The organism is Streptomyces radiopugnans (assembly GCF_900110735.1).
In the GTDB taxonomy this organism is placed as follows: domain Bacteria; phylum Actinomycetota; class Actinomycetes; order Streptomycetales; family Streptomycetaceae; genus Streptomyces; species Streptomyces radiopugnans.
The window spans coordinates 169,830-597,944 of the sequence record NZ_FOET01000003.1 but is presented as its reverse complement, the minus strand read 5'-3'; the positions used below and the strand labels follow the sequence as shown (position 1 = coordinate 597,944).

At 73.0% G+C, this 428,115-nt stretch carries 375 protein-coding genes, 8 tRNA genes, 1 other RNA gene and 10 pseudogenes (1 of these 394 cut by a window edge); 180 read left to right on the top strand and 214 right to left on the bottom strand.

Annotation, left to right across the window (positions count from 1 at the left end; translation table 11 throughout):
• Positions 1-404: 404 nt before the first annotated feature.
• From proC to BMY40_RS10165, 8 genes are all read right to left on the bottom strand, one after another.
• Complete coding sequence (gene proC, locus BMY40_RS10200) at positions 405-1,217, bottom strand: pyrroline-5-carboxylate reductase (RefSeq protein ID WP_093657731.1); 813 nt, start codon at positions 1,215-1,217, stop codon at positions 405-407.
• Positions 1,218-1,327: 110 nt separating this feature from the next.
• A complete protein-coding gene (locus BMY40_RS10195; protein ID WP_093657728.1) occupies positions 1,328-2,065 on the bottom strand; it encodes an ABC transporter permease in 738 nt (245 codons plus the stop codon).
• Positions 2,062-2,865 (bottom strand): ABC transporter ATP-binding protein, encoded by an 804-nt coding sequence (locus BMY40_RS10190; protein ID WP_093657726.1) that lies wholly within the window; start codon positions 2,863-2,865, stop codon positions 2,062-2,064. The genes BMY40_RS10195 and BMY40_RS10190 overlap by 4 nt, the downstream gene beginning before the upstream one ends.
• Positions 2,866-3,054: 189 nt before the next feature.
• Positions 3,055-3,561 carry a hypothetical protein gene (locus tag BMY40_RS10185; RefSeq protein ID WP_093657724.1) on the bottom strand — a complete coding sequence of 169 codons (507 nt, stop codon included), beginning with the start codon at positions 3,559-3,561 and terminating at the stop codon, positions 3,055-3,057.
• 46 nt (positions 3,562-3,607) lie between these two features.
• On the bottom strand, positions 3,608-5,446 hold the full coding sequence (gene ilvD / locus BMY40_RS10180; protein ID WP_093657722.1) for a dihydroxy-acid dehydratase: 1,839 nt from the start codon (positions 5,444-5,446) through the stop codon (positions 3,608-3,610).
• Positions 5,447-5,577: 131 nt separating this feature from the next.
• Positions 5,578-6,294 carry a TetR/AcrR family transcriptional regulator gene (locus BMY40_RS10175; protein ID WP_093657721.1) on the bottom strand — a complete coding sequence of 239 codons (717 nt, stop codon included), beginning with the start codon at positions 6,292-6,294 and terminating at the stop codon, positions 5,578-5,580.
• Entirely contained in the window at positions 6,291-7,100 is an 810-nt protein-coding gene (locus BMY40_RS10170) for a sugar phosphate isomerase/epimerase family protein (RefSeq protein ID WP_093657719.1), read from the bottom strand. The genes BMY40_RS10175 and BMY40_RS10170 overlap by 4 nt, the downstream gene beginning before the upstream one ends.
• Before the next feature lie 90 nt (positions 7,101-7,190).
• Positions 7,191-8,132 (bottom strand): Ppx/GppA family phosphatase, encoded by a 942-nt coding sequence (locus BMY40_RS10165; RefSeq protein WP_093657717.1) that lies wholly within the window; start codon positions 8,130-8,132, stop codon positions 7,191-7,193.
• A gap of 66 nt (positions 8,133-8,198) precedes the next feature.
• Between BMY40_RS10165 and BMY40_RS10160 the strand changes: the two genes are divergently transcribed.
• Positions 8,199-9,104, top strand: coding sequence for a DUF3109 family protein (locus BMY40_RS10160; protein ID WP_425443095.1), 906 nt, complete (start codon positions 8,199-8,201; stop codon positions 9,102-9,104).
• Between the two features lie 45 nt (positions 9,105-9,149).
• On the opposite strand, the gene BMY40_RS10155 is transcribed toward BMY40_RS10160, so the two are convergent.
• On the bottom strand, positions 9,150-10,784 hold the full coding sequence (locus BMY40_RS10155) for a BACON domain-containing protein (RefSeq protein WP_093657715.1): 1,635 nt from the start codon (positions 10,782-10,784) through the stop codon (positions 9,150-9,152).
• A gap of 250 nt (positions 10,785-11,034) precedes the next feature.
• Between BMY40_RS10155 and radA the strand changes: the two genes are divergently transcribed.
• Complete coding sequence (gene radA, locus BMY40_RS10150) at positions 11,035-12,513, top strand: DNA repair protein RadA (protein ID WP_245769973.1); 1,479 nt, start codon at positions 11,035-11,037, stop codon at positions 12,511-12,513.
• A 48-nt stretch (positions 12,514-12,561) separates the two neighbouring features.
• Positions 12,562-13,662 (top strand): DNA integrity scanning diadenylate cyclase DisA, encoded by a 1,101-nt coding sequence (disA, locus tag BMY40_RS10145; RefSeq protein WP_412697885.1) that lies wholly within the window; start codon positions 12,562-12,564, stop codon positions 13,660-13,662.
• A gap of 122 nt (positions 13,663-13,784) precedes the next feature.
• On the opposite strand, the gene BMY40_RS10140 is transcribed toward disA, so the two are convergent.
• Positions 13,785-14,609 carry a hypothetical protein gene (locus tag BMY40_RS10140; RefSeq protein WP_342745069.1) on the bottom strand — a complete coding sequence of 275 codons (825 nt, stop codon included), beginning with the start codon at positions 14,607-14,609 and terminating at the stop codon, positions 13,785-13,787.
• A 227-nt stretch (positions 14,610-14,836) separates the two neighbouring features.
• On the opposite strand from BMY40_RS10140, the gene BMY40_RS10135 reads away from it, so the two are divergent.
• On the top strand, positions 14,837-15,478 hold the full coding sequence (locus tag BMY40_RS10135; RefSeq protein ID WP_093657710.1) for a phosphatase PAP2 family protein: 642 nt from the start codon (positions 14,837-14,839) through the stop codon (positions 15,476-15,478).
• Between the two features lie 150 nt (positions 15,479-15,628).
• Positions 15,629-16,591: an HhH-GPD family protein gene (locus tag BMY40_RS10130; protein ID WP_093657708.1), complete on the top strand. Its 963-nt coding sequence runs from the start codon at positions 15,629-15,631 to the stop codon at positions 16,589-16,591.
• Positions 16,592-16,768: 177 nt separating this feature from the next.
• On the opposite strand, the gene BMY40_RS10125 is transcribed toward BMY40_RS10130, so the two are convergent.
• The 13 genes from BMY40_RS10125 to BMY40_RS10060 all read right to left on the bottom strand — a co-directional run bounded on the left by BMY40_RS10125 (position 16,769) and on the right by BMY40_RS10060 (position 29,356).
• Positions 16,769-17,218 (bottom strand): VOC family protein, encoded by a 450-nt coding sequence (locus BMY40_RS10125; protein WP_093657871.1) that lies wholly within the window; start codon positions 17,216-17,218, stop codon positions 16,769-16,771.
• 281 nt (positions 17,219-17,499) lie between these two features.
• Positions 17,500-20,025: an ATP-dependent Clp protease ATP-binding subunit gene (locus BMY40_RS10120; RefSeq protein WP_093657706.1), complete on the bottom strand. Its 2,526-nt coding sequence runs from the start codon at positions 20,023-20,025 to the stop codon at positions 17,500-17,502.
• Between the two features lie 786 nt (positions 20,026-20,811).
• Positions 20,812-21,144 (bottom strand): histone-like nucleoid-structuring protein Lsr2, encoded by a 333-nt coding sequence (locus BMY40_RS10110; protein WP_093657704.1) that lies wholly within the window; start codon positions 21,142-21,144, stop codon positions 20,812-20,814.
• 172 nt (positions 21,145-21,316) lie between these two features.
• Complete coding sequence (locus BMY40_RS10105) at positions 21,317-21,862, bottom strand: amino-acid N-acetyltransferase (protein ID WP_093657702.1); 546 nt, start codon at positions 21,860-21,862, stop codon at positions 21,317-21,319.
• 10 nt (positions 21,863-21,872) lie between these two features.
• A complete protein-coding gene (locus tag BMY40_RS10100) occupies positions 21,873-22,283 on the bottom strand; it encodes a BlaI/MecI/CopY family transcriptional regulator (protein ID WP_093657700.1) in 411 nt (136 codons plus the stop codon).
• A 159-nt stretch (positions 22,284-22,442) separates the two neighbouring features.
• Positions 22,443-22,631 carry a hypothetical protein gene (locus BMY40_RS10095; RefSeq protein WP_093657698.1) on the bottom strand — a complete coding sequence of 63 codons (189 nt, stop codon included), beginning with the start codon at positions 22,629-22,631 and terminating at the stop codon, positions 22,443-22,445.
• Positions 22,632-22,710: 79 nt separating this feature from the next.
• The gene (locus BMY40_RS10090) at positions 22,711-23,340 is read right to left on the bottom strand and encodes a hypothetical protein (protein ID WP_143071755.1); all 630 of its coding nucleotides are present in this window, start codon (positions 23,338-23,340) and stop codon (positions 22,711-22,713) included.
• 124 nt (positions 23,341-23,464) lie between these two features.
• On the bottom strand, positions 23,465-24,262 hold the full coding sequence (locus BMY40_RS10085) for a type III pantothenate kinase (protein ID WP_093657694.1): 798 nt from the start codon (positions 24,260-24,262) through the stop codon (positions 23,465-23,467).
• On the bottom strand, positions 24,262-25,326 hold the full coding sequence (gene nadC, locus BMY40_RS10080; protein ID WP_093657692.1) for a carboxylating nicotinate-nucleotide diphosphorylase: 1,065 nt from the start codon (positions 25,324-25,326) through the stop codon (positions 24,262-24,264). The genes BMY40_RS10085 and nadC overlap by 1 nt, the downstream gene beginning before the upstream one ends.
• A gap of 85 nt (positions 25,327-25,411) precedes the next feature.
• Entirely contained in the window at positions 25,412-27,106 is a 1,695-nt protein-coding gene (locus BMY40_RS10075; protein ID WP_093657869.1) for an L-aspartate oxidase, read from the bottom strand.
• 5 nt (positions 27,107-27,111) lie between these two features.
• Positions 27,112-28,029 carry a pantoate--beta-alanine ligase gene (gene panC, locus BMY40_RS10070; protein ID WP_245769972.1) on the bottom strand — a complete coding sequence of 306 codons (918 nt, stop codon included), beginning with the start codon at positions 28,027-28,029 and terminating at the stop codon, positions 27,112-27,114.
• Positions 28,030-28,061: 32 nt separating this feature from the next.
• Complete coding sequence (locus tag BMY40_RS10065; RefSeq protein WP_093657688.1) at positions 28,062-28,973, bottom strand: Rossmann-like and DUF2520 domain-containing protein; 912 nt, start codon at positions 28,971-28,973, stop codon at positions 28,062-28,064.
• 173 nt (positions 28,974-29,146) lie between these two features.
• Complete coding sequence (locus BMY40_RS10060) at positions 29,147-29,356, bottom strand: hypothetical protein (protein WP_093657686.1); 210 nt, start codon at positions 29,354-29,356, stop codon at positions 29,147-29,149.
• A gap of 99 nt (positions 29,357-29,455) precedes the next feature.
• Between BMY40_RS10060 and BMY40_RS10055 the strand changes: the two genes are divergently transcribed.
• Both BMY40_RS10055 and BMY40_RS10050 read left to right on the top strand, forming a co-directional pair.
• Positions 29,456-30,565: a DUF5937 family protein gene (locus BMY40_RS10055; RefSeq protein ID WP_093657684.1), complete on the top strand. Its 1,110-nt coding sequence runs from the start codon at positions 29,456-29,458 to the stop codon at positions 30,563-30,565.
• Between the two features lie 85 nt (positions 30,566-30,650).
• A complete protein-coding gene (locus BMY40_RS10050) occupies positions 30,651-31,901 on the top strand; it encodes a threonine aldolase family protein (RefSeq protein WP_093657682.1) in 1,251 nt (416 codons plus the stop codon).
• Positions 31,902-31,970: 69 nt separating this feature from the next.
• On the opposite strand, the gene BMY40_RS10045 is transcribed toward BMY40_RS10050, so the two are convergent.
• From BMY40_RS10045 to BMY40_RS10030, 4 genes are all read right to left on the bottom strand, one after another.
• Positions 31,971-32,657 (bottom strand): response regulator, encoded by a 687-nt coding sequence (locus tag BMY40_RS10045; protein ID WP_093657680.1) that lies wholly within the window; start codon positions 32,655-32,657, stop codon positions 31,971-31,973.
• Between the two features lie 95 nt (positions 32,658-32,752).
• Positions 32,753-33,979 (bottom strand): sensor histidine kinase, encoded by a 1,227-nt coding sequence (locus tag BMY40_RS10040; RefSeq protein ID WP_094030694.1) that lies wholly within the window; start codon positions 33,977-33,979, stop codon positions 32,753-32,755.
• A 36-nt stretch (positions 33,980-34,015) separates the two neighbouring features.
• A complete protein-coding gene (locus BMY40_RS10035; protein ID WP_177213938.1) occupies positions 34,016-35,065 on the bottom strand; it encodes an SAM-dependent methyltransferase in 1,050 nt (349 codons plus the stop codon).
• A gap of 32 nt (positions 35,066-35,097) precedes the next feature.
• Positions 35,098-36,192 carry an NADH-quinone oxidoreductase subunit D gene (locus BMY40_RS10030; RefSeq protein ID WP_093657865.1) on the bottom strand — a complete coding sequence of 365 codons (1,095 nt, stop codon included), beginning with the start codon at positions 36,190-36,192 and terminating at the stop codon, positions 35,098-35,100.
• Positions 36,193-36,415: 223 nt separating this feature from the next.
• Between BMY40_RS10030 and BMY40_RS10025 the strand changes: the two genes are divergently transcribed.
• The gene (locus BMY40_RS10025) at positions 36,416-36,967 is read left to right on the top strand and encodes a PH domain-containing protein (protein ID WP_093657676.1); all 552 of its coding nucleotides are present in this window, start codon (positions 36,416-36,418) and stop codon (positions 36,965-36,967) included.
• Complete coding sequence (locus tag BMY40_RS10020) at positions 36,967-38,283, top strand: PH domain-containing protein (RefSeq protein ID WP_093657674.1); 1,317 nt, start codon at positions 36,967-36,969, stop codon at positions 38,281-38,283. Before BMY40_RS10025 ends, BMY40_RS10020 begins: the two co-directional genes overlap by 1 nt.
• A 36-nt stretch (positions 38,284-38,319) precedes the next feature.
• Here the strand turns inward: BMY40_RS10020 and BMY40_RS10015 are convergent, their stop codons facing one another.
• The 15 genes from BMY40_RS10015 to dacB all read right to left on the bottom strand — a co-directional run bounded on the left by BMY40_RS10015 (position 38,320) and on the right by dacB (position 53,715).
• Positions 38,320-39,537, bottom strand: coding sequence for a hypothetical protein (locus BMY40_RS10015; RefSeq protein WP_143071754.1), 1,218 nt, complete (start codon positions 39,535-39,537; stop codon positions 38,320-38,322).
• 120 nt (positions 39,538-39,657) lie between these two features.
• Positions 39,658-40,800, bottom strand: coding sequence for a hypothetical protein (locus BMY40_RS10010; protein WP_093657670.1), 1,143 nt, complete (start codon positions 40,798-40,800; stop codon positions 39,658-39,660).
• A gap of 117 nt (positions 40,801-40,917) precedes the next feature.
• Positions 40,918-41,529, bottom strand: a complete 612-nt coding sequence (locus tag BMY40_RS10005) for a class I SAM-dependent methyltransferase (RefSeq protein ID WP_093657668.1) — start codon at positions 41,527-41,529, stop codon at positions 40,918-40,920.
• 57 nt (positions 41,530-41,586) lie between these two features.
• Complete coding sequence (locus BMY40_RS10000) at positions 41,587-42,795, bottom strand: amidase family protein (RefSeq protein WP_093657666.1); 1,209 nt, start codon at positions 42,793-42,795, stop codon at positions 41,587-41,589.
• A gap of 57 nt (positions 42,796-42,852) precedes the next feature.
• On the bottom strand, positions 42,853-43,344 hold the full coding sequence (locus BMY40_RS09995) for a DUF3180 domain-containing protein (protein WP_093657664.1): 492 nt from the start codon (positions 43,342-43,344) through the stop codon (positions 42,853-42,855).
• 153 nt (positions 43,345-43,497) lie between these two features.
• Positions 43,498-44,094: a 2-amino-4-hydroxy-6-hydroxymethyldihydropteridine diphosphokinase gene (gene folK, locus BMY40_RS09990; RefSeq protein ID WP_093657662.1), complete on the bottom strand. Its 597-nt coding sequence runs from the start codon at positions 44,092-44,094 to the stop codon at positions 43,498-43,500.
• Positions 44,091-44,450 (bottom strand): dihydroneopterin aldolase, encoded by a 360-nt coding sequence (gene folB, locus BMY40_RS09985; protein ID WP_093657660.1) that lies wholly within the window; start codon positions 44,448-44,450, stop codon positions 44,091-44,093. Before folB ends, folK begins: the two co-directional genes overlap by 4 nt.
• 143 nt (positions 44,451-44,593) lie before the next feature.
• Positions 44,594-45,091 carry a nuclear transport factor 2 family protein gene (locus tag BMY40_RS09980; RefSeq protein WP_093657658.1) on the bottom strand — a complete coding sequence of 166 codons (498 nt, stop codon included), beginning with the start codon at positions 45,089-45,091 and terminating at the stop codon, positions 44,594-44,596.
• Complete coding sequence (gene folP / locus BMY40_RS09975) at positions 45,088-45,954, bottom strand: dihydropteroate synthase (RefSeq protein ID WP_093657656.1); 867 nt, start codon at positions 45,952-45,954, stop codon at positions 45,088-45,090. The genes BMY40_RS09980 and folP overlap by 4 nt, the downstream gene beginning before the upstream one ends.
• Before the next feature lie 62 nt (positions 45,955-46,016).
• On the bottom strand, positions 46,017-46,622 hold the full coding sequence (gene folE / locus BMY40_RS09970) for a GTP cyclohydrolase I FolE (protein WP_093657654.1): 606 nt from the start codon (positions 46,620-46,622) through the stop codon (positions 46,017-46,019).
• 125 nt (positions 46,623-46,747) lie between these two features.
• Positions 46,748-48,790, bottom strand: a complete 2,043-nt coding sequence (gene ftsH / locus BMY40_RS09965) for an ATP-dependent zinc metalloprotease FtsH (RefSeq protein ID WP_093657863.1) — start codon at positions 48,788-48,790, stop codon at positions 46,748-46,750.
• Positions 48,791-49,067: 277 nt separating this feature from the next.
• Positions 49,068-49,607, bottom strand: a complete 540-nt coding sequence (gene hpt / locus BMY40_RS09960; RefSeq protein WP_093657861.1) for a hypoxanthine phosphoribosyltransferase — start codon at positions 49,605-49,607, stop codon at positions 49,068-49,070.
• Between the two features lie 36 nt (positions 49,608-49,643).
• Positions 49,644-50,801, bottom strand: coding sequence for a tRNA lysidine(34) synthetase TilS (tilS, locus tag BMY40_RS09955; RefSeq protein WP_093657652.1), 1,158 nt, complete (start codon positions 50,799-50,801; stop codon positions 49,644-49,646).
• Between the two features lie 155 nt (positions 50,802-50,956).
• Positions 50,957-52,093, bottom strand: a complete 1,137-nt coding sequence (locus BMY40_RS09950; protein ID WP_093657650.1) for a zinc-dependent metalloprotease — start codon at positions 52,091-52,093, stop codon at positions 50,957-50,959.
• A gap of 140 nt (positions 52,094-52,233) precedes the next feature.
• Complete coding sequence (dacB, locus tag BMY40_RS09945) at positions 52,234-53,715, bottom strand: D-alanyl-D-alanine carboxypeptidase/D-alanyl-D-alanine endopeptidase (protein ID WP_245769971.1); 1,482 nt, start codon at positions 53,713-53,715, stop codon at positions 52,234-52,236.
• A 122-nt stretch (positions 53,716-53,837) separates the two neighbouring features.
• On the opposite strand from dacB, the gene BMY40_RS09940 reads away from it, so the two are divergent.
• Positions 53,838-54,335, top strand: coding sequence for an inorganic diphosphatase (locus tag BMY40_RS09940; protein WP_093657646.1), 498 nt, complete (start codon positions 53,838-53,840; stop codon positions 54,333-54,335).
• 168 nt (positions 54,336-54,503) lie between these two features.
• Here BMY40_RS09940 and BMY40_RS09935 read toward each other — a convergent pair whose 3' ends face one another.
• The 4 genes from BMY40_RS09935 to BMY40_RS09920 all read right to left on the bottom strand — a co-directional run bounded on the left by BMY40_RS09935 (position 54,504) and on the right by BMY40_RS09920 (position 58,769).
• Entirely contained in the window at positions 54,504-56,198 is a 1,695-nt protein-coding gene (locus BMY40_RS09935; RefSeq protein WP_093657644.1) for a threonine/serine exporter family protein, read from the bottom strand.
• Positions 56,199-56,412: 214 nt separating this feature from the next.
• Positions 56,413-57,051: a PadR family transcriptional regulator gene (locus BMY40_RS09930; RefSeq protein ID WP_093657642.1), complete on the bottom strand. Its 639-nt coding sequence runs from the start codon at positions 57,049-57,051 to the stop codon at positions 56,413-56,415.
• Between the two features lie 123 nt (positions 57,052-57,174).
• Positions 57,175-57,738, bottom strand: a complete 564-nt coding sequence (locus BMY40_RS09925; protein WP_093657640.1) for a DinB family protein — start codon at positions 57,736-57,738, stop codon at positions 57,175-57,177.
• A gap of 191 nt (positions 57,739-57,929) precedes the next feature.
• The gene (locus tag BMY40_RS09920; RefSeq protein WP_093657638.1) at positions 57,930-58,769 is read right to left on the bottom strand and encodes a helix-turn-helix domain-containing protein; all 840 of its coding nucleotides are present in this window, start codon (positions 58,767-58,769) and stop codon (positions 57,930-57,932) included.
• 346 nt (positions 58,770-59,115) lie between these two features.
• Between BMY40_RS09920 and BMY40_RS09915 the strand changes: the two genes are divergently transcribed.
• Complete coding sequence (locus BMY40_RS09915) at positions 59,116-59,721, top strand: ATP-binding protein (protein WP_093657636.1); 606 nt, start codon at positions 59,116-59,118, stop codon at positions 59,719-59,721.
• Here the strand turns inward: BMY40_RS09915 and BMY40_RS09910 are convergent.
• Complete coding sequence (locus tag BMY40_RS09910; RefSeq protein WP_093657634.1) at positions 59,708-59,947, bottom strand: DUF397 domain-containing protein; 240 nt, start codon at positions 59,945-59,947, stop codon at positions 59,708-59,710. The two genes, BMY40_RS09915 and BMY40_RS09910, sit on opposite strands and share 14 nt — an antisense overlap.
• A gap of 227 nt (positions 59,948-60,174) precedes the next feature.
• Positions 60,175-60,540, bottom strand: coding sequence for an ArsR/SmtB family transcription factor (locus BMY40_RS09905; RefSeq protein WP_093657632.1), 366 nt, complete (start codon positions 60,538-60,540; stop codon positions 60,175-60,177).
• A gap of 252 nt (positions 60,541-60,792) precedes the next feature.
• On the opposite strand from BMY40_RS09905, the gene BMY40_RS09900 reads away from it, so the two are divergent.
• Together BMY40_RS09900 and mreB are read left to right on the top strand one after the other, a co-directional pair.
• Positions 60,793-62,808, top strand: coding sequence for an ABC transporter ATP-binding protein (locus BMY40_RS09900; RefSeq protein WP_093657630.1), 2,016 nt, complete (start codon positions 60,793-60,795; stop codon positions 62,806-62,808).
• A 170-nt stretch (positions 62,809-62,978) separates the two neighbouring features.
• Positions 62,979-64,007 carry a rod shape-determining protein gene (gene mreB, locus BMY40_RS09895; protein ID WP_093657628.1) on the top strand — a complete coding sequence of 343 codons (1,029 nt, stop codon included), beginning with the start codon at positions 62,979-62,981 and terminating at the stop codon, positions 64,005-64,007.
• Here the strand turns inward: mreB and BMY40_RS09890 are convergent.
• The 9 genes from BMY40_RS09890 to BMY40_RS09855 form a co-directional block, all read right to left on the bottom strand.
• Positions 63,997-64,884, bottom strand: a complete 888-nt coding sequence (locus BMY40_RS09890) for a DUF4184 family protein (RefSeq protein ID WP_093657626.1) — start codon at positions 64,882-64,884, stop codon at positions 63,997-63,999. The genes mreB and BMY40_RS09890 overlap by 11 nt on opposite strands.
• 85 nt (positions 64,885-64,969) lie before the next feature.
• Positions 64,970-65,590: an SRPBCC family protein gene (locus tag BMY40_RS09885; protein WP_093657624.1), complete on the bottom strand. Its 621-nt coding sequence runs from the start codon at positions 65,588-65,590 to the stop codon at positions 64,970-64,972.
• A 130-nt stretch (positions 65,591-65,720) separates the two neighbouring features.
• Positions 65,721-65,924: a hypothetical protein gene (locus BMY40_RS27995; RefSeq protein WP_177213936.1), complete on the bottom strand. Its 204-nt coding sequence runs from the start codon at positions 65,922-65,924 to the stop codon at positions 65,721-65,723.
• Complete coding sequence (locus BMY40_RS09880) at positions 65,921-67,801, bottom strand: acyltransferase domain-containing protein (protein ID WP_245769986.1); 1,881 nt, start codon at positions 67,799-67,801, stop codon at positions 65,921-65,923. Before BMY40_RS09880 ends, BMY40_RS27995 begins: the two co-directional genes overlap by 4 nt.
• Positions 67,802-67,986: 185 nt before the next feature.
• The gene (locus BMY40_RS09875; RefSeq protein WP_093657622.1) at positions 67,987-68,262 is read right to left on the bottom strand and encodes an acyl carrier protein; all 276 of its coding nucleotides are present in this window, start codon (positions 68,260-68,262) and stop codon (positions 67,987-67,989) included.
• Positions 68,263-68,359: 97 nt separating this feature from the next.
• Entirely contained in the window at positions 68,360-69,634 is a 1,275-nt protein-coding gene (locus BMY40_RS09870) for a ketosynthase chain-length factor (RefSeq protein ID WP_093657620.1), read from the bottom strand.
• Positions 69,631-70,899 (bottom strand): beta-ketoacyl-[acyl-carrier-protein] synthase family protein, encoded by a 1,269-nt coding sequence (locus BMY40_RS09865; RefSeq protein WP_093657618.1) that lies wholly within the window; start codon positions 70,897-70,899, stop codon positions 69,631-69,633. The genes BMY40_RS09870 and BMY40_RS09865 overlap by 4 nt, the downstream gene beginning before the upstream one ends.
• 293 nt (positions 70,900-71,192) lie before the next feature.
• Positions 71,193-72,818: an acyl-CoA carboxylase subunit beta gene (locus BMY40_RS09860; RefSeq protein WP_093657616.1), complete on the bottom strand. Its 1,626-nt coding sequence runs from the start codon at positions 72,816-72,818 to the stop codon at positions 71,193-71,195.
• A gap of 71 nt (positions 72,819-72,889) precedes the next feature.
• Entirely contained in the window at positions 72,890-73,684 is a 795-nt protein-coding gene (locus BMY40_RS09855; RefSeq protein ID WP_093657614.1) for an AfsR/SARP family transcriptional regulator, read from the bottom strand.
• A gap of 240 nt (positions 73,685-73,924) precedes the next feature.
• Between BMY40_RS09855 and BMY40_RS09850 the strand changes: the two genes are divergently transcribed.
• The 4 genes from BMY40_RS09850 (at position 73,925) to BMY40_RS09835 (ending at position 78,668) form a co-directional block, all read left to right on the top strand.
• Entirely contained in the window at positions 73,925-74,293 is a 369-nt protein-coding gene (locus BMY40_RS09850) for a hypothetical protein (protein ID WP_093657612.1), read from the top strand.
• Positions 74,290-76,635, top strand: a complete 2,346-nt coding sequence (locus BMY40_RS09845; protein WP_143071753.1) for a TOMM precursor leader peptide-binding protein — start codon at positions 74,290-74,292, stop codon at positions 76,633-76,635. Before BMY40_RS09850 ends, BMY40_RS09845 begins: the two co-directional genes overlap by 4 nt.
• 103 nt (positions 76,636-76,738) lie before the next feature.
• Positions 76,739-78,004 (top strand): sensor histidine kinase, encoded by a 1,266-nt coding sequence (locus tag BMY40_RS09840; RefSeq protein WP_093657610.1) that lies wholly within the window; start codon positions 76,739-76,741, stop codon positions 78,002-78,004.
• A gap of 49 nt (positions 78,005-78,053) precedes the next feature.
• Entirely contained in the window at positions 78,054-78,668 is a 615-nt protein-coding gene (locus BMY40_RS09835; RefSeq protein WP_093657608.1) for a response regulator transcription factor, read from the top strand.
• A gap of 26 nt (positions 78,669-78,694) precedes the next feature.
• Here the strand turns inward: BMY40_RS09835 and BMY40_RS09830 are convergent, their stop codons facing one another.
• The 9 genes from BMY40_RS09830 to cimA all read right to left on the bottom strand — a co-directional run bounded on the left by BMY40_RS09830 (position 78,695) and on the right by cimA (position 89,556).
• A complete protein-coding gene (locus tag BMY40_RS09830) occupies positions 78,695-79,615 on the bottom strand; it encodes a 4'-phosphopantetheinyl transferase family protein (RefSeq protein ID WP_093657606.1) in 921 nt (306 codons plus the stop codon).
• Between the two features lies 1 nt (position 79,616).
• On the bottom strand, positions 79,617-80,858 hold the full coding sequence (locus BMY40_RS09825; RefSeq protein WP_093657604.1) for an acyltransferase domain-containing protein: 1,242 nt from the start codon (positions 80,856-80,858) through the stop codon (positions 79,617-79,619).
• Positions 80,859-80,905: 47 nt separating this feature from the next.
• Complete coding sequence (locus BMY40_RS09820) at positions 80,906-82,645, bottom strand: acyl-CoA dehydrogenase family protein (protein ID WP_093657602.1); 1,740 nt, start codon at positions 82,643-82,645, stop codon at positions 80,906-80,908.
• Entirely contained in the window at positions 82,645-84,423 is a 1,779-nt protein-coding gene (locus tag BMY40_RS09815) for a fatty acyl-AMP ligase (protein WP_245769970.1), read from the bottom strand. The genes BMY40_RS09820 and BMY40_RS09815 overlap by 1 nt, the downstream gene beginning before the upstream one ends.
• Before the next feature lie 143 nt (positions 84,424-84,566).
• Positions 84,567-84,812 (bottom strand): acyl-CoA carboxylase subunit epsilon, encoded by a 246-nt coding sequence (locus BMY40_RS09810; protein WP_093657600.1) that lies wholly within the window; start codon positions 84,810-84,812, stop codon positions 84,567-84,569.
• Between the two features lie 115 nt (positions 84,813-84,927).
• Positions 84,928-85,560 carry an antibiotic biosynthesis monooxygenase family protein gene (locus tag BMY40_RS09805; RefSeq protein ID WP_093657598.1) on the bottom strand — a complete coding sequence of 211 codons (633 nt, stop codon included), beginning with the start codon at positions 85,558-85,560 and terminating at the stop codon, positions 84,928-84,930.
• The gene (locus BMY40_RS09800; RefSeq protein ID WP_093657853.1) at positions 85,547-86,590 is read right to left on the bottom strand and encodes an aromatase/cyclase; all 1,044 of its coding nucleotides are present in this window, start codon (positions 86,588-86,590) and stop codon (positions 85,547-85,549) included. The genes BMY40_RS09805 and BMY40_RS09800 overlap by 14 nt, the downstream gene beginning before the upstream one ends.
• 219 nt (positions 86,591-86,809) lie before the next feature.
• Positions 86,810-87,847, bottom strand: a complete 1,038-nt coding sequence (locus BMY40_RS09795; RefSeq protein WP_093657596.1) for a ketoacyl-ACP synthase III family protein — start codon at positions 87,845-87,847, stop codon at positions 86,810-86,812.
• A 53-nt stretch (positions 87,848-87,900) separates the two neighbouring features.
• Complete coding sequence (gene cimA, locus BMY40_RS09790) at positions 87,901-89,556, bottom strand: citramalate synthase (protein WP_093657594.1); 1,656 nt, start codon at positions 89,554-89,556, stop codon at positions 87,901-87,903.
• Positions 89,557-89,807: 251 nt separating this feature from the next.
• On the opposite strand from cimA, the gene BMY40_RS09785 reads away from it, so the two are divergent.
• From BMY40_RS09785 to BMY40_RS09775, 3 genes are all read left to right on the top strand, one after another.
• Positions 89,808-90,839, top strand: coding sequence for a winged helix DNA-binding domain-containing protein (locus BMY40_RS09785; protein ID WP_245769969.1), 1,032 nt, complete (start codon positions 89,808-89,810; stop codon positions 90,837-90,839).
• 274 nt (positions 90,840-91,113) lie between these two features.
• Positions 91,114-91,323 carry a hypothetical protein gene (locus BMY40_RS09780; RefSeq protein WP_093657591.1) on the top strand — a complete coding sequence of 70 codons (210 nt, stop codon included), beginning with the start codon at positions 91,114-91,116 and terminating at the stop codon, positions 91,321-91,323.
• A gap of 17 nt (positions 91,324-91,340) precedes the next feature.
• On the top strand, positions 91,341-92,810 hold the full coding sequence (locus BMY40_RS09775) for an alpha/beta fold hydrolase (protein ID WP_093657589.1): 1,470 nt from the start codon (positions 91,341-91,343) through the stop codon (positions 92,808-92,810).
• Positions 92,811-93,204: 394 nt separating this feature from the next.
• On the opposite strand, the gene BMY40_RS09770 is transcribed toward BMY40_RS09775, so the two are convergent.
• The 3 genes from BMY40_RS09770 to BMY40_RS09760 all read right to left on the bottom strand — a co-directional run bounded on the left by BMY40_RS09770 (position 93,205) and on the right by BMY40_RS09760 (position 96,161).
• Complete coding sequence (locus BMY40_RS09770) at positions 93,205-93,615, bottom strand: hypothetical protein (protein ID WP_177213935.1); 411 nt, start codon at positions 93,613-93,615, stop codon at positions 93,205-93,207.
• 169 nt (positions 93,616-93,784) lie between these two features.
• The gene (locus tag BMY40_RS09765) at positions 93,785-94,906 is read right to left on the bottom strand and encodes an epoxide hydrolase family protein (protein ID WP_093657585.1); all 1,122 of its coding nucleotides are present in this window, start codon (positions 94,904-94,906) and stop codon (positions 93,785-93,787) included.
• 94 nt (positions 94,907-95,000) lie between these two features.
• The gene (locus BMY40_RS09760; protein ID WP_093657583.1) at positions 95,001-96,161 is read right to left on the bottom strand and encodes a CaiB/BaiF CoA transferase family protein; all 1,161 of its coding nucleotides are present in this window, start codon (positions 96,159-96,161) and stop codon (positions 95,001-95,003) included.
• A gap of 217 nt (positions 96,162-96,378) precedes the next feature.
• Here BMY40_RS09760 and BMY40_RS09755 point away from each other — a divergent pair, with 217 nt between their 5' ends.
• The 3 genes from BMY40_RS09755 (at position 96,379) to BMY40_RS09745 (ending at position 99,287) form a co-directional block, all read left to right on the top strand.
• Entirely contained in the window at positions 96,379-97,608 is a 1,230-nt protein-coding gene (locus BMY40_RS09755) for a cytochrome P450 (RefSeq protein WP_093657581.1), read from the top strand.
• A gap of 69 nt (positions 97,609-97,677) precedes the next feature.
• On the top strand, positions 97,678-98,001 hold the full coding sequence (locus tag BMY40_RS09750) for a 2Fe-2S iron-sulfur cluster-binding protein (RefSeq protein WP_093657579.1): 324 nt from the start codon (positions 97,678-97,680) through the stop codon (positions 97,999-98,001).
• Positions 98,001-99,287 (top strand): NAD(P)/FAD-dependent oxidoreductase, encoded by a 1,287-nt coding sequence (locus tag BMY40_RS09745; protein ID WP_093657577.1) that lies wholly within the window; start codon positions 98,001-98,003, stop codon positions 99,285-99,287. Before BMY40_RS09750 ends, BMY40_RS09745 begins: the two co-directional genes overlap by 1 nt.
• 179 nt (positions 99,288-99,466) lie before the next feature.
• Here the strand turns inward: BMY40_RS09745 and BMY40_RS09740 are convergent, their stop codons facing one another.
• Both BMY40_RS09740 and BMY40_RS09735 read right to left on the bottom strand, forming a co-directional pair.
• Positions 99,467-100,618 carry an acyl-CoA dehydrogenase family protein gene (locus tag BMY40_RS09740; protein WP_245769968.1) on the bottom strand — a complete coding sequence of 384 codons (1,152 nt, stop codon included), beginning with the start codon at positions 100,616-100,618 and terminating at the stop codon, positions 99,467-99,469.
• Positions 100,615-101,097: an SRPBCC family protein gene (locus BMY40_RS09735; RefSeq protein WP_093657575.1), complete on the bottom strand. Its 483-nt coding sequence runs from the start codon at positions 101,095-101,097 to the stop codon at positions 100,615-100,617. The genes BMY40_RS09740 and BMY40_RS09735 overlap by 4 nt, the downstream gene beginning before the upstream one ends.
• 210 nt (positions 101,098-101,307) lie before the next feature.
• Here BMY40_RS09735 and BMY40_RS09730 point away from each other — a divergent pair, with 210 nt between their 5' ends.
• Genes BMY40_RS09730 through BMY40_RS27485 form a run of 4 tightly spaced genes read left to right on the top strand, consistent with a single transcriptional unit; the run spans position 101,308 to position 103,833 of the window.
• Positions 101,308-102,093, top strand: coding sequence for an SDR family NAD(P)-dependent oxidoreductase (locus BMY40_RS09730; RefSeq protein ID WP_093657573.1), 786 nt, complete (start codon positions 101,308-101,310; stop codon positions 102,091-102,093).
• A gap of 35 nt (positions 102,094-102,128) precedes the next feature.
• A complete protein-coding gene (locus BMY40_RS09725; RefSeq protein ID WP_093657571.1) occupies positions 102,129-102,644 on the top strand; it encodes a flavin reductase family protein in 516 nt (171 codons plus the stop codon).
• A 35-nt stretch (positions 102,645-102,679) separates the two neighbouring features.
• Entirely contained in the window at positions 102,680-103,675 is a 996-nt protein-coding gene (locus BMY40_RS09720) for an MBL fold metallo-hydrolase (RefSeq protein ID WP_093657569.1), read from the top strand.
• A gap of 35 nt (positions 103,676-103,710) precedes the next feature.
• Positions 103,711-103,833: a surface protein gene (locus BMY40_RS27485; protein WP_107436752.1), complete on the top strand. Its 123-nt coding sequence runs from the start codon at positions 103,711-103,713 to the stop codon at positions 103,831-103,833.
• A gap of 162 nt (positions 103,834-103,995) precedes the next feature.
• On the opposite strand, the gene BMY40_RS09715 is transcribed toward BMY40_RS27485, so the two are convergent.
• The 3 genes from BMY40_RS09715 to BMY40_RS09705 form a co-directional block, all read right to left on the bottom strand.
• Positions 103,996-104,454, bottom strand: a complete 459-nt coding sequence (locus BMY40_RS09715; protein WP_093657567.1) for a nuclear transport factor 2 family protein — start codon at positions 104,452-104,454, stop codon at positions 103,996-103,998.
• Positions 104,455-104,574: 120 nt separating this feature from the next.
• Positions 104,575-107,361, bottom strand: a complete 2,787-nt coding sequence (locus BMY40_RS28935; RefSeq protein ID WP_093657565.1) for a helix-turn-helix transcriptional regulator — start codon at positions 107,359-107,361, stop codon at positions 104,575-104,577.
• A 403-nt stretch (positions 107,362-107,764) separates the two neighbouring features.
• Positions 107,765-109,549 (bottom strand): S8 family peptidase, encoded by a 1,785-nt coding sequence (locus BMY40_RS09705; protein ID WP_177213951.1) that lies wholly within the window; start codon positions 109,547-109,549, stop codon positions 107,765-107,767.
• A gap of 707 nt (positions 109,550-110,256) precedes the next feature.
• Between BMY40_RS09705 and BMY40_RS09700 the strand changes: the two genes are divergently transcribed.
• The 4 genes from BMY40_RS09700 (at position 110,257) to BMY40_RS09685 (ending at position 113,452) form a co-directional block, all read left to right on the top strand.
• Positions 110,257-110,439 (top strand): hypothetical protein, encoded by a 183-nt coding sequence (locus BMY40_RS09700; protein ID WP_093657563.1) that lies wholly within the window; start codon positions 110,257-110,259, stop codon positions 110,437-110,439.
• Between the two features lie 105 nt (positions 110,440-110,544).
• Positions 110,545-111,345, top strand: a complete 801-nt coding sequence (locus tag BMY40_RS09695; RefSeq protein ID WP_093657561.1) for a hypothetical protein — start codon at positions 110,545-110,547, stop codon at positions 111,343-111,345.
• On the top strand, positions 111,342-112,277 hold the full coding sequence (locus BMY40_RS09690) for a DUF6895 family protein (protein WP_093657559.1): 936 nt from the start codon (positions 111,342-111,344) through the stop codon (positions 112,275-112,277). Before BMY40_RS09695 ends, BMY40_RS09690 begins: the two co-directional genes overlap by 4 nt.
• A gap of 5 nt (positions 112,278-112,282) precedes the next feature.
• Complete coding sequence (locus tag BMY40_RS09685) at positions 112,283-113,452, top strand: serine hydrolase domain-containing protein (protein WP_245769967.1); 1,170 nt, start codon at positions 112,283-112,285, stop codon at positions 113,450-113,452.
• 53 nt (positions 113,453-113,505) lie between these two features.
• On the opposite strand, the gene BMY40_RS09680 is transcribed toward BMY40_RS09685, so the two are convergent.
• The 4 genes from BMY40_RS09680 to BMY40_RS09665 all read right to left on the bottom strand — a co-directional run bounded on the left by BMY40_RS09680 (position 113,506) and on the right by BMY40_RS09665 (position 117,046).
• On the bottom strand, positions 113,506-114,804 hold the full coding sequence (locus BMY40_RS09680; protein ID WP_093657557.1) for an RNA polymerase sigma factor: 1,299 nt from the start codon (positions 114,802-114,804) through the stop codon (positions 113,506-113,508).
• Between the two features lie 15 nt (positions 114,805-114,819).
• Positions 114,820-115,239 (bottom strand): YciI family protein, encoded by a 420-nt coding sequence (locus tag BMY40_RS09675; RefSeq protein WP_093657555.1) that lies wholly within the window; start codon positions 115,237-115,239, stop codon positions 114,820-114,822.
• Positions 115,240-115,529: 290 nt separating this feature from the next.
• Positions 115,530-115,958, bottom strand: a complete 429-nt coding sequence (locus BMY40_RS09670; protein WP_093657553.1) for a VOC family protein — start codon at positions 115,956-115,958, stop codon at positions 115,530-115,532.
• A gap of 281 nt (positions 115,959-116,239) precedes the next feature.
• Entirely contained in the window at positions 116,240-117,046 is an 807-nt protein-coding gene (locus tag BMY40_RS09665; RefSeq protein ID WP_093657551.1) for an aminotransferase class IV family protein, read from the bottom strand.
• 128 nt (positions 117,047-117,174) lie between these two features.
• Between BMY40_RS09665 and BMY40_RS09660 the strand changes: the two genes are divergently transcribed.
• Entirely contained in the window at positions 117,175-117,519 is a 345-nt protein-coding gene (locus BMY40_RS09660; protein ID WP_093657549.1) for a MerR family transcriptional regulator, read from the top strand.
• A 24-nt stretch (positions 117,520-117,543) separates the two neighbouring features.
• Here the strand turns inward: BMY40_RS09660 and BMY40_RS09655 are convergent, their stop codons facing one another.
• Positions 117,544-118,050 carry a hypothetical protein gene (locus BMY40_RS09655; RefSeq protein WP_093657547.1) on the bottom strand — a complete coding sequence of 169 codons (507 nt, stop codon included), beginning with the start codon at positions 118,048-118,050 and terminating at the stop codon, positions 117,544-117,546.
• A gap of 264 nt (positions 118,051-118,314) precedes the next feature.
• On the opposite strand from BMY40_RS09655, the gene BMY40_RS09650 reads away from it, so the two are divergent.
• Positions 118,315-119,334 (top strand): hypothetical protein, encoded by a 1,020-nt coding sequence (locus BMY40_RS09650; protein ID WP_093657545.1) that lies wholly within the window; start codon positions 118,315-118,317, stop codon positions 119,332-119,334.
• A gap of 4 nt (positions 119,335-119,338) precedes the next feature.
• Here BMY40_RS09650 and BMY40_RS09645 read toward each other — a convergent pair whose 3' ends face one another.
• Positions 119,339-120,019 (bottom strand): enoyl-CoA hydratase-related protein, encoded by a 681-nt coding sequence (locus BMY40_RS09645; RefSeq protein ID WP_093657543.1) that lies wholly within the window; start codon positions 120,017-120,019, stop codon positions 119,339-119,341.
• Between the two features lie 270 nt (positions 120,020-120,289).
• On the opposite strand from BMY40_RS09645, the gene BMY40_RS09640 reads away from it, so the two are divergent.
• Positions 120,290-121,693, top strand: coding sequence for a PP2C family protein-serine/threonine phosphatase (locus BMY40_RS09640; RefSeq protein ID WP_093657541.1), 1,404 nt, complete (start codon positions 120,290-120,292; stop codon positions 121,691-121,693).
• A gap of 98 nt (positions 121,694-121,791) precedes the next feature.
• Positions 121,792-122,130, top strand: a complete 339-nt coding sequence (locus BMY40_RS09635) for a hypothetical protein (RefSeq protein WP_093657539.1) — start codon at positions 121,792-121,794, stop codon at positions 122,128-122,130.
• Positions 122,131-122,199: 69 nt separating this feature from the next.
• Here BMY40_RS09635 and BMY40_RS09630 read toward each other — a convergent pair whose 3' ends face one another.
• Positions 122,200-122,868, bottom strand: a complete 669-nt coding sequence (locus BMY40_RS09630) for a lytic polysaccharide monooxygenase auxiliary activity family 9 protein (protein ID WP_093657537.1) — start codon at positions 122,866-122,868, stop codon at positions 122,200-122,202.
• Between the two features lie 186 nt (positions 122,869-123,054).
• On the opposite strand from BMY40_RS09630, the gene BMY40_RS09625 reads away from it, so the two are divergent.
• Positions 123,055-123,696, top strand: a complete 642-nt coding sequence (locus tag BMY40_RS09625) for a class I SAM-dependent methyltransferase (RefSeq protein ID WP_093657535.1) — start codon at positions 123,055-123,057, stop codon at positions 123,694-123,696.
• A 59-nt stretch (positions 123,697-123,755) separates the two neighbouring features.
• Here the strand turns inward: BMY40_RS09625 and BMY40_RS09620 are convergent, their stop codons facing one another.
• Positions 123,756-125,252 (bottom strand): AAA family ATPase, encoded by a 1,497-nt coding sequence (locus BMY40_RS09620; RefSeq protein ID WP_093657533.1) that lies wholly within the window; start codon positions 125,250-125,252, stop codon positions 123,756-123,758.
• Positions 125,253-125,422: 170 nt separating this feature from the next.
• On the opposite strand from BMY40_RS09620, the gene BMY40_RS09615 reads away from it, so the two are divergent.
• The 4 genes from BMY40_RS09615 to BMY40_RS09600 all read left to right on the top strand — a co-directional run bounded on the left by BMY40_RS09615 (position 125,423) and on the right by BMY40_RS09600 (position 128,995).
• Positions 125,423-125,872, top strand: coding sequence for an archease (locus tag BMY40_RS09615; RefSeq protein WP_093657531.1), 450 nt, complete (start codon positions 125,423-125,425; stop codon positions 125,870-125,872).
• Between the two features lie 206 nt (positions 125,873-126,078).
• Complete coding sequence (locus BMY40_RS09610; protein WP_093657529.1) at positions 126,079-126,525, top strand: DUF2267 domain-containing protein; 447 nt, start codon at positions 126,079-126,081, stop codon at positions 126,523-126,525.
• A gap of 80 nt (positions 126,526-126,605) precedes the next feature.
• Positions 126,606-128,030, top strand: coding sequence for an RtcB family protein (locus tag BMY40_RS09605; RefSeq protein WP_342745068.1), 1,425 nt, complete (start codon positions 126,606-126,608; stop codon positions 128,028-128,030).
• Positions 128,031-128,812: 782 nt separating this feature from the next.
• Positions 128,813-128,995: a hypothetical protein gene (locus BMY40_RS09600; RefSeq protein WP_093657527.1), complete on the top strand. Its 183-nt coding sequence runs from the start codon at positions 128,813-128,815 to the stop codon at positions 128,993-128,995.
• 167 nt (positions 128,996-129,162) lie between these two features.
• On the opposite strand, the gene BMY40_RS09595 is transcribed toward BMY40_RS09600, so the two are convergent.
• Positions 129,163-129,534, bottom strand: a complete 372-nt coding sequence (locus BMY40_RS09595) for a VOC family protein (protein WP_093657525.1) — start codon at positions 129,532-129,534, stop codon at positions 129,163-129,165.
• Between the two features lie 94 nt (positions 129,535-129,628).
• Between BMY40_RS09595 and BMY40_RS09590 the strand changes: the two genes are divergently transcribed.
• Complete coding sequence (locus BMY40_RS09590) at positions 129,629-130,090, top strand: MarR family winged helix-turn-helix transcriptional regulator (protein ID WP_093657523.1); 462 nt, start codon at positions 129,629-129,631, stop codon at positions 130,088-130,090.
• Between the two features lie 689 nt (positions 130,091-130,779).
• On the opposite strand, the gene BMY40_RS09585 is transcribed toward BMY40_RS09590, so the two are convergent.
• The 3 genes from BMY40_RS09585 to BMY40_RS28520 form a co-directional block, all read right to left on the bottom strand.
• Entirely contained in the window at positions 130,780-131,043 is a 264-nt protein-coding gene (locus tag BMY40_RS09585) for a hypothetical protein (RefSeq protein ID WP_093657521.1), read from the bottom strand.
• Between the two features lie 90 nt (positions 131,044-131,133).
• On the bottom strand, positions 131,134-131,361 hold the full coding sequence (locus BMY40_RS09580) for a hypothetical protein (protein ID WP_143071751.1): 228 nt from the start codon (positions 131,359-131,361) through the stop codon (positions 131,134-131,136).
• A 5-nt stretch (positions 131,362-131,366) separates the two neighbouring features.
• Positions 131,367-131,891 carry a DUF5994 family protein gene (locus BMY40_RS28520; RefSeq protein WP_093657517.1) on the bottom strand — a complete coding sequence of 175 codons (525 nt, stop codon included), beginning with the start codon at positions 131,889-131,891 and terminating at the stop codon, positions 131,367-131,369.
• Positions 131,892-132,062: 171 nt separating this feature from the next.
• Here BMY40_RS28520 and BMY40_RS09570 point away from each other — a divergent pair, with 171 nt between their 5' ends.
• Positions 132,063-133,106 (top strand): fatty acid desaturase family protein, encoded by a 1,044-nt coding sequence (locus BMY40_RS09570; protein WP_093657515.1) that lies wholly within the window; start codon positions 132,063-132,065, stop codon positions 133,104-133,106.
• A gap of 124 nt (positions 133,107-133,230) precedes the next feature.
• Here BMY40_RS09570 and BMY40_RS09565 read toward each other — a convergent pair whose 3' ends face one another.
• Positions 133,231-134,934 carry a SpoIIE family protein phosphatase gene (locus BMY40_RS09565; protein WP_093657513.1) on the bottom strand — a complete coding sequence of 568 codons (1,704 nt, stop codon included), beginning with the start codon at positions 134,932-134,934 and terminating at the stop codon, positions 133,231-133,233.
• A gap of 68 nt (positions 134,935-135,002) precedes the next feature.
• Between BMY40_RS09565 and BMY40_RS28515 the strand changes: the two are divergent.
• Positions 135,003-135,446 (top strand): annotated as a pseudogene (locus BMY40_RS28515) (HD domain-containing protein); the annotation flags it as partial.
• A 5-nt stretch (positions 135,447-135,451) separates the two neighbouring features.
• Positions 135,452-135,955, top strand: a pseudogene (locus tag BMY40_RS09555) (tyrosine-type recombinase/integrase); the annotation flags it as partial.
• Positions 135,956-136,083: 128 nt separating this feature from the next.
• Here BMY40_RS09555 and BMY40_RS09550 read toward each other — a convergent pair.
• From BMY40_RS09550 to topA, 5 genes are all read right to left on the bottom strand, one after another.
• Positions 136,084-136,157: transfer RNA gene (locus tag BMY40_RS09550), tRNA-Thr, on the bottom strand.
• A gap of 105 nt (positions 136,158-136,262) precedes the next feature.
• The gene (locus BMY40_RS09545; protein ID WP_093657511.1) at positions 136,263-137,867 is read right to left on the bottom strand and encodes an alpha/beta hydrolase; all 1,605 of its coding nucleotides are present in this window, start codon (positions 137,865-137,867) and stop codon (positions 136,263-136,265) included.
• Positions 137,868-137,942: 75 nt separating this feature from the next.
• Entirely contained in the window at positions 137,943-139,205 is a 1,263-nt protein-coding gene (locus BMY40_RS09540) for a DNA polymerase III subunit delta' (protein ID WP_093657841.1), read from the bottom strand.
• 165 nt (positions 139,206-139,370) lie between these two features.
• On the bottom strand, positions 139,371-142,559 hold the full coding sequence (tmk, locus tag BMY40_RS09535) for a dTMP kinase (protein ID WP_093657509.1): 3,189 nt from the start codon (positions 142,557-142,559) through the stop codon (positions 139,371-139,373).
• Between the two features lie 128 nt (positions 142,560-142,687).
• Complete coding sequence (topA, locus tag BMY40_RS09530; protein ID WP_093657507.1) at positions 142,688-145,549, bottom strand: type I DNA topoisomerase; 2,862 nt, start codon at positions 145,547-145,549, stop codon at positions 142,688-142,690.
• Between the two features lie 393 nt (positions 145,550-145,942).
• Here topA and BMY40_RS09525 point away from each other — a divergent pair, with 393 nt between their 5' ends.
• The 3 genes from BMY40_RS09525 (at position 145,943) to BMY40_RS09515 (ending at position 147,430) form a co-directional block, all read left to right on the top strand.
• Positions 145,943-146,434: a TM2 domain-containing protein gene (locus BMY40_RS09525; protein WP_093657505.1), complete on the top strand. Its 492-nt coding sequence runs from the start codon at positions 145,943-145,945 to the stop codon at positions 146,432-146,434.
• Between the two features lie 5 nt (positions 146,435-146,439).
• Positions 146,440-146,955 carry a DUF2752 domain-containing protein gene (locus BMY40_RS09520; RefSeq protein ID WP_093657503.1) on the top strand — a complete coding sequence of 172 codons (516 nt, stop codon included), beginning with the start codon at positions 146,440-146,442 and terminating at the stop codon, positions 146,953-146,955.
• Between the two features lie 229 nt (positions 146,956-147,184).
• Positions 147,185-147,430 (top strand): TM2 domain-containing protein, encoded by a 246-nt coding sequence (locus BMY40_RS09515; RefSeq protein WP_093657501.1) that lies wholly within the window; start codon positions 147,185-147,187, stop codon positions 147,428-147,430.
• A 117-nt stretch (positions 147,431-147,547) separates the two neighbouring features.
• Here the strand turns inward: BMY40_RS09515 and BMY40_RS09510 are convergent, their stop codons facing one another.
• The 6 genes from BMY40_RS09510 to bldG form a co-directional block, all read right to left on the bottom strand.
• Entirely contained in the window at positions 147,548-147,745 is a 198-nt protein-coding gene (locus BMY40_RS09510) for a hypothetical protein (RefSeq protein WP_093657499.1), read from the bottom strand.
• 134 nt (positions 147,746-147,879) lie between these two features.
• Complete coding sequence (locus BMY40_RS09505) at positions 147,880-149,454, bottom strand: DUF7059 domain-containing protein (RefSeq protein WP_093657497.1); 1,575 nt, start codon at positions 149,452-149,454, stop codon at positions 147,880-147,882.
• Positions 149,455-149,593: 139 nt separating this feature from the next.
• Entirely contained in the window at positions 149,594-150,172 is a 579-nt protein-coding gene (locus BMY40_RS09500; RefSeq protein WP_177213933.1) for a small secreted protein, read from the bottom strand.
• Positions 150,173-150,394: 222 nt separating this feature from the next.
• Complete coding sequence (locus BMY40_RS09495) at positions 150,395-152,875, bottom strand: sodium-translocating pyrophosphatase (protein ID WP_093657493.1); 2,481 nt, start codon at positions 152,873-152,875, stop codon at positions 150,395-150,397.
• A gap of 439 nt (positions 152,876-153,314) precedes the next feature.
• Positions 153,315-153,746: an ATP-binding protein gene (locus tag BMY40_RS09490; protein ID WP_093657491.1), complete on the bottom strand. Its 432-nt coding sequence runs from the start codon at positions 153,744-153,746 to the stop codon at positions 153,315-153,317.
• Between the two features lie 136 nt (positions 153,747-153,882).
• Complete coding sequence (gene bldG, locus BMY40_RS09485; RefSeq protein WP_093657489.1) at positions 153,883-154,224, bottom strand: anti-sigma factor antagonist BldG; 342 nt, start codon at positions 154,222-154,224, stop codon at positions 153,883-153,885.
• A 161-nt stretch (positions 154,225-154,385) separates the two neighbouring features.
• On the opposite strand from bldG, the gene BMY40_RS09480 reads away from it, so the two are divergent.
• On the top strand, positions 154,386-156,851 hold the full coding sequence (locus BMY40_RS09480) for a DEAD/DEAH box helicase (RefSeq protein WP_093657839.1): 2,466 nt from the start codon (positions 154,386-154,388) through the stop codon (positions 156,849-156,851).
• On the opposite strand, the gene BMY40_RS09475 is transcribed toward BMY40_RS09480, so the two are convergent.
• The 7 genes from BMY40_RS09475 to ssd all read right to left on the bottom strand — a co-directional run bounded on the left by BMY40_RS09475 (position 156,775) and on the right by ssd (position 162,003).
• Positions 156,775-157,155, bottom strand: a complete 381-nt coding sequence (locus tag BMY40_RS09475; RefSeq protein ID WP_093657487.1) for an Rv3654c family TadE-like protein — start codon at positions 157,153-157,155, stop codon at positions 156,775-156,777. The two genes, BMY40_RS09480 and BMY40_RS09475, sit on opposite strands and share 77 nt — an antisense overlap.
• Positions 157,139-157,486 (bottom strand): TadE family type IV pilus minor pilin, encoded by a 348-nt coding sequence (locus BMY40_RS09470; protein WP_093657485.1) that lies wholly within the window; start codon positions 157,484-157,486, stop codon positions 157,139-157,141. The genes BMY40_RS09475 and BMY40_RS09470 overlap by 17 nt, the downstream gene beginning before the upstream one ends.
• Positions 157,473-157,649 (bottom strand): DUF4244 domain-containing protein, encoded by a 177-nt coding sequence (locus BMY40_RS09465; protein ID WP_245769966.1) that lies wholly within the window; start codon positions 157,647-157,649, stop codon positions 157,473-157,475. Before BMY40_RS09465 ends, BMY40_RS09470 begins: the two co-directional genes overlap by 14 nt.
• Positions 157,650-157,875: 226 nt before the next feature.
• Complete coding sequence (locus BMY40_RS09460; RefSeq protein ID WP_093657481.1) at positions 157,876-158,751, bottom strand: type II secretion system F family protein; 876 nt, start codon at positions 158,749-158,751, stop codon at positions 157,876-157,878.
• Positions 158,748-159,665: a type II secretion system F family protein gene (locus tag BMY40_RS09455; RefSeq protein ID WP_425443094.1), complete on the bottom strand. Its 918-nt coding sequence runs from the start codon at positions 159,663-159,665 to the stop codon at positions 158,748-158,750. The genes BMY40_RS09460 and BMY40_RS09455 overlap by 4 nt, the downstream gene beginning before the upstream one ends.
• Positions 159,662-160,807, bottom strand: a complete 1,146-nt coding sequence (locus BMY40_RS09450) for a TadA family conjugal transfer-associated ATPase (RefSeq protein WP_093657835.1) — start codon at positions 160,805-160,807, stop codon at positions 159,662-159,664. The genes BMY40_RS09455 and BMY40_RS09450 overlap by 4 nt, the downstream gene beginning before the upstream one ends.
• Positions 160,808-160,899: 92 nt before the next feature.
• On the bottom strand, positions 160,900-162,003 hold the full coding sequence (gene ssd, locus BMY40_RS09445; RefSeq protein WP_245769964.1) for a septum site-determining protein Ssd: 1,104 nt from the start codon (positions 162,001-162,003) through the stop codon (positions 160,900-160,902).
• 440 nt (positions 162,004-162,443) lie between these two features.
• On the opposite strand from ssd, the gene BMY40_RS09440 reads away from it, so the two are divergent.
• Complete coding sequence (locus BMY40_RS09440) at positions 162,444-163,292, top strand: HAD family hydrolase (RefSeq protein ID WP_093657477.1); 849 nt, start codon at positions 162,444-162,446, stop codon at positions 163,290-163,292.
• Positions 163,293-163,735: 443 nt separating this feature from the next.
• Here the strand turns inward: BMY40_RS09440 and BMY40_RS09435 are convergent, their stop codons facing one another.
• Positions 163,736-164,560: a Fic family protein gene (locus tag BMY40_RS09435; RefSeq protein WP_093657475.1), complete on the bottom strand. Its 825-nt coding sequence runs from the start codon at positions 164,558-164,560 to the stop codon at positions 163,736-163,738.
• 104 nt (positions 164,561-164,664) lie between these two features.
• On the opposite strand from BMY40_RS09435, the gene BMY40_RS09430 reads away from it, so the two are divergent.
• The gene (locus tag BMY40_RS09430; protein WP_093657473.1) at positions 164,665-165,666 is read left to right on the top strand and encodes an ATP-binding protein; all 1,002 of its coding nucleotides are present in this window, start codon (positions 164,665-164,667) and stop codon (positions 165,664-165,666) included.
• A gap of 150 nt (positions 165,667-165,816) precedes the next feature.
• Here the strand turns inward: BMY40_RS09430 and BMY40_RS09425 are convergent, their stop codons facing one another.
• Positions 165,817-167,070 carry a polysaccharide deacetylase family protein gene (locus tag BMY40_RS09425; protein WP_093657833.1) on the bottom strand — a complete coding sequence of 418 codons (1,254 nt, stop codon included), beginning with the start codon at positions 167,068-167,070 and terminating at the stop codon, positions 165,817-165,819.
• Positions 167,071-167,332: 262 nt separating this feature from the next.
• Between BMY40_RS09425 and BMY40_RS09420 the strand changes: the two genes are divergently transcribed.
• The 5 genes from BMY40_RS09420 to BMY40_RS09400 all read left to right on the top strand — a co-directional run bounded on the left by BMY40_RS09420 (position 167,333) and on the right by BMY40_RS09400 (position 174,168).
• A complete protein-coding gene (locus BMY40_RS09420; RefSeq protein ID WP_093657471.1) occupies positions 167,333-169,840 on the top strand; it encodes a bifunctional SulP family inorganic anion transporter/carbonic anhydrase in 2,508 nt (835 codons plus the stop codon).
• Positions 169,841-170,054: 214 nt separating this feature from the next.
• Complete coding sequence (gene acs / locus BMY40_RS09415; protein WP_093657469.1) at positions 170,055-172,019, top strand: acetate--CoA ligase; 1,965 nt, start codon at positions 170,055-170,057, stop codon at positions 172,017-172,019.
• Between the two features lie 190 nt (positions 172,020-172,209).
• A complete protein-coding gene (locus tag BMY40_RS09410) occupies positions 172,210-172,692 on the top strand; it encodes a phage holin family protein (RefSeq protein ID WP_093657467.1) in 483 nt (160 codons plus the stop codon).
• An 86-nt stretch (positions 172,693-172,778) separates the two neighbouring features.
• Positions 172,779-173,732: an alpha/beta fold hydrolase gene (locus BMY40_RS09405; protein ID WP_093657832.1), complete on the top strand. Its 954-nt coding sequence runs from the start codon at positions 172,779-172,781 to the stop codon at positions 173,730-173,732.
• A 241-nt stretch (positions 173,733-173,973) separates the two neighbouring features.
• The gene (locus BMY40_RS09400; RefSeq protein WP_093657465.1) at positions 173,974-174,168 is read left to right on the top strand and encodes a hypothetical protein; all 195 of its coding nucleotides are present in this window, start codon (positions 173,974-173,976) and stop codon (positions 174,166-174,168) included.
• 217 nt (positions 174,169-174,385) lie between these two features.
• Here the strand turns inward: BMY40_RS09400 and BMY40_RS09395 are convergent, their stop codons facing one another.
• Genes BMY40_RS09395 through nth form a run of 3 tightly spaced genes read right to left on the bottom strand, consistent with a single transcriptional unit; the run spans position 174,386 to position 177,208 of the window.
• Positions 174,386-175,585 carry a MarP family serine protease gene (locus tag BMY40_RS09395; RefSeq protein ID WP_093657830.1) on the bottom strand — a complete coding sequence of 400 codons (1,200 nt, stop codon included), beginning with the start codon at positions 175,583-175,585 and terminating at the stop codon, positions 174,386-174,388.
• A 13-nt stretch (positions 175,586-175,598) separates the two neighbouring features.
• Positions 175,599-176,348, bottom strand: a complete 750-nt coding sequence (locus BMY40_RS09390; protein ID WP_093657463.1) for an NUDIX hydrolase — start codon at positions 176,346-176,348, stop codon at positions 175,599-175,601.
• An 11-nt stretch (positions 176,349-176,359) separates the two neighbouring features.
• A complete protein-coding gene (gene nth, locus BMY40_RS09385) occupies positions 176,360-177,208 on the bottom strand; it encodes an endonuclease III (protein ID WP_093657461.1) in 849 nt (282 codons plus the stop codon).
• Positions 177,209-177,469: 261 nt separating this feature from the next.
• Here nth and BMY40_RS09380 point away from each other — a divergent pair, with 261 nt between their 5' ends.
• Positions 177,470-178,144, top strand: coding sequence for a Crp/Fnr family transcriptional regulator (locus BMY40_RS09380; RefSeq protein ID WP_093657459.1), 675 nt, complete (start codon positions 177,470-177,472; stop codon positions 178,142-178,144).
• Between the two features lie 159 nt (positions 178,145-178,303).
• Here BMY40_RS09380 and BMY40_RS09375 read toward each other — a convergent pair whose 3' ends face one another.
• The 4 genes from BMY40_RS09375 to sp36 form a co-directional block, all read right to left on the bottom strand.
• Positions 178,304-179,134: an MBL fold metallo-hydrolase gene (locus BMY40_RS09375; RefSeq protein ID WP_093657456.1), complete on the bottom strand. Its 831-nt coding sequence runs from the start codon at positions 179,132-179,134 to the stop codon at positions 178,304-178,306.
• The gene (locus tag BMY40_RS09370) at positions 179,131-180,063 is read right to left on the bottom strand and encodes an NUDIX hydrolase (protein ID WP_093657454.1); all 933 of its coding nucleotides are present in this window, start codon (positions 180,061-180,063) and stop codon (positions 179,131-179,133) included. Before BMY40_RS09370 ends, BMY40_RS09375 begins: the two co-directional genes overlap by 4 nt.
• A gap of 102 nt (positions 180,064-180,165) precedes the next feature.
• Positions 180,166-180,642 carry a RidA family protein gene (locus BMY40_RS09365; RefSeq protein ID WP_093657452.1) on the bottom strand — a complete coding sequence of 159 codons (477 nt, stop codon included), beginning with the start codon at positions 180,640-180,642 and terminating at the stop codon, positions 180,166-180,168.
• Complete coding sequence (gene sp36, locus BMY40_RS09360) at positions 180,639-180,797, bottom strand: Sp36 family protein (protein ID WP_003991873.1); 159 nt, start codon at positions 180,795-180,797, stop codon at positions 180,639-180,641. The genes BMY40_RS09365 and sp36 overlap by 4 nt, the downstream gene beginning before the upstream one ends.
• Positions 180,798-180,945: 148 nt before the next feature.
• Between sp36 and bagA the strand changes: the two genes are divergently transcribed.
• Both bagA and bagB read left to right on the top strand, forming a co-directional pair.
• Positions 180,946-181,923 (top strand): ATPase BagA, encoded by a 978-nt coding sequence (bagA, locus tag BMY40_RS09355; RefSeq protein ID WP_093657450.1) that lies wholly within the window; start codon positions 180,946-180,948, stop codon positions 181,921-181,923.
• Positions 181,920-183,284, top strand: coding sequence for an ATPase BagB (bagB, locus tag BMY40_RS09350; RefSeq protein ID WP_218158254.1), 1,365 nt, complete (start codon positions 181,920-181,922; stop codon positions 183,282-183,284). Before bagA ends, bagB begins: the two co-directional genes overlap by 4 nt.
• Positions 183,285-183,387: 103 nt before the next feature.
• Here the strand turns inward: bagB and BMY40_RS09345 are convergent, their stop codons facing one another.
• A complete protein-coding gene (locus tag BMY40_RS09345; RefSeq protein ID WP_093657448.1) occupies positions 183,388-183,747 on the bottom strand; it encodes a WhiB family transcriptional regulator in 360 nt (119 codons plus the stop codon).
• A gap of 396 nt (positions 183,748-184,143) precedes the next feature.
• Here BMY40_RS09345 and BMY40_RS09335 point away from each other — a divergent pair, with 396 nt between their 5' ends.
• Entirely contained in the window at positions 184,144-186,558 is a 2,415-nt protein-coding gene (locus tag BMY40_RS09335; RefSeq protein ID WP_093657446.1) for a transglycosylase domain-containing protein, read from the top strand.
• Between the two features lie 105 nt (positions 186,559-186,663).
• Here the strand turns inward: BMY40_RS09335 and BMY40_RS09330 are convergent, their stop codons facing one another.
• Positions 186,664-187,128, bottom strand: a complete 465-nt coding sequence (locus tag BMY40_RS09330; protein WP_093657826.1) for a GatB/YqeY domain-containing protein — start codon at positions 187,126-187,128, stop codon at positions 186,664-186,666.
• A 229-nt stretch (positions 187,129-187,357) separates the two neighbouring features.
• Here BMY40_RS09330 and BMY40_RS09325 point away from each other — a divergent pair, with 229 nt between their 5' ends.
• The 4 genes from BMY40_RS09325 to BMY40_RS09310 all read left to right on the top strand — a co-directional run bounded on the left by BMY40_RS09325 (position 187,358) and on the right by BMY40_RS09310 (position 191,843).
• Positions 187,358-188,299, top strand: a complete 942-nt coding sequence (locus BMY40_RS09325) for a metallophosphoesterase (RefSeq protein ID WP_093657444.1) — start codon at positions 187,358-187,360, stop codon at positions 188,297-188,299.
• Positions 188,300-188,395: 96 nt separating this feature from the next.
• Positions 188,396-188,469, top strand: a tRNA-Pro gene (locus tag BMY40_RS09320).
• Between the two features lie 731 nt (positions 188,470-189,200).
• A complete protein-coding gene (locus BMY40_RS09315) occupies positions 189,201-189,677 on the top strand; it encodes a WhiB family transcriptional regulator (RefSeq protein WP_093657442.1) in 477 nt (158 codons plus the stop codon).
• A 111-nt stretch (positions 189,678-189,788) separates the two neighbouring features.
• Entirely contained in the window at positions 189,789-191,843 is a 2,055-nt protein-coding gene (locus BMY40_RS09310) for a hypothetical protein (RefSeq protein ID WP_093657440.1), read from the top strand.
• A 102-nt stretch (positions 191,844-191,945) separates the two neighbouring features.
• On the opposite strand, the gene BMY40_RS09305 is transcribed toward BMY40_RS09310, so the two are convergent.
• From BMY40_RS09305 to BMY40_RS09295, 3 genes are read right to left on the bottom strand one after another with little or no spacing between them, the layout of a single operon-like run.
• Positions 191,946-193,460 carry a tyrosine-type recombinase/integrase gene (locus tag BMY40_RS09305; RefSeq protein ID WP_093657438.1) on the bottom strand — a complete coding sequence of 505 codons (1,515 nt, stop codon included), beginning with the start codon at positions 193,458-193,460 and terminating at the stop codon, positions 191,946-191,948.
• 46 nt (positions 193,461-193,506) lie between these two features.
• Positions 193,507-193,896 (bottom strand): helix-turn-helix domain-containing protein, encoded by a 390-nt coding sequence (locus BMY40_RS09300; protein ID WP_093657436.1) that lies wholly within the window; start codon positions 193,894-193,896, stop codon positions 193,507-193,509.
• Between the two features lie 60 nt (positions 193,897-193,956).
• Entirely contained in the window at positions 193,957-194,214 is a 258-nt protein-coding gene (locus BMY40_RS09295) for a helix-turn-helix domain-containing protein (RefSeq protein ID WP_093657434.1), read from the bottom strand.
• 512 nt (positions 194,215-194,726) lie between these two features.
• Here BMY40_RS09295 and BMY40_RS09290 point away from each other — a divergent pair.
• The 4 genes and pseudogenes from BMY40_RS09290 (at position 194,727) to BMY40_RS09275 (ending at position 199,467) form a co-directional block, all read left to right on the top strand.
• On the top strand, positions 194,727-195,659 hold the full coding sequence (locus tag BMY40_RS09290) for a hypothetical protein (protein WP_093657432.1): 933 nt from the start codon (positions 194,727-194,729) through the stop codon (positions 195,657-195,659).
• Positions 195,656-196,411: an ATP-binding protein gene (locus BMY40_RS09285; protein WP_093657430.1), complete on the top strand. Its 756-nt coding sequence runs from the start codon at positions 195,656-195,658 to the stop codon at positions 196,409-196,411. The genes BMY40_RS09290 and BMY40_RS09285 overlap by 4 nt, the downstream gene beginning before the upstream one ends.
• Positions 196,412-197,363: 952 nt before the next feature.
• Entirely contained in the window at positions 197,364-197,732 is a 369-nt protein-coding gene (locus BMY40_RS09280; protein ID WP_342745067.1) for a plasmid mobilization protein, read from the top strand.
• Positions 197,729-199,467: pseudogene (locus BMY40_RS09275) on the top strand (relaxase/mobilization nuclease domain-containing protein). The gene BMY40_RS09280 and the pseudogene BMY40_RS09275 overlap by 4 nt, the downstream one beginning before the upstream one ends.
• Positions 199,468-199,580: 113 nt before the next feature.
• On the opposite strand, the gene BMY40_RS09270 reads toward BMY40_RS09275, so the two are convergent.
• Complete coding sequence (locus BMY40_RS09270; protein ID WP_218158253.1) at positions 199,581-200,063, bottom strand: GNAT family N-acetyltransferase; 483 nt, start codon at positions 200,061-200,063, stop codon at positions 199,581-199,583.
• Positions 200,064-200,405: 342 nt separating this feature from the next.
• On the opposite strand from BMY40_RS09270, the gene aspS reads away from it, so the two are divergent.
• Positions 200,406-201,716 carry an aspartate--tRNA(Asn) ligase gene (gene aspS / locus BMY40_RS09265; RefSeq protein WP_093657426.1) on the top strand — a complete coding sequence of 437 codons (1,311 nt, stop codon included), beginning with the start codon at positions 200,406-200,408 and terminating at the stop codon, positions 201,714-201,716.
• A 58-nt stretch (positions 201,717-201,774) separates the two neighbouring features.
• On the opposite strand, the gene BMY40_RS09260 is transcribed toward aspS, so the two are convergent.
• Genes BMY40_RS09260 through BMY40_RS09245 form a run of 4 tightly spaced genes read right to left on the bottom strand, consistent with a single transcriptional unit; the run spans position 201,775 to position 205,151 of the window.
• Positions 201,775-202,545 carry a cupin domain-containing protein gene (locus BMY40_RS09260; RefSeq protein WP_093657423.1) on the bottom strand — a complete coding sequence of 257 codons (771 nt, stop codon included), beginning with the start codon at positions 202,543-202,545 and terminating at the stop codon, positions 201,775-201,777.
• Between the two features lie 37 nt (positions 202,546-202,582).
• Positions 202,583-203,488 (bottom strand): radical SAM protein, encoded by a 906-nt coding sequence (locus BMY40_RS09255; protein ID WP_093657421.1) that lies wholly within the window; start codon positions 203,486-203,488, stop codon positions 202,583-202,585.
• Positions 203,485-204,786 carry a radical SAM protein gene (locus tag BMY40_RS09250; protein WP_093657419.1) on the bottom strand — a complete coding sequence of 434 codons (1,302 nt, stop codon included), beginning with the start codon at positions 204,784-204,786 and terminating at the stop codon, positions 203,485-203,487. Before BMY40_RS09250 ends, BMY40_RS09255 begins: the two co-directional genes overlap by 4 nt.
• Before the next feature lie 5 nt (positions 204,787-204,791).
• A complete protein-coding gene (locus BMY40_RS09245) occupies positions 204,792-205,151 on the bottom strand; it encodes a hypothetical protein (protein WP_031510936.1) in 360 nt (119 codons plus the stop codon).
• A gap of 367 nt (positions 205,152-205,518) precedes the next feature.
• Between BMY40_RS09245 and BMY40_RS09240 the strand changes: the two genes are divergently transcribed.
• The gene (locus BMY40_RS09240; RefSeq protein WP_093657417.1) at positions 205,519-206,793 is read left to right on the top strand and encodes an NsdA family TPR-like regulatory protein; all 1,275 of its coding nucleotides are present in this window, start codon (positions 205,519-205,521) and stop codon (positions 206,791-206,793) included.
• Here the strand turns inward: BMY40_RS09240 and BMY40_RS09235 are convergent.
• Complete coding sequence (locus tag BMY40_RS09235) at positions 206,774-207,433, bottom strand: HAD family hydrolase (RefSeq protein ID WP_093657415.1); 660 nt, start codon at positions 207,431-207,433, stop codon at positions 206,774-206,776. The genes BMY40_RS09240 and BMY40_RS09235 overlap by 20 nt on opposite strands.
• A 585-nt stretch (positions 207,434-208,018) precedes the next feature.
• Positions 208,019-208,300: a hypothetical protein gene (locus BMY40_RS28510; RefSeq protein WP_093657413.1), complete on the bottom strand. Its 282-nt coding sequence runs from the start codon at positions 208,298-208,300 to the stop codon at positions 208,019-208,021.
• Between the two features lie 677 nt (positions 208,301-208,977).
• On the opposite strand from BMY40_RS28510, the gene BMY40_RS09225 reads away from it, so the two are divergent.
• The 5 genes and pseudogenes from BMY40_RS09225 to BMY40_RS09205 all read left to right on the top strand — a co-directional run.
• Positions 208,978-209,901, top strand: a complete 924-nt coding sequence (locus tag BMY40_RS09225) for an NsdA family TPR-like regulatory protein (protein WP_143071750.1) — start codon at positions 208,978-208,980, stop codon at positions 209,899-209,901.
• Positions 209,902-209,918: 17 nt separating this feature from the next.
• Positions 209,919-210,629, top strand: coding sequence for a creatininase family protein (locus BMY40_RS09220; protein WP_177213932.1), 711 nt, complete (start codon positions 209,919-209,921; stop codon positions 210,627-210,629).
• Positions 210,630-210,660: 31 nt separating this feature from the next.
• Positions 210,661-210,896: pseudogene (locus tag BMY40_RS28505) on the top strand (XRE family transcriptional regulator); the annotation flags it as partial.
• A pseudogene (locus BMY40_RS09210) lies at positions 210,883-211,023 on the top strand (NUDIX hydrolase); the annotation flags it as partial. The pseudogenes BMY40_RS28505 and BMY40_RS09210, both read left to right, overlap by 14 nt.
• Positions 211,024-211,650: 627 nt before the next feature.
• Positions 211,651-212,018 (top strand): annotated as a pseudogene (locus tag BMY40_RS09205) (NUDIX hydrolase); the annotation flags it as partial.
• A 202-nt stretch (positions 212,019-212,220) separates the two neighbouring features.
• Here BMY40_RS09205 and BMY40_RS09200 read toward each other — a convergent pair.
• Positions 212,221-213,060, bottom strand: a complete 840-nt coding sequence (locus tag BMY40_RS09200; RefSeq protein WP_093657408.1) for an Eco29kI family restriction endonuclease — start codon at positions 213,058-213,060, stop codon at positions 212,221-212,223.
• Between the two features lie 117 nt (positions 213,061-213,177).
• On the opposite strand from BMY40_RS09200, the gene BMY40_RS09195 reads away from it, so the two are divergent.
• Together BMY40_RS09195 and BMY40_RS28500 are read left to right on the top strand one after the other, a co-directional pair.
• Positions 213,178-214,530, top strand: coding sequence for a DNA cytosine methyltransferase (locus tag BMY40_RS09195; protein WP_093657406.1), 1,353 nt, complete (start codon positions 213,178-213,180; stop codon positions 214,528-214,530).
• 4 nt (positions 214,531-214,534) lie between these two features.
• Positions 214,535-215,344 (top strand): very short patch repair endonuclease, encoded by an 810-nt coding sequence (locus tag BMY40_RS28500; protein ID WP_245769963.1) that lies wholly within the window; start codon positions 214,535-214,537, stop codon positions 215,342-215,344.
• A 31-nt stretch (positions 215,345-215,375) separates the two neighbouring features.
• Here the strand turns inward: BMY40_RS28500 and BMY40_RS09185 are convergent, their stop codons facing one another.
• Entirely contained in the window at positions 215,376-216,974 is a 1,599-nt protein-coding gene (locus BMY40_RS09185) for an IS1182 family transposase (RefSeq protein ID WP_281250758.1), read from the bottom strand.
• 615 nt (positions 216,975-217,589) lie between these two features.
• On the opposite strand from BMY40_RS09185, the gene BMY40_RS09180 reads away from it, so the two are divergent.
• The 4 genes from BMY40_RS09180 to BMY40_RS09165 are packed head-to-tail and all read left to right on the top strand — an operon-like array spanning position 217,590 to position 223,530.
• On the top strand, positions 217,590-219,920 hold the full coding sequence (locus tag BMY40_RS09180; RefSeq protein WP_093657402.1) for an ATP-binding protein: 2,331 nt from the start codon (positions 217,590-217,592) through the stop codon (positions 219,918-219,920).
• Positions 219,917-221,581 carry a DEAD/DEAH box helicase family protein gene (locus BMY40_RS09175; protein ID WP_093657400.1) on the top strand — a complete coding sequence of 555 codons (1,665 nt, stop codon included), beginning with the start codon at positions 219,917-219,919 and terminating at the stop codon, positions 221,579-221,581. Before BMY40_RS09180 ends, BMY40_RS09175 begins: the two co-directional genes overlap by 4 nt.
• Positions 221,578-222,177: a hypothetical protein gene (locus BMY40_RS09170; RefSeq protein WP_093657398.1), complete on the top strand. Its 600-nt coding sequence runs from the start codon at positions 221,578-221,580 to the stop codon at positions 222,175-222,177. The genes BMY40_RS09175 and BMY40_RS09170 overlap by 4 nt, the downstream gene beginning before the upstream one ends.
• 9 nt (positions 222,178-222,186) lie before the next feature.
• On the top strand, positions 222,187-223,530 hold the full coding sequence (locus BMY40_RS09165; RefSeq protein ID WP_093657396.1) for a sigma factor-like helix-turn-helix DNA-binding protein: 1,344 nt from the start codon (positions 222,187-222,189) through the stop codon (positions 223,528-223,530).
• A gap of 696 nt (positions 223,531-224,226) precedes the next feature.
• Here BMY40_RS09165 and BMY40_RS09160 read toward each other — a convergent pair.
• Positions 224,227-225,144, bottom strand: a complete 918-nt coding sequence (locus BMY40_RS09160; RefSeq protein WP_093657393.1) for a LysR family transcriptional regulator — start codon at positions 225,142-225,144, stop codon at positions 224,227-224,229.
• Positions 225,145-225,298: 154 nt separating this feature from the next.
• On the opposite strand from BMY40_RS09160, the gene BMY40_RS09155 reads away from it, so the two are divergent.
• Both BMY40_RS09155 and BMY40_RS09150 read left to right on the top strand, forming a co-directional pair.
• Positions 225,299-226,285: a DMT family transporter gene (locus BMY40_RS09155; RefSeq protein ID WP_245769961.1), complete on the top strand. Its 987-nt coding sequence runs from the start codon at positions 225,299-225,301 to the stop codon at positions 226,283-226,285.
• Positions 226,286-226,730: 445 nt separating this feature from the next.
• A complete protein-coding gene (locus BMY40_RS09150; protein WP_093657391.1) occupies positions 226,731-227,951 on the top strand; it encodes a cytochrome P450 in 1,221 nt (406 codons plus the stop codon).
• Between the two features lie 178 nt (positions 227,952-228,129).
• Here BMY40_RS09150 and BMY40_RS09145 read toward each other — a convergent pair whose 3' ends face one another.
• From BMY40_RS09145 to BMY40_RS09125, 5 genes are all read right to left on the bottom strand, one after another.
• Positions 228,130-229,413: a cytochrome P450 gene (locus tag BMY40_RS09145; RefSeq protein WP_093657390.1), complete on the bottom strand. Its 1,284-nt coding sequence runs from the start codon at positions 229,411-229,413 to the stop codon at positions 228,130-228,132.
• Entirely contained in the window at positions 229,410-230,024 is a 615-nt protein-coding gene (locus BMY40_RS09140) for a GTP-binding protein (RefSeq protein ID WP_093657388.1), read from the bottom strand. The genes BMY40_RS09145 and BMY40_RS09140 overlap by 4 nt, the downstream gene beginning before the upstream one ends.
• Positions 230,005-230,364 carry a DUF742 domain-containing protein gene (locus BMY40_RS09135; RefSeq protein WP_093657386.1) on the bottom strand — a complete coding sequence of 120 codons (360 nt, stop codon included), beginning with the start codon at positions 230,362-230,364 and terminating at the stop codon, positions 230,005-230,007. The genes BMY40_RS09140 and BMY40_RS09135 overlap by 20 nt, the downstream gene beginning before the upstream one ends.
• Positions 230,361-230,780, bottom strand: a complete 420-nt coding sequence (locus BMY40_RS09130) for a roadblock/LC7 domain-containing protein (RefSeq protein WP_093657819.1) — start codon at positions 230,778-230,780, stop codon at positions 230,361-230,363. The genes BMY40_RS09135 and BMY40_RS09130 overlap by 4 nt, the downstream gene beginning before the upstream one ends.
• 129 nt (positions 230,781-230,909) lie before the next feature.
• Positions 230,910-232,628, bottom strand: a complete 1,719-nt coding sequence (locus BMY40_RS09125; RefSeq protein ID WP_093657384.1) for a sensor histidine kinase — start codon at positions 232,626-232,628, stop codon at positions 230,910-230,912.
• Between the two features lie 319 nt (positions 232,629-232,947).
• Here BMY40_RS09125 and BMY40_RS09120 point away from each other — a divergent pair, with 319 nt between their 5' ends.
• Positions 232,948-233,424, top strand: coding sequence for a hypothetical protein (locus tag BMY40_RS09120; protein WP_093657382.1), 477 nt, complete (start codon positions 232,948-232,950; stop codon positions 233,422-233,424).
• A gap of 94 nt (positions 233,425-233,518) precedes the next feature.
• Here the strand turns inward: BMY40_RS09120 and BMY40_RS09115 are convergent, their stop codons facing one another.
• The 7 genes and pseudogenes from BMY40_RS09115 to BMY40_RS09085 form a co-directional block, all read right to left on the bottom strand.
• Positions 233,519-234,175, bottom strand: a complete 657-nt coding sequence (locus BMY40_RS09115; RefSeq protein ID WP_093657380.1) for a hypothetical protein — start codon at positions 234,173-234,175, stop codon at positions 233,519-233,521.
• 92 nt (positions 234,176-234,267) lie between these two features.
• Positions 234,268-235,128 (bottom strand): SURF1 family protein, encoded by an 861-nt coding sequence (locus BMY40_RS09110; protein ID WP_093657378.1) that lies wholly within the window; start codon positions 235,126-235,128, stop codon positions 234,268-234,270.
• 119 nt (positions 235,129-235,247) lie between these two features.
• Positions 235,248-236,672: a hypothetical protein gene (locus tag BMY40_RS09105; protein ID WP_093657376.1), complete on the bottom strand. Its 1,425-nt coding sequence runs from the start codon at positions 236,670-236,672 to the stop codon at positions 235,248-235,250.
• Positions 236,669-237,259 carry a SigE family RNA polymerase sigma factor gene (locus tag BMY40_RS09100; RefSeq protein ID WP_093657373.1) on the bottom strand — a complete coding sequence of 197 codons (591 nt, stop codon included), beginning with the start codon at positions 237,257-237,259 and terminating at the stop codon, positions 236,669-236,671. Before BMY40_RS09100 ends, BMY40_RS09105 begins: the two co-directional genes overlap by 4 nt.
• Positions 237,260-237,856: 597 nt before the next feature.
• On the bottom strand, positions 237,857-238,951 hold the full coding sequence (locus tag BMY40_RS09095) for an aspartate-semialdehyde dehydrogenase (RefSeq protein WP_093657371.1): 1,095 nt from the start codon (positions 238,949-238,951) through the stop codon (positions 237,857-237,859).
• On the bottom strand, positions 238,948-240,219 hold the full coding sequence (locus BMY40_RS09090; RefSeq protein WP_093657369.1) for an aspartate kinase: 1,272 nt from the start codon (positions 240,217-240,219) through the stop codon (positions 238,948-238,950). Before BMY40_RS09090 ends, BMY40_RS09095 begins: the two co-directional genes overlap by 4 nt.
• Before the next feature lie 205 nt (positions 240,220-240,424).
• Positions 240,425-240,949 (bottom strand): annotated as a pseudogene (locus BMY40_RS09085) (Uma2 family endonuclease).
• A 161-nt stretch (positions 240,950-241,110) separates the two neighbouring features.
• Between BMY40_RS09085 and BMY40_RS09080 the strand changes: the two are divergent.
• Together BMY40_RS09080 and BMY40_RS09075 are read left to right on the top strand one after the other, a co-directional pair.
• Entirely contained in the window at positions 241,111-241,587 is a 477-nt protein-coding gene (locus BMY40_RS09080) for a hypothetical protein (RefSeq protein ID WP_093657367.1), read from the top strand.
• Positions 241,584-242,753, top strand: coding sequence for a zinc-dependent alcohol dehydrogenase (locus BMY40_RS09075; RefSeq protein WP_093657365.1), 1,170 nt, complete (start codon positions 241,584-241,586; stop codon positions 242,751-242,753). Before BMY40_RS09080 ends, BMY40_RS09075 begins: the two co-directional genes overlap by 4 nt.
• 27 nt (positions 242,754-242,780) lie before the next feature.
• Here the strand turns inward: BMY40_RS09075 and BMY40_RS09070 are convergent, their stop codons facing one another.
• The 7 genes from BMY40_RS09070 to BMY40_RS09040 form a co-directional block, all read right to left on the bottom strand.
• Complete coding sequence (locus BMY40_RS09070; protein WP_093657363.1) at positions 242,781-243,356, bottom strand: Uma2 family endonuclease; 576 nt, start codon at positions 243,354-243,356, stop codon at positions 242,781-242,783.
• A gap of 56 nt (positions 243,357-243,412) precedes the next feature.
• Positions 243,413-244,345 carry a hypothetical protein gene (locus tag BMY40_RS09065; RefSeq protein WP_093657817.1) on the bottom strand — a complete coding sequence of 311 codons (933 nt, stop codon included), beginning with the start codon at positions 244,343-244,345 and terminating at the stop codon, positions 243,413-243,415.
• 299 nt (positions 244,346-244,644) lie between these two features.
• Positions 244,645-244,917: a hypothetical protein gene (locus tag BMY40_RS09060; RefSeq protein ID WP_093657361.1), complete on the bottom strand. Its 273-nt coding sequence runs from the start codon at positions 244,915-244,917 to the stop codon at positions 244,645-244,647.
• Between the two features lie 124 nt (positions 244,918-245,041).
• Entirely contained in the window at positions 245,042-246,295 is a 1,254-nt protein-coding gene (locus BMY40_RS09055) for an RNA polymerase sigma factor (RefSeq protein WP_093657359.1), read from the bottom strand.
• A 22-nt stretch (positions 246,296-246,317) separates the two neighbouring features.
• Positions 246,318-246,704 carry a YciI family protein gene (locus BMY40_RS09050; protein ID WP_093657357.1) on the bottom strand — a complete coding sequence of 129 codons (387 nt, stop codon included), beginning with the start codon at positions 246,702-246,704 and terminating at the stop codon, positions 246,318-246,320.
• Between the two features lie 170 nt (positions 246,705-246,874).
• A complete protein-coding gene (locus BMY40_RS09045) occupies positions 246,875-247,072 on the bottom strand; it encodes a DUF397 domain-containing protein (RefSeq protein WP_177213946.1) in 198 nt (65 codons plus the stop codon).
• The gene (locus BMY40_RS09040) at positions 247,065-247,919 is read right to left on the bottom strand and encodes a helix-turn-helix domain-containing protein (RefSeq protein ID WP_093657353.1); all 855 of its coding nucleotides are present in this window, start codon (positions 247,917-247,919) and stop codon (positions 247,065-247,067) included. The genes BMY40_RS09045 and BMY40_RS09040 overlap by 8 nt, the downstream gene beginning before the upstream one ends.
• A 113-nt stretch (positions 247,920-248,032) precedes the next feature.
• Here BMY40_RS09040 and BMY40_RS09035 point away from each other — a divergent pair, with 113 nt between their 5' ends.
• The 4 genes from BMY40_RS09035 to BMY40_RS09020 all read left to right on the top strand — a co-directional run bounded on the left by BMY40_RS09035 (position 248,033) and on the right by BMY40_RS09020 (position 252,127).
• Complete coding sequence (locus BMY40_RS09035; protein ID WP_245769960.1) at positions 248,033-248,278, top strand: hypothetical protein; 246 nt, start codon at positions 248,033-248,035, stop codon at positions 248,276-248,278.
• Complete coding sequence (locus tag BMY40_RS09030) at positions 248,275-248,490, top strand: hypothetical protein (RefSeq protein ID WP_093657351.1); 216 nt, start codon at positions 248,275-248,277, stop codon at positions 248,488-248,490. The genes BMY40_RS09035 and BMY40_RS09030 overlap by 4 nt, the downstream gene beginning before the upstream one ends.
• 2 nt (positions 248,491-248,492) lie before the next feature.
• Complete coding sequence (locus BMY40_RS09025; protein WP_093657349.1) at positions 248,493-248,720, top strand: DUF7848 domain-containing protein; 228 nt, start codon at positions 248,493-248,495, stop codon at positions 248,718-248,720.
• A gap of 275 nt (positions 248,721-248,995) precedes the next feature.
• Positions 248,996-252,127 (top strand): FG-GAP repeat domain-containing protein, encoded by a 3,132-nt coding sequence (locus tag BMY40_RS09020; RefSeq protein ID WP_093657347.1) that lies wholly within the window; start codon positions 248,996-248,998, stop codon positions 252,125-252,127.
• A 212-nt stretch (positions 252,128-252,339) separates the two neighbouring features.
• Here the strand turns inward: BMY40_RS09020 and BMY40_RS09015 are convergent, their stop codons facing one another.
• From BMY40_RS09015 to ffs, 5 genes are all read right to left on the bottom strand, one after another.
• Positions 252,340-253,041, bottom strand: a complete 702-nt coding sequence (locus BMY40_RS09015; RefSeq protein WP_093657345.1) for a DUF5063 domain-containing protein — start codon at positions 253,039-253,041, stop codon at positions 252,340-252,342.
• On the bottom strand, positions 253,034-253,633 hold the full coding sequence (recR, locus tag BMY40_RS09010; RefSeq protein WP_093657343.1) for a recombination mediator RecR: 600 nt from the start codon (positions 253,631-253,633) through the stop codon (positions 253,034-253,036). Before recR ends, BMY40_RS09015 begins: the two co-directional genes overlap by 8 nt.
• Positions 253,634-253,758: 125 nt before the next feature.
• The gene (locus tag BMY40_RS09005; protein WP_093657341.1) at positions 253,759-254,094 is read right to left on the bottom strand and encodes a YbaB/EbfC family nucleoid-associated protein; all 336 of its coding nucleotides are present in this window, start codon (positions 254,092-254,094) and stop codon (positions 253,759-253,761) included.
• A 184-nt stretch (positions 254,095-254,278) separates the two neighbouring features.
• The gene (locus tag BMY40_RS09000) at positions 254,279-256,600 is read right to left on the bottom strand and encodes a DNA polymerase III subunit gamma and tau (protein ID WP_093657339.1); all 2,322 of its coding nucleotides are present in this window, start codon (positions 256,598-256,600) and stop codon (positions 254,279-254,281) included.
• Between the two features lie 75 nt (positions 256,601-256,675).
• Positions 256,676-256,772: signal recognition particle sRNA small type (ffs, locus tag BMY40_RS08995), an RNA gene on the bottom strand.
• Positions 256,773-256,937: 165 nt separating this feature from the next.
• Here ffs and BMY40_RS08990 point away from each other — a divergent pair.
• Positions 256,938-257,025: transfer RNA gene (locus BMY40_RS08990), tRNA-Ser, on the top strand.
• Between the two features lie 361 nt (positions 257,026-257,386).
• Here BMY40_RS08990 and BMY40_RS08985 read toward each other — a convergent pair.
• The 5 genes from BMY40_RS08985 to BMY40_RS08965 form a co-directional block, all read right to left on the bottom strand.
• Positions 257,387-258,070, bottom strand: a complete 684-nt coding sequence (locus BMY40_RS08985; RefSeq protein ID WP_177213930.1) for a hypothetical protein — start codon at positions 258,068-258,070, stop codon at positions 257,387-257,389.
• Positions 258,067-258,438: an STAS domain-containing protein gene (locus BMY40_RS08980; protein WP_093657337.1), complete on the bottom strand. Its 372-nt coding sequence runs from the start codon at positions 258,436-258,438 to the stop codon at positions 258,067-258,069. Before BMY40_RS08980 ends, BMY40_RS08985 begins: the two co-directional genes overlap by 4 nt.
• 613 nt (positions 258,439-259,051) lie before the next feature.
• Complete coding sequence (locus tag BMY40_RS08975; protein WP_245769959.1) at positions 259,052-259,702, bottom strand: DUF5994 family protein; 651 nt, start codon at positions 259,700-259,702, stop codon at positions 259,052-259,054.
• A gap of 562 nt (positions 259,703-260,264) precedes the next feature.
• Positions 260,265-261,272 carry a type I glyceraldehyde-3-phosphate dehydrogenase gene (gap, locus tag BMY40_RS08970; RefSeq protein WP_093657335.1) on the bottom strand — a complete coding sequence of 336 codons (1,008 nt, stop codon included), beginning with the start codon at positions 261,270-261,272 and terminating at the stop codon, positions 260,265-260,267.
• A gap of 111 nt (positions 261,273-261,383) precedes the next feature.
• Positions 261,384-262,337 (bottom strand): GlxA family transcriptional regulator, encoded by a 954-nt coding sequence (locus tag BMY40_RS08965; protein WP_093657333.1) that lies wholly within the window; start codon positions 262,335-262,337, stop codon positions 261,384-261,386.
• Between the two features lie 199 nt (positions 262,338-262,536).
• Here BMY40_RS08965 and BMY40_RS08960 point away from each other — a divergent pair, with 199 nt between their 5' ends.
• Complete coding sequence (locus BMY40_RS08960; RefSeq protein ID WP_093657331.1) at positions 262,537-262,950, top strand: DUF7144 family membrane protein; 414 nt, start codon at positions 262,537-262,539, stop codon at positions 262,948-262,950.
• A 107-nt stretch (positions 262,951-263,057) separates the two neighbouring features.
• On the opposite strand, the gene BMY40_RS08955 is transcribed toward BMY40_RS08960, so the two are convergent.
• A complete protein-coding gene (locus BMY40_RS08955; protein ID WP_093657329.1) occupies positions 263,058-264,692 on the bottom strand; it encodes a cation:proton antiporter in 1,635 nt (544 codons plus the stop codon).
• A gap of 482 nt (positions 264,693-265,174) precedes the next feature.
• Between BMY40_RS08955 and BMY40_RS08950 the strand changes: the two genes are divergently transcribed.
• Both BMY40_RS08950 and BMY40_RS08945 read left to right on the top strand, forming a co-directional pair.
• Positions 265,175-266,344 carry a glutathione-independent formaldehyde dehydrogenase gene (locus BMY40_RS08950; RefSeq protein WP_093657812.1) on the top strand — a complete coding sequence of 390 codons (1,170 nt, stop codon included), beginning with the start codon at positions 265,175-265,177 and terminating at the stop codon, positions 266,342-266,344.
• A 278-nt stretch (positions 266,345-266,622) separates the two neighbouring features.
• Complete coding sequence (locus tag BMY40_RS08945) at positions 266,623-268,998, top strand: rhamnogalacturonan lyase (protein ID WP_093657327.1); 2,376 nt, start codon at positions 266,623-266,625, stop codon at positions 268,996-268,998.
• 34 nt (positions 268,999-269,032) lie between these two features.
• Here BMY40_RS08945 and BMY40_RS08940 read toward each other — a convergent pair whose 3' ends face one another.
• A complete protein-coding gene (locus tag BMY40_RS08940) occupies positions 269,033-269,869 on the bottom strand; it encodes a patatin-like phospholipase family protein (RefSeq protein ID WP_093657325.1) in 837 nt (278 codons plus the stop codon).
• Positions 269,870-270,070: 201 nt separating this feature from the next.
• Here BMY40_RS08940 and BMY40_RS08935 point away from each other — a divergent pair, with 201 nt between their 5' ends.
• The 4 genes from BMY40_RS08935 to BMY40_RS08920 all read left to right on the top strand — a co-directional run bounded on the left by BMY40_RS08935 (position 270,071) and on the right by BMY40_RS08920 (position 274,601).
• The gene (locus BMY40_RS08935; protein ID WP_093657323.1) at positions 270,071-271,330 is read left to right on the top strand and encodes an FAD-binding protein; all 1,260 of its coding nucleotides are present in this window, start codon (positions 270,071-270,073) and stop codon (positions 271,328-271,330) included.
• A 308-nt stretch (positions 271,331-271,638) separates the two neighbouring features.
• Positions 271,639-273,210 carry a M28 family metallopeptidase gene (locus tag BMY40_RS08930; protein ID WP_245769958.1) on the top strand — a complete coding sequence of 524 codons (1,572 nt, stop codon included), beginning with the start codon at positions 271,639-271,641 and terminating at the stop codon, positions 273,208-273,210.
• 222 nt (positions 273,211-273,432) lie between these two features.
• On the top strand, positions 273,433-273,729 hold the full coding sequence (locus BMY40_RS08925) for a type II toxin-antitoxin system VapB family antitoxin (RefSeq protein WP_031508611.1): 297 nt from the start codon (positions 273,433-273,435) through the stop codon (positions 273,727-273,729).
• A gap of 107 nt (positions 273,730-273,836) precedes the next feature.
• Positions 273,837-274,601, top strand: a complete 765-nt coding sequence (locus BMY40_RS08920; protein ID WP_093657321.1) for a LytR C-terminal domain-containing protein — start codon at positions 273,837-273,839, stop codon at positions 274,599-274,601.
• Between the two features lie 42 nt (positions 274,602-274,643).
• On the opposite strand, the gene upp is transcribed toward BMY40_RS08920, so the two are convergent.
• A complete protein-coding gene (upp, locus tag BMY40_RS08915; protein WP_093657319.1) occupies positions 274,644-275,279 on the bottom strand; it encodes a uracil phosphoribosyltransferase in 636 nt (211 codons plus the stop codon).
• Between the two features lie 95 nt (positions 275,280-275,374).
• Here upp and BMY40_RS08910 point away from each other — a divergent pair, with 95 nt between their 5' ends.
• The 7 genes from BMY40_RS08910 to BMY40_RS08880 all read left to right on the top strand — a co-directional run bounded on the left by BMY40_RS08910 (position 275,375) and on the right by BMY40_RS08880 (position 279,757).
• Positions 275,375-275,695, top strand: coding sequence for a hypothetical protein (locus BMY40_RS08910; RefSeq protein WP_093657317.1), 321 nt, complete (start codon positions 275,375-275,377; stop codon positions 275,693-275,695).
• A 129-nt stretch (positions 275,696-275,824) separates the two neighbouring features.
• On the top strand, positions 275,825-276,397 hold the full coding sequence (locus BMY40_RS08905; protein ID WP_093657315.1) for a tRNA adenosine deaminase-associated protein: 573 nt from the start codon (positions 275,825-275,827) through the stop codon (positions 276,395-276,397).
• A 298-nt stretch (positions 276,398-276,695) separates the two neighbouring features.
• Positions 276,696-277,217, top strand: coding sequence for a tRNA adenosine(34) deaminase TadA (gene tadA, locus BMY40_RS08900; protein WP_093657808.1), 522 nt, complete (start codon positions 276,696-276,698; stop codon positions 277,215-277,217).
• Positions 277,218-277,227: 10 nt separating this feature from the next.
• Positions 277,228-277,314 (top strand) — tRNA-Ser (locus tag BMY40_RS08895).
• A 183-nt stretch (positions 277,315-277,497) separates the two neighbouring features.
• Positions 277,498-277,692 carry a hypothetical protein gene (locus tag BMY40_RS08890; RefSeq protein WP_093657313.1) on the top strand — a complete coding sequence of 65 codons (195 nt, stop codon included), beginning with the start codon at positions 277,498-277,500 and terminating at the stop codon, positions 277,690-277,692.
• A 192-nt stretch (positions 277,693-277,884) separates the two neighbouring features.
• Complete coding sequence (locus BMY40_RS08885) at positions 277,885-278,703, top strand: RNA polymerase sigma factor SigF (protein WP_093657311.1); 819 nt, start codon at positions 277,885-277,887, stop codon at positions 278,701-278,703.
• Positions 278,704-278,905: 202 nt separating this feature from the next.
• A complete protein-coding gene (locus BMY40_RS08880) occupies positions 278,906-279,757 on the top strand; it encodes an RNA polymerase sigma factor SigF (RefSeq protein WP_093657309.1) in 852 nt (283 codons plus the stop codon).
• 217 nt (positions 279,758-279,974) lie between these two features.
• On the opposite strand, the gene BMY40_RS08875 is transcribed toward BMY40_RS08880, so the two are convergent.
• The gene (locus BMY40_RS08875; RefSeq protein WP_093657307.1) at positions 279,975-280,181 is read right to left on the bottom strand and encodes a hypothetical protein; all 207 of its coding nucleotides are present in this window, start codon (positions 280,179-280,181) and stop codon (positions 279,975-279,977) included.
• A 209-nt stretch (positions 280,182-280,390) separates the two neighbouring features.
• Between BMY40_RS08875 and BMY40_RS08870 the strand changes: the two genes are divergently transcribed.
• The 3 genes and pseudogenes from BMY40_RS08870 (at position 280,391) to BMY40_RS08860 (ending at position 283,533) form a co-directional block, all read left to right on the top strand.
• The gene (locus BMY40_RS08870; RefSeq protein WP_093657305.1) at positions 280,391-280,891 is read left to right on the top strand and encodes a MarR family winged helix-turn-helix transcriptional regulator; all 501 of its coding nucleotides are present in this window, start codon (positions 280,391-280,393) and stop codon (positions 280,889-280,891) included.
• A gap of 295 nt (positions 280,892-281,186) precedes the next feature.
• A pseudogene (locus BMY40_RS08865) lies at positions 281,187-282,737 on the top strand (MDR family MFS transporter); the annotation flags it as partial.
• Positions 282,738-282,951: 214 nt separating this feature from the next.
• Entirely contained in the window at positions 282,952-283,533 is a 582-nt protein-coding gene (locus tag BMY40_RS08860) for a hypothetical protein (RefSeq protein ID WP_093657807.1), read from the top strand.
• Between the two features lie 235 nt (positions 283,534-283,768).
• Here the strand turns inward: BMY40_RS08860 and BMY40_RS08855 are convergent.
• Positions 283,769-283,841: transfer RNA gene (locus BMY40_RS08855), tRNA-Arg, on the bottom strand.
• A 273-nt stretch (positions 283,842-284,114) separates the two neighbouring features.
• Positions 284,115-284,205, bottom strand: a tRNA-Ser gene (locus BMY40_RS08850).
• A 244-nt stretch (positions 284,206-284,449) separates the two neighbouring features.
• Between BMY40_RS08850 and BMY40_RS08845 the strand changes: the two genes are divergently transcribed.
• Positions 284,450-284,998, top strand: a complete 549-nt coding sequence (locus BMY40_RS08845; RefSeq protein WP_093657301.1) for an SSI family serine proteinase inhibitor — start codon at positions 284,450-284,452, stop codon at positions 284,996-284,998.
• Between the two features lie 234 nt (positions 284,999-285,232).
• The gene (locus BMY40_RS08840; protein WP_093657299.1) at positions 285,233-288,964 is read left to right on the top strand and encodes a hybrid sensor histidine kinase/response regulator; all 3,732 of its coding nucleotides are present in this window, start codon (positions 285,233-285,235) and stop codon (positions 288,962-288,964) included.
• A gap of 19 nt (positions 288,965-288,983) precedes the next feature.
• Here BMY40_RS08840 and BMY40_RS08835 read toward each other — a convergent pair whose 3' ends face one another.
• Complete coding sequence (locus tag BMY40_RS08835) at positions 288,984-289,667, bottom strand: TetR/AcrR family transcriptional regulator (protein ID WP_177213929.1); 684 nt, start codon at positions 289,665-289,667, stop codon at positions 288,984-288,986.
• 98 nt (positions 289,668-289,765) lie between these two features.
• On the opposite strand from BMY40_RS08835, the gene BMY40_RS08830 reads away from it, so the two are divergent.
• A complete protein-coding gene (locus BMY40_RS08830) occupies positions 289,766-290,485 on the top strand; it encodes an NAD(P)-dependent oxidoreductase (RefSeq protein WP_093657297.1) in 720 nt (239 codons plus the stop codon).
• A 110-nt stretch (positions 290,486-290,595) separates the two neighbouring features.
• On the opposite strand, the gene BMY40_RS08825 is transcribed toward BMY40_RS08830, so the two are convergent.
• Both BMY40_RS08825 and BMY40_RS08820 read right to left on the bottom strand, forming a co-directional pair.
• Positions 290,596-292,248, bottom strand: coding sequence for a long-chain fatty acid--CoA ligase (locus BMY40_RS08825; RefSeq protein WP_093657295.1), 1,653 nt, complete (start codon positions 292,246-292,248; stop codon positions 290,596-290,598).
• A 394-nt stretch (positions 292,249-292,642) separates the two neighbouring features.
• Positions 292,643-293,152, bottom strand: a pseudogene (locus BMY40_RS08820) (SigE family RNA polymerase sigma factor); the annotation flags it as partial.
• Positions 293,153-293,850: 698 nt separating this feature from the next.
• Here BMY40_RS08820 and BMY40_RS08815 point away from each other — a divergent pair.
• Positions 293,851-294,594, top strand: coding sequence for a ferritin-like domain-containing protein (locus tag BMY40_RS08815; protein ID WP_093657293.1), 744 nt, complete (start codon positions 293,851-293,853; stop codon positions 294,592-294,594).
• Between the two features lie 45 nt (positions 294,595-294,639).
• On the opposite strand, the gene BMY40_RS08810 is transcribed toward BMY40_RS08815, so the two are convergent.
• Both BMY40_RS08810 and BMY40_RS08805 read right to left on the bottom strand, forming a co-directional pair.
• Positions 294,640-295,005 (bottom strand): hypothetical protein, encoded by a 366-nt coding sequence (locus BMY40_RS08810; RefSeq protein ID WP_093657291.1) that lies wholly within the window; start codon positions 295,003-295,005, stop codon positions 294,640-294,642.
• A 14-nt stretch (positions 295,006-295,019) separates the two neighbouring features.
• Positions 295,020-296,414 (bottom strand): NsdA family TPR-like regulatory protein, encoded by a 1,395-nt coding sequence (locus tag BMY40_RS08805; protein WP_093657289.1) that lies wholly within the window; start codon positions 296,412-296,414, stop codon positions 295,020-295,022.
• Positions 296,415-296,557: 143 nt separating this feature from the next.
• Here BMY40_RS08805 and BMY40_RS08800 point away from each other — a divergent pair, with 143 nt between their 5' ends.
• Entirely contained in the window at positions 296,558-296,776 is a 219-nt protein-coding gene (locus BMY40_RS08800; protein WP_093657803.1) for a hypothetical protein, read from the top strand.
• Positions 296,773-297,198, top strand: a complete 426-nt coding sequence (locus BMY40_RS08795; protein ID WP_093657288.1) for a hypothetical protein — start codon at positions 296,773-296,775, stop codon at positions 297,196-297,198. The genes BMY40_RS08800 and BMY40_RS08795 overlap by 4 nt, the downstream gene beginning before the upstream one ends.
• Positions 297,199-297,825: 627 nt before the next feature.
• Here BMY40_RS08795 and BMY40_RS08790 read toward each other — a convergent pair.
• Positions 297,826-298,227 carry a hypothetical protein gene (locus BMY40_RS08790; protein WP_093657287.1) on the bottom strand — a complete coding sequence of 134 codons (402 nt, stop codon included), beginning with the start codon at positions 298,225-298,227 and terminating at the stop codon, positions 297,826-297,828.
• Between the two features lie 231 nt (positions 298,228-298,458).
• Between BMY40_RS08790 and BMY40_RS08785 the strand changes: the two genes are divergently transcribed.
• Entirely contained in the window at positions 298,459-298,959 is a 501-nt protein-coding gene (locus BMY40_RS08785) for a YfbM family protein (RefSeq protein ID WP_177213928.1), read from the top strand.
• A gap of 642 nt (positions 298,960-299,601) precedes the next feature.
• On the opposite strand, the gene BMY40_RS08780 is transcribed toward BMY40_RS08785, so the two are convergent.
• Positions 299,602-300,348, bottom strand: a complete 747-nt coding sequence (locus BMY40_RS08780; RefSeq protein WP_093657282.1) for a transposase family protein — start codon at positions 300,346-300,348, stop codon at positions 299,602-299,604.
• Positions 300,349-300,548: 200 nt separating this feature from the next.
• Here BMY40_RS08780 and BMY40_RS29140 point away from each other — a divergent pair.
• Positions 300,549-300,764: pseudogene (locus BMY40_RS29140) on the top strand (helix-turn-helix domain-containing protein); the annotation flags it as partial.
• 159 nt (positions 300,765-300,923) lie between these two features.
• On the opposite strand, the gene BMY40_RS08770 reads toward BMY40_RS29140, so the two are convergent.
• Complete coding sequence (locus BMY40_RS08770; RefSeq protein WP_177213926.1) at positions 300,924-302,258, bottom strand: NsdA family TPR-like regulatory protein; 1,335 nt, start codon at positions 302,256-302,258, stop codon at positions 300,924-300,926.
• Between the two features lie 297 nt (positions 302,259-302,555).
• Here BMY40_RS08770 and BMY40_RS08765 point away from each other — a divergent pair, with 297 nt between their 5' ends.
• The 3 genes from BMY40_RS08765 to BMY40_RS08755 all read left to right on the top strand — a co-directional run bounded on the left by BMY40_RS08765 (position 302,556) and on the right by BMY40_RS08755 (position 305,424).
• Positions 302,556-303,416: a radical SAM/SPASM domain-containing protein gene (locus BMY40_RS08765; RefSeq protein WP_093657280.1), complete on the top strand. Its 861-nt coding sequence runs from the start codon at positions 302,556-302,558 to the stop codon at positions 303,414-303,416.
• 5 nt (positions 303,417-303,421) lie between these two features.
• Complete coding sequence (locus BMY40_RS08760) at positions 303,422-304,222, top strand: protein kinase (protein ID WP_093657799.1); 801 nt, start codon at positions 303,422-303,424, stop codon at positions 304,220-304,222.
• Between the two features lie 563 nt (positions 304,223-304,785).
• Positions 304,786-305,424: a hypothetical protein gene (locus tag BMY40_RS08755; protein ID WP_093657278.1), complete on the top strand. Its 639-nt coding sequence runs from the start codon at positions 304,786-304,788 to the stop codon at positions 305,422-305,424.
• Between the two features lie 753 nt (positions 305,425-306,177).
• Here BMY40_RS08755 and BMY40_RS08745 read toward each other — a convergent pair.
• Together BMY40_RS08745 and BMY40_RS08740 are read right to left on the bottom strand one after the other, a co-directional pair.
• Positions 306,178-306,264, bottom strand: a tRNA-Ser gene (locus tag BMY40_RS08745).
• A gap of 47 nt (positions 306,265-306,311) precedes the next feature.
• Positions 306,312-308,030 carry a S1C family serine protease gene (locus BMY40_RS08740; RefSeq protein WP_245769956.1) on the bottom strand — a complete coding sequence of 573 codons (1,719 nt, stop codon included), beginning with the start codon at positions 308,028-308,030 and terminating at the stop codon, positions 306,312-306,314.
• Between the two features lie 167 nt (positions 308,031-308,197).
• Here BMY40_RS08740 and BMY40_RS08735 point away from each other — a divergent pair, with 167 nt between their 5' ends.
• From BMY40_RS08735 to BMY40_RS08725, 3 genes are all read left to right on the top strand, one after another.
• A complete protein-coding gene (locus tag BMY40_RS08735; RefSeq protein ID WP_093657274.1) occupies positions 308,198-309,025 on the top strand; it encodes a glycerophosphodiester phosphodiesterase in 828 nt (275 codons plus the stop codon).
• Between the two features lie 191 nt (positions 309,026-309,216).
• Positions 309,217-309,741: an ATP-binding protein gene (locus tag BMY40_RS08730; protein WP_093657272.1), complete on the top strand. Its 525-nt coding sequence runs from the start codon at positions 309,217-309,219 to the stop codon at positions 309,739-309,741.
• Positions 309,742-309,837: 96 nt separating this feature from the next.
• Entirely contained in the window at positions 309,838-310,806 is a 969-nt protein-coding gene (locus BMY40_RS08725) for a DUF5926 family protein (protein WP_093657270.1), read from the top strand.
• Between the two features lie 236 nt (positions 310,807-311,042).
• On the opposite strand, the gene BMY40_RS08720 is transcribed toward BMY40_RS08725, so the two are convergent.
• Complete coding sequence (locus tag BMY40_RS08720; RefSeq protein ID WP_093657268.1) at positions 311,043-311,747, bottom strand: hypothetical protein; 705 nt, start codon at positions 311,745-311,747, stop codon at positions 311,043-311,045.
• Between the two features lie 196 nt (positions 311,748-311,943).
• On the bottom strand, positions 311,944-312,654 hold the full coding sequence (locus BMY40_RS08715) for a bifunctional DNA primase/polymerase (RefSeq protein WP_093657266.1): 711 nt from the start codon (positions 312,652-312,654) through the stop codon (positions 311,944-311,946).
• Between the two features lie 720 nt (positions 312,655-313,374).
• Here BMY40_RS08715 and BMY40_RS08710 point away from each other — a divergent pair.
• Positions 313,375-315,012, top strand: coding sequence for a PP2C family protein-serine/threonine phosphatase (locus BMY40_RS08710; RefSeq protein ID WP_093657264.1), 1,638 nt, complete (start codon positions 313,375-313,377; stop codon positions 315,010-315,012).
• Between the two features lie 157 nt (positions 315,013-315,169).
• Positions 315,170-316,651 carry an aminopeptidase P family protein gene (locus tag BMY40_RS08705; protein ID WP_093657262.1) on the top strand — a complete coding sequence of 494 codons (1,482 nt, stop codon included), beginning with the start codon at positions 315,170-315,172 and terminating at the stop codon, positions 316,649-316,651.
• A 110-nt stretch (positions 316,652-316,761) separates the two neighbouring features.
• Here the strand turns inward: BMY40_RS08705 and BMY40_RS08700 are convergent, their stop codons facing one another.
• Positions 316,762-318,756 carry a cellulase family glycosylhydrolase gene (locus tag BMY40_RS08700; RefSeq protein ID WP_093657260.1) on the bottom strand — a complete coding sequence of 665 codons (1,995 nt, stop codon included), beginning with the start codon at positions 318,754-318,756 and terminating at the stop codon, positions 316,762-316,764.
• A 160-nt stretch (positions 318,757-318,916) separates the two neighbouring features.
• Complete coding sequence (locus tag BMY40_RS08695) at positions 318,917-319,528, bottom strand: ATP-binding protein (RefSeq protein WP_093657258.1); 612 nt, start codon at positions 319,526-319,528, stop codon at positions 318,917-318,919.
• Between the two features lie 215 nt (positions 319,529-319,743).
• Between BMY40_RS08695 and BMY40_RS08690 the strand changes: the two genes are divergently transcribed.
• From BMY40_RS08690 to BMY40_RS08650, 9 genes are all read left to right on the top strand, one after another.
• Entirely contained in the window at positions 319,744-320,628 is an 885-nt protein-coding gene (locus BMY40_RS08690; RefSeq protein WP_093657256.1) for a hypothetical protein, read from the top strand.
• A 157-nt stretch (positions 320,629-320,785) separates the two neighbouring features.
• Positions 320,786-321,610, top strand: coding sequence for a YcnI family copper-binding membrane protein (locus BMY40_RS08685; protein WP_093657254.1), 825 nt, complete (start codon positions 320,786-320,788; stop codon positions 321,608-321,610).
• Between the two features lie 92 nt (positions 321,611-321,702).
• Positions 321,703-322,398, top strand: a complete 696-nt coding sequence (locus BMY40_RS08680) for an SCO family protein (RefSeq protein ID WP_093657252.1) — start codon at positions 321,703-321,705, stop codon at positions 322,396-322,398.
• On the top strand, positions 322,395-322,889 hold the full coding sequence (locus tag BMY40_RS08675) for a copper chaperone PCu(A)C (RefSeq protein WP_093657250.1): 495 nt from the start codon (positions 322,395-322,397) through the stop codon (positions 322,887-322,889). The genes BMY40_RS08680 and BMY40_RS08675 overlap by 4 nt, the downstream gene beginning before the upstream one ends.
• Positions 322,890-322,905: 16 nt before the next feature.
• Positions 322,906-324,984, top strand: coding sequence for a copper resistance CopC/CopD family protein (locus tag BMY40_RS08670; RefSeq protein ID WP_093657248.1), 2,079 nt, complete (start codon positions 322,906-322,908; stop codon positions 324,982-324,984).
• Positions 324,985-325,036: 52 nt separating this feature from the next.
• Entirely contained in the window at positions 325,037-326,314 is a 1,278-nt protein-coding gene (gene efeB, locus BMY40_RS08665; protein WP_093657246.1) for an iron uptake transporter deferrochelatase/peroxidase subunit, read from the top strand.
• A 43-nt stretch (positions 326,315-326,357) separates the two neighbouring features.
• Positions 326,358-327,296, top strand: coding sequence for a prephenate dehydratase (gene pheA, locus BMY40_RS08660; RefSeq protein WP_093657797.1), 939 nt, complete (start codon positions 326,358-326,360; stop codon positions 327,294-327,296).
• 653 nt (positions 327,297-327,949) lie between these two features.
• Positions 327,950-329,227 (top strand): serine--tRNA ligase, encoded by a 1,278-nt coding sequence (gene serS, locus BMY40_RS08655; protein ID WP_093657244.1) that lies wholly within the window; start codon positions 327,950-327,952, stop codon positions 329,225-329,227.
• Positions 329,224-330,063, top strand: a complete 840-nt coding sequence (locus tag BMY40_RS08650) for an HAD family hydrolase (protein WP_093657242.1) — start codon at positions 329,224-329,226, stop codon at positions 330,061-330,063. The genes serS and BMY40_RS08650 overlap by 4 nt, the downstream gene beginning before the upstream one ends.
• A gap of 99 nt (positions 330,064-330,162) precedes the next feature.
• Here the strand turns inward: BMY40_RS08650 and BMY40_RS08645 are convergent, their stop codons facing one another.
• The 5 genes from BMY40_RS08645 to BMY40_RS08625 form a co-directional block, all read right to left on the bottom strand.
• Positions 330,163-330,633: a MarR family winged helix-turn-helix transcriptional regulator gene (locus tag BMY40_RS08645; RefSeq protein WP_093657240.1), complete on the bottom strand. Its 471-nt coding sequence runs from the start codon at positions 330,631-330,633 to the stop codon at positions 330,163-330,165.
• A gap of 137 nt (positions 330,634-330,770) precedes the next feature.
• Positions 330,771-331,490, bottom strand: a complete 720-nt coding sequence (locus tag BMY40_RS08640; RefSeq protein WP_093657238.1) for an ABC transporter permease subunit — start codon at positions 331,488-331,490, stop codon at positions 330,771-330,773.
• Between the two features lie 59 nt (positions 331,491-331,549).
• Complete coding sequence (locus BMY40_RS08635) at positions 331,550-332,467, bottom strand: ABC transporter ATP-binding protein (protein WP_093657236.1); 918 nt, start codon at positions 332,465-332,467, stop codon at positions 331,550-331,552.
• A 101-nt stretch (positions 332,468-332,568) separates the two neighbouring features.
• Positions 332,569-333,510 carry an ABC transporter permease gene (locus BMY40_RS08630; RefSeq protein WP_245769954.1) on the bottom strand — a complete coding sequence of 314 codons (942 nt, stop codon included), beginning with the start codon at positions 333,508-333,510 and terminating at the stop codon, positions 332,569-332,571.
• A complete protein-coding gene (locus BMY40_RS08625) occupies positions 333,500-334,537 on the bottom strand; it encodes an ABC transporter ATP-binding protein (RefSeq protein ID WP_093657234.1) in 1,038 nt (345 codons plus the stop codon). Before BMY40_RS08625 ends, BMY40_RS08630 begins: the two co-directional genes overlap by 11 nt.
• Before the next feature lie 190 nt (positions 334,538-334,727).
• On the opposite strand from BMY40_RS08625, the gene BMY40_RS08620 reads away from it, so the two are divergent.
• From BMY40_RS08620 to BMY40_RS08600, 5 genes are all read left to right on the top strand, one after another.
• Positions 334,728-336,623, top strand: coding sequence for an SDR family oxidoreductase (locus BMY40_RS08620; RefSeq protein WP_093657232.1), 1,896 nt, complete (start codon positions 334,728-334,730; stop codon positions 336,621-336,623).
• Positions 336,624-336,696: 73 nt separating this feature from the next.
• A complete protein-coding gene (locus BMY40_RS08615; RefSeq protein ID WP_093657230.1) occupies positions 336,697-337,245 on the top strand; it encodes an RNA 2'-phosphotransferase in 549 nt (182 codons plus the stop codon).
• Positions 337,246-337,297: 52 nt separating this feature from the next.
• The gene (locus tag BMY40_RS08610; protein ID WP_093657228.1) at positions 337,298-338,197 is read left to right on the top strand and encodes an LLM class flavin-dependent oxidoreductase; all 900 of its coding nucleotides are present in this window, start codon (positions 337,298-337,300) and stop codon (positions 338,195-338,197) included.
• 268 nt (positions 338,198-338,465) lie between these two features.
• Positions 338,466-339,326, top strand: coding sequence for a Cof-type HAD-IIB family hydrolase (locus BMY40_RS08605; protein WP_093657226.1), 861 nt, complete (start codon positions 338,466-338,468; stop codon positions 339,324-339,326).
• Positions 339,327-339,520: 194 nt separating this feature from the next.
• Entirely contained in the window at positions 339,521-340,432 is a 912-nt protein-coding gene (locus BMY40_RS08600; RefSeq protein WP_093657794.1) for an aldo/keto reductase, read from the top strand.
• A 41-nt stretch (positions 340,433-340,473) separates the two neighbouring features.
• On the opposite strand, the gene cydD is transcribed toward BMY40_RS08600, so the two are convergent.
• The 4 genes from cydD to hisC all read right to left on the bottom strand — a co-directional run bounded on the left by cydD (position 340,474) and on the right by hisC (position 347,815).
• A complete protein-coding gene (gene cydD, locus BMY40_RS08595; protein ID WP_093657224.1) occupies positions 340,474-343,983 on the bottom strand; it encodes a thiol reductant ABC exporter subunit CydD in 3,510 nt (1,169 codons plus the stop codon).
• Positions 343,980-345,029, bottom strand: a complete 1,050-nt coding sequence (gene cydB, locus BMY40_RS08590) for a cytochrome d ubiquinol oxidase subunit II (protein WP_093657222.1) — start codon at positions 345,027-345,029, stop codon at positions 343,980-343,982. Before cydB ends, cydD begins: the two co-directional genes overlap by 4 nt.
• Positions 345,030-345,049: 20 nt before the next feature.
• Positions 345,050-346,561, bottom strand: a complete 1,512-nt coding sequence (locus tag BMY40_RS08585) for a cytochrome ubiquinol oxidase subunit I (RefSeq protein WP_093657220.1) — start codon at positions 346,559-346,561, stop codon at positions 345,050-345,052.
• A gap of 171 nt (positions 346,562-346,732) precedes the next feature.
• Entirely contained in the window at positions 346,733-347,815 is a 1,083-nt protein-coding gene (gene hisC, locus BMY40_RS08580; RefSeq protein ID WP_093657218.1) for a histidinol-phosphate transaminase, read from the bottom strand.
• A gap of 373 nt (positions 347,816-348,188) precedes the next feature.
• Here hisC and BMY40_RS08575 point away from each other — a divergent pair, with 373 nt between their 5' ends.
• The 4 genes from BMY40_RS08575 (at position 348,189) to BMY40_RS08560 (ending at position 352,609) form a co-directional block, all read left to right on the top strand.
• Positions 348,189-349,307, top strand: coding sequence for a LacI family DNA-binding transcriptional regulator (locus BMY40_RS08575; protein WP_093657216.1), 1,119 nt, complete (start codon positions 348,189-348,191; stop codon positions 349,305-349,307).
• 191 nt (positions 349,308-349,498) lie between these two features.
• Positions 349,499-350,587, top strand: a complete 1,089-nt coding sequence (locus tag BMY40_RS08570; RefSeq protein ID WP_093657792.1) for a metallophosphoesterase — start codon at positions 349,499-349,501, stop codon at positions 350,585-350,587.
• Positions 350,588-350,784: 197 nt separating this feature from the next.
• Positions 350,785-351,672 carry a hypothetical protein gene (locus BMY40_RS08565; protein WP_342745065.1) on the top strand — a complete coding sequence of 296 codons (888 nt, stop codon included), beginning with the start codon at positions 350,785-350,787 and terminating at the stop codon, positions 351,670-351,672.
• Positions 351,673-351,805: 133 nt separating this feature from the next.
• Positions 351,806-352,609: a Mut7-C ubiquitin/RNAse domain-containing protein gene (locus BMY40_RS08560; protein ID WP_245769953.1), complete on the top strand. Its 804-nt coding sequence runs from the start codon at positions 351,806-351,808 to the stop codon at positions 352,607-352,609.
• Positions 352,610-352,613: 4 nt separating this feature from the next.
• Here BMY40_RS08560 and BMY40_RS08555 read toward each other — a convergent pair whose 3' ends face one another.
• The gene (locus BMY40_RS08555) at positions 352,614-353,615 is read right to left on the bottom strand and encodes a helix-turn-helix transcriptional regulator (RefSeq protein WP_093657212.1); all 1,002 of its coding nucleotides are present in this window, start codon (positions 353,613-353,615) and stop codon (positions 352,614-352,616) included.
• 241 nt (positions 353,616-353,856) lie between these two features.
• Here BMY40_RS08555 and BMY40_RS08550 point away from each other — a divergent pair, with 241 nt between their 5' ends.
• The 3 genes from BMY40_RS08550 to BMY40_RS08540 all read left to right on the top strand — a co-directional run bounded on the left by BMY40_RS08550 (position 353,857) and on the right by BMY40_RS08540 (position 356,817).
• Positions 353,857-355,029 (top strand): S8 family peptidase, encoded by a 1,173-nt coding sequence (locus BMY40_RS08550; protein WP_093657210.1) that lies wholly within the window; start codon positions 353,857-353,859, stop codon positions 355,027-355,029.
• 244 nt (positions 355,030-355,273) lie between these two features.
• Positions 355,274-356,203 carry an SCO4651 family lipoprotein gene (locus BMY40_RS08545; protein ID WP_143071749.1) on the top strand — a complete coding sequence of 310 codons (930 nt, stop codon included), beginning with the start codon at positions 355,274-355,276 and terminating at the stop codon, positions 356,201-356,203.
• Positions 356,204-356,313: 110 nt separating this feature from the next.
• Positions 356,314-356,817: a tetratricopeptide repeat protein gene (locus tag BMY40_RS08540; protein ID WP_093657206.1), complete on the top strand. Its 504-nt coding sequence runs from the start codon at positions 356,314-356,316 to the stop codon at positions 356,815-356,817.
• Between the two features lie 139 nt (positions 356,818-356,956).
• Here the strand turns inward: BMY40_RS08540 and thiC are convergent, their stop codons facing one another.
• Entirely contained in the window at positions 356,957-358,738 is a 1,782-nt protein-coding gene (gene thiC / locus BMY40_RS08535) for a phosphomethylpyrimidine synthase ThiC (RefSeq protein ID WP_093657204.1), read from the bottom strand.
• Between the two features lie 265 nt (positions 358,739-359,003).
• Here thiC and BMY40_RS08530 point away from each other — a divergent pair, with 265 nt between their 5' ends.
• Entirely contained in the window at positions 359,004-360,497 is a 1,494-nt protein-coding gene (locus tag BMY40_RS08530; RefSeq protein ID WP_093657202.1) for a YibE/F family protein, read from the top strand.
• A 44-nt stretch (positions 360,498-360,541) separates the two neighbouring features.
• Here BMY40_RS08530 and BMY40_RS08525 read toward each other — a convergent pair whose 3' ends face one another.
• Both BMY40_RS08525 and BMY40_RS08520 read right to left on the bottom strand, forming a co-directional pair.
• Positions 360,542-360,757: a DUF5326 family protein gene (locus tag BMY40_RS08525; protein ID WP_093657200.1), complete on the bottom strand. Its 216-nt coding sequence runs from the start codon at positions 360,755-360,757 to the stop codon at positions 360,542-360,544.
• A gap of 162 nt (positions 360,758-360,919) precedes the next feature.
• Complete coding sequence (locus BMY40_RS08520) at positions 360,920-361,237, bottom strand: cupin domain-containing protein (protein WP_093657198.1); 318 nt, start codon at positions 361,235-361,237, stop codon at positions 360,920-360,922.
• 57 nt (positions 361,238-361,294) lie between these two features.
• On the opposite strand from BMY40_RS08520, the gene BMY40_RS08515 reads away from it, so the two are divergent.
• The 5 genes from BMY40_RS08515 (at position 361,295) to BMY40_RS08495 (ending at position 365,358) form a co-directional block, all read left to right on the top strand.
• Complete coding sequence (locus tag BMY40_RS08515; protein ID WP_093657196.1) at positions 361,295-361,672, top strand: phage holin family protein; 378 nt, start codon at positions 361,295-361,297, stop codon at positions 361,670-361,672.
• 58 nt (positions 361,673-361,730) lie between these two features.
• Complete coding sequence (locus tag BMY40_RS08510; protein WP_093657789.1) at positions 361,731-362,315, top strand: low molecular weight protein-tyrosine-phosphatase; 585 nt, start codon at positions 361,731-361,733, stop codon at positions 362,313-362,315.
• Positions 362,316-362,356: 41 nt separating this feature from the next.
• Positions 362,357-363,232 (top strand): fructosamine kinase family protein, encoded by an 876-nt coding sequence (locus BMY40_RS08505; protein ID WP_245769952.1) that lies wholly within the window; start codon positions 362,357-362,359, stop codon positions 363,230-363,232.
• Between the two features lie 62 nt (positions 363,233-363,294).
• Positions 363,295-364,476: a cystathionine gamma-lyase gene (locus BMY40_RS08500; RefSeq protein ID WP_093657192.1), complete on the top strand. Its 1,182-nt coding sequence runs from the start codon at positions 363,295-363,297 to the stop codon at positions 364,474-364,476.
• A gap of 339 nt (positions 364,477-364,815) precedes the next feature.
• Positions 364,816-365,358: an NUDIX domain-containing protein gene (locus BMY40_RS08495; RefSeq protein ID WP_093657190.1), complete on the top strand. Its 543-nt coding sequence runs from the start codon at positions 364,816-364,818 to the stop codon at positions 365,356-365,358.
• Between the two features lie 64 nt (positions 365,359-365,422).
• On the opposite strand, the gene BMY40_RS08490 is transcribed toward BMY40_RS08495, so the two are convergent.
• Positions 365,423-366,172 carry a pyridoxamine 5'-phosphate oxidase family protein gene (locus BMY40_RS08490; protein ID WP_093657787.1) on the bottom strand — a complete coding sequence of 250 codons (750 nt, stop codon included), beginning with the start codon at positions 366,170-366,172 and terminating at the stop codon, positions 365,423-365,425.
• Between the two features lie 369 nt (positions 366,173-366,541).
• Positions 366,542-367,912, bottom strand: coding sequence for a globin domain-containing protein (locus BMY40_RS08485; protein WP_093657189.1), 1,371 nt, complete (start codon positions 367,910-367,912; stop codon positions 366,542-366,544).
• 612 nt (positions 367,913-368,524) lie between these two features.
• On the opposite strand from BMY40_RS08485, the gene BMY40_RS08480 reads away from it, so the two are divergent.
• Positions 368,525-369,472 carry a GNAT family N-acetyltransferase gene (locus BMY40_RS08480; RefSeq protein ID WP_093657187.1) on the top strand — a complete coding sequence of 316 codons (948 nt, stop codon included), beginning with the start codon at positions 368,525-368,527 and terminating at the stop codon, positions 369,470-369,472.
• Between the two features lie 94 nt (positions 369,473-369,566).
• Here BMY40_RS08480 and BMY40_RS08475 read toward each other — a convergent pair whose 3' ends face one another.
• Positions 369,567-370,997, bottom strand: a complete 1,431-nt coding sequence (locus BMY40_RS08475) for a serine hydrolase domain-containing protein (protein WP_245769950.1) — start codon at positions 370,995-370,997, stop codon at positions 369,567-369,569.
• Between the two features lie 265 nt (positions 370,998-371,262).
• Between BMY40_RS08475 and BMY40_RS08470 the strand changes: the two genes are divergently transcribed.
• A complete protein-coding gene (locus BMY40_RS08470; protein WP_245769949.1) occupies positions 371,263-372,258 on the top strand; it encodes a restriction endonuclease in 996 nt (331 codons plus the stop codon).
• 159 nt (positions 372,259-372,417) lie between these two features.
• On the opposite strand, the gene BMY40_RS08465 is transcribed toward BMY40_RS08470, so the two are convergent.
• Positions 372,418-372,870 (bottom strand): GNAT family N-acetyltransferase, encoded by a 453-nt coding sequence (locus BMY40_RS08465; protein WP_093657181.1) that lies wholly within the window; start codon positions 372,868-372,870, stop codon positions 372,418-372,420.
• Between the two features lie 101 nt (positions 372,871-372,971).
• On the opposite strand from BMY40_RS08465, the gene BMY40_RS08460 reads away from it, so the two are divergent.
• A complete protein-coding gene (locus tag BMY40_RS08460; protein WP_093657179.1) occupies positions 372,972-373,439 on the top strand; it encodes a VOC family protein in 468 nt (155 codons plus the stop codon).
• Here BMY40_RS08460 and BMY40_RS08455 read toward each other — a convergent pair.
• Entirely contained in the window at positions 373,409-374,086 is a 678-nt protein-coding gene (locus tag BMY40_RS08455) for a helix-turn-helix domain-containing protein (protein WP_342745064.1), read from the bottom strand. The genes BMY40_RS08460 and BMY40_RS08455 overlap by 31 nt on opposite strands.
• A 71-nt stretch (positions 374,087-374,157) precedes the next feature.
• Positions 374,158-376,866 carry a replicative DNA helicase gene (gene dnaB / locus BMY40_RS08450; RefSeq protein WP_093657175.1) on the bottom strand — a complete coding sequence of 903 codons (2,709 nt, stop codon included), beginning with the start codon at positions 376,864-376,866 and terminating at the stop codon, positions 374,158-374,160.
• Positions 376,867-377,317: 451 nt separating this feature from the next.
• On the opposite strand from dnaB, the gene BMY40_RS08445 reads away from it, so the two are divergent.
• Positions 377,318-378,664: an MATE family efflux transporter gene (locus tag BMY40_RS08445; RefSeq protein ID WP_093657173.1), complete on the top strand. Its 1,347-nt coding sequence runs from the start codon at positions 377,318-377,320 to the stop codon at positions 378,662-378,664.
• A 151-nt stretch (positions 378,665-378,815) separates the two neighbouring features.
• Here BMY40_RS08445 and rplI read toward each other — a convergent pair whose 3' ends face one another.
• From rplI to rpsF, 4 genes are all read right to left on the bottom strand, one after another.
• Positions 378,816-379,262 (bottom strand): 50S ribosomal protein L9, encoded by a 447-nt coding sequence (gene rplI / locus BMY40_RS08440; RefSeq protein ID WP_093657171.1) that lies wholly within the window; start codon positions 379,260-379,262, stop codon positions 378,816-378,818.
• Positions 379,263-379,280: 18 nt separating this feature from the next.
• Complete coding sequence (gene rpsR / locus BMY40_RS08435) at positions 379,281-379,517, bottom strand: 30S ribosomal protein S18 (protein WP_027765513.1); 237 nt, start codon at positions 379,515-379,517, stop codon at positions 379,281-379,283.
• A 71-nt stretch (positions 379,518-379,588) separates the two neighbouring features.
• The gene (locus BMY40_RS08430; RefSeq protein WP_093657169.1) at positions 379,589-380,152 is read right to left on the bottom strand and encodes a single-stranded DNA-binding protein; all 564 of its coding nucleotides are present in this window, start codon (positions 380,150-380,152) and stop codon (positions 379,589-379,591) included.
• Between the two features lie 110 nt (positions 380,153-380,262).
• Positions 380,263-380,553 (bottom strand): 30S ribosomal protein S6, encoded by a 291-nt coding sequence (gene rpsF / locus BMY40_RS08425; RefSeq protein ID WP_093657167.1) that lies wholly within the window; start codon positions 380,551-380,553, stop codon positions 380,263-380,265.
• Between the two features lie 387 nt (positions 380,554-380,940).
• Between rpsF and BMY40_RS08420 the strand changes: the two genes are divergently transcribed.
• The 3 genes from BMY40_RS08420 to BMY40_RS08410 all read left to right on the top strand — a co-directional run bounded on the left by BMY40_RS08420 (position 380,941) and on the right by BMY40_RS08410 (position 383,641).
• Positions 380,941-381,243 (top strand): hypothetical protein, encoded by a 303-nt coding sequence (locus tag BMY40_RS08420; protein ID WP_093657164.1) that lies wholly within the window; start codon positions 380,941-380,943, stop codon positions 381,241-381,243.
• 155 nt (positions 381,244-381,398) lie between these two features.
• Positions 381,399-382,517, top strand: coding sequence for a lipid II:glycine glycyltransferase FemX (locus tag BMY40_RS08415; protein WP_093657162.1), 1,119 nt, complete (start codon positions 381,399-381,401; stop codon positions 382,515-382,517).
• 92 nt (positions 382,518-382,609) lie between these two features.
• Positions 382,610-383,641, top strand: a complete 1,032-nt coding sequence (locus BMY40_RS08410; protein WP_093657160.1) for an alanine racemase — start codon at positions 382,610-382,612, stop codon at positions 383,639-383,641.
• Positions 383,642-383,863: 222 nt separating this feature from the next.
• On the opposite strand, the gene BMY40_RS08405 is transcribed toward BMY40_RS08410, so the two are convergent.
• Both BMY40_RS08405 and BMY40_RS08400 read right to left on the bottom strand, forming a co-directional pair.
• Positions 383,864-384,946 carry an inositol-3-phosphate synthase gene (locus tag BMY40_RS08405; RefSeq protein WP_093657158.1) on the bottom strand — a complete coding sequence of 361 codons (1,083 nt, stop codon included), beginning with the start codon at positions 384,944-384,946 and terminating at the stop codon, positions 383,864-383,866.
• Positions 384,947-385,021: 75 nt separating this feature from the next.
• On the bottom strand, positions 385,022-385,633 hold the full coding sequence (locus tag BMY40_RS08400) for a PadR family transcriptional regulator (protein ID WP_093657156.1): 612 nt from the start codon (positions 385,631-385,633) through the stop codon (positions 385,022-385,024).
• Between the two features lie 450 nt (positions 385,634-386,083).
• Between BMY40_RS08400 and BMY40_RS08395 the strand changes: the two genes are divergently transcribed.
• The 3 genes from BMY40_RS08395 (at position 386,084) to BMY40_RS08385 (ending at position 391,875) form a co-directional block, all read left to right on the top strand.
• The gene (locus tag BMY40_RS08395) at positions 386,084-388,723 is read left to right on the top strand and encodes a transglycosylase domain-containing protein (RefSeq protein WP_093657155.1); all 2,640 of its coding nucleotides are present in this window, start codon (positions 386,084-386,086) and stop codon (positions 388,721-388,723) included.
• 216 nt (positions 388,724-388,939) lie between these two features.
• The gene (locus BMY40_RS08390; protein WP_093657153.1) at positions 388,940-390,421 is read left to right on the top strand and encodes a glycosyltransferase family 87 protein; all 1,482 of its coding nucleotides are present in this window, start codon (positions 388,940-388,942) and stop codon (positions 390,419-390,421) included.
• Between the two features lie 104 nt (positions 390,422-390,525).
• Positions 390,526-391,875: an MFS transporter gene (locus tag BMY40_RS08385; RefSeq protein ID WP_093657151.1), complete on the top strand. Its 1,350-nt coding sequence runs from the start codon at positions 390,526-390,528 to the stop codon at positions 391,873-391,875.
• Here BMY40_RS08385 and BMY40_RS08380 read toward each other — a convergent pair.
• Positions 391,847-393,331, bottom strand: coding sequence for a CCA tRNA nucleotidyltransferase (locus BMY40_RS08380; protein WP_425443091.1), 1,485 nt, complete (start codon positions 393,329-393,331; stop codon positions 391,847-391,849). The two genes, BMY40_RS08385 and BMY40_RS08380, sit on opposite strands and share 29 nt — an antisense overlap.
• A gap of 225 nt (positions 393,332-393,556) precedes the next feature.
• Between BMY40_RS08380 and BMY40_RS08375 the strand changes: the two genes are divergently transcribed.
• The 7 genes from BMY40_RS08375 to trxA all read left to right on the top strand — a co-directional run bounded on the left by BMY40_RS08375 (position 393,557) and on the right by trxA (position 403,434).
• Positions 393,557-395,977 carry a DUF6049 family protein gene (locus tag BMY40_RS08375; RefSeq protein WP_093657147.1) on the top strand — a complete coding sequence of 807 codons (2,421 nt, stop codon included), beginning with the start codon at positions 393,557-393,559 and terminating at the stop codon, positions 395,975-395,977.
• 55 nt (positions 395,978-396,032) lie between these two features.
• On the top strand, positions 396,033-398,309 hold the full coding sequence (murJ, locus tag BMY40_RS08370) for a murein biosynthesis integral membrane protein MurJ (RefSeq protein ID WP_093657145.1): 2,277 nt from the start codon (positions 396,033-396,035) through the stop codon (positions 398,307-398,309).
• A gap of 130 nt (positions 398,310-398,439) precedes the next feature.
• Positions 398,440-400,188: a protein kinase family protein gene (locus tag BMY40_RS08365; RefSeq protein ID WP_093657143.1), complete on the top strand. Its 1,749-nt coding sequence runs from the start codon at positions 398,440-398,442 to the stop codon at positions 400,186-400,188.
• Between the two features lie 55 nt (positions 400,189-400,243).
• Positions 400,244-400,975, top strand: a complete 732-nt coding sequence (sigM, locus tag BMY40_RS08360; protein ID WP_093657785.1) for an RNA polymerase sigma factor SigM — start codon at positions 400,244-400,246, stop codon at positions 400,973-400,975.
• A complete protein-coding gene (locus BMY40_RS08355) occupies positions 400,972-401,940 on the top strand; it encodes an anti-sigma factor family protein (RefSeq protein WP_245769947.1) in 969 nt (322 codons plus the stop codon). Before sigM ends, BMY40_RS08355 begins: the two co-directional genes overlap by 4 nt.
• A gap of 128 nt (positions 401,941-402,068) precedes the next feature.
• Positions 402,069-403,070 (top strand): thioredoxin-disulfide reductase, encoded by a 1,002-nt coding sequence (trxB, locus tag BMY40_RS08350; protein ID WP_093657141.1) that lies wholly within the window; start codon positions 402,069-402,071, stop codon positions 403,068-403,070.
• A 34-nt stretch (positions 403,071-403,104) separates the two neighbouring features.
• Positions 403,105-403,434: a thioredoxin gene (gene trxA, locus BMY40_RS08345; protein ID WP_093657781.1), complete on the top strand. Its 330-nt coding sequence runs from the start codon at positions 403,105-403,107 to the stop codon at positions 403,432-403,434.
• Positions 403,435-403,500: 66 nt separating this feature from the next.
• Here trxA and BMY40_RS08340 read toward each other — a convergent pair whose 3' ends face one another.
• From BMY40_RS08340 to rpmH, 9 genes are all read right to left on the bottom strand, one after another.
• Positions 403,501-404,118 carry a GNAT family N-acetyltransferase gene (locus BMY40_RS08340; RefSeq protein ID WP_093657139.1) on the bottom strand — a complete coding sequence of 206 codons (618 nt, stop codon included), beginning with the start codon at positions 404,116-404,118 and terminating at the stop codon, positions 403,501-403,503.
• Positions 404,119-404,183: 65 nt separating this feature from the next.
• Positions 404,184-405,296 carry a ParB/RepB/Spo0J family partition protein gene (locus BMY40_RS08335; protein ID WP_093657137.1) on the bottom strand — a complete coding sequence of 371 codons (1,113 nt, stop codon included), beginning with the start codon at positions 405,294-405,296 and terminating at the stop codon, positions 404,184-404,186.
• Positions 405,293-406,366: a ParA family protein gene (locus BMY40_RS08330; protein WP_093657135.1), complete on the bottom strand. Its 1,074-nt coding sequence runs from the start codon at positions 406,364-406,366 to the stop codon at positions 405,293-405,295. Before BMY40_RS08330 ends, BMY40_RS08335 begins: the two co-directional genes overlap by 4 nt.
• 250 nt (positions 406,367-406,616) lie before the next feature.
• A complete protein-coding gene (gene rsmG, locus BMY40_RS08325; RefSeq protein WP_093657133.1) occupies positions 406,617-407,348 on the bottom strand; it encodes a 16S rRNA (guanine(527)-N(7))-methyltransferase RsmG in 732 nt (243 codons plus the stop codon).
• Positions 407,345-407,842: a Jag family protein gene (locus BMY40_RS08320; protein ID WP_093657131.1), complete on the bottom strand. Its 498-nt coding sequence runs from the start codon at positions 407,840-407,842 to the stop codon at positions 407,345-407,347. The genes rsmG and BMY40_RS08320 overlap by 4 nt, the downstream gene beginning before the upstream one ends.
• A gap of 11 nt (positions 407,843-407,853) precedes the next feature.
• The gene (yidC, locus tag BMY40_RS08315; protein ID WP_093657779.1) at positions 407,854-408,954 is read right to left on the bottom strand and encodes a membrane protein insertase YidC; all 1,101 of its coding nucleotides are present in this window, start codon (positions 408,952-408,954) and stop codon (positions 407,854-407,856) included.
• Between the two features lie 12 nt (positions 408,955-408,966).
• Entirely contained in the window at positions 408,967-409,254 is a 288-nt protein-coding gene (gene yidD, locus BMY40_RS08310; RefSeq protein ID WP_093657129.1) for a membrane protein insertion efficiency factor YidD, read from the bottom strand.
• Positions 409,251-409,643, bottom strand: a complete 393-nt coding sequence (rnpA, locus tag BMY40_RS08305) for a ribonuclease P protein component (RefSeq protein ID WP_093657127.1) — start codon at positions 409,641-409,643, stop codon at positions 409,251-409,253. The genes yidD and rnpA overlap by 4 nt, the downstream gene beginning before the upstream one ends.
• 33 nt (positions 409,644-409,676) lie before the next feature.
• Entirely contained in the window at positions 409,677-409,814 is a 138-nt protein-coding gene (rpmH, locus tag BMY40_RS08300) for a 50S ribosomal protein L34 (protein WP_003956500.1), read from the bottom strand.
• A gap of 379 nt (positions 409,815-410,193) precedes the next feature.
• On the opposite strand from rpmH, the gene dnaA reads away from it, so the two are divergent.
• The 13 genes from dnaA to BMY40_RS27750 all read left to right on the top strand — a co-directional run bounded on the left by dnaA (position 410,194) and on the right by BMY40_RS27750 (position 426,785).
• A complete protein-coding gene (gene dnaA / locus BMY40_RS08295) occupies positions 410,194-412,023 on the top strand; it encodes a chromosomal replication initiator protein DnaA (RefSeq protein WP_093657125.1) in 1,830 nt (609 codons plus the stop codon).
• Between the two features lie 896 nt (positions 412,024-412,919).
• Positions 412,920-414,050 (top strand): DNA polymerase III subunit beta, encoded by a 1,131-nt coding sequence (gene dnaN / locus BMY40_RS08290; RefSeq protein ID WP_093657123.1) that lies wholly within the window; start codon positions 412,920-412,922, stop codon positions 414,048-414,050.
• A gap of 194 nt (positions 414,051-414,244) precedes the next feature.
• Positions 414,245-415,180: a phosphogluconate dehydrogenase (NAD(+)-dependent, decarboxylating) gene (gnd, locus tag BMY40_RS08285; protein WP_093657121.1), complete on the top strand. Its 936-nt coding sequence runs from the start codon at positions 414,245-414,247 to the stop codon at positions 415,178-415,180.
• A gap of 20 nt (positions 415,181-415,200) precedes the next feature.
• Positions 415,201-416,322 (top strand): DNA replication/repair protein RecF, encoded by a 1,122-nt coding sequence (recF, locus tag BMY40_RS08280; RefSeq protein WP_093657119.1) that lies wholly within the window; start codon positions 415,201-415,203, stop codon positions 416,320-416,322.
• 41 nt (positions 416,323-416,363) lie between these two features.
• Positions 416,364-416,888, top strand: a complete 525-nt coding sequence (locus BMY40_RS08275; protein WP_093657777.1) for a DciA family protein — start codon at positions 416,364-416,366, stop codon at positions 416,886-416,888.
• Positions 416,889-417,255: 367 nt separating this feature from the next.
• Positions 417,256-419,352: a DNA topoisomerase (ATP-hydrolyzing) subunit B gene (gyrB, locus tag BMY40_RS08270; RefSeq protein WP_093657117.1), complete on the top strand. Its 2,097-nt coding sequence runs from the start codon at positions 417,256-417,258 to the stop codon at positions 419,350-419,352.
• A 38-nt stretch (positions 419,353-419,390) separates the two neighbouring features.
• Complete coding sequence (gene gyrA, locus BMY40_RS08265; RefSeq protein ID WP_093657115.1) at positions 419,391-422,045, top strand: DNA gyrase subunit A; 2,655 nt, start codon at positions 419,391-419,393, stop codon at positions 422,043-422,045.
• Positions 422,046-422,163: 118 nt separating this feature from the next.
• Positions 422,164-422,730 carry a DUF3566 domain-containing protein gene (locus BMY40_RS08260; RefSeq protein WP_245769946.1) on the top strand — a complete coding sequence of 189 codons (567 nt, stop codon included), beginning with the start codon at positions 422,164-422,166 and terminating at the stop codon, positions 422,728-422,730.
• Positions 422,731-422,823: 93 nt separating this feature from the next.
• Positions 422,824-422,897, top strand: a tRNA-Ile gene (locus BMY40_RS08255).
• A 229-nt stretch (positions 422,898-423,126) separates the two neighbouring features.
• The gene (locus BMY40_RS28260; protein WP_217655894.1) at positions 423,127-423,261 is read left to right on the top strand and encodes a DLW-39 family protein; all 135 of its coding nucleotides are present in this window, start codon (positions 423,127-423,129) and stop codon (positions 423,259-423,261) included.
• Between the two features lie 183 nt (positions 423,262-423,444).
• The gene (locus tag BMY40_RS08250; RefSeq protein ID WP_342745063.1) at positions 423,445-424,902 is read left to right on the top strand and encodes a vWA domain-containing protein; all 1,458 of its coding nucleotides are present in this window, start codon (positions 423,445-423,447) and stop codon (positions 424,900-424,902) included.
• Between the two features lie 12 nt (positions 424,903-424,914).
• A complete protein-coding gene (locus tag BMY40_RS29050; RefSeq protein WP_342745062.1) occupies positions 424,915-425,472 on the top strand; it encodes a hypothetical protein in 558 nt (185 codons plus the stop codon).
• Positions 425,473-425,492: 20 nt separating this feature from the next.
• Positions 425,493-426,785 carry a hypothetical protein gene (locus tag BMY40_RS27750; RefSeq protein ID WP_143071748.1) on the top strand — a complete coding sequence of 431 codons (1,293 nt, stop codon included), beginning with the start codon at positions 425,493-425,495 and terminating at the stop codon, positions 426,783-426,785.
• A gap of 84 nt (positions 426,786-426,869) precedes the next feature.
• On the opposite strand, the gene BMY40_RS08245 is transcribed toward BMY40_RS27750, so the two are convergent.
• On the bottom strand, positions 426,870-428,115 hold the 3' portion of the coding sequence (locus tag BMY40_RS08245) for a serine/threonine protein kinase (protein ID WP_093657111.1). The gene runs 185 nt beyond the window's last position; 1,246 of the gene's 1,431 nt are visible here — the last part of the coding sequence; the start codon falls outside the window, past its right edge; it ends in the stop codon at positions 426,870-426,872.

Genomic DNA, 428,115 nt, shown 5'->3' with positions numbered 1-428,115 from the left:
GACGGGGTATCAACATATCTGGCGTTGACTTTTGGCACGCTGTTGAGTTCTCAAGGAACGGACGCTTCCTTCGGCACCCCTATTCGGGGCCCCTCCGGGCGCTTCCCTTCGGTGTCTCCGACTCTATCAGATCCCTTTTCGGTCTCCGATCCCCGGCCGGCGGGGTCCTGCGCTTTTCCTCTCGCGCCGTTTCCGGCGCTTCCACCACCGTAGCGGATTTCCCGTCCGGCTCCTAATCGAGCCACCCGGACCCGAATTCCGGCACGCCGGAATTCATCCCCGGAAGGGATTCACACTGAGTGGGTGGTCGCCACCGAAGGCGACAGAAGAGCTGCCCGGTGTCGAGTCGACTCCGTGGCAGCTCGGAGAACACTACACGACCGCGAGCGGTCCATCAAACAGCCCTAGCCGTTGCCGCCGGAGGCCAGTTCCCGGCTGCGGTCGCGGGCCGCCTCCAGGGCCGCGATGAGGGCGGCGCGCACGCCGTGCCGCTCCAGCTCGCGGATGGCGCTGATCGTGGTGCCCGCCGGGGAGGTGACCGCCTCGCGGAGCTTGACCGGGTGTTCACCGCTGTCCCGGAGCATCACCGAGGCGCCCACGGCGGCCTGGACGATCAGGTCGTGCGCCTTGTCCCGGGGGAGGCCGAGCAGGATGCCCGCATCGGTCATGGCCTCCACCAGGTAGTAGAAGTACGCCGGGCCCGAGCCGGAGAGCGCCGTGGCGGCGTCCTGCTGGGACTCCGGGACGCGCAGCGTCTTGCCGACCGGCTGGAAGATCTCCTCCGTGCGGACGAGGTGGGCCTCGGTGGCGTGGGTGCCGGCGGAGATGACGGACATGCCCTCGTCCACCAGCACCGGGGTGTTGGGCATGACGCGGACGATCGGAGCGCCCTGGGCGAGGCGTTCCTCGATGAAGGCCGTCGGGATGCCGGCGGCGGCGCTGACGACCAGGCGGTCGGCGGGGACGTGGGGGGCCAGCTCGTCGAGCAGGGCCGCCATGTCCTGCGGCTTGACCGCCAGGATGAGCGTGTCGGCCGTCTTGGCCGCCTCGGCGTTCGTGACCGCGGTCACGCCGTGGCGGGTGCGCAGTTCCTCGGCGCGCTCCGGTCGGCGGGCGGTGACCAAGAGGTCGGACGGGGACCAGCCGGCGCGGATCATGCCCGACAGCAGGGCCTCGCCGATCTTGCCGGCTCCGAGGACGGCGATCTTCTGGGTCATGGGACGGCTCACCTTGTCCGGGTCCAGTGCGTGCGTGCTGCACTCGGTGCGTGCTGCGCTGCAATCCTCGCACTCTCGGCGGTGCCGCCGCCGGTTCGTCCATCTGGCGGTCAGGGGGTGCGGCGGCGGAGGGTGGCCGCGCCGAGGAGGAGGACGAGGAGGGCGCTTCCGGCGACGATCGCGATGTCGCGGACGAGGTCGCCGGTGACGCCGGAGTTGCGCAGTACCTCGTTCATGCCGTCCACCGCGTAGGACAGGGGCAGGACGTTCGAGACGGCCTCCAGGACGGGCTGCATGGTGTCGCGCGGTGTGAGCAGGCCGCAGAGCAGGAGCTGCGGCAGGATCAGCGCGGGCATGAACTGGACGGCCTGGAACTCGGTGGCGGCGAAGGCGGAGACGAACAGGCCCAGCGCCGTGCCGAGCAGGGCGTCGAGCAGGGCGATGAGGAGCAGCAGCCAGGGGGAGCCCGCGAAGTCCAGGTCCAGGAACCAGATGGTTACACCGGTGGCCAGGGCCGCCTGGGCGACGGCCAGCAGACCGAAGGCCAGTGCGTAGCCCAGGATCAGGTCGGCCTTGCCCAGCGGCATGGACAGCAGTCGCTCCAGGGTGCCCGAGGTGCGTTCGCGCAGGGTGGCGATGGAGGTGACCAGGAACATCGTGATCATCGGGAAGATGCCCAGCAGCGAGGCTCCGATGCGGTCGAAGAGTTCGCGGTCGTCGGCGTAGACGTAGTACAGCAGGACCGTCAGCAGCACGGGGACGAGCAGCAGCAGCGCGATCGTGCGGGGGTCGTGCGCGAGCTGGCGCAGTACGCGGCGGGCGGTGGCCAGGGTTCGGGTCGCGCTCACCGGGTCTCCTCCGTGTCGGTCTTCTCGTTCTTCCCGCCCTTGTCGCCCTCGCCGTCCCCGTCGCGGGCGGTGTCGACCAGGCGGAGGAAGGCTTCTTCGATGCTCCGGGTGCGGGTGCGGGCCCGCAGGGCGTCGGGGGTGCCGTCGGCAAGGAGGCGGCCGGCGCGCATCAGCAGCAGGCGCTCGCAGCGGTCGGCCTCGTCCATGACGTGGGACGAGACGAGCAGGGTGGTGCCGCGTTCGGCCGCGAGGCGGTGGAAGAGGCCCCACAGGTCGCGGCGGAGGACGGGGTCGAGGCCGACGGTGGGTTCGTCGAGGACGAGCAGCTCCGGGGAGCCGAGCAGGGCGACGGCCAGGGAGACCCGGGAGAGCTGCCCGCCGGAGAGGTTGCCGGCGAGGGCGTCGGCGTGGGAGGTGAGGTCGACGTCGGCGAGGGCGCGTTCGACCTGTCCGCGGCGTTCGGCGCGGGGCAGGCCCAGGACGGATGCGAAGTACTCCAGGTTCTGGCGGGTGGTCAGGTCGGTGTAGACGGAGGCGGCCTGGGTGACGTATCCGACGCGGGAGCGCAGCGGTGCGGCTCCGGCCGGGTGGCCGAGCACGTCGAGGGTGCCGGTGACCTTCGCCTGGGTGCCGGCGATGGCGCGCATCAGTGTGGTCTTGCCGCAGCCGCTGGGGCCCAGCAGACCGGTGACGGTGGAGCGTGGGACCTCGAAGGAGAGGCCGTCGACGACGGTGCGGCCACCGCGGACGACGGTGAGGCCGTCGGCGTGGACGGCCGGTCCCGCAGCGGAATTCATCATGCGTTGAATAATGCTCCCGCGCCGGCCCGGGCGTCAAGCGGGGCGGGACCGGACATGCCGGCGCCCCCGTCCGGGACGGACGGGGGCGCCGTGGTGATGCCGGGGGTGGGTTGCCCGGGGTGCCGCCGGAGGGGCCGGGCGGCGCTGCGTGAGGGGCCGCGGCGGCTCACGCGCCCCGGCCGGCTTCCGTCAGCGCCTGCGGCCGGGCCTCCCGGAGCCGCGGCGGGCGGCCGGGTTGCCGCGGCGCGCGGCGCGGGCGGCACCGCGGCGCTCGTGCCGCGCGACGGCCCGGTCGTACTCGGCGCGCCGCAGCTTCTCGCCAGGGGCCTCGACCAGGCTGCGCGCGGCGTAGGCGAGCAGGACACCCAGGAAGCCGATCATCTTGATCGGGCGCATCGCCGCGTCGTCGGAGCGCGCCTCGCCGGGCTCGCGGGTGTAGTCGGTGAGGGTGCGGCTGAAGGCCATGGAACTGGACAGCCCCAGGGCGACCACGAGCAGGACGCCGATCACGCCGCCGCCCGCGAAGGTGCTTCCCTCGTACGCCAGCCGCAGCGTCCAGGCTCCGGCGGCGGCCAGCAGCAGCGCCCCGAGTCCGAGTGCGATCCGGCGCAGGATGTAGCCACCGGAGTGGTCCACCCAGGTGGTGCCGTAGAACCGGATCGGCTCGGGCTCGGGGCGCTCCCGCTTCTCGCTCATGGTGTCGATTATGCGCGCGGGGGCCCGAGGGATGCCGGGGGCGGGGTCAGCCGAGCTTGGTGACGTCCCGCACCGCGCCCTTGTCGGCGCTGGTGGCCATGGCCGCGTAGGCGCGCAGGGCGGCGGAGACCTTGCGGTCGCGCGCCGCCGGCGCGTACCGGCCGCCGAGCGCCTCGCGGCGGGCGGCGAGGGTGGCCTCGCCGACCTTCAGCTCGATGGTGCGGGCGGGGATGTCGATGCTGATCAGGTCGCCGTCCTCGACCAGGGCGATGGTGCCGCCCGCGGCCGCCTCCGGGGAGGCGTGGCCGATGGACAGACCCGAGGTGCCGCCGGAGAAGCGGCCGTCCGTGATCAGCGCGCACTTGGCGCCCAGGCCGCGGCCCTTGAGGAAGGAGGTCGGGTAGAGCATCTCCTGCATGCCGGGGCCGCCCCTGGGACCCTCGTAGCGGATGACGACGACGTCGCCCTCCTTGACCTGCTTGCCCAGGATCTTCTCGACGGCCTCCTCCTGCGACTCGCAGACCACGGCCGGGCCGCTGAAGGTCAGGATGGACTCGTCGACGCCGGCGGTCTTCACCACGCAGCCGTCGACGGCGAGGTTGCCGTGCAGGACGGCCAGTCCGCCGTCCTTGGAGTAGGCGTGCTCCACGTCGCGGATGCAGCCGCCGGCCGCGTCGGTGTCCAGGGACTCCCAGCGCTCGGACTGCGAGAAGGCGCTGGCGGAGCGGACGCAGCCGGGGGCGGCGTGGAACAGTTCGACGGCCTCGGGGGACGGGGAGCCGCCGCGGATGTCCCAGGTCTTGAGCCATTCGGCCAGGGAGTCGGAGTGGACGGTGCGGACGTCCTCGTTGAGCAGGCCCGCGCGGTACAGCTCGCCCAGGATGGCGGGGATGCCGCCGGCCCGGTGGACGTCCTCCATGTAGTACGAGCCGTTGGGCGCGACCTTGGACAGGCACGGCACGCGACGCGAGATGGCGTCGATGTCGGTCAGCCCGAAGTCCAGCCCGGCCTCCTGGGCGGCGGCGAGCAGGTGCAGGATCGTGTTGGTGGAGCCGCCCATGGCGATGTCGAGGGCCATGGCGTTCTCGAAGGCGGCGCGGGAGCCGATGGCGCGCGGCAGGACGGTCGTGTCGTCCTGCTCGTAGTGGCGCCTGGTGATCTCCACCACCGTGCGGCCGGCGTTCTCGTACAGCGCCCGGCGGGCGGTGTGGGTGGCCAGCACCGAGCCGTTGCCGGGCAGGGAGAGGCCGATGGCCTCGGTGAGGCAGTTCATCGAGTTGGCGGTGAACATGCCCGAGCAGGAGCCGCAGGTGGGGCAGGCGTTCTCCTCGATGAGGGCCATGTCCTCGTCCGAGACGGCGTCGTTGGCCGAGTCGGCGATGGCGCTGATCAGGTCGAGTTTGCGGACCGTGCCGTCGACGAGGGTGGCGCGGCCGGACTCCATCGGCCCGCCGGAGACGAAGACCGTGGGGATGTTCAGGCGCATCGCGGCCATCAGCATGCCCGGGGTGATCTTGTCGCAGTTGGAGATGCAGATCAGGGCGTCGGCGCAGTGGGCCTCGACCATGTACTCCACGGAGTCCGCGATCAGGTCGCGGGAGGGCAGGGAGTAGAGCATGCCGCCGTGGCCCATGGCGATGCCGTCGTCCACGGCGATGGTGTTGAACTCGCGCGGGACGCCGCCCGCCTCCTTGATCGCCTCGCTGACGATCCGGCCGACCGGCTGGAGGTGGGTGTGCCCGGGCACGAACTCGGTGAAGCTGTTGGCCACCGCGATGATCGGCTTGCCGAAGTCCTCGCGCGCTACGCCGGCGGCCCGCAGGAGGGCGCGGGCACCCGCCATGTTGCGGCCGTGGGTGACGGTGCGGGACCTCAGCTGGGGCATGGTGCTCCACTCCTTCGTGAACCGTTGGGCGACCGTGGGGCGCGGTCTTCGGGCCGTGGCTGCCGAGCGTACGCCTCCCGCTCAAGATCTGGACGAAAAGTCCGGATCGTAAGACATGAGGGGCGCTGGATTCACCCTCCGCGCGGTTGTTCGCCGACGGGTCCGGCGGGTCCGGCGGGGCCGGTCAGATGGTGCTGGACGGCCGGCGAGAGGCGGGCGACCAGGTCCTCGGGGTCCGCGGAGGCCAGCGGCTCGATCCCCAGGACGTACCGCATGATCGCCACGCCCACCATCTGCGCGGCGGCCAGTTCCACCCGCAGCTCCCGGTCCGGGGCGTCCAGACGGCGCGCCACCCGGGCCATCAGCTGCCGCGTCACCATGCGCCGGAAGATCCGGGCGGCGGTCTCGTTGCTGAGCGCCGAGCGGACGACGGCCAGCAGCGGCGCACGGCTGGCCGGGTTCTCCCAGACGCCCAGGAAGAAGCGGACGAGCTCCTCGCCCAGACCGTCCGGGCCGTGGGGGGCGAGACGGCCCAGCCCCTCGGCGGCGGGGGCGAAGGAGACCTCGGCGGCGGCCTCGAAGACCTGCTCCTTGGCCCCGAAGTAGTGGTGGACCAGAGCCGGGTCCACCTCCGCGCCGCGGGCGATGGAGCGGATGGACGCCTTGTCGTAGCCGCGCTCGGCGAACTCCGCCCGGGCCGAGGCCAGGATGCGGTCGCGCGCCGTCTTCCCGGCCTCGGCCCGGCCGGCCGACGCCGGGCGGCCGCGACGGCGCGCTGGACGCGGGGCGTCCTCCGCGGACCGGGCCGCGCCCTGCGCGGCCCGGGCACCGGCGTCCCGCCCGCTCACGGGCCGGCCTTCCGGGGCACGGAGGCCAGATGGCGGCGGGTGAAGGCCAGGGCCTCGGCGAGATCGGCCTCGCGCTCGGCCGAGGACATCGCGCGGCGGGTGTTGACCTCGACCACCACGTGCCCGTCGAAGCCGGCCGCCGCCAGGTGCTCCAGGACCTCCGCGCACGGCTGGTCGCCGCGCCCGGGGACGAGGTGCTCGTCCTTGGCGGAGTCGGTGCCGTCGGCGATGTGGATGTGCGCCAGGCGGTCGCCCATGCGGTCCACCATCGCCAGGGTGTCGTTGCGGGCGGTGGCGGTGTGGGAGAGGTCGAGGGTGAAGTGGCGGTAGTCGTCCTCGGTCGGGTCCCAGGCGGGGGCGTAGGCGAGCATCTCGCGGTCGCGGTAGCGCCAGGGGTACATGTTCTCCACGGCGAAGCGGACGTCGGTCTCGTCCGCCATCCGCCACACGCCGCGCACGAACTCCCGCGCGTAGGAGCGCTGCCAGCGGAACGGCGGGTGCACCACGACCGTGCTCGCGCCCAGCTTCTCGGCGGCCTCGCGGGATCGCTGGAGCTTGGTCCAGGGGTCCTTGGACCACACGCGCTGGGTGATCAGCAGGCAGGGGGCGTGGACGGCGAGGATCGGGACGCCGTGGAAGTCGGAGAGCCTGCGCAGCGCCTCGACGTCCTGGCTGACCGGGTCGGTCCACACCATGACCTCCACCCCGTCGTAACCGAGGCGTGCGGCGATCTCGAAGGCCGTCGCCGTGGTCTCCGGGTAGACGGAGGCCGTGGAGAGGGCGACCTTCGGTACCGGGAGGGACATCGCTGGATCGACCACGCACAACAGCCTACGGCGAGCGGGAGGGCGTTACGGAGGTCGTCGCGGGGCCCACGGGGCGGGGTGTGGGGAAGGTCACGGGGTTCCGTTGCCGGACAGGCCGTCCAGCCGGCGCAGGATGACGCCCTCGCGCAGCGCCCAGGGGCAGACCTCCAGCCGCTCCACACCGAACAGGTCCATGGCGCCCTCCGCCACCAGCGCGCCCGCCAGCAGCTGCCTGGCCCGGCCCTCGGAGACGCCGGGGAGGGCGGCGCGTTCGGCAGCGGGCATGGAGGCCAGTTTCGGCACCCACTCCTCCAGCGACGCCCTTACCAGCTCGCGCTGGGCGTAGGGGCCCTCGGCGGAGCGGGGGGCGCCCGCCAGCCGGGCGAGCTGTTTGAAGGTCTTGGAGGTGGCGACCACGTGGTCGGGGGCGCTCAGTCTGCTGAAGTCCCCGACGACCCGGGCGATCTCGTGCCGCACGTGGCGGCGCAGCGCGCGGACGTCGGCCGGGTCGGGCGGATCGCCGGGCAGCCAGGAGTTGGTGAGACGGCCGGCGCCCAGCGGCAGCGAGGCGGCGGCGTCGGGCTGCTCGTCGATGCCGTACGCGATCTCCAGCGAGCCGCCGCCGATGTCCAGGACCAGCAGCCGTCCGGCCGACCAGCCGAACCAGCGGCGGGCCGCGAGGAAGGTCAGCCGCGCCTCGTCCTCGCCGGAGAGCACCTTCAGCTCCACGCCCGTCTCGGCGGCGACCCGCTCCAGCACGTGGTCGGCGTTGGCGGCGTCCCGTACGGCGGAGGTGGCGAACGGCAGCAGGTCCTCCACGCCCTTGTCCTCGGCGACGACCATCGCCTCCCGGACGGTCGCGGCGAGCTTCTCGACGCCCGCCGGGCTTATGGACCCGTCCTCGTCGAGGAGTTCGGCCAGGCGCAGTTCCGCCTTGTGGGAGTAGGCGGGCAGGGGGCGGGCGCCCCGGTGTGCGTCCACCACCAGAAGGTGAACGGTGTTGGAACCCACGTCGAGGACACCGAGTCTCATGGGGAGCCACGCTACTGCGGCCGGACGGTGTCCTGGAGCCCGGCCCGTGGTGCATACCCTGGGTGCGTGGCGAAGACGAAAACGGTGAAGCCGGACAAAGAGGCGAATGCGGGTGGGGAGCGGCGGCGGGCCGCGGGCGAGGAGGTCGAGCTGGACCACGCCCGGGTGTGGGTGGAGTTCCCGGACCCGGCGGACGACGAGCAGGTGTTCCGGTGCGACCTGACCTGGCTGACCTCCCGCTGGGGCTGCATCTTCGGCCAGGGGTGCCAGGGCATCAGTGCGGGGCGCGCGAGTGACGGCTGCTGCACGCTGGGCGCGCACTTCTCGGACGATGACGACGAGAAGCGCGTGGCGGCGCACGTGGCGCGGCTCACGCCCGAGAGCTGGCAGTTCCACGCGGAGGGCGCCTCCGAGCGCGGCTGGGTCGAGGTGAACGAGGACGGTGAGCGCCAGACGCGGCTGCACCGGGGCGCGTGCATCTTCCTCAACCGCCCCGGCTTCCCCGGGGGCATCGGCTGCGCGCTGCACACCATGGCCCTGCGGGAGGGGCGCGAGCCGCTGGAGACCAAGCCGGACGTGTGCTGGCAGCTTCCGGTCCGGCGGACGTTCGAGTGGGTGGAGCTGCCGGACGGCGAGCAGCGGCTGTACGTGTCGATCGGCGAGTACGACCGCCGCGGCTGGGGGCCGGGCGGGCACGACCTGCACTGGTGGTGCACCGGCGCGCCGTCGGCGCACGGGGCCGGCGAACCGGTGTACGTCTCGTACCGGCCGGAGCTGACGGAGCTGATGGGCCCGGCCGGGTACGCGCGGCTGGCCGAGCTGTGCGAGGAGCGGCTGGCGGCGGAGCTGCCCATGGTGGCCCCGCACCCGGCGGACGGGCCCGCGGGCGGCCCCGCGGCGGGTGCCGCGGGGCCGCCCGCGGGCCGTACCGAGCCGGGGCGCGCGGAGCCGGGGCACACGATGCCCGGGTGAGCGGCGCCCGGGTGCGCCGCCCGGCGCGGCCGGGCCGCCCGGCCGCTAGTCCGGTTGCCCCGCCGGGGGCGGTGAGGGCTCCGGCGGGGGTGTGCTCGACGGCGGCTCGGGGGTCGGTTCGGGCGCGGGCGGCTCGGAGGGCTCCGGCTCCGGGGGCTCGGAGGGGCGCGGTTCGGCGGGCGCCTCGGCGCCGTGCCCCTGGAGGGTGATCACCGCCTTCGCCGGGGCGATCGAGATCCGCGCGGTCCACGCGCCCGCCGGCTCCCGCGACCGGTCGACGGTGACGGCGAAGGCGGCGGACTCGCCGGGCCGCAGCGTCCCGTGCGTACGGTCCAGCCGCAGCCAGGAGGCGTTCACCGAGGCCGTCCAGTGGACCGGGGAGCCGCCGGAGGCGGTGAGGGTGACGACGGTGGCGTCCCCGGACGGCTGGGCCTCGACCGTCAGCCGGCCCGGTCCCGTGCCGTCCTCCCCGCGCGGCGGGCCCTCCCCGCCCGCGCCGCCCGGGCGGTCCGTGCCGGAGGACGGGGCGCCCCGCCCTTCCGCGCCGTCCGCGCCGGCCACGTCGATGCGGAGGCCGGACCCGTCGCGGGAGGCTCCGGTGCCCCCCGCCCGGCCCCCGTCGCCCTGGGGGCTGCCGTACGGGCTGCCCGGATCCCGGCGCTCGGACGCCGAGACGGGGGCGCCGCCCGGGCCGCCGTCCGCCAGCGGCGCGCCGCGGTACGCGGCCCACAGCGCCAGCAGCGGCGCGGCGACGACGGTGGCGACGACCGTGGTGGTCACCGCGCGGCTGCGCAGCCGGTCGAACCGCTCGGCGCGGTCCCGGGTGGTGACGGGGAAGCCGCGCCGGTCGAAGCGCGGGGTGTGCTGGGCCCGCGCGCGCTGCGCGGCGAGCATCGCGGCGTGCACCTCCGCGCGCGGTGCGGGCAGCACGGTGAGCGCGCCGACGTCCGCGGGTGCGGTGCCCGGCCAGGGGCCGCCCGCCAGCACCCGTTCGGCGGTGCGCCGGCACTCGGGGCACTCGTCCACGTGCCGCACCAGCTCCCGGCGGAGCGCGCTGCCCAGCAGCACCTCCCGGTCCCCGGCGAGCCGGGCGACGGCCGGACAGCCGCCCCGGTCGACGACGGCGAGTGCGGTGCGGGTGCGCTCCACCTCGCAGGCGGCGCTGGACAACAGCAGCTCCGTGCCGTCGTGGTCCGTGCCCAGGACGGCCGCGACCTCGTGGACCGGCAGGTGGTGGCGTACGGCCAGCTCCAGGGCCTCGCGCTGCTCGGGGCCGGTGCCGGCGGCCTCCGGCCAGGCGAGCGCGGCCAGCTCGCGGCGGCGCGCGGTGGCCAGGGGGCCGGGGAGCTCCGGGGGCTCGGGGCGGACGCCCTGCCGCTCGGCCAGGAGCCGCAGGCAGGACCAGCGGGCCAGCGCGTACAGCCAGGGCCGGTGCAGCGCCGTGTCGGCGGGGGTGCGGCCGCGGCGGCGCTGCCGCTCGGCGACGGCCAGGGCCTCGCCGAGGACGGAGATGGCCGCCTCGTGCTCGCACATGACGGACAGGCAGTAGGTGAACAGCCCGTCCAGATGGTCCCGGTAGGGATCGACGGGCGCCGGCGGCCGGGCCGCGGCGCGGTGCGTGCCACGGTGCGCCCGGTGTACGCCGGTGGTGTGCGTGGGGTGCTCGCGCCGAGTGCTCATCACCCAGCCGACCGTAGGCGGAAGGCCGGGCATCGCTGGTGATGCTTGCGTGGGTTTAACCCTTACGGGTGACGATCTGCGGTAAAACGCACAAACGCTCAGTGGTGGGCGGCAGGGGGTTGCGCGAGGGCGCACGGGAGCCGGGCCCGTGCGGCGTCCGCCCCGCCGGTACGCCTCGCGGGCCCGCCGCGCGGTCCGCCGCGCGCCCGCCGGGGCCCGGTTGTCAGAGGCTCCGGCTACCGTGAGCCCCATGGCTGCCCGCAAGTCGTCCGCCAAGGACCGCCCCGCCTACCGCTGCACCGAGTGCGGCTACACCACCGCCAAGTGGCTCGGCCGCTGCCCGGAGTGCCACGCCTGGGGCACCGTCGAGGAGACCGGCGGCACCCCGGCCGTCCGCACCACCGCGCCCGGCCGGGTCTCCTCCCCCGCGCTGCCCATCGGCCAGGTGAACGGGCAGGTGGCCACCGCGCGCAGCACGGGCGTGCCCGAGCTGGACAGGGTGCTGGGCGGCGGTCTGGTGCCGGGCGCGGTGGTGCTGCTGGCGGGCGAGCCCGGGGTGGGCAAGTCCACGCTGCTGCTGGACGTCGCGGCCAAGGCGGCCGACGCCGACCGCCGCACGCTCTACGTCACCGGCGAGGAGTCGGCCGGGCAGGTGCGGCTGCGGGCGGACCGGATCGGGGCGATAAGCGACCACCTGTACCTGGCGGCCGAGACGGACCTGTCGGCCGTCCTGGGCCATCTGGACGAGGTGAAGCCCTCGCTGCTCGTCTTGGACTCGGTGCAGACGGTCGCCTCCCCCGAGATCGACGGCGCGCCCGGCGGCATGGCCCAGGTGCGGGAGGTGGCCGGGGCGCTGATCCGGGCCTCCAAGGAGCGCGGGATGTCCACGCTGCTGGTGGGCCACGTCACCAAGGACGGCGCCATCGCCGGTCCGCGCCTGCTGGAGCACCTGGTGGACGTGGTCCTGCAGTTCGAGGGCGACCGGCACGCCCGGCTGCGGCTGGTGCGCGGTGTGAAGAACCGCTACGGCGCCACCGACGAGGTGGGCTGCTTCGAGCTGCACGACGAGGGCATCACCGGTCTGGCCGACCCGTCGGGCCTCTTCCTCACCCGCCGGGACGAGCCCGTGCCCGGCACCTGTCTGACCGTCACCCTGGAGGGCCGCCGCCCGCTGGTGGCCGAGGTGCAGTCGCTGACGGTGGACTCCCAGATCCCCTCCCCCCGGCGCACCACGTCCGGGCTGGAGACCTCGCGCGTGTCGATGATGCTGGCCGTGCTGGAGCAGCGGGGCCGGATCAACGCGCTGGGCAAGCGGGACGTCTACACCGCCACCGTCGGCGGGGTGCGGCTCTCGGAACCCGCGGCCGACCTGGCGATGGCGCTCGCGCTGGCCAGCGCCGCCAGCGACACCCCGCTCCCGAAGAACCTGGTGGCCATCGGCGAGGTGGGGCTGGCCGGCGAGGTCAGGCGGGTGACGGGCGTGCAGCGCCGGCTGGCGGAGGCCGCGCGGCTGGGCTTCACCCACGCCCTGGTGCCCACCGATCCGGGCAGGGTGCCGGCGGGGATGCGGGTGCGGGAGGTGGCGGACATAGGGGAGGCGCTGCGGGTCCTGCCCGCCCGGCCGTCGCGGTCGGAGCGGTCGGAGCGGTCCGACCGCGACGGGCCCGAACAGCCCGGCCGCGACGGGTCCGACCGGAGCACGCCACACGAGGGCCGGAGCCGCCGGTAGACTTTGCCCTGGTCTCGCCCGTACGTACGCATGACCCGAAGGAGTGCCGTGGCAGCCAACGACCGGGCAGCAACCGGCGCCGACGGCCTGTTGCGCGCCTCACTGAGCGCGGTCGCGCCTGGTACGGCCCTGCGCGACGGCCTGGAGCGCGTCCTGCGGGGGAACACCGGCGGGCTCATCGTCCTGGGCATGGACAAGACCGTCGAGGCGCTGTGCTCCGGCGGTTTCGTGCTGGACGTGGAGTTCAGCGCGACGCGGCTGCGCGAGCTGTGCAAGCTGGACGGCGCGCTGATCCTCGACAGGGACATCACCAAGATCGTGCGGGCGGGCGTGCAGCTCGTGCCGGACGCCTCGATCCCCACGGAGGAGACGGGCACCCGGCACCGCACCGCGCAGCGGGTGTCGATCCAGACCGGCTTCCCGGTGGTGTCGGTGAGCCAGTCGATGCGGCTGATCGCGCTGTACGTGGACGGCCAGCGGCGCGTGCTGGAGGACTCGGCGGCGATCCTGTCCCGGGCCAACCAGGCGCTGGCGACGCTGGAGCGGTACAAGCTCCGCCTGGACGAGGTGGCGGGCACGCTCTCCGCGCTGGAGATCGAGGACCTGGTGACGGTCCGGGACGTCTCCGCGGTGTCGCAGCGGCTGGAGATGGTGCGGCGGATCGCCACGGAGATCGCCGAGTACGTGGTGGAGCTGGGCACGGACGGGCGGCTGCTCTCCCTCCAGCTCGACGAGCTGATCGCGGGTGTGGAGCCCGAACGCGAGCTGGTCGCCCGCGACTACGTGCCCGAGCCGACCGCCAAGCGGTCCCGCACCGTCACCGAGGCGCTGACCGAGCTGGACCGGCTGACCCACACCGAGCTGCTCGAACTGCCCACGGTGGCCAAGGCGTTGGGGTACAGCGGATCGCCGGAGACGCTGGACTCGGCCGTCTCGCCGCGCGGCTACCGCCTGCTGGCGAAGGTGCCCCGGCTGCCTAACGCCGTGATCGAGCGGCTGGTCGAGCACTTCGGCGGACTGCAGAAGCTGCTGGCCGCGAGCGTGGACGACCTGCAGACCGTCGACGGGGTGGGCGAGGCGCGGGCCAGGTCGGTCCGCGAGGGCCTGTCGCGGCTGGCGGAGTCGTCGATCCTGGAGCGGTACGTCTGACGCGTGCGCCCGGCCTCCGGGCGGCACGGCGGCCCTGGTCCGCCCGGTCCCGTTCAGCCCCGCCCGGCTCCGTCCGGCTCTCTCCGGCCCCCTTCGGCTCCTCGGTCCGTGGCGCGGGCGGCTCAGTCCTTGGTGAGGACGAACGAGGTGCGCACCTTCTCCAGGCCCTCCACCTCGGCCTCGACCAGATAGGTGCCTGCCTTCGCCTGGGCGCCCGGCGTACCGCACTCGGGAGTGCTGTGCCTGCGGTCCCACTCCAGGGTGCGCACGGCCGTACCGCCCGCCGGGACCTTGTAGAGGGCCGAGCGGGCGCCCTTCGGGCAGTGCTCGGACTTCCAGACCTTCTCGTCGCCGTCCTCGGTCTCGATGATGGTGAAGGCCGTGGCGCCGGTGCCGAAGTCGACCTTGCAGGCGCCGCCGCCCCCGTTCCGCACGGTCAGCCGGAAGACGGGCTCCTCGCCGGGCGCGTAGCGGTTCTCCTCGCTGCGCAGCGTCACCTCGACCGAGCCGGGGCGGCAGTCGGGGAGGGTGGAGTCGGCCGGCACGGCCTCGACTCCGCCCGAGACGACGCCGGCGGGGCCGCCGCCCGCTCCTCCGGTGCCCGAGCCGCGCGAACCGGAACCGTTCGCGCCGCCTTCGCCCTCGCCGTCCGCGCCTCCGCCGCCGGACCCGGCGCCGGCGGACCCCGCCGTGTCGCCGCCGGTGCCGCCCGCGTCTCCCGACCCGCCCGGTCCCCCCGAGCCGCCGGTGCCGCCGTCGGACTCCTCGCGCCCGCCGGGGCGTTCGCTGATCAGGGACTCGGAGGAGGACGGCCCGGGGGTGATGGTGCCCGGCGCCTCGTTGCCGCCCTGCTTCCCGCCCTGGTCGCTCCCGCCGTCGCCGCCCGGCCCTCCGGACCTGACGGCCCATATGACGAGCAGTGCCAGGACCAGCAGGAGCGCAAGCACGACCGCCCTTCGCCTCCAGTAGATGGAAGAGGGAAGGGGTCCAACCGGATTGCGCAGAGATCCCACGCGCAAACCTTACGAGACATCAAGTGCCCCGTACGGTCTTACCCGCCGCGCAGGAGGTCAACTTTTATGATGAGCGGTCCGGCGGGGTCCGACGATCGTCAGGAGTGACGCCCGGCGATCGCAGGGGGTGATCGGCCGGTTTCCTTCCGTACCGTTCACACATGAGCAGTGATCTTCGAAGCGAAGCCCCCGGCACACCAGTGGACGGCTCCCGGGACGGCCTCCACAGCGAGCTCTACCGGGGCGTCACCGACTTCGCCCACGACACCCCCCGCTGGGCGCACTCGCTCGCCGAGTACGGCACCGAGGGCGGGCTGCTGTTCCTCCTCGCGCTGCTGGCGGCGGCGTGCTGGCGGGCCCGGCGCGCCGAGCCGGGGGTCCTGGCGCGGGCCCTGCTGGGCGGGGCGGCGGTGGCGGTGGCGTACGGCGCCAGCGAGGCCGTCAAGCTGGTCGTGCGGGAGGAGCGGCCGTGCCGCGCCGTGGCGGGCGCGCCGGCCCCGATCGCGCCCTGCCCGGAGCCGGGCGACTGGTCCTTCCCCAGCAACCACGCCACCATCGCCGCCGCCGCGGCGGTGGCCGTCGTACTGGTCTGGCGGGCGACGGCCTGGCTGGTGCTGCCGCTGGCGGCGCTGACGGCGTTCTCCCGGGTGTTCCTCGGGGTGCACTACCCGCACGACGTGGCGGCGGGCGCGCTGCTGGGCGCGGCCGCGGTACTGCTGGTGACCCGGTCGGCGGCCGGGCCGGCGACCGTACTGGCGGACCGGGTGCGGGCCGGGCTCGGCCGCGCCGGTCCCGCCTCGTAGGCGATGGCCGCCGCCGGTCCGCACTCCCGCCGGAAAGCCGGACACCGCTCCCCTCGGATGAAAGGGGCACATCGGGACGGGTGGTGCCTGCCGCCCATCGGCGCGGGCCGCTTCGCTGCCGCGCTCCTCCGTGTCAGGATCGGAGACGCCATGACTGCGACCACATCCGAGCACAGCGCCACCGGTCTGACCGCGACCGGCTTCCGTCCCCCCGAGTCCCCCGCCCCCACCGACCTCCACGGACCGGTCATCGACTGGTTCGGCGAGCACGCCCGCGACCTGCCCTGGCGCCGCCCCGAGGCGGGCGCCTGGGGTGTGATGGTCAGCGAGTTCATGCTCCAGCAGACGCCCGTCAGCCGGGTGCTGCCCGTGTACGAGCAGTGGCTCGCCCGCTGGCCCCGCCCCGCCGACCTGGCCGCCGAGCCGCCCGGCGAGGCGGTGCGCGCCTGGGGCCGGCTGGGCTATCCGCGCCGGGCCCTGCGGCTGCACGGCGCAGCCGCCGCCATAACGGAACGGCACGGCGGCGACGTGCCCAAGGAACACGCACAACTCCTGGCCCTGCCGGGGGTGGGCGAGTACACGGCGGCGGCCGTGGCCTCCTTCGCCTACGGGCAGCGGCACGCGGTGCTGGACACCAACGTCCGGCGGGTCTTCGCCCGCGCGTTCGGCGGCCGCGAGTTCCCGCCGACCGCCACCACCGCCGCCGAGCGCAGACTCGCCCGGGCCGTCCTGCCCGAGGAGGACGCGACGGCGGCACGGTGGGCGGCGGCCACGATGGAGCTGGGCGCCCTGGTGTGCACGGCCCGCAAACCGGACTGCGAGAACTGCCCGATCATGGACCTGTGCGCCTGGCGCCGCGCCGGCTCGCCGGCGCACGACGGTCCGCCGCGCCGCGGCCAGAGCTACGCGGGCACCGACCGCCAGGTGCGCGGCAGGCTGCTGGCCGTGCTGCGCGATGCGGTGGGGCCGGTGCCGCAGGCGACGCTGGACGCGGTGTGGGACGAGCCGGTTCAGCGGGCGCGCGCGCTGGACGGGCTGGTCGCGGACGGGCTGGTCGAGCCGCTGGAGAACGGCGTCTACCGGCTGCCCCAGGGCCGCAGCCCGGCCATGTGAGGCGGGTGCGGCGGGCCGTCCGCGCGGACGGTCCGCCGCACCCCGCACACACTCCCCGCTCCCCGCTCCCCGCCATGCCCGTACCCGCCGCCGTTCCGTCGGCTCCGCGATCCCTCCGGACACGCCCCGCACCCGCGGCGGGACCGGTGGGGCGGAGCGCGGGCCGGCGGGCGCGGGTCAGTCGCAGACCTCCGACCACTCCCGGCTCAGGACCGGCCCGACCTCGCGCTCCTCGGCCAGCGAGTACCGGTTGCCGGACTCGTCACGGAAGACCGCCTCGGTGCCGTGCGGCCCCTCGCGCGGCTCCTGGAGGAACTCCACGCCCCGCTCCACCAGCCACTCGTACGCGGAGCGGCAGTCGTCCGTCCGCAGTACGCCCGCTCCGAGGATCCCCCTGCGGACCAGCCCGGCCAGCGCCTGGGCCGAACCGGGGTCGATGCCGGGGCCGTCCGTCGGCACCAGCGTCAGCCCGACGTCCGGCTGGCCCTTGGCCCCGACGGTGATCCGGCGCGTTCCGCCCTCGGTGACGTCGCCGCGCACCTCGAAGCCGAGCTTCTCGGTGAAGAACCTGAGGTCCCGCTCCTGGTCGGTGGACCAGACGGTGGCTGCGGCCAGACCCTTGATCACGGTGCCTCCCATGGTCGCGGACGTGCGGTCCCACCGTGGGCAGCGCGCCCACCGGCCCGTCCCTCCAGGATCGCGCCGTGCGCGGCGGTCCGTCCACAGTGCGGCGCGCCACGGGCCGTCGGGGACCGGACGGAAGCCCGCGCGGGGATCCCCGCGCGCACGGGCGCGGCCCGGGACCGTCGTACGGTCCCGGGCCGCGCCCGTGTTGCTGCCTTGCGGCTCGGTGGTGCCGTGCGCCGCTCCCGCCGTCCGGGCGGGAGCGCCTCACACGTCCCTGCGCCTCACGCGTCCTTGGAGAGGTTCGGGCCGCCGCCCGCCGCCGACTCCACCGGAGGGGCGTCCGGCAGGGCCGACTTCTCCTCGCCGCGGAAGGTGAACTTCTTCGCCTCGCCCTCGCCCTCGGTGTCGACGACCACGATGTGACCGGGGCGCAGCTCGCCGAAGAGGATCTTCTCCGACAGCACGTCCTCGATCTCCCGCTGGATCGTCCGGCGCAGCGGCCGGGCGCCCAGGACGGGGTCGTAGCCCTTCTTGGCGAGCAGCTTCTTGGCGTCCCCGCTGAGCTCGATGCCCATGTCGCGGTCCTTGAGGCGCTCGTCCACCTTGGCGACCATCAGGTCGACGATCCGGATGATGTCTTCCTCGGTGAGCTGGTGGAAGACGACGGTGTCGTCGACACGGTTGAGGAACTCGGGCCGGAAGTGCTGCTTGAGCTCCTCGTTGACCTTGGCCTTCATCCGCTCGTAGCCGGTCTTGACGTCGCCCTGGGCGGCGAAGCCCAGGTTGAAGCCCTTGGAGATGTCCCGGGTGCCGAGGTTGGTCGTCATGATGATGACGGTGTTCTTGAAGTCCACGACCCGGCCCTGGGAGTCGGTCAGGCGACCGTCCTCCAGGATCTGCAGCAGCGAGTTGAAGATGTCCGGGTGGGCCTTCTCGACCTCGTCGAACAGGACGACCGAGAACGGCTTGCGGCGGACCTTCTCCGTGAGCTGGCCGCCCTCCTCGTACCCCACGTAGCCGGGGGGCGAGCCGAAGAGCCGCGAGACGGTGTGCTTCTCGCTGAACTCCGACATGTCGAGGGAGATCAGGGCGTCCTCGTCCCCGAAGAGGAACTCCGCCAGCGTCTTGGACAGCTCGGTCTTACCGACGCCGGACGGGCCGGCGAAGATGAACGAGCCACCGGGACGCTTGGGGTCCTTCAGACCGGCCCGCGTACGGCGGATGGCCTGGGACAGCGCCTTGATGGCGTCCTCCTGCCCGATGACGCGCTTGTGCAGCTCGTCCTCCATGCGGAGCAGGCGCGAGGACTCCTCCTCGGTGAGCTTGAACACCGGGATGCCCGTGGCCGTGGCCAGGACCTCGGCGATCAGCTCCTCGTCCACCTCGGCGACGACGTCCATGTCGCCGGCCTTCCACTCCTTCTCCCGCTTGGCCTTGGCAGCCAGGAGCTGCTTCTCGGTGTCGCGGAGGGAGGCCGCCTTCTCGAAGTCCTGCGAGTCGATCGCGGACTCCTTCTCCCGGCGCACGTTCGCGATCTTCTCGTCGAACTCGCGCAGGTCCGGCGGTGCGGTCATGCGGCGGATGCGCATCCGGGAACCGGCCTCGTCGATCAGGTCGATCGCCTTGTCCGGCAGGAAGCGGTCCGAGATGTAGCGGTCGGCGAGCTGCGCGGCGGCCACCAGGGCGGCGTCCGTGATGGACACGCGGTGGTGGGCCTCGTAGCGGTCGCGCAGACCCTTGAGGATCTCGATGGTGTGCGGCAGCGACGGCTCGGCGACCTGGATGGGCTGGAAGCGGCGCTCCAGGGCCGCGTCCTTCTCCAGGTGCTTGCGGTACTCGTCCAGCGTCGTCGCGCCGATGGTCTGGAGTTCCCCGCGGGCCAGCATCGGCTTGAGGATGCTGGCGGCGTCGATCGCGCCCTCGGCGGCACCCGCACCCACCAGGGTGTGGAGCTCGTCGATGAACAGGATGATGTCGCCGCGGGTGCGGATCTCCTTGAGGACCTTCTTCAGGCGCTCCTCGAAGTCACCGCGGTAGCGGGACCCGGCGACCAGGGCGCCCAGGTCCAGCGTGTACAGGTGCTTGTCCTTGAGCGTCTCGGGCACCTCGCCCTTGACGATGGCCTGGGCCAGGCCCTCGACGACCGCCGTCTTGCCGACGCCGGGCTCGCCGATGAGGACCGGGTTGTTCTTGGTGCGGCGGGACAGCACCTGCATGACCCGCTCGATCTCCTTCTCGCGCCCGATGACCGGGTCGAGCTTGGACTCGCGGGCCGCCTGGGTGAGGTTGCGGCCGAACTGGTCCAGCACCAGGGAGGTCGAGGGGGTGCCCTCGGCGGGGCCGCCCGCGGTGGCCGCCTCCTTGCCCCCGGAGTAGCCGGAGAGCAGCTGGATGACCTGCTGCCGCACCCGGTTGAGATCGGCGCCGAGCTTGACGAGGACCTGGGCGGCGACGCCCTCGCCCTCGCGGATCAGGCCGAGCAGGATGTGCTCGGTGCCGATGTAGTTGTGGCCGAGCTGAAGGGCCTCGCGGAGCGACAGCTCCAGGACCTTCTTGGCACGGGGGGTGAAGGGGATGTGGCCGGACGGGGCCTGCTGGCCCTGGCCGATGATCTCCTCCACCTGCTGGCGGACCGCCTCGAGCGAAATCCCGAGGCTCTCCAGTGCCTTAGCGGCGACACCCTCACCCTCGTGGATCAGGCCCAGGAGGATGTGCTCGGTGCCGATGTAGTTGTGGTTGAGCATCCGGGCTTCTTCCTGAGCCAGGACGACAACCCGCCGCGCGCGGTCGGTGAACCTCTCGAACATCGTTAATCGCTCCTCAGAGCGGTCAGGCAGTAAGGGGTCGGTCCCCTCCCTGTCCTTCCGCAGCTTAGTCCCGCAAGCGGGGACCGCTCATTCCAACTGCCGACACCCGTCCGGATCGCTCCCGCGCTGGCGGGGAGGAGAGCCCGTTACCTCTCGCCCTCGTCCCGAACAGCCGACAACAGTTCCAACCCGATGGTGCGAGACGATGTTCCCGCAGGCCAGACATATCCGCCCGCTTCCACTACGCCGACGGCGAACGCTCCTGGGCCGCCACGTCCGTCCACCGCTCCATCGCCGGTGCCGCACCCCCGTTCCACGTGGGATTTCTTCACCGACTTCTTACCCCGGGACACCGACAGTCCATGCCGGGCGGGGCGGGGGCATCCGCTACTGGCGAACACTCTTGCGCGGCGCACCGCACCTTCCCCACCCGCTCGCCGGGCACCCGGAGCAGCGGTGCGCCACTCTCCGTGACCGGAGCGCGGGCCGGTGGCCGTTCCGCACACGGCGCATGTGACGTACGCGACCGACGTAAGCGACCGGCGTAAGCGGCGCACACGGGGCGCCCCGGAGCACCGGCGGCCGCCCGGAGGCCGGGGTGTGCGGCGCGACGGGACGCGGGCGGCGCCGTCCGGAGCACGACGGGCCCGGCCGCCCGGTCGCAGACGTCCCCGGGGAGGCCGCGGCACGGCTGCGGCCTCCCGGACGGGGCGCGAGGCGGATCCCGCCGGTCCTGTGAGCGCGGCGGCGACGGAGCGCTCACCGCACGCTGCTCGCCCGCGCGCCTCAGGCGTTCGCCTTCTCGTAGGCCTCGCGGATGTTGGCGGGGACACGGCCGCGGTCGTTGACCTCGTAGCCGTTCTCCTTCGCCCAGGCGCGGATCTTCGCGGTGTCCTGGCTCGCGCCGCCGGCGGACGGGCGGGACTTTCCGCGAGCCGAACGGCCACCGGTGCGACGGCCGTTCTTGACGTAAGGCTCCAGCAGATCGCGGAGCTTGTCCGCGTTGGCGGTGGTGAGGTCGATCTCGTAGGTCTTGCCGTCGAGAGCGAACGTCACGGTCTCGTCGGCCTCACCGCCGTCGATGTCGTCGACAAGAAGGACCTGAACCTTCTGCGCCACCGGTTACTCCCATTCGTCGTGTGTGGTCAGTCACCGAAAACCGATTACTGATACTGACGACGAAAGCAAACCGCTTTTCCCGGGAAAACACAAACCCTCGGGGGAACATTGCCGGGCCGGTCCGGCCGGATTGGAGGGATCTTTCGGACATAGGGCGCACGGCGTGGGCACCTCATAGGTGCAGCAGCATCCGTGTGTTACCCAAGGTGTTGGGTTTCACTCGTTCGAGCCCCAGGAACTCGGCCACACCTTCGTCATAGGAACGCAGCAGCTCGCTGTAGACATCCCCGTCCACCGGTGTCTCGCCGATCTCGGTGAAGCCGTGCCGGGCGAAGAAGTCCACTTCGAAGGTGAGGCAGAAAATGCGCCGGACTCCCAGCCAGCGTGCGGTCTGCAGCAACTTCTCCAGCACCAGGTGCCCCACTCCCGTGCCCCTGAGCGCGGGGTCGACCGCGAGCGTGCGGACCTCGGCCAGGTCCTCCCACATCACGTGGAGGGCCCCGCAGGCGACGACCTCGCCGTCGTGGTCGCGTTCGGCGACCCAGAACTCCTGGATGTCCTCGTAAAGCGTCACCGTCGCTTTGTCGAGGAGGATGCGGTCGCGCGCGTAGGCGTCGATGAGACGGCGCACGGTGCGCACATCGCTTGTTCTCGCCCTGCGGACGGTGACCTCGCTTACGGGGCTTGCGGGGCTTACGCGACTTACGGCTTCTGACATGCCGGGGACGCTATCGCTCCGGAGAACCGGGGCCCTCGGCGGGGGCGCCGGGGTGCGTGTCGTCGAGATGTGCGACGCGCAAGGCGTCCCGCAGTGCTTCCGTCTGTTCCGGCGACATCATCCCGAAGAAGGCCACCAGTGCCGCCGCGGGGTTGTCGCTCGCCGCCCAGGCTTCGTTCATGAGTGCCGCGGAGTAGGCGGCCCGGGTGGAGACGGCTTCATATCGATAGGCCCGGCCTTCGCGCTCTCGCCGCAGCCATCCCTTCTCCCGCAGGTTGTCCATTACGGTCATGACGGTGGTGTAGGCGATCGGCCGTTCACGCCGGAGGTCGTCGAGCACTTCTCTCACCGTGACCGGGCGGTTCCACTGCCATACCCGCGTCATCACCGCGTCTTCCAGCTCTCCCAGTGGCCGAGGCACACCAAGAACGATAGCCGCATATGAACGGTATTGAGCGCTTTGTTTTGGCCGGACGGTAAACAAAGAGGAGCGCACACCGGGGAGATGAACCTCCCGGCGTGCGCTCCCGCGCCGCCGCGGCATCCGCCGTCCGGCGGTACACGCCGCCGGTGCGGGCCGCTAGGCCCTGGGGGTGCCGTCGGCCGGTGACGCGCCGCGCGCGGCCTCGGCACGCGCCAGGGCGCTGTCCACCGCGGCGTCCTCCTTGGACTTGTTGGCACCGCCCTGGCTCTTGACGATCGTCACGATGAGAGCGGTGAAGGCCACGGCCATCACCACGGACGGGGTGAGTGCGGCGATGTACTCCATGCCGGATCAGCCTCCTTGGATACCGGACCTCCAGCGTACCGGCGGCTCCGCCGGACCCCGGCGGGGGCCCGGCCGCGCGTCAGGCCGGGAGCGCCTGGCGGCACGCCGGGTACGGACCGCGGGGCGGGAAGACCTCGGCCGGGGTGGGGACCGGGCGCGGCACGGCCATCGGCCGGGCGCGGCCCGGGGACTCGGGGTCGCGGTCCGGGGACTCGGGGGCACGGGGGTGCTCCGAGGGCGCCGCCAGCCGTTCGCAGCGCCGCAGCAGCCCGGCGCGGCGCTCTCCCTCCGCCTCGCCGGACCCGTGGCCGCACAGCTCGCGCAGCACCCTCAGATCCTCCGTGCGCGGCGTACAGCCCAGCGCGACGGCCTCCTCCAGCCGTGCGAGGTACCCCGGGGCCGAGCCCGGCAGCGCGGCGCGGTAGCGGTCGAGGTCCGCCCGCAGGAAGGCCCTCAGCCGGTCCGCCTCACGGCTCGCCTCGTCCAGCGCGTCGGCCAGCCACAGACACGCGCGAACCGCCTCGGCGCGCTCCTCCTCCGGCCCCTCCGGTCTTTCCGGCCCCTCCGGCCCCTGCGACCGCCGCCCGCCGGCGCGCGGGGACGGCTGGGCGCGGGCGGGCTGGAGGACGAGGGCGAGGGCGCTGCGCAGGACGCGCAGCTCGTCCGGACTGAGGAGCATGGCGCCTCGGGAACCGTAGGGCGTGGGCATACGGTGACATTACGGCAGAAGTCGTCAAAGCCGACATATCGCCGCATCGCTGTGTCCCGGCCCCGCATTCGGTCCTGCGTCCGGTCCCGGTCCCGTACCCGGGCCCTGTCCCCCGGCCCCGTGCTCAGCCCCGCGCCATGTTCCGCTCGTAGACCAGGCGCAGCCCGATCAGCGTCAGCCACGGCTCGTGCTCGTCGATCCCCGTCGCCTCGCCCAGCACCATCGGGGCCAGGCCTCCGGTGGCGATGACGGTCACGTCGTCCGGGTCGTCGGCCAGTTCGCGGGCCATCCGCTCCACCACGCCGTCCACCTGTCCGGCGAAGCCGTAGAGGATGCCGGACTGCATCGCCTCGACGGTGTTCTTGCCGATGACGCTGCGCGGCCTGGCCAGCTCGATCTTGCGCAGCTGCGCGCCGCGCACGCCGAGCGCCTCGACGGAGATCTCGATGCCCGGGGCGATGACGCCGCCGGTGTACTCCCCCCGCGCGGAGACCGCGTCGAAGGTGGTGGCCGTGCCGAAGTCCACGACGATGCTCGGGCCGCCGTACAGCTCGACAGCCGCCACCGCGTTGATGATCCGGTCCGCGCCGACCTCCTTGGGGTTGTCCATCAGGATGGGCACCCCGGTCTTGACGCCCGGCTCGACGAGGACGGAGGGGATGTCGCCGTAGTGGCGGCGCGTCACCTCGCGCAGCTCGTGCAGGACGGAGGGGACGGTGGAGCAGATGCAGATGCCGTCGATACCGTCGCCCAGGTCCTCGCCGAGCAGCGGGTGCATGCCCATCAGACCCTGGAGGAGGACGGCCCACTCGTCGGCGGTGCGGCGGGGGTCGGTGGAGATCCGCCAGTGCTCGACGATCTCGTCGCCGTCGAACAGGCCGAGGACGGTGTGGGTGTTGCCGACGTCGATCGTGAGCAGCATCAGTCGCGCCCCTGTCCGTCCGCGCCGCCGCGGGCCTCGTCGCGCAGGTCCAGGCCGATGTCGAGGATCGGGGAGGAGTGGGTGAGCGCTCCGACCGCCAGGTAGTCCACGCCGGTGTCCGCGTACGCGCGGGCGTTCGCCAGGGTGAGGCGGCCGGAGGACTCCAGCTTCGCCCGGCCGGCGACCAGCGCGACCGCCTCGGCCGTCTGCCCGGGGGTGAAGTTGTCCAGCAGGATCAGGTCGGCGCCCTCGGCGAGGACGGGCTCGATCTGGTCCAGCCGGTCCACCTCCACCTCGATCGGCACGCCGGGGAACTCCTCGCGCACCCGCTTGAACGCCTCGGCCACCCCGCCCGCGGCGATCACGTGGTTGTCCTTGATCAACGCGGCGTCCGACAGCGACATCCGGTGGTTGACCCCGCCGCCGCAGCGCACCGCGTACTTCTCCAGGGAGCGCAGCCCCGGGGTGGTCTTGCGGGTGTCGCGGACCTTCGCGCCGGTGCCCTCGAGCGCGTCGGCCCAGGCGCGGGTGGCCGTGGCGACACCGGACAGCCGGCACAGGATGTTGAGGGCGCTGCGCTCGCCGGTGAGCAGATCACGGGTATGGGCGCGCACCGACAGCAGACGCTGCCCCGCCTCGACGCGGTCGCCGTCCTCGACGTGCCGCTCGACCTCGAACTCCTCGGTGCAGACCACCGACAGGACCGCCTCGGCGATCCGCAGCCCGGCGACGGTGCCCGCCTCCCGGGCGGTGAAGTCGGCGGTGGCGACGGCGTCCTCGGGGATGGTCGCGACGGTGGTGACGTCCACGCCCTGGTCGAGGTCCTCCTCGATCGCCATGTGGGCGATGTCCTCCACCTGCACCGGATCCAGGCCCGCGTCCGCCAGCAGCGCGGCCAGGTCCGGGTCCAGACCGCACTCCAGCGGATCCAGGTCGGGACCGTCGTCCGCACCGCCGCAGCCGCAGGCGTCGCCGCAGCCCCCGCCGGTGCCGTTCACCGCCTCGCCGGGACGGCCGAAACCGATCTGGAGCAGCGGAAGTTCGTCGGGCTTGGGGGTGGTCACTGTGTCTCCTCGTGGGCTTCTGCGCCCACGCGGCCACAGCGCGGGCTCCTGATGACATGCGGCCCGGCGGCCGCGCGTGCGACGCTCATGGTGTCCCCCCGCCCGTGACCGGGGGAAACGCGGTCGAGTCGGTCGTACCGACGGCGAGTTCGGAGCCCCCGGCGGTGGGACGCAGGGCGACGACCAGGTGCCGGCGCCAGGAATCGTCGTCCCGTTCGGGGTGGTCCTCGCGCCAGTGGCAGCCGCGGGTCTCGGTACGGCGCAGGGCCGCGGCGACCAGGACACCGGCGACGAGGTGGAGGTTGGCCGCCTCCCAGGTCTCGACACCGGGCTCGGCCGGCTTGCCGGTCTCGTCCGGCGCCAGCGCCGCCAGCTCCTCCACGGCCCGCGCCAGGCTCTCCGCGGAGCGCAGCACCCCGGCACCGGCCGTCATGGTGCGCTGGATCGCGTACCGCGCCTCGGCGGGCGGCAGCGGAACGGTCCGCGTGCCCGCGAGGTCGCCGGGGTCCGCGGGGGCCGGGGTCCGCACGGGGGTGCGGGCGATGTCGGCGGCGATCCGCTCGGCGAAGACCAGGCCCTCCAGCAGGGAGTTGGAGGCCAGCCGGTTGGCGCCGTGCACGCCCGTGCAGGCGACCTCGCCGCACGCGTACAGGCCGGGCACGGTGGTGCGGCCCGCCAGGTCGGTGCGCACGCCGCCGGAGGCGTAGTGCGCGGCGGGCGCGACCGGGACCGGCTCGGTGACCGGGTCGATGCCGTGGGCGCGGCAGGCGGCGAGGATGGTGGGGAACCGCTCCTGCCACATCCGTGCGCCGAAGTGCCGGGCGTCCAGGTACATGCAGTCGGCGCCCCGCTCGCGCATCCGCCGCATGATGCCCTTGGCGACGATGTCGCGCGGTGCCAGCTCGGCCAGTTCGTGCTGCCCGACCATGAAGCGCTCGCCATCGGCGTCGACGAGGTGCGCGCCCTCGCCGCGTACGGCCTCCGACACCAGCGGTTGCTGGCCCTCGCTGCCCGGGCCCAGGTAGAGCACGGTCGGGTGGAACTGGACGAACTCCAGGTCGGAGACCTCCGCGCCCGCCCGCAGCGCCAGCGCGACGCCGTCGCCGGTGGAGACGGACGGGTTGGTGGTCGCGGAGAACACCTGGCCCATTCCGCCGGTGGCCAGCACCACCGCCGGGGCGTGGACGGCGCCCACGCCGTCGTGCCGCCCCTCGCCCATCACATGGAGGGAGACGCCCGCGGCGTGCCCGCCGGCGTCCTTGAGCAGGTCCAGGACGAGGGCGTTCTCCACCGTCTCTATCCCGGCGTCGCGTACGGCCGCCACCAGGGCTCGGGATATCTCCGCGCCGGTCGCGTCGCCGCCCGCGTGGGCGATGCGGCGGCGGTGGTGGCCGCCCTCGCGGGTCAGGGCGATCCGGCCGGTCTCGGCGGAGGTGTCGAACCGCGCCCCGGCGGCGATCAGCCGCCGTACCGCGTCCGGCCCCTCGGTGACCAGGGTGCGCACCGCCTCCTCGTCGCACAGGCCCGCGCCCGCGACCAGGGTGTCGTCCAGGTGCTGGCCGGGGGTGTCGCCCTCGCCCAGCGCGGCGGCGATCCCGCCCTGCGCCCAGCGCGTGGAGCCGGCGTCCAGCCGGGCCTTGGTGACGATCACCGTCTTGCGGCCGGAGGCCGCGCAGCGCAGCGCGGCGGTCAGGCCGGCCACTCCGGAGCCGACCACCACCACGTCCGCGGCGATGGCCCAGCCGGAGCGCGGCGCGTCCAGCCGCAGGCCTGCCGTCATCCCGTTCACCGAACCCCTCCGGGGCGTCCGAGGCGCAGCCGGACGTTGTCGATCAGTCGTGTGGTGCCCACCCGCGCCGCGACCGCGAGCACGGCCTCGCCCTCGTAGGCGCCGGGCTCCGCCGGGATCTCCGTGAAGTGGGCCGGGTCCACCAGCGCCAGGTAGTCCGGCACCAGCGGCGGCCGCGCCCGCCCGGCCTCCGCCAGTACGGCCTCGGCGGCCTGGCGCACCTCGCGCGGACCCGCCCCGCCCGCGGCCACCGCGTCGCGTCCGGCGAACAGGGCGCGCGAGAGGGCCAGGGCGGTGGTGCGCTCGGCCTCCGACAGGTAGCGGTTGCGGCTGGAGAGGGCCAGGCCGTCGGGCTCGCGCACGGTGGGGACGCCCTCGACCTCCACGGGGAAGTTCAGATCGCGCACCATCCGGGTGATCAGGGCGAGCTGCTGGGCGTCCTTCTCCCCGTAGAGCGCCAGGTCGGGGGCGGTGAGGTGGAGCAGCTTGGCCACGACGGTGAGCATCCCGTCGAAGTGGCCGGGCCGGCTGGCGCCCTCCAGGCGCTCGCCCATCGGGCCCGCGCTGATCCTCACCTCCGGCTCCCCGCCGGGGTAGACCTCCTCCACCGGCGGCGCGAAGACGGCGTCGGCGCCCGCGCCCGCGGCCACCACGACGTCCGCGTCCAGGGTGCGCGGATAGCGGTCCAGGTCCTCGCCCGCGCCGAACTGCAGCGGGTTGACGAAGACGGTGACCACCACCTGCCCCTCGGCCCCGGTCCTCTCCCGGGCGGCGCGGACCAGGGCCGCGTGGCCCTCGTGCAGGGCGCCCATCGTCATCACCACCGCCCGCCGCCCCCGGCGCGGCAGGGCGCGCAGCCCGGCGGCGGTGTGCAGGACGGGTACGGGTGTGGGTTCGGCTGCGGGCGCGGGCACGGCTGGGCTCCTGTGGTCGGCGGTCGGTCCGGTCACCGGGTACCCCCGTCGGAGAGGACCTCCAGCAGGTCCTCGGCCAGTTCAGGCCTGAGCAGTCCGCCGGCCAGGGCCCGGTCGGCGGTGGTGCGGGCCATCGCGAGGTAGCCCGCCACCGCCTGCGGGGCGTGGCGGCGCAGCTCGGCGATGTGGGCGGCGACCGTACCGGCGTCACCCCGGGCGACCGGGCCGGTCAGCGCGGCGTCGCCGGAGCGCAGGGCGTTGTCCAGGGCCGCGCCGAGCAGCGGGCCGAGCATCCGGTCGGGTGCGGAGACCCCGGCGGTGCGCAGCAGTTCCATGGCCTGGGCGACCAGGGTGACCAGGTGGTTGGCGCCGAGGGCCAGGGCCGCGTGGTAGAGCGGGCGGGCCTCCTCGGCGATCCACTCCGGTTCCCCGCCCATCTCGATGACCAGGGCCTCGGCGGCCAGGCGCAGCTCCTCGGGCGCGGTGACGCCGAAGGAGCAGCCCGCCAGCCGCTGCACGTCCACGGGTGTGCCGGTGAACGTCATCACCGGGTGCAGCGCCAGCGGCAGGGCCCCGGCCCGCGTCGCGGGGTCGAGGACGGCGGTGCCGTAGCGGCCCGAGGCGTGCGCCAGCAGCTGTCCGGGGCGTACGGCGCCGGTCTCGGCCAGGCCCGCGGCCAGGGCGGGCAGGGCGTCGTCGGGGACGGTGAGCAGGACGAGGTCGGCGCGGGCCAGGACCTCGGCGGGCTCCACCAGCGGCACCCCCGGCAGCAGGGCCTCGGCCCGGCGGCGGGAGGCGTCGGAGACGCCGGATGCGGCCACCGGGCGGTGCCCGGCCAGGGCGAGGGCCGCGGCCAGGGCGGGGCCGACGCGGCCCGCGCCGACGACGCCGACGGTCAGGCGCGCGGGACGGTCCCCGGCGGCGCCGGAGGGAGGTTGGTTCACGTGAGCTCGGCCTTCCGTTCCAGTCCGCAGGACCCGGTACCGGACGATTGCTGCCATGCTACGCGGACTCGCCGGCTCCCCGTCCCGCCCGCCCGCCGGGCGGGACGGGCAGGGACGGGCGCGGGACGGGCCGGCGCGGGGCTCCGGGCCTCGCCGGGCAGGCGGCCGCCCGGTCAGCAGGGCTCCCGCCGCCGGGCCGGCAGCGCCCGGCGCAGACGCGCGAGGAGCGGTACGGCGGGGCGGGGAGCGGGCCGGGAGTCCAGGAGGGCGTCCCGGAACTCCCGGCCGGCGCGCGGGTCGGCAAGGCCCGGCAGGGGCGGCGGTTCCTGCCCGTGCCGGGCGGCCCGGTACTGGGCGAGTGCGTACTCGGCTTGGAAGCTCATGCCCCCACGCTGCGCCCGCCCGCGGCGGCCGGGCACGCGGATTGACCCCGGCCGTCAAACGACGGCGGGGGCGCGGCCGGCGACGGGCAGGATGGCCCCATGAGCCTGGTCATCGACATCACCGGCCTGCCCGGGGAGCACGTCGTCTTCTCCCCCTCCCCGCTGGCGGAGCTGAGCGCCGCCCTGCACGCCCTCTCCGAGCCCTCGCACCACCCCGGGCTGCACGGCTGGACGACCACGACGCTCGCCGGGCTCGAACCGGACCTCGCCGGGCGGCTCTCCGACGCGGACATCCTGTGGCGCTCCACCCGCTCCGACATCCTGCTGCCCGGCGGTCCCCGGCCCGGCGCCACGCTCGCCGAGGAGCTGGACTCCGTGGACCGGCTGGACGACGAGCGGTACGTCCGGGCCGCGCTGGAGATCAACTGCTCCGCCGACTACAGCGGCGAGGGTCCCTCCCCGCTGGTCGACGAGGGGGCCCGGCGGCGGGCCCTGGAGCGGGCCGCGGCGCGCGGGCCCAAGCAACTGGAGTTCGTGCGGCACCTGCTGGCGGACCCGCCCGCCGTGCGGGCCTGGATACGGCGGCTGCTGGAGGACTGCGACCGGGCGTTCTTCGCCGACACCTGGCAGCGGGTGCGCGGGCAGCTCGCCGCCGACGCCCGGCACAAGACGGACCTGCTGCGGCGCAGGGGGCTGGCCGAGGCGCTGGCCGCCGCGTCGTCCGCGATCACCGTGGAGGAGGACGGCGGCGGGCGGCGCGTGGTCGTCGACAAGCTGGCGCAGGGCCGGACGACGGCGGTGGACCCGGCCGTCGGGCCGGGGATGACCCTGGTGCCCACCGCCTTCGGCTGGCCCCATCTGCTGGTGCTGCACGCCCCGGGCTGGCGGCCGGTGATCGAGTACCCGGTCGCCTCGCGCGAGCTGCGCGCGGGCCCGGGATCGGTGGAGGTGATGGAGCGCCGTCTGGAGGCCCTGGCCCACCCGGTGCGGATCCGGCTGTGCCGCAGCCTGGCCCGCGCCCCGTACACCACCGGTGAGCTGGCGAACGGGCTGGGGATCACCGCGCCGGAGGTCTCCCGGCACCTGAAGGCGCTGCGGGAGGCGGGGCTGCTGACGACGCGCAGGCACGGGCGGTACGTGCAGCACCGCCTGGACGTCACCGTCGTGGCGCGGCTGGGCAGCGACTTCCTGGAGGCGGTGCTGCGCTGAGGTCCCGCCGGGTCGGCGGGGGCCGGCGGGGACCGGTGGGGAAAAGACCGGCGCCGGGCCTGCGCGGTGGGGGATCATCGGGCGCATGACCGCTGACGAGGAAACCGGAGAAGCAGAGCAAGCGCGCGGAGGCACCGGAGCAGGAGGCACCGGGGCAGGGGGATCCGGGGCAGGGGACGCCGAGGCCGAGCGGGCCCGCAGGCTCGCGGCGTGGACCGCGGCGCGGCGGAAGCTGTCCGACGGCCCGGTGGACGGCACGCTCGCCGGGCGGCTGGCCCGGCTGGCGGAGGAGGGCGCCGAGGTGTACGACCTGGACGGCAGCCCCGACATCTACGGCGACGGGATCGTCGCCCGCCTGGAGGAGCGCACCGCCGCCGTGCTGGGCCACGAGGCCGCCGCGTTCTTCCCCACCGGCACCATGGCCCAGCAGGTCGCCCTGCGCTGCTGGGCGGGCCGTACCGGCAACCCGGTCGTCGCCCTGCACCCGGTGGCGCACCCCGAGCGCCACGAGCGGGGCGCGCTGGGGCGGCTGAGCGGGCTGGGCACCGTGCACCCCACCACCGAGGCGCGCCCGCCCACCGCCGAGGAGGTACGGGAGCTGGAGGAGCCCTTCGGCACGCTGATGCTCGAACTCCCGCTGCGCGACGCCGGTTTCGTGCTGCCGACGTGGGACGAGCTGGTGGCGGTTGCCGAGGCCGCGCGGGAGCGGGACGCGGTGGTGCACTTCGACGGCGCGCGGCTGTGGGAGTGCACCACGCACTTCGGGCGCACGCTCCCGGAGATCGCCGCTCTGGCCGACAGCGTGTACGTGTCCTTCTACAAGTCCCTCGGCGGCCTCTCGGGCGCCGCCCTGGCCGGTCCCGCGGACTTCGTGGCGGAGGCGCGCGCCTGGCGGCACCGCTACGGCGGGCAGGTCTTCCAGCAGTGGCCCGCCGCGCTGTCCGCCCTGGTGGGGCTGGAGCGGGAACTGCCCCGGCTGCCCCGGTACACCGCCCACGCCACGATGGTCGCGGCGGCGCTGCGGGAGGGGCTGGCGGAGGCCGGGACGCCGTGGTTCCGGATCCATCCGGCCGAGCCGCACACCCACCAGTTCCAGGTGTGGCTGCCGTACGGCGCCGACGGGCTGACGGAGGCGGGGGTGCGGCAGGCCGAGGAGGACGGGACGGTGCTGTTCCGCGTCTGGGACGCGCCGGGTGCGCCCGGTCCGCCGGGGACGGCCGTGACCGAGGTGACGGTGGGCGCTCCGGGGCTGCGCTGGGGCCCGCAGGACGTACGCGACGCGCTGTACGGCTTCCTCGCCCGCGTCCCGGAGCGGGGTGCGGCCGGCGGGGTCTGAAAGCCCTCCGAGCCCGGGGTCTTCCGGGTCCGAGCCCCGGGACCCGGGACCCTCCGGGAGCGCCGGCCCTCAGGCGCCCCCGCCGCCCGCCCGCACCAGCCCCGTCTCGTAGGCCAGCACCACCGCCTGCACCCGGTCGCGCAGCTCCAGCTTGGTGAGGATGCGGCCCACGTGCGTCTTGACGGTGGCCTCCGAGAGCACCAGGCGCCGGGCGATCTCGCCGTTCGACAGTCCCTGGGCCACCAGCAGCAGCACCTCGCGCTCGCGGTCCGTCAGCCGTTCCAGCTCCTTGGGGGCGGGCCGTTCGGATGCGGCGGGCAGCAGGGAGGCGAAGCGGTCGAGGAGGCGGCGGGTGGTGGAGGGGGCGACCACCGCGTCGCCGCTGTGGACGGCGCGGATCGCGGCCAGCAGCTCGCCGGGCGGCACGTCCTTGAGGAGGAAGCCGCCGGCCCCGGCCCGCAGGGCGGAGAAGGCGTACTCGTCGAGGTCGAAGGTGGTCAGGATCAGCACCCGGGGACTGCCGGGGCCGCCCTCGCCCCCCTCGCAGATGCGGCGGGTGGCCTCGACCCCGTCGAGACGGGGCATCCGCACGTCCATCAGCACCACGTCCACGGCCGTGGCGCGGAGCTTCTCCAGCGCCTCGGCGCCGTCCCCGGCCTCGGCGACGACCTCCATGTCCGGCTGGGCGTCCAGCACCATGCGGAAGCCGGTGCGCAGGAGCGCCTGGTCGTCGACGAGCATCACACGGACGGTCATGGTCTCCCCTGGGGCTGTTTCGTCGGGCAGGACGGCGCGGCGGCGGACGGCGCCGTCGGACGGTGCGGCGGGCGGTGCGCTCCGCGCGGGGCCGTTCACCCGGTGCTCTTCAGCGGCAGCACCGCGCTGATCCGGAAGCCGCCGCCGGGCCGCGGTCCGGCGTCCAGGCTGCCGCCGACCATGCCGACGCGCTCGCGCATCCCGATCAGCCCCTGGCCGAGGCCGTCCAGCCCGCCGACCTCGTACAGCTCGCGCTGCGCGCCGCGGCCGTCGTCCTCGGCCAGCAGGGTCAGGTCGTCGGCGCCGTAGGTCAGCCGCACCGTCGCGCCGACGTCCGGGCCGCCGTGCTTGCGGGTGTTGGTCAGCGCCTCCTGCACGATGCGGTACGCGGTCAGCTCGACGCTGCTGGGCAGCGGCCGGGGGGTGCCCTCGACGCGGAAGTCCACGGTCAGGCCCGCGCCGCGCACCTGCTCGACGAGGTCGGCGAGCTGCTCGACACCGGGCTGGGGCACGTACTCGCCGCTCTCGGAGTGCTCCCCGGTGCGCAGCACGCCCAGCAGTCTGCGCATCTCCGACAGCGCCTGGCGCCCGGTGCCGGAGATGGTCTCCAGCGCCTGCCGGGCCTGCTCGGGCGCGGTGTCCATGACGTAGGCGGCGCCGTCGGCCTGGACGACCATCACCGAGACGTTGTGCGCGACCACGTCGTGCAGCTCGCGCGCTATCCGGGCGCGCTCGGCGGCGACGGCGACCTTGGCCTGCGCCTCGCGCTCCCGCTCCAGGCGGGCGGCCCGCTCCTCCAGCTGCGCGTAGTACGCGCGCCGGGTGCGCAGCGAGTCGCCCAGCACCCAGGCCAGCAGGAAGGTGGCGGTGAGGAAGACCGTGCCCAGCACCGCGGCGGCGGTGCCCTGGCCCTCGTTGGGCCAGCGCAGGGTGTGGACGGTGGGCGCGGTCAGGGCTCCGGCGAGGGCGAAGCGGGAGGCCCAGCGGACGTTGCGGGAGGCGTTGGTGAAGACGATCACCAGCAGCGCGAAGTTGGCCGGCACCGGGAACGCGCCCGTCACCACCTCCGCCAGCCCCGCCCCGGTGGCCAGCAGCAGCATCTTCTCCGGCGCCCGGCGGCGCAGGGCCACCACGGTGCACAGCGCGAGGGCGATCGGGACGGAGGCGGCCTGCTGCACGTCCCCCTGTCCCAGCGAATCGGCCGACGGCGGATGCGTCATGATCCCGACGAGCCACACGCCCGACATCACCAGCAGGACGGCGGCCCACGCCCCGTCGACCAGGGTGGGATGCCTGCGTAGGAACTCGTAGAGCCGGTGCACATAACCCAGCGTAGGCAGACCGGGCACGCGCCGGGGTCAACCGGACGGCCGATCCCCCGTCTCCCCGTGTACTCCCCAGGGTGGAGGCAGCGGGGCCCCGCGGGGCTGGAGCAGCCAGGTGAAGGCGCCCAGGCCCGCCGGGTCGGTCAGCTCGGCGGCCTCGCCCGCGCGGCCCAGGAGCCGCACGTACCCGGCCGGGTCGCTCGACGCCAGGGCGAGCGGCGGCCGTGCGCCGCTCACGCCCAGGGCGTGCAGCGCCTCGCGCTGGGAGAGCGGCAGGCCCGGGCCGGTCCGCGGGGCGCCGGCGCGCTCGGCCGCCGCCGCGCACGCGTCGAGGGCCACGTGGGCGGTCAGATCGCACCGGCCGTCGGGGACGGGCCGCACCTCGCGGCCGTCGCGGTAGCCGGTGAGGGTGCCCAGCGGGGGACGGGCGGAGCGGGTGTGGGCGTAGTCGACGGCGACGGCCAGCCCGCGTTCCAGGCAGGACACCGCCCGCGCCCAGGCCGCGTCGCGGGGGCGGCCGATCTCGGCGCGCAGCCCCGGTTCGGGCGGCAGCGGCCACCAGCGGGCCAGCCACCCGGCGTCCTCGCCGGTCACCGGCCCGCCCAGGTGCTCGGTGCCGTCGGCGTCCACCAGGACGTGGCGGGGGACGCCGTCCACGCCGGTCTCGGCGACGTCCACGGGGACGTCGTCCAGCCACTCGTTGGCGAACAGCAGCCCGCTCACGCCGCGCGGGGGGTCGGCGGACCAGGCGATGGCCGGGTCGAGCCCGTCCGGGCGCCGGGCGCGTTCGACGGCGTGGGGGCGCACCCGGGCGGCCAGCGAGCCGGGCTGCCCGGACAGCGCCGCCAGCACGCCGGTCAGCAGCTCGCCGCGGCCGGCCCCGTAGTCGACCAGCGCCAGTTCGCCGGGGTGCCCCAGCACCTCGTCCACGCGCCGCAGCAGCTCGGCCACGGCGCCCGCGAACAGCGGCGAGGCGTGCACGGAGGTGCGGAAGTGGGCGGCGGGGGCGTGGCGCACGAAGAAGCCCTCCGGGCCGTAGAGCGCCTCCTCGGCCGCCTCCCGCCAGCGCCGCGGCCCCCTCACCGGGCCCGTCGCCGCCCCCCTCGCCGGGACCGTCACTTGTCGATGTCGCCGACGACGAAGAACATCGACCCCAGGATCGCCACCATGTCGGCCACCAGCGTGCCCGGCAGCAGCTCGGACAGCACCTGGACGTTGTTGTACGAGGCGGAGCGGAGCTTGAGCCGGTACGGGGTCTTCTCGCCCTTGGAGACCAGGTAGTAGCCGTTGATGCCGAGCGGGTTCTCCGTCCAGGCGTAGGTGGCGCCCTCCGGGGCCTTGAGCACCTTGGGCAGCCGCTGGTTGACCGGGCCGGGCGGCAGGCCGGCGAGGCGGTCCAGGCAGGCGTCGGCGAGGTCGAGGGAGTTGCGGGTCTGCTCCAGCAGCACCTCGAAGCGGGCCAGGCAGTCCCCCTCCGCGCGGGTGACGACCCGCAGCACGTCCGCCAGCTCCCCGTACGCCAGGTAGGGCTCGTCGCGGCGCAGGTCGAAGTCCACGCCGGAGGCGCGGGCGATGGGGCCGCTCACCCCGTAGGCGTGGACGGCCTCGGGGGCGAGCACGCCCACGCCGCGGGTGCGGCCGCGGAAGATCTCGTTGCCGAGGACGAGCCGGTCGTAGGTGCCCAGCTTCGCGCGGACGGCGGCCACCGCCTGCCGGGTGCGGCCGAGCCAGCCCGCCGGGAGGTCCTCCTTGAGGCCGCCGACCCGGTTGAACATGTAGTGGATGCGCCCGCCGGAGACCTCCTCCATGACGCGCTGGAGGTCCTCGCGTTCGGTGAAGGCGTGGAACATGGGCGTGATGGCGCCCAGCTCCAGCGGGTAGGAGCCGATGAACATCAGGTGGTTGAGGACCCGGTTCAGCTCCGCCAGCAGGGTGCGCGCCCACACGGCCCGCTCGGGGACCTCCATGCCCAGCATCCGCTCGACGGCCATGACGACGCCGAGTTCGTTGGAGAAGGCCGACAGCCAGTCGTGGCGGTTGGCCAGGACGATGATCTGCCGGTAGTCGCGTGCCTCGAACAGCTTCTCCGCCCCGCGGTGCATGTAGCCGACCACCGGCTCGGCCGCGCTGATCCGCTCGCCGTCCAGTACGAGCCTCAGCCGCAGCACGCCGTGGGTGGAGGGGTGCTGGGGACCGATGTTGAGCACCATGTCGGTGCTCTCCGCCGCACCGCCGATGCCGACGGTGGTCACGGCGGCGGCGCTGCCGGGGCGCTCGGCGGACGCGGCGGGCTCGGCGTTGGTACCGGGATCGCTCATGCTCCTCAGTCTGGCAGCTCCGCCGGGAGGGCGGCCCCTCTCCCCTTCCCCTCCCCCCGGTCCCTCCTCCCCGCGGTGGATACGCACCGTCACCACCGCCGCCTACCCTTGTCCCATGAGTCAGCTGACAGGGGGGCCGTCCGACGGGGAGACCGACCGGACCGGGCAGGCCGGACAGACCACGCGGCCCGGGGAGCCGGAGGGCGCCGAGCGGTGGCGCGGCGTCGAGCGCGGGCTGCTGCGGATGCGCAGAACGCTGCTGACGGCCGTGTCCGTGCCGCTCGTCGCGGTGCTGGGGCCGGTCCTGTGGCTGGCCGCCGGTCCGTGGTGGGCCGTCCTCGCCGCGGCGCCGGCGGCGGCCGCGCTGTGGGGATGGAGGGCGATCGCCCGCAACTGGGCCTCCTGGCGGTACGCCGAGCGCGACGACGACCTGCTGATCGCCCGCGGGGTGATATGGCGCGAGCTGACCGTCGTGCCCTACGGCCGGATGCAGCTGGTGGAGGTCACCTCGGGGCCGCTGGAGCGGTACTTCGGGCTGGCCCGGGTGCAACTGCACACCGCCGCGGCGACGACCGACGCGCACATACCCGGACTCGCCCCCGAGGAGGCCGAGCGGCTGCGCGACCGGCTCACCGAGCTGGGCGAGGCCCGTTCGGCGGGGCTGTGATGGCACTGCTCCAGCGCCCGGAGGGCAGGCGGCTGCACCCGGTCACCCCGTGGCGGCGGGCGTGGGCGCCGCTGGCCGCGCTGTTCGCCTTCGCCGCGCAGGACCCGGAGCGGGCCCGGCAGGGCGTGGAGTCCCTGACGGCCGGCCGGCTGCTGGCGGTCCTGGCGCTGCTGCTGCCGGCGGCGGCCGCGTACGGCTTCCTGTCCTGGTGGATGACGAGCTACACCGTCACCGAGACCGAGTTGCGCATCCGCACGGGCCTGCTGTTCCGGCGCGTGGCCCACATCCGGCTGGACCGTCTCCAGGCGATCGACGTGGGGCGCCCCCTGCTGGCCCGCATCGTGGGCGTGGCCAAGCTCAAGCTGGACGTGGTCGGCACGGCCAAGAAGGACGAGCTGGCGTTCCTGGGCGAGCGGGACGCCGTCGCGCTCCGCGCCGAGCTGCTGGCGCGGGCCGCGGGGATGGCCCCCGAGGCGGCGGCGGAGGCGGGCGAGGCGCCCGCCCGGGAGCTGGTGCGGGTCGGCACGCGGATGCTGGTCGTCTCACTGCTGCTGCTCGGCAGCGTCTGGGGCACGCTGGCCGCGGCGGTGGCCGTGCCCGCGCTGGTCTGGTGGGCGAGCGGCAGTCTCTGGCCCGGCCTGGCGGTGGCGGTGCCGCTGCTCAGCGGTGTGTGGCGCAGCGGTGTGGGGCGCTTCCTCACCGAGTTCGACTGGGTCGTCGCCGAGTCGCCGGACGGGATGCGGCTGGACCACGGGCTGCTGGACCGCGCCCACGCCACCGTCCCGCCCGGCCGCGTCCAGGCCGTCCGGATCGTCGAGCCGTGGCTGTGGCGGCGGCGCGGCTGGGTGCGGGTGGAGCTGGACGTGGCCGCCGGGGGCAACGAGGGCGGCCTGCTGCTGCCGGTCGCCACCCGTGAGACGGCCCGGGGCGTACTGGCGCGGGTGCTTCCCGGCGTCGACCCGGCCGAGGCGGCGGCTTCCCTGGCGCCGGTGCCGCGCCGGGCCCGCTGGGTCGTCCCGCTGTGGTGGCGGGGATACGGCCACGGGGTGACCGAGACGGTGTTCGCCTCCCGCAAGGGGCTGCTGTGCCGCACGCTGTCGCTGGTCCCGCACGCGAAGGTGCAGAGCGTACGCCTGACCCAGGGCCCCTGGGAGCGGGCCTTCGAGCTGGCGGACGTCCACGTCGACCACGGTGCGAACGGCACGGTGGCGGCCCGGCTGCGGGCGGTGGAGGAGGCCCGTGCGCTGGTGGCCGCCCAGGCCGAGCGCTCCCGCACCGGGCGCCGCCGGGCGCGGCCGGAGCGCTGGCTCACCTAGTGCCGGCCGGACGGGGCGGCCCGGCGGGCGGCCGGGTCAGGCGGGCCGGGCGCGGCGCAGGCCCCTGACCGGGCCCGCATGCCGCGACGTACCGCCGCCTCCGTCCCCGTCCCCGTCCCCGTCCGCGGGAGGGGAGTCCCCGTCCTCGCTCTCGTCGCCGCCGGGTTCGCCCAGGTCGATGACCTTGCCCGCGACGGCGGGCGAGGCGGCGCGGGCCGTGGTTCCGGGGTGCGTGCTCTCGGGGGCGGAGCCGTCGTCCGGGCCGCCGTCACCGGGGGTGCCGCCAAGGTCGCCGCCCCGGCCCCGGTCGTCCTCCTGTTCGGAGGAGCCGGCCGCGGGGTCCTGCGTCTCCGGCGCCCTGCGCCGCTTCCGGGTGCCCTGGGTGCCGAAGAAGTCGAATCCGCCGCGCTTGGGAGCGCCGCTCCCGCGGCTCCCGGAGCCCTGCCCGTACGGCTCCCCCGTCCCCGCTCCCGCCGTACCGCCCTGCTGCGGCGTCCGGGGCCGCGGTGCCGGCTGCGGCTGCGGTGGTGCCGTACGGGGCGGCGCCGACAGGGGCGGCTCGGGCGGCCGCGGGGCGTCCGGCTCGGCGGCCGTCACGGCCGCGGCCTCCCGCGCGGCCCCGTCCCGGCCGCGCCTCTCCCGCTCCTCCCGCTCCCGCTGCCGGGCGGCGTTGACCCGCAGCCGCCTGAGCGCCTCGTCCGCCTGGAGGTAGGTGAGCGGTGTGGGCGCGCCCGACGCCCTGCGGTGGTCGGCCGCCCCGGTGGTGAGCGCCTTCGCGGGCCCGGCGGCCTCCAGGGCGAGCTGCCGCCGCCCCTCCAGTGCGCTGGCCCGCTCGGTCTCGGCGGTGGCGTACCGGCGCAGCAGCGCGGCGTGCTCGGTGCGCAGCCTCTCCAGTTCGGTGCGCTTGCGCCGGAGCGTGTCCTCCGTCTTCCGGCGTATCTCCAGGGACTCCTCCAGCTCGGTCTCCAGCTCGGCCTGGCGTTCCTCGGCCCGCCACTCGGCCGTGGCCTTGGCCGCCCTGACCTCGCCGACCCGCCGGCCGGCCTCCCTGTCCCACCGCCGCAGCAGCACGGCCCCGGTGACGGCCGCCGCGGCGGCCGCCGCGGCCAGGAGGCGCAGTACCACCACGCCGGGATCGGCCGTTTCGCCGACCAGCCACGAGGCCGCCGCGCTGACGAGTGCGACGGCCGCCACGGCGGACGGCACGAGCATCCGGTGCAGGGGCGGCGCGTGGCGGTGGCGTCCTCGTGGCATGGCCTGGAATTTACCTTGTACGCCGCCTTCCGAGGCACTGTCCGTCCCTCATTCGTTATCGGGGGAGCACCGGTCGTCACGGTCGCGTCCCCGAGCCGGCGGCCACCGGACGGCCCGGGTTCACTCCCGGCGCCGTACCGCCAGCGAGGAGACCACCACGACCACGGTGAGCACGGCGATGGTGCTGACCACGGTCAACCGCGCCGCCGGGCCCAGGGTGTTGTTGGACTCGTGGGCGAAGTCGTACCAGACCAGCACCGACTGGAAGAGGGCGATCGCCGTGAAGACGAACAGCAGCCGGTTGCGGCGCTCGTCGCGCCGGTACTGCGTCATGTTGCGGTGGAAGTCGAGGATGTCGCGCAGCGACTGGAGCTGGACCTCCAGCACCCCGCGCTCGCGCTCCATCGCCCACCGCTCCATGGCCGCGTCCACCACCACCGCGCCCGCGTTGACGGTGTAGCGGCTCTCCTCCAGCCGCACCATCTCGCGCAGGGCCAGGTCCTTGCTGAGCTTGAGGGAGGCGGTGAACTGCCGGTCCACGTCAGCCACGCGGTCCCAGCGGGTGTCGTTGAGCCGGAGCATCCGGGCCGACACCAGGCGGTTGGCCTCGTCCACCGCGATCCACTCGCTGGTGGCCGCCATCACGCCCTCCAGCACCTCGTTGATCCGGTGCCGGGGCAGGCGGACGAGGGTGGTGAAGCCGTCCCCGAAGCGCAGGTGCGCGTCGTCGTGGATCTTGCGCTCCACGCCGTAGACGCGGGTGGCGCCCGGCTCCTGGCCGCGCGGCGGGTCCATCAGGACCCGGTGCCACCACAGCAGCCGGCCGGGGTCCATCTCCGCCCCGTCCACGGGGTCGACCCGCCCGGTGGCGAGCATGCGCTCCGAGACGCCCTCCGTCCACCGCGCTATGTGCGGGTTGACCCGCTCCACCAGTTCGCGTTCGCGGCGGTGCATCTCCCCCTTGTCCGGCACCTCCACGGTCTGCATGACGTAGCAGTAGCCGCTGGGTTCGAAGCGGCACCACAGCAGCCCGGCGCCCTCCACCTCGACCGTGCCGACGGTCCTCTTGCCGCTGAGCCGGGAGCCGCCGGTGGACATGTGGTAGTCGAACAGCAGCGGGGAGTCCGGCCCCTCGGCCTGGGGCGAGAAGCCCGGCACGGCCTCGGCGACCGCCTCCCTCAGCGCCCTGCCGACCTCGCCCCCGAAGGTGTTGGCGCACAACCGGAACCGCATGAGGAACGGCGCGATGAGTACCACCTGCACGACGACCAGGCCCCCTGTGTCCCCCGCTCACGTCCGGACCGTGCGTACGGCGCCCGGCGCGCGGCGCGCGGACAGCCTGTGCGGCGCGTACGGCGTGCCCCGCGCGTACGGCCGGGCTCACCCGGGCGCGGTGAACAGCGTCCACTCCCCGTGTCCGGCGCGGCCGCCCTCGGACGTCCATCCCTCGCCCAGCAGCCGGTGCATCCGCTCCGGCGGTACGTACAGCGGTGTCCCCGCGCGGAAGGACGTGCACCACAGCAACTGGCCGCCGGGCCTGACCACCCGCACGATCTCGGAGGGGTTGAAGACCCCGTTGAGCGACACTACCAAGGGAACACGCCCCGTTCCCAGGGGTAGTGACCGCACGTCGGCCGCCACCCAGCGCACCCCGGGCACGTCCACGCGGCGGCGCAGCATCTCCAGGCTCAGATCGCAGGCGACCACCGACGGCACGGCGCCGGCGACCGCCTCCGTGGCCTCACCGGTGCCGCAGCAGATCTCCACGGCCCACTCGGCGGGGCGGACACGGCGCAGCCCCTCACGGACGGGGAGGTCGTACCCGCGCTGCTCGTCGGTCCATTCCCGCCACTCCTCGGCCATCCGGTCGTAGGAGGCGCGCAGGCCCTGCCAGGCGGCCCGGTCTCCCGGGTTCTCCAGCAGCCGCTCCTGGAAGCGGCGGCTGGGGTGGGCCTCGGCCTTCAGGTCCGGTGGTTCCAGGATGTCCTCCACGTAGGGACCATAACCGGGGGCGCGCGCCGTTGGACAGGTGGCGCCCCCGGCGCCGGTTCACGCCCTCGGGGGCGGGAGTGCCCGCAGGCCCGCGCCCTCGGCCGCCCGTACCACCGAGGCGAGCAGCGCCTCCCCTCCCCTGGCGGCCGCGATCTGGAGCCCGGCCGGGCAGCCGTCGCCGGTGAAACCCGCCGGGACGCTGACCGCCGGATGGCCGCTGAGGTTGAAGGCCCAGGTCAGTGCCGTGCTGTACCGGTCGCCCGGACCGTCGTGGCCGTGGGGCCGGTTGGGGGTGGCCGGGGTCAGCAGCAGCCGGGCGCCGGAGAGGAGCGCGTCGAGGCGCGCGCCGTTCTCCGCCCGCGCCCGCTCCGCCGCCGCCCGGTCCCCGTCCGGGGCGCGCAGGGCGAGCCACGCCGGGCCGGGGTCCGGCAGTACGGCCTCCGCCGCCGGGGGCTCCAGGCGTACGGCGCCCGCCGCGGCCAGCCGTTCCGCCGCCGCCCTCGCCACCCGGACGACCTCCGGGTCGCTCTCGGCGAACCCCAGGTCCGGCGACCACACCGCCGCCACCGGCCCGCCGGCCCTCCCCCCGGCGCTGCCGCCCACGTCCCGGGCGCGTACACCGGGCACGCACTCCAGCCACGCCTCCAGGTCCGCGGCGCACCGGACGAGGACACCGGGCGCGGCCAGGCCGGAGCGGTCCGCCGCGGGCAGCAGCCCGTTGGTCGTCTTCAGCCCGAGCACCCCGCACCACGCCGCCGGGATGCGCACCGAGCCGGCGCCGTCGGCTCCGGTGGCCATCGGCACCATCCCGGCCGCGACCGCCACCGCCGAACCGGCGGACGACCCCCCGGGCGACCGGTCCCGGCGCCAGGGGTTGGCGGTGCGGCCGCCGGCGCCCAGGCCCCAGGTCCGCCACGGCGTACCGGGCCCGGGCACGGAGGTCGCCCCGACCGGTACGCATCCGGCCGCCAGCAGCCGCCGGACCGGCTCGGCCGGTGTCCCGTCCGGGCCTCCCGCCCCCGCCTTCACCCCGATCGGCACTCCCGCCAGCGGCAGCCGCCCGCCCGCCGCGACCCTGCGGTCCACCTCGGCCGCCCGTGCCCGCGCCCCGTCCGCCCACACCTCCCGGAAGGCGCACAGCGCCGGTTCCAGGCGGGCGATCCGCCCCAGGGCCGCCTCCACCACCTCGGCGGCGGACGTCTCGCGCCGCGCCACCGCACCGGCGATCGCCACCGCCGGCAGTTCCGCGTACACGTCCTCGTCCATCGCCGGTCCGCCCCCCAGCCGGGTCCCAGGTCCGGGCCCCCGGGTCCCCCGGAGCCCTCAGGCCGCCGCGGCGGCCGGGGGCGGGGGCTCCTCGTCGTCCTCCGGGAGCCTGCACACCCGCTGCAGGAAGACGGCGGCCGCCACCACCGCCGCGCCCGCCAGCACCGACAGGCCCGCGTAGACCGCCTGGTCCCGGCGGGCGGGCACGTCCATGGCACCGAGGAGCAGGTAGAGGCCCGCACCGCCGTACGCGCCCGCGGCCAGGGCGGCCACCAGCGCGCTGGCCTGCCCCAGGACGACGGCGCGGGCGGCCATCATCGGCTCCACGCCCTTGGCGCCGGGCCGCCGCTCGCGCTGGGCGCGCAGCCGGGCGCGGATCGACAGCGCGGTGGCGGTCAGGACCGTGGCGATCACCGCCAGCACGATCGGGGCCGCGACGGGCACGGCGGGCAGGGTGCCCAGCGCGTCCCACATCCGGGCCCCTGCCCAGGACAGCACCAGCGCGAGCGCGAAGATGCCGGCCAGCGTCCTGATACGTAGCTCCCTCACGGGACTCCCCACGTCACTCGGCGCCCCCTGGGGGCGGCACCGCCCAAACAGCATCGTCGAAACCGCGTCGAGGCCGCCGGAGAACCTTGCCCGTACGGCGCCGTCCACAATCCCGGAGCCCGGACCCGCCGGGCCCGGCCGCGCCGCGGCCGGTCACTCCGGCAGGCTCAGTTCCAGGTCCCCCCGGCGCACCACGCCCTCCCGGCCCACGGCGCCGAGGAGGTCCGCAACCGGGCCGTGCCCGGGGACCTCGGCCCCGGGGTCCACATCGTGCCACGGCGCCAGGACGAAGGCGCGCTCGTGGCACCGGGGGTGGGGCAGGGTCAGTTCCGGGTCATCGGAGACGACGTCCTGGTACGCCACGATGTCCACGTCGATCGTCCGCGGGCCCCAGTGCTCGTCGCGGACCCGCGCGTAGGCCTCCTCGATGGCGTGGGCCCGCTCCAGCAGCGAACCGGGCGGCAGGGTGGTCCTGAGCAGGACGACGGCGTTGAGGTAGGAGGGCTGGCTGCCCGGCTCCACGCCCCACGGCTCGGTCTCGTACACCGGTGAGACGGCCTTGACCCGCACCCCCGGGGTCTCCTCCAGCGCGTCGATCGCCCCCTGGAGCGTCTCCATGCGGTTGCCCAGGTTGCTCCCGAGCGCCACGACGGCGCGCTTGGGGTTGTGCAGGGTCACATCGGCCGCGTCCACCTGGTGCACCACCGAGGCGGGCACCGGCTGTACGGTCGGGTCGCTGTTCGGCGTCATACGCGGCTCCGCTTGATGGTGATGGTCACGTCGTCGAACGGGACGGTGACGGGGGCCTCGGGCTTGTGGACGGTGACCTCCACCTCGCGCACCGCGTCGTGCGTCAGGCACTGGTCGGCGATCCGCTGGGCGAGGGTCTCGATCAGGTCGACAGGCTCGCCCCCGACGATCGCGGCGACCTCCTCGGCGACGATGCCGTAGTGCACCGTCTTGGCGAGGTCGTCCCCGGCGGCCGCGGGGCGGGTGTCCAGGCCCATCGCCAGGTCCACCACGAAGGTCTGTCCCTGCTCCCGTTCCCGCTCGAACACCCCGTGATGCCCGCGGATCCTCAGTCCGCGCAACGCGACACGGTCCACGCGCTCTCACTCCCGTCGGTCGTACGGATGCGGCGGCGGGCCGGTGGCCTCCGCGCCCCGCGCCCTCGTGTCCGGTGGGACCGGCACCGGCCGGAGCCGGTGCCGGTCCCACCGGACACGAGGCCACTCTCTCAGACCGGCGGTCAGAGCAGGGTCCCGCCCTCGCCGCCGACACCGTCGATGCCCTCGTCCCCGCCGGCCTCGTCGTCCTCTTCCTCCTCCACGAGGACCGGGGAGCCGTGGTGGGCCCACACCCGCCAGCGGCCGTCCTCCGTCCTGCGGAAGACGTTGGTGGCGACCACCAGGCCGCCGACCAGGGGGCCGGCCGAGCCGTCCTCCTCGGCGGGACCGCCGCTGAGGATGTTCTCGGTGCAGGTCACCAGGGCGGTGTCCCCCGCCACGGAGACCTCGACGTCGGTCAGGAAGAACTGGATGTACTCGGTGTTGGCCATGATCAGCGCGTACGAGCGCAGCACCTCGTCGCGTCCGGTGAGCACCGGCCAGCCCGGGTGCACGACGCTGATCTCACCGCCGAGCCAGCTGTCGGCCAGGGCGTCCAGGTCGCCGCGCTCCACCGCGTCGTACAGCGCGGCGTTGGCCGCCTCCACGGCCTCGACGTCCGTACGGGCCTCTCCGCTCACCTGGCTCCCTCCAGGGCCCGGGCCACCCGGACCGCGTCCGCGCTCGCCCGCACCTCGTGCACCCGTACCGCCCAGGCGCCCTCGCGCGCCACGAGCGCCGAGACCGCGGCGGTGGCCGCGTCCCGTTCCCGGGCGGGCGGCGCCTCACCGCCGTCGCCCGCCAGCACCCGGCCCAGGAAGCGCTTCCGGGAGGCCGCGACCAGCACCGGCCGCCCCAGCTCCCGGCGCAGCCGGGCGGTGGCGTCCACCAGGGCCAGATCGTGGGCGGCCTGCTTGGCGAAGCCCAGCCCGGGATCGACCACGATCCGCTCCGGGGCGATCCCGCCGGCCACCGCCTGGTCCAGGGCGGCGCGCAGCTCGCCGATCACCTCGGCGACGGTGTCGGTGTAGACGGCCCGGTCGTTCATGTCGATGCTCTGGCCGCGCCAGTGCATCACCACGTACGGCACCCCGGCGGCGGCGACCACCGGGACCATGCGCGGATCCGCGCGCCCGCCGCTGACGTCGTTGACCATCCGGGCGCCGGCCTCCACCGCCCGCTCGGCGACGGACGCCCGCATGGTGTCCACACTGATCACCGCGCCCTCGCGGGCCAGTTCGCGGACCACCGGGATCACCCGGCGCAGCTCCTCGGCCTCGTCCACGCGGGTCGCGCCGGGCCGGGTGGACTCGCCGCCCACGTCGACCAGGTCGGCGCCCTCGGTGATCAGAGCCAGGCCGCGCTTGACCGCGGCCCCGGCGTCGAACCAGCGGCCTCCGTCGGAGAAGGAGTCCGGCGTGACGTTGACCACGCCCATGACCGCGCACCGGTCCCATGCCGGCAGTCCGGCCACTTCCCCGCGGGGGACGCGCAAGGTACTCATGCAGTCCAGCGTAGGCGTTCCACGGGCCCCTACCCGCCGACGCCCCGTCGGGTGGCGCGCGGTCAGCGGGCCATGATCAGGCTCATCGCCTCGGCACGCGTGGTGGAGTCGCGGAGCTGGCCGCGGACCGCGGAGGTGATGGTCTTGGCCCCGGGCTTGCGGACGCCGCGGACCGTCATGCACATGTGCTCGCACTCGATCACGACGATCACGCCGCGCGCCTCCAGGATCTCCATCAGCGAGTCCGCGATCTGCGTCGTCAGGCGCTCCTGGACCTGGGGGCGGCGGGCGAAGACCTCCACCAGCCGGGCGAGCTTCGACAGGCCGGTGATCTTGCCGGAGTCGGCCGGGATGTAGCCGACGTGCGCCACTCCGTGGAAGGGCAGCAGGTGGTGCTCGCAGGAGGACAGCAGCTCGATGTCCTTCACCAGGACCATCTCGTCGTGGCCGAGGTCGAAGGTGGTGGTCAGGACGTCCTCCGGCCGCTGCCGCAGGCCCGCGAATATCTCCCGGTAGGCCCGGGCCACCCGGGCCGGGGTCTCGCGCAGGCCTTCGCGGTCGGGGTCCTCGCCGACCGCGATGAGCAGCTCCCGTATGGCGTTCTCGGCGCGCTTCTCGTCGAACTCTCCGACGGAGCCGTCGCCCTCCAGCGTCACCGGGTCGATCATGTGGTCCTCTTTCTCGATTGCGGGTGGCGAAAAGCCGCGCCCCTCCGGTGGTCAACCGGAGGGGCGCGGCGGGCATTCCTCGGGGCCTCACCGCCGGCCCGGGGGCCGGCGCCGGGGAGCCGCGGTCAGCTCTCCGGCCGGGGCTCGTCGGACGGCAGACGGGTCTCCTTGGAGAGCGCCGTGTCCGTCGGGCCGATCTCCTTGCCCTTCTCCTGGCCCGGCTGCGAGCCGTTGGTCAGGGCCAGCTCCTTGGGGGTGGAGACCGGCGGGCGGGTGGAGGGCATCCGGCGCGCGGAGCCCGTCCAGGCCGGGCGCGGCGGGCGCTTGACGACCGGGCGGAAGATCTCGGCGATCTCCTCCTTGCCGAGGGTCTCCTTCTCCAGGAGGGCCAGCACCAGGTTGTCCAGGACGTCCCGGTTCTCGACGAGGATCTCCCACGCCTCGTTGTGGGCGGTCTCGATCAGCTTCTTGACCTCCTCGTCCACCAGCCCGGCGACCTCCTCGGAGTAGTCGCGCTGGTGGCCCATCTCCTTGCCCAGGAAGGGCTCGGAGTTGTCGGAGCCGAACTTGATCGCGCCCAGCCGCTCGGTCATGCCGTACTGCGTGACCATGGCGCGGGCCGTGGCGGTCGCCTTCTCGATGTCGTTGGCGGCGCCGGTGGTCGGGTCGTGGAAGACCAGTTCCTCGGCCGCGCGCCCGCCCAGCATGTACGCGAGCTGGTCGAGCATCTCGTTGCGCGTCGTGGAGTACTTGTCCTCGTCGGGCAGGACCATCGTGTAGCCCAGCGCCCGGCCGCGGGAGAGGATGGTGATCTTGTGGACGGGGTCGGAGTTCGGCGAGGCCGCCGCGACCAGGGCGTGGCCGCCCTCGTGGTACGCGGTGATCTTCTTCTCCTTGTCGCTCATGATCCGGGTCCGCTTCTGCGGTCCGGCCACGACGCGGTCGATCGCCTCGTCCAGGAAGTGGTTGTCGATCAGCTTCTTGTCGCTGCGCGCGGTGAGCAGCGCCGCCTCGTTGAGCACGTTGGACAGGTCCGCGCCGGTGAAGCCGGGGGTGCGGCGGGCGACCGCGGACAGGTCCACGTCGGGCTCCATCGGCTTGCCCTTGGCGTGCACCTTGAGGATCTCCAGACGGCCCTGCATGTCGGGTCGGTCCACGGCGATCTGCCGGTCGAAGCGGCCCGGGCGCAGCAGCGCCGGGTCGAGGATGTCCGGGCGGTTGGTGGCGGCGATCAGGATGACGCCGCCCTTGACGTCGAAGCCGTCCATCTCGACCAGGAGCTGGTTCAGCGTCTGCTCGCGCTCGTCGTGGCCGCCGCCCATGCCGGCGCCGCGGTGGCGGCCGACGGCGTCGATCTCGTCGACGAAGACGATCGCCGGGGCGTTCGCCTTGGCCTGCTCGAACAGGTCGCGCACGCGCGAGGCGCCGACGCCGACGAACATCTCGACGAAGTCGGAGCCGGAGATCGAGTAGAACGGGACGCCCGCCTCGCCCGCGACGGCGCGCGCGAGCAGCGTCTTGCCGGTGCCGGGCGGGCCGTAGAGCAGCACGCCCTTGGGGATCTTGGCGCCGACGGCCTGGAACTTGGCGGGCTCCTGGAGGAACTCCTTGATCTCGTGGAGCTCCTCGACCGCCTCGTCCGAGCCGGCGACGTCCGCGAAGGTCGTCTTGGGGGTGTCCTTGGTGATCAGCTTCGCCTTGGACTTCCCGAAGTTCATCACCCGGGAGCCGCCGCCCTGCATCTGGTTCATCAGGAACAGGAAGACGATCACGATCAGTACGAACGGCAGCAGCGAGAGCAGCATCCCGAGGAACGGGTTCTGCTTCTGCGGCGAGACGGTGTAACCGTCCTTGATCTGCCCGTCCTGGTACTTGGACTGCAACTGCTTGGCCAGGTCGACGCCCTGGTCGCCGATGTAGCTGGCCTTGATCTTGTCGCTGCCCTCGATCTTCGTGCCCTCGGCGAGCTCGACCTTGACGGTCTGCTCGTCGCCGGTCGTCAGCTCGGCGGACCTGACCTTGTTCTCGTTGATCGCCTGCACGACCTGGCCGGTGTCCACCGTCTTGTAGCCGCCGGACGAGCCGACGACGTTCATCAACACGACCACGGCGAGGGCGGCCAGCACGATCCACATGACGGGACCACGGAAGTAGCGCTTCACGTCCATCCACACGGGGCGGCGCGCGCCCCGTCCCTCCTGCCACAGTGAGGCACCGCGACCCCGGGTGAGATCGCCTGTGCGTACGGTGTATTACTCCGGCTTGCTCGGCCTACGAACAGATTGCCTCAACAGACCGACCTTCGGACGGTACCCCAGGATCACGGCCCGAAGCACCGCCGAGGCGGGCGCCGCCGGCGGACGGCTGGGTATCCCGTCCGCCCTTTCCAACGCCGGGAGGCCCCCCGAACGTTCCCGTGCGGCGCCCCGGGTCCGCCCGGGCCCGTCAGCCTCCGTAGACGTGCGGCGCCAGCGTCCCGACGAACGGCAGGTTGCGGTACTTCTCCGCGTAGTCCAGGCCGTAGCCGACGACGAACTCGTTGGGGATGTCGAAGCCGACCCACTTCACGTCGATCGCCACCTTCGCCGCGTCCGGCTTGCGCAGCAGGGTGCAGACGTTCAGCGAGGCGGGCTCGCGCGAGCCGAGGTTCGACAGCAGCCAGGACAGCGTCAGACCCGAGTCGATGATGTCCTCGACGATCAGGACGTGCCGCCCCTTGATGTCGGTGTCCAGGTCCTTGAGGATCCGGACCACACCGGAGGACTGGGTGCCCGCGCCGTAGGACGACACCGCCATCCAGTCCATGGTGACCGGTGAGGACAGGGCCCGGGCGAGGTCCGCCATGACCATCACCGCGCCCTTGAGGACCCCGACCAGGAGCAGGTCCTCGCCCTCGTACTCCGCGTCGATCGCCTCCGCCAGCTCGGCCAGCTTCGCGTCGATCTCTTCCTTGGTGATGAGCACCGACTTGAGGTCGGCGCCCATGTCCTTGTCGTCCACCCTGCTGCTCTCGGTCGGGGATCACACTTGCCGGATGACCAGTGTGCCACCCTGCCGCAGGGCGGCCACCCGGCCGGGCAGGCTGATGGCCCGCTGGCCGTGCCAGTCGGTGACCAGCCGGTCCACCTCCTCGATGTGACGGGCGAACAGCGAGCCCGCCGGGGAGCCGGTCGCGACCGCCACGCGGCGCAGCACGCGCCGGCGGACGGCGGGCGGCAGGGCGCCGAGCCGGGTGACGTCCAGGGCGGATCCGGATCCCCCTGTGAGATCCGCGACATTCGCGACATCGCCGCCCCTGCCGCCCCTGCCGCCCCCGCCGCCTCCGCCGTCCCCGTCCGCCCGGGACGGCGGAAGCTCCGTGCGGACCTCCCGCTCGGCCTCGCGGGCCCAGGCGTCGAGTGCGTCGGCGTCGTCGCGCGAGAGCTGCGCGGTGCGGGCCAGCGCCTCGACCACGCCCTTGCCGAGCGCCTTCTCCAGTGCGGGCAGGGCGTCGTGGCGCACCCGGGAGCGGGTGAACGCGGGATCGGCGTTGTGCGGGTCGTCCCAGACCGGCAGCGACTGCACCATGCACGCCTTGCGGGTGGTCTGCCGGTCCACGGCGAGGAACGGCCGCAGATAGCGGTGCCGGACGCCCCGGCGCCCGGCCGGCGAGCCGGAGACGGCGGCCATCCCGGACAGCGAGCGGGTGCCGGAGCCCCGGGCCAGGCCGAGCAGGACCGTCTCGGCCTGGTCGTCGCGGGTGTGCCCGAGGAGGACCGCGGCGGCGCCGAGGCGGTCGGCGGCCTCGTCGAGGGCGGTGTAGCGGGCGGTGCGGGCGGCGGCCTCGGGGCCGCCGTCGCGGCCGACCGCCACGGTGAGGGCCTCGGCCGGTTCGAGGGAGAGTTCGGCGAGGCGGGAGACGACCTCCCGGGCCCGGTCGTCGGAGCCGGGCTGGAGGCCGTGGTCGACGGTGAGGCCCCCGGCCCGCAGGCCGAGGCGGGGGGCTTCGAAGGCGAGGGCGGAGGCGAGCGCCATCGAGTCGGCGCCGCCGGAGCAGGCGACGAGTACGAGCGGAGGGCGCCGGTGCGGGGCGAGGGGGCCGGGAGAACCGGGGGAGCCGCCGGGGGCGTCCTGGAGCACGTCACGGAGTGTGCGGCGAACCGCCAGGCGTATCGCGGCGACCGCGGGATGGGGACCCATGTCCGTTCACTTCCTCGGGGAGTCGTGACCGCGCAGTCGATGACTACGCTGAGTGCGTCGATGGTGACAGAGAAGTGCTGTATCCCTGAGCATCGCACGCGCGCCCGTCGCCGACGGTCCCTCGCAAGAGTGATTGTCCCGGCGTTCGGCGGTCATCAGTCCGCTTTCCGGTGCACCCTCGCGATCCACTCCGCCGGCTCGGCGATCTCGGCCTTGGTGGGCAGCGTGTTGGGGGACGTCCACACACGGTTGAAGCCGTCCATCCCGACCTCCTCCACCACCGCCCGCACGAACCGCTCGCCGTCGCGGTACTGGCGCAGTTTGGCGTCGAGCCCCAGCAGCCTGCGCAGCGCCTGGTCGAGGCGGCCGGCGCCGGCCGCGCGGCGCTTCTGGAACTTCTCGCGGATCTCGGCGACCGACGGGACCACCTGGGGCCCGACGCCGTCCATCACGTAGTCCGCGTGCCCCTCCAGCAGCGACATCACGGCGGTGATGCGGCCGAGGACCTCGCGCTGCGCCGGGGTCTGCACCAGCTCGACGAAACTGCGCCCCCCGTCCTGCTCGCCGTCGTCCCCGGGCTCCGGGCGGCCGCTCCCGGCCAGCGACTGGAAGGCCTCGCGCAGTCGCTCCAGCAGCGCGGAGGGCTCTATGTCGGTCTCCCCGAGGAAGGCGTGGATCTCCCCCTCGATGTGGTCCCGCAGCCACGGCACGGCGGAGAACTGGGTGCGGTGGGTCTCCTCGTGCAGGCACACCCACAGCCGGAAGTCGTGCGGGTCGACGTCCAGCTCGCGCTCGACGTGCACGATGTTCGGCGCGACCAGCAGCAGCCGCCCGCCGCCCTCGCCCGGGGCGCCCGGCAGGTCGCGGGTGGGCGGGGCGAAGGTCTCGTACTGGCCCAGGACGCGCGAGGCCATGAACGACAGCAGCATCCCGACCTCGACGCCGGTCACCTTTCCCCCGACCGCGCCGAGCACCGCGTTGCCGGGGCCGCCTCCGCGCCGCGCCTGCATCTTGCCCAGCAGGGGCGACAGCAGCTCGCGGAAACCGGCCACGTTGGCCCGGATCCAGCCGGGCCGGTCCACGACGAGCACAGGGGTGTCCGCGGCGCCGTCGGGCGTCATCCGTGTGAAGCCGCGTACGTGCTCCTCGGCCGCCGAGGCGTGCCGCCGCAGCTCGGCCACGGCCTCCCGCGCCTCCTCACGGCTCACTTCGGGCCCGGGCTTCACGAGCCGGGTCGCGGTCGCCACCGCGAGATTCCAGTCGACCATCTCCACACCACCGAGGCTCGTCATGACTTCACCGTACGTGCCGGTGCCCCCGAACGGGAGCGGACCGGTGCCCGGGCAAGGGTGCCCGCGGGGCGGCGGGTCACGCCTGACCCGGACGGCGGCACCGGACGGCGGGCCCGTGGGGAACCGCCGGTCCGGGCCGGTCAGCGGCAGCCGCAGCCGGCCAGGACGGCGGCGAGGCGGTCCAGGGCCTCGTGGGCGCCCTGGCGGTCGGTGGTGCCCGACGCCGTGAACGCGAAGGCCAGGAGTCTGCCGTCGGCGTCCACGACCGTGCCCGCCAGGGTGTTGACCCCGGTCAGCGTGCCGGTCTTGGCGCGGACCAGGCCCGCGCCGGTGCGGGTCGCCTCGTCGTCGTAGCGGCCGCCGAGCGTGCCGCTGAAGCGGGCCACGGGCAGCCCCGTCAGCACGGGCCGCAGCTCGGGGCGGGCGGGATCGGCGGCGAGGGCCAGCAGCCGGGTCAGCAGTCCCGCGGAGATCCTGCCGCTCCGGTCGAGCCCGCTGCCGTCGGCGAAGCGGGCGCCCTCGAGCGGCAGCGCCCCGCCGTACCCGGCGAGCTGTGCGCGCACCGCGCGTCCGGCGCCGGCGAAGCTCGCGGGCTCGCCGCGCGCGACGGCGGTCTGCCGGAAGAGGGCCTCGGCGATGTCGTTGTCGCTGTGGAGCAGCATCCGCTCGACCAGTTCGGCCAGTGGCGCGGAGCGGTGCACCGCCAGCTCGTCGGCGCCCTTCGGGGCCTTGCGGGCGCGCTCGGGGTGCTCGGGGTGCTCGATGTCGACGCCGCGCTCGCGCAGGCGGTCGGCGAAGACCTCGGCGGCGTCCCGGGCCGGGTCGTCCGAGCGGGGGGCGGGCCCGCGGGTGCTGTCGTCGAGGCGGCCCTCGTTCACCATCAGCGCGCTGACCGGCGCGATGTTCTCGTTCGGCCCGATCGGATGGCGGGCGGGGCCGGAGTAGAGCGAGGTGTCGTGGGCCAGCGTGATCCGCTTCGCGCCGCGTTCCGCCAGTTCCCGGGCGGTGGTGTCGGCCAGCCTCCGCAGGACGGCGGGGGTGACCGTGGGATCGCCGCCGCCGACCAGGAAGACCCGCTCGCCCTCCGCGTCCCACACCGCCCGGGTGGGGATGCGGTGGTCCGGTCCCAGGGCCGACAGCGCGGCGACCGCCGTGGCGATCTTGACGGTGGAGGCGGGTACGACGTCCCGGCCGGCCCTGGCCCCGTACAGCTCCCGCCCGGTGGCCACGTCCAGCACCGAGGCGGTGCGGAGCGTGCCCAGGGCGCCGTCCTCCAGCAGCGGGTGGAGGGCGTCGGCGAGCGCGGCGGGCGCGGGGGCGGGGGCCTCGCCCGGGTCCGGTGCGTCCTTCCCGCTCCGGCCGCCCCGGTCGTCCCCGTCCTCACCCGCGGGCGCGGCGCCCAGCGCGGTGAGCACCTCGGCGGCACTGGGCGCCGGGGCGGGGCCGCCGGGGAGGCCCGCTCCGATGTGCTCCGCGCCACTGTGGCGGTCCCAGTGGGCGGCGCGGGCCCGCTCGGCCGTACGCTGGCCGGAGTCCCAGGGTCCGGCGACAGCCACAGCCGTCACCGCGACCGCGAGTCCGGCGGCGGCGGAACCGGCCACCACCCGCCACGTGTCCCGCACCTCGGACCAGCCCCTTTCGCGACCACACGCCTGCGTGAGGGACACTTAACCACCACATCGCCGCTCTCCGGGGGAAGCCCCCGGGCCACTGACGAGTGCTGAAGCATACGGAGGAGTCTCCCTTGGAGTTCGACGTCGTCATCGAGATCCCGAAGGGTTCGCGGAACAAGTACGAGGTGGACCACGAGACCGGTCGCATCCGGCTCGACCGGCACCTGTTCACCTCCACCGTGTACCCGGCCGACTACGGCTTCGTCGACAACACCCTGGGTGAGGACGGAGACCCGCTGGACGCGCTGGTGCTGCTGGAGGAGCCGACCTTCCCCGGCTGCATCATCAAGTGCCGGGCGATCGGCATGTTCCGCATGACGGACGAGGCCGGCGGCGACGACAAGCTGCTGTGCGTGCCCGCGTCCGACCCGCGCATGGAGCACCTGCGCGACATCCACCACGTGAGCGAGTTCGACCGGCTGGAGATCCAGCACTTCTTCGAGGTCTACAAGGACCTGGAGCCCGGCAAGTCGGTCGAGGGCGCGGACTGGGTCGGCCGTGCCGACGCCGAGGCCGAGGTCGAGGCCTCGATCAAGCGCCTGGAGGCGTCGGGCGGCGGCCACCACTGAGCCGCCGGCACCGGGCCGCCGAACCCCCCGGGCCCGCCTCCCGCGGGCCCGGCCCCCACGTGCCCCGGGACGCACGCGGCCGCCGCGCCGCGTACGTCCCGGGGCGCGTTCCGTTTCGGGGCACGCCCCAGGGCGTACGCGTCCCGGGGCGTACGTCCCGGGGCCGGGTCAGAAGCCGCGGGTGCGCTTGGCCGCGCGCCGCCCCGGCAGCGGGCTCTCCTGTCCCGGCGCCTTGATGAACAGGCGGGCCAGCTCGTTCCCCAGGTTGACGCCGATCGCGATCGCCAGCGCCAGGGCCGCGGCCCGCGACAGGTTCTGCAGACCGTGGTCCAGGTCGCCCTGGGCGATGCCGATCAGCCCGAAGTAGATGGCGCTACCGGGCAGCAGCGGGCCGATCGCCGCCGTGATGTACGGCAGCGCCGAGACGAACTGGTAGCGCGACATCAGCTGCCCGAACAGGCCCACCAGGCCCGCCGCGGCCGCGGTCGCCGCGACGGGGTCGATCCCGCCGGTGTCGGCCATCGCGCCGTACACCAGCCAGGCGACGCCGCCGTTGAGCGTGGCGAGCAGCACGGTGGAGCGCTCCTGCTGGAGGAGGACGCAGAAGGTCAGGGCCAGCAGCATCGCCGCCAGGAGCTGGAGCAGCGGCCGGCTGCGGATGTCCAGGCCCTCCGGGTCGAACTGGGCGCCCATCTCGGCGCCGATGTAGAGCACCAGCAGCACGCCGCAGACGATGCCGACGACCAGGTAGACGACCTCCAGCAGGCGGGCCGAGGCCGTGATGTAGAAGCCGGTCAGCCCGTCGTGCACGGCGGCCACCAGCGCTCTACCGGGGATCAGCGGGAACAGGCCGCCGGTGACGACCGCGGAGGCTCTGATGGCCAGGCCGAGGTCCGCGGCGAACAGCTGGACCAGCACCCCCAGCACCGCGGGCGGCATCGCCGCGGCCACGAACTGGTAGAACTCCGGCATTCCGCGCTGGGAGAAGAACCAGGCGAGCCGGTCGCCGAGCATCGCGCCGATCGCGGCCAGGAGGAAGACCACCCAGCCACCGCCCACCAGGGTGGACGCCGCGCCCGCCAGCAGACCGCTGGCCACGGTGAGCGCGCCCTTGGAGTACGGGTGGCGGTTGCGGCGGATCTCGGCGAGGCGGCCGTACGCCTCCTCCAGCGTCACGTCGCCGTCGGTGATGTCGGCCACCAGGCGGTAGACCGCCGACAGCCGGTTGTAGTCGGTGCCGCGGCGGCGGACCGTACGGCTCAGCGAGACCGGGTCGTCCACCAGCGACGGCTGGTAGGTGATCGTCAGCAGGGTGAAGGTGACCGTCGGCTCGCAGCGGTCCAGCCCGTACGCGTGGGCCACCCCGAACATCGCCGCCTCGACGTCCTCGGCGCCCTCGCCGCCGGCGAGCAGCAGCTCGCCGATGCGCAGGGTCAGGTCGAGTACGCGCGGCGCCGACGGCCCGGTGTCGGTGTCCTCCTCGTCGGTGCGCCGGGGGCGCTCGGGCACCGGCCGCTCGCCCAGCGGCATCCGGACCATGGTGCGCATCCGGTCCTGCCAGGGCGCGCCCGGCCGCACCAGGTTGTCGATCACCGGGATGCCGTCGGGCGGGGTGAAGGCGGACCCGGGCTCGGGGGACGCCGCCCTGCGCACGCCCTCGGGCACGGCGAACTCGGAGGTGGGGTGCTCGTCCTCCGGCGGCGACGCGGGAGGCCTCAGCCCCTCGGGCACGGCGAACTCGGAGGTGGGGTGCTCGTCCTCGGAGTACGGGGACGACAGCGGTACGCCGGAGGGCGGGGCGAAGGCGCTGTGGCTCTCCTCCGGTGCGGACCTGCGGTCCTCCGGACGGACGGTCTCGGTCACCGTGCTGTTCCTCGTGGTCTCCGGGGCCAAACTCGCCGCTCCTCACGCCTCCAGTCGTCTTCTCGCACGGACCTCGGATTTCCCGATCACGGCGGGAGATGTCCGTTCCCCTCAGCGAGGATACGGCCGGGCGCCCTGCCGGGAGGGGACGTGGAGGTGTCCGTCCGGTGTGAGATGCGTTGCAGCCGCCGGGGCCCGGCGGCGGGCCCCGCCATCACCCGCGGGGGCGGTCGTGCGGACGCCCGGCGTGCGGGTCGTCCGCGTCTGCGGGCAGCACCTCCACCGACCGCTCGCCCTCGCCCGCCATTACGTACGCGCCGCCCTCCAGGCGCTCGATCAGGCCCCGCGTCCACTCCGCGCCGCTGGCGGCGTTGTGCACCCACAGCCTCATGATCTCGCCGATGTGGCCCCACTCGTCCGGGGCGCCCGGGGGCGTCCACTCCCCGGCGACCTCGGCACTCCACTCCTCCAGCGCCGCCACGCGCCGCCTGAGCAGTTCGATCGCCTCCCGGCGCGGCAGGTCGACGATGAAGCCGACCCCGGCCGTGAGCACGTCCGGCTTCTCGTCGTGCGCCGTGAGCGCCCAGCGCAGCAGCCGGTGGTACTCGGCCTCGCCGGCGCCGGTCAGCTCGTACTCGGTGCGCGGCGGGCCGCCGGCCGTGCTCGGCTCGGTGTCGTGGGCGGTCAGCAGGCCCTGCTTCGCCATCTGCTTGAGCGCGTGGTAGATCGAGCCCGGCTTGGCGTTGGACCACTGGTGCGCGCCCCAGAACTCCAGGTCGTTGCGGACCTGGTAGCCGTGTGCCCGCCCGTGCTGGCGGACAGCCCCCAGCACCAGCAACCGGATCGCCGACACCGCCGACCTCACCGTTCCCTTCCGGGCCTTGCCCGTGCCCGCCGCCGACCAGCGTAGACGGGTGGCGGCGGGCACGGGCAGGTCGCCGGGGGCGGGGGTGGGGGCGGGTCGCCGGACGGCAGGTCAGCGGAAGGACGACCAGTCCGGTTCCGGCAGCGCGCCCGTCTCGAAGACCAGGTCGAAGGCGCCCTTGCCGTCGATCGTCTCGCGGATGATGTCCGCGTGCCCGGCGTGCCGGGCGGTCTCCTCGATCTGGTGGAGCAGGCCCCAGCGCCAGGAGCGGGGTCCGCCCTCGTCCCAGGGCATCTTGGGGGCCGAGAAGGTGTCGTCGAGGGAGGGCACCGACCGGACCGTCTCCTCGGTCTCGCGCGCCACCCGCGCGTAGAGGTCCAGCAGCTCCTCGACCGTCTCGTCGTCCCTGACGGCCAGGCCGTCCTCCCACCGCTTCACGCCGGCCTCGAAGTCGAAGGGCTCGCCGCGCATCGTCGCCAGCGAACTCTGCTCGCCCACCGCGACGTGCTTGAGGATGTCGGCCAGGGAGAACGCGCTCACGGTCGGCCTGCTGCGCGCCTGCTCGTCCGTGAGGCCGTGGAGGGCCCGGCGGATGCCGCCGCGCTGGGCGTCCAGATAGGCGAGCAGGGCTCCGCGCTCGTCGCCGCGGTTCTCGGAAACGACAGGAACGGGCATGGGTGGTTCTCCTCACACGTCGGTCGTCGGGCCGCCTTCCGGCCCTTCACCGATGACGACGCTATGAGGCCTTGGGGACGGGTTCTGTCCTCAATGCCCTCCCGGCGCTCTTTCCGGCGGATCCTTTTCCGGCGCCGGAGCCGGCGGCGTCCCGTGCACCCCGGCCGGGACGCCGTCCGCCGGACGGCCGGTCAGATCTCCTTGCGGACCTCGTGGAGGAGCGCGCGGGTGTCCTCCGGGGCGAGGCTGTCCCGCAGGAGGCGGTCGAGGACGTCCTCGTACTGGGCGACCTCCTCCGGCTTGTCGACGTAGAGGGCGCTGGTGAGGTGCTCCAGGTAGACGATGTCGGAGATCTCCGACTCGGGGAAGCGCAGCAGCGTGAACGCCCCGCTCTCGGCCGGGTGCCCGCCGGTGTCGAACGGCATCACCTGGAGCGTGACGTGGGGCAGCTCGGAGAGTTCCGCCAGGTGCCGCAGCTGGGCGTCCATCACCTCGCGGCCGCCGTAGGGGCGGCGCAGCGCGGCCTCGTCCAGCACGCAGCGGAACCGGGGGGCGTGCTCGGACAGCAGCAGCTTCTGCCGCTCCAGGCGCAGTGCGACGCGGCGGTCGACCTCCTCCCGCGACAGCCCCGACCGGTGGCCGCTGGTGACGACCGCCCGCGCGTAGTCCTCCGTCTGGAGCAGCCCGGAGACGAACTGCACCTCGTAGACGCCGATGTGCGAGGCCGCGCCCTCCAGCCCCACGTACGTCTGGAACCAGTTCGGCAACACGTCGCTGTAGTTGTGCCACCAGCCCGCGACGCTGGACTCACGGGCGAGGCTCAGCAGCGGCTCGCGCTCGGCGTCGTCGGTGATGCCGTAGAGCGTGAGCAGGTCCGCCACGTCCCGCGCCTTGAAGCTCACACGCCCCAACTCCATGCGGCTGATCTTCGATTCGGAGGCCCGGATGGAATATCCGGCCGCCTCGCGGGTGACTCCGCGGGACTCGCGCAGCCGCCGCAGCTGGGAACCGAGCAGGATGCGGCGCACCATGGACCCACTCGACCCGCTGGCCCCGTTCACTCCGTTTTTCACCGGAAATGCTCCTGTTTGTATTCAGCTCTCCACCCCTGCACCAGTAGCAGTCTGCCACCAATGCCTTCGTTGCGTGCCCAGGCGGTTACACACAATCGAAAGTCGCTCGTGCACGTGCATCTGCCCTTGCATCTGCTGTGGGCATTGGGAACCATGGGGAAAGCACAAGTGCACGCAGGGTCAGGGCACTTGCGCATGTACACGATCCACCGATGCAGCGCAACGAGCGGAACGCGATACGGAGCACCACCGCTGACGGGGTCCGCCAGGGCCATGACCGCCGCAATGCCAGGAGTGTCTCGTCATGGGGACCGAAGGACCGACCGTGCTCGACCGGTTATGGCATGACTTCCCGTCGCTCGACCCCGACGCGCTCTCCGGCTCGGCCTCCTGCGCGCTCCAGCCGCGCTACGAAGCGGTGAAGACCGCCCGCGAGTTCACCCGGAACGTACTGCTGCGCTGGCGGTTGGCCGGGAGCTTCGACACCGTGGCCCTGGTGGTCTCGGAGCTGGTGACCAACGCCCTGCGCCACGGCGTGCCGGGCGCCGTCCCCGGCGAAACCCTGGATCCGCCCGTGCGGCTCCATCTGATGCACTGGTCCGGCCGCCTGGTGTGCGCCGTGCGCGACCCCAGCGGAAAGGCGCCCGTGGCGAAGAGACCCGGCGGGGGGCTCAACGGGCAACTCGGCGGCATCGGCTGCGATTTCGGCGACGATCTCGGCGACCTCGGCGACGAGTTCGCCGGTGTGCTCTTCGACGACACGGCGGAGTCCGGACGCGGCCTCTTCCTCGTCGAGTCCTTCAGCGACGACTGGGGCTGGCAGCCGATGGCCGGCGCCATGCCCGGAAAAGTGGTCTGGGCACTGTTCAGACTGAACCCCGAACGGGGAGCCGGCGTCAGTCCTGTATGAGGTGGTCGAACTCGCCGTCCTTGACGCCGAGCAGCATCGCCTCGACCTCGGCCGGGGTGTAGACCAGCGCGGGGCCGTCCGGATAGCGCGAGTTCCGCACGGCCACCTCCCCTCCGGGGAGCTTGGCGAACTCCACGCACGCTCCCTGCGAGTTGCTGTGTCTGCTCTTCTGCCAGACGACCCCCTGGAGGTCCCTGGCTGCCATGCCGTTGTATGCGTGGGGCATCGGACTCTCCCGGCTGTGCGGTCGGGGGCGGTCGGGCGCGGTCAGGGGCTGAATCGGTCAACCAGCCCGGATCATAACGCCGTTCACGTGCGGATGCACGTGAAGATGCACGTGCACGACAGCCTGTCACGGCGTCATGACAACCTGTCGAAAGGCCGGTTCGCGTGCGGGCGGCGGGGCCGGCGCGTGCCGCGCCCGGCCGCCCGCACGCGTGTCGGCCGCGCCGTTCACACGCCGGGGTCGCCGGGTCCCCTCTCCAGGAGGCCGCGCAGGTCCCCCAGGTCCCCCATCCCTCGCCAGAACCGCTCGTACGGGCTCAGCCAGTGCTGCACCTCGCTGAGCGGTCCGGCCTCCAGCCGGTAGTGCCTCTCCCTCCCCTTGCGTCGTTCGCTGACCAGACCGGCCTCCCGGAGCACCTTCAGGTGCTCCGAGAGGCTCGGCCTCCGCATGTCGAAGTGGTCGGCCAGCCGCTGCACGGGCTGCGGCCCCTCCACCCGGAGCAGCCTCAGCACCTCGCGCCGGGTCGGGTTGGCGAGGGCGGAGAAGAGCCGGTCCTCACGGAGCCGGTCCTCGGGTACGTCGATGGCGCTCATGTTTCCCCCTTGCGAGCCAGTGGTCAGTTGGCAGTGGCGGAGAGGAGGGAAGCGGGCGCCGCCGGTCGGCGGCGCCGGGCCGCTCGCAGTCCGCTCGTATCGGTGGTCACCGAATGATCCCCCGGCGGGCGCCCGTAGCGGAACCCTGTCCCACCCGCTGAACGGCGGCGTCCGGCTCCACCCGCCCTTGACCTCAAGTCGACTTCAGGTCCTACCGTCCTGATCAACGCAACGACGACGTGAGGATCCGCGATGAGTATGGAATCCGCCGCGTGGAACGCCCTGTACCAGGCGCGCCACGCCCCGCAGGGGCGACAGGGCTCCTCCTCCGCGCTGTCCCGCGCCACCCTGCGCCGCATCGCGGACTTCGCCCGCCCGCACCGGCGGCGGCTGGCACTCTTCCTGCTGCTCAGCACCGTCTCGGCGGCGCTGGCCGTGGCCACCCCCGTGCTCGCGGGCCGGGTGGTCGACGCGATCGTCGAGGGCGCGGCGGCCGGCGCGGTGGGCCGGCTCGCCGTCCTGATCGCGTTCGTGGCGGTGGCCGAGGCGGCGATCGGGTTGCTGGCCAGGTGGCTGTCCGCGCGCATCGGGGAGGGGCTGATCCTCGACCTGCGCACCGCCGTCTTCGACCACGTCCAGCGGATGCCGATCGCCTTCTTCACCCGCACCCGCACCGGCGCGCTGGTCAGCCGGCTGAACAACGACGTCATCGGCGCCCAGCGGGCCTTCAGCAACACCCTGTCCTCGGTGGTCGGCAACTTCGTCACCCTGCTGCTCACCCTGGTGGTCATGGTGCGGCTGTCCTGGCAGGTCACGCTGCTCGCCCTGGTGCTGCTGCCGGTGTTCGTGCTGCCCGCGCGGCGCATGGGCTCCCGGCTGGCCCGCCTCTCGCACGAGGCCGCGGCCCACAACGCGGCCATGGGCACGCAGATGACCGAGCGCTTCTCCGCCCCCGGCGCCACCCTGGTCAAGCTGTTCGGACGGCCGCGGGAGGAGTCGGAGGAGTTCGCGGCGCGGGCCCGGCGGGTGCGCGACATCGGGGTGCGCACCGCCATGGTCCAGCACGTCTTCTTCACCGCGCTGACCGTCGTCTCCGCCCTGGCGCTGGCCCTGGTCTACGGGCTCGGCGGCTGGTACGCGCTGCGCGGCCGGCTCGACCCCGGCGCGGTGGTGGCCCTGGCCCTGCTGCTCACCCGGCTCTACGCCCCGCTGACCGCGCTGGCCGGCGCACGGGTGGAGGTGATGGGCGCGCTCGTCAGCTTCCAGCGCGTCTTCGAGGTACTGGACCTCAGGCCGCTGATCGAGGAGCGCGAGGACGCCCGTGAGGTGCCCGACGGCCCGGTGTCGGTGGAGTTCGACCGTGTGGACTTCGCCTATCCGTCGGCCGAGAAGGTCTCCCTGGCCTCCCTGGAGGAGGTCGCCGTACTCGACGCGCGCGGCGGCGAGCAGGTGCTGCACCAGGTGTCCTTCCGCGCCGAGCCGGGGCGGATGGTGGCGCTGGTCGGCTCCTCCGGCGCGGGCAAGTCCACCATCGCCCAGCTCGTGCCGCGGCTCTACGACGCCGACGGCGGCGCGGTGCGGCTGGGCGGCGTGGACGTACGGGACCTGACCTTCCGTTCACTGCGCGCCACGCTCGGCATGGTCAGCCAGGACGGCCACCTCTTCCACGAGTCGATCCGCTCCAACCTGCTGTTCGCCCGGCCCGGCGCGAGCGAGGACGAACTGTGGGACGTACTGCGCCGCGCCCGGCTCGACGAACTGGTCGCCTCCCTGCCCGACGGGCTGGACACGGTCGTCGGCGAGCGCGGCTACCGCCTGTCCGGCGGCGAGCGGCAGCGGCTGACCATCGCCCGGCTGCTGCTGGCCCGGCCGCGGGTGGTGATCCTCGACGAGGCGACCGCGCACCTGGACTCCACCTCCGAGGCGGCCGTCCAGGAGGCGCTGGCCGAGGCGCTGCGCGGCCGCACCTCCGTGGTGATCGCCCACCGCCTCTCCACCGTCCGGGCCGCCGACCTGATCCTGGTGGTGGAGGACGGCCGGATCGCCGAGCGCGGCACCCACGAGACGCTGATGGCGGCGGGCGGGCGCTACCGGGAGCTGTACCACACCCAGTTCGGTACGCAGTCCGGCGCGCGGTCCGGCGCCTCGCCCCGAGAGCTCTCCGGCGAGTTCCCCGGCGGGCCCTCCGGTGGGCCCTCCGGCGGCCCGGACGGCAAGCCGTCCGGGCGGGGCGCCGGGGAGCCCGCCGTGCCCGGCTCCGTCTCCTGACCGGCCATCACCTCCGCGGCGGTACGCGGAACTCGGCGGCCGCGGCGCCCGCGGCGGTCCTCGCCCATCCGGATCAGTCCAGCGCGCGGGACCGCCGTCCGGCCCCCACGATGAGGAGCGGGGCCGCCGGGCGGCGGCCCGTATCGAGCCATGTCCGGGGAGATGCCGCTGTGACCGTCAGTCTTGAGCAACTGAGCCGCTGTTCCGTAGCCGTCGACCTCGGCGCGGCCAGGACCCGGGTCTACCTCAAAAGGTTCGGCGTCATCGTGGACGCGCCGTCGGCCGTCGCCGTCAACACCCGCTCCGGAGCCCTGATCGCGGTCGGCGCCCCGGCCGAGCGGATGGTGGGCCGTACCCCCGAGCACATCCGGGTGGTGCGGCCGGTGTCGGGCGGGACCGTGGTGGACATCGACATGGCCCGGCGGATGCTGCGCGCCCTGGTGGGCGACCGCATCCGCAGGGCCTGGCGGCGCAAGCCGATGCTGCGCGCCGCCGTGTGCATCCCGCACGACGCCGAGCCGCTCGTCCAGCGCGCCGCGATCGAGACGCTCACCGGGATGGGCGCGCGGCGGGTGGAGCTGGTGGACAGCCTCATCGCCGCGGCCGTCGGCTCCGGGCTGCCCGTGGAGGAGCCCGAGGCCACCATGATCGTGATGTGCGGCGCGGCCACCTCGCACGTCGCGGTGCTCTCGCTGGGGTCGATCGTCGCCTCCGAGACGGTGCCGGTCGGCGGCGAGATCATCGACCGCGCCGTCATCCAGCATCTGCGCAACCAGCACGAACTGATGCTCCCCAACCAGGCGGTCCACCCCCTGCACCTGGCGATGTCCGTCGCTCCGCCCGGGCAGACCGAGGCCGAGGTGTACGGCCGGGACGTGTCCACCGGGCTGTTCCGCACGGTGAACGTGGACACCGAGAGCGTGCGCGCCGCCATCCGGCCCCCGCTGACGGCGATGGTGGACGCCATCCGCGGCGTGCTGCGCCAGTGCCAGCCCGATCTGGTGGCCGACCTCGCCGACCGCGGGATCATGCTGGTGGGCGGCAGCGCGATGCTGCCGGGGCTGGACTCGATGCTGCGGCAGGCCACCGGGATGCCGGTGCACGTCGCCGAGCAGCCGGCCGTCTGCGCGGTGGAGGGTCTGGGCGCGATGCTGGAGGGACGGGTGCGGCTGCTGCACCGCGACCCGCTCAGCCGCTGACGGGCCGCCGGTCCGCCGGCTCCTCCGCACAGGGCGCACCGGCACCGGGTGTACGGGACGCACGGCGGTCCCGCGCCGCCGCCACCGCCCGGAGCGCCACCGCGTACAGCGGCAGGGCGAGCGCCGCCCCGGCGCCCGCGCCGAACAGCACGGTGGGCACGTACCCGTCCCACGGGACCGCCTCCGGCTCCGCCCCCGCCCGCCTCGCGCAGCGGTGGACGGCACCCGCCACCGCCGCCGCGCCCAGCAGCGCCACCGCGCCCGTCCGCCCGCGCGCGGGCAGGACGGAGAACACGGGCAGCGCGGGCGCCGGGGAGTGGGGCAGCCGGCGCCACGCCCGGACCAGGAAGGCCGCGACGGCCACCAGGGCCACGGCGGAACCGCCGTACTGGAGCTGGTGGTAGAGGGGTACGCCCAGCACCCGCTCGTCCAGCACCGAGATCCACCGCACGCCCCACCGGTCCATGTGCGTGAACGAGTCCCAGAGGACATGGGTCGCGGCCCCGAGCGCCGCGGACACCCAGCACCACGGCAGGAGGCCGGCGAGCGGCCGGCCGCGCCAGGGACGGCCGCGGGTGAGCACGTACGCCCGCCCCCGCGCCCCCTCGGGCAGCAGGGCCAGCAGCGGCTCCCGCAGCAGCAGCCACACCCCCAGCAGCGCCGCCGCGAGCAGGACGTCCACGGTGACCGTGCCGAGCGCCGAGTGGGTGTACTCGCCCAGCCGCATGATCCGCGGGTCGACGCTGGCCGCGTAGTACAGCGTGTCCGGGGCGAGCGTCCCGGCGACCAGCGCGGACGCCACCAGCGGGCCCCGCCCCCTCCCGTCCGCGCGGATCCCCGGCAGAGCGGCGGCGACGTGGCTGAGTGTGAACGGCATCCATCCCCCCGGGCCGTCTCGGTGCTCCCGGCCGCACCCTATCCGTACCGCCCGGCCGCCCGGAGCGGTCGGGCGGTCGGGGCGGTCAGCCGTTCGGGGCCGGGAAGCGGAAGCGGCGCGCGGAGCGGGGCGGCCGGGGGGATGCGGACGGCAGCGGACCGGCGCCCCGGTCCCAGGCCACCTCGGCGGGGTCCCGCCCGGAGTCGCCGCCGGCCGGGCCGCCGCCGGCCGCGGAGCCCACCTCGGTCACGGCCGCCTCCGCCTCCCGCTCCCCCGCACCCGTCAGCCGCTCGTACAGCGCCTGCGCGTCGGCCGGCAGATCACGCCGCCAGCCGCACGCCACCACCGGCCACAGCAGCACCATCGCGCCCCCCAGCGCACACCTCACCCCCACCTCCACCCGGCATCCGCCCCCCTCCCACGGCCACAGCCGGAAGTCGAACCGCGGCTCCTGCCATCCCAGGGGCGTCCACATCCGCTGCCCCTCGAACGACACCCGCGCCGGCGGCTCGCACACCACCCGGCGCAGCACGCACTCCCGCCGCCGCCCCGGGAACCGGTACCGGTACTCCCCCTCCCGCGTATCCACCGGACGCGCCGAGACCACGCCCGAGTGCCAGGCCGCCAGCCCGCACCCGTCGGCCAGGCGCCAGAACACCTCCTCCACCGGCAGCGGTATGGACACGTACACCCGCACCTGCGGCATCCGGCACCTCCAGCGAGCGACAGCGCCGGCCGCGCGATCGGCCGAACACCCCGGCCCGTCCGGGCCCACCTCTACACAGCCAGGCTGGAGGCGCACGCTCCCGGTGTCCTGCGGTCGGGAGCCGTTCGGGTTACGTCCGCGGGTGCTCCACCGGCCGGGGGACGCCGTGAACGCCGGGGACGTCGGGGACGTCGGGGACGTCGGGGAGGAGCCAGTCGTGGTGGCCGGGCGCCGGGAGTGCGAGGTGGGGCGGGGGCGTCCAGGCGTTCCCCGCCGCGGCCAGCGACCGGTACACGCCCCACCAGATGCTCGCCGGAGCCGTACGGGTGCTCATACGGCCGTCAGGGGCCGGCGCCCCTCGAAGCGGCCGTCCGCCGCGGAAGCCTCCGGACCGGGACCCTCCGGTGCGGGCGGGGCGTCGGCGCTCCAGTTCCACAGGCGGCTCACCGCGTCCAGGTCCAGGGAGTGCCCCTCCTCCCACAGCCGGGCCGCGGCGGTGAGCACCGACCGCCGGTCCTCCTCCGGACCGCCGGGGCGGGCCGGCAGCATCGGCACCACCGCGCTGGCCTTCAGCCGCACCGCCTGGTGGCGGCGGGCGAACGCGGTGAGGGTCTGCCGGGGGCCCGCCTCGACCAGCAGCATGTCGTCGGCCGCGAGCAGTTCGTCCAGCGCGGGCCTGAAGTACACGGTGTCGGTGAGCTGGCGGGCCCAGAAGTCCGGCCGCAGGGCGTCGTCGGGGCCGAGCGGGCCCCCGGTGTAGCCGGAGTAGAGGGGGAGCGCGGGCGGGCGCAGCCGTACGCCCCGGTAGGCGCGCTCGACGGCCTCGGACGCCGGCGCCATCGCCGGGCAGTGGAACGGGCTGGTGGCGGGGACGGCGACGACGGTGTGGCCGTCGGCGCGCAGCCGCGCCGCCACCTCGTCCAGCGGCGCGCAGGAGCCGGCCAGCATGGTCTGCCGGCCCGCGTTGACCGCGGCGATGGCGACGTCGCCGCGCAGGTACGGGCGCAGTTCCTCCTCGGAGGCGGCGACCGCGAGCATCCCGCCGGGCGGGATCTCCACCGCGTACCGCACCCGCTCGCGCATCATGCCGACGGCGTCCGGCAGCGACACCACGCCCGTGAAGACCGCGGCGACCAGTTCGCCGGCGCTGTGGCCGAGGAAGGCGGTGGGGCGCACGCCCCAGGCGAGGACGGTGCGGCCGAGCGCGTAGTCCACGGCGAACAGCAGCGGCTGGGCGCGGCGCACGTCGTCGATGTCGATCCCGGGCGTGCGGGTGGTCCCGTCGGCGAGCCAGTCGGCCCGGACGTCCTCGCCGTCCTCGCCGAACAGGTCGAGCACGGCGTCCATGGCGGCGGTGAACACCGGCTCCCGGCCGTACAGCCCGGCCGCCATCGCGGTGTGCTGGGAGCCCTGTCCGGGGAAGAGGAGGGCGACCGGGCGCGGCCGGCCGGTGGCGACGGCCTTCGCCCCGAGCACGGCCCGGGCGGCCCGGTCGGCGGTGGTGACCGCCGCGGCGCGCACCGGGCCGGGCTCCTGCCCGCAGGGCACCGCGGTGGGCAGGACGGGGAAGGCCTCGGGGAAGAGCCGGTCGACCATGGGGCGCAGCTCACCGCGCACCCGGGCCTCGTCGGCCTCGTCCCGACCGGACCACAGCAGCAGCCGTACGCCGCCGGGGTCGGTGCTCCGGCCGCCGTGCCGCAGGGGGCGGACCACGGGTTCATCGGCGAAGGTGTCGAAGGTGTCGAGGGCTTCGGTGGCGCCGGAGGCGTCGGGAGCGCCGGGGAGGTCCGGTATGTCCAGTACGCCCAGCACGCGGTCGCCGTCCGCGACGGCCTCGGCCGCGCGCCGCACGGCGTGGACGGTGACCGCCTCCGACCGGGGCTCGCCGAATCCGGCTACGAGCGCGAGGTCGACGTTCTTGGCGAGGAGTTCGCGGTGCGCCCGGCGCAGCGCGCGGCCGGGCGAGGAGGCGGTGTGCACGGGGAAGCCCTCGTGCTCCGCGCCGAGGCCCGCGGCGGTGCGGGCGGCACCGACGAAGACGGCCGTACGCGCGGGCAGGTCCTCCGGCGAGCGGCCGAAGGCGCGCAGCACCGCGGAGACGGCGGCGGCGGTGGCCGTGACCGGTTCGCCGCGGCCGGCCTCCCCGGCCGGCGCGCCCTTGGTGCTGACCACGAGTCTGCGGACCACGGCGGTGTGTTCGGTGAGCGGCATGGGCCCTCCTGTCGGCGGCCGGATCCCCGGCGGCGGATGGCTTCGGAAAGCGGGAGGCGGACGGCTGGCGGCGGACGGCGGGTGTCAGGGACGGGGCGGGAGAGGGGGGTGCGGGAGGGCGGGGTGCGGAGAGCCGGGGCGGCCGCCCTGCCGGAGAGCGTTCGGCAGGGCGGCCCGGGGCCGGCTCAGGCGGGGGAGGCCTGGCCGGAGTTGATGAGGTCAAGCAGGGCGTGCGGGGTCTCGGCGTCGACGACCGCGTCGTCCGGTATCGCGATCCCGTACTCGCGCTGGATCTGGCCGATGACCTGGAGCAGGGCGAGGGAGTCGTAGCCGAGGTCGATGAACGGGGTGTCCAGGACATCGCCGTCCAGGTCCACGCCCTCCTCCTCGCCGGCGCTCTCGCGCAGCATCCGGGTCAGGTCGGCCAGGGTCACCTCGGTCTTCGTGGTGGTCGTGGACATGTTGGTTCCTCTCTGTGGTGTGCGTGGATGCGGCGGTGCGTGTGTGGGGGGTCGGCGGGGTCGGGGGGCCGGTCGGTACGGCCTCGGTGGGTACGGCTCAGTCGGCGCGGCGCAGGACGAGCGCCGCGTTGAAGCCGCCGTGGCCGCGGGCCAGCACCAGCGCGGTGCGCAGGTCGGCCTCGCGGGCGGCGGTGACCAGGTCGATCCGGTGGCCGGGGTCGGCCTCGGCGACACCCGCGGTCGGCGGGATGACGCCGTCGCGCAGTGCCAGCAGCGCGGTGGCCGCGTCCAGCGCGGCGCCTCCGGCGAGCAGCCGCCCGGTCATGCTCTTGGGCGCGGTGACCGGTACGCCGCGGGCGCCGAAGAGCTCCTCCAGCACCCCGGCCTCGGCCCGGTCCAGTTCGGGGGTGCCCGCCGCGTCGGCGAAGACGACGTCGACGTCCGAGGGGGCCAGTCCGGCGTCGGCCAGGGCGTTCTCGGCGGCCCGGCGCAGCGCGGACGGCCGTCCGCTGCCGGGCGCGGGGTCGAGGGTGGCCGCGTAGCCGGCGACGGTGCCGTAGACGCGTTCGGCGCCGCGCTCCCGGGCGGACTCGGCGTCCTCCACGATGAGGATCGCACCGCCCTCGCCCGGCACGTATCCGCTCGCCTCCGCCGAGAAGGGCAGATAGGCGCGGGAGGGGTCGGACTCGGTGCTCATCAGACCGGAGGCGATCTGCGGGACCCAGCCCCAGGGGCACAGGGCCGCGTCGACGCCGCCGGTGACGACCACGGGCACGCCCTTGCGGACGTGGCGGCGGGCGTGGCCGATGGAGTCGATGCCGCCGGCCTGCTCGGTCAGCAGCACCCCGCTGGGGCCGCGCATCTTGTGGCGGATGGAGATCTGGCCGGTGTTGACGGCGTAGAACCAGGCGAAGGACTGGTAGGCGCTGACGTACTCCTTGCCCTGGCTCCACAGGTTCTGCAGCTCGCGCTGGCCGAACTCCACCGCCCCGCCGGAGGCGGCGGTGACCACGCCCATGCCGTATTCGGGCAGGTCGCCGGGGACGATCCCGGCGTCGGCCACGGCCCAGTCGGCCGCGGTGAGCGCCAGGCGGGTCATGTGGTCGGTCTGCGGCATCAGCCGGCTGGGGATGTGCTCCTCGGCGACGTAGCCGGGCACCTCCCCGCCGACGGTGGAGGGGTACTGGGACGGGTCGAAGCGGGTGACGCGCCCCAGGCCGCTCTCGCCGGCCAGGGTGGCCTTCCAGTAGTCCTCGGTGCCCAGGCCGTTGGGGGCGGCGATGCCCAGGCCGGTCACGACCGCGGTGGTCCGTACGGCCGGCGCGGTCGCCGCCGCGGGCCGTACCGCGGGCGCCGTCGGTGATGCGGTCATCGGGCACTCCTCTCCGGCCGGGCGAGCAGCATGGCGCTCTGGAAGCCGCCGAAGCCGCTGCCGACGCTGAGCACCGTGTCGGTCTTCCTCTCCCGGGCGGTCAGCGGGATGTAGTCGAGGTCGAGTTCGGGGTCCGGCTCGTGCAGGTTGGCGGTGGGCGGCAGGACGCCGTGCTCCATCGCCAGCGCGCAGGCCGCGATCTCCAGGGAGCCGATGGCGCCCAGCGAGTGGCCGATCATCGACTTGATGGAGCTGATGGGGGTGGCGTACGCGTGGTCGCCCAGGCTGCGCTTGAAGGCGCCGGTCTCGTGGCGGTCGTTCATCTTGGTGCCGGAGCCGTGGGCGTTGATGTAGTCGATCGCCGTCGGGTCGAGGCGGGCCTCGTCCATGGCCGCGTCGATGGCCTCGGCCATCTCGCGGCCGTCGGGCTTGAGGCCGGTCATGTGGTACGCGTTGCAGCGGGCGGCGAAGCCCGCGATCTCCGCGTAGATGTGGGCCCCGCGCCTGCGGGCGCTCTCCAGCTCCTCCAGGACCAGGATCGCCGCGCCCTCGCCCAGGACCAGGCCGCTGCGGGTCCGGTCGAAGGGGCGGCAGGCGCTCTCGGGCGTGTCGTTGCGGGGCGTGGTGGCGTGGATGGCGTCGAAGCAGGCCGAGGTGATGGGCGAGATCGGCGCCTCCGTCGCGCCGGCGATCATCACGTCGCAGGTGCCCTCGCGGATCAGCTCGACCGCGTGGCCGAGCGAGTCCAGGCCGGAGGTGCAGCCGGTGGAGACCACCGCCGCCGGGCCCTCGGCGCCGGCCTCCTGCCCCACCTCGGCGGCCATGGAGCTGGGCACGAAGTGGCGGTACAGCTCAGGCACCGCGTACTCGTGGTCGACGTTCCACTTGCGGCCGCCGTCGCTGACCACCACGTACTCGCGCTCCAGGCTGGTGGTGCAGCCCACCGCGCTGCCGAGCGAGGTGCCGATCCGGGACGGGTCCAGGGCGGAGACGTCCAGGCCGCTGTCGGCCAGCGCCTCGCGGGTGGAGACCACGGCGAACTGGGCGGCCCGGTCGAGCCTGCGGATCTCCTGCGGGCTCAGGCCCGCGGCCGCGGGGTCGAAGTCGCACTCGGCGGCGACCCGCGAGCGGAAGGGGGAGGCGTCGTAGAAGGAGATCGCGCGGGTCGCGGTGCGTCCCGCGGTGAGCAGCTCCCAGTACTCCTTGACGCCGACCCCGCCGGGGGCGACGACGCCCAGACCTGTGATCACGACTCTGCGTACCACCGCTTACCTCCCCTTCGACGGGACCGGATGCCGCTTTCGGCATCCGGCGGTTGGAACTGTGCGGGCCACTGCCGTTCCCTTCGTCCGTGACGCTCTCGTGGCGTTTGCTGAGGGTTTCGGCGGCCGGGGCGGTTCGGGGTTCGGTCCCTTGCCGCCCCGGTGCCGGGCCGGGCGACCGCCCGCTCGTGACGCGCCGCCGCTTCCGGTGACCCCATGGTTGAAGCCGTCCCTAGACGGTGACTCGCGCCCCTCTGGACGGGCCGGCGGCCACCGCTTCCGGGGGTCTTTGGGCACTACAGCGGGACGTTGCCGTGCTTGCGCTCGGGCAGGTCGGCCTGTTTGCGGCGGAGCATGGCCAGGGAACGGGCCAGGACCCGCCGGGTGTCGGCGGGGTCGATGACGTCGTCGACCAGGCCGCGCTCGGCCGCGTAGTAGGGGTGCATCAGCTCGGACCGGTACTCCTCGACCAGCTCCGCCCGGGTGGCCTCGGGGTCGTCGGCGGCGGCGATCTGCCGCCGGAAGACGACGTTCGCCGCGCCCTCGGCGCCCATCACCGCGATCTCGTTGGTCGGCCAGGCGTAGGTCAGGTCCGCGCCGATGGACTGGGAGTCCATCACGATGTACGCGCCGCCGTAGGCCTTGCGCAGCACGACGGAGACGCGCGGCACGGTGGCGTTGCAGTACGCGTACAGCAGCTTCGCCCCGTGCCGGATGATCCCGCCGTGCTCCTGGTCCACGCCCGGCAGGAAGCCGGGCACGTCGATCAGGGTCACCAGCGGGATGTTGAAGGCGTCGCAGGTGGAGACGAAGCGGGCGGCCTTCTCGGAGGCGTGGATGTCCAGCACCCCGGCCAGCTGCTGGGGCTGGTTGGCCACCACGCCCACCACCTGGCCGTCGATGCGCGCCAGTGCGCACACCACGTTGCGCGCCCAGGCCTCGTGCACCTCGAAGTACTCGCCGTCGTCGACGATCTCCTCGATCACCGCGCGCACGTCGTAGGCCCGGTTGCCGTCGGCGGGGACGAGGTCGGCCAGCGCCTCGCAGCGCCGGTCGGCCGGGTCGCCGCCGCGGACGACGGGCGGCAGCTCGCGGTTGTTCTGCGGCAGCAGGGACAGCAGGTAGCGGACGTCCTCCAGGCACTCGGTCTCGTCGTCGTGGGCGAAGCCGGCGACCCCGGAGGTCGCGGCGTGCGCGTCGGCGCCGCCCAGCCCGTTGTGGGTGATCTCCTCGCCCGTCACCGCCTTGACCACGTCGGGTCCGGTGATGAACATCTGCGAGGTCCCGCGGACCATGAACACGAAGTCGGTCAGCGCCGGGGAGTAGGCCGCCCCGCCCGCGCACGGGCCCAGCATCACCGAGATCTGCGGGATCACCCCGGAGGCGGCGGTGTTGCGGCGGAAGATGCCGCCGTAGCCGGCCAGCGCGGTCACGCCCTCCTGGATGCGGGCGCCGGCCCCGTCGTTGAGGGAGACCAGCGGCGCGCCCGCGGCCCGCGCCAGGTCCATCACCTTGTGGACCTTGGCGGCGTGGGCCTCGCCCAGGGCGCCGGCGAAGACGCGGAAGTCGTGGGCGTAGGCGAAGACGGTGCGGCCGTGGACGGTGCCCCAGCCGGTGATGACACCGTCGCCGTGCGGCTTGCGGTCCTCCAGGCCGAAGCCGGTGGCGCGGTGGCGGCGCAGCGGCTCGATCTCGGTGAAGGTGCCCTCGTCGAAGAGGACCTCCAGCCGCTCGCGGACGGTGAGCTTGCCCTTGGCGTGCTGCCGGCGGGTGGCCTCCGGATCGGGGCCCCGGCCCACCTCCTCCTTGAGCCGGAGCAGTTCGGCCGTGGCCCGGCGCAGGTCGGGCCCGGGTTCCACCACCTGGTCCGGGGCGGTCCGCGATGCCGGTGCGCTCGTCGTGATGTCGTCGAGGATCGTCATCGGCCGAACGTAGGAACGCCGCCTAGAGGTCGGCTGGAGCAGCCGGGCCGCTTCCGCTCCGGCCGCGCCGGTCAGCGCGCCGCGTGCGCCGTGGCGTCGAGCTGCGGGTCGCCGGAGAGCACCGCGTGGTGCAGCCGCTGGAGCTTCGGCGAGGGCTCCATGCCCAGCTCGTCGATGAGTGTGCTGCGCAGCCTCTGGTAGGACTCCAGGGCCCGCCAGGAGTTGCCCGAGCGGTGCAGGGCCACCATCAGCTGGGCGCAGAAGTTCTCGTGCATGGGGTGACGGGCAGACAGCACCCGCAGTTCGGGAACGAGTTCGGTGTGCCGGCCGAGCCGCAGGTCGGCGTCGACGCGGCGCTCCAGGGCCGCCATCCGGTCCTCCTCCATGCGCAGGACCTCCAGCTCCAGGACGCTTCCGACCCTCACGTCCACCAGTGCGGGGCCGTGCCACATCTTCAGCGCGCGGCCCAGCAGCTCGGAAGCCGTGCGGTCGTCGCCGGCGTCGTAGGCGGCCCGGCCGGACGCGGCGAGCTGCTCGAACTCCTGGACGTCCACCTGGCCGGGCTGCACCTGGAGCAGATAGCCGCCGTGCTGGGTGATCAGCACGTCCTTGGCCTCCCGCGCCGGGTCGTCCTCCAGCGCCACCGCGATCCTGCGGCGCAGCTGGAGGATGTAGGTCTGCAGGGTGGTGGCGGCGCTGCGCGGGACGTTCTCGCCCCAGATCTCCTCCATCAGGGTCGGCACGGTCACCACGTGGTCGGCCTGGAGGGCGAGCAGTGCGAGGATCTGCCTCGGTTTGGCGGCGCTCGGAACCACAGACACTCCCCGCTCCACCGCCGCGAGCGGACCCAGAACCTTGATCTCCATGGTGTGCTCTCCCCTTGTCGAGCCTTACCCGCCGGCAATCCGCCTGACGGTTCCTCTCGGAGCATTGAGTGAGGCTCGCACGGTGCGGGAGCGGCGCACAGTGAGGCGCTCATGAGCGCGGTCGTGAAAATCTCATGGGTCGGTGGTGAACGCCGCACTGGGCTCCCCGGTGGCATGGATCACACAATCATCACGATTGATTCGAACGCTCGGCCGTCCGACTCATATGGGGGTCTTCAGATGCGAACCAACACGCCCACCACCGCCTCGACGGAGCACACCGGCACGGAGGATCGGCGCTTCGCCGAGCTGGCCGTCCGCACCGGGCTGGAGCCCGGCCTGGAGGCCCGCTACACCGCCGACCCGGTCGCGGTGCTGGCCGAGTTCGGCCTGCCCGCCGCCGAGACGCCCTACGGCGGCGTGCCGGACTCCGTGGCGATCCTCGCGGAGCTCGGCCTGTGCGCCTCCGAGCCGGTCTACGCCGGCGATCCGCTGCTCATCGAGGACCTGGAGCAGCTCGACGCCCGTGACGCCGAGCAGCTGGCCTGCTTCGGCTGCACCCGCGCGGACGCCTTCCACCTGGAGGTTCCGGGAACGGTGGGGGCGTGAGACAACGCGAAGAGGCTGCCGACGGCGGCCCCTTCGTGGGCTTCCGTCGCCATCTGCGGGCCGAGGTGGTGCCCGGCGAGGCGGTCTACCTGCTCTCGCCGCGCGGGGTCAGGGCGCTGTACGGCAGCCGGGCCGAGGTGCTCGCCCCGCTGCTGGACGGCACCCGCACGGTGGCCGGGGTGCTGCGCGAGGCCGGCGCCCTGGTCCCTCCGGCGGAGGCCGGCCGGATCATCGGGGAACTGGCGCGGGCCAATCTCGTCGGCTACCGGTCCGCTCCGGGGGAGGGGACCGACGTCTCGGCGGCGGCCTACTGGGAGCTGGCCGGCCTGGACGGCGGCGCCGCGGACGCGGCGCTGGCCCACACCACCGTACGGCTGGTCACCGTCGGCGGTGTGGACGGCGACCAGGCCCGCGCGGCCTGCGAGGAGTCCGGTCTGAGGGTGCTGGGTCCGCTTCCCGCACCGGAGGGGGAACCGGACGGCGACAGCGGCAACGGCAGCGGCAGCGGGTCCGGCAGTAACGTTTTCTCGCTGGTGCTCTGCGACGACTACCTGGCCCCCGGGCTGCGTTCCGTGGACGCCTGGCACCGCGAGCGGGGGATGCCCTGGCTGCTGGCCGGCCCGTACGGCCCCGAACCCTGGGTGGGACCGGTGTTCCGGCCGGGCTCTGGGCCCTGCTGGTCCTGCCTGGCGCACCGGATCCGCATCCACCGACGCTCGGAGGTGCCGCTCCAGCGCGCCATCGGCAGCGACGCGCCCCTGCCGCGCCCGTCCGCCTCCCTGGCGGCCGGGCGCGGGATGGGACTGAGGATGGCGGTGCTGGAGGCGGCGAAGTGGCTGGCGGGGGTGCGCAACGAGGGCCAGGGCGCCGTCCGCGTACTGGACACCCTCACCCTGCGCACCGGCCAGCACGCGGCGCACCGGCGCCCCCAGTGCCCGGAGTGCGGCGACCCGTCGCTGGTCTCCGGCCTGGTACGGCGGCCGGTCGCCCTGGCGGCCCGTCCGAAGGCGGCGCGGAGCGGGAGCAACGACCGCGCCCTCACTCCCGAGCAGGTCCTGGAGCGGTACGGGCACCTGGTGGACCCGGTCACCGGGATCGTGCGCGAGGTGCGGCGGGACGCCCGGCTGCCCGACGGCCTCAACTCCTACGTCTCGGGCCACAACCTGGCGCTGGACGCCCACACGCTCGCCGATCTCCGCGGCGGGCTGCGCAGTCTCAGCGGAGGCAAGGGCGTCACCGCGCTGGAGGCCGAGGTCGGCGCCCTGTGCGAGGCGGTGGAGCGCTACTGCGCCACCCGCCAGGGCGACGAGCCCGTGGTGTACGACAGTCTGCGGGGCCTGGGGGAGCAGGCGATCCACCCCAACGCGTGCCAGCTCTTCGACGAGCGGCAGTTCCGGGACCGGGAGCGCTGGAACGCCACCGCCTCCCCCTTCCACCAGGTGTGCGCGCCCTTCGACGCCGACCGCCCGGTGGAGTGGACGCCCGTGTGGTCCCTGACGGACCGGGTCCACCGGCTGCTGCCCACCTCCATGCTGTATTTCGGCCACCGCACCTCCCCCGGCTCGGGCGAGCCCCGCGCCGACTCCAACGGGAACGCGGCGGGCGGCAGTCTGGAGGACGCCGTCGTCCAGGGCTTCCTGGAGCTGGTCGAGCGCGACGCGGTGGCCCTGTGGTGGTACAACCGCACCCGCCAGCCGGCCGTGGACCTGGACGCCTTCGACGAGCCCTGGCTCGCCGGGCTGCGGGACGTCTACGCGCGGATGAAGCGGAAGCTGTGGGTCCTGGATCTCACCGCCGACCTGGGTGTTCCCGTGATGGCGGCGCTGTCGCGACGCACGGACAAGCCCGCGCAGGACATCGTCCTGGGGTTCGGCGCCCACTTCGATCCCCGGCTGGCGCTGCGCCGCGCGCTGACGGAGATGGGGCAGCTGGCCGCCTCGGTGGCCCGCGTCGGGGAGAACGGGGCCGGGTACGGTGCCGCACCTCCCGAGCTGTTGTCGTGGTGGACCCGTGCGACCGTAAGGAATCAGCCATATTTGGCTCCGGACCAGTCAACGGCACCACTGCTCCCGTCCGACTACACGCACACCCCTCGTCACGATCTGTACGACGATGTGGAGACAGCCCGGTCCCTCCTCGAAGCCCGTGGAACGGAGTTGCTGGTGCTCGACCAGACACGTCCTGACGTGGGCGTTCCGGTGGTCAGGGTGATCGCTCCCGGTCTGCGTCACTTCTGGGCGCGTTTCGCGCCGGGCCGTCTGTTCGACATACCGGTGACACTCGGCCGACTCACACGCCCGACGGCCTACGAGAATCTGAACCCGATCCCACTGTTCGTCTGATTTCGGACGCTGCTCCTCCTTGGTGGCCAGAGTCAAGCCATGGCCAATACGATGCGGTCAACTCATGGTTCAACGTCATGGCTTCTGACCGAGGAGCAGCCAGGTGCAAGACACCCCGGACAGCGCCTCCTCCCTCCGGGCTCCCGCTCAAGCGGGGGCCCGGAGCACGTATTCACGGTGGTCGCAGGCGCGCCACCGGGAACTGCCCGCACCGAAGCTGGCCAGGACCATCGCGGTCGCCACGCTGGTGTACTACTCGGGGATCTCGCTGCTCAACGTCCTGCGCAGCGGCGCCGAGCGGAGCCAGGTGCTGCTGTGCCTGGGGTGTGTGGCCGCGGTCTTCGTCTTCCAGTTCCTCCACATATCCCCCCGGGCACAGCACTGGCCCTTGAGGCGGCGCTGCGCGACCCTGCTGGCGCAGGCCGTGCTGACCTACCTGCCGTTCCTCTTCTTCGGCCTCAACTGGGGGAGCATGGCCGGCCCGCTGGCCGGTTCGATGCTGCTCCTGCTGCCCGGCCGGGTGGCCTGGCCCTCCTACGCCGTGATCGCGTGCACCATGCTGGCCATGACCGCCTCGGCCGGTCTGGACTGGGTGACGATCGCCTACCTGACGACCTCGACCATGATGGCGGGGCTGATCCTCTACGGGACGGCGAGGCTGAGCGACCTGGTGGCCGAGGTCCAGGCCTCGCGGGCGGAGATGGCCCGGATGGCGGTCACCGAGGAGCGCCTGCGGTTCGCCCGCGACCTGCACGACCTGCTGGGGTACAGCCTGTCGGCCATCACGCTCAAGAGCGAGCTGATCTACCGCCTGGTGCACTCCCGGCCCGACCGGGCGCGTGAGGAGATCGCCTCCGTCCTGGAGGTCTCCCGGCAGGCGCTGTCGGACGTACGGCTGGTCGCCAGCGGCTACCGCGACATGTCGCTGGCCGCGGAGGCGGAGTCGGCCGCCGCCATCCTCGCGACGGCCGACATCCGGGCGGAGACGGACGTCTCCTGCGGCCGGCTGCACCCGGTCACCGACACCGTGCTCGCGACGTCGCTGCGGGAGGGCGTCACCAACATCCTCCGCCACAGCAAGGCCCAGACCTGCGTGATCTCGGTCGAGTCCGACGGAGAGACGGTGGTGCTCCGTCTGGTGAACGACGGGGTGGCCGGGCAGCGCCCGGACCGCTCCCCGCACAGCGGCAGCGGTCTGGGCAACCTCCGCACCCGGCTCGCGGCGATCGGCGGCGGGGTGGAGGCGGGTGTCCGCGAGGACGGCCGGTTCCACCTCGTCGCCCGGGCGCCCGCGCACCCCGCCGCGGCGGCGCACACGCCGGAGGCCGGGGGGCTGGGCACGGCGGACGCCGCGAGATCCGCGGCCTGACACGAGCGTTCCGGTCCGGGGCCGGACACCATCTTGGTCTGGGGGGCCAATGCTGTCGGTGAAGATCCTGCTCGCCGAGGATGTGCACATGATCAGAGGGGCGCTGGTCGCCCTGCTGGAGCTGGAACCCGACTTCAGCGTCGTGGCCGCCGTGGACCGCGGGGACGTCGTCGTGGAACGCGCCCTGGAGACCCGGCCCGACGTGGCCGTCCTGGACGTCGACCTCCCCGGTGTCGACGGACTCACGGCGGCGGCCGAGCTGCACGAGCGGCTTCCCGGCTGCCGGACCCTGATCCTCACCAGCCTGGGCCGCCCGGGCACCCTGCGCCGGGCCCTGGCCGCGCACGTCACCGGGTTCCTGCTGAAGGACGCCCCCTCCGACCGGCTCGCCCACGCCGTGCGCTCCGTGTCCCAGGGCCAGCGCGTCATCGACCCCCAGCTGGCCCTGTCCGCCTGGGACTGCCCCGACAACCCCCTCTCCCCGAGGGAGCTGGAGGTGCTGCGGCTCGCCGCGCAGGGTGCCGACGCCGCCGAGATCGCCGGCACCCTCTACCTGTCCAAGGGGACCGTCCGCAACTACCTGACGACCATCGTCGCCAAGCTCAACGCCCGCAACCGCATCGACGCCGTGCGGATCGCCGAGGAGGCCGGCTGGATCCCCTGAAGCCGCGCGCCCCGGGGAGCGGCCGTTCACGCCCGCGCTCCGGGGGCGGCCGGCGGAGCCGCCGCGCCGAGCAGCGCGTCGAGGAGGCCGGCGTCCAGGGCGGTGCGCACCGACAGGTCGGAGGCCTCGCCGAACCCGGAGTCGCACACGGCGGTGCCGACCACGTACTCCCCGGCGTCCCCGGCATCCCCGGCGTCCCCGCCGCCGTTCCGGTCGCCGCCCAGCACGCCGGTGCCGAACGTCCACTCGCCGCCGCCCGCCGGGGTGCCGTCGGGCCGCACCAGCCGGATCCGGTCCGCGCCCAGGTCGAAGCCGAACTCGGTGAACCGGAAGCGCAGCCCCTGGCCGAGCGCCTTGCTGTACGCCTCCTTCAGGGTCCACAGCCGCACCAGTGTGGCGTTGCGGTCGCCCGCCTCCCCCTCGTCCAGCCGGGCCAGCTCGTACGGGGTGCAGCCCTGGGACTCCGAGCCGGTGCCGGCCATCCGGCGGTCGGCCGACTCGACGTCCACCCCGATCCGGCCCCTGCGGGTGATCCCGACGACCAGCGTCTCGCGGGTGTGGCTCAGGCTGACGTCGATCTGGTCGCAGCCTCGCACATACGGCCGCCCGCCGGGCTGGTACGCCAGGTCCACCTGCTCCGGAGCCGTGTCGATCGCCGCGGCGACCACATGCCGCAACAGCAGCCGGGACGCGGCGAAACGTTCCTTCATGAGGGGCCGAGGCATCGCCTCGTAGCGGTGCCAGTCCCGGCCCAGCATCCGGCGCAGCGCCGCTTCCCCGCCCGGCAGCCGCCAGTCGGGCAGCCGTCCGGTCACCACCGCGCTCCCCCGGTGCGCCAGTTCCCCGCGGACCCCTTCCCAGGGGCCGCGGGGGCCCGCGGCCTTCAGGATGACCGGCGCCCCTCCCCCGTGCTCCCCGCTTCCCGCGGCCTCCGCGGAAGGCGCCATCTCAGCCCTCCGCCAGGGACGCGGAGAGCGGACCGGCGTCCAGCTCGGACAGCACTCCGGCGAGGTCCACCGCGTTGCTCTCCGGCCCGCGGCACACGGCCAGGCAGGCCGGCCCCCGGCTGCCGCCCATGCGCCGTACGAAGGGGGTGAGGACCGCCTTGGGGCCGATCTCGACGACATGGGTCGGGGTCTGCTGGGCGAGCAGCTGCCGGGCGGCGTCGGCGAACCGCACCGTGGAGGTGATCTGGAGGGACCAGTAGGGGGCGTAGAGCGGCTCGCCGGTGTAGCCGCCCCGCACCGTGGAGTAGAACGGCACCCGCGGCGCGCCGCCGGGCAGCCTCCGGGCCACCTGCTCGAACCGCGGCAGGACCGGCGCCATCAGCGGGGAGTGGAAGGCGTGCGTGACCTTCAGCGGGGTGGCGGCGATACCGCGCGCGGCCAGCTTCTCCTGGACCCGCTCCAGACCGGCGAGTTCACCCGACAGCACGGTGGCCTTCGCCGCGTTGACCGCTCCGATGCTCACCCCGGGCTCGTCGGACAGCAGCTCGGCGGCCTCGTAGGCGGGGGCGCAGGTGGCCGTCATCCCCCCGCCGGAGGGCAGGTACTGCATGAAAGCCCCCCGCAGCGCCACCAGTTGGGCGGCGGCCTCCAGCGTCAGCGCCCCGGCGGCGGTGGCGGCGGCGAACTCGCCGATGCCGTGGCCCAGCACCGCCACCGGGCACACCCCCGACTCCTCCAGCGTGCGGGCCAGGGCGTACTCGACGGCGAACAGGGCGGGCTGGGCGAACGCCGTCTGGTGGATCCGCGCGTCGCCGCTGAGGATCAGGTCGACGACCGACAGGCCGGTGTAGGGCAGCAGCGCGTCGGCCGCCTCGTCCAGATGCGTGCGGTAGCCCGTGGAGTGCAGGTACAGGCCGGCGGTCATGCCGGGGTGCTGGGAGCCCTGCCCGGTGAAGACGAACGCCGCGCGCACCCGGCCGTCCCCGCCGGGCCGGGGGTCCCGCAGCGCCAGGTACCGCGCCAGGGCGCGCACGGTCGGGTACGCCCAGACGTCGGTGGGGTCGATCAGCGGGCCGAACCTCTCCTCGATGTCGCCGTAGAGGCTGAGCGCGGCCACGGAGTCCAGGCCGTGCTCGGTGAACGACACGGCCTCCTCCACCGGCCGGCCGAGGTAGTGGGCCAGGCGCTCCGTCAGCCAGTCCGCGTACGCCTGCTCGCGCACCCGGCGGGGGGGTACGGACATCTCGCGCTCCTTGTCAGCGGCTCGAAGGGGGATGGCGCGGGGGGCGGTCAGGCCAGTTCCGTGCCGTAGAGGTCGTAGCTGCGCCGTCCGTGCAGCCGTGCCAGGACCTCGGCGAGCACCCGGCTCTCGCACGCGGCCGGACGCTCCGGGAGCGGCAGGCCCAGCCGCCGGCACAGGCGGTGGAGGGCCGCGGTGGGCCAGGCGGGATCGGCGAGGAACGCGCCGGCGGGCCCGCCGGCGCCGGACCGCTGCTCCCGCCACACGCCGAGGCAGGCGGCGGCGGCCAGCACCAGGGCGTACCGGTCGGCCAGCGCGAAGCTGCGCGGATCGACCAGGGCGGCGCGGTCGTCCGCCCCGATCCCGGCGAAGGCCGTGCGCAGCTCGCCCAGTTCGGCGACGAGGGTCCGGGTGAGCGCGCCGAGCGCCCCCCGGTCCCCCGGGACGTCCCCGGGCAGGTCCGCGGAGCCCAGCAGGCCGTCGGTGGCCACCAGGGTGGCGGCGAGCGGGTCGCCGTCGCCCAGCAGGGCGGCCCCGGCCGGGTCCAGCGGCGGCAGGTCGCCGTGGAGCCGGAACAGGGCGGCGGGCGCCTCGGCGTCGGTGAACCACACATGCCGTGCGAAGAAGGGCAGTTGGGGAAGGAGGCTGACCTGGCGGCCCGCGCTGCCGGCGTGGCCCAGCGAGGTGACGGGCAGGTCGCGCACCTGCTTGGCGAACATCGCGTACGCGCCGTCCCGGGCGAGGCTCTCCTCACCCAGGACCGCGGACATCCCGTCCATCGACTCCGCGATGATCTTCGGGGCCAGATAGGCCGCCGCGGCGGCATACGCGCTGGTCTGCCGGGGCATCAGATGCAGTCCGCGGGTGGCCACCAGGGCCAGGCAGTCGCTCATCAGCAGGTCGAGGAAGGCGCCGGTGAGGACGTCGCGCACGTGCTGGACGTCCAGCGGGGAGCGCCCCCCGGCCCGGCGGCGGACCGCGAACCGGGCGACCGTGCGCAGCGCGGTGTCCGCCCCGGCCAGCACGATGGACGGGATCAGGCCCCGGATGAGCAGCGAGGAGCGCAGGGACAGCTCGTAGCCGCCGCCGAGCCCGCCGACCAGCGCCCCGGCCGGCACCGGGCAGCCGGTGGCCCGCAGCCCGCCGAACTCGGTGCCGCGCATCCCGTTGGTGGAACGCCGGGCGAGGTCGGTCAGCCGCCCCTCGGGCAGTCCGGGCCGGTCCAGCAGCAGCACCGAGTGGCTGCGTCCGCCGCCGCCCTCGGAGGTGCGGGCGAAGACGACGAGCCCGGCGGCCCGCGAGGCGTTGGCGATCACCGGCTTACTGCCGTCGAGCAGGAACCCGCCGCCGCCGGCGGCGGGCCGGGCGGTGAACTCCTCGCGGACGAAGTCGTTGCCGTGCGCCACCTCGTGCCGCACCACGGCGACGCGGCGGCCCTCCAGCAGGTGCCCGGCCACCTCGGCCCGCTGCCGGGCGCTGCCCCCGATCCAGACGGGGGCGGCGGCGAAGAAGCAGTTGAGCCCGTAGCCGAAGCCGAGCGAGGCGTCCCGGCGGAAGACCGGCCGCAGCACCCGGCCGAGGCCGTCCATCCGCGACAGCGCGCCGCCCAGCTCCACGGGCACGAACTCGGCGTTGAAGCGGTGGGCGTCGAGGACCTCCTCCGCCCCGGCCGGCGTCCTGCCCGCCGCGTCGGCGGCCAGGATCGCCTCCCGGCCCAGCGGGTTGGCCGGGTCGTCCAGCGGGCCGAAGGCGCGCTCCAGCGCGTCGGCGCGGTCCTCGTACGCCCCCATCACCGTGCCCCGGCCGTCATCAGTTCCCTGACCTCGGGCAGGATCTCCTCGTGCAGCGGCCGCAGTTCGCCGCGGAGGAACAGACCGCGCATCGCGGCGCGCTCCACCTTGCCGCTGGTGGTGCGGCGCACCGTGCCGGGGCGCACCAGCAGCACCCCGCCGGGCCGCACCTCGAACTCCTCGGTCAGGCGGTTGCCCACCGCCGCGGTCAGCGCGGCCAGGTCTATGTCGTACCGGCCGCGGGCGCGCAGCTCCTGGACGACGACGATCCGGTCCCGCTCGCCGGGCACCGCGAACGCGGTGGCGGCCCCGAACAGCGAGCTGACCCGCTGCACCGTGCGCTCCAGGTCCTGCGGGTAGAGGTTGCGGCCGGCCACCACGATCATGTCCTTGAGCCGGCCGGTGACGTACAGCTCGCCGTCCACGACGGTGCCCAGGTCCCCGGTGCGCAGATGGCCGCCGTCCCCGTCGGCGGTGCGTCCGCCGAAGGTCAGCGCGGTCTCCGCCGGGCGGCCCCAGTAGCCGCGGGCGACGCCGGGGCCGCGCAGCCAGATCTCCCCGATGCGGCCCTCGGGCAACACCTCGCCGCTCTCGGGCTCCACGACGCGCAGTTCGCCGTCGGCGGCGGGACCGCAGGAGACCAGGGTGCGCCGCGCGGCGCCGGGGGCCGGGGCGCGCAGTTCGTGGCGTTCCAGCGCGGCGGCGTCCGCGACGATCCGTGCGGGCTCCCCGCCGGGCCCGCGCACGGCGCCGGTCGCCAGCAGGGTGGCCTCGGCCAGCCCGTAGCAGGGGGTGAGCGCCTCGGACCGCAGCCCGGCCGGGGCGAACCGCTCGGCGAAGGCGCGCAGGGTCTCGGCGCACACCGGCTCGCCGCCGGTGACGGCGGTCTCCCAGCCGGACAGGTCCAGGTCCGCGAGCTGCTCGTCGGTGATCCGGCGCAGGCACAGGTCGTACGCGAAGTCCGGGGCGCCGCTGACGCGCACGCCGTACCGGGAGATCGCCTCCAGCCAGCGCACCGGCCGCTTGACGAAGGCGGCGGGGGTCAGCAGGACGGCGGTGCCGCCCAGCCACAGCGGGTGCAGGAGCTGGCCCACCAGCCCCATGTCGTGGTGGAAGGGCAGCCAGCCGCCCAGCCGGTCGCCGGGCCGGGTGCGCAGGGCGCGGCCGATCGCCGCCTGGTTGGCCATGATGTTGCCGTGGGTGACCACCACGCCGCGGGGGTCGCGGGTGGAGCCGGAGGTGTACTGGAGGAAGGCCACGGAGTCGGGGCCGAGATCGGGCCTGTGCCACGGCCCCGCACCGGGGACGGCGTCCACCGGCAGGCAGGCGACGTCCCCGTACCCGGCGCGGGCCAGCAGCCGCGAGACCTCGGGGGCGTCGGCGGCCTCGGTCAGGGCGATCCGCACGGCGGCGTCCTTGGCGATGCCGGTCACCCGCTCCTCGTGGTGGCGGCGGCCGCCCGCGGGCGGTACGGGGACCGCGACGGCCCCCGCGTACAGGCAGGCCACCATGCTGACGGCGAACAGCCGCCGGCAGGACTGCAGGACCAGCACCCGCTCGCCCCGCGCCCCGTGCTCCTGGAGCCAGCCGGCCAGCGACCTGGCCTCCCGGTCCAGCTCCCCGTAGGAGACGGTCCGGGCGGTCTGTCCGCCGCCGGGGCCACCGGCCTCGTCCAGCAGGACGAGCGCCGCCCGTCCGGGCGTCTCCTGGGCCCTGGACAGAATGAGATCGGTGAAGCTCCGGTAACCGTTCATCGCCTCCCCCTCGCGTGCCGTCATGGCCGCCGCTCCTGCGGCACCGGCCTGTGTGACTCTTCCGGGAAGGTACGAACACCCTCTCGAACCGGGCTCGACATCCCCCGGACCGGCGGGCGCCTCCGGGGACCCGGGCGCACCGCCCGGCCCGGCGGGTCCGCGCCCCGTCATGCCCGCGACCATGCCGTGGGCGGGCGGTAGCCGGCCCGCCCGGCGGACCAGGCGGCGCGGTCCGCGGACGCCTCCGGATCGCCGGCGTCCGCCGCGGCCTCCGGTCCCCGCGGACCGCCCGCGTCCGCCGGGTCCCGGTGGGCCGACAGCGCCAGCAGTACGGCGGTGACGGCGGCCAGCTCTCCCGCGTCGGGGTTCCCCCGTACGACGGTCAGCAGGGCCTGTGGTGTGTCGTTGGCCATGCGGGCAGGGTGCGCCCCGCGGCTAGAGGGAGGCTCGCGGAACGGACGCGGACGCGGAACGGGCAGGACGGGCAGGGCCCCGGGGGCCCGGCCCGTCCGTACCGGTGCGGCGTGCTCAGCCGGTGAGGACGCGCTCGTAGGCGATGTGCCGGGTGCGCTCGACGCTCAATCGCGCCACCCGGGCCAGCCCGTCGTACGCCCCGTCGCGCTCGGCCCCGGCCAGGGCCCGGTCGCAGGCGGCGGTGTCGGTCCACCACACCATGCCCAGGTACCGCTGCGGCCGGAAGGTCGAGCGCAGCAGGTCGAAGCCCCCGAAGCCCTCGGTGCGGACCAGACTCCGGGACAGCTCGCGGGCCTCCTTCTCGAACTCCCGGACCTCGCCCAGCACCGTGCACGACAGCAGCACCACGTTGTCGTGCCCGGGCCGCGCGTTGCGCACCAGCAGGCGGTCGACGCTGACCGCCTGGTCGGCCTCGGTGTCCACCATGGGCTCCAGGCACCGCACGTGTTCGAGGAAGGTCTCGGTGTGCACGGTCTCGATGAAGCCCTCCAGACTCCGCCAGTGCCCCACGTGGACGTAGGAGGCCGGGGAGTCCAGCAGCCGCACGGTCACCAGATAGGAGAAGTCCCGCCGGCGGCGCAGGTACTGGGAGTGCTCACGGAACTCCCGCTCGAACCGGTGCGGGTCCCCCTTGACGGTGAACCGGTGGACTGTGGTCAGCGGACTGCTGAGGTCACGGTCGGTCATGGAGGTTCTCCGCGAACCGCTTGGCGTGCCGGAGGGTGGTGGTGCTGTTGGCTCCCAGGGCCTGCCGGACCTTGGTCCGCGCCTCGGCGAGCGTGGCCTCGGGGCCCAGCAGCTGCCGCACGCCCTCGGGGTCGAGGGTGACGGTGTGCCAGGAGGTGGCGCGTACGCCCTTCCCGTGGGGCTCGATCTCCCAGCGGCCGGTGTGCCCGCTCATCACCACCGGCACCCGGAGCTGCTTGTAGACGATGACGGCCCGGTCGGGGAAGCACACCCGCACGGACATGGTGTTGTGCAGGGAGCCGTCCGGGCTGCGGGTGTCCATGTCCATGCGCTGGACGGTGGAGCCGCCTCCGTCGGAGGGGGACTCCTCGAGGCCGATGCGGGCGACGTGGGGCAGGCGCTCGGGCCACAGGTCGGCGCGGTCGAGGAAGGCGAAGACGTCCTCGGCCGAGCCGTGGATGTCCACCGAGTCGCTGAAGGTGAAGCGCAGCCCGCCGTCCTCCGCGCCGTCCTCACCGCCGCTCTGCTCAGCGGCGTTCTTCAGGGCCGTCAGCTCGGCGCGGCTGTTGCGGTCCACCGCCCGCTCGATCAGCTCGACCGCCGCCGGGTCGTCGTCCACGGCGGTGTAGTCGTGCAGCAGGACGACGCGGCTGCCGCCGTCGTCGTTGGGCTCCACCAGCCACTTCCCGCCCATCGACGCCACCGGGGGCGCGGAGACCACCTGGCGGAAGGAGACGGTGCGGGTGCGGCTGTCGAGGATGCGGTGCGAGGTCCACGAGCGGACCTGGTCGTTGGCCGTGGCCCAGATCCGCAGGAGCTGCTCGTCGGCGTGCTCCTCCAGTACCTCGACGTGGATCGTGGGGCCGAAGACCTGCGGCCACGCCGAGACGTCGGCCACCAGGCCGTAGACGGTGTCCGCGGGCGCGTCGACGACGACGGTGTGCTCGGTGACATGGGCCCGGGCGGCTCCGGTGGTCCCGGCGGCTTCGGTTCCGGCGGCTTCGGCGACGGCGGTAGCGGGGTTCGGCACCACGGCGGATCTTCCCTTCGGGTCGCGCCGCTCGCACGGCGCCTGTGTCAGGTTGGCAGGGAGCGCTCGAGCAGGGCTGGAGCGCCGGAAGAGGGGGGTTCGAGCCCGCCGGCGGATCACCGGGCGGGAGTCGCGGGCCGGGGGGCGCCCGGCCGCCGCGCCAGGGGTTCGGGCGGTGTGTCCAAGCGGCTTGTTCAGGCAGCTTGTTCAGGCGGCGTGTCAGGCGGCGCGCGCCCAGTCGGGCCGGTCCAGGATCTCCACGACCGCCGAGCCCCAGCTGTAGCCGGCGCCGACGCCGACCAGCAGGCAGCGGTCGCCGGGCGCCGCCCGGCCGGAGACGACCAGGTGGTCCAGGCTCGCGAACTGGTCGCCCGCGCCCAGGTGCCCGACCGTGCGGCTCCACTCCCAGGCCGTGCGGGCCGGGTCGATGCCGAACGGCTGGTAGTAGATGGACTGGAGCCGGCGCCGCCCGAAGTGCGGCAGCACCACCCAGTCGACGTCGCCGAGTTCCAGGTCGGCGTCGGCCAGCGCCTGCTTGAGCACCGTCTGCTGCCCGGCGTGGGCGCGGGTGACGGCGTACGACATGCCCACCCGGGCCACGAACGAGCGCTTGGCCTCCTCGAAGTCCACCGGAATGCGGTGCGAGAAGGGCGCCCGCCCGAACGGCTCGTCGCCGCGGTGCAGGGGCTCCAGCTCCGGGTCGGCGAGCATCGCCAGGGAGCGCAGCCGGGCGTACCCGCCGCGCCGGGAGAGCACCAGCGCGGTGGCTCCGTCGGCGTACGGGGTGCCCGGGTCGGTGTGCCAGCGGTCGATGCCCGGCTCGCAGAACCGGTCGGCGGTGGTCAGCAGCGCGTCGCGGCGCCCGGGGACGGCCGTGAGGTAGGAGTGGGCGAGGTCCAGGGCGGCCATGCCGCCGTTGGACATCTGCCGGATCTCGATGGCCGGGCAGTTGTTGCCGAGCGTCTCGCGCTGCACGTAGGAGGCGACGGGCCACAGGTCCTGGCCCTGGTGGTAGGTGTCCGCGTGCAGGATCAGATCGGTGTCGCCGCCGCTGCCGCCCGCCCTCTCCAGGGCGGTGCGGGCGGCGTGCACGGCCATCTCGGCGGCGGACTCGCCGGGCGAGTACGCCACCGAGACCATGCCCGTGGCCGCGGCCACCCGCGCCGGGCAGTCGCCCGACGCCACCGCGTCGGCCACCGGCAGGGACGCGGGGAGCCGCACTCCGGTCCCCCGTATGTAGAGGTCTTCCACTCGCACGGTCCACTCCCTGTCTCGTCCGGGTGTCGTCGGTGCCGTCCGGGACGGCGCGGTCAGCCCGCGACCGCCACCGCGGGGGCGGTCGCGGCGGGAACCGCGTCCGTACGGCGCCCGGTGCGGTGGTCGGCCCCGCGCTCGGTCAGCAGGACGTAGCGGACCGCGTCCAGCAGGGCCCGCCAGGAGGCGGCGACGGTGTTCCCGTCCACGCCGACGGTGCCCCAGTGGCGGCGGCCGTCGGTGAAGGTGATCAGTACGCGCGCGGCGGCGGCGCTGCCCGAGCCGTTCCCCAGCACCCGGACCTGGTAGTCGGCCAGTTCCAGCCGGGCCAGCTCGGGGAAGAACGGGTCGAGCGCCTGGTGCAGCGCCCGGTCCAGGGCGTTGACGGGCCCGTTGCCCGTGCCGGTCGCGGCCAGCGGCGCGCCGTCGATCCGCAGCCGCACCGATCCCTCGGTGCGCACCTCGCCGCCGGACCGCTCCTCGACGCCGACCTTCCAGGCGTCCACCTCGAAGGGTTGCTCCAGACCGCCGCCGGCCAGCTCCTCCAGCAGCAGCAGTTCGAAGGAGGCGTCGGCGGACTCGAAGCTGTAGCCGCGCCCCTCCAGCTCCTTGACCCGGGCGGCGGCCCGCGCCACCGGCTCGGAACCGGCCGAGACCTCGTAGCCCAGCTCCCGGGCCTTCAGCTCGATGGAGGAGCGCCCGCCCATGTCGGAGACCAGGGTGCGCATGGCGTTGCCCACCCGGGCCGGGTCGATGTGCTGGTAGAGGTCGGGGTCCACGCGCAGGGCGGAGGCGTGCAGCCCGGCCTTGTGCGCGAAGGCGGAGGCGCCGACGTACGGGGCGGCCGGGTGGGCGTGCACCCCGGTCAGCTCGCCGATGGCGCGGCCCGTCTCGGCCATCTCCCGCAGCCGTTCGGCGGGGACGACGTCCCCGCGGCCCCGCTTGAGGACCAGGTTGGCGGCGACGGTGAACAGGTTGGCGTTGCCGCACCGCTCCCCGTAGCCGTGGGCGGTGCCCTGCACGTGGTCGGCGCCGGCGTCCACGGCGGCCAGGGTGTTGGCCACCGCGCAGCCGGAGTCGTCGTGGCAGTGGATGCCCAGGCGCGCGCCGGTGGCGGTGAGGGTGTCGGCCACCACGGCGCCGATGCCGTCCGGCAGCGAACCGCCGTTGGTGTCGCACAGCACGACGGCCTCGGCGCCGGCCTCGGCGGCGGCACGGACGACCTCCAGTGCGTACTCGCGGTTGGCGAGGTGGCCGTCGAAGTAGTGCTCGGCGTCGACGAAGACGCGGCGGCCGGCCCGCACCAGATGCCGCACGGTGCTGCCGATCATCGCCAGGTTCTCGGCGAGCGTGGTGCGCAGGGCGAGTTCGACGTGCCGGGTGTGGCTCTTGGCCACCAGGGTCACCACCGGGGTCTCGGCCTCCAGCAGCGCCCGCACCTGCGGGTCGGTGGTGACCAGGGTGCCGGGCCTGCGGGTGGCGCCGAAGGCCGCCAGTTCGGCGTTCCGCAGGGTCAGTTCGGTGCGCGCCCGGCGGAAGAACTCGGTGTCCCTGGGGATGGCCCCGGGCCAGCCGCCCTCGATGAAGCCCACCCCGAAGGCGTCCAGGTGGCGTGCGACGGCGAGCTTGTCCTCGACCGTCGGCGCCAGGCCCTCCTGCTGTGTTCCGTCGCGCAGGGTCGTGTCGTAGAGCTGGAAGCGCCGCTCGGCCATCGTCCCTCCCTCGTCGTGCCCCGGCAGCCGAACGGCGCCGTGGGAGGTGCCACCGTCCGGCGACCGGCTGGAGGAACGCTCGAGCACGGGTCGTCCGCGCGGACCGGGCCGCACCGGACGGTGAGCGCACGGGTCCGGTGCGCATACGCTGTTCCGCCATGCCCACTCATGCGTCACCGGTTCCGGTACTCGGCCGGCGCGCTCTCAACCGCGCCCTGCTGACACGTCAACTGCTTCTCCAGAAGGTCGGGATGACCGCCCTGGAAGCGATGGAGCACCTGGTCGGCCTGCAGGCGCAGTCGCCCAAGGCCCCCTACGTCGGCCTGTGGACGCGGCTGAAGGACTTCCGCCACGACGAGCTGTCCGAACTGCTGACCTCCCGCAGGGCGGTGCGCATCGCCCTGATGCGCGGAACGGTCCACCTGGTCAGCGCGCGCGACTGCCTGACGCTGCGCCCCCTGCTCCAGCCGCTGTTCGACCGCGGCGTCCTGCCGACCTACGGCAGGGACCTCGCCGGCCTGGAGCCCCGCGAGGTCGCCGACGCGGGCATGGCCCTGCTCGCGGACGGCCCGCGCAGCGCGGCGGAGCTGGGGAAGCTGCTGCGGGAGCGGTGGCCCGACCGGTCGCCGTCCGTGCTGGCCAACGTCTTCCGTTTCGCGGAGGCGCTGGTGCAGACCCCGCCGCGCGGGGTCTGGGGAGCCTCCGGGCAGCCGGTCTACGCCCACGCCGAGGACTGGCTGGGCAGCCCTCTGGACGCCGGGGCCTCACCGCACTCCATGGTCCTGCGCTACCTGGCCGCCTTCGGCCCGGCCACCGTGCAGGACATCCAGACCTGGTCGGGGCTCACCCAGCTGCGGGAGATCACCGAGGAGCTCCGCCCCCGGCTGCGGACCGCCCGCACCGAGGACGGCGCAGAGCTCCTGGACGTGCCCGGCGCTCCGCTCCCCGACCCCGACACGCCCGTACCGCCGCTCCTGGTCGCCGAGTTCGACAACCTGATCCTGTCCCACGCCGACCGCTCCCGGGTCATCAGCGACAGCGCCCGCAAGGCGATATACACCAAGAACGCCCAGATCCCGGGGACGTTCCTGGTGGACGGCTTCGTCCACGGCAAGTGGAAGATCACCCAGCAGCGGCGCGCGGCGACCCTGACCCTCACCCCGTTCTCGCCCCTGCGGGAGAGCGACGCGGAGGCGCTGACCGCCGCGGGCGCCGAACTGCTCGCCTTCGCCGCCGACCGGGCCGAGACCTTCGACGTCCGAATCGAACAGCCGCCGGGCTGATCTCCCGGACGGGTCCGCCCACGTGTCTGTCGAGTGCCGCTCAAGCACCTCGCGGAAGACTCGCGACGGCGTCTTCGCTCCGACCGGGCCGACCGGGAAGCCCGATCCATGACCACCGAAGCCGTTCCCCCACCTCCCGGGAGGCACGGCCGGCATACCACCTCGGCGGAGAGCTCTCGGAGAAGGACTCCGAGACCGCCGGGGTCCCGGTCCGCGGGCCCGGAGCCGGCGACGGCCCCGGCGGCCTCCCGCGCCTGGACGTCATGACCGCCTCGTGCGGCAGATCTCCATCCGCTCCTTCGCCACCCACCGCGCCCCCGAGCGGGTCCGGGCGTGGAACCAGCACTTCAGCACCTGGCTGCGGGAGGGGAAGCCCGTCTTCCCGCACACGATCACCGAGGGCGGCCTCACCGAGGCGCCCGACGCGCTGACGGCGATGCCGGCCGGCAAGTACACCGGCAACGTCGTGGTCAAGATCTCCTGAGACCGGAGGGTCACACCATGCCGACGCCACAGCCCACCGAAGAACTGGGCGCGTTCCTCTCCCAGCCGCTCCGGTGGTCGCCGAGCGACACCGAGGAGGGGCTCGAACTCGCCTCCGTGGAGGTGCCGCTGGACTACGCCGACCCCGGCGGCCGTCGCATCTCGATCGCGGTCAGCAGGCGCCCGGCGGCGGACCCGGCCCGGCGGCGGGGTGTCCTGCTGTCGGTCCACGGCGGGCCGGGCGGTGACAACGGCCACGGCCGGATGATGCCGGTCGAGCTCCACCGGACCACCCCGCTGAACGAGGTCTACGACCTGATCGGCTTCGACCCGCGCGGCACCGGCGCCTCGACCCGGCTGGACGGCGAGGACACCCCCGCGCGGGCCGTCTTCGACTCGCGCCCGCCGGACTCGGCGTTCGCCCTCCTCACCGAGGACATGCGGGCCCGCGAGGAGGGGTGCAGGCGTGCCGGGGGCGAGCTGCGCCGGCACGTCAGCACCCGCAACACCGCCCGCGACATGGATCTGCTGCGCGCCGTCCTCGGCGAGGAGCGGATCAGCTTCGTCGGCTACGCCTACGGCACGCTCGTCGGCGCGGTCTACGGCACCATGTTCCCAGCGCGCCTGGACCGCAGCGTGCTGGACTCATCCGTCCACCCCGGCTGGGACTGGCGGCGGCAGTTCATGGCGCAGGCCCTGGCCGTCCGGGAGAACGTGGACGCGTGGGCGGCGTGGGCCGGCGAGCGCAACAGCCGCTACGGCCTGGGCACCGACGCCGCGCAGGTGCTGGCCTCCGTCGAGGAGACCGCGTCCCTGCTGGCCGCCCGCACCCCGGACGCGTCGCTGCGCACCTCCTTCGACGGGATCATGGGCACCCTCGCCCCGCTGCGTCCGCGCTGGGACGTGCTGGCCCTGCTCGTCGGCGACCTGCACAAGGCCGCCGCGTCGGGGAGCACCGAGCAGGCCCGGGAACTCCTCGCCGGGCAGTCGGCCTGGCGCCCCGGCTCGGCCGCCGGCCAGGTGCGGGAGGCCGTGCTGGAGGCGGTGACCTGCGAGACCGACTGGCCCGCGGACCTGGAGGTCTACTACCGGGACATGCGGCGCTTCCGGGAGGAGTGCCCCTACGGCTACGGCGTGCTGCGCGCCCAGCCGTGGGTGGGGACGTTCCGCTCGTTCACCCCGGCCGAGGAGGCCACCCGGGTGCGGCGCGAGGGGTATCCGGCCGGCCTGGTGGTCCAGGCCGACGGCGACCCCCTGGACCACCACGAGGGCGCGACGGCCATGGCCGAGCGGCTGGGGCACCGGCTGGTCCTCGTGACCGACTCCGGCGCCCACGAGATCTACGGGTTCGGCGGCAACGCCCTCGTGGACGAGCACGTCAACCGCTATCTGCTGGAGGGCGTCCTGCCCGGCGGCACGGTCCGCTGCCCGGGCGAGCCGCGGCCGGACGTCCCGGCGGACGCGGACGCGGACGCGGACACGGTGTAGGCGATGCGGGCCGCCCCTCCCGGCGGCCCGCACACGCGCGGCACGGGGAGCGCGGAGGGGGAGGCACCGGGGCCGCCACGCCTGAAGGCGTGGCGGCCCCGGTGCCTTGCGGTGCGCGCCCGCGCCCTCGCGCCCCTACACCGTCCGGCTCCGGCCGGAGGTGGGGGGCGCCGTGCTGTTCGGCCCCCGCGACTTCCGCAGCGCCGCCCCCTCCTTCTTCATCGGTGTGACGGGGGACGGCTCGTTGTCCGTGTGGTCCTGACCGCCGCGTGCCCCGCGTCCGCACGCACCGTGCGGACGCGGGGCGCGGAACGCGCGGAGCACGGAGAACACCGGAAAGGGGGCCGGTCCGGGAGTTCCGCACTCCCGGACCGGCCCCCTCCACGGAGACCGTTCAGCATGTGGGGGTGGTGCTCACCCGCTCGGCCGAGACCTCGGCCTCCACGCTGGTGAGGTAGGTGCCGGTCGCGTCGTACACCCGGGAGGTGCCGGAGCTGTCGAACGCCCCGCCCTGCTGGACGGCCTTCTGGTTGACGTCCACGAAGCCCACGGTGGTGCCGTCGGCCTTGAACATCCTCTCCACGAGCCGGTAGGTGAAGGTGCCGTCACCGGTCTGGTTCCATATGCCCAGGCCCTGGCCGCCGCCGTCCGAGCCGTCGCCGGCGGTCAGGCACACCAGGCCGCCCTTGTGGAAGGAGACGCTGATCTGGCCGGATCCGTCACCGTGGTCGACGGTGCCCCGCCAGGTGCCGACCGGGGTGGTGGTCGTGGTGGCGGTGCCCGCGGTGGCGGCCCCAGGCGCCATGACACCTACGGTCGCGGCCAGTCCGAGGACCGACAGCACGTTTCTGATCTTCCTGTTCACGGTGTTCCCCGTTCTCTCTGTTCGGCGGCGCCGGTTCCCGGCGCCTTTGCATGGGGGGGTGGACGCGGCCGGGACCGCGGTGTGGGGGAGTTCGGTACTCCGCCGCACGTCAGCGCAGGGTGCGGCGGAAGGTGCGGAGTTCGGCGGCCAGGACCTCGGGCCGCTCCAGGGCCGGGAAGTGGCCGCCGTCCTCCAGGTCGCGCCAGTGGCGCAGGTCGGTGAAGCGCTCGCGGGCCCACGCCCGGGGCAGCCAGGCGTCCTTGGGGAAGACCGAGCACCCGGTGGGCACGTCCGTCGGGCGCATCGGCTCCTTGTCGAAGCTCTCCCAGAACAGCCGGGCCGAGGAGGTCCCGGTGTTGGTGAGCCAGTACGTCGTGACGATGTCCAGCAGCCGGTCGCGCGGCACGGCCTTCTCCAGGTCGCCGTCGTGGTCGGCCCACTCCCAGAACCTGTCGGTGATCCAGGCGAGCTGCGCGGCCGGCGAGTCGGCCAGCCCGTAGCCGAGCGTCTGGGGGCGCGTGCCCTGGATGGCGGCGTAGCCGGAGCGGTTCTTCCCGAACCCGGCCATGCGCGCCATGGCGGCCCGGTCCCGCTCGTCCAGCTCGACCTCCCGCTCCGGGGGCCTGGCCAGGGGCATGGTGAGGTGGATGCCGGCCAGGTGCCCGGCGTCGGTGCTGCCCAGCGCGGCCGAGACCCATGAGCCCCAGTCGCCGCCGTGGGCGATGTACCGGTCGTGGCCGAGCCGGGCCATCAGCTCCGCCCAGGCCTCGGCGGTGCGCTGGACCGTCCAGCCGGTGCCCTCCGGCCGGTCGCTGAACCCGTGGCCGGGCAGGGAGGGGCAGACGACGTCGAAGGCGTCCGCCGGGTCCTCCGGGTCGGTGAGCGCGGTGATGATGTCGAGGAACTCCACCACCGAGCTGGGCCACCCGTGGGTCATCAGCAGCGGTGTGCTCCCCGGGTGGGGTGAGCGCACGTGCAGGAAGTGGATGCCCACGCCGCCGATCTCGGTGCGGAACTGCGGCAGCGCGTTCAGCCGCGCCTCGGTGGCCCGCCAGTCGTACTCCTCGGCCCAGTACCGGCACAGCTCCCGGACCTGCTCCAGCGGGGCGCCCTGGGACCAGTCGTCCACGGTCTCCGCGTCCGGCCAGCGGGTTCCGGCCAATCGCCGGCGCAGGTCGTCCAGAGCCGCCTGCGGGATCTCCACCCGGTAGGGCTCGATCACTGCGTTCACCCTTCCGCCTCCTCTCCGCCGCGGCCTCTTCCGGTGCGGCCCTCGTCACGGCGTCTCGTCACGGCTTCTCGTACGGGGAAGCTAGAAGGAGCGGCTACAGCCCCGGTCGAGTCGGCGGGGACGGCAGCAGCCGTCCGATCTCCGCCTCGGGCAGTCCGCTTTCGGCCAGGACCTCCCGGGTGTGCTCACCGCAGCGCGGCGCCGGGCCCGGCAGCCGCGCCGCCGTCCGGCCGAACCGCGGCGCGGGTGCGGGCTGGAGCAGCCCGCCGGCCTCGCGGTACGTGCCCCGGGCCTGGTTGTGTGGGTGCCCGGCCGCTTCCGCCAGGGTCAGCACGGGGGTCACGCACGCCTGGGTGCCGTCGAAGGCCTCCGTCCACTCCCGCCTGGTCCGGGACGCGAAGCGGCGCGCGAACTCCCTTCGCAGGGCGGGCCATTCGCCCGGATCGCCGCGGTCGGGCAACTCCTCCGGGTCCAGGCCGAGTCCTGCCAGGAACTCCAGGTAGAACCGTTCCTCCAGGGCCCCGACCGCCATGTGGCCGCCGTCGGCGCACTCGTAGACGTCGTAGAAGGGGGCGCCGGTGTCGAGCAGGTTGCCGCCCCGCTCCGGGCTCCACCGGCCGGCCCCGGTCATCGCCGTCAGCATGCCCAGCAGCGACGCGGTGCCGTCCACGATCGCGGCGTCCACCACCTGCCCGAGCCCGGAGCGCTGCCGCTCGTGCAGCGCCGCCAGGATCCCCACGGCCAGCGGCAGCCCACCGCCGGCGAAGTCCCCGAGGAGGTTCAGGGGCGGTACGGGCGGGCCGCCGGCCCGTCCGACGGCGTCCAGGGCGCCGGTCAGCGCGATGTAGTTGATGTCGTGCCCGGGCGCGGCGGCCAGCGGGCCGGTCTGCCCCCAGCCGGTCATCCGGGCGTACACCAGGCGCGGATTGCGGGCGCGGCACTCCTGCGGTCCGACGCCCAGCCGCTCGGCGACGCCCGGGCGGAAGCCCTCCACCAGGACGTCGGAGCGCTCCACGAGCCGCATCAGCGCTTCCGCGGCCGCGGGGTCCTTCAGGTCCAGGGCGACCGACCGGCGGCCCCGGTCGAGCACCCGGTGCCAGCTCCCGAACGGCCGGTCGCCGCCGGGCCGGTCGACCCGGATCACCTCGGCCCCCAGGTCGGCCAGCACCATGCAGGCGAAGGGCGCGGGGCCGATGGCGGCCAGTTCCAGGATCCGCAGCCCGCTCAGCGGTCCGCCGCCGGTGTCTGTCTCCATGGCCGCGAAGCTAGGAACCCCTTCTGCAGCCGCCCTTGAGCCGGCCTCGTACCGCCCGTGCGGGCGCGGGCGGTACGGGCGGACCGTCCGCCGCGATTCGACCTGTGCCCTAGCCGCCGTCCCTAGCCTCGGCGCACCCGTCTTCCCGCTGCCGCCCGTCACCGCGACGGAAGGGCGGGAAGGCCGTCAGCCAGCTGATCAGCAGGAGGAACCCCGGATGACCACCAGCGCGATCGAAACCGGCGGCGAAGCCGAGACCGAGGCCAAGACCTTCCCCTACCAGCGCGCCTGCCCCTTCAGCCCGCCGCCCGAGTACACGGAGATGGTCCAGGAGGACGTCTCCCAGGTCACCCTGACGGGCTCCGGTCTGCGCATCTGGACGGTCACCGGCTACCACACCATCCGCCAGCTGCTGACCGACCCCAGGGTCAGTGCCTCGCGCAAGCACGCGAACTTCCCCTTCTACTTCATCGCTCCGCCCGAGTTCCGCACCGAGACCTCGTTCATCGGCTACGACGGCCAGGAGCACGTCAACACCCGGCGCAAGGCCGCCCTCACCTTCACCAGCCGGCAGGTGCGCAAGCTGCGCCCGCGGATCGAGGAGATCGTCGACGAGCACATCGACAAGATGCTGTCGATGTCCCCGCCCGTCGACATGCACCGGGTGTTCTCGCTCGCCGTGCCGATGACCGTCATCTGCGAACTGCTGGGCATCCCCCAGGACAAGCACGACTTCTTCATCAAGCACGGCACCGCGCTGCTGGGCGGCCACAGCTCGGCCGAGGAGCGCCAGGCGGCCATCGTGGAGGTCAACGCCTACGTCGACGACCTCATCCAGCTCAAGAAGCGCGAGCCGGGCGACGACCTGCTCAGCAGGGCGATGGCCGACTACGCCTCCTCCGGCGAGGAGTACACCGACCGCGACCTGTTCAACATGGTCCGGCTGCTGATGAACGGCGGCCACGAGACCACCGCGAGCCAGATCTCCCTGGGCACCGCCTGCCTGCTGGAGAACCCCGACCAGCTCGAACAGCTCAAGGCGGACCCGGACCTGGTCAAGCCCGCGGTCGACGAGCTGATCCGGATCGCCACCATCGGCGACACCGCCGTCCCCCGCGTCGCCCTGGACGACATCGAGATCGGCGGCAAGGTCATCCGCAAGGGCGACGGCATCCTCTGCCTGGGGATGGCCGCCAACCGCGACCCGGAGGTCTTCCCGGAGCCCGACAAGGTCATCCTCAGCCGCGGCAGCCGCAAGCACCTGGGCTTCGGTCACGGCGTGCACCACTGCATCGGCGCGGACCTGGCCCGCCTGGAGCTGGAGATCGTGTGGAGCAGGTTGTTCCACCGCATCCCGACGCTCCGGCTGGCCAAGCCCTTCCTGGAGATCCCCCGCAAGGAGGGCGCGGTCATCTACGGCCTGTGGGAGCTGCCGGTCGCCTGGTGACCCACCGCGGTCCCGCGCACACCGGCGACAGCCCGACGAGTCGAGTCCGACGAGCCCGAGGAGAGATCCATGGCCAAGATCACCTACAAGCACCCCAACGGCACCGACACCGTGGTCGACGTCCCGTCCCCGAACACGGTGATGCGCGGGGCGAAGATCAACAACATCGACGGCATCGAGGCCCAGTGCGGCGGTTCGGCCCAGTGCGGCACCTGCCACGTCTACGTCGACGAGGCCAACACCCTGCCGCTGCCGCCGATGCACGAGTCCGAGGACGACGTGCTGTACGGGACGGCGTGCCCCCGCCGCCCCAACAGCCGGCTGAGCTGCCAGCTGCCCGTCACCGACGAGATCGACGGCCTGGTGGTGCACCTGCCGGAGGCCCAGTCCTGATGGCAGGGTCTCCGGCGCCCCCGGCACCCCCGGTGTCGTCCGTCGTCATCGTCGGGGCGGGACAGGCCGGTGCGGACACGGCCGCGGCCCTGCGCGGCCGCGGCTTCTCCGGCCGCATCACCCTGGTGGGGGAGGAGGAGGCACTCCCCTACCGGCGCCCGCCCCTGTCCAAGGGCTACCTCGGCGGCACGGTGGACGCCGGGGACCTGGAACTGCTGCCCGCCTCCTCCTACGCGGACCAGGGGATCGACCTGGTGCTCGGCGACCGGGCCGCGCGGATCGACCCCGAGGAGCGGTCCGTCGTACTGGACTCGGGCACACGGCTGTCCTACGACCGGCTCGTCCTGGCCACCGGCGCCCGCCCCCGGCGGCTCCCCGTGCCCGGCGCGGACCTGGACGGGGTCATGACCCTGCGCGGTCTGGCCGACGCCGCGGCCCTGCGGGAGGCCCTGCGCGGGACCCTGCGCGAGGGCGGGCACCTGCTGGTCGTCGGCGGCGGCTTCGTCGGCCTCGAACTGGCCGCGACCGCAAGGGGGATGGGGCTGGAGGCCACGGTGGTGGAGGTGGGGCCGCGGCTGATGGCCCGCGCCCTGAGCCCCGGCATGTCGGAGCACCTGCGCGCGGAGCATCTGCGGCAGGGCGTCCGGGTCCTCCTGCGCCGCGAGGTGGCGGCCCTGCGAGGCGACGCCTCCGGGCATGTGAGGGTGGCGGAACTGGACGGCGGGGAGCGTGTGCAGGCCGATCTGGTGGTGTTCGGCGTAGGGGTGCGGCCCGGCGCCGAACTCGCCGCCGCCGCCGGTCTGGAGGTCGGCGACGGCATCCTCGTCGACCGGTGGCTGCGCACCAGCGATCCGGCGATCCACGCGATCGGGGACTGCGCCCGCTTCCCCAGCGCGCGCTACGGCCGGCAGTTGCGCCTGGAGTCGGTGCAGAACGCCTCCGACCAGGCCCGCTGCGCCGCCGCGGCGATCTGCGGGGATCCGGCGCCGTACGAGGCCGTTCCGTGGTTCTGGACGGAGCAGTACGCGACCAGGCTGCAGATCGCGGGGATCACCGACGGGCACGACCGCGCGGTGACCGTGGGGGACCCCTCCGGCGGCCGCTTCTCGGTGCTGTGCTTCCGCGGGGAGCGGCTGCTGGGCGCCGAGTCGGCCGGCCGGCCCGCGGACCACATGATCGTCCGCCGGCTCCTGGCGGCGGGGGGCGCCGGCCTCTCCCCCGGGGAGGCGGCGCGTCCCGGTTTCGATCTGAAGGAGTACCAGGGCAGGTCGCGGCAGCCGGCCTGATCCACCGCGCCGTCCGTCCCTCCCGGACCGGGCGGCGCGGAACCGGTCGTACGCAGCGGCCGCGCGCAACGGCCGGGCACGGCAGGAGAACAGCCGGCGACCGCCGGAGTGGAACGCGGAGGGGGCCGGGGTCCGAACGGACCCCGGCCCCCTCCGGCCGTACCGGCGGACGCCCGCCGCTACCCCTGCGCCGGGCCGAGCAGCGCCGTCGCGTAGCTGCCGCGTGCCGAGGTGTCGTACTGCAGTGCCACATGGCTGGCCGCCACGGTGACGTCCCGCCAGAAGCGCTGGAGGGGCTGCGCCGGCGCCAGGCCGCCGGTCCCGGCTCCGTGGACCAGCAGGTCCACGGCCTCGGTGAGGAGTTCGGCGGCGGTGGCGGCGTTCCGCTCGCTGTGGGCCAGGAGTTCCCGGGTGAACACGCCGCCGTCGGCGGTGGCGGCGTTCCGCTCGATCAGGAGCCGGGCGGCGTCGATCCGGCCGGAGGCGCGGACCAGCTTCGTCTCGGCCGTCTGCGTGCGCCGCCGCCCCGTCAGCGTGGCGGCGAAGGCGTCCAGCGCCCCGGCCGCGGCGCCCGCCGCCGGGGCGGCGAAGGCCAGCCCCGCGGCGGCCGGCAGCGGGACGTTGTGGACGGCGCCGGCGGAGTGCGCGTTGCGCCCGGAGAGCACCTCCATGCGGTCGAAGGACAGGTGCTCGGGCACCAGGACGTCCTCGACCACCACGGTGTGGCTGCCGGTGGCGCGCATACCGATGCTGTCCCAGGTGGGGTGGACGGTGCACGCCTGCCTGCGCACCGCGAAGAAGCGCATCGCGGGCGGGCCCCCGGCGGGCGCTCCGGCGGCGGGCCCTCCGGCAGCGGGTGCCATCGCGCACAGCAGGACCCAGTCGGCGTGCTCGACGCCGCTGACGTAGCCCCAGCTTCCGCTCAGCCGCCATCCGCCGTCCGCGGGGACGGCCCGGCCCGCCGGGGGCAGGCCGGCGGCGACGACGGTGTCGGGTCCGCCGCCCCAGAGCTCGCGCTGTCCCTCCTGCGGGAGGTGGGCCGCGAGCCGCGCCGAGTGGGCGGTGAGCGAGGCGATCCAGGCGGTGGCCGGGCAGCCCCGGGCGATCGTGAGGACAGCCCCGGTCAGCTCGCCGAACGTCCCCTCGGCACCGCCCCACGCGGCGGGTACGAAGTGCCGGGCGAACCCGTGCGAGCGCACCGCGCCGACGACCTCGGGGGCGAGCGCGCCGCTGCCGTCGGCCGCGGCCGCGTGCCCGGCCGCGAGTTCGCGCAGTTCCTCCGCTCCCGCCGCCACACCGGCGGCGGGGCGGATCCCGGTCCCGGCGGTCACCGCTGGACGGCCTTCGCGAACAGCTCGAGCGTCTCGCCCGGGCTGGGGCCGTCCAGCGCGCGGTGGATCGCCTGCGCGTCGGGGCCGTGCTTGTGCAGCTTCACATGGGCCAGTTCGACCCTGGTCGTGGCCGCGTCGACGGGGGTGATCGTCACCTCGATCTCGCTGGCGCGCTCGTCGTCGGGGATGGACTGCCAGCGGCCGTCGATCCGCCAGGTCATCGAGAGGCCGCGGGGAGGCTCCCAGGTGAGGACGCGCCCCCAGTCGATCTCGTTGCCCTCCGCGTCCCACTCGTAGTAGCGCCCGCCCTCGCCCGGCTCGAAGGCGAGTCCGACGCGCTCGTTCTTCAGCAGGACGTGCGTGGGCGGCCACCAGTCCTCGGGCCGCTCGGTGAAGACCTTGAAGCAGTGCTCGGGCGTGGCCGCCACCGTCACCGACTTCCGTACGTCCGGGACTGACTGCTCGGGCTGATCGGCCATGTGGGGCCTCCTCGCTGCGTGTCTTGCGCACATCGGACGCGCACCACCGTCGCGGTCCGGGCTCGACGGGGTGTCGAGCCCGGCTCGAAGAACCGGCCGGCGCGCGCCCGGGGCCGCACCGGCCGGTTCGAGGGGGAATCGAGATCCGCGCAAGGCGCAGGAGTCACGGTCGTCGTCACCCAAGCCACCTCACGGAAACGGGAGAGCACGATGACAGACGCAGGACGGCGGGTCGCCTTCGTCACCGGTGCCACCAGCGGTATCGGCCTCGCCGTGACCGAGCTGCTGGCCCGGCAGGGCATGGCGGTGTTCGGCGTGGCGCGCTCCGGGGAGAGCGTGAAGGCCATGGTCAAGCGGCTCCGTGCGGAGGGCGCGGAGGTCTCGGGCGCGGTGTGCGACGTCTCCTCGACCGAGCAGGTGCGCGACGCCGTGGCCGCGGCGGTGCGCGAGTACGGGCGCGTGGACGTCCTGGTCAACAACGCCGGCCGGGGCGGCGGCGGGGTCACGGCCGAGATGTCCGACGACCTCTGGCTGGACGTGATCGACACCAACCTCAACGGCACCTTCCGCGTCACCCGCGAGGTGCTGGCGAACGGCCGGATGCGGGAGGGCGGCTGGGGACGGATCGTCAACATCGCCTCCACCGGCGGCAAGCAGGGCGTCGAGCTCGCCGCGCCGTACTCCGCCTCCAAGCACGGGGTCGTCGGCTTCACCAAGGCCGTCGGCAAGGAACTGGCCAAGAGCGGCATCACCGTGAACGCCGTCTGCCCCGGGTACGTCGAGACCCCCATGGCCCAGCGGGTGCGCCAGGGCTACGCGGGCCACTGGGGCGTGACGGAGGAGGAGGTGCTGGAGAAGTTCGAGGCGAAGATCCCGCTCGGCCGCTACTCCACCCCGGAGGAGGTCGCCGGCCTGGTCGGCTACCTGGTCTCCGACACCGCGGCGTCCATCACCGCCCAGGCGCTCAACGTCTGCGGCGGCCTCGGCAACTACTGACCCGGCAGGCGCACCGAGACCTTGGAGCCGCAACCATGAGGCCTGACAGCACCACACTGACCCCCGAGTCGGACATCGCGGCCTTCCGGTCGGCCATGGGGTGCTTCCCGACCGGGGTGGCGCTGCTCTCCCGGGGAAGCGGCGCCGGGGCGTCCGTCGTCACCGTCAACAGCCTGACCTCCGTGTCCCTCGACCCCCTGCTCCTGCTGGTCTGCCTCAAGTCGGACAGCCGGATGGTCCGGCGGGTGTCGGAGGCCGGGAGCTTCGCGGTGAACGTGCTGGACGAGACCCAGCGGGACCTGTCGGCCCTGTTCGCCCGCCCCGACCGCCCGTCGGGGGAGTCCGCCATGCGGCTGCTGGACGCCGTGGAGGGCGCCACCGGGAACGCGGTGCTGCCCTCCGCCGCCGCCTTCTTCGAGTGCCGGCTGTACGCGGAGCACGCGGGCGGCGACCACGTGGTGTTCCTGGGCCGGGTCGTCGCCATGCACCGCTCGACACCGGACCGCCGTCCGCTGCTGTTCCACCACGGCCGGTACGCGGCGCTCGCCTGAGGCGTCCGCCGGCCCACGACCGCACGGGAGACCGCATGACCCTGTCCACCGGCACCGGCGCCCTCGGCGCCGGCACCCTCGCCCCCGCCGCCTCCCCGAACGCCGCCTCACCGGCCGTCGGCGCGCCCTTCCTGGAGGAGGTCGCCGACGGCGTCCACGCCTTCGTCCAGCCGCCGGGCGGCTGGTGCCTGAACAACGCGGGCCTGGTGACGGGCCGGCCCGGCGGCGAGGGGCCGCCCGTCCTGATCGACACCGCGGCCACCGAGTCCCGCGCCCGGCTGCTGCGCCGGGAGGTGGAGCGGGTCGCCCCGGACGGGCCGGGCATCGTCGTCAACACCCACTTCCACGGCGACCACACCTTCGGCAACAGCCAGTTCACGCCGCGGGCGGTGGTCGTCGCGCACGAGGGCACCCGCACCGACAGCGCCGAGGCGGGGCTGGGGCTGTGCGGGCTGTGGCCGGACGTGGAGTGGGGCGAGATCCCGCTGACCCTGCCGACCCTGACCTTCCGCGACGGGCTCACCCTCCGCGCCGGGGGCCTGCGCGTGGAACTGCTGCACCTGGGCCCCGCGCACACCGCCGACGACACGGTGGCGTGGGTGCCCGAACGCGGCGTGCTGTTCACCGGCGACCTGGTCTGGTCGGGGGTGACGCCGTTCGTGCTGATGGGCTCCGTGACCGGCTCGCTGCGGGCGCTGGAGCGGATGCGGGCCCTCGCCCCGCGCGTCGTGGTCCCCGGCCACGGGCCGGTGGGCGGTCCGGAGCTGCTGGACGCCACCGAGGCGTATCTGCGGTGGCTGCTGCGGATCGCGCGGGAGTCCGTGCGCGACGGGCTCCCGCCGCTGGAGGCGGCGCGCCGCGCGGACCTGGGCGGCTTCGCCGGCCTGCTCGACCCCGAGCGCCTGGTCGGGAACCTGCACCGGGCCCGCGCGGAGCTGGAGGGGCTGCCGCCCGGAACGCGGATGGACGTGGCCGGTCCCTTCGGGGAGATGGTCGCGTACCACGGAGGACTGCCGGACTGCCACGCCTGAGGCGGCGTGCCGGATCCGGCGGGGAGGAGATGACGATGATCACCGATGCGCCGGAGCGTGAGCCCCTGGAACCCGACTTCCGGGACACCCCCGTTCCCCTGCTGGCCGGAGAGGAGGAGGACGCATCCGAGCCGCACATCTGGCGGGGCATCGACTGACGGGCCCTTCGGAACCTCGGAACGGAGCGACGCACAGGCGGTACGCGCGGCGCCACGGTTGCCGCACGGCACCACGGCGGTGGCCCCCCGGATCCCACCGGGGGGCCACCGCCGTGGTGCCGTGCGCGGCCCGGCGCGGGGCGCCGCGCCGCGGGAGGCACCTCAGGAGGCGGGGAGCTCCACGGGGGTGTCGCGGTGGATGACCCGCGACCGCGTGAACAGCTCGCCGTCGCGCCGCACCAGCACGTCGTCGACGGTGAAGGTCGGCTGGAAGGAGACCTTCCCCTCGCGGTCGGTCTGGGTGACGAGCGTGTAGTACGACACCCGCAGGGTGTCCTCGTCCTCGGGGTCGGTCTCGATCAGCAGGTGGTCGAACCAGTGCCGGACGGCGATGTCCCGGTAGCGCGGCAGGTTCGCCCGCATCCCCGCGACCATCCGCTCCCGGCCCTGCGCCCGCTCGCCGTTGGCGTGCACCACCACGCCGTCGTCGGTGAAGGTGTCCGCGAAACCCTCGATGTCCAGGGCGTCGACGCGGCGCATCTGCCGCGCGTAGAACGTCTGCACCTCCGCGTAGAGGTCCCCGGTGACCTTGCTCCTGGTTGCCTGGACCGCCTGAGACACGGCGACTCCCTTCGATGACGGCCTGCGCCGCCGAAGGCCGGTGGCGCGATCGCCACCACGCTGCCGCGCCCGGCTTCAGCACCGCTTGAGACCGGCTCGTACGGACCGGGCCGGCCCGGGTCACTCGTCGCGCACCGCCACGGCGAGCTGCGCCCGGCCGCGGACACCGAGCTTGCGGTAGATGCGGGTCAGCCGGGCCTCGACGGTCTTGACGCTGAGGAAGAGCCTGGCCGCCGCCTCCTGGTTGCTCGCCCCCTGCCCGACGATCAGGGCGAGCCGCCGCTCCGCCTCGGTGAGCCGCTCGGCGGGCTCGGCGGACCCGCCGGGGAACGGGTCGGCCCCGCCGCGCGGCGGGGCGCCGCCGGCCAGCCGCGCCCAGGGCCGGGCCCCGACGCGGTCGAACACCCCGGCCGCCTCGCGCAGTACGGCCTGCGCCGACGCCCGGCGCCTGCGGCGGCGCTCGATGCGCGCCAGCGCCAGCAGGGTGCGTCCCGCCTCGATGGGCAGCCCGTGCCCGGTGAAGCGGTCGGCGGTCTCCCGCAGCAGCTCCGCCCCCGCGTCCGGGTCGCCGGTGGCCGCCAGGTACTGGCCGCGGACCCGGTCCAGCGCCGTCAGCACGGTGGTGCGCCCCAGCCGCCGCGCCACCGGGACGGTGTCCGCCAGCAGGGCGGCGGCCTTCTCCGGCTCCCCGCCGGCCACGTACGCCTCGGCCAGTTCCTCGTGCCAGCGCAGGACGGACGGGTCGGTGGTCAGGGCGGTGATCGGCAGGTCGCGGATGCGGTCGAGCGTCTCCAGGGCCAGGGCCGTCTCGCCCATGGCCAGCTGGACGCGCCCGAGCGCGTACAGGGAGCAGTGCAGGAAGACCTGGTCGCCCTCCTCCAGGGAGGCGCGCAGGCTGCGGCGGGCGTAGTCCGCGGCCCGCCGGAAGCTGCCGCCCGCGGTCTCGGCCAGTGCCGCGCTGTACCACAGGGGGCCCGGGGAGAACCCGGCCTCCAGCGCGATGGACACCGCGCGCCGGGCGTGGGCGAGTGCCGCCGCGCACTGCCCCTGGCGGGCCTCGGCCTCGGCCAGGGAGCGCAGCGCCGCCACCAGGTCCTCGGTGCTCCCGAGCCGTTCGAGCTCGGGCAGCAGGGCGAGCAGCCCCTCGCGCGCCTCGGTGAGCCGGTCGTCGAACAGGGCGTGGCGGAGCGCGAGCAGCCGCGGCCCGTTGCGCAGCGCGGGCGGGAGCCCCTCCCGCCACACGGTGAGCGCCTCCTCGGTGTGCGCCGCGGCCTCGGGCTCCCCCAGGGCGCGGCTGGTGCGGGCGCGGGCCGTGGCCGCCAGTACGGCGGTCTCCCGGTCCCCGGCGGCCAGGGCCAGGCGGTACGCCTCCTCGGCGGTGGCGCGTGCCGCGGCGCTGTCGCCGTCGGCCAGTTGCTGCTTCCACACCAGCCGGACCAGCACGGCCGCGCGCATCGACGGGTCGTCGCCGGCGTCGGCCAGGGCGTGGGAGAAGGTCTCGTCCAGGTCGGTGAGGCCCTGGAAGGCGGTGTCCAGGATGGCGAGCCGGGCCCTCAGCCGGGCGGCGGGCGGCACGTCGCGGGCGAGGATGGCGTCGGCGGCCCGTTTGGACAGGTCGGGCCGGGCGGCGCGGGCCGCGTCGGCGGCGGCCCCCAGCAGCCGCGCCACCTCCTCCTCGGAGCGCCCGGCGGGGGTGCGTTCGGCGGCGAGCAGACCGAGTTCGGCGGCCAGGGCGTGGTCCCCGCGGCGGCGGCAGGACTCCACGGCCCGGTCGAGCTCCGCGGCCAGTTCCGCGCCCGCGCCGCGGGGGTCGGCGGCCAGGGCCCGGTGGCGTACGGCCTGTACGGGGTCGCCCACGGCCCGGGCCAGGGCGGTGTGGCAGGCGGCCCGCTCGGCCCAGTCCGCCTCGGCCGCCAGGGTCGCGGGCACCACTCCGGCGGTGAAGGCGACCGCGCCGTTCTCGCCCACGGTGACCAGTCCCGCCCGTTCGGCGGCCGCGAGGTCCGCCTCGGCCGAGGCCCGTCCCGCCCTGCGCAGCACGGTCGTGGTCGGCCCGGTGGCCAGCGCGGCGAGCAGCAGGGTGGGGTGCGCCCCGGCAGGCACCTCGGCCAGCATGTGGCGGGCGGCGGCCCGCGCCTCGCCGCCCAGCGGCAGTTCGTCGGCGTGGTGGACGAAGGTGCGGGTGCCCGCCAGGGAGCGGCCGATGGCCAGGGCGAGCCTGGGGTTGCCGCCGCTGGCCCGGTGGATGCGGCCGGCCAGGCGGGCGGGGAGTTCGTGGTCGGCCAGCAGCGCGGCGACGTGGTCGGCGCCGAGCGGCGGTACGGGGACGACGCGGGGGCCGATGTGGCCGAAGAGGTTCTCCGCGTGCAGCGGGCTGGTGTGCTGCCGTTCGGCCACCAGGGCCCGTACGGCCGGCGGTGCCTTGTGCAGGGCGAAGCGGAGCAGGGCGGAGCTTTCGGGGTCCAGCCACTGGGCGTTGTCCACCACGAGCAGCACGGGCCCCTCGGCGGCCAGGAGGCGCAGCACCTGGGCCACGGCCAGCCGCAGGGCGACGCGGTCCTGCCCGGCGGCGGGCGCCTCCGTCTCTCGGCGGGCCACGGCGACGGCGGTGCGCTGCGGCCGGGGCAGCTCCCGTACGGCCGCCTCGGGCACGTCGTCCAGCAGTCCGGCCGCGCCGGCGCCGGGGATGTCCCGGTCCTCCTCCTCCGGTGCCAGCCACAGGACGGTCTCCCCCCGCGCCCGGCGTTCCTCCGGCCTGACCACGGCGGCGACCAGGGCCGTCTTGCCGATGCCCGGCGGGCCGGTGAGGGCGGCCCTGCCGTGGTCGCGCAGCGTCTTCTCCAGGTGGTCCAGCAGATCGCCGCGCCCGACCAGCGCCGGACGGGGGGTCTCCCGCTCCAGCCCCATAAACCGCCTCCGGTCGTGTTCATGCCCGTGCTCCGCGAGGATACGGAGGACATGGGCTACCGGTCGATGGTCTTCGGCGTGGACGTTCGACGGAATTTCGACGGAGGTTTCGGCGGAGGTCCGGGCGGGGCTCCCGGCGGAGTTCTCGGCGGGGTCCCCGGTGGAGGCCCCGGCGGGCGCGGGGATTCCGCACCGGAAGCCGTCAGGGCCTGCCGGCGGGTGCAGCGCCGGCAGGCCCTGGTTCTCCGGCCGGTCCGGACCGTCTCGGTGCCGGTCCGGACCGGTGGGGGTCCCCGGTGGGGGGCGGGGGCCCCCGGGAGCCCGCCCCGTCAGGAGGACGGGCCCCGGTCCGCTGTCCGTCCGGGCCGGGTGGTTCCGGCCCGGACGGTCACGTTCGGTTCGCTCAGAAGGTCAGGCTCCAGGAGTCGATGTAGCCGGTGTCCCCGGAGTAGACGTCCTTGACCCGCAGCTTCCAAGTGCCGTTGGCGAGCACCGAGGAGGCGTCGACGGTGTACGTGGCGATCACGTTGTCGGCGCTGTCGGAGGCGGAGGACTGCTTGAGGGTGGCGTAGCGGCCGTCGGGGGCGACCAGTTCGACGACCAGGTCGCCGCGGTAGGTGTGCTTGATGTCGACGGCTACCTGCAGGTCGGCCGGCGCGTTGCCGCTGCGGCCGCTCACCGCGATCGGGGAGGTGACGCCGGTGGTGTTGCTGTCCGGGATGGCGACGTTGGTGCCGTTGGTGTAGGTGTCGCCGGCCGGGGGCTGCTCGCCGCCGCCACCGCTGTCGCCGCCGGCGGCCGCGACGGTCGCGGCCGCGTCGGCCAGGCCGGCGCCGCAGCCGCCGCTGCACGTGCCGGGCAGGGTGCGGGAGTTGGACTTGATCAGCTGCTCGATCTGGGCCGGGCTCAGCGAGGAGTCGGCCGACTTCACCAGCGCGGCCAGGCCGGCGATGTGCGGGGCGGCCATGCTGGTGCCCTGGTAGTAGGCGTAGGTCTCGCCGGCGGGCCGGGTGGAGCCGGAGTCCACCGTGGAGAGGATGCCGTTGGTCCGGGTCGCGGTCTCACCGCCGGGGGCGGCGATGTCGACGACCGAGCCGTAGTTGGAGTAGGAGGCCCGGTTGCCCTCGCGGTCGCTGGAGGCGACGGTGACGACGTTGTTGCAGCTCGCCGGGGTGAAGTTGGCGGCGTTGGCGTTGCTGTTGCCCGCCGCGACGACGACCGTGGTGCCGCGGCCGACGGCGCCGTTGATCGCGTTCTGGTAGGTGCTGGAGCAGGTGCCGCCGCCGCCCAGGCTCATGTTGATGACGTCGGCCGGGGTGGGGTTGGCCGGGACGCCGTAGACGGTGCCGCCGGAGGCCCAGGTGATGGCGTCGGCGATGTCGGCGGTGGTGCCGCCGCACTTGGCGAGCACGCGGACGGGCTGGATCTTCGCGTTGTACGCGACGCCCGCGATGCCCTTGCCGTTGTTCGTCGCCGCGGCGATGGTGCCCGCGACGTGGGTGCCGTGCCAGGAGGAGGGGCTGTCGTAACTGACGCCGCACTCACCGGCGTTGAACCAGTCGCCCTCGTCGGCGGGGTTGCTGTCGCGGCCGTTGCCGTCCCGCGCGTTGGTGGCGTCGGAGACGAAGTCGTAGCCGGAGACGATGTTGGCGGCGAGGTCGGAGTGGGCGACGTAGCCGGTGTCCAGGACGGCGACGACCGTGCCCTGGCCCGTGGAGCGGTCCCAGGCGCCGGGCACGCGCATGCCGGCGGTGGACTCGAAGAGGTCCCACTGGCTGCTGTAGTTCGTGTCGTTGGGCGTCGCCATCGCGTACACGCGGGTGTTGGGCTCGGCGTAGGCGACGTCCGGGTCGCTCTCGAAGGCCTCGACGATCTCGTCGATCTCGGCCCGGGAGGTCTTGCCCTCCACCTCGTACAGGGCCGCGCCCGTGGCCAGGCGGCGCTCGAACTTCAGCTTCTGCCCGGTCTTCTTCCCCTTGGCGGTGGCCTCGGCCCTGGCCGCGGAGTCGGACTCGGCCGCGCTCGCGGAGGCGTTGGCCGCCTCGGTCTCGGTGCGGTTGTGGTAGGCGACGATGATGCCGTCCGCGGGCGCCTCGGGAAGTCCGGTCCGCTGCTCTCCGGCCTCGGGGGCGGTCTCACCGGCCTGGGGCGCCGCGGTGGCGACGGACGCGGTGGCGGCTCCGGTCATGAGGGTGGCGGTCGCCGCCAGCACGGATATCAGTCTTCGCCTTGGGGCCTTCACGGGGGGTCCTTTCGAAGCTGCCCGGACAGGCCGGGCAGTGGGGGTGCCTGGTGCGGGGGTTGCACCGGTGTCCCGGGCGGGGTGGGGCATGACGTCGGTTCCGCCCGGAACTCCGGTGCCGCCGACCATAGGAACGCCCCGACCGGCCCCGATACGGGGAAAACCCTTGCGTCCCCTCCCCGGTCCGCCGCCCGCCGGCCCACGGGGCGGGAAACGGGGGGCGTACGTCCGAAAAAGCCCGGATGCCGACGACAAGTCGCTTCCGTGACGATCCGCCGGACGTCCGGTGAATTCGCGCCGGCCCCGGCTCCTGCCCGGGCTCCTGTCCGCGCGCCCGTCCGGTGCGCGGGCGCGGGAGGGCGCCCGGACCGGACGCCGCACGCGGACCGCATGCCTCACCGCACCTCACCCGACCCCCATACGGGTGAATGCGCGACCGGTCTTCCGGGCCCTCGCGACCGGGGCCGCCGACGCACCCCGCCCCGTCTTCCGAGGTCGGCCGCCCCCTCCCCGCCCCATGCACGGAACACCGGAGATCGCAAGACCGACCAAAAGCGCATATGCACATCCATCGGTGTGTTCGTAACGTCGTCTGTGAGGCCGCCCACACCGGGCGGTGACACCCACCTGGCATCCCACCGAGGAGGACCCAGATGCTCACCCACACCACGGGAACCACCCTTGCCCCCGCCGCTCCGGCCGAGCGCGACATGGTCGCCGACCTGATGACGACGCGCGAGGCCCCGGTCAGCGACGCGCCCGTGTGGGCGCCGGAGGCGATCGGCCTGCTGCTGCTCGCGCTCCTGCTCTCCCCCAGGGAGCCGCGGGAGAAGTGACGCGACCGCTCTCCACAGCGGGATGCGACAGGAAGCGGCATGATGCGACAGAAGCGAACAGGGTCGGCATAACATGACATACCGAATCAGAGAGGTAGGTCACTGATGCCGAATCCGGGCACCCCATCGCGCACGGACTACGCCGCGGCGGTGGAGGGTCTGGCCGACCGTGTCCTCGGTGCCCTGCGGGGCACCGGGGATCCGGCGGTGGATCCGGCGGTGGTGGCCTCCCAGGTGGACGAAGCCCCCGACCCCAAGGTCGCTCTGGCGGCCGTACGGGTCCTGGGACCCGACGTGTTCGCCCCCGCGCTGCTGGCCGGAGTGCCCTTCGGGCCCGGCGACGCCCGGGCGGTGGCCGAGTCCCTCCGAATCTTTCCGCCCGCTCCGGACGCCGCGCCCGAGGCCGCGTGGCGCGACTGGACGACCGTGCGGCTCCTCGCGCGGTACGGCGGTGGCTCCCCCGACAGCACCTTCACCGACACCCCCGAGGACACCCTGGGCGTACGCGAACCGTCACCCCCGGGCGGCACCGGCGGCACCGATTCCCCGGCCTCCCCCGGTCTCTCCTGGCGCGACCTGTCCCTGAGCATGGCGCAGCTCTCCCCGCTCGCCCTGCCGAACGTCGACGGCCCCGTCCACGAGACCGCCCTGAGCCGGCTGCGCGATCTGAGCCGGGGCACGGCCCGCGCGATGCTGCGCCGCGACTACCCGACCGCGGCCCGGCTGGCGCGCTGGCTCGCCTGCGCACTGCACCGCGGCGCGCACCCGGACCTCGACACGGCCGCCGTGGTGCGGCACCTCGAACTGCACTGCGGGGGCGGCGGGCGCACCGCGCTGGACACCGCCGTCGCCCGCGGCCTGCTGGACCGTTCGCAGCCGCAGAGGCCGGGAGGGCCGACCGCATGAGCACACCCCGTACGACCGCCGCGGCCCCCGTCCCCGTGGGGCGGTCGGCGCACCGGGTGGCCACCCGCGCACTCGGCTGGCTGCGCCGCCACTGCGAGCTGGGCACCCTGCCGCCCGGCACCACCTCGGACATGGCCGACCCCGACAGCATCTACAAGCCGCTGGGCGAGACGGCCCTGGCCGCCTCCCTGGTGCTGCGCGAGGGACTGGCCTCCGCGCAGGAGGAGCGCACCGCCCGCGAACTGCTCGACTTCGCCTGGTGGGAGCTGCGCGGCGGCGACATGCTCTACGAGCGTCAGTTGCGCTACATGATGATGGTCGACCCGCTGGAGCTGTACGCGCACTTCGTCCGCGCCGGCTACCGCCACCGGCGTCTGGAGGCGCTGCTGGACCACCTCGGCGGCCTGGTCACGATGGACGCCGTCGAGCAGGTGCCCAACCGCCGCCTCGCCGTCGCCAACGCCGCACGCCTGACGGGCCTGGCGCGCGAGACCGACTGGAAGCGGCTCACCGACGCCACCTGGCTCGGCAACACCCCTGAGCCGTGGGTGATCGACTGGATGACGGCGTACTGCGTGACGCACACCGTCTTCCACATCACCGACTGGGGGGCCCGCCCCGGCGACCTGCCGCCGCACCTGGAGGAGTACCTCCAGCTGTGGCTGCCGGTGTGGCTGGACGTGTGGCGCGAGGTCCAGGAGTGGGACCTCGTCACCGAGCTGCTGATCGTCGGAAGCTGCCTGCGCGAGCCCTACGCCGACCCCGTCCTGTGGGAGGAGCTGGCCTCGGTGCAGCACGAGGACGGGCTGATGCCGCGGGACGGCAAGGAGGTCGAGGGGGACGCCGCACAGCGCTTCCGGGACCACCACCACCCCACCGTCGTCGCGGCCGTCGCCGGCACCCTGGCGCTCTCCCGCGCCGCGGAGCGGTGAGCCCGGTGAGCTCCGCCACGGCCCCCCGCCCGGGGCCCGAACGGGACCCCGGCTCCGAGACCGGAACCGACGTCGAGACCGCTCCCGGCGCCGGCGCCGGACCGGAGACCGAAGCCGGCACCGAATCCTCCGCCGACGGCACCACCCCCACCGCACAGCCCGAGTCCGCGCTCTCCCTCCCCCTGGAGACGGTCGCCGCCGCCGCACCCGGCCCCGCGGTGGCGGTCGTGGCGGTACGGGCGGGCGAGTCCAGGCTGCTGTGCCGGGGCGCGTCCGCCGCCACCCGCTTCGAACTCGGCTCGGTGACCAAGACGTTCACCGCCCTGCTGCTGGCCGAGGCGGTGGCGCGGGGCGAGGCGGGCCACGACGACCCGATCGCCGACCGCCTCCCCGCGGCCGCCGTGCCCGAGGGGTACGGCGATCGGATCACCCTCGCCCATCTGGCCTCGCACACCGCCGGGCTGCCCGTGCTGCCGCCGGGGCTGCTGCTGCGGGCCGCGCCCCGCTTCTACACCAACCCCTACGAGGACTTCACCCCCGAACACCTGCTGCACGCCCTCTCCCAGACCCGGGTGCGCCGACCGCCCGGGGAGCGGGTGCGCTACTCCAACTTCGGGGTCGGGCTGCTGGGCCGGCTGCTGTCGGACGCGGCCGGCGCCCCGTACGGCGAGGTGCTCGCCACCCGGGTCCTCACGCCGCTGGGGCTGACGGACAGCACCTGCGACCCCGGGCTGCCCCAGGCCACCGGCCACTGGCACGGCCGCCCCCGCCCGCCCTGGCGCATCCCGGGCCTGCCGGGCGCGGGCGCGCTGCGCTCCAGCGCCCGCGACCTCCGGCGCTACCTGGAGGTCCTGCTCTCCCCGCCGCCGGAGGCCGGGGAGGCCCTGCGCACCGCCCTCCACGACGTCACCCGCCCGCGGGCGACCGCGCCCGGCGGCGACCGGATGTGCCTGGCCTGGAAGGCGCGCACCCACACCGCCCGCGACGGCGGCGCCTTCGAGCTGCTGTTCCACTCCGGCGGCACCCGCGGCTTCACGTCCTTCGCCGGCTTCTGCCCGGCCGCCCGCACCGGCCTGGCGGCGGTGACCAACAGCTCCCCCACCCTGCGCGGCACCTTCATCCGCACCGCCTACCGCACCCTGCGCGACCTCTCGGCCGAAGCCCCCACCCGCTGACCGCGCCGGCCGTGCCGGCCGTGCCGTGCCGGGCCGGAACACCGGGCGCGCGGTCAGCCGAGGTCGGCGAGCTTGCGCTCCAGTACCGTCCGCTCGCGTTCGTTGCCGCACAGCCGCACCGCGCGCTCCAGTTCGGCGCGCGCCTCGTCGGTGCGCCCCAGGCGGGCGAGGAGTTCCCCGCGGACGTTCGGCAGCAGATGGGAGCCGGACAGCTCCTTGGCGCCGGCCAGCCCGTCCACGATGGTCAGGGCCGCCGCCGGCCCCTGCGCCATGCAGACCGCCACCGCCCGGTTGAGGTCGACCACCGGTGAGGGCGCGAGCCGGCCGAGCGCCTCGTAGAGGAGCACGATCCGCTCCCAGTCGGTCTCCTCGACCGAGGGGGCGGCCGTGTGGCACTCGGCGATCGCCGCCTGCAGGCCGTAGGCGCCCAGGCCCCGGCCGGTCCGCTCGGCGCGGGCCAGGGCGGCCCGTCCCCGGCGGATCGCGGCGCGGTCCCAGCGGCGGCGGTCCTGGTGTTCCAGCAGCACCGGCTCGCCGTCCGGCCCGGTACGGGCGGGGAAGCGCGCCGCGGTCAGCTCCAGCAGTGCCAGCAGGCCGTGGACCTCGCTCTCGTCCGGCATCAGCCGGCTCAGCACCCGGGCCAGTCGCTGTGCCTCGCCCGCGAGGTCGAACCGGATCAGATCCTTCCCCGAGCTGGCCGAGGAGCCCTCGGTGAAGATCAGGTAGACGACGCTGAGGACCGAGCCGAGCCGTTCGGCCCGTTCGTCGGCCGCCGGAGTCCCGAACGGGACGCGGGCCGCCTTCAGGGTCTTCTTCGCCCGGGTGATCCGGGCCTGCACGGTGGCGGTCGGCACGAGGAACGCCCTGGCGATCTCGTCGCTCGTCAGACCGCCGACCACCCTCAGGGTGAGCGCCACCCGCGCCTCCCGCGACAGCACGGGATGGCAGGAGAGGAACATCAGCGCGAGCACGTCGTCGTCGATGCGGTCCGGGTCCCACAGCACGTCCTCGGCCTCCCTGACCGGATCGGGGGGCGCGCCCCCCGAGACGCCTCCCGAGACGATGCCGCCCTCGCCCAGGCCGTGGGCGAGGGCGGCGTACCTCTCGCCGAGGGCGGAACGCCGGCGGAACGCGTCGATCGCGCGGCGCCGGCCGACGGTCAGCAGCCACCCCGCCGGGTCGCGGGGCGCGCCCTCGCGCGGCCAGTTCACCAGCGCCTCGGCCAGCGCCTCCTGGGCGCAGTCCTCGGCCAGCGCGAAGTCGCCGGTGTACCGCGCGAGCGCGCCGACGATCCGTGCGGACTCGATCCGCCAGACGGCGGCGACGGCCTCACGGCCGGTCGGATCGGTCATCCGCTGTCGCTCCCCTCAGAGCTGGCCGGTGGCCTCGCGCCACGCCCGCTCCTTCTGGATCCACTCGTTGTCCTGGGGGAACTCGTCGATCGTGGTGACCCGGCGGATCTCGGTCTTCAGGCCCGGGCCGCTGAACGGCGCCCGCCTGGCCCACTCGACGGCCTCCTCCTTGGACGCCACGTTGAGGATGTAGAAGCCGCCGAACAGCTCCTTGGTCTCCCCGTAGGGGCCGTCGGTGACCACGGGCGGCTCGGAGGAGTGGTCGACGACCACGCCCTCGGCGGCGTCGTCGAGCCCTTCCGCGGCGACCAGCACGCCGGCCCGGATCAGCTCGTCGTTGTACCGGCCGATGGTCTCGAGCATCTGGCCGAAGTCGACGTCCGCCATCCCCGCGAGGGCCTCGTCGGTGGCGCGCATGATCAGCATGTACTTCATGACTCTGTCTCCCTGGGCGGTTCCGGGGCCTCTCCCGGCCCCTCTCACCCATAGGTCGAACGGGGACGGCACGGATCAACACGGCCGCCGATTTTTTTTCGGGGGAACTCCGGCAGCGTATGGCACGCCCCGGTGATCCCTGCGGAGATCGCTGCGAATGCGTCGAGGGACCGCGCGGGCGCGGTCCGTCGCGTACGCCGCCCGCGCGGCCCGGTGCCCGGCCGGTTCGCCGGTCCTCCCACGCCGGGGCCGGTGCGGAGGAACCGGCGAACCAGCCACCGGACGGCCTGCTACGGCCGCGCGTAGGGGCGCGTGATGATCTCCATGTTGTGGCCGTCGGGATCGTCGAAGTACGCGCCGCGTCCGCCGAAGAGGCGGTTGACCGCGCCGGGTTCGGTGTGGCCGGGGTCGGCGTAGTAGGTGACCCCGGCCGTCTCCAGGCGGGCGATCATGGCGTCGAACCGCTCCTCGGGCACGAGGAACGCGTAGTGCTGCGACTGGATCGGCTCGTCGCGCTTCTCGTGGTAGTCGAGCGTCACTCCGTTGCCCAGGTCGACGGGCAGGAACGGCCCGAAGGGCGCTCCGACCTCCAGACCCAGGATCGCGGCGATGAACTCGGCAGACAACCGCCGGTCCCTGGCGTACACGACGGTGTGGTTCAGCTCGACGGTGGTGGCCGGCGGCTCGGTTTCGCCCCGGTGCCGCTGCTCGGCTGGCATCTGTGGTGTTCTCCGGTCTCTTGGATCCGCTGGGACGGGCGCGTGCGGGGCGCCGGTGGGAGGAGAGACGGAGAAGGCGGGCGGGGCTCTGGCCCGCCCCGCGCTCACGCCGGGGCCGGGCGCCTCACTCGTGTGTGGCCAGTGGCCGACCCGGCAGTCACCCGGCCGACTCTAGTGCCCGCCACCGGCCGGGGCCACGGCTTTCCGGCAGCGTCCCGCCGCGCGCGGCCGGGCCCGGGCTGTCCGACCTCCGGTCGTACGTACCGCGCGGTCGGAAGGGCTCACGGCGCGGTGGGCGGTTCGGCGCGGTAGGCGCGGTGGAGCAGGTCCGTGAAGGCCGGGGCGACGGGCAGGGACGCGGAGCCGATGCGGTGTACGGCGATCCCCGGCGTCCACGAGTTCATGACCACGGCCCCGGCCAGTTCCGGCAGGTCGGCGAGGGTGATCTCCCGGACGCGCTGGGGTACGCCCAGGCGGTCCAGTTGCCGGCGCACGATGCCCATCGTGACCCCGGCCAGTACGTCGGCCTCGGGCCACACCACCGCCGATCCGTCCCAGAAGGCCAGGTTCCAGATCGTCGCCTCGCCGATCCGGCCCCGGCGGTCGGTGAAGGCCGCGTCGTCGAAGCCCTGCGCGACGGCCCGGCGCAGCAGGTACGTCTTGGCCGCCTCGCCGACGAGCTTGACCGACGGCAGGAACCGCTCGTGCTCGAACGCCGCCAGCGCCAGCGGCCCTTCGGGCCCGGAGGCGGGCGGTCCGGTGCGGACCAGCACCTCCGGATCGGCGTCCGCCGCCGTGAACTCGCCAGCCGGGGAGTACACCACGGCCGTCAGCGACAGGTCCTGCGGACCGGCCTCCAGCGCCGCGCGCAGGCAGGACCGCACCCGGTCGTCGGGCAGCGCCCGGCCGTACAGCTCCAGCGAGGCCGAACGCAGCCGCGCCAGATGGAGGTCGAGCCCCCGGACCCGGCCGCCGCGCACCTGCATGGCGGTGAAGTGGGCGTGGCCCGCGAAGGCGAGCGGCGCCAGCTCGCCGGTGGTGGCCGTACGGCCGTCGCGGTGGACGACGTAGGGGGTCGATGGGGTCATGTGTGTCGCTCCGAAGCTCGGGTTCTGGGGGGGGCAGTCCGGGACGGCGGGCACGGAATGCCCGCTCGCGGGGCGACGTTAGGGCTTCACATCGGTGTGAAGGTCAACTCCCGGGAAGGGCAGGGCACATGCTGATCGGGGAGCTGTCCCGGCGCACGGGGGTCAGTACGCGGCTGCTGCGGTACTACGAGGAGCAGGGGCTGCTCACCCCTGAGCGCGGCCCGAACGGCTACCGCGAGTACGGCGAGGACGCGGTGCTCACCGTGCGGCAGATCCGCGCCCTGCTGGACGCGGGCCTGACCACCGAGGTGATCCGCTCGGTGCTGCCGTGCGCCCGGGGCTCGGAACCGGACTTCGACTGGTGCGCGGACCTGCGGGGCGCGCTGGAGCGGGAGCTGGCGGCGTTGGACGAGCGCATCGGCGAGCTGCGGCGCAGCCGCGACGCCCTCGCCGCCTACCTCGCGCGCCCCTGAGCCCCGGGTTCGCCCGGGCGCGGGTCACCGCCTGCGCAGCTCCCCCATGCTCAGGAAGAGGGCCGCCGCGACGAAGAGGAACAGGCTCCCGCCCCCGAGGAAGGTGCGCTGCTCCAGCTCCACCAGCGCCTCGTACTCGGCGCGCGAGAAGATCTCCACCCGCTCCCGCGTCGTCGTGTCGAACGCGTGGTAGGCACCGTACTCGGTCTCCGGGTTTTGCAGGCCGTGCCCCGAGGACAGGCCCATGGGCATCAGCGGCGCGCTTGTGACGGCCAGCACGCCCAGCGCCGCCTGCACCTTGCCGGACAGGCACCGGAAGGCCATCCACAGCAGGCGCGGGTCGTTGCCCAAAGTGAAACTCCAGCCCACCGCCACCATGCCGAGCAGGACCCCCGACCCCATGCTCACGCCCACCAGCCACCCGGACTCCGGCAGCAGGAGCCCCGGAAGAAGCGTCAGCAGCGCGCACGCCAGCGACGCCGCCCCCAGAACCGCCGCCGTTCCGCCGAGAATCCTGTAGCCCCACCCCATGTTTTCAGCCTCGCAGATGTCCGAAACGGCCCGGAGCTCGGGTACCGGGGGCCGGGATCCGGGGTTCGAGCGCCTTCTCCAGGGAATGGGTGGGAGGTCTCCTCCCACCCTCCCACCCTGCGGTTTTCCACTCTCCGCGATCGGGTCGCGACGCACCGCGTCGGCGCTGTAGCGTGCGGGACGACAGACGAAAACGACCCCCGCCGGTGGGCCAACACCGGGCGAGGGTCTGACCATTGAGATCGTGAGGCCGATCCCATGGCTATGGCCAACAGTAGCGCCGACGTGCGCCCGTACGCCCCTCCGATGGCCGCCCCCGGCTACGGAAAGCGTTCCGCGCCCGGACAACTCCCCCGCAAGCGCGGCGACTTCGAACATCTGCCGCCCCGTGAGGCGTCGGTGGCCGCCCACATCGACCGGCTGCCGGACGGTGCGGCGATCGACACCAAGACCCTCGCCCGCGAGCTGCCCGCCTACGGGCAGCAGGCCGTGCGGTCCGCGCTGAACGCCCTGTCGCGGGCCGGGCATCTGCGGCGGGTGCGCGAGACCGTGGGCGAGGGCCGCACCCAGTGGGTCTACCGCACGTACTTCTCGCGGACGGCGCGGGACGACGCCTGGTGGGGGGCGTTCCTGCGGGAGGGCGTGCTGCCCGGCGAGGCCCCGGAGCCGTCGAACTCGCCAGAGCCCGCACCAAAGCCCGCGCCCGGACCGGCACAGGCACCGGCACCGGCACCGGAGGCCGGGGACGCCGGGCCCGTACGGCCGTCCCGGCAGGCGGAGGCGTACGAGGTGCTGGCCTCGCTCGGGCAGGCCGATCCGCGCATGACGCTCTCGGCCGCCGAGTGCGCGGCCCTGGCCGGTCCGGCCGCCGTCTGGCTGGAGCGCGGGGCGAGCCGGGGGCAGCTCGTGCTGGCGCTGACGTCCGGACTGCCGGAGGCGGTGTACTGTCCGGGGGCGCTGGCCCGGCGGCGGCCGGCCGACCGGCTGCCACCCGAGGCGGCGGCCGAGGCGGCGGCCGTACCCATGCCCGCACCCGTACCCGTATCCGCGTCCGTCCCCGCGCAGGGCCCGGCACCGCGCCGGGTGATGGAGTGCACCGGCTGCGGGCGTCCCGGCCGGCCCGAGGCGCTGCCGGGCGGGTTGTGCCGGGACTGCCGCGGGTTGCCGGAACCGGCGCCGGCCGGGCCGCCGGCCGCCGACGTACGCGCCCGGGTCGAGCGGCTGCGGGCGGGCCTGCGCACCCCGGCGGCGCGGGACCGGGAGCCGGTCCCGGTCTTCGGCTGACGGATCAGCCGCCCAGGCTGAGCGGGATCTCCTCGGCGCGCAGCTCCGCGACGGCCGGGCCGTACATCCGGGACTTGATGGTGCCCAGGGTGGGGCTCGCCTTGGCGGTCAGGGATGCGGCGACCTCGATCGCGGTGGACCGGACGGCGTCCTCCTCCACCGCGCGGTCGACGATCCCGGCGGCCAGCGCGTCCTGCCCGCCGTAGCGGCGGGCGGTGGTCATGGACTCGTGGGCCGTCTGCGGGGTCAGCCGGGCCTGGATGAGGGCGGACATGCCGGGGGTGAAGGGGATGTGGATGTCGGCCTCGGGCAGGCACCAGAAGCCCCGGTCGGCGCGCATCACACGGAAGTCGTGGGCCAGGGAGAGCATCGCGCCGGCGGCGAAGGTGTGGCCCTGGAGGGCGGCCACGGTGATCAGCGGCAGGGTCAGCACCCGGGCGAAGAGTTCCTGGACGCTCGCGGCGTACTCGGCGGCCTTGTCGGTGTTGGCCAGCAGCCACTCGAGGTCGAGGCCGTTGGAGAAGAACTTGCCGGTCGCCGCGGTGACCAGGGCGCGCGGCCCCTCGGCCTTCTCCACCTCGTCCAGCAGGGCGTTGACGGAGGCGAGCCAGTCGGGGTGGAAGCGGTTCTCGCCGTCCCCGAGGTCGAGGACGAAGACGTCGCCTTGGCGGTCGAGCGCGGGCATGGCTGCTCCTTCGGGCGGGAGTGGAACCGGCCGTGGCTTCTCGGGTGCGTCCCCGACCGGGAAGCTACCGACCAGTAACGTCGATGGCCGCATGCTATCCGGCCGCCTCGCGGACAGCACCCCCGGCACCGGACCGCCGAACAGTACTTATCGAACAAAAGGGTCTTAGCATATGTCTTGTGAGGTGCCGCCGGAGAGGAACCGGCCACTCCTTCCCGGCGGAGATCACGATCGGGTAGCGTGCCCGATCCCCAGCGACGAGGAGACTCGATGGAACACGGCCAGGGGGCGCAGCGGAACGGGCAGTGGTCTCCCCCGGTCCCGCCGGCCGCCCCGGACGCCGGAGCCGGCCGGCCCCCCGATACCGCCACAGCCGGCCGGACAGCCGAGGCCGCCGAGTTCACCGACATCACCGACATCGCCGAGCAGCTCCGGTCGCTGACCCGCGCCCAGCAGCGGCTGCACAGCCTGCTCGACGCGGTGCTGGCCATCAGCCGCGAGCTGGAGCTTCCCGTGGTGCTGCACCGCATCGTCACCACGGCGATGGAGCTGGTGGACGCCCGCTACGGCGCGCTCGGCGTGCTGGACGAGAGCGGCGAGAGGCTGGAGCAGTTCATCCCCGTCGGGCTGAGCGAGGAGGAGGAGGCCGCGCTCGCCGGTGTGGAGCTCCCCCGGGGCCACGGTCTGCTCGGACACCTGATCCACAACCCCGAGCCGCTGCGGGTCGAGCACATCGGGGCCCATCCCAACTCCTCGGGCTTCCCGCCCGGGCACCCGCCGATGCGCACCCTGCTCGGCGTGGCGATCAGCGTCCGGGGCGAGATCTACGGCGACCTGTACCTGACCGACCGGCGCGACGGCCTCCCCTTCGACGCCCAGGACGAGAACATCGTCGTCGCGCTGGCGGGCGCCGCGGGCGTGGCGATCGAGAACGCCCGCCTGTTCGAGCAGGTCCGCTCCGGCGCCGAGAGCTTCCAGCGCCTGCTGCTGCCCCGGCTCCCCGACCTTCACCCGTTCAGCGGGTCGGCCGTCTACCGGCCCGCGACGGCGCCCGGGCAGCTCGGCGGCGACTGGTACGACGTCATACTGCTGCCCGACCGTTCCTGCGCGGCCGTCATCGGGGACGTCGTCGGGCACGACCTCATGGCCGCGGCCTCCATGGCCCAGACCCGCAACATGCTCCGCGCGCTGCTGTACGACCGGCGCACCCCGCCGAGCCTGGTCCTCTCCCAGCTCGACCGCACCCTCCACGCGATCACCGAGAGCCCCGTCACCACCGCCTGCCTGGCCCGCATCGAGCCGGAGGGGGACGGCTGGTGCCTGCACTGGAGCACCGCGGGCCATCTGCCGCCGCTGGTGATCACACCGGACCGGAAGGCGATCTACCTGCACGCCGACCCCGGCGTGCCGCTCGGCGTCGACACCCGGCAGCCCCGCCCCGACCACACCCACCCCCTGCCGGGCGGCACCACGGTGGTCTTCTTCACGGACGGGCTGGTGGAGCACCCGAGGCGCCCCCTGGACGTGTGCATGGACGAGCTCGCCGAGATCGCCGTCGCCCATGCCGGGGAGCCGCCGGACAAGCTGTGCCGGATCCTGGCCGACAACCACACCAGCGACGGCCACGACGACCTGGCCGTCCTCGTCCTGCGCACCCCGGATGCCCCGGCCTGACCTCACCCTTCGCCTCCGCACCGGATAAGTCGGCCCTGTTGATCATGTGCCCGGCCGCAACGGACGCGGGGACGGGTGCGTCCGGACGGAGGGAGACCGTGATCGAGACCGCCGTGAGCGTGTTCCAGCTTCTGTTCGGCCTGCTGTTCCTGGGGGTGGGATGGGACGGCTGGCGCAGACCGGGCGAAGCCTCCCTGCCGGCACGGGGCCGTCCGAGATGGGTGGTGCGGGGCCGCGCGGGAGGCTTCACGCTGATGGGGCTGGGTCTGGCCGCGGACGCCGGACTGGAGTTGCTCGGGCGTCCGGAGGTTCCGGCGGTGGGGGCCGTGCGCACGGCCGGCGCGGCCCTCGTGGTCGGCTCCCTCGCGGTGTCGGGCGTGCTGCGGATGCGGGAGCGCGCCGGCGGCCGACCGCGACTGGGCGGCGATCCGCTGTGAACGGCGGCGGGCGGCCCGGCCCCACGAGGGCCCGGAACGCCCGCCGACCGTGCGGCGATCGGCTGCGGCTCAGCCGAAGTTCACATCACTGCAGATGTAGTAGACCTGGTCCGCGTGCGAGGCCTTCCAGATCGTGTAGACGACGTGGTGCCCACTGCGGCCGGGGGCGCTGACGTTCACCCTGATGTCCGAGGTGGGGGCGTACCTGCCGGTCGTCTCGATCAGCTCCAGGTCGCCCCAGCCCAGGCGCTGGGTGGTGGGGTCGAAGCCCTGGCGGGTGACGTAGATCTGCAGGTAGTCCGCGCCGTGCTGGGCCTGGTCGCGCAGGTGCACGGTGAAGTCGCGGCCGACGTTCGTCTTCTTCCACTGGCCGGGAACGTCCATCGCGCGGTAGCGGCCGTCGCCCGTGTGCCCGGCGCTGCACAGCTGGCCGTCGGGGATGAACGCCCGGTGGTTGCCGCCGACGTTCTCGCGGTACAGGCCGTTCCAGTTCCACATGGCGTTGGTGTCGGTCTGCCACGCCTGCCAGCACATCGGGTCTTCCTGCTGCATGGCCGGGTTCTGGAAGTCGCTGCCCCAGCGCAGCCAGCAGCCGTAGTTGCGGGAGGCGGGGTCGATGACCGAGCCGTGGGCGGAGGCGGTCCCGGCCCACGGGAGCATGCCGAGCAGCACGGCGGCCAGCACGGCGAGGAGACGGGCCGTCCAGCGGCCCCCTAAGACGCGATCATGACAAGTCATTGCGGACACTTCGCTTTCGGGTGTGAGGGGATACAGTCTGGGAGCGCTCCCAGGCCGTCATCCGTGCGTTCCCCCATAGCAATCGGGCCGAAACACATTCGACAGAAATTCGACAGAAATCCACGCCCGTCCGGATCATCGGACGCGGTTGCCCAGGGCTGCCGGGGCCGTGGCATCGTCGGCGCCGTGCCCTTCGACCACAACGACCACTACCACCGGCTGCTGCTGCGCCAGGTGCCTCCGGGCTGCCGTACCGCCCTCGACGTCGGCTGCGGGACCGGGCGCTTCGCCCGGCTGCTCGCACGGCGGGGGATCGACACCGACGGGATCGACGCGTCGGCCGAGGTGATCGAGACCGCCCGCGCGGCGTCGGCCGGCCTGCCGCGGCGGCACCGGCCGCGCTTCCGCCACGCGGACGCCACCCGCGCCGAACTGCCGCACGAGCACTACGACTTCATCTCCTGCCTGGCCTCCCTCCACCACATGCCGTTCGGCACGGTCGCCGCACTTCGGGACGCACTGGCGCCCGGCGGCGTCCTGGCCGTGCTGGGCTGCCACCGGGAGACGTCCCCGGCCGACCGGGCCTGGAGCCTGGCCGCCGTACCCGCCAACGCGGCGGCCAGGCTCGCGGTCGCCGCACGGGAGGCGGTACGCCCGCCCGGCGGCGAACCGGGCCCGCCGTCCACCGTCGCGCCGGTGAGGCGGCCGGAGACGACCCTGGAGGAGGTACGGCGGGAGGCGGGTGTGCTGCTGCCCGGATCGACCCTGCGCAGACTGCTGTTCTGGCGTTACCTGCTGGTCTTCCGCAAACCCGCCGGCACCGCCTGACCGCGGGCCGGCCGCCCGCCGCCCGGCACCCGCCGCCCGTACGCCCCCCTCCGCGCGGCCTACCCGCCCCCGTACAGCCGGTCGAGGCCGACGAGCACCACCTCGCCGTCCGCTTCCGCCGCGCGCAGGGCGGGGGTGAAGCCCGCGCCGGAGTAGCAGGCGGGACGGGTGCGCGCGGTGTCCTCGCCGCGGGCGGCGAGATGGGCGATCAGCCGGCGCAGCCGCTCCAGGTGGGCCACGTCCAGCACCTCGTCCCAGCGCGCCAGCCCGACCGACAGCAGCGCACCGGGGCGTTCCCCGGCCGGCCCCCGCACCACCACCTCGGCGGCGGGGGCGGCGTCCGGCGGCGGATGGGCCGGGGAGCCGTGGAGAGCCGTGGCGGGTGCCTCCCCGAAGACGCCGGAGCCGGCGTACCCCGACGCCCAGTCCCGGCACACCTGGGCGAAGTGCGGCGCCGCCACCTCCGTCTCGAAGACGGGGCGCGCCCGGTGCCACAGAGCGTCGGCGTCCTCCCGCTCCGCCGAGGAACGCCGCGGCCGGACGACCGCGTACTCGAAGGCGAGCAGCGGCTCGGCGATCCGCAGCCGGGTGACGTTCGGGCGCAGCGCGTCGGGTTCGGCGCCCAGCAGTCCGCTCTCGTGCAGCAGTTCCAGGCAGCGGGAGACGTCGGGAAGCGGGACGTCGAGGAACTCGGCGATCTCACCGGACGTGGAGTGCCCCGAGGCGACGGCGGCGAGCGCGGAGTGGCACAGGGCGCGGTCGAGGTGGTCGGTCTCCTCCAGCAGCAGCAGCCGCGCCTCGCGGTACAGGGGGGTGCCGGGGTCGAGGACCGTCCGGCGCACCCAGGCGCCGAAGTCGTCCGGCCCGCCGGGGGTGTCGCCGCGGACGTGGTCGTACCGGTAGGCGGGGGTGCCGCCCACGACGGCGTGCACCAGGAACGCCAGGCGGGGGTCGTCCAGGCCCCACAGGCGCGCGGCCTGCCGGAAGTCCGGCGGGCGCACCTCCAGTTCCAGGTCCGCCAGCCCGTGCAGCGGCGAGGGGCCGCTGAACAGCCGGCGCATCACCGGCAGGTCGCTGCCGCACAGCAGCAGCCGGGGCCGGGCCCCGCCGTCCTCTCCGGCCGCCGCGCTCCGGCGGTGCAGGGCCGCGCAGATCACGGACGGCAGCGACGGGCTCTGCCGCACCAGACGGGGGAACTCGTCGACCACGACCGGCAGCGGCCGCCCCTCCCCAAGCCTCAGCAGGGCGTCCACGGCCGCCTCCCAGCCGCGCGGGCGGCTCCGCGCGGGTGCGCCGGCGTACTCGGCGACCTGCTCGCCCAGCATGCGCAGGGACTCCGACCGCACCGCCTCCTGCGCGCCGAACCAGAAGCCGCCGGCGGCCCCGGTGAGCGCCCGGAGCAGATGCGTCTTGCCCTGCCGCAGCCGTCCCGAGACGACGCCGAGACCGGGTCCGGGGCGGGGGTCGGAGGCGAAGGCGGTGAGCGCCTCCCACTCGGCGTCGCGGCCGAGGACCGTATCCGGCTTGGCGTACCGGAGGGCGTCGGTGCGGGACACGGGCCGCTCCCATCGGTCGGTAGCGCTCCTCGTTCCATTACACCTCCGGCCGCCCGGCGCCGCGACGCACGTACGCCCGCCCGCCCGCCCGCCCGCCGGGCGACGATGGGAACGACGGGCCGGACGGGTGCCGGGGGACCGGGGGCCGGGGAGCCGAGGAGGGCGGAACCATGGCACGAGACGGGAGCGCCGCGCGGCACGGCGGCCCCCGGGGCGGGCACCGTTCCGTCCCGCACACCGCCGACCTGCGGGTGGAGGCGTGGGCCCCGACCCGCGAGGAGTGCCTGGCGCACGCGGTGCGCGGCGTCTGCGAGTCGTTCGTGGACCTGTCGGGGGCCGTCGGCCGGCGCCGCCGGGACGTCGAGGTGCGGGCGGAGACGGACGAGGACCTGCTGGTGGCGCTGCTGGACGAGGTGGTCTACCGGCTCGACGCCGACGGCGAGGTGCCGGTGGACGCGGAACCGGCCGCCGTGCCCGGCGGGGTGCGGGCCGTGCTCCACATGGCCGACGTCGGCACGCTCGCGGAGACGGGCGCGGCGCCGAAGGCCGTCACGCTGCACGGGCTGAGCTTCGGCCGCGGAGGGCACGGATGGGAGTGCTCGGTGACGCTCGACGTCTGAACGGGCCCGCCGGACGTACCGGGCGGCCGAGCGGGTGGGCAGAGCGAGTGGGCAGAGCGGGTGGGCAGAGCGGGTGACCGCGCGGGCCGCCCGCAATACCATGGATCCAGGGCAGGGACGAAACGGCCTTTTCCGGCCACCGGTTCCGTACGGCGTCCCGCGGTGCCACGCGGCGCCACGACCTCTTTCTCCGAAGGGGAAGATCCATGTCCGCCACGCACGCGGCCGAATTCGAGCACGTCATCCACACCGCGAACATCTGGCTGAAGGCGGTGTCCGAAGCCCTGGGGACCGAGGACCGGCACCTGGCCAACCGCGTCCTGCGCACCTGGCTGCACACCCTCCGCGACCGGCTCACCGTCGACGCCGCCGCCCACTTCGCCGCCCAGCTCCCCGAACTGCTGCGCGGCGTCTACTACGACGGCTGGGTCCCCAGCTCCGCGCCGGTCAAGTACGACCGCGAGGCCTATGTGAACCGCTTCGCCCAGGAGGCCCTGGTGAGCACCGAGGCCGTCCCCCGGATCGCCCCGGCGGTGACCGAGGCCGTACGCGCGCACCTGTCGCCCGGCCAACTGGAGCGCGCGCTCGACCAGTTGCCGCACGACGTCCGCACCGTCCTCGAGTCGGCGCCGGTCCCGGCCCCCGCCGGCTGAACACGCGTCGGCGCGCGTCGGCGCGTACCGGTGCGCGCCGGCGCGGACGGCCCGGCCGCCGGAAAGCACCGGAGGGGGCCGTGGACATCACCCTGGTCGAGGAGAGCCCGTTCCGCTTCCGCATCGAGCGGCGGGGCGCGATGCGCGTGCCCGGCACCGTGTTCGCCACCCGCGCCCTGCTGCCCGAGGCGGCGGGCGACCAGGCGCTGGAGCAGGTGGCGAACGTGGCCACCCTGCCCGGCGTCGTCCGCGCCTCCTTCGCCATGCCCGACGTCCACTGGGGGTACGGCTTCCCGATCGGCGGGGTGGCCGCCACCGACGTCGAGGCGGGCGGCGTGGTCTCGCCCGGCGGCGTGGGCTTCGACATCTCCTGCGGGGTGCGCCTCCTGGCCGCCGGCATCGACCGCGACGCGCTGGAGCCCCGCCTGCGCGAGCTGATGGACGTCCTGGGCGACACCATCCCGCGCGGCACCGGCCCCGGCGGCCTGTGGAGGCTCCCCGGGCGCCCGCAGATGGAGGAGGTGCTGGCCGGCGGCGCCGGATACGCCGTCGAGCAGGGCCACGGCGTACCGCGCGATTTGACCTTCTGCGAGGACTACGGCGCCCTGGAGGAGGCCGACCCCTCCCAGGTGGGGGCGCGGGCCGTGGAACGCGGCCTCCGGCAGGTCGGCAGCCTGGGCTCGGGCAACCACTTCCTGGAGGTGCAGGCCGTGGACCGGGTCCACGACGAGAAGGCCGCCGCCGCCTTCGGGCTGCGCCCCGGCGGGGTGTGCGTGATGATCCACTGCGGCTCCCGGGGCCTGGGCCACCAGGTGTGCACCGACCACGTCCGCGTCATGGACCGCTCGCTGCGCCGCTTCGGCATCTCCCTGCCGGACCGGCAGCTCGCCTGCGCGCCGGTCGTCTCCCCGGAGGGGCGGGCGTACCTGGGGGCCATGGCCGCCGCCGCCAACTACGGCCGCGCCAACCGCCAGTTGCTCACCGAGGCCGTGCGCCGCGCCTTCACCTCGGCGGCGGGGGTGGAGGTGGACCTGGTCTACGACGTCTCCCACAACATGGCGAAGACCGAGACCCACGAGGTGGACGGCGTACCGCGCCGCCTGTGCGTCCACCGCAAGGGTGCCACCCGCGCGCTGCCGCCCGGCCACCCGGACCTGCCCGGGGAGCTCTCCGGCGCCGGGCAGCCGGTGCTGATCCCCGGCACCATGGGCACCGCCTCCTACGTCCTGGTCGGCGAACCCGGCAACGATGCCTTCCTCTCCACCTGCCACGGCGCCGGCCGGGTCTGGAGCCGCCACCAGGCGCTGCGCCGGGTCCGCGGCGAGGAGCTGCGCGGCCGCCTGGAGTCCGAGGGCGTCGCCGTCCGCCCGTCCTCCTGGCGCGGCCTGGCCGAGGAGACCCCGGAGGCCTACAAGGACGTCGACGCGGTCGCCGCCGCCACCGAGGGCGCGGGCCTGGCCCATCTGGTCGCCCGCCTGGTACCGCTGGGCGTCGTCAAGGGCTGAGGGGCCCGGGTCCGTCGATCGCCCCACGGGCCACCGGGTGAGCCCCAGGGCCGCCGGGAGGCGTGGCCGGGCACGTCCGCTTCGCCGCTCGCCCGAACGAGCGCCGCGACGGCAGACTGCCGGGCCTCGGCCTCCTCCCGCTCGGACCCCCGGCCTGATCCGCTTTCCGCCAAGGGTGCCTCGGATGACGGCGAACGTGTCCCACGGGACGTCGAACTTCACCGAGACACGGATGCACGTGCAGATGCACATGCACTTGCACGTGAACTCGACTATAGTGCCGGGGAGTTGGAGTGATCGGCCAGTAGTCGTCCACATGTCCGCAGGAGGTCTCGATGACCCTCGCGTGCACCGGCACGGCGCTCGGGGCGCACACTGAGGCAGCCCGGCGCGGCCGCGCCCGGAGAGCGGGCTCCCCTTCGCCCGCGCCCGTCGGTGGTGCGCCGTACGACGGCGGCATCGCTCCCGGCGGCTGACACGGCCGGCCGAGCGGGAAGCCTCCGTGACCACGCCGGCCGGAGAACCGGACGCACCCCGCGAACTCCCGGCCGCCGGCGGGCCCCGGCTTCTTCGGCACCTGCGGACCGTGCGGCCCTGCCGACGGGGCTCCGTCGCCTCCACCGCGCCACGAGCCGGCGCGGTGGAGGCCGGGGCGGATTCCGTACCCCTTACGCGGAGAGAGCCCGCGACCCGACCCCAGGTTTCCTACGCCACCGGGTCGGGCGGGGCTCTCTGCGCGGTGACCTCGCAAGACCGCGAAGACCCTGAAAGGAACACCAGTCATGCAGCATAAGCGCATCGGCGTCTCCGCCGCTCAGCGAGCCGGGGCCGCCCTGCGGCGCCTCGCCCGGTGGGGGTTCCGGCGCCGCCGTATCGCCGCCGACCACCTCCTGCGGGGTGTCTGTTCCGGTATCGGAACCACCGCGGTGGGACTGGCCGTGGTCTGGTTCCAGTCCCGCCACTGACCCGTCCGGACCCCATGGCACAGGGCCGCCGGCCGAGGGGAGGGCCGGACGCGGCACCCCGTCGTGGCCCTGCCGGCAGGGGGCCGCGGTGAGGCCCTCCACAAAACGCGGGCCCGCCGCGAGCGGGAACGGATCCCGGAGGGCTGAGGACGGCGCGGCCCGCACGGTCAGCCTCCGTGCACGGTGAGCCGGTAGCCCTCCGGGCCGGTGAAGGAGAACGTCGGCCCGAACGGGCTGTCCTGCAGCGGGGTGACGTCTTCCGTACCGGCCGCGACGAGCCGCTCGCGCAGCGCCGGGGCATCGGTGGTGCGCAGCCACAGCGCCACACCCAGGCCGGGACGTGCGACGTCGCCCAGGTCGACGCCGGGCAGCGGCTCACGGACGGCGAACGGGATCGGGGTGGTGGCGAATACGACCGCGTGGTCCGGCCCGCCGGGCGCCCGGCGCAGTCCGAGCCTCTCCTCGAAGAAAGCGGCCGCAGCCGGTATGTCCCTCACCTGCAGGGCGACGAAATCGGGGCCTTCGACGGTGGCGCTCATGGTGGCTCCAGAGGGTGGTCTGCGACAACAACGATGTCAGGGTTCTGACATAGGAGAAGGTAGACGCCGCTTCCGCATGTGTCAAAATGCTGACATGAAAGATCGTGCGCCAGTGCCTCCGCCCCATCCAGCGAAAGACATCACCGAGCACGTGGGCTACCGCCTCAAGAAGGCTTCGGCCGCCTTGCGCGGCGCCATGGACAAGGCCCTGCGCGAGCATGACCTCACCGTCCCCCAGTACTCCTGCCTGGAACTCCTCGACGAACAGCCCGGCCTGTCCAACGCCGACCTCGCCCGGGGCACCTTCGTCACCCGGCAGTCGGCCAACGTCGTCCTGCGCGGCCTCAAGGACGCCGGCCTGATCACCCAGGCCACCAGCACCGACCACGGCCGGTCCCTGCCCATCCACCTCACCGCGGCCGGACAGCAGCGCCTGCACGCCGCCCGCAGCGCCGTCTACGCCATCGAACAACGCATGGTCCGGAGCATCCCGGCACGGCGGATGACGGCGCTCCTGGCCGACCTCGACACCATGGCCGAGGCCCTCGGCCCATGACCGCCCTCACGGCCACGTCACCGCGGCCGCCCCGGGGAACGGGAGGCCCTCGCTTGCCGTTGGCGTCCAGGCGAGAATGGCCTTCGGCGGCGGAATCTCCGAGCGCCACCCACGACGAGCACCGAAGCGACGGCTTGCGGTCCACCGAAGTCGGCCGGCCCGAGAAGCCGCAGAGCCGGAAGCCGGTGCCCCCGCTCACGCAAGCAGTCCCACGGCACCCCGGCTGTGTGACGTCCCATGCCCGAGCAACAGAGAACCCCGGGGCAGAGTTATCCGACCCGGGGTCCTCGGAGCCGCCCAAGGGAATCGAACCCTTGACCTACGCATTACGAGTGGGGTCGCGTTCCTGTCGGGCAGTGCCCGGCCGTGCCGCATGCTGCTGTTTCTCCTGGTCAGCACCACGCAGCATGCTGTTCGGTCCTGCTCGTGGCAGCCCGTACGCCGCCGTCCGCTCACACGTCGCCCACACACGGGGAGCCGTGGTCGGCCGGACCGGCAGGACTGCAGCCAGCCCCCACCCGGGCGGTCTTCCGCATCGGGAGGTGTGCTCGTACACCCTCCCCGTCAGGTGGCGGTCGCCGCTTCGCAACCGGCCGAAGGCCGATCGGTCGCTGGTGACTGGACTCCACACGGACTGGCTACTTCGCGAGAATCGGCATGTGGGCCACGAGGCGGTCGCGGGCTCCGTCTCAGGACTCGTCGGTCCGGTCGTGGTCGTTCCCGGAGGTCCGGCTGGCCACCAGCCAGGAAGGCGCGGTGCCTGCCGGGCGGGTGGTGTCCACGGTGAGGTGGAGTCTGGTGCCGCCCCCGCTGTGGGCGGGATAGCTGCGCTGTTCGTCGGCGGCGAAGCAACTGCGCAGAACCTCCGCGACGCGGCGGGCGGCCTCGGGGGAGGCCGCGACGATACGGACCTCGGCGTACCCGGCCGAGGGCATCGGTTCCTCAGGCTCCATGGTGAACCCGCTTCCCTGGGTGAGACGGCGTGTCGGCGCGTGGTGCGTTCGGGCGCGGCCCTTCGCCCGCCCGGCCGGAGCCGGCCGGCGTCATCCGGTGGGCCCGTCGCGGTGCTCGCGGCGGCCGGAAGCGTCGGAGGATCCGCCGGTCGGACGCCACCGCTTCGGCTTCGTGCCACGACCACCGGGCCCGGACTGGGTGTCGCTGTAGCGGAACACTGTGATCCGTTCATCGCGCTGGGCGTTGAGCCGGTGGATCACAAGGACTCCCAGCATGATCACCCCGATGATCACTGCCACGGTGATGCCGATCTCCACGGTCCTCACAGCCTCTGCGTTCGGTGTTCGACCTCGGTCGGACGCGGCGAGAAGGGCGAGAAGAAAGCCCCCGCCGCCCGCCCTCCGCTCCCGGTCCGGGGCTCCGCGACAGTACGGGTTCCCTCCCCGCGCGTCATGAATCCGCCGACCGCGAGGAGACTTCCCACCACGGTCGCTACGGGCGCCGGCCAGGCGGCCGTCTCGCCGGTCGTCTCCGGCGGGACCACCAGCAACTCGCAGCGGCCCGCGGTGTGGGAGAGCAGGATCAGTTCGTGCGGGTGGTGCTCGTCCAGGAACCACCCGACACGCACAGTGCGCCCGGTGACGCGCACCTCACGCGGAACGACGGGCCAGCCGGTCGGGTCGACGGTGATGCGGACGACGTGCCCCCAGACATCGGCCGACTGCCCGGGCCCTTGCCGCGCCCGCTCGCGCCAGGCGCCCGCCGGAAGCGGAAATTCGGGAGCCCGGCGGGCGCAACGCCGGGGCGCCGACCCCGGCCTCGCGAAGAGCACGCGGTGGTGGTCCATACCGCCGAGGGTCGAACCGGCGGGGCCGGTCGGGTTTCCGCCCCGCCGGCCCGGGCACCACGACCGAGCGGAGCGAGGACGACCACGACACCGAGTCGCTCCACGGATTCGCCTGTGTCCGGCCATGGCCCGGGCCACGTCACCGCACTCCGATGAGAAGGACGCACCGCCATGACCACGCACACCACCTCCCACCCCCTGCCCCCGCACGCGTCCGGCAGCGACTTCGCCCGGCTGTCCAAGAAGATCGCCGACGCCGGCCTCATGGAGCGCCGTCCCGGCTACTACGCGGTCCGGATCGCATCGGTGACCGCGCTCTACGCCGTCGGCTGGACCGCCTTCGTCCTCGTCGGCCGCAGCTGGTGGACACTGGCCGTCGCCGCCTTCCTCGCCCTGGTCTTCGGCCAGGTCGCCCTGCTCGCCCATGACGTGGCCCACCGCCAGGTGTTCCGTCTGCGCGGGCCCAGCGAGACGGCCGGGCGGATCGCCGGGGCGTGCATCGGGATGGGCTACGGGTGGTGGCAGGACAAGCACACCCGCCACCACGCCAACCCCAACCACGAAGGACTCGACCCCGACATCGCCCCCGACCTGCTGGTCTGGTCCCAGGACCAGGCCCGCGCCGCCAAGCGGCTGCCCCGTCTGATCGGCCGCTGGCAGGCTTTCCTGTTCTTCCCGCTGCTCACGCTGGAGGGCCTGAACCTGCACGTGTCGAGCGCACGGGCGCTGGCCAACCGCTCCCTGAAGAACCGCGTGCTGGAGGGCACGCTGCTGTTCGCGCACTTCGCGGTCTACCTGACCGCGCTGTTCTGGGTGCTGTCGCCCGGTATGGCGATCGCCTTCCTCGCCGTCCACCAGGGCCTGTTCGGCGTCTACCTCGGCTCCATCTTCGCCCCCAACCACAAAGGCATGCCGATCCTGACCGGCGAGGACCGCCCGGACTTCCTGCGCCGCCAAGTGCTCACCTCACGCAACGTGCGCGGCGGCCGGTTCACCGACATCGCGCTGGGCGGGCTGAACCACCAGATCGAGCACCACCTGTTCCCCAGCATGCCCAGTCCCAACCTGCGCAAGGCGCGGCCCATCGTCCGCCGCCACTGCGAGGAACTGGGGGTGGACTACCTGGAGACCGGGCTGCTCACCTCCTGGCGGCAGGCGCTCATCAGCCTTCACCGGGCCGGAGCCCCGATCCGCGACGCCCGCGTTCCCGCCTAGCCACCGCCACCGGCGGGACAACGGGCACGCCGCCGCGCTCCCGGGCCAGGAATCTCCACGGGACCGTCAACGGACGGAGTCCGGGCGGGGCGGCCAGTGGTCCACCGCCTCGTTCCCCCGGGGCTCAGTCGGGGACGCGCAGAGCGAGGAGGGCGATGTCGTCGGTGCTGCCGGAGGACATGCGGGCGAGGACCTGGTCGCAGAACTCCTCCAGCGGGCGGCGGGCGAGCGCGGCGGCGTGGCGGCGGAGACGCCCCAGACCGGTGTCCAGGTCGGTGCCGCGCACTTCGACCAGGCCGTCGGTGTAGAGCAGCAGGGTGGAACCGGGCGGCAGGGGCGCTGTGGCGTCAAGGCGTCCGCCGCCGAGGCGGGCCCCCAGGAGGAGGCTCTGCCCCTGTTCGAGGTACTCGGCGTGCCCGTCCGGCGTGGCCAGGAGGGGCGGCGGGTGGCCCGCGCTGGTCCACCGCAGCCGCCAGGGACCGCTCTCGGGCCCCTCGACCCGGGCCAGCACGAGGGTGGCCATGGGAACGCTGGTGATGGCGGGTATGGCGTCGTCGAGGCGGTCGACGATGGCACTGGGCGGTCGGGTGCGGTCCCAGGCCAGCGCGCGCAGCATGCCGTGGAGCTGGGCCATGCCCGCCGCGGCCGCCAGGTCGTGGCCGACGACGTCACCGATGACCAGCGCCGTGGCACCGTCGCGCAGGGGGAAGGCGTCGTACCAGTCACCGCCCACCTGGGAACCGACCGGGGCGGGCTGATAACGGGCGGCCAGGCGCAGCGGTCCGGGCTGGGGCAGGGAGGCCAGCAGATTGCGCTGCATGGCCTCGGCGATCTCGCGCTGCCGACCGAAGAGGCGGGCGTTGTCGATGGCCAGCCCCACACGGCGGCCCATGTCCCCGGCCAGCGCCAGGTCGGCGGCGTCGAACGGCCGGGCGGTACCGGTACGGACCAGGGTGAGAGCCCCGGTGACCTGCCGGGCGGTCCCCAGGGGCACCGTGACGGCGGAGGTCGCACCCAGCGACTGCAGGAACCCGGCCTGGACGGCGGCCAGCGCGGAGTCGGGCGGCGCGGCGATCTCCCCGGGACCCAGCAGAACGGCCTCGCCGCCGTGCAGCACCCGCACCAAGGGGGAGCGGGAGTGCTCGACCACCGCCGGAAGGGTGCCCTGCCACGCCTCCCGCTCGGCGTCCCGGTCCTCGGGGCCGGTCACCGCGACCCGGCGCACCTCACCCTCGACACGCAGGTCGATGGCGGCCCAGTCCGTCAGCCGGGGCACCAGGAAACGGCCCAGCCGACTGAGGGTCTCCTCGGTATCGAGGGTCTGGGCCAGGATCGCGCTGATCTCCGCCACCAGAGCCATCCGACCGGTGAGGTCCTCCAACGCGGTCACGCGCGACGCCCTGTCCTCGGACGCCTCCCGGCCGACGGTGGTGCGGGCGAACAGCACCGTCATACCCACCCTACAGCCGCCCCTGGCCACGGGAGCGCCGGACCAGACAACCGGGAGCAACTGCCCGTCACCACGCAGGAAACCGCCTCCCCCACCCCGGGCCGGGATACCGAGGGCGAGGGCCGCGAGCAACGGGCACTCCTCGCGCGGAACCACCGTGCCGTCGGTGCGACGGTGCAGCAGGTCATGGAAATCCTCCCCGACCATCACCCCCGCGGTGCGGCCCAGCAACTCCTCGGCGGCAGGATTGACCGCGACGATCAGACCGGAGGAGTCCACCACGGCCAAACCGGCACCCAGATGGTCGAACACCTCCCGCCAGAACGCCGGCCCCGCCGCCCACTGCCGCCCCTCGCCACCGACCGCATCCTGGACCACGCGATTCCTCCAGTCGGTAGAAAATCCGCCGCCCACTGCCGGACAGCAGCAGTCGAAGGCCGCCACCGCTGACAGCTCCCACGAGCGGGGAAGCCGTACCGGACAAGTCGCTTCCCCGCCGCTGGGTCCGTTCCCAGGGCGTGGCACGCCGCGCGGCCAGGCCAGCCGCGCTTCTGGGGCCTGGCGCCGAACTCCCGGCGGCCGCCGCCGTGCTGCACGACGTAGGGTACGCGCCGCGGCTGGCCGTGACGGGCTTCCACCCGCTGGACGGGGCCCGGTTCCTGCGTGATGAGCTTGGTGCGGACGAGCAGTTGGTGCGGTTGGTGGCGAACCACTCGTTCGTGCTGCTGAAGGCCGAGGATCGCGGGCCGCGGGAGGTACTGAAGGCGGAGTTCCCGCTGTTGGAGGACCAGTTGCTGGTGGACGCGCTGGTCTACTGCGGCATGACGACGCCCGACGGGGAGCGGACCACCGCCGGGGAGCGGGTGGCCGAGATCCTGGGGCGCTGCGGGACGGCAGCGTGCTGGAGCGGCACCGCAAACAGCAGGAGGCGGACCGCGCTGAGTGGGGCTCCGCCTGGGTCGAGACCGGCCTCGTCTTCACCCGGGAAGACGGCTCCTGGCTGCACCCCGGCAAGGTCACCGATCTCTTCGAGCGGCTTGTCGCGGCTTCCTGCCTCCCGCCGATCCGGCTGCACGACCTCCGGCACGGTGCGGCCACGCTCATGCTCGCCGCCGACATCGACATCGACATCGACATCGACATCAAGATCGTGTCGGACACCCTCGGGCACAGCGACACCCGGATCACGCGGGACATCTACCAGGGCGTCCTCCCCCACGTCGGCAAGAACGCCGCCGAGGCCACCGCCAGACTCGTCCCCCTCCGGCGCGAGGCGGAAGCGGAAGAGGCCGCGCGCAGGGCGGAGAAAGCCCGGAGGAAGGCCGAGCGAGCCAGGAAGGCCCAGGCCGAGGGCGAGAAGAAGAGCCCGAAGGCCAAGCGGAAGAAGCCCAATAAGTAGGGCCCGCCTGCCCTCCGCTCACGCATCGCTCACGCGAGCCGTCCCACGGCGCTCCGGCCGTGTACCCCGCCATGCCCCGAGCAGCAGAAAACCCCAGGCCAGAGACGATCTGACCTGGGGTTCCTCGGAGCCGCCTAAGGGAATCGAACCCTTGACCTACGCATTACGAGTGCGTCGCTCTGGCCGACTGAGCTAAGGCGGCGATGCGTGCGGCGAACCGCAGCGCGCTCAAGTCTACACAGTGCCCAGGGGTGCCCCGTACCGGATTCGGTACGGGGCGGGGATCAGGGGGCAGCGGATCAGCGGATCAGGAGCACTTCTCGCCGTCGGCGGGGACCTTGCCCCGCAGCAGGTAGGCGTTGACCGCCGAGTCGACGCAGTCGCTGCCGCGCACGTACGCCGTGTGGCCGTCGCCCTCGTACGTCAGCAGGGTCGCCGAGGAGAGCTGCTCGGCCAGGCCCCGGGACCACTTGTACGGGGTCGCCGGGTCGCGGGTGGTGCCGACGACCAGGATGGGGGCGGCGCCCTTCGCCTCGATGCGGTGGGGCTCACCGGTGGGCGGATGCTGCCAGTACGTGCAGTTCAGGGCCGCCCAGGCGAAGTTGCGGCCGAAGACCCCGGAGGCCTTGCGGAAGTCCGGGACGGCTTTCTCCGCCTCGGCCGGGTTCTCGAAGGGGGCGGGCAGGTCGAGGCAGTTGACGGCGGCGTTGGCGTACATGATGTTGCCGTAACCGCCGTCGGCGCCGCGCTCGTAGTAGTCGTCGGCCAGCGACAGCAGTTCCGCGCCGTCGCCCTTCTGCGCGGCGGTGAGCGCCGAGCGCAGCTTCGGCCAGTAGTACTCGGTGTACATGGCGTTCAGCACGCCGATCGTGGCCAGCGACTCGGTCAGCTTCCGCGACTCGCCCGTGGCGATCGGCTTGGCGTCCGTCTTCTCGAAGAAGTCGCTCAGGCGCTCGCCCGCCTCCTTCGTGCTCCCGTTGCCCAGGGGGCAGTCGTCGAGCTTGACGCAGTCCTCGGCGAAGGCGGTGAAGGCCGTGTCGAACCCCGCCGTCTGATCGAGGTTGAGCTGCTCGGAGGTGAGCGAGGGGTCCATGGCGCCGTCCAGGACGAGCCGGCCGACGCGGGAGGGGAAGAGCCCGGCGTAGGTGGCGCCGAGGTAGGTGCCGTAGGAGGCGCCGACGTAGGTCAGCTTGTCGTCGCCGAGCACCTGGCGCAGGACGTCCATGTCGCGGGCGGCCTCGACGGTCGAGACGTGGCCGAGCAGGTCGCCCTCCCGCTTCTCGCAGCCCTTGGCGAACTTCTCGAAGGCCGCCGCCAGCTTGTCGATCTCGCCCTTGTCGTCGGGGGTGGCGTCGGTGCGGACGTAGTCGTCCATCTCCTTGTCGGTCAGGCACTCGATGGGCTCGCTGCGGGCCACGCCGCGCGGGTCCATGCCGACGATGTCGTACCGGGCGCGCACCGGGGCCGGGTAGCCGACGCCCGCCGCGAGCTGGACGTAGTCGACGGCGGAGCCGCCCGGGCCGCCCGGGTTGACGTGCAGGGCGCCCAGCCGTCTGCCGGGGCCGGAGGCCTTCTTGCGGGTGACGGCCAGTTTCAGGTCCTTGGACTCGTCAGGCGCGGCGTAGTCCAGAGGCACCTTCAGCTCGGCGCACTGGAAGCCGGAGACACCGCACTTCTTCCAGCTCAGCTTCTGCCCGTAGTACCGCTTGAGGTTCGCCGGGACCGCCTCGGGCAGCGGTTCGAGCGGCTTGGCCGGGTTCACCGCGCGGTCGTCCGAGGGGCGTGACGACGAACGGGAGGGCTCGGCGCCGCGCTCGGGCTCCGGATCGTCCGAACCGGAGCAGCCCGACAGCAACAGCGCGGCCGTCGCGAACGCGACGCCACCGGTACGGAGCAGACGCCTGGTGTCCATGACCTTGGAGCGTATACGGGCCGGAGCCGCCAGGGGGTGAGCCGCCGCCGGAGTCCGTGGCGGCGGAGGAGGAGGTCAGCCCGCGCGGAGCGCCACCGCCATCGCCTCAACGGCCAGCAGGGGGGCCACATTGCGCTCGATGGCGCGGCGGCACTCCAGTACCGCCTCCATGCGGCGGAGCGTCTGCTCCGGACGGGTGGAGGCGGCGATCCGCTCCACCGCGTCGCGGACGTCCTCGTTGGCGATCGCCACCTGTGAGCCGAGCTGGCGGACCAGCACGTCGCGGTAGAAGGCGGTCAGGTCGAGCAGGGCGAGGTCCAGGGAGTCGCGCTGGGCGCGGGTGGCGCGGCTCTTCTGCCGCTTCTCCAGGTCCTTCATCACTCCCGCCGTGCCGCGCGGGAGCCGCCCGCCCTCGGAGGCGCCGAGCGCGGCGCGCATCTCCTCGGTCTCCCTGGCGTCCACCTCCTCGACGGCCTCCTTGGCGTCCTCGCCGGCCGCGTCGACCAGTTGCTGGGCGGCCCGGAGCGCGTCGCCGATGTCCTCCATCCGGGTGGGCAGGGCGAGGACGGCGGCACGGCGCGTACGGGCCCGCGCGTCGGTGGCCAGGCGCCGGGCCCGGTCGATGTGGCCCTGGGTGGTGCGGGCGGCGGCCACCGCCACGTCCGGCTCGATGCCGTCGCGCCGGATCAGCATGTCGGCGACGGCGTCCACCGGCGGTGTGCGCAGCACCAGATGGCGGCAGCGGGAGCGGATCGTGGGCAGGACGTCGTCGGCGGAGGGCGCGCACAGCAGCCACACCGTGCGGGGGGCGGGCTCCTCGACGGCCTTGAGGAGTACGTTGGCCGCACTCTCGGTCAGCCGGTCGATCTCTTCCAGGAGGACCACCTGCCAGCGGCCTCCGGACGGGGAGAGCTGGGTGCGGCGTACCAGATCACGGGTGACGTCCGCGCCGATGCTGAGCTGGTTCGTACGGACCACCTCGACGTCGGCGTGCGTGCCGATCAGCGCCGTGTGGCAGCCGTCGCAGAAGCCGCAGCCGGGTGCGCCGCCCAGGGCGCGGTCGGGGCTGACGCACTGCAGGGCGGCGGCGAAGGCGCGGGCGGCGGTCGCCAGGCCGGAGCCGGGCGGGCCGGTGAACAGCCAGGCGTGGGTCATCGCCGAGCCGGACAGCCCGGACGGCCCCGACGGTCCGGGCGATTCCGGCGTCCCCGCCCGGCTCCCCTCGTCTCCGGACGCACCGGAGGCGGCGGCCGTGACGTACGCGTCGGCGTCGCGCGCCGCCGCGGTGAGCTGCTCCACGACCCTGTCCTGCCCGACCAGGTCGTCCCATACGGCCATGGCCCCGTCGCCCTCCCTCCGCGCGCCGCCCGGTCCGTCCGGTGCCGGTCCGCCGTCCGGCGCCGCCGCGTGCTGCTCGGCGCCGGACGGCGTTTCCGCCATTGTCCCGCACTGCTGTGACAGCCGGGGACGGCCGGCTCGCGGCAGGGTGCGGCCCGCCGGGCGTCAGCCCCGGCGGCCGCGCCGCCGGCCGTCCTCCTCGTCCTCGACGAACTCCTGGTGGGGGCCGAGGAGTTCGTCCGCGAGGGTGGGCAGGTCGTCCATCGGCGTCTCCTCCGCCCACTCGGGGCGGCGGCGGGGACGGCCCGCCTCGTCGACCTGCGGCAGTTCCCGGGTGCGCTCCTCCCCTGCCGCGGGCGGGGCGGCCGGGGGCTCGGCACCGGGCTCGCCCTTGCGCAGCGACCACGACGGCGCCCGGTCCCCGGGGCCCATCCGCGGCAGCGGGGCGGTCTCGTCCCCGGGGGCCGCGGTCGCCCCCGCAGGGGGAGCCGGGGGGGCCGGGGGAGCCGACGGCGCCTGCTGCGGCAGGACGACCGTCTCCTCCGCGTCCGGCGAGACCCGCGGCAGGACAGTGGTCTCGTCGGCCTCGTTCCCGGCGCTCCCCGCGCTCGCGGCACCGGCACCGGCACCGGCACCGGCACCCGGAGCCTCGTCCTTGCGCAGCGAGTGCCTCTGCCGTGCCTCCCGGGACTCGCGCTCCTCCCGCTCCCGGCGGGCCGCCTCCTCCGCCTCGGCGGCCCTGCGGGCCTGCTCGGCGCGGAGCAGCGCCTCCTCGGCCTTGCGCTGCTTCTCCAGCCGGCGCTCCTCGGCCTCGGCCCGCAGCCGGGCCTCCTCCTCGGCCAGACGGCGCCTGCGCTCCTCCTCCTCGCGGCGGGCGCGTTCCTCGGCCTCGCGCCGACGGCGCTCCTCCTCCGCCAAGCGGCGGGCCTCCTCGGCGCGCTGCCGGGCCTCCTCGGCCCTGCGCAGCTCCTCGCGGCGCCGGGCCTCCTCCTCCTCGCGCTTCCTGCGCTCCTCCTCCTCGGCGCGCAGCCGCTCCAGACGCTCCTGGCGCTCGCGCTCCAGGCGCTCCTCCTCGGCCTTGCGCGCGGCCTCTTCCTCCGCACGCCTGCGTGCCTCCTCCTCGGCCCTGCGGCGCGCCTCCTCACGGGCGGCGATCTCGGCCTCGGACAGCGGCAGCATCTGGTCGAGCCGGTGCCGTACGACCGTGGTGACGGCCTCGGGCTCCAGGCCCGCGTCCACCACCAGGTAGCGGGTGGGGTCGGCGGCGGCCAGGGTGAGGAAGCCGGAGCGGACCCGCCGGTGGAACTCGGCGGACTCCGACTCCAGCCGGTCGGGCGCCTCGGTGAACCGCTCGCGGGCGGTCTCCGGCGAGATGTCCAGCAGCACGGTCAGATGGGGTACGAGTCCGCCGGTGGCCCAGCGGGAGATCCGGGCGACCTCCGTCGGCGACAGGTCGCGCCCGGCCCCCTGGTAGGCGACGGAGGAGTCGACGTAGCGGTCGGTGATGACGACCGCGCCGCGCTCCAGGGCGGGGCGTACGACCGAGTCGACGTGCTCTGCCCGGTCGGCGGCGTAGAGCAGGGCCTCGGCGCGGTGCGACAGGCCGGCCGAGGAGACGTCCAGCAGGATCGAGCGCAGCCGCTTGCCGATCGGGGTCGCCCCCGGCTCGCGGGTGACGACGACCTCGTGGCCCTTGGAGCGGATCCATTCGGCCAGCGCCTCCACCTGCGTGGACTTGCCCGCGCCGTCGCCACCCTCCAGGGCGATGAAGAAGCCGGTGGGCGAGGGGGCCTGGAGCGGCTCGGAGCCGCCGCCGAACGCCTCGCGCAGATCGCGCCGCAGCGGCACGCCCTGCCGGTCGTCGAGGCGGACCAGGACGAGGGCCGCCACCGGCAGCAGCAGCGCGCCGACCAGCATCAGTGTGAAGGCCGCGCCGCCGTGGGCGAAGACGAAGTCGCCGCTCTCGACCCGGTGCGGGCCGATGAGGGCCGCCAGCACGGGCGCGGCGACGGCCGCGAGCGCGATGCCGACGTGCACGGACGCGTGCAGGTGGTCGGTCATCCGGGCGCGGCGGGACTCCTCGGTCTCCTCGTCCAGGAGGGTGTGCCCGGTGTTCGCGGCGACTCCGGCGGACAGGCCCGCGAGCAGGAGCAGCAGCAGTACGGCGGTGGTGTCGGGGGTCAGCCCGGCCGCGAGCAGGGCCAGGCCGGCCAGCGCGACGGACAGGGCGAGCAGCCGCCTGCGGGACAGCGCGGGCAGTACGCGCGGGGCCCGGCGGACGCCCGCGGCGGTGCCGCCGGTCAGCGCCAGGACGAACAGCCCGAACAGGACCGGGCCGCCGCCCAGGTCCATGGCGTGCAGCACCGCGAGCGCGGCGGCCGCGGCGACGGCGGCGGCCACGCAGGCTCCGGTCAGGACGAGCAGCGGGGCGGCGCCGGTGCGGCCCCTGTCCACGGCCTTGCGGACGGTCTTGCCGTCCGCGCCCTTCTCCGGCCTGCCGGTGCGGGGGCGGCGCAGGCCCTCCAGCGGGGAGCGGGGGCGCGGGGTCCCGCCGCCGGGCAGGTGCAGGAAGTACAGCAGGGCGATCGACGCGGCGAACAGGCCGGACGCGGCGTAGGACGCCAGTGCCGCCTGGTGGGTGGTGAACCACTCGATGCCCGCGCCCAGCAGGTTGCCGACCAGGGTGATCGCGACCAGCCCCGCGGCGGCCGCCGGGATGGCCAGGAAGCCCGTGCGCAGCCACAGGCGGCGCAGCGCGTCGTGGTGGTCCGGCAGGGGGCGCACCGCCGCGCCCTCGGGGGGCGGCGCGGGCAGCAGCGTGGGGGCGGCGCTGTCCTTGGCCACGCCCCGGACCCGTTCGGCGACTCCGGTGAGGAAGACGGTGACCAGCAGGAACGCGAACGCCTGGTCGGGGGTCCAGTCGATCCACAGCGGCGCGACGATCATCAGCGCCAGCCGTACGCCGTCCGCCCCGATCATGGTCCAGCGGCGGTCGAGCACGCCGCCGGAGTCCGCGGTCAGGGAGGAGAGCGGGCCCAGGAGCACGGCGCCGAAGAGCAGGGTGGCCAGCAGCCGGACGGCGAACACGGCGGCGACGGCGAGCGCCACTCCGCGGTAGCCGCCGCCCAGGACGGGGGCGCCTCCCATGGCCGGTACGGCGACGGCGGCCTGGAGTGCCAGCAGCACCAGGACCAGCAGGGCGAGGGCGTCACCGACACCGCCGGCGAGCTGTGCGCCCCACAGCCGGCGCAGGGGGGCATGCCTCAGCAGGGCCCGTACGGCGCGCTCGCGGGAGTCCGCGGCCAGGGCTTCGGAGGTGGTGGACACGACCGGTGGCTGCTCTGCACGCGTCATCCCGCAAGCCTATCGGTCGGGGGTACGGGGGCTGCGATGCGGCCGGACGAGCGGCCGGGGAAGCTGTTACGGACGGACACGTGCGGAAGGTTCCCGCACGTGCCGTCCGTATGCCTACCCCCGCGCGCCTACTCCGCGTCGGCCGGCGCGGCCTTCTTGGCGGCCGTCTTCCTGGTCGCGGCCTTCTTGGTGGTGGTCTTCTTCGCGGCCGTCTTCTTGGCGGCGGTCTTCTTGGCCGCCGTCTTCTTCGCGGCGGTCTTCTTCGCGGCCGTCTTCTTGGCCGTCTTCTTCGCCGGCCCCTTGGCGCGCTTCTCCGCCAGCAGTTCGTACGCGCGCTCCGGCGTGATCGTCTCCACGTCGTCGTCGCGGCGCAGCGTGGCGTTGGTCTCGCCGTCGGTGACGTACGGGCCGAAGCGGCCGTCCTTGACCACCACCGGGCGCTCACTGGCCGGGTCGGTGCCCAGCTCCTTCAGCGGCGGCTTGGCCGCGGCCCGGCCGCGCTGCTTGGGCTGGGCGTAGATCGCCAGCGCCTCGTCCAGGGTGATGGTGAAGATCTGCTCCTCGCTCTGGAGCGAGCGGGAGTCGGTGCCCTTCTTCAGGTAAGGGCCGTAGCGGCCGTTCTGCGCGGTGATCTCCTGGCCGCTCTCGGGGTCGGTGCCGACCACCCGCGGCAGGGAGAGCAGCTTCAGGGCGTCGTCGAGGGTGACGGTGTCCAGGGACATCGACTTCAGCAGCGAGGCCGTGCGCGGCTTCACCGCGTTCTTGCCGGTCTTCGGCGTGCCCTCGGGCAGCACCTCGGTGACGTACGGCCCGTAGCGGCCGTCCCTGGCCACGATGGGGCGGCCCGTCTCCGGGTCGGTGCCCAGCTCGAACTCGCCGCTGGGCTTGGCCAGCAGCTCCCGGGCGTACTCCACCGTCAGCTCGTCCGGCGGCAGGTCGGCGGGTACGTCGGCGCGGCGGCCGGATTCGCCCTCGGCGGCCGGCGGCTCCTCGACGTAGGGGCCGTAGCGGCCCACCCGCAACACGATGCCCTCGCCGACGGGGAAGGAGGAGACGCCCCGGGCGTCGATCGCGCCGAGGTCGGAGACCAGGTCCTTCAGCCCGCCGAGGTGGTCGCCGTCGCCGTTCCCGGCCGCCGCCGCGGCCGTGCCCTCCGCCCCCGGCTCGTCGGTGCCGAAGTAGAAGCGGCGCAGCCACGGCACGGCCTCGGCCTCGCCGGCGGCGATGCGGTCGAGGTCGTCCTCCATCTTCGCGGTGAAGCCGTAGTCGACCAGGCGGCCGAAGTGCTTCTCCAGCAGGCCGACGACGGCGAAGGATAGGAAGGAGGGGACGAGCGCGGTGCCCTTCTTGAAGACGTAGCCGCGGTCGAGGATGGTGCTGATGATCGACGCGTACGTCGAGGGGCGCCCGATCTCGCGCTCCTCCAGCTCCTTGACCAGCGTGGCCTCGGTGTAGCGGGCCGGGGGCTTGGTGGCGTGGCCGTCCACCGACATCCCGGTGGCGGCCAGCCGGTCGCCCTCGTCGACGCGCGGCAGGCGGCGCTCGCGGTCGTCGAGGTCGGCGCCGGGGTCGTCGGCGCCCTCGACGTAGGCCTTGAGGAAGCCGTGGAAGGTGATGATCTTGCCGGAGGCGCTGAACTCGGCGTCCCGGCCGTCCGTACCCCGTCCGCCGACCTTGACCGTGACGGACTGGCCGGTGGCGTCCTTCATCTGGGAGGCGACGGTCCGCTTCCAGATCAGCTCGTACAGCCTGAACTGGTCGCCGGTCAGGCCCGTCTCGGCGGGGGTGCGGAAGCGGTCGCCGGAGGGGCGGATCGCCTCGTGGGCCTCCTGCGCGTTCTTGACCTTGCTCGCGTAGGTGCGAGGGCGGTCGGGCAGGTAGTCGGCGCCGTAGAGCTGGGTGACCTGGGCGCGGGCGGCGGCGACGGCGGTGTCGGACAGGGTGGTGGAGTCCGTCCGCATGTAGGTGATGAAGCCGTTCTCGTACAGCTTCTGCGCCACCTGCATGGTCACCTTCGCGCCGAAGCCGAGCTTGCGGCTGGCCTCCTGCTGGAGGGTGGTGGTGCGGAAGGGCGCGTACGGCGAGCGGCGGTACGGCTTGGACTCCACCGAGCGGACGGTGAAGTCGGCGCCCTCAAGGGCGGCGGCCAGCGCGCGGGCGGCGGTCTCGTCCAGGTGCAGGACGCCCGCCCTGTCGCCGGAGCCGCCCTTGAGCAGCCCGTCGGGACCGAAGTCGCGGCCCTGGGCGACGCGGCGGCCGTCCACGGCGCTCAGCCGGGCGGTGAAGGAGGCGGGGTCGGCGGCGTCACCGGCCCCGTGGACACCGCCGGTGGCGAAGGTGCCGGTCAGATCCCAGTACTCGGCGGAGCGGAACGCGATGCGCTCGCGCTCGCGCTCGACGACCAGGCGGGTGGCGACGGACTGCACGCGGCCCGCCGACAGGCGCGGCATGACCTTCTTCCACAGCACCGGGGAGACCTCGTAGCCGTAGAGCCGGTCGAGGATGCGGCGGGTCTCCTGGGCGTCGACCAGGCGCTGGTTCAGCTCGCGGGTGTTGGAGACGGCGGCCCGGATGGCGTCCTTGGTGATCTCGTTGAAGACCATCCGGCGCACCGGGACCTTGGGCCTGAGCACCTCCTGGAGGTGCCAGGCGATGGCCTCGCCCTCGCGGTCCTCATCGGTGGCCAGGAACAGCTCGTCGGACTCCGCCAGGAGCTGCTTGAGCTTTTTGACCTGGTCCTTCTTGTCGCTGTTGACGACGTACAGCGGCTCGAAGTCGTGGTCGACGTCGACGCCGAGCCGGGCCCAGGGCTCGCCCTTGTACTTGGCGGGGACCTCGGCGGCTCCGTTCGGCAGATCGCGGATGTGCCCGACGCTGGCCTCGACCACGTAGCCAGGACCGAGGTAGCCCTTGATCGTCTTGGCCTTGGCCGGCGACTCGACGATCACGAGTCGGCGCCCGCCGTCTGCGGTCTTGCTGGTCGGGGACAACTTCTTCTCGCTCTTCTCCGGTCGGTGATCCCGCTTCGTCGGGTCGGTCTGCTCTCGGCGTGTTTCACGCTTTCGTGCGGCTGCGCTCTCGCTGCGGAGTGTGACGGTACCTCCCGCCCCCGTGTCAAACGGGAAAAGTCCGCAACGCCACTCGAACGGTAACCCGATGAGATAACCATCTCCCCGTGTTCTCCGGATCCGCCGCCGGGACCCCGGCGGCGGATCCGCCGGGGCGCGGCGGCGGGCCGGTGCCCGGAGCTCCGGGCCGTCCGGCGGAGCCTTCACCGCTCGGTTACTCGAACGGTAACCCGACGGCCACCATTCCTGCGCCCCGCACCGGCTGGCAAGATGTGGCCGTCTGTCTGTCCCAGCCACACACCGGGGGAACCTCCCATGTCCGACCCCAGCCAGCAGAACCCGTACGGCCAGCCCCAGCAGCCGCAGAACAACCCCTACGCCCAGCAGCCGGGCCAGCCCGGTCAGCCGGGTCAGCCGGGTCAGCCGGGTCAGCCCGCGTACGGGTACCCGCAGCAGCCGGGTCAGCCCGGGTACGGCTACCCCCAGCAGCCCGGCCAGCCGGAGTACGGCTACCAGCAGCAGACCCCGCCGCCCGCCCCGGGCGGCTACACCGGCGACCCGAACGCCCCGTACGGCTACGACCCCTACGGCCGCCCGTACTCCGACAAGTCCAAGGTCGTGGCGGGCGTCCTCTCGCTCTTCCTGGGCGGCTTCGGCATCGGACGCTTCTACACCGGTCACACCGGTCTGGCCCTCGGCCAGCTGTTCACCTGCGGCGGCTGCGGCATCTGGTCGCTGATCGACGGGATCATGCTGCTCACCCAGGACAGCCCCACGGACGCGCAGGGCCGCGTGCTGCGGAGCTGAGCGCGATGACCACGGTGACCGGGAGGACGGAAGCGGGCACGGAAGCGGAAGCCGAAGCGGGCACGGAAGGGGCCGAAGGGGTGGACGGGAGCCGGGGCGGCCGGGGCGGCGGGGCGTTCGCCCGGGCCGTGCGCACCCTCCGCACCCACCCCGCCGCGCCGCCGCTGGGCGCGCTCGCCGCCGGGCTGGCCGGGGCGGCCTACCTGTGGGGGACCAATCCGCACCAGGCCGGGCAGTGGCTGCCGCGCTGCCCGTTCAACCTGCTGACCGGGCTGCTGTGCCCGGCGTGCGGCGGCACCCGTATGACGTACGACCTCATGCACGGGGACGTCGTCGCGGCCTTCCACGACAACGCGCTGCTGCTGACCCTCGGCGCCCCGGCCGCCGCGTACTTCGGCGGGCGCTGGCTGGTGGAGGGGCTGCGCGGACGCCGCTACCGGCCGAAGCTGGGGAAGGTCGGCACGGCGGTGGTACTGGGGACGGCCGTGGCGTGGGCGGTGCTGCGGAACCTGGCCGGCTGAGCCCGGCCGCCCGCCCGCACCGGGTGCCGGGGTACTCAGGCGCCGGGTGCCGAGGTGCCGGGAGTTTCCGCAGGTCCGTGACGCTTCGTCGGATCACTGTTCGATCACGACTGCGGAGACGCCACAACCCTTGCCGGGCCCCGGAGGTCTGGGATTCCGCCACGGCACGTCTGGTACATGACATCAGCGGCCGTGGCGTGTCCCCGTCTGAAGCACGAAGGAGCCACCCATGGCGTTCTCCGGCACCGCGCCCAACGGCCAGCCGTACTCCGACAAGTCCAAGATCACCGCTGGTCTGCTGCAGATCTTCCTGGGTGGCCTGGGCATCGGCCGTTTCTACACCGGCCACACCGGCATGGCGATCGCCCAGCTCCTGACCTGCGGCGGTCTGGGCTTCTGGTCGCTGATCGACGGAATCCTCTTCCTCACCAGCAAGGACCGCACCGACAAGCAGGGCCGCGTCCTGCGCGGCTGACGACCTGCCGGTGACCGGGCGCCGCGAGGGCGCGCGCACCCGCGGCCCGTGTCTCCCGACGGCGGGAGGAACGGGCCGCTGCCGCTCTCCAGGGCCCGGGGCCCGGGGCGGAACGTTTCAGAGGCGCGTGAACGCCCAGATCCCTGCGGCCAGGAAGGCCGCGCCGAACACCGAGCCGAGCACGGCCGCGGTGACCTGCTCGGCCCCATCGGCCACCGGCTCGCGCAGCCGTACGCGCACCGAGGTCCACAGCAGCAGTCCGGCGCCGAACAGTGTGAAGGCCGCTCCGGCGAAGACGGCGGGTCCGCTTTCCATGCGGAGCACGGTGGCACCCGCGGGGATCGCGGGGGCGAACGCCGGGTGAACGCCGCCCGGACAGCCGGGCGAGCGCTGGCCAAACGTCCGCCCGTCCCGCCCGTCCTGCCGGTTCCGTCCCCGTCCCGCCCCGCCTACGCGTTCCCCGCGGGCAGCAGGAAGCCCTGCTCGACCAGGAGCCGGATGGACTCCGGGGTGCGGTCGCGCAGCCCCACCGGGTCCTCGCCGAGGAGCTGGGCGATGGCGTCGAGGATGCGGCCGGCCGGAAGCGATCCGTCGCACACTCCGGCGAAGCCCGCGCCGACCGTGTCCACCCTCGTCGCGCGCCGCATGCCGCGGTTCTGACGGAGCACCACGTACTCCGGGTCGTCCGCGCCGGGCCTGCCGATCTGCTCCTGGGCGACCTCGTCGGCCAGCACGAAGCGGGTGGCGAGCAGGGCCGCGTCGTCCGCGGCGCGCAGGAAGTCCCGGCGTTCGAAGTGGGCGCGCACCTCCTCCCCGAGCGGCTGCTCCACCGGGTGCGGCCACTCCTCGACGGTGACCGACGGGTGCCGCGCGCCCGACTTGCGCAGGGTGATCCAGCCGAAGCCGACGCCGGTGGTGCCGCCGGCCTCGAACTCCTCCAGCCAGGCGTCGTAGTGCGCGGCGTACACGGCCGGGTCGCCCAGGTGCTCGCCGGCGTCGCGCAGCCACAGCTCGGCGTACTGGGCGACGTCCTGCACCTCGCGCTGCACGATCCAGGCGTCGCAGCCCTCCGGCACCCAGGAGGCCAGCCGCTCGCTCCAGTCCCGGCCCTCCATGTGCCGCCAGTTGGCGAGGAGTTGGCAGTAGCCGCCGTCGGCGAGGTGGGCGGCGGAGCGCTCGACGAGGGTGCGGCACAGGTCGTCGCCGCCCATGCCGCCGTCGCGGTAGGTCAGGCGGGTGCCGTCCGCGGCACGGGGGGAGATGACGAAGGGCGGGTTGGAGACGATCAGGTCGTAGGGCGCCTCGCCCTCGACAGGTTCGAAGAGGGAGCCCTCGCGCAGATCGGCCTCGGGCGCGCCGGAGAGGGCGAGGGTGAGGCGGGTCAGGCGCAGGGCGCGGGGGTTGAGGTCGGTGGCGGTGACGGATTCGGCGTGCCGGGCGGCGTGCAGGGCCTGGACGCCCGAGCCGGTGCCCAGGTCCAGGGCGCGGGCCACGGGGGTGCGCACGGTGATGCCCGCCAGGGTCGTCGAGGCGCCGCCGACGCCGAGGACGAGCTGCGAGCGGTCGGCCGCGCCCGTACCGGCGCCCTCGGCCGTACGGATTCCGCCGGCGCCGCCGACCGCGCAGCCGAGGTCGGAGACGATCCACCAGTTCAGCCCCTCCGGCCCGGCGTACGGGCGGACGTCCACGGTGGCGGAGACGGCGTCGCCGCTTCCGCCCGCGTCCGCATCGGCCGCGGTGTGGCGGCGCAGCCAGCCGTCGGTGAGCGCGTCGTCGGCCGGGAGCGCCGAGCGGGCCCGCTCGTAGGGCACCGGTCGCTGGAGGAGGAACAGCCGCACCAGCGTCTCCAGCCGTCCGCCGCCGCGCGTGGCGCGCAGCGCGGGGACGGTCTCGTTGCGGGCGAGGGCCGCGTAGGCGGGGGCGCCGAGCAGTTCCAGCAGCCCGTCGGGGGTGAAGCCGGCGGCGAGGAAGGCGTCGCGCAGCCGGGGGAGGGCGGGTCCGGGGGTGGGGAGGCGGTCACTCACCTCCCCATTGTCACGCGGCGCGCCCCGGCGTACGCAGACCCCCCGCGCCTCCCCGTTCCCAGGCTGCTCCCGGGCTGCCCCCGGCCTTCGGGCTTCCCCGTTTCCTCCGGCCCCCGGCTCCGGCTTCCCCGGCTCCTCGCTACGCCGCCGAGGCGGACGGCGCAGGCGACGGCTTGCGGCAGCCGTCCTGACCCGCTATCGCCTCCTGGAGGTCGCCCTGCCGGAACTCGCCCAGCGCCTTCTCCACCTCACCGAACTGCTTGGGGAGCTTCTCCATCTCCCCGGCGATGTCCTGCAGCCCGTCGGCGAACTCCGACCGGTCCTTCTCGTCCAGGGCCTCGGCCCGCTCACGGAGGTCCGCGTACGTGGCCGACAGCGCGTCGAGCCGGCCGATCGCGTTCTTCTGGATCCGGGAGCCGTCCTCCAGCGGCGGGACGCCCGCCTTGCGCACGGCGGTGGACAGGGCCTTGTAGGCGGTGGAGAGGTCGCCGAAGGCCTCCACGTCGGTCTTCTTGACCTCCTCGGGGGACTTGTCCCCCTCGGTGATCCGCGCGAGTGCCTGGTTGGCGCCGTCGATGGTCTTGTTCTGCTTCTGCAGCGAGCCGCAGTACTCCTGGGCCCAGCGCTCGGCCTTCTCGTTGCCCTCGTCACCGCACCCGCTCAGGGCGAGCACGAGCACCGCGGTGCCGGACAGCGCGGCAGCAAGCTTCTTGTTCACTCCGGATCGATCCCTTCGTGGGTGTTCGGCCCGGAACATACACGCAGGAGGTCCGCCGACCGTGGGCCGGCGGGGTGAATGGATCGTATTTAAGTGCTTGGGTACATATTTGCGTTGAGCGCATCTCACATGGTCCGCCCCGGCGCATGGCGGTGGGCGGTGCATCGGTGCACCGCCCACCGCCATGCGCCGGGGCTGTCCTGCGGAGTCCCGCCCGCCCCGTTACGGCGCCGCCACCGGAGTTCCCGGATCCGAGGGGCCTGACGGGTCCGAGGAGTCCGACGGGCCCGGCGTGTGCGAGGAGCCGGAGGAGCCCGGCGTCCCGGAGGTGCGTCCGGCCGCGCCGCCTGTGTCCTTCTCGTCGCTCTCCCCACCGACCGCGATGCCGCGCCGCTTGGAGGCGTAGACCGCGCCGACGATGATCGCGATGGCGAGGACCGCGATGGCGGCCCGCGCGCCGGCATTGGCGTCGTCGCCGTAGCCAAGCTGCACCACGGCGGGCGCGATCAGCAGCGCCACCAGGTTCATCACCTTCAGCAACGGGTTGATCGCGGGACCCGCCGTGTCCTTGAACGGGTCGCCGACCGTGTCGCCGATGACCGTCGCGGCGTGCGCGTCGCTGCCCTTGCCGCCGTGGTGGCCGTCCTCGACCAGCTTCTTGGCGTTGTCCCAGGCCCCGCCGGAGTTGGCGAGGAAGACCGCCATCAGCGTGCCCGCGCCGATGGCGCCGGCGAGGAAGGAGCCGAGCGCGCCGACGCCGAGCGTGAAGCCGACGGCTATGGGCGCCATGACGGCCAGCAGGCCCGGGGTGGCCAGCTCGCGCAGCGCGTCCTTGGTGCAGATGTCCACCACCCGGCCGTACTCGGGCTTCTCGCTGTAGTCCATGATCCCGGGCCGCTCGCGGAACTGGCGCCGCACCTCGAAGACCACCGAACCCGCCGACCGGGAGACGGCGTTGATCGCCAGCCCGGAGAAGAGGAAGACGACGGCGGCGCCGAGGATCAGGCCCACCAGGTTGTTCGGCTGCGAGATGTCCAGGCTCAGGCCCAGCTCCCCGGCCCTGGCGCCCACGTCCGACACGGCGCCGGCGATCGCGTCGCGGTAGGCGCCGAAGAGGGCGGCGGCGGCCAGCACCGCGGTGGCGATGGCGATGCCCTTGGTGATGGCCTTGGTGGTGTTGCCCACCGCGTCGAGGTCGGTGAGCACCTGGGCGCCCGCGCCCTCGACGTCGCCGGACATCTCGGCGATGCCCTGGGCGTTGTCGGAGACCGGGCCGAAGGTGTCCATGGCGACGATGACGCCGACGGTGGTGAGCAGGCCGGTGCCCGCCAGGGCGACGGCGAAGAGCGCCAGCATGATGGAGGCGCCGCCCAGCAGGAAGGCGCCGTAGACGCTGAGCGCGATCAGCAGCGCCGTGTAGACCGCGGACTCCAGGCCGAGGGAGATGCCGGAGAGGACCACGGTGGCGGGGCCGGTCAGCGAGGTCTTGCCGATGTCGCGCACGGGCCTGCGGCCCGGTTCGGTGAAGTAGCCGGTGAGCTGCTGGATCAGCGCGGCGAGCACGATGCCGATGGCGACCGCGACCAGCGCGAAGACGCGCGGGTCGCCGTCGTGGCCGGCGATGGCGGTGTCGGTGACGCCCTCCAGCTCGCCGAAGCTGCCCGGCAGGTAGGTGAACGCCGCGACGGCCACCAGGACCAGTGAGATCGCCGCGGAGATGAAGAAGCCGCGGTTGATGGCGGTCATGCCGCTGCGGTCGGCGCGGCGCGGCGCGACCGCGAAGACGCCGATCATGGCGGTCAGAACGCCGATCGCCGGGACGAGCAGGGGGAAGGCCAGCCCCGAGTCGCCGAAGGCGACCGTGCCCAGGATGAGCGCGGCCACCAGGGTGACGGCGTAGGACTCGAAGAGGTCGGCGGCCATGCCCGCGCAGTCGCCGACGTTGTCGCCGACGTTGTCCGCGATGGTGGCGGCGTTGCGCGGGTCGTCCTCGGGGATGCCCTTCTCGACCTTGCCGACGAGGTCCGCGCCCACGTCGGCGGCCTTGGTGAAGATGCCGCCGCCCACTCGCATGAACATCGCGATCAGGGCGGCCCCCAGACCGAAGCCCTCCAGCACCTTGGGCGCGTCGGCGGCGTAGACGAGCACCACGACGGCGGCGCCGAGCAGACCGAGGCCGACGGTGAACATGCCGACGACCCCGCCCGTACGGAAGGCGATCTTCATCGCCCGGTGGGAGACCTCGGCCAGGTCCTTCGCGGGTTCTCCCTCACCGGGTGTCGCCTCCCGGGCGGCCGCCGCGACCCGTACGTTGCTGCGTACGGCCAGCCACATGCCGATATAGCCGGTGGCCGCCGAGAAAGCCGCACCGACCAGGAAGAACGCCGAGCGTCCGATTCGCTGACCCATACCGTCGGCCGGGAGCAACATCAACAGGAAGAAGACCACGACGGCGAATATGCCGAGGGTGCGCAACTGCCGTGCGAGGTAGGCGTTCGCGCCTTCCTGCACGGCGGCCGCGATCTTCTTCATGCCGTCGGTGCCCTCGCCGGCGGCGAGCACTTGACGTACCAGCACCACGGCGACCGCCAGGGCTGCCGCGGCGACGAGCGCGATCACCAGCACCAGGCCGCGATTGCCGCTGGTGAGCACGGCTTCGGCCAGTTGTAGCCGGTTCTGGAAAGGGGTGTGGTGCCCCGCCATTCGTCCTCCTTGACGTTTGGCACATGGGCGCGCGCAAGCACGCTCAGGCGTCCTGCTGCAAAGATGTGGACGGATTGTAGGGAGCTGCTTCGGCTCACAACAGAGTGCGGTATTTCCTGTCGATCCGCACCCGCAAAGATCGAATAGCGGGCATCGAAAATAATTCCCCTGAACGGCCGAGATATTCCTCTTCGGCGGTGCGGGATAAAGGATCTCGGAATACCCGGAAAGATCCCGGCCGGGCGCGGAGGCGGGTGATGCGCAGACCGGCCGCGGCGCGGGGCGGGGAGCGGGACAGGACCGGCCGCGGGGCAGGACCGGGCCTGGCGGGCCGGGCGGTGCCTGGCATGAGCGAGGCGCCCCGGGGAGGGGCGCCTGGGCCGGCTCGGGAGGAGCCGCGGGAGCGGGCCTGCCGCGCGGGCAGGCCCGCGCGGGGTGGTCAGGCGAGCGGCTCGGGGTTGGTCGGCCAGCTCATCCGGATGAGGCCGCCGCGCTCGTCGGCGGTCACCTCGACGTCGTCCACCAGCCCGCTGATCACCGCGAGCCCCATGTCGACCTCGTCGTCGGCCTCGGCTCCGTCCCCGCTTCCGGGAGAGCCGTGGGCCGCGCCCAGCGATCCCCGGGGGGCGTCGTCGCCCACCTCGATGCGGAACGCCTTCTCGTCCTCGGTCAGCGCCACCCGGACGGGTGTGTCGAGGCCGTGGCCGATGTGGAGACCGACCGCTCTGCTGCACGCCTCACCCACCGCGAGCCGTACCTCGTCCAGTACGGCGTCGTCGACACCGGCCCGGCGCGCGACGGCGGCCGCCACCAGGCGCGCCGTCCTGACGTGCTCGGGCAGGGCGCTGAAGCGCAGTTCGACGGTGGCCATGCCATCCCCCTCGGTAATGCCTGTGCCTGCGGTCACCCGGTGACCTGGTGCCTGACGGCCGCTCAGGGGCGCCGGACCGGTCCGGTGCCGGTCCGGCGCCCCTGGGCGCCTTGTACGGGCTCGTTCGGCTCGGCTCTCAGTCGGTGGCCGCCACGGCCTCGTCGACCGAGGTGTGGATGGGGAACACCTTGGTCAGGCCGGTGATACGGAAGATCTTGAGAATGCGCTCCTGGTTGCAGACCAGGCGCAGCGAGCCCTCGTGGGCGCGCACGCGCTTGAGTCCGCCGACGAGCACACCGAGGCCGGTGGAGTCGAGGAAGTCAACGCCCTCCATGTCCACGACCAGGTGGTAGCTGCCGTCGTTCACCAGCTCGACCAGCTGCTCGCGCAGCTTGGGCGCGGTGTATACATCGATCTCGCCACCCACCGAGACGATCGTGCGATCGCCGACGGTACGGGTCGACAGGGACAGGTCCACAGATCCTCCAGCACCTTGCTATCGAGCGGTCCGCCCCCTTGGCGCCTCCCCACCGGAGGTGGGGACGGGCCATCCCCACCGGACGTGGGGAGGTCGTCTCCCCGCCGAAGGTAGAGGACGGATCGGCAGCCGCAGAAGCATTCAATCACTTACCCGGGGGCCTGCACGACGCCTTGCGACCATTGTCCGTCGCGCCGGTGACACACTCGATTCCGATGGCCACCAACCACCGCGCGACGTCTGCAGGCGCACGTCCCTCGCCTCCGTCTCCCCGAACGGTCCTCGAAAGCCTTGCCGCGGGGGCGGACCGGGCCGTGCGCATCACCCATGTGGAGCACCTGCCCCCGCGGAACGGCCGTCATGCGGACTGGCCTGGTCAGATTCGGCCGGAAGTGGTCGACGCGATCCGCGCAGCCGGCATCGACCGTCCGTGGGAGCACCAGGCCCGTGCGGCCGAGCACGCGCTGCGGGGGGAATCGGTGGTGGTCGCCACCGGCACGGCGTCGGGCAAGTCGCTGGCCTACCTGGCCCCGGTGCTCAGCGTGCTGCTGGAGGGCGCGCAGGCCCCGAACGGGCGCGGCGCCACCACCCTCTACCTCGCCCCGACCAAGGCGCTGGCCGCCGACCAGCGGCGGGCCGTGAGCGAACTGGCCGCCCCGCTGGGCAGTGCCGTCCGTCCGGCGGTCTACGACGGCGACACCCCCGTCGAGGAGCGCGAGTGGGTGCGGCAGTACGCCAACCACGTGCTCACCAACCCCGACATGCTGCACCGCGGGATACTCCCCGCCCACCCCCGCTGGTCCTCCTTCCTGCGCGCCCTGCGCTACGTGGTCGTCGACGAGTGCCACACCTACCGCGGCGTGTTCGGCTCCCACGTCGCCCAGGTGCTGCGCCGGCTGCGGCGCGTGTGCGCCCGCTACGGCTCCGAGCCGGTCTTCCTGCTGGCCTCCGCCACCGCCGCCGAGCCGGGCGAGGCCGCCACCCGCCTCACCGGCCTGCCCGTCACCGAGATCACCCGGGACTCCTCCCCGCGAGGCGAGGTGGTCTTCGCCCTCTGGGAGCCCCCGCTGACGGAGATGCACGGTGAACGCGGTGCCCCGGTACGGCGGACCGCCACCGCCGAGGCCGCCGACCTCCTCACCGATCTCGCCGTCCAGGGCGTGCGGACCGTCGCCTTCGTACGCTCCCGGCGCGGCGCCGAGCTGATCTCGGTGATCGCCCGGGAGCGGCTGTCCGAGGTGGACCGCTCCCTGGCCGGGCGGATCGCCGCCTACCGGGGCGGCTACCTGCCGGAGGAGCGCCGCGCCCTGGAGCGGTCCCTGCACTCCGGCGAGCTCCTCGGGCTGGCCGCCACCACCGCCCTCGAACTCGGCATCGACGTCTCCGGCCTCGACGCCGTGATCCTGGCCGGCTACCCCGGCACCCGCGCCTCCCTGTGGCAGCAGGCCGGGCGCGCCGGACGGGCGGGCCAGGGCGCCCTGGCCGTCCTCGTCGCCCGGGACGACCCGCTGGACACCTACCTCGTCCACCATCCCGACGCGATCTTCCGCCGCCCCGTGGAGTCCACCGTCCTGGATCCGGACAATCCCTACGTCCTCACCCCCCATCTGTGCGCCGCGGCGGCGGAGGCACCCCTCACCGAGGCGGACTTCGAACTGTTCGGGCCGGCCGTGCCCGGGCTGATGCCGCTTCTGGAGCGGCGCGGACTGCTGCGCCGCCGGGGGACGGGCTGGTACTGGACCCGCCGCGAGCGGGCCACCGACCTCACCGACATCCGCGGCCAGGGCGGCCGGCCCGTCCAGGTGGTGGAGGACGGCACCGGGCGGTTGCTGGGCACGGTCGACGCCGCTGCGGCCCACACCACCGTCCACGACGGCGCGGTCCACCTCCACCAGGGCCGCACCTATGTGGTCCGCCACCTCGACCTGGAGGACTCGGTCGCCCTGGTGGAGGAGACGAGCCCGCCCTGGACGACGATGGCCAGGGACACCACCTCGGTCTCCGTGCTGGAGACCGACACCGAGGTCCCCTGGGGCGGGGCACGGCTGTGCTTCGGGTCGGTCGAGGTCACCAACCAGGTCGTCTCCTATCTGCGCCGCAGGCTCGTCACCGGCGAGGTGCTCGGCGAGTCCAAACTGGACCTGCCGCCGCGCACCCTGCGCACCCGCGCGGTGTGGTGGACGGTCACCGAGGACCAGCTCGACGCCGCCCGGATCGGCCCCGAAGTGCTGCCCGGCGCCCTGCACGCCGCCGAGCACGCCTCCATCGGCATGCTGCCGCTCTTCGCCACCTGCGACCGCTGGGACATCGGCGGCGTCTCGGTGCCGCTGCACCCTGACACCCTGCTGCCGACGGTCTTCGTCTACGACGGGCACCCCGGCGGCGCCGGCTTCGCCGAACGCGCCTTCCACACCGCCCGCGACTGGCTGACCGCGACCCGCCGGGCCATCGCCGCGTGCGAGTGCGACAGCGGCTGTCCGTCGTGCATCCAGTCGCCCAAGTGCGGCAGCGGCAACGACCCCCTGCACAAGCGCGGTGCGGTACGGCTCCTCACGGAGCTGCTGCGGCAGGCCCCGCCCGAGCCCTCACCCCGGCGGAGTACGGACCCGCCCGCACCCGCACTGTGAGGTCCGCGATCTCCTCCCGCACCCGGCAGCGCACCACCCTCGCCCCCTGCGCGGCGGCCACCCGCCGCGCGGCGGCGCAGGCCTCCTCAGCGCCCCGAAGGGCGTGATCGGCCGCCGCGAGCGCTGCCGCGTCCGCCGCCGCGCCCGCGCGGTGGCGTGTGACGACGGCCTGTCCCAGCCCCAGTACGCCCACCGCCACCGTGCACAGCACCAGTCCGCACAGCGCGGCCCACACCGTGGCCGAACCCCGTTCCGCGGAGCGGACGCCACCGCCAGGTGGCAGGCGATCACCCCGGTTCCGCATACGCCACCGCCTCGGCCTCCAGTTCCACGCCCAGCGGGCCGGGGCCGGCCGCCCTCGCGGAGACCCGTACCCGCACCAGCTCGCCCTCCCGGGACGTCTCCAGCCCCGCTCCCCGCGGCGCGACCTCCCGCACGGCCCGGCCGATCCTCTCGGGCGGCTCGCCCCTCGCCGCCGCCCGCGCCCCCGCGCCCGCCGCGTCCACACAGCGGATCTGCGCGACCACCGCCGCCCCGCCCCACAGCAGCAGCCCGAGCAGCGCGATCAGGGAGGGCACCACCACAGCGGCCTCCGCGGTGACATAGCCCCGCTCCCGTCCTTCAGAAGCCCGCATCGAGCGCCCGCTCGATCAGTTGCCGCATCGCCGTGGAGACCGGGCCACTGGTGACGATCTTGTAGAGCACCGCCGCGAAACCCGCAGCGGCGATCGTGCCCACCGCGTACTCCGCGGTGCTCATTCCGGCCTGTGCGTCCCGGCCCCGGGTTCCGCGCGTCATCCGGCCGGCCCACACCGCCATCCGCCCCTGCCCGCCCCGCCCCCGCGCCGTTCGTCCCCGCACCGCTCGTCCTCCCGTCGCCCGTCCCCGCATGGTCTGTCCCTCCATCTCGCCGTCCCTCCGTCTCGTCGTCCGTCCGTCTCGTCGTCCGTCCGTCTCGTCGTCCGTCCGTCTCGTCGTCCGTCCTGTCTTCCGCGCCCGTTCCGGGTGCGGCCCACCACGCGGTTCACAGCAGCGACCGCGCCAGACCGATGACCACCGGGACCACACCCGCCAGCAGGAAGGCGGGCAGGAAGCACAGACCCAGCGGCCCGGTGACCAGAACCGCGGCCCGCCGTGCCCGCTCCGTGGCCGCCCGGGCCCTCTGTGCCCGGCACTCGGCGGCCAGGCGGCCCACCGGTTCCACCGCGGGCACACCGGTCGTCCCCGCCCGTTCCAGGCACCGGGCCAAACCCGCCGCCCCCGGCAGCTCACCCAGCCGAGCCCAGACGGCCACCGGGTCGCCGCCGAGCCGCAGTTCGGCCGAGGCCCGCACCAGTCCCTCACCGAGGGGACCGCCCACCGAGCCGCCCACCGCACCGGCCGCCTCCCCCGGCGCCGACCCGGCCGCCAGGCAGGCGGCCAGCAGTTCCGCGGTGATCGGCAGCTGTCCGGTCACCGACGCCCCGGCCTTCAAGGATTCCGATTCATCCGACTTGCCCGTATATGCTCTCTTCGCGGCATTTCCCCGTGCCCGCATGTCGCGCGACAGGCGCCGCACGCCGTACGCCGCGACCACCCCGAGCAGACAGCCGACCGGGCCTTCGACCAGGGCGACCCCCAGGGCGGCGGCCCCGGCCATCACGGCCGTCCCCCGGACCGGCGATCGCCGCGTTACGGCCACGCGCAGCACCTTTCGCACCCCGACCCCGACCCCGACCCCGGCACCCAGCAGCTCCACCGACCGGCGTCGGCGACGCCGCACCCGGTCGGCCGCCGACACCCCGCCGACCAGACACAGCGCGGCGGCCGACAGGGACAGCACGGGCAGCGGTGGCGACGGAAGAGACACGGCAGATCCCGTACACGTTGTCCACATGCTGTGGACAATTTCGCCGTTCATCTCCGCCCGCCCTCCTCCGCCCTCCGGACGATCCGGGAAACCCACGCCAGCCCGGCCCACTCCAGCAGCCCGGCACCGGCCAGACAGACCCAGCCGGCCGGGCCGTGGAGCAGCACGTGCAGCGGCCTCGCCCCCATCGCACCGCCCAGCAGCAGCCCGAAGACCGGCAGCAGGGCCAGGACCAGCGCCGTGGACCGCGGCCCCGCCAACTGGGCGCGCAACTCCTCCCGCTGGTCGCGCTCCGCCCGCAGCGAACCGGCCACCCGGTCCAGACCGTCCGCGAGGCCCGCTCCCCCGTCCACCGCCACCTGCCAGCAGGCGGCCATCCCACCGAGCCCCTCCGCCCCCTCCTGCCGGGCCGCCTGACGCAGCGCCCCCGGTACATCCCCTCCGAACCGGGCCGCTGCCAGTACCACCGCTCCCGTGTCGCCGAAGCCGGGCATGCCGGTCGCCAGCAGGGCCCGCTCCGGCGTACGGCCCGCCCGCAGCTCACCCGCGACCGCCGAGCACAGGGCGATGACGGCGGCCTCCCTCGCCTCTCCCGCACGGCGCCGCTCCCGCGCGCGCAGCCGGCGGCCGAGCAGCGGCACCGCCACCACACCGGCCAGCAGCGGCAGCACCGACTCCCCCAGCAGCGCCAGCAGGGCACCACCCACCGGGCACCACCCCGCGGGGCCCACCCGGGCCCCGAATCCGCGCACCGTCCGGGTGACGGCCTCCACGGCACCGCCTGCCGGGCCGCCCCAGCGGGGCACCGGCTCGGCACCGTTGGCACACAGCAACCGGGCCCTCCGGCCCTCCCCGGAGCGGCCCAGCAGCCGACTCATCGCTCCGGCGCACACCATCGCCGCGCACACCGAACCCGCGTACACCGCCTCGGGCTGCGCTCCGGCCTGTGCTCCGACCGCCGTCACAGCGCACCACCGCCCCGCGCGCACAGCCGCTCCAGGCGCGACCAGCCCCGCTCCCGCACGAAGCCGTCCGGCCCCCGGACGGCGGCGGGCACCGTCACCACCAGGCCGTAGCGGTCCTGCTCCAGCACATGGATCTCGGCGATCCTCCTCCGGCCCCTGCGATCCCGCGCCAGATGGACCACCACCGACAGCGCCGCCGCGAGCTGGCTGTGCAGCGCCGTCCGGTCGAGTCCCGCCGTGGTGCCCAGTGCCTCCAGCCTGGCCGGTACGTCGGCCGCCGCGTTGGCGTGGACCGTCCCGCAGCCACCTTCGTGCCCCGTGTTCAGCGCGGCCAGCAGGTCCGTCACCTCCGCGCCGCGGACCTCGCCGACCACAAGCCGGTCCGGCCGCATACGCAGCGCCTGCCGCACCAGGTCCCGCAGGGTGACCCGGCCCGCACCCTCCTGGTTGGCCGGGCGCGTCTCCAGCCGCACCACATGCGGATGGTCGGGGCGCAGCTCGGCGGAGTCCTCGGCCAGGACGATCCGCTCCCTCGGCCCCACCAGCCCCAGCAGGCTGGACAGCAAGGTCGTCTTCCCCGATCCCGTGCCACCGCTGACCAGGAACGACAGCCGGGCGTCCAGGATCGCCCGCAGCAGCGCGTCTCCGCCCGGAGGCACCGTGCCGGCCGACACCAGCTCCGGCAGGGCGAAGGCCCGCGGCCGTACCACCCGCAGGGACAGACATGTGCAGCCGACCGCCACCGGGGGCAGCACCGCGTGCAGCCGGGTGCCGTCCGGGAGCCGGGCGTCCACCCAGGGGCGGGCGTCGTCCAGCCGCCGCCCCGCCGAGGTGGCCAGCCGCTGGGCGAGTCTGCGCACCGCCGCCGCGTCGGGGAAACGGACGGCGGTACGCTCCACTCCGCCGCCACGGTCCACCCAGACCTCGTCCGGAGCGGTCACCAGGACGTCCGTGACCTCCGGCTCGGCCAGCAGCGGCTCCAGCGGGCCGGCGCCGACCATCTCCGACCGCAGTGCCTCCACCACGCCCAGCACCGCGCTGTCCCCGAGCAGCCGCCCCTGAGCCCGCAGCGCCGCCGCGACCCGGGCGGGAGTGGGTTCCGCACCGGCTTCCGCCAGCCGCAGGCGCACCGCGTCCACCAGCGTCCGCGGGGCGGGCGCCCCGCCGTACGCATTCGCTCGCGCACGCGCGTCCGCTTCCCCGCGCGCGTCCCTCCGCGCGTCCGTACGCGCGCTCACGCGGCCACGCTCCCTCGGCCGCCGGCGGGCCGTGCCCCGCCGCCCTCCGGCATTGCGCGGGCCCAGAACTCCGTGCAGAACCGGGCCAGTGGACCGCGTGTGTCCGCGCCCGGCGGCCGGCCCGCGTCCACCGCGGCCGACAGCCCTTCCTCGGAGGGCATCTCACCGGCGAGCCGCATCCCCAGCAGACGGGCGATCTCCTCGCCGTCCAGCCCCGGCCCGAAGGGGCCGCGCACCACCGCCCGCAGGTCCCGCAGTACCAGGTCCACCCGGGAGGCGATCCGCTGCGCCGCCGCGACGGCCCGCAGCTCGGCGGGTACGACCAGCAGGCCGAGGTCGAGTTGCGCCAGCACCTCGGCGACCGTCTCGTCCAGCCGCCGCGGCAGGTCCACCACGACCACTCCGCCGCGCCGCCTGGCCGCCCCCAGGACCGCGCGCACCGCCTCCGGCGGGACGGCCGCGCTCTCCCCCCTGTCCCAGCTCAGCAGCCGCAGACCGTGCAGCCTGGGCAGGGATTCCTCCAGAGCCGCACCGCCGACCCGGCCGCGCGAGTCGGCGAACGCGGGCCAGCGCAGGCCCTCCGCCCGCTCCCCTCCGAGCAGGACGTCGAGCCCGCCGCCGAGCGGATCGCCGTCGACGAGCATCGTGCGGTGTCCGGCACGCGCGGCCGTGAGGGCCAGCGCGCAGGCCAGGGTGGAGGCCCCGGCCCCGCCGCGGCCGCCCATCACCCCGACGGTCAGGGCCTGCCGTCCGACGCCCTCGGCCGCGTCGGCGATCCGGCCGGTGAGCCACGACTCGCCGTCGGGCAGCAGCACCACGTGCTCCGCTCCGACTCCCACACCGCGCCGCCAGATGCCGGGGTCGTCCAGATCCCGGCCGACGAGCAGCACTCCCGGCCGGCGCGCGGGCGCACGCGCCGACCGGGACAGCGCATCGGCCCGGTCGTCACCGACCAGCACCAGCGGGGCGCTCTCCCACCGCCCGGGGGCCGGCGGCGCCCCGTGCGCCACCTCCGCCTCGGCCCCGGCCGCCGCGCACAGGCGCAGCAGATCGTCCAGCAACTTCTCGTCCTCGGTGACGATCAGGATGCTTCCGGTCACGTCCCGTTCCCCTTCCGGATTCTCGCTCTCCAGTTCGCGGTGGATCCGCGAACTCCGCGCTCAATCACCGTGCCGGGGAACGGAAAAACTCGATGATCTTGGTCTAAATACGTGGACAACTCGGCAGTTGTGAATAACTCGCTCACCCAAACGAGCGACCCCGCATGAGCAGACTGACGAATACGGAGAGTGACGGATCATGAGGAGGGAGGGGCCGAGCCACCGGAGACCGGTGGAGTGGGGAGGAAGAGGGCCCGACGGCGCAAAAAGCGTCCGGACATGCGACGACCCCCGCCGGGGGGGAGAGCGGGGGTCGTCTCCACGGCCGACTCGGGGGGGGAGGAGCCGGACCGGGGTAGCACGGTCGCGAACGATCCGTGACTTCCATGGTGTACCCGAGAGCCTTCTCAGGCAAACCCACGCACCCCACCTTACGCCGAATGGTGGGCGCATATGCTCAGCTCGTGGAAAACCACTCGCTGCCGCGCACCGCTGCCTTCTTCGACCTGGACAAGACGGTCATCGCGAAGTCGAGCACGCTCACCTTCGGCAAGTCCTTCTACCAGGGCGGGCTGATCAATCGGCGCGCCGCACTGCGCACCGCGTACACGCAGTTCGTGTTCCTCGCCGGAGGCGCCGACCACGACCAGATGGAACGGATGCGCGCCTACCTGTCCGCGATGTGCCGCGGCTGGAACGTCCAGCAGGTCAGGGAGATCGTCGCCGAGACCATCCACGAGCTCATCGACCCGATCATCTACGACGAGGCCGCCTCCCTCATCGAGGAGCACCACCTCGCCGGGCGCGACGTCGTGATCGTGAGCACCTCCGGCGCGGAGGTGGTGGAACCGATCGGCGAGCTGATAGGCGCCGACCGCGTCGTGGCGACGCGCATGGTCGTCGAGGACGGCTGCTTCACCGGCGAGATCGAGTACTACGCGTACGGCCCGACCAAGGCGGAGGCCGTGCGCGAACTGGCGGAGTCCGAGGGGTACGACCTCTCGCGCTGCTACGCCTACAGCGACTCGGCCACCGACATCCCCATGCTGGAGGCGGTCGGCCACCCGCACGCCGTCAACCCCGACCGGGCGCTGCGCCGGGAGGCGGTGGCCCGCGACTGGCCGATCCTCACCTTCCAGCGCCCGGTCCGCCTCAAGCAGCGGGTGCCGTCGCTCGCCATGCCGCAGCGGCCCGCGCTGGCCGCCGCGGTGGCGGTGGGCGCGGCGGCGGCGACCGCCGGCCTGGTCTGGTACGCGAGCCGGCGGCGCGCCCGTCTCCACGCGGTGTGAGCACCGCCGCCCCCCGGACGGACCCTATGGCCCCCTATGGGGTTCCATGGGGTCTTCAGGGCGTTTGAAGGGGAAAGTAAAGCTCCGCGGGGAGAGGTTCCGCTTCGTCCCCGGCTGGGGTACAAAGGAGTCAACGGCCCGCGAGACCTGGCCGATCTCATCCGAAAGGAGGGTCGGCGCAGACGAAGGCCCCACGGACCGAGCATGGAAGCCGGGAACCCACGCGCAGCAGACCCGCGATAGGGCCGGCCGCACCAGGGTCGGGCGAAGTCCCCCCTGATGACGGCGATACCGTGCACGCCTGGTATCCCGGCGGACGTGCCAGCGGCGACACCGACCTCGCGCCGGTGCCGCCGCATCACTGTGCCGTCACTGCGCGCGGGCCGCTCGGGCGCTTCCCCGGGCGTTTCCCTCGGACTTCCGGCCCCCGCGGGGTCCTGGTGTCAGGCCGCCCCGCGCTGGAGGGCCTCGCAGACCGCCGTGCTCTCCCGCGCGCCCAGTCCCACCGCCCGGCCGCAGTGGCCGATCCATTCCGCCACTCCCTCCGGAGTGCCGGAGACGTACCCCCTCAGGGCCTCCACGTAGGCGTCGGCGCCCTGTTCGGCGTGACCGACCTCCGAGGGGCAGACGGACTTCGGGTCCAGACCGCCGCCGATCAGCACGATCCGCTCCGCCGCCCGGGCGACCAGGCCGTTGTACGCGCCGAAGGGCCGCAGGGCCATCAGCTCGCCGTGCACCACCGCCGCCACCACCAGCGCGGGCGCGGAGGTGCCCGCGACGACGAGCTGCGCCAGGGCGTCCAGCCGGGCCGAGACCTCGGCGGCGTCCGGCAGCGCCAGTCCGGACGACAGCGGCTCCTCCACCGGTTCGCCCGCCAGCCGCGGCCGGCCCACCCGCTCACCGTCCGCCTCGCCGCCCGCCGCCACCAGATGGAGCCTGGCCAGCACCCGCAGGGGCGACTGCCGCCACACGTCCAGCAGTTGACCGGCCTCCGCGGTCGCCCGCAGGGCCGCGCCGACCGTACGCGCCTCGGCGTCCGCGCCGAAGTCGCTGCGGCGGCGCACCTCCTCCAGCGGCCAGTCGGCGCCCCCGAGCGCCGCCGAGGCGCGGGCGCCCCGCAGCACCGCCTCGGCGGTGACCTCGCTGCTGCGCCGCCGCATCACCCGGTGCCCGTACACCCGGTCCACGGCCTTGCGCACCGATTCGACGGAGTCGGCGACACCGGGCAGCGCGCCCAGTGCAGCGAGGGGATCAGCAGTCGTAGACATGCCTAGACCCTACGCACCCCCGACGGCGTGAACGCCCCACGATCGAGTGGTCTTCTTCACGCGATCCCCCTCCGTGCCGCGGGTGCCCCACTACGCTTCCGACTATGAAAATCGCTTTCGTAGGAAAGGGCGGCAGCGGCAAGACGACGCTGTCCTCGCTGTTCGTCCGTCATCTCGCCGCCCAGCACCTCCCCGTCGTCGCCGTGGACGCCGACATCAACCAGCACCTGGGCGTCGCGCTGGGCCTGGACGAGGAGGAGGCGGCCGCCCTGCCCGCGATGGGCGCCCGTCTTCCGCTGATCAAGGAGTATCTGCGCGGCACCAACCCCCGGATCGCCTCGGCCGAGACGATGATCAAGACGACTCCGCCCGGCGAGGGGTCCCGGCTGCTGCGGATCACCGAGGACAACCCCGTGTACGACGCCTGCGCCCGCCGCGTCCGGCCCGGCGGCGTTCCCGACGGCGGCGACGTACGGCTGCTGGCGACCGGCCCCTTCACCGAGGCGGACCTGGGCGTGGCCTGCTACCACTCCAAGGTCGGCGCCGTCGAGCTGTGCCTGAACCACCTGGTCGACGGGCGCGGGGAGTTCGTGGTCGTCGACATGACGGCGGGCTCCGACTCCTTCGCCTCCGGGATGTTCACACGCTTCGACATGACGTTCCTGGTGGCCGAGCCGACCCGCAAGGGCATGGCGGTCTACCGGCAGTACAAGGAGTACGCCCGGGACTACGACGTCCAGCTGCGCGTGGTGGGCAACAAGGTGCAGGGCCAGGACGACCTGGACTTCCTGCACGCGGAGGCCGGGGACGACCTGCTGGTGACCGTCGGGCACTCCGACTGGGTGCGCGCGATGGAGAAGGGCCGGGTCCGGCCCTTCTCCGAGCTGGAGGACGCGAACCACAAGGCGCTGCGCATGATGCAGGAGACGGCGGACGCGTCGTACGGCCTGCGCGACTGGGAGCGCTACACCCGGCAGATGGTGCACTTCCACCTGAAGAACGCCGAGAGCTGGGGCAACGCGAAGACGGGCGCCGACCTGGCGGCCCAGGTCGATCCCGCCTTCGTGCTCCGCGAGGAGCCGGTCCGGGCCTCCCGGCCCGTCTGAGCCGACTCCCCTCCCGCCCCTCGGTCCCGGCCGCCGCGTCGTACGGTCGGCCCGTCGTACGGTCGGCGCGCACGACACACCGGGCGCGCCGACCGTACCGCGTGTACACGGGGACGCCGTGGCGGGGACGCCGTGGCCGGAGGCCGGGGTCTACGCGCCGCCGGGCGACCGGGAGGGGGCCGCCGTCGAGGGGGCGGTCAGGAACTTCTTCCAGCCGCCCCCGGGCGCCTGGCCCACCCCGAGGGTGCGCAGCCTCTCCAGGATCCGGGGGTCCTGGGCGTCGAGCCAGTCGACGAGTTGCCGGAAGGAGACGCAGTGCACGTCGGCCATGGGGCACACCTTCTTGATGACGTCCTCGACGGCCTTCATGTAGACGCCGCCGTTCCAGCCCTCGAAGTGGTTGCCGATGATCAGCGGCGCGCGGTTGCCGTCGTACGCGCGGTCGAAGCCCTCCAGCAGGCCGTCGCGCATCTGGCGCCCCCAGGCCTCGCGCTGCGCCGGGTCGCCGTTGACCGTCCCCGACTGGTTGGCCAGGAAGTTGTAGTCCATCGCGAGCGTCTCGAAGGAGCGCCCGGGCATCGGCACCTGCTGGAGCGGCAGGTCCCACAGGCCGCCCTCCTTGTCGGGCCAGACCTGGGTGCCGTTGCCGGAGGAGTCGTAGCGGAAGCCCATCTCCCTCGCGGCCGGGAGGAGGTTCGCGCGGCCCTCCAGGCAGGGGGTGCGGCCGCCGACCAGTTCCCGGTCGTAGTCGAAGGGGAGGGGCTCCAGGTCCTTCCAGCCGGTCGTGGTCCTCCAGTTCTTCACGAACCACTTGGCCTGTTCTATCTCGCTCTTCCACTGCTCGGGCGTCCAGCTGCCGACGCCGTTCGGCCCGCAGAAGTGGCCGTTGAAGTGGGTGCCTATCTCGTTCCCCTCGAGCCAGGCGCCGCGGAGCTGCTCCAGCGTGGCCCGTATGTTCTCGTCCTTGAGGTAGCCGATGTCCGAGGCGCCGCGGCCGCGGCCGGGCGGCTCGTAGCGGTGGGCCTCCGTTTCGGGCAGTACGTACACGCCACTGAGGAAGTACGTCATGTGGGCGTCGTACTTCCTTCCCACCTCGCGGAAGCGCGAGAAGAGCTTCTTGCTGTCCTCCCCCGCGCCGTCCCAGGAGAAGACGACGAACTGCGGAGGCTTGTCACCGGGCTTCAGCCGCCCGAAGTCGGGCTGGTTCGGCTGGGGGCCTATGTAGGCGGTGGAGCCGTCGCCTATGAGCTCGACCCTGCCCGCGGGCTTCCCCTTCCGTGCGTCCTTGTTCGCACGGCCCTCGTCCTTCGACGCGCTCGGGGACGAGCTCGAACAACCGACCGCCAGTACGACCAGTACGACCGCTCCCGCGACGCCTCTGGTCAGCCTCCGCGCGACTCCCATGCTCTCCACCTCATCGCTTCCGTTGTCGCTTCCGTGCTCTTCCGGCCGATGCGTTCGGCCTGCGACCAACCTCACACGCACTGTGAGAGGCGCAAGCGATGAGACCGGTTCCCATGACTTATTCACCCCCGGGTGTGAACAGTGAGCCCGATTGCCCCACCCCTCTTCCTTGATCCTTTAAGCGACATTACGATTCGTTTACCAAAACTTTGAGTAGTCATGTCCATACGGAACGTGACACAACCTCGCGACGGAGACGGATATGTCCGCCTGCGCCACCCCTCGTCCCTCCGGAAGTCCCTCCGAGCGTCCCACCGACGCCGATTCCTCCCGCCCCTCCGGCAACGCCGGCCGGTCCGCTCCCTCCGCACCCGCCTCCTCCCGTCCGGGAGGGCGCCTGCGCCGCCCACTGCGCGGTAGCGGCCCGGACGGTGCCCGCACCGCCGACCTGTCGGCCTCCGTGTCCGTCTTCCTCATCGCGCTGCCCCTTTCACTGGGCATCGCCCTGGCCACCGGGGCGCCCCTGCAGGCCGGACTGGTGGCCGCAGCCGTCGGCGGCATCGTCGCCGGGCGGTTCGGTGGCGCCCCGCTCCAGGTCAGCGGTCCCGCGGCAGGCCTGACGGTGGTCGTCGCCGAGCTGATCCACCACTACGGCTGGCGCGCCACGTGCGCCATCACCGTCCTCGCCGGCCTCGCCCAGCTCGGCCTGTCCGCGCTGCGCACCGCCCGCTCCGCCCTCATGGTCAGCCCGGCGATCGTGCACGGCATGATCGCCGGCATCGGCGTGACGATCGCCCTCGCCCAGCTCCACATCGTGCTCGGCGGGAGTCCGGAGAGCTCCGCCGTCGCCAACGTGCTCGCCCTGCCCGGGCAGCTCGCCGACCCGCACCCCGCCGCCCTGACGGTGGGAGCCGTCACCGTGGCCGTCGTCCTGCTGTGGCCGCGGCTGCGCGGCAGGGCGGGCGAGCTGACGCGCCGGGTGTTCCCCGCCGCACTGGCCGCGGTGGCGCTGTCGACCGCGGTGGCCGCCCTCGCCGGTCTGCGGCTGCCGCGCGTGGACCTGCCGTCCTGGCACAGCCACGCCCTGCCCTCGCTGCCCGACGGGCCGGTGCTGGGACTGCTGGCCGCCGTACTGACCGTCACCCTGGTCGCCGGCGTCGAGTCGCTGCTGTCGGCGATGGCCTCCGACAAGCTGGCCGTCGCCCGTACGCTCCCGGAGCACCTGTCGGGCGTACGGATCCCGCGCGCGGACCTGGACCGGGAGCTGCGCGGCCAGGGCCTGGCCAACATGGTCTCCGGTGCTCTGGGCGGGCTGCCGGTCACCGGCGTCGCGGTGCGCACCGCGGCGAACATCCAGGCCGGCGCGGTCAGCCGCAACTCCACGATCCTGCACGGTATCTGGGTGCTGCTCGCCTCCGGGCTGCTGGTCGGTCTGCTGGAGCTGATCCCGCTGGCCGCCCTCGCCGCGCTGGTGATGGTGGTCGGCGTCCAGATGGTCAAGATCGTCCACATCCGCAGCGTCACCCGGCACCGCGAGGTGCTGGTGTACGCCGCGACGACCGCGGGCGTGGTGCTGCTCGGTGTGCTGGAAGGGGTGGGCATCGGCGTCGTGGTCGCCGTCGCCCTCGCCCTGCACCGGCTGGCCCGCACCCGGATCGTCTGCGAGATCCCCGAAGGGGGCGGACCGGACGGGGCCGGAAGCGTCCACCGGGTACGGGTGCGCGGCCAGCTCACGTTCCTCGCGGTGCCGCGGCTCAGCCGGGTGCTGGGCCAGGTGCCCGAGGGAAGCCGGGTGGTGGTGGAGCTGGACGGCTCCTTCACGGACCACGCGGCGTACGAGACCCTGCGGGACTGGGAGACCTCCCACACGGCGCACGGCGGCAGCGTGGAGATCACCGGCCGCTCCGCGCCCTGTGTTCAGGAGCCGTCCGCCTCGCACGGCTGCGCTCCCTGGAAGCCCTGGCGCAACCACCAGTGCACCCGGCCGCACCCCGGCGAAGGCTCCGGCGGATTTCCGGTCGGCAGCCAGCTCCTGGGCGGGCTGAGCAACTTCCAGCGCACCACCGCGCCCCTGGTCCGCGAGGAGCTGGCCAGACTGGCACGGGAGGGGCAGCGGCCCTCGCAGCTCTTCATCGCCTGCGCCGACTCCCGGCTGGTCACCAGCATGATCACCTCCAGCGGCCCGGGAGACCTCTTCACCGTGCGCAACGTCGGCAATCTGGTGCCGCCGCCCGGCGCCGAGGCGAGCGACGACTCGGTGGCGGCGGCGATCGAGTACGCCGTCGAGGTGCTGCGTGTGGAGTCGATCACCGTCTGCGGGCACTCGGGGTGCGGCGCGATGCAGGCGCTGCACGACTCCGGACCGGGCGGCGGTGCCCTATCCCCCGGCACCCCGCTGGGCCGCTGGCTGTCCCACGGCCGCCCCAGCATGGAACGGCTGGCCGCACGGCGCGGCTCCTCGCCCCGGACCGGCCGGCAGCACCACGTCCCGCGGACCGCCGTCCCCGGGATCGCCCGCACCCCGGTGGCCGAGCCCCGTGAGGCCGACGAACTGGAGGCGCTCTGCCTGGCCAACGTCGTGCAGCAGCTCGACCACCTGCGGGCCCATCCGTGTGTGGCCCGGCGGCTGTCCGAGGGTTCGCTGGAGCTGCACGGAATGTACTTCCACGTCGGCGAGGCACAGGCGTACGTACTGGACGAACCGGGCAACGGGAACGGAAGCGGGGCGCCGGTCTTCGCCCCCGTGCACCCCGGCGCGGCGGTCGCCTGAGCGGCCCCGCGCACGGTGGGGGAACGGCGGCCGGCAGCGGGGCGAAGATCGCGGAAACAAGCCGTTCGACCGCTCGTCGGCCGCTCACCGACGGGCGCCGACCCCTGAGCGCAAGAGGTCTACACCACTTGACGGACAACCCTTGTCAGGGGGCGACAGGGGCTGGTCTGCTATGACGCGGGACACACCAGACACCCTGGGAAAGGGAGATGTCGTGAGCAACGAAAGCCTGGCCAACCTGCTCAAGGAGGAACGGAGGTTCGCGCCGCCCGCCGAGCTGGCAGCGAACGCCAACGTCACCGCGGAGGCGTACGAACGGGCGAAAGCGGACCGGCTGGGCTTCTGGGCCGAGCAGGCCCGCCGACTGAGCTGGGAGACCGAGCCGACCGAGGCCCTGGACTGGTCCAACCCGCCCTTCGCCAAGTGGTTCAAGGACGGCCGGCTCAACGTGGCCTACAACTGCGTCGACCGCCACGTCGAGGCGGGTCTGGGCGACCGGGTCGCCATCCACTTCGAGGGCGAGCCGGGCGACACCCGCGCGATCACCTACGCCGATCTGCGGCGCGAGGTCTCCAAGGCCGCCAACGCCCTGATCGAACTGGGCGTGCAGACCGGCGACCGGGTCGCGATCTACATGCCCATGATCCCCGAGACGGTCGTGGCGATGCTGGCCTGCGCCCGCATCGGCGCCCCCCACTCCCTGGTCTTCGGCGGCTTCTCCTCCGACGCCCTGGCCACCCGCATCCAGGACGCCGACGCCCGCGTCGTCATCACCGCCGACGGCGGCTACCGGCGCGGCAAGCCCAGCGCCCTGAAGCCCGCCGTCGACGAGGCCCTGACCCAGCCGGGCACCGAGAAGGTGCGCAACGTCCTGGTCGTCCGCCGCACCGGTGAGGAGACGGCCTGGACCGAGGGCCGGGACGTGTGGTGGCACGAGCTGGTGGACCGCCAGTCCGAGGAGCACACCCCGCAGGCCTTCGAGGCCGAGCACCCGCTGTTCATCCTCTACACCTCCGGCACCACGGGTAAGCCCAAGGGCATCCTCCACACCTCCGGCGGCTACCTCACCCAGGCGGCCTACACCCACCACGCCGTCTTCGACCTCAAGCCGGAGACGGACGTCTACTGGTGCACCGCCGACGTCGGCTGGGTCACCGGCCACTCGTACATCGTCTACGGCCCGCTGGCCAACGGGGCCACCCAGGTGATCTACGAGGGCACCCCCGACACCCCGCACAAGGGCCGCTGGTGGGAGATCGTCGAGAAGTACAAGGTCACGATCCTCTACACCGCTCCGACCGCCATCCGCACCTGCATGAAGTGGGGCGACGACATCCCGGCGAAGTTCGACCTGTCCTCGCTGCGGGTGCTGGGCTCGGTCGGTGAGCCGATCAACCCCGAGGCCTGGGTCTGGTACCGCCACAACATCGGCGGCGACCGCACCCCGGTGGTGGACACCTGGTGGCAGACCGAGACCGGCGCCATCATGATCAGCCCGCTGCCCGGCGTGACCGAGGCCAAGCCCGGATCGGCGCAGGTGCCGCTGCCCGGCATCTCCGCCACGGTCGTGGACGACGAGGCCAACGAGGTGCCCAACGGCTCCGGCGGCTACCTCGTCCTGACCGAGCCGTGGCCGTCGATGCTCCGCACGATCTGGGGCGACGACCAGCGGTACCTGGACACCTACTGGTCGCGCTTCCAGAACCGCTACTTCGCGGGCGACGGCGCCAAGAAGGACGAGGACGGCGACATCTGGCTGCTGGGCCGGGTGGACGACGTGATGCTGGTCTCCGGCCACAACATCTCCACCACCGAGGTCGAGTCCGCTCTCGTCTCGCACCCGAAGGTCGCCGAGGCGGCGGTCGTCGGCGCCACCGACCCGCAGACCACCCAGGCCATCTGCGCCTTCGTCATCCTGCGCGGCAGCGCCGCCGAGGACGAGGGACTGGTGGAGGAGCTGCGCGCCCACGTGGCCAAGCACCTCGGCCCGATCGCCAAGCCCAAGCGCATCCTGCCGGTCGACGAGCTGCCCAAGACCCGCTCGGGCAAGATCATGCGCCGGCTGCTGCGCGACGTCGCCGAGAACCGGGACCTGGGGGACGTCACCACCCTCACCGACTCCACGGTGATGACCCTCATCCAGTCCAAGCTGCCGGGCGCCGCCTCCAGCGAGGACTGACCGGCACCGGACCCGTTCGGCAGGGGCGCCCGGCCACCGCGTGTGCGGCGGCCGGGCGCCCCTGTCCGTTGCGGCCGCATGCACTCGCGGACGGCTCGCCGACACCGTGTGCGGCGGCGGGCACCGCGGTCCGGCATGATGCAGACCCTGGCGCAGAGCCATCGACCGCCACGACGAGAGGGAGCATGAGATGAGCCCAGCCGACGACGGCCGCAGCATCGGTCAGCTGGTCGCCTCGGCGACGACCGAACTGTCCGCACTGGTCCACGAGGAGATCGCGCTGGCCAAGGCCGAGCTGCGGCAGGACGTCAAGCGCGGCGCGATCGGCAGTGGCGCGGCCATCGCCGCGGGCGTCCTGGTGCTCTTCTCGCTGCCGGTCTTCAGCTTCGCCGCGGCCTACGGCATCCACAACCTGGGGATCGGGCTCGCCTGGTCGTTCACCATCGTGGGGGGCGCGTACCTGCTGGTCGCGCTCGTGCTCCTGCTGCTGGCGAAGGCCAAGCTGTCCAAGGTCAAACCGCCCAAGCGCTCGATCGCCTCGGCCAAGCAGTCGGCGGCCGTGCTGTCGGGCGTCAAGCCCCACCCCAGGACCGTCCCGGGTGCGCGGACGGAGCCCAAGGCCGTCGGGGCGGAAGCCATGGCCGTCGAGCACGTGACACGCTCTTCCACATGACGGACGGCAGGGACGGCACGAACGGCACGGACGGCACGGACGGTGCGGGCAGCACGGGCACGGCAGGCACAGGGGGCACGGCAGAGATGAGCGACACCACGGGTACGACAGGCGTGAACCACTCCGGCACCCCCTCCTCCGCCATCCGGATGGACGGCCCCTGGACACACCGGGACGTCGCCGCCAACGGTGCGCGCTTCCACATCGCCGAGATGGGCGAGGGCCCGCTGGTACTGCTGCTGCACGGCTTCCCGCAGTTCTGGTGGGCCTGGCGGCACCAACTGCCCGCCCTCGCCGACGCGGGCTACCGCGCGGTCGCGATGGACCTGAGAGGCGTGGGCGGCAGCGACCGCACCCCCCGCGGCTACGACCCGGCCAACCTCGCACTCGACGTCACCGGTGTGATCCGCTCCCTGGGCGAGCCGGACGCCGCTCTCGTCGGCCACGACCTGGGCGGTTACCTGGCGTGGACGGCTGCGGTGATGCGCCCGAAGCTGGTCCGGCGCCTGGCCGTGGCCTCGATGCCGCACCCGCGCCGCTGGCGCGCCGCCATGCTGGGCGACCTGCGGCAGACGGCGGCCGGGGCGTACGTGTGGGGCTTCCAGAGCCCCTGGGTCCCCGAACGGCGGCTGGTGGCGGACGACGGGGCGCTGGTCGGCCGCCTGCTGCGGGAGTGGTCCGGGCCCCGGCCTCCGGAGGACGAAGCGGTCGAGGTCTACCGGCAGGCGATGTGCGTCCCCTCCACCGCGCACTGCTCGATCGAGCCGTACCGGTGGATGGTCCGCTCGCTGGCACGCCTGGACGGGTTCCAGTTCAACCGCCGCATGAAGCGGCCGGTGCGTGTCCCCACCCTCCATCTGCACGGTTCGCTCGACCCGGTGATGCGCACCCGCAGCGCGGCGGGCTCGGGCGAGTACGTGGAGGCCCCGTACCGCTGGCGGCTGTTCGACGGGCTGGGCCACTTCCCCCACGAGGAGGACCCGAAGTCGTTCACCGGCGAACTCGTCGACTGGCTGAAGGACCCCGAGCCCGACCGCTAGGAACGGCCCCGGGAGCGACCACGCGATCGCCCCGGCCGGGGTTGGGGCTTCGGGATCCGGGGCCGCCTCCGGAACGGCACAGCCGGCACGAAGGGGGATCCGGAGGCGTTCACGGGCGGCCCCGTCGACCGGCTGGAACACCCCGGCCCGGCCGATGAATAAGAGCACGTGACGCCCGCATAGGCCAATTGACGGACCATTGGGCGATTACCGACCATGGGGCACGGGCAGAGTCCGGAGTATGGGTTGGACGCACGACTACCGTGACGTGTCACGCGACATCCGGGAACAGAGCAGCGCGCAGGGCTCGCCCCCGCGCTCCGCGCGGGACCACCGCGATCTCGGCGATCTCCGCGATCCCCAGCTCGGCATCCCTCACATCCTGCGCCGCCGTGCCCGCTGGGTCGGCGCGCGGCTGCGCCATACGCGCGGCTGACGCCGCGCACACCGGGCATCCGCCGCACCGCCTCCCCCGGCCCCTGCCGCCGTCCGGCCTCCGAAGCCGTGACCGGCGGCGGGACCGGGGCCCGGAGGCCCGTGGCCCCCGGGTGACCGGGCCTCCGGGGCCACGGGAAGAACGGGACCGGATGCGAACCGGGTCCGGACCGAGCCGGACAGGACCGGGACGGGCAGGACCGGGCGGAAGCCGGTCCTCACATCGCGCATCCCTGGCTGTCCACCGGCCCCCGGGACGCCCGCCCCTGCAGGACGTCCTGGCGGATCTCGTCGTTGGTGAGCGCGTAGCCGGTGTTCTCGTCCTCCAGGGACTTGGCGAAGATGACGCCGTAGACCCTGCCGTCGGGCGTCAGCAGCGGGCCGCCGGAGTTGCCCTGCCGGACCATGGCGTGCAGGGAGTAGACGTCGCGGCGCACCGTGCCCCGGTGGTAGATGTCGGGGCCGGTGGCCTGGATACGGCCGCGTACCCGCGCGGAGCGGACGTCGAACCCGCCGTTCTCCGGGAAGCCCGCGACGATCGCGTCGTCGCCGGTCTCCGCGTCGTCCTCCACGAACCGCAGCGCCGGAGCCCGGAGTGACGGCACGTCGAGTACGGCGATGTCGCGCTCCCAGTCGTAGAGGACGACCGTGGCGTCGTGGAGCCGGCCCTCGCCGCCGACCTGCACGGTCGGCTCGTCGACGCCGCCGACCACGTGCGCGTTGGTCATCACCCGGCCGCGGTCGAAGACGAAACCGGTGCCCTCCAGCACCTTGCCGCAGCTCTGCGCGGTGCCCAGGACCTTGACGATGGACCGCTTGGCGCGGGCCACGGCCGGGCTGCCCGCCAGGGCCGGGTCCGGGGGCTCCACCGAGGTGATCGGCTCGTTGGCGAACGGCGAGAAGACCTGTGGGAAGCCGTTCTGCGCGAGCACCGAGGTGAAGTCGGTGAACCAGGTGTCGGCGCTGTCCGGCAGCGTCCGGGAGACCCCGTGCAGCACCGCGGAGCCGCGCACCTCCCGGGCGACGACGGGCACGGCCGTGGAGGCCAGCAGCGAGCCGATCAGCCAGGCGACCAGCAGCATGGCCACGACGTTCACCAGGGCGCCGCCGGACGCGTCCAGGGCCCGGGCGGGCGACCAGGTGATGTGCCGGCGCAGCCGGTTGCCCAGATGGGTGGTGAACCCCTGGCCGACCGAGGCGCACACGATCACCACCGCCACCGCCGCGATCGCGCCCGCCGTCCCCGGCGACGCGCCGTCGGTGAACTCGTTCCAGACGAGCGGCAGCAGGTAGACCGCGGCGAGCCCGCCCCCGAGGAAACCGGCGACCGACAGCACGCCGACCACGAAACCCTGTCGGTAGCCCACGACCGCGAACCAGACCGCGGAGAGCAGCAGCAGTACGTCCAGCACGTTCACGTCGCCCACCGTCTCATGCGCGCCAGTCGAGGGGGACGCTGCGGTCGGTGTCCCACGGCCGCTCCCAGCCGGCGAAGTGCAGGATCCGGTCGATGATCCCGGCCGTGAAGCCCCACACCAGCGCGTCGCTGACGAGGAAGCACGGACCGCGGTAGCCGCTGGGGTGTCTGGCCGTGGCGCGGTTCGCCGGATCGGCGAGGTCGGCCACGGGCACGGTGAAGACCCGGGCCGTCTCCGCCGGGTCCACCGGCGCCACCGGGCTCGGCTCCCGCCACCACCCCAGTACGGGCGTGACGACGAATCCGCTCACCGGGATGTAGACGCGCGGCAGCCGCCCGAAGACCTGCACCCCGGACGGGTCGAGCCCGGTCTCCTCCTCGGCCTCCCGCAGCGCGGCGCGCAGCGGCCCGTCGCCCTCGGGGTCGCCGTCCTCCGGATCGAGGGCGCCGCCGGGGAAGGACGGCTGACCGGCGTGCGAGCGGAGACTGGAGGACCGCTCCATCAGCAGCAGCTCCGGCCCGGTGCCCGCGCCGCTTCCCCCGTTCCCGCCGTCTCCGCCGTTCCCGCCGCCCTCGCCGAAGAGCACCAGGACCGCGGACTGCCGTCCGCCCCCGTCGCTGGGCGGCAGGAAGCGGCTGAGCTGCCGCGCCCGCACCGTCGACGCCACGTCGGCCACCGGGCGCAGCCAGTCCGGCAGCCCCCGGTCGGTGACGGCGACCGGGCCGGCGACGGGGGTCCGGTGCTTCTCCTGTGCTTCCCTCATCCGCGCTCCGCTCAGGCGCCCGGCGACGGCGCGGGCTGCCCGGGATAGTCCGCGGGGGGCTTGAGCCGCTGGCCGGGCATGCCCCCCATCTCGTACTTCAGCAGCTTCTTCGCCTTCTCCGGGTCCGTCTCGCCCTCGCCGTACGAGGGGCACAGATGCGTGATCGGGCAGGCGCCGCACGCGGGCTTGCGGGAGTGGCAGATGCGGCGGCCGTGGAAGACGACCCGGTGCGAGAACATCGTCCACTCGCTCTTGGGGATGATCCCGGCGATCTCGGCCTCGACCTTCTCCGGGTCGGTCTGCTCCGTCAGCCGCCAGCGGCGCACCAGCCGCCCGAAGTGGGTGTCCACCGTCAGGCCCGGCCTGCCGAAGGCGTTCCCCAGCACCACGTGTGCCGTCTTACGGCCGACGCCGGGCAGGGAGACCATGTCTTCGAGGTTGTCCGGCACCTCGCCGCCGAAACGGTCGCGCAGGGCGGCGGAGAGTCCCAGCAGCGACCTGGCCTTGTTGCGGAAGAAGCCGGTGGGCCGGATCAGCTCCTCCAGCCGCTCGGGGTCGGCCGCGGCCATCTCCTCCGGGGTGGGGTAGGCGGCGAAGAGGGCGGGGGTGGTCTGGTTGACCCGCAGGTCGGTGGTCTGGGCGGAGAGGACGGTGGCGACCAGCAGCTGGAAGGGGTTCTCGAAGTCCAGCTCGGGGTGCGCGTAGTAGTACACCTCGGCCAGCTCGCGGTTGATGCGCCGGGCGCGGCGGACCATGGCGAGCCGCGTCTCCGGCTTGCCCCCAGCGCTCCTCTTTCCTCCCCCTGCCGCTCTCGGCGGCTTCGCCTCCGTTACCCGTTCGGCGGACTCTCGTTCGCCCACGGCGGAATCCTGGGATGAGCCACGGGACACCGTCACCCGTACGCCCCCTTTCCGTCCGGCCTCACCGGCGTGTTGGACACCCGGCCAGCGTACGGGGGCGCGCCGACATCCGCCCCGCTCACCGCCGATTCGGGGCCCAATCGGACCCCTGGCGCACGCACCGCACGCCGGGTGCGTCAAACTTGTGACTGATCGCACTGTTTCACCGTCCGGCATCATGGGGGCGACAGACCCGTGGGCACGTGGACAAGGAGAGAACTCGTGGACGACGTTCTGCGGCGCGCCCCGCTCTTCGCGGCGCTTGACGACGAGCAGGCTGCCGAGCTGCGTGCCTCCATGACGGAGACGACGCTCGCACGGGGTGAGGCCCTGTTCCACGAGGGCGACCCGGGAGACCGGCTCTACGTCGTGATCGAGGGCAAGGTCAAGCTCCACCGCACCTCCCCGGACGGCCGGGAGAACATGCTGGCCGTGCTCGGCCCCGGCGAGCTGATCGGCGAGCTGTCCCTGTTCGACCCGGGTCCCCGTACGGCCACGGCCACGGCGCTGACCGAGGTCAAGCTCTTCGGCCTGGGCCACGGCGACCTCCAGCCCTGGCTGAACGCCCGCCCCGAGGTCGCCACCGCGCTGCTGCGCGCCGTCGCCCGGCGGCTGCGCCGCACCAACGACTCGATGTCCGACCTGGTCTTCTCCGACGTCCCCGGCCGCGTCGCCAAGGCGCTGCTGGACCTGTCGCGCCGCTTCGGCGTGCAGTCCGAGGAGGGCATCCACGTGGTGCACGACCTCACCCAGGAGGAGCTGGCCCAGCTCGTCGGCGCGTCCCGCGAGACCGTCAACAAGGCGCTGGCCGACTTCGCCAGCCGCGGCTGGCTGCGGCTGGAGGCCCGCGCGGTCATCCTGCTGGACGTGGAGCGGCTGGCGAAGCGCTCGCGCTGAGCCCTCGACAGCTCCGAGCTCCCCGGGAGTGCGAGAGCCCCGGGAATCCCCCCGACGCCGGCGCGGCCGCCCGCCCGGACGGGCCCCGTCCAGCGGGAGCACGTCCGGAGCGCGGCCCGCGGGCACGGCCCGGATACACGGCCCGCCGGGCACGGCCCGTCACACCAGGCCGTGCTCCTCCAGGTACTCCAGCTGCGCCCGCACCGACAGCTCGGCGGCGGGCCACAGCGAGCGGTCCACGTCCGCGTAGACGTGCGCCACGACCTCCCCCGGCGTCCGGTGGCCCGCCTCCACCGCCGTCTCCACCTGCGCCAGACGGCTCGCCCGGTGCGCCAGGTAGTACTCGACGGCCCCCTGCGCGTCGTCCAGCACCGGCCCGTGTCCGGGCAGCACCGTGCGCACACCGTCGTCCACGGTCAGCGAGCGCAGCCGCCGCAGCGAGTCCAGGTACTCGCCCAGCCGCCCGTCGGGGTGGGCCACCATCGTCGTGCCGCGCCCCAGGACCGTGTCGCCGGTCAGCACCGCGCCGTCGGCGGGCAGATGGAAGCTGAGCGAGTCCGAGGTGTGCCCCGGCGTGGGCACCACCCGCAGCTCCAGGCCGCCCGTGGTCACCACGTCCCCGGCCGCCAGGCCCTCGTCGCCCAGCCGCAGCGCCGGGTCGAGCGCGCGTACGGCCGTCCCCGTCAGCTCGGCGAAGCGGGCGGCGCCCTCGGCGTGGTCCCAGTGGCCGTGGGTGAGCAGCGTCAGCCCCACCCGCCGGCCCGACCGCTCGACGGTGCCGATCACCTGGCGCAGATGCCCCTCGTCCAGCGGGCCGGGGTCCACGACGACCGCCAGCGGCGAGTCCGGCTCGGCGACGATCCAGGTGTTGGTGCCGTCCAGCGTCATCGGCGAGGGGTTCGGCGCGAGCACGCACACCGCACGGGCGGTGCCCGTGCCGTCGATGGGGCCGCCGCGCGGCTGCCCGGGCAGGGCGGAGGCGTCGGTCACGGCGCGTCCCCCGCCGTCCGCCGGGCCGCGGGCACGTGCTTGGTGAACTCCTCGTGCCCCGGCCAGCTCAGCACCACCCGCTGCCCGCCGGCCCCGTCGTCCTCCAGGCTCGCCCGGGCCAGTACGGGCGTCAGGTCCCGCTCCCCGGAGGCGGCCAGCGCCGCGGCGGCGTCGGCGTACGGCGCGAGCTGCCGCAGGGTGGCGATCGTCGGGGGCATCATCGTCAGCTCGCCCCGGTCGTAGGCGGCGGCCGCGTCCGCCGGGCGGATCCACACCGTGCGGTCGGCCTCGCCGGAGACGTCGCGGGTGCGCTGCCCCTCGGGCAGGGCGGCGACGAAGAACCAGGTGTCGTAGCGCCGCGCCTCGAACTCGGGGGTGATCCAGCGCGCCCAGGCGCCCAGCAGATCGCTGCGGAGGACCAGTTCCCGGCGGGTGAGGAAGTCGGCGAAGGACAGCTCGCGGGCCACCAGGGCCGCCCGGTCCGCCTCCCAGTCGTCGCCGGTGGTGTCGGCGACGACGGTGTCCGGGTCGGGACCGGCCAGCAGGACGCCCGCTTCCTCGAAGGTCTCGCGCACGGCGGCGCACACGACGGCCTGCGCGACCGCCTCCTCCACCCCGAGCCGCCGTGCCCACTCCCCGCGCGCCGGGCCGGCCCAGGCGACAGTGCCCTCGTCGCGGGGGTCCACGCCGCCGCCGGGGTAGGCGTACGCGCCCGCGGCGAAGGCCATGGAGGCGCGCCGGCGCAGCATGTGGACGGCCGGGCCGCCCTCGGCGTCCCGCAGCAGCATCACGGTCGCCGCCCGGCGCGGGGGCACGGGCGTGAGCCGCCCCTCGGCCAGGGCGCGGATGCGCTCGGGCCACTCGGGCGGATACCACTGCCCGTCGCGCGGGGGCGTGGGGGACGTGGGCTGCGGCGGCGTCGACGGCATGGCCGGATCGTACGGCCGCGGGCCGCGATGTTCGAGTGCGGGCCTCGGACACCGCGGCCCGCACCGGCCCGCCCTGTGCCTGTCCGGCCGCCCGGCGGCGGCTCAGTCCGCCAGTTCGACCTGGATCTCGACCTCGACCGGTGCGTCGATCGGCAGCACCGCGACGCCCACCGCGCTGCGCGCGTGCACGCCCCTGTCGCCCAGCACCTCGCCCAGCAGCTCGCTGGCGCCGTTGACCACGCCGGGCTGGCCGGTGAAGTCCGGAGCGGAGGCGACGAAGCCGACCACCTTGACCACCCGGGCGATCCGGTCCAGATCACCGGTGACCGACTTCACGGCCGCCAGGGCGTTCAGCGCGCAGACCCGGGCCAGTTCCCTGGCCTCCTCCGGCGTCACCTCGGCGCCGACCTTGCCGGTCACCGGCAGCCTGCCGTCGACCATCGGCAGCTGCCCGGCGGTGTACACGTAGGAGCCGGAGAGGACCGCCGGGACGTACGACGCCAGGGGCGCCACCACCTCCGGCAGGGTCAGACCCAGCTCCGCGAGCCTGGACTCGACGGAGCCGCGCGCCTCGCTCACTGCTTCTCCCGCTTCAGGTACGCCACGAGCTGCTCCGGGTTGTTCGGGCCGGGCACCACCTGGACCAGTTCCCAGCCGTCCTCGCCCCAGGTGTCCAGGATCTGCTTGGTCGCGTGCACGAGCAGCGGTACGGTCGCGTATTCCCACTTCGTCATGGGGCCGACCTTAGCCCCTCCCCGACGCCCTTCCGCGCGCCCTCCCCCGGTGTCCCCGCCGCCCCGGCCCGTCCCCCGCGCGCCCGGGCGCACCTCCATGGCCCATCCGCAGGCGTACTCCCCTCGTCCGGTGGTTAGGCTCCGAAGGGTGAGCAGGCTGCATGTGGTGACCGGCAAGGGCGGGACCGGAAAGACGACGGTCGCCGCCGCACTGGCGCTCGCCCTCGCCGAGGAGGGCAAACGCACGCTTCTGGTCGAGGTCGAGGGGCGGCAGGGCATCGCCCAGCTCTTCGAGACCGAGGCGCTGCCGTACGAGGAGCGGAAGATCGCCGTGGGACCGGGCGGCGGCGAGGTGTACGCGCTGGCCGTCGACGCGGAGAAGGCGCTGCTGGACTACCTGCAGATGTTCTACAAGCTCGGCGGCGCGGGACGGGCCCTGAAGAGGATCGGCGCGATCGACTTCGCCACCACCATCGCGCCCGGTGTGCGCGACGTCCTGCTGACCGGCAAGGTCTGCGAGGCGGCGCGCCGCCGCACCCGCGCCGGCGGCTTCGTCTACGACGCGGTGGTCATGGACGCGCCGCCCACCGGCCGGATAACCCGCTTCCTCGGCGTCAACGACCAGGTGGCCGGGCTGGCCCGGGTCGGCCCGATCCACAACCAGGCCCAGGCCGTGATGCGGGTGCTCAAGTCGTCCGAGACCGCCGTGCACCTGGTGACCCTGCTGGAGGAGATGCCCGTCCAGGAGACCGTGGACGGCGTCGCCGAGCTGCGCGCCACCGGGCTGCCGGTCGGCTGCGTGTTCGTCAACATGACGCGGCCGGCGGTACTGGACCGGACGGCGGTACGGGCCGCCGAGGAGTCCCGCACCGAGATCGCCAAGGCGCTGTCCCGGGCGGGCCTGGGCGGCGCACGGCGCGGCGGCAGGGCCGAGCAGCTGGTCGACCCGCTGCTGCGCCAGGCCCACGAGCACGCCGAACGGCTGGCTCTGGAGGGCGAGTTGCGGTCGGAGATAGCCGGGCTGGAACTGCCCGCGTACGAACTGGAACTGCTGGCCGAGGGCGCCGACCTGCCCGGCGTCTACCTGCTCGCCGGCGAACTGCGCGAACAGGGGGTGGCGAGGTGACGGCACGGGCGGCCGAAGCCGGCACGGCACAGGCGCACGGGCTGGGCACGTTCCCGGTGCTGGACGTCGACGCGCTGGTCGACGATCCCGGCACCCGGATCGTGGTCTGCTGCGGCGCGGGCGGCGTGGGCAAGACGACGACGGCCGCGGCCCTGGGCGTACGCGCGGCCGAGCGCGGCCGGAAGGTCGTCGTCCTCACCATCGACCCGGCCCGCCGGCTGGCCCAGTCGATGGGCCTGACCGAACTGGACAACACCCCGCGCCGGGTGAAGGGCGTCGACGGCGCGTCGGGCGGCGAACTGCACGCGATGATGCTCGACATGAAGCGGACCTTCGACGAGATCGTCGAGGCCCACGCCGACCCCGAGCGGGCCCGCGCGATCCTGGAGAACCCCTTCTACCAGTCGCTGTCGGCCGGTTTCGCGGGGACGCAGGAGTACATGGCCATGGAGAAGCTCGGCCAGCTCCGCGCGGACGACGAGTGGGACCTGATCGTCGTGGACACCCCGCCGAGCCGTTCCGCGCTGGACTTCCTGGACGCGCCCAAGCGCCTGGGGTCGTTCCTGGACGGGCGGTTCATCAGGCTGCTGACGGCCCCGGCGAAGGTCGGCGGCCGGGCGGGGCTGAAGTTCGTGAACCTGGGCGTGTCCGGGCTGTCGGTGTTCACCGGGCTGCTCAACAAGCTGCTGGGTACGGGGCTGCTGCGCGACATGCAGACGTTCGTGGCGGCGATGGACACGATGTTCGGCGGCTTCCGCACCCGCGCCGACGCCACGTACCGGCTGCTCCAGGCGCCGGGCACGGCGTTCCTGGTGGTGGCGGCCCCGGAGCGCGACGCGCTGCGCGAGGCGGCGTACTTCGTGGAGCGGCTGGCCGCGGACCGGATGCCGCTGGCGGGGCTCGTGCTGAACCGGATGCACGGCAGCGAGGCCGCCCACCTCAGCGCGGAGCGGGCGCTGGCCGCCGCGGAGAACCTCGAGGAGGGCGACGTTGTCGATCAGCCCACCGGGAAGGGCGGCGATGGACGGTCCGCCCCGCGGTCCGCGTCCGGCTCCGGTTCCGGTTCCGATGCGCACTCCGGCGACGGCTCCGGCACCGATGCCGACTCCGACGAGCTCACCGAGGACTCCACCGCCTCCCCCACGACGGCCGAGCGGCTGGCCGCGGGCATGCTGAGGCTGCACGCGGAGCGGATGCACGTACTGGCGCGCGAGCGGCGTACGCGCGACCGCTTCGCCGCGCTGCACCCGGAGGTGCCGGTGGCCGAGGTCGCCGCGCTGCCGGGCGATGTGCACGATCTGGACGGGCTGCGGGCGATCGGCGGGCGTCTCGCGGAGCAGCCCGGCGTCGAGCCCGCCTAGCCGTACCACCGGCCGTGCCGGTGCCGGTCCTGCGGCCGCCTGCCGGCGCCGTGGGGCGCCTGCGCCGGGACCTGCCGGTGTCCCCGGGGCTCGGTGCCCCGGTTCAGCCGGCCGCGGCGTAGTCGCCGCTGTACCGCCGCGCGTCGTGCTCGCGCATCTCGACCTCCATGGGCAGCAGGCCCGCGCTGCGCTCGTACTCGGTGCGCGCGGTCTCCAGCAGTCGCCGCCAGGAGGTGACCGTCGGGCGGCGGCGCAGCAGCGCTCTCCGCTCCCGTTCGGTCATCCCGCCCCAGACGCCGAACTCCACGCGGTTGTCGAGGGCGTCGGCCAGGCACTCGGTGCGCACCGGGCACCCGGTGCAGACCGCCTTGGCGCGGTTCTGGGCCGCCCCTTGTACGAACAGTTCATCCGGATCCGCAGTGCGGCAGGCCGCCTGCGCGCTCCAGTCGGTAACCCAGCCCATGCCGGCGCCGTCCTCTCCCGAATCGAGGCTCCCCCACGGCGGCAGACGGCATATTCACCGCTGCCAGTGCAGGACGTTACGGAAGGCGGCCAGGGCGCAACACCCCCGACGGGCCCAATCTTGAATGGTCCGAACGGACTATGGGTGCGCGGCAGATCACCCAACGGAGTGACCGGAGGACGATGCCGAACTTTCACTCAAATACGGTCATTGCACCCGTATTCCAAGGAGCCGGGATCGGAGGTTTCCTGACACGGGATTGCAATTCGGTCACATCTCAACACCCGATGGAGTGAACCGCGAGTTGACAAGGAACCGAACGACCGTGTCAGACGTGATACAGCGTAGGCGAACACACGCACACCTGTCCGGCGATTGAGAACGTAGGCTGCCCTCATGCCAAACAAGCGCTCGGGTGGCGGGCTGTCCGGGACCCAGCAGGCCGCCAAGTTCCTCGGCGTCAGCGTGCTCGCGGGAGCAGTGCTGGCGGGCATCGCGCTGCCCGTCGCAGGCGGCCTCGGGCTGGCCGCCAAGGGCACCGTCGAGAGCTTCGACGAGATCCCCATCGACTTCAAGCGCCCCCCGTTGAGCCAGAAGAACCAGATCCTCGACTCCGAGGGCAATCTGATCGCGACCGACTACTACCGCGACCGCACGGTGGTGCCGCTGAAGAAGATCAACCCGATCATGCGGAAGGCGATCGTCGCGATCGAGGACTCCCGCTTCTACGAGCACGGCGCGATCGACCTCAAGAGCGTGATGCGCGCGCTGAACAAGAACGCGCAGGAGGGCGGGGTCGCCGAGGGCGGCTCCACCCTCACCCAGCAGTACGTCAAGAACGTCTTCGTGGAGCAGGCCGGTGACGACCAGGAGAAGGTCGCCGAGGCCACCCAGCAGACCATCGGCCGCAAGATCCAGGAACTGAAGTACGCGATCAGGATCGAGGAGGAGCTCAGCAAGGAGCAGATCCTCGAGAACTACCTCAACATCACGTTCTTCGGCCAGCAGGCGTACGGCATCGAGGCGGCGGCCCGGCGCTACTTCTCCAAGAACGCCGCCGACCTGGAACTGCACGAGGCCGCGCTGCTGGCCGGCCTCGTCCAGTCCCCCACCTACTACGACCCCGTCAACTACCCCGACCGGGCCGTCAAGCGCCGCAACATCGTGCTCAACCGCATGGCCGAGACGGGAGCGGCCTCGAAGGAGGACGTCGCGGCGGCCAAGAGGAAGGACCTGGGCCTCGAGATCAGCAAGCCCAGGAGCGGCTGCATCACCGCCACCGACAAGGCCGGGTTCTTCTGCGACTACGTGCGCAAGATCATCCTGACCGACCCGGTCTTCGGCAAGACCGAGCAGGAGCGCAAGGACCTCTGGAAGCGCGGCGGTCTGACGGTCCGCACCACGCTCTCGCCCAAGGCGCAGAAGGCCGCGGCCGAGGCCGCCACCGGCAAGGTCTACGAGGACGACCCGGTGGCCGCCTCCGTCGTCCAGGTGGAGCCGGGCACCGGCAAGATCCTCTCGATGGCCCAGAGCCGCCCCTACGGCCTGGACCAGAACGAGAACCAGACCCTGCTCAACCTCGCGGTCGACAACGCCATGGGCGGCAGCACCCACGGCTTCCAGGTCGGCTCCACCTTCAAGCCGATCATCGCCGCCGCCGCGATGGCCGACGGCATCAGCCCCGCGAGCACGTACAGGAGCGACTGGAAGACCTCGTTCAGCCTCGGGGACTTCAAGGTCTGCGGCAACAAGCCCTACGGCAGCGGCAGCTGGGACGTCCAGAACGAGCTGGAGTCCGAGAAGGGCACCTGGGACATGACCGGCGCCCTCAGCAAGTCCATCAACACCTACTTCGTCGACCTGGGCCAGAAGGTCGGCCTGTGCGACGTCGTGGAGATGGCCGGGAAGATGGGCGTCCGCCTCGGCAGCGGCAAGCCCGTCGAGCAGAAGCCGGCGACGCTCCTGGGCGGCCAGAACATCAGCCCGCTGTCCATGGCCGCCGCGTACGCCACGTTCGCCGACCGCGGCACCTACTGCTCGCCGGTCGCGATCGAGAAGGTCACCGACGCCGACGGCAAGAAGCTGTCTGTGCCCAAGACCAAGTGCGAGCGGGCGATGTCCGAGCACATCGCGGACTCCATCAACAAGATGCTCAAGGGCGTGGTGGAGGACGGCACCGGGACGAGGGCCGGCCTGACCGACCGCGACAACGCGGGCAAGACCGGTACGACGGACGGCCGCAAGGACGCCTGGTTCGTCGGCTACACCCCGAACCTCTCCACCGCCGTCTGGGTCGGCGACGACATCGGCGATCCGCAGGAGATGTACGACATCACCATCGGCGGGCAGTTCTACGACAAGGTCTGCGGTGGGTGTCTGCCCGGTCCCATCTGGAAGACCGCGATGACCGGCGCCCTCCAGGGCGAGCCCGTCGAGTCCTTCAACGACGTCCAGGTGCCGCGGGCCGCCACCGACGACAAGAAGGACCGGGGCCGCGGCGGGGACGACGACAAGCCGGGTGACCGCCGTCCCGGCAACCCGTTCCCCGACATCACCCTTCCGCCCGGCGTCATCGGCGGAGGCGGCAACGGGGGCCCGGGCGGGGGCGGAGGCGCCAGCACCATGGGCGGCACCACCGACGGCACCACGGTCGGCACCACCGTCGGCGGCGTCACCGGCGGTGACACCGGCGGCGAGAGCGTCGGCGCCACCTCCACCGCCGGAGGCTGGGACGCCGGCGGCGGCAACGGCACGAATGGCAACGGGGGTTGGCAGACCTCCGGTCAGGACGGCGGCTGGACACCGCGGTAGCCGGCGCGGCGCACACCGAGACGCACGTGAGCATGCGGAGGGGCTCCGGAAACCGGGCCCCTCCGCATGCTCGCTTCGCTTCCCTCCGGGCCCGCGGGCCTGCGGTCAGCCCGCCAGGTGCTTCTTGACCGCGGCGGCCACCCGGCCGCCCTCCGCGCGCCCCGCCACCTTCGGGTTCACGATCTTCATCACGGCGCCCATGGCCCTCGGCCCCTCGGCCCCGGCCGCCTTCGCCTCCGCCACGGCCTCGGCCACCAGCGCGTCCAGCTCCTCGTCGGTGAGCTGCTTGGGCAGGTACTCGGCGAGCACCTCGCCCTCCGCGCGCTCCCGCTCGGCCTGCTCGGCACGCCCGCCCTTGGCGAACGCGTCCGCCGCCTCGCGCCGCTTCTTGGCCTCACGGGTGATGATCTTCTCGACCTCGGCGTCGGACAGTTCACGGGCGCTCTCGCCCGCCACCTCCTCCTTCTGGATCGCGGTCAGCGTGAGGCGGAGGGTGGCGGAGCGCAGTTCGTCGCGCGCCCTGATCGCCGCGGTGAGGTCGTCCTGGAGCCGGGTCTTGAGCGTGGTCATGTCGGAAGTGTGCCAGGACGCGGAGCCCGACGCCCACTGCATTGTGCCGCGCCGTCCCCCACCACAGCCTCCCGGTCCGCCTCCCGTCCCTCCGTCACCCCCGCCCGGTCCCCGGCCCGAACCCGAACCCGCTCCCGGCCGGCCCGGACCCGAACCTGTTCCCGCTCCCGCTCCCGTTCCCGCCGCCCGTGCGTCCGCACTCCGCCCGCGTGTCTGCGACGATGGGCCCATGCGTGCGCGATACCCGCTCTCCCTCAGAATCCCCCTCGGCGTCACGGCGGTCGGCGCGGCCTGTCTCGCCTACTCGGCGGGCATCGAGGCCCGTTCTTTCCGCCTCAGGCGCGTCACGGTGCCCGTACTGCCGCGCGGGATGCGGCCGCTGCGCGTACTCCAGGTCTCCGACATCCACATGGTCGGCGGCCAGCGCAAGAAGCAGCGCTGGCTCCAGTCCCTGGCCGGACTGCGCCCCGACTTCGTGATCAACACCGGTGACAACCTCTCCGACCCGGAGGCCGTCCCCGAGGTCCTGGACGCGCTCGGCCCGCTGATGGAGTTCCCCGGCGCGTACGTCTTCGGCTCCAACGACTACTACGGCCCCCGGCTGCGCAACCCCGCCCGCTACCTGATGGAGAAGGCCAGCGGCCGCCACGGCCTCAACGGCAACCCTCCGGTCGTCGGCGCCGTCCACAACCCGTGGGAGGGGATGCGCGACGCCTTCGACTCGGCGGGCTGGGTCGGCCTGTCCAACACCCGGGGCCGCATCAAGCTCGACGGCGGCGAGGAGATCGCCCTCACCGGTCTGGACGACCCGCACATCAAGCGCGACCGCTACGACGAGGTGGCCGGCGGCCCCGAGCACGACGCGGACTTCCCCCTCGCCGTCGTCCACGCCCCGTACCTGCGCGTCCTGGACGCCTTCGCCGCCGACCGCTACCCGCTGATCCTGGCCGGCCACACCCACGGAGGCCAGCTCCGGGTCCCCTTCTACGGCGCCCTGGTCACCAACTGCGACCTGGACACCGACCGGGCCCGCGGCCTGTCCCACCACGAGGCGGACGGCCACCGCTCCTACCTCCATGTCTCGGCGGGCTGCGGCGCCAACCGCTACACCCCCTTCCGGTTCGCCTGTCCCCCGGAGGCCACCCTCCTCACCCTGATCGAGCGCCCCTGACCGCACCCGCCACACCTCCGCCGCGCCTCCGCGGCACCCCGGGAAACCGGATTTCTCCTGAGCGCGGGCGTGGGCTAAAGTAGTCCTCGTTGCACACGGGGTGTGGCGCAGCTTGGCAGCGCGCTTCGTTCGGGACGAAGAGGTCGTGGGTTCAAATCCCGCCACCCCGACAGCCGAAACACCAGGTCAGGGGCCTGATCCGCTCAGCGGGTCGGGCCCCTGAGTGGTTCCGGGGGCCGCTTGGGAGCCATCTGGGAGCCGAGCTCGGAAGACGGCTCCCTGCGGCGCAGATGCCACCACGACCTGGGGACGAGGCGTGGAAGCTGATCTAGCCGACCATCACGACCTGGGAGGGCAAGGACCTAAGGTCGGTTAGGAGAGACTGATCTTGTCTATCGAGCACAAGCCGCTGACCTGCGGAGGAACCCGAAACGGCTGAGCCGAGCGCAAGGGCCACGACGTACTCACCGGAGGGTCTTCTTCCGGTGTGAGGTGACGGTGTGGCTGGGCCTGTCACTGTTACCGGGCACGTGCCGCCACACGTTCGGACGGGGAAAGAGTCGCGCGGATCCGAACGAGAGGCCCACTGGCCTGCCCGGCACCGAGCACAACACGACGCCCACGAAGGCCAGTTCACCAAGAGATTCCTGAACGTCCCTGTCATTTCTGCCGTTTCGGCGGAGTCGGGTGCCACACTGGTGGCGGCTTCGCTTCGGGGGTCACTCCGCAGGCCGTGCGAGCGCCGAACGGCGCAGACACGCGACGGGACTTGGGAATCGCCCAGTACTGATCGTCTCGCACGTCCAGAGACTCGAACGGCGCCAAGCGACGATCAAGGGAACGTGGGCGTGACCCCCTCGTCCTCACACACCACGCGAGCCGTGGCCTGAGGAGGAGCGCCGTGGAGCCCCACGACGAGATCGAGAACAGACTTCCGCCGGATGCCCTGTTCTGGGCGATGGAGCCCTTCGGCCCGCCCCTGGGCGAGGCCGCATGCAGCATGTGGGATCCGAAGCGGTTCCCCACCATGAGGGAGCAGCAGGCGGCCTTCGACGGGGAGCCGACCGTGCCGGAGCGGGACATCCCGCAGGCCCGGGCCATGTGCTGTACGTGCCCCCTGCTGGAGGGCTGCCGCCGTTACGCCCAGGACAGCCGGGACGAGCACGTATTCCTGGCCGGGGAGACCGCCGAGGAGCGACGCAAGAAGTGGCGGAAGGCTGGCGAGATCGTCAAGCGGCGTCGACGGGTGGCTGAGCTGTACGCCCTGAATGTACCGACGGCGATCATCGCGCGGTCGCTCGGACAGGCCGAGAGGTCGATTCGCAGCGACCTGCGCGAGCTCGGAAAGGGCCGCTCGCACCTGCCCCCCACCGCCTGAGACGAGACCGGCTGCCGGCGGAACCAGCACCGCCGGCAGCCATCGCGCAGGCGCCTCTTTCCAGCGCCACAGCGCACCCCCTTACCGATCACCTCACTTACGGAGGACGACGTGACAGACCTGGACGCCGCCGAGTACGAGGAGACGCCCCAGGATGCGGAGGAACCCGACGCCGCAGACGACGAGCTCGATGCGGACGAGGTCGCGGAACAGGACAGCGCGGCGATCTGGTCGCGGTTCGGCGACAGTGACCTGCCAGCGCTGCCGAAGCTGGCGGCGGTGAACCGCGCTGCCAAGGCGGGCGTGGAGGCCGGACTGCCTCCCGAGTTCGCCACCGCGTTGGCCCACGCCGCCGTCGATCCCAGTGAGCTGAGGTCACTGCTGCGGCGCCCTACGCGGGTCAACATCGCTGGAGGCGTCATCGAGGCGATCGACCTCGATCTCTATGTGCCCGGCCTGGTCCCCCTGCCCACCAACAACCGCACGATGGAAAAGAGGGTGTACCCGGCGGCTGGCGCCGATGGATACGCAGGACCACTGACCGGGCCCCGTTCCCCATCTGGCGAGACCGCCACGCTCTGGATCGAGGGCGAGGACGTCAGCCACGTGCAGGACGAGACAGAGCGGGCCCGCGAGTTCATCCTGGCGAACAACCCCCTGCGCGAGTCCATCGCCGCGCGCGGTATCGCCATGCCGGTGAACGTCGTCTTCTTCGAGCTGCGGCACCGCGACGGCGAACCGTCCATGCCCCTCCTGGGGACGGCGGACGGCTCCAGCCGCATCACCAACGCCCACTATGTCTTGGGACTCACCGACCCACAGACGCATTACCACTTCCCCACGAACCGCGATGACTACCGACGCTTCATCGGCTCTATTAGCGAGGCCGACCCCGACGCCTTGCGTCCCGCCGCCCGACGGCGACTAATCCGACAGCGCAACGCGCTGATCACGCCGGCCCGCGTGTTCCTCCGCTTCACTCCGACCAGGGGGGGTTACGACTACGCGCGCGCCGTCAACGCCTTCGTCGGCATGCTCCACGTCGATCCTCCTCGGCCGTGGAGCCAAACGGGCAAGCTCGAAGCCATGGCGGAAGCGGTCCTGGACGTACTCCGTAGTGCTGACGTACTCGACGATCCCGTCCACGACTACCTCGCGGGGCTTCTCACCCCGGAGCAAGCCGAGGATGAGGGACTCCCCGTCGAGCGAGACGAGCAGGCAGCCTTTGTGCTCTCCGCCCTGCTTCGCGAGCGCCATCGGGAACTCGTCGAACAAGGAATCCGCGACGTGACCGCCAAGAAGAGCGTCAGCCCCGGCCGGCGAACGGACGTGATCGCGGAGTTGGCTCTCCGGCCCACCCGGAGCATCGCCACCACCCTGGACGCCAAGGACGCCGAGCGCCAGCGGGCGGAGCGGATGCGCGCCGCATACCTACGCTGTGCCCGGCTGACGCGGTACGCGACCGTAGAGTGGAAGGTCACCAGTCGGTCACCCGAGAAACTCCTTAAGGCGGCTGTGGAGGAACTGCGCGCTGACCCCACCGGCTCCCATGCTGACCCCAGCCGGTGGGTCAATCGGCTGGAGCTGGCGGCCGTAGCCCAATACCACCTCACGGCCTGGGGCGGGCTGCGACGCGAAGCCATGGGCAACACCGGGGCCGATAAACGCGGCCCGCAGCAAATTCTGGAAGCGATGCTCGGCGATGAGCAGGGCTTGCGGTTGCTCGCCCAAGCGATCATCGATGGACGGGCTGGAGTACAACCACGACGCGTCACGGAAAGCGGGGACTTCCAGCGCGGCGTTCGCGACGAGTACGGAAGCTGGCACGAGGATCCTGCGGGCAAGCCCATGCCGATCGAGGACGAATGGCTGCGATACGAGGTCTACGCCACGGGCACGACCCTGCCACGGCCGGTGACGCCTCCCAACGAGACGCCTCGGATGAAGGCGGCGCGGCTGAAGAGCCAGATCGCCCAATACATCGAGCAGATCAACCTCGATGTCGATGAGCTCGCCAACGTGGAGGAAGCCCAGGGCGGACCGCTCCTCGATAAGGAAGGATGGGCGAAGCCGAACGAACTTCTGAACCACATCATGAACACCCACTCGCAGATCAGCTACTGGGCACGAGTAGCCGAGCGCCAGATGGCCCGCTCCACCGGATAGGGCAACAGCAGGGGGAGCCCTCCTTGGGGCTCCCCCGTATCGCTCCGGTTCATCGATAATCGGGGTGCGCCCTACCGAGGGACGCCCCGACGTGGCCCACACCTAACAAATCATGAGGCATGCCCTCAACAGCGCGTCGAGGACACGCACCGGTGATCGGTGGCTCATCGCCATGCGGGCGTCAAGCGCCGCCTCCCACTGCGCGGTCACGCCGAGCATGAGGCGCTTGCGCATGCCGGGGGTGACGTGGGCGTAGCGGGCGGAGACGGAGCCGTCGATGTGGCCCATGCGTTCGTCCATGAGGACCTTCTCGGTGCCGAGGTCCTCCATCACGGTCCGGTGGGTGTGGCGGAGGCCGTGGGGTGTGAGGCCCTTGGCGATCGGCAGCCAGCAGGAGTCGGCCCGTCCGCCGGCGCCGCGGCCGCGTGCCGGGATGCCGGGCCAGGGCTCGCCGAGCAGGGGGACGGGCCGTGCCTCCTGGGGTGCCTTCTTCGGGTACCAGCCCGAGGCGGCCGGGGTGAACAGCCAGGTGGCGAAGCCGTTGCGGCGCCAGTGGGCCGCGTTCTCCGTCGGCACACCGCCGCGTATGAAGCCGAGTTCGGTGATGGCCGTCTCCACGCGGGCGCGGGTGTCCTCGCGGACGCGCTCGGGGCGGTTGAGGACGTTGGAGACCGTTCCCGTGGAGACGCCGGCGCGGCGGGCGACGTCCGCCAGCTTGGCGCCCTGGTGTCCGCCGGTGCGCGCCGTGCCCTGGCCGCGGAAGACGTACCGCTTGCCGTGGCAGGGGCACGGGGACGGTTTGGTACGGGCGATGTGGTCGGCGATCAGGGCGGACAGGAAGTCGGGGGCGTCGATGGTGCGGTAGCTGTCGTCCTTGGGCGGGCAGCGGATCAGCGTCCCGGAGTCCAGCTCGTACAGCTGGTGCTCGACGCGGACGGCGCCGGGGCGGGTGAACTCGGTCTCCAGGCCGACGATCTCGCCCCACCGCATCCCGGTGTACGCCATGAGGACCACGGCGACGAACTCGTCGTCGCGGCCGGAGAGCAGCGCGGCTCTCTCAGCGATCAGCAGGGCGCCGAGAGGATCGGTGATGGTCTTCTCGGGGCCGCGGTCGCGGGAGCGGCCGGCGCGCTTGCCGCGCCCGCGTCGTCTGGCCGCCGGGTTGGAGGTGATCAGGCCCTCGCCGATCGCGTCCTCAAGGATCAGGTGGAGCGTGGAGCGCCAGGTCTTGACGCTGGAGGCCGCGTAGAGGGCCTTCTCCTTCTTCTCCCACAGGTCGACGTCCGAGCGGAGGATGCCGGCGAGCGCCTTGTCCTCGAACGCGGGGAGCAGGTGCTCCTCGATGTGGCGCTTGTAGTTCTGCATGGTCGAGGCGGCCAGGTCCTGGGCGGCGTACCAGCGGTTCGCGTACTCGCCGAAGGTCTCCTGGCCGAGCGCCGGGTCGCGCCAGTCGCCGCGCCGGTACCTGTTCTCGGCCTCGCTCGCGGCACGCTGGGCCTCGCCCTTGGTGGCGAACCTGACCGCCTTGCCGCGCTCGTCGACGACCGTGAGGTGCTTGCCGGGCGCGGTCTTGTACCGGCCGCGCCAGTAGTTTCCGCGCTTCTCCGCGAAACCCAACTTCCGGTGGCTCCTTCGCTTCTCTCTGCTGCGTGTCGGGATGCGTTTACGCGGTGGCGTCGTACTGGGCCCGGCGCGGTGGCCGGGCCCGCAGGCGGTTCACCGGAGTGGTGGGATGGCGGCGCGGCCGTAGGGATCCGTCCCGGGAGGCAGCCGGGGAGGACGGAGCGGCCACGTTCCCGGCCGGCTGGGCGGGCCGTGCCGGTGTCTCCTCGTGGAGGCGGATGATCTCGGCGAGGTGGCCGGCGGTGAAGCGGTAGGCGCGGCCGACGCGGGTGTGCGGGATGAGGTTCCGCCGGGCCCGGTCCTTGACCCACCAGGCAGAGCAGCCGAGTGCTTCGGCGATCTCCTCGGGTCGGTAGAGGCGCGGCAGAGGGGCGTCGCTCGGGTTGCGCGGGAAGCGTGCGGTCGCGGGCGTGGGCGAAGGTCGATGCAAGGGCGGCGGGTCCTGACTCGGTGGTGGGCGTGCTCGGTCAGCGGTACCGGACGGGCCTCGTCACGGGGCGGTCGGGCCCTGCAGCAGCACGAGGGGCGAGACGAGGAGGGCTTCGGTGATCGCGGCGAGGTCGTCGACGTCGCAGCGGCGCTGGGCGCGTTCGATGCGGGACAGCATCGTGTTGGACATCGGGCGGCCGAGGGCGGTCACCCGGCCGGCCAGCTGACGCTGCGCGAGGCCACGCTCGGTGCGGAGGATTTCGATGGTCCGGGCGGCCCGTATTCCTACGGGGCCGATTTCCAGTGATCGCGCTGCCATATCTCCATTACTAGCCTGCATTCGCCGGTTTGGTTAACCGGCGATCGTGGTCTATGTTGCGCCTCGCTCGGCACACACGCGGAGGGTTCTCCGCAGCCGGGAGGCCCGGGGCCGCGATACTGAACGGCACTCGGAAGAGGCTCTGACGTGGGGTGTTGTGTTGTAGCTTCCCCGGCGGGGCCCGTCAACGGCTTAGTGATGTGATCCTTCCGGCGCGGCGTCCGGGGGCAGCTTTTTGGTCAGCCGCCGATCGTGTCCTACCGTTTCCGCACCGCCCTTCACGGCCCTGCTTTACGGTGGATTTTCTGCCGTCAGAGATTCGGTTGTATCGGGCTGGACTTGCATGTCCTGGGTGTGGCTATGTTGACGACACCCCCGGAAAACGCGACCGGCCATCAGCGCACACCGCGCCAACGGCCGGCCACACCCCTGCCCCTTCACACCCGAACCGCCGCGATCGACGGTGAGCCGTGGACGCCCGCCCACCGCCCGCCGAGTGAGGACCGCTCCTCTTGGCACGCATCCGCACCATCAAGCCCGAAGCATTCGTCTCCGAGTCCCTGGCCGCCGTCACCCTGACCGCTGAGCGGACCTTCTTCGGCCTGCTCACCCAGGCCGACGACCAGGGCCGCCACCGCGACCACGCCGCGATCATCGCCGGACAGCTGTGGGTCCTACGCCCGGAGCACACGCCCGCCGAGGTCGAGAAGGACCTCGCCCAGCTCGCGGACGCCGGCCTGATCTGCCGCTACAAGGGCCCGGACGACAAGCGCTACCTGCACATCGTCACCTGGCACCAGCACCAGAAGATCAACCGGCCCAGCAAGAGCCGCCTCCCCGGCTGCCCGCAGCACGACGCTCCGCCCGGCACCGCGACGGGGACCACCACGCCTGCCGAACGGATCGGTGTCACGGAGCCCGCACCGCCGCATCACGGAACCCTCCGTGAAGACTCCCGCGAGCTGAGCGAGCCCGCGCCGAATCCTGGCCCTGCTGAAGGATCCGCAGGTGAGGACGGTTTCACGGACCCCTCCGTGAAGAAGCACGGAGACCTCCCGGCAGCGGCGGTGACACCTCACCGTCCGGATCTAGGACCTAGGATCATGGATCTAGGAACTACCCCGTCGGGGGGCGCGAGCGCCCCCGCACCCGATACCGTCTCGGCTCGGCACCTCATCGGCGAGTACGCCGCCGCCTGCGCCCACCGCCCGCCCAAGGACGTCCTGGGACATCTGGGCCGGGAGGTCGGCAAGCTGCTGGCCGAGGGCATCGATCCCGCACACATCCGGTCCGGGCTGGAACGCCACCGGGCCAAGGGCCTGCACCCGAGCACCCTGCCCAGCCTCGTGCACGAGGCGATGAACGCCGCCCGGCCCGCACCCGCCGCCCACCGCCCGTGGACTAACCCGGCCGACGTCGAGGCAGCCTACGGAGGCGAGCTGTGACCACCGCCCACACCCGCGCGCCGCAGCGCGTCGGCCCACTGGCCGACCGGCTCAACGCGATCCTCACCGCCCGCGGCATCGACCCAGATACTCCTCTGGACGAACCGGCCGACGAGCCGGTCACCGCACTGGAGCTGGCCGACGCCCGCGTACCCGCCCGCTACCGCCGCGCCCTGGCCGACCACCCGCAGATCACCACCTGGGCCGACACCATCGCCCGCACCGGCCGCCCCGGGCCGGGCGGCGCCCCGGGCATCTCCGAGGGCCCGTCCCTGTTGATCGCCGGACCCACCGGCACCGGCAAGACCCACCAGGCGTACGGCGCCATCCGCACCCTCCTGGCCGCCGGGGTCCGCCTGCGCTGGGAGGCCGTCACCGCCGCCGACCTCTACGCCCGCCTGCGCCCCCGCTCCGGCCACGACGGCGAACGCGACCTGCAGGCCCTGGCCCGCTGCCCGCTGCTGCTCCTGGACGACCTCGGCGCCGCCAAGGCCAGCGACTGGACCGAGGAGCTCACCTACAGGCTGATCAACCACCGGTACGAGCATCTGCGCCCCACCCTGATCACCACCAACCTCCCCACCACCGAGCTGCGCACCGCGCTCGGCGACCGCGTCGCCTCCCGCCTCGCCGAGATGACTGACCGCGTCATCCTCACCGGCTCCGACCGACGCCGGACACCCGCGCACGCCCCGGTGCCGACCGCTGTGGCCGCCCCTCCGCCGACCCCGGTCCCAGGACGCACCCGCTGAACAACCCCACACCCGAACGGAACGGCGGCGGACCGGCCCGCCGCTGAAGAAGACGACCAGGCTCTCGCGGTCCCCGTCGAACAGAGCCGGGGACCGGACCACCCGGGACCACGGTCCCCGCAGTCCCCGGTCCCCTCAGAGACCGGTAGCCGGGGACCGGAACGCGGACCGCACTGGGAACCGGGGACCGGGGACCGAACCATGTCGGGGACCGCAGCCCCCTCGGGGACTGTGGGACCGGGGACCGTCCCGAAGATCGGGGACCGCGCACACCCACCGGGACCACGGACCAGCATCACCGCAGGTCTGCCGCCCATGGCCCCTCTGCGCAACTCCGTTCCCCGGGACCACCGCCTGCCTGCCGACCACGGGACGGTCCCCGCAAACCGACAGCAGATCCCGTTCGGGGACCGTCCCCGCCCGCAGGTACAGGCGGCGGGGACCGAGCCGGGACCGGGACCATCCCGGGGACCGAAAACCGCGAACCGCCCCGGGGACCGAGGACCGCAGGACAAAGCCAGCGAAGACGGGACCCAGACGCGGTCCCACCAAGCCGCTGCACGGCTCCCAGTGAGTACGCCGGACAAGGACCGTCCGCGAGCAGGACGGCAACGGCATCACGGGACCGCCACGCCCTGAACCTCTGATCGCCTTCGTCCGGCGCCCACCGCCCACAATCACCACGGAGACACCGCACATGCACCACCCACATGCCAACCGCGCCCATCGATCGCAGCAGGAGGCGACCGCCCCAGCCACCGGCCGAGCAAGTTGGAGGTCCGGACACTCCCCCGCAGGGGGAGCGCCCGGACCCGGTCCCGCCCCGGGGGTGGCGGGGCCCGCCCGGCGCCAGGGGGCGCCGGACGGGAGGGCTGCGACCGAGGGCGGACCGCGGCCGGGCAAGGCCAGCCGCAAGGGCAGGGCAAGGAAGGGGAAGGCGCGTCCGCGTGACATGAAGCAGCGCCCCGCGCACAGCGTCCGCCTCAACGACCAGGAACTCGCCGTCATCCAGTCCGGCGCCGACCACGTCGGCATGAGCGTGGCCGGGTTCCTGGCCCACTCCGCGCTGGCCGCTGCCCGCGACCAGTCCCGCACCGCAGCGGCCATCGCCACCGAGCGGGACATCCTGACGGCCCTGTTCGGTGTGCGTCGTCAGCTCGGCTGGGCGGGCAGCAACGTCAACCAGATCGCCAAGGTACTCAACTCTGGTGCCGACGTACCGCACTTCGCTGCCGCTCTCGCCGACCTGCAGCGTGCCGCGCAGGCCGTCCAGCGGGCAGCCGACAGGGTCGCCGGCGGGTCGGAGGGCGAGGCGGCTTGATCCCCCGGGTCCACCAGCAGGGCAGCAACACTCTCGGGCTCCTGCACTACCTGTACGGCAAGGGCACCCACGAGGAGCACATCGACCCGCACCTGGTCGCTTCCTTCGACGGCATGGCCCCCGATCCCGGCCGCGACTCTTCGGTCACGAAGAGGGATCTCCAGCACCTCCTCGACCAGCCCCTGTCGCTGCTCGACGCTGGCCGGCGTCCCGACAAGCACGTCTGGCACTGCTCGGTGCGCGCCGCGCCCGACGACCCGATCCTGTCCGACGAGCAGTGGGGCGACATCGCCCGCCGTATGGTGGCGGCCACCGGTATTGACCCCGGCGACGGGGCCGGCTGTCGCTGGGCCGCCGTACGGCACGCCGACGACCACATCCACATCATCGCCACCCTCGTCCGCGAGGACGGCCGCCGCCCCGACCACCACCGCTCCGGACAACGCGCCCAGGCCGAGTGCCGCCTGATCGAAAAGGAACTCGGCCTGCACCAGGTCGCGCCCGGGGACGGCACGGCTGCTAAGCGGGCCACCAGCGCCGAACGCCACAAAGCCCAACGCCAGGGCCGCCGGCGCACCGCGCGGGAGGAGCTGCGGGAGACCGTACGGCGCGCGGTGGCCGGCGCCGGCAGGGCAGTGAGGGGGAGTTCTTCGACCGACTGGCCGCCGCCGGTCTGCTGATCCGCAAGCGCGTCGCGCCCTCCGGTGACATGCTCGGCTACAAGGTCGCGCTGCCCGATGACCGCAACGGTGAGAAGGAGCCGGTGTTCTACGCGGGCTCCACGCTCGCACCCGATCTGTCCCTGCCCCGCATCCGCGAACGCTGGACGCTTCCTGCGGAGGCCGCTTCGGTGGACGGCTCGCGGCCGGAGCAGCCGGCCCTGCCGGATGTGACAGGTCCCGCGCTCGCGCGGCGCCGGGCCACCGCCGCTACCTGGCAGGCGCTGCTGATCATCGATAACGGTGACGACGGTGCAGCAGCGGCGCAGATCGCTGCGGCGGGTGAGGTGCTGGACGCGCTGGCCAAGACCTCCGCCGCCCATACCCGCGCTGAGCTGCGCGAGGCGGCCTTCGTGTTCGAGCGAGCCAGCCGCTCCCACGTGAAGACTGTACGGGGGCACGACCGCGCCCTGCGCCATGCCGCCCGCGATCTCGTTCACAGCGGACCCGCTCTGGGCCGAGGCGAAGACGGCGCCACCACCGCCATGCTCATCGACATGGCCTTCTTCCTCGCCATCGCCGCGGCGAACTGGCACGCGAAGAAGCACCACAGCCAGCAGGCCGCCGCCGCCCGGCAAGCCGCCGAACACCTGCACGCCGCCTACGAAGCCGCCGCAGGTGAGCCCATGGCCGTCCTCTGCCAGCGAGGCCACCGTCTGTCCCTGCGTGCTCGGCAGCGGCAAGCCGACCTCCTGCACGAGGTGCTGCCGGACCTGGCCGCACGGGTCCAGGCCGAGCCCGGCTGGCCCGCCCTGGCCGCCACCCTCACCCACGCCCACCAGGCCGGACACAACCCACGAACCCTGCTGACCGAAGCCGCCACCCACCGGGAACTGCACACCGCCCACTCCCTCAGCGACACCCTCATCTGGCGCCTGCGCCACCTCGCCGACCTACCCGCACATGCTGAAACGCCCGGACATCCCCAGCCCCAAGGCATTCGTCGGCAATCCGCCAACGTCGCACCACCTCCGGCACCTCCGCACGCCCCCGTGCTCCGCCTGCCGCACCGCTGACACCAGGCAGCATGCAGAGGATTGGGACTGCTGAAGCCCCCGTATGCGCTCGCCTTTCTGACGAGCGCATACGGGGCCGGGTGAGGTGCTCTGGTCGTGGCTGCGTCGCCCCCTCACTCGGCCGGCCGGGACATCCGTGGCTCATCGGTCGTGAACCCGAGAGACGCGTACAACGGCTCGCCCTCCGAGCTGGCGGTCAGGCTGATGCGCTTGCAGCCGCGTACGGTCATCCAGTCCATGAGCGCTGTCACCACCGCCCGCGCGTAGCCGCGTCCGCGGAACGCCGGATCGGTGGCGACGGTGCTGATGTCGCCGTTGAACGGCTTGCTGCTGTCGGGGCCCGGGAGCCGGGGAAGAAGGAACCCCAGCGCACAGGCCGCCACACGGTCTGGAGCAGTGTCCACCACGAAAGCGGCGACCGTGTCCCGGTCACCGAGCATCGCGGCGAGCGCCTCTCGGCATTCCTCGACCCATGGGCCGTCCGGCAGGTCTCTCGGCCTGGTCCAGGGCTCCTTTGGGCAGGTCAGTGAAAGCCGGCGCATCCGCGCCAGTTCCCTGGCGTCGGCGGCCACCGCCCGTCGCACGAGCACGCTCACTACGGCTCCTCCCGTTGACACGTACGTTCTTGATTGCGGCGATGTTCTTGGGGTCCGTATCCTGCTGGGCAACGCGTTGAAGGAGACGAGTAGCCGCAGGATCACGCGAGCAGAGAGAGCCGCCGGGAGCTGGGAAGGCGGCCTCGCGCCCCGCGGTGAAGACCCTCCCGAGCGCGGGGAGGAACGACCTCGCCCGGAGGTCCAATGCCCCGCCGGCCGGCCCCCGTCACCGGGCCCGAACGAGGCCGCCATCGTCTGGCGGCGAAAGTGCGGTGGCACCGCGAGTTGCCCTTCTCGCCCGCACTCCCAAGGGATCATGACGACGTCCTTCGGAGGACCGCAATGATCCACAGCCGCGTACACGTCTCCGACCTGCGAGAACACGTCGGCCGTACCGTTTCCGTCTGCGGGTGGGTGAATACCCTCCGCCTGCAGCGCAGGATGCAGTTCGTCATCGTGCGGGACAACACCGGCATGGTGCAGGTGACCCACAAGCGCGACGGCGGGCCGCTGGAGGCCCGGCTCGAAGCCCTCACCCCCGAGTCCGCCGTCCGTGTCACCGGCCGTGTCGTCGACGCCGCCCAGGTCAAGCTCGGCGGCCTGGAGATCCTCCCGGAAGAGGTCGAGGTCCTGAACCCGGCCGCCGCACCGCTTCCGATCGACGAGCACACCGGCCTGGAGCAACGCCTGGACTGGCGCTTCCTGGACGTGCGCCGCCGGCCCGCCACCCAGCTGCTGTTCGCCGTGCAGACCACCCTGGAACAGGGGATGCGTGAGTACGCCTACGAGCAGGGCGCCACCGAGATGCACACCCCCAAGCTCATGGGCACCGCCTCGGAGTCCGGCGCGGAGGTCTTCAAACTCGGCTACTTCGGCCGCAGCGCCTATCTGGCGCAGTCGCCGCAGTTCTACAAGCAGATGGCCATCGCGGCCGGGATCGACAAGGTCTTCGAGATCGGGCCGGTCTTCCGCGCGGAGCCGTCGTTCACCTCCCGGCACGCGACCGAGTTCACCGGCGTCGACGTGGAGCTGGCCTGGATCGACGGCGTCGAGGATGTGATGGCGTTCGAAGAGCGGATGCTCGCTCACGCGATCGCCAAGGTAGCCGACGCGCACGGTGAGGCGATCGCCGAGCACCTCGGCGTCGAGGTCACCGTCCCCACGACGCCCTTCCCCCGCATCACCATGGCAGAGGCCCACGAGATCCTGCGCAAGGGCGGCTGGGACCCGGAGGGGGTCAAGGAGGACCTGGACCCGGAGGGCGAGCGGAGCATCTCGGCTCACATCAAGGAGGCCACCGGGCACGAGTTCGTGTTCATCACGCACTACCCGGTGGGCATCCGGCCCTTCTACCACATGCGACCCGCCGACGACCCGAGCGTGACCTTGAGCTTCGACCTGCTGTGGAGGGGGCTGGAGGTCACCACCGGAGCGCAGCGTGAGCACCGGTATGACGTGCTGCTGGAGCAGGCCGCTGAGAAGGGCATGAGCCCCGAGCCGTTGCGAGACTACCTGAACGCGTTCCGGTACGGGTGCCCGCCGCACGGCGGGCTCGGCATGGGCCTCGGTCGAGTGCTGATGGTCATGCTCGGCCTGGACTCGATCCGCGAGGCCACCTTCCTCTTCCGCGGACCGAACCGGCTCACGCCGTAACCGGCCGCGCACCGCGTCCCCCGGCACGGGGCACTCGCCTGTGCCGGGGGACGCGGTCTCAGTAGCGGACGTTGCGCAGGTCATGCGTCCACGCCTCGCCCGGGTTCTTGTCCCAGTAGGCCCGCAGTGCCAGCTCCCGCTCGGAGAAGCGGCCCCGGTGGCACAGGCCGCCGTGGGAGAGGGTGACGCTCATGGCGAGCTCCGACTCGGTGGTGACCCAGTGGGGTGTCAGCGCGTGGCTCCACAACTGGTCGCCGGGCCGCATGGTGACGGACTGGCGGTCGTCCGGATCGTGTGCGGGCGGGTCCTCGCCGGTGGTCTCGCCGAGGACCGCCGCGTCGGCCGTCAGGTGCTTGTCGGGGTCGAGGTAGCTGTGGAAGGTCTTGGTGCCGTGCACCTGCCAGACCAGGCCGTGCGAGTTGTCGTTGTGGTAAGTCGAGGACGCGCCCCCGGTGGACAGGAAGAGGATGGGCGCCAGACGCTGCCAGGTGAACCCCCGGGCGGACAGATGCGTGCGCCAGGGGATCATGACCTCCTCCTGGAAGCCGTCCAGGAGGTCGTCGTAGAAGCGGCTGAGGTTGAAGTGCACCAGCCGGAACGTCCAGGTGGCGATCTCCTCGATCGGCGCGGTGCGGAATGCGGCGGTGCGGTCCATGCGCACCTGCCAGTCGTCGTCCCCGAGGACCGTGAACCGGACCTCCTCGTCCCTGCGGATGTGGTCGAGGATGTCGACGGCGGGCAGGAAGGTGTGGTCGAAGGGCACCTCCAGCGGGAAGTTCGGAGGTTGCCGCCAGCGGCGGGGAAAGTCGTCGGGTGTCGTGATCGCCATAGAGCGGTCCATGGAGTCGGGGTGCGTCGGGTCGCCCTCACACCGCGGCACACGACGCGCTGCGGTCGTCGGGCGCGGCGGCGGGACGGCGGCAGATGGCGGCGCAGTCCGGGGTCACCCGGTCCTGCGCCGGAGCGGTCAGGAACTGTCCGATCGCGGCCCGGGGAGCGTGCGCGCTGACCGACGCCTGGCCGTAGGGACAGCGCCGGATGCGGCCGTCGGCGGAGACGTACGCGGTCGCCGAGCGGCACTGCCACCGCTCGCCCCCGCCTGCGGGGAGTTGCAGTCCCCGCAGTTCGCCGAGGTAGGCCCGGTAGCGGTCGGACAGATCGAAGTGGCGGCCCAGCAGCTCGGCGTCGAGCTGCTGCCGTGCCAGGTAGTCCTGGACCGATCCACCCTCACGGCGCAGAGTGCGCTCGTCGAGGACGACGGGACTGAACTGGACCTCCACCCCGGCCCAGGAGACGAGGCCGGCCAGCTCCCGGCACTCCTCGTCGTTCAGGTCCCAGCAGGTGACGTGCAGGATCTTCGTCCCGGTGCCGAGGGCGCGCAGCGTGTCGATCCCCGAGGTCGCGGTACGGGTGGTGCGTCCCAGCGCCATCGCGCCCTGCGAGTCGGCGGAGACGGTCACGTTGGCCAGCAGACGCGCCACCCGGGAGAGGGCGGCGACCTCGGCCGCGGTGCGGGCCGAGGTCACCATCGACACCGCCATGCCGAACTGGCGTGCCAGCCTTACCAGCTGCCGGAGCCGCGGGTGGTGGGTCGGCTCCCCACCGCTCAGGCACACCCCTTCCACGCCCGCCTCCCTCAGCCGCGACAGGGTGCGGGTGTAGGTCGCGGTGTCCAGGAAGCCGTGGGCGCGGTCGGCCCGGAAGCAGAACCCGCAGGCCACCTTGCAGTGCCCGGCCGTGGAGATCAGTGCCGTACGGACCTGGGTGCTCATTGCACCCCCGTGTCGTCCCACACGGCGATCTCCAAGGTGCTCGTGTAGAAGGCGCACATCTCGGGGTCCGGGGTGTCGCCTCCGACGAGGGCCTGCTCGTTGCGGGACGGGCCGCCGCAGACGGCGAGCGCCGGGCAGTCACCGCACTCGGGGACCGGTGCGACTTCCTTCGCCACGCCTGCCAGGAGGCCGGGGTCGGCCCGCAGCTCGTCGAGCGTGTGCAGGAACGACGGCTCGGTGAAGTTGATGTCGCACAGGCTGACCCGGTTGCCGGGCAGGAGGGCGGCGTTCAGACTGCGGTCGCCCTGCATGTGGTCGAACAGCATCGGCCGGCGGGTGTCGAGGGCCTGGAAGGCGCGGTCCAGGACGGAGAACAGCATCCCGCCCCGTCCCAGCGCGGCCAGGCGCGCCTCGTACAGTTCCTTGGCCAGATCGGCGCCTTTGACCTGCCAGCGGCCCGCCGTCGGGATGGGCGTGTTGACGTAGACGAACTTCAGCCCGAGGTCGTCGACGATCCACCGGACGGTCTCGGCGAGGCGTCCGATGTTCGCGGCCGTCGGAGTGAGGTTGCAGCCCACGTGAAGCCCCTCGGCCTCGACGAGCCGGGCGACGTTGCGGCGGATCCGGTCGTCCGCGGGCCGCCCGCCGAGCAGGAGGCGGTTCGCGGAGTTGATGCCCGGAGGGCCGTCGACGGAGATGCCGACCCCGTACTCGTACGCGACGAGGTGGTCGAGGACCTCGTCGGTCAGACGGGCGCCGTTGGTGACGACCGTGCGCCGCACCCTGGCCACGCCGTAGCGGTCGGCGAGGGTGTCGGCGAGCCGGTCGCCGTACCGCATCAGGTCGAAGCGGATGGTCGGCTCGCCGCCGAACCACTGGACGGACACCTCCTCCTGCCCGGCGTTCTGCTCGAACAGGAACTCCAGCCCGTCCGAGAGCTCGTCCTCCGTCATGTCCGGCTTGCCGGTGTTGGTGTCCACGAAGCAGTAGGTGCAGGCCATGTTGCAGCGGTCGGTGAGGACCACGCGCAGGCCGCTGATGCGGCGGGGGACGGCGTCCAGGCCGAGGTGTCGGAGACGGTCGTGGAGTGCTTCGCGCCGGTCGGCCGCGGGACCGCCGGGTGTGAAGCCGAGCCCGGCAAGGGCTTCGTGGGTCGCGGTCGGGGGGACCCCGGCGAGGTCGCGGACCTCGCCGGAGTCGATGAACACACTGTCCAGCCCGACCGGGTCGAGGAGAACCGCTTCCCCGGCCCGCTCGTACCGGAAGTACTTCCCCCACAGCATCCGAGGGACGGCCATGGTGGTCAGGCCGCCGTTTCCTCTTCGGCGATCCCGAGCTCGCCCATGACCGCGCGGACCCTCTCCTCGGCGGCGGCCTGGAGCTTCGCGGAGGTGACCGGGGAGCCGCCGTCGGCGAGGACGATCACGCCGGGCAGCGTCGGGTTCGGCGCGATGACCGTGATGCCGGCCGGTTCGGTGCCGATGACCATGATCGCGTTCTTCAGCTCGACCCAGTCGGTCTGCTCCTTGAGCGCCTCGATGATGCGGTTCTGCTTCTCCTGGAAGGATGCACGCTCACCCATCCACACGCCCGCCTTGGACTTGGAGTCCACGACGTCCGCGTAGATGAGGTGGTCCTTCTTCTCTCGTCTGGCCTGAGGCACGGCTGTTCCTCTCTCTGCGCCGGATGGTGCTGGAATATCCCCTTGCGCCCACCGGAGCCCGCCGGGCGCCGCCCCGCCCGGGGAGTGTGGGCGGGGCGGCACCTGGCGGTCCTGCGGCGTCCGGGGTCGATGACGCCGGCTTTCCTCGCCGGTCCCGCAGCGCCGCGGTGCGCGGTGCCGCGTGACGGGACCTGACTTCGCAGCGACGAGGTGACATCATGCTGTCTCACGAAGTCCTGTTCGAGGACTCTGACAGGTCATCAGCAGGACTCGCAGAGGACTTAGTCGGCGCTCGGTGGACGATTTTCCGCCGCCGCAGCGGCACTACCCGTCACTCTCTGGCAGGAGCTCGCCCCGGAGGAGATCTATGTCCCGTCCCGCAGGCAACACCAGGCTCAAGGCCGCTCGCCTGGCTGCCGGATACAACTCCCAGCAAGCCCTGGCCGACGCCATCACCGAGGCGGCGCGGAAGCTCGGCATCAGAGGGCTGGCTGTCGGCGTCCGGCAGGTCCGGCGCTGGGAGTCGGCCACACCGCCCTGGCCGCAGCCCGACGTGCACCGAGTCCTGACCCACCTCCTGGGGCAGAGCATGGAGGACCTCGGATTCGTCCCTCCCTGGGGAAGCTCGCGGTCCCGGCCCGGCACAGCGAGCGACAACACCCCCCGCGCGCCCCTGTCCGGAACACGTCTGGCCGCCGTGCCCGCTCGGACCGAAGCCGCGACACAACCGGCGACCATCGGCGGGGACTTCGCGGCCGTCACACGCTCACACCGGCACTTCTACTGGTCCGTGGCGCCTGCCGTACTGCACCCCGCGGTCCTGGAGCACACCCGTCTCGGCTGCGCCCTTCTCCCGGAGACGGCGAACCCGGCCCGCCGGGCCCTCGCCGCCTCCCTGGCGGAGTCCTACCTGCTGGCCGGCCGTATCGAGTTCTTCGACCTGCGGCAGCCGGAGCGGGCCTCGGAGACCCTCCTCCTGGCTCTGCAGGCGGCAGGCGAAGCGAACGATCCCCTGCTCGGAGCGGCCATCCTCGCGCACATGGCCTTCATCCCGGGCTGGGCGGACGACCGGGAGGCAGCGATGGAGCGCATGCTGGCCGCCCGTACGTACGCCCGCCGCGGAGAGGCGTCCGCCGAGCTCTGGGCATGGCTGGACGCCGTCGAGGCGGAGTGCGAGACCCGTTGCGGAGACCCCCACGCGGCTCTGCGGTTGATCCGTCGTGCCGAGGACATCCTTGCCGCGGGAGGCGAGCACGCCACTCCCGAGTGGCTGGACTGGTTCAGTCCTGTCCGCCTGTTCGCGTTCAAAGGTAACACTCAGTTGAAGGCCGGCCACATACCGCAGGCGCGCAAGACACTCCACGAGGTGCTCGACGCCCTGCCGCCCGAGTCGGACAAGCAGCGCACCGTCGTCCTCGGTGACCTCGCCGCGGTCGAGGCCGCCGACGGAAGGCCGCGGGAGGCGTGCGGATACGCCATCCAGGCCCTCGACCAGTTGGCGGTCACCTGGTACGCGACCGGCATGGACCGCGTCCGCGAGGTCCGCCGCACGCTCGCCCCCTGGCAGGACGAGCAGTGCGTGCGGGACCTCGACGACCGCCTCTACGACTGGGGTACGACGGTCAGCGCGCTTCAGCGTTGAACTTGGCGATCTTCTCCGGCAGCTCCGCGAGCGAGTCGATGCGCATCGTCGTGATCGCGTCCGCGTCCGGATCGCGCTGCTGGATCGTGCCCCAGGGGCCGCGCCGGATCAGGGCCGTCAGCAGGCCCGCCTGCACGGCCGGACGGATGTCGTTGTCGAGCCGGTCACCGACGTACAGGATCTCGCCCGGTGCGGCGGGCGTGGCCTCGATGACATGCTCGAAGAACTTCACGTCCGGCTTGGAGGCACCCCAGTCGTCACTGGTGGCGATCATGTCGGCCGGAAGGTCCAGCCCCCGCAGCAGGCCGCCGGCCCTGACGGTCTGGTTCCCCGCGATGCCCACCCACAGCCCGGCCTCGCGCAGAGCCGCCAGCGTGGGGCGGACGTCCGGGTACAGGTCGCCTTCACCGAACCACTCCGGCTGCCCGGCAGCCGCGCGCTTCTCCCGCTCCTCGGTCAGGTCGAAACCGGGCCGGAACTCCTGGAACGTCTCCCGGTAGTCCCTCCCCTGCGCGATGACCGCCCCGAACATCGCCGCGAAGGTGTGCCGCGGCACCCCCAGCCAGTCAGCCCACGTCCCGTACTCCCGGGTCTCGTCAACAAGGCACTCGCCGACATCGAACACCACCGCACGAATCATGCACCGCAGGGTAGACGGTCCGGCGCGGCGGCGAAGCAGCCCTTTCGGACTGTGACCGGGCCGGGCGTGATCCTTTCGGCAGGCATGGCGCTTGTGTACGGAGTCGCCATCGGTGTGGGGGCATCGCACAGCCGCCGGCGCTCCGCGGAGCCAAGGTCGGAGCGACCGCCGAGACACGGAAGGGCCGTGGCCGCTACGCCCGCCGATGTCGGCCCACGGGCCGGTAACCGGTGCCCGGCCACCGCAGCACCCGTTGGGGAGAGGGAGGCGCCGGACCGCGGTCGTGCGGGTGGCGAGGCTCCGCACGAGGCATGCCGGCGGTCGGCCCGGACCCGGTCTCGGGAGACCGCACGGGATCGGGCCCGGGCCCTCCGGCGGCGGAATGCCGCCCACCGCCCTGCTGTCGCATCACCAGGCTCCAGTGCAGCTGCTCCAGGTGGAACACGCACGCCCGGCACGCTCGGATATCGACGTCGATACCGCGCGCGCTGATCGTGCCGATCGGTGCGACCTCCGTACCGGTGCGGTCGCAGCGGAAGCACGTCCCGGCCGCCCACTCGAACCGCTCCCACAGCGCGAGCGGCTTCACGGCCGCTCCCCGGCCTCGACGGGACGCAGGTCGGCGATGCGTGGCGTCCACTCCCGGCCACCGCCCACCGGGCGCAGCCACGCCCGGGTGGGCGTCGCCGAGGCGGGGTAGGGCCAGTCCTGCACCTCGCCCCTCCGCCCGGTGCGGGTGTCCAGGACGAGCGCCCCAGTGGTCAGCCAGTCGGGCAGCGGAGCTGGATCGGACGCGTCGGCTCCCGCGCCGCGTCGGCCGGTGGTCGGCGTGGTGGGCACCCGGTGGTGCGTGTCGCTGTTCGTCATCGGACCTCCAGCGATCCTCGGCTGTAGGTGGTGGCCCGTCCCGCGCGTGGGAGAGGGACGGGCCACCTGGACCGCCCGGCGGCGAGGGGAGTCGTACGGCATCGCCCCGGACGGTGCTCTGAAGTGGCGCATCGCAGGTCCTCCGGATGCCGCCACCGACCCGAGACACTCGGCTGAGGGATGGCGTCACATCGCCTCCTCGCCCGGAGTCCCTTGGGCTGCGCGGTGAGGCTGCACAAGATCCGAGTCCCTGGCCGCCTCGCACGACGGCAAGTAAGCCCTGACGGGAGCCGTTTCGCAGTGGACAGGGTTAACGGACGCCCTCGTTAACCGTTAACTCCCCACACGAAACGGTCTTGCCATCATCATGCGGTGACCGGGCAACCACGGGCTGCGAGGGTGCGATGAAGGCCAGGACGAAGCTGCAGGAAGCCAGACACGCACGTGGGTGGACTCAGGCGGACCTGATCGACGCGCTCACGGCCGCGGCGGAGCGGCTCGGGGTGGAGTCGCCGACACGTGCCAGTCTGAAGACTCTGGTCTCGATGTACGAGAACGGACGGCGACCGGTCGGGCGTGATCACCGGCCGCTGTTCCGCGAGGCGTACCAGGCGACCGACGCCGAGCTCGGCCTCCCCTCCCACGTGGAGGAGACAGGGCCACGGGACCCATCGTCCGTGCCTTCGCCGCAGAGCAAGCTGCCCGCCCCGGTCAGCACGGAGATGCTCGGCTACCTGGCGTCCGTCCTTCGGCAGCATGCCCAAGCCGAACCGCTGGTGGGCCCTCGGTTCTTGGTCGCGCCGGTGCGGAGCCAGATGCCCCTGATCGAGCAGATGTGCCAGGAGTCCCACGGTCTGCTGCGCGCGGACGTGCTGCGGGTCGGCGCCCGGTACGCCGAGTTCCTCGGATGGCTGTACCAGGACACCGGCCGCACGGACGAGGCCGTGCGCTGGACCAGGACGGCGATGGACTACGCACAGGAACTGGGCGATCCGATGCTCATCGCGTACGTCCTCCAGCGGCGCGGCAACATCGCCACCGAGGCCGGCCACGCCGGGCACGGTGCAGGTCTCGCCACCGCCGCACTACGACATACCACCAGTCTCTCCCCCCGCGTGCACGCGGTCGTCCTACGGCAGCTCGCCAACAGCAAGGCACGTCTCGGAGAGCGGAGCGAGACCGCTCGCGCCATCGAGCACGCCATGGCGGCAACCGACGAGGGAGACGATTCCGACCCCCTGGCCGGATACTGCTCGCCGGCGTACATCGAGATGGAAGGAGCCGACTGCGCCCTACACCTCGACCGGCCGGACGAGGCCGTGCCGACCTTCCACAAGAGCCTGAGCCACTGGCCCGCCCTCCAGGAGCGGGATCGAGGACTGTGCCTCGCCCGTCTCGCCACAGCGAACGCCGCCCTGGAAGACGTGGAAGGCGCCTACGAGGCGGCACGGCAAGCCCTGGACATAGCGGAGCGGACGGGATCGGCACGCATCCGAGCCGAGCTGTCCCGCCTGCGGCAGCGCCTTGCACCATGGCGGAAGCTGGTGGAGATTTCAGAACTGAACGCGGCGCTGGACAGGATGAACGGCGCCGACCTCTAGCGAGCCGGAGGAGCCCCGTGAACCTGCTGCCGACAGCCACGAGCACCGACGTCCAGGAGCAGCGGCCCCGAGTCGCCGTGCTCCCGGTCGGCTCCTTCGAGCAGCACGGGCCCCACCTCCCCCTGATCACCGACACCGCCATCGCGGCCATCTACGGGCGGTGCATCGCGGATGCTTACCCGGTCCATCTGCTGCCGCCCATCACGATGGGGTGCAGCCACGAGCACGGCTCCTGGCCGGGCACGGTCAGCATCAGCGCCAGGACCCTCTACGCGGTGATCGACGACATCAGAGCCTCCTTGGACCGATCCGGCATCCAGAAGCTGGTCATCGTCAACGGCCACGGAGGCAACTACGTCCTGTCGAACATCGTCCAGGAGGCGAACGTCGACGGGCCGCGCATGAGCCTCTTCCCCCTGAGCGGCGACGTGGACCGCGCCCGCAGCGACGCAGGTCTCGTCTCGGACAAGCACGGCGACATGCACGCGGGGGAGTACGAGACCTCCATCCTGCTGCACGCCGCCCCCGAACTGGTGCGCCCCGGCTACGAGAAGGCCGACCACGACGGCGGCGAACGCCGCTTCCTGCTCACCCTGGGCATGACCGAGTACACCGCATCGGGCGTCATCGGCTACCCCTCCCACGCCACGGCCGAGAAGGGCGAAGCCCTCCTCGACAGCCTGACGAAGAGCTTCGCCGACCACCTCGCCGCCCTGGGCGAACACTGACCGAGCGGTGAGCCCACCACCTCACAGGCGCGAGGTACGGCTGCACGACACCACGCTCTACACGTCGACGTTCCGCTACGACGACCACCTGCCCGCCGATCCGCACATCTGGGGCCAGCTGACCAGCGCCAACCCCTGCTCCACCTCAGAAGAGTCGACGCCGCCGGGTGGTTCGACAACTACGCTCAGAGCTTCGACGCCGTCTGGGCCGGTGCCCGGCCCTGGACGCCCGACCAGGAGGGGAAGGCCGCCCATGGGCAGGACTGAGTACTACCACGACCCCGACGCCCCCAAGGCGAACACCCTCATCCCCGCCAGCAACCTGCTCGTCGCCGACGCGGACGGCGCCATCCTCCTCCAGCGCCGCCGCGACACCGGCCAGTGGGCCCCAGGGACTTTGCGTGTTCGCGGATTGAGCAGGATCGCCCGGTGATCAACCGTCATGTCCGGTAGATACGGGACCGGGAGACGGGTGCAGGCACAGGTCGGTGATCATGTGAGTGTCGAGTTCACGTGACCACAACCGAAGACCCATGCTCGCTGTCTCAGCCTCTCGCATGCCGTCGGGCCTGGAGCAACTAGCCCATGCCGAATCACCGCGGCCGCTGCCGGACGCCGCCCGCCTTGCCCGGTTCCTTGCCGGTCTGCCCGATCCACGCAGTCAACGCGGGCGACGTTTCCCGTTGGTGCCCGTCCTGGCCGCCGTGGCCACGGGCGTGCTGGCCGGCGCAAAGTCCTGGCCGCGGCGGTCGAGTGGATCGCGGACGCCCCGGTCTGGGCCCTCCGGGCGGCAGGGTTCGCCGTCGATCCGTTCACGAAGACGGTCGTGGTGCCGCATCCGACCACGGTGATGCGCCTGCTGGCTCGCCTCGACGGTGAAGCCCTCGACATGGCGGTGAGCGCATTCCTGCGGGCCATATCCGCCGACCGCGACCAGGAGAATGCGCGGTGGCGGGCGGTCGCCGTCGACGGGAAGCAACTGCGTGGCTCGAGGACGGGTGACGGAAGGGCGGTGTGGCTGCTCGCCGCGATGGACCACACCGGCACCGTGGTCGGGCAGCGGCAGATCGACGCGAGGAGTAACGAGACGGCCGCACAGTGCGCGGTACGCGAGTGCTTGGAGGAGACCGGCATCGTAGCCGAGATCACCGGCTTCCTCGGCGTCTACACCAACCCGTACCACATCGTCGCCTACACCGACGGCGAGATCCGCCAACAGTACGAGACCACCTACATCGGCTGCCCCGTCGGCGGTGAACCCACGATCAACGACGAGGCCAGCGATGTCCGCTTCGTCCCCCTGGCCGACATCGACCGGTACGACATCCACCCCAGCATGCGCAACAGATCGGCAACTACCTCGCCGACACCTACCCCCACCTCGGCTGAGCCGCCGCCCCGCCCCGAGACTCTCTTTGAGAATCTCAGCTGCCACTCGAAGGCCTCACGGATGGTGTTCCCGATCTGCTCGGTCGACAGAGGCCGAACGACGAGGAGTGTACTCGACGGGCATAGCTTCCTGATCGGTGATCGACCGGTCTGCGGGGAAACCTCACTGGGACGGGCTACATTCGACTATTACATTTCCTGGTCACTCGTCAGCATCGAGGAGATCACCTTGGGTGATCTCCTCGGGCGACGCTTCAGGCTCGGTCTCGAGCACCTTGCCAGACCGGTAGTACCGCCAGGCACTCTTGTACTCGTTCGGGGAGTCTGGGTACATGATCACGTAACCCATGAGGGCAGCGATCTGCCACGTCTCTGGAAGCACCTCGGACACCAAACGAAACGCCTCGTCGGCGGATAGGCCAGCCCGCGACACAGTCAAGAAGGTCGACTTCGGGCGCGGAGGCTCGGCGTACCGGAAATTGTAGGGCAGTCCGCTCTTGAGCGCCTTGAGGAAGGAGCTCAGCGAGACCTGCCCAGGCTCCAGGCCCTCGACGGGACGATCCAGGTCGATCGGAAAGATAACATCGAAGTGGTTCTTCTTAAGAACCGTACTGTCACGCTGACGCCCCGGGTCCTTATTACCGAAACCATTGTTGTTCCACGGTATGTTGCCCATCTCCTTGTGGTGACTTATGAGCAGCTGCTCGGGCGCCAATGCGGAGAAATCCTCATCGACGTACAAGCAGGAGAACGTGACGTCACGAAGGTCGATGTTGCGCCGCCCCGAGAGCTTCCGCAGATGGTTGGCCAGCCTGCCGGGCAGAGACTTATCAGCCTTGCCTACGTAGACGAACTCACCACGAAGGTAGAGCTGGTAGACGCCAGGCCGCTCGTCGAGGCTGGCGAGGTACTGCTCGGCGAGCGGGGCACGGCCGAGGTGCGTTAGCGCCTGGGCCAGTTGATCGCCAAGGGCCTTGGTGATGCTCAGCCGGAAGTCGTCGTGGTAGGTGCCACGGCCATCCGGCCTGGCCGCCTGCGTCATTCCTTGGGCTCCTTCTGCCGCGTTGATCACCACGGACCCTATGGCCTTGCTCACTCACAGACGACCCGTTTGAGTGAAAACTCGCCATGATCATCGACTCTGCGGTATGGTTTTCCCATGGTTGACCTGCCTGAAGAAGCAAAGAAGCTGCGGACCAGCGTTGAACTGTTCGCGGGCGGGGGCGGCCTTGCCATGGCGGTCCACCAAGCGGGCTTCCGCCCGCTCTTGTTCAACGAGTTCAACAACCGGGCCTGCGAGACGCTCATCGCGAGCGCGCGGAAGACCCTCGGCGTCGATGGCCTGGAGCGCATCAAGGAGAAGAACCCCAAGCCGCCACAGCCGGGGCAGCCCGCCCCCCTCTACCCGGAGGATGTGCGCGACCTAAATCTGAGCGCCTTCCAGGGCGAGGTCGACCTCCTCGCCGGAGGTCCTCCATGCCAGCCGTTCAGTGCTGGCGGGGTCGCCAAGGGCGATGAGGATAAGCGCAACATGTTCCCCGCCATGTTCAAGGCCGTACGAGAGATGCGACCGAAGGCGATTATCTGCGAAAACGTCCGCGGACTACTGCGGCCGTCATTCGCCGATTATTTCCAATACATCCAGAATGAGCTGCGCCTTCCGTTTGAGAAGCGTGTCGACGAGGTCAAGTGGCAGGACCATAACGCCCACCTGACGCGCATCCTTGACCAACTATCCGATGAAGATAGTGACCCGGACCACTACAAAGTCGTGGTGGTGCCGGTCAACGCCGCCAATTACGGCGTCCCGCAGGTACGCAACCGCGTCGTGATCGTAGCCTTCCGAGCCGACCTCGGCGTGGACGTCGACGCCTTCGAAAAATACGTCAAGACGGAGAGGTTCTCCGAGGCGGCCCTGCTCCGATCCATGCGCGACGAGGACGGACCTTATTGGAAGCGCCACCCAGACGTACCTGACTACGTTCGCGACCGAGTGCGGGCACGCATTCCGAAGGTGATCAAGGAAGACGATTGCCAGCCGTGGCGTACGTTGCGCGACGCCATTCAGGGATACGGCACGGATGTGAAGCTCCCAGCGTTGCCCCGTGTCGACATGGAGCGTCTTGCCGAGAAGTTCGACTTCGGTCAGGAGATCGGCATCGTCGGTCACATCGGCTGGCCTGGAGCGCGCATCTACAAGGGGCACACCCCGAATGAACTGGACCGTCCCGCGAAAACGGTTAAGGCTGGCGTTCACGGTGTGCCAGGGGGAGAGTCCGTGATGCTGTTGGACGAGCGGATCCGTGACGCCTCGTCGCCGGACGGCTGGACCTACGTGCACCGCTACATGACCGTGCGCGAAACCGCACGAGTCATGACGTTCCCAGACGAATGGCATGGCTCAGGTCCCCGTGGCGAGCAGATGCGGCAGCTGGGCAACGCGGTTCCAGTCGCCCTCGGGGAGTTCTTCGCCAAGGCCGTCGCCGACGCCCTGGCCGCAGCGGGACACTAGAGTCATGCCGCAGACAGAGGTCGGGGGGCACTGGAAGGACAAACTTCCCCCTGAGCGTGCGTATAAGCGTCGAGCTGGCGCGGCCGCGCCAGCAGTGGAGCAAGACCGTGCTGCTGGCGGCCGCAATCAACGCAACGTCGACCTGGGTGACGGGCGCCTCGCACGGGCCTCGATCACGCTTCGTTTGTATCGGCGCACTCGACGCATTCGCGCCTATCTGCGGTGGTCGCAAGACGGCAAGACCGAGGAGAAGTACGTCTGCGAGGTCGAGCTCGGCTCACGCAAACAGAATCTGGCTGAGGCGTGGCGACAAGCACGAGCAAAGGGGCTCCTAGCAGAGGGAACACTGCCGCCCGAGTCGACCGCGTCATCGCTCGAAGTTCGGGCCTCAATGCGCGGCAACCGCGGAAAGGACACCAGACCGGAACTGCTGCTCCGCAGCCTGCTCCATCGCCGCGGCATGCGCTATCGGGTCGACACCCGGCCAATCGCCGAGGTCCGGCGCAGGGCCGACCTCGTCTTCCCCAGCGACCGCATCGCGGTTTTCGTAGACGGCTGCTTCTGGCATGGCTGCCCGGAGCACTACCGGCCCGCCACGAAGAACGCGGACTTTTGGCGGGAGAAGATCAACGGCAACAGGGCAAGGGACACGGACACCAACGACACGCTGGCGGCAGCCGGCTGGACGGTCATCCGCGTTTGGGAGCACGAGGACCTCGACCAAGCAGCGGCCCGAATCGAGAACGCCGTCCGGCGAAAGCGTGACTCAGCGCACCTCACCGCTAAAGCAGGCGACCACTGGTCAGGTCACTGAGCGACTCTGTCAGGGATCTTGAGGGCCTGGTTCATTTGCCTTGCCGCCACCAGCATTCCCAGGTCAGGTCTCGTGAGTCGAGGTAGCGCTGGAACGCTGTGAGACCTCTGGGGCGATGGGGATGCGCTCGTGAGGCAAGGCGTTCAAGGTTGATGGCGATACCGGTCAGGATGTGTTGGACGTGGGTCTTGCGGTGGCCGTGGTAGCGGCTGCGGCGGGCTTGGTGGGCGTTGACGAGTTCGCAGATGGTGCCTTCGACGCCGGACCGGGTGGCGTAGAGCCGTTTCCATCGGGGATCCTGCTGGTCGGTGCGGTTGCCGGCCTGGAGTTCGTGCAGGTGGCGTGGGAGGAAGTTCACGGTGCGGGCGGACTTTCCCCGCGTGCAGGCAGGACGGTCCGGGCAGGGGTCGCACTGACGGGAGGCGAACCGGGCGGCTGTGTAGGGCGCCATGGCGGGGGCCTCGAGCCAGGTGGTACTGGTCTGGCCGTTCGGGCAGGTGACCTGGCGCCGGTCGAAGTCGATGGTGAAGTCGTCGCGGGTGTAGCCGGTCTGTTCCTTCTTCTGCCACGCTCCGCTGGCCTTGACCGGTCCGACGAGCTGGACGCGGTGATCGCGTGCGGAGTCGTTCAGCAGGGCGGTGGAGATGTAGCCGCCGTCGACCAGGTGCTGGGCGGGCAGCAGTTGGCGGGTGTGGAGCCGGGTGTGGATGCCGGGCAGGGCCTGGGTGTCCCGGATGGGGCTGGTGGTGGCGATGTCCGTGATCAAGTTGACGCGGGCGTCGGCGTCGCAGGTCTCGGTGACGTGGACCAGGTAGCCGTTCCAGCGGGTGTTGCCCCGGATGGCCCGGCGGGCGTCCGGATCGTAGGGCGAGATGATCCGGACGGCTCCTGTGGGCCGGCCGTCCTTCTCGGTGCGGGGACGCAGGATGCCGCGGGCGTCGACGAGGAAGTTCTGCACCATGATCTGCCGCAGAGCCTCCGCACGGGGACCACGCCGGCGGGCCGGCAGGCACTGGAGGAGTTGGCAGGCATCCGCTCCGGCCTGCTTGAGGCGGGTGACGGGATGGCTGGGCTGGGCGGGCAGGCGGACCGGCCGACCGTAACGGGTGGCCCAGTCGGCGTCCACCAGGTCGTCCAGGACGTCGGGGGTGTCCCGGGAGGCTTCCTCCAGCGCGGCGCGGACCGCTTCGAGGACCAGTTCCAGGCGGGTGAGTTCCCGGGCGGCGGCCAGGACCTGTGTGGAGTCGGTCCGCTGCCTTCCGCGTTCCTTGATCATTCCCGCCTCACGTATCCGGTCCAGGGCCAGAGACAGGAGCTGATCGGCACGGTTGTCCCGGCCGAGGCGGTCACGGAAGTCCGTGAGCACGCTGTGGTGGAAGCCGGGGTCGTCCAGGTCCATCGCGAGGGCGTACTTGAAGTCGATCCGGCACCGCACCGCCTCTACCGCCTGCCGGTCGGAGAGGTTGAGCAGGAACTGCAACACGCAGACCGTGGCCAGTTGGGCCGGGGAGAGGCCGGGACGGCCATCACGTGGATACCAGGAGACGAAGTCCTCGTCATCCCAGAGCCCGTCGAGGTGGTCACGCACCCACATGGCCGTGGTCCCACGAGGGTTGCTGGCCCGTGCCATCCGAGCCGTGAGCTCGGGCACCACCACGCCGGACCGGGGACGAACGGACACTGGCCACCTCGGGAAGACAGGGCTGTACAGGACCAGCCGAAGCATCCCGAACCGCTGGCACCCTTGTCCGCGGAACTTCAAGATCCCCGACAGAGTCGCTCACTGGCACAGCACCCCGAGCGTGTGCGGCCGATGACGCTCACAGCGTCTTCCGGCGGGACAAGGTCTCCGCCAACCAGGTTTAGGGCGCCGGTACGGACCCGCCTCAGTCGAGGAGGGCTGGGACATCTTGCGGGTTCTCGGGAACACAAGGTTTCTGAGGTCACCGCGGAACGCGTCACGGGTCTGATGCACGAAAAGACCATCACGGCCACGGTGGCTGCCTGCTCCCCGCGCCAGCCGTGACTGATTCATCCCTATTCATGAGGATTTAGCACCTTTGCCCCCGCCCGGTAGCCACACAATTCGCCGGGGTTCGCAAACTCGGGCCGGATTGTCAATGGCCTCCTCTAGTCTCGGGATCGAAAAGCTCGGCTCATGAGAGCCGGGTGGCTTCGCCGTGCCTACCACGCACGCCGCGGCCGCCGTGACAGCGTCCCGACCCGTCAGGAGGGTTCCGCCGGAGTGAAGATCACCCCTTCCGCCCGCGTGCTGAGCATGCTGGGCGAGATCGATTTCGACGAGTGGCAGTGTGTAGCCGAACTCGTCGACAACCCCTTCGATGACTTTCTCGACATCCTCCGTTCGGGGGTGGAGTGGCCGGACGGCTTCACAGTCAGCGTGGCCCTGCCATCGTCTCCGAAAGGAGTCCTGGAAGTCCGCGACACCGGGCGGGGCATGTCGTACGACCGACTGGCGCGCGCGGTGCGGGCTGGCTGGTCCGGGAACGACATGCACGACAAGCTCGGCCTGTTCGGCATGGGCTTCAACATCTCGACCGCCCGCCTCGGCCGGCGCACCCGCGTCCTGACAACCCGCGCGGGCGACACGGAGTGGATCGGCGTCGAGATCGACCTTGACCAGATCAAGGACGACTTCGAGGCGAAGGACATCACCGAGCCGAAGAGCGACCCGTCCCAGCACGGCACGCGGATCACCGTCGATCGTCTGCACCGGACGCGTGCCGAGTGGCTGCGCCGCAACGGTTCGGCACTCCGCAACACCCTCGGATCGGTGTACTCGTGGATTCTCACTGAGCACCCCTTCGACCTCTACGTCGGCGGAACGCGTGTCAAGCCGGTCCGCCACTGCCGCTGGGGCGACGACCGCTACGTGCTCTACAACGGCAAGGAGCGGATCCCTGCCTACATCCAGATCGACGAAAAACTCCAGGACGGGATCGCCTGCCGGGACTGCGGGGAGTGGCAGATCGGTTCGGGGGAGGACTGCTCCGTCTGCGGCAGTGGGAACCTAGCTGTGCGCGAGCGCCGGATCCACGGTTGGCTTGGCGTCCAGCGTTACCTCGACAAGACCGAGTACGGGATCGACTTCCTGCGCAACGGCCGAAAGATCCTGCGCTGGGACAAACAGCTCTTCACCTGGAACAACCCCGATGGGATCGCGGGGAATGAGGAACCCGAGTACCCGGTCGAGCTCGCCCACCAGGGTGGTCGCCTCATTGGCGAGATCCACCTCGACCACGTCCCCGTCACCTATCAGAAGGACGCCTTCGAGTACGGGGACCGTAGCTGGCTCAGCGCCGTGGAGCTGCTACGCGGTGTCGCACCGCTTCAGCCCCAGCGCGCCCGCAAGCTGGGGTACCCGGAGAACGAGAGCCCGCTGGCCTTGCTGTTCAAGGGCTTCCGCCGCAATGACGCGGGCCTGCGCTGCCTCGTCCCCGGCGACGGTAACAAGCCGGTCCACGCGGATACCCGGGACTGGGGCCGGAAGTTCCAGGCAGGCGTTCCCGAGTTCCAGACCGACGAGCACTGGTGGCAGGCGGTCCTGCGACACGAGGAGATCAAGAAGCAGAGCAAGGAGGCCAAAACGGCGGCCAGTGTGCCGACCCAGCCCGATGAGAAGGCCGTCGGGGAAGCGCTCGGCTTCCCTGCCGACATGCCTACTTCCGGCAAAGCCCAGCCGGAGACCGCGTCCACCGCCTCCGCCACGCCTGCCCCGGCTGCTCCCGAGACACGCAGTGAGCGCCTGGCCCGCTACGAGAACGCGGCGACGCCCCACGCGTATCTGAGTAGGTCGTTCGGGCACCCTGAGCTCGGCTACGTGAAGGTGCGAACTTTGCTGCTGAAGCCGGGCGAGCGGCTCCTCAACGACAACAGGCTGCCCGTCCCCGTCCTTCTCGATCAGCGGTCCGGCAACGAGCTCACCGCCCTAGTTGACCCTGAGCACGCCGTGTTCCAGCGGTTTGGCGCGGACTACGCCGACCTCCTCGTGGTCGAACTAGCCGCCGTCCTGAAGGTGCGGGCGCGTTCTGACTGGGGCCCGTCCCAGCTCGTCGCCGCGATCCGCGCCGAGTCCCTTCAGGACAGCGTGCTCGACGGCACCACCGTCGGCGCGGAGGCCCGCGACCTCCTCGCGGAGATCCGCGAGCGTGTGGCCGAAGCCCTCGACCGGAGCGGTGGCTTCGCCAACGCCTACGGTCACCTCTCCGACGAGGAGAAGGTCGCGACCGAGGAGGCGATGATCGCCGCCGGACGTGTCGGCCTCGTCGGCAGTCTCGGCCGGGACTCCGGTTTCGTCCATCACATGCCAGCGTTGGCCCTGGTCCGGCTCGTCCAGGCGATGCCGGAGTCGTTCATGGACGGTGGCGTCTTCCGTGGCCCGTACGCCGGGGTATCATCGCCGTCCGGAAAGGCGCTGAGCCTGGCCCGGGTCACGGGCTGCCTCGCGGACGTGGCGACGCTCGGCACGTTCGCGGGTGGAGCGACCACCCAGCAGCTCAGACGGGCCCGTCTGAGCATCGCCTTGCTGCGCGACGAGTTGGCCGGTGAGGGATGAGCGCCGTATTCCTGACGGCCGCCGAACTGCGCGACGGCGGCCCGGGGGGACTGACCAAGGCGCTCGAACGGACCCTGTGGCACCTAGGGTTCCAGGATGTCCGCATCATCGATGGCGCTCACGACTACGGCGCCGACCTGCTCGCGGTCCGCGCCCGCGAGCAGTGGGTGTTCCAGTGCAAGTGGAAGGCGCACGGCACGGCCGACCGCGCGGGTGTCGATGATCTCGAACGTGCGCGCACCCACTACCGGGCCGACAAGGCCGTGTTGGTGACCAACACGGACATCACCGCGTCAGCCGAGGCGCGACGCCAGGCGCTGGCAGGGATCGGCGTCGACATCGCCCTGTGGCATGGAGCCACTCTGGACGCGATCGGTCAGAGGATGCCCGATCACGTGCCCGTTCCCTACTCTCTGCGGCCGTACCAGGAACAGGCCGTGGACGCGATCGAGCGGGCTCTCGACGCTGAGGGGACAGCGTTGCTGGTTCTGGCGACAGGGCTGGGAAAGACAGTCGTCGGCGGCGAGGTCATCGGGAACCTGGTGGCGTCGCGGCCGGACGCACGCGTCCTGGTCGTCGCCCACATGCGCGACCTCGTCGGACAGCTGGAGAAGGCGCTTTGGCGGCACCTCCCGAAGAACGTGCCCACCCGCCTCCTGACCGGTGAAAGCAAACCTCGAGCCCTTGACGGCGTCGTCGTCGCGACGGTCGAGTCGGCGCTGTCCGCCGTGCGCGCGGGATACGCGCCCGACCTCATCATGATCGACGAGACCCATCACGTGGCCGAGACCGGCAGGTTTGCGGAACTTCTCGATCTGTGCGGGACTGCGGGATGGTTCGGAGTCACCGCCACTCCTTGGCGTGGCGACAAGTTCGACATCACAGCCCGTTTCGGCCACCCCAGCTTCAAAATGGGCATCGCCGAGGGCATGGCAGCGGGCTACCTGTCGGCCGTCGACTACAAGCTGTACGCGGACGGCGTCGACTGGGACACCGTCCAGGGCATCAGCCGTCACGGCTACTCGATCAAGGACCTCAATCGGCGCCTGTTCCTCCCCCAGCGGGACGAGGAGATCGTCGAACACCTGCGAGTGGCGTGGCGGGAGACCGCCGAGCCCCGCGCCATCGTGTTCTGCCAGACGATCGAGCACGCTGAGCACATGGCGAGTCTCCTCGCCATCTCGGACCCGGCGTGGGCCAATGCCTCTTACCTGCACAGCGGACTGCCGAAGCGTCACCGTGACATCCTGCTCAACGAGTTCCGCCTCGGCCGTGTCCCAGTGATCACCTGCGTGGACGTATTCAACGAGGGCGTCGACGTGCCCGACGTGAACCTGATTGCCTTCCTGCGTGTCACCCACAGCCGGAGAATCTTTGTGCAGCAGCTCGGCCGCGGGCTGCGGCTGAGTCCCGGCAAGAAGGCTCTGAAGGTCCTCGACTTCGTGACCGACATCCGCCGCGCCGCAGCGGTGCTAAACCTGCGCCGGACGCTGGAGGCCGAGGAAACCGAGCACCTGGAACTCCCGCATGTCTCCCGGATCGAATTCCAGGACGAGACGGTCGGCTCCCTGATGGATATGTGGATCCGGGACGCCGCCGACCTCGAGACCGCGGCGGACGAGGTCCGCCTCCAATTCCCCCTGCCGAAAGGAATCCTGTGACCGACTACAAGATCCCGCCCGCCGTCGAGAAGGCCGTGGTCACGCGGATCTACGCCCAGGCCGACGAGGCCCAGTGGCCGCATCTCCAGGACGCGGACCGCACTCGCCTGTACCAGGAATGGACGGAGGACCCGGAAATCGGCGGCCGCCTCTTGGGCTTCGTAGAGCAGCAGGCCAATATCCGCCCGTGGCTGAAGGACTGCCCAATGAAGGAGTACGAGCGGGCACGGCGCGGCGAGGGCAAGTACGCCAAGTACGTGACGCGGCCGGCCGCGACGCTCGAGCAGATGGTCGCGGCGACGCTCGGTCCCGGCTGGGAGGTTATCCCGGGGAGCACCCAGCAGAAGCCGATGCGCGCGAGAATCCGCGAGGTCGGTGCTGAGGACGAGGAGCGGCACTTCGTGGCTGGCACGGCGGCGAACCTCAAGCACCTCGTGTGGCCGGCCATCCTCGACCGGTCTGCCGGGGAGACCTGGCCCTGGATGATCTGCGTCGTCGACCCGTTCCGCGCCCCCGTATCCCCCGAGAAGAAAGAGGAACACCGGCGCGTGGCCGAGTTCCTCGGCGTGCGGATCGTCTATTTCAGCGAGATGTAGGGGAGACCAATGGGGGACAAGTGGTCGATGGGCGAGTGGCTGGTCAGGGCATGGGAGGCCGGGGTCTTCGACGAGCGTGAGCAGGCCGTCATCGCGGGCCGGTCCGAGGGCCGGACGCTAGGGGAGGTCGGGGCAGCGCTCGGGCTGAGCCGCGAGCGCGTGCGCCAGATCCAGAACCGCGCCCGGAAGCGACTCACGGAAATGGCGGACACCATCCAGGGCGGCTGGCGGGAGACAGCCCGCGCTGCGGGCGCGGGCCCAGCCGCCCCACGAGAAACCTTCGCTGCTGCGCTTGGGGTCGTCGACCACGTGGCGCTGGAAGAGCTGCTGGCTGCGGCGGGGCTGGACGCGCCGCGGACGTGGGCGGGGCCCCTGCGCGGCTGGTGGAGCGCTGACCCTGCCGCGCTGGGCAACGCCCTGCGCCGTCTCGTCGACGCCGCTCCCTTCCTCGGCGACGACCTCGGTCGGGCGGCCTCCCAGGCCGGACTACCCGCGGATCTCCCCTTGGTCTGGCTCCTTAGCCACTCCGGGTCGCGGCTCGCCCTGAGCCCCGACGGGCACTGGGTCCGCCGCAAGGCGCGGGGACGCGATGCCGCGTACCTGTGGCTGCTGGAGGCCGGGCGTCCATGTCGGCCCGACGAGCTGCTCGCCCCGATGGCCGCGACGACCATCGCGGCGGTGCGGGAGGCGCTGCGCCGTGACGACCGGTTCCGGCAGATCCGCCCCGAGGGCACCTGGGCCCTGACCGAGTGGACGCACCTGCGCGCGTCCACATACACCACCGCTGTGGAGGCGATGGTCGCGGTAGTCACCGATTCGGGCCCTCTATCCCAGGCACGGCTCTTCGCCAAGGTGACGGAACTGTACCCAGTCACCCCGTGGCGCCTGAAGCAGTGCCTACTCAGTGATCAGCTGGGTGAGACCCCCGACGGCCTTGTCGACCTCGTCTCCCGCGGCGCCCGCCCCTTCGAGGAGGAGGAACCGGCTCAGCCGGACACGATGGCCATCGAGGGCGAGGTTCTCGGCGTGCGGATCTCCGTGAACCGGGACATCTTGCGTGGCAGCGGCGTCAATGTGCACACTTGGCTAACCTGGCAGCTGGGGCTACGCCGAGCGCCGATGAGCTACACGTTCACAACGCCCGGCGACCACTCGCCGCTCGTCGTCCGCCGCGGTACCAGCAGCGCCCAGCTCTCTAGCCTGCGTCGCCACGCGCTCGAACTCGAGGTCGTCGACGGCTGCGTGCTCGCCGTCCTTCTCCGTCTCGACGACAACACCGCGCGTGTCGGCCACGGCTGCGCGCCGGACACCTGCCCGGCGCGGCGGGAGCGGCCGCAGCGCCGCCTGCGGTAAACGCCTGACGCGGCATCGGCACCAGCGGCCCCAGCCTGGCCTGGGGCCGCTGGCCCAGAGCCACTCCGGCCAGCCTTCATGCGGCCGTATGCACCGAATCCTTCATCGAGAACGCCCCGGGACGCCAGGCTCAATGTCAGGGGGAGAGCTGTACGAGCGTGAGCGGGACCGCCCCATCCAGGGCCATGTGGGAGCCATCTGGGAGCCAACCTGCTCCCCAAGTCCCTTCGGGACCACCCGAGACCATGGCAATCCGACGCTCTGGCCAGGGCAAACACCATCCGCACTGGCAAGATCAGCATCCGAACCTCGTTCGGGACGAAGAGGTCGTGGGTTCAAATCCCGCCACCCCGACAGCCGAAACACCAGTCAGGGCCCGATCCGCTCAGCGGATCGGACCCTGACTGGTTGTGGACCGTGGACCGTCTCGGAAGTCGGCCCGGACGGCTCCCGGACAACTCCTGAGGGCCCTCGCAGGGTGATCTCGTCGCGCCCCGTCGCAGGGCCCGGGAAGCACCGGACGAACTGTTCCCGCCGCCCCCGGACGGCTTCACGGTCCTTCTCGGAACGTGCGGAGTAGAGCACCTCCGGTTCGGTGAGGTCGCGCACGGCGGCCGGTCCGGCGCCCATCCACCGCTCCCGTTCCTCGGTTGCCCGGGAGGCAGAAATACGGATCCGGGCCGAAGGGGCCGCGGGTCAGTCCGCTGCGGTTCCACCGGGCGGGCCGGCGGTGGCCGCGTCGCGCAGTGCCCTCAGCAGGCCGCGCGGGGCGGGCTGTTCGAGGGCGGTCTCCCGTACGGCCGCCGAGATCACCCTGACCGGTTCGGGGTTGCGGACCGGGCGTACGACGACGCCGGGATGCCGGACGCGCAGCCCCAGCCCCGGCATCAGACCGACGCCGAGGCCTGCCGCGACGAAGCCCTGCGCGGTGGCGTAGTCCTCGCTCCTGACGGCGAAGTCGGGGCTGAAGCCGGCCGCCGCGCAGGAGTCGGTCACCGGCTCCAGGCAGGGCCCGGGCGGTTCACTGCCGACCCACTGCTCACCGGCGAGTTCGTGCAGGTCGACGGCTTCCCTGTCGGCGAGCGGATGGCCGAGGGGCAGCACGGCGGCGTACGGGTCGTCGAGGAGGTGGACGAGCCGGAAGCCGTCACCGCCCCGGTCGCCCGCCCGTACGACCACGGCCAGGTCGGCCCGGCCCCGTACCACCTCCTGGAGCGGGTCCTCCGGGTCGGTGAGTTCGAGGTCGACGCGGACGCCGGGGTGCTCCGCGCGCAGCCGGGCCAGGGCCGGAGCCACCAGCGTGGAGCCCGCCGTGGCGAAGTAACGGACCGACAGGCTGCCGGTGCGTCCGGCGCGGAGGTCGGCGAGGGCGGTCTCCGCCCGGGCGACCGCCGAGCCGATCAGGGCCGCGTGCTCGGTGAGCAGCAGGCCGGCGGCGGTGGGCCGCACACCGCGGCCGACGCGTTCGAGCAGCGCGGTACCGGCCTGCCTCTCCAGTGCCGCCACCTGCTGGCTGACGGCGGACGGCGTGTAGCCGAGGTGGGCCGCGGCGGCGGTGACCGTGCCGCTGGTGACCACCGCGCGCAGGACCTGCAGTCTCCTCACATCGAGCATGCAGCAGAGCTTAACGCTCACCATAGAAACGTTTGATTGTCCTGAAAGCTCTTCTCGGGCATCGTCGGAGTGACGGGACCGGGCGAACCACCGGTCCGACGATGGAACCGGTCGGCGGGCGGTGTGCCGGACGAACGGGGGAACGGGGAACGCCGTGGGAAACAGTGCACGGGCTCTGCGGGGCGGGCTGCGGGTGGCCGTGCTCGCCCTGCTGTGGGGATCGACCTTCCTGTGGATCGAACTGGCGCTGCGCGGGCTCTCCCCGCTCCAGGTCACGTTCGCCCGCTGCGTCCTCGGCGCGCTCGTCCTGACCGTCGCCTGCCGTGCGGCGGGGCGGCGCATGCCCCGGGGCGCCGTCGTCTGGCGCCGCATCCTCGTCGCGGCCTTCTTCTGCAACGCGCTTCCGTTCGCGCTGTTCAGCCTGGGTCAGCAGACCGTCGACTCCGGTCTCGCCGGAGTGCTGAACGCCACGACACCGCTCTGGTCGGTCGCCCTCGGACTCGCTCTCGGCTCGGAGCGCGGACTGCGCCCGGCCCGTCTGGCGGGACTCCTGCTCGGCTTCGCCGGCACGGTCGTCATCCTCGCCCCGTGGCAGTCGGCCGGAGCCGTCGGCTGGGGAGCGCTCGCCATCCTCGGCGCGGCCGCCAGTTATGCGGTCGCGTTCACCTACATGGGCCGCACCCTGGCCGGCAGGGGCACGCCCACCATCTCGCTCTCCGCCGCCCAGCTCGTCGCCGCGAGCGCGCTGACCGCCGTCGCGATGCCGTTCGGCGGCCTGGAGGCGGTCGACCCCGGCCCGGCCGTCCTGACCGCGGCCGTCGTCCTCGGTGTCCTCTGCACCGCGGTCACCTTCCACCTCACCTACCGGATCATCAACGACGAGGGCGCCACCAGCGCCGCGGTGGTCGGCTACCTCCTGCCCGTGGTCTCCGTCCTCCTCGGCGCGGTCGTCCTGGACGAGCACCTGAGCCTCCGGGTGGTGCTCGGCATGGCCGTGGTCCTCGTGGGCGTCGGGATGACGCGGCGGAACGGAGCGGTGTCCGCGTCCGCGGCGCCGGCCGGCGAGGGTGCGGTGGAGGGTGCGTCCACGGCCGCCGACGGCCAGGCCGCCCGCCGCGCGGCCCTGGGGGACACACGATGACCTCCGGCTGATCCCGGTTGCGGCCGGCGCACCGCGCGCCGGCCGGTGAGGCGGCCCGCGTCCGCCCCGCCCGCGCCTGCCGGCCGGGGCAGCCGCACTTCCCCCGGTTCGGGCGACGAGCGGCGGTAGAGCACCCTCGGCCTGAGGTCGTACGCCGTGTGACACGACCGGCGGCAGTCCGAACCACCGGCCTGCCCCACCACGTCCCCGGGCCGATGCTCTGGTCCCGTCTGCCCGAGCCGAGCCACGCAGCGGGGCTTGCCGAGTGGCGGATGTTCGGGGAAGCAACGATCATGCATGGCGATCGGTGGCTTGAAATCGACGCTCTGACAAGGATTTTGACGATGCATATGTGATGTGCATGTGCTTTGGCAAGGCTGTTCCAGCCGACGGATGATCAATACCCTGAGGCTGTCTGCCCGTCACGTCTTCGATGGAGCTCGCCTTGTCCGGTACACAGCAGTTCCCCGACATACTCTCGCCCGAGTTCGCCGCCGATCCCTACAGCGCCTACCGCGCGATGCGCGAGAGCGCGCCGCTGATCTGGCACGAAGCCACCCGCAGCTACATCGTCTCCCGGTACGAGGACGTGGAGCGGGCGTTCAAGGACGGAACGTCGTTCACCACCGACAACTACGAGTGGCAGATCGAGCCGGTGCACGGGAAGACGATCCTCCAGCTCAGCGGCCGCGAGCACGCGGTGCGCCGGGCCCTGGTGGCCCCCGCCTTCCGGGGCAGCGACCTGCAGAACAAGTTCCTGCCGGTCATCGAGCGCAACTCGCGCGAGCTCATCGACGCCTTCCGCCACACCGGCAGGGTGGACCTGGTGGATGCCTACGCCACCCGCTTCCCCGTCAACGTCATCGCCGACATGCTGGGTCTGGACAAGGCCGACCACCCCAGGTTCCACCGCTGGTACACCTCGGTGATCGCCTTCCTGGGCAACCTCTCCGGCGACCCGGAGGTGATCGCGGACGGCGAGCGCACCCGGGTGGAGTTCGCCGAGTACATGATCCCCATCATCCGGCAGCGCCGCGAGAACCTGGGCGACGACCTGCTGTCCACGCTGTGCGCCGCCGAGGTGGACGGCGTGCGGATGAGCGACGAGGACATCAAGGCGTTCTGCAGTCTGCTGCTGGCCGCCGGCGGGGAGACCACCGACAAGGCGATAGCCGCCATCTTCGCCAATCTGCTGGCCCACCCCGAGCAGTTCGCCGCCGTGCGGGAGGACCGCTCGCTGGTCGACCGGGCGTTCGCCGAGACCCTGCGCTACACCCCGCCCGTCCACATGATCATGCGGCAGACCGCGCAGGACGTGGAGGTCAGCGGCGGCACGATACCGGCCGGGGCGACCGTCACCTGCCTGATCGGCGCCGCCAACCGCGACCCGGGCCACTACAAGGAGCCCGACTCCTTCGACATCTTCCGCGACGACCTGACGGCCACCACCGCGTTCTCCGCCGCGGCCGACCACCTGGCCTTCGCGCTGGGCCGGCACTTCTGCGTCGGGGCGCTGTTGGCCAAGGCCGAGGTCGAGATCGGCGTCAACCAGCTGCTGGACGCCATGCCGGACATGCGGCTGGCCGAGGGCGCCGAGGTCGTCGAGCAGGGCGTGTTCACCCGCGGCCCCAAGGAGGTGCCGGTGGTGTTCACCCCCGCCGCCTGACCGCCTGACCGGCTGAGCCGGAGGGCAGGAGCGGCAAACGACAACGGCGAACGAGAACGGCAGCGGAAACGGCCGTGCCGCCGCCGGAGCGGATGGCTCCGGCGGCGGCACGGCCGGCCGTACGGGGCCGGCGTACGGCCCGGCGCGGGGGCTGCCGCAAACGCTGCCGCGGAAAGGGCTACACCACGGGGGTGAAGGCGACCGGCAGGGAGGTCAGGCCCCGCATCCAGATGGACGGTCGCCAGGTCAGCTCCTCCGGCTCCACCGCCAGGACGATGTCCGGCAGCCGCTCCAGCAGCGTCTCCACCGCGGTGCGGGCGATGACGTCGGCCAGCTGGGGAGCGGGGTAGGGGCAGCGGTGTTCGCCGTTGCTGAAGCTCAGGTGGGCGGAGTTGACCTGCGCCCCCACATGCCCCTCGGGCCAGATCTGCGGGTCGGTGTTGGCCGCGGCCAGCCCCAGCACCAGGCAGTCGCCGGCCCTGATCTGCCGGCCGCCGAGCTGGATGTCGCGGACCGCCCAGCGGCCGATGAAGTTCTGCGTGGGGGTGTCCAGCCACAGCACTTCGTTGAGCGCCTGGCCCACGCTCACGCGGCCGCCGGAGACGTTGACGGCGAAGCGGTCGTCGGTGAGCAGCAGCCGCAGGGTGTTGCCGATCCAGTTGCCGGTGGGCTGCTGGGCGGCGGCGATGACGGAGATCAGGTCCTGCACGATCTCCTCGTCGGTCAGCCCGGCCGGGTCGGCGATCATGCGGGAGGTGACGTCCGGGCCGGGATCGGCGCGCTTCTCCGCGACCAGCCGCTGGATGCGCTCCTGGACGCGGACGTAGGCGGCGACCGGGTCGTCGCCCTCCGAGGCGTCCAGGGACATCCGCAGGTCCTCCACCAGGTCCTCGGTGTCGGACCCGGTGAGCGGCATGCCGCACATCCGGACCGCCGCGCGCATCGGCAGGGCGTGGGCGTACGCGGACATCAGCTCCGCCTGCCCGCTGCCCGCGAACTCGGCGAGGAGCTGCTCGGCGATCTCCTGGCAGTCCTGGGAGAACTCCAGCTGGTCGACCTCCTCCAGCGCCGCGCTGATGACGCCGGCCCGGCGCTGGTGCTCGGCGCCCTCGGTGAACAGCACCGACGGCTGGTAGCCGACGAACGGCAGCAGCGGCCAGTCGGCGGGGATGGCGGGCCACTGGTTCCAGCGCCGCGAGTCCCGGGCGAACAGCTCGTCGTGGCTGGTGACGTAGGAGACCTCGGCGTATCCGAGCACCAGCCAGGCGGGGATGCCGCCATCCAGCAGCACGGGGGCGACCGTGCCGTGGTCGCGGCGCAGCGCGCGGTAGAGCTGGAAGGGCGTCTGCTGGTACTCCAGGCCGCTCAGGGGAACGGCGTCGGGGTGGGCCGCGGGGCAGCCGGAGGGCGGCGCGGCTGTGTCCTGGGCGGACCGGTCGGACTGGTCGGGCTGGTCGGTCATGCGGTCATCTCCCGTGCCAGTGCCTGCTGGTAGAGGTGGTCGACGAGGGTGATCAGCACGTTCTTGCCGGACTCGCGCAACCGGGCGTCGCAGTCGACCAGCGGCACGTCCTCCGGCAGGTCCAGCGCCTGGCGGATCTCGTCCAGGGAGAAGCGCGAGGCGTCGTCGTCGAACCGGTTGACGGCCACCACGAACGGGGTCCGGTGGTGCTCCAGGCGGTCGATCGCGTACCAGGAGTCGGCCATCCGCCGGGTGTCCACCAGCACCACCGCGCCGAGCGTCCCGGAGAACAGCCGGTCCCACAGGAACCAGAACCGCTCCTGCCCGGGCGCTCCGAACAGGTAGAGCACGGTCTGCTCGTTGAGGCTGATCCGGCCGAAGTCGAACGCCACCGTGGTGGTGTTCTTGTTCCGCAGGCCGGCGGTGTCGTCCACCCCCGCGCCGGCCTGGGTCATGACCTCCTCGGTGTTCAGGGGGCGGATCTCGCTGACGGATCTGACCAGCGTCGTCTTCCCGACGCCGAAGCCGCCCACTATGACGATCTTCAGTCCGGTCTCGGCGGCGTCCGCGAGCGGCGTGCGCGCCGGGGCCTCAGAGGTTGCGGAGTCCAATGAGCACCTCCTTCAACAGGGCGGATTCGGGCGCGTCGCCGTGCGCTGCGGACGGACGCGGGTTCCGTGCGGTGATGCGTCCGGCGGCGAGCAGGTCGCCGAGGAGGATCTTCACCACGGTGATGGGCAGGCGCAGGTCGGCCGCGATCTCGACCACCGCGGTGGGGTGGGCGCACAGCTCCAGGATCCGTACGTGCTCCGACTGCATGCCCTCCGTCGGCCGGCACTCGCTGACGATGAGCGTGACCAGGTCCAGCCCGGCCTCCTCGCCCCGGCTGCGTCCGCCGGTGACGGTGTAGAGCCGGTGGGGGTCGCCGATGTCGACGGGTTTGCGGATCATGACGGGACGCCGCCCTCGGCCGGCTTGCGCGGCTCGGCTCGCAGGTGCTCGCCGATCTGCTCGACCAGCTCGTCCATCTGGTGGCCGACCACGCCGGGGTCCGCGGTGTCGTCGGCGACGACGGCCAGATGGGCGCCCTCCCCGGCCTCGACGATGAACAGGAGGCCGCCGTGGAACTCCGTCATCGAGTGCCGCACCCCTCCGCTCCCGTCGCCGAACTCCACGGAGGCTCCCTGCGCCAGGGCCTGCATCCCGGAGGAGATGGCCGCGAGCTGGTCGGCCCGGTCCAGGGTCAGACTGCTGCTCCAGCACAGCTTGAGCCCGTCGCGGGAGAGCACCAGGGCGTGTCGGGTCCCGGGAGTGCGGTTGAGCAGGCTCTCGAGAAGCCAGGTCAGGCTGTTGTCGGTGGTCTCCATGATCTGCATCGGGCGTTTCGGGCCGACTGTCCGGCCACCGGCCCGTGCCTCCAATCTCACGGTCTTCGCTGGGGGGTGGGGGTGCCCGCCCGGACGGGCGGGCACCCCGGGTGTGTCGGAGGGGCGCGCCTACTCGGAGGGATCCTCGGGGCGCCTGGAGCGGTGGAACGCCCCGAAGCTCGCTCCGGCGTCACGGGCGGGGCGCTTCCGCTGCGGAAGATCGGCGGAGGCGTCGGCCGCCCGCTCGCGGGCGCGGTCGGCCCGGGCCAGGGTGCGGCCCCGGGGCCGCACCGGCAGCCCGTGGGCGGTCTCCCCGGCCGCGGGGGCCGGGGTCCCGGCGGGGTCCGGCGCGGCGGGCGCGGCGGTGGCGGACGGGAAGGCCGTACCGGCGGAGGCGGCCGTCCCGGCCGGAGCGGCGGCGGGGAGGGCGGACCCGGCACCGGACGCGGAGACCTCACGCGGAGCCCGGGCCCCCGGCACCGCGGCCGCGGGCGGGGCCTCGGCGCGCTGCTGGGCCAGCAGGTGCGGCGGCAGCAGGACCACCACACCGGTGCCGCCCCGGGAGGAGGGCCGGTAGCTCACGGAGATGCCGTACTTGTGGGCCAGCAGCCCCACCACGGCCAGGCCGAGCCGGGTGCCCTGGAGGTGGGCGAGGTCGGTCGACTCGCCGGAGACGGCCTTCTCCGCGCGGCGCATCGCCGCGTCGGACATGCGCAGTCCGCTGTCCTCGATGGTGACCACGAGGCCCGCGGTGCGCTCCTCGACGTAGACGTTGACCTCGTCGATGGGCGGGGAGAAGTTCGCCGCGTTGTCGATGAGCTCCGCGAGCAGGTGCATCACACCCTCGGCGGCGAACCCGGCGATCGCGGTGCCGCTGGCGCAGTGCATGCGGACCCGCTGGTAGGCGGCGATGCGTCCCACCGCGCCGCGCAGGATGCTCTCCATGACGATCGGCTTGTTCCAGGCCCGGCTGGCGCGTCCGCCCATCAGCAGGGCCAGGCGGTCGGTGAGCAGTCCGATCTGCGAGGTGCTGTGGTCCAGCCTGAGCAGGTCGCCGAAGACCTCCTCGCCGTGGCGCTCCTGCATCTCGCGCAGGTCCGCCAGCATGGCCACGGCCGCCGCCTGCACCCGGCTGAGGGCCTTGGTGCCGGCCGTCCGGGCGGCGGCGGACCGCCGCTCGCTGGTCGCGTACTCGCGGATCACGAACTCCGTCAGGGCGGCCAGCCGCTCGTCCGCGGGGCGCGGCACCCCCGCCAGGGTCGTGCCCGCCGAGGCGCCGCCGCGCAGCCGCGCGAAGGCCCCGGGCAGGACGGTGGTGAGAAGGCCGTCCACCCCCTCCGCCAGCTCCCGGGCCTGCCGGGCCGCCTCGTCCCGCTCGGCCTGCGCGGACAGCCGCTGCCCGGTGGCGGAGGAGACCTCGTGCGCGAAGGAGTGGAGGAGCCGCCGCAGCGGCAGGTCCTCCGGGACGGGCATTCCGGCCAGCGCGTCCTCCGTCCGCGCGCCGTTCCGCAGCCGCTCGGCGACCGCCGGCAGCACGGAGTCGGCCAGATGCGCGGTGTGCGCCTGCCGGTACTCGGCCTGCCCGCGCAGCGCCGCGGCCTCGGCAGCCGCGTTCGCGGCGGCGGTGGCCGTCCGCCGCACCGTCAGGAGGACGGCGAGGAAGGCCGCGACGGCCACGGCTCCGGCCACCGCGACCACCCCCAGCACCCAGGGGCGCGTGCCGTCGGGGGCCGCGGCGGCACCCGCCGCACCGCCCGCGACGAGCGCCGTCAGGCAGACGGCGAGTAAGACGAGGGGCAGGCGTCCTCCGGGCACTCGGTGCTGGCCGGGGGCGGCAGGATCTGACATCGCGCAATCCCTGTGGCTGTGTGGGGGCGGGTGATGCGGTTCGGAAGACAAACGACGGCCGAAAGCCCGCTGGAAGAAGGGGAGTTGCCTTCTCTTGCGATTGCCTTCGTCATAGTAACCATGCATCACGCAGCGCGTGCGCCGAGCCGGTGAGGAGACTCCGGGGCCGTTCCGCCGCGGCGGGGCCGGACGCCTTCCGGGCCCCTCCCCTGCCGGACTCCGGGCCCGAGCCCCGCGTGCGGTGTCCGTGTGAGTCGTCCGCGTGCGGTGTCCGTGCCGGGCATGATGGAGCACGACCACGACCTTCCCGGGGGGAGCCATGCGCGTACGCGGTACGGCCGCCGTCCTGCCGATCGTCACCGCCGTCCTGCTTCTGGCCACCGCGTGCGGTGGCGGGGGCGACGGCGGCCCGGGCGGCGGCGAGGGGCCGCCGCCGTCCTCCTCCGCACCGTCCAGGCCCCCTTCGCCCGGTCCCGCGGACGTCGCCGCGCTGGAGAAGGCGGTGGGCCGGTACGTCGACGCCTACTTCGAGCCGGACGCCGGGGCCGTGTACGCCATGTACTCCGCCCGCTGCCGGCAGGAGGCGACCGAGGAGTCGGTCGCCGGGACCCTGGAGCGGGCCGCCGAGGCGAACACCGAGGGCAGGCGGTACGCCCTGACGCGGTTCTCCGCCGACGAGTTCTGGGGTGAGGACACCGCGTACGTGACGTACGGCGTGGGCGACGAGCCGAGGTTCGACCACAGGAAGCAGCAGTGGGTCCGCGAGGAGGGCGGCTGGCGGTACGACGGCTGCTGAGCCGGCGCCCGTTACGGCGCCCGCCGGGCCCGGGGCCCCGGTCCGCCCCCGGGGCCGTCCCCGGCCACCCCCGTGACGCGGCCGGGGACGGAGATCACCACAGGGGGCCGGTCACGTCGTTGCGGGCCAGGACGGTGCCGTCGGGGCCGTACGCCGTCACGGTGGCGCGGGTGCCGGGCCCGGTGCCGCCCGCGTCGACGTGGTACACGCCCCAGCCCGGGTTGCCTGGCAGCCGCACCATCCCCGCCTCCCAGGTGCGGCCGCCCGCCGTGAGCGTGATGCGGGCCGGCTCGGTCTCCGTGCGGTAGGCGCCCGTGAGGAGGACGCCCCTGCCCGGGGAGGAGCTGTGGCCGAAGCTGAGGCTCCCGGGGCGGAGGCTGTCGCCCACCACGCCCCTGGCGGTCTCGACGCTCTCGCGGAAGTCCTCCGGACCGCCCCAGGCCACCACGTAGTTCTGCCTCCCCTCCGGCAGCAGACCCAGCAGCGCGCCCTGACCGATCTCCACCGGCTCGTACGGCTCCACCACCCGCACCGCCGTGGACGCCCGCGCACCGGCGGGCTCCGCACCGGCGGGGCGCTCGGGGACGGTGGCGGTCAGGGCGGCGGTCAGGGCGGCGGCGGGACGCTCCGCCCCCCGGCCCCGCTCCCCGCCCGACTCCTGGCCCTGGCCCTGGAGGGCGAAGGCGGTGCCGCTCAGGCCCGCCAGTGCGACGGCGGCGATCCCGGCCGCGACGAACCGCTGCTTGCTCATGCTTCCTCCACGTCGTGGGCGCCGCGTCCGCGGGGGACGTACGCCGTTCCTCGTTGTCATGACTCAGACGTGGAGGGAGGGCGGAATCTATGTCAGGGCGCGGATTTCTCTCCGGACGGGGAGCCCGCACCGGCCGCGGCGGCCCCCTCCCGCGCCGGGGAGGGAACGGCGGGCGGGGACGGCTCGGCGGACGCCTCGATGCCGAGTGCGAGATCGCGGGCGGTCTCCGTCTCGCGGCGGAACAGCCGGTACCACATGAAGACCACGAAGCCCGCGAAGACGAACCACTGCGCGGTGTAGCCCAGGTTCTGGAACGCCTTCAGGTCCAGCCCGGTGCCCGCCGCCGCGACCGGCGGCACCGCCTCCATCGGCTTCTGCGCGCGCCGGACGGTGACCCACGCGTCGTGCACCTCGTAGGGCACCAGGTTGACCAGCGTGGCCGCGCTGATGATGCCGATCCGGCCCTGCGGCAGGGCGCCGCCGACGGCGCCCGGGGAGCTCTGGCTCTCCGGCGCCTGGAGCACTCCGGTGACGCTCACCTCTCCGGCCGGCGGCGCGGGCACCCGCGCGGGATCGGCCTCGCCCGGCAGCCAGCCGCGTACGACGGGCAGGGCCCGGCCGTCGCCGGTGCGCAGCGGGGTCAGCACGTAGAAGCCCTCGCGGTCGCCGAGACGGCGGCCGGGCACCAGGAACTCGTGGTCCGCGTCGTAGCGGCCGGTGGCCAGGGCGGCCTGCCCGACGGTCTCCTGGGTGAGGGGCAGCAGGTCGTCCAGCGGCCTGGCGTCGGCCTCGGTGATCCCCTCGGCCGAGCGCTCCTGCCGGGCCTGGTGGGAGTCCACGCGGTCCTCGAAACGGCTGAGCTGCCAGCTCCCCATGAGGAGGCAGACGGGGATCGACAGCAGCACGAAGAGGTTGATCACCCACCAGCGCGGGGTCAGCAGGAACCGGTACACGCCCTCAACGGTACGGGGGCGGGCCGGGGGCGGCCCACTCGCCCCCGCCCCGCGCCGCCGGGGCCGCCCGTTCGCCTTCCGCGCGTACGCGGGCCCGCCCTGCGCGGGCCCGCCGTACGTCAGCCCTCGGGGATGGGGCCGGTGCGGTACACCGTCCCGGCGCAGGCCCCGGTGATCTCGATCTTGCCGATGCGCGGCTCGCCCGCCGCCGGCACGTAGCGCAGGACGACCGAGGCCGCCGCGGCGCCCGATCCGCTGCCACCTGTGTCGTACGCGAGCTGGGGGCTGATGCCGCTGCTCTCGGTGGGCTCCTCGACGGTGTCGCCGCCCTCACCGCCCTGACCGCTGTCGGGGGGTGTCGTGCTGCCGCCGGCGCCACCGCTTCCGCCGGTGCCGCCGGAGGAGTCCGTGCCGCCGCTGTCGCCGGTGCCACCGCTTCCGCCGCTGCCGCCGGAGGAGTCCGTGCCGCCGGTGCCGCCGGAGGAGTCGCCGGGGGCCGTCGGATCCGGGCCGGGGGTCGCCGGGCAGCCGGTGGTGCCGCCGCCCTCGCGCGGCACCCAGGCGAACCGCACCAGGTACGACTGGCCCGGCCCCAGGACGAACGAACCGGGTTCGAGCTGCGGGTCGGGCAGCTTGGAGGCCCTGCCGCCGGAGGTGTGGGCGACGACGCTGAAGCCGGTCGGGTCGGCGGCGCCCTCCGGGGTGGCGGTGACGGTGTCGGATCCGTCCACGAGGCAGGAGGCGTCCGAGGTGTTCGTGACCCTGAAGGCCCCGTACACATGGCCTTCCTCGTCGGCGGGGCTCACCGTGGATCCGCCGTCGCCGATCTGGGAGCGCAGGCAGCTCGGAGAGGTGGGACCGAGGGTGTCACCGGTCTCGGGGGAGGCGGTGCCGTCCCTGCCGGAGCCGTCGCGCGACCCGGCCGCGTCCTCCCTGCCGCCGCCTCCGGAGTACTGGTCGGCGCCCTGGTTCGCGGCATCGCCGCTCTGGCCGCCCGCCCCGGCCCCCTCCTGCCGGTCGTGGGTGCTGGCGGCGTTGGTGGTGTTGCCGTCCAGGACCCGGGTGATGACGCCGCTCTGCACCAGGGCGGGAGTGGCCACACCGATGACGAGGGCGGCCGCGGCCGCCCCGACCGTGAGCTGCCTGCGGCGGGCACGGCGGGCGGGTACGGCGTGGTGGAGGCGTTCGAGGGCGTCCGGGGCCGGCGCGACGTCCTCGACGGCGCCGCGCAGCATCAGCCGCAGCGAGCGCTCGTCCAGGCCGGCCGGGTCCACCGGGGCGTCCGGGTCGGCCGCCGGGCCCGCCGGATCCTCGCCCGCCCGGTCCCCGTCCGCCGAGTCCCCGTTCGCCGGGCTCCCGTCCACCGGGCCGCTCGCGTCCGGCTCCCGTCCGTCCCGCCCCTCCCCCTCGTCACGGTCGCCGGAAGCCCGGCCGGAGGGACCCGGCTCCGGCTCCGTCGTCTTCCGCTCACCGCCCGGGCCGTGTCCGGCTCCGGGTCCCCCCTGCGGGTCGCGCTGTTCCTCGTGCCGTCCGTCGCCGCTCATGCGGGCGCCTCCATCGCGACCCGCAGGGCGGCGATGCCCCGCGAGCCGTAGGCCTTCACCGAACCGAGCGAGATGCCGAGCGTCTCGGCGACCTGCGACTCGGTCATGTCCGCGAAGTACCGCAGGACCAGTACCTCCCGCTGGCGGCGCTGGAGCTTGCGCAGCGCCTTCTTCAACTCGTCCTGCTCGATGCGCGCGTACGCGCCCTCCTCCGCGCTGGCCATGTCCGGCATCGGCTTGGAGAGCAGCTTCAGCCCCAGGATGCGGCGGCGCAGCGTGGAGCGGGAGAGGTTGACGACGGTCTGGCGCAGGTACGCCAGGGTCTTCTCCGGCTCCCGCACCCGCCTGCGCGCCGAGTGCACTCGGATGAACGCCTCCTGCACCACGTCCTCGCAGGACGCCGTGTCGTCGAGCAGCAGGGCGGCGAGCCCGAGCAGGGAGCGGTAGTGGGCCTGGTAGGTCTCGGTGAGGTGGTCGACGGTGGTGCCCGCCACTGTGGTGCCTGCTGCCATCGTGCCGTCAGCGTCCCTCGCCTGCGAGGGGAGCTGTGCGGGACGGGACGCCGACCAGGGAGCGATCACGGGCATGCCCCTGCCGGGCGTGCCGCCGCCCGCGGGGACCCGTACGGGCGCCGTTGCGATTCCGAGTGCCTCTGCCACGCCTGTTGGACACGCTGCCCCCCGTCAGGGTTGTACGCGCGGAGTGTCGTTCTTTCCGGCGAGCCGGACGACCGCATGCGCACCACCTCTTCCTCTCCGCCGCCGAACAGGCGCCTTCGGCTTCCGGCAGTGGAGCGGGAGACGCCCGCGCCCGGATCACGGTTCCGGGCATGCGAGGGAAAATCCTCATCCAGAAGGCTGGTCCGGATCAAGCGGTTACCAGGTATGACTTCATCACAGGTCCTTCACAATCGGTACCGGGGTCCGGATCCGGCCATCGGCACCGGAGCACACGGTCCGCGCACCCGCCGACCCGAGCCCGCCGGAGGACGGGCCCGGAGCCCGCGAGACGGCAGTCAGGGACCTTCGGCAGCGGCGGGGCCGCATCCGGAACCGCCGCGGCCGGCGGAGGCCGACGGCTGTTTCCGGCCAACCCCCTGAATCCCGTGAACGCCCGTCGGTCCGCGTCGGTCCTCGGCGGTTCCGGTCAGATCGCGCCGGCCCTCGGCGGCCCTCCGGTCCCCGTCAGTCCTCGGCCCGCTCGGCCGCGACCAGTTCGCCGATCTGCGCCATGTTGAGCGCGGCACCCTTGCGGAGGTTGTCGCCGCACACGAACAGCTCCAGCGCCCGCGGGTCGTCCGGCGAGCGCCGCACCCGCCCCGCCCAGACGGGGTCGGTGCCGACCGCGTCGGCGGGGGTGGGGAACTCGCCCGCCACCGGATCGTCGCACACCACCACGCCCGGCGCGTTCGCCAGGATCTCGTGCGCCTTGCCCACCGAGACCTCGCTCTCGAAGCGGGCGTGCACCGACACCGAGTGGGTGGTGACGACGGGTACGCGCACACAGGTGGCGGTGGCACGCAGCCCCGGCAGGCCCAGGACCCTGCGGGTCTCCTCGCGGACGGCCAGCTCCTCGGTCGTCCAGCCGTCCTCGGCCGGCGTCCCGGAGAAGGGCACCACGTTGAGCGCGATCGGCGCCGCGTACGGGCCGGTGTCGCCCACCGCGCGCCGTACGTCGCCGGGGTGGACGCCCAGCTCGGCGCCGGCCACGGCCGCGAGCTGCCCGCGCAGGGCCTCCACACCCCGCCGCCCGGACTCGGAGACGGCCTGGTAGGTGGAGACGACCAGCTCCTCCAGGGCCCACTCCGCGTGCAGGGCCCCCAGCGCCACGATCATCGTCAGGGTGGCGCAGCCGGGACCGGCGACGATGCCGCGGGGCCTGTTCCGCGCCGCGTGGGCGTTGACCTCGGGGACGACCAGCGGTACGTCCGGATCCGTCCGGAACGCGCCGGAGTTGTCCACCACCACCGCGCCCCGGGCCGCCGCCACCGGCGCCCAGCGGGCCGCGACCTCGGCGGGCACGTCGAACATCGCGACGTCCACGCCGTCGAAGACCTCCTCGCCCAGCGCGAGGACCTCGACCTCCTCACCGCGCACCGCCAGCTTGCGGCCGGCCGAACGCTCCGAGGCGACCAGGCGGATCTCCCCCCAGACGTCCGCGCGCTCCGACAGCAGCCCCAGCAGCACGGTGCCGGCGGCCCCGGTCGCGCCGACCACGGCCAGGGTGGGCCGGTCGGCGCGACCGATCGGGGCTCGGGGGAAGCCCCCGGCGGGGGTCATCGCCCGGTGCCCCCGTAGACGACCGCCTCGTCGCTCTCGCTGTCCAGGCCGAACGCGGTGTGCACCGCGCGGACGGCCTCGTTGACGTCGTCCTTGCGGGTGACGACCGAGATGCGGATCTCGGAGGTCGAGATCAGCTCGATGTTGACCCCGGCGCCCGACAGCGCCTCGAAGAAGGTGGCGGTGACGCCCGGGTTGGTCTTCATACCCGCGCCGACCAGGGAGATCTTGGCGATCTGGTCGTCGTAGCGCAGGGAGTCGAAGCCGATGCCGGCCTTCGCCCGCTCCAGCGCCTCGATGGCCCGGCGGCCGTCGGTCTTGGGCAGGGTGAAGGAGATGTCGGTCAGACCGGTGGACGCGGCGGAGACGTTCTGCACCACCATGTCGATGTTCAGCTCGGCGTCCGCGATGGCCCGGAAGATCTTCGCGGCCTCGCCCGGCTTGTCCGGCACTCCGACGACCGTGATCTTCGCCTCGGAGGTGTCGTGTGCGACACCGGAGATGAGCGCCTGCTCCATCGGCTGGTCCCCTTGCGGCTGGTTGCTGACCCACGTGCCCCGCAGCCCGGAGAAGGAGGAGCGGACGTGGATCGGGATGTTGTAACGGCGTGCGTACTCCACGCACCGGTGCAGCAGCACCTTGGATCCGGAGCTGGCCAGCTCCAGCATGTCCTCGAACGAGATCCAGTCGATCTTGCGGGCCTTCTTCACGACCCGCGGGTCGGCGGTGAAGACGCCGTCGACGTCGGTGTAGATCTCGCAGACCTCGGCGTTCAGCGCGGCGGCCAGCGCCACCGCGGTGGTGTCCGAGCCGCCCCGGCCCAGGGTGGTGATGTCCTTCTTGTCCTGGGACACACCCTGGAAACCGGCGACGATGGCGATGTTGCCCTCGTCCAGCGCGGTCTGGATACGGCCCGGCGTGACGTCGATGATGCGGGCCTTGTTGTGGACGGAGTCGGTGATGACGCCGGCCTGGCTCCCCGTGAACGACTGCGCCTCGTGGCCGAGGGATTTGATCGCCATGGCCAGCAGGGCCATGGAGATCCGCTCTCCGGCGGTCAGCAGCATGTCGAACTCGCGCCCCGACGTGACCGGGGACACCTCTCCAGCGAGATCGATCAGCTCGTCCGTCGTGTCGCCCATCGCCGAAACCACGACGACCACCTGGTGGCCGTTCTTCTTGGCTTCGATGACTCGCTTGGCAACGCGCTTGATGCCCTCGGCATCGGCAACGGAGGAGCCGCCGTACTTCTGCACGACAAGGCCCACGTGCGCTCCTCGTAATCTGTCTTCCGGGGCTCCCGTACAGGAACCCAGCGGTCGCTTCAGTTTACCGAGCAGGCCTTTCCGACCCCGCCTCTACCACATCGTGAGATGTACCGCCCACAAGCAGCGCGGCGCGGCGCCACGTCGCACCGGCTCAGCGGGCACCCCTGCCCGCTCACGGCCTCTTCACACGGGAACGTTGCGCAGCTCACACCCGCCGCGCGACCGCGGTCAGGTCGATATCCACCGGAAACGGGACATCCGTTTTCAGCCGCTCGTGGTGGATGCCGGTCACGGCGTAGGTGCGGGTGGCGGGCTCCAGCTCGAAGGCGTACACGACGGGGCTCGCGGCACCGTCCTCGCCCTCCCCCGCCTCCACCCGCCAGAAGTGCGGGATCCCGGCCGCGGCGTACTTGCGCGGCTTGGTCTCGCGGTCGCGCGCCTCGGAGTCGTCCGACACCACCTCGACGGCCAGCACGACGTCCGGTTCCGGACGGTCCCGCTTCCCGAGGGTGACGGTCATCTACCGGACGACCTCCAGCTCGGGCGGGGCCGCCTGCAGGAGGTGGTTCTCCAGCAGGCGCATCGCGCGCATGTGGAAGACGGTCTGCGGAGCGCGTAAGACCAGCTCGCCGTCGAGAAGTCGCGTGTGCGAGGGCAGACCGGGGATCCGGTCCAGGTCCTCGGCGGTCCAGCCGCCGTCCGGGGTCTTCTCCACGAACGGGATCCTCACCGATCACGACGGCACGGACGAGCCGTTGTCCGGCCTTCACTCTTACGGATGAACGCCGGCCTGCCCGGCCACCCTGACCTCCGCCGCGCATGGCCGCCGCTCCACGGGGGTACTCCGGACAGCCCGGCAACGACGGCAGACGGAGCGGGAGGCGGAAGGCCATGAACCAACTGGCACGCACGGCGCTGGTCCTCGCGGGCGCCGGAGCGGGCGCGGCGGTCCTGCGCAAGGCCGCGTCCGCACGGCGCAGGGCGCGGGAGGACGGCGAGCGCTGGATGGTCGTGACCATCAACCGCGCGCCGACCGACGTGATGCCCCACGGCGACCCGCCCAGCCCCCTGGACGAGTTCGGCGACGCGCTGGAGATCACCGTGCGGCCCGCCCCCGGCGACCGCGGCACCGAGCTGGCCGCCCGGCTGCGCGAACCCGCGTCGCCCGCCTCCGCCTCACTGCCGTCCCGGCTCGCGGGGAAGGATCCGCGCCAGGGGGTGCGGCGCGCGCTGCGCGAGGCCAAGTCCCTGCTGGAGACCGGTGAGGTGATGCTGCCGGACGCGCCGCCGACCGGACGCGGCGACACGGTCGGAGGCAAGGTCGTCGGACTGGCCTCCAGGCGAGCGGGCGGGGAGGGAGTGCTGTGAGGGCTCTGTGCTGGGAAGGCGTCAACAAGCTGTCGGTCGAGCAGATCCCCGAACCGGAGATCCGCAACGACCAGGACATCGTCGTACGGCTGCTGCTGAGCACCACCTGCGGCTCCGACCTGCACATCATCGGCGGCTACATCCCCGCCATGCAGCCCGGTGACGTGATCGGGCACGAGTTCGTCGGCGAGGTGGTCGAGACCGGTTCCGGAGTGCGCCGCCACAGGGTCGGCGACCGGGTCGTGGTGTGCTCCTTCATCGGCTGCGGCCGCTGCTGGTACTGCCGGAACGACATGTGGTCGCTGTGCGACAACACCAACACCAACCCCGGCATCGGCCAGGCCCTCTTCGGCTACGAGACCGCCGGGATCTTCGGCTACTCGCACGCCATGGGCGGCATCCGCGGCAGCCACGCCGAGTACGTGCGCGTCCCCTTCGCCGACTACGGGGCCTTCTCCGTCCCCGAGGGCGTCGACGACCTCAGCGCGCTGTTCGCCTCCGACTCCGTGCCCACCGGCTGGATGGGCGCCGACCTCGGCGGGGTGAAGCCCGGCGACGTGGTGGCGGTGTGGGGCTGCGGCGCGGTCGGCCAGATGGCGGCGCGGGCGTCCGTGCTCAAGGGCGCCGAACGCGTCATCTGCATCGACCGGATCCCCGAGCGGCTGGCGATGACCGAGACGTACATCGGAGCCGAGACCATCGACTACACCTCCACCGACGTCGCCGCCGAGCTGCGCGAGCGCACCGGCGGCCGGGGCCCGGACGTGTGCATCGAGGCCGTCGGCATGGAGGCCCACAGCAGCGGCCCCGGCTACCTGTACGACCAGGCCAAGCACCAGCTCCGCCTCCAGACCGACCGCCCCACCGCCGTGCGCCAGGCCGTCCACGCCTGCCGCAAGGGCGGCACGGTCTTCGTGCTGGGCGTCTTCGCCGGAGCGGTCGACAAGTTCCCGCTCGGCATGGTCGTCAACAAGGGGCTGACGCTGCGCGGCGCGCAGATGCACGGCCAGCGCTACATCCCGATGCTGCTGGAGCGCATCGCCGCCGGCGAGATCAGCACCGCGCACCTGGCCACCCACACCATGTCCCTGGACCGGGCGGCCAAGGGCTACGACATGTTCAAGCACAAGAAGGACGGCTGCGTCCGCGCGGTCTTCCACCCGTAGGCCCGCCGGGCGCCCCCGGCGGGCACGTCAGGCATAGTCCTTGAGCTTCTCCGTCCGCAGCGTGATCCCGACCGGGTCGGGGATCTCCACCACGGCCCCGTACGGCCGCGTCGTCCGGCTCCGGTACGTGCCGCCCTCAGGCTCGGAGTGCACGGTGACGCTGTGGTCGTCGCGGTCGACGAGGAGGTGGACGGGGATGCCCGCCGCCGCGTAGGCGTCTCGCTTCTCCACCCGGTCACGCCGGTCGGTGTCCGGGTCGTACGAGGTGACCCCGACGGTCATCAGCACGCCGCCGGGTTCGGCCCACTCGCCCTGGCCCGCGAAGTGGTCCTCGGGTACGAGGGCGCCGTCGGGGCGGGCACGGCCGCCCCGGTACTTCTCGACCTTGATTCCCTGTTCCGGGTACAGGGCCAACTCGGGGCGCTGCCGCATGCACTGCTTGAGAAGCCACATGATGATCGCCCCGTGATCTCCGTCCGGCACCGGTTTGACCTCTAGCTTTCCGTTGACGAACTCCAGCCGCACGGTCTCCGGCGCCGTGCGGGCGATCTGCTCGAACTCCTCGGCGAGCATCTGCGGCCGGTCAGCGGTCCTAGGGGTCATGGCGTCGCCTCCCCGGCTCCATGGTGCCCCGGCGACGGCCGTCTCGACCTGAGCAGTCATGTACAGCTCCGTTCAGATGTGCGGGCGGCGGCACGCAGGCGGTCGACGCGCGCTCTGATCTCGGCGGGCGAGGGGCCCGCCGGGACGGCCGGGGGCAGGCCGCGGCAGTCGCGGCACAGGCCTCCGGGAAGGGCATCGGGGCGGCCCGGGACGCCGCAGACCGTGCACTCCGCCATCCGCAGCACGGCCGGTTCCGGTGCCCCGGAGGCGGGCGCGGATGCGGATGCCGACTCGGGTGCGGGCTCGGGCGGGAGCTTGTCCGTCAGGCGCCTGCGGGCGAGGGCGGCCGGGTGGTGGACCTCCGGCGGCAGCCCGGCGGTCAGCGCGCCGGTGAGCTGCCGCTCGTCGGCCCCGCGCTCCAGCCACTGCCCGGCCAGCTCCTCCAGGGCCGCGCAGTCGGCGGCCGAGAGTGTCATGCGCGGCTCGGCGCGGCCGAGCCCGGCCAGCACGCCGTACGCCCGCGAGCGCGGCGGCCGTACGGGGGCGGGCGCCGGGGCGGGGACCGGAGCGGGCTCACGGGCGGGCGCAGTCCCGGTGGCGGACTCGGCGGTGGGTTCGGTGGCGTGTCCGGCGGGCTCGTCCCCCGGTTGCTCCCCCGCCAGGAACGCCGCCCACCACGCGTCGCCGCGCGCCGTCCGCGAGAAGTATGTGCGCGTCACCCAGCGCGGGCTGCCGCCGCCGGTGATGTGTTCGCGCCCGCGCCGCAGGTGCCCGGCCTCCGACAGCCGCCGCAGCACCGTGCCCAGCGCGCACTGGCCGTAGTCCGGCAGCACCTTGGCCAGGGTCTTCACGGAGATGTCGGCGCCGTCGGGCAGCCGGTCGAGGTAGGCGGCGACGGACGCCTCGCGCCGGGGCAGGTGCGCGAAGTCGGCCGCCGTACGCGGCCGTTGACCGGGCGCGGTTCGCTTTCCGTAGCCCGGTGACGCCATGGGGTGCTTGTGCGCGGGCACGCCGGCGCTAAGGTCTTGTGCAGCCACAGGATCGTCCTTACCGATCTGGGTGGTCAGACCCCCGACCGGTGTTGGCGCACCGCCGGGGGTCGAGTTCTTCGATCGGCACGCTACACCGGCGCGACGGATCGTCGCGACCCGATCACCTCAGGTCATCCCCGCAGGTGCGGTTGTTGTACGCGCGCTGTACGGGAGGGTGGGCGGGTTGTACCGACCCGCCCATTCCTCACAAGCAGCGCTCGAATCCCGGAACCTGAGACCCGGGCCCCGCAACGGCCTCACTCCGGGGACGCGCCGCGCGCCCTCCCCGTCTGGGCCAGCAGGACCAGCACCAGTCCGCCCAGCATGAGCGGGATGTGGATCCCGGGGGACACCCACCGGCCCACCGCAAGCGACGCCGCCATCAGCAGGGCCCCGGCGCCCCACACACCCGGCCGTCTCACGCTCCGGCGCAGCCAGGGGAACAGAAGGCGCCCCGTGGCCAGGGCCGACGCGCCCGCCGCTCCCAGCGCCACGGCCATCACCGCGGTGACCGTCCAGAACACCGACATCGCTTCCCTCCCCGAACGCCCTGTCCGGAGCGCGTTCGCGGAAGAGCATTCCATCGGCCGCGGCCTCACGTACCGGGTGGGCACGTCCGCTCGCCCAGGCCCAGGCCCAGGCCCGGGTCCCGGGTCACGAGCGCCGGGCGCGCCCCAGCAGCAGTTCGCGCTCACGCTCGTTGTGCGTCAGGGACGCGGCGCGTTCGAACTCCGCGCGCGCCTCCTCCCCGCGCCCCAGGCGCTCCAGCAGGTCGCCCCGGACGCTGGGCAGCAGGTGGTAGCCGCGCAGGGCGGGTTCGCCGGTGAGGGCTTCCACCAGCCTCAGACCGGCCTCGGGCCCCTCGGCCATGGAGACGGCCACCGCCCGGTTCAGCTCCACCACCGGCGAGGGCGTGAGCGCCGCCAGCCGCCCGTACAGCGCGGCGATCACCGTCCAGTCCGTGTCCTCGTACCGCGCCGCCCGCGCGTGGCAGGCGGCGATCGCCGCCTGGAGGCAGTACGGGCCGTACGGGCCGCTCCCCGCGCGCCGCAGGGCCTCCAGGCCCCGGAGGATCAGCATGCGGTTCCACTTGGCGCGGTTCTGGTCGGCGAGCAGCACCGGCTCGCCGCCGGGGCCCGTACGCGCCGGGATGCGGGACGCCTGGAGCTCCAGCAGCGCCGCCAGCCCGTGCACCTCGGGCTCCTCCGGCATCAGCCCCTCCAGCACACGGGCCAGGCGCAGCGCGTCCTCGCACAGCGCCGGGCGGCACAGGTCGTCGCCGGCCGTCGCCGAGTAGCCCTCGTTGAAGACCAGGTAGACGACCTCCAGCACGGACGGCAGCCGCCCGGCCCGCTCGTCGCCGTACGGCGCCTCGAAGGGCACCCCCGCCGCGGCCAGCTTCCGCTTGGCGCGCACGATCCGCTGGGCGACGGTCGCCTCGGAGGTCAGGAACGCGCGGGCGATCTCCTGCGTCGTCAGCCCGCCCAGCAGCCGCAGCGTGAGGGCGGTACGGGCCTCCGCGGAGAGGACGGGGTGGCAGGCGGTGAAGACCAGCCGCAGCAGGTCGTCGTCGATGTCGTCCGGATCGGCGGGCTCGGGCGGCGGCGGGGCGTCCTCCAGCGTCCGCCCGACCTCGGCCAGCTTGCGCGCGTACGTCTCCCTGCGGCGCACGAGGTCGATCGCGCGCCGCTTGGCGATGGCCGTGAGCCAGGCGCCCGGCCGCTCCGGTACGCCTGACTCCGGCCACTGCTCCAACGCCGCCACCAGGGCGTCCTGCGCGATCTCCTCGGCCAGCCCGACGTCCCGCACGACGCGGGCCACGGCGGCGATGATCCGCGCGGACTCGATCCTGAACACCGTCTCGACCGTCTCGGCCGTCGTGGTCGCGTCCGTTCCCGTCACGGCCACCCATCAGAGCAGCCGCACGGCGTCAGCGGCAAGGAAGCTCGGACGGGTCGGACGGACCCTCCTGGATCTCGCGGACCTCGGCGGTGACGTTCCAGTGCTCCGGGTGGGCCTCCAGGAACCGCCTGGTCCACTCCAGGGCCTCGGCCCTGTCCCTGACCTGGATGATCGCGTAGCCGCCGACGACCTCCTTGGTCTCGGTGAAGGGGCCGTCGGTGTGGCTGACCTTCCCCCCGGACCAGGTGAGCCGGGTGCCCTGGGAGGTCGGGGCGAGCCCGGCCGTGTCCAGCATGACCCCGGCCTTGGTGATCTCCTCGAACAGTGCGCCCATGCGCTTCTCGAAGTCGGGGTCGGGGGCCTGGGAGGGGAGGTTCTGCTCGTCGGCGCGGATCAGCGACATGAAGCGGGGCATGGTGGCTCCTCGGTTCGGTTCCGGTGGCGGAGGCGGGCTCTCCTCCCGCCTCTCACCCATGCGTCGATCGGGGGACGGCCGGATCGACAGCCCGCCGGATTTTTTCTCGGGAATCTTTATTCCGGCCCGGTCCCGGCCTGCTCACGGCCCTGCCCCGGCCTGGTCCCGCCTCAGAGCCGGCCGCCCCTGACGGCCGCCACGAACGGTCCCCAGCCCTCGGCGGAGAACACGACCACCGGGCCGGACGGCCGTTTGGAGTCGCGCACGGGTATCAGGCCGGGCACGCCGTCCGCGACCTCGACACAGTTGTTGTTGTCCGAGCCGCTGTGGCTGGACTTGCGCCAGCTCGCCTTGCCCAGATCACGCATGAGCCTCACGTTCGTACTCCTCCGCAGTCGTCCGGATCAGGTCCAGGGACTCTCGCGGCGGCAGCGCGGCAGCCCGTACGTGATCGTAGGAGGCCTCGCACCGGGCGACCAGCGCCGGATCGTCCAACAGCTGTCCGCTGTAGGGGCCTTCGGTGTACGCCACCGGCGGCGCGTCGTCGAAGGTCATCAAGGTCATGCTGCCGTCCAGCAGTGCGTGGGCACCGGAGGAGTACGGAAGGATCTGCACCAGGACACGGCGCCCCGTCCCCATGGCCTCCAGGTGCCTCAGTTGCTCCGCCATGACACCGGGACCGCCGACCGGGCGCCGCAGTACGCCCTCGTCCAGGATCACCCACAACTTCGGGCTTGTTGGACCCCTCAGCAGTCGCGTCCGGCCCATCCGGGTCTTCACGCGCTGCTCGATCTCCTCCTCCGGCTCGAACGGCAGCCCCGCTTCCACCACCGCACGCGCGTACCCCTCGGTCTGGAGCAGCCCCGGCACCAGCGTCGGGGAGAACTCGCAGATCGTGGTGGCGAGGGTCTGGAACTCCGCCGCCTCGGCGAAGTAGTCGGCGAACGGCGAACTGTTGACCAGCTCCTCGCACATCCGGGAGAAGTAGCCGTCCGTGTCCAGCTCCTCGTCGAAGCGGCGGGCCAGCTCCAACTGCGGCTTGCGGACAGCCGACTCGAACTGCCCGATGTACGAGCCCGAGCAGAACACCCGGTCACCCAGCTCCTGTTGGGTGACGCCCGCCGCCTCGCGGCGGCGTCTGAGCTCGGAGCCGAAGAACTCCCAGCCGATCTTCGGCCGCCCGGGACGGCCCGGTCCGCTTCCACCACTGGCCATGGCGTCACTCCCCAGCAAGGGTCACTGCAATGGTCTAACCCTGGCGAGCGTAGCCGTCAGCGGCCACTCTGGGTATCCATTCGGGGACTCTCGGAACACGGAGGAGGTCAGGCGTGGTCGTGACAGGGCGGCAGGCCGATCGTGAACGGCTCGGCGTCGCGGAGGAAGCGGTGGACGAGCTGCGGAAGGCGCTGCGCGGCGCGGGCGTCACGCTTCCGTCGCTGCGCGTGGACCTGGTCTCGTACGCGGGCGACACGGCCGATCCGCCACTGGTGGAGCTGGGCCGCTGCACCCCCGCCACGGCGCGGCGGCTGGCCGCCGCGCTCATGCGGGCGGCCACGGAGGGTGAGGAACGGTGAAGCCCGTTGTCGGTTCGTACGTCGTGGACAGCCGCAGCGACCGGGTGGGGCAGGTGATGGGGACGGTGGGCGGGCTGGTGCGGCTCCGGCCGCCCGGTGGAGGGCTGGAGTGGGACTGCCCGGCCGACGCGCTGCGGCCGGCCGGGACGTGCGAGGAGCTGCGTGCCCGGGTGACCGAGATCAACCGCGACCGTACGAGGAGACTGCCGTGAGCATGCGCAGTGTGATCCGTTTCGCGAGCTGGACGCTGGAGCCCGACCGGGAGCCCGACGCCGAACCCGTCACGTACGCGATGGAGTGCGCGGTGTGCGGACGGCGTTCGGGGGCGGGCGTCGACTTCCAGGACGCCCAGCGCTGGGCGTTCGCCCACGCGGGCCGCAACCCCTCCCACCACACCTACCGCGAGGTCATCCACCGGCCCTGGCGCGCGTGGATGCGCTGACGGCCGTTCGGCCGGAGCGGCGGGGAGGCGACGGCGCGGCGACGGGGAGGCGGGGAGACGGCAGTGGGGCGGCGGGGCGGTGACGGCGCGGCGACGGGGCGGTGAGCCCCCCGGTGCTCCCGTACAACCCTCGGGTCCCCTCGGGAGTCCTCCAAGGGTCACCCCCACCGGTTTCCCTGCGTCGGCCACCCCGCCCCGCAGGAAGGTCGGGCGAAAGGCAACCCCCATCGACCGGGGCCGCACCATGCCCCCGCAGGCAGCAGGAGTGTTCCCGCATGCACCAGCACGCCCGTCTCGCCCTGGCGACTGCCACCGCGCTCTCGCTGGCGACCGGTCTGCTCGCCCTCGGCCCGGCTCCCGCTTCGGCGGCGGACAACCCGCAGGAGACGGTGGTACCGGCCACGCAGCGCTCCGCGGATCTGTCCGTGTCGCTGTTCCCGACGAACAGCCCGTCGGACCTGGACGGCGCTGGCGCTCTGGGCGCCTTCCACCGTCTGGAGGGCCACTCCGGCCTGGTGTGGACGCGCTACTCCGACGGCGAGACCTTCCCCGTGTCCGAACCGGAGGGGGACGCCGTCTACGCCCAGGCGACCGGCGGTGACACCCTCGCCTACCGGGTGGGCGACCAGGTCGTCCTGTGGGACGCGGTCGGGCGGACGGCCCGCACCGTGCCGATCCCCGAGGGGCACTCCTACTACCGGACCCTCGGGAGCACGGTCGTCACCCGTCACACGGTCACGGCCGAGGACGGCACGGACGTCCGCGTGATGCACCTGCTGACGGCGGAGCCCGACGGCACCGTGCGGGACGTGGCGGTCACCGGGATGCCCACGGGCTCGCTCGTCGGCAACCCGCTGGCAGCCGACGAGCGAACGCTGGTGTTCAGCGCGCAGATAGACGGGCAGCGGCGGATGGTCCTCGCCGACCTCGCGACCGGCCGGGTCGAGAGCTGGACCGCGCCGCTCCCCGACGGCTACCACTACGCGGCCCTTACCGGGGACCGCCTCGTGATGTACAGCACCTCCGTTCCGGCCGTCCTGTCGGTCGCCCGCACCGACCCGGCCGCCGTCCCGGCCGAGACCCTGATCGAGGGCGGGGGCGTCCAGCCGTCGCTCAACCTGGCCGTCGTGGGCGACTGGCTGGTCTACACACGGAGCGCGGGGCCGAACCTCGTGGTGGTCAAGGCCGCGCCCATCGCGGGGGGCGAGCCGGTCACGCTCCTGGACCAGGCGCGCACCTGGGTCTCCGCGGGTCCCGGCGGCACAGCCGCCGTCGTCGCCCGGGACACCACGGGCGAATGGGCCCTGCAGCGCTTGGCCGCGGACGGCGACGGCCGGCCCGCCGCCACCGTGTTCAAACCGCTGCCCCGCCCACCCCTGGACATCCAGGGGCTGACGCTGTCCCACGGCCGCCTGGTCGTCGCCGACAGCGCCGCGGGCCACAACCAGCGGCGGAGCTGGGCGCGTACGCTGCCCACGACCGGCACCCCCGAGGCGGGCGAGCGCACCCGGTTCCTCAGCGACGACTCGTTCATCCCCGTCTGCCGCACGCAGGAGATCGGCTGCGAGCGGATCCTGAGCTCCGCGGACGGACGGATCGCCTGGCTGCTCCGGGACGACGAGGACACCGACAGACTCCGCACCAACAGCGGCTGGCCCTCCGTCCACCACAACGACCACTTCGAACAGAGTGTCCCCTCCGGCGGGCGGATCACGGACGTGTCCGGCCACTACCTCGTCCACACCGCGCCCGGACAGCAGACCGTGCTCAGAGTCGGACACTACGGACCCCCCGTGCTCACCCGTGAGCCGGGCCCGGCGGCGGTGTGGGGCGATGTGCTGTGGACCCCGGGCGCCGAGCCGGGCACCGTCACCGGCTACGACCTGGCCGCGAAGAGGACGGCCGCGACCGTGGACACCGAGGCCGGCTGCGCGCCGGAGGAGCTCCAGGCCGTGGGCCGGTGGCTGTACGTCGACTGCTCCGGCACCGCGCCGTCGGTGGTCCACGACCGCGAGGCGGGGACGACGGTGGCCGTGCCGGCCGGTGAGGCACTGCTGGGCGACGGCTACGTCGTCACCCACGACCGCGCCTCCGGTGATCTGACCCTGACCACCGTGACCGGCACCACCGCGACCGGCACGGCGGCCACCGGCCGGGTCATCGGCCGGCTGCCCGACACCGGGCGCTCGCAGCGCCATGTGCGCTGGACGGTGGACGAGTTCGGCGGCCACGCCGCCTGGGTGGACGATCAGGAGCGCGTCCACCTGGTGCCCTCCGGCGCGCCCACCGGTGCGCTGACCGCCGTCGGCGCACCGAGGAAGTCCCCCGAGGTGTGGGCGGCCACCGCCGAGGCCGCGCCCACCCCGCTGACCTCGGTGCTGCTGTCCAAGCCGGCCGCCGGCTGGAAGCTGACCGTGCGGGACGCGGTGACCGGCCGGACGGTGGACACCTCCACCGGCGGCCCCGCCCGCGGCCGGCTGGAGGTGGGCTGGCACGGCCTCCACCCGGGCGGCTCCCGGGACGTGTTCCTGCCCAACGGCCGGTACCGCTGGACGCTGGCGGTCACCCCGGCCGACGGCCGCGGCCCCGCCCTGACCTACGGCGGCACGACCGTGCTGCGCGGCGGCAGCCAGGCCCGCCACGACCACGCCGGGACCAGGCAGCCGGACGGAGTGGGCGATCTGGTGACCGTCAGCTCGGGCGGCTGGCTGACGTTCCAGCACGGCGACGGATCGGGCGGCTTCTCCGGCAAGACCGGCTTCTACGGCTGGTCGAACCGGATCACCCCGGTCTCCTTCGGCGACCTCGACGGCGACCGCTGCAACGACCTGCTGATGCGGATGCCGGACGGGGAACTGCGCGGCTACCGGCCCGAATGCGGGGAAGCGGTCGGGTTCGACACCCCCCACACCAGCCTGGGCACCGGCTGGGGCGCCTACGACGTGCTCACCTCGCCCGGCGACCTGACCGGCGACGGGCGCGCCGACCTGTTGGCGCGCCGGACCTCCACCGGCGACATCCACCTGTTCGCCGCCAAGGCCGACGGGACACTGGCGGCGGGCAGGAAGATCCGCTCGGGGTGGACGTACACGAAGATCGTCGGTGTCGGCGACCTGAACGGCGACGGCCACGGCGACCTGCTGGCCCACCGCAGGGACGGCGCCCTGTTCCGCTACGACGGCACCGGCACCGGCCTGCTGAAGAGCCGCGTCCAGCTCTCCGCGAAGTGGGGGCTGTCCTACGACACGGTGGCCGGCGTCGGCGACATCACCGGCGACGGCCACGCCGACATCGTCGTGCGGAACACCGACGGCGTGCTCTACCGCAACCACGGCAAGGGCGACGGCACCTTCACCAAGCGCACCGAGATCGGCGCCGGCTGGGGCGGCTACAAGGGCCTGTTCTGACCGCTGCCGACCGGCTTCCCCCTTCCGGCCCCCTTCCAGCCCCCTTCCGGCCTCGGAGTGCTCCCTCGCGCAGAACCACCACGGCCACCGCCGTGGTGGTCGCCGGGAGGCACCGCGGACGAGGAACGGCCCCGGGCCGGGCGCACTCCGCGCCCGGCCCGGGGCCGTTCCCGGTGCGGGAGCCGCCCTGCGGGCGGGCCGTACTCGGGCCGTCAGTCGTGCGTCGGCTTGATGCCCAGCGGGGCGGCGATCTCCGCCGCCATCACCGCGCCGGCCTCCCTCTCCAGCTGGAGGTCGTCGGCGTCGGTGTCCGTGTCCAGGCCCTCCAACTCGTCGAGGGGGGTGTCGAGCCGGACGTGGGCCACCAGCGACTGGAGGGCGCGCAGGGACGCGGACGCGGTGGGGCCCCAGTTGGACAGGTAGGAGAACTGCCACCACCACAGCGCCTCGCTGATCCGCCCGGCCCGGTAGTGGGCCATGCCGTGGCGCAGGTCGGTGACCACGTCGGCGATGTCGTCGGAGATGCGGCAGGCGACCGGGGCGCTGCGCGCGTACGGGTCGAAGACCTCCGAGTAGACGTCCACCGGGTCCAGCAGCCGGGCGAGCCGCATGCGCAGCTCGTCGACGTCCGGCTCCGGGCCGGTGTCCGGCTCGTACCGCTCCTCCGGGACGATGTCCTCGTGTGCGCCGAGACGCCCGCCCGCGAGCAGCAGCTGGGACACCTCCAGCAGCAGGTACGGAACGGCGCTGTCCGGCTCGTCCCCCTTGGCCACCTCGGTGACCGCCACGAGGAAGCTCTCGACCTGGTCCGCGATCTGCACCGCGAAGTCGTCCGGGCTGCGGTCCTGGCCGCGGTCCGGGGTACGGTCCTCGTCGCGGTCCTGGCCGCGGTTCTCGGGCTTGGCTTCAGACATCGAGCAGTCTTCTCCCCTCGAAGGCACGTCCCAGCGTGACCTCGTCGGCGTACTCCAGGTCTCCTCCGACGGGGAGGCCGCTGGCCAGCCTGGTCACACGCAGGCCCATGGAGGACACCATGCGCGCGAGGTAGGTGGCCGTCGCCTCCCCTTCGAGGTTCGGGTCCGTGGCCAGGATGAGCTCGGTGACGGTGCCGTCGGCGAGCCTGGCCAGCAGTTCCCTGATCCGCAGATCGTCCGGGCCCACGCCCTCGATCGGGCTGATCGCACCGCCGAGGACGTGGTAGCGCCCCCGGAACTCGCGCGTCCGCTCGATGGCCACGACGTCCTTGGGCTCCTCCACGACGCAGATGACCGACGGGTCGCGGCGCGGGTCCTGGCAGACCCTGCACCGCTCGGCCTCCGCGACGTTGCCGCAGACCTCGCAGAACCGGACTTTCTCCTTCACCTCGGTCAGCGCGTGGGCGAGCCGGCGGACGTCCGCCGGTTCGGCCTGCAGGATGTGGAAGGCGATCCGCTGCGCGCTCTTGGGACCGACGCCGGGCAGCCTGCCCAACTCGTCGATGAGGTCCTGAACCACGCCTTCGTACACGGCCGCCTACTCCACTCTTCCTGCTCTGCCCTTGTCGCTCCCGTACGGTCCCCGCACTGACCGTACGCTCGTTTCCGCTTTTCGGTGCACCATGCACCCGGCGCGCGGTCCGCGCCGGGCCGGCGTCAGAAAGGCAGGCCCGGCATGCCGCCCAGCCCCTGGGCGAGGGGACCGAGCTTCTGCTGCTGGAGCTCCTGCGCGGCGGTGTTCGCGTCGCGGACGGCCGCGAGGACCAGGTCGGCGAGGGTCTCGGTGTCCTCCGGGTCCACCGCCTTGGGGTCGATCACCAGGCCCTTGAGCTCGCCGGAGCCGGAGACCGTGGCCTTCACCAGGCCGCCGCCCGCCGACCCCTCGACATCGGTCTCGGCCAGCTCCTGCTGGGCCGCAGCGAGGTCCTGCTGCATCTTCTGGGCCTGCTGAAGCAACTGCTGCATGTTGGGCTGGCCACCACCGGGAATCACGGGATTCGCTCCTGGCTCGCTCGACGACGTGTACGTGTGCGCACGTGTGCTCGCCGCGTACGCACCCGCTTTGTACTCCGTACCCCTGAGCGTACGCGCTCCCCCGGCCTGTTGGCCTCGTCAGGCCCGGACGTTCCCGTCCGCCGCCGGCATGCGGGCGGAGGGGGCTCGGAGCGGGCGGGCGTCACTCGTGGTACAGCTCCTCCAGCACCGTCGCGCCCAGCTCGCGCACGATCAGGTCGTGGCCGGACAGGGCGGTGTCGTCCAGATCCGGGTCGTCCTCGGCGGGCATGTCGTCCTCCGGCGCCACGGGGGGCGGGGGCGGCGGATCGGCCTCGCCGTACGGTCCGGGCGCCTGGGGCCCCTGCGGCCGGGAGGGCTGCGGCTGGGACTGCGGGGACTGCGGCCGGGCCGGCTGCTGCTGCCCGTACGGCGCGGAGGAGGGGGGCTGGGCGGCGGGGGGCGCCGCCACGGCGGCCGACCGGAAGCCACCCGGACCCCCGGAGGAGTGCGGGGAGTGCGGGGACTGTGAGGCCTGCGCGGACTGCTGAAACTGCGGGGACTGCCCCTGCGGCGGCGCGGAGCCGCCGGAGGGATCGACGACGGACTCGATCCGCCACTGCACGCCGAACGCGTCGGCCAGCGCGGCGCGCAGCACGTCCTCGCTGCCGCCGTTGGCGAAGCTGTCGCGGGCTCCCTGGTTGGAGAAGCCGAGGCGGAGCGTCGTCCCGTCGAACCCGGCGACGTGCGCGTTCTGGCTGAGCAGGATCCAGGTGAAGCGGCGGCGGCCCTTGACCGCGTCCAGGATGCCGGGCCACATCTGCCGTACCTGCGCGGCTCCCTGCCCGCCGTCCGCGCCGCCCTGGGGCGCCGCGGGGGCCTGGACCGGAGGGGCCGGGGCCTGGGCCTGGGGCTGCGGCGTGGAGGCCGCGGGGGCTGTGGGGGCGGACGCCGGAGTGGGCCATGCGCCGGGGCGCCGGCCGTCGTCCTGCGGCTGGGCGGGCGGCTGTGCCGGCTGGGCCGGCTGCTGCCCGGGCCACGCTCCGGGGCGGGCCTGCGGCTCCCCCTGGCCGCCGCCGCCCGGTGTCTGGCCACCGCCCGGTGCCGCCGCCGGCCAGGCGCCGGGCCGGCGGCCTGCGTCCGGGGCGGGCCCGCTCTCCGGAGCGGGCCGGGCCGCCGGCTGCGCGGGCGACGGGCCCTGCGGCGCGGGCGCGCCCTGCTGTCCGGCCAGGGCCGTACCGGCCTCCGCCGGGCCGCCGCCCGGCGCCGGGGGCGCTCCCACGGGGGCTCCGCCCACCGGACCCGCGCCGACCGCACCCGCTCCCGCTGCCAGGCCGCCCGCGAGGCTCGCACCCCGCTCCAGACGGTCCAGACGGGCCTGGAGGGATCGCTCGTCGCCGTACGCCGCGGGCAGCAGCACCCGGGCGCAGATCAGCTCCAGTTGCAGCCGCGGCGAGGTCGCGCCGCGCATGGCCGTCAGGCCCTCGTTGACGATGTCCGCCGCCCGGCTCAGCTCGGCCGGGCCGAAGACCGACGCCTGGGCCGTCATCTTCTCCACCACGTCGGCGGGGGCGTCGATCAGGCCCTTCTCCCCGGCGTCGGGCACGGCGGCCAGGATCACCAGGTCGCGCAGCCGCTCCAGCAGGTCGGCGACGAAGCGCCGCGGATCGTGCCCGCCCTCGATCACCCGGTCGACCACCTCGAAGGCCGCCGCCCCGTCGCCGGCCGCGAAGGCGTCCACCACCGAGTCCAGCAGCGCGCCGTCGGTGTAGCCCAGCAGCGCCGTGGCCATGGCGTACGTCACGCCGTCCGGACCGGCGCCCGCCAGAAGCTGGTCCATCACCGACATCGAGTCACGCACGGACCCGGCCCCGGCGCGCACCACCAGGGGCAGCACCCCGTCCTCGACGGGGATGGCCTCGTGCTCGCACACCTCCGCCAGGTAGTCGCGCAGGGTGCCCGGCGGCACCAGGCGGAACGGGTAGTGGTGGGTGCGCGACCGGATCGTGCCGATGACCTTCTCCGGCTCGGTCGTCGCGAAGATGAACTTCAGGTGCTCCGGCGGCTCCTCGACCACCTTCAGCAGGGCGTTGAAGCCCTGCGGGGTGACCATGTGCGCCTCGTCGATGATGTAGATCTTGTACCGGCTGGAGGCGGGACCGAAGAACGCCTTCTCGCGCAGGTCGCGGGCGTCGTCCACACCACCGTGCGACGCGGCGTCGATCTCGATGACGTCGATCGAGCCCGGCCCGTTGCGCGCCAGGTCCAGGCAGGACCGGCACTCCCCGCACGGATCCGGCGTCGGTCCCTTCTCGCAGTTCAGGCAGCGGGCGAGGATACGGGCGCTGGTCGTCTTGCCGCAGCCGCGCGGCCCGCTGAAGAGGTACGCGTGGTTGACCCGGTTGTTGCGGAGGGCCTGCTGGAGGGGGTCGGTGACATGCTCCTGCCCGATGACCTCGGAGAAGGCCTCGGGGCGGTAGCGGCGGTACAGCGCGAGGGACGACACGTCTCCGACGATATAGGCCGCCGCCGACAACCGTGCCCCCGTGGGAGCGGGGGCACGGTCGTCGGCGCGAGGAAAATCAGGCGCCCCCCACGCACCCGCCAGAGCTCACCTACCCTTGCTGCCTTCCGGCCCTGGGGGAGTTCAGCGAGATGGCGCCACGTGAGGGGCTGCGCCAAGCCTACCGGATGCCGGAGGGTGGTCGGGCCCGTCCCCCGGGTCCGCTGCCCGGCCCGTCCGGCCCCGGGGAACGGGCCGGGGAACGGGCCGGGGGCCACCGGCGGTCCCGCCCGGGGAGCGGGTTCGCAACCACTCCCCCGCGTCATGTAATGTTTCCGGCGGAGGATTCGCCTAGAGGCCTAGGGCGCACGCTTGGAAAGCGTGTTGGGGGCAACCCCTCACGAGTTCGAATCTCGTATCCTCCGCCAGTGCCTCACCGGGCACGATGTCGAAGGGCCCCACCGTCCGCGGTGGGGCCCTTCGACGTACTCGGCCTCAGTCGGCCTTCAGCCGACTTCGAGCGGCTCCCGGATGGCGCCCACGGGTTGTTCCGCGACTCTCCGGCGCGTCGGAGCCGTGATGTGCGTGTGATGAGCCCGCATCCGGACGGCTCCCCCAGGCTCTCGGCACATGTGCTCTCCCGGCCCTCGCCCGGCGCGGTACACCGGTCTCGCGGACCGGCTAGCGCGGCCACCGCCGCGGTGTTCGCACATCCGCCACGGCGGCCCGCGTATCCCGCCTGCTCGGCTACCAGCCGCGTGTGCCCCGGGCCGGCCCGTCCGTAGTTCGTCAGCCGGGCCGCTGGGTACGGCTCTCGTGGGCGAGCCCGTCCGGGCGGGCAGCCGCGCGCGGCCCGAGAGGAAGGACCAGGGCCCGCAGCCGCACGGGGTCGGACGGCCGAAGAACCGCCGGGGCCGACGGTCGGCGGATCACCCCGATGTCCTGCCATCCCCACGACAGGAAGGCGTCGAGGACCGCGGAGTCGGCTTGATCCACCAACGTCGCCCCGAGCGAGACGTGTTGGCCGGCGAGCAGGCGCTGCTGGAGTCGGCGGGCGAGGCCCCTGTCGTCCGTATGCGGGTGCACCACGATCTCGGTGATCGCGAAGACGTGTCCGGATGCGGTGAGCTGCTCGACACTCTGCGTGAGGGGTCCGTCGAAGCCCCGCCACCACGTTCCCTCGCGCTGTACGGGGAACCCGTAGGCACACCCTGCGAGGGCCGGGTCCTCCGCGATCAGCAGGGCGAATCCGGGCCGCCGGATGTCACCGGTGAGCCGCCGCAGAAACGCCTCCCGGCCCCGGTACTCCTCGCCCGCCTGCGCGCGGGAGGACTCCACGTACAGGTCGGCCAGGTCCTCTCGCAGGGTCTCGGCCTGCCAGCGGCTCAGCCTGCGCAGGCGTACCGCGTTCGCGGGGGACGGTGTGTCTCCCCCACCGCGCGGCGGCTGTTCCCGCCGGGGCGGGGTCGTCACAGCGCACCGCCCGCGGCAGCGGGGGTCCGGTGCGCCGGTGCTTGAGCGACATGGGCCGGGTGGAGCAGGAAGCCGGAACCGGTGATCTCGGCGATCCGGGCCATGGCCGGCGGCGGGTAGTGCAGTCGCAGGGTCGTTCCGGCATCGGCGGCGAGCCGGGACGCCGCAAGGAAGGCGTTGAGTCCGCTGGCGTCGCAGAAGGTGACCGCCGTGAGGTCGACATCGACGACGCGGATGCCGTCACGCAGGCATTCGGCCAGCACGATACGCACCAGCGGGGCTGTGACCAGGTCGATCTCTCCTGCGAGGGTGATCAGTGCGCGAGTGCTGTGGTCGTGCCGGTAGACGTTCAGTTGTGGAAGGGCCATGGCTCCTCGGTTCGGACGGCCCGTCGCAGAGCGCCGCGAGGCAGGGCCGGGTCGGCCCTCATGGCGTGCCGCCGATACGGGGGTGTGCGCGGTGACGGGGTGAACCGGCCGGTCCGGCAGCCCGGGTTCCTGAACGCGGTGGCCGGCCCAGCCGTACGGGGATGCACCGGGGACCGGACGGAAAGCCCGCTCCCGCGGGCATCGTGTCCATGCGGTGGTGTGCCGCCGGGGTCCGGAACGTCCTGTCGGAAGCACGCGGCACAGGACACGCGCCGCTCCGGCACACGGTTTCGCCGCCGCCTTCCCGGCTCCGGTGTTCCAAGAGGCGGAGCATCCCGCCGGAAACGGCATGAGCAGGGTGCCGTCCTTCTCCGCGGGGATGTCCACCACGGTCTGCGGCAAGCGCGGCCGGAGTACGTCCGGCGTCTCGCCCCAGGCGCTCGCGCCGAGGCCGGCGCGAGCGTGGGGATCCGGCCGAGCGGTCAGCGCGGTGAGCGGGCGGGACGGCTCTCGCCGGGTCGGGTGACCGCGGCCACCGCGCGCCGTCGAAGGTCCCTGCGCATTTGGGGATACCGTCTCCGCCCGCAGGACCGCGGTCTCGGGTAATACCGGTTCACCACTGGTTTCGGCCGGAAGTCCGACGCGGGGCACGAGGCTCACCCCGCTCCTGTCCGGGCGCGGCGCCGGGGCCGTCCCTCGTCGTGGCGGTGGCTGCCGGGGTCCGTGGACGTGCGGCCGGGGCCGCGGGCTTCATACCCCCTTCGGAGTCCCAGACCGCTTCCACGGCCCGGTCGGCCTCGGCCACCGTCCGCAGGCGCGCCGCCTCCTCCATCAACCGGCTCGCGGTCGACGTGCCCAGCGGGTCGCTCGCGGCGGCCATCAGCCAGGCGGCCGAGACGGGAGTCGTCTGCGGCGGCACCACCAGCAGGGTCCAGTGGCCCACGCGGTACGAGAGCAGCAGCAGCCCGTGCGGGTCCTGCTCGGCCAGGAACCAGCCCACCTTCACCACATGCCCGGCGACGGGCACCTTGCGCGGGACGGTGGGCCAGTGGGTGGGATTCACCGTGACCCGGGTTATCCGCCCCCACAGCGGATCGAGCACGGCCGTCAGTGCGGGGAGTTCCGCCCCGAGATCGCGGGAGCGTGGCCACCAGGCGCCGTCCAGCGGAGCTGGTGCGGAACCGGCGGGAACCAGCGACAACCGCGGAGGAGGGGAGGAGGGCCGGTCTTCGTGTGTCGGCGGGTGATGGATGGTCGCAGTCATGACGCGAACCCTGCCCCGGGCCGGTCGCAACCGGCCCGGCGTATTCGATCGCCGAAAACGACACGGGCGTGGAGGCCGATGTGCGAAGTGTCCTCGGTATCTTCAGCGTACTCCTCGGACGAGCCGAACGGACCGTGCGGCCGACGGATGAACCGATCCCCCGCGCCCCTCCCCGGAACCATCGCTTCCAAGGCCACGTCCAGGACACACGGGCCCGGGAGCACACGCGGATTCGCGAGCACTGCCGGCCCACCGCCGCCCGGTACGTCCGTGGTTGCGGTTCCGGTCGCGTCCGCCGCTGTCCAGCACCGTCCGCCACCTGCCCCCAACCCCGTTCCGCCATAGGCCAGGACACCGCTGATCGATCCCGGAACCCCGAGCGAAGACTCGGAAAGCGGGTTGGGGCAGGCAACCCCTCACGAGTCCGAGCCCCATATCCTCCGCGGCGCCCACCGGGGCGGACACAAGGCCCCGGCCGATCACGGCCGGGGCCTTCCGCCGTGCCGCGCGGTGCCGCCGGTCCGGTCGTACGGGCCCGGCGGCACGGCCGCCCCCGGATCCGTCAGCGGGTGGCGAGGAGTTCGAGGGTGTCGATCACGCGGTTCGAGAAGCCCCACTCGTTGTCGTACCAGGCGACGACCTTGATGTGGCGGCCGTCGACGCGGGTGAGGGCCGAGTCGAAGACCGACGAGGCCGGGTTGCCCGTGATGTCGGACGACACCAGCGGGTCCTCCGAGTACTCCAGGATGCCGGCGAGCGGCCCCCGCGCCGCGGCTCGGTACGCCTCCAGCACCTCCTCGCGCGTCACGTCGCGGGCGACGGTCGTGTTCAGTTCGACGATCGAGCCCACCGGGACCGGCACGCGGATCGAGTCGCCCGACAGCCTGCCGTCGAGGTTCGGCAGCACCAGGCCGATCGCCTTGGCGGCGCCCGTCGTGGTCGGCACGATGTTGACGGCGGCGGCGCGCGCCCGGCGGGCGTCGCGGTGCGGGCCGTCCTGCAGGTTCTGCTCCTGCGTGTAGGCGTGCACCGTCGTCATGAAGCCGTGCTCGATGCCGGCGAGTTCGTCGAGCACCGCGGCCAGCGGCGCGAGCGCGTTGGTCGTGCACGAGGCGTTCGAGACGATGGTGTGCGCGGCCGGGTCGTACGCGCCGGTGTTGACCCCGAAGGCGAGGGTGACGTCGGCGCCGTCCGACGGCGCGCCGACGAGCACCTTCCTCGCGCCCGCGTCGAGGTGGGCGCGGGCGGCCTCGGCCGAGGTGAAGCGGCCGGTCGCCTCGAGCACGATGTCGACGCCGAGCCCGGCCCAGGGCAGCTTCGCCGGTTCGCGCTCGGCGAGCACCGCGATGCGGCGGCCGTCGACGACGATGGCGTCCCCGTCGGCGCTCACCGGGCGGCCGAGCCGGCCGGCCGTGGTGTCGTAGGCGAGCAGCCGGGCGAGGGCGGCGGGTTCCGTCAGGTCGTTGACGGCGACGACCTCGAGGGTTTCGAGGGCGCTGTCCCGTTCGAGCAGCGCGCGCAGCACATTGCGGCCGATGCGGCCGAATCCGTTGATGGCGATACGGGTCACGGATGACCTCCCTCCGGTCGCCACCAGCGTCGCGTGCGGCCTCCGCCCGTGACAGCGGCGCGATCGCCAGGGTTCGCGAGGATCGCGCCACGCGGCGGCGGGCCGCCCGCGCTACCCGCCCCGGGCGAAGGTGCGCCGGTACTCGCTCGGCGTGGTGCCCAGGATGCGCCGGAAGTGCAGCCGCAGATTGGCGCCGGTGCCCAGGCCGACGTCGGCGGCGATCCGCTCCACGCTCCGCTCCGAGCGCTCCAGCAGCTCACGGGCCATGTCGACGCGGGCGCGCATGACCCACTGCATCGGCGTGTACCCCGTGTCCTCGGCGAAGCGCCGCGAGAAGGTGCGCGGCGAGACGCCCGCGTGCCGGGCGAGGAGTTCGAGGGTGAGGGGCTCGCCGAGCCGGTGCAGCGCCCACTCGCGGGTGGCGGCGAACCGCTCGCCGAGCGGCTCGGGCACGCTGCGCGGCACGTACTGCGCCTGGCCGCCGCTGCGGTAGGGGGCCGCGACCAGGCGCCGGGCCGCGTGGTTGGACGCGGCCACCCCGAGGTCGCCGCGCAGGACGTGCAGGCACAGGTCGATGCCCGAGGCGGCCCCGGCCGACGTCAGCACGCTGCCCTCGTCGACGAACAGGACGTTCTCGTCGACGAGGACGGACGGGTGCCTCGCCGCGAGCGCCCGTGTGTAGTGCCAGTGCGTCGTGGCGCGCCTGCCGTCGAGCAGTCCCGTGGCGGCGAGCGCGAAGGCGCCCGTCGAGATGGCGGCCAGCCGCGTGCCCCGGGCGTGGGCGTCGGAGAGCGCGTCGACGACGGCCGGCGGCGGGTCGTCGCGGTCGGGGAAGCGGTAGCCGGGGATGAAGACGGTCTCGGCCCACGCGAGCGCGTCGAGGCCGTGGACGACGTGGTAGGACAGGCCGTCGCCGGCCACCGGGCCGGGCGCCGCCCCGCACACCCGCACCTCGTACGGCATGCTCGCCCGGGTGGTGAACACCTGCGCGGGGATGCCGACGTCGAGGGGCTTGGCACCCTCGAGGACCAGGACGGCGACGCGGCGCAGACGGGGGGACGGCACGGGGGAAAGGGTACGAGGGGGCGCGGGCAGGCGTCCGTTTGCGCCCCCACCCCGCCGGACGATACTGGGGAACGAGGGCGGCGAACGCGCCGGCGAACGTGCGGAGGGCAGGCCCTCGGCCGTCTCCCTCCCCCTCACCGGCAGGCGCGGGTGGGACACCGGCGCCCGGGACCCCACCCGTGAGACGAGGTGACCTCCGGTGGCACAGACGGCTCGGCGGCAGTACTCGGACAGCACTCAGGACCTGGCCGGCGGGCTGGTGGCCTTCGCCGCCGTCATGCTGGCCATCTCCGGCGTGCTGGACCTGCTGCGCGGCATCATGGGCATCGCCGAGGACGAGGTCTTCCTCAGCACCCCGGACTACACCTTCGTGTGGAGCACCACCGGCTGGGGCTGGGCCCACCTCGTCCTGGGGGCCGTGAGCATCGCGGTGGCGGCCGGCCTGTTCCGGGGCGCGCTGTGGGCGCGGGCCGCGGGTGTGGTGATGGCCTCGGTCCTGCTGGTGGCGAACTTCCTGTCGCTGCCGTACTACCCGATCTGGTCGATCGTGCTGATCGGCCTGTGCGCCCTGGTGATCTGGGCGCTGTCGGTGTACCGGCGCGCCCCTGTGTGACGGGCGGGCGGGTGGCACGACCGGTGGTACGGCCCGGCGGCACGACCGTCGGTACGGCCGGCGGTACGGGTCCGTCCCGTGGACGCCCGGGAAGCCCCCGCGCCGCGTCAGTCGCGCAGCAGCCCGTCCAGGGCCGCCGCCGCGTCCGACGCCGCGGCGGCGAAGGGCTCGATGACCAGATCGACGTCCTCGGCGCGCAGCTGCTCGGCGGCGCGCCGGTTGTAGGCGGTGACGGCCGTGGCCCCCCGGTACCCGTGGTGGCGCAGCCCGTGCAGCAGCGCCCGGTTGGTGTCCACCACCGGGATGGCGCTGACCACGCACCGGGCCCGGTCCAGCGGCAGGGACTCCAGGAAATGGGCGTCCTCGGCGCTGCCGAAGACGGCGCTCACCCCCTCCCGGTCGTTGCGCGCCACCCGGTGCGGGTCGTAGTCCACCGCCAGGACCCGGTGCCCGGCCCGGCTGAGCCGGTCGGCCAGCAGGCCGCCGAAGCGGCCGAGCCCGTAGAGGACGACGTCGGCGTCGTGCCGGCCGTCGACGGGGCCGGCGTGGCGGGTGCCGGTCCGCTCGAACCTCGCCAGCCGGCGTTCCAGGCGCCCGTAGATCTGCTGGGAGTAGAGGATCAGATAGGTGGACGCGCCGATGGTGACCAGGCCGACGACGGTGATCAGGCTGACGGTGGCGCCGGTGATGTGCCCGAGGCTGTACCCGAGGGCGGCGAGGATGAGGGAGAACTCCGAGATCTGGGCGACCGTCAGGCCCGCCAGGAATCCCACCCGGACCGGGTAGCGCATGGCGACCATGATCACGAGGACGATCAGCGGATTGCCGACGAGCACGAACACCGAGAACACCAGCGCCTCGGCGATCCGGGCGCCCGCCTCGCCGAATTCCAGCCGCGCGCCCAGTTCCAGGAAGAAGAAGAGCAGCAGGAAGTCGCGCAGGCTGACCAGCCGGGCCCCCAGGGCGTCCCGGTAGGGGGTGCCGGCCAGGGAGACCCCGGCCAGGAACGCGCCGACCTCGGAGCTGAAGCCGAGCCACTCGCTCAGCGCGGCCACCGACACCGCGTAGGCCATGCCGAAGAGCACCAGCAGGTCCTGGGACCGTGCGACGCGGTGCAGCAGACCGGGCAGGACGTACCGCATCAGCACGGCGACGCCCGCCAGCAGGCCCAGGCCCTTGGCGAAGACCAGGGCGATGTCCAAGGCCATGCCCGCGCCGCTGCCGACCCGCTGCCCGAACGCGGTCAGGGCGATCATGACCAGCACCACGACGATGTCCTGCACGATCAGGAACCCCACCGCGATGCGCCCGTGGAGCTGCTCCAGCTCGCGCTTGTCGGACAGCAGCTTCACGATGATGATCGTGGACGAGAAGGTGAGCGCGACCGCGACGTAGAGCGCCGTCACGGTGTCCATGCCCAGCGCGAGCGCGATCAGGAAGCCGATCACCGAGGTGAACAGGACCTGACCGAGCCCGGTGGCCAGCGCGATGGGCCCGGTGGTGCGGACCAGGTGCAGGTCGAGCCGGAGCCCCACCAGGAACAGCAGCACAGCGATGCCCAGCCGGGCGAGCAGTTCGACGGTGCCGTCGGCCTCCACCCAGCCGGCGCCCGCGGGACCGACCAGGATGCCGACGCCGATGAAGGCGACGATCAGCGGCTGCCGCAGCAGCGTCGCCAGCAGGCCCGCGACGGCGGAGAGCGCGAGGACCGCGGCGACGAGGGGGAAGTCGTACGGATCCATGGCCTGGCCCGATCAACGGCTCGTTCGCTGAGGGAAGGCGGTCGTCGCCCCGGGCCCGGGACGGCGGGCACGCCGCGCGGCCCGCGGCTTGCCCGGCGGGCTCGGGAGGTCGGTGACCGCCGGTGCGTGCCGGACGGCGGTGAGTGCACCGGCATCACCGCCCCCGGTCGACCGGCCGACCGGCTCCCATGCCAGATTAGTCCCCTTCGCGCTTCCTGCGCCTTCCGGGAACGCGCTCCCGGGCCGCTTTCGGGGCGCCTCCGGAGCAGCCTCCGGAGCGGCTCCGAAGCGGCTGCGGAACGCCTCCGGAGCAGCCCGTACGACGCCGCACGTCAGCAGGTTTCAGCGTCCTTCGCCGCGGACACCCGCGCATTCTCACCGGCGAGAATGCGAAGTATGAGCGGAATCCACCACATGTGACGCGCGCCGCGACGGCGCTCTCGCGGACCGTGCGCGCCGCGCCGCGCCGCAAGGAGGCAGCGATGAAAGCCGTCGTCTACAAGGAACCTTTCAGCGTCGACATCGAGGAGGTCGAGGACCCCCGGATCCAGGACCCCACGGATGTGATCGTCAAGGTCACCACGTCCGCCATCTGCGGCTCCGACCTGCACATGTACGAGGGCCGCACCGGTGCGGAGCCGGGCATCGTGTTCGGCCACGAGAACATGGGGGTCGTGGAGGAGGCCGGCCCCGGGGTCGCCACGGTGAAGAAGGGCGACCGGGTCGTCATGCCGTTCAACGTGGCGTGCGGCTTCTGCAAGAACTGCCTGGCGGGGCGGACGGGCTTCTGCCTGACCGTCAACCCCGGTTTCGCCGGCGGCGCCTACGGCTACGTGTCGATGGGCCCCTACACCGGCGGCCAGGCGCAGTACGTGCGGGTGCCGTTCGCGGACTTCAACTGCCTGCAGCTCCCCAAGGGCACCGAGCACGAGGACGACTTCGCCCTGCTGGCCGACATCTTCCCCACCGGGTACCACGCCACCGAGCTGGCGCAGGTCTCCCCCGGGGAGACGGTGTGCGTGTTCGGCGCCGGACCGGTCGGCCTGATGGCGGCCTACTCCGCGGTCCTGCGCGGCGCCTCCCGCGTCTTCGTCGTCGACAAGCAGCCGGACCGGCTCCGCCTCGCGGGCCGGATCGGCGCGACCCCGATCGACTACAGCAAGGGGGACGCCGCCGAGCAGATCAAGGAGCAGACCGGCGGGGAGGGCACCGACAAGGGCATCGACGCCGTCGGCTACCAGGCAACGGTCCCCGAGGGCGAGGAGCAGCCGGCGATGGTGCTCAACACCCTGGTCGAGGCCGTACGCCCCACCGGGATGCTCGGAGTGGTCGGGCTGTACGTGCCCTCGGACCCCGGAGGCCCCAGCGAGAGCGCCAAGAAGGGCGAACTGCTCTTCCGGATCGGCAGGTTCTTCGAGAAGGGCCTGCGGATGGGGACCGGTCAGGCGAACGTCAAGTCGTACAACCGCCAGCTGCGCGACCTGATCATCTCGGGCCGTGCCACTCCCAGCTTCGTGGTCTCCCACCGGGTCCCGCTGGACGAGGCCCCGGAGGCCTACCAGCACTTCGACCGGCGTGACGAGGGCTGGACCAAGGTGCTCCTCAAGCCCGAGATGGGCAACGGGCACAGGAAGCAGGAGGCCGCGGTGTAGCGGCGGAGGCAGGCCGCGCGAAAGGCGGCGGGGCGGTCCGCGTACGGGCCGCCCCGCCGTCCGCCCCGCCCGGTCCCGTCGGGCTCCGTCCGGTTCCGGGAAACCGCAGGCAGACGGCGAGTCCCGGCGCGGGGTCTTGACGGTCCCTCTCCGGGCCCATACCGTCGCGCCCGCTCCTTGAAACGAATCAATTGAAACGTATCAAAGGCGCACGGCAACGTATCCACACGGCCCTCCCGATCCTCCCGGGTCAGGCCGAGGGCGGGAAGGACCGCGCGATGAGACGATCCCTTCGGCAACCCCGGCCCCCACAGGGGCACCCGGCATCCGGGCCGCGGCGGCGGACGTCCGCGCTGCTGGCCGGCGTGCTGCTCGCCACCGGCGCCCCCGCGGCCCAGGCGGCCCAGGCGGACACCCTCTCCGGCGGGGGGCACGGCGGCGGGCGCGGCGAGGGGCGGTCGGTCCAGCTCGAGAAGCTCGACCGCGGCCTCGTCGCCGTCGCCACCGGCGAGGGCGTCTTCCTCAGCTGGCGGCTGCTCGGCACCGAGACCACCGGCTCCACCGCCACCGGCATGGCCGGCCCGGACTTCCGCGTCTACCGGGACGGCGAGCCCGTCGCGACCGTCACCGACAGCACCAACTTCCTCGACCGCGGCGCCCCGCCCGACTCCGAGTACCGCGTCGTCCCCGTCGTCGGCGGCCGCGAGGTGAAGGACGGCGGGCGCGGCCGGGCGGTCGCCCCCTGGTCGGAGTCGTACGCCGAACTGCCGCTGCGCAGGCCACCCGGCGGCGTCACCCCCGCCGGGGAGAGGTACACCTACTCCGCCAACGACATGAGCGTCGGCGACGTGGACGGCGACGGGAGCTACGAGTACGTCGTCAAGTGGGACCCGTCCAACTCCAAGGACGTCTCCCAGAAGGGCTACACCGGTAACGTCTACATCGACACCTACCGCTTCGACGGCACCCTGCTGCACCGCCTCGACCTGGGCGTCAACATCCGCGCGGGCGCCCACTACACCCAGTTCCCCGTCTACGACTTCGACGGCGACGGGCGCGCGGAGATGATGGTCAAGACCGCGCCCGGCACGAGGAGCATCCGCTACGACCGGCACGGCCGCGTCGTCTCCGAGCGGTACGTCACCATGCCGCGCGAGGACGTCCGCGCCGGCCACTCCCACCGCGACGACCACCGGATGAGCGCCGCGGACTACCGCGAGCACGTCGTGGAGACGTTCCTCGGCTGGCACGAGCACCCCGAGGTGACCGCCGGGCGGTGGCCCGCCACCCTGGAGGCGGCCTTCGGCATCGAGCGGCGCCACGACTACCCGCTCTCCCGCGCCGCCGCCGAGGACCTGGCCGACCACTTCATCGACGTCTACGCCCCCTCCCGCAGCGCCCGCAACGACCTGCGCACCTTCGAGGGCTTCGTCCTCACCGGCCCCGAGTACCTGACGGTGTTCGACGGCGCCACCGGCCGCGAGCTCCAGACCGTCCGCTACGAGCCCGGGCGGCACGACGACGGCCTGATGTGGGGCGACTACGCCATGAGCCGCATCGAGCCGGGCAACCGCGTCGACCGCTTCCTGGCGGGCGTGGCCTACCTCGACGGCGAGCACCCCTCGGCCGTCTTCGCCCGCGGGTACTACACGCGCGCCACCCTGGCCGCCTACCGCTGGGACGGGAAGCGACTGAAGCGCCAATGGCTCGCCGACAGCGGCTGGACACCCATGTCCAACCCCTTCGACGACTCCCCGCACGGCGTGGACGGCACCGACCCCGAGTACGGCACCCTCACCACCCAGGGCTTCCACTCCCTGAGCGCGGCGGACGTGGACGGCGACGGCCGCCAGGAGATCGTCTACGGCGCGGCCACCCTCGACGACGACGGCTCCCTGCTCTACAGCTCCTTCGCCGAGGCCCCGCCCGGGAGCGCCGTGCCGGGGCAGAGCGTGCGGCTCGGCCACGGCGACGCCATGCACGTCGCCGACATCGACCCGGACCGGCCCGGCCTGGAGATCCACACCGTCCACGAGGGCGGGCGCTGGGCCCCCTACGGCCACGCGCTGCGCGACGCCGCCACCGGCGAGGTGCTGTACGGCGGCTACACCGGCGTGGACACCGGCCGCGGCATGGTCGGCGACGTCGACCCGGCGCGGCCGGGCCTGGAGACCTGGGGCTCAGGCGGCGTCGGCCTGTGGAGCGCGGACGGGCGGCGGCTCGGCGACGCCACTCCGGGCACCAACATGAGCATCCGCTGGGCGGCCGACACGACCACGCAGATCGTGGAGGGCGCCGGCGAGAACACCCCGGTGATCAGGGACTGGCGGCGCGGCACGCTGCTGACCGCCGAGGGGACCCGCACCAACAACGGCACCAAGGGCAACCCCTCGCTGGTGGCCGACGTCCTCGGCGACTGGCGCGAGGAGCTGCTGGTGCGCACCGCCGACAGCTCGGCGATACGGCTCTACACCAGCACCGAGGTGACCGACCGCAAGCTGTACACGCTGATGCACGACCCGCAGTACCGGGTCGAGGTGGCGCGGCAGCAGACGACGTACAACCAGCCCGCGTACCCGTCCTTCCACCTGGGGTCGGGCACCGACTGGTCGCGGGTGCCCGTGTCCGGCGCGCGCGTGCCCGGCCGCCGGTAGCGGAGCGCCCGGCCGCCGGCAGGCCCCCGGTCGCTCAGCCGTGCCAGACACCAGCCACGGCCCGCGCGTGGGCGGCGGCCTGCGCACGTCCCGCACGTGCGCAGGCCGCCCGCCGGGAGGCGTCCAGGGGGTTGCGGCCGAACGCCCGGCGGGCGGCGGCGTCCGGAACGAGCAGTGCGACCTCCGCCCCCTCGGCCCGCAGCCGGGCGGCGAGCCGCTCGGCTCTCGGCCCCGGCCCGAACGCCCTGGGCAGCGGGGCGAGCACCACCACCCGCCGGTGGCCGAGCGCCAGGTCGGCGTTGGTCGTCGACCGCACGCCGCCGTCGATCCACCACCGCCCGCGCAGGGCGACCGGCGGCCACAGCCCCGGCATCGCGCAGCTCGCGGCGACCGCCCGGAGCAGGTCGGCGCCGCTGCCGGAGTGGAAGGCCTCCAGCGCCCCGGTGTGCGCGTCCACGGCGGTCACGCGCAGCGCCTCCGGCCACTCCCGCACCGGCAGCAGGGCGGCCATCGCCTCCAGCACCCCCTCGCCGGAAGCCGTGCGCGCCCCCAGCGCCATCCGTCCCAGCCGCCGCGCCACCGCCTCCGGGGTGCGCCGGCCGAGCTGCGCCCGCAGGAACCCCAGTGCCGCGCCGGGGGTGATCCGCGCCTCCGGGCCCGCCGCCTCCGCCTCCGACTGCCGCCGGTGGAGCTCTTCCGGATGCTCTCCGGCCGCCAGCCGGGCGCCGACCACGGCCCCCGCCGAGGTGCCGATCACCGTGTCGGCGCGGGCGAGGTCCACACCGGCGGCGGCCAGCCCGGCCAGCACCCCCACCTGCCACGCCCCGCCCGCGTGTCCACCGCTGCCCAGTACGAGCGCTCTCTCCGCCACGGTGCCGGCCTCCTCCCTCTCCCGCCCTCGCGTCGCCCTCCTCGTCGGCCGTTCCCGCCTACCCACCGCCGCCTGCCGGAAGCCGCCGCCTCCCCACCGCGTCCCCCGCCGCTCCCCGCCCCCGCACCGGCCGTCGCACCGGCCGTCGCACCGGTGGCATACGCTCGCACGGCCGATCGATTCCACGAGGCTGGAGACCCCATGGCCGCGACGCCGACCAAGCCGACCAACTGGGCCGGGAACGTCGAGTTCGCCGCCCGGACCCTGCACCGCCCGGCGACACCGGACCGGCTCCGGGAGATCGTCGCGGCGTCCGACCGCGTACGGGTGCTGGGCTCGGGCCACTCGTTCAACCGGATCGCCGACACCACCGGCGATCTGATCACCCTCGACGATCTGCCCCGCGCGATCGAGGCGGATCCGGCATCCGGCACCGTCCGGGTCGCCGGCGCGGTCCGGTTCGGCGAGCTGTGCCCGGTGCTGCGGCGGCACGGGCTCGCCCTGCCGAACCTGCCGTCCACCCCGCACTTCACCCTCGCCGGGGCGTACGCCACCGGCACCCACGGCTCGGGGCGCACCGGTGGCACGCTGGCCGCCGCCGTACGGTCGGTGGAGCTGGTCACGGCGGACGGCTCGCAGGTCACCGTCTCGCGCGGCGACGAGGACTTCGAGGGGGCCGTGGTCTCGCTCGGCGCCCTGGGCGCGGTCACCGCTCTCACCGTGGAGGCGTGCCCGGCGTTCGAGGTGGAGCAGTACGTCCACGAGGGACTGCCCTGGGCGGTGCTGACGGAGCACCCGGAAGAGGTGTTCGGCGCCGCGTACAGCGTCAGCGTCTTCACCGACTGGGCCGGCCCGGCGCGGGTGTGGGCCAAGCGCCGCACCGGTGATCCGCTGCCCGACCTCGCCTGGACCGGCGCCCGGCCCGCCGACGGCCCCCGTCACCCGATCGAGGGGATGCCGACGGAGAACGCCACCGAGCAGCAGGGCGTGCCCGGGCCGTGGGACGAGCGGCTGCCGCACTTCCGCTCCGGCTTCATGCCCAGCGCCGGGGACGAGCTCCAGTCGGAGTACTTCGTGCCCGCCGGCCGCGCGGGCGAGGCCTTCGCGGCACTGCGGGAACTCGGGCCGCTGCTCGCCCCCGTGCTGCAGGTCTCCGAGATACGCACCGTGGCCGCCGATCCGCACTGGCTCAGTCCCGCCCACGGCCGCGACAGCGTCGCCCTCCACTTCACCTGGACGTCCGACGCCGCCGCCGTCGCCCCCGTGCTGCTCCGCGTCGAGGAGGCGCTCGCGCCCTTCGACGCGCGCCCCCACTGGGGGAAGCTGTCGTCCACGGAGGCGGAGGCGCTGGGCGACTCGTACGCGCGCTGGGAGGACTTCCGGGCGCTGCTGGAACGCCTCGACCCGGAGGGTGTGTTCCGCAACGCGCTGATCGACCGTTACTTCCCGCGCAACCGGTAGCCGGCGGCAGGCAGTCGACGGCCGGTCAGCGGACGGCCGGCCGCCGGCGGAGGACGGCGACGGCCGCGGGCCGGAGGAGGGAGCGGCGGCGGGCGGCGCGAGGCCGGTGTCCCGCATTCCCGGGATCGGACGGGTTTGCCCCCGGCGTGCGGGCGGATCACTTCCCCCAAAACGGGCCAGTTGCGCCGGGAACATTCCCTCAGCGCTGCCCAGTCGCTACCTTCCCTTCCACCGCGTCCGTAACCCGGACACGTAATCCCCCACGTCGAACAGCCCGTCCCAGCTGTCCGCACCGGAAGGATCCTCCCGTGCACGCACCTCTCCGCAGAGGCAGGAAGCGCAGAATCATCGCGGCCACCGCCGCCGCGTCCCTCGCCACCCCCCTGCTGCTCGCCGCCTCCGCCACCTCCGCCGTCGCCAAGCCCGATCCCGGCAAGCAGGGTGAGAAGCTGGCGAGGCAGCTGGTCAAGAAGGCCGATGCCGACGGCGCCATGAGGCACCTGCGGGCGTTCCAGGCGATCGCCGACGCCAAGGACGACAACCGCGCCGCCGGCTCCGCCGGCTACGACTGGTCGGCGAAGTACGCCGGCACCCTGCTCAAGCTCGCCGGCTACGAGGTCACCTACCAGAACTTCGACTTCGTCTACCGCGAGACGCTCGCGGAGAAGCTGTCGGTCCTGAGCCCCACTCAGCGCGACGTCCCCATCAAGCTGATGACGTACACCGCGAGCACCCCCGAGGGCGGCATCGAGGCCGCTCTCGCGACCGTGCCCGTGGACGCCGACGGCACCACCGGCTGCACCGCCGACGACTTCGCCTCCGGCGACTTCACCGGCAAGATCGCCCTGATCAAGCGCGGCGGCTGCACCTTCGCCGACAAGCAGGCGAACGCCGCCGACGCCGGCGCGGTCGGCGCGATCATCTACAACAACACCGAGGGGGACCTCAACGGCACCCTCGGCGACGCCTCCGCCGGCCGCATCCCCACCGGCGGCATCACCCAGGAGGCCGGCGAGGCGCTGGCGGCCGAGGCGGCCCGGGGCACCGTCACCGTCGGCATGGAGATCCGCGAGTTCCACGAGACCCGCTCCACGCCCAACGTCATCGCCGAGACCCGCGGCGGCGACGAGGACAACGTGGTGATGTTCGGCGCCCACCTGGACTCCGTCGCCGACGGACCGGGCATCAACGACAACGCCTCCGGCTCCGCCGGCATCCTGGAGGCCGCCCTCGAACTCGCCAAGGCCGACCGCAAGGGCAAGCACGCCAACAAGGTGCGCTTCGCGCTGTGGTCCGCCGAGGAGGTGGGCCTGCAGGGCTCCGAGCACTACGTGACCAGCCTGCCCGAGGCCGAGCGCGAGAAGATCGCCCTCTACCTCAACTTCGACATGATCGCCTCGCCGAACTACGGCCTGTTCGTCTACGACGGCGACGACTCCGACGGCGTCGGCGCCGGCCCGGGCCCCGAGGGCTCGGCGCAGATCGAGCACGCGATCAACACCTTCATGCGCTCGCAGGGCCAGGAGCCGCGCGGCACCGACTTCACCGGCCGTTCCGACTACGGCCCGTTCATCGAGGCCGGCATCCCCTCCGGCGGCACCTTCACCGGCGCCGAGGGCCTCAAGAGCGAGGAGGAGGCCGCTCTGTGGGGCGGCGAGGCCGGTATCGCGTACGACAAGTGCTACCACCAGGCGTGCGACGACATGGGCAACGTCAGCGAGAAGGCGCTCGGCGTCAACGTCGACGTGATCGCGAACGCCGTGGGCAACTACGCCTGGGACACCTCCCCCCTGACGGAGGACGTGCCCTTCGAGCCCACCAAGGGCACCGCGGGCAGCGGTGGCGGTCTGCACGACCACGACCACGAGCTGGCCTCCTGACGGGCTCCCGCCGGGAACCCCGCGTACGTCCCACGGACGTACGGCCGTAACGGCACCCCACCGCGGGCGCCGGGGCACATGCCCCGGCGCCCGCGGCGCCTTTCCGCGCCGTGTGCCCCGGCGGCGCGCGGACCGGCGCCCGGCGGCGCGTGGCGCCGGAACACGCCCCGACCCTCCGGCGGAAGGCTGCGCCCCGCGCCGCCGGGCCGGTAGGCTTTCCGTGTGATCTTCAAGCGAATCGGAAACGGGCGGCCGTACCCCGACCACGGCCGGGAGAGCACCCGCCAGTGGGCGGATGTCGCCCCACGCCCGGTGCGTCTTGACCAGCTCGTCACCACCAAGGGCCAGCTCGACCTGGAGACCCTGCTCGCCGAGGACTCCACCTTCTACGGCGATCTGTTCGCGCACGTCGTGAAGTGGAACGGGGACCTCTATCTGGAGGACGGCCTCCACCGCGCCGTACGCGCGGCCCTCCAGCAGCGGCAGGTGCTGCACGCCCGGGTGCTCGAGCTCGACTGACGCCCCGGGCCGCGCCGTGCGGGCGCGTTGGCCCTTTCGGGGCCGACTGCGGTGAGCGCATTGATCGTTTAGTAGGCATTACGCCGTCTCCGCACTACGCTGCGCCCATGAGCATGCTCACTCCCCCCGGCATGGGCGGCAAGTACCGCATCACGGGTGACAGCTACCCGCGGATGCGGCGCCCGCGCAGGCGCCGCAGGATCGTCGCCGCCTCGGTCGCGGCGACCGCCGCCCTCGGTGTGCTCTCCTGGGGGACGGTGCAGCTCCTCGACGCCTTCACGGGCGGCGGCACGAAGGTGCGGGCGGCGGCCGGCGGCCGCGGCTGCGAGCCCTCCGGCGAGGGGACCGGCGGGAGCGGGAAGGACGGCGGGACCGGCGTCGCGGCGCGCTCCGCGGACGGCTCCGGCGCCGCACCGAGCGCCCTGCCGAAGCCGTCCGCCGTCACCGTCAACGTCTACAACGCCACCACCCGCAGCGGCCTGGCCAGGAAGACGGCGGACGCACTGGAGAAGCGCGGCTTCACCATCGGCGAGGTGGCCAACGCCCCGGCCTCCCTCGACAAGAAGGTGAAGGAGACCGGACTGCTGATGGGCCCGCCCGCCGCGTACGGGAACGGCGCGTTCGACGTCCTGCTCGCCCAGTTGCCCGGGGCGGAGGTCAGAGCGGTCGAGCGCGGGGCCGCCGAAGACGCCGGGAGGGGCCGGGACGCCGGAAGCGGGAAGAAGGACCCGGGCAAGGGCGCCGGGAAGACCGAGATCGACCTGGTGATCGGCAAGGCGTTCAAGGCCCTGGCGGAGGAGAAGGAGGTGCGCAAGGCCATGGCGGCCCTCGCCTCCCCCTCCCCCTCGCCCTCTCCCTCGGGCTGCCGGTAGGCGCCCCGGTGGGCGGGCGCTGCGGGCGGCGCGGCGGCCGGGTCAGCCGGCCGTTCCGTACATGCGGTCGCCCGCGTCGCCCAGGCCCGGGACGATGTAGCCGTCCTCGTTGAGCCGCTCGTCGACCGAGGCGGTCACCACCGTCACCGGCGTGCCCGCCAGCTCGCGCTCCATCAGCTCCACACCCTCGGGCGCCGCCAGCAGGCAGAGCGCCGTGACGTCGTCGGCGCCACGCCGGATCAGCTCCCGGATCGCCGCGACCAGCGTGCCGCCGGTGGCCAGCATCGGGTCCAGGACGTACACCTGGCGACCGGAGAGGTCGTCGGGCATCCGGGTGGCGTACGTGGACGCCTGGAGGGTGCGCTCGTCGCGGATCATGCCCAGGAAACCCACCTCGGCGGTCGGCAGCAGCCGCACCATCCCGTCGAGCATTCCCAGCCCGGCCCGCAGGATCGGCACCACCAGGGGGCGCGGGTGGGACAGCCGCACGCCCGTGGTGGCCGTCACCGGGGTCCTGATGTCGACCGGCTCGATGCGCACGTCCCGGGTGGCCTCGTAGGCGAGCAGGGTCACCAGCTCGTCGGCGAGGCGCCGGAAGGTCGGGGAGTCGGTGCGCTCGTCGCGCAGCGTGGTGAGTTTGTGCGCCACCAGCGGGTGGTCGACGACGTGAATCCGCATGCCATCGACAGTAGCCGAGGCCCTTTTCCCGCTCGCACTGGCGTACAGGCGCCTTTTCGGGGGACAGTGAACAGGTACGACCGGAGGTGGGCCGTATGACCGGACCGAGGCAGCAGCACGACGACACGCCCGACGACCGTCGGGCGCTCATACGCGAGGACCAGCGGAGCCAGAACCAGCGGGGCCCGGACCAGCGGGACCGCCGGGCGTCCGGGGAGCGCCTCACGGGCGCCCGGGCCACCGGGAGCCCCGCGACCCCGGTGGCCCCGAACAGCGACGCGGAGCGGCGCCGCCGCCGGGCGGTCTTCCTGCGCGAACTGAACGAGGCCAAGGCCCTGCGCGAACGGGTGCAGCCGCGCCGCGCCCGCACCGCACGCATGCGCCAGGCGATGCGAATGAGGACATTCCGCTGGTAGTCCGGCGCAACACCCACGCGACGCACGGTCGAAGACCTCTCGCGGAGCGCCGGTTTCTGCCACGATTCCGATTGGGCGGGGCGCGGTCCCGTCAGCACTCGGGCACCTGAAACCAGTGGGAGAGTCACGGTGTACTTCGCCGCACTGCTCGCGCGCACCGAAGACGGGTGGGAAGCGAGCGACACGGAACTCGACGAGGTCGAGACCCTGGCCGATCTCGCCGACCTGGCCCGGGAGGCCGCCGAGGACGATGAGCCGGTCCTGGTCTGCATCGAACAGGAGGGCGCCTGGTTCGGCGTCGTCCGGGTGGAGGGCGAGGAGGATCCCCGCATCTTCGTCTCGGACGCGGCCGCGGCCGCGCGCAGCTCCTACGGGGAGATCCTGCTCACCGACGAACTCCTCGGCCGCGAGCCGGGCGGCGAGGAGGACCTCGACCTCCTCGTGGACCTCGACGGCACGGAGGACGGCGAGCCGCCGAGCGGCGGGGAGGACGACGAGGACGGGGCTGCCGGGGACGGCAGGGACGACGACGAGGACACGGCGGCGCGGGCCGGCGCCCCGGCGGGACCGGTCGGCGACGTCGAGCTGCTGGCCGACTTCGGCGTGGACGGCACGGCGCTGCTCTCGCTGACCTCCGAGGACGCGCTGACCGAGATCGCCGACGCGCTCGGCTGCACGGACATGCTGGAGGCCGTCAGGTAGCCGGGGCCCTCACCGGGCCCTCCGTCCCCGTACGTCTCGCACGCCCCCTCGGCCCCGCGCGTCCCGCGGGGCCCCGTCGCCGTGCCCGCCCGCCGTACGCGGGGCCGGGGCGGGCGGGGACACTGGGCGCATGAGCGTTCCGCCGGACCCGCGGGCCCCCTCCCCGGACTCCTCCGAATCCCAGGGCTCCCCCGCCCTCCAGAACCCCCAGAACTCCCAGAGCCTCCAGGACTCCCCGACCCTCCAGGACCTCCCCGACGGGACGGCCGACCCGCTGCGCGACCCGTGGCGGGCGGCCATGCGCCGTGCCCTGGCCGAGGCCGCACGGGCTCCCGGGACCGGCGACGTGCCCGTCGGCGCGGTCGTCCTGGGCCCGGACGGCGCGGTCCTGGGACTGGGCCGCAACGAGCGCGAGGCGACCGGCGACCCCACCGCGCACGCGGAGGTCGTGGCGATCCGCGAGGCCGCCCGGGCGGTCGGCGAGTGGCGGCTGTCGGGCTGCACCCTGGTGGTGACGCTGGAGCCGTGCACGATGTGCGCGGGCGCGATCGTGCTGTCCCGGCTGGAGAGGGTCGTCTACGGAGCGGTGGACGAGAAGGCGGGCGCGGCGGGTTCCCTGTGGGACGTCGTGCGCGACCGCCGGCTCAACCACCGGCCCGAGGTGGTCTCCGGGGTGCTGGCGCGGGAGTGCGGGGCGCTGCTCACCGACTTCTTCCGCGCCTCCTCCCGTACGCCGTCCCGTACGCCGCGGGGGGCCGCGGAGGGCCGGAACGGCACTTCCCCCGGAACCGATTTCGGCGCACGCCCGACCATGGGCTAGGCTTCCTCCCGGTAGCGTGTCCGAGCGGCCGAAGGAGCTCGCCTCGAAAGCGAGTGTGGGGGCAACTCCACCGTGGGTTCAAATCCCACCGCTACCGCGGCAGTCGAAGGGCCCCCTCCCCGAGGGGGCCCTTCGCCGTGTTCCGCCCCCGCCCGCCCTGCTCCCTCTCCGCTCCCGCCCGCCGTACGGCGGGCGGCCCGCGCAACCCCTGGGAGCGCCGGTCGCAGCCGGTTAGACTCTCGCAACCGCTTGGGCGGTCCTGTGTTCGGGGGCACCCGGGATGTTCGGGGATGTTCGGGGAGAGGCAAGCGCCGTGGACGTGAAGAAGGTCGTGCTCTACATACTCCTCGTCTTCATCCTGTACTCGATCATCACCTCCCCCGACCGCTCCGCCGAACTCGTCGGCATCGGCTTCGAGGGCATCTCCAGCGCCGCGAAGGGCGTCGGGACCTTCATGACCGAACTGGTGAACTGAACGGGCCGCTCGTACGAGTTCACCCGTACGAGCCCCGCCCCCGTCATTCCGGAGGCGCCCCCCGGACGGCCGTCCGCCGTGCGCGCACCGCAACAACACGAAGTTATGCGGTGCTTGCCCACAGTGCATATACCTTGTGATGCTATGACCGCTTTTGCCGGATGAGACAACCGTAAAGGGGTTGGACGAACGGTGGCGGCCACGCAGACCCTTCCCCGGATCCCGACGGGGACAGCCCCCAGCCGTCGGAGCGCGGAGACCCGCGCCCTGACCCAGGTGCTCTTCGAGCGGCTCTCCGGCCTGGAGCCCGGCTCCTCCGAGCACGACCGGGTGCGCGGGGCCCTCATCGAGGCCAACCTCCCACTCGTCCGCTACGTCGCCGCCCGCTTCCGCAGCCGCAACGAGCCGATGGAGGACATCGTCCAGGTCGGCACCATCGGCCTGATCAACGCCATCGACCGCTTCGACCCCGGGCGGGGGGTGCAGTTCCCCACCTTCGCCATGCCGACGATCGTCGGCGAGATCCGGCGCTACTTCCGCGACAACGTCCGCACCGTGCACGTGCCGCGCCGGCTGCACGAGATGTGGGTGCAGGTCAGCAGCGCGACGGAGGACCTGACCGTGCTGCACGGCCGCTCCCCCACCACCGCCGAGATCGCCGAGCGGCTGCGGATCGCCGAGGAGGACGTGCTGGCCTGCCTGGAGGCCGGGCGCGCCTACCGCGCCACCTCCCTGGAGGCCGCCCAGGAGCGCGACGACGGCATGCCCGGGCTGATCGACCGGCTCGGCTACGAGGACCCGGCCCTGGACGGCGTGGAGCACCGCGATCTGGTGCGGCACCTGCTCGTCCAGCTCCCCGAGCGGGAGCAGCGGATCCTGCTGCTGCGGTACTACCGGAACCTGACGCAGTCGCAGATCAGCGCGGAGCTGGGTGTGTCGCAGATGCACGTGTCCCGGCTGCTGTCGCGGAGCTTCGCCCGGCTCCGTGCCGCAAACTCCATCGACGCGTAACCCCTGCGGGTGACACCCGTACGGGCGCATCACCATCCCGAGCTGTGCAGTTTTATCGACAAGGGGCTACGTCGTGTTGCTGACTTGTGACATTCTGCGAGAAGTGCGTTTGCCGCGACGGCGCCGCCGGTATTGACCGGGAGGTGCCTCCCTCACACCCGAGGGTGCCGCCGCGATCCGTCCGCGACCTCAAGGGGGTGGCATGTCCGTAGAACTGGGCAGCTCGAAGGTGCTCGCCGAGCCCGACACCAAGGCCGACGACGCACCGTACGTTCCCTCAGACTGCGACGCCATCGACACCCGGACCCTCTCCCGCTCCCTGTTCCAGCGGCTCGCCGCGCTCGACGCCGACAGCCCGGAACGCGTCTACGTCCGAGACACCCTCATCGAGTTGAACCTCCCGCTCGTGCGGTACGCGGCGGCCCGCTTCCGCAGCCGCAACGAGCCGATGGAGGACATCGTCCAGGTCGGCACCATCGGCCTGATCAAGGCCATCGACCGCTTCGACTGCGAACGGGGCGTGGAGTTCCCGACGTTCGCGATGCCGACGGTCGTCGGCGAGATCAAGCGATTCTTCCGGGACACCTCCTGGTCGGTGCGCGTCCCCCGGCGCCTGCAGGAACTGCGCCTGGCGCTCACCAAGGCCGGCGACGAACTGTCGCAGAAGCTCGACCGCTCCCCGACGGTGGCCGAACTGGCCGCCGCCCTCGGGGTGTCCGAGGAGGACGTGGTGGACGGGCTGGCCGTGGGCAACGCCTACACGGCCAGCTCCCTGGACTCCCCCGCCCCGGAGGAGGAGGGCGGCGAGGGCTCCCTCGCGGACCGGCTGGGCTACGAGGACAGCGCGCTGGAGGGCGTGGAGTACCGCGAGTCTCTCAAGCCGCTGCTCGCCAAGCTCCCGCCGCGCGAGCGGCAGATCATCATGCTGCGCTTCTTCGGGAACATGACGCAGTCGCAGATCGGTGAGCGGGTCGGCATCTCCCAGATGCACGTCTCGCGTCTGCTGACCCGCACGCTCGCGCAGCTCAGAGAGGGCCTGATCTCGGAGGAGTGACGGTCCGCCCCGCGCGGGGCGGACCGGCGCGAAGGCGCTGCACGAAGACGCGACACGAAGACGCGACACGAAGACGCGACACGAAGACGCGGGCAGCCGCCGGGACGGTACGACACCGTCCCGGCGGCTGCCCGCGTTCACTTCCGTCTCCGCCGCCGCTCCCGTCTCCGGTCGCCCGCGGAGCGGCGCGGCGCGGGGCCGCCCTGCCCGGAAGCGCTCAGGAGAGGGCGAACCAGACGACCGCCGCGATGACCGCGAGGACCGCGACGACCCCCACGATCAGACCGACCCTGGGGCCGGAGGACGGAGTCGCGGCGGGCGGGCGCGGCCCGTCCTCGTCGACGAAGGCGCGGAACATCTGGGTGCTGCCGGCCGGGTCGTGGCCGCCTGCCGGACCCTGGGGTGCATGAGGGTTGTGAGCCATGCCTCCGGACCCTAGCGAACGGGCCCGGCGCCGGTCACCCCCGGTCGCGCACCCGCTCGCCGGTACGGCGGCCGCCGCGGCGCTTGGTGTACGGCACACCTGTTCTTGGGGAACTGTTTGCCCCCTCACACCCGATTTTATTTGCTTGGGGCAACCAACGAACATATGCTTGCACTAAGCAACGATCTCTGCGGCCGTGGGAGGACCCGGTGACAGCACACACCTTCTACGAGGACCTGGCCCGGGAACTGGGCTCCGTCGGCACCGTCCGGCGCGAGCTGGCCCGCAACCTGCCGCACGACTGCCCGCCCGCGCCCGCGGCCGTGCTGGCACTGCTGGGGCGGCACGGTGAGCTGCGGATGACACAGCTCGCCGATCTGATGGCCATCGACATGTCCGTCACCAGCCGCCATGTCGCGTACGCGGTGGAGCGCGGCTGGGTCGACCGCCGGCCCGATCCCCTCGACGGCCGGGTCCGGCTGCTGCGGCTGACCGGTAGCGGCGAGCGGATGCTGGCCGAGATGCACCGCCGCACCAGCGACACGCTCGCGCACCTCCTCGGCGACTGGCCGGAAGAGGATGTGGCCCGCCTCACCGATCTGCTGGCGAGGCTGCGCGCGAGCTTCGGCGACTGCGGCTGCGGCTGCCGCACCGCCCCCCGCGGCACCCGCCACCTCCCTCCGCAGCACGCGGCCGCCGCGCACGACTGATCACCCGCACGCCCCACGTACCGCACGTACCCCCACGCACCACCGGGCCCGTACCGCCGAACCGCCGTACCGCCGAGGCCCGCCCCGCCGTGCCCGGGCGCACGGCCGTTCGGACCGCCCGAACCGTCCGGGTCCCGCACCCGGCCGCCCGGACCGCAGACCCACGGCGTGCCGTGACACGCCGCCCGACGCCGGAAGAGACACGGAAAGCAAGGAGCGCATGGCAACGTCCACACCCTCGGAGGCGCTGAAGGGCGACACCGCCCGTACCGCCCCGGGCGCCGAACAGGTGCCCATGACGCACCGCCAGATCATGGAGGCGCTGTCCGGGCTGCTGCTCGGCATGTTCGTCTCCGTCCTGTCCTCGACGGTCGTCTCCAACGCCCTTCCCCGGATCATCTCGGACCTGGGCGGCGGCCAGAGCGCGTACACCTGGGTGGTCACGGCGGCGCTGCTGACCATGACCGCCTCCACCCCGGTGTGGGGCAAGCTCGCCGACCTCTACAGCAAGAAGATGCTGGTCCAGTCGGCCCTGGTGCTCTTCGTCCTGGCCTCCGCCGGGGCCGGTCTGGCCCAGGACACCGGCACCCTGATCGCCTTCCGGGCGGTACAGGGCCTGGGCGCGGGCGGTCTGGCCGCGCTCTCCCAGATCATCATCGCCGCGATGATCCCCCCGCGTGAGCGCGGCCGCTACAGCGGCTACCTGGGCGCGACCTTCGCCGTCGCCACCGTCGGCGGACCGCTGCTCGGCGGTGTGATCACCGACGCCTCCTGGCTCGGCTGGCGCTGGTGCTTCTACGTCGGCGTGCCCTTCGCCGTCCTCGCCCTGATCGTGCTCCAGAAGACGCTGCACCTGCCCGTGGTGAAGCGCGAGAACGTGAAGGTGGACTGGCTGGGCGCCTCCCTCGTCACCGCCGCCGTCTCCCTGCTGCTGATCTGGGTGACCCTGGCCGGGGACCGGTACGACTGGCTGTCCTGGCAGACGTACACGATGGTCGGTGCCGCGCTCCTGCTGACCCTGGCCTTCGTCCTCACCGAGTCGCGCGCCGCCGAACCGATCATCCCGCTGGGCCTGTTCCGCAACCGCACGATCACGCTCACCGCTCTGGCCTCGCTCTTCGTCGGCATCGCGATGTTCGGCGCGACCGTCTTCCTCAGCCAGTACTTCCAGCTCGCCCGCGGCGAGTCGCCGACGATGTCCGGCGTGCTGACGATCCCGATGATCGGCGGGCTGTTCCTCTCGTCCACCGTCTCCGGCCTGGTCATCACCCGTACCGGCCGCTGGAAGGCGTGGCTGGTGGCCGGCGGCGTCCTGCTGACGGCCGGGCTCGGCCTGCTGGGCACCATGCGGTACGACACCCCGTACTGGCGGATCGCGCTCTTCATGGCCCTGCTGGGCACCGGCGTCGGCATGATGATGCAGAACCTGGTCCTGGCCACCCAGAACCAGGTCGCCCTCTCCGAGCTCGGCGCGGCCAGCTCCGTACTCGCCTTCTTCCGTTCCCTCGGCGGCGCGGTCGGCGTCTCGGTGCTGGGCGCGGTGCTCGCCCACCGCATAACCGACTACGTCACCGACGGCATGACGAAGCTGGGCATCCGGTCCGACGGCGCGACCGGCGGCAACGGCAGCGCCATCCCGGACCTGGACGCCCTCCCGGGCCCGGTCCGCACGGTCGTCGAGAGCGCGTACGGCCACGGTGTTGCCGACATCTACCTCTACGCCGCGCCGATGGCGGTGGTCGCGCTGCTGCTGGTGCTGTTCGTCAAGGAGGTGCCGCTGCGCACCCGGCTCGACGGGCAGACCGACGCCGGGGAGGGAGAGCGGCAGCCGGAGAAGGCCGCCGCCACCACCACCGGCCGGACGGCCTGACCCCTGCCACCCGGCCCTGCTCGGTACGCCGTAGCCGAACGCGGCAACCCACATCGCTTCCCTCGGAAACCTCCTACGAAGATTCGAAACCGTGGGACACGGTCCGTAAGCGACTGGAAACATGGAGCGCGCAACGGCTGGGGCCGTGATGCCCGCTCTTAACCGCATCGCACGGGAAGCGCACCACCACATGGAACTCGGCAACGGACTCAATCTGCGCGCAGGCCGTACCTACCTACCCAAGCGGGGAGAGACCTGCTCAAAGGTCTTCTCCCCCGGTTTCGCAGCCGAATGGACCCTGGAGATACCCGAACGCCCTGACCTGACCATTCACGACACCCGCTGGGACAACGGCGAGCGAGATATCGTCCTCCAGCAGCCGCCTCTTCTGCCCGAAATGCCCGCAGCCCTTGTCAACCTGCACGGTCGCCTGCGCGCGGGCATCGAACCTGGACCCTCTGGCCGGATGCGCATCATGGCGTACTTGGCCCTTCCCTCACCCAACGGGCGACGGCCAAGCCTGAAGAAGGCCCTGACCACGGCGGCTCTGGTCGACGGATGCGGTGCACGCGCCCTACGCATGCTAATCACGCGTCCCGGTGTGACACTCGATCCCGCTTTCGACCTCAGGAAACCGCAAGACAAGGAAACCTTCCAACACGCCATCCACTTCCCGGAGGACGACGCGGAGACGCCGGTTGCGGCCTACGTCCTCACCCGTGCTGTGCCGGTCCTGCGACACAGCGGCTGGCTGCTGGAGAGTGATTCCTGAGGAACCTCATCAAGCTGCGGAAGCCGTGTGTGACCAAGGCGGAGCCGCCTTGGTCACACACGGCAGACGCGCATGGATTCGATGTTTCCCGTGAAACATCGCGGTACGACAAATCCCCGCTCCGGGCGAACGACTGCCTCCCGGCGGGCTATCGCAGGCAGCAGGCCCCAAGCCCCCTCGCCTCCGGCGCACATGCGAGAGGCCCCGCCGTATCCGGCGGGGCCTCTCGCTGCTGCGCGCTCGGCAGGATTCGAACCTGCAACCTTCTGATCCGTAGTCAGATGCTCTATCCGTTAAGCTACGAGCGCTTGGCTTCCCGGCTGTTTTCTCGCCGGTCGGCGTTGCGGGAACAACATTACATGACCTCCGCCCAGAGGTGAAATCCATTCGGTCAACACGGCCTGACCTGCGGTGATGCCCGACAGGAGACGCTCGCGGACCCTGCCGCCGGCCCCCGGCGGACCTCTGGCGCCCCTCTGCGGGCCCCCGGAGCGTGCGGGATCGCCGGAGCGCGCGAGCCCCTGGAACGGAGGAAGCCCCGGCCGTATGGGCCGGGGCTTCGGCGATCATGGTGATCGAAGCGGAGGCTGAGGGATTTGAACCCTCGATGGGCTTTAAAGCCCAAACCGCATTAGCAGTGCGGCGCCATAGACCAGACTAGGCGAAGCCTCCCCACGCGCCGCGTCACCGCGACGTGTGTGCTGATGATGGCACAGCCCGGGGGCTGTCTCCAATCGCAGCCTACGTTACCCGGCTGGCGGGTCCCCCGGCAAAGGGCTTTGCCCCTGGTGGCGGCACGGGTGGTGCGGCGGGCGGGTGGAGGTGCGCAACGGCGTGCGCGGTGGCGCGTTGGAAGGGGGAGGGAAGAACCCGCAGTCGCGCGGGTCCGCCCGCACCACACCTTCCGGGAGCCGCCATGCCGCGCCGCCGTACCGCCGCAGTCCTCGCCGGGACCGCCGTACTCGCCACCGTGCTCACCCCCGCGTCCGCCCCCGCCGTCGCCGTACCCGCTTCCGCGCGCCCCTGGCCGGCGCCCATGCCCATGCCCATGCCCGAGCCCGTCATGCCGGCCGCCCGGCAGGACCAGCTCACCATCACCGTCTCCACCTCCCCGGAGGGCGTCGCGGCACCGCACACGGCACCGCGGGGAGTACGCGGGGGCGGGGCGCCGACCCGGCGGACGCACACCCTCGACTGCCACCCCGCGGGCGGCACCCACCCCGACGCCCCCGCCGCCTGCGACGCCGTCGACCGGGCCTCCCAGGGACCGCGCGACCCCTGGCAGCCCGTCCCCGCGGACGCGATGTGCGCCCAGATCCACGGCGGCCCGGCCACCGCCCGTATCACCGGAGTGTGGCGCGGGCAGCGGGTGGACGCCTCGTTCCGGCGTACGGACGGCTGCGAGATCGCCCGCTGGAACGCCCTCGTGCCCGCCCTCCCCGGCCCTGGGGAACTGGGGGAGTGACGGACCTCATACGCCGGCCCGGCCCCGGGCCGGCGTTCTCCCCACCCTCCCCACGCATCCGCCGTCGCTTCCGCCACCGCTGGCCGTAGACTTCCCCTCTAGTGGCATGCGCGGGAGAGCGGCGCACCGGTCCGGTTCCGGCCCGGTGCCGGCCCCGGTCCCGGTTCGTCAGTCCCGGCCCGGTCCCGGCGCCGCCACTGTGCACCAGCTGGTCAGCAGGGAGGATGCGTCGTCGTGAGCAGCAGGCCATCCCGAGGCGCTGCTCGCCTCGCAGCCATACTCGACGCACTGCCGGACGCGTTGCTTCTCGTGAACTGCAACGGCACGGTCGTCAACGCCAACAGCATCGCCCTGGAGGTCTTCGAGTCCCCGGGCACGGCCCTGGTCGGGCGCGGACTGCTCGACCTGCTCCCGGACTTCGACTCCAAGCTCATCCCCGGCTCGATGCGCCGCCCCGACGACGCCCCCCAGCCCCGCACCAAGCCGACGCGGATGGTGGCCCGGCGCACCGACGGGACCCAGTTCATGGTCGAGGTGACCAGCGCCAACCTGGAGGACGGGCGCACCCCCTACGAGTCGTCCTTCGAGGCCGCCTTCGCCGACCACGGCAACAGCTACACCGGCGACGAGCTGCTCATGCTCGTCGTCCGCGACCTCACCGGCACCGTCGACACCGAGGCCGAGCTGGCCCGGCAGCAGCGCCAGACCGAGATGATCCTGCGCGCCGCGGCCGAGGGCGTGGTGGGCGTGGACACCGAGGGCCGGGTCGTCCTGGTCAACCCGGCCGCCGCGCAGATCCTCGGCTACCGGGCCGGCGAGCTGGGCGGGCAGAAGCTCCACCCGCTCGTCCACCACTCGCGTCCCGACGGCAGCCAGCTCCCGTGGGAGGAGACGCCGCTCGCCGACAGCCTGCGCTCCGGGCGCAAGCACCGGGTGCGCGGACAGGTGCTGTGGACCAAGGACGGGCGCGCGGTGCCGGTCGACATGACGACCGCGCCGGTGCGCGACGGCGACCAGCTCGTCGGCGCGGTGCTCGCCTTCACCGACCGCACCGCCTACGACGACCTCGCCGCACGCCACGAGCAGCTCCTGGCCGTACTGGAGAGCGGGCTGCGCGGACCGCTGGAGCAACTCCGCGGCGAACTGGGCGGACTGGCGGCCGACCCGGCCGGGCAGCTGTGGCCGGAGGCGAACCAGACGCTGCACTACCTGGCCGCCGGCTACGCACGCATGACCACGCTCGTGGACAACGTGCTGGGCTACCAGCGGCTGGACGCGGGCGCCGAGCGGCTCGCGCGCGAGACGGTGTCGCTGGACGAGGTGGTCTCGGCCGGTGTCGAGGGCGCGATCGAGCTGATCGGGCCCGGACGCGCGCAGTTCGCGGTGCACGCCCCGCCGGTCGAGGTGGAGGTGGACCCGGTGCGGCTGGCGCAGGCGCTGGCCCATCTGGTCGCGGACGTGGCCGGCGTGGACGCGACCGGCAACGCGCAGGGCCCCGCCTCCGGCGACTCGACGATCGTGGTCGCGGCGGCGCAGCGCGGGGACGTGGTGCGCATCGAGGTGCGCGGCCCGTACGGCGGCGGCAGCCCGGTGCACGAGCCGCTGGTGCGCGGGATCGTGCGGCGGCACGGCGGAGTGCTCCAGACCCACCAGGTGCCCGGGGCGGGAGGCGGCAGCGCCTACGTCCTGGAGGTGCCGGTCGGCTCCCCCGACCCGGCGAAGGCGGCGGCCCGGCGGAAGCGGGGCGCCCAGGACACGCAGGGCGCCCAGAACGCACGGGCTTCGCAGGACACGCAGGGCGCCCTGGACGCGCACTCCGCCCAGGGCGGGGGCGAGACGACGGTGATGCCCGTGCCGTCGCAGCCGGTGCGCGGCACGCCCGCCGCGCACGCGGCGGGCGCGGCGGGCGCGGCGGAGGCCGCCGGCGGGGCGATCGCCCTGCCGCCCGGCCCGCAGGGCCGGGCGGAGAGCGCCGCGCCGGACGACGGCAGCGGCGCCGGGGCGGTCCCGCCCGGCGGCGGGCGCCGCCGGGCGCGGCGTGCGCTGGCCCAGGGCGGCGAACGTACGGAGGACGGCGGGGACAGCGGCGAGCACGCGCTGCCGTCCGCACAGCCGGCCTCCGCACAGCAGCCGTCCGCGAACGGCGCGAGTGCGTCCGCGCTCCCCCAACTCCCCCAGCAGAGCACCGGACGGCGTGCCCGCCGGGACGCCGCCGGGCCCGAGGCGCCGGCTCCGGCCGCTCCCGCACAGGCGCCGGGGCGCACGGCGTTCGCGCTGCCCCCCGGCCCGACCCCTGCCCCGGGCTCGGCCCCGACGCCGCGGCCCGCGCAGCCGCAGTTGCAGCCCGTGCAGCCACAGCCGGGGCAACTCCAGCCCGTACAGCCACAGCCCGTACAGCCTCAGCCCGCTCAGCAGCCAGAGGCCGCGGCCGTCCAGGAGGACCGGCCGACCGGCCGACGCCGCCGCGTGCCGCCGCCCGAGGAGGCACCGCAGCAGGCTCCCGCCGCTGCCGAGCAGCACGCCCCCGCCGCCCAGCACGCCCAGCACGCCCAGCACTCCGAGCACACCCGGCACCCCGAACACGGCGGCACCGAGGGTGCGGGCGGTGCGGAGCAGCACGCCCAGGCCGACCTCACCGTGGTCGCGGCCAGCCCCATCCTGGGCGGCTCGGCGCCGCCCGAGGCGGCGCCCCGGCAGCGTGCGCTGCCGATGCCGGGCAGCGAGACGGCGCCGTCGGAGCAGACCTCCGGCGTCAGCGTGCGCACCCTCGGCCAGGGTGTGCCCTTCGCCCGGCAGTCGGGCGAGCAGCACACCGGCCAGCACGCGGTCCAGCCGCCCGCGCCCCCCGCACCGCACGCGCCCGCCACACCCCTCGCACCTGCCGCGCCTCCCGTACCGCCTGCGTCGCAGCCTCCGGCCCAGGCGCCCGCGCCCGGCCCCGCACCCACACCCACCTCCACGCCCGCGCAGACCAGCGCCGGACCGGGCCGCCGCCGCAAGCTCGCGGCCCCGCCGGCGGAGAAGGAGCGCGCCGCCGAGGCGGCTGCCGCGGCCGTCGCCGCCGCACCGCCGCAGGCGCAGCCCCAGTACCCGCCGGCCCAGCACACCCAGAGCGGACGGGAGTTCGCGATCGGCGCGCCCGAGGCCGGGTCCGAGGGGCCGGAGCACCTGGACGGTCCGGGCGGTGCCGTCGAAGTCACCGGCGGCAGTGGTCAGGTGCCGCTGCCGGCCGACGACGAACTGCCGCCCGAGCCCCTGGACAACCCCCGGCGGCTGCTGGTGTGGCCCGAGCCGGACGTCTCCACCCAGCAGGCCCTGACCGACCGCGGCTACCGCCCCGTCATCGTCCACTCCCGCGAGGAGGTGGACGCCCAGATCGCGGCGTACCCGGCGGCCCTCTTCGTGGACCCGCTGACCGGCCCCATCACCCGCACCGCCCTGCAGTCGCTGCGCCAGGCGGCCGTCGCCGCCGAGGTGCCGGTGCTGGTGACGGCCGGGCTGGGGCTGGCCTCTCGCGAGGCGGCGTACGGCGCGGACCCGGCCGTACTCCTCAAGGCCCTCGCGCCGCGCGACAGCGAGCAGCACCCGCCGCGGGTGCTGCTGGTGGAGGAGCACACGGCCATCGCGGAGGCCATGGCCGCGACGCTGGGGCGGCGCGGCATGCAGACCGCGCACGCCCCCTCGGACGCGGAGGCGGTGCAGCTCGCGGCGCAGATCCGGCCGAACCTGGTGGTGATGGACCTGATGCAGGTGCGCCGCCGCCGCGCCGGGATCATCGACTGGCTGCGGGTGAACGGCATGCTCAACCGCACGCCGTTCGTCGTCTACACCTCCGCCTCCATCGACCACGCGGAGCTGCCGGGCCTGGCGTCCGGCGAGACGGTCCTCTTCCTCGCGGAGAGGTCCACGAGCCCGGAGGTGCAGTCGCGCATCGTGGACCTGCTGGCGAAGATAGGCGCCAACTAGCCCCCCGGCCGGGGGCCGGCTAGGCGCCCGGGGTCTCGTCCGGGCGGAGGCCGTCGAGGATGAGGGCGAGGCCGAAGGCGAACTCGTCGGCGTAGTCGTAACCGGGCCTGAGGACGTGCTCGGCGGCCAGTTCGGCGAGGTGGGGGTAGGCTTCGGCGGGCATCTCGCGCAGGATGGCGCCCGCGACCTCGCCCTGCTCGGCCGCACCGGTGAACGGCAGGCTCAGCTCCTGGAGCACGAAGCCGTACAGGTAGCTGTCGATCAGCGAGACGGCGTGCGCGGCCATCCGGACGGAGAACCCCCCGGCGCGCAGGACTCCGATGACGGCGTCGTGGTGGCGCAGGGTGGCCGGGCCGGGCCGGGAGCGGGAGTCCATCAGGCCGACGGCCCACGGGTGGCGCAGGAGGACGGCGCGGGCGGAGACCGCGCGCCGGCGCATGGCGCTCTTCCAGTCCGTGTCGTGCGGCGGCAGTTCGATCTCGCCGAACACCGCGTCCACCATGCCGTCGAGGATGTCCTCCTTGCCCGACACATGGTGGTAGATCGACATCGCCTCGACGCCCAGCGGCTCGGCGATGGCCCGCATGGTGAGCGCGGCCGAGCCCTTCTCGTCCGCCACCGCCACCGCGGCGCGGATCACGCGCTCCCGGCTGAGCGGGGCACGCGCCTGCTTCCCGCGACGGGCCCTGCTTCCCTCGCGCATCCGCTCCTCCCGCCCCCTTGACCACCTTACGTCGTAAGGCTAGCGTACCTTACAACGTAAGGTGGAAACTCCGGGGACTCCGGCGGAAGGGATGCGCCATGGGCACGGATCGTGTGAGGAAGGTCTGCATCGTCGGAGCTTCGGGGAAGCTCGGGCAGTACATGGTCCGGCACGCGCTGGAGCGCGGCTACGAGGTCGTGGGCGTGTGCCGGGAGCGCAGCGTGCCGAAACTGGCCGCGTTCGAGGGCCGGATGACCGTCGTCCCCGGGGACACCGACGACCGGGAGGTGATCCGGCGGGCGGTCGCCGGATGCGACGGGGTGCTGACGGTGCTGGTGCCCTGGGGCGTGCGGCAGTACGCGTCGGGCACGGCGCAGGCGGTACTCGACCATGCGCGGCCGGGCGCGCGCCTGGTCTTCTCCTGCGGCTGGCACATCACGCGCGACGGCAAGGACAGGTACTCGCCCATGTTCAAACTGGGCGTCCGGGTCGCCGCCTGGCTGGGCAGGCTGGTGCGCTACGTCGAGATCGACGACCAGGTGGAGGCGTGCCGCCGGGTGTTCGCCAGCGACACCCGGTGGACCGTGGTGCGCGGCAGCAGTCTGGAGGAGGGCGAGAGCCAGGGCCTGCCCGTGTGGAGCCGGCACGTGGGCGACCCGGTGCTGGCCAGCGATAGGACGCGCCGGGTGGACTTCGCGCTGTTCATGGTGGAGGCGCTCACCGACGACACACTTGTCCAGGAGGCCCCGGCGATCGTCGGCCGCCTCACCCCCAGCGCCCTCGCCCATACCGGGGGCCGCGCGAACACGCCCGGCTGAACCGGCCCCGGACGGAACGCGGGCGGCGGCCCGGACGGGATCCCCGTCCGGGCCGCCGCCGTACGCCGTGTGCGCCGCGCGCGGGTGCGGTCCCCGCGCGCGGCGTGCGGTCAGAGCTTGGTGACGTCCAGTTCTCCCTGCGCGTACTGCGCCCGGATCACCTTCTTGTCGAACTTGCCGACGCTCGTCTTCGGCACCGCCGGGATCACCGCCCACCGCTCGGGAAGCTGCCAGCGGGCGACCTTGCCGGCGAGGAACTCGCGCAGCTCCTCGTACGACACATCCCCGGCGCCCTCCTTGAGGACGACCGTGGCCAGCGGGCGCTCGCCCCACTTCTCGTCGGGCACGGCCACGACGGCGGCCTCGGCGACGGCCGGGTGGCCCATGAGCTGGTTCTCCAGCTCCACCGAGGAGATCCACTCGCCGCCGGACTTGATGACGTCCTTGGCGCGGTCGGTCAGCGTCAGGTAGCCGTCGGGGGTGACCACGCCGACGTCGCCGGTTCGCAGCCAGCCGTCGGGGCTGAACTTGTCCTCGGGGCGCAGGGGCTCGGCGTCCGCGCCCCCGTAGTACGCCCCGGCGATCCAGGGGCCGCGCACCTCCAGTTCACCGGCGGACTCGCCGTCCCACGGCATCTCGCTGCCGTCCGGGCCGATCAGCCGCGCCTCGACGGAGGCCGGGAAGCGGCCCTGGCTGATGCGGTACGGCCACGCCTCCTCCTCGTCGAGCCCGGCCGGCGGGTGGGCGACGGTGCCCAGCGGGGAGGTCTCGGTCATGCCCCAGGCGTGGGTGACCGTGACCCCGTACTTCTCGCCGAACTCCCGCATCAGGGAGGGCGGGCAGGCCGAGCCGCCGATGGTGACGTTCTTCAGGGAGGAGATGTCGCGCGGGTTGGCGGCCAGCTCCGCCAGCAGCCCCTGCCAGATGGTGGGCACGGCCGCCGAGTGGGAGGGCTTCTCGGCCTCGATCATCGCGGCGAGCGGGGCCGGCTGGAGGAAGCGGTCGGGCATCAGCAGGTTGACGCCGGTCATGAAGACGGCGTGCGGCAGGCCCCAGGCGTTGACGTGGAACATCGGCACCACGGGCAGGGTGGTGTCGGCGTCGGTCAGGCCCATCGACTCGCCCATGTTGACCTGCATGGAGTGCAGGTAGATGGAGCGGTGGGAGTAGACGACGCCCTTGGGGTCGCCGGTGGTGCCGGAGGTGTAGCACATGGCCGCGGCCTCGCGCTCGTCCAGCTCGGGCCAGTCGTACGAGGTCGGCCGGCCCTCGATCAGCGCCTCGTACTCGTGGACGGCCGGGCGGCAGCCCTCCAGTACGGAGGTGTCGCCGGGGCCGACGACCACGATGTGCTCGACCGGCTCCAGCTTGGGCAGCAGCGGCGCGATCAGCGGCAGCAGCGAGCCGTTGACCAGGACGACCTTGTCGGCCGCGTGGTTGACGACCCACGCGAGCTGCTCGGCGGGCAGCCGGAGGTTGAGGGTGTGCAGGACCGAGCCCATGGACGGGATGGCGAAGTACGCCTCGACGTGCTCGGCGTTGTTCCACATCAGGGTCGCCACGCGGTCGCCCGGGGCCACGCCGAGCTCGTCGCGCAGGGCGTGGGCGAGCCGGGCGGAGCGGGCGCCGACCTCGGCGAAGGTCCTGCGGTGCGGTTCGCCTTCCCCGGTCCAGGTCGTGATCCGCGACTTTCCGTGCACCGTGGTTCCGTGTCGCAGAATGCGCGAGACGGTCAGCGGTACGTCTTGCATCGTGCTCAGCACCGGGGCCTCCCGTGAACGAGATATACGTGCGCCGCCAAGAGCGGGCGGCGCTGTCGTTGCCCGGAAGCCTGCCACCGACCGGTCGGTATGTCACTAGGTCGGACCCGGATATGTCGCCGTCTTTCCACCTCACCGCGCCGCCGGCCGCTCCACCCCGGACCGGCTAGGCGGCGACCGCCGTCTCCTCCCGGAGATTCCCCGCGCCTCTCAGCTCCCTGAGGCCACCCCCGCCTCTCCCGGCACTCACCCGCGCCCCTCGGACCCCTCGCGCCCCCCGCGCCTCCTTCACGCCCTGCACTCTCCCCTCCGTCCCGCCGCCCGGCACGTCCGCCGCACCGCCCGGCGTCTCCGTCCCGCCGCCCGGCGTCTCCCTCCCGCCCAGCACGTCCGCCAGGAGCCGCGGGTCCTCGCGGAGCTTGGCCAGCGCCCGCGACACCGCGCTCTTGACCGTGCCGACCGAGACCCCGAGCACCGCGGCGGTCTGCGCCTCGCTCAGGTCCTCGTAGTAGCGCAAGGTCACCATGGCCCGCTGCCGCTCCGGGAGCGCCAGCACCGCCCGCCACACCGCGTCGCGCACGGCCTGCTGCTCGGCGGGGTCGGGGCCGGGCACCGGCTCGGGCTCCGGCAGTTCCTCGCAGGAGTACTCGTCCACCCGGCGCTTGCGCCACTGCGAGGTGCGCGTGTTCACCAGCGCGCGGCGCACGTAGCCGTCGAGCGCGCGCTGGTCCTCGATGCGCTCCCACGCCAGATAGGTCTTGGTGAGCGCGGTCTGGAGCAGGTCCTCTGCGTCGCTCGGGTTGGAGGTGAGCGAGCGCGCCGTGCGCAGCAGCACCGGCCCGCGGGCCCGTACGTACGAGGTGAAGGTCAGCGGCGTCACGGTCGCGGCCGTCCCATGCGTGGTCATGGCCCAACGCTAGGAGCCGCGTCCCCCGTCCCGGATCGGCCACAGGTCCCGATGCCGGGTCCCTCTCAGGGTGGAGGCGGGACGCCTCCTCCACCCCCGGGAGGGGGAGAAGCCCCCGTACCGCCTCGGGGTCGCGTACGCCCCCCGGGGCGCCCCGGCGATCGCCCGAGCCGCACGACAGCAGAGCGGCCGCACCGAGTGCGGCCGCTCTGCCCCATCCCTTCTCCCGGGACACCGGCCGGTTCCCCGCCCGGCCGGCGCCCGTCGGCTCATCCGAGCCCGTGAAGCGCGTGCACCACCACGGCCCCGAACCGGGTGATGCGGGTACGTGCCATGTTCTGTCCTTCCGGAGCGTGTGCCTGAGGTTGTCGCAGCGACGTCGCGAGATCAGACTGCCCGCCGAAAACCCGGCGAACCACCCGCAACGCCTCATCCACTCGCAAGAATGACGACGTGTCGATAAACCTCCCACGCAACCGCATAACCCCTTCCCACCCGTCCGCAGCAGGGCGGACGCCACCGGCACGCCTCCCGCACGCCTGTGCGCGCCCCCGCCGCACGGCGCCCGCGCCACACCCGCGCGCCCCGAATCGGGAGCCAAGCGCCCCCACCGGCCAACAGTGGAACGGCACGGCCTCCGGGGCACGTCGTCCCTCCGAGGGCGCACGACGAACGCGCCCCGGAGGGGGAGACCACACATGGACACGAGCGGATTCGCGGAGTGGGTAAAGCGGTTCGAGGACGAGCGCGAGCGCAGACGCGTCCAGGGCGACCCCGACTGGGAGCGGGGCGCCACCCTCCACCCGGCCGTGCGGGCCAGCGTCCAGCGCTTCCAGGTGGGCGAGGACGGTGACGGCTCCAACCTGATCGCCAAGGCGGACCGGGCCGGTGACCCCGACTACGCGCGGGCGGTGCGGCTGTTCGTCGCCGAGGAGCAGAACCACGCCCGCCTGCTCGCCCGCCTGCTGGCCGCGGGCGGCGCACCGGTGCTGAACGGCCACTGGAGCGACAGGGCCTTCGTACGCCTGCGGCGCCTGATGGGGCTGCGCGTGGAACTGCTGGTGCTGATGGTCGCGGAGGTGGTGGCGCTGCGCTACTACCGCGCCCTGCGCGACGGCGCCGGCGACCCGCTCGCCTCGGACGTGGCGGGCCGCATCCTGGCCGATGAGCAGCGCCACGCGCCGTTCCACTGCGAGCGCCTGCACGCCTCCCTCGCCCGGCTGCCCCGCCCGCTGCGCCGACCGGTGATGAGCCTGTGGCGGCTGATGCTCCTCGCCGCGTCCCTCGCCGTCGCCGCCGACCACGGCCCGGCGCTGCGCCGCCTCGGCCTCGGGCGCCGGCGCTTCGTCGCGGACGTCATGGCCTCCTCCCGCACGGTGGTCCCCGCGGTGCTGGCCCCGCGTACGGCCGCCCGTTCGGGCACCCGGTCGGGCACGCCCTGACGCAGGGCGACGACCGCAACAACCGCAGCACCGACCCGGAGACCGTCAGTTCAGCGACTTCTCGATGGCCTCGAAGATGTCCGCGTCGGTCTCCTTCTGCCAGTCGGGCAGGTCGGTCCAGTCGGCCACGTACCCCGGCTTCGGATCCTCGAAGTGCTTGAACATCTGGGCGATCCAGCACGTGGCGACGTAGCGGCCCTTCTGCTCCCGAGTGAGGCGCGAGGCGTGCCCGCCGCTGAGTTCGAGGAACCGCCGTACCTGCTCATAGACGGCCCCGGCGGCCTCGCGCTCCCACTGCGGGGTCTCCTCCCAGGGCGTCACATAGCCGGGCTTCGGCTCGCCGGGGAAGTGCTCGCGAACACCTGCGATCCAGGACTCACGGAACAGCCGCGCACCCTCGGCCCGGGTCATGCCCACCCCTTCCGTCACGCCGTGCCCTGCGGCACGTTCTGCCCCTTCACAGCCGCCACCTGCCGGGCCCGCTCGTCGAGTTCACGAACCGCGCGCAACTTCCGGCGGGACGCGACACGGCGGCGCATGGTCTCGAAGTGCTCGTCCCCTCGCGCCGTGGACAGCATCGCGTAGTCGTCGAGGAACGCGTGCCAGGTGGCGCAGGCCTCCTCGACGTGCCCGTACTCGAACTGCCGCTGCGCCAGCACCGCGTTCGCGTGGAGGCGCCCCTGCCGCTCCTGCGCGGGCTTCGCCCGGAGCGCGGCCTTCAGCGCCGCGATGGACCCCGGCAGGTCCCGCGTCTCGTAGAGGACGTGCGCGACGTGGAACTGGTAGGCGGAGGTGTCGTAGCCACCGATCGACTCCCGTCGCGAGTCCGCCTTCGACAGGGCCGTCTCCGCCTCCCCGAGCCGCTGGAACGCCTGCCGCCTGTCGCCCACCATGGAAGCGGCGTGCGCCTGCTGGCCCCGCAGGAAGGCCACCAGGCGCGGCCCCGCCTTGGGCGCCGCCTCGGCCGCCGAGTCGGCCAGCTCCAGCGCCTTCCTGCCGTACCGCAGGTTCGAGGCCTGAAGGCTCATGCCGCGCAGCGTCCGGCAGTACGTCACATGGTCGCCGGCCTCGCGGGCGAGGTTCAGCGCCTGTAGGTAGTACTTCTGCCCGAGCCCGTGCTGACGCTCGTACATGGCCATCCAGCCCGCGAGGTACGTCAGGTCGGACGTGGCGGAAAGCAGGTCCTTGCGGACGGCCTCCGTCGCCGATGCCCGCAGGTACGGTGCGACGGTGTTGACCAGGAAGGCGGCGGCCATGGGGCGTGCGTGACCGCCGCCCAGCTCGTCGAGGATGTCGGCGATGCGGTCGGTCATGGTCCGCACGGTCGCCACCTCGCCCTCGCCGATACGGGTCGTCGGCCGGGTGGGACGCGCGCGTTCCTCCGCGTGTGCCTGGTCCGAGAACAGGGGGACGGCGAGCGTGGCGGAGTACAGCCCTGCGGTGAGCACACCGCGGCGACTCGGTTCCATGTCGGTCCTTCCGAGATCCAGGAGAGATTCGGCGGTGTCTCCGCTTTCCGGGCCTTTCTGATTCCTCGGTCGCCGAAAGCCCGCTTCCGCGTACGTCACAGGCCTTCCGAGCCTGCGCCCCAGAACCTCGAGGACGACGGGCCTGACCTGCTCCCTCGGTTGCGTTCCGCGAAGCCAGTGGGAGACCGCCGACTGGTCGTACTTCAGCGTCAGGCCGACCTCGGCGCCCGCGCGGTTCACGGCGTGAGCGAACTGCGTCCCGGACCATCGCGCCTGTTCGAGCAGGTTTTCAAGCCCCGAGTTGCGACTGCCGTGGGATGCCTCGGCCACGCCAACCCCCCGCGTGTTCATGGGTTTCATGGTCCTGCCTCCCTTCAACCGTACCCGGACAAGCACCCCGCGCAGTTGGCTGTGCACAGAACGCGATCGGTTTCGGCCTTCCGCCCGCCGGGCGATGCGGCGCGCACGGGAAGGAGCGAGGGAGCTTGGAGAACATGGCCACGGACAAGCCCGCCAAGGGCGACGCGCTCTACGACGAGATCCGGAAGACCGTGGGCGAGTTCCAGGACAGGGACGCCGCGTACTACCTCCTGCGCCCCATCGGCGGAGGCCGCGAGTGGACGGCCATGCCCGAGGTACTGCGCCCGGCCACGCAGGCCGAGCTGCTGAGCGCCCGCGTGAAGGCCGCCAACCGCGCCAGTCGGACACCGTGACGCGGGCCGCCACCTGGATGCGCTTCTGGTGCGAGCTGTCGGCGAGCGCCCCCGGCCGGCCGTCCCGGAACGTGCTGGGCCTGCACCTGGCCCCCACCCCGCGCCTCGCGGTGCGGTGGATGCGCGAGCAGGCGGAACGCGTCGCCAGGGCGCTCGACCCCGGCCCCGACACCCCGTGGCTGCCCCCGGCCTGCCTGCGCCCCGTCCGGGCGGGGAGCGTCCCCGATCCCGGCTCGGTCATACGGGAGTGGGCGCGCGCCGAGGCGGAGCGGGAGAACGCCCTCAGGGTGCTGCGGGAGGGCTGGTCCTACACCGTCGCGGCCCGCGACGAGACGACCCACTACCGCCTGACGGCCTGGCCGCTGGTGCTGCCGCCCGCCGGAGAACTGCGGGTGTACCGGCGCACCCGTGCGGCCGCGTAGGCCGCCCCGAGAACTCTGTCCGGGGACGTTGATGTCAGCTGGTGATGTCACCACGCCTCATCACCGCTTTAGGAAAGAGGCTGGGGGATCTCGCGCCTGAGCTGCGACTTTACTGACCGGGGAAGCAAGCGGCTACTCGACCACAGGGCACCGGTGTTGACCGTGGCTGACCCCTGTATCTGGCACGGTTGTGGCACAAACCTCAGCCGACGACAGTCAGCCACGACAGCGGGCGCGCCGACCGACCAGGCGCGCGTGTGTCTCGCGACACCCCCACAGGCCTCCATCACGCTGCCAGTGCCGTCGACCAGAGCAAGCTACGACGGCCGGCACGTGGTGATGGTGCCTGAGCCCTGAGCTTGGGAATCACCGCGTGGTCGTCCCCGTACTATGTCCCTGACCTGCACGGATGCCACCACAGTCCCCACTGTGACGGCATCCAAAGTGACCGCTGCTGACCGCTCCTCCCCGCCCGTTCTGGCACGCATCTGGCACGGCTGTCCTTCATCCCAAACTACCGACACCGCGGTTGCTGAGGTTTCTTCGGCTGCTCAACCAGCCGCCTGGAGCTGTCGGCATTTGGTCGCGATCGTGCTGGTTGCCGTCCTCTCTGCTGTGCCGCTGCCGTCACCAGTCGCGCCATGCGTCGGTGATTTCGGCGCGCCCGATGCCGTTCCTCGTCGCCAGGGCCGCTACGTCGATGCCGTGCTCGCTCAGGGTCTGGTCGATGTACTCGCACAACTGCTCACGTTCGTCCGTGTCGTATCCGGCGCCGCCGTGCTGCTCGTCCTCGCTGATCGTGTTGAGGCGCTGGACGACTCGCTTGATCGTGTCGAAGACCCGTTCGTCGGACGGTGCCGTCAGCGCACTTACGTCCTCCTCGAAGACCTGAAGAGCGTCCTCCGTGGCTTGCAACAAGGACTCCGGGTAGAGCATGCAGGCACACTCCGAATCCAACGCCCCGGCTGCCAGCTCGCGGGCCTCCTCGGCCATGCCGGCCCGCCAGTTCTCAGGTGGTCTGATCGCCATACGCGGACCGTACGCCCCGGCACCGACAGACCTAGGCGCACGCTTTCCAAGCCTGCGGGTGGCCTCCTAGTGGTTGCCCACCACCGTTCACCTGCGTTCATGGGCGGCTCGTGACAAGGCTGGGATCGGCTCCGGGTCTTGCCTGAACGTCCGGTGGACCGGGCTGAATGAGACGGAAACCGAGACGGTCCGTCCGACGGCGCTGTCAGTAGCCTCGCCTAGTCTCCGGCCATGAGCATGATCGGTGAGTACCTGCGTGTCACGGCTGCTGAGCTTGACCGGGCGGTACAGGACCCCGACTGGGCGCTGGACTTCGTCGAAGAGGTCCAGGACGCCGAGGAGGAGTCGGAGCCCGCGCTGGCCGAAGCGCGCCACTTCAGCACGTACAAGACCTGGGACCTGCTCCGCTTCCTCCTGGCGCGCGCCGACTTCCCGGTGAACGTCATCCACGGTGAGGAGCCGTTCGCCGAGGACGAGGGCTGGGGCTACGGACCGCCGAGGTACCTGCGCCCGGAACGGGTCCGGCTCGCCGCGCAAGCGCTTCGCACCACCCCCTACGACCAGCTCATCAGTGGCGTGGACCCTGCTGACCTGACCAAAGCCGAGGTGTACCCCCTCGGATGGGAAGAGCCCGGAGCACTTGAGTGGGGGCGCCACTGGTACGACGGCCTGACGCAGTTCTTCGAGGCCGCCGCTGCGGCAGATGACGCAATGCTCGTGTGGCTCGACTGACCGCTGCTTTACAAGTTCGATCACCGATCCGTGCGGCCTGTCTGGCTTCCACGCCTTTGACGGTTCCTGATCCTCTTACGGCTGTCTTGGTCCACAGCCGTCCGGGGACGTTGATGTCACTCGGTGATGTCAGCCGCAGCGGCGCCCGGTTCACTTCTTTCGGCGCTTGCGCACCTTCGCCTTGCGCTTTTCGATGGTGTACGACGACCAGTCGCCACGGTGGCGATAGCAACGTGATGCGCCGACCATGGCCAGATTCTGACACCGGGTACCCTTCTCCGTCCACGCTCCGCACTTCGACTGCGTACGCGCCACGATGAGCCCTCCTCTGCCTCATGAGCCGCCTCGACTCGCTCAGGATCGCCTGGTGCTGCGGCTCCAGAGGAGAGCGCACAGGGAGGCCACAGAAGCTCTCTCAGAGCACGTACGCGCCCTGGTCGCTGTACCCCTCGGGACTCATGTCCGGCGGTAAGAGCTCAGGTTGAGTTCTCCGGATGTAGGCATGGTCCGTCCAGTGTCGCAGATCAACTCCGACACCCCAGGCCAGAGCAAGGAGGGCCGTGGTTATCCTCGGCCGTCCTCTGTCATCGTCGGCCACCCTCGCACGGCCCGGAGACGGCCCAGGCTCTCAGTGAACGCTTCTCATCCTGAGCGCCAGGCGATCTCGATGGTGTGAACGGCGGCGACCGTGCGACCGATGCGGTTGGTGCTGCACCGGGCCTTGCGGAGGATCCGCCATTGCTTGAGGCGGGCGAAGGCGCGTTCGCCCGGGGCACGCAGCCGGGCGTGGTCGCGGTTGTACTGCTGGTAGTGCTCGGGCAGGTCGCGATGACCGTAGTAGGGGGTGCGGACGGTCGCGCCGGCGCCCTGGTAGGCGCGGTCGGCCAGGACGAGGAGCTGACGGGACAGGCAGGCTTGGATCACACCGTGGGCGCGGGCTGCGGTCAGGTCGTGCGTGCGTCCCGGTGTCGCGCGGGAGAACCAGAGCGGGGTGCCGTCCGGGCGGGCGATGACCTGCACGTTCATCCCGTGACGGCGGTGCTTCATCGAGTAGTACGGCTCGTCCGCCGCGATGCGGTTGGTAGTGATCAAAGTGCCGTCGAGGATGACGAACCCCTCCGGCGGCAGCTCGCGCAGGGCCTCGTGCAGGCTCGGGGCACGCTCGGCGAGGAGGTCGACCGTTTCGCTCACATACCGGCCGGCGGTGGCGGTGGAGATGCCGAACCCCGCTGCGGCCTGGGCCAGGGTCTCGTTCTTGCGCAGGTTTACCAGGACCAGCAGGGCCTGGCGGAAGCAGCCCAGCTTCCGCCAGCGGGAGTTCAGCTCACACCTTCGGGCGTAGATGAGCCAGGAAACGTGCTCCACGACTTCGTGAGGGACGTCGAGCATGGCACGATACGGGACCAACAGGGCTCCTGTGTCGAGACGTTGGCGAGTGAGATCACCAGCCGCAACGACCAGGAGCCCTGCCGCGTTACGGTTCCCGACCACCAGCCGCCATCACCCACGAACCACAGGATGAGAAGCGTTCAGTGGCCGTGTTCGGCTTTTCTGTGCGCTTCGTTGCGGTGCGTGTGGGGAGGCCGGGATTGGTGCTGGTGGAGTTGTCGGTTGTCGAGCAGAGGTACCGGGCTGTGCTTGCGGTGCTGGCGGGTGCGACAGTGACGGAGGTCGCCGTGTCGTTGGGGGTGTCGCGGCAGACGGTCAGCGGGTGGAAGTCGAGGTATGAGGCCTCGGGCCTGGCCAGTTTGGCGGACCGCTGGCTGGCGCCGTGCCCGCATCAGGACTCTGCCGAGGCGGAGGCCAAGCAGTTGCGCTCCACGGAGGGAACGCCGGTGGTGGGTTCTGGCTCATCGTGTTCAGTGGGGAAAGCCGCGCCGTTGAGATGGATCGGGTGCTGTGCTGGACGCGGGCGCCTATGTCGTGGAATGCCACCTCAGCGGGCTGCGTCGTGGGGCAGTTCCTCAGGCGCGGAGGACTGAGGGGGCCAGCGTCCTTGCGCGGTCGTGGAGGTCGCGGGCGGTGCGGTTGCGCAGGTGGGGGCGGATCAGGGTGAACATGGTGCGGATGCGGTCGTCCGCCCGTCCGCTCTGGACGTGCGGGTAGTCGTCCAGAGCCGAGTGCCAGGTCGCGGAGGCTTCTTCGAGGTGTCCGAGTCGCATCTGCCGTTCGGCGGCGATCGCCAGATTTCGCACCCGGCTTCTGCGCTGCGTCGGTTGCCGGAGCCTGTTGGACTCCGCCTTGGACTTGACCGCCCCGCTGATGTCTCCGAGTTCGTACCGCACCTGGCTCGTGTGATCCGCGAGCGCGGCGGGATCGTACCGACCTGAGAGCCCGGCGGGTGACTCGGCTTTCTCCATCGCCGTCTCCGCGTCCTTGAGATGGGCCAGGGCGGTGCGGCGGTCGCCGGTCTGGGCGGCGGCGTAGGCCTGTTGTCCGGCGAGGAAGGCGCGCATGCGCGGTCCGGCCTGCGGGGAGGCGGCGGCTGCCGCGTCGGCCAGGCGCAGGGCCTGCGGGCCGTGGCCGAGGTCGGCGGCCTGGACGCTCATGCCGCGCAGCGTGGTGCAGTACGTCAGGTGGTCCTCGGCCGCGCCGGCCAGTTCCAGGGCCTTGAGGTAGTACTGCTGCGCCAGCCCTTGCAGCCCTTCGTCCACGGCCATGTAGCCGGTCAGATAGCACAGGTCGGAGGCCGCCGAGAGCATGTCCTTGCGCACAGGCTCGGGAGCGTCGGCGCGCAGGTAGGCCGAGACGGTGTTGACGATGAACGAGGCGGCCATGGGCCGGGCGTGACGGCCGCCGAACTGGTCGTCCAGTTCGCTGATGCGCTCGGTCATGGCGACCACCATGTCCACCTCCGGCCGCCCGATGCGCACAGTGCGGCCGGCCCGCACCGCCTCCATCCGACCCACCACGTCCTGCCAGCCGGGGACGGTCAGCGCCACGGAGAAGAGGCCGACGCCCAGAACGCTCCTGCGGGATGGGTCCATGTCCGTCCTCCCGAGGTTCATCAGTCCTTCCACGGTATCCGCGCCACAGCTCGCCTCCTCGGCCTCCAGACCGATCTCGGCCAGCGTGACCGGCCTGCGCAGCCGGCGTGACAGGGCCTCACGGATGAAGGGCCGTACGGCCTTGCGCGGCCTGGTGCCGCTCAGCCAGTGGCTCACCGCGGACTCGTCGTACCGCAGCGGCACCCCGGCCTCCGCCCCGACGCGGTTGACGGCCAGGGCGAGTTGGGACTGCGACCACTGGCTCTCGGTCAGGACGCGCCGCAGGCCCTCGTTCGGCTTCCTGGCTCCCATGCCCACTCCCCCGCATCCACGCGATCTTTCATGGGTTTCACGCGCTGCCGCTCCACCCACGGTACCGCCCAGAGTAATCACACGGTTACGTATCCGTGAGCACGGAAGTGGTCGGTACCGAAGTCCAGCGTGCGGAGGGAATCCGTCGCGCAGTCCGCCGTGACGCGGGTCCGGCCACGGCTGTCGACGGCGCCCAGATCTAACTCGGCTGCTTGCAAGGCCAGTTCGGAATCAGCATCCAAGCGGCACAAGGCACCGGCCGGCAGACAGCATCCCCCGACAAGAGAAGGAACACCGGTGACAGTGATCGTCAAGACTCCGCCGGCCCGGAAAGCCACCACCCGGCTTCTGTGGCTGGACCTGACGCGGAAGTGCCAGCTCGCCTGCGGACACTGCTACAACTCCTCCGGCCCGAGCGGATCGCACGGCACCATGACCCGTGAGGACTGGGTCGGCGTTCTGGATCAGGCTGCGGCCTGTGGCGTGCGCGGGGTGCAGTTCATCGGTGGTGAGCCGACCATGCACCCCGACTTCACGGCCCTGGTGGACCACGCGCTGAACGCCGGTCTGGAGGTGGAGGTCTACAGCAACCTCGTGCACGTCTCCCAGGAGTGCTGGGAGATCTTCCAGCGCAAGGGACTGGCGCTGGCCACCTCCTACTACTCCGACCGGGCCGAGACCCACAACGCGATGACCGGCCGCCGCTCCCACGGAAGGACGCGGGAGAACATCGCCAGGGCCGTCCGGCTCGGCATCCCGCTGCGCGTCGGAGTCGTCACCGGCGACGAGGACCAGGCCGCGGGTGCCCGCCGGGATCTGGAAGCCCTGGGCGTGGAGCGAATCGGTGTCGATCACGTCCGGCCCTTCGGGCGGGGCGGACAGGGCCGGGTCCCCGACACGGCCAAGCTCTGTGGCCGGTGCGGATCGGGCGTGGCCGCCATCGGTCCCACGGGGGAGGTGTCCCCGTGCGTGTTCTCCGGCTGGATGGGCGTCGGCAACGTCAGGCACACCCCGCTCGCCGCTATCCTCAGCGGCGACGCCATGACCCGCGCCACCACGGCTATCCAGGGCGCGGCCGGGAGGAACGCCCCCTGCGGCCCCGACGACGAGGAGTGCACGCCCGGCTTTCCGGGCAGCTCGTGCAGCCCGAGGAACTGAGGACGATGGACACGCCCCTTCTCGCCGCCGACTTCCAGGAGCTGATCCGCCCGCACACGGGGGAACTAGCGCGTGCCCGCCCCACCACCGGGGGGCACAGCTCGGATGTCGCCACCGTGGTCGAGTGCGAGAAGGGGCCGTTCTTCGTCAAGGCGGTCCCCAACCGGCCCGGCGGCCGGCACGACTCCATCGTGCGGGAGCGGCTGATCAACCCGGCCGTACGGCCCCTCTCCCCCGCTCTGCGGTGGCATGCGGAGAACGACTTGTGGGTCGTGCTCGGCTTCGACGCCGTGGAGGGGCGGGCGGCCGACTTCTCGCCGGGCTCCCCCGACCTGCCCACCGTCGTCGGCCTGGTGAACCGGATCGGGGAGCTGGACCTCCCCGAGGTCGCGCGGGAATGGCCGGAGACCCGGTGGGACCGGTTCGCCGGGGACGAGGGGCAGGCTGCCCTCCTCCGGGGCGATGACCTGCTCTACACCGACATCAACCCCGGCAACATGATGATCGGTAAGCACACCGCGTGGGCGGTGGACTGGTCATGGCCCACCCGTGGCGCGGGCTTCATCGACCCGGCCTGTCTGGTGGTGCAGTTCATCGCGGCCGGGCACAGCCCCGAGTCCGCCGAGTCCTGGGCTTCCGGCTGCGCGGCGTGGGTGGATGCGGATCCCAAGGCCGTCGACGCCTTCGCCCGGGCCAACGCGCTCATGTACCGCGTCTTCGCCGACCGGAAGCCGGATGCCTCATGGCTCGGGGCCATGGCGGACGCTTCCCGGGCGTGGGCCGACCACCGCGGCGTGAGCACATAGCGTGGAGGACTGAGCGGTTCTCCTGGCAGGGCTGCCCGCCATGTCACCCTGCCAACAGAGATGAGGGGCCCCTACGGCGGTGGGGGTCCTTCGTCATGCGCGGATGCGGTTGGTGCCGCCCTCGCTCCTGGACGCGGGTATCCACGCCATGGCCTGCCACCTTGGGTGACCGGCGTGCGGGTCGGCTGCTCAAGCGTGCAGGAGGGAGGGATTCACCGTTCCCCGACGTGGTTGACCGCCAGGGCGGGGTGGGACTGCGACCACTGGCTCTCGGTCAGGAGGCGCCGCAGGCCCTCGTTCGGCTTCCTGGCTCCCATGTCCACTCCCCCGCATCCGCGCGATCTTTCATGGGTTTCACGCGCTGCCGCTCCACCTACGGTACCGCCGAGAGTAATCGCACGGTTACGTATCCGTGAGTACGGAACCGAGCGTCAGGAAGGGCGTACATGGGCGGGAGCGCCTTCTCACAAGGGGTCGAGGAGCGGATCGGGGAGGGGCGTGCGCGCTCTGCGGACGGGCGCGGGGATTCCGGGGTGCGCCCGGCGGGGGCGGAGGGAAGCCCGGTGGAGGCCGTCGCCACGTCGGCGCGGTCGCGTACCGGCCGGCTGAGCACGGTTCCCTACATCGCCTCGTGGAGCCAGGAGCGGATGCGCCGCCCGCCCGTGGTGCGGCGGACGGGGGCGGAGGGCGAGGGGATCGGTTTCCCCGGGGAGTCCGCGTACGACCGGGACTGGCGCGGGGTGCTGTGGACCAGGCAGATCCTCGCGCGGGGCAAGGGGCGGCCCCAGTACCACACGGTGCACACGCTGCGGCAGCGAAGGGCCATGCGGCACATGCTCTGCCAGGTGTGCGGCGGGCCCACCCCGGAGGACGGCCCGCGCCTCTTCGTGCTGCGGGACGTCGGCCGCCCGGTGGAGGAGGGCGAGCGGACCACGGCACCGCCCGTGTGCGTGCCCTGCGCCCGGATCTCCGTACGGGAGTGCCCGCGGCTGCGGGAAGGGCACGTCGCCGCGCTGGTGGGCCGGCCGTACGCCTGGGGTGTGGCCGGGATCGTCCACCACCCGGTCACGCTGGAGCCCCTCGACACCGCCCTGCAGGAGGTGTCCTACGAGGACCTCGCGGTCCGGTGGACCCTGGCCCACCGGCTGATCGTGACGCTGCACGACTGCACCCCCGTGGACCTGGACGCCCTCGCCGCGTGAGCCGGGCCCCGCCCTGCCCGGCCACCGGGCAGGGCGGGGCCCGGCTTTCATCCGGTTCGTAGGCGCCGGGAGCCGACGTTTTCCGGTCGCGGCTCCACAGACCTTGTGGGCGCTGTAGCCGCAGGGGTGACATCTCCTGGGATCATCCGGAAATGACTGAATACTCATGGCCGGCAGACTCGTACACCCAGAGGGCCCACCGTGCGCGCAATTCGTGGGCCCAGACGGCAGCGGCGCTTCCTCTCGGCACAAAGGTCGCCGGGCAGGTGATCGGGCGCCAACCGTTCGGTGTGTTCATCGAGATCGATGGCCATCCTGACCCTTTGGGGCTTGCAGAGGTCACCTCGTTTCCCCGTGGAACATCTCTGCCCGCTCTCGGAGCGCGGGTCGAGGGTGAGGTTATCTGGCACACCGAGCACAACCACCAGATCAAGATCAGACTCACTTGGGCGGGGTAGCACAGCATGCGGTTGCCTTGGCTCGGCCGTCGTGGGGCCGTGGGAGGGCAGCCAACAGCGACAGGCGTCGACAGCAGCCGACAGCTAACCGGCAGCTCAGGATGTCGGCTGGAAGCGTACGTGCGGGTCAAGAGGATGGCGCACCACTTCTTCGGCTCCTGAGTCCCCGTCACAAGAGACCCGTGCCCGTTCCGTGCCCCAACGAGCGGGAACTACGGGGAACGGCGGTCACCGACGGGCGGCGGACACGGCGACGGCCCCCGACCGTGTGCACTGGTCGGAGGCCGTTGAAGTGCGGAGGCTGTGGGATTTGAACCCACGGTGGTGTCGCCACCACGACGGTTTTCAAGACCGTTCCCTTAGGCCGCTCGGGCAAGCCTCCCCACGCCGCGCCGTGCGGTACGGCGTGGGGACAGCCTAGCCGGTTCGTCAGTCGCCCTCGCGGGAACCCAGGGTCAGTTCGGCCTCGTTCTCCTTGCCGCCGCGCGTGTAGGTGATCGAGACCTTCTCACCCGGTTCGTGGGCCCAGATCTCGCTGATCAGGGTGGGGCCGCTGTCGATCGAGACGCCGTCGAGCTCGGTGATCACGTCGCCCGGCTTCAGGCCCGCCTTGTCGGCCGGACCGCCCGGGGTGACGGGCTCGCTGCCGTCGTCGGTGTCCTCGATGATGCGGGCGCCGTTGCCCTGGGCGCGGAGGTCGACCTGGACGCCGATGACCGGGTAGACGGGCTCGCCGGTCTCGATCAGGGCCTTGCCCACGCGCTGGGCCTGGTTGATCGGGATGGCGAAGCCGAGGCCGATGCTGCCGGGCGAGCCCTGGCCGAGGCCGCCGCCGGCCGACTGGATGGCGGAGTTGATGCCGATGACCGCGCCCTCGGCGTTGAGCAGGGGGCCGCCGGAGTTGCCGGGGTTGATGGAGGCGTCGGTCTGGAGGGCGCTCATGTAGGAGGCCTTGGAGCCCTGGCCGTCGCTGGAGGCGACGGGGCGGTTCTTGGCGCTGACGATGCCGGTGGTGACCGTGCCGGACAGGCCGTACGGGGCGCCGATGGCGATGGTGGCGTCGCCGACCTGGACCTTGTCGGAGTTGCCGAGCGGCAGCGGGGTGAGCTTGGCGCCGCCGGCGTTCTTCAGCTTGATGACCGCCACGTCGTAGCCCTGGGCCCGGCCGACGACCTCGGCGTCGTACTTGCGGCCGTCGGAGAAGGTGGCGGTCAGCTCACCGCCGTCGGCCGCGCTGGCCACCACGTGGTTGTTGGTCATGATGTGGCCCTGCTGGTCGTAGACGAAGCCGGTGCCGGTGCCGCTCTCGCCGCCGCCCTCGGCCTGGATCGTCACGACGCTGGGCAGGGCCTTGGCCGCGATTCCGGCGACGGAGTCGGGGGCACGGTCGACCTGTTCGAGGCTGCCGCCGGCCGAGATCGTCGTCGAGCCGCGGTCCGTGCGGTCGGCGGCCCAGTAGCCGACGCCCGTGCCGACGCCGCCCGCGAGGAGGGCCGCCGCCGCGACGGCGGCGATCAGACCGCCGAAGCGGCGCTTCTTCCCGCCCTCGGGGGCCGGCGGGGAGGCGAGCGGAGCGCCCCAGGGGGAGGCCGGGCCACCGCCGGGGGTGCCGGGCGCGCCGGGGGCTCCAGGGGCGGGCTGCGGGGTGCCGTAGGCGTCGTAGCCGCCGCCCGGTGCACCCCACTGCCCGGCGGAGGAGTGGGGTGCGGGGGAGGCGTACGCGGCGGGGGGCTGCTGTGCGGCGGGAGGCTGCTGCTGCGCGGCGGAGGGGGCCTGCGGGGTGTGGTGGCCCTGCGGGGACGGCGGGGGCTGCGGGGCCGGGTGGCCCTGCGCGGTGTGGCCCTGCGCGGCGGGGGGCGCGGGCTGGGCGGCGGCGGGGGGTGCGGGCTGCGGTGCCCGCTGCGCCGTCGGCTCGGGGCCTTCCGGCTCGATCTTCCGCAGGAGGGTCGTCGACTCGTCCCTCGGCGCCGCTTCGGGAGCGGGCGCGGGCGCCGGTGCCGGGGCCTGGAGGTCGTAGTCCTCCGGCGGGTTGTCGGTCGGTGTCCTGGGCGCGGCGGCGCCGTTCGCGGCGGACCGGTCGGCCGGCGGGTGCGGCACGGGGGCGTCGGCCGCGTGCTCTCCGGCGGCGCCCTCGTTCTCGGTGCTCACAGCTCTCTCCTCAGGTACACGACAGTCGCACGTCTTTCCGGGGACGGCGTGCGTATTCAGGTGTATGGCGTCAAGCTTCTCCCACCGCATGTCAGACCGGCGTAAGCGCACCCGTCCGGACGGACGCCCGGGCCGCCGCGCACGGGGCGGGGTGGCACCATAACGCGGTGAGCCCTGATCAGCCCCAGGGGTCGCCCGGATCCCGGCGCCCCATCTCAGTCGTCGCCCACCGCGGGGCCTCCGAGGACGCCCCCGAGCACACCCTGGCCGCGTACCGCAGGGCCGTCGAGGACGGCGCCGACGCGCTGGAGTGCGATGTGCGGCTCACCGCCGACGGGCACCTGGTATGCGTCCACGACCGCCGCGTCAACCGTACCTCCAACGGCCGCGGCGCCGTCTCCTCGCTGGAGCTGGCCGAACTGGCCGAGCTGGACTTCGGCTCCTGGAAGGGCCGGCTCGGCGACGAGGAGTCGCCCGAGACCGAGAGCCGCGAGCACACCTCCGTCCTCACCCTGGAGCGGCTGCTGCGCCTGGTGGAGGAGCAGGCCGCCGCGGGGCGCCGGGTGGAACTGGCCATCGAGACCAAGCACCCCACCCGCTGGGCGGGGCAGGTGGAGGAGGAACTGCTGCGGGTGCTGGCCCGCCACGACCCGGCCATCCCCGTGCGCGTGATGAGCTTCTCGGCGCGCTCCCTGCACCGGATACGGGCCGCGGCGCCGTGGATCCCCACCGTCTACCTGATGCAGTTCCTGCTGCCGCGCCACCGTGACGGGAGGCTGCCGCCGGGCGTGGGGATCGCCGGGCCGAGCATCCGGATCCTGCGCAACCACCCCGAGTACGTGGCGTGGGCGCACCGCGAGGGCCACCGGGTGCACGTGTGGACGGTGGACGATCCGGCCGACGTGGAGCTGTGCGCGCTGCTCGGCGTGGACGCCATCATCACCAACCGGCCCCGGCGCGTACTGGACCAGCTCGACGAGATGTTCCGGGACTGAGCCGGGCGGGGCGGGGGCCGGGCCCGTACGGGCCCCGCGGGCAGGGCCGGTCGGCGCACCACGGCGCACTCGGGCCCGCCGGTGGTGAACGGGCGGTGAGGGCTGCGTCACGGTACCGGGTCAGGCGGTTTCCGCCTTCGGGCGAAAGGGCATCCATCACGTGGCGTGGGGCGAACAAGGAGGTCTCGGGGGTGGCGTTGGTGGTTGCACAGGAGGCGCCGACGTCGTCGACGATGGCCGTACCCCACGGTCCGGCGGGCGTGGGTGCGGCGAGGCGCCGGATGCGCGAGGAACTCCTCGACTCCGGTACGCCCGAAGCCGTCGTGGACGACGCGGTTCTCATTCTTTCCGAACTTCTCAGCAACGCGTACCGGCACGCCAGGCCGATCGGCGTGAGCGACTGCGTACGCGCGGCCTGGGGCCGCACCTCCGACGGCGGGGTGAGCGTCTCCGTCACCGACGGCGGAGGCCCGACCAGGCCCCGGCCGTCCAACCCGTCGGTGACGGCGCGGGGCGGCAGGGGGCTGTCGATCATCACCTCCCTCGCCCGCGACTGGGGCGTGCGCGACGACCGGGGCGGTCGCGGGCACGGCCAGAGGCACAGCCACGGCGGGGTGACGGTGTGGGCGGTGGTGGCGCCGTCCGAGAAGGACGCGTTCGCCTCCTCGATGCGCTTCGACCTGTCGGAGCTGGAGGGCCTGGAGGACTTCGGGTAGCCGTTCCGGGTGGTCCCTCCCGCGTACGCGTGCCGTCCCGGCCCCAAGGGCTAGGCTCGCGCCGACAGCGTCCGTACGACCGGGAGACCCCACCCCATGGCCAAGAAGCGCCGACCCCAGACCAAGGCCGCCAAGCCGCAGCTCGCCGACGGTGAGATCCCCGTCGTCGGCGCCCGCGAGCCCTGCCCCTGCGGATCCGGCCGCCGCTACAAGGCCTGCCACGGGCGCGCCGCCGCGCAGGCGGTGACCGAGCTGGTGCGCCGCCCGTTCGAGGGACTGCCCGGGGAGTGCGACTGGGTTGCGCTGCGCGAGCTGGTGCCCGCCGCGACGGTGCCGCTGAAGCTGAGGGAGGGCCTGCCCGAGGACGTCCCCTCCGTGACGCTGGCCACCGTCCTGCCGATGGCCTGGCCCGCGCTGCGCCGCGACAACGGGGCCGTGCTGCTGGGCGTGCAGAACGACACCCCCTCCGGCGACATCAGCCGCGATCTGGCCGACGTGCTGCGGCGGGCCCTGACGGCGAAGCCGGGCACTCCGGTGGCCGCCGAGCGCATCCCCGCCGACGCCCCGCGCCTGCAGGACCTGCTGGACCTCGACGCGCCCTTCGTGCCCGAGGTGCACAGCGGCTTCGAGTTCTGGGTGGAGGACGCCGGCAACCAGAGCCCGGAGGTCGCCGCCTCGCTGGAGCGCGCCAACTCCGCCGCCCTGCCCACCGCCCGGCTGGAGGGGGTGGAGGCCGCGTACTGGTGCGAGACCCCGGAGAAGAACCACCTGCGCTGGGTCATGCCGCACCCGGAGGAGCGGCTGCTGGACGCGCTCGCCCGGCTGCACGCGGCGGGGGCGTCGTCGCTGGGCGAGGGCACGCGGCTGGTCGGTTCCTTCCGGGCGCACGGCCTGATGGTCCCGGTGTGGGACCTGCCGAGCGCGATGGGTGCGCAGGAGTGCGAGAAGCCGGCCGCGGCCTTCGCGGAACGGCTCGCCGAGGCGCTGGAGGCCAACGATCCGCTCACCGCGGAGGAGCGCCGGGCGCGCAGTGGATTCACAAATCGCCAGATCACTCTCAACTGACAGACGAATTCCGGCGAGTACGGGGAGAAAAAGGCAAGTGATTCCCGTCACAACGGGACGTACCCGCAGGTAGATCGGCGGCCGGAAGAGGTCGGTGGAATTTGCGAACGGGCCGTTACTTGTTACGGTTCTTTCAGCCCGGTCGCTGGTGCATCCCCCGTCGCCAGCGACCGGGTCTTTTCATGCCCGCACTTCCGCATATGGGTTCGGCGCGTGCGGACGGCAGCTCAACTCCCCTATTTCCGCATGGGGTCGGCGCCCCGGGCGCCATCGCCGCCTCCGGTGCCGCCGGCACCCCCGGCGCCGCCGGTTTCGCTGCCGGTGCGCAGCAGCAGCCCCTCCCCGTCCGGTGACGCGATCTCCGCCACCGCCGTGTACGGCTCGCCCTCCGGGGACGGGAGCGAGGGCGGTGACGTCCGCTCCGCGCGCCGGTGCGGGGTGTCGCACACGCCCGCCCGGCCGTCCGCGGGCAGTTCGCAGGGAGCGGTGACCGCGTGCCCGCCGGGGCCGAGCAGGCTCAGGGCGCCGTACAGTGCCTCGCCCGTGGTGTTCCGGTGGTACATCCGCCCCCAGACGGCGCCGTCCCGCGTCAGGACGCAGGTCTGCGCCCGTACGCCCTGCGGGGACACGGTCCGGGGGCCGCAGACGGCGGAGGTCTCCGGCAGGTCCGCGCCGGACGCCCTGGGGGAGAGGAGCCCGTGCGGGAGGGGGAGCGGGGAGCGGTCGGTCCCGGGACCGGGCGCCGGCTCCGGACGCGGCTCCCCGGAGGCGTCGGCCGCGGAGGCGGCGGTGGCGGTGACGACGGCCTTGCGCCCGTCGTCCGGACGCGGCTCGCCCGGCCCGGCGGTCGCGGCGGCGAGCGGCAGGGCCGCCGCGAGCGCGATCCCGGCGGCGAGCGCGGTCACACGGAGGTCCGGGGCACGCTGCTGCGGCTCGGGCATGGCGGTCCACCTGCAACTCGCTGGAGGGAAGGGGGTCTTCGGCAGCCCGAACATATCGGCACGGAGAAGGCGCCCGGCGGACGGAACGCCCGTTTCCCTTCAACTCCGGCGCACCGCCACCCGTAAGAGTGGACCGGACAGGGGCCGGACCTGCGGACCCCGGCCCGCCGCCCGCCGTACGTCGGTGCGCCGCCCGTCAGTACGCCAGCCGGCTGCCCGTTTCCGGGACGGCCGCGCTCGCCCGCACCAGCACGTCCACCAAGGGCTCCATCCTCGGCAACCACGGCACACCGCCCCCGCGCAGGGTGCCGCGGGCGCCGACGCCCAGCGCGATCGGCGGGCGCTCCCAGCGCAGTTGCCCCGCGCCGGTGCGCGACGGCGGCAGGGCGACGTAGCCGCCCCCGCTGTGGAACCGCAGCGAACTGGGCACCCAGTCCTGGGCGTGGAGCAGCTCGCCCAGCTCCTCCAGGCCGTACGGCGCCACCAGCAGCGTGCAGCGGGTCGGGCTCGCGATCACCGGGCCGGTGCGCAGCCCGAGCCGGTCGAACTCCTCCAGCGCCCGGGCGCCCGCGGCCGCCGGGAGGCTCAGCGCGCAGGGGGCGCGGCCGCCGGTGGCCAGCAGGACCGGCGCGTCGGGGCGGTTGGTCCACCACCAGCGCACCATGCGCTCGTCGGTGGTCGCCGCCGGCAGTTCGGGGTCGAAGGGGTGGGCGCCGGGCACCACGCAGTCGGGCCGGGGGCAGGAGCAGCGCCCCCGCGGCTGCCCCGACTGGCGTGCGGTCAGGCGCCTGGACTCCCGCGGCGCCACACCGGGCAGCACGGGCCACCCCCACCGTGTCGCGCAGACGAGCGCCGCGTCGCGCAGCGCCCAGCGGGTCATGCGTCGCCTTCCGAGGATCTCGCGCATCAGCGCTCGTTCCTTTCCGTAACGCCATGGATCGACAAGTACATCGACAAGGACTCAGCAGGACCGAAGGCCGATCACGGTCTTCCGGTCCCTTACACCTGTACACCTGTGGATCTCGTGTGACCGCGCCCGGGCCACCGGGCAGTACGTCACCGTGTTGCTCTCCGCGGCCGGGGCCGGGGCGTTCTCGGACCGAGCGCGGAACGCGGCGCGACGACACGCTCCGGACGACGCTCGTGTCGTGCTCGCCCGTACCGCCGTACCGCCCGGTGGGCCTCTGCCTGCCGTGCTCCGGTCCTCTCGGCGCGTACGGCCACGCGCCTCGTTCCCACTGCGTGGGACGCACGGGCCCCTCGCCGGGTTCCGGCGGAGCCCGGCCGCTGCTCGTCCGCCCGATCCCTCGTGCCGTAGGTAACCGTGTACCCACGTCAATCGTGATGACGCGCTGCCGTACCGGGGCCAGTCGACCGCGCACCGCCCGGCACAGGGTACGTTTTCGGCCAAGCTCATGGCCACCCCCATGACACCTCCGGACCTTCCGGGAGCACCCGGCGGGCCCGGCCCCGAAACCGGTCGGCGGGTACGTCCGCGGCCTGCCGGGGCGATGCTGGACACCCGTTATCAGGGCGTGTACACCTGAAGACATTGATAGCGGAGCAGCACGACATGGGGGTTTGCGATGCTATTGACGACGCCGGCCCGCACTGAGGGCAGCCGCCCATGAGCGCCCAGCAGCCGCCGAAACTGGCCGGAATCGAATCGACTTCGACTCTCCCCCAGCACACTGTTCCGTCCGCGGCGGCCGCGCCCCACCGGCAGCCCGCCCCCTCCCCCCGGCACCCGGCCGTCGACGACCCCGCCCTCGCACGGCCCGTCGAGCGGCTCGCGGCCGTCCAGGACCGCCTCGCCGGATGGATCTCCGACCTCACCACCCTCCACGACCTCACCGAACGCCTGGTGCGCACCGACACCCTGGAGGACGCGGTGCACGAGGCGCTGCGTGCCGGAGCCGCCCTCGTGGGCGCCCGGCGCGGACTGATCGCCCTGGAGCCGGCCGACGGACTCGGCCCCGACACCACCGTCGGACTCGGCCTGGGGGCGGCGGACCTCGGCCACATCGAGACCGTCCCGCGCGACTCGGCCTCCTACGCGCGGCTCCTCGGCGGCCTCCCCGGGACCGGCGCCGGAGGCGCCGGGAACGCCCAGAGCTCCGAAGACGCCCAGAACGCCAAGGGTTCCGAGGACGCCGAGGACACGGACGGCACCGAGGGTGCGGGCACCGGCGGCCCCTGGGGCCTCCGGGAGATCACCCACCCCCACATCGCCCGGGACGAGGACCTCGATCCGCGCCACCGCGAGGTCGCCGCCCGCCTCGGCTACGCCGCCAGCCATGCCGTCCAGTTGACCGCGCGGAGCACCGGACGGGTGGGCGCCGCCGTCTGGCTGTACGACGAGCCCGCGCGGCCCACCGAGCGCCAGCGCCATCTGCTCGGCCTGTACGTGCGGCACGCCGCCGAGCACATCGCCCGCCAGGTGGACCTCGCCCGCGCCCGCTCCGCGGTGGACACCGTGCGCGAGGGGCTGCTGCCCTCCCGGCTGCCGCGGGTGCCGGGGGTGCGGCTGGCGGTGCGGCACCGCACCGGGCCGCGCGGCGGCGGCGACTGGTACGACGCGCTGCCGCTGCCCGAGGGGGCGCTGGGGCTGTGCGTGGGCGGGGTCACCGGATCCGGCCCGGACGCGCTGGCCGCGATGGGGCGGCTGCGGGCCTCGATGCGGGCGTACGCGGTGATGGAGGGCGAGGATCCGGTCGCGGTCCTGTCCGACCTGGAGCTGCTGCTGCGGCTGACCGAGCCGGCGCGGTCGGCGACCGCGCTGTTCGGCTACGCCGAGCGCTCCCCGTCCGCAGCGGGCGGTCCGGAGGCGGGCACCAGGGTCGTGCTGGCCGGGGCCGGTCACTGCCCGCCGCTGATCGTCGGGCCGGAGCGCACCGAGGTCGTCGAGACCGCGCTCTCCGCGCCGCTGGGCATGCTCGCCTGCTGGGAGGCGCCCAGCGTCGAGGTGGACCTGGCCCCCGGGGAAACGCTCCTGCTCTACAGCGACGGCCTGCTGCACCGCACCGGCGAGCCGCTGGAGCGCGCCTTCGCCCGGCTCCGGGCCGCGGCCGTCGCCGCCGCCCCTGCCGTACGCGCCGACCCCGACGCGCTGCTGGACCACCTGCTGCGCTCGGTGCTGCCCGGCGAGCGGGGCGGTGCGGACGGTGGCGGGGGCGACGGGGACACCCGGGACACACGGGACGCCGGGGCCGCCGAGGATGCCGGGGCCGCCGAGGACGTCGTGCTGCTGGCCGCCCGCTTCTGAGCCCCGTCCGGATCCTGTTCGAAGACCTGCCCGAAGGTCTGTCCAGAGGCCCGTCCAAAGGCACTGTCCACAGGCCCCGGCCGCTGCGAGCAGGCCGGACCTACGATGGGAGGCGGCCCTCACCCGGCCCACACCACCACCAGGAGGAGGCAGCGACGTGGCTGACCAGCAGACGCCGGAGACCCCGGACGAGGCGGCCGTAGAGCCCGAGCCCGAGGGCGAGCCGATCAAGCAGCGGAAGAACGGCCTGTACCCGGGCGTCTCCGACGAGCTCGCCGAGAACATGAAGACCGGCTGGGCCGACACCGAACTGCGCGACCTCGAACCCGTCCCGCAGGCCCCGCACACCGCCGAGCGGCGCGCGCGGCTCTCCGCCCGCTTCCCCGGCGAGCGCCTGGTGATCCCCGCGGGCAACCTCAAGACCCGCTCGAACGACACCGACTACCCCTTCCGCGCCTCCGTCGAGTACGCCTACCTCACCGGCGACCAGACCGAGGACGGCGTCCTGGTCATGGAGCCGAGGGCGGACGGCGGCCACGACAGCGTGCTGTACCTGCTGCCCCGCTCCGACCGCGAGAACGGCGAGTTCTGGCTGGACGGCCAGGGCGAGCTGTGGGTGGGCCGCCGCAACAGCCTCACCGAGGCCGCGAAGCTCTACGGCATGCCCTGCGAGGACGTGCGCACCGTCGCCGGCGTGCTGCGCGAGGCCTCCGGCGACGTGCGCGTGGTGCGCGGCCACGACGCGGGCGTCGAGGCCGCCCTCGCCGACAAGACCACCGCCGAGCGCGACGAGGCGCTGAGGGTCTTCCTCTCCGAGATGCGCCTGGTCAAGGACGACTTCGAGGTCGGCGAGCTGCAGAAGGCCGTGGACTCGACCGTGCGCGGCTTCGAGGACGTCGTCCGCGTGCTGGACAAGGCGCAGGCCACCTCCGAGCGCTACATCGAGGGCACCTTCTTCCTGCGCGCCCGGGTGGAGGGCAACGACGTCGGCTACGGCTCGATCTGCGCCTCCGGACCGCACGCGACCACCCTGCACTGGGTGCGCAACGACGGCCCCGTCCGCTCCGGCGATCTGCTGCTGCTGGACGCGGGCGTGGAGACCCACACCCTCTACACCGCCGACGTCACCCGCACCATGCCCGTCGACGGCCGCTTCACCGACCTCCAGCGGAAGATCTACGACGCCGTGTACGACGCGCAGGAGGCGGGCATCGCGGCGGTGAAGCCGGGCGCGAAGTACCTGGACTTCCACCAGGCCGCGCAGCGCGTGCTGGCGGAGCGGCTGGTGGAGTGGGGCCTGCTGGAGGGTCCGGTCGAGCGGGTGCTGGAGCTGGGCCTCCAGCGCCGCTGGACGCTGCACGGCACCGGCCACATGCTCGGCATGGACGTCCACGACTGCGCCGCGGCGCGCCGCGAGACGTACGCCGAGGGCACGCTGGAGCCGGGCATGTGCCTGACGGTGGAGCCGGGCCTGTACTTCCAGGAGGACGATCTGACGGTGCCCGAGGAGTACCGGGGCATCGGCGTGCGCATCGAGGACGACATCCTCGTCACCGAGGACGGCAACCGGAACCTCTCCGCCGCGCTGCCGCGCCGCTCGGACGAGGTCGAGGCGTGGATGGCGCGCCTGCGGGGCTGACGTACGGCGTCCCCGCCGGGCCGGTACGGGCGTACCGGTCCGGCGGGGGCCGTCGAAGGGCCGGCGAGGGCTGCGGCCCGGGACCGGCCCGGGACCGGCTCGGGGCGGGGTCAGCCGAAGGCGGCCTCCTTCCAGTCGGTGAGCTCGCGGGCCGCGGCGGACAGTTCCGCCTCCGAGATCTCGCCCGCGCCGGAGCCGACGACGAGCGCGACGTGCACCCCGTCGCCGCCGGTGGGCTCGATCAGCAGGCGGTTCGCCGTGGCCGAGCCCTCCTCCCGGTCCACGGAGACCGGGCCCGATCCGGAGCCGGAGTCGGGCAGGCCGCGCACCGACGCCACATCGCCGGCGACGACGGTGTCCGCGGGCCGGAAGGAGGCCGGCAGGTGCAGGGCGGTCGGCGCCCCGGCCGCGTCCGGCGAGCCCCGCCAGACCAGCACCCCGAACTGCCGGCCGCCCTCCAGCAGCCTGGCGACGCCGGGCAGTTGGGACGGCGGACGCAGCCAGGCCTCCTCCCGGCCGCCGGCCTCCCCGCCCTCGCGGGCGTAGCCGGAGCGGGCCATGTCCTCGTAGGCGAAGGCGAGGGTGTCGCCGGACACGGCGGTGGGGTAGAGCCGGTCCAGGGCGCGGCGGTCGAGGCGGAGCCGCACGGTGCCGTCGTCGGCGGAGGTGACGACGGAGTGGTCCTCGTCGTTCCAGGCGTCGCCCTCGGTGAGGATCTTGTCCGGGTTCCCGTTCATCGCCTCGCGGTGCCGCCCGCTGTAGACGTCCCAGTGCCAGTGGGTGCCCGAGAGCACGTCCCCGGAGGCGGCGGGGTCCTTCCACCAGCCGGCGCCCCTGGTGCCGTGGTCCATGCCCTGGTACATCGCCCGCGTCATCCACGGGCCGCGGTCGCTGCCCCAGCCCGTCATCCGGTGGCCGAACTCCGAGACGAAGGGGGCCGTGGCCAGTTCGGCGGCGCGGTCGCGGATGCGGCCGGTCGCGGCGGCGTAGGCGCCGTCACCGGCCGGGGTGGGGTCGACCGTCATACGGGCGCCGTCGTAGTAGTGGCTGTTGAAGACGTAGCGGGGGCCGAGGGGGCCGGTCTCGGTGAAGCCGCCCTGCTCCAGGAAGCCGGTGTTCCAGAACACCAGCGGTTCGGCGAACAGCGGCTTGTCCCGCCAGCCCGCCTCGTCCATCGCGGCCCGGAAGCGCTGGTAGAAGGGGAGCAGGCGGTCCCTCTCCCAGCGCGCGCCGGTGACCCCGTCCAGCCCGCCGTCGTAGGGCTCGTTGAAGGCGTCGAAGCCGGCGATCGCGCGGAAGGAGGACGGCGGCAGTACGCGGCGCAGATGGGTCATGGCGGCCTTCGCCTGGTGCAGGTAGGCGTCCTGGACGGCGACCTCGCCCGCCTCGGTGGTGATCGTGCGGTTGTGCCAGAAGTCGTACGCGGCCTGCCGCACCGCCTTGTTGGTGAGCATGTTCTGCCCCCACATCACGCACACGCCGCAGGACTCCCGGGGGTAGCCGCCGCCGTCCACGACCCACTTCGGCGCGCCGTCGCCGGTGTACCAGCTGCCCTGGTGGAACAGGTGCGAGGAGTACAGGTCCTGGTGGTAGTCGAGCAGGACGTGGAAGCCGCGGTCGGTGAACTCGCGGATCTGCGCGGCGGCCCGGTCGAGGTAGCCGGTGTCGATGCGGTCCGGCGCGGGCTGCACGCCCTCCCAGGTGATCAGGAAGCGGACGGCGTTGGCGCCGGTCAGGTCGCGCATCGCCTGTGCCGACCGGGCGGCGTCCGCGGTGCTGCGGAACGGCAGCAGGCCGTTCTCGTAGAGCTTGGTGCTGCCGGAGACGTTGAAGCCGCGCAGGGTGGTCTCGCGGCCGTGGGAGTCGCGGAAGACCCAGGTGCGCCGCCCGTCGGCGCCGGTCTTCGGCGCCACGGACAGCCCGGGGGGCTCGGCGGAGGGATCGGCGGAGGCGGCGTCCGCGGCGGAGGTGGCGGCTCCGGGGGCGGAGGGCTGTGCGGCCCGGGTGGGGGTGGTGGCGCCGGCCGCCAGCAGGCCGGCCGTCAGCAGGAGGGCCGCCGGTCCTCGCAGGGCTCGTAAGAGGCGCGTCGAGAGGGGGTGTCCCATGGGGGTTCCCTTCAGCCGTGGGGGGTTTCCGGCGGTAACGGTAGTACCGCACCGGAACGCCCGCCACGGTGCGCGGGCCCCCTCCCGCCGCGGGACGGGCGTGGGGCCCGGCCGCGGAACCGGCCGCGAGGTCCGCGGCGGAACCGGCCGCCGGGCCCGGTCAGGAGGCCCTCAGCAGCGAGTCCTCCCGCCACTTGAGGAGCTTGTCGAAGCAGACCATGGCGCCGTCCCCCGGACGGTTGCGGAAGTCGACGTGGTCGGCGAGGGCCTCGATCAGGAACAGGCCCCGGCCGTGCTCGTCGGTGTGGACCCCGTCGCGCGCCCCCTCGCGGAACCCGTCGCGGGCCGGACCCGCGCTTCTGGCGAACAGCGGCCCGAAGGCGGTCGCCGTGTCGAGGTCCGCCGTGTTGTTCGTACCGGCCTTGCCGGCGGCCGTGTCTTCGGCCGTGTCAGTGACCGTGTCGGCGTTCGCGGCGCGGGGCGCGCTGCGGTACCCGTCCACGAAGCCCGGTCCGTGATCGGTCACCTCGATGCGGCACATGTCGTCATCGATGTACGCCGTCACGTGGTACTCCCCGGCACCCGCCGGCCCCCCGCTCCCGGGACCGCCGTGCTCGACCGCGTTGGCGCAGGCCTCGGAGAGCGCGACCGACAGGTCGTAGGAGACGTCGGGGTCGACCCCCGCCGTCTCCATCGCCCCGAGCAGGAGCCGCCGGGCGAGCGGGACGCTCGCAGCCTCGCGCCGCAAGTGGAGGGACCACCAGATGCTCATGCTCAGCCTCCTGGCTGCGGCTCGACATACGCATACGTATTGCCCGGGGTGGCGGCGGTAAGCACGGCGGCGGCACGCTACCCCTCATTCGGCGGACCCGACGAGTTCCGCAATGTACGGAAAATGTACGAGGTGATCCCCTCGTACGGTTGTCAACCGCGTTGGGAGGGTGCCCCGTGTCGCGGCCGAAGGGGTGATGAGATGATGGCCCGGCCATGAGAGCCCCCGTCGCGCGTGCCGCCGCCGACCTGCGACTGCTGCGGGCCGCGGTGTTCGCCGCGGTCTGCGTCACGCTGTCCGCGGCCGGGCACGTGTTCGCCGCCGGGCAGGCCCTGTCGGCGTGGACGCTCCTGGCCGGCTTCGCGGCCGTGCTCGCCACCGCCGTGCCGCTGGCCGGACGCGAGCGCTCGCTGCCGGGCATCGCGGCGCTGCTGGCCCTGGGGCAGATCGTGCTGCACTTCCTCTTCTCCTGTGGCCGGGCCGGGCGCACCGCCCCGGCCCCGACCGCCCTCGACCGGGGCGACGGCGGGGTGCTCGCGCTGGCCGGGCGGCTGCTGTGCAACGACCGGGCCGCCGCCGCCCTGAGCGAGGCCGAGGCCCGCCGCATCGTCGCCGACGCCGGGCTCTCCGGCGCCCTCCACGGCGGCCACACCGCGGCGGGGCAGACCGCGGCGGGTGCCGCCGACACGGTGGCCGGCGCGGTGACCGGCAGCGCGGCCGACTGCCTGCGGTACGCCGTGCACTCCGCCCTGTCGCTGCTCTCCGCCCCCATGCTGCTCGGCCATCTGCTGGCCGCGCTGGCCATGGGCTGGCTGCTGCGCCGCGGCGACGCCGCGCTGTGGCGGCTGGTGAGGCTGTCGGCCCACTTCGCGGACGGGCTCGGCGGCGGGCTCGGCGAGTCGCTCGTACGCGCCCTGCGCACCGCGCTGCGCTGCGTACGCGCCCTGCTGCGCGGGCTGCTGCCCGAGGACGCCGTGCCGGTGCGCGCCCCGCGCGCGGACGCGGCCGGCGGCCCGGTGCCGCCCGCCTCCCTGCTGCCGGCGCACTCGGTGGTCAGGCGCGGGCCGCCCGCCGCCGGAGATCTCGTCCTCGCGGCCTGAAGCGCACGCTCCCCCGCTCCACCGAGTCACGGGTGGGGTGCGCGTACCGCCGCGCGCCATGCCCCGGCTCGTCCGGCCGGGAGGCTCGACGCCTCCCCGACCCAGCGCGGTCGCGGCCGGAGAGCGCCCCCATGCCTCATGAGGAGTGTCCTTCAGCATGCAGTCCACGACACCGTCCGCCGTGCCGTCCACCGTTCTGCCCGCCGCTCGGTCCGCCGTGCCGTCCGTCCGCCGCCTCGCCGCGGCCGGCGCCGTCGCGGCCGCCCTCGCGCTCGCCGCCGCCGGTCCCGCCGCCGCCCACGTCTCCGTCAACCCCGACGAGGCCGAGCAGGGCGGCTACACGACGATCGACGTCAAGGTCCCCAACGAGCGGGACAACGCCTCCACGGTCAAGGTGGAGCTCACCTTCCCCGCCGACCACCCGCTCGCCTCGGTGATGCCCCAGCCGGTGCCCGGCTGGGACGTGAAGGTGACGAAGACCAAGCCGGCCGAGCCCGTGGAGGCCCACGGCCGGAAGCTCACCGAGGTGCCCTCCAAGGTCACCTGGACGGAGACCGGCGGCGGCATCGAGCCGGGCACCTTCCAGCAGTTCCCCGTCTCCGTCGGACAGCTCCCCGAGGACACCGACCGGCTCGTCCTCAAGGCCGTACAGACGTACAGCAACGACGAGGTCGTGCGCTGGATCGAGGAGCCGCCCGCCGAGGGGGGCGAGGAGCCGGAGCACCCGGCGCCCGTGCTGAACCTCGTCCCGCCCGCCGAGGGCGGGGACGGCCACGGCGGCACCGACGCCGACGCCGAGTCCGGTGCCGAGTCCGGTGCAGATGCCGACCAGGCCGGCGCCGGGACCACCACCCGCAACGAGGCCGGAGGCGCGGCGGACACCTCCGACACCACCGCGCGCGTCCTCGCCGCCACCGGAATCGTCCTCGGGGCCGGCGGCATCGCCTACGGAGTCCTGGCCGGACGCCGCCGCACCTCCTGACACCCGGCCGCCCCCGGAGGGGCCCGCCCGTCCCGGCGGACCCCTCCGGGCCCCCGGCCGCAGCCCACCACCGCAAGGAAGAAAGAACCCTCATGCACCACACTCCGCGCCACCGCCCCCGGCGCGCCCGCCGGGCCCTCGGGCTCGCCCTCGCCGCCGTACTGCTCACCGGAGCCGCCACCGCCTGCGGCACCTCCGGCGACGGCGGCTCCGGCGCCTCCGGCGACGCGGCGGCCTCCGCGGACGCGGGCGGCGGCCCCAAGCAGGGCGTCGTCCTCGACAACCCCTTCGAGAAGCCGGAACTGGTCCTCACCGACACCGACGGCGAGACCTACGACCTGGTCGAGGAGACCAGGGGCCGCCCGACCCTGATCTACTTCGGCTACACCCACTGCCCCGACGTGTGCCCCCTGACGATGAGCAACATCGCCGTCGCCAAGTCCAAGCTGCCCGAGGCCGAGCAGGAGAAGCTGCGGGTCGTCTTCGTCACCTCCGACCCCGAGCGCGACACCCCCGAGTCGCTCGGCGAGTGGCTGCGCGCCCAGGACCCCGACTTCATCGGCCTCACCGGCGACTTCGAGAAGATCCAGGCCGGCGCCCGCTCCCTGGGCATCGCCCTGGAGCCGCCGGCCGAGGACGAGAACGGCGACGTCGTCTCCTCCCACGGCACCCAGGTCCTGGCCTTCCTGCCCGAGGACGACAGGGCGCACGTCCTCTACACCGAGGACGTGCCCGTCGAGACCTACGAGAAGGACCTCCCCGCACTCGCCGAAGGAAAGCTGCCGTGAACCGCCGAAGCGACCGTCCCGCCCGCAGGGCCCTCGGATTCGCCCTCGCCGCCGCACTGCTCACCGGAGGTGCCACCGCCTGCGGCGCCTCCTCCGGTCCGGAGCTGACCGTGGAGGGCGCCTACGTGCCCGAGCCGGTCACCGCCGAGCGGGCGGGCGGCTTCCTGGTCGTGCGCAACGACGGCGACACCGCCGACCGGCTCGTCTCGGCCGCCAGCGACATCTCCGGCGACGTGCAGATACACGAGACCTCCGGCGGGCGGATGCGGCGGGTGGACTCCCTGACCGTGCCCGCCAACGGCACGCTGGAGCTCAGCCGGGGCGGCAACCACCTGATGTTCATGGATCTGGAGCGCAAGCCCGCCGAGGGCGAGAAGGTCTCGGTGGAACTGCGCTTCGAGAAGTCCGACCCGATCACCGTCGAGGTGCCGGTCGAGGCGGTCAACCACGTCCCCGACGGCTCCGGGCACTCCGGGCATTCCGAGCAGTGAGGCAGGTACCGCCGTCATGACCACCACCGCTCCCGGCGCCCTGCCGAGGCCGGCCGCCCGGACCGGCCTGCCCGGCCTGTCCGGACCGCTCGGCGTGCTCGGCGTGCTCGGCGTGCTCGGCCTGCTGTCGGCGCTGCTGCTCGGCGGCGCCGCGCCGGCCGCCGCGCACGCCACGCTGACCGGCAGCGACCCGGCGCCGGGAGCGGTGGTGGACCGGGCTCCCCGGCAGGTGACGCTCACCTTCTCCGAGAGCGTGTCGCTGGCCGACGACGCCATCCGCGTCCTCGCGCCCGACGGCGGGCGCGTGGACACCGGAGAGCCGCGGGACCTCTCCGCGGGCGGCGAGATCCGCCACGGGACCGGGCTGCGCGACGGTCTGCCCGACGGCACCTACACCGTCGTCTGGCAGGCGGTCTCGGCCGACAGCCACCCCATCTCCGGCGCCTTCACCTTCTCCGTCGGAGCCCCCTCGCAGACCTCCGCCGCCGTGCCGGAGGAGGAGCCGGGCGGCGGCCCGGCCGGCGTGCTCCACGACATCGCCCGCTACGCCGCCTACACCGGCTTCGTGCTGCTCGTCGGCGGGGCGGTCTTCGTCCTCGGCTGCCTGCCCGCCGCCGCCCGGGTGCGGGCGGTGCAGCGCCTGGTGGTGGCCGGCTGGGTCACGCTGACCGCTGCCACCGTCGCGGTCCTGCTGCTGCGGGTCCCGTACACCGGCGCGGGCGGGGCGGGCGACATGCTCGACACGGGTGCGCTCCGCACGGTGCTGGAGACCCGGACGGGTACGGCGCTGGTGTCCCGGCTGCTGCTGCTCGCGGTGGCGGCGCTGTTCGTCTCGCTGCTCTTCGGGGCGTACGCCCGGCGGGGCGGCGGGGAGTCCGCGAGCGGGGACGGCTCCGGGAACGGGGGCGGCGGGGAGCAGGCCCGGCGCGACCGGCGGGACCTGGTCTTCGGCCTGTCGGCGGGCGGCGCGGTCGTCGCCGTGGGGCTCGCCGCGACATGGGCCGCGGCCGAGCACGCCTCGACCGGCGTCCAGACCGCCGTGGCGGTACCGGCCGACATCGTCCACCTGCTCGCCGTCGCCGTCTGGCTGGGCGGTCTGGCGGCGCTGCTCACCGCGCTGCGGTGGGGGCCCGCGGTGGGCGGGGAGGCGGTGCGCCGCTTCTCCCGGATCGCACTGGGCTGCGTGGCCGTACTCGCCGCCACCGGCCTCTACCAGTCCTGGCGCCAGGTCGGCGGCTGGGCGGCGCTGACCTCCACCTCCTACGGACGGCTGCTGCTGGTCAAGATCGCGCTGGTGGCGCTGCTGCTCGGGGTCGCCCGGTTCTCCCGCCGCCACACCGCCCGGCTGGCGGACGCGCCCGGGGACACCACCGGAGACACGGCCGGGGACACGGTCGCAGACACCGCCGGGGAACAGGGGAAGACCGTCCCCGAACCGGTTGCCGCCCCCGAGCCGGTTACCGTCCCCGAACCTGGCCCGGACGTCACCCCCGAGCGCGCCGCGCAGCTCGCCCGCCAGCGCGCCGCGGTCGAGGCCGCGCGCCGCAGGCGGGAGCGCGACGCCGACCCGGTACGCGCCGGGCTGCGGCGCTCGGTGCTCGCCGAGGCGGCCGTCGCCGCGGCCGTACTCGCCGTGACGACCCTGCTCACCGCGGCCGAGCCCGCCCGTACCGCCGCGGCGTCCGGTACGGCGTCCGGTACGGCCGCCGAGCAGCGGCAGGAGCAGCGGGGCGGGTCCGGCTCCGACCGCCGCGGGCCGCTGGTCCTCACCGTCCCCTTCGACACCGGCGGCCCGGACGGCGCGGGCCGGGCCCAGCTCCTGCTGGACCCGGGCGGGAGCGGCGGCAACTCCCTGCTGGTGCGCACCACCACCCCCGGCGGCGAGCCCCTGGACGCGCCCGAGGTGCGGGTCGCCTTCACCCTCCCCGCCCGCGACCTCGGCCCGCTGACCGTCCCCCTGAAGCGGACCGGCGAGGGCCGCTGGTCCGCCACCGGCCTCCAACTCCCCCTGCCCGGCGCCTGGGAGGCCGCCGTGACCGTGCGGACCTCCGACATCGACCAGGTGACCGAGCGGAAGACCTTCGAGCTCGACTGACCGCCACCCGCCACCCGCCCCCGTACCACCCGAGAACCGAGACTGGGCAGCGATGACACACCACCACCCCGACACCGGCCCCGAGCAGTCCACCGACCTCCGCCCCGGCCCCTCCCGCCGCCGTCTGCTCGGCGCCGCGGGCGCGGCCGGCGCCGCCGGGCTGGCGCTCGGCGCGGCGGGCGGCGCCCTGGGCACGGCCGCCGCCACCGAGCCGCCCACCGCGCTGTCCACGGTCGGCAGCAACCGCGTCCCCTTCCGCGGCGACCACCAGCCGGGCATCATCGAGCCGGCGCAGGCGCACGGGCACCTCCTCGCCCTCGACCTGGCACCGGGCGCCGGGCGGAAGGAGGCGGCCGCGCTGCTGCGCCGCTGGACGCGGACGGCCGAGGCGCTGATGGCGGGCGAGACGCCCGCCTCCCGGCTGCACGACACCGGCATCGCCCTGGACGCCGGACCGTCCTCCCTCACCGTCACCTTCGGTTTCGGCCGCACCTTCTTCGACCGCACGGGCCTGGCCGCGCGCCGCCCGTCCGCCCTCGCCCCGCTGCCCCCGTTCTCGGCCGACGAGCTGGACGCCGGGCGCTCCGACGGCGATCTGTGGGTGCAGATCGGCGCCGACGACGCCCTGGTCGCCTTCCACGCCCTGCGCGCCCTCCAGCGCGAGGCGGACGGCACCGCCCGGGTGCGCTGGCAGATGAACGGCTTCAACCGATCCCCGGGCGCCACCGCCGCCCCCCGCACCGCCCGCAACCTGATGGGCCAGGTCGACGGCACCAACAACCCGAAGGAGACGGACGAGGACTTCCGGCAGCGCGTCTTCGTGCCCGCCGGCGGCGACCCGGAGTGGATGGCGGGCGGCTCGTACGCGGTGGTGCGGCGGATCCGGATGCTGCTGGACGACTGGGAGCGCGTCCCCCTCGACGGGCAGGAGAAGGTGATCGGCCGCCGCAAGTCCGACGGCGCCCCGCTGTCGGGCGGCTCCGAGACCACCCCGGTGGACCTGGACAAGCGGGGCCCGGACGGCAACCTGGCCATCGCCGCCGACGCCCACGTACGGGTGACGGCGCCCGCCTCCAACGGCGGCGCGGCGATGCTGCGCCGCTCCTTCTCCTACCACGACGGCTTCCGCGACGACGGGGCGCCGGACGCCGGGCTGCTGTTCGTCGCATGGCAGGCGGACCCGATGCGGGGCTTCGTGCCCGTGCAGCGCAAGCTCGACCGGGGGGACGCCCTGTCCCGCTTCATCCGGCACGAGGCGAGCGCGCTGTTCGCGGTGCCGGGCGGCGCGCGGAAGGGCGAGTACGTCGGCCAGCGCCTGTTCGAGGGCTGAGACCGGGGGCTGCCCGTCCCCCGGCCGGTCTACTGTGGACGGCATGTCACCCGCGAGCCGCTACACCTACCTGGGCCCCGAGGGCACCTTCACCGAGGCCGCGCTCCGCACCCTTCCGGAGGCGGCCACGCGCGAGCTGGTGCCGATGGTGTCGGTGCCCGCCGCGCTGGACGCCGTGCGCAACGGGGAGGCGGGCGGTTCCCTGGTGCCGATCGAGAACTCGGTGGAGGGCGGGGTCACCGCGACCCTGGACGAGCTGGCCACCGGCCGGCCGCTGATGATCTACCGCGAGGTGCTGCTGCCGATCGCCTTCGCGCTGCTGGTGCGGCCGGGCACCGCGCTGGAGGCGGTCAAGACGGTGACCGGGCATCCGGTCGCCCAGCCGCAGGTGCGCCGCTGGCTGGCGGAGCACCTGCCCGACGCCCAGTGGGAGTCGGCGGCCTCCAACGCGGACGGCGCCCGGCTGGTGCAGGAGGGCCGGTACGACGCGGCGTTCGCCGGCGAGTTCGCGGCGGCGACGTACGGTCTGGAGCCGCTGGTGACCGGCATCCACGACGCGGAGAACGCCGCCACGCGCTTCGTGCTGGTCGGTCGGCCGGGGCGGCCCGCGGCGCGTACGGGCGCGGACAAGACCTCGTTGGTGCTGTGGCTCGGCGACGACCACCCGGGCGCGCTGCTGGAGCTGCTCCAGGAGTTCGCGGTGCGGGGCGTGAACCTGGTGCGGATCGAGTCGCGGCCGACGGGTGAGGGCATCGGCCGGTACTGCTTCTCGGTGGACGCCGAGGGGCACATCTCCGACCGGCGGGTGGGCGAGGCGCTGATGGGGCTGCGGCGGATCTGCCCGAAGGTGCGCTTCCTGGGGTCGTACCCGCGGGCGGGTGTGGAGCCGTCGCAGACCACACCGCTGCGGCGGGGGACGACGGACGACGAGTTCGCGGAGGCGGCCGACTGGCTGGCGCGCTGCGTCGACGGCCGCGCCTGAGGGGTGTGCCCGGGGGTGTGCGGCGCCTCGCGGAAGTTATCCACAGGGCAGGCGGTCGTCCTGTGTACAACACGAAAAGACCAAACGGCCATTTCGGACAAAAGCCCCTAAACTCCCTTCTCGGTTCACAACCCCTCAGAACCTCCGCATCGGATCAATTCGATTGATCAGCACCCGAGAGGGTGGCATTTCCATCCGAAAAGGCGTGTAGAAGATGCGAGAGGAGGGAATCGATGGGCGAGCGCGAATCCCGCACGCGCACTCCCCTCCGTCTTCCACAGGATTTCCATAGACCCTGTGGAAAACTCGGCGGTACCCCCCGGGGCTGTGGATAACGATCGCCACTCCTCCCGGTCAGGGACCGTCTCCAGCCCTCACTTCAGGTCCGGGCGAGACCCGGGAAAGGACCGGCGGAAGCCCGGGCAGGACCCCTGCGGCCTCGCGTGCACACCCTTGTTCACGCCCCCGCCCACGGTCTTCCGCCACCGCCCCGCCCCGTCCACCCCCGTACTTCCGGCCCCCTCTGTACGGTGACATCCGCAATTTCCTTGACGGCCCCTTTCGCCTTTCCAAAGGAAACGACAAAAGCCGCATAACGCCACGTACCGCCATATCGGGTCGAGCGGGCCGCACGCCCCCGGTACCCTGGCGGCGTGATTGACCTTCGCCTGCTCCGTGAGGACCCCGACCGTGTGCGCGCATCGCAGCGCGCCCGTGGAGAGGACGTCGGCCTCGTCGACGCCCTGCTCTCCGCCGACGAGCGGCGCAGGTCGTCCGGCGTCCGCTTCGACGAACTGCGCGCCGAGCAGAAGCAGCTCGGCAAGCTGATCCCGAAGGCCGCCGGCGAGGAGAAGGCCGAGCTGCTGAAGCGGGCGGGCGAGCTGTCCGCCGCGGTCAAGGCCGCCGACGCCGAGCGCGACGAGGCCGAGGCCGAGGCGCAGCGGCTCCTCCTCCAGCTCGGCAACCTCGTCCACCCCGAGGTCCCGGTCGGCGGCGAGGACGACTTCACCGTCCGCGAGACGCACGGCGCCCCGCGCGACTTCGCCGCCGAGGGCTTCGAGCCGAAGGACCACCTGGAGCTCGGCCAGGCGCTGGGCGCGATCGACGTCGAGCGCGGCGCCAAGGTCTCCGGCTCGCGCTTCTACTACCTCACCGGCGTCGGCGCCCTGCTGGAGCTGGCCCTGGTCAACGCCGCGATCGCGCAGGCCACCGAGGCGGGCTTCATCCCGATGCTCACCCCCGCGCTGGTCAAGCCGCGCGCCATGGAGGGCACCGGCTTCCTCGGCCAGGCCGCCGAGAACGTCTACCACCTGGAGAAGGACGACTACTACCTCGTCGGCACCTCCGAGGTACCGCTCGCCGGCTACCACATGGACGAGATCGTCGAGGCGGACAGCCTCCCGCTGCGCTACGCGGGCTTCTCCCCCTGCTTCCGCCGCGAGGCGGGCTCGTACGGCAAGGACACCCGCGGCATCTTCCGCGTCCACCAGTTCGACAAGGTGGAGATGTTCTCCTACGTGGCCCCCGAGGACTCCGAGGCCGAGCACCGGCGGCTGCTGGAGTGGGAGAAGCAGTGGCTGACCGGCCTTGAGCTGCCGTTCCGGGTGATCGACGTGGCCACCGGCGACCTGGGCGCCTCCGCCTCGCGGAAGTTCGACTGCGAGGCGTGGATCCCCACCCAGGGCAAGTACCGCGAGCTGACCTCGGCGTCGAACTGCAACGAGTTCCAGGCCCGCCGGCTGTCCATCCGGATGCGCCGGGACAAGAAGGTGCGCCCGCTGGCCACCCTCAACGGCACGCTGTGCGCGGTGCCCCGCACCATCGTGGCCCTGCTGGAGAACCACCAGCAGGCCGACGGTTCGGTCCGCGTCCCCCAGGTGCTCCGCCCCTACCTCGGCGGGCGCGAGGTGCTGGAGCCCGTGTCCCGGTGAGCGGCACGGCACCGGGCCCCGGCGCAGCACCGGGCTTCCCGTTCCGGCTGGTCGCCACCGACCTCGACGGCACGCTGCTGCGCAGCGACGACACCGTCTCGGTCCGCACCCGCGACGCGCTCGCCGCCGCCACGGCGGCGGGCGCCGCCCACATCGTGGTGACCGGCCGCGCCGTGCCCTGGACCCGGCACATCCTGGACGAGCTGGGCTACGACGGCCTGGCCGTCTGCGGGCAGGGCGCGCAGGTCTACCACGCGGGCGAGCACCGGCTGCTGACCTCCGTCACGCTCGACCGGCAGCAGGCCCGGCTGGCGCTGGAGAAGATCGAGACGGAGACCGGACCGCTGGCCGTGGCCGCCTCACGGGACGGGCTGGACGGCGAGGTGCTGCTCGGACCGGGCTACCGGCCGATCGGCGAGGAGTTGCCCGCGATCGCCGGGGCCGACCCGGACGAGCTGTGGGCGGAGCCCCTGAACAAGCTCTACATCCAGCACCCCGAACTGGACGACGACACACTGGCCGACGCCGCCCGGCGCATCGCGGGCGACCTGGTGAGCGTGGTGATGGCGGGCGAGGGCATCGTCGAACTGCTGCCGCTGGGGCTGTCCAAGGCCCGCGGCCTGTCGATCGCCGCACGCCGCCTGGGCCTCTCGGCGACGGCCACGATCGCCTTCGGCGACATGCCCAACGACATCCCCATGTTCGCCTGGTCCGCCCACGGCGTCGCCATGGCCGGCGCCCACCCGGAGCTGCTGGCGGTGGCCGACGAGGTGACCGCGTCCAACGACGAGGACGGCATCGCGGTCGTCCTGGAGCGGCTGCTCGCCGGTCCGTGACCCGCCGGCCCGTGAGCGCCGTGCGCGGAAGGGCGCCGGGTCGGTTCGGGTCGGCTTGGGGCGGCTCAGGTCACCTCGGGTCGGCTGGAACGGCTCGGGTCAGCCCGGTGCCGGACCCTCGCCGGCGCCCTCCAGCACCGCCCGGCAGATCTCGTGGAGCTGCCGGGTCTGCTCGGAGGTGAGGTTGTCGAACAGGGAGAGCCGGACCTGCTCCACGTGGCCGGGCGCGATGCCCTCCAGCTCGGCCAGCCCCTCGTCGGTCAGCGTGGCCAGGGTGGTGCGGTGGTCGGCCGGGTGCTGGCACCTGCTGACCCATCCCTTGGCCTCCAGCCGGGCGACCGCGTGGGAGAGCCTGCTGGCCGAGGAGCGGGTGGTCCGGGCGAGCCGGCTCATGGTCAGGGTGCGCTCGGGCGCCTCGGAGAGCATGGCCAGGATCTGGTAGTACGCCAGCGGCATCCCGGCGTCGCGCTGCAGCTGCCGGTCCAGTTCCTCGCGTACGCGCTGGGTGGCCGCCAGGAACGCCCGCCAGGTCCGCTGCTCTTCGTCGTCCAGCCACCGTGTCGTGCCCATGCTTCCAGCGTACGAGGCCGGAGGGCGGTGCCCTCCGGCCTCGGTGCGCGGTGCCCGTACGCGGTGCGCGGCGCGTGGTGTTCCGGTGCGCGGTGTTCCGGTGCGCGGTGTTCCGGTGCGCGGTGGTCGGCGCCCGGTCACTCCTCGCCGGCGAGGGTGAGGGTGCGCAGCTTCCGCCCGGCGTACCAGGCGCCGGCGACGGTCACCACCGCCAGCAGCACCGCGGCGACCGGCAGTCCGACGTCGGAGGTGATGCCCGCGCCCGGCGCGGTCTTCTCGGCCAGCGCCAGGGCCCACTGCTGGACGCTGAGGGTCCGGGCGCCGGGTACGAGGCTGCCGATCAGCGCCTCCCAGATCAGGGCGTAGACCAGGCCGAAGACGACGGCCTGCCGGCTGACCGTGCCCAGCAGCAGGAAGAGCGCGCTGTAGGCGACGGAGGCGGCGACCGCGGCGACAGCGTAGGCGACGGCGATCTGTTGGCTGTTGCCGTTGAGGACGAACCCGGCGATCAGCATGGGGACGGCGGAGAACACCATGGTGACGCCGACGGCGACGGTCAGCTTGGTGAGGATGATCGTCGGCCGCTTCAGCGGCTTGGCCAGCAGGTAGACGATCGAGCCGTCGTCGATCTCCGGGCCGATCGCGCCGGTCCCGGCGATCACGCCGATCAGCGGGACCATGGTGGCCAGCGCGAAGCCGCCGAGCACCTGGTTGGCGACGGCGTCGTCGGCCCCGACCAGGAGGCGGACCGCGACGGAGATCACGATCAGTACGACGGGCAGGACGAACAGGATCAGCGCCCGGCGTCGGCCGAGCAGGGCCCGGTAGGTGAGCCGGGCGACCGTGGGGTCGTACATCGGTGTGGGGCTCCTTGGTTCTCAGGCGGTCTCGGGGTTCTCGGGCGGCCCGGGCGTTCTCAGGCCGTGACGAGGTAGGAGAAGACGCTCTCCAGGGACTCGTCCGAGGGCGAGACCGTGAGGAGCCGGATCCCGTGCTCGCGGGCGATGCGCGGGAGCTGCTCGGTGAAGCGCGCGAAGTCGATCGCCTGGACGCGCAGGGCGCGTTCGGACCAGTCGAGTTCGATGCCCGCCGTGCTGGGGTCGGCGATCAGCGCGGCGGCCAGCGCGCGGTCGTCGCTGGACCGCACCAGATAGCGGTGGGGGCGGTCGGTCATCAGCCGGCGGATGCGCCGGAAGTCGCCGGAAGCCGCGTGCCGCCCCGCGACGACCACCTCGATGTGGGAGGCGAGCTGCTCGACCTCCTCCAGGATGTGGGAGGAGAACAGCACCGTGCGGCCCTCGGCGCCCATCCGCCGCAGCAGTTCCATCAGCTGCATGCGCTGGCGCGGGTCCATGCCGTTGAACGGCTCGTCCAGCAGCAGCACGGACGGGTCGTGGACGAGCGCGGAGGCCATCTTCACGCGCTGCCGCATGCCCTTGCTGTAGGTGGAGACCTTCCGGTCCTGGGCGTACTCCATCTCCACGGTGGCCAGGGCCCGCCGCGCGGCCTCGCCCGCGTCGGGCAGGCCGTGCAGCTCGGCGTTGGCCAGCACGAACTCGCGGCCGGTGAGGAAGTCGTACATCGCCTCACGCTCGGGGACGACGCCGATCTCCCGGTAGACCTGCTCGTTGCGCCAGATCGCCGCGCCGTCGAGGGTGACGGATCCGGTGGAGGGCGCCAGGAAGCCGCCCATCATGTTGATCAGCGTGGACTTGCCCGCGCCGTTGGGGCCGAGCAGCCCGGTGACGCCCGGGCCGATGTCCATGGTCACGTCGTTGACGGCGACCACGTTGCCGAACCAGCGGGACACATGGTCGATGCGGATGGTGGTCATGGGTCAGGCCGCCTTCTCGTTCCTCGTCCGATCCTTCGCCGTCCGGCCCCTCACCGTCCGGATCGCCGCCGTCCGGGCCCTCTCCGCCCGGTACCCGGCCGTCACAGGCCCGCCTTGCGGTAGCGGGCCATCAGCGCCGCCCAGCAGCCGGCGATCAGGGCGAGGGTGACCAGGACGTAGACGGCCGCCGCGGCGGTGCCGGGCTCGTGGAAGCCGGGGAAGCCGGAGGTGCCGCCGAGGAACGCCGACTGGATGCCGTCGACGAGCGTGCCGGGGGAGGCCAGGCCGAGCCAGGTGACGGCGGTGGCGCTGCCCGCCTGGAACTCGGCGACCGCCTGGACGGTGGTGACCGCGAAGTAGGGGATGGTGAGCACCGCGATGACCGCGGCGACACCGAAGCCCCGGCGCGGGGTGAGCGCGGCGACCAGCAGGCCGATGCCCGCGTGGAGCACGGAGAACACCGCGGTGGAGCCCAGCCCCTGGAGGAACTGCGTGGTCTGGTCGGCGAAGCCGAGCTTCGCCAGCAGCCCGCCCGCGTACAGCACCACCAGCGGCAGGGAGGTGAACAGGAACAGCGCCGCGGTCATGGCCGCGTACTTGGCCCCCACGTAGTCGACGCGCTCGATCGGGCGGGAGAAGTACAGCGGCACGGTGCGGAAGCGCAGGTCCAGGGAGACCGACTGGGGGGCCTGGGCGGCGAGGTAGAGGCCGATGACCGGCTGCATCACCAGCACGTAGTCGGTGTACCGCAGCGGCAGTTCGTCGGCGCCGGTGACGATGGTGATCGCGACCATGGCGCCCGCGGGCAGGACCATCACGGCCAGCAGGATGAACGGCAGCACCTTGGACTTCGCCGAGCGGCCCAGGCCGTACGCGCCGCGCAGGGACTGGACCAGCAGCGACCACCGGGCGTAGGAGCGGCCCAGACGGGGGCCGTCGTAGTGGCGGTAGCCGATGTTGTGGATGCTGGCGTCCTCGCCGCGCTGGGCGGGGACGGCGGCTCCGGGATGGGTGCCGGGGTGGTTGCCGGTGTCAGGCCGCATCGGTGCTGCCTCCCTTCTGCGTGCTCTTCTCGGCGGCCTGCTCCGCGGCCTGCTCGGTGGTGCCGGCGGTGCCGGACGCGGTGCCGGGCGTCTGGAAGACCTCGGCGATGCGGTGCCTGCGCTGCTCCATGCGGACCAGGCCCAGACCCAGCTCCGCGACCGTGTCGCGGACGGTGTCGTGGACGGCCTCGGAGCCCGCCTCGACCAGCAGCACGTGACCGGCGCCCGGCAGGCCCTCGCCGCCCGCGCCGGGAGGCGCCACGGTGAGCCCGGCCCCGGTCAGGGCGGCGCGCAGGGCGGCGGTGCCGTCGGGGTGGGCGTCGGTGTCGGTGACCTCGACGGCCAGGGTGGTCGTCTCCTGGGTGAAGCTGGCGGTGGAGGAGGAGCGCAGCAGCTTCCCGCCGTCGATGACCACGACGTGGTCGCAGGTGCGCTCCAGCTCGCCCAGCAGGTGGGAGGTGACCAGCACCGAGATGCCGAAGTCGGTGTGGACTCGGCGGATCAGGCCGAGCATGTCGTCGCGGCCGACCGGGTCGAGACCGTTGGTCGGCTCGTCCAGCAGCACCAGCCGCGGATCGTGGACGAGCGCCTGGGCCAGCTTGACCCGCTGCTTCATGCCCGTCGAGTAGCCGCCCATGGGGCGGTAGCGCTCCTCGTAGAGGCCGACGTGGCGCAGGGTGTCGGCGGTGCGCTCGCGGGCGGCGGAGGCGGGCAGGCCGGACATCCGCGCCATGTGGACGACGAACTCGGTCGCCGACACGTCGGGCGGCAGGCAGTCGTGCTCGGGCATGTACCCGACGCGCTCGCGGATGGCGCCGCCCTCGGTGGCCACGTCCAGGCCGAGCACGGAGGCATTGCCCTCGCTGGCCGGGGCCAGTCCCAGGAGGATCTTGATCAGGGTGGACTTGCCCGCGCCGTTGGCGCCCACCAGTCCGGTCACCCCGGGTTCGATCTGCATGGTGAGCCGGTCGAGCGCGGTCACCCGTGGGTACCGCTTGCTGAGGCTTTCGGTCGCGATCACAGTCACGCCCCCGACCGTAGTGCCGCGGCGTGCCGGTCACGTCAGCCCGGGGGCGTGGTTGTTCCTCGTACTGGAGGCGTAGATGCCCCTAAGGGCTCCTCCGGCGGGGTAGGTCCCGGTCGGATCCGGTGTCATGCCGGGGAGACCGGCTACCCGGGATACGGGAGTGCCGGGCGAGGCGGGAGGAGAGGCGCTTATGGAAGCGGCGGCGGGATCGGGACCGGCGGGGCCAAGGGGTCTCGAGGGCGCGCGCGAGCGGCGCGTTCCCGGAGCGGACGGCGTGGAGCTGTGCGTCGCCGAGCTGGGCGAGGCGGTGGGAGCGGACGGGAGCCGCCGCCCCACGGTGGTCCTGCTGCACGGCTACCCGGACTCCAAGGAGGTCTGGGCGCCGGTGGCCGAACGGCTGGCGGACCGCTTCCACGTGGTGCTGTACGACGTGCGCGGCTGCGGCCGGTCCGCCGCCCCGAAGCCGCTGCGCGGCGGCTTCACCCTGGAGCGGCTGACCGGTGACTTCCTGGCGGTCGCGGACGCGGTCAGCCCCCGCGACCCGGTGCACCTGGTCGGCCACGACTGGGGCTCGGTGCAGGGCTGGGAGTTCGCCACGGCCGAGCGCACCCGGGGCCGGATCGCCTCCTTCACCTCGATGTCCGGGCCGTCCCTGGACCACTTCGGGCACTGGTTCCGCAGGCGGCTGACCCGGCCCACCCCGCGGCGCCTGGCCCAGGCGCTGGGGCAGGGCGCCCGCTCCTGGTACGTGTACGCGATGCATGTGCCCGTCCTGCCCGAGCTGGCCTGGCGGGGGCCGCTGGGCAGGGCCTGGCCGGGCATGCTGCGGCGCTCCGAGGGCATCTCGGGCGACGGTCACCCCGCGCCCTCGCTGCCGCGCGACGCCGCGCACGGCCTGTGGCTGTACCGCGACAACGTGCGGGCCCGGATGCGCCGGCCGCGCGAGGACGCCTACGCCCATGTGCCCGTGCAACTCGTCACCCCGACCGGTGACCCGTTCCTCTCCCCCTCCCTGCGGGACGAGGCGGAGCGGTGGACGCCCCGCCTGACGTGCCGCACCCTGCCGGCCGGCCACTGGGCGCCGCGTACCCGGCCCGACCGGCTGGCCGCCTGGATCGGCTCGTTCGTCGAGGACTGCGAGGCGTACGGGGCGCGCGGCGGCGCTGGTGGCGGCGGAGGCAGCGGTGAGCTGGGCGCACCGGCGACGGTACGGCGCGGCGGCCTGCGCGGGCGCCGGGGGCGCGCACGGCAGGAGGAGTACGCGGAGCACTTCGGCGGCCTGCTGGTGCTGGTCACCGGCGCGGCCCGGGGCATCGGCCGCGAGACGGCGCTGGCCTTCGCCCGGGCCGGCGCCCGGGTCGTCGCCGTGGACATGCGGGGCGAGGAGGCGGCGCGTACGGCCGAGCTGGCCCGGCGGGCCGGCGCGCAGGGCGCGTGGGCCGAGACCGTCGACGTCGCCGACGGGGCGGCGATGGAGGCGCTGGCCCGGAAGGTGGCCGCCGAGCACGGCGTGGTGGACGTGCTGGTCAACAACGCCGGGATCGCGGCGGCCGGGCCGTTCCTGGAGCACACCGCGGACGACTGGGAGGCGGTCCTGGGCTCCAACCTGTGGGGCGTCATCCACGGCTGCCGCCTCTTCGGGCGGCAGATGTCCGAGCGGGGGCAGGGGGGCCACATCGTCAACGTCGTCTCCTGCGCCGCCTACGAGCCCTCCCGGGCCCTGCCCGCGTACTGCACCTCCAAGGCGGGGGCGCTGATGCTCAGCCAGGTGCTGCGCGCGGACCTGGCCGGCGAGGACATCGGGGTCTCGGCGGTCTGCCCCGGCATCGTCAGCACCTCGATCATCGAGGACACGCGCTTCCGCGGCACCGACGAGCGGGACGCCGAACGCCGCCGCAAGAGGGCCCTCCAGGTCTACCGGATCCGCAGGTTCGCCCCGGAGAGGGTCGCCGACGCGGTGCTGCGCTCGGTCGTCCGGAACAAGGCGGTGGTCCCGGTGAACCTGGAGGCGTGGGGCGGTGTGGTGCTGGCCCGGCTGGCGCCGAGCGCCCTGCGGGCCTTCGCGCGGATCAACGTGCGGGCGTGAGGAGGCGGTGGCGGCCCCGGCGAACGTGAAAACGAGGTGCGCCGCGGTGAGTCCCGGGGCACCCTGGCCGGATATGGACGACCGGCGCCGCAAGCGGATCTCGAAGTACGTCGCACGGCATCTGCGGCACGCTCCCGAGCGGATCGGGCTCACCCTGGACGCCCACGGCTGGGTGGGTGTCGGGGAACTGCTGGACGCCGCGGCGCGCAACGGCTTCCGGCTCACCCGCGAGGAGTTGGAAGAGGTCGTCGTCACCAACGACAAGCGGCGCTTCACACTCGATCCCGAGCGGGACCGCATCCGGGCCGCCCAGGGGCACACCGTCGGCGTGGATCTGGGCCTGCACCCCGCCGAACCGCCTCCGTACCTCTTCCACGGGACGGTCGGGCGGTACGTGGCGGATATCCGGCGGGACGGCCTGCGGGCGATGGCGCGTCACGACGTCCACCTCTCGCCCGACCGCGAGACGGCCGCCGCCGTGGGCGCGCGGCGCGGGAAGCCGGTGGTGCTGGTGGTGGACGCCGGGGCGATGCACCGGGACGGGTACACGTTCCGGGTCAGCGACAACGGGGTGTGGCTGGTGCCGCGGGTACCACCGGAGTACCTGCGCCTGCCCGGCTGACGCGGGGCCGCCCGGCCGGGGACCGGCGGCGTGCCGCACGTAGGCTCGTGGCATGCGTCTGAGCACCGTGATCCTTCCCGTCGACCGCTGGCACGAGGGGGGCCGCGCGAAGTGGCGGCGCGCCGAGGAGCTCGGCTTCCACGCCGCGTACACCTACGACCACCTGTCCTGGCGCGTCCCGTTCCGCGACGGGCCGTGGTTCGGTGCCGTGCCCACGCTGACGGCCGCCGCGGGCGTCACGGAGCGGATGCGCCTGGGCACCCTCGTCACCTCCCCCAACTTCCGGCACCCGGTGACGCTCGCCAAGGAGCTGATCTCGCTCGACGACATCTCGGGCGGCCGGATCACCCTGGGGATCGGCGCGGGCGGCAGCGGCTTCGACGCGACCGCGCTCGGGCAGGAGCCGTGGACGCCGCGCGAGCGCGCCGACCGCTTCGGCGAGTTCGTGCCGCTGCTGGACCGGCTGCTGACCGAGGGCTCGGTCTCGCAGCGAGGCACCTTCTACTCGGCGAGGGAGGTGCGGAACCTCCCCGGCTGCGTCCAGCGGCCCCGGCTGCCGTTCGCGGTGGCGGCCACCGGGCCGCGCGGGATGAGGCTGGCCGCCCGGTACGGGCAGGCATGGGTGACCACCGGCGACCCGAAGCTGTACGAGACCGGGACGCCCGAGCAGTCGGTGGCCGCGCTGCGCGGGCAGGTCGAGCGGCTCGGCGAGGCGTGCGCGGAGCTCGGCCGGGACGCGGCCGAGCTCGGCAAGGTCCTGCTGCACGGCTTCACCCCGGACCGGAACGGGCCGCTGGAGTCGGTGGAGGCCTTCGTCGACTTCGCGGGCCGCCACCGCGAACTGGGCTTCACCGAGATCGCGGTCCACTGGCCGATCCCCGGCACGGGCTTCGCCGCCGACCAGGCCGTCTTCGAGCGCATCGCCACGGAGGCGGCCGCCCGGCTCGGATGAGTGGGGCCGGGTCCCCGGCGTGCCCCATGCGGTGGGCCCTCCTCCGTGCCGGCGGCGGGGCCGGTCCCGTGGGCGGAGGCGGGGCGGCGAGCGGCGGGCGTTTCGCGCCATGACCGGTGCGGCCCGTGGACGAGTCGTGGCGTTCTCCCGGCGCGGACGGCCGGATGTCCATGAGTTCGGCCGTCCGTGTCCGTCCGGTTTCGGATGCGTTCGCCCCGTGGCTCATTCGGGCACCTTGGCGCACGCCTGTGCGGGCATATGCGGGACCATGGGGAGCGTGACCCATGTTCCCGCGCCCCCGATGACACGCCCGCGCCTCATCGCCACCGATCTGGACGGCACACTGCTGCGCGACGACAAGTCCGTCTCCGACCGCACGGTCGCGGCGCTCGCCGCCGCCGAGGAGGCCGGGATCGAGGTCTTCTTCGTCACCGGGCGGCCGGCCCGCTGGATGGGCGTGGTCAGCGACCACGTGCACGGGCACGGTCTGGCGATCTGCGCCAACGGCGCGGCCGTCGTCGACCTGCACCGGGGACGGCGGATCGTGCAGGTCAGGGAGCTGCCGCGCGAGACCGCGCTGACCGTGGTCGAGGAACTGCGGACGGCCGCCCCCGACGTGAGCTTCGCGGTCGAGCGGACCGGAGGCATCCACTACGAGCCGCAGTACCCGCAGTTCCACCTCGACCCCGGCGCGCTGATCGCACCGGCCGAGAAGCTGCTGGCGGACGAGGCCGAGTACGCCGACGAGCCGGTGCTCAAGCTGCTGGCCCACCACACCGAACTGGTTCCGGACGAGTTCCTGGGCATGGCGCGCGAGGCGGCGGGCCACCACGCGGAGTTCACCCGCTCCAGCCCGAGCGCACTGCTGGAGGTCAGCGGCCCCGGCGTCAGCAAGGCCAGCACCCTGGCCCGGTGCTGCGCGCAGCGCGGGGTGGCGGCCGAGGAGGTCGTCGCCTTCGGCGACATGCCCAACGACCTGGAGATGCTGTCCTGGGCCGGCACCTCGTACGCCATGGCCAACGCCCATCCGGCGGTGCTGGCCGCGACCACGCACCGCACGGCCGCCAACGAGGAGGACGGCGTGGCCGCCGTCATCGAGCGGCTGCTGGAGCTGCCGCCGGCCGGCTGACGGCCGCGGGCGCGCACGGGGTGCGGGAACGTTCCGGCGGCGAACGTTCCGGCGGCGGGGTACTCCGGTGCGCACGTCGGCGGCGCTTGCCCTGGAGTGCTCTCCAGACGCCAGCATGGGCCTCCGAGCGCGGCGGTGACGCCGCACGGACGAGAGGACCGCCGGTGAGCACACCGTATTTCGCCCTGGGCGCCATGGACTTCGGCACCCGGCTGGACCCGGGTACCTCGACGGCTCTGCTCGACCGCTTCGTCGAGCGGGGCGGGCGGTGGATCGACACCGCCAACTGCTACAGCTTCTGGATGGACCCCTCCGGCGTCGGCGGGCAGAGCGAGACCGTGATCGGCCGGTGGCTGGCCGCCCGGCCCGGCGTACGCGACCGGGTGCTGATCAGCACCAAGGTGCGCCAGCAGCCGACCGTGCCGGGGAAGTGGCCGGAGTCCGCCGAGGGACTGTCGGCGCCCGCCGTGCGCTCGGCGGTGCGGGAGAGCCTGAGACGGCTGGGCACGGAGCGGATCGACCTGTACTGGGCGCACGCGGAGGACCTCGACGTGCCCCTGGAGGAGACCGTCGGCGCCTTCGGCGAGGTGGTCTCGGAAGGGCTCGCCCGCCGGCTCGGCGCCTCCAACCACACCGCCTGGCGCGTGGAACGCGGCCGCGCGATCGCCCGTGCGGCGGGGGTGGCGGGCTGGACCGCCCTGCAGCTGCGGCACTCCTACGTCCAGCCGCGGCCGGGGGTCGTCCTCCCCGAGAGCGGGCACCGGCTCGCGACCGCCGAGTCGCTCGACTACGCGCGCAGCGAGCCGGACGTGGACCTGTGGGCCTACTCCTCGCTGCTGTGGGGCTCCTACACCCGCCCCGACCGCCCGCTGCCCGAGCACTACGACCACCCGGGCACGACACGGCGCCTGGCCGTGCTCGGTGAGGTGGCCGCCGAGACCGGGGCCACCGCGAACCAGGTGGTACTGGCATGGCTGACCGGCGGGGACCCTGCCGTCGTGCCGATCGTCGGAGTGAGCCGGACCGAGCAGCTCGACGAGGCGTTCGACGCGATGGAGCTGCGGCTGGACGAGGGGCAGCGGCGGCGGCTGGACGAGGCGGCCTGAGGGCGGCCCCGGGCTGACGGGGCACGCGGGCCGGTGCCCCGTCAGCCCGGGGCCGCGACCGGCTCCCCGGTGGCCCGCTCCCGCTCCAGCATCCGCCGGAAGGGGCCGTCCGCCGCGGCCAGTTCCCCGTACGGGCCGCGCTGGACGGCGCGGCCGCCGTCGAGGACGACCACCTCGTCCACCGCCTCCAGCCCGGCCAGCCGGTGGGTGATCAGCACGGTGGTGCGGCCCTCGGTGGCGGCCAGCAGATCGGCGGTCAGGGCGTCCGCGGTGGCCAGGTCCAGGTGCTCGGCGGGCTCGTCCAGCACGAGGACGGGGAAGTCGGCGAGCAGCGCGCGGGCCAGGGCCAGGCGCCGGCGCTGGCCGCCGGAGAGCCGCGCGCCGAACTCGCCGACGAGGGTGTCCAGGCCGTCGGGCAGCTCGCCGACCCAGTCGTCGAGGCGGGCGGCGGCCAGGGCGGCGTGGAGGTCGTCGTCGGTGGCCGGCGGCCTGGCCAGGCGGAGGTTCTCGCGCAGGGAGCTGTCGAAGATGTGCGCGTCCTGGGCGCACAGGCCGACGAGGCGGCGTACGGCGTCGGGGTCGAGGGCGAGGGCGTCGGCGGCGCCCGCGCCGAGGGTGTAGCCGCCGGACTCGGGGTCGAGGAAGCGCAGCAGGACGTGGGCCAGGGTGGTCTTGCCCGAGCCGGAGGGGCCGACGACCGCGACGCGCCGGCCGGGGGTCAGGGTCAGGTCCACCTCCCGCAGGGCCGGGCGGTCCTGGCCCGGGTGGCGGGCGGTGAGGCCGGTGAGGACCAGGGGGAACGGGTCGGCGGGCGCCGGGGCGGGGTCCTCCGGCTCGCGTACGGGGGCGGGCGCGTCGATCACCTCGTGGACGCGTTCGGCGGAGCGGCGGGTGCGCTGCCGGTGCTGGGCGGCGAGCGGCATCCCGGAGACCGCCTCGAAGGCGGCGAGCGGGGTGAGCACGACCACCGCCATGAGAAGGCCGTCCAGCCGGCCCCCGTGGACGGCCGCGGCGCCCGACCAGGCGGCCGCGGTGACGGTGAGCCCGGCGGCGAGCGCGGACAGCCCGCCGCCGAGCGCGGTGACGGCGGAGCTGCGGGCGGCCAGGCGGGTCAGGGCGGCGTCGGCGTCGCGTACGGCCCGGGTACGGCGGGGCAGCGCTCCGGCGACGGTCAGCTCGGCGGTGCCGGTGAGCAGGTCGACGGTACGGGCGGTCAGCTCGCCGCGGGCGGGCGCGAGGCGGCGCTCGGTGCGGCGGGATACGGCGGCGGCGAGCGCGGGGACGGCGACGCCGGCGGTCAGGAGGCCGACGGCGAGGGCCGCCCCCGCCTCGGGCAGGAGCCACGCGGTGAAGACGGTGGCCGAGAGGGAGACGGTGGCCGCGACCGCGGCGGGGAGCAGCCAGCGCAGGAAGTAGTCCTGGAGGGTGTCGACGTCGGCGACGAGCCGGGCGAGCAGGTCGCCGCGCCGGGTGTGGCGCAGTCCGGCGGGGGCGAGGCGCTCCAGCCGGCGGTAGACGGTGACGCGCAGGTCGGCCAGGACGCGGAAGACGGCGTCGTGGGAGACGAGTCGCTCGGCGTAGCGGAAGACGGCGCGGCCGATGCCGAAGGCGCGGGTCGCGGTGACGGCGACCATCAGGTACAGCACGGGCGGCTGCTGGGAGGCGCGGGAGATCAGCCAGCCGGAGGAGGCCATGAGGCCGACGGCGCTGAGGAGCGCGAGGGAGCCGAGGAGCAGGGCGAGTGCGAAGCGGCCGCGCAGGGGGCGTGCGATGCGGCGTACGCGGGTGAGGGGGTGGGGGGCGGGTGCGCCGGTGGGGGCGGGGCGTGCGGGGGCCGCGGCCGGTCCGGGTGCAGGGTGGTCCGCCCGGCGTGCGGAAGGCTCCGTCCCCTCCGGCGCGCTGCCGGGGACGGGTGGGGTGACCTCCGTTGCGCCGGTGGGGGTGAGGCGGACGACGCGGTCGGCGAGGGGGAGCAGTGCGGGGCGGTGGACGATCAGGATGACCGTGCGGTCGCGGGCGAGGCGGGCGATCGCGTCGACGACCTGGGCTTCGGTGGCGCCGTCGAGGGCGGCGGTGGGTTCGTCGAGGAGGACGACCGGGCGGTCGGCGAGGAATGCGCGGGCGAGGGCGACGCGCTGGCGCTGGCCGGCGGAGAGGCCGGCGCCCGCCTCGCCGAGGGCGGTGTGCGGGGAGAGGTCGGGGGCTCCGGCGTCGGTCAGGGCCCGCAGGACTTCGGCGTCGGTGGCGCCGGGGCGGGTCAGGCGGACGTTGTCGGCGATCGTCCCGGCGAAGAGGTGGGGGTGCTGGGGGACCCAGGCGATCTGGGAGTGCCAGGTGGCCGGGTCGAGGGCGGACAGGTCCCGGCCGCCGACGGTGATACGGCCGGCGGTGGGGGTGGTGAGGCCGAGGAGGGCGCTCAGCAGTGTCGTCTTGCCGGCGCCGGAGGGGCCGGTGACGGCGACGGTCTCGCCGGGGGCCACGGTGAGGGTGGTGGGGGGCAGCGAGTCGGTGGTGCGGCCCTCGTGGCGGACGGTGAGGCCGTCGAGGGCGATGGTCGCGGTGCGCGCGTCGGGGGCGGGGGTGGTGCCGGTGGGGGCGGGGGTGCTTTCGAGGGTGGAGAAGACCTCCTCCGCCGCGGACAGGCCCTCGGCCGCGGCGTGGTAGTGGACGCCGACCTGGCGCAGGGGGAGGTACGCCTCGGGGGCGAGGATCAGCACGACCAGGCCGGTGTAGAGGTCGAGTTCGCCGTGGACCAGGCGCATGCCGATGCCGACCGCGACGAGGGCGACGGAGATCGTCGAGAGCAGTTCGAGGACGAAGGAGGAGAGGAACGCGATCCGCAGGGTGCGCAGGGTCGCGCGGCGGTAGTCGGCGGTGATGGCGCGGATGTTCTCCGCCTGGGCCTTGGCGCGGCCGAAGACCTTGAGGGTGGGCAGGCCCGCGACGACGTCGAGGAAGTGGCCGGACAGGCGGGACAGCAGGCGCCACTGGCGGTCCGTGCGGGCCTGGGTCGCCCAGCCGATCAGGACCATGAAGACCGGGATCAGGGGGAGGGTGACGGCGATGGTCGCCGCCGAGATCCAGTCGTCGGTGAAGATGCGCGCGATCAGGGCGGCGGGGACGACGACGGCCAGCGCGAGCTGGGGGAGGTAGCGGGCGAAGTAGTCGTCGAGGGCGTCGATGCCGCGGGTGGCGAGGTTGGCCAGTTCGCCGGTGGGCTTGTCCAGGCGGGCGGGGCCGAGGGCGGTGGCGTGGGCGAGCAGGCGCAGGCGCAGTTCGGACTTGACCGCGGCGGAGGAGCGGTGGGCGGCCAGCTCGGTGAGCCAGGAGACCAGGGCGCGGCCCAGGGAGACGGCGGCGAGGAGGGCGAGGGGGGTGGTGAGTTCGGAGGGGGGTGTGTGGTGCTGGAAGGCCCGTACGACGATCTCGGCGATGAGCATGGCCTGGGCGATGACCAGGCCCGCTCCGGCCAGGCCCAGCACCACGGCGGCCGCGAGGAAGACGCGGGTGGTGCGGGCGTACCGGAGCAGGCGGGGGTCGACGGGCTTCATGTGCGGGTGGTTTCCGGTTCCGGGTTCGGGGTGTCGGGGGCCGTGTCGGCCGGGTCCGCGATGTGCTGGGTGCCGATGCGCTTGCGGAAGACCCAGTATGTCCAGCCCTGGTAGAGCAGCACGAGCGGAGTGGCCAGGGCGGCCAGCCAGGTCATGATCGTCAGGGTGTAGGGAGAGGACGCGGAGTTGGTGACCGTCAGGCTCCAGGCGGGGTCGAGCGTGGAGGGCATGACGTTCGGGTAGAGCGCGAGGAAGAGCATGGCGACGGCCGCCACGACGGTGACGCCGGAGAGGGTGAAGGACCAGCCCTCGCGTCCGGCGGCGATCGCGCGGACGGCCGCGAGCAGGGCGAGGGCGGCGACCGCCAGGGCGGCCAGGGTGGCGGTGTCACCGCGGTCGAGCTGGGTCCAGCCGAGGAAGGCGACCGCGAGGGCGGCGGTGAGCAGGCCCACGCGCACGGCGAGGGCACGGGCCCGGACGCGGATGTCGCCGACGGTCTTCAGGGCGGTGAAGACGGCGCCGTGGAAGGTGAACAGGGCGAGGGTCGTCGCGCCGCCGAGCAGGGCGTAGGGGTTCAGCAGGTCCAGGAGGCCGCCGGTGTACTCCTTCTCCGCGTCGATGGCGACGCCGCGGACGATGTTGGCGAAGGCCACGCCCCACAGGAAGGCGGGGAGCAGGGAGGTCCAGAAGATGGCCCGCTCCCAGTTGGTCTGCCACTTCTCCTCCGGCCGCTTGGCGCGGTACTCGAAGGCCACACCCCGCACGATCAGGCAGACGAGGATGAGGAGGAGGGGCAGGTAGAAGCCGGAGAAGAGGGTGGCGTACCAGTCGGGGAAGGCGGCGAAGGTGGCGCCGCCGGCCGTCAGCAGCCAGACCTCGTTGCCGTCCCAGACCGGTCCGATGGTGTTGATCAGTACGCGGCGCTCGCGGCGGTCACGGGCCAGTGTCCGGGTGAGGACGCCGACTCCGAAGTCGAAGCCCTCCAGGAAGAAGTAGCCGATCCACAGGACGGCGATCAGGACGAACCAGACGTCGTGGAGTTCCATCGGGGAAACCTCGGTTGGACCTAGTAGGAGAAGGCCATGGGGCGGTCGGCGTCGTCCTTGTCGTGGCCGCCGATCCGGGTGGGCGGATTGAGGTCGGTCTCGGTGAGCTCGGGCGGCCCGGCCTTGACGTACTTGGCCAGCAGCTTCACCTCGATCACGGCGAGGACTGCGTACAGGAGGGTGAAGACGGTCATCGAGATCAGCACCTCGAGCTGGGAGACGCCGGGGGAGACGGCGGAGGAGGTGCGCAGCAGGCCGTAGACGACCCAGGGCTGGCGGCCCATCTCGGTGAAGATCCAGCCCCAGGCGTTGGCGATGAGCGGGAAGCCGAGGGTGAGGAAGGCGAGCTGCCAGTAGCGGCGGCTGAGGGCGGGGCCGAGCAGGCGGGTGGGGGTGAGGGCGAGGTTGGGGACCTCGTTCTCGGTGGTGCGGTGGTGTTCGGCCAGGAGGAGGCGGCGGCGGGTGAGCCACAGGCCGAGGGCGCCGAGGGCCGTGGAGGCCATGCCGAAGCCGATCATCCAGCGGAAGCCCCAGTAGGCGACGGGGATGTTGGGCCTGTAGTCGCCGGGGCCGTACTTCTCCTGGAGGGCCTCGTTGGTGTCGTTGATGCCGGGCACGGGGCTGGAGAAGTCGCTGTGGGCGAGGAAGGAGAGCAGGCCGGGGATCTCGACGGCGACCTTGTTGTGGCCCTCGTCGACGTCGCCGTAGGCGAAGACGGAGAACGGCGCGGGCCCCTCGGTCTCCCACAGGGCCTCGGCGGCGGCCATCTTCATCGGCTGCTGCTCGTACATGATCTTGCCGAGGTGGTCGCCGCTGACGGCGGTGAGCGCTCCGGCGGCGACCATGGTGACCAGGCCCAGGCGCAGCGAGGTGCGCATCACCGGGATGTGGCGGCGGCGCAGCAGGTGGTACGCGGCGATGCCGGCCATGAAGGCGCCGCCGGTGAGGAAGGCGGCGGTCATGGTGTGGAAGAACTGCGCCACGGCGGTGTTCTGGGTGAGCACGGCGAGGAAGTCGGTGAGTTCGGCGCGGCCGGACTCGGGGTCGACGCGGTAGCCGACCGGGTGCTGCATCCAGGAGTTGGCGGCCAGGATGAAGTACGCGGACAGGACCGTGCCGATGGAGACCATCCAGATGGTGGCCAGGTGGATCCTCTTCGGCAGCTTGTCCCAGCCGAAGATCCACAGGCCGATGAAGGTGGACTCGAAGAAGAACGCGATCAGCGCCTCGAAGGCGAGGGGAGCCCCGAAGACGTCGCCGACGAAGCGGGAGTAGTCGGACCAGTTCATGCCGAACTGGAACTCCTGCACGATGCCGGTGACGACACCCATCGCGATGTTGATCAGGAACAGCTTGCCCCAGAACTTCGTCGCCCTGAGGTAGACCTTGCGGCCGGTGCGCACCCAGGCGGTCTGGAGGCCGGCGGTGAGGGCGGCGAGCGAGATGGTCAGGGGGACGAAGAGGAAGTGGTAGACGGTGGTGATGCCGAACTGCCACCGCGCCAGGGTCTCCGGGGCCAGAGCTAGGTCCACGGCATTCTCCCAAAGTGGACATGGTGTGACGTAGCACACGCGCTCGTGAATGCGTTCACATTCACAAGAAGTATGACGCACTTATGTTCATTCCCTCCCACCGGGGGGTGGGAGGGAATGAACGTCCCGTTCGGGGGGCCTTTGGTCCCGGGCCGGGAGGGCTGGAGGTCCTTACCGCACGTCCTTGCGGAAGTCCTGCGCGGCCTTGAGGAAGAGGTCGTTGGCCTCCGTCTCGCCGATCGTGACGCGGACCCCCTCGCCCGCGAACGGCCGCACCATCACGCCCGCCGCCTCGCAGGCCGCGGCGAAGTCGCCCGTGCGCTCCCCCAGCCGCAGCCAGACGAAGTTCGCCTGCGTCTCGGGAACCGTCCAGCCCTGCTCGGTCAGCTCGCGCACCACCCGGGTCCGCTCGGCGACCAGGGCGTCCACGCGCTCCAGCAGCGCGGCCTCGCTGCGCAGCGAGGCGACCGCCGCGTCCTGCGCGATCTGGCTCACGCCGAACGGCACCGCCGTCTTGCGCAGCGCCGCCGCCACCGGCTCGTGGGCGACGGCGAAGCCGACCCGCAGCCCGGCCAGGCCGTACGCCTTGGAGAAGGTGCGCAGCACGCAGACGTTCGGGCGGTCGCGGTACAGCTCGATGCCGTCCGGGATCTCCTCGTCGCGGACGAACTCGCGGTACGCCTCGTCCAACACGACCAGCACGTCGCCGGGGACGCGGTCCAGGAAGCGCTCCAGCTCGGCGCGGCGGACGGCGGTGCCGGTGGGGTTGTTGGGGTTGCAGACGAAGACCAGGCGCGTGCGCTCGGTGACGGCGTCGGCCATCGCGTCCAGGTCGTGCCTCTCGTCGCCGTCCAGCGGCACCCGGACGGAGGCCGCGCCGGAGATCTGGGTGATGATCGGGTACGCCTCGAAGGAGCGCCAGGCGTAGACCACCTCGTCGCCGGGGCCGGCGGTGGCCTGGAGGAGCTGCTGGGCGACGCCGACGGAGCCGGTGCCGGTCGCGATGTGGCTCATCGGCACCCCGAAGCGGTGCGACAGCTCCGACGTCAGGAGGCCGCAGGCCATGTCCGGGTAGCGGTGGAAGGAGCCGGCGGCGGCGGTGGCGGCCTCCAGGACCCCGGGCAGCGGCGGGTAGGGGTTCTCGTTGGAGGACAGCTTGTACGCGGCGGGGCCGTCGGCGGCCGCCGGACGACCGGGCCTGTAGGTGGGGATCCCCTCCAGCACCGCGCGCAGTTTCGGGGCCATCTCCGTCATGCCAGGTCCTCCTCGACCCTTCGGGGCCAGTCGTGGGCGGCCGTGCCGCCGCCCGTACCACCAATGCTGCACACCTTAGAAGGATTCCCCGGAACGGCGTAGGGCCCGGCGAGAAGGGCGCATTCGCAGAAGCGTGCGCCGGTGGCGCGCTCCCTGGCGCGCATCACCCGTGGAGGTGAGTTGAGACAGCTTTGAGACATCCCCCCTTCTGCTGGAGCAAGCGGTGAAGTATCCGCAGAAATGATGGGGCGGTGGCTCAACTACCGCCTCTTCCATGGTCGTTACCATTGATCTGGCTTGCAGAATCGTCTCTTCTCCTGTTGTCCTGTACACCCCCGCAAACGGCGCGGCGCGGCCCTAGTATCAGCACGCCATGACAGCAGCAGGGAAGCACCAGGTGGGCCGGGCCCACGGCCGTCGGCTGGGGCGGGCGGGCATCCGGGACGTGGCCGCGGCGGCCGGCGTCTCGATCACGACCGTCTCCGACGCGCTCAACGGCAAGGGCCGCCTGCCCGACGCCACCCGACGCCACGTCCGCGAGGTCGCCGACCGGCTCGGCTACCGCCCCTCCGCGGCGGCCCGCACACTCCGCACCGGCAAGTCGGGGCTGATCGGACTGACGGTCACGACCTACGGCGAGGAGCCCTTCACCTTCACCGAGTTCGCCTACTTCGCCGAGATGGCCCGCGCCGCCTCCTCCGCCGCCCTGGCCCGCGGCTACGCCCTGGTGATCCTTCCCGGCAGCACCCGGCAGAGCCCCTACGACGTCTGGTCCAACGTCGCCCTCGACGGCACCGTCGTCATCGACCCCTCCGACCGCGACCCCGTCGTCACCGAACTGGTCCGCCAGGGCATCCCCGTGGTCTCCGACGGCCGCCCCTGCGGCGACCTGCCCGTCACCGCCTGGGTCGACAACGACCACGAGGCCGCGGTCACCGGCCTGCTCGACCATCTCGCCGCCGCCGGCGCCCGCCGCATCGGCCTGCTCACCGGCACCAGCACCGACACCTACACCCGGCTGTCCACCAAGGCCTACCTGCGCTGGTGCGAGCGCGCCGGGCAGGACCCGGTGTACGAGGCCTACCCGGCCCACGACCCCTGCGCGGGCGCCGTCGCCGCCGACAGACTGCTGGCCCGGCCCGACCGCCCCGACGCCGTGTACGGGCTCTTCGACCCCAACGGCACCGACCTGCTCGCCGCCGCCCGCCGGTACGGGCTGCGCGTCCCCGACGACCTGCTGCTGGTGTGCTGCAGCGAGTCCGCCGTCTACGCCGGCACCGAGCCGCCCATCACCACCCTGTCGCTGAAACCCGGGCGCATCGGCAGCACCGTCGTCCAGCTGCTGATCGACGCCATCGAGGGCACCGGCGGCGGCCGCCCCGTCCAGCGGATCATGCCCACCGACCTGATCGTCCGCACGTCCTCGCAGCGCCGCCGGGCGCGGACGACGGTGAGCGCCCCCCGCTCCCCCGAGGACCGCGGCCGGTCCTAGGGCCCGTTCATTCCGGGGCGAACCGGCCGCTCTCCGGCTCCCGTCCGACCCCGGTCCGAATTGCCGTCCCCCGGGTGCGTCACAAGGCGCGACCTGCGTTCCTATGATGGGCCCACGACACCGGGACCGGCTCTCGACACGGGGCGACCCGCGGGAGGCGGAGAGAGGTCCGGCAGGTGCAGGCGCGCGCGATGGTGGAGGGGCCGATGACTCTGGGGGCCGGTCGGGGATCCGACATGTGGCACGGCGCGGGCGTGACGGGTTCGGGCGTGGTCGGTCCGGGCCCGGTGAATTCGGGTGCGATGGGTCCGGGTGCGATGGGTCCCGGGGCCCCGGATGCCGCCGAACCGCGTCCGGAGGGGTACACCCCCACCCAGCGCGACCTGCCCGTCATCGGCGCGGCCTCCGCGGTCCCCACCCCCACACTGGTCGACACGCCCTCCCCCGCCGCCGGCGGCGGCGAGCAGGGCCCGCTGTACGTCGTCGGCGACGTGCACGGCTATCTGGACGAGCTGCGCACGGCCCTGCTGAACCAGGGGCTCATCGACACCGAGGACCACTGGATCGCGGGCAACGCCCGGCTGTGGTTCCTGGGCGACTTCACCGACCGCGGCCCGGACGGCATCGGCGTCATCGACCTGGTGATGCAGCTCTCCGCCGAGGCCGCCGCCGCCGGCGGCTACTGCAAGGCGCTGATGGGCAACCACGAACTGCTGCTGATCGGCGCCAAGCGCTTCGGCGACACCCCCGTCGGCTCCGGCGCGGGCACCGCCTCCTTCCAGGCGGCCTGGCTGCTCAACGGCGGGCAGCGCTCCGACATGGAGCGGCTCCAGGAGCACCACGTCCAGTGGATGTCCCGGCTGGACGCCATGGCCCTGGCCGACGACCACCTGCTGGTGCACTCCGACACTACCGCCTACCTGGAGTACGGCGGCACCATCACCGACGTCAACGACGCCGTCACCGAATCCCTCACCCACCACGACGCCGACGAGACCTGGGACCTGTTCCGCAAGTTCACCAAGCGCTTCGCCTTCCGCGACGAGGCCGGCGCCACGGCGGCACGCGAACTGCTGGCCACCTACGGCGGGCGGCGCATCGTCCACGGCCACAGCCCGATCCCCTACCTGCTGGGTGAGGTCGGCTCCGAGGACGGCGAGGACGGGGCGCCCCAGGTGCACGGACCGCACGTCTACGCCGACTCGCTCGCGGTCGCCATGGACGGCGGAGTGACCATGGCCGGAAAGCTGCTGGTGTCCCGGCTCCCCCTCCCCGCCTGAGCGTTGCCTCCCCCGGTGTCCGCTTGATCCGCCCCCCTCATGCCGCCCGGAGGGTGAACACCGCCCGGTAGAGGCGCGTATTTTCCGGAAACACCCTGTCACCACCGGAAGGAACCGCTCTACCATCGGGTCCCTGTCTCAAGCGAGCTCTCCTCCGTTTCCGGCCCCGCGGCCTTACGGAGCACCGGGGGATGCACATGAACACCGCTCCGCACCTGCGTCTTGAGGACCGCCCCGAGTTCGAACGGGTCCTCGACGAGGCACTGCGCGCCGTACGCGACCGCCCCGAACCGGCCGCCGGAAGACGGCTGACCACCGAGCAGCTGCGCACCATGGCGATCGGCGCCGCCGCTGCGATCGCCGCCTGCGCGGCGGCGGAGTACGAGCACTTCGTGTCGCTCCGCGACGAGCTGCGCCGCCCCGGCCACGCGCCCTCCTCGCAGGGGACCGCGGGCGTGCCCGGAGGATCCGGTTCCGATTCCGGTTCGAGCGGCGCCGGACTGTTCGCCACGCTCTCCGTCCTGGCGCCCGTACTGGCCGGGACCGCGGCACTGATCTTCCTCCTGGTCGGCCATCTGCTGCGGGTGATGGACCCCGAGCCGTCCATCGCCGCGCCGATGCGCACCGCGGGCTGGGCCTTCGCCGCCCTGACCGCCGCCTCGCTGCTGGCCGCGTGCGTCGGACTGCTGGTCACCGCGGTGCGCCACGGCGCCGGCGCGATCCGGGCGGGCGGGCCAAGCGGGCAGAGCGCACTCGCCGACGAGGTGGCACGGGCGCGCACGGCCTGGCGCACGGCGCTGCTGGAGCGCGGAGTGCGGCCCTTCCTCAGCGAGGCGCTGGCCGGGTCCGCCGCAGAGGCCGCGGGCGCTCTGGAGACCTCCGGGATCCCGGGGACGGGGAAGGCCCCGCGGGAAAGCCGCCACCCCAGACTGGGCTACAGCCACCCGGGCTTCTCCAGCCCGGCCTCGAAAGTGCCCCGCGACACGGACGCCGGGCCCCGCTTCACCAGCCCGGACTTCACCAGCCCCGACTTCGGCGGCCCCGAGCACCCCCTCGACCGGGCCCCGGACCGGGCCGCCGACTGAACCACGGACCGAGCGGCCGACAGAGCGACCGACCGAGCCGTCGACCGGGCCGCCTCCGGGCCCCGGCACCCGGAAGGCGACCGGGCCCGTAAAGCGGTGGGACCGGCGGGTTCCCGCTGGCATCCTGGGGAGGGTGACGGACCGACCACAGACTCCCGGCGGCTCTCCGCCGCCCCGCGAACTGCTCCTCCGCGTCTCCCCCGGACTGCGGATCTTCCTGCCCTCGCGCCACCGCGGCGCCGAACTCCTCCCAGTGCCCCACGACGGCACCTCCTCTCTCGTCCACGTCGTGCAGTCCGCGGGCATCCCGCTGACGGAGGTGGGCGCGCTCGTCCTGGAGGACACCGCCGGAAACAGCGGGGAAGAGCGGCGGGTGGAGCCCTCGTACCGCCCCGAGGCGGGCCGGACGGTCCGGATCGAGCCCGTCGTACGCCCGCAGCGGGTCCCGGACGGGCCGCCGCGCTTCCTGCTGGACGTCCACCTGGGCACGCTGGCCCGGCGGCTGCGGCTGGTGGCCGGCGCCGACACCGCCTACCACAACGACATGGACGACCCCGCCCTGGTCGAGCAGGCCAACGCCGAGCGGCGCGTCCTGCTCACCCAGGACCGCGGGCTGCTGATGCGGCGGCAGCTGTGGATGGGCGCCTACGTGCGCGGCTCGCGCCCGGACGACCAGCTCGCCGACGTCCTGGACCGTTTCGACCTGCCGCTGGCCCCGTGGACGCGGTGCACGGCGTGCAACGGGCTCCTCGCCGACGCGCCCAAGACCGAGGTCGAGCACCTGCTCCGCCCCGGCACCCGCCGCACCTACGACACCTTCGCCCGCTGCCGCGACTGCGGGCGCGTCTACTGGCGCGGGGCCCACGGGGACCGGCTGGAGGCGCTGGTGGCGGAGGCCGCCGGGACGGCGGGCGAGCGGGAGGCCGGCACGCCGTAGGCACTCAGTCGATCAGCCCCAGGCGCGCGGCGCGCACCCCCGCCGCGAACCGGCTCCCCACCCCCAGCTTCTCGGTGATCCGGGTCATCATCCGCCGCAGCGTCCGCTCGGAGCAGCCGAGCCGCCGGGCGATGCTCTCGTCCTTGGTGCCGGTCGCGAGCAGGGCGAGGATCTCCCGCTCCTGCTCGGTGTACTCGTCGGCCGGGTGGGAGCCGTCGGTGTGCCGGGCCCGGCCCGCGCCGTCGGGGTAGGGGCGCGCCACGTCCCACTCGTGCTCGAAGACCTGCGCGAAGCACAGCGCGATCCGCGAACTGCGCAGCAGCACGTCGCCGTCGCCGCCCAGGGGGTCGTCACCGGCGGGCATCAGCGTGACCGTGCGGTCCACCACATGGAGGTAGAGGGGCAGGGCGGCGGCGACGCGGACCCGGGCACCGGCCTCCCGCAGGGCGTCGAGGTAGGCGGCGGCCCCCGGCCCGCGCGTCGCGCCGACGGTGGCCAGCATCCTGATCTCGGTTCCCCGGGCCAGGATGCGGCGGTCGTGGACGAGGCTGGCCTCCAGCACCTCGGGGCCGGGGAAGGCGGTCCGCATGCACAGCACCTCGCGGCGCCCCACCGGCTCGAACTCGTCCAGCCGCCTGCGGAGCCGGTCGCGGTCCTCGATGAACTCCACCTCGACGCTCTCGTGTCCCGGCCCCCGGAACTCCGGGAGCAGGTCGAGGATGTCGTCGACGGCACGGAGGTTGCGGCCCAGGGTCTCGGCGGCCGACCGCAGCCAGGCGCGCTGCTCGCCGAACAGCTCCCGCAGGGCCCTCTCCGGTGAGCTGACCCCCTGGCACTCGGGGTCGAGGAGCCTGCGCTCGGCGAGCCAGCGCCTGACCTCCTCGGGCAGCTCGTCCGGCTGCGGGGCTCGTGCCGCGCGGTTGCTCCTGAGCGTTCCGACCAGTTGCGTGTAGACCTGCCTGGCCTCGGTCCCGGTCTCGACCGCGTCGTCGCTGTCAGCGGACATGCCAAAAAAGTAGCCCGTGCCCCGGCCCTTCTCCACAGTGCGTCCGGCACGGGAGCCGTGCCCGGAGCTGGCCGGGTCCGGCCACGCCGGTTCCGACCCGGTCCCCGCACCGGATCACCGGGCTTAACGTGACGCCGCGGCACCGGGAACCGGCGGCCGCCGCCGCGTCACGCGGTGTCCCCCCTCAACGTGTCGGCGCACACCCAACGCGCCGGCCGACCACCGGAAGGTGTGCACCCCCATGAGACGAACGCACCTGGGCGCGCTGCTGCTCGCCATCCCCACCGCGCTGATACCCGCCGTCGCCTCCGCGGCCCCCGCCGCCGACTCCGCGCGTGCCGAGGCACCGCTGGTCAAGGTCGCGCAGGCCCCGGACGCGCTGGTCGTCGAGGGGAACTACATCGTCACCCTGAAGCCCGGAGCCAAGGCTTCGAAGCTCGCCGGCGACAGGGACATCAAGACCCGGCACGTCTACTCCGAGGCGCTGAACGGATTCGCCGCGAAGCTGACGGACGGCCAGCTCAAGGCGCTCCAGCGCCACCCCTCCGTCGCGGCGATCGAGGAGGACCAGAAGGTCACCGCCAGCGCCACCCAGTACAGCCCGCCCTGGGGTCTGGACCGGATCGACCAGCGCAACCGCCCGCTGAACGGCGCCTACACGTACAACCGCAACGGCGCCGGGGTGACGGCGTACATCATCGACACCGGCATCGACACCTCGCACCCCGACTTCGGCGGCCGGGCGCGCAACGTCTTCGACGCCTTCGGCGGCAACGGCCAGGACTGCCAGGGCCACGGCACCCATGTCGCCGGTACTGTCGGCGGCGCGACGTACGGCGTCGCCAAGGGCGTGGCGCTGCGCGGCGTCCGGGTGCTCAACTGCCAGGGCAGCGGCTCGTACTCGGGCATCATCGCCGGTTTCGACTGGGTCCGGCAGAACGCCGTCAAGCCCGCCGTGGCCAACGCCTCCCTGGGCGGCGGCTACTCGTCCGCGGTGAACACGGCCGCCACCAACCTGGCCAACTCCGGCGTCCACCTGTCCGTCGCCGCCGGCAACGAGAACCAGAACGCCTGCAACGTCTCCCCGGCCAGTGCCACCGGCGTCCTCACCGTGGCCGCCTCGGACAGCTCCGACCGCAAGGCGTCCTTCAGCAACTGGGGCTCCTGCACCGAACTGTACGCCCCCGGCGTCTCCGTCACCTCCACCCGCATGGGCGGCGGCAGCACCGCGCTGAACGGCACGTCGATGGCGTCCCCGCACGCCGCCGGGGTGGCCGCGCTGTACAAGTCCGCGTACGGCGACGCCTCCTCCTCGGCCGTCAACAACTGGCTGATCAGCAACGCCACCGCCAACGTGATCAGCGGCAACGTCACCGGCACGCCCAACCGCCTGCTGTTCAAGAACACTCTCTGACACACCCTCCGGCCGGTGCGGCCGCGGGCCGCCCCCGGTGCCGGGCGGCCCGCGGCGGCAGCACGCCGGAGGCGGGGAGGGCCCGGGCATCCGTCCGGGCCCTCCCCGCACGATCGCGCCGACTCCACTCCTTCACAAGGCGATTGGCCTGAATCGATCGGTTCGGAACGATTGCCGGGACTGCCCGGGGAAACGCGTAGCGCATCGGACGACGATGCCTTCTCAGGGAACCGGAGGAGACGTGATGGCGCGCGTGTCACGCAGGACCAGGACGGGTGTGGTGGCGGCGGCCGGACTGCTGGCCGGCACGACGCTGATCGGCGGCTGCGGCGGTGAGCAGGATTCCGGACCGAGGGCCGGTGCCGGCTCCGAGGCCGGGGAGGAGAGCGCGACCGGAGGCGACGAGGCCGCCGCCGAGGTCGTGCGGACCGCGCACGAGAAGACGGTCGCGGCCGAGACCGCGAAGATGACGCTGAAGGTGCGCGCCGCCATGGGCGGGCAGCAGCAGACCCTCACCGGCGACGGCACCGTGGACCTGGCCGACGGCACCAGCGACCTGACCTTCGAGGCGGGTGGCGGTGAGCGGATCGAGCAGCGGGTGGTGGACGAGACCCTCTACCAACGGCTGCCGGACCAGGCGCGGGAGCAGCTCGGTGTGGACGGACCGTGGATCAGCGTCGACCTGCGGGAACTCGCCGGAAGCGACGGCACCGTGGGCGGCGTGCGGATCAACGACCCGGTCCGGGGCCTCGACTACACCAGGGCCCTGGACGACGACGCCACCCGCGTCGGCACCGAGGAGGTAGGTGGTGTGGCGACCACCCGCTACCGCGTGAACGTCGACGTGGAGGAACTCGCGGGCGAGAACACGGCCGAGTCCGAGCGCCTGCGGCAGCAGCTCGGCGACTCCCTGCCGATGCACCTGTGGCTCGACGACCAGGACCGCATCCGCCGCCAGCAGTTCGAGGTCTCCCTCGACGGCGAGGCGGCACGGTCGAACTCCCGGGCCCAGTCCCAGCCGCCGTCCCGCGAGACCCGGGACGCGACGATCCGCACCGTCATCGAGTTCAGCGACTTCGGCACCGAGGTCGAGGTGTCCCCGCCCCCGGCCGGGAAGACCGAGGACGTCACCGACAAGCTCGCCCGGCAGACCGACCGCTCCCCGAACGGGTGAAGTCCCCCGGCCGGCGCTTCTGACACCCCGGGGCAGTGCCCGGCGCGGCCCCGGAGCGCTCACCACCTGCCGGGCCGCACGCGACGGGCGCGCTCTGGGATGCTGAGGCGATGACGGCACCGGAAGCACGGTGGGAGCGGCGGCTCGAGAAGCTGTGGGCCTCCTTCGACGACCACGGACCCGACGATTTCCTGCGGCGGATCGAGACGCTGGCCGCCGAACTCCCGCCCGGAGACGCCGTCGCCCTTTACGAACTGGCCTCCGCCCACGACGCACTCGACCGTGAGGAGGAGGCCGCCGCCCTCTACCGCCGGGCCCTCGCGGCCGGCCCGCCCGGCGGACGGCGCCGGCGGGCGGTGATCCAGCTGGCCAGCACCCTGCGCAATCTGGGGCGGGCGGAGGAGAGCATCACACTGCTGACGACCGAACGGGAGACGCACTCCGACGGGTTGGACGACGCGGTCGCCGCGTTCCTGTCCCTGGCGCTCGTCGACGCCGGGCGGGAACGGGAGGCGGCGGCCCTCGCCCTCACCGCCCTTGTCCCCCACCTGCCGGAGTACGGCCGCTCGCTGACGCACTACACCCGCGCCCTCACCGCCGGGGAGCACACCTGAATCGGCTCCGGCACGGCTGCCGGACCAGGCGGGCCCTCGGGAAAGACCGAGGCCGGGTGCGCGGCCCGGCTGCGGGCATGGGGCGGGTCCCGGACCTCGACGCGCTCGGAACCCGCCCCGTTGCTCCCGGCTTCTGCGGTCAGTCCGTCAGCGGCAGATAGACGCGGTTGCCGCTCGCTGCGAACTCCTCGGACTTCCGCCTCATGCCCTCCTCCGGATCCAGGGCGAGGTCGCCGCCGTGTTCGCGGCGGATGTCCTGGGAGATCTTCATCGAGCAGAACTTCGGCCCGCACATCGAGCAGAAGTGCGCCGTCTTCGCCGGCTCCGCCGGCAGCGTCTCGTCGTGGAAGGCGCGGGCCGTGTCCGGGTCGAGGGCCAGGTTGAACTGGTCCTCCCAGCGGAACTCGAAGCGGGCGTCGGACAGCGCGTCGTCCCACTCCTGGGCGCCGGGGTGGCCCTTGGCCAGGTCGGCGGCGTGGGCGGCGATCTTGTAGGTGATGACGCCCGTCTTCACGTCGTCGCGGTCCGGCAGGCCCAGGTGCTCCTTGGGCGTGACGTAGCAGAGCATCGCCGTGCCCCACCAGGCGATCATCGCCGCGCCGATGCCGGAGGTGATGTGGTCGTACGCCGGGGCGATGTCGGTGGTGAGCGGGCCGAGGGTGTAGAAGGGCGCCTCGTCGCAGATCTCCTGCTGGAGGTCGACGTTCTCCTTGATCTTGTGCATCGGGACGTGCCCGGGGCCCTCGATCATGGTCTGCACGTCGTGGGACTTGGCGACGCGGTTCAGCTCGCCCAGCGTGCGCAGTTCGGCGAACTGCGCCTCGTCGTTGGCGTCCGCGATGGAGCCCGGGCGCAGTCCGTCTCCCAGGGAGAAGGTGACGTCGTAGGCGCGCAGGATCTCGCAGAGCTCCTCGAAGTGGGTGTAGAGGAAGCTCTCCTTGTGGTGGGCCAGGCACCAGGCCGCCATGATCGAGCCGCCGCGCGAGACGATGCCCGTCTTGCGGCGGGCGGTCAGCGGGACGTAGCGCAGCAGGACGCCGGCGTGGACGGTCATGTAGTCCACGCCCTGCTCGCACTGCTCGATGACGGTGTCCTTGTAGATCTCCCAGGTCAGCTCCTCGGCCTTGCCGTCGACCTTCTCCAGCGCCTGGTAGAGGGGGACGGTGCCGATGGGGACGGGGGAGTTGCGCAGCACCCACTCGCGGGTGGTGTGGATGTTGCGGCCGGTGGAGAGGTCCATGACGGTGTCGGCGCCCCAGCGGGTGGCCCACGTCATCTTCTCCACCTCCTCCTCGATGGAGGAGGTGACGGCGGAGTTGCCGATGTTGGCGTTCACCTTCACCAGGAAGTTCTTGCCGATGATCATCGGCTCGGTCTCCGGGTGGTTGACGTTCGCCGGCAGGACGGCGCGGCCCGCGGCGATCTCGTCGCGCACGTGCTCCGGCGAGCAGCCCTCCCGCAGCGCCACGAACTCCATCTCGGGGGTGGTCTCGCCCCGCTTGGCGTACGCGAGCTGCGTGACGGCGGTGGTGCCGCCGCGGCCCCGGCGCGGCAGGCGGGGGCGGCCGGGGAAGACGGCGTCCAGGTTGCGCAGCCCACCGCGCGGCGAGGTGTGCCTGAGACCGTCGTCCTCGGGCCGCACCTCGCGGCCCGGGTACTCCTCGGTGTCCCCTCTGGCGATGATCCAGTTCTCCCGCAGCGGTGCCAGGCCGCGGCGGACGTCGGTGTCGATGTTCGGATCGGTGTACGGGCCGGACGTGTCGTACAGCGTCACGTCGCGTCCGTTGGTGAGGTGCACTCTGCGGACGGGCACCCTGATGTCGGGGCGCGAACCGCTCAGATAGCCCTTGTGCCAGCCGGTCGCGCGCTCCTCGGCGCTCCCGGAGGCGGTTTCGGGCGTACGTGCGTCCTGCGAGGTCATGAGACCCAACTCCCTACGCCGGCATTACCCGGTAACAGGTTCGGCGGTCGACGCAGCCGTTTCCGTGGCGGTGTCCACGGAGGTCAGCGTCCTCTCAGCCCCGTGCTCGGAGCTCCCGCGGTGTGCAAAAGCGCCCCCACGGTAACGGCTGACACCGGGCGTGCGCCAGGGCGCCCCCTGCCGCGCCTGCGATGATCGGGCCGTGGACTCCTCCTCCCCGTTTCCCCCGCCGTCCCGCTCGCCGGTCCCCCCACCGGTGCCGCCGGTGCCGCCCGCCCCGCCGTCCCAGCGCCCGTCGCCCGGCCACGAACCCGGCCACGAACCCGGTCAAGGACCCGGCCACGGGCAGGCGCCGCACGCGCACGGGCACTCCCACGGCCACCACCACGGGCCGCCCGCCCCCGTCTCGGCACGGCTGCGCAAGGTGGTCGCGGTGGTGCTGGTCCCGTTCGCGGTGGCGGTGCTCGCCGGGCTGGTGGCGCTGTGGCCCGGCGGTACGCCCGAGGGGAAGGACTCGCCCAGCGGCGTCGGCTTCGACCGGCAGACGCTCGGCGCACGGGTCACCGCGGTCGAGGAGGTCGACTGCGCGGAGGTGGGTGCCGCCCAGCCGCCCGGCGGCCCGGGCGGCGCCGGGAACACCGGCGGCGCCGGCAGCACCGAGGGCGCGCAGGACGGCGGAAGCGGCGGCTCGGGCGAGGGCGGTCCGGGCGCCCTGCCGCAGGGCTCCGGGGAGGGCACCTGTCTGCGGGCGACCGTCGAGGTCGCCGAGGGCAAGGACGCGGGCCACACGTTCCCGGAGATCGTCACCCCGGACGCCACGCGCCGGCTGAGCCCCGGTCAGGACGTGGTGGTGGCGTACGCGCCCGACGCCCCGCGCGAGTTCCAGTACAGCGTGGTGGACGTGGCGCGCGGGGTGCCCATGGTGGTCCTGGCGGGCGTCTTCGCGCTGGCGGTGGTGGTCGTTGGGCGGCTGCGCGGGCTGCTGGCGCTGGTCGGACTGGCGGTCAGCTTCGGGGTGCTGACGCTGTTCATCCTGCCCGCGATCCTCCAGGGCTCCAATCCGCTGCTGGTGGCGGTGGTGGGCGGCAGCGCGATCATGCTGGCCACGCTGTACCTGTGCCACGGCGTCAACGCCCGTACCTCCGTCGCCGTCCTGGGCACCCTGGTGTCGCTGCTGCTGATCGGGCTGCTGGGCTCGGCGTTCATCGGATGGGCCGCGCTGACGGGCAACACCGACGACCAGACCGGGCTGGTGCACGGCCTCTATCCGGACATCGAGATCCGCGGGCTGCTGCTGGCCGGTGTGCTGATCGGTTCGCTGGGCGTGCTGGACGACGTGACGGTGACGCAGACCTCGGCGGTGTGGGAGCTGCGGCAGGCCGACCCGTCGGCCGGTTGGCGCAGGCTCTACGGCGCGGCGATGCGCATCGGGCGCGACCACATCGCGTCGGTGGTGAACACGCTGGTGCTGGCGTACGCGGGGGCCGCGCTGCCGCTGCTGCTGCTGTTCTCGATAGCGGAGAGCGGAATGGGCCAGGTGGCCACCAGCGAGCTGGTGGCGGAGGAGATCGTGCGGACGCTGATCGGCTCGATCGGCCTGGTCGCCTCGGTCCCGGTGACCACGGCGCTGGCGGCGCTGGTGGCGGTCGCCGACCGCCGGGGGCCGTCCGACCGCGGAGGGGCGTCCGGCGGCGGGGGGACCGCCGGCGGGCAGGGGCGCGCCCGGGGCCGGGGCGGCAGGCGGCGGGCGCGGCGCTGAGCCGCGCCCGCGGCGCCCTTGCCGGGCAGGGCGCCCGGAGCCCGTCAGCCTCCCGAGGAGGAGCCCGAGGAGGTGAACTTCCGCACCACGTAGACCAGCGCGCCGGCCAGCGCCACGAACAGCAGGAGCTTGAAGAGCAGCTTCACGACGAAGCCGACGACGGCGAAGATCAGGCCGCCGAAGACGAAGAGCGCGATGAGCGGGATCGCGACCCACTTCACCCACCACGGCAGCGCCGCGAAGGTCTCCTTGAGATCCATGACCCTTACCCGCTTCCTGAAGTCTCCGGCCGTCGGGCGTGCCCGGCGCGCCGGGTGCGTCCGGTGCTTCCGCCCCGATGCTAGGCGGACGGACTCCTCGCCGGGGCACCGCGGGCCCGGGTCCTTCCCTGACCGGCCCCCTAAGGAGGACGGGCCGTGCCGTCAGCCCTCGGGGGGAGAGAAGACCACCAGGACCCGCAGGTCCTCGGTGATGTGGTGGAACCTGTGCGGCACCCCGGCCGGCACGTAGACCACGCTGCCGCGCGCGACCGGGGTGGTCTCGTCCCCGACGGTGATCAGCGCCCGGCCGCTGGCGACGAAGTACACCTCGTCCTGCCGGTGCGGCTGCTGCGGGTCGAGCGAGCCCCGGTCCAGGGCGTACAGTCCGACGGACATGTTCCTCTCGCGCAGGAACTGCAGGTACGCGCCGTCGTTGGCGGCCCGCTCCGTCTCCAGCTCCTCCAGCCGGAACGCCTTCATGAGACCTCTGCCCCTCACCGGTAGGCGACCGTCCCCGTTTCTGGAACGATCTCGGACATGGTGAACTTCCTCGTCAGAACGATCGCCAACGCGGTGGCCCTGGCCGTCGCCGTCTGGCTGCTGGACGACATCACGCTCACGGGTGACGACACCGCGGGCAAGACCTTCACGCTGGTCCTCGTCGCGCTGATCTTCGGTGTCGTCAACGCCGTGGTCAAGCCGATCACGAAACTGCTGTCCCTGCCGCTGCTGATCCTCACGCTCGGCCTGTTCACTCTGGTGATCAACGCGCTGATGCTGTTGCTCACCTCCTGGATGGCCGAGCAGTTCGACCTGGCCTTCCGGGTGGAGGGCTTCTGGACGGCGGTGCTCGGCGCCCTGGTGATCTCCATCGTGTCGTGGGCGGTGAGCGTGGTGCTGCCCGAGGGCGACTGACCGCCGCGCGGAGGCGGACGGAGGACGGGGGCCGGGGGCGTCGCCGATGATGGAGGGCATGCGCACCTCTGACCCCGGCACCCCCGGCATCCCCGGCGGCGTCCGTACGCCGTACCGCGTCTGCTTCGTCTGCACCGGCAACATCTGCCGCTCCCCCATGGCCGAGGCCGTCTTCCGCGCCCGCGTGGCGGAGGCCGGTCTGGCGGAAGTGGTGGAGGTGAGCAGCGCGGGGACGGGCGGCTGGCACGTGGGCGACGGCGCCGACTCGCGCACCGTCGCGGTGCTGACGGCCGCCGGATACGTCCACGAACACGTGGCACGGCAGTTCCGGCGCGACTGGTTCGAGCGGCTGGACCTGGTGATCGCCCTGGACGAGGGGCATCTGCGGGATCTGCGGAGGCTGGCGCCCGGCCCCGGGCACGCCCGCAAGGTCCGGCTGCTGCGCTCGTACGCCCCCGGCGCCGGCGAGAGCCTGTGCGAACTGGACGTGCCCGACCCGTACTACGGCGGGCCGGAGGGTTTCGAGGAGTGCCTGGCCCTGGTCGAGGAGGCCGTGCCGGGCCTGCTGGAGGAGGTGCGTGCCGCCCTCGGCCGACCGGCCGGCGGCAGGGCCGGTGACGGCGGCGGGGCGGCGGTGCGATGACGGGCGGGCCCGGAGGTCCCGGGGGAGGCGTCGCCGGACGGGTGGCCGCCCTGACCGGCTCGGCCGCCGGGCAGGCGCGGCCCGTGGGCGGCGGCGACATCTGCGACGCGTACCGGATCGCGCTCGCGGACGGCCGTACCGTCTTCGCCAAGACCCTCCCCGGCGCCCCCCGCGGCTTCTTCGCCGCCGAGGCCGCCGGCCTGGAGCTGCTGCGCTCCACCGGTGCGGTGGCCGTGCCGGAGGTGATCGGCGCCGAGGCGGACGTGCTGGTGCTGGAGTGGGTCGAGCCGGGCGCGGCGAGCGCCGGGCAGGCCGAGCGGCTGGGCCGCGAGCTGGCCGCCCTGCACTCCGCGCCGGCCCCGGTCTGGGGCGGCGCGGACCCCGGCCTCCCCGTCCACCTGGGCTCGGTGCCCCTGCCCTCGCCGCCGGAGCCGCCCTCCGGGGCGGAGGACTGGCCGGCCTTCCACGCCCGGTGGCGGCTGCTGCCCCTGCTGCGGCGGGCGGTGGACGGCGGCGGCATCGGGAAGGGGGACGCCCGGGACGTGGAGCGGCTGTGCGAGCTGCTGGCCGCGGGCGGGGCGGCGGGCGGCGAGGTGGCGGGCCCTCCGCAGCCGCCCGCCGTCGTCCACGGCGATCTGTGGTCGGGCAACGTCCTGTGGTCCGCCGACGGCCGCGCCCGTCTGATCGACCCGGCCGCGCAGGGCGGCCACCCCGAGACGGACCTGGCGGTGCTGGAGCTGTTCGGCTGCCCGCACCTGGGGCGGCTGCTGGCGGCGTACGAGGAGGTCCGCCCCCTGCCCGGCCGGAGCGGGCGCGTGCCGCTGCACCAGCTCCAGCACCTGCTGGTGCACGCCGTCCTCTTCGGCCCCGGCTACGGCGCCCGCTGCGGTGCGGCGGCCCGGGCGGCGCTCGGCTGAGCGGCGCACGTACGCTCGAAGGCGCCGGACGGGCTGGTGGGGGAGAGCGACGAGGAGCGGGCATGACGCGTGAGCGGGACGGGCGGAGCGAGCGGGACGGGCGGGACGGGCCGGTCCCGCGCGGCGACGGGACGCGGGTGGTACGGGCCGGGCTGCCGGAGGAGGAGCCGTACGCGCCGCCGCTGCCGGGCCCGGTGCTGGCCGCGCACTTCCACCTGCCCGGCGACCCGGCGCAGGCCCCCTACACCTACGGCCGCGACGGCAACCCCACCTGGACGGGTCTGGAGCAGGCCATCAGCGAGCTGGAGGCCCCCGGCGACGAGGCGGCGCGCACGACCGTCTTCGCCTCCGGCATGGCCGCGATCTCCGCGGTCCTGCTGTCGCGGACGCGGCCCGGCGACGTGGTGGTGCTGCCCTCGGACGGCTACAACCTGCTCGTCCCGATGCGCGAGCGGCTGGAGGGCTGGGGGGTGGAGGTGCGCACCGCGCCCACCGGCGGCGACGCGCAGCTCGACGCCCTGGACGGGGCGGCGCTGCTGTGGATCGAGTCCCCCTCCAACCCCGGCCTGGACGTGTGCGACATCCGCCGCCTGGCCGACGCCGCCCACGAGCACGGCGCGCTGGTCGCGGTGGACAACACCCTGGCCACCCCGCTGGGACAGCGCCCGCTGGAGCTGGGCGCCGACTACGCGGTGGCCAGCGGCACCAAGGCGCTGACCGGCCACGGTGACGTACTGCTGGGCTACGTGACGTGCCGGGATCCGGAGCTGGCGGCGTCGGTGCGGCTGTGGCGCAAGACGGTCGGGGCGATCCCGGGACCGGTGGAGGCGTGGCTCGCGCACCGCTCCCTGGCCACGCTGGAGCTGCGCACCGAGCGGCAGGCCGCGAACGCGCTCGCCGTCGCCGAGGCGCTGCGCGGGCGGCCGGAGGTGCGCGACGTACGGCACCCGGGGCTGGCGGACGATCCGGCGCACCCGGTGGCGGCGCGGCAGATGCGGCGCTTCGGCTGCGTGGTCTCCTTCACGCTGCCGGACAGGGCGTTCGCCGAGCGGTTCCTGGCCGCGCTGCGGCTGGTGGACGACGCGACGAGCTTCGGCGGGGTGCGTTCCACGGCCGAGCGGCGCGGCCGGTGGGGCGGGGACGCGGTGCCGGAGGGCTTCGTGCGGATGTCGGTGGGGGTGGAGGACGCGGCCGATCTGGTCGCCGACATCCGGGCGGCGCTGGACGGCGCCGGGCGCGGCTGACGTACGGGCCGGTGCGGAGGCGCGCGGCGGGGCCCGGTGGGGGCTCGGCGGGAAGCGATGGGGAGCGGGGCGGCTTGAAGCTCCCCCCCTCGTGCCTCAAGCCGCCCCGTGCGACGCGCGTAAACAGCGCATGGTCAAGGTTAGTTGACTGAGCGTTATTGTCCAGTCGCCGGATCGGCGCCCGCCCGCCGTCCCGTCCGCCCGCCCCGTCCGTCCGCCCCGCGCGGGCGGTGGCGGCGGCCGGGAGCCGCGGGCCACCAGGGGCGCGCGGGGCCGGCGCGGACGCCCGTGGCAAGGCCGGAAGGTTTCGCCGGCCCCGGCGCGGGCCAGACCTTCCCCATGACCGCCGACGCGCGCCCCGTGGTCAAACGCACCGCCCGGGCCATCCTGCTCGATGACGACGAGATGATCCTGATCAAGCGGACCAAGCCCGGCCGCGAGCCGTACTGGATCACTCCGGGCGGCGGCGTCGAGACGGGGGACGCCACCGTCGTCGACGCCCTCCACCGCGAACTGGACGAGGAGCTGGGGGCGAAGGTGACCGACGCGGTCCCCGCCTTCGTCGACACCGTCCCCTACGACCCGGCCGAGGACGCGGGCAGCGGCGCGGCGGTCCTCGCACCGTGGGCCGCCGAGGCGCCGGACGCCGCGAGGGGCGCGGTGAAGGTGCAGTTCTTCTTCGCCTGCCGGCTGGCCTCGATGGACCTGTCGTGCAGGCACGGGCCGGAGGTCGACGAGCCGCGCGGCGAGTACGAGGTCGTCCGCGTCCCCTTCACCCGCGCGGGCGTCGCCTCGGTGGAGGTGGTGCCCCCCTCGCTGCGGGCCTACCTCGACGCCAACATCGAGGGCGTACGCGCCCTGCTGGCCCCGGATCTGGGCTGACGTCCACAGGACCGTCCGGGTCTGCCGGGCCGGGGGCGGCGGGGAGGCCGACCGGGGAGGCCGCTCAGCCGAACCAGCCGCGGAACGGCGTCCGTTCGCCCTCCTCCCTGCGCTGCCGGGCCTTGGCGAGCAGCCGCTCGGCGTGGGCGCGCCAGGCCGCCGGGTCGTCGGAGGGCGGCACGGGCCCGCCCGGCCCGCCCGTGTGAGCGCGCTCGCGCGACGGCCGTACGGCGGGCCCGCCGCGCCGGCGCGCCTCCTCCGCCGCCCCGAAGAAGTCCCCGCCCTTGCGCCGCTGGTCGTCCGTGCCCCAGTCGCGCGGGGTCCCCTTGGGCGCCCGCTGCAGATGCGGGATGTGCTTGGCGCAGTGGATGTACGCCTCCTCCACCGTCACCCGCACCCACACCAGCGCCCGCCGGCCGGGCACGGAGTCGGACGGCAGGTCCGGATGGACCGAGCGCAGCTCGGCGTCCTCGACGACCTCGGCACGGCCGTTGACGTGCAGGCCGATCCGGGCCTGGAAGAAGTCGACCAGCAGGATGCCCAGGTGCGGGTTCTCCTGGATGTTGCCGAGGCTGGCGTGCACGCCGTTGCCGCGGTACTCGGGATAGACCAGGGTCCGCTCGTCGATCACGTGCAGGAAGCCGGGCGGACCGGCCCGGAAGGAGTTGTCGCACTCGCCGTGCCGGTCGGCGGTGGCCAGGAAGAACATCTCCTGCCGGCCGATGAACTCCCGCATCCGCTCGTTGAGGTGGTCGAGCATCTGCTCGCCGTAGAAGCGGTCGGCGCGCTCGGCCGTGCCCAGACGCCGCTGCATCGCGTGCTCGCCGTCGCTGCCGGGGCGTACGGGCCCGGGCTCGGCTCCGGGCTCGGCAGCCGGTCCCGGGACGGGGGCTGGGGCGGGAAAGGAGGGTGAGGCCGGGGCGAAACCGGCCGCCTGCCGGTGCCGTCCGGCCGGCGCCGTGTCCTCCGGCTCGTCCACAGCCCACGCCGGGCGTGCCGGACGTGCCGCCGTATGTGCCGCCCCGCCCGGCCCGGGCACCGTCCGGACCGTTCTGAGCATCATGGTGGCGTCGACTGCTTCCGTCGCGTCCACGTCGTGGTTCACGTGGTGGTTCCGTCCTGTCTCGCTGTCGCGTCCGCTTCGTCCGCCCGCGTTCCCGGGCTCCCCGGGCCCGCGCGGGCCTCAGCCCCGGAGGGCGGTCAGCCCGTCGAGGGAGTCGTGCCGTATCCGGTCGGAGGGGATCCCCGCACCCACCAGCGCGTCCACCCCGCTGCGGATCATCCCCGGCGGGCCGGACAGATAGCCGTCGAAGGCGTGCCACGGCCCGCCCTGCCGCACCGCGTCCGGAAGCCGGCCGACGATCCCGCCCGACGGCCCCTCGACCACCGGGCGGACCGACAGCCACGACAGCCTCCGCTCCATCTCGCGCAGGGTGTCCAGGTCGTACAGGTCCAGGTCGCTGCGGGCGCCGTAGAACACCTCCACCGGGCGGGCGCGGCCGTGTCCGGCGACGTCCTCGACCAGTGCCTTGATGGGCGCGATGCCCGTGCTGCCGCCCAGGCAGAGCAGGCCGTTGCCGGAGGAGTGGTCCACCGTCATCGACCCGGCCGGCCCGCCCAGCCGCAGTACGTCGCCGGGGCGGGCCCGGTGGACGAGCGCGCGCGAGACCCAGCCCGCGGGCACGGCCTTGACGTGGAAGACCAGCAGCCCGTCGGAGCGCGGGGCGCAGGCCAGTGAGTACTGCCGCCACACCTTCGGCCACCAGGGCGTCTCGACACTGGCGTACTGGCCGGCCAGGAACGGGTAGGGCTGGTCGGGCCGGACGGTGATGACGGCGATGTCGGAGGTGCGCATCTCGTGCGAGACCACCTCGGCCTGCCACAGCGCGGGCGCCTTCCGCGCGTCCTCGGCCGCTGCGTCGATCATGATCTGGGAGATGGCGGTGTAGGCGCGCACCCAGGCGGCCTCCGCCTCCTCGCCCCAGGTGCGCGGGGCGTAGCGGGCCAGCGCGTCGATCAGGCACTCGCCGACGGCGGGGTAGTGCTCGGGTCTGGTGCCGTACTTGCGGTGGCCGCGGCTGAGGTGGGACAGGTACTCCACCAGCGTGCGGCGTTCGTCGACCAGCCCGGCGGCGGTGAGCAGCGCCTTGAACAGCCGGTCGCGCTGGGCGTCCATGGCGGCGGGGAACAGCGTGCGCACGCCCGGGTTCCGGGTGAACAGCAGGGCGTAGAAGTACGAGGTGAGCGCCTGGGAGACCGGTTCCACCTCGTCCAGGACGCGGCGTATCAGCTCCGCGTCGCGGGAGGGCTCGAACCGCCCGTAGCCGGGGTTGGCGGTGAACTCCGGGACCGGGCCGGGCGCGGAGGGCGCGGGCCCCGGTGCGGGCCCGGGGCGGGACGGCGGTGCCATGTGCTCCTCCCCCTCACCCGGCTTCGGAGCGAACCAGCTCCAGTCACCGCCTCCGCCGCCGTCGGTGGGAGGCCCACCGGCCGCGCGCTGGGGAGTTCCGTTGCCCGCCGACGTAGTGGCCATGGTCTGTCTCGCCTCGTACATCTTCGATCGGTCCGGTCGCTTACAGAGCGGAAACCACCTGTACGGAGTCCCCCGTTTCGTCGGCTGCGGATATGCGTGAGCGGTGATGCGCGGTCTCGACCATACCGGTGCACGATCGATACACAAGCCCCGCTCGGACTTCCACCGAATTCCACGGACTCGGCCGCCCCTCGGAATTGCGATGTGCCCGCTCCCGACGCCGGGCCCCTGCGCAGAGCGGCCGGGAAAAGCCCGAACACCCTTCCGATCAGGGGGTATCACCGTGCCATACCTCTCGGTCGCGGCGCGGGAGGCGCGGCGGGAGCCCCCTTCGCACCGGATCCGCCACCCCGGATCCACCACACCCTCCATACGCTATCTTCACTTCTCCGGCAGAGAGTGCGGAAAGTAGCGGACAGTTCTCTGTCCGTGCTTTTCCAGAACGACCCGCTCCCTTTCCAGTCGGCTTGCGAATTCCGGCCGGACGCGCCCGGAAAAGCGGCGAAAGCGCATACCCGGAAAGTTCCGGGGCATGCCCCGCGCCCGCGGCGGCCGGTACGCGGTGGGCACGGGCGGGGAGGAGGTGCGTAAACCGGTGGCCGCCCCGGTGCCCGTCGGCCAGGCTGTACGTCCGTGACGCCCGCTCGCCCCCGGCCCTCGCCCCCGCCCCCGCTCCCGCCCGTCCGCCGCCTCACCCTCGCCGATCTGCCCGCCTGCCTCGATCTCGCCGCCGACCGCGGCTGGACGCGCGAGGAGCACAAGTGGCGGCTGCTGCTGACCGCCGGGCAGGGCTACGGCGTCGACGCCCCCGGGGGCGACCCCCGCGGCGGCCTGATCGGCGCCTACGTCCTCACCTCCTACGGACCGCGGCCCGCCTCCCCAAACCCGCGTGCCCGCACCTGTGTCGGCATGGTGCTGGTCGCCGAGCGCCACGCCCGCCGGGGCCTGGGCCGCCACCTGATGCGGCACGCGCTGGAGGAGTCCGGCGACGCCGTCGCGTTCCTGACCGCCACCCCCTACGGCCGCCCTCTCTACGAGGAGCTCGGCTTCACCCCCGTCGGCACCACCGTCATGCTCACCGGCCGCCTCGCCCCCACCCGCTCCCCGGAGCCGCCCGTCCCCGTACGCGACGCCACCGCCGCCGACCTGCCCGACGTACTCGCCCTGGACGCACGGGCGTTCGGCGCCGACCGCGCCCACCTGATCGTCCGGCTGCCGTCCTTCGCCGACCACTTCGTCGTCGCCGTACCCCCGGCAGGGCCCGGTGCCCCGCCGGCCGGCAGGGCACCGGGCGGGATCGCCGGCTTCGCGGCCGCCTGGCCGAACGAGGGCACCACCGTGATCGGCCCGGTCGTGGCCGAGGAGGAGAACACCGCCCGGTCCCTGATCACCGAACTCGCCTCCCGCACCGACGGCCCGGTCCGCTACGACGCCGACCTCCACCACCGGGGGCTGGTGGACTGGCTGCGCTCGGGCGGCCTGGACGGGGACTTCACCACCACCGTGATGGTGCACGGCGCACCGGACGTCCCCGGTGACCTCGGCCTCCGGTTCGCCCCCTACTCGGTGGCGCTGGGCTGAGGCCCGGGCCCGGTGCCCCGGCACGGAGCCGGGGCACCGGGCCGTGACACCGAACCCGGACGCCGGGCCGGGGCACGGTTGTCCGGGCGCGGGGTCACCCCGCGCGCCACCCCCGCGGGTCCGCACCGCCCGGAACGGGCGCGTCCGGGTCGTACGGGGTCCGGGTGAAGACGAACGTGCCCAGGTCCAGATGGCTCACCGACCCGTCCGCCCCGCGCACCACCCGCAGCGTCTCTCCCGCGTAGTAGCCGTTCAGCCCGGTCCAGGTGCCGTCCGCCTCCGGCCGGAAACGCGAGGCCCGCCCGGCGCCGCCGACCGGGACCAGTTCCAGCGCCCGCCCCTCGCGCACCCGCAGCGCGAACGCCGCCGGCCCCCAGTACCACGGCCCCGTCAGCGCCAGCAGCTCCGGATCGGCCTGCGAGCGCGGACGCCACGGCTCGGGGAAGGACGGCTCGCGCTCGGCGACGATCCCCAGCAGATCCGCCGCCAGACCGCCCACCGGCAGCCCCGAGGTCGCGTTGGCCAGCGCCACACTCGCCAGCCTCTCCCCGGGAGCGGTCCACACGGCCGCGAGGAAGCCCGGCATGGAACCGGTGTGCCCGGCCAGCAACCGCCCTCCGGAGCGCACCAGCTGCATCCCCAGCCCGTACGCCTGGTCCCAGGCCTCCGCCTCCGGCGCCACCGCCGGCGTCCGCATCCGAGCCAGGCTCTCCGCACCCAGCACCCGGTCGTCGCCCGCCGCCAGGAACGCCGCGAAGCGGCACAGGTCCCGGGCCGTGGACCAGAGCTGCCCCGCCGGCGCCATCCGCCCGGTGTCCGCGAGCGGTTCGGGCAGCACCGCGTCCGCCCACGGGTGCACGGCCCACCCCCGGGCGTACGGCTCCCCGGGCAGCGGCGTCGTACGGTCCATGCCCAGCGGGTCGAGCACCTCCTCGCGCAGTACGTCGTGCCAGGGCGCACCGCGCAGCCGCTCCACCAGGGAGCCCAGCAGCGCGTAGCCCAGGTTGGAGTAGTGGTGCCGCCGGCCGGCCGGATGCCGTACGGGCCGCTCGCCGAACAGGTCGGCCGTCTCGGGGCGCAACTCGCCGGGCGTCCGCTCCCACCAGGGGCCGCGCGGCTCGGCGGCCAGCCCGGCGGAGTGGGACAGCAGCTGGGCGACCGTCGCCGAGGCCACCTCGTCCCCGGCCTCGGCGGGCACCTCCAGGTGCTCGCCCAGCGGATCGGACAGGTCCAGCAGCCCCTCGTCGCACAGCCGCATCACCAGCACGGCGACGAACGTCTTGGTGATCGAACCGATCCGGTACCGGGTGTCCGCGGTCGGCGCCCCCTCCGTCTCCCCCGTCTCGCCGGGCGGGCCGACCGCACCGCCCCGCACCCCCGTCCACACCGTCCGCCCTTCCCTCACCACGGCCCCGACCGCAGACGGCACCCGCCCCTCGGCCTGGGCGACGGCCAGCCTGTGGAGGAGTGCGCGACGGGTCTCCGGCAACAGCTCGGCGTCCATGTCTCCGCTGGAATCGATCATCCGCCCACTCTCCCCGGCGACACCGGCGCGGGCCAGCGTTTTCCGCCGCGCCGCCCCTTGGTGACGAGTGTGCCGCGGATGTGGACGACTCCCGTCGGCGGCCCGGGACGGGACTCCTCGAAGGGGGCCTGTTCCAAGCTCCCACACCGGCGCGAGAGTTCGCACGCTTTCATGCCATTCGATCGTGTCTTCACATGTTTCACCTCGTTCTCCCGGTGAGGGGCGGGGCCATCGGGGTGACGCCCGAACGGAGGAGACGGTGACGGTGAACGAGGAAGTCCTGCTGGAGTCGAGGACGCTGCGCGAGAGCGTGGCCGAACACACGGGCGCGCTGGACAAGGTGAAGGCGCTCTCCGTCCTGCCGGACGGAGTCCACGTCACGACACGGATGGTGGCCGATTACTTCGAGGTGGGGGAGACCGTCGTCCGTGCCGTCGTCCACGACCACCGCGACGAGTTGGAGGCCAACGGCTACCGCGTCCTGACAGGTCCGGAACTGAGTTGCTTGAAGCAACTCTGTGGCCTGCATCCGCGCACCCGCTCCGTCGCGGTCTTCTCCCGGCGCACCGTCCTCAACGTCGCGATGCTGCTGCGCGACAGCGTCGTCGCACGTCAGGTGCGTGCCTACCTGCTGGACGCCGAGCGGAACACCCGCCCCCAGCCTGTGGACAACCTTTTCCACATCGACCTCGCGGCCCTGGACGAGCGCATCACGCGCATCAGCACGGAGACCGCGGGCCGGCTCATCGGACAGACCATCGTCCCGGTGCTGAACCACCTCATCCACGCCTCCGGCGAGCAGCGCCGGGAGCTGACCGCGATCCGCGAGGACCTCGAACGCGTCAAGCGGACCCTTCAGGAGAGGGAACTCACAGGAGCGGTGGCGGCCATGGACGCGATGGGACGGCGCGAGTTCGAGAACCACGTCGCGGGGCTCTGCCGCCGTGACGGATGCACCGTGGCGAACACCGAATCCGGCAGCGGCCTGAGCGCCGGCCTCGTCGGGCGCACCGCCGACGGGCGGCGGCTGGTGGTGCGGTGCGAGCACTCCGCGCCGCACCGGGCCGTGGGGAGCGCGGCGATGCGGAGGTTCACCGGTGTGGCGAAGCTCGAGTACGAGGCGGAGGTGGCGCTGTTCGTCACCACCTCCACGTTCACCCCCGCCGCACTCGACCTCGCGGCCCGCCACGGCATCACCGCCGTGCATCGCGCGCTGCTGGAGGCGTGGAGCACGGGGACGGCGCTCCAGGTGCTGCGCTGACGGCCGGCACGGCCGAAACGACCCACGCGCGGCACGACCGGCACGACCGCGTACGACCGCGTACGACCGCGTACGAAGGCCCGAAGTCGCAAGCGGAAGTTGCGGCTTCGGGCCTCGCGCAGTCTAGCGGCGGCCGCCGCCCCCATGCGGTGGTTCCGATCAGAGCGCCAGCTTGAATCCCACGTGCGAGGCCGTGAAGCCCAGCCGCTCGTAGAACCGGTGGGCGTCCGTGCGGGTGGCGTCGGAGGTGAGCTGGACCAGGGCGCAGCCCAGGCGCCGCGCCTCCTCGACCGCCCACTCGATCAGCCGGGTGCCCAGGCCCCCGCCGCGCTCGCCGGAGTGGACGCGCACGGCCTCGATGAGCGCACGGCTCGCGCCGCGCCGCGACAGCCCGGGGACGACGGTGAGCTGGAGGGTGCCGACGACCCGGCCGCCGCGGACCGCGACGACCAGGTGCTGGTGGGGGTCGGCGGCGATCTCCTCGAAGGCCTCGCGGTAGGGGGCGAGGTCACCGGGCGACTCGCGGCGGGCGCCCAGCGGGTCGTCGGCGAGCATGTCCACGATGGCACCCAGGTCGTCCGCCGTCGCCGGGCGTATGTCGAAGTCGCTCATGATCGGCACCCTATGCCGCCCGGCACGGCGGCACCGGCCGCCCGCCGCACACGTCCGATTCCTTCAAGACCTCCGGCCCGGAGCCGCCCTAACGTGGCCGCATGGCACCCCGTATCGATCTCTTCGGCCTTGTCACCTCCGACATGGCCGCCTCGCTCGCGTTCTACCGCCTCCTCGGCCTCGACATCCCCGCCGACGCAGACGGGCAGCCCCATGTGGAGGTCCCGCTGCCCGGTGGGCTGCGCATCGCCTGGGACACCGTCGAAACCATCCGGTCCTTCGACCCCGGCTGGACTCCACCGAGCGGCGGCAGCCGCGTCGAACTCGCCTTCGCCTGCGACGGTCCGGCCGACGTCGACCGGCAGTACGCCGAGCTGACGCGGGCCGGCCACACCGGGCACAAGGAGCCCTGGGACGCCTTCTGGGGCCAGCGGTACGCCGCCGTCCTCGACCCCGACGGCAACGCGGTCGCCCTCTTCGCCCCGCTGCGGGACGGCGCGCCCGGCGATCAGCCCTCCGGTGGCCGGCCCTCCGGCGATCAGCGCTCCGACAGCAGCACCGAGAGCTGAACCCCGGCCAACGCCCTGACCTCGCGCGACAGGTGGGCCTGGTCCGCGTACCCGGCGTCGGCCGCGGCCGACGCCGGCGGCACGCCGCCGCGGACCAGGCGCAGAGCGCGCCGGAACCGCAGCACCCGGGCCAGGGTCTTGGGGCCGTATCCGAAGGCCGTCAGTGAGCGGCGGTGGAGCTGCCGTTCGCTCAGCCCCACCCCGCGCGCCACCTCGGCCACGCTCACGCCGTCCCGCAACCCGGTCGCCACCGCCGTCACCGCCGTCACCGCCGACGGATCGTCCGGCGCCCGGCGCAGCCGCACCGCGGCCGCCTCCTCCAGCACCGCCGCCCCGTCCCGCGCCCCGGCCACACGCTCGGCCAGCTCCCGCGCCTCGCGCCCCGGCCAGAGCGCCTCCAGCGGCACCCGCGCGTCACGCAGCTCGCACGCCGGCACGCCCAGGACGCGCGGCCCGGTGCCGGGCGGGAACCGCAGCCCCACACAGCCGGTCCCCGGCGGGTCGTCGGTCAGGTGGGCTCCGGTGTCCGGACCGGCCACCAGCAGCCCGCCGCCCGTCCAGATCAGGTCCATGCAGCCGTCCGGCAGCACCCGCACCCGGTGGGGGTGCGCAAGGGCCTCCCGGCGCCACACCACCGTGCCGGCCACTCGCCGCGATCCCCGCTCCTCGTACACCTCTCCAGCCTCCCACCGTGCGCTGCCCGGCGGCGGCCCGGACATCAGGTCTGGGCCATGTCCACGAAGCGCGAGTAGTGGCCCTGGAAGGCCACCGTGATCGTCGCCGTCGGGCCGTTGCGGTGCTTGGCCACGATCAGGTCCGCCTCGCCCGCCCGCGGCGACTCCTTCTCGTAGGCGTCCTCGCGGTGCAGCAGGATGACCATGTCCGCGTCCTGCTCGATCGAGCCCGATTCACGGAGGTCCGAGACCATCGGCTTCTTGTCGGTGCGCTGCTCGGGGCCTCGGTTGAGCTGGGAGAGCGCGATCACCGGAACCTCCAGCTCCTTGGCCAGCAGCTTGAGGTTCCGGGACATCTCCGAGACCTCCTGCTGACGGCTCTCGGGACGGCGTGAGCCGCCCGACTGCATCAGCTGGAGGTAGTCGATGACGACCAGCCGCAGATCGTTGCGCTGCTTCAGGCGGCGGCACTTGGCGCGGATCTCCATCATCGTCAGGTTCGGCGAGTCGTCGATGTACAGCGGTGCGCCCGTGACCTCGGGCATCTGGCGCGCCAGCCGGTTCCAGTCCTCGTCCGTCATGCTGCCCGACCGCATGTGGTGCAGCGCCACCCGCGCCTCGGCGGACAGCAGGCGCATCGCGATCTCGTTGCGGCCCATCTCCAGCGAGAAGATCACGCTGGGCAGGTTGTTCCTGATCGAGCAGGCCCGGGCGAAATCCAGCGCCAGGGTGCTGTTATGCGTGGGGACCATGGACCGGCTGCACAGGTACAGGTGGGCCGGGTTGTCGACCTGGACGCACCGCACCGGAACGGATTCGATCTCCTCCACACTCGTGATGAACCGCTGCCCCAGCTTCGGCGTGGACGGGCGGAGGCGGTCCCGGTGCGCCTGCTTCTTGCGGCCCAGCCGGAACACCTCGTCGTCGGTGGTGAAGGTGACCGTGTAGTAGGTCAAGGACTCCTCCGATCTGCCCTTGACGCGCTTGGTCACCATCCCGCACCGGTACCCGAGGCTCATGACCAGCTCCCGGAACCCTTCGGCGAGAGCGTGGTTGGTGACGGCGAACTGCACGGAGCCGGTGCGGGAGACGGTGCCGTCGGTGTCGAGAAGCCCCGCCAGCAGTGCTCTCCGCTGGGCGATGGACCCTCGCAGGTACTCGGTGGGAATGTGCTTGTTCCCCAGCACGCCCAGCTCTCGGAGAAGGACGAGGAAGCTGCCGTGCCGCCTGGTGCACGGGGCGCACCGGGGCTCGGTGAAGGGAGAGAAGCACGTGGTCCCGCAGTCGACGCAGGTGGCATGTGGAACCGGGGCGGAAGCGGCACGCGCCCGGCCACCGCAGGATCGGCCGCAGGTACGGACATGCGCCAGCCTGGGGACGAACTCCATGCCGCACACGGCGCAGGACTGCTTGAGGCGTTCCGGTGCGTCCACTGTCAGAGACAGAGCATAGGTGACTTCCGTGTTGCCGACCGGGCGGATAGTGATGCCGTCCTTCTGAACGTACTCCAAGATCTCAGGGTCCACGGTGGTCAGGCGTGCGGCGGTGCTTGAGCCGTCTCCGAGCCAGACGCCCAGGGTGTAGGGCGGGATCGGGAGCGCCCGTTCGGGCAGGTCAAGCGGAGCGGTGTTGCGCACGGAGTGGTTCGTGCGCCGGTCGGCGGTCAGGCACCGTACCGTCTCCGCGATCTCCTTCGTGGTCTTCACCGTCGCGGCTCGGTGGGCGTAGCGCCGGGAGGAGCGGGTGTCGGTGAGCCACTGGTGCTCGGCATCCGCGACAACCGTGGTTCCGTCATCGAAGGTGATTCGGTAGCACGGGCGGCCGTGCATGACGTCGGTCGCGGCGACTACGCGGGTGGGGCGCCCGTCGGCGTCGAGGAGCTCCTCCCCTTCGCGGACGTCGCCCATCGTGGTCCACCCGTCAGGGGTGGGCAGCGGGGTATCGAGCGCCAACGCCTTCCCCATCGCGGGCCTGGCCGCGATGACGATCATCTGGCCCGGGTGGAGGCCGTTGGTCAGCGAGTCCAGGTCGGTGAAGCCCGTCGGCACGCCCGACATCTGGCCGCTGCGCGAGCCGATCGCCTCGATCTCGTCGAGCGCGCCCTCCATGATGTCGGCGAGCGGGAGGTAGTCCTCCGAGGTGCGCTGCTCGGTGACGGCGTAGATCTCCGCCTGGGCCGAGTTGACGATCTCGTCCACGTCGCCGTCGGCCGCGTACCCCATCTGCGTGATGCGGGTGCCCGCCTCGACCAGGCGGCGCAGGACGGCCCGTTCGTGGACGATCTCCGCGTAGTACTGGGCGTTGGCCGCGGTGGGGACGGCCTGGACCAGGGAGTGCAGGTAGCCGGGGCCGCCGACCTTGGCGATCTCGCCGCGTCTGGTCAGTTCGGCGGCGACGGTGATGGGGTCGGCCGGCTCGCCCTTGGCGTAGAGGTCGAGGACGGCCTGGTAGATCGTCTCGTGGGCCGGACGGTAGAAGTCCTGGCCCTGGAGGGTCTCCACCACGTCCGCGATGGCGTCCTTGGACAGCAGCATGCCGCCCAGGACGGACTTCTCGGCGTCGAGGTCCTGCGGGGGGACGCGGTCGAAGCCGCCCACCGGGCCCGAGGGCCAGGTGTCGGCGCCGCGGTCGTGGCGCTCGCCGTCCGCGGCCGCGTCACGGCTGCGGCGGGAGACGGGGAGGTGGTCTCCCGGGCCCGGGACCCCGGTGGCGTATCCGGGTGCCGGGCTGTCGACGTGTTCGGACTGCGTCACCCCGCCACCTCCCTCCCGTTCCTCACGACCCGCGCCCCTCTTTCCTACGGCACGGCTCTGACACTGGGCTCGCCCGCTCTCCGGTCGCGGCACGGCTGCGGACCGGGCGAAGAAGAGGGGAACAGCGGGCGGGCGCCGGACAACGGTAGGGCTACGGGAGCCTCCAGCCAATCCAGTTATCCACAGGGCGTGTGGATGAACGACCGCATCCTGTGGAGAACTCGGCTAATCCTGTGCACGGGGCGGGGGACAGCCCTGTGGAGAAGTCGGGCGACCGACTTTTACACAGGGGATGACCTGCTGTTTTCCCATCCACCGGCTGTGCAGGAGAAAAACTTAGCGACTCGCGCCAAGATCACGACAAACGGCGCAGAGGATCTCACCCCAGGTGAGGAATGGTAATGGTCACACATCTATTGCAACTATTACTTGTGGATGTTTGGATCGGATCATGACACCCGCTCCCCCGCCCGCCGGACGCACCGCGGCCCGCCGCCACGACCGCGAGATCATCGCGCTGGCGCTCCCCGCCTCCGGGGCACTCGTCGCGGAGCCGCTGTTCGTCATGGCCGACAGCGCGATCGTGGGTCATCTGGGCACCCCCCAGCTCGCCGGACTCGGCGTCGCGGCCACCCTGCTGACGACCGGGGTGAACGTCTTCGTCTTCCTCGCCTACGCCACCACCGCCGCCGTCGCGCGCCGCGTCGGGGCCGGCGACCTGCCCGCCGCCATCCGGCAGGGCATGGACGGGATCTGGCTGGCGCTGCTGCTCGGCGCGGCGGTGGTGGCCGCCGTGCTGCCCACCGCGCCCGCGCTCGTCGACCTGTTCGGAACGTCCGCTACCGCGGCGCCGCACGCGGTGACGTATCTGCGGATCAGCGCGCTGGGCATCCCGGCGATGCTCATGGTCCTGGCCGCCACCGGTGTGCTGCGCGGACTGCAGGACACCCGGACCCCGCTGTACGTGGCCGTCGGCGGCTTCTCCGTCAACGTCGTGCTCAACTTCGCCCTGGTCCACGGGGCCGGGCTGGGCATCGCCGGCTCGGCCTGGGGCACGGTGATCGCACAGTGCGCGATGGCGGCCGTCTACCTGGTGGTGGTGGTCAGGGGCGCCCGGCGGCACGGGGCCTCGCTGCGGCCGGACGCCGCCGGGATCCGGGCCAGCGGCCGGGCCGGGGCGCCGCTGCTGGTCCGCACCCTGTCGCTGCGCGCCGTGCTGGTGCTGGCGACCGCCGTCGCGGCGCGACTGGGGGACGTAGAGGTGGCCGCGCACCAGATCACGCTGACCGTCTGGTCGCTGCTGGCCTTCGCCCTGGACGCCATCGCCATCGCCGGACAGGCGATCATCGGCCGTTACCTGGGCGCGGGGGACGCGGCGGGGGCACGGGCCGCGTGCCGGCGGATGGTGCAGTGGGGAGCCGCCTCCGGGGTGGCGCTGGGGGTGCTGGTGGTCGCGGCGCGCCCGCTGCTGCTGCCGCTGTTCACACCGGACACCGCCGTGCACGACCGGCTGACGCCCGCGCTGCTGGTGGTGGCGGTGACCTCGCCGGTCGCGGGGGTGGTCTTCGTACTGGACGGGGTGCTGATGGGCGCCGGCGACGGACCGTACCTGGCGTGGGCGGCGCTGGCGACGCTGGTGGTGTTCGCCCCGGCGGCGCTGGCGGTCCCGGCGCTGGGCGGAGGCCTGACCGCGCTGTGGTGGGCGGTCGCCGGACTGATGATGGGGATGCGGCTGGTCACCCTGTGGCTGCGGGCCCGTTCGGGCCGCTGGGTCGTCACCGGAGCGGTGCGCGCCTGAGGGGCACGCCGTGTCCGGCGGCTCCACCGGACACGGTGCAGGGCCGCGGCCCCCTCGCGGGGACCGCGGCCCTGTTCAACGGCTGCGTACCGGCCGTACGCCGGCTGTGCGCCGCCGCCGTACGGCCGGGGCCGTACGGTCGCGGGCGCCGTCAGGCGGCGCCGACCTCGACGCCGATCTTGGCGACGACCTCGGGGTGCAGACGCACCGAGACCCGGTGCGAGCCCAGGGTCTTGATCGGGGTGTCCAGCTCGATGCGGCGCTTGTCCACGTCCGGACCGCCCGCGGCCTTCACCGCCGAGGCGACGTCGGCCGGGGTGACGGAGCCGAACAGGCGGCCCTGGTCGCCGGCGCGGACCTTCAGGCGCACGGTGACGCCCTCCAGCTTGCCCTTGATCTCGTTGGCCTGCTCGATCGTGGCGATCTCGCGGATCTTGCGGGCGCGGCGGATCTGCTCGACGTCCTTCTCCCCGCCCTTGGTCCAGCGGATGGCGAATCCGCGGGGGAGCAGGTAGTTGCGGGCGTACCCGTCCTTCACCTCGACGATGTCGCCGGCGTTGCCGAGACCCGAGACCTCGTTGGTCAGGATGATCTTCATGAGTCGGTCATCCTTCCCTTATCGAGCGGTCGAGGTGTAGGGCAGCAGCGCCATCTCACGGCTGTTCTTCACGGCCGTGGCGACGTCACGCTGGTGCTGGGTGCAGTTGCCGGTGACGCGACGGGCACGGATCTTGCCGCGGTCGGAGATGAACTTCCGCAGCAGGTTCGTGTCCTTGTAGTCGACGTACTTGATCTTTTCCTTGCAGAACACGCAAACCTTCTTCTTCGGCTTGCGAGCAGGCGGCTTCGCCATTGTCTCTCTCCGTTTGGTTCAAGAAGTCTGTGCCTGTGAGCGCAGCCCTTCCCGGAACCCCTGGGGGTGCCTCAGAAGGGGGGCTCGTCCGAGTAGCCGCCGCCGGAACCGCCGGAGCCACCGCCCCAGCCGCCACCGCCGCCGCCCTGCTGGCCGCCGGCCGGAGCGCCGGTCGCCCACGGGTCGCCCGCGGGTGCGCCGCCGCCCTGCTGGCCGCCGCCGGGGCCGCCCCAGCCGCCACCGCCGCCGCCCTGCTGGCCGCCACCGCGGCCGGTGGTCTTGGTGACCTTGGCCGTGGCGTTGCGCAGGCTGGCGCCGACCTCGTCGACGTCCAGCTCGTAGACCGTGCGCTTGATGCCCTCGCGGTCCTCGTAAGAGCGCTGCTTGAGGCGGCCCTGCACGATGACGCGGGTGCCCCGGGTGAGGGACTCGGCGACGTTCTCCGCCGCCTGCCGCCACACCGAGCAGGTCAGGAACAGGCTCTCGCCGTCCTTCCACTCGTTGGTCTGGCGGTCGAAGGTGCGGGGGGTGGACGCGACGCGGAACTTCGCGACCGCCGCACCGGAGGGGGTGAAGCGCAGCTCGGGGTCGTCGACCAGATTGCCGACGACCGTGATGACGGTCTCGCCTGCCATGGGTGAACCTCTCGGCGGGGTGCTGCTGGCTGCTGGTGATGCTGTGGTGCCGGTGCTTCCGGAGTGCCGGAGGCGCTACCGGTTCCCTGCGATCCGCTGAGCGGGAGCGCTCAGTGGGTCTCGGGGCGGAGGACCTTGGTCCGCAGAACCGACTCGTTCAGGTTCATCTGACGGTCGAGTTCCTTGACGACCGCGGGCTCGGCCCGCAGGTCGATGACCGAGTAGATGCCCTCGGGCTTCTTCTTGATCTCGTACGAGAGACGACGACGGCCCCAGGTGTCGACCTTCTCGACCTTCCCCTCGCCCTCGCGGACGACGGAAAGGAAGCTCTCGATCAGCGGGGAGACAGCGCGCTCCTCGAGATCGGGGTCGAGGATGACCATCACCTCGTAGTGACGCATGTGGAACCCACCTCCTCTGGACTCGGCGGCCACGGTCGTTCCGTGGCAGGAGGGTCGTGATGCGTGAGCAACGGTATCGGCCGGCACTGACAGTCCCGGTCCGTTCCCCGGAAAGTCCCCGGTCCGTTCCCGGATCCGGTCGCCGCCGGGGCAGACACCGCGCAGACGGTACAGAGTACCCGCACCGCCACTCGGGTTGAAATCCGGCGCCCGCTCGCCGCAATCTGGACACAGGGGGCGTGATACGCGTCACCCGCCGCACCCTCGCAAGTCCGGCGGATGCGGCTCGTCCGCCCTGTCCGGAGGAGCTGACGGGCCGAGCGGCCCCGGAAGGGCCACCGCAGCTCGCAGACCCGCCGGTCCGGAAGGTCCCGCAGGAGGTTCCCCATGGCACAGGCGGTACGGAGGAGCCCGGTCTCCTCCCTCCTCAACACCGACGGCCGGCGGCACCCGGTCGAGAACCGGTTCGTCGCCGTGACCGCGGTGCTCGGCGTGGTCGCGTTCGTCACCGGCTTCTTCCCCGGTCTCAGCCTGCTCGCGTCCTGGGCCGGGCTGCTGGGGATCGTGTCCGGCGGCTGGGGGCAGATGATCTCCGCGACCACCGGCGAGCGGTTCGCGCTGGTCGTCAGCATGGGAGCGGCGGCGGTCGGCTTCTACCTGGGGATGTCGAACGGCGGGCTGTTCGGCTGACCTCCCGCCCACCCGGCGGGGCGCGGCGGGCGAGCCGGGGCGCGGCGGGCCCCGCCCCGGCTCGCCACGGCCCCGTACTGGCACGTCCGGGGTGCGTGCCTGCGCAGTAGGCTTCCGGCCAGACCCTGCGAAGTACGCCGGAGGAGCGCCCCGTAATGAGCCTGACCCTGAGGACGATCAGTCGCGAGCAGCACCTGGCGTATATCCGGAGCCTGCCATCGGCCAGCCACATGCAGGTCCCCGCGTGGGCGGACGTGAAGGCCGAGTGGGGCGCGGAGAACCTGGGCTGGTTCGACGCGAGCGGCGAACTGGTCGGGGTGGGCCTGGTGCTGTACCGCCAGCTGCCGAAGGTCAAACGCTATCTGGCCTACCTGCCCGAGGGGCCGGTGATCAACTGGTTCGCGCCGAACCTGGAGGAGTGGCTGCGCCCGATGCTGGCGCATCTGAAGGCCAAGGGCGCGTTCTCGGTGAAGATGGGCCCGCCCGTGGTGATCCGGCGCTGGGACGCCTCCGCGATCAAGGCCGGCATCCAGAACCCGGACGTGAAGCGGCTGCGCGACGTCGAGGCCACCCACATCGAGCCGCGGGCCTTCGAGGTGGCCGACCGGCTGCGGCGGATGGGCTGGCAGCAGGGCGAGGACGGCGGCGCCGGCTTCGGCGACGTCCAGCCGCGCTACGTCTTCCAGGTGCCGCTGGAGAACCGCTCGCTGGACGAGGTGCACAAGGGCTTCAACCAGCTGTGGCGGCGCAACATCAAGAAGGCCGAGAAGGCCGGCGTCGAGGTCGTGCAGGGCGGCTACGACGACCTGCCGGTGTGGCAGGAGCTGTACGAGGTGACGGCCGAGCGCGACCGCTTCCGGCCGCGCCCCCTGGGCTACTTCCAGCGGATGTGGAAGGCGCTGAACTCCGAGGACCCCAACCGGATGCGGCTGTACTTCGCCAAGCACGAGGGCGAGGCGGTGGCCGCGGCGACCATGCTGATCGTGGGCGGGCACGTGTGGTACTCCTACGGCGCCTCGGCCAACCACAAGCGCGAGGTGCGCCCCTCGAACGCCATGCAGTGGCGGATGCTGCAGGACGCGTACGCGCTCGGGGCGAGCGTGTACGACCTGCGCGGCATCAGCGACTCCCTGGACGACTCCGACCACCTCTTCGGCCTGATCCAGTTCAAGGTGGGCACCGGCGGCCAGGCCGCCGAGTACCTCGGCGAGTGGGACTTTCCGCTCAATAAGCTGCTGCACAAGGCGCTCGACATCTACATGTCGCGCCGCTGACGCCCTGCTCCACGCACGTCCGGCGAGACCGGCGGGACGGAAGACGGCCCGCCGGCGCACGCCGGGACCGATGAGAAAGGTTCCGTACGGCCATGGCGCTCTCCCTCTACGTCGACACCGAACGCTGGCGGGCGCACCAGCAGACGGTGCTCCGGCAGTTCCCGGGACTGGTCCCGGTCTGCAAGGGCAACGGGTACGGCTTCGGCCACGAGCGGCTGGCCGAGGAGGTGACCCGCTTCGGCTCGGACGTCATCGCCGTGGGCACGACGTACGAGGCCGCCCGGATGAAGGACTGGTTCAGCGGGGACCTGCTGGTGCTCACCCCGTTCCGCCGCGGTGAGGAGCCGGTGCCGCTTCCGGACCGGGCGATCCGCACGGTCTCCTCGGTCGACGGGGTGAACGCGCTGGTCGGAGCCCGTGTCGTCATCGAGGTGATGAGCTCGATGAAGCGGCACGGGGTGATGGAGGAGGACCTGGGCAAGCTGCGCGCCTCGATCGAGGACGTGCGGCTGGAGGGCTTCGCGATCCACCTGCCGCTGGACCGCACCGACGGCACGGACGCGGTCGACGAGGTCATCGGCTGGATGGACCTGCTGCGGGCGGCCCGTCTGCCGCTGGAGACGATGTTCGTCAGCCATCTGAAGCCGGAGGAGTTCGCGCTGCTCCAGCAGCAGTTCCCGCAGACCCGCTTCCGGGCCCGGATCGGCACGCGGCTGTGGCTGGGCGACCACGACGCGACCCGGTACCGGGGCTCGGTGCTGGACGTCACAAGGGTGATCAGGGGCGACCGCTTCGGCTACCGGCAGCAGAAGGCGCCGGGCGACGGCTGGCTGGTGGTGGTGGCCGGCGGCACCTCGCACGGGGTGGGCCTGGAGGCGCCGAAGGCCATGCACGGGATGACCTCGCGGGCCAAGGGCGTGGCGCGGGCCGGGCTGGCGACGGTGAACCGCAACCTCTCGCCCTTCGTGTGGGACGGCAAGCAGCGCTGGTTCGCGGAGCCGCCGCACATGCAGGTGTCGATCCTGTTCGTGCCTGAGGAGGCCGCGGAGCCGAAGGTGGGCGACGAGCTGACGGCGATCCTGCGGCACACGACGACGCAGTACGACCGGCTGGTCGACAACTGAGCGGACACGCGCGGCGGCGGGCTCCGGACCGCCCGGCCGTACGCGGCGCCGTACGACGGCCGCATCACGGCGAGGGGCCCGGACACGAAACCGTGTCCGGGCCCCTCGCCGTGATGCGCTGCCGGATGCGTCCCGGCCGTCCGGCGCGGTGTCTCCCGGGTGTGTCCCGGATGCCTCCCGGATACCCGCCGGGTGCCTACCGGGTGCTCTCCGGGAGGATTCCTAGCGCTCCACCTCGCCGTTGATGAACTTCTCCACGTTCTCCCGGGCCTGGTCGTCGAAGTACTGGACCGGCGGGGACTTCATGAAGTAGGAGGAGGCCGAGAGGATCGGGCCGCCGACACCGCGGTCCTTGGCGATCTTCGCGGCGCGCAGGGCGTCGATGATGACACCGGCGGAGTTCGGGGAGTCCCAGACCTCCAGCTTGTACTCCAGGTTCAGCGGGACGTCGCCGAACGCGCGGCCCTCCAGGCGGACGTAGGCCCACTTGCGGTCGTCCAGCCAGGCCACGTAGTCCGACGGGCCGATGTGGACGTTGTCCTCGCCCAGGTCCCGGTCGGGGATCTGGGAGGTGACGGCCTGGGTCTTGGAGATCTTCTTGGACTCCAGGCGCTCGCGCTCGAGCATGTTCTTGAAGTCCATGTTGCCGCCGACGTTGAGCTGCATCGTGCGGTCGAGGACGACACCGCGGTCCTCGAAGAGCTTGGCCAGCACGCGGTGCGTGATGGTCGCGCCCACCTGGGACTTGATGTCGTCGCCGACGATCGGGACACCGGCCTCGGTGAACTTGTTCGCCCACTCCTCGGTGCCGGCGATGAAGACCGGCAGGGCGTTGACGAAGGCGACCTTGGCGTCGATGGCGCACTGCGCGTAGTACTTCGCGGCGTCCTCGGAACCCACCGGGAGGTAGCACACCAGGACGTCGACCTCGCGGTCCCTGAGGACCTGCACGACGTCGACCGGCTCCTCGGCCGACTCCTCGATGGTCTGGCGGTAGTACTTGCCCAGGCCGTCGAGGGTGTGGCCGCGCTGGACGGTCACGCCGGTGGTGGGCACGTCGCAGATCTTGATGGTGTTGTTCTCACTGGCGCCGATGGCGTCGGCGAGGTCAAGGCCCACCTTCTTGGCGTCCACGTCGAACGCGGCCACGAACTCGATGTCCGAGATGTGGTAGTCGCCGAACTGCACGTGCATCAGACCCGGCACGCGGCTCTTCGGGTCGGCGTCCTTGTAGTACTCGACGCCCTGCACCAGCGAGGCGGCGCAGTTGCCCACGCCGACGATGGCTACGCGAACCGAACCCATTGGCGGTTGCTCCCTGTGTTTGTTCCGTGTCGTTTCCGACGGTGGTCTTGGTGCCGGCCCGCTCGGTGCGGACCTTCACGCGGTGTCATCGGACGGATCGGGCGGGGTCTCCCCCCGGTGCTGATCACGCCCCGCCCGCTCGCTCTCGATGAGTTCGTTGAGCCAGCGGACCTCGCGCTCCACGGACTCCATGCCGTGTCGCTGCAGCTCGAGGGTGTAGTCGTCCAGCCTCTCCCGGGTGCGGGCCAGGGCGGTGCGCATCTTGGCGAGGCGCTCCTCCAGGCGGCTGCGGCGGCCTTCCAGCACCCGCATCCGCACATCGCGCGAGGTCTGGCCGAAGAAGGCGAAGCGAACGCCGAAGCCCTCGTCCTCCCAGGTGTCCGGCCCGGTCTGGGAGAGGAGTTCCTCGAAGCGCTCCTTCCCTTCGGCCGTGAGCCGGTAGACGATCTTGGCCCGGCGGCCGGCGAGCGGTGCCGCGAGGGAGTCCTCGGGCTCGTCGCCGGGCTCCTCCGCCAGCCATCCGCGCTGGACCAGCGTCTTCAGGCAGGGATAGAGGGAGCCGTAGCTGAAGGCCCGGAAGACGCCCAGCGAGGTGTTGAGCCGTTTGCGCAGCTCGTAACCGTGCATGGGTGACTCACGGAGCAGTCCGAGGACGGCGAACTCCAGGATTCCCGAGCGCCTGCCCATCGCCGTCACTCCTTCCGCCGGTGTCCGCCGGCCGGCCCGTTCCCGGGCGGCCGCCTCGGGCTCGTGCCCCGTCGTCCTGTGCCATTGTCTCTCGCCGATGTATCGAGTCGATACATCGGAGCGATAGCGACGACGATAGAACGCCTTCGGAGGCGCGACAAGGGGGGATGGGCGCGGGGAAGAGTGAGCGGTTTCACATCGCTCCTTCACTACAGCTCAGTAGCCCCCCTTTCTCCTGAATGCCGGAGATGGGGTTTTTGCGTCTGCGTAGTCTGTCCGCTGTGCAGAAGGCGACCGGGAACCAACGAGGCGTCGGACGCGTCCTCGTCCCGGGTGCAGTGCGGCCAGTTCTGGGAACGTGGGCGGGCCGCACTTCGGGGGACTGGAAGTACCTGGAAGTACACTGCCGCCTTCCGGCGCGAGCGCCTGCCCGAGGAGTAGCTGTTCCACATGAGCGAGCACCGTCGTAAGCCACCGCAGTCACGTGGCCGGCGCGCCGCACAGCCGCCGTCAGGCGGTCGGCGTGCCGCACAGCCGTATGGCTCCACCGCCGGCTCCCACGGCATGCCCTCGGACCGCCCCCACGGCGGCCGGGCCGAGGCGCGGCGCGCGGCGCAGCGCGCCGGGGGCGGCAGACGCCGCGCGGCCGACGCCGCCGGAGGCGTCACGGTCGTCGGCCGGGGGCGGGGACGCTACGAGCCCGAGAAGAAGCGCCTCATCGACTACCCCAGGTCCGGCAAGTACGGCTGGCGGCGCTGGATGCCGTCCTGGAAGCTGGTCACCGGCCTGGCCCTGGCCTTCATGGGGATGCTGATCGGCCTCGGCGGGCTGGCGCTGGCCATGGTGGAGGTGCCCAACGAGAACAAGGCGGCACTCCAGCAGAACAACGTCTACTACTGGTCCGACGAGACGGTCATGGCCAGGGCCGGCAAGACCAACCGGCAGAACATCAAGATAGAAGACGTCCCTCAGTCGATGCAGCAGGCGGTCATCGCCGCCGAGAACGCCACCTTCTGGGAGGACAAGGGCATCGACCCGATCGGCATCGGCCGGGCGGTGTTCAACATGGCCACGGGCGGTGACACCCAGGGCGGCTCGACCATCACCCAGCAGTTCGTCAAGAACACCTACCTGAGCCAGGACCAGACCATCACCCGCAAGGCGCGGGAGCTGTTCATCTCCATCAAGGTCAACGCCCAGATGGAGAAGCGGGACATCCTCCAGGGATACCTCAACACCAGCTACTACGGACGTGGTGCGCACGGTCTCCAGGCCGCCGCCCAGGCGTACTTCGAGAAGGACGCCAAGGACCTCAAGCCCGCGGAGAGCGCGCTGCTCGCCACCGTCCTCAAGGGTGCCGACCTGTACGACCCGGCCGGCGGTGTGGGCCCCAACTCCTCCCCCAAGGAGAACCGCGAACGCGCCGAGAAGCGCTGGAACTGGGTGCTGGACCGGCAGGTCGAGCTCAAGCTGATGAGCCAGAGCGAGCGGGACGGGTACAAGTTCCCCAAGATCGCTCCGCGCAAGGCCCAGGCCGGACTCAACGGGCAGACCGGCTATCTGGCCGCCCTCGCCGAGGCCGAGGTCAGGAAGACCCTGGGCATCAACAAGCAGCAGTTCGACAAGGGCGGCTACCAGATCTACACGACCTTCGACAAGAACAAGACCGCCGCGATGGAGAAGGCGGTCAACAAGATCACCAAGCAGTACATCGACCCCGAGGGGAGCCCTGAGACGGACAAGTTCGTCCAGTTCGGCGCCGCCTCGGTGGAGCCCGGCACCGGCAAGGTCGTCGCCATCTACGGCGGTCCGGGCTTCGACAAGGGCCACTTCACCAACAACGCGGACACACTCGGTGTCCCGGTCGGTTCGACGTGGAAGCCGTTCGTGCTGGCCGCGGCCATGGAGCACGGCACCTACAGGAGCGACGGCGTGGGCATCGCGCCGAGCAGCGAGTACAACGGCGACAACAAGCTGAAGGTCAAGCAGCAGGACGGCAGCGACTACCTGGACAAGGAGGGCAACCCCTTCTACCAGGTGAACGACGCCGACAAGGACCACGGCTACATCACCCTGCGCCGGGCCATGGAGGTCTCCGCCAACACGCCGTTCGTCCAGCTCGGCATGGACGTGGGCATGGACAAGGTCCGGAACATGGCCGCGAGCGCGGGCATCGAGAAGGACAGCTTCGACCCGAACCTCAACCCGTCCTTCGCGCTGGGCACCTCCACTCCGGGCGCCATCGAGATGGCCAACTCCTACGCGACCTTCGCCGCCTCGGGGACGCATGTCGACACCTACACGGTGAAGAGGGTGGCGCACAACGGCGAGGAGAAGCCCGGCTTCGAGAAGCCCCAGAAGGAGACGGCGATGGACTCCGACATCGCCGACAACATCACCGACGTGCTGCGCGGCGTCATCGAGAAGCCGCACGGCACGGGCACCCGGGCCCAGGGGCTGGGCCGTCCCGCGGCGGGCAAGACCGGTACGACCGACAAGAACAAGTCCGCCTGGTGGGTGGGGTACACACCGCAGCTGTCCACCGCGGTCACGCTGTTCCGCACGGACCCGGACGAGGGCACCCTGCTGTCGATGAACGGCACGGGCGGCTTCGAATCCATCCACGGTGGCCGGCTGCCCACCGAGGTGTGGACGGCGTACATGAAGAGCGCCCTCAAGGGAGTACCGGCGAAGGACTTCCCCGAGGCCGGCCCGATCGGCAAGAAGATCGACCAGGTCGGCGTCCCGTCTCCGACGCCGTCGCCGTCGGAGACCGAGGAGCCCGAGCCGTCGCCGTCGGAGACCGAGGAGCCCGAGCCCAGCACGGAGCCGTCTCCGTCCCAGGAGACGCCGTCCGGTCCTCCGTCGAACACCTGCCGTCCCAACGACTGGTTCTGTGACGACACCGGGGGCACGGACACCGGGGGCACGGACACCGGCGGAACCGACACCGGGGGCACGGACACCGGCGGAACCGACACCGGAGGCACGGACACCGGCGGAACCGACACCGGAGGAACCGACACCGGCGGGAACGGCAACGGCGGGAACGGCAACAACGGCGGGATCTGGGGCCAGGACGGCACCTGAGGCAGTTCTCGGGGCAGTGACCGCCCTCTGCCGGGACTCCCGCGGGAGGGAACGCTGAGGAAGGCCTGAGAGAGGCCTGGGGAAGCGGCGTCGGAAACGGCGCCGCTTCCGGCTTTCCCGGGCACGGCCGGTCGGGCCGGTCGGGTCGGCGGAGCCCGGCGTCCCACCGCCTCGTGTGCCGCATGCCCGGATCCGCCATACGGCAGGATGTGGCCCATGACGAGCGCGCACCAGGAGCAGCAGGCACCGGTACGGCCTACCGCCCAGGACGAGATCGCCGCCGCGGGCAGCGAGCTGATCGGCGGGCCGATCGGCAGGCGCGCGCTGACCGGAGGGTCCTGGTGGACGCCGGTACGGGTCGTGCTGCTGGTGATGCTGGGCATGTTCGCACTCGGCATGGTGCAGAAGCTGCCCTGTTACGAGAGCGGCTGGTTCCGCGGGGCGACCAGCCAGTATGTGCACGCCTGCTACTCCGACATCCCGCACCTCTACACCGGCCGCGGCTTCGCCGCCGACCTCACGCCGTACTTCGACCGCATCCCCCAGGAGATCTCCGGAGGGATGGAGTATCTGGAGTACCCGGTGCTGACCGGGGTGTTCATGGAGGTGGCGTCCTGGCTCACACCGCAGGGCGGCGAGATGATGCAGCGGCAGCAGATCTACTGGATGGTCAACGCCGGGATGCTGATGGCCTGCGCCGCCGTCCTGGTGGTGTGTGTCGCCCGTACACACCGGCGGCGCCCATGGGACGCGCTGCTGGTCGCGCTCGCCCCGGCCCTGGCGCTCACCGCGACGATCAACTGGGACCTGCTGGCGGTGTCCCTGACCGCCGCCTCGATGCTGATGTGGGCACGCAGCCGCCCATTCGCCTCAGGGGTGCTGCTGGGACTCGCGACCGCTGCCAAGTTCTATCCGTTCCTGCTGCTGGGACCGCTGCTGGTGCTCTGCTGGCGCGCAGGGCGCTGGAGGGCGTTCGGTACGACGCTGGGCGGGGCCGTGGCCGCGTGGCTGGCGGTGAACCTGCCCCTCATGCTGCTCGCCCCGGAGGGCTGGGGGAAGTTCTACACCTTCAGCCAGGAAAGGAACATCGACTTCGGATCGTTCTGGCTGATCATCTCGCAGCGCACCGGCAACCCGCTGGAGCACGCCAACACCTATGCCACGCTGCTGGTACTGCTGGGCTGTGCGGCGATCGCCCTGCTCGCCCTGCGCGCGCCGCGTCGTCCGCGCTTCGCGCAGCTCGCCTTCCTCGTGATCGCCCTGTTCATCGTGACCAACAAGGTCTACTCGCCGCAGTACGTGCTGTGGCTGGTCCCGCTGGCCGTCCTGGCCCGGCCGCGCTGGCGCGACTTCCTGATCTGGCAGGCGTGCGAGGTGATGTACTACCTCGGCATCTGGTTCTACCTGGCCTACACGGGCAGCGGTGACGACCACCATGGGCTGCCCACCGAGGGCTACCAGTTCGCGATCATGCTCCATCTGCTGGGCACGCTGTATCTGTGTGCCGTGGTGGTGCGCGACATCCTCCTGCCGGAACGCGACGTGGTCCGCCTCGATGGCTCCGACGACCCCTCCGGGGGTGTCCTCGACCGCGCGCCCGATGTCTTCGTTCTGGGCTCTCGAAAGGGCCGGCACCCGGCTCTCCCCGCCTCTCAGGAGCAGACGGTGCGGTGGGAGCCTCGCACCGGAAGTGAGTGATGCCCACCGGATCCGGTCGGTGTTTCACGTGAAACACCGCTGGAACCGATCGTGTCCCGAGGGCGCTGCGCCTCCCTGCCTGGCGAGTGTGTGAGGCTGACCGCATGGCTGTTGTGCGTGATCTGCGCGTACTCCTGCGCTTCTCCGGTTTCCGCCGGCTGCTGGCGGTACGGCTGCTGTCCCAGTCGGCCGACGGAGTCTTCCAGGTCGCGCTTGCCGCCTATGTGGTCTTCTCGCCCGAGCAGCAGACCTCTCCCGCCGCCATCGCCTCCGCAATGGCCGTCCTGCTGCTGCCTTACTCGCTGCTCGGCCCCTTCGCCGGGGTACTGCTCGACCGATGGCAGCGGCGGCAGGTGCTGTTGCTCGGCAACCTGCTGCGCGCCGTATTGGCGACCGCGACCGCGGCACTGGTGCTGACTTCGGCACCGCTGTGGCTGTTCTACCTCGCCGCGCTCTCGGTCACCGCCGTCAACCGTTTCGTCCTCGCCGGCCTCTCGGCCTCACTGCCGCATGTGGTGGACGGCGAACGGCTGGTGATGGCGAACTCCTTGTCCCCCACCGCGGGCACCCTGGCGGCCACCGCGGGAGGAGGGCTCGCCTTCCTCGTACGGATCCCCGCTCCGGACGGCGCGGGTGCGGACGCCATGGTGGTGGTTCTCGGTGCCGGCCTCTATCTGCTGGGCGCCCTGGCGTCGCTCCGGATCGGCCGTGGCACGCTCGGGCCGGACACGATCACCCGAACCCGGCTGAGCGTCGCGTTGGCCGGTGTCGCACGCGGACTGAGCGCCGGACTGCGTCATCTGGGGGAGCGGCGCAGGGCCGCCCAGTCGCTCGCCTCGATGGCGGTGCTGCGATTCTGCTACGGCGCACTGACGGTGATGGTGCTGATGCTGAGCCGGTACGCCTGGGACAGCGGTGGCGGGGGAGGCAGCGGCGACAACGGAGGCGCGCTGGGGGGAATGGCGCTTCTGGGGCTGGCCGTCGGCGTCTCCGGGCTGGGCTTCTTCGCTGCGGCCGTCATCACCCCCTGGGCCGTACAGCGCGTCGGCCGGTTCGGCTGGATCGCGCTGTGCGCCGCGGGGGCAGCGGTGCTGGTGCCCGCCCTGGCGCTGCCCTTCCTGCCCGCGCCCGTACTGGGTGCCGCCTTCGTGGTGGGGCTGGCCACTCAGGGCGCGAAGATCACCACGGACACGATTGTGCAGTCGTCGGTGGACGATGTCTTCCGGGGGAGGATCTTCTCCCTGTACGACATGCTCTTCAACGTCGCCTTCGTCGGTGCCGCCGGTGTGGCCGCCCTGATGCTTCCCCCGGACGGCCGCTCACCGGCTCTGGTGATGACGGTGACGGCGCTGTACGCGACGGTGGCCGTTGCGGTGTTTCACGTGAAACACCGCAACGGCCACCGCGAGGGAGACAACGGTACGGTCAGCCCCGATCGGCCCACCACTGCCTGAGAGCCTCGGTCGCGGCTTCACGCCCCATCGGGCCATGCTCCAGCCGCAGTTCCAGCAGGTGCCGGTAGGCCTCACCCACCTCGGGACCGGGACGCAACCCGAGGATCTCCATGATCTCGTTGCCGTTGAGATCCGGGCGGATGGAGTCCAGCTCCTCCTGCTCCTTCAGCCGCGCGATGCGGTTCTCCAGACCGTCGTACGCACGCGACAGAGCGTTGGCCTTGCGCTTGTTGCGGGTGGTGCAGTCCGACCGCGTCAGCTTGTGCAGCCGCTCCAGCAGCGGGCCGGCGTCGCGGACGTAGCGCCGTACGGCCGAGTCGGTCCACTCTCCGGTGCCGTAGCCGTGGAAGCGCAGGTGGAGCTCGACCAGACGCGAGACGTCCTTCACCATCTCGCCCGGGTACTTGAGCTTGGTCATCCGGGACTTGGTCATCTTCGCTCCCACCACCTCGTGGTGGTGGAAGGAGACACGTCCGTCCTTCTCGAACCGGCGTGTCCTCGGCTTGCCGATGTCGTGCAGCAGGGCCGCCAGCCTCAAGGTGAGGTCCGGGCCGTCCTCCTCCAGATCGATGGCCTGCTCCAGCACGGTCAGGGTGTGCTCGTAGACGTCCTTGTGCCGGTGGTGCTCATCCCGCTCCAGACGCAGCGCGGGCAGCTCGGGAAGAACCCGGTCGGCCAGCCCCGTCTTCACCAACAACTCCAGGCCCTGCCGGGGGTGATCGGCGAGGATCAGTTTGTTCAGCTCGTCCCGCACCCTCTCGGCCGAGACGATCTCGATCCGCTCCGACATCGCCGACATCGCGGCCACGACGCCGTCCTCCACCTCGAAGCCGAGCTGGGCGGCGAAGCGGGCGGCCCTCATCATCCGCAGCGGGTCGTCGGAGAAGGAGTCCTCGGGAGTGCCGGGCGTACGCAGCACCCGGCGCGCGAGGTCGTCCAGACCTTGGTGCGGATCCACGAAGGTCTTCTCGGGCAGCACGACCGCCATCGCATTGACGGTGAAGTCCCGGCGGACGAGGTCCTCCTCGATCGAGTCGCCGTAGGAGACCTCGGGCTTGCGCGAGGTCCGGTCGTACGACTCCGACCGGTACGTCGTGACCTCGATCTGGTAGTCGTCCTTGCGGCAGCCCACCGTGCCGAAGGCGATGCCCACCTCCCACACCGCGTCCGCCCACGGCCGGACCAGGGCCAGGATGTCCTGCGGCCGGGCGTCGGTGGTGAAGTCCAGGTCGTTGCCGAGCCGGCCCAGCAGCGCGTCGCGCACCGAACCGCCGACCAGGGCCAGGGTGAATCCGGCATCCTTGAAGCGGCCGGCCAGATCGTCGGCGACGGGGGACACCCGCAGGAGTTCACTCACGGCTCTGCGCTGGGCTTCCCCCAGAACCGCTGGAGGAGCCCCTCGGGTGGGCCCGTGGGCCTGCTGCTGGGGATGGCTGTCAGTGTTGGCATTCGGCACAGCAGAACAGGGTACGTGGCCCATCTCCCCCGGTCCTCCCCGTTACCTCCTCAGTCCTCCAGACCTTCGGCCCCTGGCCGACTCCGTGGCACTCACGGCCGGCAGGGATCGTTAGCATCTGAGTGCGTCACAGCAGCGGCAGACCAGTAGCAGGCCAGCGGCAGACCATTGGCAGATCGGCAGCGCACCGGTACGGACGACCGGCGGACAGGATGGACGAGGCACGTGGCCGAGGCGGCACAGACCCCAGGGACCCCCATCGCTCCTGCCCTCCGCCGATGGCCGGGGCGCTGTGTGGCCGTGCTGGCCGCCTCCCTGCCGCTACTGGCGGGAGTGGTCGTCCAGCCTCACTCCCAGGCCGCCGCCGCCCCCTCAGCGCTCTCAGCAGCCCCCTCAGCCCCTTCCGTCCAGGCAGCACCCGCCACCCCGGCCGCCGACGAGTCCCGTACGGTCTCGGTGTCCATCACCGGGCTCACCCCCTCGGCGCCGGGCAAGGGCGACACGGTCACCGTCTCCGGCCGCGTCAGCAACAGAACCCCGTCCGACATCGTCGAGGCCAAGGTCGCGCTGCGTCCCGGTGCCCGGCTGACCACGCGCAGCGCGATCGACCGCGCCGACTCGCGTACCGCCTACGTGCCCGGGGTCGACGGTGAGGAGATCGGCCGCAAGGGAACCGTGAAGATCGGTGATCTTCCCTCGGGAGCAGGTTTCTCCTTCACCCTGAGCGTGCCGGCCGACAAGCTGCCGTTCGACGAGCCCGGGGTGTACCAGCTCGGTGTGTCACTGTCGGGCCGGATGGCCGGCGAGGCGTACGGACGCGTCCTGGGTATCGAGCGGACCGTCCTGCCGTGGCAGCCTTCCGCGCCCGAGCAGACCACACAGCTGACCTTCCTGTGGCCGCTGATCTCCTCCACCCACGTCACCGCCCGCACCGAGTCCGGGGACCAGCGGCGGATGCCGGTGTTCGAGGACGACGACCTCGAAGCCGAGATCGCACCCGGCGGGCGGCTCCAGCAGATGGTCGCCCTGGGCAGGAAGCTGCCGGTCACCTGGGTGGTCGACCCGGACCTGCTCGCCTCCGTCGAGGCGATGACCAACAACTACAAGGTGCTGACCGAGGACGGCCGGGAGGTCGCCGGCAAGGGCCAGGCCAACGCCCGGAGGTGGCTGCACGAACTGCGGCAGGCCGTGGAGGACGGAGAGGTCGTGGCCCTGCCGTTCGGCGACCCGGACCTCGCTTCCCTCGCCCACCGGGGAAAGAAGGTCTCCGACGCGCTCAGCCACCTGGGCCCGGCCACCGAGCTGGGCCGGATGACGGTGGAGACCACCCTGCTCACCGAGCCCAGCACCGACTTCGCCTGGCCGGTGGAGGGCGCCGTCGACCCCTCCATCGTCTCCGTGGCCACCTCGGCCGGCGCCCACAACGTCATCGCCCGCAGCGACAGCATGCGCGAGCCCGACTCCCTGAACCACACCCCCACAGCCGCCCGGCCGATCGGCGGCGGCACCACCGCGATCGTGGCGGACGCCCGGCTGTCGAAGCTGTTCCAGGGGGACATGACCCGGGCGGACGACTCCACAGAGGCCGTACAGCGGTTCCTGGCCCACACGCAGTCGATCACCGCACAGCAGCCGGGCCGGCAGCGCAGCATCGTGGTGGCTCCCCAGCGGATGCCCACCGTCAGCCAGGCCCAGGCGATGGCCGGTGCACTCGACACGCTCCAGCTCGACGGGCGCTGGGCGGAGTTCGTGAGCCTGTCCGAGGCCGCGGAGGCCGATCCGGACCCGCAGGCCGGCCGGAAGGTGCCGGGTCAGGGTTCGTACCCGGCCTCGCTGCGCAAGCGGGAACTGCGGACCGAGGCCTTCGAGGAGATCCGCACCATCCGGAACACCCTGGACGACTTCAAGAGCATCCTGTCCGAGCCGGCCCGGGTGGAGACGCCCTTCAGCAGCGCGCTCCACCGTTCGATGTCCGTCTCCTGGCGCGGTGACCGCGAGGCGGCGGCGGAGTACCGGGACTCGGTGGGCGGCTATCTGGAGGAGCTGACGGACGGTGTCCGGCTGATCGAGAAATCGGACATGAAGCTGTCCGGCCGCAGCGCCACCATCCCGGTGACCGTCCAGAACAAACTTCTCCAGGACGTGGAGAACCTGGAGCTGCGGCTGGTCTCCGGGCGCCGGATCGGCCTGGACGTCGGTGAGGCGCAGCCGGTCACGGTGGAGGGCGGGCACAGCCAGTCGGTGAAGGTCCCCACCACCGCCAAGGCCAACGGCCGCACCTGGGTCGAGGCCCAGCTCTACACCGAGGACGGCGAGCCCTGGGGCGAGGCCATGAGGTTCCAGGTGGAGGTCACCGAGATCACCTCCGCGGTGATGCTGGTGATCTCCGGCGGAGTGCTGCTCGTGGTGCTGGCCGGGGTGCGGATGTACACCCAGCGCAAGCGCATCGGCGAACGGCCGGATCCGGACGCCCCTCTGGAGCGGCGGTCCGAGGAGCCGGAGGAGCACGGTGATTCGGAGGGCCCCGCGGAGTCCGGCAGAAGCTCCGCGGGGGAAGCCGGGGACGGGCAGGCGGGTGACCCCGCCGAGAACACCGGGGCCGGACGTCGCGACCCCTCCGGTGCGGGTGAGAAGGTGAAGCGTTGAGCGAGCTGTCGGGGCCGGGGAAGACGGCCGCGGACGATGAGGTGGGGTTGCAGCGATGAACGCGCCGTACGACCGTGACCGCGGTGATGCACCCGGCGGCGAGGGCCCGGCCGCTCCGGGCGGCCAGGACGCGCAGGAGCGGTACCCGTACCGGCAGTACCCGTACGGCCGGAACACCCCCCACCCCGCTCCTCACGGCGCCCACGGGCAGCCGGGGAGAGGCGGCGACTCGGCGACCGTGCGCTTCACAGGCGTGGACGACATGCTGGACAGAGGAGCGCAGGAGGGCGGAGGCCGCACCCACGACGACGCCTTCGCCCACCTCTTCCACGACCAGCAGGCCTCCCCGTCCCAGGAGCACCAGCAGTACCCGCCCCGGCAGCCGGCCGGGCCGCGGGGAGAGCCGTACGAGCAGGGTCGGCCGTACGAGCGGCACCAGGACTCGGCACCGTACGCGCCGCAGGAGCCCTACGCACCGCGAGAGGCCCAGGAGGCCCAGGAGGCTCAAGAGGCCCAGATCGCCCAGGGGCCCTACGGACAGCAGGGGCCCTACGGGCAGCCCCCGCAGCCCGGCCCACAGCAGCCTCCGTCCCCCGCCGTCTCCGCCTCCCAGCCTCCCCCGCCACCGCAGGCGGCAACGGAACCGGAGGACGCCACCGCGGGCCCGCCTCCCTCGGCAGCGGGCAAGGCCTCTCGCAGAGGCGGCGGCATACTGAAGTCCAGCGCCATCATGGCCGCGGGCACGATGGTCTCCCGGCTCACGGGTTTCGTCCGGACCCTGGTGATTACCGCAGCACTCGGTGCCGCGCTCCTCGGTGACACCTACACCGTGGCCTACACGCTGCCGACGATGATCTACATCCTGTCCATCGGCGGCGGCCTGAACTCCGTCTTCGTGCCACAGCTCGTGCGTGCCATGAAAAACGACGAGGACGGTGGCGAGGCGTATGCCAACCGCCTCCTCACCCTGGTCATGGTCGTCCTCGGCGGCCTGGTCGCCCTCACCGTGCTGGGTGCGCCACTGCTGGTCCGGGCGCTGTCCGTGCAGATCGCCGACGACCCGGACGCCAACAACGTGGCGGTCACCTTCGCCCGTTACTGCCTGCCGACGATCTTCTTCATGGGCATCCACGTCGTCATGGGCCAGATCCTCAACGCCCGAGGCCGCTTCGGCGCGATGATGTGGACCCCCGTCCTGAACAACATCGTCATCATCACCACCTTCGGCCTCTTCATCTGGGTGTACGGCACCGCCCGGACCTCCGGAATCAGTGTGGAGACGATCCCGCCCGAGGGGGTCCGGCTCCTCGGCGTCGGCACCCTGCTGGGCCTGGTCGTCCAGTCGCTGGCGATGATCCCGTATCTGCGCGCCGCCGGCTTCCGCATCCGCCCGCGCTTCGACTGGCGCGGCCACGGCCTGGGCAAGGCGGCCCGCCTCGCCAAGTGGACCTTCCTGTTCGTCCTGGCCAACCAGGCGGGCGTCCTGGTCGTCACCCAGCTCGCGACCTGGGCCGGCAAGGCCGCCGACGCCGACGGCCACCCGGGCACCGGAATCCTCGGCTACAGCAACGCCCAGCTGATCTGGCAGATGCCGCAGGCCATCATCACCGTGTCGGTGATGGCCGCACTGCTGCCGAGGATCTCCCGCGCCGCCCACGACGGCGATCCGGCCGCCGTCCGCGACGACATCTCGCACGGGCTGCGCACCTCGGCCGTCGCCATCGTGCCCGTGGCCTTCGCCTTCGTGGCCCTCGGCGTACCGATGTGCCTGCTGATGTACTCCTCCGCGACCGTCGACGCGGCCACCTCGATGGGTTACATCCTGATGGCCTTCGGCCTCGGTCTGATCCCCTACTCCGTGCAGTACGTGGTCCTGCGCGGCTTCTACGCCTACGAGGACACCCGCACCCCCTTCTACAACACGGTGATCGTGGCCGCCTGCAACGCAGCCGGCTCCGCGCTGGCCTTCCTGCTGCTGCCCAGCCACTGGGCGGTCGCCGGAATGGCCGCCGCCTACGGCCTCGCCTACACGGTCGGCGTAGGCGTCGCCTGGAAGCGGCTCCGCAGGAAGCTGGGCGGCGATCTGGACGGCCCCCGCATCGTGCGCACCTACGCCAGGCTCTGCGGCGCCGGCATCCCGGCCGCCCTGGCCGGCGGCGCGATCGCCTACTTCATCGTCCGGGCCCTCGGCCCCGGTGCCGTCAGCGGCGCCGCGGCCCTGGCCGCGGGCGGTCTGGTGCTGGGCGCGGTCTTCGTTCTGGCGGCCCGGCGTATGCGGGTGGAGGAGCTGACCGCCATGATGGGCATGGTCCGCGCGAAGCTCGGCCGCTGACGGCCTTCCGGGGTTCGTCGCACAACCTTCGGCCCCACCCGTGTGTCGTGCACAGCGGCGGACTGTGGGCACAATTGTCTCTGGCTGTGTTGGGAAACAGGCTGCAACGAATGGGGAGGCAGGAGCGACGGTGGCGGAACGGAGCACGGCTGCCGTCGACGTGGCCGACGAGAGCGGCGGGACGGACGGCAAGGACAAGCCGTCGTCCACCGCTGCCGAGCGGACCACGGCCGACGGTTCCACGGACCATGACGGCGATGACAGCGCAACGGCGGACGTCCCCGGCGCCTCTGATACCACCGACGAGGTGACACCGGCGTCCCAGTCCCCACAGCCGCCCGAGCTGCACAGCGGTCACAAGCTCGCCCGGCGCTACCGCCTGGAGGAGTGCGTCACCCGCCTGGACGGCTTCAGCAGTTGGCGAGCCGTCGACGAGAAACTGCGCCGCGCCGTCGGCGTCCACCTCCTCGCAGCCGACCACCCCCGCGCCCGGCCGGTCCTGGCCGCCGCCCGCTCCGCAGCCCTCCTCGGTGATCCCCGCTTCGTGCAGGTCCTGGACGCGGTCGAGGAGAACGACCTCGTCTACGTCGTCCACGAGTGGCTCCCGGACGCCACTCCCCTCACAGCCCTCCTCGCCTCCGGCCCGCTGCCCACCCACGAGGCCTACCAGCTCGTCACCCAGATCACCCAGGCGATGGCCGCCGCCCACCGCGAGGGCCTGGCCCATCTGCGGCTGACGCCCGGCTGCGTCCTGCGCACCGCCGCCGGCCAGTACCGCATCCGCGGCCTCGCCGTGAACGCCGCCCTGCGCGGCATCACCTCCGACCACCCCCAGCGCACCGACACCGAGGCGATCGGCGCCCTGCTCTACGCCTCCCTCACCCATCGCTGGCCGTACGGCGAGGACGCCTACGGCCTCAGCGGCATGGCCGAGCTGACCGGCGACTCCCTCGTCCCCCCGGACCAGGTACGCGCCGGGGTGCACCGCGGGCTCTCCGAGCTGGCCATGCGTGCGATGGTCAACGACGGTGCCACCGCCTCCCGCCAGGAGCAGCCCTGCACCACCCCCGAGGAGCTGTCCAAGGCGATCGCCGCGCTGCCGCGCATCCGGCCGCCCGAGCCCGAGTTCACCGCTCCGCCCCCCTACCAGAGCCCCGGCTACCGGCAGGGGAACTACGGCGGCCCCGTCACCCGTCCTCCCGCAGGGCCCGCCGGCGCACCCACCGTGACGGCGCCGACTGCGCCTCCCGCACTGCCCGGACGCGCCGGCAAGGTACTGAAGTGGAGCGTCTCCGCTCTGCTCATCGCCGCACTGGGGCTGGGGAGCTGGCAGTTGGCCGACACCCTCCTGAACGGCGGCGAGTCTGCGACGCCGAATCCCGGACAGAGCGGGATCGAGCAGCAGAAGCAGCCGGAGACAGCTCCCACGGGCAAGCCGGTCGAGATCTCCCTCGCCAAGGACTTCGACCCGTTCGGTAGCGACCCTTCCGAGAACAGCGACCGGGTCGGCGATGCGATCGATGGCGATGCCGGCACCTTCTGGCAGACCATGTACTACAACAGCGCGAGGTTCGGGAATCTCAAGGACGGAGTGGGGCTGATCCTCGACCTGGGCGAGTCCCAGCAGATCAGCACCGTCAAGGTCGCTTTCAAGGGCAGCACCTCCGTCGACTTCCTGGCGGCGGACGAGGACACCGCCCAGATGCCCGGCTCGCTGAACGGCTTCAGCAAGGTCAGCAGCGGCTCCGGAACCGATGTGGAGCTCAAGGCCAAGAAACCGATCAGGACACGGTACGTCCTGGTGTGGCTCACCGAACTCCCCCTGACGGAGGAAGGCAACTACCGTGGCCGCATCACGGAGGTCGAGGTCCTCAGCTGACCTGCCATCCGTGGAGACAGCGGACTGAGGAGGGGATCGGCGGGTGGGCGACAAGGTGACGGGCAGCGCCGTCGACGACGCCGGGGGCACGAACGGTCCCGACGGTGCCGGCAGAGTCGACGACCGGGAACTCCTCGCTCGCCATGTCGCCGGCGATCCGCACGCTTTCGGTGAGATCGTACGCCGCCATCGCGACCGGCTCTGGGCCGTCGCCCTGCGTGTCCTGAGGGACCGGGAGGAAGCCGCCGACGCCGTCCAGGACGCCCTGGTCTCCGCCTACCGGAGTGCCCACACCTTCCAGGGCCGGTCCGCCGTCACCACCTGGCTGCACCGCATCACCGTGAACGCCTGCCTGGATCGCGCGCGCAAGGCGGCCAGTCGCCGTACCTCGCCCATCGCCGAACCCGAGCGCCTGGAACAGCTCCTGGAGCCGCACGAGTCCGCCGCCGTACCCGCCGAGCGCCAGGATCTCCACCGTCAGCTTATCGCCGCACTCTCCCAACTCCCACCGGAGCAGCGGGCGGCACTCGTCCTCGTCGATATGCAGGGCTACCCGGTCGCCGAAGCGGCCCGCATCCTCAACGTCGCCGTCGGAACCGTCAAGAGCCGCTGCGCCCGGGGCAGAGCCCGGCTGCTGCCGTTGGTCGGCCATCTACGCTCGGAGAGTCCGGCTGGAGGAAGCCGGGCGGGCACCGCTGGAAGGAACCGGACACAGGGGGCATCCGTCCCACCGGCAAGAGGGAAACCAGGCACCGGGGCCGTGAAGGGCGGAGGTGAGCACGCATGACGTCCATGTCTTCCGCGTCGTTCGGCGCTGATGGGCATCCCGAGGTCGATGAGATCTCCGACCTCACCGAAGGGCTGCTCTCCCCGGAACGCTCGGCCGACGTACGCGCCCATCTGTCAGGCTGCGCGCTGTGCGCGGACGTGCGGGCATCCCTGGAAGAGATCCGCGACATGCTGGGCACCCTTCCGGAACCAACTCCGATGCCATCCGATGTGGCAGGCCGCATCGACGCCGCCCTGGCCGCCGAGGCCCTGCTCAATGCCTCCAGCCCCTCCGACGGGGAAAGCCGGGGCGCTTCCCCCTCGACATCTCCGGTGGATACACCGAACTCTGTTTCACGTGAAACGATCCGCTCCGGCCGGCCCTCCGGCCGCTCTGCCGGTCGGCCCGCAGGCCGACCGCAGGGCACCAAGGGCCCAGGGAGGGCCGATGGCAGGCGACCGCGTCGCCGGCACACCGCTTTGCTCGGTACCGCGGGCGCTGCGGCCCTCCTCACCCTTGGCGCAGTCTTCCTGCCGGGACTCGGAGGAAGCTCATCCGGAGGCATGGACAAGAGCGCGGCCTCGGATGCGGGCGCGCAAGGCGACCGGAACGATCAGGCTCTGGAGGCCCGCGTACGGTCTCTGCTGGCCGACAGCAAGCCGGGGAAGCCGGAACAGGAGAGTCAGGGGACTCTGAAAGAGACGGACCCCGGATCTCCCGACTTCAGCCTCAAGGCGAGCCCCGGTTCCCCGAGCGCACCCGCGGCCACCATGCCGCAGTGCATCCGTGAGGGCGTCGACCGTGATGAGGTACCTCTGGCCGTTGGTATGAGCGAATACGAGGGGCGACAGGCGTACATCGTGGTCCTGCCGGACGAAGCCGACGGCTCCCAGGTGGACGCCTATGTGATCGACGCCGGCTGCGTCGGCAAGGTGCCCCCCACCCCCGGCACGGTGCTGACCATTCGCACCTACCCTCGCTGAGCGGTCCGCGCGCGCAATACCACGGCCGGGAATGCCTGGCTCCTAGGATTCGTTGGGTGGAGTAAGCCTCCCCGAGGCGATGCTCCAGACAGGCATCGGTAAACCCATCGGCAGACAAGGAAGACTCCGTGAGCGACGTCCGCAACGTGATCATCATCGGCTCCGGGCCGGCGGGGTACACCGCAGCGCTCTACACTGCCCGCGCCTCGCTGGATCCGCTGGTCTTCGAGGGCTCGGTGACCGCCGGCGGCGCGCTGATGAACACCACCGAGGTGGAGAACTTCCCCGGCTTCCGCGACGGCATCATGGGTCCGGATCTGATGGACAACATGCGCGCCCAGGCCGAGCGGTTCGGTGCCGAACTGGTCGCCGACGACATCGTCGCGGTCGACCTCGAGGGTGAGATCAAGACCGTGACCGACTCGGCCGGTACCGTGCACCGCGCCCGGACGGTCATCGTCGCCACGGGCTCGGCCCACCGCAAGCTCGGTCTGCCCAAGGAGGACGCGCTCTCGGGCCGTGGTGTGTCCTGGTGCGCCACCTGCGACGGGTTCTTCTTCCGCGGACAGCACATCGCGGTGGTCGGCGGCGGCGACACCGCCATGGAGGAGGCCACCTTCCTCTCGCGCTTCGCCGAGAAGGTCACCGTCATCCACCGCCGCGACACCCTGCGGGCGTCGAAGGCCATGCAGGAGCGGGCCTTCGCCGACGAGAAGATCGAGTTCGTCTGGAACAGCGAGGTCGCCGAGCTCCACGAGGACGGCGGCAAGCTGTCCGGGGTGACCCTGCGCGACACCGTCACCGGCGCCACCTCCCAGCTGCCGGTGACCGGGCTGTTCATCGCCATCGGCCACGACCCGCGCACCGAGCTGTTCCACGGCCAGCTCAACCTGGACGACGAGGGCTACCTGACCGTCGACGCGCCGAGCACCCGCACCAACATCCCCGGTGTCTTCGCCGCCGGCGACGTGGTCGACCACACCTACCGCCAGGCCATCACCGCCGCCGGCACCGGTTGCTCCGCCGCCCTGGACGCCGAGCGTTACCTGGCCGCCCTGGTCGACGCCCCCGAGAAGCACCGCGCCGAGCCCGAGAAGACCGACGAGGCCGCGGCCGCCGCCGCCCTCTGAGACCACCATCACCCCTACCCCGAGAAACAAGGAGATCGTTATGGCCACCGTGACCGCCACCGACGCCAACTTCGAGGAAGTCGTCCTCAAGAGCGACAAGCCGGTCCTGGTCGACTTCTGGGCGGCCTGGTGCGGTCCGTGCCGTCAGATCGCCCCGTCGCTGGAGGCGATCTCGGAGGAGCAGGCCGACAAGCTCACCATCGTCAAGCTCAACATCGACGAGAACCCGGCGACGGCCGCCAAGTACGGGATCATGTCCATCCCGACGATGAACGTCTACCAGGGCGGCGAGGTCGTGAAGACCATCGTCGGCGCCAAGCCCAAGGCCGCCATCGAGCGGGACCTGGCCGACTTCATCGGCTGACGTTCCACGTGGAACGGGCCCGCCCCATCTCGGGGCGGGCCCGTCGCCTTTCTGCCACTACGGAAATCACAACGGTCTGAGGGCGGGTTCCTTCTGCACAGCTCCCAGCAGTCGGTCGATCGCCAGTTCCACGTCCTGTTTCCAGGAGAGAGTCGTACGCAGCTCCAACCTCAGCCTGGGATAGGCGTAGTGCGGCCGGACCGTCTTGAAGCCCACAGCGAGAAGGTGATCCGCAGGGAGCAGACAGGCGGGCTCCTTCCAACGAGCGTCCCCGAACGCTTCGACCGCCTTGAATCCCCGCCTCAGTACATCCTTGGCCACGGTCTGCACCATCACCCGGCCCAGCCCTTGCCCCTGATACCCGGGCATCAGCCAGGCCGTGATCAGCTGTACCGCATCCGGCGAGACGGGACTGGTGGGGAAAGCCGTCGAGCGCGGCACATAAGCAGGCGGCGCGTACAGCACGAAGCCCACCGGTACATCATCGACATAGACGAGCCGTCCGCAGGAGCCCCACTCCAGCAGCACCGCCGATATCCAGGCTTCCTTCTCCAGATCGGGCCGGCCCGCCTTCACCGCGGCATCACCGCTGACCGGGTCGAGTTCCCAGAAGACACACCTGCGGCAACGCTTCGGCAGGTCCGGCAGGTTGTCCAGGGTGAGCGGAACGAGTTGACGCCCCATGGAGACATGGTATCCATGGGGCGTCGTACAGCGATGTTCTTGACCGTGTCCTCGGGTCCTCGAAATCACTCGCCGCTTTCGTCGTCCCCCTGGGTGAGCTGCTGCTCCAGGAGCTGGTTCTCACCAGGCGCGAACTGACTCAGAATCCTCTCCAGGTCCTCCATCGAGGCGAACTCGACGACGATCTTTCCCTTCTTCTGCCCAAGGTCCACCTTGACCCGGGTTTCGAAGCGGTCCGAGAGGCGGCTCGCCAGATGGTCCAGCGCGGGGGAGACCCGCTTGCCGGCCCGTGGCCCCCGAGCCCTGCTCTTTCCCTTCGGCTTGTTGTCCATCAGAGTCACGATCTCCTCGACCGCGCGCACCGACAGCCCTTCGGCCACGATGCGGTGGGCGAGACGGTCCTGCTCCTCGGAGTCCTCCACCGACAGCAGCGCGCGCGCGTGCCCTGCAGACAGCACCCCGGCCGCCACACGGCGCTGCACCGACGGTGAGAGACGCAGCAGCCGGAGTGTGTTGGAGACCTGAGGACGCGAACGCCCGATACGATCCGCCAGCTGGTCATGGGTGCAGTTGAAGTCCTTCAGCAGCTGGTCATAGGCAGCCGCTTCCTCCAGAGGATTCAGCTGCGCCCGGTGCAGATTCTCCAGCAGGGCATCCAGAAGGAGCTTCTCGTCCTCCGTGGCCCGGATGATCGCCGGAATCCGCTCCAGACCCGCTTCCCGGCAGGCCCGCCAGCGCCGCTCCCCCATGATGAGCTCATACTGCTCCGGGCCGGTCTGCCGAACGACCACCGGTTGCAGAAGGCCCACTTCCTGGATGGAGGTCACCAGCTCCGCCAGAGCGTCCTCATCGAACACCTCACGCGGCTGCCGAGGGTTGGGGGTGATTGCGTCAACCGGCACCTCGGCGAAGTGGGCCCCTGCCGCCTCACCGCCCACAGCGCCGTCCATGGCTTCGGTTTCACGTGAAACACCGCTGCCGTGCTGCCCATCACCATCGGGCAGGTTGGTCACCTTGGCCGCCGCCACACCACGCCCCGGGGTCAGCACCGGAACAGCGGTCGGCGAAAGCGCGCCGTTCTCTCCCACCACCGGGCTGACACTGTCGTCCGGTCCCGTCGGCGCCGCGGGAATCAGCGCGCCGAGCCCTCGACCCAGGCCTCTACGTCGTTCCGTCACTGAGTCCCCTCCACCATGTGCTGTTCCTGCTGCTTGTCGGCGCCTCGCAGCGCGATCTCCCGGGCCGCCTCCAGATAGGAGAGCGAACCGCTGGAACTCGGATCGTAAGTGAGCACCGTCTGCCCGTAGCTGGGCGCCTCCGAGATGCGCACCGACCGCGGGATATTGGTCCGCAGGACCTCCTTGCCGAAGTGTCCTCGCACCTCCTCCGCTACCTGAGAGGCCAGCCGAGTACGGCCGTCGTACATCGTCAGCAGAATCGTCGAGACATGGAGCTTGGGGTTGAGGTGCCCCTTCACCAACTCGACGTTCCGCAGAAGCTGCCCCAGCCCTTCGAGCGCGTAGTACTCGCACTGGATCGGGATGACCACCTCCGCGCCGGCGACCAGCGCATTGACGGTCAGCAGACCGAGCGAGGGGGGACAGTCGATGAAGATGTAGTCCAGTGGCTGCTCGTAAGCGGAGATCGCCTTGTGCAGACGGCTCTCTCTCGCCACCAGCGATACCAGCTCGATCTCCGCACCGGCGAGATCGATCGTGGCCGGGGCACAGAAGAGTCCCTCCACCTCCCGTACCGGCTGGACGACGTCGGAGAGCGGCTTGCTGTCCACCAGAACGTCGTAGATCGACGGCACCTCGGCGTGGTGGTCTATCCCCAGGGCAGTAGACGCGTTGCCCTGCGGGTCCAGGTCGATCACCAGCACCCGGGCGCCATGGAGGGCCAGGGAAGCGGCGAGGTTGACCGTGGTCGTGGTCTTGCCCACCCCGCCCTTCTGGTTGGCGACCACCATCACCCGGGTCTCCTCGGGCCTGGGGAGGCCCTCACCGGCACGGTTCATCGCCTCGACCGCCTGCTGAGCGGCACGGCCGACGGGGGCGGAGACATCCCCTTCGTACCGGGGGGAGGCGTCCATCGGAGGCGGTGTCTCACTCATCGTTTCACGTGAAACATCCGCCGTTTCAGAACGGGGACCCGGGACCGGATCGGTCATCGGTCCCGCGATATGGCCGTCGGACCGCAACGGTTCACTCTCCTCGACGTCAGGCTCGCAATGAGAAGAGCCTGCCATGCTCTCCCGGTCGGGAACCAGCGAGCCCCGCTCACCTGTGGATGAATCCACCTCTGAGCGGGGCTCGGATGGGTCTGACGCGTCAGCCGCGCGCCCTCGACGGATGAATCCATGCAGAAAGCGACGTTTCACGGGAAGCACGATGCATCCACGCCCGCTCTCGGCCGTGACGACACTCCGCATGACCTGCCTTTGGCGACTCTACGGAGTAACGGAACTCCTCATAGGAGGCACCGCCGACCTCCGGGAATCACCGTCGGCGGCGTGCGCTCCGCGAGCGTCCCGTCCTGGCGGCCTTCGCCCTCTTGGCCGCGAAGCGCACCCCGCCCGGACTCTCACCGACCTCGACGCGCACCACGGTGGCCGCCGGCTCCACCAGACCCTCACCGATACGGAGCACCGAGGAGTCCACCGCGCCGAGCTTCTGAAGCGCGGACCGCGCCGCCTTCAGCTCCTCCTCGGCCGTGTCCCCCTTGAGGGCCAGCATCTCGCCGTACGGCCTCAGCAGCGGTACGCCCCAGCCGGCGAGCCGGTCCAGTGGAGCCACGGCGCGGGCCGTCACCACATGCACCGGAGGGAGCGAGCCCAGAACCTCCTCGGCCCGGCCCCGCACCACCGACACATGGTCCAGTCCCAGCAGCTCGACGATCTCCTGGAGGAAGGTCGTACGCCGCAGCAGCGGCTCCAGCAGCGTGATCTTCAGGTCCTGCCGGACCAGTGCGAGCGGAACACCCGGCAGGCCGGCGCCGGAGCCGACGTCGCAGACCGTCACTCCGTCGGGCACGACCTCGGAGAGCACCGCGCAGTTCAGCAGATGGCGCTCCCACAGCCGGGGCACCTCGCGCGGTCCGATCAACCCGCGCTTGACCCCGATCTCCGCCAGCAGTTCCGCGTACCGGACGGCGTCGTCGAAGCGGTCACCGAAAACCTCCCGCGCCACCTCGGGCGCGGGAGGAAGGGGCGACGACACGGCGTCCGTCACGGCAGCACGACCACGCAGCGCTGCGGCTCCTCGCCCTCGGACTCGCTGCGCAGCCCCGCCGCGGCCACCGCGTCGTGCACCACCTTGCGTTCGAAGGGCGTCATCGGCTTCAGCTTCACCGGCTCGCCGGTGCGCTGCACCTCCTTGGCGGCCTTGGTGCCCAGCGCCGACAGCTCCTCGCGCTTGCGGGCCCGGTAACCGGCGATGTCCAGCATCAGCCGGCTGCGGTCACCGGTCTCGCGGTGCACCGCGAGTCGCGTCAGCTCCTGCAGGGCCTCCAGCACCTCGCCGTCCCGGCCTACGAGCTTCTGCAGGTCCCGGCTGTCACCGTCGCTGATGATCGACACGGCGGCACGGTCGCCCTCGACGTCCATGTCGATGTCACCGTCGAGATCCGCGATGTCGAGGAGCCCCTCGAGATAGTCGGCCGCGATCTCACCCTCCTGCTCAAGGCGGGTCAGGGTGTCGGTGCCCTCTGCGGTCGTGTCCGTCACGAGTGGACTCCTTACTTCTTGGACGGGTGCTTGGGACGCTGCGAGCCCTTGCGCTGCCCGGGCTTCTTCTTGGACTGCTGCCCGGGCCGCGCCGGCGAGGAGTCCTCGGAGGCCTCCTTGCTCAGCGAGGTCTTCTGCCCGGCCGCCTTCTTCGCCTTGGCGTCCGCCTCCGCCTGGGCCGCGGCGGCCTGGCGCTGTGCCTTGGTCATGCGCTTGGGCTGCTGGCGGTTGGCCCGGGCGGCCTCGACGGCCTTCTTGGCCTCGACCTCCGCCGGGTCCTCCTTGAGCTTGCCCTTCGCCCGCAGCTTCTCCTGACGCTGCTTGTAGGCCAGCGATCCCGGCGTCGGGTTGCGCTTGATGATGTACATCTGCTGCCCGAGGGTCCACACGTTGGTGGTCAGCCAGTAGACGAGGACACCGACGGGGAAGTTGATGCCGAAGACGGCGAAGATGATCGGGAAGACGTACATCAGCATCTTCTGCTGCTGCATGAACGGCGTCTTCACCGTCAGGTCGACGTTCTTGGTCATCAGCTGGCGCTGCGTGTAGAACTGCGACGCCGACATCAGCAGGATCATGATGACCGTGACCACACGCACGTCGGTCAGCGTGGCGTGCAGCGCCTCGACCTTCTCGGCGCTGTCCATGAACCGGGCCGCGATCGGGGCACCGAAGATGCTCGCGTTACGGGCGCTGTCCACCAGCCCCGCGTCCATGACACCGACCGGCTGGTTGTTCGCGATCTTGTTCAGCACCTGGTAGAGCGCCAGGAAGAACGGCGACTGCGCGAGAATCGGAAGGCAGCTGGAGAGCGGGTTGGTACCCGTCTCCTTGTACAGCTTCATCATCTCTTCCGACTGGCGCTGCCGGTCGTTCTTGTAGCGCTCCTGGATCGCCTTCATCTTCGGCTGGATCGCCTGCATGTTCCGCGTCGCCTTGATCTGCTTCACGAAGAGCGGGATCAGGGCGATGCGGATCACGATCACCAGCGAGACGATGGACAGACCCCAGGCCCAACCGCTGTCCTCGTCGAACGCGAGGCTGTACAGCTTGTGGAACTGGACGATGATCCAGGAAACAGCGGTATACAGAGGACCGAGGATCGTGTCGATCGTGTCCACGAGTCAGGCTCCTTGGGCATTGGACTGGGACCGGTGCTGCCAGCGGTCACGCATCCGCTGGTGCCAGACCGGATGCTTCCGGGCGGGAACGTGGTCGACCCCACCGGGCGACCACGGATTGCAGCGCAGAATGCGCCAGGCGGTCAGCGCCGTCCCCTTCACCGCGCCGTGCCGTCGGATGGCTTCGTAGCCGTAGTGCGAACACGACGGGTAGTACCGGCACACCGGGCCGAGCAGCGGGCTGATGGTCCACTGGTACAACTTGATCAACCACAGCAGCGGGTATTTCACGACGGGCCTCCAAGCAGCCGCTGCAGTGCGGTGTCCAGATCGCGGGCCAGCCTGTCGTGGTCCGCCTCGCCCGCACCGGGCAGCGCCCGTATGACCATCAGGCTACCGGGCGGCAGAACGTCGAGCCTCTGCCGGACCAGATGACGCAGTCGCCGCTTCACACGGTTGCGAACCACCGCGTTGCCCACTGCCTTGCTCACGACGAAACCCGCACGCGCCGGGGGAACGACTCCCTCGGCGGCGTGCGGGTCCGTACGTTCCCCGGATTCGCTCCGGGGCGACGCCCTGCGCAGATGGACGACGAGGAACGGGCGTCCGGCCCGGCGTCCTCGGCGTACCGCGGCCGCGAAATCCTCGCGCCGCCTCAGCCGGTTCTCGGTGGGCAGCACGTCACGAATCCGCGGTCTGACTTACCGGGTCGGTCAGGCCGACAGACGGGCGCGGCCCTTGCTGCGGCGGGACGCGAGGATCGCGCGGCCGGCACGGGTCCGCATGCGCAGCCGGAAACCGTGGGTCTTCGCACGGCGGCGGTTGTTCGGCTGGAAGGTGCGCTTGCTCACTCGGGGCTCCAGGAATGCTTGTGTCTCGTACGAGACGTGTGGGGCGCCGACTGGCTGTCACCGTGCGCCCACGAGTAGCTCGCAACGCCCGAGTGCACCGCTTCTATGATCACCAGGATCTTGCCCATCGGAGGCAGGCGGCAGCAGCCATCGACAACTCGACCTGGTTACGGTACGCGCGCCCGCACCATCAGGTCAAACCAGGGCCGGCCGGGGGGTTCTGTACACAGCCTGTGGACAACGACTTGAACCACGCACGCCGCGCTGACTACCGTGGCCGAACTTCCGTTTCCTCCCGACCGTCCCAAGCACCACACATGGGTGGGACTGTCGAAGCCCGAACGAACCCACCCAGCGAGTGAGTGAGAGAGCGTGCCCTGTGGCTGACCTACCTGCCGATCTTGCCGCAGTGTGGCCACGCGTGCTGGAACACCTCCTCGCCGACGGCCAGGGAGTGGAGGCCAAGGACCAGCGGTGGCTCAAAGACTGCCAGCCCCTGGTGCTGGTCTCCGGCACCGCCCTGCTCGGCGTGCCCAACGAGTACGCGAAGGGCGTGCTGGAGGGACGGCTCTCCCCGCTGATCACCGACGCGCTCAGCCGCGAGTGCCAGCAGCCGATCCGTCTGGCGATCACCGTCACGGGGCCGGTCCCCGAGCCCCAGGCCCCGGCGCCTCCCGCTCCGCCGGCCTCCCCGGAGCCGCCGCAGCACCGCCGGCCGGCACCGCACCAGCAGCCGCCGCTGCACTTCGACGAACCGCACTACGACGCTCCGCAGCACGGCGGCCGGCACGCCCGGCAGCACGGCCCCCAGCACGGTGGCCCCCAGCACGAGGACCGGCAGCAGGAACTCGAGCTGCCCAGCGCACGGCCGGCGTACCCGGACTATCCGCACGCCCCCCAGCAGCACCAGCAGCACCAGCCGGGTGCCTGGCCCCGTCCCCAGGACCCCGACGCCTGGCAGCCGCCGCGCGACCCGTACCAGTCGCAGAGCCCGTCGTACGAGCCGCCCTCCTACGACGGCCGGCACCGCGCCTCCCCCTACGACCAGCCGCCGGTGCCGCGCTACGACGGCGCCCGGGGCACCGGCCGCCCCGACCCCCAGCACCTGCCCGCGCCCAGCGGCGCACCCGGCCCGCTCGCCGCGCAGCCCGCGCCGGCGACCGGCCCCGGTGAGCCGACGGCCCGGCTGAACCCGAAGTACCTCTTCGACACCTTCGTCATCGGCGCCTCCAACCGCTTCGCGCACGCCGCGGCGGTGGCCGTGGCCGAGGCTCCGGCCAAGGCGTACAACCCGCTGTTCATCTACGGCGAGTCCGGGCTGGGCAAGACGCACCTGCTGCACGCCATCGGGCACTACGCCCGCAGCCTCTACCCGGGCACCCGGGTGCGGTACGTGAGCTCGGAGGAGTTCACCAACGAGTTCATCAACTCCATCCGCGACGGCAAGGCGGACGCGTTCCGCAAGCGCTACCGCGACATGGACATCCTGCTGGTCGACGACATCCAGTTCCTGGCGAGCAAGGAGTCGACCCAGGAGGAGTTCTTCCACACCTTCAACACCCTCCACAACGCCAACAAGCAGATCGTGCTCTCCTCCGACCGGCCGCCCAAGCAGCTGGTCACCCTGGAGGACCGGCTGCGCAACCGCTTCGAGTGGGGGCTGATCACCGACGTCCAGCCGCCGGAGCTGGAGACGCGCATCGCGATCCTGCGGAAGAAGGCCGTCCAGGAGCAGCTGAACGCCCCGCCGGAGGTGCTGGAGTTCATCGCCTCGCGGATCTCGCGCAACATCCGCGAGCTGGAGGGCGCGCTGATCCGGGTCACGGCCTTCGCCAGCCTCAACCGGCAGCCGGTCGACCTGGGCCTGACGGAGATCGTCCTCAAGGACCTCATCCCCGGCGGCGAGGACGCCGCCCCGGAGATCACCGCGGCCAACATCATGGCGTCGACGGCCGACTACTTCGGGCTGACGGTGGACGACCTGTGCGGCTCCTCGCGCAGCCGTGTCCTGGTCACCGCCCGGCAGATCGCCATGTACCTGTGCCGCGAGCTGACCGATCTGTCGCTGCCGAAGATCGGCGCCCAGTTCGGCGGCCGGGACCACACCACCGTCATGCACGCCGACCGCAAGATCCGCGCGCTGATGGCCGAGCGGCGGTCCATCTACAACCAGGTCACCGAGCTGACCAACCGCATCAAGAACGCCTGACGCCGCTGCGGCCGGCGCCGGCCGGGCACAGCGTCCCCGGCGCCGGCCGCACAGGCCACGCCGGTCGCACAGGCCGCAAGCAGGCCCACAGCAGGCCGCACGGACAGCGAGAAGCCCCCGGGGGACGGCTCCCGGGGGCTTCTCGCTGTTCGAATCCCCGGCCCGGAAGAAGAGTGATCCACAGATTCACCGACTTTCCTCCGTCCACACTCTGGGGACCATCGGGTTGTCCCGATAGCGTCCACAGGCACACCGCTTGATGATCGAATGGGCCTGGTCAGGTGCCTGGGGATCTGTGGTCAGAAGTTTTCCACAGGCTGTGGATCGCGATTCCGCCCACAAGCGGCAGATCGGATTGTCCACCGCCCGCCCACAGCCCCGGCCGCGTTGTGCACAGCTTTCACCAGCTTCTCCACAGGGCTGTCCACTGTTCGACAACATGGCGCGCGATGTCACCGGTCCGTGTGAAAGGCGTCACACGGAGGGGCTGGGTTGGGCTGTTGAGAAGGTGGGTAAAACTGTGGGCGGCCCTGGGGAGAAGTCCCGGACCGCTGTGCACGGGATGTGCAGAACTTTCCGGCGTCCACAGGAGCCCCCTCTCCGTCCACGTCCCCACCCACAGGGCCGGTGGACAAAACTTCCGGCCTGACCTGCGTGGATCGAGTTATCCCCGGTTTCCACAGGCCCTACTACTACGACCACGGAGATAAAGAGCGGACTTCGATCGGAAACGGGCCCTGTGCACAACTCGGCCCGACCGCGCTCCGAGTCCCTCCCGGCGACTTGACCCCGACCCGCCCCGGCTGTCAGCCGGGTGCGTCAGACTGGTCCCCGGCGACAAGCCGACGACGAAGACCAGCAAGGCGAGCAGCCAGCAACAGCGGGAGGCGGCTTAAGTGAAGATCCGGGTGGAGCGCGACGTCCTCGCGGAGGCGGTGGCCTGGGCCGCCCGCAGCCTGCCGGCCCGGCCCCCGGTGCCGGTCCTCGCGGGGCTGCTGCTGAAGGCCGAGGAGGGCTCGCTGAGCCTGTCCGGTTTCGACTACGAGGTCTCGGCGCGGGTCTCGGTGGAGGCCGACGTGGAGGAGGACGGGACGGTCCTCGTCTCCGGCCGCCTGCTGGCCGACATCTCGCGGGCCCTCCCCAACCGCCCGGTGGAGATTTCCACAGACGGTGTACGGGTGAGCGTCGTCTGCGGATCCTCGCGGTTCACACTCCACACACTGCCTGTGGAGGAGTACCCGGCGCTTCCCCAGATGCCGAGCGCGACCGGCACGGTCCCCGGCGAGGTCTTCGCCGCCGCCGCGGCCCAGGTCGCCATCGCGGCCGGACGCGACGACACCCTGCCGGTGCTCACCGGCGTGCGGATCGAGATCGAGGGCGACACGGTCACCCTGGCGTCCACCGACCGCTACCGCTTCGCCGTCCGCGAGTTCCTGTGGAAGCCGGAGACGCCGGACGCCTCCGCGGTGGCCCTGGTCCCGGCCAAGACGCTGCTGGACACGGCGAAGTCCCTCAGCGGCGGTGACAACGTGACGCTGGCGCTGTCGGGCTCCGGCGCGGGCGAGGGCCTGATCGGCTTCGAGGGCAACGGACGGCGGACCACGACGCGGCTGCTCGAGGGCGACCTGCCGAAGTACCGCACGCTCTTCCCGACGGAGTTCAACTCGGTCGCGGTGATCGAGACGGCCCCCTTCGTGGAGGCGGTCAAGCGCGTGTCCCTGGTGGCCGAGCGGAACACCCCGGTGCGGCTCACCTTCGAGCAGGGCGTCCTGATCCTGGAGGCGGGATCCAGCGACGACGCACAGGCCGTGGAGCGGGTGGACGCCCAGCTGGAGGGCGACGACATCTCGATCGCCTTCAACCCCGGTTTCCTGCTGGAGGGCCTGAGCGCCATCGACGCCCCGGTCGCGCAGCTGTCCTTCACCACCTCGACCAAGCCCGCGCTGCTGAGCGGCAAGCCGGCGATGGACGCGGAGGCGGACGAGGCGTACAAGTACCTGATCATGCCGGTGCGGCTGTCGGGCTGAGGCCGGGTGCGCGAGGGTCGCCCCCCACGGACCGCGGTGTGCCGGTGCGGCTGCCGGGCCGGGGCCGCCGGGGCGGTTTCCGGTCTCCGTCCGCGCGCATACGAGCGGAGTGTGCCCGCAGTTGTGCGCCGCCCCCTCCGTCGTAGGCTCGTACCCGGGTACGCAACACCAGGACACCGAAGAAAGGCCCCCTGATGGAGCTCGGTCTCGTCGGTCTCGGCAAGATGGGCGGCAACATGCGCGAGCGCATCCGCCGCGCAGGCCACACCGTCGTCGGATTCGACCGCAACCCGGACCTCGCCGACGTCCACAGCCTCGAGGAGCTCGTGGACTCGCTGAAGGCTCCGCGGGTGGTGTGGGTCATGGTCCCGGCCGGCGGCCCGACGCAGTCGACCATCGACGCGCTGGGCGAGTTGCTCTCCCCCGGCGACGTGGTCGTGGACGGGGGGAACTCCCGCTGGACGGACGACGAGCGGCACGCCGAGGAGCTGGCGGCCAAGGGCATCGGCTTCGTGGACTGCGGCGTCTCCGGCGGTGTGTGGGGCCTGGAGAACGGCTACGCGCTGATGTACGGCGGTGACGCCGAGCACGTCGCGAAGGTGCAGCCGGTCTTCGACGCCCTCAAGCCGGAGGGCGAGTTCGGCTCCGTGCACGCCGGCCGGGTGGGCGCGGGCCACTTCGCGAAGATGGTCCACAACGGCATCGAGTACGCGATGATGCAGGCCTTCGCCGAGGGCTGGGAGCTGCTGGAGGCGGCCGAGGCCGTCACCGACGTCCGCGAGGTCTTCCGCTCCTGGCAGGAGGGCACCGTCATCCGCTCCTGGCTGCTGGACCTGGCCGTCCGCGCGCTGGACGACGACGAGCACCTGGAAGCGCTGCGCGGCTACGCGGCCGACTCCGGCGAGGGCCGGTGGACGGTGGAGGCGGCGATCGACCACGCCGTGCCGCTGCCCGCGATCACCGCGTCGCTGTTCGCCCGCTTCTCCTCGCGCCAGGACGACTCCCCCCAGATGAAGATGATCGCCGCGCTGCGCAACCAGTTCGGCGGCCACGCGGTGACCGCCGCGGCCGGCGCCGAGAAGGGCGCCGACGCGCCGGGCGCGGACGTCGACCCGCCCGTCGGCGGCTGACCGGCCCCGAAGCGGATCCGATGCACGTCACGCATCTGTCGCTGGCCGACTTCCGGTCCTACGCCCGGATCGAGGTTCCGCTCGATCCGGGCGTCACCGCTTTCGTCGGTCCGAACGGCCAGGGCAAGACCAATCTCGTCGAGGCGGTCGGCTATCTCGCGACGTTGGGCAGCCACCGGGTCTCGTCCGACGCGCCGCTGGTGCGGCAGGGCGCCGACCGCGCGGTGGTGCGGGCGGTGGTGCGGCAGGGGGAGCGGCAGCAGCTGGTGGAGCTGGAGCTGAACCCGGGGCGGGCCAACCGGGCGCGGATCAACCGCTCCTCGCAGGTCAGGCCGAGGGATGTGCTGGGCATCGTGCGCACGGTGCTGTTCGCCCCGGAGGACCTGGCGCTGGTGAAGGGCGACCCCGGGGAGCGCCGCCGTTTCCTGGACGAGCTGGTGACGGCGCGCTCGCCGCGGATGGCGGGGGTGCGGTCGGACTACGACCGGGTGCTCAGGCAGCGCAACACCCTGCTGAAGACGGCGGCGATGGCACGCCGGCACGGCGGGGGCTCCGGCGGCGGGGCGCTGTCCACCCTGGATGTGTGGGACCAGCATCTGGCCCGTGCCGGGGCGGAGTTGCTGGCGCACCGGATGTCGCTGGTGGCGGCGCTGGGTCCGCTGGCGGACAAGGCGTACGAGCGGCTGGCCCCGGGCGGCGGGCCGGTGGTGCTGGAGTACCGCTCGCCGGTGGAGGGCGGTACGCGCGAGGAGCTGTACGAGGGACTGCTGGCCGAGCTGTCCCGGGCACGCCGCCAGGAGATCGAGCGCGGTGTGACGCTGGTGGGTCCGCACCGTGACGATCTCGTGCTGAGGCTGGGGGAATTGCCGGCCAAGGGGTACGCGAGCCACGGGGAGTCGTGGTCGTATGCGCTGGCGCTGCGGCTGGCGTCGTACGACCTGCTGCGAGGTGAGGGCAACGAGCCGGTGCTGGTCCTCGACGACGTCTTCGCCGAGCTGGACGCCAGGCGGCGGGAGCGGCTGGCGGAGCTGGTGGCGCACGGTGAGCAGGTGCTGGTGACGGCGGCGGTGGAGGAGGACGTCCCCGAGCTGCTGGCGGGGGCGCGGTACGCGGTCGGCGGTGGGGAGGTGACCCGGCTGTGAGGCGGGAGGATCTTCCGGACGGACCGGCGGGTTCCGCGGAGGTGCGGATTCCGGGGCCGGCGGCCGAGCCGTCGGGCGTCGATCTGGCCAGGGTGGCGCTGCGGGCGGCCCGGGAGCAGGCGCGGGCGCGCGGCAGTGCGGCGCGGCAGAAGCGGCAGGCGCGCACCGAAGGCGGTCTGCGGTCGGGGGCGCGGCGGGACGGCCGTGATCCGCTGCCGCTGGGGGCGGCGATCGAGCGGCTGAAGACCGAGCGCGGCTGGGAGATGCCGATGGCGGTCGGCGGTGTGATGGGCCGCTGGCCGGAGTTGGTGGGTCCGGAGCTGGCGCGGCACTGCGTACCGCAGTCCTACGACGAGCAGGCGCGGGTGCTGTCGGTGCGCTGCGACTCGACGGCGTGGGCGACGCAGGTGCGGCTGCTGGCTCCGCAGCTCGTGGCGCGGCTGAACGCCGATCTCGGGCAGGGGACGGTGAAGTCGATCAGGGTGCGGGGGCCGGAGGCGCCGGACACCCGGCACGGTCCGCTGCGTGCGCCGGGTAGCCGGGGACCGGGTGACACCTACGGCTGACGAGACCGTTCCGGGCCCGTGGACAGGCCTCTGACCGGCCCGGATCCCCGGCTCGGGAAGAGGGGTGGAACACCTCGTTCCGTGAGTGCGCTCACAGTGACGGTCCATTGACATGCCGAGGCGCTGAGGGCCCTCGTGAGCGTCCTGGGGGGCCGGTCCGCATATGGGGAGTCGGCGGATGCCGGTTCAGGGCGGCACATGCGGCCCCAGGTACCGGCAAACCCCCATCGATGTCAGTGGTACCGGTAGACTGGAGGCACACCCGCCTTACTGCGGAACATGTCGAACGACGCAGCCGCTCCTGCCGTGCGGACAGGGTCTCCGGGAGGTCTCCCGGGCTCTTCCCTCCGGTCGCAGGGGAAGGCTTGTGCTGTGCCAGAAAGGGCGCTTCGTGGCCGATTCCGGCAACTCCAACGAAACCATCCCCGTTTCCGGCGGGGAGTCCCCTGTCCCGTCCGCGACCCCGCCCGTCTCCGGAGCCGGTGGCGGTGAGCCGTCGTACGACGCCAGTGCGATCACGGTCCTGGAGGGCCTGGACGCGGTCCGCAAGCGGCCCGGCATGTACATCGGTTCCACCGGTGAGCGCGGCCTCCACCACCTCGTGCAGGAAGTGGTGGACAACTCCGTCGACGAGGCGCTGGCCGGCCACGCGGACACCATCGACGTGACGCTGCTGGCCGACGGCGGCGTCCGGGTCGTGGACAACGGCCGTGGCATCCCGGTGGGCATCGTGCCCTCCGAGGGCAAGCCGGCCGTCGAGGTCGTGCTGACGGTGCTGCACGCGGGCGGCAAGTTCGGCGGCGGCGGCTACGCGGTCTCCGGCGGTCTGCACGGTGTGGGCGTCTCGGTGGTCAACGCGCTGTCCACCAAGGTCTCGGTCGAGGTGAAGACCGACGGCTACCGCTGGACGCAGGACTACAAGATGGGCGTGCCCACCGCTCCCCTCCAGCGGCACGAGGCCACCGACGAGACCGGTACGACGGTCTCGTTCTGGGCCGACGGCGACATCTTCGACACCACCGACTACTCCTTCGAGACGCTCTCGCGGCGCTTCCAGGAGATGGCCTTCCTCAACCGCGGTCTGACGATCACCCTGACCGACGAGCGGGCGGCGGCCAAGCAGACGGCCGGCGCCGACACCGCGGACACCTCCGAGGACGACAAGCCGCGCCACGTCCGCTACCACTACGAGGGCGGCATCTCGGACTTCGTCCGCCACCTCAACTCCCGCAAGGGCGAGCCCGTCCACCCCTCGGTGATCGACATCGAGGCGGAGGACAAGGAGCGCAAGATCTCGGTGGAGATCGCGATGCAGTGGAACACCCAGTACACCGAGGGTGTCTACAGCTTCGCGAACACCATCCACACCCACGAGGGCGGCACCCACGAGGAGGGCTTCCGCGCCGCGCTGACCGGTCTGGTCAACCGCTACGCCCGCGACAAGAAGCTGCTGCGCGAGAAGGACGACAACCTCACGGGCGAGGACATCCGCGAGGGTCTGACGGCGATCATCTCGGTGAAGCTGGGCGAGCCGCAGTTCGAGGGCCAGACGAAGACGAAGCTGGGCAACACCGAGGCCAAGACCTTCGTCCAGAAGATCGTCCACGAGCACTTCGGCGACTGGCTGGACCGCAACCCCAACGAGGCCGCCGACATCATCCGCAAGGGCATCCAGGCGGCCACCGCGCGCGTGGCGGCCCGCAAGGCGAGGGACCTCACCCGCCGCAAGGGCCTGCTGGAGACGGCTTCGCTGCCGGGCAAGCTGAGCGACTGCCAGTCCAACGACCCGGCCAAGTGCGAGATCTTCATCGTCGAGGGCGACTCCGCGGGCGGCAGCGCCAAGTCCGGCCGCAATCCGCAGTACCAGGCCATCCTGCCGATCCGCGGCAAGATCCTGAATGTGGAGAAGGCGCGGATCGACAAGGTCCTGCAGAACCAGGAGGTCCAGGCGCTGATCTCGGCCTTCGGCACCGGGATCCACGAGGACTTCGACATCGCCAAGCTTCGCTACCACAAGATCATCCTGATGGCCGACGCCGACGTCGACGGCCAGCACATCAACACCCTGCTGCTGACGCTGCTGTTCCGCTTCATGCGGCCGCTGGTCGAGGCCGGCCACGTCTACCTGTCCCAGCCGCCGCTCTACAAGATCAAGTGGTCGCGCGACGAGTTCGAGTACGCGTACTCCGACCGCGAGCGCGACAGCCTGATCCGCCTGGGCCGCGAACAGGGCAAGCGCATCAGGGACGACTCGGTCCAGCGCTTCAAGGGTCTGGGCGAGATGAACGCCGAGGAACTGCGCGTCACCACCATGGACCAGGCCCACCGGGTGCTGCGCCAGGTGACGCTGGACGACGCGGCCGCCGCCGACGACCTGTTCTCGATCCTGATGGGCGAGGACGTGGAGGCGCGGCGCTCGTTCATCCAGCGCAACGCCAAGGACGTCCGCTTCCTCGACATCTGAGTCGGCCGTACGCCGCTCAACGAAGGGATTGACCAGTAATGGCCGACGAGACCACCCCTGCCCCGATCGAGGGCGACGCCGCCCCCGGTCCCCTGGCGCCGCCTCCGGGCACCCCCGTGGTCGACGAGAACGCCGGACTCCGGGTGGAGCCGGTCAGCCTCGAGACCGAGATGCAGCGCTCGTACCTCGACTACGCGATGAGCGTGATCGTCTCGCGTGCGCTGCCGGACGTGCGCGACGGGCTCAAGCCGGTGCACCGCCGGGTGCTGTACGCCATGTACGACGGCGGCTACCGGCCCGAGAAGGGCTTCTACAAGTGCGCCCGCGTCGTCGGTGACGTGATGGGCACCTACCACCCGCACGGCGACACCTCCATCTACGACGCCCTGGTCCGGCTGGCCCAGCCGTGGTCGATGCGGATGCCGCTGGTCGACTCCAACGGCAACTTCGGCTCGCCGGGCAACGACCCGGCGGCGGCCATGCGCTACACCGAGTGCAAGATGGCGCCGCTGGCCATGGAGATGCTCCGGGACATCGACGAGGAGACCGTCGACTTCCAGGACAACTACGACGGCCGCAACCAGGAACCGACCGTCCTGCCGTCGCGCATCCCCAACCTGCTGGTCAACGGCTCGGCGGGCATCGCGGTCGGCATGGCCACCAACATCCCCCCGCACAACCTGCGCGAGGTGGCCGCCGGCGCCCAGTGGTACCTGGAGCACCCCGAGGCCACGGGCGAGGAGCTGCTCGAGGCGCTGCTGGAGCGGATCAAGGGCCCGGACTTCCCCTCCGGCGCGCTGGTGGTGGGCCGCAAGGGCATCGAGGAGGCGTACCGCACCGGCCGCGGCTCGATCACGATGCGCGCGGTGGTCGAGGTGGAGGAGATCCAGGGCCGCCAGTGCCTGGTCGTCACCGAACTGCCCTACCAGGTCAACCCGGACAACCTGGCGCTGAAGATCGCCGAGCTGGTCAAGGACGGCAGGGTCGCCGGCATCGCGGACGTCCGCGACGAGACGTCCTCGCGCACCGGCCAGCGGCTGGTGATCGTCCTCAAGCGGGACGCGGTCGCCAAGGTCGTGCTGAACAACCTGTACAAGCACACCGATCTGCAGACAAACTTCGGCGCCAACATGCTGGCCCTGGTCGACGGGGTGCCGCGCACGCTGTCGCTGGACGCCTTCATCCGCAACTGGGTCACCCACCAGGTAGACGTCATCGTCCGCCGCACCCGCTACCGGCTGCGCAAGGCCGAGGAGCGCGCCCACATCCTGCGCGGCCTGCTCAAGGCGCTGGACGCGATCGACGAGGTCATCGCCCTGATCCGGCGCAGCAACACCGTCGAGGTGGCGCGCGGGGGCCTGATGGAGCTGCTGGCCATCGACGAGATCCAGGCGAACGCGATCCTGGAGATGCAGCTGCGCCGCCTGGCCGCCCTGGAGCGGCAGAAGATCACCGCCGAGCACGACGAACTCCAGGCGAAGATCGACGAGTACAACGCGATCCTGGCCTCGCCCGAGCGGCAGCGGCGAATCATCGGCGAGGAACTGGCGGCGATCGTCGACAAGTACGGCGACGACCGGCGCAGCAAGCTGGTGCCCTTCGAGGGCGACATGTCCATCGAGGACCTGATCGCCGAGGAGGACATCGTCGTCACCATCACGCGCGGCGGCTACGTCAAGCGCACGAAGACCGACGACTACCGCTCGCAGAAGCGCGGCGGCAAGGGCGTGCGCGGCACGAAGCTCAAGGAAGACGACATCGTCGACCACTTCTTCGTCACCACCACCCACAACTGGCTGCTGTTCTTCACCAACAAGGGCCGTGTCTACCGGGCGAAGGCGTACGAGCTGCCGGACGCCGGGCGGGACGCGCGCGGCCAGCACGTGGCGAACCTGCTGGCGTTCCAGCCGGACGAGACGATCGCCCGGATCCTGGCGATCCGGGACTACGAGGCCGCGCCGTACCTGGTGCTGGCCACCAAGTCGGGCCTGGTGAAGAAGACGCCGCTGAAGGACTACGACTCTCCCCGATCCGGCGGCGTCATCGCCATCAACCTCCGGGAGCTGGAGGGCGGCGGCGAGGACGAGCTGATCGGCGCGGAGCTGGTATCGCCCGACGACGACCTGCTGCTGATCAGCAGGAAGGCGCAGTCGATCCGGTTCACCGCCACCGACGACGCGCTGCGCCCGATGGGGCGTGCCACATCCGGTGTGAAGGGCATGAGTTTCCGCGAAGGGGACGAACTGCTCTCGATGAACGTGGTGCGAGCCGGTACGTTCGTTTTCACCGCCACCGATGGCGGGTACGCGAAGCGCACGGCCGTGGACGAGTACCGCGTGCAGGGCCGTGGCGGTCTGGGCATCAAGGCGGCCAAGATCGTGGAGGACCGCGGTTCGCTGGTGGGGGCCCTGGTGGTCGAGGAGACGGACGAGATCCTCGCCATCACCCTCGGCGGCGGCGTGATCCGTACGCGGGTCGCCGAGGTCAGGGAAACCGGACGTGACACGATGGGCGTCCAGTTGATCAACCTCGGCAAGCGCGACGCCGTGGTCGGCATCGCACGCAATGCCGAGGCCGGCCGCGAGGCCGAGGAGGTCGATGCGGAAACCGGTGCCGGGGACGGCACCGATGAGCCCGCACCGGCGTCTTCCCCGGAGACGGCCGCCGAGGCGGCTTCGGAGAACGAGGAGTAGACAGACCGTGAGTGGAACCGCGGGCGCCGCCAGGGGCGGCGACGATGACGGCGGCGCCCGTGGACCGGCCGCTGACGACGCTCGACGACAGGGCGAATCCCACCGTGGGGGAACAACCGTGACCAGTGCCCACCCGCAACCGCAGCCGCAGGCCCAGCAGCACGCGGGCGCGCCGCAGCCGCACCAGCCACCGCAGGCGTACCCGCCGCCCCCGCCGGGCGGCACCCCGCAGCCGCGGGCCGCCCAGGACGAGCGGGGCGACCTCCGGCAGGACGTCACGCGACGTCCGCGCACCGGAGCCCGTACGGTCCCCAGGACGCGCAAGGCGCGGCTGAGGGTGGCCAAGGTCGACCCGTGGTCGGTGATGAAGGTCGGCTTCCTGCTGTCGATAGCCCTGGGCATCTGCACCGTCATCGCGGTGGCCGTGCTGTGGATGGTCATGGACGCCATGGGGGTGTTCGCGGCCGTCGGCGGGACGGTCAGCGAGGCGACCGCCACGGACGGAGGCGGGGGCTTCGACCTCCAGGGCTTCCTGTCCCTGCCCCGGGTGGTGACCTTCACCTCGGTCATCGCCGTGATCGACGTGGTGCTGATGACGGCCCTGGCCACGCTGGGGGCGTTCATCTACAACATGTCGGCCGGTCTCGTCGGCGGCGTCGAGGTGACCCTCGCGGAGGACGAGTGACCCCGGGAGCATCCCGGACGCCGCACCGGAGCGGCCGCGGACCCACGCGATTTTGGCGAGCGGCTGAAGTGCGCTAATCTTTCGGTGCAGCGCGGGGCTATAGCTCAGACGGTTAGAGCGCTTCCCTGATAAGGAAGAGGCCACAGGTTCAAGTCCTGTTAGCCCCACACGGCGGATCGAACGCCCGGCCCCTCTCCGAAGGGCCGGGCGTTCGGCGTTGCGGTTCCGCCGGCGCGGGGAGCCGGCGGGGCGTGCCCGTCCCCGGGGCCGGCGGGACCTGCGGTGACGGCGGGCCGGCGGGCGCCGGCCGCCCGGGTCGGTCGCTCTGCGGGGACGCCCGCTTGGGTATCATCGGGCGCCAGTAGGTCCCAACGTCTAGAAGGACGAGGTAGCGCGGTGAAGAAGCTTCTCCTGATCGCACTGGCCGCCGTCGGCGGGCTCCTCGTGTACCGCCAGATCCAGGCGGACCGCGCCGAGCAGGATCTGTGGACGGAGGCGACCGACTCCGTGCCCGCAGGTTCGGGCGTCTGAGAGCAACCAGTACTTCGCGCGAAGCCCCGGCCGGTCTCCGGCCGGGGCTTCGCCGTTCCCGCACGCCCGGCCGGGGAGCGTGTTGCCGGACCGTGACGGCAACCGCCTTGATATGCGCTTTAGCAAATATATACGATGCTTCCGCAAAGCCACCGGAGAGGCGCGCCCGAGGGGACAAGGCACATGGCAGCACTCCACCGCCGTATGACCGCGGTGTTGAGCGGCGGGGCACTCCTCGCCCTGATCGCGGCACCGCTCGCCGCCGCGGCTCCCGCGGCACTGCGGACGATTGCGGAAGAAAACGCCTCACTGGTGATGGTGCTGGACTCCTCCGGCTCGATGGCCGAGGACGACGGCTCGGGCAGCACCCGTATCGAGTCCGCCCGCCGCGCCGTGGGCACGGTCGTCGACGCGCTCCCCGACGGCCACCCCACCGGTCTGAGGGTCTACGGCGCCGACCGGGCGCGGGGATGCACCGACACCCGCCTGGTGCGGCCGGTGGAACCGCTGGACCGCGCCGCGGTCAAACGCGCCGTCGCCGAGGTGGAGCCCAGGGGCGACACCCCCATCGGCCTGGCGCTGCGCAGAGCGGCCGAGGACCTGCCCGAGGCCCCCGAGGGCTCCTGGGGCCGCCGCACGATCCTGCTGGTCTCCGACGGCGAGGACACCTGCGGCACCCCGGACCCGTGCGAGGCCGCCGGGGAACTCGGCGGGCGGGGGCCCTCCGCGGAGCCCCCGGGGACGCTGCGGATCGACGCCATCGGCTTCCAGGTGGACGGGAAGGCCCGCGAGCAGCTGGAGTGCATCGCCCGGGCCGGCCACGGCTCGTACTACGACGCGCCCGACGCGGAGGCACTGGCCCGCCAACTCCAGCGCGCCTCGCGGCTGTCCGCCGACGGCTACCGCATGGAGGGCGAGCGGATCACCGGCGGCCGGACGGCGGGCGACGCGCCTCTGATCGCCCCCGGCCAGTACACGGACACCATCGGCCCCGGGGAGAAGCGCTGGTACGCCGCGGAGCTGGGCGGCCCCGCCGACTCCGCCGCCGACGACCTCGCCGTGACGGCCGTGCCCCAGCCCGGGGTGCCGGTCGCCTCCATGGACGGCCTCCGGCTCACCCTGGTCCGGGACGAGAAGTACCGGCCGCAGTGCGGCAGCACCTGGCGGTACTTCGGCCGGAGCGCCGGAGCCATGCCGATCACCGCCGCCGTCAGCCGGATCCCGTCGGCCGACGGCGACCGCGCCTGCGACGGGGCCGGCCGCTACCTGCTGACGGTCGAACGGCGCTCCCACGCGGAGTCCGACCGGGGCCGCTGGCCCGTCGAGCTGCTCCTCGCCACCGAGAAGCCCCTCGCGAAGGGCACGGTGCCGGCGCACTCCGAACCCGACTACGGCGCGGGCGGCAAGGCCGCGCCCCTGCCCACCGGTCCGCCGCGCGACGTCGAGGGCGGCACCGGCTTCAACGACGCCCGGGGCATCGGCCCCGGCGTGTGGCGCGACGAACTGATCCCCGCACAGACCCGCTGGTACCGGGTGAGGGTCGGCTGGGGCCAGCAGCTGCGCTACGACGTGGAGTTCGGCAACGAGCCGACCGTCGACGGCCCGGCCGGGAAGCTGACGCGCGTGAGCACCGAGGTGTAAGGCCCCACCCGGGTGCCCGTCCAGTCCGCCGGCGAGTTCGGCACCGGCGCCCTCTACCGCGGCGAGCCGGCGGCGGTGTCCAACGGCACGGTGCCGGTGGCGTGGACCAACCACTGGGAGAGCGCGACCCGTGCGGTGCCGGTGCGGCGCGCGGGCGAGTACCACATCGGCGTCGGCCTCGACCCGGACGCCGCCGAACTCGCCGAGAACGTGGCCGTCGGCTTCGTACTGCGCGTGGCGGTGGTCGGCGAGGAGAAGGCCGGACCGGAGCACGGCGCGCCCGCCGTGCGCGAGCGGGACGGGGATCGGGACGGAGGGGCCGGCCGGGAGGAAGCGGGGGCCGCCCGGGACGGCTCGGGCCCCGGCGGTGCAGGATGGTCGGGTCCGGCCGTCGCCGCGGCGGCCGGGGCGGCGACGCTGCCGGCGATCGCGCCGGCGGCCGTGTACACGCGGTCGCGCGGGCGCGCGGCGGCGCGTACGGGAGCGGCGAAGGACGGCGCCGCCGACAGGGCGGCGGACGGCACGGCCGGCGGTACGACGGACGGCACGACGGAGGGTGGCGCGTGGTGATGGGGCGGGCGGGACGCACGATGAGGAGCTCACTGGCCGCCGCGGCGGCGCTGTGCGCGGTCGCGGCACTGCCGGGAGCCGCCGTGGCCGCACCGTCGGCCGGACCGGAGGACCTGCCCGCGTACGAGACGGCTCCGGACGCCCAGCGCGTCGAGGGCCAGGAGAGCAGCGCCCACGGGCCGGCCATCGAACCGGGCTTCTACACCGACGACATCGGGCCGGGCGAGCGGAGGTACTACAGCGTCACGCTGGACGGGGAGTCCAACGCCTGGATCTCGGCGACCGCCCTGCCCGAACCGGGCAGCCGGGTCAAGAGCATGGACGGCATCGAGGTCGTCCTGGAGTCGGCGGACGGCATCAACTGCGGTGACGGGGACGTGAGTTTCGGCTCCGACGACTCGGCCCGGCCGATCGCCGACCTCGCCGGACGCATGATCAGGAAGGACGGCTACTGCCAGGAGCCCGGCGTCTACCACTTCTCCGTGGAGCGGGACAGCGACGAGACCGCCGACGCCGGCCGCTGGCCCCTGGAGATCTCCTTCATGCGGGAGCCGGGGCTGCGGAAGCAGGCCTCCGGCGGCCCGTCCGAGGCCGCACCCGACGCCGCGACACCGAGCCCGCCGGGGGCGCCGAAGGGGGAGACCAGGCCCATCGAGGGCGGCACCGGCTTCAACGACGCGCCCGGCATGGGCGGGGGCAACTGGAGCGACCGGCTGCGGCCCGGCGAGACCCGCTTCTACAAGGTGCCGCTCGACTGGGGCCAGCGGCTGTACACCCAGGTGGAGTTCGGCACGGCCAGGGCCAGGGGCGACAACGCCCCGTACGTCAGCGGCGCCTTCCGGGTGGACTTCTACAACACCGCCCGCGGGCGGATCGGCACCGACGGCGTGGGCTACCGGCCCGACAAGCCCGCCGCGTACCTGCTGGACGGTCAGCGCGTCGCCTTCGCCAACCGCTTCGACGGCGGCACGGAGCTGGGCGAGACGCGCTTCGCCGGCTGGTACTACATCGCGGTGCACGCGAACGGGAAACTGGCCGAGTCCGTCGACGGCACGGTGCCGGTGGTGCTGCGCACCACCGTCGTGGGAGAGCCGGAGGCCGGTCCCGAGTACGACGGAAACGCCGAGGAGGCCGGCTTCGGGGTCACCGAGGACGACCGCGAGGCCGCGGCCGAGGGGCTGAGCCGGTCGGCCGCGGAGAGCGGCGACACCCTGCGGCTGCTGGGCTGGGCCGGGATCGGCACCGGCACCGCGCTGATCCTGGGGCTCGGCCTGTGGACGCTCCTCGCCCGGCGGAGCGCGGGCCGCGCCTGAGCGCCGGGAAGCGGGGACCGAGGACCGAGGCCTGAGCGCCGAGGACCGGGTGCGGTTCAGGATGCCCGGGTCGGGCCGCCCGGGTCAGGGCGTCTGGGTCAGGGCCCAGACGCCGACGGCGATGAGGACCAGGGCGAGCACCAGCAGCGGGGCCGCCACCTTCGGGGGCGGCCCCGGCCTGCGCGCCGCGTGGGCGCGGTGCTCCGCGCCCGCGGGCCCTGCCGTCGGCCCCGCGGGCGCCGGGCCGGCGGGGGAGAGCGGCTGGGCGGCCGTGTAGGGCCGCGTCGGTGTCCCCGGTGCCGTCGGTGCCGCCGGCGTCTGCGGCATGCCGGCGAGGGGCGGTCCCGGATACGGATACGGCTGGGCGGGGGCCCCGGGGGACGTCTGCGTGGTCTCCTGAGCCAGCGCCGGTGCGTGGGCGGGCGGACGGGCCGGCGCCGGGAACGGCGGGGCCTGCGGCGGCTCCTGGGCGTACGCCCGCACGGGCGGGGGGAGGTGGAAGCTCCCGGTGTCGGACGCCGGGAACGCCGGGGACGCCGGGGAGCCGGTGTCCCCCCGGCCCTCCTCGCCCGCCGGCCCCCGCCCGGGGTTCCCGGGACCCTCCGGGCCCTCGGGGTCCTCCCGGCCCTCCCGGTTCTCCGGCCCCTCCGGTCCGAACCCCGGCGGCAGCGGACCGATCTGGTCGAAGACCTCCACCACCTCCTGCTCCGCCGTGGCGTCCGCCGACAGCAGCTCCGCGGCGGACGCCAGCGCCCTGCGTACGCCCGTCGCCGTACGGAAGCGGGCTTCCGGATCGGGGTGCAGCAGGGTGCCCAGCACCTGCCACAGCGGCTCGGGGAGGCCCTGCGGCGCGGGCGGCACCCCGTGCGCGTACGCCTCCACCAGCGCCTGGGAGTCCGGCTTCTGACCGGTCAGCAGGTACAGCGCCACCAGCCCGACCGCGTACAGGTCGGCGGGGAAGTCCGGTTCGGCGCCCATCAGCTGCTCGGGGGCGAAGTAGCCGGGCGTGCCGACCACGTAGTCGGCCTCGGTCAGCCGTGGTTCGCCCTTGCGCATCGAGATGCCGAAGTCGGACAGCCGCAGATGGGGCCGGCCGGTGCCGGTGGCCTCCAGCAGGATGTTGGCGGGCTTGATGTCGCGGTGCACCACGTCCTCGGCGTGCACCGCGGAGAGCCCCGACAGCAGCTGGTCGAGCAGCGTGCACACGTACGTCGGGGGCAGGGGCCCGTAGTCGCCGATGAGGTGCGCGAGCGACCCGCCGCGGACCAGGTCCATGGTGAACAGGACCTTGTCGTCGTCGGCGGCCCAGCTCGTCGGGGCCAGTACGTGG

Bases quoted from the DNA above. Each gene is read 5' to 3' on its own strand.
- proC (WP_093657731.1), bottom strand. From the start codon at position 1,217: ATGACCCAGAAGATCGCCGTCCTCGGAGCCGGCAAGATCGGCGAGGCC.
- BMY40_RS10190 (WP_093657726.1), bottom strand. From the start codon at position 2,865: ATGATGAATTCCGCTGCGGGACCGGCCGTCCACGCCGACGGCCTCACC.
- BMY40_RS10185 (WP_093657724.1), bottom strand. From the start codon at position 3,561: ATGAGCGAGAAGCGGGAGCGCCCCGAGCCCGAGCCGATCCGGTTCTAC.
- ilvD (WP_093657722.1), bottom strand. From the start codon at position 5,446: ATGCCCCAGCTGAGGTCCCGCACCGTCACCCACGGCCGCAACATGGCG.
- BMY40_RS10170 (WP_093657719.1), bottom strand. From the start codon at position 7,100: ATGTCCCTCCCGGTACCGAAGGTCGCCCTCTCCACGGCCTCCGTCTAC.
- BMY40_RS10165 (WP_093657717.1), bottom strand. From the start codon at position 8,132: ATGAGACTCGGTGTCCTCGACGTGGGTTCCAACACCGTTCACCTTCTG.
- BMY40_RS10155 (WP_093657715.1), bottom strand. From the start codon at position 10,784: ATGAGCACTCGGCGCGAGCACCCCACGCACACCACCGGCGTACACCGG.
- radA (WP_245769973.1), top strand. From the start codon at position 11,035: ATGGCTGCCCGCAAGTCGTCCGCCAAGGACCGCCCCGCCTACCGCTGC.
- BMY40_RS10135 (WP_093657710.1), top strand. From the start codon at position 14,837: ATGAGCAGTGATCTTCGAAGCGAAGCCCCCGGCACACCAGTGGACGGC.
- BMY40_RS10130 (WP_093657708.1), top strand. From the start codon at position 15,629: ATGACTGCGACCACATCCGAGCACAGCGCCACCGGTCTGACCGCGACC.
- BMY40_RS10120 (WP_093657706.1), bottom strand. From the start codon at position 20,025: ATGTTCGAGAGGTTCACCGACCGCGCGCGGCGGGTTGTCGTCCTGGCT.
- BMY40_RS10105 (WP_093657702.1), bottom strand. From the start codon at position 21,862: ATGTCAGAAGCCGTAAGTCGCGTAAGCCCCGCAAGCCCCGTAAGCGAG.
- BMY40_RS10095 (WP_093657698.1), bottom strand. From the start codon at position 22,631: ATGGAGTACATCGCCGCACTCACCCCGTCCGTGGTGATGGCCGTGGCC.
- BMY40_RS10090 (WP_143071755.1), bottom strand. From the start codon at position 23,340: ATGCCCACGCCCTACGGTTCCCGAGGCGCCATGCTCCTCAGTCCGGAC.
- BMY40_RS10085 (WP_093657694.1), bottom strand. From the start codon at position 24,262: ATGCTGCTCACGATCGACGTCGGCAACACCCACACCGTCCTCGGCCTG.
- BMY40_RS10075 (WP_093657869.1), bottom strand. From the start codon at position 27,106: ATGACGGCAGGCCTGCGGCTGGACGCGCCGCGCTCCGGCTGGGCCATC.
- BMY40_RS10060 (WP_093657686.1), bottom strand. From the start codon at position 29,356: ATGAGCTTCCAAGCCGAGTACGCACTCGCCCAGTACCGGGCCGCCCGG.
- BMY40_RS10055 (WP_093657684.1), top strand. From the start codon at position 29,456: ATGAGCCTGGTCATCGACATCACCGGCCTGCCCGGGGAGCACGTCGTC.
- BMY40_RS10050 (WP_093657682.1), top strand. From the start codon at position 30,651: ATGACCGCTGACGAGGAAACCGGAGAAGCAGAGCAAGCGCGCGGAGGC.
- BMY40_RS10045 (WP_093657680.1), bottom strand. From the start codon at position 32,657: ATGACCGTCCGTGTGATGCTCGTCGACGACCAGGCGCTCCTGCGCACC.
- BMY40_RS10030 (WP_093657865.1), bottom strand. From the start codon at position 36,192: ATGGTGCTCAACATCGGTCCCCAGCACCCCTCCACCCACGGCGTGCTG.
- BMY40_RS10025 (WP_093657676.1), top strand. From the start codon at position 36,416: ATGAGTCAGCTGACAGGGGGGCCGTCCGACGGGGAGACCGACCGGACC.
- BMY40_RS10020 (WP_093657674.1), top strand. From the start codon at position 36,967: ATGGCACTGCTCCAGCGCCCGGAGGGCAGGCGGCTGCACCCGGTCACC.
- BMY40_RS10015 (WP_143071754.1), bottom strand. From the start codon at position 39,537: ATGCCACGAGGACGCCACCGCCACGCGCCGCCCCTGCACCGGATGCTC.
- BMY40_RS10000 (WP_093657666.1), bottom strand. From the start codon at position 42,795: ATGGACGAGGACGTGTACGCGGAACTGCCGGCGGTGGCGATCGCCGGT.
- folK (WP_093657662.1), bottom strand. From the start codon at position 44,094: ATGACGCCGAACAGCGACCCGACCGTACAGCCGGTGCCCGCCTCGGTG.
- folP (WP_093657656.1), bottom strand. From the start codon at position 45,954: ATGAGTACCTTGCGCGTCCCCCGCGGGGAAGTGGCCGGACTGCCGGCA.
- folE (WP_093657654.1), bottom strand. From the start codon at position 46,622: ATGATCGACCCGGTGACGCTGGAGGGCGACGGCTCCGTCGGAGAGTTC.
- ftsH (WP_093657863.1), bottom strand. From the start codon at position 48,790: ATGGACGTGAAGCGCTACTTCCGTGGTCCCGTCATGTGGATCGTGCTG.
- hpt (WP_093657861.1), bottom strand. From the start codon at position 49,607: ATGGGCGCCGACCTCAAGTCGGTGCTCATCACCAAGGAAGAGATCGAC.
- tilS (WP_093657652.1), bottom strand. From the start codon at position 50,801: ATGGGTCCCCATCCCGCGGTCGCCGCGATACGCCTGGCGGTTCGCCGC.
- BMY40_RS09950 (WP_093657650.1), bottom strand. From the start codon at position 52,093: ATGACGAGCCTCGGTGGTGTGGAGATGGTCGACTGGAATCTCGCGGTG.
- BMY40_RS09925 (WP_093657640.1), bottom strand. From the start codon at position 57,738: ATGCCCGTTCCTGTCGTTTCCGAGAACCGCGGCGACGAGCGCGGAGCC.
- BMY40_RS09920 (WP_093657638.1), bottom strand. From the start codon at position 58,769: ATGGTGCGCCGCATCCTGCTCGGTTCCCAGCTGCGGCGGCTGCGCGAG.
- BMY40_RS09915 (WP_093657636.1), top strand. From the start codon at position 59,116: ATGGGGACCGAAGGACCGACCGTGCTCGACCGGTTATGGCATGACTTC.
- BMY40_RS09910 (WP_093657634.1), bottom strand. From the start codon at position 59,947: ATGCCCCACGCATACAACGGCATGGCAGCCAGGGACCTCCAGGGGGTC.
- BMY40_RS09905 (WP_093657632.1), bottom strand. From the start codon at position 60,540: ATGAGCGCCATCGACGTACCCGAGGACCGGCTCCGTGAGGACCGGCTC.
- BMY40_RS09900 (WP_093657630.1), top strand. From the start codon at position 60,793: ATGAGTATGGAATCCGCCGCGTGGAACGCCCTGTACCAGGCGCGCCAC.
- BMY40_RS09890 (WP_093657626.1), bottom strand. From the start codon at position 64,884: ATGCCGTTCACACTCAGCCACGTCGCCGCCGCTCTGCCGGGGATCCGC.
- BMY40_RS09885 (WP_093657624.1), bottom strand. From the start codon at position 65,590: ATGCCGCAGGTGCGGGTGTACGTGTCCATACCGCTGCCGGTGGAGGAG.
- BMY40_RS27995 (WP_177213936.1), bottom strand. From the start codon at position 65,924: ATGAGCACCCGTACGGCTCCGGCGAGCATCTGGTGGGGCGTGTACCGG.
- BMY40_RS09880 (WP_245769986.1), bottom strand. From the start codon at position 67,801: ATGCCGCTCACCGAACACACCGCCGTGGTCCGCAGACTCGTGGTCAGC.
- BMY40_RS09875 (WP_093657622.1), bottom strand. From the start codon at position 68,262: ATGTCCACGACCACCACGAAGACCGAGGTGACCCTGGCCGACCTGACC.
- BMY40_RS09870 (WP_093657620.1), bottom strand. From the start codon at position 69,634: ATGACCGCATCACCGACGGCGCCCGCGGTACGGCCCGCGGCGGCGACC.
- BMY40_RS09860 (WP_093657616.1), bottom strand. From the start codon at position 72,818: ATGACGATCCTCGACGACATCACGACGAGCGCACCGGCATCGCGGACC.
- BMY40_RS09855 (WP_093657614.1), bottom strand. From the start codon at position 73,684: ATGGAGATCAAGGTTCTGGGTCCGCTCGCGGCGGTGGAGCGGGGAGTG.
- BMY40_RS09850 (WP_093657612.1), top strand. From the start codon at position 73,925: ATGCGAACCAACACGCCCACCACCGCCTCGACGGAGCACACCGGCACG.
- BMY40_RS09835 (WP_093657608.1), top strand. From the start codon at position 78,054: ATGCTGTCGGTGAAGATCCTGCTCGCCGAGGATGTGCACATGATCAGA.
- BMY40_RS09830 (WP_093657606.1), bottom strand. From the start codon at position 79,615: ATGGCGCCTTCCGCGGAGGCCGCGGGAAGCGGGGAGCACGGGGGAGGG.
- BMY40_RS09825 (WP_093657604.1), bottom strand. From the start codon at position 80,858: ATGTCCGTACCCCCCCGCCGGGTGCGCGAGCAGGCGTACGCGGACTGG.
- BMY40_RS09820 (WP_093657602.1), bottom strand. From the start codon at position 82,645: ATGGGGGCGTACGAGGACCGCGCCGACGCGCTGGAGCGCGCCTTCGGC.
- BMY40_RS09815 (WP_245769970.1), bottom strand. From the start codon at position 84,423: ATGACGGCACGCGAGGGGGAGGCGATGAACGGTTACCGGAGCTTCACC.
- BMY40_RS09810 (WP_093657600.1), bottom strand. From the start codon at position 84,812: ATGGCCAACGACACACCACAGGCCCTGCTGACCGTCGTACGGGGGAAC.
- BMY40_RS09805 (WP_093657598.1), bottom strand. From the start codon at position 85,560: ATGACCGACCGTGACCTCAGCAGTCCGCTGACCACAGTCCACCGGTTC.
- cimA (WP_093657594.1), bottom strand. From the start codon at position 89,556: ATGGCCGAGCGGCGCTTCCAGCTCTACGACACGACCCTGCGCGACGGA.
- BMY40_RS09785 (WP_245769969.1), top strand. From the start codon at position 89,808: ATGACCGCCCTGGAAGCGATGGAGCACCTGGTCGGCCTGCAGGCGCAG.
- BMY40_RS09775 (WP_093657589.1), top strand. From the start codon at position 91,341: ATGCCGACGCCACAGCCCACCGAAGAACTGGGCGCGTTCCTCTCCCAG.
- BMY40_RS09770 (WP_177213935.1), bottom strand. From the start codon at position 93,615: ATGGCGCCTGGGGCCGCCACCGCGGGCACCGCCACCACGACCACCACC.
- BMY40_RS09760 (WP_093657583.1), bottom strand. From the start codon at position 96,161: ATGGAGACAGACACCGGCGGCGGACCGCTGAGCGGGCTGCGGATCCTG.
- BMY40_RS09755 (WP_093657581.1), top strand. From the start codon at position 96,379: ATGACCACCAGCGCGATCGAAACCGGCGGCGAAGCCGAGACCGAGGCC.
- BMY40_RS09750 (WP_093657579.1), top strand. From the start codon at position 97,678: ATGGCCAAGATCACCTACAAGCACCCCAACGGCACCGACACCGTGGTC.
- BMY40_RS09745 (WP_093657577.1), top strand. From the start codon at position 98,001: ATGGCAGGGTCTCCGGCGCCCCCGGCACCCCCGGTGTCGTCCGTCGTC.
- BMY40_RS09735 (WP_093657575.1), bottom strand. From the start codon at position 101,097: ATGGCCGATCAGCCCGAGCAGTCAGTCCCGGACGTACGGAAGTCGGTG.
- BMY40_RS09730 (WP_093657573.1), top strand. From the start codon at position 101,308: ATGACAGACGCAGGACGGCGGGTCGCCTTCGTCACCGGTGCCACCAGC.
- BMY40_RS09725 (WP_093657571.1), top strand. From the start codon at position 102,129: ATGAGGCCTGACAGCACCACACTGACCCCCGAGTCGGACATCGCGGCC.
- BMY40_RS09720 (WP_093657569.1), top strand. From the start codon at position 102,680: ATGACCCTGTCCACCGGCACCGGCGCCCTCGGCGCCGGCACCCTCGCC.
- BMY40_RS27485 (WP_107436752.1), top strand. From the start codon at position 103,711: ATGATCACCGATGCGCCGGAGCGTGAGCCCCTGGAACCCGACTTCCGG.
- BMY40_RS28935 (WP_093657565.1), bottom strand. From the start codon at position 107,361: ATGGGGCTGGAGCGGGAGACCCCCCGTCCGGCGCTGGTCGGGCGCGGC.
- BMY40_RS09705 (WP_177213951.1), bottom strand. From the start codon at position 109,549: ATGACCGGAGCCGCCACCGCGTCCGTCGCCACCGCGGCGCCCCAGGCC.
- BMY40_RS09700 (WP_093657563.1), top strand. From the start codon at position 110,257: ATGCTCACCCACACCACGGGAACCACCCTTGCCCCCGCCGCTCCGGCC.
- BMY40_RS09695 (WP_093657561.1), top strand. From the start codon at position 110,545: ATGCCGAATCCGGGCACCCCATCGCGCACGGACTACGCCGCGGCGGTG.
- BMY40_RS09690 (WP_093657559.1), top strand. From the start codon at position 111,342: ATGAGCACACCCCGTACGACCGCCGCGGCCCCCGTCCCCGTGGGGCGG.
- BMY40_RS09680 (WP_093657557.1), bottom strand. From the start codon at position 114,804: ATGACCGATCCGACCGGCCGTGAGGCCGTCGCCGCCGTCTGGCGGATC.
- BMY40_RS09675 (WP_093657555.1), bottom strand. From the start codon at position 115,239: ATGAAGTACATGCTGATCATGCGCGCCACCGACGAGGCCCTCGCGGGG.
- BMY40_RS09670 (WP_093657553.1), bottom strand. From the start codon at position 115,958: ATGCCAGCCGAGCAGCGGCACCGGGGCGAAACCGAGCCGCCGGCCACC.
- BMY40_RS09665 (WP_093657551.1), bottom strand. From the start codon at position 117,046: ATGACCCCATCGACCCCCTACGTCGTCCACCGCGACGGCCGTACGGCC.
- BMY40_RS09660 (WP_093657549.1), top strand. From the start codon at position 117,175: ATGCTGATCGGGGAGCTGTCCCGGCGCACGGGGGTCAGTACGCGGCTG.
- BMY40_RS09655 (WP_093657547.1), bottom strand. From the start codon at position 118,050: ATGGGGTGGGGCTACAGGATTCTCGGCGGAACGGCGGCGGTTCTGGGG.
- BMY40_RS09650 (WP_093657545.1), top strand. From the start codon at position 118,315: ATGGCCAACAGTAGCGCCGACGTGCGCCCGTACGCCCCTCCGATGGCC.
- BMY40_RS09645 (WP_093657543.1), bottom strand. From the start codon at position 120,019: ATGCCCGCGCTCGACCGCCAAGGCGACGTCTTCGTCCTCGACCTCGGG.
- BMY40_RS09640 (WP_093657541.1), top strand. From the start codon at position 120,290: ATGGAACACGGCCAGGGGGCGCAGCGGAACGGGCAGTGGTCTCCCCCG.
- BMY40_RS09630 (WP_093657537.1), bottom strand. From the start codon at position 122,868: ATGACTTGTCATGATCGCGTCTTAGGGGGCCGCTGGACGGCCCGTCTC.
- BMY40_RS09615 (WP_093657531.1), top strand. From the start codon at position 125,423: ATGGCACGAGACGGGAGCGCCGCGCGGCACGGCGGCCCCCGGGGCGGG.
- BMY40_RS09610 (WP_093657529.1), top strand. From the start codon at position 126,079: ATGTCCGCCACGCACGCGGCCGAATTCGAGCACGTCATCCACACCGCG.
- BMY40_RS09600 (WP_093657527.1), top strand. From the start codon at position 128,813: ATGCAGCATAAGCGCATCGGCGTCTCCGCCGCTCAGCGAGCCGGGGCC.
- BMY40_RS09595 (WP_093657525.1), bottom strand. From the start codon at position 129,534: ATGAGCGCCACCGTCGAAGGCCCCGATTTCGTCGCCCTGCAGGTGAGG.
- BMY40_RS09590 (WP_093657523.1), top strand. From the start codon at position 129,629: ATGAAAGATCGTGCGCCAGTGCCTCCGCCCCATCCAGCGAAAGACATC.
- BMY40_RS09585 (WP_093657521.1), bottom strand. From the start codon at position 131,043: ATGGAGCCTGAGGAACCGATGCCCTCGGCCGGGTACGCCGAGGTCCGT.
- BMY40_RS28520 (WP_093657517.1), bottom strand. From the start codon at position 131,891: ATGGACCACCACCGCGTGCTCTTCGCGAGGCCGGGGTCGGCGCCCCGG.
- BMY40_RS09570 (WP_093657515.1), top strand. From the start codon at position 132,063: ATGACCACGCACACCACCTCCCACCCCCTGCCCCCGCACGCGTCCGGC.
- BMY40_RS09545 (WP_093657511.1), bottom strand. From the start codon at position 137,867: ATGGACACCAGGCGTCTGCTCCGTACCGGTGGCGTCGCGTTCGCGACG.
- BMY40_RS09540 (WP_093657841.1), bottom strand. From the start codon at position 139,205: ATGGCCGTATGGGACGACCTGGTCGGGCAGGACAGGGTCGTGGAGCAG.
- tmk (WP_093657509.1), bottom strand. From the start codon at position 142,559: ATGACGCGTGCAGAGCAGCCACCGGTCGTGTCCACCACCTCCGAAGCC.
- BMY40_RS09525 (WP_093657505.1), top strand. From the start codon at position 145,943: ATGTCCGACCCCAGCCAGCAGAACCCGTACGGCCAGCCCCAGCAGCCG.
- BMY40_RS09520 (WP_093657503.1), top strand. From the start codon at position 146,440: ATGACCACGGTGACCGGGAGGACGGAAGCGGGCACGGAAGCGGAAGCC.
- BMY40_RS09515 (WP_093657501.1), top strand. From the start codon at position 147,185: ATGGCGTTCTCCGGCACCGCGCCCAACGGCCAGCCGTACTCCGACAAG.
- BMY40_RS09510 (WP_093657499.1), bottom strand. From the start codon at position 147,745: ATGGAAAGCGGACCCGCCGTCTTCGCCGGAGCGGCCTTCACACTGTTC.
- BMY40_RS09495 (WP_093657493.1), bottom strand. From the start codon at position 152,875: ATGGCGGGGCACCACACCCCTTTCCAGAACCGGCTACAACTGGCCGAA.
- BMY40_RS09490 (WP_093657491.1), bottom strand. From the start codon at position 153,746: ATGGCCACCGTCGAACTGCGCTTCAGCGCCCTGCCCGAGCACGTCAGG.
- BMY40_RS09475 (WP_093657487.1), bottom strand. From the start codon at position 157,155: ATGCGGAACCGGGGTGATCGCCTGCCACCTGGCGGTGGCGTCCGCTCC.
- BMY40_RS09470 (WP_093657485.1), bottom strand. From the start codon at position 157,486: ATGCGGGCTTCTGAAGGACGGGAGCGGGGCTATGTCACCGCGGAGGCC.
- BMY40_RS09465 (WP_245769966.1), bottom strand. From the start codon at position 157,649: ATGACGCGCGGAACCCGGGGCCGGGACGCACAGGCCGGAATGAGCACC.
- BMY40_RS09460 (WP_093657481.1), bottom strand. From the start codon at position 158,751: ATGAACGGCGAAATTGTCCACAGCATGTGGACAACGTGTACGGGATCT.
- BMY40_RS09440 (WP_093657477.1), top strand. From the start codon at position 162,444: ATGGTGGGCGCATATGCTCAGCTCGTGGAAAACCACTCGCTGCCGCGC.
- BMY40_RS09435 (WP_093657475.1), bottom strand. From the start codon at position 164,560: ATGTCTACGACTGCTGATCCCCTCGCTGCACTGGGCGCGCTGCCCGGT.
- BMY40_RS09430 (WP_093657473.1), top strand. From the start codon at position 164,665: ATGAAAATCGCTTTCGTAGGAAAGGGCGGCAGCGGCAAGACGACGCTG.
- BMY40_RS09425 (WP_093657833.1), bottom strand. From the start codon at position 167,070: ATGGGAGTCGCGCGGAGGCTGACCAGAGGCGTCGCGGGAGCGGTCGTA.
- BMY40_RS09420 (WP_093657471.1), top strand. From the start codon at position 167,333: ATGTCCGCCTGCGCCACCCCTCGTCCCTCCGGAAGTCCCTCCGAGCGT.
- BMY40_RS09410 (WP_093657467.1), top strand. From the start codon at position 172,210: ATGAGCCCAGCCGACGACGGCCGCAGCATCGGTCAGCTGGTCGCCTCG.
- BMY40_RS09405 (WP_093657832.1), top strand. From the start codon at position 172,779: ATGAGCGACACCACGGGTACGACAGGCGTGAACCACTCCGGCACCCCC.
- BMY40_RS09400 (WP_093657465.1), top strand. From the start codon at position 173,974: ATGGGTTGGACGCACGACTACCGTGACGTGTCACGCGACATCCGGGAA.
- BMY40_RS09390 (WP_093657463.1), bottom strand. From the start codon at position 176,348: ATGAGGGAAGCACAGGAGAAGCACCGGACCCCCGTCGCCGGCCCGGTC.
- BMY40_RS09370 (WP_093657454.1), bottom strand. From the start codon at position 180,063: ATGCCGTCGACGCCGCCGCAGCCCACGTCCCCCACGCCCCCGCGCGAC.
- sp36 (WP_003991873.1), bottom strand. From the start codon at position 180,797: ATGACGAAGTGGGAATACGCGACCGTACCGCTGCTCGTGCACGCGACC.
- BMY40_RS09345 (WP_093657448.1), bottom strand. From the start codon at position 183,747: ATGGGCTGGGTTACCGACTGGAGCGCGCAGGCGGCCTGCCGCACTGCG.
- BMY40_RS09335 (WP_093657446.1), top strand. From the start codon at position 184,144: ATGCCAAACAAGCGCTCGGGTGGCGGGCTGTCCGGGACCCAGCAGGCC.
- BMY40_RS09330 (WP_093657826.1), bottom strand. From the start codon at position 187,128: ATGACCACGCTCAAGACCCGGCTCCAGGACGACCTCACCGCGGCGATC.
- BMY40_RS09325 (WP_093657444.1), top strand. From the start codon at position 187,358: ATGCGTGCGCGATACCCGCTCTCCCTCAGAATCCCCCTCGGCGTCACG.
- BMY40_RS09295 (WP_093657434.1), bottom strand. From the start codon at position 194,214: ATGGCAGCGCGATCACTGGAAATCGGCCCCGTAGGAATACGGGCCGCC.
- BMY40_RS09280 (WP_342745067.1), top strand. From the start codon at position 197,364: ATGAAGCAGCGCCCCGCGCACAGCGTCCGCCTCAACGACCAGGAACTC.
- aspS (WP_093657426.1), top strand. From the start codon at position 200,406: ATGATCCACAGCCGCGTACACGTCTCCGACCTGCGAGAACACGTCGGC.
- BMY40_RS09260 (WP_093657423.1), bottom strand. From the start codon at position 202,545: ATGGCGATCACGACACCCGACGACTTTCCCCGCCGCTGGCGGCAACCT.
- BMY40_RS09255 (WP_093657421.1), bottom strand. From the start codon at position 203,488: ATGAGCACCCAGGTCCGTACGGCACTGATCTCCACGGCCGGGCACTGC.
- BMY40_RS09250 (WP_093657419.1), bottom strand. From the start codon at position 204,786: ATGGCCGTCCCTCGGATGCTGTGGGGGAAGTACTTCCGGTACGAGCGG.
- BMY40_RS09240 (WP_093657417.1), top strand. From the start codon at position 205,519: ATGTCCCGTCCCGCAGGCAACACCAGGCTCAAGGCCGCTCGCCTGGCT.
- BMY40_RS09235 (WP_093657415.1), bottom strand. From the start codon at position 207,433: ATGATTCGTGCGGTGGTGTTCGATGTCGGCGAGTGCCTTGTTGACGAG.
- BMY40_RS28510 (WP_093657413.1), bottom strand. From the start codon at position 208,300: ATGACGAACAGCGACACGCACCACCGGGTGCCCACCACGCCGACCACC.
- BMY40_RS09200 (WP_093657408.1), bottom strand. From the start codon at position 213,060: ATGACGCAGGCGGCCAGGCCGGATGGCCGTGGCACCTACCACGACGAC.
- BMY40_RS09195 (WP_093657406.1), top strand. From the start codon at position 213,178: ATGGTTGACCTGCCTGAAGAAGCAAAGAAGCTGCGGACCAGCGTTGAA.
- BMY40_RS28500 (WP_245769963.1), top strand. From the start codon at position 214,535: ATGCCGCAGACAGAGGTCGGGGGGCACTGGAAGGACAAACTTCCCCCT.
- BMY40_RS09185 (WP_281250758.1), bottom strand. From the start codon at position 216,974: ATGGCACGGGCCAGCAACCCTCGTGGGACCACGGCCATGTGGGTGCGT.
- BMY40_RS09175 (WP_093657400.1), top strand. From the start codon at position 219,917: ATGAGCGCCGTATTCCTGACGGCCGCCGAACTGCGCGACGGCGGCCCG.
- BMY40_RS09165 (WP_093657396.1), top strand. From the start codon at position 222,187: ATGGGGGACAAGTGGTCGATGGGCGAGTGGCTGGTCAGGGCATGGGAG.
- BMY40_RS09160 (WP_093657393.1), bottom strand. From the start codon at position 225,144: ATGCTCGATGTGAGGAGACTGCAGGTCCTGCGCGCGGTGGTCACCAGC.
- BMY40_RS09145 (WP_093657390.1), bottom strand. From the start codon at position 229,413: ATGACCGACCAGCCCGACCAGTCCGACCGGTCCGCCCAGGACACAGCC.
- BMY40_RS09135 (WP_093657386.1), bottom strand. From the start codon at position 230,364: ATGATCCGCAAACCCGTCGACATCGGCGACCCCCACCGGCTCTACACC.
- BMY40_RS09130 (WP_093657819.1), bottom strand. From the start codon at position 230,780: ATGGAGACCACCGACAACAGCCTGACCTGGCTTCTCGAGAGCCTGCTC.
- BMY40_RS09125 (WP_093657384.1), bottom strand. From the start codon at position 232,628: ATGTCAGATCCTGCCGCCCCCGGCCAGCACCGAGTGCCCGGAGGACGC.
- BMY40_RS09120 (WP_093657382.1), top strand. From the start codon at position 232,948: ATGCGCGTACGCGGTACGGCCGCCGTCCTGCCGATCGTCACCGCCGTC.
- BMY40_RS09115 (WP_093657380.1), bottom strand. From the start codon at position 234,175: ATGAGCAAGCAGCGGTTCGTCGCGGCCGGGATCGCCGCCGTCGCACTG.
- BMY40_RS09105 (WP_093657376.1), bottom strand. From the start codon at position 236,672: ATGAGCGGCGACGGACGGCACGAGGAACAGCGCGACCCGCAGGGGGGA.
- BMY40_RS09100 (WP_093657373.1), bottom strand. From the start codon at position 237,259: ATGCCCGTGATCGCTCCCTGGTCGGCGTCCCGTCCCGCACAGCTCCCC.
- BMY40_RS09095 (WP_093657371.1), bottom strand. From the start codon at position 238,951: ATGACCCCCGCCGGGGGCTTCCCCCGAGCCCCGATCGGTCGCGCCGAC.
- BMY40_RS09080 (WP_093657367.1), top strand. From the start codon at position 241,111: ATGAACCAACTGGCACGCACGGCGCTGGTCCTCGCGGGCGCCGGAGCG.
- BMY40_RS09070 (WP_093657363.1), bottom strand. From the start codon at position 243,356: ATGACCCCTAGGACCGCTGACCGGCCGCAGATGCTCGCCGAGGAGTTC.
- BMY40_RS09065 (WP_093657817.1), bottom strand. From the start codon at position 244,345: ATGGCGTCACCGGGCTACGGAAAGCGAACCGCGCCCGGTCAACGGCCG.
- BMY40_RS09060 (WP_093657361.1), bottom strand. From the start codon at position 244,917: ATGTCGGTGTTCTGGACGGTCACCGCGGTGATGGCCGTGGCGCTGGGA.
- BMY40_RS09050 (WP_093657357.1), bottom strand. From the start codon at position 246,704: ATGCCCCGCTTCATGTCGCTGATCCGCGCCGACGAGCAGAACCTCCCC.
- BMY40_RS09045 (WP_177213946.1), bottom strand. From the start codon at position 247,072: ATGCGTGATCTGGGCAAGGCGAGCTGGCGCAAGTCCAGCCACAGCGGC.
- BMY40_RS09040 (WP_093657353.1), bottom strand. From the start codon at position 247,919: ATGGCCAGTGGTGGAAGCGGACCGGGCCGTCCCGGGCGGCCGAAGATC.
- BMY40_RS09025 (WP_093657349.1), top strand. From the start codon at position 248,493: ATGCGCAGTGTGATCCGTTTCGCGAGCTGGACGCTGGAGCCCGACCGG.
- BMY40_RS09020 (WP_093657347.1), top strand. From the start codon at position 248,996: ATGCACCAGCACGCCCGTCTCGCCCTGGCGACTGCCACCGCGCTCTCG.
- BMY40_RS09015 (WP_093657345.1), bottom strand. From the start codon at position 253,041: ATGTCTGAAGCCAAGCCCGAGAACCGCGGCCAGGACCGCGACGAGGAC.
- BMY40_RS08980 (WP_093657337.1), bottom strand. From the start codon at position 258,438: ATGGCCCTTCCACAACTGAACGTCTACCGGCACGACCACAGCACTCGC.
- BMY40_RS08975 (WP_245769959.1), bottom strand. From the start codon at position 259,702: ATGACTGCGACCATCCATCACCCGCCGACACACGAAGACCGGCCCTCC.
- BMY40_RS08955 (WP_093657329.1), bottom strand. From the start codon at position 264,692: ATGGATCCGTACGACTTCCCCCTCGTCGCCGCGGTCCTCGCGCTCTCC.
- BMY40_RS08950 (WP_093657812.1), top strand. From the start codon at position 265,175: ATGAAAGCCGTCGTCTACAAGGAACCTTTCAGCGTCGACATCGAGGAG.
- BMY40_RS08945 (WP_093657327.1), top strand. From the start codon at position 266,623: ATGAGACGATCCCTTCGGCAACCCCGGCCCCCACAGGGGCACCCGGCA.
- BMY40_RS08935 (WP_093657323.1), top strand. From the start codon at position 270,071: ATGGCCGCGACGCCGACCAAGCCGACCAACTGGGCCGGGAACGTCGAG.
- BMY40_RS08920 (WP_093657321.1), top strand. From the start codon at position 273,837: ATGAGCATGCTCACTCCCCCCGGCATGGGCGGCAAGTACCGCATCACG.
- upp (WP_093657319.1), bottom strand. From the start codon at position 275,279: ATGCGGATTCACGTCGTCGACCACCCGCTGGTGGCGCACAAACTCACC.
- BMY40_RS08910 (WP_093657317.1), top strand. From the start codon at position 275,375: ATGACCGGACCGAGGCAGCAGCACGACGACACGCCCGACGACCGTCGG.
- tadA (WP_093657808.1), top strand. From the start codon at position 276,696: ATGCGCCGTGCCCTGGCCGAGGCCGCACGGGCTCCCGGGACCGGCGAC.
- BMY40_RS08890 (WP_093657313.1), top strand. From the start codon at position 277,498: ATGTTCGGGGATGTTCGGGGAGAGGCAAGCGCCGTGGACGTGAAGAAG.
- BMY40_RS08880 (WP_093657309.1), top strand. From the start codon at position 278,906: ATGTCCGTAGAACTGGGCAGCTCGAAGGTGCTCGCCGAGCCCGACACC.
- BMY40_RS08875 (WP_093657307.1), bottom strand. From the start codon at position 280,181: ATGGCTCACAACCCTCATGCACCCCAGGGTCCGGCAGGCGGCCACGAC.
- BMY40_RS08860 (WP_093657807.1), top strand. From the start codon at position 282,952: ATGGAACTCGGCAACGGACTCAATCTGCGCGCAGGCCGTACCTACCTA.
- BMY40_RS08845 (WP_093657301.1), top strand. From the start codon at position 284,450: ATGCCGCGCCGCCGTACCGCCGCAGTCCTCGCCGGGACCGCCGTACTC.
- BMY40_RS08835 (WP_177213929.1), bottom strand. From the start codon at position 289,667: ATGCGCGAGGGAAGCAGGGCCCGTCGCGGGAAGCAGGCGCGTGCCCCG.
- BMY40_RS08830 (WP_093657297.1), top strand. From the start codon at position 289,766: ATGGGCACGGATCGTGTGAGGAAGGTCTGCATCGTCGGAGCTTCGGGG.
- BMY40_RS08815 (WP_093657293.1), top strand. From the start codon at position 293,851: ATGGACACGAGCGGATTCGCGGAGTGGGTAAAGCGGTTCGAGGACGAG.
- BMY40_RS08810 (WP_093657291.1), bottom strand. From the start codon at position 295,005: ATGACCCGGGCCGAGGGTGCGCGGCTGTTCCGTGAGTCCTGGATCGCA.
- BMY40_RS08805 (WP_093657289.1), bottom strand. From the start codon at position 296,414: ATGAACACGCGGGGGGTTGGCGTGGCCGAGGCATCCCACGGCAGTCGC.
- BMY40_RS08800 (WP_093657803.1), top strand. From the start codon at position 296,558: ATGGCCACGGACAAGCCCGCCAAGGGCGACGCGCTCTACGACGAGATC.
- BMY40_RS08790 (WP_093657287.1), bottom strand. From the start codon at position 298,227: ATGGCGATCAGACCACCTGAGAACTGGCGGGCCGGCATGGCCGAGGAG.
- BMY40_RS08785 (WP_177213928.1), top strand. From the start codon at position 298,459: ATGAGCATGATCGGTGAGTACCTGCGTGTCACGGCTGCTGAGCTTGAC.
- BMY40_RS08780 (WP_093657282.1), bottom strand. From the start codon at position 300,348: ATGCTCGACGTCCCTCACGAAGTCGTGGAGCACGTTTCCTGGCTCATC.
- BMY40_RS08770 (WP_177213926.1), bottom strand. From the start codon at position 302,258: ATGGGAGCCAGGAAGCCGAACGAGGGCCTGCGGCGCGTCCTGACCGAG.
- BMY40_RS08760 (WP_093657799.1), top strand. From the start codon at position 303,422: ATGGACACGCCCCTTCTCGCCGCCGACTTCCAGGAGCTGATCCGCCCG.
- BMY40_RS08725 (WP_093657270.1), top strand. From the start codon at position 309,838: ATGGCCAAGAAGCGCCGACCCCAGACCAAGGCCGCCAAGCCGCAGCTC.
- BMY40_RS08720 (WP_093657268.1), bottom strand. From the start codon at position 311,747: ATGCCCGAGCCGCAGCAGCGTGCCCCGGACCTCCGTGTGACCGCGCTC.
- BMY40_RS08715 (WP_093657266.1), bottom strand. From the start codon at position 312,654: ATGCGCGAGATCCTCGGAAGGCGACGCATGACCCGCTGGGCGCTGCGC.
- BMY40_RS08710 (WP_093657264.1), top strand. From the start codon at position 313,375: ATGAGCGCCCAGCAGCCGCCGAAACTGGCCGGAATCGAATCGACTTCG.
- BMY40_RS08700 (WP_093657260.1), bottom strand. From the start codon at position 318,756: ATGGGACACCCCCTCTCGACGCGCCTCTTACGAGCCCTGCGAGGACCG.
- BMY40_RS08695 (WP_093657258.1), bottom strand. From the start codon at position 319,528: ATGAGCATCTGGTGGTCCCTCCACTTGCGGCGCGAGGCTGCGAGCGTC.
- BMY40_RS08690 (WP_093657256.1), top strand. From the start codon at position 319,744: ATGAGAGCCCCCGTCGCGCGTGCCGCCGCCGACCTGCGACTGCTGCGG.
- BMY40_RS08685 (WP_093657254.1), top strand. From the start codon at position 320,786: ATGCAGTCCACGACACCGTCCGCCGTGCCGTCCACCGTTCTGCCCGCC.
- BMY40_RS08680 (WP_093657252.1), top strand. From the start codon at position 321,703: ATGCACCACACTCCGCGCCACCGCCCCCGGCGCGCCCGCCGGGCCCTC.
- BMY40_RS08670 (WP_093657248.1), top strand. From the start codon at position 322,906: ATGACCACCACCGCTCCCGGCGCCCTGCCGAGGCCGGCCGCCCGGACC.
- efeB (WP_093657246.1), top strand. From the start codon at position 325,037: ATGACACACCACCACCCCGACACCGGCCCCGAGCAGTCCACCGACCTC.
- pheA (WP_093657797.1), top strand. From the start codon at position 326,358: ATGTCACCCGCGAGCCGCTACACCTACCTGGGCCCCGAGGGCACCTTC.
- BMY40_RS08645 (WP_093657240.1), bottom strand. From the start codon at position 330,633: ATGGGCACGACACGGTGGCTGGACGACGAAGAGCAGCGGACCTGGCGG.
- BMY40_RS08640 (WP_093657238.1), bottom strand. From the start codon at position 331,490: ATGTACGACCCCACGGTCGCCCGGCTCACCTACCGGGCCCTGCTCGGC.
- BMY40_RS08635 (WP_093657236.1), bottom strand. From the start codon at position 332,467: ATGACCACCATCCGCATCGACCATGTGTCCCGCTGGTTCGGCAACGTG.
- BMY40_RS08630 (WP_245769954.1), bottom strand. From the start codon at position 333,510: ATGCGGCCTGACACCGGCAACCACCCCGGCACCCATCCCGGAGCCGCC.
- BMY40_RS08620 (WP_093657232.1), top strand. From the start codon at position 334,728: ATGGAAGCGGCGGCGGGATCGGGACCGGCGGGGCCAAGGGGTCTCGAG.
- BMY40_RS08615 (WP_093657230.1), top strand. From the start codon at position 336,697: ATGGACGACCGGCGCCGCAAGCGGATCTCGAAGTACGTCGCACGGCAT.
- BMY40_RS08610 (WP_093657228.1), top strand. From the start codon at position 337,298: ATGCGTCTGAGCACCGTGATCCTTCCCGTCGACCGCTGGCACGAGGGG.
- BMY40_RS08605 (WP_093657226.1), top strand. From the start codon at position 338,466: ATGGGGAGCGTGACCCATGTTCCCGCGCCCCCGATGACACGCCCGCGC.
- BMY40_RS08600 (WP_093657794.1), top strand. From the start codon at position 339,521: ATGGACTTCGGCACCCGGCTGGACCCGGGTACCTCGACGGCTCTGCTC.
- cydD (WP_093657224.1), bottom strand. From the start codon at position 343,983: ATGAAGCCCGTCGACCCCCGCCTGCTCCGGTACGCCCGCACCACCCGC.
- cydB (WP_093657222.1), bottom strand. From the start codon at position 345,029: ATGGAACTCCACGACGTCTGGTTCGTCCTGATCGCCGTCCTGTGGATC.
- hisC (WP_093657218.1), bottom strand. From the start codon at position 347,815: ATGACGGAGATGGCCCCGAAACTGCGCGCGGTGCTGGAGGGGATCCCC.
- BMY40_RS08575 (WP_093657216.1), top strand. From the start codon at position 348,189: ATGACAGCAGCAGGGAAGCACCAGGTGGGCCGGGCCCACGGCCGTCGG.
- BMY40_RS08570 (WP_093657792.1), top strand. From the start codon at position 349,499: ATGGTGGAGGGGCCGATGACTCTGGGGGCCGGTCGGGGATCCGACATG.
- BMY40_RS08565 (WP_342745065.1), top strand. From the start codon at position 350,785: ATGAACACCGCTCCGCACCTGCGTCTTGAGGACCGCCCCGAGTTCGAA.
- BMY40_RS08555 (WP_093657212.1), bottom strand. From the start codon at position 353,615: ATGTCCGCTGACAGCGACGACGCGGTCGAGACCGGGACCGAGGCCAGG.
- BMY40_RS08550 (WP_093657210.1), top strand. From the start codon at position 353,857: ATGAGACGAACGCACCTGGGCGCGCTGCTGCTCGCCATCCCCACCGCG.
- BMY40_RS08545 (WP_143071749.1), top strand. From the start codon at position 355,274: ATGGCGCGCGTGTCACGCAGGACCAGGACGGGTGTGGTGGCGGCGGCC.
- BMY40_RS08540 (WP_093657206.1), top strand. From the start codon at position 356,314: ATGACGGCACCGGAAGCACGGTGGGAGCGGCGGCTCGAGAAGCTGTGG.
- thiC (WP_093657204.1), bottom strand. From the start codon at position 358,738: ATGACCTCGCAGGACGCACGTACGCCCGAAACCGCCTCCGGGAGCGCC.
- BMY40_RS08525 (WP_093657200.1), bottom strand. From the start codon at position 360,757: ATGGATCTCAAGGAGACCTTCGCGGCGCTGCCGTGGTGGGTGAAGTGG.
- BMY40_RS08520 (WP_093657198.1), bottom strand. From the start codon at position 361,237: ATGAAGGCGTTCCGGCTGGAGGAGCTGGAGACGGAGCGGGCCGCCAAC.
- BMY40_RS08515 (WP_093657196.1), top strand. From the start codon at position 361,295: ATGGTGAACTTCCTCGTCAGAACGATCGCCAACGCGGTGGCCCTGGCC.
- BMY40_RS08510 (WP_093657789.1), top strand. From the start codon at position 361,731: ATGCGCACCTCTGACCCCGGCACCCCCGGCATCCCCGGCGGCGTCCGT.
- BMY40_RS08500 (WP_093657192.1), top strand. From the start codon at position 363,295: ATGACGCGTGAGCGGGACGGGCGGAGCGAGCGGGACGGGCGGGACGGG.
- BMY40_RS08495 (WP_093657190.1), top strand. From the start codon at position 364,816: ATGACCGCCGACGCGCGCCCCGTGGTCAAACGCACCGCCCGGGCCATC.
- BMY40_RS08490 (WP_093657787.1), bottom strand. From the start codon at position 366,172: ATGCAGCGGCGTCTGGGCACGGCCGAGCGCGCCGACCGCTTCTACGGC.
- BMY40_RS08485 (WP_093657189.1), bottom strand. From the start codon at position 367,912: ATGTACGAGGCGAGACAGACCATGGCCACTACGTCGGCGGGCAACGGA.
- BMY40_RS08475 (WP_245769950.1), bottom strand. From the start codon at position 370,997: ATGATCGATTCCAGCGGAGACATGGACGCCGAGCTGTTGCCGGAGACC.
- BMY40_RS08465 (WP_093657181.1), bottom strand. From the start codon at position 372,870: ATGAGCGACTTCGACATACGCCCGGCGACGGCGGACGACCTGGGTGCC.
- BMY40_RS08460 (WP_093657179.1), top strand. From the start codon at position 372,972: ATGGCACCCCGTATCGATCTCTTCGGCCTTGTCACCTCCGACATGGCC.
- BMY40_RS08445 (WP_093657173.1), top strand. From the start codon at position 377,318: ATGACACCCGCTCCCCCGCCCGCCGGACGCACCGCGGCCCGCCGCCAC.
- rplI (WP_093657171.1), bottom strand. From the start codon at position 379,262: ATGAAGATCATCCTGACCAACGAGGTCTCGGGTCTCGGCAACGCCGGC.
- rpsR (WP_027765513.1), bottom strand. From the start codon at position 379,517: ATGGCGAAGCCGCCTGCTCGCAAGCCGAAGAAGAAGGTTTGCGTGTTC.
- BMY40_RS08430 (WP_093657169.1), bottom strand. From the start codon at position 380,152: ATGGCAGGCGAGACCGTCATCACGGTCGTCGGCAATCTGGTCGACGAC.
- rpsF (WP_093657167.1), bottom strand. From the start codon at position 380,553: ATGCGTCACTACGAGGTGATGGTCATCCTCGACCCCGATCTCGAGGAG.
- BMY40_RS08420 (WP_093657164.1), top strand. From the start codon at position 380,941: ATGGCACAGGCGGTACGGAGGAGCCCGGTCTCCTCCCTCCTCAACACC.
- BMY40_RS08415 (WP_093657162.1), top strand. From the start codon at position 381,399: ATGAGCCTGACCCTGAGGACGATCAGTCGCGAGCAGCACCTGGCGTAT.
- BMY40_RS08410 (WP_093657160.1), top strand. From the start codon at position 382,610: ATGGCGCTCTCCCTCTACGTCGACACCGAACGCTGGCGGGCGCACCAG.
- BMY40_RS08405 (WP_093657158.1), bottom strand. From the start codon at position 384,946: ATGGGTTCGGTTCGCGTAGCCATCGTCGGCGTGGGCAACTGCGCCGCC.
- BMY40_RS08400 (WP_093657156.1), bottom strand. From the start codon at position 385,633: ATGGGCAGGCGCTCGGGAATCCTGGAGTTCGCCGTCCTCGGACTGCTC.
- BMY40_RS08395 (WP_093657155.1), top strand. From the start codon at position 386,084: ATGAGCGAGCACCGTCGTAAGCCACCGCAGTCACGTGGCCGGCGCGCC.
- BMY40_RS08390 (WP_093657153.1), top strand. From the start codon at position 388,940: ATGACGAGCGCGCACCAGGAGCAGCAGGCACCGGTACGGCCTACCGCC.
- BMY40_RS08385 (WP_093657151.1), top strand. From the start codon at position 390,526: ATGGCTGTTGTGCGTGATCTGCGCGTACTCCTGCGCTTCTCCGGTTTC.
- murJ (WP_093657145.1), top strand. From the start codon at position 396,033: ATGAACGCGCCGTACGACCGTGACCGCGGTGATGCACCCGGCGGCGAG.
- BMY40_RS08355 (WP_245769947.1), top strand. From the start codon at position 400,972: ATGACGTCCATGTCTTCCGCGTCGTTCGGCGCTGATGGGCATCCCGAG.
- BMY40_RS08340 (WP_093657139.1), bottom strand. From the start codon at position 404,118: ATGGGGCGTCAACTCGTTCCGCTCACCCTGGACAACCTGCCGGACCTG.
- BMY40_RS08330 (WP_093657135.1), bottom strand. From the start codon at position 406,366: ATGGCAGGCTCTTCTCATTGCGAGCCTGACGTCGAGGAGAGTGAACCG.
- gnd (WP_093657121.1), top strand. From the start codon at position 414,245: ATGGAGCTCGGTCTCGTCGGTCTCGGCAAGATGGGCGGCAACATGCGC.
- recF (WP_093657119.1), top strand. From the start codon at position 415,201: ATGCACGTCACGCATCTGTCGCTGGCCGACTTCCGGTCCTACGCCCGG.
- gyrA (WP_093657115.1), top strand. From the start codon at position 419,391: ATGGCCGACGAGACCACCCCTGCCCCGATCGAGGGCGACGCCGCCCCC.
- BMY40_RS08250 (WP_342745063.1), top strand. From the start codon at position 423,445: ATGGCAGCACTCCACCGCCGTATGACCGCGGTGTTGAGCGGCGGGGCA.
- BMY40_RS27750 (WP_143071748.1), top strand. From the start codon at position 425,493: ATGAGGAGCTCACTGGCCGCCGCGGCGGCGCTGTGCGCGGTCGCGGCA.